This window comes from Nocardioides sp. Z50_6 (assembly GCF_058215755.1).
The window spans coordinates 169,426-617,529 of sequence record NZ_JBZAJB010000001.1 but is presented as its reverse complement, the minus strand read 5'-3'; the positions used below and the strand labels follow the sequence as shown (position 1 = coordinate 617,529).

429 protein-coding genes, 9 tRNA genes, 1 other RNA gene, 1 pseudogene and 2 riboswitches (1 of these 442 only partly in view) are annotated in these 448,104 nt (G+C 72.6%); of the genes and pseudogenes, 300 read left to right on the top strand and 140 right to left on the bottom strand.

The window, feature by feature from the left end; translation table 11 throughout:
• The first annotated feature begins 109 nt into the window (after positions 1–109).
• From dapE to AC4BGE_RS02955, 4 genes are all read left to right on the top strand, one after another.
• The gene (dapE, locus tag AC4BGE_RS02970; protein ID WP_490574275.1) at positions 110–1,195 is read left to right on the top strand and encodes a succinyl-diaminopimelate desuccinylase; all 1,086 of its coding nucleotides are present in this window, start codon (positions 110–112) and stop codon (positions 1,193–1,195) included.
• A 26-nt stretch (positions 1,196–1,221) separates the two neighbouring features.
• Entirely contained in the window at positions 1,222–1,947 is a 726-nt protein-coding gene (locus AC4BGE_RS02965) for an LOG family protein (RefSeq protein ID WP_490574523.1), read from the top strand.
• Between the two features lie 74 nt (positions 1,948–2,021).
• The gene (locus tag AC4BGE_RS02960; protein ID WP_490574274.1) at positions 2,022–2,342 is read left to right on the top strand and encodes a DivIVA domain-containing protein; all 321 of its coding nucleotides are present in this window, start codon (positions 2,022–2,024) and stop codon (positions 2,340–2,342) included.
• Between the two features lie 50 nt (positions 2,343–2,392).
• Positions 2,393–2,815 (top strand): hypothetical protein, encoded by a 423-nt coding sequence (locus AC4BGE_RS02955; protein WP_490571841.1) that lies wholly within the window; start codon positions 2,393–2,395, stop codon positions 2,813–2,815.
• A 127-nt stretch (positions 2,816–2,942) separates the two neighbouring features.
• On the opposite strand, the gene AC4BGE_RS02950 is transcribed toward AC4BGE_RS02955, so the two are convergent.
• The gene (locus AC4BGE_RS02950) at positions 2,943–3,734 is read right to left on the bottom strand and encodes an enoyl-CoA hydratase/isomerase family protein (RefSeq protein ID WP_490571842.1); all 792 of its coding nucleotides are present in this window, start codon (positions 3,732–3,734) and stop codon (positions 2,943–2,945) included.
• Entirely contained in the window at positions 3,731–4,531 is an 801-nt protein-coding gene (locus tag AC4BGE_RS02945; protein ID WP_490574273.1) for a PaaX family transcriptional regulator, read from the bottom strand. Before AC4BGE_RS02945 ends, AC4BGE_RS02950 begins: the two co-directional genes overlap by 4 nt.
• Positions 4,532–4,669: 138 nt before the next feature.
• On the opposite strand from AC4BGE_RS02945, the gene AC4BGE_RS02940 reads away from it, so the two are divergent.
• Genes AC4BGE_RS02940 through AC4BGE_RS02930 form a run of 3 tightly spaced genes read left to right on the top strand, consistent with a single transcriptional unit; the run spans position 4,670 to position 6,704 of the window.
• Positions 4,670–4,837: a DUF3117 domain-containing protein gene (locus tag AC4BGE_RS02940; protein WP_082574674.1), complete on the top strand. Its 168-nt coding sequence runs from the start codon at positions 4,670–4,672 to the stop codon at positions 4,835–4,837.
• Between the two features lie 2 nt (positions 4,838–4,839).
• Positions 4,840–6,372, top strand: coding sequence for a leucyl aminopeptidase (locus AC4BGE_RS02935; protein WP_490571844.1), 1,533 nt, complete (start codon positions 4,840–4,842; stop codon positions 6,370–6,372).
• Positions 6,369–6,704 carry a hypothetical protein gene (locus AC4BGE_RS02930; RefSeq protein ID WP_490571845.1) on the top strand — a complete coding sequence of 112 codons (336 nt, stop codon included), beginning with the start codon at positions 6,369–6,371 and terminating at the stop codon, positions 6,702–6,704. The genes AC4BGE_RS02935 and AC4BGE_RS02930 overlap by 4 nt, the downstream gene beginning before the upstream one ends.
• Positions 6,705–6,746: 42 nt before the next feature.
• Here the strand turns inward: AC4BGE_RS02930 and AC4BGE_RS02925 are convergent, their stop codons facing one another.
• Positions 6,747–7,385 (bottom strand): O-methyltransferase, encoded by a 639-nt coding sequence (locus AC4BGE_RS02925; RefSeq protein ID WP_490571846.1) that lies wholly within the window; start codon positions 7,383–7,385, stop codon positions 6,747–6,749.
• A gap of 192 nt (positions 7,386–7,577) precedes the next feature.
• Here AC4BGE_RS02925 and sigE point away from each other — a divergent pair, with 192 nt between their 5' ends.
• The 3 genes from sigE to AC4BGE_RS02910 all read left to right on the top strand — a co-directional run bounded on the left by sigE (position 7,578) and on the right by AC4BGE_RS02910 (position 10,239).
• Positions 7,578–8,252 carry an RNA polymerase sigma factor SigE gene (sigE, locus tag AC4BGE_RS02920; RefSeq protein WP_490571847.1) on the top strand — a complete coding sequence of 225 codons (675 nt, stop codon included), beginning with the start codon at positions 7,578–7,580 and terminating at the stop codon, positions 8,250–8,252.
• Positions 8,249–8,761, top strand: a complete 513-nt coding sequence (locus tag AC4BGE_RS02915; protein ID WP_490571848.1) for an anti-sigma factor — start codon at positions 8,249–8,251, stop codon at positions 8,759–8,761. Before sigE ends, AC4BGE_RS02915 begins: the two co-directional genes overlap by 4 nt.
• Positions 8,762–9,189: 428 nt before the next feature.
• Positions 9,190–10,239: a S1C family serine protease gene (locus AC4BGE_RS02910; protein ID WP_490571849.1), complete on the top strand. Its 1,050-nt coding sequence runs from the start codon at positions 9,190–9,192 to the stop codon at positions 10,237–10,239.
• A 19-nt stretch (positions 10,240–10,258) separates the two neighbouring features.
• Here the strand turns inward: AC4BGE_RS02910 and AC4BGE_RS02905 are convergent, their stop codons facing one another.
• On the bottom strand, positions 10,259–10,501 hold the full coding sequence (locus AC4BGE_RS02905; RefSeq protein WP_490571850.1) for a helix-turn-helix domain-containing protein: 243 nt from the start codon (positions 10,499–10,501) through the stop codon (positions 10,259–10,261).
• A gap of 119 nt (positions 10,502–10,620) precedes the next feature.
• On the opposite strand from AC4BGE_RS02905, the gene AC4BGE_RS02900 reads away from it, so the two are divergent.
• Positions 10,621–11,274, top strand: coding sequence for a hypothetical protein (locus AC4BGE_RS02900; RefSeq protein WP_490571851.1), 654 nt, complete (start codon positions 10,621–10,623; stop codon positions 11,272–11,274).
• A gap of 12 nt (positions 11,275–11,286) precedes the next feature.
• A complete protein-coding gene (locus tag AC4BGE_RS02895) occupies positions 11,287–12,600 on the top strand; it encodes a CpaE/TadZ family protein (protein WP_490574272.1) in 1,314 nt (437 codons plus the stop codon).
• Here the strand turns inward: AC4BGE_RS02895 and AC4BGE_RS02890 are convergent.
• On the bottom strand, positions 12,563–13,885 hold the full coding sequence (locus AC4BGE_RS02890) for a hypothetical protein (protein WP_490574271.1): 1,323 nt from the start codon (positions 13,883–13,885) through the stop codon (positions 12,563–12,565). The genes AC4BGE_RS02895 and AC4BGE_RS02890 overlap by 38 nt on opposite strands.
• 1 nt (position 13,886) lies before the next feature.
• Positions 13,887–14,285 (bottom strand): hypothetical protein, encoded by a 399-nt coding sequence (locus AC4BGE_RS02885; protein ID WP_490574270.1) that lies wholly within the window; start codon positions 14,283–14,285, stop codon positions 13,887–13,889.
• Between the two features lie 77 nt (positions 14,286–14,362).
• Here AC4BGE_RS02885 and AC4BGE_RS02880 point away from each other — a divergent pair, with 77 nt between their 5' ends.
• From AC4BGE_RS02880 to pruA, 3 genes are read left to right on the top strand one after another with little or no spacing between them, the layout of a single operon-like run.
• Entirely contained in the window at positions 14,363–15,829 is a 1,467-nt protein-coding gene (locus tag AC4BGE_RS02880; RefSeq protein ID WP_490574269.1) for a WS/DGAT/MGAT family O-acyltransferase, read from the top strand.
• A complete protein-coding gene (locus tag AC4BGE_RS02875) occupies positions 15,826–16,227 on the top strand; it encodes a DUF6912 family protein (RefSeq protein WP_490571856.1) in 402 nt (133 codons plus the stop codon). Before AC4BGE_RS02880 ends, AC4BGE_RS02875 begins: the two co-directional genes overlap by 4 nt.
• Positions 16,228–16,247: 20 nt before the next feature.
• Complete coding sequence (gene pruA, locus AC4BGE_RS02870; protein WP_490574268.1) at positions 16,248–17,876, top strand: L-glutamate gamma-semialdehyde dehydrogenase; 1,629 nt, start codon at positions 16,248–16,250, stop codon at positions 17,874–17,876.
• Positions 17,877–18,172: 296 nt separating this feature from the next.
• On the opposite strand, the gene AC4BGE_RS02865 is transcribed toward pruA, so the two are convergent.
• Positions 18,173–18,655 carry a DUF2505 domain-containing protein gene (locus AC4BGE_RS02865; RefSeq protein ID WP_490571858.1) on the bottom strand — a complete coding sequence of 161 codons (483 nt, stop codon included), beginning with the start codon at positions 18,653–18,655 and terminating at the stop codon, positions 18,173–18,175.
• A 94-nt stretch (positions 18,656–18,749) separates the two neighbouring features.
• Here AC4BGE_RS02865 and AC4BGE_RS02860 point away from each other — a divergent pair, with 94 nt between their 5' ends.
• On the top strand, positions 18,750–23,642 hold the full coding sequence (locus AC4BGE_RS02860) for an NAD-glutamate dehydrogenase (protein ID WP_490574267.1): 4,893 nt from the start codon (positions 18,750–18,752) through the stop codon (positions 23,640–23,642).
• Between the two features lie 25 nt (positions 23,643–23,667).
• On the opposite strand, the gene ku is transcribed toward AC4BGE_RS02860, so the two are convergent.
• Positions 23,668–24,717, bottom strand: coding sequence for a non-homologous end joining protein Ku (ku, locus tag AC4BGE_RS02855; RefSeq protein WP_490574266.1), 1,050 nt, complete (start codon positions 24,715–24,717; stop codon positions 23,668–23,670).
• 94 nt (positions 24,718–24,811) lie between these two features.
• On the opposite strand from ku, the gene ligD (AC4BGE_RS02850) reads away from it, so the two are divergent.
• Complete coding sequence (ligD, locus tag AC4BGE_RS02850) at positions 24,812–25,792, top strand: non-homologous end-joining DNA ligase (RefSeq protein ID WP_490571898.1); 981 nt, start codon at positions 24,812–24,814, stop codon at positions 25,790–25,792.
• The gene (gene ligD, locus AC4BGE_RS02845; RefSeq protein WP_490571861.1) at positions 25,785–26,693 is read left to right on the top strand and encodes a non-homologous end-joining DNA ligase; all 909 of its coding nucleotides are present in this window, start codon (positions 25,785–25,787) and stop codon (positions 26,691–26,693) included. Before ligD (AC4BGE_RS02850) ends, ligD (AC4BGE_RS02845) begins: the two co-directional genes overlap by 8 nt.
• 34 nt (positions 26,694–26,727) lie before the next feature.
• Here ligD (AC4BGE_RS02845) and AC4BGE_RS02840 read toward each other — a convergent pair whose 3' ends face one another.
• The 4 genes from AC4BGE_RS02840 to AC4BGE_RS02825 all read right to left on the bottom strand — a co-directional run bounded on the left by AC4BGE_RS02840 (position 26,728) and on the right by AC4BGE_RS02825 (position 29,307).
• Positions 26,728–27,423: a sugar transferase gene (locus AC4BGE_RS02840; RefSeq protein ID WP_490574265.1), complete on the bottom strand. Its 696-nt coding sequence runs from the start codon at positions 27,421–27,423 to the stop codon at positions 26,728–26,730.
• Positions 27,424–27,464: 41 nt separating this feature from the next.
• Positions 27,465–28,034, bottom strand: a complete 570-nt coding sequence (locus AC4BGE_RS02835) for a glycosyltransferase (RefSeq protein ID WP_490571899.1) — start codon at positions 28,032–28,034, stop codon at positions 27,465–27,467.
• A gap of 2 nt (positions 28,035–28,036) precedes the next feature.
• A complete protein-coding gene (locus AC4BGE_RS02830; RefSeq protein WP_490571863.1) occupies positions 28,037–28,474 on the bottom strand; it encodes a UDP-N-acetylglucosamine--LPS N-acetylglucosamine transferase in 438 nt (145 codons plus the stop codon).
• 176 nt (positions 28,475–28,650) lie between these two features.
• Positions 28,651–29,307, bottom strand: a complete 657-nt coding sequence (locus AC4BGE_RS02825; RefSeq protein WP_490571864.1) for a response regulator — start codon at positions 29,305–29,307, stop codon at positions 28,651–28,653.
• Positions 29,308–29,757: 450 nt separating this feature from the next.
• On the opposite strand from AC4BGE_RS02825, the gene AC4BGE_RS02820 reads away from it, so the two are divergent.
• Both AC4BGE_RS02820 and AC4BGE_RS02815 read left to right on the top strand, forming a co-directional pair.
• Positions 29,758–31,200: a P-loop NTPase family protein gene (locus tag AC4BGE_RS02820; RefSeq protein ID WP_490571865.1), complete on the top strand. Its 1,443-nt coding sequence runs from the start codon at positions 29,758–29,760 to the stop codon at positions 31,198–31,200.
• Complete coding sequence (locus tag AC4BGE_RS02815; protein WP_490574264.1) at positions 31,197–33,719, top strand: oligosaccharide flippase family protein; 2,523 nt, start codon at positions 31,197–31,199, stop codon at positions 33,717–33,719. Before AC4BGE_RS02820 ends, AC4BGE_RS02815 begins: the two co-directional genes overlap by 4 nt.
• On the opposite strand, the gene AC4BGE_RS02810 is transcribed toward AC4BGE_RS02815, so the two are convergent.
• The 4 genes from AC4BGE_RS02810 to AC4BGE_RS02795 form a co-directional block, all read right to left on the bottom strand.
• The gene (locus AC4BGE_RS02810; protein ID WP_490574263.1) at positions 33,623–34,828 is read right to left on the bottom strand and encodes a hypothetical protein; all 1,206 of its coding nucleotides are present in this window, start codon (positions 34,826–34,828) and stop codon (positions 33,623–33,625) included. The two genes, AC4BGE_RS02815 and AC4BGE_RS02810, sit on opposite strands and share 97 nt — an antisense overlap.
• Positions 34,829–34,896: 68 nt before the next feature.
• Complete coding sequence (locus AC4BGE_RS02805) at positions 34,897–36,534, bottom strand: glycoside hydrolase family 26 protein (protein ID WP_490574262.1); 1,638 nt, start codon at positions 36,532–36,534, stop codon at positions 34,897–34,899.
• A gap of 214 nt (positions 36,535–36,748) precedes the next feature.
• On the bottom strand, positions 36,749–37,660 hold the full coding sequence (locus tag AC4BGE_RS02800; protein WP_490574261.1) for a glycosyltransferase family 2 protein: 912 nt from the start codon (positions 37,658–37,660) through the stop codon (positions 36,749–36,751).
• On the bottom strand, positions 37,653–39,806 hold the full coding sequence (locus tag AC4BGE_RS02795) for a hypothetical protein (RefSeq protein WP_490574260.1): 2,154 nt from the start codon (positions 39,804–39,806) through the stop codon (positions 37,653–37,655). The genes AC4BGE_RS02800 and AC4BGE_RS02795 overlap by 8 nt, the downstream gene beginning before the upstream one ends.
• A 181-nt stretch (positions 39,807–39,987) precedes the next feature.
• Here AC4BGE_RS02795 and AC4BGE_RS02790 point away from each other — a divergent pair, with 181 nt between their 5' ends.
• The 11 genes from AC4BGE_RS02790 (at position 39,988) to AC4BGE_RS02740 (ending at position 50,862) form a co-directional block, all read left to right on the top strand.
• A complete protein-coding gene (locus tag AC4BGE_RS02790) occupies positions 39,988–43,053 on the top strand; it encodes a PKD domain-containing protein (protein WP_490574259.1) in 3,066 nt (1,021 codons plus the stop codon).
• Between the two features lie 114 nt (positions 43,054–43,167).
• On the top strand, positions 43,168–43,983 hold the full coding sequence (locus tag AC4BGE_RS02785; protein ID WP_490571872.1) for a LamG domain-containing protein: 816 nt from the start codon (positions 43,168–43,170) through the stop codon (positions 43,981–43,983).
• A gap of 28 nt (positions 43,984–44,011) precedes the next feature.
• On the top strand, positions 44,012–44,695 hold the full coding sequence (locus AC4BGE_RS02780) for a helix-turn-helix transcriptional regulator (protein ID WP_490571873.1): 684 nt from the start codon (positions 44,012–44,014) through the stop codon (positions 44,693–44,695).
• Between the two features lie 175 nt (positions 44,696–44,870).
• A complete protein-coding gene (gene map / locus AC4BGE_RS02775; RefSeq protein ID WP_490574258.1) occupies positions 44,871–45,641 on the top strand; it encodes a type I methionyl aminopeptidase in 771 nt (256 codons plus the stop codon).
• Between the two features lie 298 nt (positions 45,642–45,939).
• A complete protein-coding gene (locus tag AC4BGE_RS02770; protein WP_490571875.1) occupies positions 45,940–47,235 on the top strand; it encodes a TadA family conjugal transfer-associated ATPase in 1,296 nt (431 codons plus the stop codon).
• Positions 47,235–48,089 (top strand): type II secretion system F family protein, encoded by an 855-nt coding sequence (locus AC4BGE_RS02765; RefSeq protein WP_490571876.1) that lies wholly within the window; start codon positions 47,235–47,237, stop codon positions 48,087–48,089. Before AC4BGE_RS02770 ends, AC4BGE_RS02765 begins: the two co-directional genes overlap by 1 nt.
• A complete protein-coding gene (locus AC4BGE_RS02760; RefSeq protein WP_490571877.1) occupies positions 48,086–49,027 on the top strand; it encodes a type II secretion system F family protein in 942 nt (313 codons plus the stop codon). Before AC4BGE_RS02765 ends, AC4BGE_RS02760 begins: the two co-directional genes overlap by 4 nt.
• A 107-nt stretch (positions 49,028–49,134) precedes the next feature.
• Complete coding sequence (locus tag AC4BGE_RS02755) at positions 49,135–49,368, top strand: hypothetical protein (RefSeq protein WP_490571878.1); 234 nt, start codon at positions 49,135–49,137, stop codon at positions 49,366–49,368.
• 53 nt (positions 49,369–49,421) lie between these two features.
• Positions 49,422–49,928 carry a TadE/TadG family type IV pilus assembly protein gene (locus tag AC4BGE_RS02750; RefSeq protein ID WP_490574257.1) on the top strand — a complete coding sequence of 169 codons (507 nt, stop codon included), beginning with the start codon at positions 49,422–49,424 and terminating at the stop codon, positions 49,926–49,928.
• Positions 49,925–50,410, top strand: a complete 486-nt coding sequence (locus tag AC4BGE_RS02745; RefSeq protein WP_490574256.1) for a hypothetical protein — start codon at positions 49,925–49,927, stop codon at positions 50,408–50,410. Before AC4BGE_RS02750 ends, AC4BGE_RS02745 begins: the two co-directional genes overlap by 4 nt.
• Positions 50,410–50,862 carry a Tad domain-containing protein gene (locus AC4BGE_RS02740; protein WP_490571881.1) on the top strand — a complete coding sequence of 151 codons (453 nt, stop codon included), beginning with the start codon at positions 50,410–50,412 and terminating at the stop codon, positions 50,860–50,862. Before AC4BGE_RS02745 ends, AC4BGE_RS02740 begins: the two co-directional genes overlap by 1 nt.
• A 45-nt stretch (positions 50,863–50,907) precedes the next feature.
• On the opposite strand, the gene AC4BGE_RS02735 is transcribed toward AC4BGE_RS02740, so the two are convergent.
• Complete coding sequence (locus AC4BGE_RS02735; RefSeq protein WP_490571882.1) at positions 50,908–51,417, bottom strand: hypothetical protein; 510 nt, start codon at positions 51,415–51,417, stop codon at positions 50,908–50,910.
• Between the two features lie 301 nt (positions 51,418–51,718).
• Here AC4BGE_RS02735 and AC4BGE_RS02730 point away from each other — a divergent pair, with 301 nt between their 5' ends.
• From AC4BGE_RS02730 to AC4BGE_RS02690, 9 genes are all read left to right on the top strand, one after another.
• Positions 51,719–52,816, top strand: a complete 1,098-nt coding sequence (locus AC4BGE_RS02730; protein WP_490571883.1) for a Gfo/Idh/MocA family protein — start codon at positions 51,719–51,721, stop codon at positions 52,814–52,816.
• A gap of 58 nt (positions 52,817–52,874) precedes the next feature.
• Entirely contained in the window at positions 52,875–53,447 is a 573-nt protein-coding gene (locus AC4BGE_RS02725) for a CAP domain-containing protein (protein WP_490574255.1), read from the top strand.
• A 169-nt stretch (positions 53,448–53,616) separates the two neighbouring features.
• Positions 53,617–54,462 (top strand): NPCBM/NEW2 domain-containing protein, encoded by an 846-nt coding sequence (locus tag AC4BGE_RS02720; protein WP_490571885.1) that lies wholly within the window; start codon positions 53,617–53,619, stop codon positions 54,460–54,462.
• A gap of 92 nt (positions 54,463–54,554) precedes the next feature.
• A complete protein-coding gene (gene prfB, locus AC4BGE_RS02715) occupies positions 54,555–55,673 on the top strand; it encodes a peptide chain release factor 2 (protein WP_490571886.1) in 1,119 nt (372 codons plus the stop codon).
• A gap of 154 nt (positions 55,674–55,827) precedes the next feature.
• The gene (gene ftsE / locus AC4BGE_RS02710) at positions 55,828–56,517 is read left to right on the top strand and encodes a cell division ATP-binding protein FtsE (protein ID WP_490571887.1); all 690 of its coding nucleotides are present in this window, start codon (positions 55,828–55,830) and stop codon (positions 56,515–56,517) included.
• A 19-nt stretch (positions 56,518–56,536) separates the two neighbouring features.
• Entirely contained in the window at positions 56,537–57,448 is a 912-nt protein-coding gene (ftsX, locus tag AC4BGE_RS02705) for a permease-like cell division protein FtsX (protein WP_490571888.1), read from the top strand.
• 54 nt (positions 57,449–57,502) lie between these two features.
• On the top strand, positions 57,503–58,852 hold the full coding sequence (locus tag AC4BGE_RS02700) for a peptidoglycan DD-metalloendopeptidase family protein (protein WP_490574254.1): 1,350 nt from the start codon (positions 57,503–57,505) through the stop codon (positions 58,850–58,852).
• Between the two features lie 102 nt (positions 58,853–58,954).
• Positions 58,955–59,434, top strand: coding sequence for an SsrA-binding protein SmpB (gene smpB, locus AC4BGE_RS02695; RefSeq protein WP_490571890.1), 480 nt, complete (start codon positions 58,955–58,957; stop codon positions 59,432–59,434).
• 3 nt (positions 59,435–59,437) lie between these two features.
• A complete protein-coding gene (locus AC4BGE_RS02690; RefSeq protein ID WP_490574253.1) occupies positions 59,438–60,364 on the top strand; it encodes an amidohydrolase family protein in 927 nt (308 codons plus the stop codon).
• 18 nt (positions 60,365–60,382) lie between these two features.
• Here AC4BGE_RS02690 and AC4BGE_RS02685 read toward each other — a convergent pair whose 3' ends face one another.
• The gene (locus tag AC4BGE_RS02685) at positions 60,383–61,705 is read right to left on the bottom strand and encodes a DUF222 domain-containing protein (RefSeq protein WP_490574252.1); all 1,323 of its coding nucleotides are present in this window, start codon (positions 61,703–61,705) and stop codon (positions 60,383–60,385) included.
• Between the two features lie 219 nt (positions 61,706–61,924).
• Between AC4BGE_RS02685 and AC4BGE_RS02680 the strand changes: the two genes are divergently transcribed.
• Together AC4BGE_RS02680 and ssrA are read left to right on the top strand one after the other, a co-directional pair.
• Positions 61,925–62,446 (top strand): hypothetical protein, encoded by a 522-nt coding sequence (locus AC4BGE_RS02680; RefSeq protein WP_490574251.1) that lies wholly within the window; start codon positions 61,925–61,927, stop codon positions 62,444–62,446.
• Positions 62,447–62,501: 55 nt separating this feature from the next.
• Positions 62,502–62,871: a transfer-messenger RNA gene (gene ssrA, locus AC4BGE_RS02675) on the top strand.
• Positions 62,872–63,011: 140 nt separating this feature from the next.
• Here ssrA and AC4BGE_RS02670 read toward each other — a convergent pair.
• Positions 63,012–63,281, bottom strand: coding sequence for a hypothetical protein (locus AC4BGE_RS02670; RefSeq protein ID WP_490574250.1), 270 nt, complete (start codon positions 63,279–63,281; stop codon positions 63,012–63,014).
• A 373-nt stretch (positions 63,282–63,654) separates the two neighbouring features.
• Between AC4BGE_RS02670 and AC4BGE_RS02665 the strand changes: the two genes are divergently transcribed.
• The 3 genes from AC4BGE_RS02665 to AC4BGE_RS02655 are packed head-to-tail and all read left to right on the top strand — an operon-like array spanning position 63,655 to position 69,790.
• Positions 63,655–65,400 (top strand): type I restriction-modification system subunit M, encoded by a 1,746-nt coding sequence (locus AC4BGE_RS02665; protein WP_490574249.1) that lies wholly within the window; start codon positions 63,655–63,657, stop codon positions 65,398–65,400.
• On the top strand, positions 65,397–66,665 hold the full coding sequence (locus AC4BGE_RS02660; protein WP_490574248.1) for a restriction endonuclease subunit S: 1,269 nt from the start codon (positions 65,397–65,399) through the stop codon (positions 66,663–66,665). The genes AC4BGE_RS02665 and AC4BGE_RS02660 overlap by 4 nt, the downstream gene beginning before the upstream one ends.
• Before the next feature lie 20 nt (positions 66,666–66,685).
• Positions 66,686–69,790 (top strand): type I restriction endonuclease subunit R, encoded by a 3,105-nt coding sequence (locus AC4BGE_RS02655; RefSeq protein WP_490574247.1) that lies wholly within the window; start codon positions 66,686–66,688, stop codon positions 69,788–69,790.
• A 334-nt stretch (positions 69,791–70,124) separates the two neighbouring features.
• On the opposite strand, the gene AC4BGE_RS02650 is transcribed toward AC4BGE_RS02655, so the two are convergent.
• Positions 70,125–72,842: a dsDNA nuclease domain-containing protein gene (locus AC4BGE_RS02650; protein ID WP_490574246.1), complete on the bottom strand. Its 2,718-nt coding sequence runs from the start codon at positions 72,840–72,842 to the stop codon at positions 70,125–70,127.
• A gap of 554 nt (positions 72,843–73,396) precedes the next feature.
• On the opposite strand from AC4BGE_RS02650, the gene AC4BGE_RS02645 reads away from it, so the two are divergent.
• Positions 73,397–74,506, top strand: coding sequence for a hypothetical protein (locus AC4BGE_RS02645; RefSeq protein WP_490574245.1), 1,110 nt, complete (start codon positions 73,397–73,399; stop codon positions 74,504–74,506).
• A 493-nt stretch (positions 74,507–74,999) separates the two neighbouring features.
• Here AC4BGE_RS02645 and arsM read toward each other — a convergent pair whose 3' ends face one another.
• Complete coding sequence (gene arsM / locus AC4BGE_RS02640; RefSeq protein WP_490574244.1) at positions 75,000–75,839, bottom strand: arsenite methyltransferase; 840 nt, start codon at positions 75,837–75,839, stop codon at positions 75,000–75,002.
• Positions 75,840–75,935: 96 nt separating this feature from the next.
• On the opposite strand from arsM, the gene AC4BGE_RS02635 reads away from it, so the two are divergent.
• The 3 genes from AC4BGE_RS02635 to AC4BGE_RS02625 all read left to right on the top strand — a co-directional run bounded on the left by AC4BGE_RS02635 (position 75,936) and on the right by AC4BGE_RS02625 (position 78,064).
• On the top strand, positions 75,936–76,295 hold the full coding sequence (locus AC4BGE_RS02635) for an ArsR/SmtB family transcription factor (RefSeq protein ID WP_490574243.1): 360 nt from the start codon (positions 75,936–75,938) through the stop codon (positions 76,293–76,295).
• Between the two features lie 250 nt (positions 76,296–76,545).
• Positions 76,546–76,767, top strand: coding sequence for a hypothetical protein (locus AC4BGE_RS02630; RefSeq protein ID WP_490569637.1), 222 nt, complete (start codon positions 76,546–76,548; stop codon positions 76,765–76,767).
• Positions 76,768–76,960: 193 nt separating this feature from the next.
• Positions 76,961–78,064, top strand: a complete 1,104-nt coding sequence (locus AC4BGE_RS02625) for an ABC transporter permease (RefSeq protein WP_490574242.1) — start codon at positions 76,961–76,963, stop codon at positions 78,062–78,064.
• A 29-nt stretch (positions 78,065–78,093) separates the two neighbouring features.
• Here AC4BGE_RS02625 and AC4BGE_RS02620 read toward each other — a convergent pair whose 3' ends face one another.
• On the bottom strand, positions 78,094–79,191 hold the full coding sequence (locus tag AC4BGE_RS02620; protein ID WP_490569639.1) for a hypothetical protein: 1,098 nt from the start codon (positions 79,189–79,191) through the stop codon (positions 78,094–78,096).
• Between the two features lie 228 nt (positions 79,192–79,419).
• On the opposite strand from AC4BGE_RS02620, the gene AC4BGE_RS02615 reads away from it, so the two are divergent.
• From AC4BGE_RS02615 to katG, 3 genes are all read left to right on the top strand, one after another.
• Positions 79,420–80,400: a YihY/virulence factor BrkB family protein gene (locus tag AC4BGE_RS02615; protein ID WP_490574241.1), complete on the top strand. Its 981-nt coding sequence runs from the start codon at positions 79,420–79,422 to the stop codon at positions 80,398–80,400.
• Between the two features lie 69 nt (positions 80,401–80,469).
• Positions 80,470–80,898, top strand: coding sequence for a Fur family transcriptional regulator (locus AC4BGE_RS02610; protein WP_490569641.1), 429 nt, complete (start codon positions 80,470–80,472; stop codon positions 80,896–80,898).
• 97 nt (positions 80,899–80,995) lie between these two features.
• Positions 80,996–83,278 (top strand): catalase/peroxidase HPI, encoded by a 2,283-nt coding sequence (gene katG / locus AC4BGE_RS02605; protein WP_490569642.1) that lies wholly within the window; start codon positions 80,996–80,998, stop codon positions 83,276–83,278.
• Between the two features lie 69 nt (positions 83,279–83,347).
• On the opposite strand, the gene AC4BGE_RS02600 is transcribed toward katG, so the two are convergent.
• A complete protein-coding gene (locus tag AC4BGE_RS02600) occupies positions 83,348–83,863 on the bottom strand; it encodes a GNAT family N-acetyltransferase (protein ID WP_490569643.1) in 516 nt (171 codons plus the stop codon).
• A gap of 119 nt (positions 83,864–83,982) precedes the next feature.
• Positions 83,983–84,990 carry a hypothetical protein gene (locus AC4BGE_RS02595; protein WP_490574240.1) on the bottom strand — a complete coding sequence of 336 codons (1,008 nt, stop codon included), beginning with the start codon at positions 84,988–84,990 and terminating at the stop codon, positions 83,983–83,985.
• 138 nt (positions 84,991–85,128) lie between these two features.
• Here AC4BGE_RS02595 and AC4BGE_RS02590 point away from each other — a divergent pair, with 138 nt between their 5' ends.
• The 5 genes from AC4BGE_RS02590 to AC4BGE_RS02570 all read left to right on the top strand — a co-directional run bounded on the left by AC4BGE_RS02590 (position 85,129) and on the right by AC4BGE_RS02570 (position 90,001).
• Positions 85,129–86,355, top strand: a complete 1,227-nt coding sequence (locus AC4BGE_RS02590) for a M15 family metallopeptidase (RefSeq protein WP_490574239.1) — start codon at positions 85,129–85,131, stop codon at positions 86,353–86,355.
• Entirely contained in the window at positions 86,352–86,780 is a 429-nt protein-coding gene (locus AC4BGE_RS02585) for an HIT family protein (protein WP_490569646.1), read from the top strand. The genes AC4BGE_RS02590 and AC4BGE_RS02585 overlap by 4 nt, the downstream gene beginning before the upstream one ends.
• A gap of 198 nt (positions 86,781–86,978) precedes the next feature.
• Positions 86,979–87,749 carry an SDR family NAD(P)-dependent oxidoreductase gene (locus AC4BGE_RS02580; protein ID WP_490569647.1) on the top strand — a complete coding sequence of 257 codons (771 nt, stop codon included), beginning with the start codon at positions 86,979–86,981 and terminating at the stop codon, positions 87,747–87,749.
• Between the two features lie 163 nt (positions 87,750–87,912).
• Positions 87,913–88,072, top strand: a riboswitch (cyclic di-AMP (ydaO/yuaA leader).
• A gap of 5 nt (positions 88,073–88,077) precedes the next feature.
• Positions 88,078–88,878 carry a C40 family peptidase gene (locus AC4BGE_RS02575; RefSeq protein WP_490574238.1) on the top strand — a complete coding sequence of 267 codons (801 nt, stop codon included), beginning with the start codon at positions 88,078–88,080 and terminating at the stop codon, positions 88,876–88,878.
• A gap of 103 nt (positions 88,879–88,981) precedes the next feature.
• Positions 88,982–90,001, top strand: coding sequence for a DUF3048 domain-containing protein (locus AC4BGE_RS02570; RefSeq protein ID WP_490574237.1), 1,020 nt, complete (start codon positions 88,982–88,984; stop codon positions 89,999–90,001).
• Positions 90,002–90,022: 21 nt separating this feature from the next.
• Here the strand turns inward: AC4BGE_RS02570 and AC4BGE_RS02565 are convergent, their stop codons facing one another.
• Positions 90,023–90,700 (bottom strand): TetR/AcrR family transcriptional regulator, encoded by a 678-nt coding sequence (locus AC4BGE_RS02565; RefSeq protein ID WP_490569650.1) that lies wholly within the window; start codon positions 90,698–90,700, stop codon positions 90,023–90,025.
• Between the two features lie 253 nt (positions 90,701–90,953).
• Between AC4BGE_RS02565 and AC4BGE_RS02560 the strand changes: the two genes are divergently transcribed.
• Genes AC4BGE_RS02560 through AC4BGE_RS02545 form a run of 4 tightly spaced genes read left to right on the top strand, consistent with a single transcriptional unit; the run spans position 90,954 to position 94,320 of the window.
• Complete coding sequence (locus AC4BGE_RS02560; protein ID WP_490574236.1) at positions 90,954–91,556, top strand: YqgE/AlgH family protein; 603 nt, start codon at positions 90,954–90,956, stop codon at positions 91,554–91,556.
• 17 nt (positions 91,557–91,573) lie between these two features.
• Positions 91,574–91,864, top strand: a complete 291-nt coding sequence (locus AC4BGE_RS02555; protein ID WP_490569652.1) for a DUF3039 domain-containing protein — start codon at positions 91,574–91,576, stop codon at positions 91,862–91,864.
• Positions 91,861–93,663: a DEAD/DEAH box helicase gene (locus AC4BGE_RS02550; protein ID WP_490569653.1), complete on the top strand. Its 1,803-nt coding sequence runs from the start codon at positions 91,861–91,863 to the stop codon at positions 93,661–93,663. The genes AC4BGE_RS02555 and AC4BGE_RS02550 overlap by 4 nt, the downstream gene beginning before the upstream one ends.
• An 18-nt stretch (positions 93,664–93,681) precedes the next feature.
• Positions 93,682–94,320: an IclR family transcriptional regulator gene (locus tag AC4BGE_RS02545; protein WP_490569654.1), complete on the top strand. Its 639-nt coding sequence runs from the start codon at positions 93,682–93,684 to the stop codon at positions 94,318–94,320.
• On the opposite strand, the gene AC4BGE_RS02540 is transcribed toward AC4BGE_RS02545, so the two are convergent.
• Positions 94,235–94,774: an Lrp/AsnC family transcriptional regulator gene (locus AC4BGE_RS02540; protein ID WP_490569655.1), complete on the bottom strand. Its 540-nt coding sequence runs from the start codon at positions 94,772–94,774 to the stop codon at positions 94,235–94,237. The genes AC4BGE_RS02545 and AC4BGE_RS02540 overlap by 86 nt on opposite strands.
• Before the next feature lie 82 nt (positions 94,775–94,856).
• On the opposite strand from AC4BGE_RS02540, the gene hppD reads away from it, so the two are divergent.
• Positions 94,857–96,101: a 4-hydroxyphenylpyruvate dioxygenase gene (gene hppD / locus AC4BGE_RS02535; RefSeq protein ID WP_490574235.1), complete on the top strand. Its 1,245-nt coding sequence runs from the start codon at positions 94,857–94,859 to the stop codon at positions 96,099–96,101.
• Between the two features lie 210 nt (positions 96,102–96,311).
• Here the strand turns inward: hppD and AC4BGE_RS02530 are convergent, their stop codons facing one another.
• Positions 96,312–96,911, bottom strand: a complete 600-nt coding sequence (locus AC4BGE_RS02530) for a LysE/ArgO family amino acid transporter (RefSeq protein WP_490569657.1) — start codon at positions 96,909–96,911, stop codon at positions 96,312–96,314.
• A 72-nt stretch (positions 96,912–96,983) separates the two neighbouring features.
• On the opposite strand from AC4BGE_RS02530, the gene AC4BGE_RS02525 reads away from it, so the two are divergent.
• A complete protein-coding gene (locus AC4BGE_RS02525) occupies positions 96,984–97,892 on the top strand; it encodes a LysR family transcriptional regulator ArgP (protein WP_490574234.1) in 909 nt (302 codons plus the stop codon).
• 18 nt (positions 97,893–97,910) lie between these two features.
• Here the strand turns inward: AC4BGE_RS02525 and AC4BGE_RS02520 are convergent, their stop codons facing one another.
• Genes AC4BGE_RS02520 through AC4BGE_RS02510 form a run of 3 tightly spaced genes read right to left on the bottom strand, consistent with a single transcriptional unit; the run spans position 97,911 to position 100,322 of the window.
• Positions 97,911–98,705, bottom strand: a complete 795-nt coding sequence (locus AC4BGE_RS02520) for an amino acid ABC transporter ATP-binding protein (protein WP_490574233.1) — start codon at positions 98,703–98,705, stop codon at positions 97,911–97,913.
• Complete coding sequence (locus AC4BGE_RS02515) at positions 98,705–99,496, bottom strand: amino acid ABC transporter permease (RefSeq protein ID WP_490574232.1); 792 nt, start codon at positions 99,494–99,496, stop codon at positions 98,705–98,707. Before AC4BGE_RS02515 ends, AC4BGE_RS02520 begins: the two co-directional genes overlap by 1 nt.
• A 40-nt stretch (positions 99,497–99,536) precedes the next feature.
• A complete protein-coding gene (locus tag AC4BGE_RS02510) occupies positions 99,537–100,322 on the bottom strand; it encodes a transporter substrate-binding domain-containing protein (protein ID WP_490569661.1) in 786 nt (261 codons plus the stop codon).
• An 82-nt stretch (positions 100,323–100,404) separates the two neighbouring features.
• Here AC4BGE_RS02510 and AC4BGE_RS02505 point away from each other — a divergent pair, with 82 nt between their 5' ends.
• Together AC4BGE_RS02505 and AC4BGE_RS02500 are read left to right on the top strand one after the other, a co-directional pair.
• Entirely contained in the window at positions 100,405–100,944 is a 540-nt protein-coding gene (locus tag AC4BGE_RS02505; protein ID WP_490569662.1) for a DUF1697 domain-containing protein, read from the top strand.
• Positions 100,941–101,663, top strand: a complete 723-nt coding sequence (locus AC4BGE_RS02500) for an RDD family protein (protein WP_490574231.1) — start codon at positions 100,941–100,943, stop codon at positions 101,661–101,663. Before AC4BGE_RS02505 ends, AC4BGE_RS02500 begins: the two co-directional genes overlap by 4 nt.
• Here AC4BGE_RS02500 and AC4BGE_RS02495 read toward each other — a convergent pair whose 3' ends face one another.
• The 3 genes from AC4BGE_RS02495 to AC4BGE_RS02485 are packed head-to-tail and all read right to left on the bottom strand — an operon-like array spanning position 101,664 to position 104,409.
• Entirely contained in the window at positions 101,664–102,452 is a 789-nt protein-coding gene (locus tag AC4BGE_RS02495) for an enoyl-CoA hydratase-related protein (RefSeq protein WP_490574230.1), read from the bottom strand.
• On the bottom strand, positions 102,445–103,050 hold the full coding sequence (locus AC4BGE_RS02490; protein WP_490569665.1) for an isochorismatase family protein: 606 nt from the start codon (positions 103,048–103,050) through the stop codon (positions 102,445–102,447). The genes AC4BGE_RS02495 and AC4BGE_RS02490 overlap by 8 nt, the downstream gene beginning before the upstream one ends.
• Before the next feature lie 42 nt (positions 103,051–103,092).
• A complete protein-coding gene (locus tag AC4BGE_RS02485; RefSeq protein ID WP_490569666.1) occupies positions 103,093–104,409 on the bottom strand; it encodes a nicotinate phosphoribosyltransferase in 1,317 nt (438 codons plus the stop codon).
• A 26-nt stretch (positions 104,410–104,435) separates the two neighbouring features.
• Here AC4BGE_RS02485 and clpS point away from each other — a divergent pair, with 26 nt between their 5' ends.
• Together clpS and AC4BGE_RS02475 are read left to right on the top strand one after the other, a co-directional pair.
• Complete coding sequence (gene clpS, locus AC4BGE_RS02480; RefSeq protein WP_490569667.1) at positions 104,436–104,732, top strand: ATP-dependent Clp protease adapter ClpS; 297 nt, start codon at positions 104,436–104,438, stop codon at positions 104,730–104,732.
• Positions 104,729–105,310: a DUF2017 domain-containing protein gene (locus AC4BGE_RS02475; RefSeq protein ID WP_490569668.1), complete on the top strand. Its 582-nt coding sequence runs from the start codon at positions 104,729–104,731 to the stop codon at positions 105,308–105,310. Before clpS ends, AC4BGE_RS02475 begins: the two co-directional genes overlap by 4 nt.
• A 79-nt stretch (positions 105,311–105,389) precedes the next feature.
• Here the strand turns inward: AC4BGE_RS02475 and AC4BGE_RS02470 are convergent, their stop codons facing one another.
• Positions 105,390–106,844, bottom strand: a complete 1,455-nt coding sequence (locus AC4BGE_RS02470; RefSeq protein ID WP_490574229.1) for a matrixin family metalloprotease — start codon at positions 106,842–106,844, stop codon at positions 105,390–105,392.
• A 124-nt stretch (positions 106,845–106,968) separates the two neighbouring features.
• Between AC4BGE_RS02470 and AC4BGE_RS02465 the strand changes: the two genes are divergently transcribed.
• The 5 genes from AC4BGE_RS02465 to AC4BGE_RS02445 are packed head-to-tail and all read left to right on the top strand — an operon-like array spanning position 106,969 to position 110,245.
• Positions 106,969–107,433: a M67 family metallopeptidase gene (locus AC4BGE_RS02465; RefSeq protein WP_490569670.1), complete on the top strand. Its 465-nt coding sequence runs from the start codon at positions 106,969–106,971 to the stop codon at positions 107,431–107,433.
• Positions 107,433–107,705 carry a MoaD/ThiS family protein gene (locus AC4BGE_RS02460; protein ID WP_490569671.1) on the top strand — a complete coding sequence of 91 codons (273 nt, stop codon included), beginning with the start codon at positions 107,433–107,435 and terminating at the stop codon, positions 107,703–107,705. The genes AC4BGE_RS02465 and AC4BGE_RS02460 overlap by 1 nt, the downstream gene beginning before the upstream one ends.
• 7 nt (positions 107,706–107,712) lie before the next feature.
• Positions 107,713–108,267 (top strand): NYN domain-containing protein, encoded by a 555-nt coding sequence (locus AC4BGE_RS02455; protein ID WP_490569672.1) that lies wholly within the window; start codon positions 107,713–107,715, stop codon positions 108,265–108,267.
• Between the two features lie 53 nt (positions 108,268–108,320).
• Positions 108,321–109,268, top strand: a complete 948-nt coding sequence (locus AC4BGE_RS02450) for a PLP-dependent cysteine synthase family protein (RefSeq protein WP_490569673.1) — start codon at positions 108,321–108,323, stop codon at positions 109,266–109,268.
• 23 nt (positions 109,269–109,291) lie between these two features.
• On the top strand, positions 109,292–110,245 hold the full coding sequence (locus tag AC4BGE_RS02445; protein WP_490574228.1) for a DUF3152 domain-containing protein: 954 nt from the start codon (positions 109,292–109,294) through the stop codon (positions 110,243–110,245).
• Positions 110,246–110,278: 33 nt separating this feature from the next.
• Here AC4BGE_RS02445 and AC4BGE_RS02440 read toward each other — a convergent pair whose 3' ends face one another.
• Entirely contained in the window at positions 110,279–111,508 is a 1,230-nt protein-coding gene (locus tag AC4BGE_RS02440; protein WP_490574227.1) for an alkaline phosphatase family protein, read from the bottom strand.
• A gap of 124 nt (positions 111,509–111,632) precedes the next feature.
• On the opposite strand from AC4BGE_RS02440, the gene murI reads away from it, so the two are divergent.
• From murI to rdgB, 7 genes are all read left to right on the top strand, one after another.
• A complete protein-coding gene (murI, locus tag AC4BGE_RS02435) occupies positions 111,633–112,463 on the top strand; it encodes a glutamate racemase (protein ID WP_490569676.1) in 831 nt (276 codons plus the stop codon).
• The gene (locus AC4BGE_RS02430; protein ID WP_490569677.1) at positions 112,460–113,221 is read left to right on the top strand and encodes an MBL fold metallo-hydrolase; all 762 of its coding nucleotides are present in this window, start codon (positions 112,460–112,462) and stop codon (positions 113,219–113,221) included. Before murI ends, AC4BGE_RS02430 begins: the two co-directional genes overlap by 4 nt.
• A gap of 66 nt (positions 113,222–113,287) precedes the next feature.
• Complete coding sequence (locus tag AC4BGE_RS02425) at positions 113,288–114,208, top strand: ABC transporter ATP-binding protein (RefSeq protein ID WP_490574226.1); 921 nt, start codon at positions 113,288–113,290, stop codon at positions 114,206–114,208.
• Positions 114,205–114,990, top strand: coding sequence for an ABC transporter permease (locus AC4BGE_RS02420; RefSeq protein WP_490574225.1), 786 nt, complete (start codon positions 114,205–114,207; stop codon positions 114,988–114,990). Before AC4BGE_RS02425 ends, AC4BGE_RS02420 begins: the two co-directional genes overlap by 4 nt.
• Before the next feature lie 97 nt (positions 114,991–115,087).
• Positions 115,088–115,801, top strand: a complete 714-nt coding sequence (locus AC4BGE_RS02415; protein WP_490569680.1) for an IclR family transcriptional regulator — start codon at positions 115,088–115,090, stop codon at positions 115,799–115,801.
• Between the two features lie 38 nt (positions 115,802–115,839).
• Positions 115,840–116,598, top strand: a complete 759-nt coding sequence (gene rph / locus AC4BGE_RS02410; RefSeq protein WP_490569681.1) for a ribonuclease PH — start codon at positions 115,840–115,842, stop codon at positions 116,596–116,598.
• The gene (gene rdgB / locus AC4BGE_RS02405) at positions 116,591–117,217 is read left to right on the top strand and encodes an RdgB/HAM1 family non-canonical purine NTP pyrophosphatase (protein ID WP_490569682.1); all 627 of its coding nucleotides are present in this window, start codon (positions 116,591–116,593) and stop codon (positions 117,215–117,217) included. Before rph ends, rdgB begins: the two co-directional genes overlap by 8 nt.
• 4 nt (positions 117,218–117,221) lie before the next feature.
• Here rdgB and AC4BGE_RS02400 read toward each other — a convergent pair whose 3' ends face one another.
• From AC4BGE_RS02400 to bcp, 3 genes are all read right to left on the bottom strand, one after another.
• A complete protein-coding gene (locus AC4BGE_RS02400; RefSeq protein ID WP_490569683.1) occupies positions 117,222–118,103 on the bottom strand; it encodes a bile acid:sodium symporter family protein in 882 nt (293 codons plus the stop codon).
• 98 nt (positions 118,104–118,201) lie between these two features.
• Positions 118,202–118,283 (bottom strand) — tRNA-Leu (locus AC4BGE_RS02395).
• A gap of 14 nt (positions 118,284–118,297) precedes the next feature.
• Positions 118,298–118,774: a thioredoxin-dependent thiol peroxidase gene (gene bcp, locus AC4BGE_RS02390; protein WP_490574224.1), complete on the bottom strand. Its 477-nt coding sequence runs from the start codon at positions 118,772–118,774 to the stop codon at positions 118,298–118,300.
• A gap of 50 nt (positions 118,775–118,824) precedes the next feature.
• Between bcp and AC4BGE_RS02385 the strand changes: the two genes are divergently transcribed.
• Genes AC4BGE_RS02385 through AC4BGE_RS02360 form a run of 6 tightly spaced genes read left to right on the top strand, consistent with a single transcriptional unit; the run spans position 118,825 to position 121,941 of the window.
• Positions 118,825–119,517 carry an energy-coupling factor ABC transporter permease gene (locus tag AC4BGE_RS02385; RefSeq protein WP_490574223.1) on the top strand — a complete coding sequence of 231 codons (693 nt, stop codon included), beginning with the start codon at positions 118,825–118,827 and terminating at the stop codon, positions 119,515–119,517.
• Positions 119,514–119,897 carry a PDGLE domain-containing protein gene (locus tag AC4BGE_RS02380; RefSeq protein WP_490574222.1) on the top strand — a complete coding sequence of 128 codons (384 nt, stop codon included), beginning with the start codon at positions 119,514–119,516 and terminating at the stop codon, positions 119,895–119,897. The genes AC4BGE_RS02385 and AC4BGE_RS02380 overlap by 4 nt, the downstream gene beginning before the upstream one ends.
• A 3-nt stretch (positions 119,898–119,900) precedes the next feature.
• Entirely contained in the window at positions 119,901–120,569 is a 669-nt protein-coding gene (gene cbiQ, locus AC4BGE_RS02375) for a cobalt ECF transporter T component CbiQ (RefSeq protein WP_490569687.1), read from the top strand.
• 25 nt (positions 120,570–120,594) lie between these two features.
• A complete protein-coding gene (locus AC4BGE_RS02370) occupies positions 120,595–121,350 on the top strand; it encodes an energy-coupling factor ABC transporter ATP-binding protein (RefSeq protein WP_490574221.1) in 756 nt (251 codons plus the stop codon).
• Complete coding sequence (locus AC4BGE_RS02365) at positions 121,347–121,598, top strand: DUF3618 domain-containing protein (protein ID WP_490569689.1); 252 nt, start codon at positions 121,347–121,349, stop codon at positions 121,596–121,598. Before AC4BGE_RS02370 ends, AC4BGE_RS02365 begins: the two co-directional genes overlap by 4 nt.
• Positions 121,599–121,641: 43 nt before the next feature.
• Complete coding sequence (locus AC4BGE_RS02360) at positions 121,642–121,941, top strand: GroES family chaperonin (protein WP_490570212.1); 300 nt, start codon at positions 121,642–121,644, stop codon at positions 121,939–121,941.
• Here the strand turns inward: AC4BGE_RS02360 and AC4BGE_RS02355 are convergent.
• From AC4BGE_RS02355 to AC4BGE_RS02340, 4 genes are all read right to left on the bottom strand, one after another.
• Positions 121,932–122,660, bottom strand: a complete 729-nt coding sequence (locus AC4BGE_RS02355) for a B3/B4 domain-containing protein (RefSeq protein ID WP_490569690.1) — start codon at positions 122,658–122,660, stop codon at positions 121,932–121,934. The two genes, AC4BGE_RS02360 and AC4BGE_RS02355, sit on opposite strands and share 10 nt — an antisense overlap.
• 106 nt (positions 122,661–122,766) lie before the next feature.
• Positions 122,767–122,839, bottom strand: a tRNA-Lys gene (locus AC4BGE_RS02350).
• 71 nt (positions 122,840–122,910) lie between these two features.
• Entirely contained in the window at positions 122,911–124,137 is a 1,227-nt protein-coding gene (locus AC4BGE_RS02345; RefSeq protein WP_490569691.1) for a glucose-1-phosphate adenylyltransferase family protein, read from the bottom strand.
• Positions 124,134–125,702 (bottom strand): phytoene desaturase family protein, encoded by a 1,569-nt coding sequence (locus AC4BGE_RS02340; RefSeq protein ID WP_490569692.1) that lies wholly within the window; start codon positions 125,700–125,702, stop codon positions 124,134–124,136. Before AC4BGE_RS02340 ends, AC4BGE_RS02345 begins: the two co-directional genes overlap by 4 nt.
• A gap of 126 nt (positions 125,703–125,828) precedes the next feature.
• On the opposite strand from AC4BGE_RS02340, the gene AC4BGE_RS02335 reads away from it, so the two are divergent.
• Entirely contained in the window at positions 125,829–127,988 is a 2,160-nt protein-coding gene (locus AC4BGE_RS02335; protein ID WP_490574220.1) for an ATP-binding protein, read from the top strand.
• 130 nt (positions 127,989–128,118) lie between these two features.
• On the opposite strand, the gene AC4BGE_RS02330 is transcribed toward AC4BGE_RS02335, so the two are convergent.
• Positions 128,119–128,194, bottom strand: a tRNA-His gene (locus tag AC4BGE_RS02330).
• Between the two features lie 42 nt (positions 128,195–128,236).
• On the bottom strand, positions 128,237–128,911 hold the full coding sequence (orn, locus tag AC4BGE_RS02325) for an oligoribonuclease (RefSeq protein ID WP_490569694.1): 675 nt from the start codon (positions 128,909–128,911) through the stop codon (positions 128,237–128,239).
• Positions 128,912–129,012: 101 nt separating this feature from the next.
• Between orn and AC4BGE_RS02320 the strand changes: the two genes are divergently transcribed.
• From AC4BGE_RS02320 to AC4BGE_RS02295, 6 genes are all read left to right on the top strand, one after another.
• Complete coding sequence (locus AC4BGE_RS02320; RefSeq protein ID WP_490569695.1) at positions 129,013–129,549, top strand: MauE/DoxX family redox-associated membrane protein; 537 nt, start codon at positions 129,013–129,015, stop codon at positions 129,547–129,549.
• The gene (locus tag AC4BGE_RS02315) at positions 129,506–130,285 is read left to right on the top strand and encodes a DsbA family protein (protein WP_490574219.1); all 780 of its coding nucleotides are present in this window, start codon (positions 129,506–129,508) and stop codon (positions 130,283–130,285) included. Before AC4BGE_RS02320 ends, AC4BGE_RS02315 begins: the two co-directional genes overlap by 44 nt.
• An 11-nt stretch (positions 130,286–130,296) precedes the next feature.
• On the top strand, positions 130,297–130,551 hold the full coding sequence (locus AC4BGE_RS02310) for a hypothetical protein (RefSeq protein WP_490569697.1): 255 nt from the start codon (positions 130,297–130,299) through the stop codon (positions 130,549–130,551).
• Between the two features lie 34 nt (positions 130,552–130,585).
• Complete coding sequence (locus AC4BGE_RS02305; RefSeq protein ID WP_490569698.1) at positions 130,586–131,611, top strand: adenosine deaminase; 1,026 nt, start codon at positions 130,586–130,588, stop codon at positions 131,609–131,611.
• A 46-nt stretch (positions 131,612–131,657) separates the two neighbouring features.
• Positions 131,658–132,233 (top strand): sugar O-acetyltransferase, encoded by a 576-nt coding sequence (locus AC4BGE_RS02300; protein WP_490569699.1) that lies wholly within the window; start codon positions 131,658–131,660, stop codon positions 132,231–132,233.
• Positions 132,234–132,359: 126 nt separating this feature from the next.
• Positions 132,360–133,001, top strand: a complete 642-nt coding sequence (locus AC4BGE_RS02295; protein ID WP_490574218.1) for a fasciclin domain-containing protein — start codon at positions 132,360–132,362, stop codon at positions 132,999–133,001.
• Between the two features lie 69 nt (positions 133,002–133,070).
• On the opposite strand, the gene AC4BGE_RS02290 is transcribed toward AC4BGE_RS02295, so the two are convergent.
• From AC4BGE_RS02290 to AC4BGE_RS02280, 3 genes are all read right to left on the bottom strand, one after another.
• Positions 133,071–133,143, bottom strand: a tRNA-Arg gene (locus AC4BGE_RS02290).
• Positions 133,144–133,339: 196 nt separating this feature from the next.
• Positions 133,340–134,866 carry an ATP-binding cassette domain-containing protein gene (locus AC4BGE_RS02285; protein ID WP_490569701.1) on the bottom strand — a complete coding sequence of 509 codons (1,527 nt, stop codon included), beginning with the start codon at positions 134,864–134,866 and terminating at the stop codon, positions 133,340–133,342.
• 62 nt (positions 134,867–134,928) lie between these two features.
• On the bottom strand, positions 134,929–136,497 hold the full coding sequence (locus AC4BGE_RS02280) for an MFS transporter (RefSeq protein WP_490574217.1): 1,569 nt from the start codon (positions 136,495–136,497) through the stop codon (positions 134,929–134,931).
• 180 nt (positions 136,498–136,677) lie between these two features.
• Between AC4BGE_RS02280 and AC4BGE_RS02275 the strand changes: the two genes are divergently transcribed.
• Positions 136,678–137,322: a TetR/AcrR family transcriptional regulator gene (locus tag AC4BGE_RS02275; protein WP_490569703.1), complete on the top strand. Its 645-nt coding sequence runs from the start codon at positions 136,678–136,680 to the stop codon at positions 137,320–137,322.
• 81 nt (positions 137,323–137,403) lie between these two features.
• Entirely contained in the window at positions 137,404–137,784 is a 381-nt protein-coding gene (locus AC4BGE_RS02270; protein ID WP_490569704.1) for a VOC family protein, read from the top strand.
• Between the two features lie 54 nt (positions 137,785–137,838).
• Here the strand turns inward: AC4BGE_RS02270 and AC4BGE_RS02265 are convergent, their stop codons facing one another.
• Complete coding sequence (locus AC4BGE_RS02265) at positions 137,839–138,423, bottom strand: TetR/AcrR family transcriptional regulator (protein ID WP_490569705.1); 585 nt, start codon at positions 138,421–138,423, stop codon at positions 137,839–137,841.
• 54 nt (positions 138,424–138,477) lie between these two features.
• On the opposite strand from AC4BGE_RS02265, the gene AC4BGE_RS02260 reads away from it, so the two are divergent.
• On the top strand, positions 138,478–140,007 hold the full coding sequence (locus AC4BGE_RS02260; protein ID WP_490569706.1) for a class I adenylate-forming enzyme family protein: 1,530 nt from the start codon (positions 138,478–138,480) through the stop codon (positions 140,005–140,007).
• Positions 140,004–140,795 carry a crotonase/enoyl-CoA hydratase family protein gene (locus AC4BGE_RS02255; RefSeq protein ID WP_490574216.1) on the top strand — a complete coding sequence of 264 codons (792 nt, stop codon included), beginning with the start codon at positions 140,004–140,006 and terminating at the stop codon, positions 140,793–140,795. Before AC4BGE_RS02260 ends, AC4BGE_RS02255 begins: the two co-directional genes overlap by 4 nt.
• Positions 140,796–140,852: 57 nt before the next feature.
• Here AC4BGE_RS02255 and AC4BGE_RS02250 read toward each other — a convergent pair whose 3' ends face one another.
• Positions 140,853–141,470 (bottom strand): hypothetical protein, encoded by a 618-nt coding sequence (locus AC4BGE_RS02250; RefSeq protein ID WP_490574215.1) that lies wholly within the window; start codon positions 141,468–141,470, stop codon positions 140,853–140,855.
• A gap of 146 nt (positions 141,471–141,616) precedes the next feature.
• Between AC4BGE_RS02250 and AC4BGE_RS02245 the strand changes: the two genes are divergently transcribed.
• From AC4BGE_RS02245 to AC4BGE_RS02220, 6 genes are read left to right on the top strand one after another with little or no spacing between them, the layout of a single operon-like run.
• A complete protein-coding gene (locus tag AC4BGE_RS02245) occupies positions 141,617–142,825 on the top strand; it encodes a fatty acid desaturase family protein (protein ID WP_490574214.1) in 1,209 nt (402 codons plus the stop codon).
• Positions 142,826–142,861: 36 nt separating this feature from the next.
• Positions 142,862–143,770 carry an SDR family oxidoreductase gene (locus AC4BGE_RS02240; RefSeq protein WP_490574213.1) on the top strand — a complete coding sequence of 303 codons (909 nt, stop codon included), beginning with the start codon at positions 142,862–142,864 and terminating at the stop codon, positions 143,768–143,770.
• Entirely contained in the window at positions 143,760–144,317 is a 558-nt protein-coding gene (locus AC4BGE_RS02235; RefSeq protein ID WP_490569711.1) for a carboxymuconolactone decarboxylase family protein, read from the top strand. The genes AC4BGE_RS02240 and AC4BGE_RS02235 overlap by 11 nt, the downstream gene beginning before the upstream one ends.
• Positions 144,318–144,375: 58 nt before the next feature.
• Positions 144,376–145,296: a putative selenate ABC transporter substrate-binding protein gene (locus tag AC4BGE_RS02230; RefSeq protein ID WP_490574212.1), complete on the top strand. Its 921-nt coding sequence runs from the start codon at positions 144,376–144,378 to the stop codon at positions 145,294–145,296.
• On the top strand, positions 145,296–146,066 hold the full coding sequence (locus tag AC4BGE_RS02225; protein ID WP_490569713.1) for a phosphonate ABC transporter ATP-binding protein: 771 nt from the start codon (positions 145,296–145,298) through the stop codon (positions 146,064–146,066). Before AC4BGE_RS02230 ends, AC4BGE_RS02225 begins: the two co-directional genes overlap by 1 nt.
• Complete coding sequence (locus tag AC4BGE_RS02220) at positions 146,063–147,739, top strand: PhnE/PtxC family ABC transporter permease (protein ID WP_490569714.1); 1,677 nt, start codon at positions 146,063–146,065, stop codon at positions 147,737–147,739. The genes AC4BGE_RS02225 and AC4BGE_RS02220 overlap by 4 nt, the downstream gene beginning before the upstream one ends.
• 34 nt (positions 147,740–147,773) lie before the next feature.
• On the opposite strand, the gene selB is transcribed toward AC4BGE_RS02220, so the two are convergent.
• From selB to AC4BGE_RS02205, 3 genes are all read right to left on the bottom strand, one after another.
• On the bottom strand, positions 147,774–149,588 hold the full coding sequence (gene selB, locus AC4BGE_RS02215) for a selenocysteine-specific translation elongation factor (RefSeq protein WP_490574211.1): 1,815 nt from the start codon (positions 149,586–149,588) through the stop codon (positions 147,774–147,776).
• 3 nt (positions 149,589–149,591) lie between these two features.
• A complete protein-coding gene (gene selA, locus AC4BGE_RS02210) occupies positions 149,592–150,914 on the bottom strand; it encodes an L-seryl-tRNA(Sec) selenium transferase (protein WP_490574210.1) in 1,323 nt (440 codons plus the stop codon).
• A 62-nt stretch (positions 150,915–150,976) separates the two neighbouring features.
• Positions 150,977–151,071 (bottom strand) — tRNA-Sec (locus AC4BGE_RS02205).
• Between the two features lie 64 nt (positions 151,072–151,135).
• On the opposite strand from AC4BGE_RS02205, the gene selD reads away from it, so the two are divergent.
• From selD to AC4BGE_RS02175, 6 genes and pseudogenes are all read left to right on the top strand, one after another.
• Complete coding sequence (selD, locus tag AC4BGE_RS02200; RefSeq protein WP_490574209.1) at positions 151,136–152,152, top strand: selenide, water dikinase SelD; 1,017 nt, start codon at positions 151,136–151,138, stop codon at positions 152,150–152,152.
• 45 nt (positions 152,153–152,197) lie between these two features.
• Positions 152,198–152,758 (top strand): hypothetical protein, encoded by a 561-nt coding sequence (locus tag AC4BGE_RS02195; protein ID WP_490574208.1) that lies wholly within the window; start codon positions 152,198–152,200, stop codon positions 152,756–152,758.
• Positions 152,759–152,770: 12 nt separating this feature from the next.
• A pseudogene (gene fdh, locus AC4BGE_RS02190) lies at positions 152,771–155,530 on the top strand (formate dehydrogenase); the annotation flags it as partial.
• Positions 155,531–155,559: 29 nt separating this feature from the next.
• A complete protein-coding gene (locus tag AC4BGE_RS02185; RefSeq protein WP_490569719.1) occupies positions 155,560–156,498 on the top strand; it encodes a 4Fe-4S dicluster domain-containing protein in 939 nt (312 codons plus the stop codon).
• A complete protein-coding gene (nrfD, locus tag AC4BGE_RS02180) occupies positions 156,495–157,631 on the top strand; it encodes an NrfD/PsrC family molybdoenzyme membrane anchor subunit (RefSeq protein ID WP_490574207.1) in 1,137 nt (378 codons plus the stop codon). The genes AC4BGE_RS02185 and nrfD overlap by 4 nt, the downstream gene beginning before the upstream one ends.
• A 9-nt stretch (positions 157,632–157,640) precedes the next feature.
• Positions 157,641–158,933, top strand: coding sequence for an L-lactate MFS transporter (locus AC4BGE_RS02175; RefSeq protein ID WP_490574206.1), 1,293 nt, complete (start codon positions 157,641–157,643; stop codon positions 158,931–158,933).
• Here AC4BGE_RS02175 and AC4BGE_RS02170 read toward each other — a convergent pair.
• Positions 158,923–160,371, bottom strand: coding sequence for a dicarboxylate/amino acid:cation symporter (locus AC4BGE_RS02170; RefSeq protein WP_490574205.1), 1,449 nt, complete (start codon positions 160,369–160,371; stop codon positions 158,923–158,925). The two genes, AC4BGE_RS02175 and AC4BGE_RS02170, sit on opposite strands and share 11 nt — an antisense overlap.
• A gap of 295 nt (positions 160,372–160,666) precedes the next feature.
• On the opposite strand from AC4BGE_RS02170, the gene AC4BGE_RS02165 reads away from it, so the two are divergent.
• From AC4BGE_RS02165 to AC4BGE_RS02155, 3 genes are read left to right on the top strand one after another with little or no spacing between them, the layout of a single operon-like run.
• Positions 160,667–161,410 (top strand): histidine phosphatase family protein, encoded by a 744-nt coding sequence (locus AC4BGE_RS02165; protein ID WP_490569723.1) that lies wholly within the window; start codon positions 160,667–160,669, stop codon positions 161,408–161,410.
• A complete protein-coding gene (locus AC4BGE_RS02160; protein WP_490574204.1) occupies positions 161,370–162,275 on the top strand; it encodes an NAD(P)H-hydrate dehydratase in 906 nt (301 codons plus the stop codon). Before AC4BGE_RS02165 ends, AC4BGE_RS02160 begins: the two co-directional genes overlap by 41 nt.
• An 18-nt stretch (positions 162,276–162,293) precedes the next feature.
• Positions 162,294–163,340 (top strand): hypothetical protein, encoded by a 1,047-nt coding sequence (locus tag AC4BGE_RS02155; RefSeq protein WP_490574203.1) that lies wholly within the window; start codon positions 162,294–162,296, stop codon positions 163,338–163,340.
• Positions 163,341–163,374: 34 nt separating this feature from the next.
• Here the strand turns inward: AC4BGE_RS02155 and AC4BGE_RS02150 are convergent, their stop codons facing one another.
• The 5 genes from AC4BGE_RS02150 to rlmC all read right to left on the bottom strand — a co-directional run bounded on the left by AC4BGE_RS02150 (position 163,375) and on the right by rlmC (position 167,609).
• The gene (locus AC4BGE_RS02150; RefSeq protein WP_490569726.1) at positions 163,375–164,679 is read right to left on the bottom strand and encodes a uracil-xanthine permease family protein; all 1,305 of its coding nucleotides are present in this window, start codon (positions 164,677–164,679) and stop codon (positions 163,375–163,377) included.
• 114 nt (positions 164,680–164,793) lie between these two features.
• On the bottom strand, positions 164,794–165,396 hold the full coding sequence (locus AC4BGE_RS02145; protein WP_490574202.1) for a TetR family transcriptional regulator: 603 nt from the start codon (positions 165,394–165,396) through the stop codon (positions 164,794–164,796).
• Between the two features lie 13 nt (positions 165,397–165,409).
• The gene (locus AC4BGE_RS02140; protein WP_490574201.1) at positions 165,410–166,072 is read right to left on the bottom strand and encodes an enoyl-CoA hydratase-related protein; all 663 of its coding nucleotides are present in this window, start codon (positions 166,070–166,072) and stop codon (positions 165,410–165,412) included.
• 80 nt (positions 166,073–166,152) lie between these two features.
• Positions 166,153–166,467, bottom strand: coding sequence for an MGMT family protein (locus AC4BGE_RS02135; protein ID WP_490574200.1), 315 nt, complete (start codon positions 166,465–166,467; stop codon positions 166,153–166,155).
• Positions 166,464–167,609: a 23S rRNA (uracil(747)-C(5))-methyltransferase RlmC gene (rlmC, locus tag AC4BGE_RS02130; protein ID WP_490574199.1), complete on the bottom strand. Its 1,146-nt coding sequence runs from the start codon at positions 167,607–167,609 to the stop codon at positions 166,464–166,466. The genes AC4BGE_RS02135 and rlmC overlap by 4 nt, the downstream gene beginning before the upstream one ends.
• A gap of 122 nt (positions 167,610–167,731) precedes the next feature.
• On the opposite strand from rlmC, the gene AC4BGE_RS02125 reads away from it, so the two are divergent.
• On the top strand, positions 167,732–169,093 hold the full coding sequence (locus tag AC4BGE_RS02125; RefSeq protein WP_490574198.1) for an MFS transporter: 1,362 nt from the start codon (positions 167,732–167,734) through the stop codon (positions 169,091–169,093).
• Here AC4BGE_RS02125 and AC4BGE_RS02120 read toward each other — a convergent pair.
• Positions 169,052–170,500 carry an aminopeptidase P family protein gene (locus AC4BGE_RS02120; protein WP_490569732.1) on the bottom strand — a complete coding sequence of 483 codons (1,449 nt, stop codon included), beginning with the start codon at positions 170,498–170,500 and terminating at the stop codon, positions 169,052–169,054. The two genes, AC4BGE_RS02125 and AC4BGE_RS02120, sit on opposite strands and share 42 nt — an antisense overlap.
• A 48-nt stretch (positions 170,501–170,548) precedes the next feature.
• Here AC4BGE_RS02120 and AC4BGE_RS02115 point away from each other — a divergent pair, with 48 nt between their 5' ends.
• The 5 genes from AC4BGE_RS02115 to ettA all read left to right on the top strand — a co-directional run bounded on the left by AC4BGE_RS02115 (position 170,549) and on the right by ettA (position 177,558).
• Entirely contained in the window at positions 170,549–171,670 is a 1,122-nt protein-coding gene (locus AC4BGE_RS02115) for a PrsW family intramembrane metalloprotease (RefSeq protein ID WP_490569733.1), read from the top strand.
• Positions 171,667–173,448, top strand: a complete 1,782-nt coding sequence (locus AC4BGE_RS02110) for a dynamin family protein (protein ID WP_490574197.1) — start codon at positions 171,667–171,669, stop codon at positions 173,446–173,448. Before AC4BGE_RS02115 ends, AC4BGE_RS02110 begins: the two co-directional genes overlap by 4 nt.
• Positions 173,449–173,506: 58 nt before the next feature.
• Positions 173,507–175,162 carry a GTPase gene (locus AC4BGE_RS02105; RefSeq protein ID WP_490574196.1) on the top strand — a complete coding sequence of 552 codons (1,656 nt, stop codon included), beginning with the start codon at positions 173,507–173,509 and terminating at the stop codon, positions 175,160–175,162.
• 156 nt (positions 175,163–175,318) lie between these two features.
• On the top strand, positions 175,319–175,798 hold the full coding sequence (locus AC4BGE_RS02100; RefSeq protein ID WP_490574195.1) for a single-stranded DNA-binding protein: 480 nt from the start codon (positions 175,319–175,321) through the stop codon (positions 175,796–175,798).
• Positions 175,799–175,875: 77 nt separating this feature from the next.
• The gene (gene ettA / locus AC4BGE_RS02095; RefSeq protein WP_490569737.1) at positions 175,876–177,558 is read left to right on the top strand and encodes an energy-dependent translational throttle protein EttA; all 1,683 of its coding nucleotides are present in this window, start codon (positions 175,876–175,878) and stop codon (positions 177,556–177,558) included.
• 247 nt (positions 177,559–177,805) lie between these two features.
• Here the strand turns inward: ettA and AC4BGE_RS02090 are convergent, their stop codons facing one another.
• Both AC4BGE_RS02090 and AC4BGE_RS02085 read right to left on the bottom strand, forming a co-directional pair.
• Complete coding sequence (locus AC4BGE_RS02090; protein ID WP_490574194.1) at positions 177,806–178,303, bottom strand: MarR family winged helix-turn-helix transcriptional regulator; 498 nt, start codon at positions 178,301–178,303, stop codon at positions 177,806–177,808.
• Positions 178,304–178,399: 96 nt separating this feature from the next.
• Positions 178,400–179,614 carry an acetyl-CoA C-acetyltransferase gene (locus tag AC4BGE_RS02085; protein WP_490569739.1) on the bottom strand — a complete coding sequence of 405 codons (1,215 nt, stop codon included), beginning with the start codon at positions 179,612–179,614 and terminating at the stop codon, positions 178,400–178,402.
• A gap of 147 nt (positions 179,615–179,761) precedes the next feature.
• On the opposite strand from AC4BGE_RS02085, the gene AC4BGE_RS02080 reads away from it, so the two are divergent.
• Positions 179,762–180,634: an acyl-CoA thioesterase gene (locus AC4BGE_RS02080; RefSeq protein WP_490574193.1), complete on the top strand. Its 873-nt coding sequence runs from the start codon at positions 179,762–179,764 to the stop codon at positions 180,632–180,634.
• 2 nt (positions 180,635–180,636) lie between these two features.
• On the opposite strand, the gene AC4BGE_RS02075 is transcribed toward AC4BGE_RS02080, so the two are convergent.
• Positions 180,637–181,050: a globin gene (locus AC4BGE_RS02075; protein WP_490574192.1), complete on the bottom strand. Its 414-nt coding sequence runs from the start codon at positions 181,048–181,050 to the stop codon at positions 180,637–180,639.
• Positions 181,051–181,079: 29 nt separating this feature from the next.
• A complete protein-coding gene (locus AC4BGE_RS02070; protein ID WP_490574191.1) occupies positions 181,080–182,156 on the bottom strand; it encodes a mechanosensitive ion channel family protein in 1,077 nt (358 codons plus the stop codon).
• Positions 182,157–182,235: 79 nt separating this feature from the next.
• Between AC4BGE_RS02070 and AC4BGE_RS02065 the strand changes: the two genes are divergently transcribed.
• The gene (locus AC4BGE_RS02065) at positions 182,236–182,613 is read left to right on the top strand and encodes a hypothetical protein (RefSeq protein WP_490569743.1); all 378 of its coding nucleotides are present in this window, start codon (positions 182,236–182,238) and stop codon (positions 182,611–182,613) included.
• Positions 182,591–182,983 carry a DUF5130 family protein gene (locus AC4BGE_RS02060; RefSeq protein WP_490569744.1) on the top strand — a complete coding sequence of 131 codons (393 nt, stop codon included), beginning with the start codon at positions 182,591–182,593 and terminating at the stop codon, positions 182,981–182,983. The genes AC4BGE_RS02065 and AC4BGE_RS02060 overlap by 23 nt, the downstream gene beginning before the upstream one ends.
• Before the next feature lie 111 nt (positions 182,984–183,094).
• Here AC4BGE_RS02060 and pepN read toward each other — a convergent pair whose 3' ends face one another.
• Positions 183,095–185,689, bottom strand: a complete 2,595-nt coding sequence (gene pepN, locus AC4BGE_RS02055) for an aminopeptidase N (RefSeq protein WP_490569745.1) — start codon at positions 185,687–185,689, stop codon at positions 183,095–183,097.
• A 42-nt stretch (positions 185,690–185,731) separates the two neighbouring features.
• Here pepN and AC4BGE_RS02050 point away from each other — a divergent pair, with 42 nt between their 5' ends.
• A complete protein-coding gene (locus AC4BGE_RS02050; RefSeq protein ID WP_490569746.1) occupies positions 185,732–186,343 on the top strand; it encodes a mycothiol-dependent nitroreductase Rv2466c family protein in 612 nt (203 codons plus the stop codon).
• Positions 186,344–186,418: 75 nt separating this feature from the next.
• On the opposite strand, the gene AC4BGE_RS02045 is transcribed toward AC4BGE_RS02050, so the two are convergent.
• On the bottom strand, positions 186,419–187,114 hold the full coding sequence (locus tag AC4BGE_RS02045) for a GOLPH3/VPS74 family protein (protein ID WP_490574190.1): 696 nt from the start codon (positions 187,112–187,114) through the stop codon (positions 186,419–186,421).
• Between the two features lie 54 nt (positions 187,115–187,168).
• On the opposite strand from AC4BGE_RS02045, the gene metG reads away from it, so the two are divergent.
• From metG to clpX, 13 genes are all read left to right on the top strand, one after another.
• Positions 187,169–188,959 (top strand): methionine--tRNA ligase, encoded by a 1,791-nt coding sequence (gene metG, locus AC4BGE_RS02040; protein ID WP_490574189.1) that lies wholly within the window; start codon positions 187,169–187,171, stop codon positions 188,957–188,959.
• Positions 188,956–189,540, top strand: a complete 585-nt coding sequence (locus AC4BGE_RS02035) for an LURP-one-related family protein (protein WP_490574188.1) — start codon at positions 188,956–188,958, stop codon at positions 189,538–189,540. The genes metG and AC4BGE_RS02035 overlap by 4 nt, the downstream gene beginning before the upstream one ends.
• Before the next feature lie 9 nt (positions 189,541–189,549).
• Positions 189,550–190,449 carry an alpha/beta hydrolase gene (locus AC4BGE_RS02030; RefSeq protein WP_490574187.1) on the top strand — a complete coding sequence of 300 codons (900 nt, stop codon included), beginning with the start codon at positions 189,550–189,552 and terminating at the stop codon, positions 190,447–190,449.
• Positions 190,450–190,484: 35 nt separating this feature from the next.
• Entirely contained in the window at positions 190,485–190,991 is a 507-nt protein-coding gene (locus tag AC4BGE_RS02025) for a ribose-5-phosphate isomerase (protein ID WP_490569751.1), read from the top strand.
• Entirely contained in the window at positions 190,984–191,868 is an 885-nt protein-coding gene (locus AC4BGE_RS02020) for an Fpg/Nei family DNA glycosylase (RefSeq protein WP_490574186.1), read from the top strand. The genes AC4BGE_RS02025 and AC4BGE_RS02020 overlap by 8 nt, the downstream gene beginning before the upstream one ends.
• Positions 191,861–192,952 carry a PP2C family protein-serine/threonine phosphatase gene (locus tag AC4BGE_RS02015; protein ID WP_490574185.1) on the top strand — a complete coding sequence of 364 codons (1,092 nt, stop codon included), beginning with the start codon at positions 191,861–191,863 and terminating at the stop codon, positions 192,950–192,952. The genes AC4BGE_RS02020 and AC4BGE_RS02015 overlap by 8 nt, the downstream gene beginning before the upstream one ends.
• Positions 192,953–193,077: 125 nt before the next feature.
• A tRNA-Gly gene (locus AC4BGE_RS02010) sits at positions 193,078–193,151 on the top strand.
• 35 nt (positions 193,152–193,186) lie between these two features.
• Positions 193,187–193,259 (top strand) — tRNA-Pro (locus AC4BGE_RS02005).
• Positions 193,260–193,302: 43 nt separating this feature from the next.
• Positions 193,303–194,715 carry a trigger factor gene (gene tig, locus AC4BGE_RS02000; protein WP_490569754.1) on the top strand — a complete coding sequence of 471 codons (1,413 nt, stop codon included), beginning with the start codon at positions 193,303–193,305 and terminating at the stop codon, positions 194,713–194,715.
• Between the two features lie 223 nt (positions 194,716–194,938).
• Positions 194,939–195,685 (top strand): hypothetical protein, encoded by a 747-nt coding sequence (locus AC4BGE_RS01995; protein WP_490574184.1) that lies wholly within the window; start codon positions 194,939–194,941, stop codon positions 195,683–195,685.
• A gap of 193 nt (positions 195,686–195,878) precedes the next feature.
• Entirely contained in the window at positions 195,879–196,493 is a 615-nt protein-coding gene (locus AC4BGE_RS01990; protein ID WP_489967098.1) for an ATP-dependent Clp protease proteolytic subunit, read from the top strand.
• A gap of 3 nt (positions 196,494–196,496) precedes the next feature.
• Positions 196,497–197,105, top strand: coding sequence for an ATP-dependent Clp protease proteolytic subunit (locus tag AC4BGE_RS01985; protein ID WP_490569756.1), 609 nt, complete (start codon positions 196,497–196,499; stop codon positions 197,103–197,105).
• 129 nt (positions 197,106–197,234) lie between these two features.
• Entirely contained in the window at positions 197,235–198,515 is a 1,281-nt protein-coding gene (gene clpX / locus AC4BGE_RS01980; protein WP_490569757.1) for an ATP-dependent Clp protease ATP-binding subunit ClpX, read from the top strand.
• A gap of 1,171 nt (positions 198,516–199,686) precedes the next feature.
• On the opposite strand, the gene valS is transcribed toward clpX, so the two are convergent.
• Positions 199,687–202,299, bottom strand: a complete 2,613-nt coding sequence (valS, locus tag AC4BGE_RS01975; protein WP_490574183.1) for a valine--tRNA ligase — start codon at positions 202,297–202,299, stop codon at positions 199,687–199,689.
• 77 nt (positions 202,300–202,376) lie between these two features.
• Between valS and AC4BGE_RS01970 the strand changes: the two genes are divergently transcribed.
• The 9 genes from AC4BGE_RS01970 (at position 202,377) to rodA (ending at position 211,719) form a co-directional block, all read left to right on the top strand.
• The gene (locus AC4BGE_RS01970; RefSeq protein ID WP_490574182.1) at positions 202,377–203,270 is read left to right on the top strand and encodes a GNAT family N-acetyltransferase; all 894 of its coding nucleotides are present in this window, start codon (positions 202,377–202,379) and stop codon (positions 203,268–203,270) included.
• A gap of 35 nt (positions 203,271–203,305) precedes the next feature.
• Positions 203,306–204,931, top strand: coding sequence for a bifunctional folylpolyglutamate synthase/dihydrofolate synthase (locus AC4BGE_RS01965; protein WP_490574181.1), 1,626 nt, complete (start codon positions 203,306–203,308; stop codon positions 204,929–204,931).
• Positions 204,928–205,332: a DUF4233 domain-containing protein gene (locus tag AC4BGE_RS01960; RefSeq protein ID WP_490569761.1), complete on the top strand. Its 405-nt coding sequence runs from the start codon at positions 204,928–204,930 to the stop codon at positions 205,330–205,332. Before AC4BGE_RS01965 ends, AC4BGE_RS01960 begins: the two co-directional genes overlap by 4 nt.
• Positions 205,333–205,389: 57 nt before the next feature.
• Complete coding sequence (gene ndk / locus AC4BGE_RS01955) at positions 205,390–205,803, top strand: nucleoside-diphosphate kinase (protein ID WP_490569762.1); 414 nt, start codon at positions 205,390–205,392, stop codon at positions 205,801–205,803.
• Positions 205,804–205,948: 145 nt separating this feature from the next.
• Entirely contained in the window at positions 205,949–206,977 is a 1,029-nt protein-coding gene (locus tag AC4BGE_RS01950) for a rod shape-determining protein (RefSeq protein ID WP_490569763.1), read from the top strand.
• A complete protein-coding gene (mreC, locus tag AC4BGE_RS01945; protein WP_490574180.1) occupies positions 206,974–207,885 on the top strand; it encodes a rod shape-determining protein MreC in 912 nt (303 codons plus the stop codon). The genes AC4BGE_RS01950 and mreC overlap by 4 nt, the downstream gene beginning before the upstream one ends.
• Positions 207,882–208,403 carry a rod shape-determining protein MreD gene (mreD, locus tag AC4BGE_RS01940; RefSeq protein WP_490569765.1) on the top strand — a complete coding sequence of 174 codons (522 nt, stop codon included), beginning with the start codon at positions 207,882–207,884 and terminating at the stop codon, positions 208,401–208,403. Before mreC ends, mreD begins: the two co-directional genes overlap by 4 nt.
• The gene (mrdA, locus tag AC4BGE_RS01935; RefSeq protein ID WP_490574179.1) at positions 208,403–210,523 is read left to right on the top strand and encodes a penicillin-binding protein 2; all 2,121 of its coding nucleotides are present in this window, start codon (positions 208,403–208,405) and stop codon (positions 210,521–210,523) included. Before mreD ends, mrdA begins: the two co-directional genes overlap by 1 nt.
• The gene (gene rodA / locus AC4BGE_RS01930; RefSeq protein WP_490569767.1) at positions 210,520–211,719 is read left to right on the top strand and encodes a rod shape-determining protein RodA; all 1,200 of its coding nucleotides are present in this window, start codon (positions 210,520–210,522) and stop codon (positions 211,717–211,719) included. Before mrdA ends, rodA begins: the two co-directional genes overlap by 4 nt.
• A gap of 66 nt (positions 211,720–211,785) precedes the next feature.
• On the opposite strand, the gene AC4BGE_RS01925 is transcribed toward rodA, so the two are convergent.
• Positions 211,786–212,907, bottom strand: coding sequence for a calcium:cation antiporter (locus tag AC4BGE_RS01925; protein WP_490569768.1), 1,122 nt, complete (start codon positions 212,905–212,907; stop codon positions 211,786–211,788).
• 118 nt (positions 212,908–213,025) lie between these two features.
• Here AC4BGE_RS01925 and AC4BGE_RS01920 point away from each other — a divergent pair, with 118 nt between their 5' ends.
• Positions 213,026–214,993, top strand: a complete 1,968-nt coding sequence (locus AC4BGE_RS01920; RefSeq protein ID WP_490574522.1) for a TIGR03960 family B12-binding radical SAM protein — start codon at positions 213,026–213,028, stop codon at positions 214,991–214,993.
• A 13-nt stretch (positions 214,994–215,006) separates the two neighbouring features.
• Here AC4BGE_RS01920 and AC4BGE_RS01915 read toward each other — a convergent pair whose 3' ends face one another.
• Positions 215,007–216,134 (bottom strand): endonuclease/exonuclease/phosphatase family protein, encoded by a 1,128-nt coding sequence (locus AC4BGE_RS01915; RefSeq protein WP_490574178.1) that lies wholly within the window; start codon positions 216,132–216,134, stop codon positions 215,007–215,009.
• A 43-nt stretch (positions 216,135–216,177) separates the two neighbouring features.
• Here AC4BGE_RS01915 and AC4BGE_RS01910 point away from each other — a divergent pair, with 43 nt between their 5' ends.
• From AC4BGE_RS01910 to AC4BGE_RS01860, 11 genes are all read left to right on the top strand, one after another.
• The gene (locus AC4BGE_RS01910; RefSeq protein ID WP_490574177.1) at positions 216,178–217,374 is read left to right on the top strand and encodes a winged helix DNA-binding domain-containing protein; all 1,197 of its coding nucleotides are present in this window, start codon (positions 216,178–216,180) and stop codon (positions 217,372–217,374) included.
• Positions 217,375–217,392: 18 nt separating this feature from the next.
• A complete protein-coding gene (locus AC4BGE_RS01905) occupies positions 217,393–218,115 on the top strand; it encodes a TIGR03936 family radical SAM-associated protein (RefSeq protein ID WP_490569771.1) in 723 nt (240 codons plus the stop codon).
• A 355-nt stretch (positions 218,116–218,470) separates the two neighbouring features.
• Positions 218,471–221,698 (top strand): Rne/Rng family ribonuclease, encoded by a 3,228-nt coding sequence (locus AC4BGE_RS01900; protein ID WP_490574176.1) that lies wholly within the window; start codon positions 218,471–218,473, stop codon positions 221,696–221,698.
• Positions 221,699–221,905: 207 nt separating this feature from the next.
• The gene (rplU, locus tag AC4BGE_RS01895) at positions 221,906–222,208 is read left to right on the top strand and encodes a 50S ribosomal protein L21 (RefSeq protein ID WP_489966941.1); all 303 of its coding nucleotides are present in this window, start codon (positions 221,906–221,908) and stop codon (positions 222,206–222,208) included.
• Between the two features lie 38 nt (positions 222,209–222,246).
• Positions 222,247–222,501 (top strand): 50S ribosomal protein L27, encoded by a 255-nt coding sequence (rpmA, locus tag AC4BGE_RS01890; RefSeq protein ID WP_110181809.1) that lies wholly within the window; start codon positions 222,247–222,249, stop codon positions 222,499–222,501.
• 95 nt (positions 222,502–222,596) lie between these two features.
• The gene (obgE, locus tag AC4BGE_RS01885; protein WP_490569773.1) at positions 222,597–224,141 is read left to right on the top strand and encodes a GTPase ObgE; all 1,545 of its coding nucleotides are present in this window, start codon (positions 222,597–222,599) and stop codon (positions 224,139–224,141) included.
• A complete protein-coding gene (gene proB / locus AC4BGE_RS01880) occupies positions 224,138–225,310 on the top strand; it encodes a glutamate 5-kinase (RefSeq protein WP_490569774.1) in 1,173 nt (390 codons plus the stop codon). The genes obgE and proB overlap by 4 nt, the downstream gene beginning before the upstream one ends.
• An 11-nt stretch (positions 225,311–225,321) precedes the next feature.
• Positions 225,322–226,299 carry an endonuclease/exonuclease/phosphatase family protein gene (locus AC4BGE_RS01875; protein ID WP_490574175.1) on the top strand — a complete coding sequence of 326 codons (978 nt, stop codon included), beginning with the start codon at positions 225,322–225,324 and terminating at the stop codon, positions 226,297–226,299.
• Positions 226,300–226,353: 54 nt separating this feature from the next.
• Positions 226,354–227,547 (top strand): cysteine desulfurase family protein, encoded by a 1,194-nt coding sequence (locus tag AC4BGE_RS01870; RefSeq protein ID WP_490569776.1) that lies wholly within the window; start codon positions 226,354–226,356, stop codon positions 227,545–227,547.
• Positions 227,544–228,641 (top strand): tRNA 2-thiouridine(34) synthase MnmA, encoded by a 1,098-nt coding sequence (gene mnmA, locus AC4BGE_RS01865; protein WP_490574174.1) that lies wholly within the window; start codon positions 227,544–227,546, stop codon positions 228,639–228,641. Before AC4BGE_RS01870 ends, mnmA begins: the two co-directional genes overlap by 4 nt.
• Positions 228,638–229,651: a uroporphyrinogen decarboxylase/cobalamine-independent methonine synthase family protein gene (locus AC4BGE_RS01860; protein ID WP_490574173.1), complete on the top strand. Its 1,014-nt coding sequence runs from the start codon at positions 228,638–228,640 to the stop codon at positions 229,649–229,651. Before mnmA ends, AC4BGE_RS01860 begins: the two co-directional genes overlap by 4 nt.
• A gap of 38 nt (positions 229,652–229,689) precedes the next feature.
• Here the strand turns inward: AC4BGE_RS01860 and AC4BGE_RS01855 are convergent, their stop codons facing one another.
• Entirely contained in the window at positions 229,690–230,670 is a 981-nt protein-coding gene (locus AC4BGE_RS01855; RefSeq protein WP_490574172.1) for a M57 family metalloprotease, read from the bottom strand.
• Positions 230,671–230,797: 127 nt separating this feature from the next.
• On the opposite strand from AC4BGE_RS01855, the gene ligA reads away from it, so the two are divergent.
• The 9 genes from ligA to AC4BGE_RS01810 all read left to right on the top strand — a co-directional run bounded on the left by ligA (position 230,798) and on the right by AC4BGE_RS01810 (position 242,073).
• Positions 230,798–232,975, top strand: coding sequence for an NAD-dependent DNA ligase LigA (ligA, locus tag AC4BGE_RS01850; RefSeq protein WP_490574171.1), 2,178 nt, complete (start codon positions 230,798–230,800; stop codon positions 232,973–232,975).
• Between the two features lie 28 nt (positions 232,976–233,003).
• The gene (gene gatC / locus AC4BGE_RS01845; protein WP_490569781.1) at positions 233,004–233,303 is read left to right on the top strand and encodes an Asp-tRNA(Asn)/Glu-tRNA(Gln) amidotransferase subunit GatC; all 300 of its coding nucleotides are present in this window, start codon (positions 233,004–233,006) and stop codon (positions 233,301–233,303) included.
• 41 nt (positions 233,304–233,344) lie between these two features.
• Positions 233,345–234,859: an Asp-tRNA(Asn)/Glu-tRNA(Gln) amidotransferase subunit GatA gene (gene gatA / locus AC4BGE_RS01840; RefSeq protein ID WP_490570214.1), complete on the top strand. Its 1,515-nt coding sequence runs from the start codon at positions 233,345–233,347 to the stop codon at positions 234,857–234,859.
• Positions 234,856–236,373: an Asp-tRNA(Asn)/Glu-tRNA(Gln) amidotransferase subunit GatB gene (gatB, locus tag AC4BGE_RS01835; protein ID WP_490574170.1), complete on the top strand. Its 1,518-nt coding sequence runs from the start codon at positions 234,856–234,858 to the stop codon at positions 236,371–236,373. The genes gatA and gatB overlap by 4 nt, the downstream gene beginning before the upstream one ends.
• 42 nt (positions 236,374–236,415) lie before the next feature.
• A riboswitch (cobalamin riboswitch) is annotated at positions 236,416–236,559 on the top strand.
• Between the two features lie 73 nt (positions 236,560–236,632).
• The gene (locus AC4BGE_RS01830) at positions 236,633–237,790 is read left to right on the top strand and encodes a hypothetical protein (RefSeq protein ID WP_490574169.1); all 1,158 of its coding nucleotides are present in this window, start codon (positions 236,633–236,635) and stop codon (positions 237,788–237,790) included.
• Positions 237,787–238,446 carry a hypothetical protein gene (locus AC4BGE_RS01825; RefSeq protein WP_490574168.1) on the top strand — a complete coding sequence of 220 codons (660 nt, stop codon included), beginning with the start codon at positions 237,787–237,789 and terminating at the stop codon, positions 238,444–238,446. Before AC4BGE_RS01830 ends, AC4BGE_RS01825 begins: the two co-directional genes overlap by 4 nt.
• Before the next feature lie 17 nt (positions 238,447–238,463).
• Positions 238,464–239,636: an energy-coupling factor transporter transmembrane component T gene (locus AC4BGE_RS01820; RefSeq protein ID WP_490569785.1), complete on the top strand. Its 1,173-nt coding sequence runs from the start codon at positions 238,464–238,466 to the stop codon at positions 239,634–239,636.
• Positions 239,633–241,237 (top strand): ABC transporter ATP-binding protein, encoded by a 1,605-nt coding sequence (locus AC4BGE_RS01815; RefSeq protein WP_490574167.1) that lies wholly within the window; start codon positions 239,633–239,635, stop codon positions 241,235–241,237. The genes AC4BGE_RS01820 and AC4BGE_RS01815 overlap by 4 nt, the downstream gene beginning before the upstream one ends.
• Positions 241,234–242,073, top strand: a complete 840-nt coding sequence (locus AC4BGE_RS01810) for an ECF transporter S component (RefSeq protein ID WP_490569787.1) — start codon at positions 241,234–241,236, stop codon at positions 242,071–242,073. Before AC4BGE_RS01815 ends, AC4BGE_RS01810 begins: the two co-directional genes overlap by 4 nt.
• On the opposite strand, the gene AC4BGE_RS01805 is transcribed toward AC4BGE_RS01810, so the two are convergent.
• The 3 genes from AC4BGE_RS01805 to AC4BGE_RS01795 form a co-directional block, all read right to left on the bottom strand.
• Positions 242,057–243,262: a PQQ-dependent sugar dehydrogenase gene (locus AC4BGE_RS01805; protein WP_490574166.1), complete on the bottom strand. Its 1,206-nt coding sequence runs from the start codon at positions 243,260–243,262 to the stop codon at positions 242,057–242,059. The two genes, AC4BGE_RS01810 and AC4BGE_RS01805, sit on opposite strands and share 17 nt — an antisense overlap.
• A 97-nt stretch (positions 243,263–243,359) precedes the next feature.
• Positions 243,360–244,217, bottom strand: coding sequence for an EamA family transporter (locus AC4BGE_RS01800; protein WP_490569789.1), 858 nt, complete (start codon positions 244,215–244,217; stop codon positions 243,360–243,362).
• Positions 244,214–244,828, bottom strand: coding sequence for a PadR family transcriptional regulator (locus AC4BGE_RS01795; RefSeq protein ID WP_490569790.1), 615 nt, complete (start codon positions 244,826–244,828; stop codon positions 244,214–244,216). The genes AC4BGE_RS01800 and AC4BGE_RS01795 overlap by 4 nt, the downstream gene beginning before the upstream one ends.
• Positions 244,829–244,906: 78 nt before the next feature.
• Between AC4BGE_RS01795 and AC4BGE_RS01790 the strand changes: the two genes are divergently transcribed.
• From AC4BGE_RS01790 to AC4BGE_RS01780, 3 genes are read left to right on the top strand one after another with little or no spacing between them, the layout of a single operon-like run.
• Positions 244,907–245,899 (top strand): ATP-binding cassette domain-containing protein, encoded by a 993-nt coding sequence (locus tag AC4BGE_RS01790; protein ID WP_490569791.1) that lies wholly within the window; start codon positions 244,907–244,909, stop codon positions 245,897–245,899.
• A complete protein-coding gene (locus AC4BGE_RS01785; protein ID WP_490569792.1) occupies positions 245,896–246,750 on the top strand; it encodes an ABC transporter permease in 855 nt (284 codons plus the stop codon). Before AC4BGE_RS01790 ends, AC4BGE_RS01785 begins: the two co-directional genes overlap by 4 nt.
• 36 nt (positions 246,751–246,786) lie before the next feature.
• Positions 246,787–247,890, top strand: coding sequence for a WD40/YVTN/BNR-like repeat-containing protein (locus AC4BGE_RS01780; RefSeq protein WP_490574165.1), 1,104 nt, complete (start codon positions 246,787–246,789; stop codon positions 247,888–247,890).
• 4 nt (positions 247,891–247,894) lie between these two features.
• On the opposite strand, the gene AC4BGE_RS01775 is transcribed toward AC4BGE_RS01780, so the two are convergent.
• Positions 247,895–248,116 (bottom strand): hypothetical protein, encoded by a 222-nt coding sequence (locus tag AC4BGE_RS01775; protein WP_490569794.1) that lies wholly within the window; start codon positions 248,114–248,116, stop codon positions 247,895–247,897.
• 113 nt (positions 248,117–248,229) lie between these two features.
• Here AC4BGE_RS01775 and ilvD point away from each other — a divergent pair, with 113 nt between their 5' ends.
• Both ilvD and AC4BGE_RS01765 read left to right on the top strand, forming a co-directional pair.
• Positions 248,230–249,921 carry a dihydroxy-acid dehydratase gene (gene ilvD, locus AC4BGE_RS01770; RefSeq protein ID WP_490569795.1) on the top strand — a complete coding sequence of 564 codons (1,692 nt, stop codon included), beginning with the start codon at positions 248,230–248,232 and terminating at the stop codon, positions 249,919–249,921.
• A 13-nt stretch (positions 249,922–249,934) separates the two neighbouring features.
• Positions 249,935–250,495, top strand: coding sequence for a pyridoxamine 5'-phosphate oxidase family protein (locus AC4BGE_RS01765; RefSeq protein WP_490569796.1), 561 nt, complete (start codon positions 249,935–249,937; stop codon positions 250,493–250,495).
• A 16-nt stretch (positions 250,496–250,511) separates the two neighbouring features.
• Here the strand turns inward: AC4BGE_RS01765 and AC4BGE_RS01760 are convergent, their stop codons facing one another.
• On the bottom strand, positions 250,512–251,258 hold the full coding sequence (locus tag AC4BGE_RS01760) for a hypothetical protein (RefSeq protein ID WP_490574164.1): 747 nt from the start codon (positions 251,256–251,258) through the stop codon (positions 250,512–250,514).
• A 161-nt stretch (positions 251,259–251,419) separates the two neighbouring features.
• Between AC4BGE_RS01760 and AC4BGE_RS01755 the strand changes: the two genes are divergently transcribed.
• Genes AC4BGE_RS01755 through AC4BGE_RS01740 form a run of 4 tightly spaced genes read left to right on the top strand, consistent with a single transcriptional unit; the run spans position 251,420 to position 255,684 of the window.
• Positions 251,420–252,472 (top strand): hypothetical protein, encoded by a 1,053-nt coding sequence (locus AC4BGE_RS01755; protein ID WP_490574163.1) that lies wholly within the window; start codon positions 251,420–251,422, stop codon positions 252,470–252,472.
• A gap of 15 nt (positions 252,473–252,487) precedes the next feature.
• Positions 252,488–253,381, top strand: coding sequence for an amidohydrolase family protein (locus AC4BGE_RS01750; RefSeq protein WP_490574162.1), 894 nt, complete (start codon positions 252,488–252,490; stop codon positions 253,379–253,381).
• A gap of 23 nt (positions 253,382–253,404) precedes the next feature.
• Entirely contained in the window at positions 253,405–254,622 is a 1,218-nt protein-coding gene (locus AC4BGE_RS01745) for a kynureninase (protein WP_490574161.1), read from the top strand.
• A gap of 42 nt (positions 254,623–254,664) precedes the next feature.
• Positions 254,665–255,684, top strand: coding sequence for a S66 family peptidase (locus AC4BGE_RS01740; protein WP_490574160.1), 1,020 nt, complete (start codon positions 254,665–254,667; stop codon positions 255,682–255,684).
• 17 nt (positions 255,685–255,701) lie between these two features.
• Here AC4BGE_RS01740 and AC4BGE_RS01735 read toward each other — a convergent pair whose 3' ends face one another.
• Positions 255,702–256,172 carry a hypothetical protein gene (locus AC4BGE_RS01735; protein WP_490569802.1) on the bottom strand — a complete coding sequence of 157 codons (471 nt, stop codon included), beginning with the start codon at positions 256,170–256,172 and terminating at the stop codon, positions 255,702–255,704.
• Between the two features lie 26 nt (positions 256,173–256,198).
• On the opposite strand from AC4BGE_RS01735, the gene AC4BGE_RS01730 reads away from it, so the two are divergent.
• The 4 genes from AC4BGE_RS01730 (at position 256,199) to ilvC (ending at position 260,242) form a co-directional block, all read left to right on the top strand.
• A complete protein-coding gene (locus AC4BGE_RS01730) occupies positions 256,199–256,615 on the top strand; it encodes a VOC family protein (RefSeq protein WP_490574159.1) in 417 nt (138 codons plus the stop codon).
• A gap of 243 nt (positions 256,616–256,858) precedes the next feature.
• A complete protein-coding gene (locus tag AC4BGE_RS01725) occupies positions 256,859–258,613 on the top strand; it encodes an acetolactate synthase large subunit (protein ID WP_490569804.1) in 1,755 nt (584 codons plus the stop codon).
• Positions 258,610–259,152, top strand: a complete 543-nt coding sequence (gene ilvN, locus AC4BGE_RS01720) for an acetolactate synthase small subunit (RefSeq protein WP_490569805.1) — start codon at positions 258,610–258,612, stop codon at positions 259,150–259,152. Before AC4BGE_RS01725 ends, ilvN begins: the two co-directional genes overlap by 4 nt.
• Before the next feature lie 64 nt (positions 259,153–259,216).
• Positions 259,217–260,242: a ketol-acid reductoisomerase gene (ilvC, locus tag AC4BGE_RS01715; RefSeq protein WP_490569806.1), complete on the top strand. Its 1,026-nt coding sequence runs from the start codon at positions 259,217–259,219 to the stop codon at positions 260,240–260,242.
• Between the two features lie 99 nt (positions 260,243–260,341).
• Here the strand turns inward: ilvC and AC4BGE_RS01710 are convergent, their stop codons facing one another.
• Entirely contained in the window at positions 260,342–261,184 is an 843-nt protein-coding gene (locus AC4BGE_RS01710; RefSeq protein WP_490569807.1) for an ABC-2 transporter permease, read from the bottom strand.
• Complete coding sequence (locus tag AC4BGE_RS01705; protein WP_490574158.1) at positions 261,181–262,101, bottom strand: ABC transporter ATP-binding protein; 921 nt, start codon at positions 262,099–262,101, stop codon at positions 261,181–261,183. The genes AC4BGE_RS01710 and AC4BGE_RS01705 overlap by 4 nt, the downstream gene beginning before the upstream one ends.
• 281 nt (positions 262,102–262,382) lie before the next feature.
• Between AC4BGE_RS01705 and serA the strand changes: the two genes are divergently transcribed.
• Both serA and AC4BGE_RS01695 read left to right on the top strand, forming a co-directional pair.
• The gene (serA, locus tag AC4BGE_RS01700) at positions 262,383–263,972 is read left to right on the top strand and encodes a phosphoglycerate dehydrogenase (RefSeq protein WP_490569809.1); all 1,590 of its coding nucleotides are present in this window, start codon (positions 262,383–262,385) and stop codon (positions 263,970–263,972) included.
• 69 nt (positions 263,973–264,041) lie between these two features.
• Positions 264,042–265,655 (top strand): hypothetical protein, encoded by a 1,614-nt coding sequence (locus AC4BGE_RS01695; protein WP_490574157.1) that lies wholly within the window; start codon positions 264,042–264,044, stop codon positions 265,653–265,655.
• A gap of 25 nt (positions 265,656–265,680) precedes the next feature.
• Here the strand turns inward: AC4BGE_RS01695 and AC4BGE_RS01690 are convergent, their stop codons facing one another.
• The gene (locus AC4BGE_RS01690; protein WP_490574156.1) at positions 265,681–266,247 is read right to left on the bottom strand and encodes an O-methyltransferase; all 567 of its coding nucleotides are present in this window, start codon (positions 266,245–266,247) and stop codon (positions 265,681–265,683) included.
• Between the two features lie 373 nt (positions 266,248–266,620).
• On the opposite strand from AC4BGE_RS01690, the gene AC4BGE_RS01685 reads away from it, so the two are divergent.
• From AC4BGE_RS01685 to AC4BGE_RS01655, 7 genes are all read left to right on the top strand, one after another.
• The gene (locus AC4BGE_RS01685; protein ID WP_490569812.1) at positions 266,621–266,749 is read left to right on the top strand and encodes a hypothetical protein; all 129 of its coding nucleotides are present in this window, start codon (positions 266,621–266,623) and stop codon (positions 266,747–266,749) included.
• 9 nt (positions 266,750–266,758) lie between these two features.
• Complete coding sequence (locus tag AC4BGE_RS01680; RefSeq protein ID WP_490569813.1) at positions 266,759–267,817, top strand: 3-isopropylmalate dehydrogenase; 1,059 nt, start codon at positions 266,759–266,761, stop codon at positions 267,815–267,817.
• Positions 267,818–267,914: 97 nt separating this feature from the next.
• Complete coding sequence (locus tag AC4BGE_RS01675; protein WP_490569814.1) at positions 267,915–268,988, top strand: branched-chain amino acid aminotransferase; 1,074 nt, start codon at positions 267,915–267,917, stop codon at positions 268,986–268,988.
• A gap of 58 nt (positions 268,989–269,046) precedes the next feature.
• Positions 269,047–270,726: a serine/threonine-protein kinase gene (locus AC4BGE_RS01670; protein ID WP_490574155.1), complete on the top strand. Its 1,680-nt coding sequence runs from the start codon at positions 269,047–269,049 to the stop codon at positions 270,724–270,726.
• Positions 270,727–270,868: 142 nt separating this feature from the next.
• The gene (gene cimA, locus AC4BGE_RS01665; protein WP_490574154.1) at positions 270,869–272,464 is read left to right on the top strand and encodes a citramalate synthase; all 1,596 of its coding nucleotides are present in this window, start codon (positions 270,869–270,871) and stop codon (positions 272,462–272,464) included.
• A gap of 62 nt (positions 272,465–272,526) precedes the next feature.
• Positions 272,527–274,527 carry a vWA domain-containing protein gene (locus AC4BGE_RS01660; protein WP_490574153.1) on the top strand — a complete coding sequence of 667 codons (2,001 nt, stop codon included), beginning with the start codon at positions 272,527–272,529 and terminating at the stop codon, positions 274,525–274,527.
• Complete coding sequence (locus tag AC4BGE_RS01655) at positions 274,520–275,902, top strand: amidase (RefSeq protein WP_490574152.1); 1,383 nt, start codon at positions 274,520–274,522, stop codon at positions 275,900–275,902. Before AC4BGE_RS01660 ends, AC4BGE_RS01655 begins: the two co-directional genes overlap by 8 nt.
• 45 nt (positions 275,903–275,947) lie before the next feature.
• Here AC4BGE_RS01655 and AC4BGE_RS01650 read toward each other — a convergent pair whose 3' ends face one another.
• From AC4BGE_RS01650 to AC4BGE_RS01635, 4 genes are read right to left on the bottom strand one after another with little or no spacing between them, the layout of a single operon-like run.
• Entirely contained in the window at positions 275,948–276,580 is a 633-nt protein-coding gene (locus AC4BGE_RS01650) for a sulfotransferase family 2 domain-containing protein (RefSeq protein ID WP_490574151.1), read from the bottom strand.
• A 19-nt stretch (positions 276,581–276,599) separates the two neighbouring features.
• Positions 276,600–277,211 carry an energy-coupling factor transporter transmembrane component T family protein gene (locus AC4BGE_RS01645; protein WP_490574150.1) on the bottom strand — a complete coding sequence of 204 codons (612 nt, stop codon included), beginning with the start codon at positions 277,209–277,211 and terminating at the stop codon, positions 276,600–276,602.
• A complete protein-coding gene (locus tag AC4BGE_RS01640; RefSeq protein WP_490574149.1) occupies positions 277,208–277,897 on the bottom strand; it encodes an energy-coupling factor ABC transporter ATP-binding protein in 690 nt (229 codons plus the stop codon). The genes AC4BGE_RS01645 and AC4BGE_RS01640 overlap by 4 nt, the downstream gene beginning before the upstream one ends.
• Positions 277,894–278,505, bottom strand: coding sequence for a biotin transporter BioY (locus AC4BGE_RS01635; protein WP_490574148.1), 612 nt, complete (start codon positions 278,503–278,505; stop codon positions 277,894–277,896). Before AC4BGE_RS01635 ends, AC4BGE_RS01640 begins: the two co-directional genes overlap by 4 nt.
• Positions 278,506–278,631: 126 nt before the next feature.
• Between AC4BGE_RS01635 and AC4BGE_RS01630 the strand changes: the two genes are divergently transcribed.
• Positions 278,632–279,201: a TetR/AcrR family transcriptional regulator C-terminal domain-containing protein gene (locus AC4BGE_RS01630; protein ID WP_490574147.1), complete on the top strand. Its 570-nt coding sequence runs from the start codon at positions 278,632–278,634 to the stop codon at positions 279,199–279,201.
• Between the two features lie 18 nt (positions 279,202–279,219).
• Here the strand turns inward: AC4BGE_RS01630 and AC4BGE_RS01625 are convergent, their stop codons facing one another.
• Positions 279,220–279,822, bottom strand: coding sequence for a pentapeptide repeat-containing protein (locus tag AC4BGE_RS01625; protein WP_490574146.1), 603 nt, complete (start codon positions 279,820–279,822; stop codon positions 279,220–279,222).
• A 55-nt stretch (positions 279,823–279,877) separates the two neighbouring features.
• Here AC4BGE_RS01625 and AC4BGE_RS01620 point away from each other — a divergent pair, with 55 nt between their 5' ends.
• The gene (locus tag AC4BGE_RS01620; protein ID WP_490569825.1) at positions 279,878–280,528 is read left to right on the top strand and encodes a sulfotransferase family 2 domain-containing protein; all 651 of its coding nucleotides are present in this window, start codon (positions 279,878–279,880) and stop codon (positions 280,526–280,528) included.
• On the opposite strand, the gene AC4BGE_RS01615 is transcribed toward AC4BGE_RS01620, so the two are convergent.
• Together AC4BGE_RS01615 and AC4BGE_RS01610 are read right to left on the bottom strand one after the other, a co-directional pair.
• Positions 280,516–281,067, bottom strand: a complete 552-nt coding sequence (locus tag AC4BGE_RS01615; protein ID WP_490574145.1) for a 2'-5' RNA ligase family protein — start codon at positions 281,065–281,067, stop codon at positions 280,516–280,518. The two genes, AC4BGE_RS01620 and AC4BGE_RS01615, sit on opposite strands and share 13 nt — an antisense overlap.
• A complete protein-coding gene (locus AC4BGE_RS01610) occupies positions 281,064–281,984 on the bottom strand; it encodes a 3-methyladenine DNA glycosylase (protein WP_490574144.1) in 921 nt (306 codons plus the stop codon). Before AC4BGE_RS01610 ends, AC4BGE_RS01615 begins: the two co-directional genes overlap by 4 nt.
• A 30-nt stretch (positions 281,985–282,014) precedes the next feature.
• Here AC4BGE_RS01610 and AC4BGE_RS01605 point away from each other — a divergent pair, with 30 nt between their 5' ends.
• The 8 genes from AC4BGE_RS01605 (at position 282,015) to AC4BGE_RS01570 (ending at position 288,296) form a co-directional block, all read left to right on the top strand.
• Positions 282,015–282,824 (top strand): fumarylacetoacetate hydrolase family protein, encoded by an 810-nt coding sequence (locus tag AC4BGE_RS01605; RefSeq protein WP_490574143.1) that lies wholly within the window; start codon positions 282,015–282,017, stop codon positions 282,822–282,824.
• Entirely contained in the window at positions 282,821–284,296 is a 1,476-nt protein-coding gene (gltX, locus tag AC4BGE_RS01600) for a glutamate--tRNA ligase (RefSeq protein ID WP_490574142.1), read from the top strand. The genes AC4BGE_RS01605 and gltX overlap by 4 nt, the downstream gene beginning before the upstream one ends.
• Positions 284,293–285,285 carry a CPBP family intramembrane glutamic endopeptidase gene (locus AC4BGE_RS01595; RefSeq protein WP_490569830.1) on the top strand — a complete coding sequence of 331 codons (993 nt, stop codon included), beginning with the start codon at positions 284,293–284,295 and terminating at the stop codon, positions 285,283–285,285. The genes gltX and AC4BGE_RS01595 overlap by 4 nt, the downstream gene beginning before the upstream one ends.
• A 23-nt stretch (positions 285,286–285,308) precedes the next feature.
• Positions 285,309–285,380, top strand: a tRNA-Gln gene (locus AC4BGE_RS01590).
• Between the two features lie 96 nt (positions 285,381–285,476).
• Positions 285,477–285,549, top strand: a tRNA-Glu gene (locus AC4BGE_RS01585).
• Between the two features lie 158 nt (positions 285,550–285,707).
• The gene (locus AC4BGE_RS01580; protein WP_490574141.1) at positions 285,708–286,214 is read left to right on the top strand and encodes a GNAT family N-acetyltransferase; all 507 of its coding nucleotides are present in this window, start codon (positions 285,708–285,710) and stop codon (positions 286,212–286,214) included.
• Between the two features lie 79 nt (positions 286,215–286,293).
• Complete coding sequence (locus AC4BGE_RS01575; protein WP_490574140.1) at positions 286,294–287,826, top strand: AlkA N-terminal domain-containing protein; 1,533 nt, start codon at positions 286,294–286,296, stop codon at positions 287,824–287,826.
• On the top strand, positions 287,814–288,296 hold the full coding sequence (locus tag AC4BGE_RS01570; RefSeq protein WP_490574139.1) for a methylated-DNA--[protein]-cysteine S-methyltransferase: 483 nt from the start codon (positions 287,814–287,816) through the stop codon (positions 288,294–288,296). The genes AC4BGE_RS01575 and AC4BGE_RS01570 overlap by 13 nt, the downstream gene beginning before the upstream one ends.
• A 22-nt stretch (positions 288,297–288,318) precedes the next feature.
• On the opposite strand, the gene AC4BGE_RS01565 is transcribed toward AC4BGE_RS01570, so the two are convergent.
• On the bottom strand, positions 288,319–289,041 hold the full coding sequence (locus tag AC4BGE_RS01565) for an IclR family transcriptional regulator (RefSeq protein ID WP_490569834.1): 723 nt from the start codon (positions 289,039–289,041) through the stop codon (positions 288,319–288,321).
• A gap of 106 nt (positions 289,042–289,147) precedes the next feature.
• Here AC4BGE_RS01565 and leuC point away from each other — a divergent pair, with 106 nt between their 5' ends.
• The 3 genes from leuC to AC4BGE_RS01550 all read left to right on the top strand — a co-directional run bounded on the left by leuC (position 289,148) and on the right by AC4BGE_RS01550 (position 292,017).
• Positions 289,148–290,575, top strand: a complete 1,428-nt coding sequence (gene leuC / locus AC4BGE_RS01560; protein WP_490574138.1) for a 3-isopropylmalate dehydratase large subunit — start codon at positions 289,148–289,150, stop codon at positions 290,573–290,575.
• Position 290,576: 1 nt separating this feature from the next.
• Entirely contained in the window at positions 290,577–291,176 is a 600-nt protein-coding gene (gene leuD, locus AC4BGE_RS01555; protein WP_490574137.1) for a 3-isopropylmalate dehydratase small subunit, read from the top strand.
• Positions 291,177–291,291: 115 nt separating this feature from the next.
• Entirely contained in the window at positions 291,292–292,017 is a 726-nt protein-coding gene (locus tag AC4BGE_RS01550; protein ID WP_490574136.1) for an HU family DNA-binding protein, read from the top strand.
• 71 nt (positions 292,018–292,088) lie between these two features.
• Here the strand turns inward: AC4BGE_RS01550 and cofC are convergent, their stop codons facing one another.
• The gene (gene cofC / locus AC4BGE_RS01545; RefSeq protein WP_490574135.1) at positions 292,089–292,742 is read right to left on the bottom strand and encodes a 2-phospho-L-lactate guanylyltransferase; all 654 of its coding nucleotides are present in this window, start codon (positions 292,740–292,742) and stop codon (positions 292,089–292,091) included.
• 119 nt (positions 292,743–292,861) lie between these two features.
• On the opposite strand from cofC, the gene AC4BGE_RS01540 reads away from it, so the two are divergent.
• Positions 292,862–293,656, top strand: a complete 795-nt coding sequence (locus AC4BGE_RS01540) for a lysophospholipid acyltransferase family protein (protein WP_490569839.1) — start codon at positions 292,862–292,864, stop codon at positions 293,654–293,656.
• Entirely contained in the window at positions 293,653–294,654 is a 1,002-nt protein-coding gene (locus AC4BGE_RS01535) for an NAD(P)H-dependent glycerol-3-phosphate dehydrogenase (RefSeq protein WP_490569840.1), read from the top strand. Before AC4BGE_RS01540 ends, AC4BGE_RS01535 begins: the two co-directional genes overlap by 4 nt.
• Positions 294,655–294,688: 34 nt before the next feature.
• Here AC4BGE_RS01535 and AC4BGE_RS01530 read toward each other — a convergent pair whose 3' ends face one another.
• Positions 294,689–295,813, bottom strand: coding sequence for a trans-sulfuration enzyme family protein (locus AC4BGE_RS01530; RefSeq protein ID WP_490569841.1), 1,125 nt, complete (start codon positions 295,811–295,813; stop codon positions 294,689–294,691).
• 33 nt (positions 295,814–295,846) lie between these two features.
• Here AC4BGE_RS01530 and AC4BGE_RS01525 point away from each other — a divergent pair, with 33 nt between their 5' ends.
• Entirely contained in the window at positions 295,847–296,971 is a 1,125-nt protein-coding gene (locus tag AC4BGE_RS01525) for a D-alanine--D-alanine ligase family protein (protein ID WP_490574134.1), read from the top strand.
• Between the two features lie 10 nt (positions 296,972–296,981).
• On the opposite strand, the gene AC4BGE_RS01520 is transcribed toward AC4BGE_RS01525, so the two are convergent.
• Complete coding sequence (locus tag AC4BGE_RS01520; protein ID WP_490574133.1) at positions 296,982–297,485, bottom strand: DUF3515 domain-containing protein; 504 nt, start codon at positions 297,483–297,485, stop codon at positions 296,982–296,984.
• 68 nt (positions 297,486–297,553) lie between these two features.
• Entirely contained in the window at positions 297,554–297,790 is a 237-nt protein-coding gene (locus AC4BGE_RS01515; RefSeq protein WP_490569844.1) for an Lrp/AsnC ligand binding domain-containing protein, read from the bottom strand.
• 119 nt (positions 297,791–297,909) lie between these two features.
• Here AC4BGE_RS01515 and AC4BGE_RS01510 point away from each other — a divergent pair, with 119 nt between their 5' ends.
• From AC4BGE_RS01510 to AC4BGE_RS01430, 17 genes are all read left to right on the top strand, one after another.
• The gene (locus AC4BGE_RS01510) at positions 297,910–298,860 is read left to right on the top strand and encodes a thiamine-phosphate kinase (protein ID WP_490574132.1); all 951 of its coding nucleotides are present in this window, start codon (positions 297,910–297,912) and stop codon (positions 298,858–298,860) included.
• Between the two features lie 133 nt (positions 298,861–298,993).
• Positions 298,994–299,179: a 50S ribosomal protein L28 gene (rpmB, locus tag AC4BGE_RS01505; RefSeq protein ID WP_490574131.1), complete on the top strand. Its 186-nt coding sequence runs from the start codon at positions 298,994–298,996 to the stop codon at positions 299,177–299,179.
• Positions 299,180–299,314: 135 nt separating this feature from the next.
• Entirely contained in the window at positions 299,315–300,967 is a 1,653-nt protein-coding gene (locus AC4BGE_RS01500) for a DAK2 domain-containing protein (protein WP_490574130.1), read from the top strand.
• Positions 300,968–300,971: 4 nt separating this feature from the next.
• Positions 300,972–303,233 carry an ATP-dependent DNA helicase RecG gene (locus AC4BGE_RS01495; protein ID WP_490574129.1) on the top strand — a complete coding sequence of 754 codons (2,262 nt, stop codon included), beginning with the start codon at positions 300,972–300,974 and terminating at the stop codon, positions 303,231–303,233.
• Positions 303,230–303,844, top strand: a complete 615-nt coding sequence (rsmD, locus tag AC4BGE_RS01490; protein WP_490569849.1) for a 16S rRNA (guanine(966)-N(2))-methyltransferase RsmD — start codon at positions 303,230–303,232, stop codon at positions 303,842–303,844. The genes AC4BGE_RS01495 and rsmD overlap by 4 nt, the downstream gene beginning before the upstream one ends.
• Positions 303,844–304,338 carry a pantetheine-phosphate adenylyltransferase gene (gene coaD / locus AC4BGE_RS01485; RefSeq protein WP_490569850.1) on the top strand — a complete coding sequence of 165 codons (495 nt, stop codon included), beginning with the start codon at positions 303,844–303,846 and terminating at the stop codon, positions 304,336–304,338. Before rsmD ends, coaD begins: the two co-directional genes overlap by 1 nt.
• 105 nt (positions 304,339–304,443) lie before the next feature.
• The gene (locus AC4BGE_RS01480; RefSeq protein WP_490569851.1) at positions 304,444–304,968 is read left to right on the top strand and encodes a YceD family protein; all 525 of its coding nucleotides are present in this window, start codon (positions 304,444–304,446) and stop codon (positions 304,966–304,968) included.
• A 64-nt stretch (positions 304,969–305,032) separates the two neighbouring features.
• Positions 305,033–305,218, top strand: coding sequence for a 50S ribosomal protein L32 (gene rpmF / locus AC4BGE_RS01475; protein WP_489966863.1), 186 nt, complete (start codon positions 305,033–305,035; stop codon positions 305,216–305,218).
• Positions 305,173–305,943, top strand: coding sequence for a ribonuclease III (gene rnc / locus AC4BGE_RS01470; RefSeq protein ID WP_490569852.1), 771 nt, complete (start codon positions 305,173–305,175; stop codon positions 305,941–305,943). Before rpmF ends, rnc begins: the two co-directional genes overlap by 46 nt.
• 3 nt (positions 305,944–305,946) lie before the next feature.
• The gene (mutM, locus tag AC4BGE_RS01465; protein WP_490574128.1) at positions 305,947–306,801 is read left to right on the top strand and encodes a bifunctional DNA-formamidopyrimidine glycosylase/DNA-(apurinic or apyrimidinic site) lyase; all 855 of its coding nucleotides are present in this window, start codon (positions 305,947–305,949) and stop codon (positions 306,799–306,801) included.
• Between the two features lie 102 nt (positions 306,802–306,903).
• Positions 306,904–307,107, top strand: a complete 204-nt coding sequence (locus AC4BGE_RS01460) for a hypothetical protein (RefSeq protein ID WP_490574127.1) — start codon at positions 306,904–306,906, stop codon at positions 307,105–307,107.
• Entirely contained in the window at positions 307,104–308,399 is a 1,296-nt protein-coding gene (locus tag AC4BGE_RS01455) for an MFS transporter (protein WP_490574521.1), read from the top strand. Before AC4BGE_RS01460 ends, AC4BGE_RS01455 begins: the two co-directional genes overlap by 4 nt.
• Positions 308,400–308,433: 34 nt before the next feature.
• The gene (gene smc / locus AC4BGE_RS01450) at positions 308,434–311,982 is read left to right on the top strand and encodes a chromosome segregation protein SMC (RefSeq protein WP_490574126.1); all 3,549 of its coding nucleotides are present in this window, start codon (positions 308,434–308,436) and stop codon (positions 311,980–311,982) included.
• Positions 311,979–312,440 (top strand): acyl-CoA thioesterase, encoded by a 462-nt coding sequence (locus tag AC4BGE_RS01445; protein ID WP_490569856.1) that lies wholly within the window; start codon positions 311,979–311,981, stop codon positions 312,438–312,440. Before smc ends, AC4BGE_RS01445 begins: the two co-directional genes overlap by 4 nt.
• A 111-nt stretch (positions 312,441–312,551) precedes the next feature.
• Positions 312,552–312,734: a hypothetical protein gene (locus tag AC4BGE_RS01440; RefSeq protein WP_490569857.1), complete on the top strand. Its 183-nt coding sequence runs from the start codon at positions 312,552–312,554 to the stop codon at positions 312,732–312,734.
• Positions 312,735–312,770: 36 nt separating this feature from the next.
• Positions 312,771–313,913, top strand: coding sequence for a signal recognition particle-docking protein FtsY (gene ftsY, locus AC4BGE_RS01435; RefSeq protein WP_490569858.1), 1,143 nt, complete (start codon positions 312,771–312,773; stop codon positions 313,911–313,913).
• Positions 313,914–313,948: 35 nt separating this feature from the next.
• Positions 313,949–317,128 (top strand): glycosyltransferase, encoded by a 3,180-nt coding sequence (locus AC4BGE_RS01430; protein WP_490574125.1) that lies wholly within the window; start codon positions 313,949–313,951, stop codon positions 317,126–317,128.
• Here AC4BGE_RS01430 and AC4BGE_RS01425 read toward each other — a convergent pair whose 3' ends face one another.
• Positions 317,129–318,124: a glycosyltransferase family 2 protein gene (locus AC4BGE_RS01425; protein ID WP_490569860.1), complete on the bottom strand. Its 996-nt coding sequence runs from the start codon at positions 318,122–318,124 to the stop codon at positions 317,129–317,131. It abuts the gene before it with no gap.
• A 159-nt stretch (positions 318,125–318,283) separates the two neighbouring features.
• Between AC4BGE_RS01425 and AC4BGE_RS01420 the strand changes: the two genes are divergently transcribed.
• The 5 genes from AC4BGE_RS01420 to AC4BGE_RS01400 all read left to right on the top strand — a co-directional run bounded on the left by AC4BGE_RS01420 (position 318,284) and on the right by AC4BGE_RS01400 (position 324,341).
• Positions 318,284–319,624, top strand: a complete 1,341-nt coding sequence (locus AC4BGE_RS01420) for an ammonium transporter (RefSeq protein ID WP_490569861.1) — start codon at positions 318,284–318,286, stop codon at positions 319,622–319,624.
• Positions 319,621–319,959, top strand: a complete 339-nt coding sequence (locus AC4BGE_RS01415) for a P-II family nitrogen regulator (RefSeq protein ID WP_489966852.1) — start codon at positions 319,621–319,623, stop codon at positions 319,957–319,959. The genes AC4BGE_RS01420 and AC4BGE_RS01415 overlap by 4 nt, the downstream gene beginning before the upstream one ends.
• A 94-nt stretch (positions 319,960–320,053) precedes the next feature.
• Positions 320,054–322,276, top strand: coding sequence for a [protein-PII] uridylyltransferase (locus tag AC4BGE_RS01410; protein ID WP_490574124.1), 2,223 nt, complete (start codon positions 320,054–320,056; stop codon positions 322,274–322,276).
• 113 nt (positions 322,277–322,389) lie between these two features.
• The gene (gene ffh / locus AC4BGE_RS01405) at positions 322,390–323,949 is read left to right on the top strand and encodes a signal recognition particle protein (RefSeq protein ID WP_490574123.1); all 1,560 of its coding nucleotides are present in this window, start codon (positions 322,390–322,392) and stop codon (positions 323,947–323,949) included.
• A 20-nt stretch (positions 323,950–323,969) separates the two neighbouring features.
• Positions 323,970–324,341 (top strand): PIN domain-containing protein, encoded by a 372-nt coding sequence (locus AC4BGE_RS01400; protein WP_490569864.1) that lies wholly within the window; start codon positions 323,970–323,972, stop codon positions 324,339–324,341.
• Here AC4BGE_RS01400 and AC4BGE_RS01395 read toward each other — a convergent pair.
• A complete protein-coding gene (locus tag AC4BGE_RS01395) occupies positions 324,336–324,887 on the bottom strand; it encodes a GtrA family protein (protein WP_490569865.1) in 552 nt (183 codons plus the stop codon). The genes AC4BGE_RS01400 and AC4BGE_RS01395 overlap by 6 nt on opposite strands.
• A gap of 49 nt (positions 324,888–324,936) precedes the next feature.
• On the opposite strand from AC4BGE_RS01395, the gene AC4BGE_RS01390 reads away from it, so the two are divergent.
• The 13 genes from AC4BGE_RS01390 (at position 324,937) to AC4BGE_RS01330 (ending at position 335,498) form a co-directional block, all read left to right on the top strand.
• Positions 324,937–326,010, top strand: a complete 1,074-nt coding sequence (locus AC4BGE_RS01390) for an amidohydrolase family protein (RefSeq protein ID WP_490574122.1) — start codon at positions 324,937–324,939, stop codon at positions 326,008–326,010.
• A 209-nt stretch (positions 326,011–326,219) separates the two neighbouring features.
• A complete protein-coding gene (gene rpsP / locus AC4BGE_RS01385) occupies positions 326,220–326,744 on the top strand; it encodes a 30S ribosomal protein S16 (RefSeq protein WP_490569867.1) in 525 nt (174 codons plus the stop codon).
• Between the two features lie 2 nt (positions 326,745–326,746).
• The gene (locus tag AC4BGE_RS01380; protein ID WP_489966845.1) at positions 326,747–326,989 is read left to right on the top strand and encodes an RNA-binding protein; all 243 of its coding nucleotides are present in this window, start codon (positions 326,747–326,749) and stop codon (positions 326,987–326,989) included.
• A 93-nt stretch (positions 326,990–327,082) separates the two neighbouring features.
• Positions 327,083–327,631 carry a ribosome maturation factor RimM gene (gene rimM, locus AC4BGE_RS01375; RefSeq protein WP_490574121.1) on the top strand — a complete coding sequence of 183 codons (549 nt, stop codon included), beginning with the start codon at positions 327,083–327,085 and terminating at the stop codon, positions 327,629–327,631.
• Between the two features lie 3 nt (positions 327,632–327,634).
• Positions 327,635–328,795, top strand: a complete 1,161-nt coding sequence (trmD, locus tag AC4BGE_RS01370; protein WP_490569869.1) for a tRNA (guanosine(37)-N1)-methyltransferase TrmD — start codon at positions 327,635–327,637, stop codon at positions 328,793–328,795.
• A gap of 202 nt (positions 328,796–328,997) precedes the next feature.
• Positions 328,998–329,348 (top strand): 50S ribosomal protein L19, encoded by a 351-nt coding sequence (gene rplS, locus AC4BGE_RS01365; protein WP_490574120.1) that lies wholly within the window; start codon positions 328,998–329,000, stop codon positions 329,346–329,348.
• A 36-nt stretch (positions 329,349–329,384) separates the two neighbouring features.
• Positions 329,385–330,176 carry a signal peptidase I gene (gene lepB, locus AC4BGE_RS01360; protein ID WP_490569871.1) on the top strand — a complete coding sequence of 264 codons (792 nt, stop codon included), beginning with the start codon at positions 329,385–329,387 and terminating at the stop codon, positions 330,174–330,176.
• Positions 330,173–330,949, top strand: coding sequence for a ribonuclease HII (locus tag AC4BGE_RS01355; protein WP_490574119.1), 777 nt, complete (start codon positions 330,173–330,175; stop codon positions 330,947–330,949). Before lepB ends, AC4BGE_RS01355 begins: the two co-directional genes overlap by 4 nt.
• The gene (locus AC4BGE_RS01350) at positions 330,946–331,254 is read left to right on the top strand and encodes a DUF2469 domain-containing protein (RefSeq protein WP_490569873.1); all 309 of its coding nucleotides are present in this window, start codon (positions 330,946–330,948) and stop codon (positions 331,252–331,254) included. Before AC4BGE_RS01355 ends, AC4BGE_RS01350 begins: the two co-directional genes overlap by 4 nt.
• A gap of 119 nt (positions 331,255–331,373) precedes the next feature.
• A complete protein-coding gene (locus tag AC4BGE_RS01345) occupies positions 331,374–331,751 on the top strand; it encodes a YraN family protein (RefSeq protein WP_490569874.1) in 378 nt (125 codons plus the stop codon).
• Positions 331,751–333,331 (top strand): YifB family Mg chelatase-like AAA ATPase, encoded by a 1,581-nt coding sequence (locus tag AC4BGE_RS01340; protein ID WP_490574118.1) that lies wholly within the window; start codon positions 331,751–331,753, stop codon positions 333,329–333,331. The genes AC4BGE_RS01345 and AC4BGE_RS01340 overlap by 1 nt, the downstream gene beginning before the upstream one ends.
• A complete protein-coding gene (gene dprA / locus AC4BGE_RS01335; protein WP_490574117.1) occupies positions 333,328–334,524 on the top strand; it encodes a DNA-processing protein DprA in 1,197 nt (398 codons plus the stop codon). Before AC4BGE_RS01340 ends, dprA begins: the two co-directional genes overlap by 4 nt.
• A 35-nt stretch (positions 334,525–334,559) precedes the next feature.
• Positions 334,560–335,498 carry a tyrosine recombinase XerC gene (locus tag AC4BGE_RS01330; protein ID WP_490569891.1) on the top strand — a complete coding sequence of 313 codons (939 nt, stop codon included), beginning with the start codon at positions 334,560–334,562 and terminating at the stop codon, positions 335,496–335,498.
• Positions 335,499–335,538: 40 nt separating this feature from the next.
• On the opposite strand, the gene AC4BGE_RS01325 is transcribed toward AC4BGE_RS01330, so the two are convergent.
• Complete coding sequence (locus tag AC4BGE_RS01325) at positions 335,539–336,117, bottom strand: peptidoglycan DD-metalloendopeptidase family protein (RefSeq protein ID WP_490574116.1); 579 nt, start codon at positions 336,115–336,117, stop codon at positions 335,539–335,541.
• A gap of 386 nt (positions 336,118–336,503) precedes the next feature.
• Here AC4BGE_RS01325 and rpsB point away from each other — a divergent pair, with 386 nt between their 5' ends.
• From rpsB to rlmN, 7 genes are all read left to right on the top strand, one after another.
• Complete coding sequence (gene rpsB / locus AC4BGE_RS01320; RefSeq protein WP_490574115.1) at positions 336,504–337,475, top strand: 30S ribosomal protein S2; 972 nt, start codon at positions 336,504–336,506, stop codon at positions 337,473–337,475.
• 48 nt (positions 337,476–337,523) lie between these two features.
• Positions 337,524–338,339 carry a translation elongation factor Ts gene (tsf, locus tag AC4BGE_RS01315; RefSeq protein WP_490574114.1) on the top strand — a complete coding sequence of 272 codons (816 nt, stop codon included), beginning with the start codon at positions 337,524–337,526 and terminating at the stop codon, positions 338,337–338,339.
• 116 nt (positions 338,340–338,455) lie between these two features.
• On the top strand, positions 338,456–339,172 hold the full coding sequence (gene pyrH, locus AC4BGE_RS01310) for a UMP kinase (RefSeq protein ID WP_490569895.1): 717 nt from the start codon (positions 338,456–338,458) through the stop codon (positions 339,170–339,172).
• Positions 339,173–339,237: 65 nt separating this feature from the next.
• Positions 339,238–339,792 (top strand): ribosome recycling factor, encoded by a 555-nt coding sequence (gene frr, locus AC4BGE_RS01305; protein ID WP_490570216.1) that lies wholly within the window; start codon positions 339,238–339,240, stop codon positions 339,790–339,792.
• A 10-nt stretch (positions 339,793–339,802) separates the two neighbouring features.
• A complete protein-coding gene (locus AC4BGE_RS01300) occupies positions 339,803–340,678 on the top strand; it encodes a phosphatidate cytidylyltransferase (RefSeq protein WP_490569896.1) in 876 nt (291 codons plus the stop codon).
• Positions 340,679–340,767: 89 nt separating this feature from the next.
• Positions 340,768–341,145: a hypothetical protein gene (locus AC4BGE_RS01295; protein ID WP_490574113.1), complete on the top strand. Its 378-nt coding sequence runs from the start codon at positions 340,768–340,770 to the stop codon at positions 341,143–341,145.
• Positions 341,146–341,182: 37 nt separating this feature from the next.
• Positions 341,183–342,307 carry a dual-specificity RNA methyltransferase RlmN gene (gene rlmN, locus AC4BGE_RS01290; RefSeq protein WP_490574112.1) on the top strand — a complete coding sequence of 375 codons (1,125 nt, stop codon included), beginning with the start codon at positions 341,183–341,185 and terminating at the stop codon, positions 342,305–342,307.
• A gap of 28 nt (positions 342,308–342,335) precedes the next feature.
• Here the strand turns inward: rlmN and AC4BGE_RS01285 are convergent, their stop codons facing one another.
• On the bottom strand, positions 342,336–343,199 hold the full coding sequence (locus tag AC4BGE_RS01285; protein WP_490574111.1) for a serine protein kinase RIO: 864 nt from the start codon (positions 343,197–343,199) through the stop codon (positions 342,336–342,338).
• 201 nt (positions 343,200–343,400) lie between these two features.
• On the opposite strand from AC4BGE_RS01285, the gene AC4BGE_RS01280 reads away from it, so the two are divergent.
• The 7 genes from AC4BGE_RS01280 (at position 343,401) to AC4BGE_RS01250 (ending at position 353,239) form a co-directional block, all read left to right on the top strand.
• A complete protein-coding gene (locus AC4BGE_RS01280) occupies positions 343,401–344,846 on the top strand; it encodes a M1 family metallopeptidase (RefSeq protein WP_490569900.1) in 1,446 nt (481 codons plus the stop codon).
• A complete protein-coding gene (locus AC4BGE_RS01275) occupies positions 344,846–346,729 on the top strand; it encodes a propionyl-CoA synthetase (protein ID WP_490569901.1) in 1,884 nt (627 codons plus the stop codon). The genes AC4BGE_RS01280 and AC4BGE_RS01275 overlap by 1 nt, the downstream gene beginning before the upstream one ends.
• 94 nt (positions 346,730–346,823) lie before the next feature.
• Positions 346,824–347,930 (top strand): 1-deoxy-D-xylulose-5-phosphate reductoisomerase, encoded by a 1,107-nt coding sequence (dxr, locus tag AC4BGE_RS01270; RefSeq protein WP_490569902.1) that lies wholly within the window; start codon positions 346,824–346,826, stop codon positions 347,928–347,930.
• On the top strand, positions 347,927–349,276 hold the full coding sequence (locus tag AC4BGE_RS01265) for a M50 family metallopeptidase (RefSeq protein WP_490574110.1): 1,350 nt from the start codon (positions 347,927–347,929) through the stop codon (positions 349,274–349,276). The genes dxr and AC4BGE_RS01265 overlap by 4 nt, the downstream gene beginning before the upstream one ends.
• A gap of 57 nt (positions 349,277–349,333) precedes the next feature.
• Positions 349,334–350,485, top strand: coding sequence for a flavodoxin-dependent (E)-4-hydroxy-3-methylbut-2-enyl-diphosphate synthase (ispG, locus tag AC4BGE_RS01260; protein WP_490569904.1), 1,152 nt, complete (start codon positions 349,334–349,336; stop codon positions 350,483–350,485).
• A 50-nt stretch (positions 350,486–350,535) separates the two neighbouring features.
• On the top strand, positions 350,536–351,375 hold the full coding sequence (locus tag AC4BGE_RS01255; protein WP_490569905.1) for a GNAT family N-acetyltransferase: 840 nt from the start codon (positions 350,536–350,538) through the stop codon (positions 351,373–351,375).
• 94 nt (positions 351,376–351,469) lie between these two features.
• A complete protein-coding gene (locus AC4BGE_RS01250) occupies positions 351,470–353,239 on the top strand; it encodes a proline--tRNA ligase (RefSeq protein ID WP_490569906.1) in 1,770 nt (589 codons plus the stop codon).
• Between the two features lie 303 nt (positions 353,240–353,542).
• On the opposite strand, the gene AC4BGE_RS01245 is transcribed toward AC4BGE_RS01250, so the two are convergent.
• Together AC4BGE_RS01245 and AC4BGE_RS01240 are read right to left on the bottom strand one after the other, a co-directional pair.
• On the bottom strand, positions 353,543–353,974 hold the full coding sequence (locus AC4BGE_RS01245) for a DUF4439 domain-containing protein (protein ID WP_490574109.1): 432 nt from the start codon (positions 353,972–353,974) through the stop codon (positions 353,543–353,545).
• Positions 353,971–354,570 carry a hypothetical protein gene (locus AC4BGE_RS01240; RefSeq protein ID WP_490574108.1) on the bottom strand — a complete coding sequence of 200 codons (600 nt, stop codon included), beginning with the start codon at positions 354,568–354,570 and terminating at the stop codon, positions 353,971–353,973. Before AC4BGE_RS01240 ends, AC4BGE_RS01245 begins: the two co-directional genes overlap by 4 nt.
• Before the next feature lie 128 nt (positions 354,571–354,698).
• Here AC4BGE_RS01240 and rimP point away from each other — a divergent pair, with 128 nt between their 5' ends.
• The 7 genes from rimP to AC4BGE_RS01205 all read left to right on the top strand — a co-directional run bounded on the left by rimP (position 354,699) and on the right by AC4BGE_RS01205 (position 361,921).
• Positions 354,699–355,190, top strand: coding sequence for a ribosome maturation factor RimP (rimP, locus tag AC4BGE_RS01235; protein WP_490569909.1), 492 nt, complete (start codon positions 354,699–354,701; stop codon positions 355,188–355,190).
• The gene (gene nusA, locus AC4BGE_RS01230) at positions 355,190–356,200 is read left to right on the top strand and encodes a transcription termination factor NusA (protein ID WP_490569910.1); all 1,011 of its coding nucleotides are present in this window, start codon (positions 355,190–355,192) and stop codon (positions 356,198–356,200) included. Before rimP ends, nusA begins: the two co-directional genes overlap by 1 nt.
• Before the next feature lie 64 nt (positions 356,201–356,264).
• On the top strand, positions 356,265–356,561 hold the full coding sequence (locus tag AC4BGE_RS01225) for a YlxR family protein (protein ID WP_490574107.1): 297 nt from the start codon (positions 356,265–356,267) through the stop codon (positions 356,559–356,561).
• Between the two features lie 131 nt (positions 356,562–356,692).
• Positions 356,693–359,545 (top strand): translation initiation factor IF-2, encoded by a 2,853-nt coding sequence (infB, locus tag AC4BGE_RS01220; RefSeq protein WP_490574106.1) that lies wholly within the window; start codon positions 356,693–356,695, stop codon positions 359,543–359,545.
• 70 nt (positions 359,546–359,615) lie between these two features.
• Positions 359,616–360,074: a 30S ribosome-binding factor RbfA gene (gene rbfA / locus AC4BGE_RS01215; protein ID WP_490574105.1), complete on the top strand. Its 459-nt coding sequence runs from the start codon at positions 359,616–359,618 to the stop codon at positions 360,072–360,074.
• Positions 360,071–360,961, top strand: a complete 891-nt coding sequence (truB, locus tag AC4BGE_RS01210) for a tRNA pseudouridine(55) synthase TruB (RefSeq protein ID WP_490569914.1) — start codon at positions 360,071–360,073, stop codon at positions 360,959–360,961. The genes rbfA and truB overlap by 4 nt, the downstream gene beginning before the upstream one ends.
• 21 nt (positions 360,962–360,982) lie before the next feature.
• Complete coding sequence (locus AC4BGE_RS01205; RefSeq protein ID WP_490569915.1) at positions 360,983–361,921, top strand: bifunctional riboflavin kinase/FAD synthetase; 939 nt, start codon at positions 360,983–360,985, stop codon at positions 361,919–361,921.
• A 4-nt stretch (positions 361,922–361,925) separates the two neighbouring features.
• Here the strand turns inward: AC4BGE_RS01205 and AC4BGE_RS01200 are convergent, their stop codons facing one another.
• The gene (locus AC4BGE_RS01200) at positions 361,926–364,058 is read right to left on the bottom strand and encodes a molybdopterin-dependent oxidoreductase (protein ID WP_490569916.1); all 2,133 of its coding nucleotides are present in this window, start codon (positions 364,056–364,058) and stop codon (positions 361,926–361,928) included.
• A 171-nt stretch (positions 364,059–364,229) separates the two neighbouring features.
• Here AC4BGE_RS01200 and AC4BGE_RS01195 point away from each other — a divergent pair, with 171 nt between their 5' ends.
• Positions 364,230–364,493: a DUF6458 family protein gene (locus AC4BGE_RS01195; protein ID WP_490569917.1), complete on the top strand. Its 264-nt coding sequence runs from the start codon at positions 364,230–364,232 to the stop codon at positions 364,491–364,493.
• A gap of 12 nt (positions 364,494–364,505) precedes the next feature.
• Here AC4BGE_RS01195 and AC4BGE_RS01190 read toward each other — a convergent pair whose 3' ends face one another.
• Positions 364,506–365,741, bottom strand: a complete 1,236-nt coding sequence (locus AC4BGE_RS01190) for a hypothetical protein (RefSeq protein WP_490574104.1) — start codon at positions 365,739–365,741, stop codon at positions 364,506–364,508.
• 269 nt (positions 365,742–366,010) lie between these two features.
• Here AC4BGE_RS01190 and rpsO point away from each other — a divergent pair, with 269 nt between their 5' ends.
• From rpsO to AC4BGE_RS01175, 3 genes are all read left to right on the top strand, one after another.
• Complete coding sequence (gene rpsO, locus AC4BGE_RS01185) at positions 366,011–366,286, top strand: 30S ribosomal protein S15 (protein ID WP_490569918.1); 276 nt, start codon at positions 366,011–366,013, stop codon at positions 366,284–366,286.
• Positions 366,287–366,558: 272 nt separating this feature from the next.
• On the top strand, positions 366,559–368,790 hold the full coding sequence (locus AC4BGE_RS01180; RefSeq protein WP_490569919.1) for a polyribonucleotide nucleotidyltransferase: 2,232 nt from the start codon (positions 366,559–366,561) through the stop codon (positions 368,788–368,790).
• A gap of 104 nt (positions 368,791–368,894) precedes the next feature.
• Positions 368,895–370,175 (top strand): M16 family metallopeptidase, encoded by a 1,281-nt coding sequence (locus tag AC4BGE_RS01175; RefSeq protein WP_490569920.1) that lies wholly within the window; start codon positions 368,895–368,897, stop codon positions 370,173–370,175.
• A gap of 25 nt (positions 370,176–370,200) precedes the next feature.
• Here AC4BGE_RS01175 and AC4BGE_RS01170 read toward each other — a convergent pair whose 3' ends face one another.
• The 3 genes from AC4BGE_RS01170 to AC4BGE_RS01160 are packed head-to-tail and all read right to left on the bottom strand — an operon-like array spanning position 370,201 to position 371,952.
• Positions 370,201–370,773 (bottom strand): hypothetical protein, encoded by a 573-nt coding sequence (locus AC4BGE_RS01170; RefSeq protein ID WP_490574103.1) that lies wholly within the window; start codon positions 370,771–370,773, stop codon positions 370,201–370,203.
• Positions 370,770–371,384, bottom strand: a complete 615-nt coding sequence (locus AC4BGE_RS01165; protein ID WP_490569922.1) for a transposase — start codon at positions 371,382–371,384, stop codon at positions 370,770–370,772. The genes AC4BGE_RS01170 and AC4BGE_RS01165 overlap by 4 nt, the downstream gene beginning before the upstream one ends.
• Positions 371,385–371,436: 52 nt before the next feature.
• On the bottom strand, positions 371,437–371,952 hold the full coding sequence (locus tag AC4BGE_RS01160; protein ID WP_490569923.1) for a class I SAM-dependent methyltransferase: 516 nt from the start codon (positions 371,950–371,952) through the stop codon (positions 371,437–371,439).
• A gap of 124 nt (positions 371,953–372,076) precedes the next feature.
• Between AC4BGE_RS01160 and dapB the strand changes: the two genes are divergently transcribed.
• Entirely contained in the window at positions 372,077–372,823 is a 747-nt protein-coding gene (gene dapB, locus AC4BGE_RS01155; protein WP_490570217.1) for a 4-hydroxy-tetrahydrodipicolinate reductase, read from the top strand.
• Between the two features lie 9 nt (positions 372,824–372,832).
• Here dapB and AC4BGE_RS01150 read toward each other — a convergent pair whose 3' ends face one another.
• The 4 genes from AC4BGE_RS01150 to AC4BGE_RS01135 form a co-directional block, all read right to left on the bottom strand.
• A complete protein-coding gene (locus AC4BGE_RS01150) occupies positions 372,833–373,132 on the bottom strand; it encodes an AzlD domain-containing protein (protein ID WP_490574102.1) in 300 nt (99 codons plus the stop codon).
• Positions 373,129–373,845, bottom strand: coding sequence for an AzlC family ABC transporter permease (locus AC4BGE_RS01145; RefSeq protein WP_490574101.1), 717 nt, complete (start codon positions 373,843–373,845; stop codon positions 373,129–373,131). Before AC4BGE_RS01145 ends, AC4BGE_RS01150 begins: the two co-directional genes overlap by 4 nt.
• Before the next feature lie 21 nt (positions 373,846–373,866).
• Entirely contained in the window at positions 373,867–374,097 is a 231-nt protein-coding gene (locus tag AC4BGE_RS01140) for a hypothetical protein (protein WP_490569926.1), read from the bottom strand.
• 95 nt (positions 374,098–374,192) lie between these two features.
• Complete coding sequence (locus AC4BGE_RS01135) at positions 374,193–374,738, bottom strand: GNAT family N-acetyltransferase (RefSeq protein ID WP_490569927.1); 546 nt, start codon at positions 374,736–374,738, stop codon at positions 374,193–374,195.
• 102 nt (positions 374,739–374,840) lie between these two features.
• Here AC4BGE_RS01135 and paaA point away from each other — a divergent pair, with 102 nt between their 5' ends.
• The 5 genes from paaA to AC4BGE_RS01110 are packed head-to-tail and all read left to right on the top strand — an operon-like array spanning position 374,841 to position 378,385.
• Positions 374,841–375,797, top strand: a complete 957-nt coding sequence (paaA, locus tag AC4BGE_RS01130; RefSeq protein WP_490574100.1) for a 1,2-phenylacetyl-CoA epoxidase subunit PaaA — start codon at positions 374,841–374,843, stop codon at positions 375,795–375,797.
• A complete protein-coding gene (gene paaB, locus AC4BGE_RS01125) occupies positions 375,794–376,081 on the top strand; it encodes a 1,2-phenylacetyl-CoA epoxidase subunit PaaB (RefSeq protein WP_490569929.1) in 288 nt (95 codons plus the stop codon). Before paaA ends, paaB begins: the two co-directional genes overlap by 4 nt.
• The gene (gene paaC / locus AC4BGE_RS01120; RefSeq protein ID WP_490574099.1) at positions 376,078–376,845 is read left to right on the top strand and encodes a 1,2-phenylacetyl-CoA epoxidase subunit PaaC; all 768 of its coding nucleotides are present in this window, start codon (positions 376,078–376,080) and stop codon (positions 376,843–376,845) included. The genes paaB and paaC overlap by 4 nt, the downstream gene beginning before the upstream one ends.
• Before the next feature lie 8 nt (positions 376,846–376,853).
• Positions 376,854–377,345, top strand: coding sequence for a 1,2-phenylacetyl-CoA epoxidase subunit PaaD (paaD, locus tag AC4BGE_RS01115; RefSeq protein WP_490569931.1), 492 nt, complete (start codon positions 376,854–376,856; stop codon positions 377,343–377,345).
• Complete coding sequence (locus tag AC4BGE_RS01110) at positions 377,342–378,385, top strand: 2Fe-2S iron-sulfur cluster-binding protein (protein WP_490574098.1); 1,044 nt, start codon at positions 377,342–377,344, stop codon at positions 378,383–378,385. Before paaD ends, AC4BGE_RS01110 begins: the two co-directional genes overlap by 4 nt.
• Here the strand turns inward: AC4BGE_RS01110 and AC4BGE_RS01105 are convergent.
• Both AC4BGE_RS01105 and AC4BGE_RS01100 read right to left on the bottom strand, forming a co-directional pair.
• On the bottom strand, positions 378,373–379,197 hold the full coding sequence (locus AC4BGE_RS01105; RefSeq protein ID WP_490569933.1) for a hypothetical protein: 825 nt from the start codon (positions 379,195–379,197) through the stop codon (positions 378,373–378,375). The genes AC4BGE_RS01110 and AC4BGE_RS01105 overlap by 13 nt on opposite strands.
• Positions 379,198–379,202: 5 nt before the next feature.
• Positions 379,203–379,817, bottom strand: a complete 615-nt coding sequence (locus tag AC4BGE_RS01100; RefSeq protein ID WP_490569934.1) for a DUF3043 domain-containing protein — start codon at positions 379,815–379,817, stop codon at positions 379,203–379,205.
• Between the two features lie 133 nt (positions 379,818–379,950).
• Between AC4BGE_RS01100 and AC4BGE_RS01095 the strand changes: the two genes are divergently transcribed.
• From AC4BGE_RS01095 to nadA, 6 genes are read left to right on the top strand one after another with little or no spacing between them, the layout of a single operon-like run.
• A complete protein-coding gene (locus AC4BGE_RS01095) occupies positions 379,951–380,712 on the top strand; it encodes a PspA/IM30 family protein (protein ID WP_490569935.1) in 762 nt (253 codons plus the stop codon).
• Positions 380,709–380,987 (top strand): PspA-associated protein PspAA, encoded by a 279-nt coding sequence (pspAA, locus tag AC4BGE_RS01090; protein ID WP_490569936.1) that lies wholly within the window; start codon positions 380,709–380,711, stop codon positions 380,985–380,987. Before AC4BGE_RS01095 ends, pspAA begins: the two co-directional genes overlap by 4 nt.
• 2 nt (positions 380,988–380,989) lie before the next feature.
• Positions 380,990–381,904 carry a zinc metalloprotease HtpX gene (htpX, locus tag AC4BGE_RS01085; protein WP_490574097.1) on the top strand — a complete coding sequence of 305 codons (915 nt, stop codon included), beginning with the start codon at positions 380,990–380,992 and terminating at the stop codon, positions 381,902–381,904.
• A gap of 3 nt (positions 381,905–381,907) precedes the next feature.
• Positions 381,908–382,483, top strand: coding sequence for a PspA-associated protein PspAB (gene pspAB / locus AC4BGE_RS01080; RefSeq protein ID WP_490569938.1), 576 nt, complete (start codon positions 381,908–381,910; stop codon positions 382,481–382,483).
• The gene (locus AC4BGE_RS01075) at positions 382,480–383,346 is read left to right on the top strand and encodes a sensor histidine kinase (RefSeq protein ID WP_490574096.1); all 867 of its coding nucleotides are present in this window, start codon (positions 382,480–382,482) and stop codon (positions 383,344–383,346) included. Before pspAB ends, AC4BGE_RS01075 begins: the two co-directional genes overlap by 4 nt.
• 31 nt (positions 383,347–383,377) lie before the next feature.
• Positions 383,378–384,568, top strand: a complete 1,191-nt coding sequence (nadA, locus tag AC4BGE_RS01070; protein ID WP_490569940.1) for a quinolinate synthase NadA — start codon at positions 383,378–383,380, stop codon at positions 384,566–384,568.
• A gap of 42 nt (positions 384,569–384,610) precedes the next feature.
• Here the strand turns inward: nadA and AC4BGE_RS01065 are convergent, their stop codons facing one another.
• A complete protein-coding gene (locus tag AC4BGE_RS01065) occupies positions 384,611–385,519 on the bottom strand; it encodes a GNAT family N-acetyltransferase (RefSeq protein ID WP_490569941.1) in 909 nt (302 codons plus the stop codon).
• 51 nt (positions 385,520–385,570) lie between these two features.
• Between AC4BGE_RS01065 and AC4BGE_RS01060 the strand changes: the two genes are divergently transcribed.
• Positions 385,571–386,659 carry a glycerate kinase family protein gene (locus AC4BGE_RS01060; protein ID WP_490574095.1) on the top strand — a complete coding sequence of 363 codons (1,089 nt, stop codon included), beginning with the start codon at positions 385,571–385,573 and terminating at the stop codon, positions 386,657–386,659.
• Positions 386,660–386,751: 92 nt separating this feature from the next.
• On the top strand, positions 386,752–387,114 hold the full coding sequence (erpA, locus tag AC4BGE_RS01055) for an iron-sulfur cluster insertion protein ErpA (RefSeq protein ID WP_490569943.1): 363 nt from the start codon (positions 386,752–386,754) through the stop codon (positions 387,112–387,114).
• Between the two features lie 88 nt (positions 387,115–387,202).
• On the opposite strand, the gene AC4BGE_RS01050 is transcribed toward erpA, so the two are convergent.
• Positions 387,203–387,445, bottom strand: a complete 243-nt coding sequence (locus AC4BGE_RS01050) for a hypothetical protein (protein ID WP_490569944.1) — start codon at positions 387,443–387,445, stop codon at positions 387,203–387,205.
• Between the two features lie 64 nt (positions 387,446–387,509).
• On the opposite strand from AC4BGE_RS01050, the gene AC4BGE_RS01045 reads away from it, so the two are divergent.
• Positions 387,510–388,496, top strand: coding sequence for a carbohydrate kinase family protein (locus tag AC4BGE_RS01045; RefSeq protein ID WP_490569945.1), 987 nt, complete (start codon positions 387,510–387,512; stop codon positions 388,494–388,496).
• A 14-nt stretch (positions 388,497–388,510) separates the two neighbouring features.
• Here the strand turns inward: AC4BGE_RS01045 and AC4BGE_RS01040 are convergent, their stop codons facing one another.
• Positions 388,511–388,750 carry a sulfurtransferase TusA family protein gene (locus AC4BGE_RS01040; protein WP_490569946.1) on the bottom strand — a complete coding sequence of 80 codons (240 nt, stop codon included), beginning with the start codon at positions 388,748–388,750 and terminating at the stop codon, positions 388,511–388,513.
• Positions 388,747–389,892 carry a cysteine desulfurase family protein gene (locus tag AC4BGE_RS01035; RefSeq protein WP_490574094.1) on the bottom strand — a complete coding sequence of 382 codons (1,146 nt, stop codon included), beginning with the start codon at positions 389,890–389,892 and terminating at the stop codon, positions 388,747–388,749. The genes AC4BGE_RS01040 and AC4BGE_RS01035 overlap by 4 nt, the downstream gene beginning before the upstream one ends.
• 122 nt (positions 389,893–390,014) lie before the next feature.
• Between AC4BGE_RS01035 and ctaC the strand changes: the two genes are divergently transcribed.
• The 3 genes from ctaC to AC4BGE_RS01020 are packed head-to-tail and all read left to right on the top strand — an operon-like array spanning position 390,015 to position 393,099.
• Positions 390,015–390,935: an aa3-type cytochrome oxidase subunit II gene (ctaC, locus tag AC4BGE_RS01030; protein ID WP_490574093.1), complete on the top strand. Its 921-nt coding sequence runs from the start codon at positions 390,015–390,017 to the stop codon at positions 390,933–390,935.
• Complete coding sequence (gene ctaD / locus AC4BGE_RS01025) at positions 390,932–392,704, top strand: aa3-type cytochrome oxidase subunit I (protein WP_490569949.1); 1,773 nt, start codon at positions 390,932–390,934, stop codon at positions 392,702–392,704. The genes ctaC and ctaD overlap by 4 nt, the downstream gene beginning before the upstream one ends.
• A complete protein-coding gene (locus AC4BGE_RS01020; RefSeq protein ID WP_490569950.1) occupies positions 392,701–393,099 on the top strand; it encodes a cytochrome c oxidase subunit 4 in 399 nt (132 codons plus the stop codon). Before ctaD ends, AC4BGE_RS01020 begins: the two co-directional genes overlap by 4 nt.
• Before the next feature lie 402 nt (positions 393,100–393,501).
• On the opposite strand, the gene AC4BGE_RS01015 is transcribed toward AC4BGE_RS01020, so the two are convergent.
• The 5 genes from AC4BGE_RS01015 to ctaE all read right to left on the bottom strand — a co-directional run bounded on the left by AC4BGE_RS01015 (position 393,502) and on the right by ctaE (position 398,988).
• On the bottom strand, positions 393,502–394,527 hold the full coding sequence (locus tag AC4BGE_RS01015; protein ID WP_490574092.1) for an LLM class flavin-dependent oxidoreductase: 1,026 nt from the start codon (positions 394,525–394,527) through the stop codon (positions 393,502–393,504).
• A 91-nt stretch (positions 394,528–394,618) separates the two neighbouring features.
• Positions 394,619–396,358: a cytochrome bc1 complex cytochrome b subunit gene (gene qcrB, locus AC4BGE_RS01010; protein WP_490569952.1), complete on the bottom strand. Its 1,740-nt coding sequence runs from the start codon at positions 396,356–396,358 to the stop codon at positions 394,619–394,621.
• Positions 396,355–397,437: a cytochrome bc1 complex Rieske iron-sulfur subunit gene (qcrA, locus tag AC4BGE_RS01005; RefSeq protein ID WP_490574091.1), complete on the bottom strand. Its 1,083-nt coding sequence runs from the start codon at positions 397,435–397,437 to the stop codon at positions 396,355–396,357. The genes qcrB and qcrA overlap by 4 nt, the downstream gene beginning before the upstream one ends.
• Positions 397,434–398,306 (bottom strand): cytochrome bc1 complex diheme cytochrome c subunit, encoded by an 873-nt coding sequence (qcrC, locus tag AC4BGE_RS01000; RefSeq protein ID WP_490574090.1) that lies wholly within the window; start codon positions 398,304–398,306, stop codon positions 397,434–397,436. Before qcrC ends, qcrA begins: the two co-directional genes overlap by 4 nt.
• A gap of 34 nt (positions 398,307–398,340) precedes the next feature.
• Positions 398,341–398,988 carry an aa3-type cytochrome oxidase subunit III gene (gene ctaE / locus AC4BGE_RS00995; RefSeq protein ID WP_490569955.1) on the bottom strand — a complete coding sequence of 216 codons (648 nt, stop codon included), beginning with the start codon at positions 398,986–398,988 and terminating at the stop codon, positions 398,341–398,343.
• 150 nt (positions 398,989–399,138) lie between these two features.
• On the opposite strand from ctaE, the gene AC4BGE_RS00990 reads away from it, so the two are divergent.
• From AC4BGE_RS00990 to trpD, 3 genes are read left to right on the top strand one after another with little or no spacing between them, the layout of a single operon-like run.
• The gene (locus AC4BGE_RS00990; RefSeq protein ID WP_490574089.1) at positions 399,139–400,035 is read left to right on the top strand and encodes a cytochrome c oxidase assembly protein; all 897 of its coding nucleotides are present in this window, start codon (positions 399,139–399,141) and stop codon (positions 400,033–400,035) included.
• A 13-nt stretch (positions 400,036–400,048) separates the two neighbouring features.
• Positions 400,049–400,468 (top strand): Rv3143 family two-component system response regulator, encoded by a 420-nt coding sequence (locus AC4BGE_RS00985; protein ID WP_490569957.1) that lies wholly within the window; start codon positions 400,049–400,051, stop codon positions 400,466–400,468.
• 5 nt (positions 400,469–400,473) lie between these two features.
• Positions 400,474–401,505 (top strand): anthranilate phosphoribosyltransferase, encoded by a 1,032-nt coding sequence (gene trpD / locus AC4BGE_RS00980; RefSeq protein WP_490574088.1) that lies wholly within the window; start codon positions 400,474–400,476, stop codon positions 401,503–401,505.
• Here the strand turns inward: trpD and AC4BGE_RS00975 are convergent.
• The 4 genes from AC4BGE_RS00975 to AC4BGE_RS00960 all read right to left on the bottom strand — a co-directional run bounded on the left by AC4BGE_RS00975 (position 401,494) and on the right by AC4BGE_RS00960 (position 409,625).
• Entirely contained in the window at positions 401,494–402,954 is a 1,461-nt protein-coding gene (locus AC4BGE_RS00975; RefSeq protein ID WP_490574087.1) for a hypothetical protein, read from the bottom strand. The two genes, trpD and AC4BGE_RS00975, sit on opposite strands and share 12 nt — an antisense overlap.
• Before the next feature lie 149 nt (positions 402,955–403,103).
• Complete coding sequence (locus AC4BGE_RS00970; RefSeq protein WP_490574086.1) at positions 403,104–407,417, bottom strand: hypothetical protein; 4,314 nt, start codon at positions 407,415–407,417, stop codon at positions 403,104–403,106.
• A 138-nt stretch (positions 407,418–407,555) separates the two neighbouring features.
• A complete protein-coding gene (locus AC4BGE_RS00965; RefSeq protein ID WP_490574085.1) occupies positions 407,556–407,834 on the bottom strand; it encodes an Lrp/AsnC family transcriptional regulator in 279 nt (92 codons plus the stop codon).
• A 9-nt stretch (positions 407,835–407,843) separates the two neighbouring features.
• Positions 407,844–409,625: a DEDD exonuclease domain-containing protein gene (locus AC4BGE_RS00960; RefSeq protein WP_490574084.1), complete on the bottom strand. Its 1,782-nt coding sequence runs from the start codon at positions 409,623–409,625 to the stop codon at positions 407,844–407,846.
• Positions 409,626–409,721: 96 nt separating this feature from the next.
• Between AC4BGE_RS00960 and AC4BGE_RS00955 the strand changes: the two genes are divergently transcribed.
• The 3 genes from AC4BGE_RS00955 to AC4BGE_RS00945 all read left to right on the top strand — a co-directional run bounded on the left by AC4BGE_RS00955 (position 409,722) and on the right by AC4BGE_RS00945 (position 412,332).
• Positions 409,722–409,928 (top strand): hypothetical protein, encoded by a 207-nt coding sequence (locus AC4BGE_RS00955; RefSeq protein ID WP_490569965.1) that lies wholly within the window; start codon positions 409,722–409,724, stop codon positions 409,926–409,928.
• A 106-nt stretch (positions 409,929–410,034) separates the two neighbouring features.
• Positions 410,035–411,021, top strand: a complete 987-nt coding sequence (locus tag AC4BGE_RS00950; protein ID WP_490574083.1) for a C40 family peptidase — start codon at positions 410,035–410,037, stop codon at positions 411,019–411,021.
• Positions 411,022–411,105: 84 nt separating this feature from the next.
• Entirely contained in the window at positions 411,106–412,332 is a 1,227-nt protein-coding gene (locus AC4BGE_RS00945; protein WP_490574082.1) for a M48 family metalloprotease, read from the top strand.
• Positions 412,333–412,380: 48 nt separating this feature from the next.
• Here AC4BGE_RS00945 and AC4BGE_RS00940 read toward each other — a convergent pair whose 3' ends face one another.
• The 10 genes from AC4BGE_RS00940 to AC4BGE_RS00895 all read right to left on the bottom strand — a co-directional run bounded on the left by AC4BGE_RS00940 (position 412,381) and on the right by AC4BGE_RS00895 (position 423,608).
• Complete coding sequence (locus AC4BGE_RS00940; protein WP_490574081.1) at positions 412,381–412,590, bottom strand: Flp family type IVb pilin; 210 nt, start codon at positions 412,588–412,590, stop codon at positions 412,381–412,383.
• Positions 412,591–412,667: 77 nt separating this feature from the next.
• A complete protein-coding gene (locus tag AC4BGE_RS00935; protein WP_490574080.1) occupies positions 412,668–412,865 on the bottom strand; it encodes a Flp family type IVb pilin in 198 nt (65 codons plus the stop codon).
• A gap of 171 nt (positions 412,866–413,036) precedes the next feature.
• The gene (locus AC4BGE_RS00930) at positions 413,037–413,708 is read right to left on the bottom strand and encodes a response regulator transcription factor (protein ID WP_490574079.1); all 672 of its coding nucleotides are present in this window, start codon (positions 413,706–413,708) and stop codon (positions 413,037–413,039) included.
• Positions 413,705–415,303: a sensor histidine kinase gene (locus AC4BGE_RS00925; protein WP_490574078.1), complete on the bottom strand. Its 1,599-nt coding sequence runs from the start codon at positions 415,301–415,303 to the stop codon at positions 413,705–413,707. The genes AC4BGE_RS00930 and AC4BGE_RS00925 overlap by 4 nt, the downstream gene beginning before the upstream one ends.
• Positions 415,303–416,226 carry a type II secretion system F family protein gene (locus AC4BGE_RS00920; protein WP_490569970.1) on the bottom strand — a complete coding sequence of 308 codons (924 nt, stop codon included), beginning with the start codon at positions 416,224–416,226 and terminating at the stop codon, positions 415,303–415,305. Before AC4BGE_RS00920 ends, AC4BGE_RS00925 begins: the two co-directional genes overlap by 1 nt.
• On the bottom strand, positions 416,226–418,133 hold the full coding sequence (locus tag AC4BGE_RS00915; protein ID WP_490574077.1) for a type II secretion system F family protein: 1,908 nt from the start codon (positions 418,131–418,133) through the stop codon (positions 416,226–416,228). The genes AC4BGE_RS00920 and AC4BGE_RS00915 overlap by 1 nt, the downstream gene beginning before the upstream one ends.
• Positions 418,133–419,653 (bottom strand): TadA family conjugal transfer-associated ATPase, encoded by a 1,521-nt coding sequence (locus AC4BGE_RS00910; RefSeq protein ID WP_490574076.1) that lies wholly within the window; start codon positions 419,651–419,653, stop codon positions 418,133–418,135. The genes AC4BGE_RS00915 and AC4BGE_RS00910 overlap by 1 nt, the downstream gene beginning before the upstream one ends.
• 4 nt (positions 419,654–419,657) lie before the next feature.
• Complete coding sequence (locus AC4BGE_RS00905) at positions 419,658–420,926, bottom strand: CpaE/TadZ family protein (protein ID WP_490574075.1); 1,269 nt, start codon at positions 420,924–420,926, stop codon at positions 419,658–419,660.
• An 8-nt stretch (positions 420,927–420,934) separates the two neighbouring features.
• Entirely contained in the window at positions 420,935–421,663 is a 729-nt protein-coding gene (gene cpaB / locus AC4BGE_RS00900) for a Flp pilus assembly protein CpaB (protein WP_490574074.1), read from the bottom strand.
• Positions 421,664–421,820: 157 nt separating this feature from the next.
• Complete coding sequence (locus tag AC4BGE_RS00895; RefSeq protein ID WP_490574073.1) at positions 421,821–423,608, bottom strand: AMP-dependent synthetase/ligase; 1,788 nt, start codon at positions 423,606–423,608, stop codon at positions 421,821–421,823.
• A gap of 135 nt (positions 423,609–423,743) precedes the next feature.
• Here AC4BGE_RS00895 and AC4BGE_RS00890 point away from each other — a divergent pair, with 135 nt between their 5' ends.
• From AC4BGE_RS00890 to AC4BGE_RS00875, 4 genes are read left to right on the top strand one after another with little or no spacing between them, the layout of a single operon-like run.
• Positions 423,744–424,181: an SRPBCC family protein gene (locus AC4BGE_RS00890; protein WP_490569976.1), complete on the top strand. Its 438-nt coding sequence runs from the start codon at positions 423,744–423,746 to the stop codon at positions 424,179–424,181.
• A gap of 2 nt (positions 424,182–424,183) precedes the next feature.
• Complete coding sequence (locus tag AC4BGE_RS00885) at positions 424,184–425,350, top strand: ArsA family ATPase (protein WP_490574072.1); 1,167 nt, start codon at positions 424,184–424,186, stop codon at positions 425,348–425,350.
• Entirely contained in the window at positions 425,347–425,817 is a 471-nt protein-coding gene (locus tag AC4BGE_RS00880) for a hypothetical protein (RefSeq protein WP_490574071.1), read from the top strand. Before AC4BGE_RS00885 ends, AC4BGE_RS00880 begins: the two co-directional genes overlap by 4 nt.
• Entirely contained in the window at positions 425,814–426,773 is a 960-nt protein-coding gene (locus tag AC4BGE_RS00875; RefSeq protein ID WP_490569979.1) for an ROK family protein, read from the top strand. Before AC4BGE_RS00880 ends, AC4BGE_RS00875 begins: the two co-directional genes overlap by 4 nt.
• Here AC4BGE_RS00875 and AC4BGE_RS00870 read toward each other — a convergent pair.
• The gene (locus tag AC4BGE_RS00870; protein ID WP_490574070.1) at positions 426,758–427,996 is read right to left on the bottom strand and encodes an ornithine cyclodeaminase, nickel-pincer nucleotide-dependent; all 1,239 of its coding nucleotides are present in this window, start codon (positions 427,994–427,996) and stop codon (positions 426,758–426,760) included. The genes AC4BGE_RS00875 and AC4BGE_RS00870 overlap by 16 nt on opposite strands.
• Before the next feature lie 60 nt (positions 427,997–428,056).
• Between AC4BGE_RS00870 and AC4BGE_RS00865 the strand changes: the two genes are divergently transcribed.
• Positions 428,057–429,424 carry a hypothetical protein gene (locus tag AC4BGE_RS00865; protein WP_490574069.1) on the top strand — a complete coding sequence of 456 codons (1,368 nt, stop codon included), beginning with the start codon at positions 428,057–428,059 and terminating at the stop codon, positions 429,422–429,424.
• Here the strand turns inward: AC4BGE_RS00865 and AC4BGE_RS00860 are convergent.
• Entirely contained in the window at positions 429,361–429,810 is a 450-nt protein-coding gene (locus AC4BGE_RS00860) for a hypothetical protein (RefSeq protein WP_490574068.1), read from the bottom strand. The two genes, AC4BGE_RS00865 and AC4BGE_RS00860, sit on opposite strands and share 64 nt — an antisense overlap.
• 38 nt (positions 429,811–429,848) lie before the next feature.
• Complete coding sequence (locus AC4BGE_RS00855) at positions 429,849–430,616, bottom strand: alpha/beta hydrolase (protein ID WP_490574067.1); 768 nt, start codon at positions 430,614–430,616, stop codon at positions 429,849–429,851.
• Positions 430,617–430,661: 45 nt separating this feature from the next.
• Here AC4BGE_RS00855 and AC4BGE_RS00850 point away from each other — a divergent pair, with 45 nt between their 5' ends.
• From AC4BGE_RS00850 to AC4BGE_RS00830, 5 genes are all read left to right on the top strand, one after another.
• Complete coding sequence (locus tag AC4BGE_RS00850) at positions 430,662–431,417, top strand: lysophospholipid acyltransferase family protein (protein WP_490569984.1); 756 nt, start codon at positions 430,662–430,664, stop codon at positions 431,415–431,417.
• Positions 431,418–431,509: 92 nt separating this feature from the next.
• Positions 431,510–432,595, top strand: coding sequence for a MacS family sensor histidine kinase (macS, locus tag AC4BGE_RS00845; protein WP_490574066.1), 1,086 nt, complete (start codon positions 431,510–431,512; stop codon positions 432,593–432,595).
• The gene (locus tag AC4BGE_RS00840; protein ID WP_490569986.1) at positions 432,592–433,149 is read left to right on the top strand and encodes a flavin reductase family protein; all 558 of its coding nucleotides are present in this window, start codon (positions 432,592–432,594) and stop codon (positions 433,147–433,149) included. Before macS ends, AC4BGE_RS00840 begins: the two co-directional genes overlap by 4 nt.
• Before the next feature lie 91 nt (positions 433,150–433,240).
• On the top strand, positions 433,241–433,873 hold the full coding sequence (locus AC4BGE_RS00835) for a response regulator (protein ID WP_490574520.1): 633 nt from the start codon (positions 433,241–433,243) through the stop codon (positions 433,871–433,873).
• Positions 433,874–433,920: 47 nt separating this feature from the next.
• Positions 433,921–434,883 carry a hypothetical protein gene (locus tag AC4BGE_RS00830; RefSeq protein WP_490574065.1) on the top strand — a complete coding sequence of 321 codons (963 nt, stop codon included), beginning with the start codon at positions 433,921–433,923 and terminating at the stop codon, positions 434,881–434,883.
• A 21-nt stretch (positions 434,884–434,904) separates the two neighbouring features.
• Here AC4BGE_RS00830 and glpK read toward each other — a convergent pair whose 3' ends face one another.
• The 3 genes from glpK to AC4BGE_RS00815 are packed head-to-tail and all read right to left on the bottom strand — an operon-like array spanning position 434,905 to position 438,448.
• Complete coding sequence (gene glpK, locus AC4BGE_RS00825; RefSeq protein ID WP_490569988.1) at positions 434,905–436,371, bottom strand: glycerol kinase GlpK; 1,467 nt, start codon at positions 436,369–436,371, stop codon at positions 434,905–434,907.
• Positions 436,368–437,228 carry a DUF1028 domain-containing protein gene (locus AC4BGE_RS00820; protein ID WP_490569989.1) on the bottom strand — a complete coding sequence of 287 codons (861 nt, stop codon included), beginning with the start codon at positions 437,226–437,228 and terminating at the stop codon, positions 436,368–436,370. Before AC4BGE_RS00820 ends, glpK begins: the two co-directional genes overlap by 4 nt.
• Entirely contained in the window at positions 437,225–438,448 is a 1,224-nt protein-coding gene (locus tag AC4BGE_RS00815) for a pyrophosphate--fructose-6-phosphate 1-phosphotransferase (RefSeq protein ID WP_490569990.1), read from the bottom strand. The genes AC4BGE_RS00820 and AC4BGE_RS00815 overlap by 4 nt, the downstream gene beginning before the upstream one ends.
• Positions 438,449–438,558: 110 nt before the next feature.
• Here AC4BGE_RS00815 and AC4BGE_RS00810 point away from each other — a divergent pair, with 110 nt between their 5' ends.
• Genes AC4BGE_RS00810 through AC4BGE_RS00800 form a run of 3 tightly spaced genes read left to right on the top strand, consistent with a single transcriptional unit; the run spans position 438,559 to position 442,468 of the window.
• Complete coding sequence (locus AC4BGE_RS00810; protein WP_490574064.1) at positions 438,559–440,031, top strand: APC family permease; 1,473 nt, start codon at positions 438,559–438,561, stop codon at positions 440,029–440,031.
• Positions 440,032–440,088: 57 nt separating this feature from the next.
• Complete coding sequence (locus tag AC4BGE_RS00805; protein WP_490574063.1) at positions 440,089–441,426, top strand: class II 3-deoxy-7-phosphoheptulonate synthase; 1,338 nt, start codon at positions 440,089–440,091, stop codon at positions 441,424–441,426.
• 28 nt (positions 441,427–441,454) lie between these two features.
• Positions 441,455–442,468: a threonine aldolase family protein gene (locus AC4BGE_RS00800; protein ID WP_490574062.1), complete on the top strand. Its 1,014-nt coding sequence runs from the start codon at positions 441,455–441,457 to the stop codon at positions 442,466–442,468.
• Positions 442,469–442,496: 28 nt separating this feature from the next.
• Here the strand turns inward: AC4BGE_RS00800 and aroF are convergent, their stop codons facing one another.
• The 4 genes from aroF to pknB all read right to left on the bottom strand — a co-directional run bounded on the left by aroF (position 442,497) and on the right by pknB (position 447,715).
• A complete protein-coding gene (aroF, locus tag AC4BGE_RS00795) occupies positions 442,497–443,543 on the bottom strand; it encodes a 3-deoxy-7-phosphoheptulonate synthase (RefSeq protein WP_490569994.1) in 1,047 nt (348 codons plus the stop codon).
• A 238-nt stretch (positions 443,544–443,781) separates the two neighbouring features.
• Positions 443,782–444,675: a DMT family transporter gene (locus tag AC4BGE_RS00790; protein WP_490569995.1), complete on the bottom strand. Its 894-nt coding sequence runs from the start codon at positions 444,673–444,675 to the stop codon at positions 443,782–443,784.
• Complete coding sequence (locus tag AC4BGE_RS00785) at positions 444,668–445,558, bottom strand: deoxyribonuclease IV (RefSeq protein ID WP_490574061.1); 891 nt, start codon at positions 445,556–445,558, stop codon at positions 444,668–444,670. Before AC4BGE_RS00785 ends, AC4BGE_RS00790 begins: the two co-directional genes overlap by 8 nt.
• Before the next feature lie 60 nt (positions 445,559–445,618).
• On the bottom strand, positions 445,619–447,715 hold the full coding sequence (gene pknB, locus AC4BGE_RS00780; RefSeq protein ID WP_490574060.1) for a Stk1 family PASTA domain-containing Ser/Thr kinase: 2,097 nt from the start codon (positions 447,713–447,715) through the stop codon (positions 445,619–445,621).
• A gap of 119 nt (positions 447,716–447,834) precedes the next feature.
• On the opposite strand from pknB, the gene AC4BGE_RS00775 reads away from it, so the two are divergent.
• Positions 447,835–448,104, top strand: the 5' portion of a protein-coding gene (locus tag AC4BGE_RS00775) for an Rv2175c family DNA-binding protein (RefSeq protein ID WP_490569998.1). 102 nt of this gene lie beyond the right edge of the window; the window shows 270 of its 372 coding nt (coding positions 1–270); the start codon lies at positions 447,835–447,837; its stop codon lies off the right edge, out of view.

Here is a 448,104-nt window from a genome sequence, read left to right as displayed (position 1 = left end):
GACGGGCCCGACCTCGGGTCAACCGATCGGATGACACCGAGGGAGGCCGGGTCGCCCGTCGGCGGACGGCTCGCAGCCCCACCCTGGTCCGGGTGGTTGGATGGGCGGCATGTCAGAGCCGACCACCGCCCCCGCCCTCGACCTGAGTCTCGACGCGGTGGCGCTGACGGAGCAGCTGGTCAACATCGAGTCGGTGAGCCACCACGAGGCCGGGATCGCTGACGCCGTCGAGCAGGCGCTGCTGGCCCTGCCCCACCTGGAGGTGGTCCGCCGCGGTCACACGGTGGTCGCGCGCACCCACCTGGGGCGGTCCGAGCGGGTGGTCATCGCCGGCCACCTCGACACCGTCCCGGTCAACGGCAACCTGCCGGCCCGCCGCGAGGGCGACACGCTGCACGGCCTGGGCACCTGCGACATGAAGGGCGGCGACGCCGTCATCCTGCGGATCGCCGCCACGGTCCCCGAGCCCAACCGGGACCTGACCCTGGTGCTCTACGAGGCCGAGGAGGTCGAGGCGGTCCACAACGGGCTGCGCAAGCTCTCCGAGAGCGACCCCGACCTGCTGGCCGCCGACTTCGCCATCCTGATGGAGCCGTCCAACGCCGCCGTCGAGGCGGGCTGCCAGGGCACGCTGCGCGTCGAGGTCCGCACCAGCGGGGCGCGGGCGCACTCCGCCCGCAGCTGGCGGGGCGTCAACGCGATCCACGCGGCCGGCGAGGTGCTGGACCGGCTGCGGCACTACGAGGCGCGGACCCCCGAGATCGACGGGCTGACCTATCACGAGGGGCTCAACGCGGTCGCCATCCGCGGGGGAGTGGCCGGCAACGTCGTCCCCGACGAGTGCGTCGTGGAGGTCAACTTCCGCTTCGCCCCCGACCGCAGCGAGGCCGAGGCGCTCGCCTTCGTCACCGACTTCTTCGACGGCTTCGAGCTCACCCTGACCGACTCCGCGCCCGGAGCGCTTCCCGGCCTGTCCCGGCCCGCCGCCCGCGCGTTCGTCGAGGCGGTGGGCGGCGAGGTGGCGCCGAAGTTCGGCTGGACCGACGTGGCGCTCTTCACCAGGCTCGGCGTCCCCGCGGTCAACTACGGACCCGGCGACCCGCTCTTCGCGCACCGCCAGGACGAGCAGGTGCCGGTCGCCGACATCCTCCGCTGCGAGGAGCAGCTGCGGGGCTGGCTGGAGGGAGAGTCGTGAAGGACCAGTTCAAGGGACCGGTGCGGATGCGCCGCCAGCAGGTCGAGACGGTCACCACCGACCAGCGGCTCCTGGACTCCCGGGGGCCGTCGGACTGGGTGCACACCGATCCCTGGCGGGTGATGAAGATCCAGGCCGAGTTCGTGGAGGGCTTCAACGCACTCGCCGAGCTCGGGCCGGCGATCGCGGTCTTCGGCTCCGCCCGGACCGCCACCGACCACCGGTACTACGACCTCGCCGAGCGGGTGGGTCGCGGGCTGGTGGGGGAGGGCTTCGCGGTGATCACCGGCGGTGGGCCGGGCGCGATGGAGGCCGCCAACAAGGGGGCCAGCGAGGCCGGCGGGGTCAGCGTCGGCCTGGGCATCGAGCTGCCCTTCGAGGCCGGGCTCAACCAGTGGGTCGACATGGGCATCAACTTCCGGTACTTCTTCGCCCGCAAGATGATGTTCGTCAAGTACTCCCAGGGCTTCGTGGTGCTGCCCGGCGGCCTCGGCACCTTCGACGAGCTCTTCGAGGCGCTCACCCTGGTGCAGACCCGGAAGGTCACCTCCTTCCCGGTGGTGCTGATGGGGGTCGACTACTGGTCGGGGCTGGTCTCCTGGCTGCGCGAGACCGTGCTGGCCGAGGGCAAGATCTCGGCCGAGGACCTCGACATGCTGCGCGTCACCGACGACGTGGACGAGGCGGTCGCGCTGATGGTGGCCGCCCGTGAGGGTCGCTATCCCACGCCGGCCCCGCACCCGGTGGAGTGAGGCAGGCATGCGCGGCATGATCGGACCGGTCAAGGGAGAGACGACGTGAGAGTCAGGAGCGCAAGATGATGTGGATGTTCGCCATCCTGCTGGTACTCGTGCTGGGCGGCGTGGCCGCCGTGGCGGCCGGCCGCTCCGGGACCTGGGAGGAGCCGGAGCGCGACCGGGTCCCGGTGGTGCTCCCCGAGGGTCGCCTCCAGGGGGCCGACCTGCGCCGGGTGCGCTTCCCGGTGGCCCTGCGGGGCTACCGGATGCGCGACGTCGACGCGCTCCTCGACCGTCTCGCCGACCAGCTCGAGTCGTCCGCGAGCACGCCGGTGCCGGTCGGCGCCGGGACGACCGGCGAGTCTCCCGACGGGCCCGGCGCACAGGACCCGGACAGCGCCAGGACCTGAATCGGGCGTTTACGTGGCGGCGGCCACATCTCTACGGCACACTTCCGTCCGTGGAGAGCAAAGAAATCATCGTCTGGGTCCTCACCGGTCTGGGCCTCGTGGTCATCCTCCTCACCCGGGTCCGCCTGGGCAAGGACGAGACCGAGGGGCCCATGAAGGTGAACAAGCCGGCCCTCAATGTGCACACGTTCGTGGGCCTGCCCGCGTTCATCCTCTGGGTCGCGTGGCTCGTCTCCCCTGACGACTCGTTCCTCGGTGGGAACCTCGCCGGGATCATCGCGCTCGCCCTCTACTGGGTGACCGCTCTCGCCGGACTGGCGCTGCTGCTCCGGTGGCTGCCGTCCCGCGGGCGCCACGCGACCAACGTCGAGGAGGACACCTGGAGCGAGGGCCCCGGGCTCTCCGTGCTGGCCCACTTCGGGATGCTGGTCGGCGTCTGCGTGTTCACGTTCTTCTACCTCACGACGGCGTAGCCCGCGCCCGTCCGCGGGGCCGCCCGACGGCGGCCCCGTGGTCGGAGTCGTCACGCCCGGCCTCGCGCCCGGACCTGCAGCCGCCGGTCCGGGCGTTCGGCCGTCCGGGGACCGGGGGACCGGGCGGTCACCTCCCGTGGAAGGTCGGCCGCTCCTTGGCCAGGAACGAGTCGACCGCCGCGCTGTGGTCCTCGGTGCCTCCGGTGAGCGTCATCATCGCGGCCTCGAAGGCGAGCGCGTCGGTGAAGGAGTGCTCCGCCGCGTAGGCCACGGAGCGGCGGATCGCACCCAGCGCGACCGTGGGGCCCGCGGCCAGCCGGCCGGCCAGGTCGAGGGTCGTGGGCATCAGCTCGTCGGGCGGGACCACCCGCCCGGCCAACCCCAGTCGGGCCGCCTCGGCCGCCGGCACGGTGGAGGGGAGGTAGAGCAGCTCCAGGGCCTTCTCCCGGCCCACCAGGCGGGGAAGCGTCCAGCTCACTCCCGTGTCGCAGGACAGCGCGATCCCGGCGAAGGCGAAGTTGAAGCCCGCGGCGTCGGAGAGGATCCGCAGGTCGCAGGCGAGGGCGAGGGAGACCCCGGCGCCCGCCGCGACGCCGTTGACCGCGCAGAGCACCGGCTTGGGCATCGTCGCCAGGGCGGTGACGATCGGGTTGTAGTGCTCCTCCACGGTCCGGAAGAGGGACTCCCGGTCGTCGCTGCGCAGGATGGCCACGTGCTCCTTGAGGTCCTGGCCGACGCAGAAGGCGCGCCCGGTGCCGGTGAGCACGACCGCCCGGACCTCGGTGTCCTCGGCCACCGACCCGACGACCTCGCGCAGCAGCTCCTTGGTGGCCACGTCCAGGCTGTTCATCGCCTCGGGGCGGTTCAGCGTGATGGTGGCGACCCCGTCGCGCACCTCCAGCAGCACGGGGGCACTCATGGCTGCCAGTCTGCCCCAGGTGTCAGCGCCCGGGCCACGAAGCGGTCCGCGGGCTCGCGCAGGCGCTCGGCCTCGCTGGAGAAGAAGGCCGCGGCGCGGTCCCCGGGCCAGTCCGCGGGGAGGAGCTCGCCGGGCAGCGCCGGGTCGGTGAAGAGGAACTTGCGCCACTCGTGGACGAGGTGGAACCGGGCGGCGAACGCCCCTTCGTCCGGGTCCTGGTGCTCGGCGAGGTGGCGGCGCACCGAGTCGGCCGCGTCGGCCAGCCAGGAGTCGTACGCCGCTGCCACCCCCGTCAGGTCCCAGCACTCCAGGGGCGTGCCGTGCGGCTCGAACGAGGTCGCCCGGGCCAGGACCGCCGTCGCCTTGCAGCGCTCGAGCACCTCCTGGAGCTCGTCGCGGGGGTAGGGGCTGAGCCAGGTGTGCTGCCTCAGCTCGGCGTAGCCCAGGTAGACCAGCTCGCGCTGCAGCCGAGCCCGGTCGGTGCGGGTGCCGGTGCACGAGACCAGCGCCAGGTGCCAGGCGCCGTCCCACGGGCGCGTCTGGCGCCGGTAGATGCGCTCGGCGGCGCGGGCCAGCCGACGTACCGCCTGGTCGGTGGCGGCGTAGCCCCGCCCCTGCTCCAGGGCGACCGGCTCGAGCCAGCCCTGCGCGACCATCCGCGAGATCGCGGTGCGCACCGCCGGCGCGGCGATGCCCACCGGCCGGAGCAACCGGACCAGACCGGCGACCGTGGCGCGGTTGGCACGACCGGGGAGCAGATCACCGTAGACGTCGAAGAGCGCGGAACGGGCGTGCATTCCCGCAGTCTGGCAGGCACCAGGTGCGCTGTCTTGAAGACCTGTGGTGCGGGTCACCGGTCCTATGGGGGATAATGGGAGGTCAAAGCATCCCCGCGGCCCCCGAGCCGCGCGATCACAGGAAGCAGAGGTGCGCCCATGGCGGCCATGAAGCCGAGGACAGGCGACGGACCGCTGGAGGTCACCAAGGAGGGCCGTGGCATCGTGATGCGCGTGCCGCTCGAGGGTGGAGGCCGGCTGGTGGTCGAGCTCAACGCCGAAGAGGCCGGAGCCCTCGGTGACGCCCTCAAGGACGTCGTCGGCTGATCGTGGCAGTCTCCGCCGCCCTGCCGACCCAGGTCTCGCCGCCTGCGTTCGCGCTCTCCGCGCACGCGCCCCACGAGATCGGCGGTGTCGAGTGCTGGGCCTTCCCGGTGCTCCCCGCCGAGGATGACGGGACGCTCCAGCTGGGGCCCGGCGCCGACGACGCGGCCGAGCTGCTCGGCCTCGACCTGCTCGACCTGCTCGACTCCGCCCGGGCCACCGGCCGCGTCGGTGAGGTCACCGTGGTGCCCGTCTCGCACGGCGAGGTGCGCCAGGTCCTGCTGGTCGGCGTCGGGGATCAGTCGCCCACCGACTTCCGTCGGGCCGGGGCCTCGCTGGCGCGCGCGGTCAAGGACCGCGCGAGCGTGGCCACCACGCTCGCGGCGATCGCCCCCCAGGAGGGGCTGGAGGCGGTGGTGGTCGGCGCGATGCTCGGCTCCTTCGGCTTCCACTGGCGCTCCGAGGGGCCGGCCGCGCACCCGGTGCGACAGGTCGTCCTGGCCGGCGTGCCCGAGGCGCAGGACCGCCGGGTCGAGCTCGACCGCGCGCTCGCGCTCGGCGGCGCCGGCTGGCGGGCCCGGACCCTGGCCACGGTGCCCTCCAACCTGAAGAACCCCGCCTGGCTCGCCGAGCAGGCGGCCGAGGTCGCCGAGGAGGCCGGTCTCGAGATCACCGTCTGGGACGAGGACCGGCTCGCCGCGGAGGGCTTCGGCGGGATCCTCGCCGTCGGCGCCGCGTCCAGCACCCCGCCCCGGCTGATCCGGCTCGACTACCGCCCCGAGGGGGTGGCCGACGACGCGCCCCTGGTGGTCCTGGTCGGCAAGGGCATCACCTTCGACACCGGTGGCCTCGACATCAAGCCGGCCCAGGGCATGTCCACCATGAAGCGCGACATGACCGGCGGGGCCGTGGTGCTCGCCACCATGGCCGCGCTGGCCGACCTGGGGTGCCCGGTGCGGGTCACCGGCCTGGTCCCGGCCGCGGAGAACGCGATCAGCGGCTCGGCGATGCGCCCCGGCGACGTGATCGTGCACCACGGCGGGCGCACCTCGGAGGTCAACAACACCGACGCCGAGGGGCGCCTGGTGCTCGCCGACGCGATGGCCTACGCGGTCTCGGAGCTGAAGCCCGACGTGCTGGTCGACGTGGCCACCCTGACCGGGGCGATGAAGGTCGCGCTGGGCCAGCAGACCGGCGGCTTCTTCGCCAACCACGAGGCGCTGGCCGCCGACATCGCCGCCGCCGGCGAGCGGTCGGGCGAGCGCGTGTGGCGGATGCCGCTGGTCGCCGACTACGAGGAGAAGCTGGCCTCCAAGATCGCCGACGCCGACAACGCGGCCGGGGGAGCCGGCGCCATCACCGCGGCGCTCTTCCTCCAGCACTTCGCCGGGGACGTGCCCTGGGCGCACCTGGACGTCGCCTCGGTGGGCGACGCCCCCGAGGAGCGCTTCGAGTGGACGACCGGTCCCAGCGGGTTCGGCGCCCGGCTGCTGCTGACCTGGCTCGGGCGGCCGGCGCCGCTGGAGGGCCTGCGATGAGGGGGCTCACCGTCAGGTGGTCCCTGGCGGGGGCGGCCGAGGGCGTCGAGGAGGAGCTGGCGCGCTACGTCGACGAGACCTCGCACGCCCGCTTCACCGGGATGGCGGGGCTGCGGTTCAAGACCTGGCGGATGCGTCGGGGCGAGTGGTTCGAGGGCTGCTACGTCTTCGCCGACGACGCCGCGCGGGCCGAGTTCGAGGAGACCTTCCGGCGTGGGGCCGCGGAGGCGCCCGGCTCGCAGATCATCGGCTCGTCCCCGGAGCTGATCGAGCCGTGCGAGATCGTCGCGGTGGCGGAGGGCTGGGAAGGCTTCGAGGCCACGCCCCGCTGACCGGTGCCGGTCGACACGCCGGACCGGCCCCGGTCGTGGCGCTCACTCCTCGCCGGCCCACTCCTTCTTCGCCAGCAGCAGCCCGTCCCCGACCGGCAGCAGGACCGGGACGAGCGACTCGTGCTCGGCGACCTGGCGTCCCAGCTCGCGGATCGCCACGGTCTCCTCGTCGCGCTGGGACGGGTCGGCGACCCGGTCGTGCCACAGCGCGTTGTCGAAGGCCACCACGCCGCCGGGGCGCAGCAGGCGCAGTGCCTCCTTGAGGTACGCGGAGTACTCACGCTTGTCGCCGTCGCAGAAGACCAGGTCGTAGTGGCCGTCGGTGAGCCGGGGGAGCACGTCGAGCGCGGCACCGCTGATGGTGCGGGCGCGCTGGGGCGGGATCCCGGCCTCGGAGAACGTCTCCTTGGCGAGACGCTGGTGCTCGGCCTCGATGTCGACGGTGGTCAGCACCCCGTCGGGCCGCATGCCGCGCAGCATCCACAGCCCCGAGACCCCGGTCCCGGTGCCGATCTCCACGACGGTGCGGGCCTCGAGGACCGCGGCCAGGAACCGCAGCGCAGCACCCCCGCCGGAGCCGATCGGGGTCACCCCGACCTCCTCGGCGCGGGCCCGGGCGGCGCGGAGCACGTCGTCTTCGGCGACGAACCCCTCGGCGTGGTTCCAGCTGGCGGGCTTCATGGGTGCGGTGATGGCGACCTCCTGGGGTGCAGGGTGGGAACGGGCGAGTGCCCGTGTGCGGAGGTCCGCAGCCCCGGGCCCTCGGCGACTCTATCGCGTGGGACGCCCCGCGCCGCGCGGGAATGCCGGGGGATCCTCACAGGTTCCTCTCAGTACGGGAACCTACTGTCGTCCTCGAGCGTCAGGAGAGACATGCGCCTGTTCGCCCCGTCGTCCCGTCCCAGCCCCCAGGAGGCCCCGGTGGAGAGCTCCAGCGAGGCGGCGGGCCGCCCGGACGCCGAGGTCGTGGACGCCGGCGCGGTCCCGACCTGGGACGAGGTCGTGGCGCGGCACTCCGACCGGGTCTTCCGGCTCGCCTACCGCCTCACCGCCAACCGGCACGACGCCGAGGACCTGACCCAGGAGGTCTTCGTCCGGGTCTTCCGCTCCTTGGACTCCTACACCCCCGGCACCTTCGAGGGCTGGCTGCACCGGATCACCACCAACCTCTTCCTCGACCAGGCCCGGCGTCGTCAGCGGATCCGCTTCGACGCTCTCTCCGACGAGCGGGCCAGCCGGCTGACCTCCGCCTCGCCCGCGCCGGAGACGGCCTACGCCGACCGCACCTTCGACGACGACATCGAGCGCGCCCTGGCCACCCTGCCGCCGGACTTCCGGGCGGCCGTGGTGCTCTGCGACGTCGAGGGCCTCTCCTACGAGGAGATCGCCGAGATCATGGACGCCAAGCTCGGCACCGTCCGCTCGCGGATCCACCGGGGCCGCACCATGCTCCGCAAGGCGCTCGCCCACCGGGCTCCGGGGGAGGGACGCGAACGGCATGCCGGCCCCTTGTCGGAGGAGCAGCCGGTGCTGAGGAGCGGATCGTGATCGGCCACCTCGGAAGCCGGGTCAGCGCCCTGCTCGACGGTCACCTGAGCCCGGCGGAGGAGGAACGGGCCTGGGAGCACGTCCACACCTGCCACCCGTGCCGCGACATGGTCGAGCGCGAGGGCTGGGTGAAGACCCGGCTGGCCGAGCTCACCCACTGCTCCCCGGCGGCCCCCCCGGGCGTGGCCGACGACCTGCGCAGCGCGCTGCTGGCGATGGCGCCGGAGGGCGCCTCCCCGATGCAGCGCCACCTGGACGAGGTGCGCTCCCCGGGCCGCCCGCGCCCACGTCACCTCGTCGCCCTGGGCGGAGGCGGGGTGGCCGTGGCCGTGGTCGGCGTCCTGGCGCTCGGTGCCGTGCCCGCCAACGCGCCGCAGACCGAGCGCCGGGGCCCGGTGACCAGCCTGGTGCCGCCGACCTCCGGCAACGACTCCCGCACCGGCGGCCAGCCGGCCATCCGGCCCTCACCGGTGCGTCCGGGCGGCGCTCGGGCGACACTGTTCCCGTGAACCATGACCACCCGGGGGACGAGACCCCCGAGCAGCGGGACGACGAGCCGCCCCTCGCCCAGCCCCCGGTACCGCCGCAGCAGGCACTGCCGCCGGGACCCCCTCAGGCCATGCCGCAGTCCATGCCACAGGCCATGCCGCAGTCCGGGCCCTGGGGTCCGCCGCCGCCGGCGGCCGGTGCCCAGCCCCCGAACCAGCCCTCGAACGAGCCCCCGAACGAGCCCCCGAACGAGCCGCTGACACAGCCTCTGGCACCGCGTCCGAGCCAGCCGGGGTCGCAGGAGTGGGCGCAGTCGCAGCAGGGCCCCGCCGGTGCCCCCGGCGCCCCCGGTGCCCCCGGTGTCCCCGGTGCCCCCGGTGCCCCCGGTGCCCCCCGGTCCCAGCACCGGGCGCGAGCCGGGTCCGCCCCAGGGTTCGTCTGGCCTGCCGTGGCCGCACTGGCCCTGCTCGTCGGGCTGGCCGGCGGGGCGCTCGGTGGCGCGCTCTACGAGTCCCTGGAGCTCGGCGGCTCCGGCCTCGAGCCCGGGACCACCCGGACCGCCCCGCCGTTGGCCGAGGACAACCAGTCGGTCTCCGCGGTCGCCCGGGAGATGCTGCCCAGCACCGTGCAGGTGCTCGCGGGGGCGGGGGAGACCGGGGCCACGGGCTCGGGGTTCGTCCTCGACAGCGAGGGGCACGTGATCACCAACCAGCACGTCGTGGCCGGCGTCGAGGCCCTCGGCGGAGCGCTGCGGGTGGTCGACTCCGAGGGTCGCACCTACGAGGCCAGCGTGGTGGGCGCCAGCCAGGTCTACGACCTCGCCGTCCTCTCCGTGGAAGGGGCCGAGGACCTGCGGGCGGCCAGCCTGGGGGCCTCCAGCCGCCTGCTGGTCGGTGACCCGGTGGTCGCCTTCGGTGCGCCGCTGGGGCTCAGCCAGACGGTGACCTCCGGGATCGTGAGCGCGCTCAACCGTCCGGTGACCACCGGCGAGAGCGACGACGAGACCTCGTTCATCAACGCCGTGCAGACCGACGCCGCCATCAACCCGGGCAACTCCGGCGGGCCGCTGGTCGACCTCGCCGGGCAGGTGGTCGGGGTCAACTCGGCGATCGCCACCACCGGTGGGATGCTCCGCGAGGCGGGCAGCATCGGGGTGGGCTTCGCGATCCCGATCGAGCAGGTCCGGACCACCGCCGACCAGATCCTGCGCACCGGTGAGGCGCGCTACCCCGTGATCGGGGCGACCGTGCAGACCCAGGGCGACCAGGACGTGCGCGGGGCGCGGATCGACGAGGTGAAGAGCGGCACCCCCGCGGCCACCGCCGGCCTCCGCAAGGACGACGTGGTGGTGGCGATCGACGGCGACCGGATCGCGGACGGGATCGCCCTGATCGTGATGATCCGCACCCACCAGCCCGGGGAGACCCTCGAGCTCACCGTGGTGCGCGACGGGGAGGAGCGGACGGTCTCGATCGTCCTCGACTCCGAGGTCGGCTGAGGGCGCCCCGGCGGGCGCCTCAGTCCTGGCCGCGCGACTCGGCCTCCACGAAGGGGTGCTCGTCGACGAACTGCTTGGTCTCGGCGTACATCTTGTCGATGAAGTCCTCGAGCTGGGTGTGCTCGACCCGCCACTGACCGCGGCCCCCGATCTTGATGGCCGGCAGCTCGCCGCGCCGGACCAGGGCGTAGACCTGCGCGCTGGAGGTGTTGAGCACCTCCGCGACGTCGGCCAGGGTGAGGAATCGTGGCGTGCCGGGCATGGCCCCCATGGTGCCATCCGGACCTGCCTGATCCGTGGAGGAGACCCCGGGCTGTGGAGAGATGCCCTCTCTGTGGACGGACCGGGGAGGGGTGGTCCGGGCGCGGGAGGATGATTCCCGTGCTGACGAGTCCTCCGGGTGATGACAGTCCTGCCGCACAGCGCTCCGCGAGCGCCGGCTGGCGGGATCCTCGCCTGTGGGTCGGGCTCGCCCTGGTGGCGGTCTCGGTGGTCGTCGGGGCCCGGGTGGTCGGCGGTGCCGACGAGACGGTCGCGATGTGGAGCGTCGCCTCCGACCTCGCCGAGGGGGAGGAGGTCGAGCCCGGTGACCTGGTCGCGCGCCGGGTCCGGTTCGCCGTCGAAGCCGACGCGGCGCGCTACTTCACCACCGACCAGGAGCTGCCCGACGAGCGTCACCTGGTGCGCGGGGTCGCGGCCGGCGAGCTGCTCCCGCGCACGGTGCTCGGCGCCGCGCAGGAGCAGGAGCCGCACGTCTCGGTCTCCGTCCCCGCGAGGCAGCTCCCGCCGGCGGTGACCACCGGGTCGCTGGTCGACGTGTGGATGCTTCCGCACGCCGGCTCGGGCGAGGGGAGCAAGGCCAGGCTGGCCGTCCCGGGGGTGCGGGTGGTCGACGCGCCGCGGGCCCCCGGCGACCTCGGGGTCGCGGGCCAGGACCGCCAGCTGGTTCTCGGCATCCCGGACGACGGGGTCACCCTGGCCCGGGTGCTGACCGCCAGCGGCGAGGGCCGCCTGATGCTGGTCGGGCGGGGCTGAGCGGTGGTCTGCGTGCTGGTCCTCGCCTCCGGGGCGGCCTGGGAGTCCGCCGCGCTCAGGCACCTGGGGGAGGCCGCCGGCGTGGTGGTGCTCAAGCGCTGCGTCGACGTCGACGACCTGATGGCGACCGCGGCCACCGGCCAGGCCGACGTCGCCGTGGTGGCCCTGGAGGCCCCCGGGCTGGACGGCTCGGCCGTCGAGCACCTGCGCCGCCACGCGGTGCGTCCGGTGGCCGTGGTGGCCGCGCCCGGGCGCGACGACGTGGCCGCCCGGCTGGCCCGGCTGGCGGTGCGCACCTGGGTGGGGGCCGACGACGTCGCCCAGCTGCCGGGGGTGGTGGCGCTGGCCGACGACCTCGCCGACACGCGGTCCCGTCCGGTGCGTGCCGCCGGCGCCCCGGGCCCGGCCGACCGGCCCGGCCCGGCGGGTGCGCCCGCTGCGGGGCCGGAGTCGGAGTCGCAGTCGCAGTCGCGTCGGGTGATCGCGGTCTGGGGTCCGGCCGGTGCCCCGGGGCGGACCACCCTGGCCACCGCGGTCGCGGCCGAGCTGGCCCGGCGCGGCCGCCCGACCCTGCTGGTCGATGCCGACCCCCACGCCGCCTCCGTGGCCCAGCACCTGGGCGTCCTCGACCAGGTCTCGGGGGTGCTCTCCGCGGCTCGGCTGGTGTCCTCCGGCACCCTGCCCGAGCGGCTCCCGTCGGCCTGCCGCGCCGTGGCGCCGCACCTGGAGGTGATGACCGGGCTGCCACGCCCGGACCGGTGGGTCGAGGTGCGTCCCGGCGCGATCGCCGACGTGCTGCACGAGGCCCGGCAGCGCCGCGACGTCGTCGTCGACACCGGCGCCGACCTGCAGTCCGACGTGGGGCTGGGCCACTCCGGCCTGCGCAACCAGATGACGCTGGAGGCGTTGGAGGCGGCCGACGAGGTGCTCGTGGTCGGGGGTGCGGACCCGGTCGGTCTCTCGCGCCTGGCCCGCGGGCTGGTCGACCTGCGCGAGCACGTCCCCGGCGTGCCGGTGCGGGTCGCGGTCAACCGGATGCGGCCCTCGCTCGGCTGGGCCGACTCCGACGTCGCCGGGATGGTCGAGGGGTTCGCCCGGGTCTGCGGCCTGCACTTCCTGCCCGACGACCGGGCCGGCGCCGACCGGGCGCTGGTGGCCGGGCGTGCGGTCGGCGAGCAGGCCGAGTCGCCGCTCTCCCGGGCGGTGGTCGAGCTGGTCGACGCGCTGCACCCGACCAGCTGCCGGCCGGGCGGCTCCGGTGGTCCGGGCCGCCGGCTGGTGCGGCTGCTCAGGCCGCGAACAGCAGGTACAGACCGCCGGCGGTGAAGCCCACCATGGCGAAGAGCAGCGGCAGCTGACCCGTCAGCTGGTGCTGACGGGGCAGCAGCTTGACCGCGCGGTCGTGCGCGGCCACGACCCCGAGCACGTGGCCCAGCACCACGCCGAGCACCTTGATGTCGGCCAGCAGGGTGGGGTGGTAGGAGAGCCAGCGGTTCACCTGGAGGTCGGCGGTGCCCAGGAGGTCGTCGCCGCGGGAGAGCGGGTCGCTCATCTGGATCAGGGTGACCTGCCCGTACTCGATGAAGTAGGACAGGTAGTGGGCCACGATGTAGCCCACGATGATCGGGACCATCGAGTGCGCGAAGAGCGCGGGCAGGCGGCGCCGCTGCACGTCGTCCCCGACGCCGGTGGCGGCGGTGGACGCGGCGAAGACCAGGCCCACCCCGGCGCAGAAGGCGAGCAGCGCCAGGTTGCCCAGCAGCACCGAGCTGAGCTCGGAGGACTGCACGTAGCGCAACCAGGGGGGTGACTCGCGGAAGGAGTCGAAGCCGGTGCTGCCGAAGAGCACCGCCACCACCGCCACCAGTCCGGGCCGAGCGGGGGTCCGGGCGAGGTTGGCCAGCGGGGAGCGCAGCACCAGCTCGCCGTCGTCGCGCCGTCCCCACACCGAGAGGCGACCGACCAGGGTGGAGTACACCTCGAACGGGTCGGCGTGCTCGAAGAACCTGTCCCCGAAGACGGCCCCGCCGAGCACCATCACCGCGACGTAGACCGCGACCCAGAGGCGTACCGTGCCGAGCTGGGTGGAGTCGGGGTGCACCAGCTCGAGCCAGACGAACGCGAAGAGCCCCAGCGCCGCCGGCCAGTAGCCCCACCGGGCCGGGTAGTCGCGCAGGCCCCGCGAGGGGTCGGAGCCGGTGAGCCGGGCCAGGCCGGCGTGCAGGGTGCGCACGGGGCTGAGCGCCTTGTACGCCGGCCCGAGCAGCAGGCTCAGCGGCACCAGGCCGACCCACAGGAGCACGTAGAACATGCCCAGGGCCGGGTTGATGACCAGGTTCTCCCCGAGGACGGCCGCGAAGAGGAACCACCCGAAGAGTGCCATCCCGAGCGCCCGCACGACGCCGACGAACCAGGCCGAGGCGACGACGCGGCGCAGCCGCTCCGGCGCGAGCCGGCCGGGCTCGCCGTCGAACCGGGGCGTGCGCCAGGCCAGCGCCAGCACGCTGAAGGAGACGACGAGGGCCGCTACCGCCCCGGCGATCGCGAGCTCGGGGGAGATGGGCAGGTCCTTGGCCCCGCCCAGCCCGTGGGCGAGGAGGTCGCGCTCCACCTCAGCGGACTTCGAGCTGCAGCACGACGAGGTCGGGGTCGTGGGACTCGACCTCGACCACGCCCGGGCGGTCGAGCACCAGCTCGTGCTCGGTGGTGCCCTCGGTGAAGGCGATCTCCTGCTCGGGGGTGGAGTGGACGTGCAGCTCGCCGTCGCGGTCGGAGGTCACCTCGATCGTGACCGGCTCGTCGACCCCGACCTGGACCCGCTCGCCGGCGGGCTGGATGCTGTCACCCTCGACCGTCACCCGGATCGGCGCCTGCTGCTGGGTGGTCGAGCCCTCCGCGGGGTCCGCGGAACCGGCGGAGTCGTCCCCGCACGAGGTCAGGCCGAGCAGCACCAGGCAGGAGGCGGCGGCTCCGGCGGCGAGTCGCCGACGGCGGCGGATCGGGGCAAGCATCTGGGCGTTCCTCCTGTGGGTGGGGTCCTTCTGCCAGAATCCCATGAGCAGGCAAGTCCGAGGACGGAAGGGCAGACATGAGTGAGCGGCTGCGGCCGCGAGACCTGGCGTTCCTCGCCACGGATTCGCCTTCGACACCGATGCACAACGCGACGCTGGAGGTCTTCGAGCCAGGCGCCCGCGGGTTCGACTACTCCCAGGTGGTCGAGCTCATCGCCGAGCGGATCGCCTACGTGCCCCGCTACCGGCAGCGGCTCCAGGCCGTCCCCGGCCGGATCGCCAACCCCGTGTGGGTCGACGACCAGGAGTTCGACCTCAGCTACCACGTACGCCGTTCGGCGCTGCCGCGCCCGGGCACCATGGACCAGCTCCGCGAGCTGACCGCCCGGATCGTGTCGCGGTCCCTGGACCGCAACCGCCCGCTGTGGGAGGTCTACGTGATCGAGGGCCTGGCCGAGGGCCGGGTGGCCGTGCTGGCCAAGTCGCACCAGATCCTGGTCGACGGGATCGAGACCGTCGACCTGGGCCAGGTCATGCTCGACGTCGACCCCAAGCAGGCGCCCCTGGGCCGGGACGAGTGGCGCCCGGGGCGCGCGCCGACGCCGGCCTCGCTGGTCGCCGGCGCGCTGCTGGAGAGCCTGGAGTCCCCCCGCACCCTGGTCAACACCGCCCGCAGCAACCTGGGCGCGCTGCTGCGCACCGCCGACGACGCCCGCCACCGGGTGAGCCACGTCGCCGGTGCGCTGTCCAACCGCCGGCCGGTCCCGGAGTCGCCGGTCAACGGGCCCCTCTCCCAGCAGCGCCGGGTGGTCACCGTGGCCACCGACCTGGCCGACTACCGGCGCATCCGCCGGGTGCACGGCACCAGCGTCAACGACGTGGTGCTGGCCACCGTCGCGGGCGCGCTGCGCGGGTGGCTGATGACCCGGGACGAGGGCCTGCACGGCATCAAGCGCCTCAGGGCGGTGGTCCCGATGTCGGTGATCGACGACGAGCTCGAGGCGACCTCCCTGGGCACCCAGGTGACCGGGCACGAGGTCTACCTGCCGATCGGCGAGCCCAGCCCCGTGGTCCGGCTGCTCCAGGTCAGCTACGGGTTCCACAGCCACCGGGAGACCGGCCTGGCCGTGGGCGCCCGGCGGCTGGCCGGGATCGCCGGCTTCGCGCCGACCACCTTCCACGCGCTCGGCTCGCGCGTCGCCGCCCAGGAGCTGCGCCGGGGCTTCCACCTCTCGGTGACCAACGTCCCCGGCCCGCAGTTCCCGCTCTACGCGGGCGGCGCCCAGATGCTCGAGAGCTATCCCGTGCACCCGCTCCTGCCCGGCCACGCGCTGGCCATCGGCGTCACCTCCTACGACGGCCGGGTCTTCTACGGCATCACCGCCGACCGCGACCTGCTCCCCGACGCCGACGTGCTGGGCCAGTGCGTGGTCGAGGCCCTCGAGGAGCTGAAGGACTCCGCCAGCGACTCCCGCCCCCGCGCGCCACGCGGTCGCCGCAAGAGCGGCGCCACGCCGCCGCGCGCCGGCAAGGAGGGCCGGTGAGCACCCGGCTGTACCTGCCCACCACCACCCGGGGGCTGGGCGTGCTGGTCGCCGGCGGCGTGCTGCCGCCCGACGAGGTGGCAGAGGAGGGCCCGGTCCGGGCCGAGGGTGACGACGAGGAGTCCGAGTACGCCGCCCTGATGACCGCCGCGGACCTCTCCACCGCACTCGGCGCCCGGCTGGGCGTGCCCGGGGGCCGGCGGGTCGTGGTGGTGACCGAGACCGGGACCGACCCCGCGACCGACCTCGCGACCGACCCCGAGGCCGGGGCCCCGGCCGGCACGGCGCGCCGCGACGTGGTGGCCGTGCACCTCGACACCGAGGACAGGGCCGCCGGCGCCGATCCCGACGACGACCTCGCCTGGTTCGCCCCCGAGGAGCTGGAGCACCTCGTCTGAGCCGGGCTAAGGTCGCGAGCATGGACGGCATCGCATTCCCTCCGGCCCCGGTCAACGAGCCGACCCTCACCTACGCCCCGGGCACGCCCGAGCGCGAGGAGCTCCTGGTGGAGCTGGCCCGCCTGGAGGGCGAGCAGTCCGAGCTGCCCGCGCACATCGGCGGGGAGCGCCGGGCCGGGCGCGGACCCGAGACCTCGGTGGTGCAGCCCCACGACCACCAGCACGTGCTGGCCACCTTCCGGGGCGCGAGCGCCGAGGACGCCGCCGACGCGGTGGCCGCCGCGCACGAGGCGGCTGGCCCCTGGCAGCGGATGTCGTTCGACGAGCGGTGCGCGATCCTGCTCAAGGCCGCCGACCTGCTCGCCGGCCCGTGGCGGCAGCGGCTCAACGCCGCCACCATGCTCGGGCAGTCCAAGACCGCCCAGCAGGCCGAGATCGACTCGGCCTGCGAGCTGATCGACTTCTGGCGCTTCAACGTCCACTACGCCAAGCAGATCCTCACCGACCAGCCGATCGCCCAGAGCCGTGGGGTGTGGAACCGCACCGACCACCGCCCGCTCGAGGGCTTCGTCTACGCCATCACCCCGTTCAACTTCACCGCCATCGCCGGCAACCTGCCCACCGCCCCCGCCCTGATGGGCAACACCGTGCTGTGGAAGCCCTCGCCCACCCAGCAGCTGGCCGCGAGCCTGACCATGCAGCTCCTCGAGGAGGCCGGGATGCCGCCCGGGGTGATCAACATGCTGCCCGGCGACGGGCTGGCGGTCTCCGAGGTGGCGCTGGCCCACCGCGACCTGGCCGGCATCCACTTCACCGGCTCCACCGCGACCTTCCAGCACCTGTGGCGCACCGTGGGGGAGAACATCTCCTCCTACCGCGCCTACCCGCGGATCGTCGGCGAGACCGGAGGCAAGGACTTCATCGTCGCCCACCCCTCCGCCGACCCCGACGTGCTGCGGGTGGCGATGGTCCGCGGCGCCTTCGAGTACCAGGGCCAGAAGTGCTCGGCCGCCTCGCGGGCCTACGTCGCGCGCTCGGTCTGGGAGCGGGTGCGCGACCCGCTGGTCGCCGAGGTCGAGGGGCTCGCCATGGGCGACGTGACCGACCTGGGCAACTTCATGGGCGCCGTCATCGACCAGCGGGCCTTCGACCGGCACCGCCGGGCGCTCGACCGGGTGGCGCAGACGCCGCACCTGAGCCTGCTGGCCGGCGGGGAGTGCGACGACTCGGTCGGCTGGTTCGTCCGCCCGACCGTGGTGGAGTCCAGCGACCCCACCGACCAGATGTTCTCCGAGGAGTACTTCGGCCCGATCCTGGTCGTGCACGTCTACGACGACGACCGGTTCGAGGAGGTGGTGACCCAGATGGAGTCCTTCGCCCCCTACGCGCTCACCGGCGCCGTCATCGCCCAGGACCGGTCGGCCGTGGCCTGGGCGAGCGAGACGCTGCGCTTCGCGGCCGGCAACTTCTACGTCAACGACAAGCCGACCGGGGCCGTGGTCGGCCAGCAGCCCTTCGGCGGCGGCCGCGCGTCGGGCACCAACGACAAGGCCGGCGCCGCGCTCAACCTGCTGCGCTGGACCAGTCCCCGCTCGATCAAGGAGACCTTCGTGCCGCCGACCGAGATCGGCTACCCGCACATGGACTGACCCGCCGACGCCCCCGCGACGCCCCCGCCGTCCGGCCGGGGTGGCCGAGGCCGGCGGGGTGGGAGGACAATGGAGGCATGCCCGTCCTCCCGCTCCACATGGGACCGCTCCACGCCTACGAGCAGGTCCTCATCCTGCTGCTCGCCTTCGGGCCGTTCGCGCTGCTCGCGGTGGTGGTGTGGCTGCGTCGCCGGGCCGACATGGCCGACGTGGCCGACATGGCCGACGTGGCCGACGAGGCCGACGTGGCCGACGTGGCCGACGTGGCCGACGTGGCCGACCGGGCAGAGCAGGCCTCAGCCGGCGAGCCGGGCGCGGCCGACCCGGTTCTCGACCTCGAGCGCCTTGACGACCAGGTCGTGGACGACCCCCTCGATCCTGCCGCCGACGAGCGGGACGCGGACCGAGATGTCGAGGGACACGGTCTCGGTCGTCGTGCCCCCTGACTCGGTGAGCACGGCGGTGCCGGAGATCTCGCCCGGCTTCCCGGGGATCTCCACGCGGTAGTCGGCGCGCTCGTGGTCGTGCCAGGTCTCGGTCTGCACGATGTCGATGCGGTCCCCGACGATCTTGGCCGCGACGGCCGGGATGCCGCGGGCCTCCTGGACCTGCGTGACGGTGACCACCGTGGTGGCGCCGAGCTCCTCCACCGAGACGCGGTGCTCCAGCACGTGCTGCTCCCGGCAGACCTCCTCGCGGAACCCCGGGTCGCGCAGCATCGCGGCCACCTCCTCGAGGGGGGCGGGGTAGGTCAGCAGGTGCGTGAGTCGCTTCGTCATGGGGGACATCATGACGGGTCGGCGGGCCCGGCGGGGACGCGCCGGGGGGTGATGGTGTTGTGTGGCTCACATCCCTGTGCCTAGGGTCTGGGGCGTGTCCGTGGACCTCGAGGAAGACAAGTCACAGCTGCTGGTGGAGGCGGTCGCCCTGGGGCGCGGTCGGACGACGGGTCGGGACCCGGGGGAGGACGAGGAGTCCCTCGTGCGGGCCTACTACCGCCACGTGGCTCCCGAGGACGTGGTCGAGCGCACTCCCGCCGACCTGTACGGCGCCTGGGCGAGCCACCGGCAGCTGGCGCAGGAGCGCCCCCAGGGTCGCGCCGTGGTCCGCGTCGGCACCCCCGTCGCCGAGGAGGCCGGCTGGTCGGCCAAGGGCCACTCGGTGGTGGAGATCGTCACCGACGACATGCCGTTCCTGGTCGACTCGGTGACGATGGAGCTGGACCGCCTCGGCTCCGGGGTGCACCGGGTGATCCACCCCCGGTTCGCGGTGGCCCGCGACATCACCGGTGCCCTGGAGTCGGTCCGTCCGGTCGACGAGACGGCCCACGTGGCCCCGGAAGCCGGGACGGACGGCAGCGTCGAGTCGTGGATGTCGGTCGAGTTCGACCGGGTCGTCGACGCCGACGAGGCGGCTGCGGTCGAGGAGAACCTCCAGCGGGTGCTGCGCGACGTCCGCGAGGCGGTCGAGGACTGGGCCAAGATGCGGGCCGAGGCCGAGCGGGTGATGGCCGAGCTGCGCGAGGACCCGCCCGCCCTGCCCGACGACGAGGTCGCCCAGGGCCGGGCCCTGCTGCAGTGGCTGGTCGAGGACCATTTCACCTTCCTGGGCTACCGCGAGTACCGGCTGGAGACCGGCGAGGAGCCCGACCAGGTGCTGCTGCGGGCGGTGCCGGGCACCGGGCTGGGCATCCTGCGGGCCGACCCCGACATGAGCGGGGAGGGTTCGCGGCTGCCCGAGATCGCCGCCCACAAGGCCGCCGAGCGGACCCTGCTGGTGCTGACCAAGGCCAACTCGCGCGCCACCGTCCACCGGCCCGCCTACCTGGACTACGTCGGGGTCAAGAAGTTCGACGCCCACGGCCGGGTGGTCGGCGAGCGGCGCTTCCTGGGGCTGCTCTCCAGCGGTGCCTACACCGAGTCCATCACCCGGATCCCGCTGCTGCGGGAGAAGGCCGCGGGGATCCTGGAGAGCGTGGGCTTCGACCGGCGCAGCCACGCCGGCAAGCAGCTGATGGACACCCTCGAGCACTACCCGCGCGACGAGTTCTTCCACACCCCGCTCTCCGAGCTGGCGCCGATCGCGGAGAGCATGATGCACGCCGGCCAGCGCCGCCAGCTGCGCGTGTTCCTGCGCCGCGACACCTACGGTCGCTACGTATCGGCCCTGGTCTTCCTGCCCCGCGACCGCTACAGCACGACCGTGCGGGAGCGGTTCGCCGCCATCCTGCGCGAGCACCTCGACGGCGAGCACGTGGAGTTCACCGCCCGGGTCAACGAGTCCGCCACGGCGCGGGTCCACTTCGTGGTGCACCCGGCCGCCGGCGGGGTGCTGCGCGACGTCGACCCGGCCACGGTCGAGCAGCTGCTGGCCCAGGCCTCGCGCTCCTGGCGCGACGACCTGCGTGCCGAGCTCGTCGCGCGCTGCGGCGAGGACCGTGGCGCCGAGCTGGCCCGGCGCTACTCGGCCGCGTTCCCCGAGGCCTACAAGGAGGACTTCTCGGCCGCCACGGCCGCCGAGGACGCGCTCCGGCTGGAGGCGATCGAGGGCGACGAGGGCCTCGACCTGGTCCTGCTCGCCGACGAGGACCAGGAGCGGCGCAGCCAGGCCCGGCTCAAGATCTACCGGCTCGGGGCACCCCTCTCCCTCTCGGAGGTGCTGCCGATGATCTCCTCCCTCGGCGTGGAGGTCGTCGACGAACGGCCCTACCAGCTCGAGGGGCTGGCCCGGCCCACCCACGTCTACGAGTTCGGCCTGCGCGACGAGCGGCCGCCCGTCGAGGGCGCCGCCGCCCTGGCGGTCGAGACGCTGCTGGCCACCTGGCAGCGACGCAACGAGAACGACGGCTTCAACGCGCTGGTGCTCTCCGCCGGCCTGACCTGGCGACAGGTCAGCGTGCTGCGCGCCTACGCCCGCTACATGCGCCAGGGGAACGCGCCGTTCACCGTCACCTCGGTGCAGGGTGCGCTGCTCACCAACCTGGAGATCGCGCGCCTCCTCGTCCAGCTCTTCGAGGCGCGCTTCGACCCCGGCCGCGACGACCTGGCCGCCGACGCCGAAGCCCGCACCAGCCTGGTCTCGGTGGTCGAGGAGCGGCTCGAGGCGGCGCTGGACGACGTGGTCAGCCTCGATCACGACAGGATCCTGCGCTCCTACCTCACCCACCTGCAGGCCACCCTGCGCACCAACTACTTCCGGCCGGAGGGGGACGACCCCGAGGCCGGGCCCCGCCCCTACCTCGCGCTCAAGCTCGACCCGCAGCGGATCGGCACCCTGCCCGAGCCGCGGCCGGCCTTCGAGATCTTCGTCCACTCGCCCCGCGTCGAGGGGGTCCACCTGCGGTTCGGCCGGGTCGCCCGCGGCGGGCTGCGCTGGTCCGACCGGCGCGACGACTTCCGGACCGAGGTGCTGGGCCTGGTCAAGGCGCAGATGGTGAAGAACACCGTGATCGTGCCGGTCGGCGCCAAGGGCGGCTTCGTGGCCAAGCAGCTCCCGGACCCCTCCGACCGGGAGGCCTGGATGGCCGAGGGCGTGGCCTGCTACCGCAGCTTCATCCGCGGCCTCCTCGACGTCACCGACAACCTGGTCGACGGGCGGACCGTGCCGCCGCCGAGGGTGGTCCGCCACGACGGCGACGACTCCTACCTGGTGGTGGCGGCCGACAAGGGCACCGCCTCGTTCTCCGACATCGCCAACGAGATCTCCCGCGACTACGGGTTCTGGCTCGGTGACGCCTTCGCCTCCGGCGGCTCCGTGGGCTACGACCACAAGGGGATGGGCATCACCGCCCGCGGCGCCTGGGTCTCGGTGCAGCGCCACTTCCGCGAGCGCGGCGTCGACTGCCAGGCCGAGGACTTCACCTGCGTCGGGATCGGCGACATGTCGGGCGACGTCTTCGGCAACGGCATGCTCTGCTCCGAGCACATCCGGCTGGTGGCCGCCTTCGACCACCGCGACATCTTCCTCGACCCCGACCCGGACCCCGCCGCCTCCTACGCCGAGCGCCGGCGGCTCTTCGAGCTGCCCCGCTCCAGCTGGCGCGACTACGACTCCGCGCTGATCTCCGAGGGTGGCGGGGTGCACAGCCGGGAGAGCAAGTCGATCCCGCTCAACGACGCGGTGCGCCGGGCCCTGGGCATCCCCGACGACGTGGACAAGATGACGCCCTCGGACCTGATGCGCGCGATCCTGACCAGCCCCGTCGACCTGCTGTGGAACGGCGGCATCGGGACGTATGTGAAGGCGAGCTCGGAGAGCCACGCCGATGCCGGGGACAAGGCCAACGACCCGATCCGGGTCGACGGCGCCGACCTGCGGGCCGGCTGCGTGGGCGAGGGCGGGAACCTCGGCTTCACCCAGCTCGGCCGCATCGAGTACGCGCGAGAGGGCTGCGGCGGCGAGGGCGGCCGGATCAACACCGACTTCATCGACAACTCCGCCGGGGTCGACACCTCCGACCACGAGGTCAACATCAAGATCCTGCTCGACCGCGCGGTCGCCGACGGACAGCTGGAGGCCGAGGCGCGCAACACCCTGCTGGCCGAGATGACCGACGAGGTGGCCGCCCTGGTGCTGCGTGACAACTACGAGCAGAACCTGGCACTGGCCAACGCGGCGAGCCAGGCCCCGGCGATGCTCCACGTCCACGAGGACTGGATGCGGGACCTGGAGCGGCGGGGGGTGCTCAACCGCGAGCTGGAGGCGCTGCCGGACCGCAAGGAGGTGCGCCGCCGGCTCGAGCGGGGGGAGGGGCTCAGCCTGCCCGAGCTCTCGGTGCTGCTGGCCTACACCAAGATCGTGCTCGCCGACGAGCTGCTCGCCACCGACCTGCCCGACGACCCCTACCTGATCCTGGACCTGATCACCTACTTCCCCCAGCGGATGCACCAGGACCACCGGGCCCAGATGCTGGCTCACCCCCTGCGCCGGGAGATCATCACCACCCAGGTCGTCAACGACCTCGTCAACGGGGCCGGGATGACCTACTGGACCCGGCTCGCCCGGGAGACCGGCGCCGGGGCCGGGGAGCTGACCCGGGCCAACTTCGTGGCCCGGGAGGTCTTCGGCTCGCTCGCGCTGCGCCGCGAGCTGGAGGAGTGGGACAACCGGCTCTCGGCCTCGCTCCAGACGCAGATGCGGCTGGAGATGCGGACCCTGGTCGAGCGGGCCTCCCGCTGGCTGGTGACCCACCGGCGACCGCTGCAGAGCGAGGAGCTGGTCGACTCCCTCAGCGTCCCGGTGCAGCGGACGATGGCGGCCCTGCCGGGGCTGCTCGGCGGCCGGGAGCTGGCCGCCTTCGAGGAGCGCCGGGACCGGCTCGTCGACCACGGGGTGCCCGAGGAGCTGGCGGTGCGGGTGGCGGTGCTGCCGCCCAGCTATGCGCTGCTCTCCGTGGTGGAGACCGCCCAGCGCGAGTCCCTGGAGGCCGACGAGGTGGCCCGGGTCCACTTCGCCCTCGGTGAGCGGCTGGGCCTGCCCTCGCTGGTGCAGCGGATCCAGCAGCTCCCGCGCACGGACCGTTGGCAGACGATGGCCCGGGCCGCGCTGCGTGACGACCTCTACTCGGTGCACGCCTCGCTGACCGCGGAGGCGCTCGCCGCGGCGCCCGACGGCTCGGCCGACGAGCGCGTGGCTGCCTGGGAGGCGCGGCGCCCCGAGGTGGTGCGGGGCGCGGTGCAGACCCTGGAGGAGATCGTGCTGGACGAGGAGGCCGACCTGGCCCGCATGTCGGTGGCGTTGCGGGTGGTGCGCAGCCTGCTGGCCTGAGGCCGTCCTCCGGACTCGCCGCGGGTCAGCTGGCCTTCTTCGCCGCCGGCGCCTTCTTCGAAGTCTTCTTGGCGGCGGCCTTCTTGGCCGGCGCCTTCTTCGCGGCTGCCTTGGTGGCGGCCTTGGTGGCGGCCTTCGCGGGGGCCTTCTTCGGGGCGGTCTTCTTGGCAGGCGACTTGCGTGCGGTCGCCTTGCCGGCCGGCGCGGCCGCGTCCGCCTCGCCTGCGTCGTCCGCGTCGTCCGCGTCCGCGTCCCCGTCGTCCGTCCCAGTCGCGTCGTCCGCGTCGTCGGGGACCTCCTCGCCGCGCGCCTTCTTCGCGGCCGCGACCGACTTCTGCAGGGCGGCCAGCAGGTCGACCACCTCGCCGGAGGACTTGGTGGAGGTGGCGGTCCGCTTGACCTCGCCGCCCTCGATCTTGGAGGTCACCAGCTCCTCGACCGCCTCGGCGTAGTCGTCCTCGAACTCGGCGGGGTCGAAGTCGCCGGCCAGCGTCTCGACGAGCATCTGGGCCATCTTGACCTCGCTGGGCTTCACCTCGCCGGCCTCGACGGAGAAGTCGGGGGTGCGGACCTCGTCGGGCCACATCATGGTCTGGAGCACGATCACGTCGTCGCGGACCCGGAGCACCGCCACCGAGGTGCGCTGGCGCAGCGCGACGGTGACCACCGCCATCCGGTCCGCCTCCTCGAGGGCCTGGCGCAGCAGTGCGTAGGGCTTGGCCCCGCTCTTCTCCGGCTCGAGGTAGTAGCTCTTCTCGAAGAGCATCGGGTCGATCTGGCTGCTGGGCACGAACTTCTCCACCGCGATCTCGCGCGACGAGGTGGAGGGCAGCTGGGCCAGGTCGTCGTCGGTGAGGATGACCATCTCGCCGTCCTCGGTCTCGTAGCCCTTGGCGATGTCGGCGTAGGGCACCTCCTCGCCGTCGACGGAGCAGACCCGCTGGTACTTGATCCGGCCGCCGTCCTTGGCGTGCACCTGGCGGAACGAGACGTCGTGCGACTCGGTCGCCGAGTACAGCTTGACCGGCACGTTGACCAGTCCGAACGAGACCGAGCCCTTCCAGATCGCCCTCATGTGCCGATCTCCTCTCCCAGCGACGCGTCGGGGTCGCGTCGCCCCAGTATCGCCATCCTTACCCCCTGTCCGCGAGGATGAACCGGTGCGTCCCATGCTCGCGACCCGGGGAGACCGGCTGCCGACCGGCGACCAGTGGTGCCACGAGGTCAAGTGGGACGGCATGCGGGTGCTCGTCGAGGTCGTCTCCGGGCAGGCCCGGCTGTGGTCGCGCAACGAGAACGACGTCACCGTCTCCTTCCCCGAGCTGGCCCGGATCGACGCGCCCGACGCGCTCCTCGACGGGGAGGTGGTGGCCTTCGACGACGGCCGGCCGAGCTTCGGCGCGCTCGCCGAGCGGATGCACCAGCGCAACGCCCGCCGGGCTGCGGCCCTGGCCGAGTCGCGGCCGGTCACCCTGCTGCTCTTCGACCTGCTGCGCCGCGACGGGGCCGACCTGACCGGCGAGCCCCTCGAGCGGCGGCGGGGCCGGCTGGAGGCGCTGGGGCTGGGCACCGACCGGTGCCAGGTCCCTCCGGTCTACGACGACGGCGAGATGCTGTGGGAGGCCACCCGCCAGCAGCGGCTGGAAGGGGTGGTGAGCAAGCGCCTCTCCTCGCGCTACACGCCCGGCGTGCGCACCCCCCACTGGCTGAAGTTCCCCCACCGCGAGCGGACCTCGTGGGTGGTCGGCGGGTGGCGGCCCGAGACCGGGTCGTCCCAGCGGGTGGGCTCCCTGCTGGTCGGCGAGGTGACTCCCGGTGGCCTGCGCTTCCGGGGCCGGGTCGGCAGCGGGATCGCCGGGCGGGTGGGGCCGGTGCTCAGGGCGCTGCTGGAGCCGCTCGCCAGCCCGGAGTCGCCGTTCGCCGAGGAGATCCCGCGGGTCGACGCCGTGGGCACCCACTGGGTGCGCCCCGAGCTGGTCGTCGACGTGGAGTCGCTGGGCTTCTCCCACCACGCGCGGCTGCGCCAGCCGTCGTTCCGGGGGGTCCGGACCGATCTGGCCCCGCAGGACCTGGCCGAGCAGGATCCGGCCGAGCAGGAGGTTGCCGAGCACGATCCGGCCGAGCAGGGGGAGGGGCAGGACGATGAGTGAGGTGCACGTCGAGGTCGACGGCCGGACCCTGCGGCTGAGCAACCTGGAGAAGGTGCTCTACCCGCGCACCGGCACCACCAAGGGCGAGGTGCTCAACTACTACGCCCAGGTGGCCCCGGTGATGCTGCCGCACCTGGCTGACCGCTGCGTGACCCGGATCCGCTGGCCGCACGGGGTCCAGGACGGCAGCTTCTTCGAGAAGAACGTGCCCGCCCGGACGCCGTCGTGGGTCCGCACCGCCGAGGTGCCGACGACCGGGTCGAGGGCCGGCTCGGACGCCTCGGGCACCCTGGTCTTCCCGGTGGTCGACGACCTCGCCACGCTCACCTGGTTGGTCAACCTCGCCTCCCTCGAGCTCCACGTGCACCAGTGGCGGGTCGCCGGGGACGGAACGCTGCGCCACCCCGACCGCCTGGTGATCGACCTCGACCCCGGCGAGCCGGCGGGCCTCCACGAGTGCGCTCGGGTGGCGCTGATGGTGCGCGAGCACCTCGAGGCCCGCGGGCTGACCGGCAGGCCGGTGCTCAGCGGCAGCAAGGGGATCCACCTCTATGCCGGCCTGGACGGCGAGCTGGACGAGGAGGGCACGACCGCGTTGGCCAAGGAGGTCGCCGAGGAGCTCCAGCGCGAGCACGGCGACCTGGTCACCGCGACGATGACCAAGTCCCGGCGCGGCGGCAAGGTCTTCCTCGACTGGTCGCAGAACTCCGGCTCCAAGACGACCATCTCGCCCTACTCGCTGCGCGGCCGGGAGCGTCCCACGGTCGCCGCGCCGATCACCTGGGCCGAGGTGGAGGCCGGCGCGGAGGACGCCCTGGCCCTGGAGCAGCTGGACATGGAGACGGTGCTGTCGCGCATCGCGGAGCACCGGGACCTGTTCGATCCCCGCCGGGCCCACTGAGTCCCACAGCCCGGAAGCCCGGACAGCCGCAGCCTCAGTAGGCGCCCCGGTGGCCGATCACGGCCTTCGCGGTCCGCGCCACGATGACCAGGTCGAGGGCGAGCGACCAGTCCTCGACGTAGCGCAGGTCGATCCGCTTGCTCTCCTCCCAGGAGAGGTCGGAGCGGCCCGAGACCTGCCACAGGCCGGTCAGCCCCGGCTTGACCGCCAGCCGCCGGAAGGCGTCCGGGGGGTAGGCCGCCACCTCGCGCGGCAGGGCCGGGCGGGGCCCCACCAGCGCCATGTCGCCGCGCACGACGTTCCACAGCTGGGGGAGCTCGTCGAGGGAGTACTTGCGCAGCACCCGCCCGAGGCGGGTGACGCGGGGGTCGTGGCGCATCTTGAACAGCACCCTGTCGACCTCGTTGCGGTCGCTCAGGTCGGCGAGGCGCTCGTGCGCGCCGCGGTGCATGGTGCGCAGCTTCAGCATCACGAACTGGCGGCCCCCGCGACCCACCCGGACCTGCCGGAAGATCGCCGGACCGCCGCGGTCGGAGCGGACGGCGAGCATGAGGACGGCCAGCAGCGGGAGCAGCAGGACCAGGAGCAGGGCGGCGAAGGCCCGCTCCCACACCTCCTTGACCAGGCGTGCCGGCGAGACGGCGACCTGACGGCCGGTGGCCCGGACGCCGGTGGCCGAGGTGTGAGGGGGTGCCAGGTCGTCGAGGGCCGGGACGAGGCGGAGCCTCATCGGGGCGGGCCTGGTGCTCCCCGGCGCCGGGGCCAGGTCGGTCATCGACCCGGGACTCCCCGGTACAGCTGGTCCACGAGCTCTCCGAATCGCACGGTCGTCTCAGCGCGCTGGGTCGGGACGTCGGCGGCGACGCGGCCCATCACCTTGGCCAGGGCCACCGCCTCGCGCAGCTGGTCGAGGCTGTCGACCATCCGGATGTCGCCGCGCTCGTCGAGCCGTTGCGCGAAGCGGATCTGGTGGCTGTCGACGTGCTCGCCGAGGCTGGGGTCGCGGGGGACCACGATGGGGATGTGCCGGGCGCCGCGGGCCTCCATGATCAGACCCGGGCCGCCGTGGGTGATGACCACGTCGACGGAGTCCAGGAGGCGGGCGAGCTCGCGGCCGCCGAGCATGTGGCGACCGTCGAGACCGACCTGAAGGTCGGTCGCGCCGTGCTGGACGAACCAGGGGTCGGGGCTCTCGGCGGCCAGCGTGGCCGCCCAGCCCACCAGCCGGTCGAAGGGGTGGTGGTCGGTGCCGAGCAGCACGGCGACCCCGGGACCGGCCGGGCTGCGCAGGACTGTGGGGAGGGTCCGCTGCCGAGGGATGCGGATCTGGCGGGAGAGCATGGTCACCACACCTTCCCCAGCAGCACCGAGTCACGGTAGAGAAGCTCCTGCTCGGGCCACTGGACGAGGAAAAGGTCGGTCACCGGGTGGCACAGCCGTGCGGTGAGGGTCTTGGAGTCGATCCGGTCGAACACCTCGAGATAGACCGTCTTGGCGCCGACGAGCCGACGGAGCCAGAAGAAGGGGACCGCCACGCCGGCACCCGTGGTGAGCACGATGTCGGGGCGGTAGTCGCGCAGCACCCGCCAGGCCAGGACCGTGTTGCGGAGCAGGTTGCGCAGGTTGCGGGTGGTGGGGTGGTGGGCGTGGACGACGTCCTCGGTGGCCAGCTTGGTCACGGCGTCCTCGGTGTCGAAGGTGACCCACCGGCGCTCGTGCTCGGTCCACCAGGACTCCAGGCACATCAGCTGCGTGAGGTGCCCGCCGGAGGAACAGACCATGAGCACTCGCATCGAACGGTCCCCCCCCACGCCGAATCCCTGAGTCACAGGGTCACCCTGGCGGGCGACGGCGCTCACGCTATGAAACGAACGAGAGGCACGCATGCCCCAAATAGGGCATGTGACAGCAGGACCGGATTTGTTCCGGCCAAGGCCCGGTGGTCTAGTCGGGCCGGTCAGGAGGAGACGGGGGCGACCCAGCCGGCGTGGTGGGCCAGCCCGACCGCACCGATCTGGGAGGTGACCTCGAGCTTGGAGAGGATCGACTTCACCTGGGTGCGCACCGTGGCCTCCGAGACGACGCTGGTCTCCGCGATCTGGCGGACCTGACGCCCGTCCATCAGCTGGCCGAGCACCTCGGCCTCACGGGCGGTGAGCCGGTTGAGACGGTCCTGCAGCTCGCTGACCGCGGCTCGCTCCTCCTGCCAGTGGCGCACCAGCTCCTCGCGCTCGGCGACCGGCATCACCGGCCGGCCCTCGCCGATGAGGCGGATCGTCGCCAGGATCTCGTTGAGCGGCGCGGTCTTCACCATCACCTTGCGCGCGCCCAGGCGCAGGCACTGGCCCCAGCGGGCCCGGTCGCTGCTGCCGGTCAGCACCACCACGGCGGTCCCGGCCCGGGCCACCGGCTCGATCAGCCGGCTGCCGTCGGCGTTGCCCAGGTCGAGGTCGAGGAGCAGGACGTGGGGCTGGTGCTTCATCACCGCGGGGAGCAGGCTGGTGGCCTGGTGCAGGTCGGCGGGGAGCGGGACGCGGCGCACCTCGTGGCCCTTGAGCTCGAGCGCGATCTGCAGCGACTCCGCGAACAAAGTGTGGTCCTCGATGACACACACCCTCGATGTGCCTCTCATCGTGCCCTCCAACTGTCGCCCTACCGTGTCTCGTCGTCCCGGTGTCCGGGACGAGTTCGGGCGAATCTGCGGCGCCGGCCGCCGTCCGCTGGTCTACCGAGGTGCCGCCCCGGCCTCCGTGTCGGACACCGGCCCGGTTCCGGGTCCTGGCGTCTTCTCCCACCAGGGAGGTTACGGCCTGTCCTCCTTCGGCGTCACCCGGTCTCGGGAATCCGTTGCCTCAATTGGGTGACGCGGCGGAGGCCGGAGAGCGGGGGAGGCGAGGCATCCGGAGGGCAGGCTCATCAATAGTGGGGAATAACTTCGGCGTTCGTGCCCCCCGGGGCCTCCGAGGGCGGACCATGGCCCCTGGGCTCGTCGTGGCGGGTGCGACGGAACCGAGGCGGTCCGGCCCTGCGTCGCCGCCACCGACAGTCGACAGGAGTTTGCTGGGTGAGCGGTCCGTACGACCTGTACCTCAAGCCGGAGGACCGGTGGACCCGGCGCGCCCTGCGCGGGCTGCGCACCGGGGTGGCCCTGGCCGTCCTGGCGAGCCTGCTCGGCCTGCTCGCCGGCGGGTGGTACGGCGCCCGCCGCGCCGCCTACCACGAGGCGACCGCCGTGGTGCTGATCAGCCCGCTGGAGGGCAACGCCTTCAGCCCCGACGGGACCGGGAGCGCGCTGGTCAACCTGGAGACCGAGGCGCAGCTGGTGCGCTCCAACGCGGTCGCCGACGACGTGCTGGTCGACCTGGCCCTCGACCTGTCGCCGGCCGAGCTGCTGGAGTCGGTCTCGGTCGAGGTGCCGCCCAACACCCAGATCCTGCGGATCGCCGCCGAGCACCGGGACCCCGACCGGGCGCTGTCCACGGCCCAGGCGTTCGCCGAGTCCTACCTCGACTTCCGGCGCGGCCGCGCCCTGGCCGCCTCCAGCGCCCTCGCGGAGCAGGTCAGCGAGCAGATCGCCCAGCGTCAGCAGGAGCTCAACCGCAAGTCGCGCGAGCTGCCCGCGGCGCAGCCCGACTCCCCGGGCGCCCTGCTCGTGCGCCAGCAGATCCTCGACATCAACACCCAGCTCGTCGAGCTGCGCGCCCAGCTCTCCGCGCTCCAGGCCGCCCGCGCCGACCCGGGCGAGGTGGTCACCCCGGCGGCGCTGCCCGAGGCCGGGCTGCTCGGCCCCCGCGAGCTGATGGCCGGGCTGGGCCTGCTGCTCGGTCTGGGCGGCAGTCTCGGCGCGGCGGCCGTGCGGGCCCGCCGCGACGGCCGCGTCCGATCCATCGACGACCTGGCCGAGGTCGGCGTCCCCGTGCTGGGCGAGGTCGCCGACGCCGGTGACGGCGACGACCTCACCACCGCCGGCCTGCGCTCCGGCATCCTGGCCGCGCTGCCGCAGCGGCCGCTGGTGCTCGCGCTGGTCAGCGCCGGGCGCGAGGTGCACGTGGCCGAGGGGCTGGCGCGCAGCATGGCCCGCGCCCGCTACGAGGCGGTCCTGGTCGAGCTCACCTCGGGGGCCGGCAACCGCGAGGGGCTCTCCGACCTCGTGCTCGACCGGGTCTCGCCCGACGACGTGCTGGTCCCGGTCACCTCGCACCTCTCCCGGGTGGTCCCCGGGCGGATGCCCGAGCGGCTGCCGGACCTGCTCGGCTCGCCCGACATGGGCACCACGCTCGGCGAGCTGGGCAAGCGCGCCGACGTGGTGCTGCTGGACGCCGGCTCGGCGCACGAGGCCTGGAGCCAGGCGGTGGTCCGCCACACCCACGGCGTGCTGCTCGAGGTGCACGCCGAGAGCACCAGGCTCAAGGACATCTCCGCGGCCCGCTCGATGATGTGGAGCGCCGGCGGGCAGGTCGTCGGACTCGTGCTGGTCCACCGGACCGAGGAAGCCCCCGCCCCATGACCGAGGCGCGGCAGCACCTCCGCCACGTCGCCCGCGGAGCGAGCCTGAGCCTGACCGGGTCGGCCGTCTCCGCGGTGGCCACCTTCGGGCTCGTCCTGGTGGTGGCCCGCGCCTTCGACACGGAGGTGACCGGGCTCTTCTTCGCCGCGACCGCGGTCTTCCTGATCCTGGTGGGACTGGCCGGGCTCGGGACCGAGGCCGGACTGGCCCGCTTCGGCCAGCGCCTGGAGCACGAGGGCCGAGCCACTCAGGTGCGGGCCCTGTTCGGCCAGGCGCGACGCGGTGTGCTGGCCAGCTCGCTGGCGCTGAGCGCACTGGTCCTGCTGGTCTCCGGCCCCGCCGCCCGGCTGATGGAGTGGGGCGACGCTGGGGCCGACATGCTGCGGGTCCTCGCGCTCGCCCTCCCGCTGGCGGTGCTGGCCGAGTTCGGCCAGGCCGGGACGCGCGCCTTCGGCCGGATGCACGAGACCGTGGTGGTGGACCGCATCGGCCGCTCGCTCGCGCAGGTGGCCGGGGTCGCCCTCGCCGGCGCCGCCGGCGCGGACCCGGTGGGGCTGATGCTCGCCTGGCTGGCCTGGTACCCGGTGGCGGCCCTGTGGTCGACCCTGGCGCTGCGCACCTTCCTGGCCCGCCGCCTGGCCGCAGGCCCCGACGACCCGGGCGGGGTGACGGCGGAGACCACCCGGGAGTTCTGGTCGTTCACCTGGCCGCGCACCCTCTCGGTGGTGGCCCGCCTGGGGATCCAGAAGGTCGACGTGGTGCTGGTCGCCGCCCTGCTGACCCCGCGGGACGCCGCGCTCTATGCCGCGGCCACCCGCTTCGTGGCGCTGGGCCAGGTGGCGGCCACGGCGGTCACCCAGGTGCTCCAGCCGCGGTTCGCCACCCTGCTGCTGGAGGGCTCGCGGAGCAACCTGGCCACCGTCCACCAGACCGCCACGGCCTGGAGCATCCTGCTCTCCTGGCCGCTCTACCTCGCCGTGGGCTGCGCCCCGGCCGCCTACCTGGGGCTCTTCGGGCCGGGCTACGACACCGAGCAGGCCCGCTGGGTGGTGATCGCGATGACGCTCGCGATGCTGGTCACCGCGGCCACCGGCCCGGTCGACACGCTGCTGGTGATGGCCGGGCGCAGCACCACGAGCATGGTGAACTCCGTGGTCGCGCTCGCCGTCGACCTGGCGCTGTGCCTGGCGCTGATCCCGGTCCTCGGGATCGTCGGCGCCGCCACGGCGTGGGCCGCGGCCGTGCTGGTCAAGGCCGGTCTCGCGGTGTTCTTCGTCCGCCGGGAGGTCCGGGTCGTCGGGCTGGCTCCGGTGGTGTGGCTCGCCGGCGGCGTCTGCCTGCTCGCGGTGGCGGTGCCGGTGCTCAGCCTCACCCGCGCCGGGGCGTCGTGGCCGGTGGCCGCGGCCGCGGCACTGGCGCTCTACCTCTCGGCGGTGCTGGTCCTGCGCCGCCACCTCCAGCTCGACGTCCTCGGGCGCTCGGCCCGCGCGCGGGTCTCGGGCGCCGCCGTCTCCTCGGGAACCCGACCGGAAGGAACCCAGCTCGTGGGACTCAGGAAGATCACCTCCGCGGTGAGGCAGCGCGCACCCGAGCCGGTGGTCCGGGTGCTGCGGGCGCTCACCTTCGGCTGGGGCTGGCTCACCGCCGACCTGCGGATGACGCCGACGGTGGTGGTGGTCGGCGCGCAGCGGTGCGGCACCACCACGTTGTTCCGGATGCTGGAGTCGCACCCCGTCCTGCTGCGTCCCACCCAGTCGAAGGGCACCGGCTACTTCGACGACCACCACCACAAGGGACCCCGCTGGTACCGCGCGCACTTCCCGCTCCGGCTGACCGGGCGTCTCCTCGGCGGCCCGCAGGCGCGGGCCTTCGAGAGCAGCGGCTACTACCTCTTCCACCCCCTGGCCGCCGAGCGCCTGGCCGCGGAGCTGCCGGACGTCCACGTGGTGGTGCTGGTCCGCGACCCCGTGGAGCGGGCGATGTCGGCCCACCGCCACGAGCTGGCCCGCGGGTTCGAGGAGCTGCCCCTGGAGGAGGCCCTGGCGGTCGAGGCCCGCCGCCTGGACGGCGAGGTGGACCGCCTGGCCGGCGATCCCGGCTACCGCAGCCACACCCACCGTCACCACGCCTACCTCGCCCGCGGGGAGTACGGCAGCCAGGTCGCGCGGTTCGTCGAGGCCCTGGGCCGGGACCGGGTGCACGTGGTCGACGCCGACGCCTTCTTCGCCGACCCCGCCCGGGAGTTCGCCGACCTGCAGCGGCGCCTCGGGATCCCCGTCCACCTGCCCGAGCGGGTCGAGCGGTGGAACGCCCGGCCCGGGGGCTCCCGCCTGCCGCAGCAGCGCCGGGAGCTGCTGCTCCAGCACTTCGAGTCCTCCGACGCCCAGCTCGAGACCTACCTGGGCCGCCCGCCGATGTGGCGTCAGCGCCCGGCGAGCACCGACTCCAGCGCCGCCAGCGAGACCAGCGCCCGCGGCACGATCAGCTCGCCCCCCGGCGCGGCCGACATCTCCAGGTAGCGCGCGGTGATGGCCACCAGGTAGGCCGCCTCGACCGCTCCGGTGCCCGGAAGGGCGGCGAGCACCACCTCCGCGGTGGTCCCGTGGCGCCGGGTGGCCGCGTTGACGGCGAAGTGCACCCGGTCCAGCCCGGCGGGGACGCCGGTCTCGAAGCGCTCCCAGTCCCAGACGAGCAGGGCGCGGCCGCCGTGGGCGGCTCCGCCCGGCACCATGTTCCAGGGGGTCCAGTCCCCGTGCCAGGCGCCGACCGGCACCGGTCCGGGGTGGCGGCGGCACAGCGTGTCCATGGCGGTGGCGAGCCGGGCGCCCGCCTCGCGGTCGGGCGCGGCCCGAGCCTGGGCCAGGCAGCGTTGCCACCAGGACAGCTCCGCCAGGGGGGTGGGCTCGGCCGAGAACGCCGCCGCGAGCTCGTCGCCGGCCCGCCGGATCAGGCCGCGGCGTCCCGGCAGCGCCGCCGCGGGCCCGACGCGGAGGTCCTCCTGGACCAGCACCCGGACGTCGTGCCAGGCCCCGGTGAAGAGGAGCCGGGGCACCCGCAGCGTGGCGAAGGGGGAGGCGGCCGCCAGCTCCGCCAGGGTCGCCAGGGCCAGGGACTCGGCGCCGACGTGTGCCGCGGCGGTGGCGGAGTCGCCCAGCTTGGCGAAGCCCAGGGAGCCTCCGCGCTCGTCGAAGAGCTGGAGCACCGGCTTGCGGTTGACCCGGGCGGGACCCACGCTGAGGCTGAAGTCGACCCGCGAGGTCCCCAGCTGCCGGGCCAGGAAGTCGGCCAGCGAGCCGGGGCCGCCCGGGTCGCCGGCCGGCGCGTGGACCAGCAGCCGCTCCGGCAGGGCGCGGGTGGCGCCGGCGCGCAGGGCCGCCGAGGCCAGGGTGCGGGCGCCGATCTCCGCGGGACGGGCGGCCGCACTGAAGCGCAGCACGGACGACGCGGCGGCGGCCGGACGCACCGGGAGCAGGAGTCGGGGGGAGCGCGCGTGGGGGAGGAGCAGGAACTCCGCGGTGGCCCCCGGGTCGTCGCGCCGGGAGCGGACCAGCTCGGTCCTGGCCCCCGGCCACAGCCGCTCCAGGGTGGAGCGCAGCACGTCCAGGGCGTCGTCGGAGGCGGCGGGCACGGGAGCAGTCTCCCGTAGCCGGCCGCCTCCGACGTCCTGCGACACCTGTGAGCGGCTCAGCGGCCGGCTCAGCGGGTCGGCAGCAGCGGGGCGCCCGCCTGGGCGGCCGAGAAGCTGGCGAACTTGGCCGGGCTGGTGATCGGGTAGGAGTTGCCGTAGCTGTTGAGCTCGGTGTTGAAGTAGGCCATGGCCAGGCCGCCGGTGTCGACGAGCTGGGCGTAGGTCCGCTGGAGCCAGCCCTGGTCGGAAGCGAAGGCCTCGTCGGTCAGCCCGGTCTCGGCCAGCGCCCAGGTGGTGTCGTGGGCCGCGGCCCACGCCTGGAACTTCTCGAAGTAGACCGACCTGACGTCCTCGGTCTTGGTGATGAGCGTGCCGTCGGACTTCCTCGTCATGTGCCAGTTGTAGACGTCGAAGCCGGCGACATCGACCTTGGTCTGGGGCCAGATGTTCTCCAGCCGGAACTCGGCGGGCCCGTAGAGCTGGTTCCAGCCGGTGGTGATCACGGTGAAGGCGACGTTGGGTGCGGCGTGCCGCACCAGCGGGCCGAGGCGCTCCTGCATGGCCTTCCAGGCCCGGATGTCGCCGTCCTTCTCGGGCTCGTGGTGGAAGGCCACCCAGACCGGTCCGCCGACCGTCTTGAGCTTGCCGGCGAGGTCGAGGGCCCAGGCATCCCCCTTGCCGGCGGCCATGTCCTCCCAGCTCAGCGGGAGCTTGAAGCTGATCCAGGGGAGTCGTCCGGCGGCCAGGTCGGCGGCGGAGACCGACACCGCCTTGTCGACCTGGTGGCCCTGGTAGTAGGTGCGGCGCACGCCGAGACGGTGGCCGGTGGCCGCCTCCATCGGGGCCGGGTCGGAGTTGGCCCCGAAGGCCGAGCCCAGGTAGGCGCCGCAGGCGGGGAGGCCCCGGCTGTCGTAGCTGCAGCCGTTGCTCAGGTAGCCGGCCACGTCGGTGGGCGTGGGCGTGGGCGTGGGCTCGGTGGTCGGCGGGGAGGTCGGCTCCGGGGGCTTGGGGCCCTTGGGCTTCTGGTTGCGTGGCTTCTTCTTCTTCGGGTTCTTCGACTCGGGGTTCTGCTTGCGGTCCTTGGGCGGCGTCTGCCGCGCCTTCTTGCCCTTCTTGACCCGCAGCACCCGCACGTCGTCGAGGAGCACCCGGTCCTGGCGCGACTGACGGGTGCGCACCTCCACCTTGACCACCGAGGTGTCGGAGCTGCGGACGACCCGCACCCGGGCCAGCGACCAGGCCTTGCCGACCGTCAGCCTGTCCCGGCGGGTGTCCAGCACCTCACCCGTGGCGGGCTCGACCTCGCGGACCACCAGACGGGCGGGGACCCGGCCCCGGGTGGAGCGGAGCCAGGCGGTGACCTCGTGCCGGGCACCCTTGAGGTCGCGGGCGTGGGCGGTGGAGGCGGCCACCACGAGGCCCGTGGACGTCGCCTGCAGGCGGGCCGCGCGGTGGGAGCGCCGGCCCTCCGCCACGGTGGTCAGCCGGGCCTTGCCGCGGGCCGTCCAGCCGCGGGTGCCGTACTCGAAGGTCTCGTTGAAGAGCGCTCGGGACGACGGGGCGGGGGCGGAGGCGGCGGCTCGCTGGGTGCCGTCCTGCGCCGGCGCTGCGCCGGAGGAGGGGACCAGGAGGAGGGGAGAAGCCATCAGGACGGTCGCCAGCGCCGGGAGGAGGGCGCGCTGAACCGAGGTGCGTGAATGGGTCACGGGCAGAACCTTCGTGGGGCCGGCGCAGTGCCGGGCGAGGGGCGGGAGTCGCGGAAGGTGAAGCGGCGGCGGGGGAAGTGATCTCCCTCATACCAATGCTCCGAACGTACCCCAATTTCGGTAGGGCGTCTCGCGATCCATCCCCTATCTGGGGTAGATAACCCGGGTCATTCCTCGGGTCCGACTAGGCCACTCCAGACCGGCGTCCGGCGGGTCAGATGCCGCGACCGCGGCGGTGGGCCAGGTCCATCAGCCGCTCGGCCGAGACCAGCCGCAGTGCGACGGAGGCGGCCAGCAGCCAGCGCCGCTCCATCGGCCTGGCCCGGACCGTGGCCCTGATCGCGGCCCAGGCCCCGGGGTCGCGCAGGGCGGCCAGCGCGAAGGCGCGCTGGCCGAGGAGCCGGGCCAGCGCCCGGGGATCGGCGTGGAACTCCGGGTGCTTGCCCAGCCAGTAGTCGGTGGCCGCCACGATGGTGGCCCAGCGCTGGGAGAACATCGACTGCCCCCAGGTGACCCGGACCAGCGGCCGCTCCACGACGGCGAAACCGCCGTGGCGCGCGGCGCGGATGATCCAGTCGTAGTCCTCGCCGTGGCTGCCGGGGATCTCCTCGTCGACCAGGCCGATCCCGCCCAGCAGCGCCTCGCGCGCGACCATCACCGTGGAGGGGTGCGCCGACATCACGCGACTGCGCACCAGGTTGGCCAGGGTCAGCTCGTCGCGGGTCGCCACCCGCGGGGTGCGGGTCTCGCCGTAGGCCACCACGATGCCGGTCACGCAGGTGGGGGCGCCGGTACGGGCGAGCTCGCCGACCTGGGCCAGCAGCTTGCCCTCGAGCCACTCGTCGTCGTCGTCGCAGAACGCCACCCAGGGTGCGGTCCCCGCCAGGATGCCGCTGTTGCGGGCCCCGGCCAGCCCGGCGGAGCGCGTGTTGGCGATGGGGTGGACGGGCCGGCGGGGGTCGGTGGAGGCGAGCGAGGGGTCCACCTCGCTCCGGTCGAAGACGACCCAGGTGCGCACCACCCCGGGATAGTCCTGCCCGACCACGGCCCCCAGGGCGCGCCGCAGCAGCTGGGGACGGTCACGGGTGGCGATCACCACGTCCACGTCGGGGCAGGCGTCAGTCACGCTCTCGTCTCCTGGCACGTGGGGGCATCAGCGTCATCAGGATGACACCCCCCAGCAGGCCGACCGCACCCCCGGACACCGTGAGCAGCTCGTAGTCGCGTCGCCCCGGCTCGGGCTCACCGGTGCGGACGACCTCGCCGACCGCCCGGCGGTCGGTCTCCAGCTGGTTGATCGCGGCGTTGAGGCTCGCCCGGGCCTCCTCCGAGGCGGCCCCGCCCTGGAGCTCGCGCAGCTCCTCGCGCAGCTGGGCGACGACGTCCTGGCGGCGCTGCTCGAGGTAGTCCTCGCGGGCGTCGAGGTAGGACTCGCTGACGGCGGTGGCCAGCGCGGGGATCTCGGCCGGGTCGGGCCAGCGCACGTGCATCACCAGCACGCTGGAGTTGGGCTCGCCGGTCACGGCCAGGCCCTCGCGCAGCCGGCGGGGGGTCGAGTCGACCGAGCTGGCGGCCGCGCGCAGCGTGGCCTCCGACATCAGCAGCGCCGCCTCGGTGTCGACGGTGATGTCCTGGGAGGGCCGCTTCAGCTCCTCCTCCACCGCCTCCTCCTCGGGCACCTCGGTCTCCAGGTAGACCGGGGCGGGGGTGATCGCGATGGCGACCCTCGCCTCGTGGTCGGGAGCGGGGGCGAGCAGCGCCAGGACCAGCCCCACCACCGCGCCCACCGTGGCGGTGCCGATCAGGACGACGCGCCCGCGCCGTACCTCGGCGACGAGCCGGGGCAGCGTGGTCAGCAGGCGGGGCGGTCCGCTGCCGTCGGCCTCGCGCCGCTCCCGGGCCACCAGGCCGATGGCGAGCATCAGCACCATCAGCGGCAGGCCGAGGGTGTCGTAGATCGGGAGCTGCAGCAGGAAGAAGGCGATGGCGAAGGTGCAAAGCGTCTCGTTGACCGTCGCGCACCGCCAGGACCTCAGCAGCGCCAGCAGGATGAAGAGGAGGAAGAAGGCCAGGCCCGGCCAGCCCTGGGAGAACAGCACCATCCACAGCAGGCCCTGGGTGCCGAGCGGGGGGACCCCGCAACCGGGGCAGTCCGGCGTGGAGGCGCCGGTGATCGAGGCGAAGCTGCCCTGGACGTCCCGGGTGCCGCCGAAGCCGAGCACCGGCGACCCCTGGGACACCGACTCGGTGGTGAGGGTGAGCAGGCCGCCGCGCCGGTCGTTGCTGTGCTGGTTGTCGAGGCGGTCGGTGACCAGGCCACCGAGCGGGGTGACCAGCACGGTGAGCAGGCCGATGCCGGCCAGGAGGCCGCACGCCATCAGCAGCGCCGGTCGCCCCTTGGCCGCGGCGAGCAGCGCGAGGCCCACCCCGCCCATGGCCAGGGCACCCCACAGCCCCCGGTTGAGGGAGTAGAGGACCGGCGGAAGGGCCGCGGCCACGCTCACCAGGGCGACCACCGACCAGCGCACCCGGGAGCGGCCGCGGGCCCGGGCCAGCCAGCCCCCCACGAAGACCAGGGACATCGCCATCACCGCGCCCCAGGTGTTGGTGTAGGCGAAGGGCGCCTTGGGGCGGGTCCCCTCGGTGCCCAGCACCGTCTGCACGTCGGCGACCTGGACGTGGACCAGCGACTGGACGAAGGCGTTGGAGGCCACTCCCGGCGGCAGCAGCATCTCGAACGGGGTCCGCAGCTCCAGGGTTGGGGCGATCAGCGCGAGCAGGCCGCCGGCGGTGCTGACCAGGAACATCCACGCCACCGAGCCGTGGACGAGGCGGTCCGGGACCGTGCGGCGCGGCATCGTGGTGATCCAGACCAGGGCGACCGTGCAGGCGACGTACCAGGCGAGCTTGAAGGCGAAGACCATCAGCCTGCCCCCGCCGGCCCCGCCGGGCACCGCACCGGGGGCGTCGATCCAGAGCATCGCCGCCCCGAGCACGATCCAGACGAGGAAGAGCGCCCACCACCCGAAGCCGCGCGGCAGGTGGACCAGGGGCTGGCGGACCAGCTGGACGGCCATCACCCCCGCGACCAGGAGCGGCACGGTCTCGGCCAGGCCCAGGAGCCACCAGACGGGCCAGCCGAGCAGCATGGCGGCCAGCGGCCAGCCCTGGCCGAGGCGGCGCCACCAGCGGGTGCGAGCGGGGCCGGCCAGGGAGGGCGGCGACGTCCGCACGGGGGTCGGCGAGGCAGCCTCACCCACCAGCTGCGTCATGCGGTCCATCACAGGCCGGGACCCCTTCGGGGAGCGTCATCAATTGAGGGGAAATCATGCCCTCGAACGGCTTATCCGGAGGTTCCTTGGTCAAGATTCCCCCTGGTGGCCACCTCGGGACGGCCAACGGTCCCGGTGACGCAAGGGTCGCCAGCTGGTTCTAGGAACGGTGGCAAGGCATATGGGCAGCAGGATCAACCGCGCGCTGGCGATCGTCGTCCTCGCGTGCGTGACGGCGCTGGTGGGCCACCTCCCCGCCGTCGGCGTCGTCCAGCCGGGCGGACAGCTCGTCCGCGACGTGGCGGCGGCGCGCACCCCGCACGTGCTCGACGGGATGGTCTACTCCGTGGTCGAGGCCGGCGGCAAGATGGTCCTGGGCGGTGACTTCAGCAAGGCGCGCAACGAGGGCGCCACCGGCCAGCTGTCCCGCGAGAACCTGCTGGCCTTCGACCCGGTCTCGGGCGAGATCAGCCAGAGCTTCGTGCCCCAGCCCAACGGCGTGGTCCGCGTGGTGCTGCCCGCGGCCGACGGCCAGTCGGTCTACGTCGGCGGCAAGTTCACCAGCATCGGCGGCCAGAGCCGCAAGAACCTGGCCCTGGTCCGGATCTCCGACGGCGCCGTGCTGCCCTTCGACGCCGGCAAGATCACCGGCCAGGTCCGCGACCTGCGCCTGACCGGCGGCCGCCTGTGGGTCGCCGGCCACTTCACCCACGTCCAGGGCCACGACCAGACCGCGCTGGCGACCGTCGACCCGCGCAGCGGCGCCTTCCTGCCCTACATGCGCCAGCGCATCGCCGGCGTCCACAACAGCGGCGCGACCAACGTGCTCAAGATCGACGTCAGCCCCCGGGGCGACCGGCTGGTCGCGGTCGGCAACTTCGACACCCTGCAGGGCGTGGTGCGCCACCAGCTCCTCCAGCTCGACATCAGCGGCTCCGAGGCGCGCGAGACGGACTTCAACACCAGGTTCTTCACCGCGACGTGCTCCAAGTCGTTCGACACCTACATGCGCGACGTCGACTTCTCGCCCGACGGCTCCTTCTTCGTGGTGACCACCACCGGCGCCTACGGCGGCGCGGACTCGCCGTGCGACGCCTCCTCCCGCTTCGAGACCTACGCCTCCGGCCAGACGGTGCAGCCCTCGTGGGTGAACCTCACCGGGGGCGACACCCTCTACGCCGTGGAGGTCACCGAGTCGGTGGTCTACGTCGGTGGCCACTTCCGCTGGCAGAACAACCCCTACGGCTCCGACGTCGGCAGCTACGGCGCCGTCGGTCGCGCCGGCATCGCCGCGCTGGACCCGGCCAACGGGCTGCCCTACTCCTGGAACCCGGGCCGCGACCGGGGCATCGGGGTCTTCGACTTCGCCCTGACCGGCAGCGGCCTGTGGGTCGCCTCGGACACCGAGCGGATCGGGGCGGGCCAGCTCAGGCCGCGGATCGCCCGGCTGCCGCTGGACGGCGTGACCTTCCCGGCCGTCCGCTCGGCCCAGCTGCCCAACGACGTCTACACCGTCGGCAGCTCGACGGTGACCGCCCGCAGCCTGCGCGACGGTGTCGTGGGCCCGGCCCGCTCGGTCTCCGGGCTCTCCGCCAGCACGGTCAAGGGCGCGTTCATGGTCAACGGCTGGCTCTACCTCGCGCAGTCCGACGGCACCTTCGTGCGGCGGACCTTCGACGGGACCACCCTCGGTCCGGTCGAGCGGGTCAACACCAGCGACCTGATCCGGCTGGACACGACCTGGCGCGAGGACATGCGCTCCGCGACCGGCATGTTCTACGACAACGGCCGCCTCTACTTCACCCAGTCGGGCACCAACGAGCTGCGCTACCGCTACTTCACCCCGCAGAGCGGGGTCGTCGGCGCCAAGCGCCTGGTCGCCTCCGGCAACGTCTCCGGCATCAGCTTCTCCGGGGTCCGGGGCATGTTCCTGGCGGACGGCAAGCTCTACTGGGCCGACGCCTCGGGGGCGCTGCGCCGGATCGACTGGACCGAGAAGGGCACCTCCGGCGCGCCCGTGGCCGGCACCATGGCGATGGTGTCGGAGCCGCGGACCGGCGGGGTCAACTGGACCGCGCGGGACCTCTTCGTCTTCCAGGACGCCCAGGGACGCGGGGCGCCGATGGACTCGCAGGCCTCCTTCGACTTCTCCTGCACCAGCCTCACCTGCACCTTCGACGGCACGTCGTCGGTGACGCCGGGCGGCGAGGTCGCCTCCTACGAGTGGAGCTTCGGCGACGGCGCCACGGAGACGGGCCCGACTGCCACCCACACCTTCGCCTCCAACGGCCGGCGGCAGGTCACCCTGTCGATCACCAGCACGCGGGGCGGGAGCAGCCGGGTCACTCGCGACGTCGAGGTGGTCCGGGTCAACCAGCGCCCTCAGGCGGCCTTCACCGCCTCGTGCCTGGGCACCAGCTGCTCCTTCGACGCCTCGGCCTCGACCGACGCCGAGGGGCCCCTGCAGTACGCGTGGAACTTCGGTGACGACACCTACGGCACGGGCATGACCCCGAAGAAGACCTACGCCGCCGAAGGCACCCGCCGGGTGACCCTGACGGTGACCGACAGCGACGGGGTGAGCGTCAGCACCACCCAGGACGTGGCCGCCAACCTCCTCAAGGTCGTCTTCGGCGGGGCCGCCTCCGCCAACAGCAACAGCACCAGCCACCGGGTCGTGCTGCCGGCGACGGTGGCGGCCGGCGACCTGCTGGTGCTCCAGCTCGCTCTCAACAGCGACGTCGAGGTCACCGCCCCGGCCGGCTGGACGCCCCTGGAGACACTCTCCGGCGGCGGGGTCGCGGGTCGGTCGTGGTGGCGCTACGCGGCGGCCGGGGACGCCGGCAAGGGCGTCCGCGTCGACGTCGGGGCCGCGGCCAAGGGCGACCTCTCGGTGGCCGCCTACCGCGGCACGGGCGGGCTCCAGGCCTACGTGGCCGACCACAAGGGGCGTCTCCACACCTCGCGGGGCACCGAGTTCACCACGCCGCAGGTGACCGCGCCGGCGGACGGGGGGTGGCTGGCGAGCTACTGGGCGCTGAAGGCGGCCGCCGAGACCTCCTGGAGCCAGATCGGGGGGCAGACCGCGCGAGCCACGTCGTCGGGGGCCGGCAGCGGCCGGATCACCGCCACCATCTCGGACTCGAACGGCCCCGTGGCCGCCGGACCGGCGGGCAACCTGGTGGGCAGGACCACCGTGGAGGTGTCCCGTGCCATCGTGTTCTCCACCGCCATCGGTCTCAGGTAGGCGGTTCGGGCGCCGCGGGGGAGAAGGATCAGCAGCGCCGAGGGACGAAAGATCAGAGCAGTGTCAGGGGTTCGGCGACCACCCCGGTCGCCAACCAGGTGGGAGTGGGTGGGAGTGAAGAAGACAGACGCATCGGGGCGGCTGTCCGGGGCCGCCTGCGTCCTCGTCCTGCTCACCCTGGTCGGGTGCGGTTCCGCCACCGAGGCCACCGAGCGGGCGACCAGCCTGCCGGGCCCGCGGGGCCAGCTCGTGCTGGAGTTCGACGAAGGGCTGAGCGCTGAGGGCGACCCGATGCGGCGGGTGCAGAGCTCCGGCACCGCCACCCTGCGGATCAGCGTGAGCACCGCCGGCGGCGGAACTCTCGACCGGGTCGTGGGCCGCTCCGGCTACGCGGTGCGGACCCCGCCGTTCAGCGACGCCGGCCCCACCCCGGCCGCGGTGCTGGTGGTCAAGCCCCGCGGCGCCGACCAGCTCAGCCCCGGGAGCCGGGCCTTCCGCTGGGGCGCCGACGTCATGCTCGACGCCGAGCAGGGCACGACGCAGGGCGACAACGGCGACAACGTGATGCAGCGCGGTCTCTTCGACGACCAGGCACAGGTCAAGCTCCAGCTCGACGGCGACGTGCCGTCGTGCCGGGTGCGGGGCGAGACGGGCGAGGCGATCGTCTCGGCGAAGGTCTCGGTGGACCGTGAGCAGTGGCATCGCATCATGTGCCAGCTGCGCCACGACGAGCTGACCCTTGCGGTGGGCGAGCCCGGGCGACCCGACCCCCAGGTGTGGTCGGTGCCGGCCGCCGTCGGGGCGATCGAGTTCCGACGCTCGGAGCCGGTCGCCATCGGCGGCAAGGTGACACCCAAGGGGCGGATCCAGCCCCGCGACACCGACCAGTTCAACGGGCTGATCGACAACGTCTTCATGGACATCTCGTGAGCGCCGGCCGAGGGGAGGGGGAGGACCGGTGAGCGCGTCCCCGCCGAAGGTCGTCGTCGTCGCCGAGGGTCACCTCGTCGGCGAGGCCATCGAGGTGGCGCTGAGCGCCCGCGACTTCCAGATCGTCCGGATGGCCAGCCCGCGCTCCCGCCAGGAGCTGATGGAGGCCCGCCGCGAGATCGCCCGGGAGAAGGCCGGGGTCGGGGTGGTGGTCGCCGAGATCGACGACCTGGGCCAGTGGCGCGACGCGCTGGCGATGGTGGAGTCGATCCGGATGCGCTGGCTGGTGGTCACCGGCTCGCGCAACCCGGCGCGCTGGGGGGCGCTGGTGGCGGCGGGCTGCCTGGGCATCGTCCCGATGTCGGCCGGGCTCGACGTACTGACCCGCACGCTGTGGGCGGTGGCCCGTGGCGGGCCGGGGATGCCGGCGTCGACCCGCGAGGAGGTGCTGGCGGAGTGGGAGCGCCTCGGGGCCTCGCGCCGGTCGCTGATCCTGCGGATCTCCGCGCTCTCCCCGCGTGAGTGGGCGGTGCTGGAGATGCTCAAGGAGGGCCTGTCGATCAAGGCCATCGCGGAGGCCGGCGGGGTGAGCGAGGGCACCGTGCGCAGCCAGGTGAGGGCGATCCGGCAGAAGCTCAACGTCAAGTCGCAGCTCGCGGCGGTGGCGGCCTACCAGCAGGCGACCGACCTCAACTACTCCAAGACCGGCTGAGCGCTCCGCCGCCGGCTCCGGCCCTGCGTCGCGCGGCTTGCGCCGCGGCGTGAGTCGCAGGGGGTGCATCACCGGCGTGCGTCCCGGGCTGCCGTCCCGGGCTGGGCGGGCCGCGATAGTTTCGGGGCGAGGGCCGGTCGCGCTGTACCGGTCCCGAAGCACGGGAAGGCGTCACATGATCGAGATCCTCAATCCCGCCCGGGTGGCCCTGGGCCGGGAGACGGGCGCCCTGGTGGCCGAGATCCTGCAGACGATGCGGCGCCGCAGCACCCCGGGCACCAACCTCCTCGACATCGACCGGGGGGTCAAGGAGATGATCCTCGACGCCGGGGCCGTCTCCTGCTACGTCGACTACGCGCCGTCGTTCGGCAGCGGGCCCTTCGGCCACTACATCTGCACCTCGGTCAACGACGCCGTGCTCCACGGTCTCCCGCACGACTACGAGCTGGCCGAGGGCGACCTGCTCTCCCTGGACCTGGCCGTCTCGCTCGACGGGGTGGTCGCCGACTCGGCCATCAGCTTCGTGGTCGGTGAGGTGGAGCGGCCCGAGGACACCGCCATGATCGAGGCGACCGAGCGGGCCCTGGCGGCGGGGATCGCCGCGGCCGGCCCCGGCGCGAAGATCGGGGACCTCTCCCATGCGATCGGCTCGGTCCTCGCGGCGGCCGGCTACCCGATCAACACCCAGTTCGGCGGGCACGGGGTGGGCTCGACGATGCACCAGGACCCGCACGTCTCCAACACCGGGCGCCCGGGTCGCGGATTCACGCTGCGCCCTGGCCTGCTGCTGGCCCTGGAGCCGTGGGTGATGGCCGACACCGACGAGCTGGTCACCGACGACGACGGGTGGACGCTGAAGAGCGCCACCGGCTGCCGGACCGCGCACAGCGAGCACACCATCGCGATCACCGACGACGGTGCGGAGATCCTCACCCTGCCGCGGTAGCCCGTGCTCCGATGGCCGCCGTTCCCGGTGGCCCGGTGGCCCGGTGTCCCCGTCGTACCCCGGATAGCCCGGGGTCGCAGTCCGTCCGGCCCGCCGGCGGCGGGCTCCCTGGTCGTTCGTCCGTCGTTCGGCCTATGCCCGCTGAGGTATCCCGCCTACGCCATCGTGGGTAACTTCCCCGCCCCGGGCGGCGTGTCCTCCACAGGAGCGCGGGACGGCGGCCGAGGGCCCCTCGCGCTCCACTAGCGTCGCTGGGGTCGATGTTCGGGTCGTCGCAGGAGAGCTCGGGGGGAGAGCCATGACCGCGTCCGTGGTGTCCGCCTCCGGCTCGTCGCTGCCGGTGAGCAGCCCGCCCGAGGTGGTGGAGGCGCTGGACGCGCGGCTGCGCCAGGTGGTCCGCCGCGAGGGCATCGATCCCCAGCGCGACGCCGGGCGGGTCCGTCAGCTCGCCGAGCAGCTGGTGACGGCCCACGACGAGCAGTCCCTGACCGGCGCGGTGGCGCCGGTGCCGGATGCCGAGGCGCTGGTCGACGAGCTGGTGGCCCGGGTGGCAGGCTTCGGCGCCCTGCAGAGCCTGCTCGACGACCCGACGGTGGAGGAGGTGTGGATCAACGACCCGAGCCGGGTCTTCGTGGCCCGCCACGGCCGCCACGAGCTGACCAACCTGGTCCTCACCCAGGCCCAGGTCACCGAGCTGGTGGAGCGGATGCTGAAGACCAGCGGACGCCGGGTCGACCTGAGCCAGCCCTTCGTCGACGCCATGCTCCCCGACGGCCACCGGCTGCACGTGGTGCTGCAGGGGATCAGCCGGGGGTTCACGGCCGTCAACATCCGCAAGTTCCGGCTCCAGGCCGCCCGCCTGGCCGACCTCGTCCAGCTCGACAGCCTCACCCCCGCGGCGGCCGCCTTCCTCGAGGCCTCGGTGCGGGCCGGGCTCAACATCCTGGTCGCCGGCGCGACGCAGGCCGGCAAGACCACCATGCTCAACTGCCTGGCGGCCGCCATCCCGGGCGGCGAGCGGGTGATCAGCGCCGAGGAGGTCTTCGAGCTGAAGTTCCCCCACCCCGACTGGGTGCCCATGCAGACCCGCCAGGTCGGGCTCGAGGGGACGGGCGAGATCCGGCTCCGCGACCTGGTCAAGGAGTCGCTGCGGATGCGGCCCTCGCGGGTGATCGTGGGCGAGGTGCGGGCAGAGGAGTGCCTCGACCTGCTCCTCGCCCTCAACTCCGGGCTCCCCGGCATGTGCACCCTGCACGCCAACAGCGCCCGCGAGGCCCTGGTCAAGATGTGCACCCTTCCGCTGCTGGCGGGGGAGAACATCTCGGCCCGGTTCGTGGTGCCGACGGTAGCGAGCTCGGTCGACCTCGTCGTCCACCTCGGCATCGACGTGCGCGGGGTGCGCCGGGTCAACGAGATCGTGGCCGTGCCGGGTCGGGTCGAGGACGACGTCATCGAGATCGAGCCGATCTTCGAGCGCTCCTCGGGCCCCGGCGGCGCCGGGCTCCGCTGGACCGGAGGGGTGCCCCACCGCCCCGAGCGCTACCAGCGCGTCGGCGTCGACGTCCACCAGCTCCTGAACGGGGGCGGCTCCTGATGGGCGCCCTGGTCGGCCTGGGCTTCGGCACCGGCGCCCTGCTCGTCTGGTCGGCGTTCTTCCTGCCCCGGGCCGAGCGGAGCGGGTCACGGCGTGCCGGCCGGCTCCAGGAACTCCTGGCCCGGGCCGGGATGGGCGAGGTCTCCGTCTCGAGCCTGCTGGCCCTGTGCTCGGTGCTCGGGCTGGGCGCGCTCGCGCTGGTCCAGGTGGTCTCGGGCGCCTTCCCGGTGGCCCTGGCGTTCGGCCTGATCAGCGCCTACCTGCCGCTGGCGGTGCTGGCGGGGCGGGTCCGCAGGCGGCAGCGCGAGTTCGCCGAGGTGTGGCCCGAGGCGGTGGACAACCTCTCCTCGGCCGTCCGCGCCGGGCTGTCGCTGCCCGACGCGTTGTCGGGGCTGGCGGTCAACGGGCCGGGGGCGCTGCGCGACTCCTTCGCCCAGTTCGCCCTGGACTACCAGGTCACCGGCCGGTTCGGGGAGTCCCTCGACCGGCTCAAGGAACGGCTCGCCGATCCCGTCGGCGACCGCATGGTCGAGGGGCTGCGGATCGCGCGCGAGGTCGGCGGGGGAGACCTCGGGCGCCTGCTGCGCAACCTCTCCGGCTACCTGCGCGAGGAGGCCAGGACGCGCTCCGAGCTGGAGTCCCGCCAGGCGTGGACCGTCAACGGCGCCCGCCTGGCCGTCGCGGCCCCCTGGGTGGTCCTGCTCATGATGGCCTTCCAGACCGAGCTGATCGCCCGCTACGCGACCCCCAGCGGCGCCCTGGTGCTGGTGGTCGGCGCCAGCCTCTGCTTCGGCGCCTACGCGATGATGCTCCGCATCGGCCGGCTCCCCGTCGAGCGCAGGATCCTGTCGTGAGCCTCGCGCTGGTCGGCGCCCTGCTGGGGCTGGTCGCCGGGTTCGGGGTGCTGCTCGTCGCGGTCCGGGTCGCCGCGATCCGGCGCACCCCGATCGCCGTACGCGTCCTGCCCTACGTCAGGGACCTGCCCCAGGCCGGCCGCCTGCCGCAGCTCCAGGCGGTCTCCTCCTCGCCGGTCAGCGCCGCCGGCCAGCTCTTCGGCCCCATGCTCCGCTCGGCCGCCGACCTGGTCGAGCGGGTGCTCGGCGGGTCCGCCTCGGTCGCACGCCGACTGGAGCGTGCCGACCTGGACAAGACCGTCCAGGAGTTCCGGGTGGAGCAGGTGGTCTGGGGCCTGGTCGGCTTCGCCGCGGTGGCCGCCTGGGAGCTCCTGGGCGCCGTCACCGGCTCCTCGTCGGTCATCACCTCGGCGGCCCTGTGCCTGATCGCCTTCGCGGGCGGGGTGGTGCTGCGCGACCAGCGGCTCACGGCGCGGGCGGTGGAGCGCGAGCGCGAGATCGTGGCGGAGTTCCCCATCATCGCCGAGCTCCTGGCGCTCTCGGTGGCCTCCGGGGAAAGCCCGGTGGCGGCCCTGGACCGGGTGGTCCGCCGGAGCAACGGGGCGCTCTCGGCGGACCTGGGCCACGTGCTCTCCGAGATCAGGACGGGCGAGCCGGTGGCGCACGCCTTCGACCACCTCTCCCGGCGCACCGGGCTGACGCTGGTCGCCCGGTTCGCCCAGGGGGTCGCGGTGGCCGTGGACCGGGGGACCCCGCTCGCCGACGTGCTGCACGCGCAGGCGGGCGACGTGCGCGAGGCCGGTCGTCGCGCGCTGATCGAGAGTGCGGCCAGACGGGAGGTCCTGATGCTCGTACCCGTCGTCTTCCTGGTGCTTCCCGTGACCGTGCTCTTCGCCTTCTATCCCGGGCTGGTCGGTCTGCGCCTCGCCACCCCCTGAGCCCCAGCCCGCCGGGCCGGCCCGCTGACGTGCCGGCCCAGCAACCGACCCACCTCGATCCGCCCACCGATCTTCACCAACCGATCCACCCACGGAAGGAACCAGACATGACCCCGAGCCAGAGCTCCGAGACCGTCCCGCACGCCCCGCAGCGCAGCCGCTCCCGTCTGCGGTCGAGACTGGCCGAGCGGGCCGACGACCAGCGGGGAGACGTGCCGGGCTGGGTGCTTGTCACGGTGATGTCCGCGGGCATCGTCGCGGCGCTGCTCCGCTTCGCCGAGCCCGAGCTGGTCAGCATCCTGAAGACGGCGCTGGGCAGCGTCACGCCCGTCGGGTCCTGACGACGTCCCAGGCGACCTCCGGACACCACCCGCAGCGACGACTCCGAGACGACATGGGACGCCAGGCGGGACGACGCGCGGGACGGCGGGCTGGCCAGCGGGCCGGCCGGCGCGGCGAGGAGGGCGCCGCGGTCGTCGACTTCGTGCTGGTGCTGGTGATCCTCGTGCCGCTGGTCCTCGGCATCCTCCAGGTCGCGCTCGTGCTGCACGTGCGCAACACGGTCGCCTCGGCGATGGCCGAGGGCGCCAGGTACGCGGCCACCTGGGAGGCCACCCCCGAGGACGGCCTCGCCAAGGCCCGCGAGCAGTACGCCGGTGCCCTCGCGCCCGAGCTCGTCGAGGGGGCGCAGATCGAGGCGGTGGAGATCGAGGGGCAGCCCGCCTACCGGATGACGGCGCAGGTCCGGGTGCCGGCGCTCGGGCTGGGCGGGCCGGCGATCACCTTCGAGGTGAGCGGCAACGCCGTGATCGAGCCGGACCCCGCCCGCCGGGTGCCGGCGGCACCGAGCCCCGAGGACGGGGAAGCGGCGGGCGGCCACGAGGACGGGGGAGCGCCGTGAGCCGCCGAGGACGGGGGAGCACCGGGCGGCCCGCGGGGCGCCGCGCCCGGCGCGACGAGCGGGGCAGCGCGCTCGTCGAGCTGGTCTGGCTGGGAGTCCTGCTGCTGGTGCCGCTGGTGTGGATCGTGGTCTCGGTCTTCGAGGTGCAGCGGGGTGCCTTCGCGGTGAGCGCCGCCGCCCGCGCGGCGGGCCGCGCGTACGCCCTCTCCCCGGACGAGGGGACCGCGCAGCGGCGCGCCGAGGCCATCGCCCAGCAGACCCTCGACGACCAGGGCGGCGAGGGCATGACCGCCGAGGTCAAGGTCACCTGCAGCAACGGGCCCGGGCGCTGCCTCGAGGGCACCTCGGTGATCACGGTGCAGGTCGTCTCCGGGGTCGACCTGCCGGCGATCCCGGACGCGCTGAAGGGCGGCCGGTCGAGCTTCGGCCTCGAGGCCAGCCACACCGTCCCGGTGGGGCAGTACACCCAGGGCGGCGGCTGATGGGCCCGGCGCCGCGCCGCCGCGGCGAGGAACGAGGGCAGGTCTCGGTGCTCATCATCGGCTTCGCCGCCATCCTGCTGATCGCCATCGCCGTGGTGATCGACGCCTCGGCGGCCTACCTCCAGCGCCAGGGGCTGGACACCCTGGCGGACGGCGCCGCGTTGCAGGGGGCAGACCTGGGCTCCACCGGCGTCTACGGCGGAGGCATCCCCCAGGACAGGCTCCGCCAGGAGCGCGAGTCCGTCGACCGGGCGGTGCGCGACTACCTCGAGCTGGTGGGCGCCCGGCAGCGCTTCCCGGGGCTGACCCACAGCGTGCAGGTGGACCCTGCGGCCGGGCTGGTCCGGGTGACGCTGACCGCCCCGCTCGACCTGCCGTTGGCCGTGCCGGGGCTGGAGGAGCCGCCGGCGGTCTCGGCCAGCGGCGCCGCGGCGGTGACGGTGCAGCGGTAGGGACGACGGCTCAAGGAGGTGCCCGCCACCCAGCCAGGGCACACGTCAGACGATGAGGGAGACCCCGTCGTTCGTGCACCTTTGATGCACGGTCGCACACTGCACTTCCGAGGGCAGGTTGTGGAAGATGACCTTGGTGCCGATCGTCCGTCCTCGCCGGTTGGCCCACGCAACCGCCACTGCGAGCCGGTAGGTGGCCGGCATCGTGTACTGGTTCGCAGGCTGGACCGACCAGGCGGGGAAGGTGACCTGCCTGGTCCACCGTCCCATCCGGGAGGTGTATGGCTCGCTCGACTGGTAGGTGACCCAGGCGGTTCCGTCCCAGGACTGCAGGTTGTACTGGGCGGAGACCGTCTGTGGTCGGGGCTTGCGGCCTCGTCGAGGACTTCGGCCAACCGTGAGGCCGTTCGTGGCGAACGACTTGTACGACATGATCAGCCCCGGCCCCAGGTACACCTGGTTGTCCCGGATCGTCAGCATCGGTGTGTACACGGTGGTGTGCCCGGGGCGGCCGCTCGTCACCTCGGTGACCGCCGCGGCCGGCGCGGTGGACACTGTCGAGAGCAGACATGAACACACAAGTGTCACCACGACACCGACGACGGTTCGCCGAAGCATTCGGGTCGGCTGGGTCACGGGTCCTCCCGGTGCGACTGAGCGGCGACCGCGTCGGTGAGATCAATACGCGGGCATCCACTTGCCAGCGTGACACGCCGTTGCTATGGGGTGAAGACCCAAGAAGGGCCTACCGGGCGAAGCGCCCCGGCCGGGAGAGCTCTCGCGGGAGGCCGTCGGCCGAGGAGCCCGAGCGCGACTCCGTACGGTGGGTGGAATGACGGGTGGGGGGAGGGACGACGTGACGGACGACGTGTCGCAGGCGGGGACGGACTCGGGGGCGGGCGAGCCTGCGGGTGGGCGGACCGGCGCGCTGCGCTGGGGGGTGCTGGGCACCGGCGGGATCGCCCGGCGGTTCGCCGACGACCTGCGGGCCGACGGGCTGAGCGTGCAGGCCGTCGGGTCACGGACCCGGGAGGGGGCGGAACGGTTCGCGGCGTCGGCCGCCGCTTCCGGCACGGCCGCGGGAGGTGGCGGTGAGCTCCGCCCGCTCACGGCCCACCCGAGCTACCAGGCGCTGGTCGCCGACCCCGACGTCGACGTCGTCTACGTCGCCACGCCCCACGTCTTCCACGCCGAGCACGCGCTGCTCGCCCTGCGCGCGGGCAAGCACGTGCTCCTCGAGAAGCCGTTCACCCTCAACGCGGCCCAGGCCAGGGCCGTCGTCGCCGAGGCACGGGCGCGGCACCTGGTCGTCCTCGAGGCGATGTGGACCCGCTTCCTGCCGCACATGGTGCGGCTGCGCGAGATCGTGGCGGCCGGCACCCTGGGCGAGCTCCGCACCCTGGTCGCCGACCACAGCCAGCAGCTCTCCGACGACCCGGCCGGCCGGCTGCTCGACCCGGCACTGGGCGGGGGCGCCCTGCTCGACCTGGGGATCTACCCGGTCTCGTTGGCCTGGGACCTCTTCGGTGCCCCGGTCACCGTCGACGGCAGGTCGGTCCCGACGCCCACCGGGGTGGACCGCCAGACGGCGGTCACGCTCACCCACGCGCGGGGGGAGCAGTCCGTCCTGCACACCGCCCTCGACGTCGCCGGGCGCAACGACGCCGTCGTGCTGGGGACGCGGGCGCGGGTCGAGATCGCGCCCACCTGGTATGCGCCGACCACGCTGCGCGTCATCGCCACGGACGGCACGCTGCTCGAGGAGTACGACGGCCGCGAGCCGGGCCGCGGTGCGGGCCGCGGGATGCAGCACCAGGCGCGGGAGCTCGAGCGACTGGTCCGCGCCGGTCTCACCGAGTCGCCGCTGCTGCCCGCGACGCAGAGCATCGCCGTGATGGAGACGCTGGACGAGGTCCGTCGACAGATCGGTCTGGTCTACCCGGGCGAGGAGTGAGCGCCCTCGCGTTACGGTGGGCCGCCCGTCCTGACCTCTCGACGACCGGAGCCCCGAGATGCCTCGTGCCGGACGCCGCCGCCACGCGCGGCCCACGCCCTTCGCGATCCTGCCCGCGCTGCCCGTCCTGCCGGTGCTGCCGGTGCTGCTCATCCTGACGCTGCTGCTTCCGGCGGCCGCGGTGGCCGGCCCGGACGGGAGCACCGGGAACGGCGTACGCGGGGCGGCGGGCCACGAGGCCGCCGGATCGAGCCGGGCGGCCACCGGCATGCGCTACGCCAAGAAGGCGCTGCGGGCCACCAACGCCCACCGCGGCCGGCAGGGCCTGAGCACCTTCCGCACCCACCGCTGCCTGGTCCGGTCGGCCCAGGCCCAGGCGAATGCGATGGCAGCGAGCGCGACCTTGTACCACCAGGAGCTGGGCCCGGTGCTGCGCCGCTGCGGCATGCGCACGGTGGGGGAGAACGTGGCGATGGGCTATCGCACGGGCCGGGCCGCGGTCCGTGGCTGGATGGACTCGCCCGGTCACCGCGAGAACATCCTGCGGCGCGAGTTCCGCCTGATCGGCATCGGCGCGGCCAAGGGCGGCGACGGGATCTGGTACTCCGCCCAGGTCTTCGGCGGCCGGTGAGCGGGTCGCGGGCGCGGGTCGCCGACGTCCTCGGCGTGACTGCGCCGGCCACCTGATCGCGACCCCAAACAAATACCCTGAATTGGTCACAACAAATGGGGGGTCGATGGGGTCACACTGTCGAGCCTGCAGGACCAGGTGCCTGCACACCGACGAGGGAGAAGACCCCATGAAGCGCACCATCATCAGCACCGCCGCCGCCGTGGCGCTCGCCTCCATGACGCTGGTGGCCGCCCCGGCCGGCACCGCGGCGCAGGCGCCGGCGCACCGGGCCGGCGCGCAGAGCGCCGTCGACGCCTCGGGCGCGGCGGCCCTGAAGGCCCAGCCGAAGAAGCAGGGCAAGGTCCGCCTCAAGGTCGACCGCGAGGTCGCCGTCGCCGGTGCGGACGTCCTGAAGTTCACCGGTTGGGCCCGGCCCAAGGTCAAGGGGCAGCGGGTGGTCCTGCAGCAGCGCCTGGCCGGCAACACGCGCTGGTCCAAGTCGAGCTCCACCCGGCTGCGCGCGAGCGGCCGGTTCACCCTCGAGGACGCGCCGAGCGCCCCCGGCACCCGCTTCTACCGGATCCGCAAGAGCCCGGGCAAGGGCGCGACGGTGGCCTTCTCCGAGGAGGTCAAGGTCGTGGTCTACCGCTGGGACCGCCTCACCGCTCGCACCTTCGGCCCCAAGGTCAACGTCGACCCGGGCATCGTCAACATCGGCGCCCAGGTCTACGACAACAGCCTGGCGACCAAGGCCCCCGGTGAAGGCACCGTCGAGTTCACCCTGGGTGGTCTGTGCACCTCCCTGTCCGCGACCTACGGGCTGACCGACAGCAGCTCCACCGGGGCGACCGGCACCGCGAAGCTCGAGGCCGACGGGGTGACCAAGGTCTGGGAGGACCTGACCATCGGGGCGATCAAGAAGCACACCAGCGACATCACCGGTGCCTACCGGGTGCTCTTCCGGTTCAACGCCAGCGCCGAGCCCGCCGCTCAGGTCGCGGCCGGCGACGTGTGGGTCCTCTGCACCAAGTGAGCGCGCCCCGACGCCGCCGGTGACCGTGGCGGAGCCCTGACTGCGAGGAGGGGTTTCGACACGGCACCGGCGGCGCCGTAGGGTGACTCCTTGTGGCAGGCACCGACTTCGACGCGCAGATCAAGCAGCTCCGGGCGACGATGCACACCATCGGGCAGGTGCTCGACCTGGACGCGATGCGCTCCGAGATCGCCGACCTCGGCGACCAGGTCGCGGCCCCGGACCTGTGGGACGACCAGGCCAACGCGACCCGGGTGACCGGACGCCTGTCGATGCTCCAGGGCGAGCTCGACAAGTTCACCGGCCTCAGCGACCGCATCGACGACCTCGAGATCATGGTCGAGCTCGGTCAGGAGGAGGGCGACGCCGACGCGATGGCCGACGCCGAGACCGAGCTCGAGCGGATCAAGAAGTCGGTGGAGTCGCTGGAGATCCGCACCCTGCTCAACGGCGAGTACGACGCCCGCGAGGCACTGGTGAGCATCCGCGCCGGCGCCGGTGGCGTCGATGCGGCCGACTTCGCCGAGACCCTGATGCGCATGTACACGCGCTGGGCCGAGCAGCACAAGTACCCCGTGGAGGTCTTCGAGACCTCCTACGCCGAGGAGGCCGGGCTCAAGTCCGCCACCTTCGCCATCCACGCCCCCTACGCCTACGGCACCCTCTCGGTCGAGGCCGGGACACACCGCCTGGTGCGGATCAGCCCGTTCGACAACCAGGGCCGCCGGCAGACGTCGTTCGCCGCCGTCGAGGTGGTCCCGGTGCTGGAGCAGACCGACGAGATCGACGTCCCCGACGAGGAGATCCGGGTCGACGTCTACCGCTCCGGCGGCCCCGGCGGCCAGTCGGTCAACACGACCGACTCCGCGGTGCGGCTGACCCACATCCCCACCGGCACGGTCGTCTCCTGCCAGAACGAGAAGTCGCAGCTGCAGAACAAGGCCTCCGCGATGGTGGTCCTCAAGGCAAAGCTGCTCGCGCTGAAGAAGGCCGAGGAGAAGGCCCACCTCGACGAGATGCGCGGCGACGTCCAGGCGAGCTGGGGCGACCAGATGCGCAACTACGTGCTCAACCCCTACCAGATCGTCAAGGACCTGCGCACCGGCTACGAGGTCGGCAACCCCAGCGCGGTCTTCGACGGCGACCTCGACGGCTTCCTCGAGGCCGGCATCCGCTGGCGCCGGGGCACCGACAAGGCCGAGGAGAACTGACCCCGGCCCGCCCCGGGACCGCCGCGGCGGACCGGGCGCCGGGGCTGGTGGTGGTGGCCGGGATCACCCCCGTGGTCTCTCTCACGGCACGCGTCGACCGCCGCTCTGGCGCGGCGCCCCCACCCGCTGGTGCCCTCGCGTACCCTCGGGTCACGTGATTCGATTCGAGAAGGTCACCAAGGCCTATCCAGGGCATCCGCACCCCGGTCTCGACCAGGTCTCGGTCGACATCGAGAAGGGCGAGTTCGTCTTCCTGGTCGGGTCGTCGGGCTCCGGCAAGACGACGTTCCTGCGCCTGGTGCTGCGTGAGTACAAGGCGACCTCGGGTCGTGTCTACGTGGCCGGCAAGGAGATCAACCGGCTGGCCAGCTGGAAGGTGCCCCGGCTGCGCCGCGACATCGGCACCGTCTTCCAGGACTTCCGCCTGCTGCCCAACAAGACGGTCAGCGAGAACGTCGCGTTCGCCCTGCAGGTGATCGGCCGGTCGCGCTCCGACATCAAGACGCTCGTCCCGGAGACCCTGGAGCTGGTGGGCCTGGAGGGCAAGGGCGACCGGATGCCCGACGAGCTCTCCGGCGGCGAGCAGCAGCGGGTCGCGGTGGCGCGGGCGTTCGTCAACCGGCCGATGATCCTGATCGCCGACGAGCCCACCGGCAACCTCGACCCGACCACCTCGGTGGGGATCATGAAGCTGCTGGACCGCATCAACCGCACCGGCACGACCGTGGTGATGGCCACCCACGACGCCGGGATCGTCGACCAGATGCGCAAGCGGGTGATCGAGCTGGAGCACGGCAAGGTCATCCGGGACCAGTCCCAGGGCGTCTACGGCGTCCAGAACTGACGAGAGGCAACAACCCCCCATGCAGCTGCGTTACGTCTTCTCCGAGCTCGGTCAAGGGCTTCGGCGCAATCTGTCGATGCATCTCGCGGTGGTGCTCACGCTCTTCGTCTCGCTCACCCTGGTCGGGCTCGGCGTGCTGCTCAACCAGCAGGCCGACAAGGCCGCCGCCCACTGGGGCAGCCAGCTGCAGATCACCGTGTGGCTCTGCAAGGCCGAGGACAGCTCCGCGGCCTGCACCGGTGAGGTGACCGACGCCCAGCGCGACGCCCTGGTGGCGGTCGTCGAGGACAACCCCGAGGTGGCCGGCTACCACCTGGAGTCCAAGGAGGAGGCGTTCGAGAAGGTCAAGGAGCTGGTCGGCCCCGAGCGCTTCGAGGGCCCCAACCCGGCGGCCACCGCCGAGGACATGCCCGAGTCGGTCTGGATCGAGCTCAAGAACGCCGAGGAGTACGAGGGCATCGTCTCCGCGGTCCGGGGGCTCGACGGGGTCTCCGGCATCCGCGACATGCGCGAGACGCTCAAGCCGATCTACGGCTCGATCAACGCGCTGAAGTGGGGAGCCCTGGGCACCGCGGCGTTCCTGGTGCTCGCGGCGCTGCTGCTGGTCGGCAACACCATCCGCCTGGCGGCCTTCGCCCGGCGCAAGGAGATCGGCATCATGCGACTGGTGGGTGCCTCCACCCTCTACATCACGCTGCCGTTCCTCCTCGAGGCCCTGGTCACCGCGCTGATCGGGGTGGCGCTGGCCGCCGGGGCGCTGGGGGCCTTCATGTACTTCGGGATCCACGAGCGCACCGCCGACGACTTGAAGTTCATGCCGTGGATCGGGATGGGGGAGTACGGCACCGCGGTGGCGGCGATCGCGCTGCTGGGTCCGGTGCTCACCCTGCTCCCGACACTCGTGCTGACGCGCAAATACCTCAAAGTCTGACCGCGCTCGGTTACCGTCGTCGAGTTCACTTCCCCGAACATCGAAGGCAACACGGTGCGTCCCTTCCCCCGTACCACGCGTCGCCGCACGGGCTCCGCGCTGCTCGCGAGCACCCTGGCGGTCAGCGCGCTCGCTGTCGGCGAGCTGAGCGCGGCCACCGCGTCGACGACCGCGCAGGGCTCCATGGCCATGCACTCCGGTGTCGCGCAGGCCGGTGCCGACGACCTGAAGAAGAAGCGACGCAAGGTCGCCGAGCGGATCGAGGACGCCGAGTCCGAGCTGCACTCCTCCAGCCGCCGGATGCAGCGGGCCAGCGCCGCCCTGGCCACGGCCCGCGACCAGCTCGGCGCCGCCCAGGTCGCCCTGGCCGCCGCCGAGGCCAAGGTCGCCACCGCGCAGGAGCGTGACGCCCGGATGCAGGCCGAGCTGGCCGAGGCCACCGCGGCGCTGGAGCAGGCGCAGGCCGAGCTCGCGCAGGGGCAGGCGGACCGTGCTGTCCAGCGCGACCAGGTGGCCGCCACCATCGCCGACATGTACCAGCAGGGCGACCCCGAGCTGCTCGCCTTCGCCTCGCTGCTCGACGCCCGCACCCCTGCCGACCTGACCCGCCAGAGCGAGATGCGCGACGCGATCGTCGACCGCGAGGCCCGGGCCTACCAGCAGCTCCAGGCCTCCGAGGTGCTGCTCGCGGTCCGCGAGACCCGGGTCGCCGAGGCCAAGGCGGCGGTCGAGGTCAAGCGGCAGGCCGCGGCCGACCACCTCGTGGAGATGCAGGGCTACCAGGCCGAGGCGGAGGCCGCCAAGGAGTCGGTGGCCGCGCTGGTGGGGGAGCGACGTGACGCACACGCGGAGGCCGCAGCCGCCCGGCGGGCCGACGAGGCCGAGCTGGCCCAGCTCGAGCGCGAGGAGAAGGCGCTCGCCGAGAAGCTGCGACAGCTGGCTCTGGCGGCCCTGCGGGCCCAGCGCGCCCGGGCGGCGCAGCAGTCGGGCCCGCCCGGCAACAGCGGCGGCTTCCTGAACCCTCCGGTCGGCGGAGGCACTCTCTCCTCGCCGTTCGGCTACCGCTCCCACCCGATCTACGGCTACTGGGGCCTGCACGACGGCCAGGACTGGGCGGCCGACTGCGGCGAGCCGCTCTACGCCGCCGCCGACGGGCGGGTCGTCTCGTCCTACTACTCCTCGGTCTACGGCAACCGTCTGGTGCTCAACCACGGTGTCGCTGCGGGCCGCGGGCTCGCCACCGTCTACAACCACGCGACGAGCTACACCGTGGGGACGGGCGCCAGCGTGCAGCGCGGCCAGGTCATCGGCTACGTCGGCAGCACCGGCTGGTCCACCGGCTGCCACCTGCACTTCACGGTGATGGCCAACGGCCAGGCGGTCGACCCGCGCGGCTGGCTCTGAGAGCTCCCGGGTGCCCTGCCCGGCGGGACCGCGGGCGGGGGGCGGGTCGGCTCGGCCCGCCCTGTGGGAACCCGGTTGCGCACTGTTGAGAGGATGAGCCCCATGGCCAGGGAGCAGGGCACCAAGACGATCGCGCAGAACCGCAAGGCGCGGCACGACTACCACATCGAGGACACCTGGGAGGCCGGCATCGTGCTGGTCGGCACCGAGGTGAAGTCGCTGCGCCAGGGTCGCGCGTCGCTGGTCGACGGCTTCGCCGAGGTCGACGGGGGCGAGGTCTGGCTCCACCAGGTGCACATCCCGGAGTACAGCCAGGGCACCTGGACCAACCACGCCTCGCGCCGCAAGCGCAAGCTCCTGCTCAACCGCTCCGAGATCAGCAAGATCGAGCGCAAGGTCTCCGACTCCGGCTACACCCTGGTGCCGCTGCAGCTCTACTTCAAGGACGGGCGGGCCAAGGTCGAGATCGCGCTGGCGAAGGGCAAGAAGTCCTACGACAAGCGTCACTCGCTGGCCGAGAGGCAGGCCAACCGCGAGAAGGAGCAGGCCGTCCAGCGGCGGCTCAAGGGCTACAAGGACTAAGGGGTGCCCCCTCGCGACGCCGACGGGCGGGAGACGCCAGAGCAGGACGCCGCCGCCGTCCGGGCCTGGATCGACCGGATGGGGCTCCCGGGGCTCTTCGACGTCCACACCCACTTCCTGCCCCCGCGGGTGATGGCGAAGGTCCGGGCCCAGTTCGACGCGGCCGGTCCGCTCATCGGCGGGGCGTGGCCGCTGCGCTACCGCGACACGGACGAGGCCCTGGCGGCTCTCCTGCGCTCCTTCGGGGTGCGGCACTTCTCCGCGCTGCCCTACGCGCACAAGCCGGGGATGGCCGAGTTCCTCAACGACTGGGCGCACGACTTCGCGGTGCGGACGCCGGAGGCGCTGCACTGCGGCACCTTCTTTCCCGAGCCCGGGGCGGCCGACTACGTACGGCGCCGGATCGAGGACGGCCTGGAGCTGTTCAAGGTGCACGTCCAGGTGGGTGCGTTCCATGTGACCGACCCGCTCCTCGACGAGGCCTGGGGCGTGGTGGCCGAGGCGGGCACCCCGGTGGTGCTGCACGCCGGCAGCGGCCCGGTCCCCACCCCGTACACCGGGCCTGGCCCGGTCGCCGAGCTGCTCGCCCGGCACCCGCGCCTGGCGCTGGTGATCGCCCACATGGGGGCGCCGGAGTACGAGGAGTTCACCACGCTGGCGCAGTCCTACGAGCACGTGCGCCTCGACACCACGATGGCGTTCACCGACTTCTTCGACGAGATGGGCGGACCGTGGCCGGACGCGCTGCTGCCGCGGCTCGTGGACCTGGGGGAGAAGGTGCTGCTCGGCTCCGACTTCCCGAACATCCCTTATCCCTACGTGCATCAGCTGGAGTCGCTGGAGCGCCTCGGTGAGCGCCACCCCGGCCTCGACCGGGCGTGGCTCCGCGCCGTGTGCTGGGAGAACGCCATCGGGATCTTCGGTCGCTGACCGGCCGCATGCGGGCTCCTACCTGCGGCGGCGGTAGCGGATGTCGCCGTTGGGGAGGCGGTCGTGGAGGTAGCGGTCGTCGTGGACGAGGTGGTGATGGTGGGAGCAGAGGAGGAGCCCGTTTTCGAGGTCGGTGGGGCCTTGTCGGGTCCAGGGTGTGAGGTGGTGGGCTTCGCACCAGGTGGCGGGGATCTCGCAGCCCTGGGCGCGGCAGTGGGTGTCGCGGAGGGCGAGGGCGCGGCGTTGGGCGGGTGAGAAGAGGCGGGCGGTGAAGCCGAGGTCGAGGGGATGGGAATCGGTGCCGAGGACGGCCGGGATGAGGTCGGCGGTGCAGGCCAGGCGGCGGATCTGGCCGGGGCTGAGGGCCTCTCCGGTCGGCAGGGTGCCGTGGCCGAGGCCCTGGGTGAGGGTGGCGAGGTCGAGGGTGATGACCAGGCTGGTGGCGGTGCCGCCGTGCAGGGGCAGCCGGGTCGGGTCGAGGCCCTCGAGGAGCGCGCAGAACGCCTGCCCGAGGCGGACGGGATAGGGCAGGTCCTGCCCGGTGGCGTCGGTGGCCCGGTGAGGCCCGTCCGGTGCGCGGTGGTGCTGCTTGCGGGGGTTGGTGAAGGCCTCCAGGGTGGTGAGCAGGCGGGTCGCGACGGCGTCGGGGACCCGGGCCTTGATCACGGTGGTGCCGTCACCGAGGCGCTGGCTGCTCAGGCCGGTGACGCGGCGGGCGTGGCGGTCCTGGTGGGCGAGGCGGTCGGCCTCGGCCGCTTCGGCGACGTGGGGAAGCAGGACCTCCAGGATCCGCTCGCCGAGCCGGGCCAGCTCGCGGGGACCGAACTCGGCCGCCCGGGCCAGGAGGTGGGCCTCGGCCTGGTTCAGCAGGTCGGTGACCTGGGCCGGCGTCATCGGTGGGGTGACGGTGTCGTCTCCGGTGAGGTCGTGCAGGCTGCGGGCGAGGTCGTCGAGGGCTCGGGCGATCACCTGGGCCTGCTCCACGTTGACCAGGCCGGCGCTCAGGGCCGCACCCACCCGCTGCCAGCGGGTGTCGCAGGCGTGGGCGAGGCGCTGCTCGCGGCGTGCCGTGCCCCGGTGGCCCCGGGTGTGGGCGCTCAGCCAGGAGGCGACGTCGCGGTGTCCTTCGGCATCGGCGACGTCGCCGGCGCCGGCCATCAGGCGCAGCCGGAGCGCGGCCAGGCGCGAGGCCACGCGGTCGAGGGCCAGCAGCGCCTCCCGCTTGGCAGCGAGCTCCATGAAGACCGGGTCGAGGTGGACCACCTCGTCGAGGGCGGCGCCCAGGCGCTCGGCGCAGACCAGCACCGGGTGGCTACCGGTCTGGAGCGGTGGGGTGTCCACGAGGGCCTCCGGGCAGGAATCGACGAGTGATTCCCCGGACAGCAACGGTGACCGGTCGGCTCACGGTCGGATCGCGCATCATCGTGGGGTCGTGCAGGGCCGGAGACCCTCTCCGCTCCGGCCAACGCCAGCGACCTGACGTATTACTTGCATCGTACGCATGTTCGAATAGACGCACAAGACTTTCCCTGGTCCTGTGGAGTACCTACAGTGCCTCCCGTGATGACGATGCTGCCGTTGATGATCATGACCGCCTGGCTCGCGGTGACGCTCTTCATCGTGGGGATCCTGGTCTTCGCCTTCCGGCGGCGTCCTCAGCGCCAGGGCTGGGCGGCGCCGGCGGGGCCGGCGTTCTCCGCGCCTCCCGGTGCCGGGCACCCGATGTCGCCGGTGGGGGTGTGGAACGGGGTGGTCCTGGGCAGCCGGGGCATGGGCCTGCGCGGCCGGACGTTCGGGACCTTCCGCCTCGAGGCGGGCGTGCTCTCCTTCATCCCCGACGCCGCGACGGTGCCGGCCTGGTCCGTCCCGTGCCACCAGCTGGCAACGCGGCGCCGCGGCTTCTTCGAGCTCGACGGCGCCGACGTGCGGCTGGTCGGACCGATGGGGGACCTGCGCTGCAACGTCAGCACCGAGCACATCAACCGGATGAGCCGCAACACCGTCAAGGACCTGCGTGAGCGGGCGTACGCCGAGGAGTTCGTACGGGTGCTGCACGGTCACGGGGCGGGCGTCGCGCCCTGACCGGGTGGGGGAATCGACCGCGCTGCGTTATCGTTGCCACCAGTACAACTCAAGAGGGGCTGATCGGTTTCGACTTGGGACGTTAGTTCCAGGGGAAGCGGGTCGAGAAGCCAGCGTCATCTCGTAAACGATCGCTGGAAAACACAGTTGCCGACTCTAATCGCAACGACTTCGCTCTCGCTGCCTGAGCAGTGATCGAAGGGTCTGACCGGGCATCCGTCCTCGTCCCGGACCCAGGCCTCATCTAGAGGACTAGCTGCTCATCTCCTGTCAGGAGGGGTGAGCGGGACTTTTTCCTGACTGAGCCTGTCGACGACGTGTCCGTGCGAGCGTCGGGGCCGAGAAAAGCGACAACACGGACTGCACCCGGAGAAGACCTGGATCGACGCTCGAGGACCGGGGTTCGATTCCCCGCAGCTCCACCAGGAGGGCCTCCTTGAAATGGGCCCGAACAGTTTCCCGAATTGGGGGGCTGCTCGGAAGGCCTCCACCAGCCCCAGTACGAACGAGAGGGCCCCAACCACGATCGTGGTCGGGGCCCTCTCGCTGTTCGCGCCACGAGCCCTCATGCGGCGGTCTGTTCGAGCCGCGCGACGTGCTCGAAGACCTCGTCGCCACGGAGGACGAGGATCTCGATCACCTCTCCTTCGAGGGGGTGGTTCATCAGCGGGCTGTCGATCCGCTCACCGGCCTCGCGGCTGTGCTTCTCGAGGATGCGGATGTTGTAGCAAGCGGCCGCTGCGGCGACAGCCAGCGTGACGAGTGGCAGACCGACGACCTGGACGAACCCGCGCCGCACGTCCTCGGTGCCGCGGTTCTTGATGTTGCCGAACACTGCCTCGACGGCCGAGCGCAGCGCGTAGGAGAGCTCCCACTTGCCCTCTGCACCGTCCGTAGGGAGCGACTGCCGAGCCAGGGCTTCGACGGACAGTTGCGCTCACTGGCCGCGGGGCAGCATTCGGCTCAGCAGGGACCTTGAGAACTCAACAGAGCAACAGCGCCGTGAACGCACGCGCGGACTGGCAGTCGACCGGAAGGAGGTGATGCATTGTCGTCTGCCTGCTCTCTGTGCGCACAGTCCCGGCTTCGTCTGCCGGCGGAAAGGCGATGGGCCAAGATGACCCCATGCCGATTCGGGAAAGCGTCAGCGACACGAAACTGGGGGAGCGTCAGCAGATGCCCCCGGGTACCTGTGGCGAGGCGACACGATGAGCACGCTCGGCAGCTTCATCTGGTCGATCGCCGACCAACTCCGTGGCCCCTACCGCCCCAACCAGTACGGAACCGTGATCCTCCCGTTCACGATCCTGCGACGCCTCGACTGCATCCTCGAACCCGACCGCGACACCGTGCGGGAGTTGGCCGCGAAGTTCGACAACCCGAACCGACTCAAGGTCGAGGTCGCCAAGGCCACCGGCCGGCCTTTCTACAACACGTCCAACTACGGGTTCGCCAACCTGCTGGCCGACGCCGACGGGCTCGTGGACAACCTCACCGACTACGTCGACCGGTTCTCCGCCGACGTGGACGTGTTCGAATACTTCGACTTCAAGAAGGAGATCCTCGCCCTCGAGAAGGCCGGACTCCTGCGGGAGATCGTCAAGTCGTTCGGTTCCGTGGACCTGCACCCGGACAAGGTGACGAACTCCGACATGGGCGACGCCTTCGAGTACGTCGTCCGCAAGTTCAACGAAGCCGCGAACGAGACCTCCGGTGACCACTACACCCCGCGGGACGCGATCAAGCTGCTGGTGGACCTGCTCTTCGCGGAGAAGGACGCCGACCTGACCGAGGCCGGCATCGTCCGGACGCTGTATGACCCCACGGCCGGCACCGGCGGGATGCTGTCGTTGGCCGAGGAACACCTGCTGGCCCAGAACCCCGACGCGCGCCTCACCCTCTACGGCCAGGAGTACAACCCGCAGTCCTACGCGATCTGCAAGTCCGATCTGCTCGCCAAAGGCCACGACGCGACCAATATCGCCTTCGGCAACACGCTCACCGACGACGCATTCACGGGCCGGCGGTTCGACTTCTCCATGTCCAACCCGCCGTATGGGGTCGACTGGAAGCAGTACGCCAAGGCCGTCACGAAGGAACGCGACGAAGCCGGCCCCTACGGTCGATTCGCCCCCGGCCTCCCGGCCACCTCCGACGGGCAGATGCTCTTCCTCCTTCACCTGGCCCACAAGATGCGGGCACCAGAAGACGGCGGCGGCCGGGTCGGCATCGTCATGAACGGCTCACCGCTGTTCAACGGCGGTGCCGGCTCCGGCCCGTCCAACATCCGCCAGTGGCTGTTGGAAGACGACCTGGTCGAGGCCATCGTCGCGTTGCCGACCAACATGTTCTTCAACACCGGCATCGCCACCTACATCTGGATCCTCGACAACAGCAAGCACCCCGACCGCAAGGGTCTCGTGCAGCTCATCGACGGCACCTCGTTCTGGACCAAGATGCGCAAGACCCTCGGCTCCAAGAACCGCGAGATTAGCGACGCGGACCGTGCCCAGGTGCTCCGGCTGTACGCCGATTTCACCGATGCCGACCCCGACCACTCCAAGGTCTTGTCCAACGACGAGTTCGGCTACTGGACCATCACCGTCGAACGGCCGCTCCTCGACGATGACGGCAACCCGGTGGTGGACCGCAAGGGCAAGCCCAAGCCGGACAGCAAGAAGCGCGACACCGAGAATGTGCCATTCACCTATGGCGGATCCACCGCCGGCGCCGCAGGCAAGACCCAGGTCATCCAGGCCTACTTCGACACCGAGGTGGAACCCCACGTCTCCGACGCCTGGATCGACTGGACCAAGACCAAGACCGGCTACGAGATCCCCTTCAGCCGCCACTTCTACAAGTACGTTCCCCCTCGTCCTCTCGCCGAGATCGACGCCGACCTGGAGAAGCAGGTCGCCAAGATCCTCGACCTCCTCCGGGAGGTCGAGGGATGAGCCGCGTCCGGAAAGAGACAGATCTGGAATGGCTCGATGCGATTCCGAGCGAGTGGTCGGAGCGTGTAGTCGGCCGAGAAGTCTGGGTGCGGGCCCGGCTTGGCTGGAAGGGTCTGACCGCCGACGAGTACGTGGATGAGGGGATCCCCATGCTCTCGACGCCAGACATCAAGGGCTCGGAAATCGCTTACCACGCTGCGAACAAGATCACCTCAGAACGTTACGAAGAGTCCCCAGAGATCAAGTTGCGTAACGGAGACGTTCTTCTGACGAAGGATGGCAACACAATCGGGACAGTCAATGTCGTGCGGGACCTGCCTGGACCAGCAACCGTGAACGGCTCGATCGCAGTTCTAACGCCAGCGCAGGAACTCGACGGAAGATTCCTTTACTGGTTCATCGCAAGCGGCTACGCACAGTCGATCTTCGACCGCCTGCGCGGAGGTATGGGGGTTCCGCATCTCTTTCAGCGCGACATCAACCGCATCTCCTTCCCCTACCCACCGCCTCCCGAGCAGCGCGCCATCGCCGACTATCTCGACAGGGAGACGGCTTGCATCGACACACTCATCGAAGAGCAGCAGCGCCTGATCGAGATGCTGCGCGGACGGCGTAGAGACGTCGTTTCCCACGCGGTACTGGATGCGACCTCCAACCGGGTGCAACTGCGCCGACTCGTGGATGTCATCGACTGCGCTCATGTGACGGCTGAGTTCGTCGAAGACGATCGCCGATTCCCGGTTGCGAGCATCCAAGAGTGTCAAGGCACGACGGTCGATCTTTCGGCTTGCAAGTACACGACGGCCGAGTTCTTCGATCACCTCCGAACCGGCGATCGGGCGCCTCGAGCAGGCGACCTCTTGTTCATCCGAAATGTCTCGGTGGGGTTGGTGTCGGTCGTCACAGCTGACTTGCCCGCCTTCGCGATGGGGCAGGAGACCGTGCTCTTGCGCCGAAAGAGTGACGTCCACCCTGCGTTCCTCCGCTATGCCCTGAACGGGGCTGAGGCGCGGTACGCGATCGAGGGAGCCATGATCGGCAGCACCTTCAGGCGCATCAATGTGTCCGCCATCCGCTCACTGCCCGTGGCCGTTCCGCCAGTGCCGGAACAACGTCTCATCGCGGCGTACCTGGATGACCAGACCGCGAAGATTGATGTGCTCATAGCGGAGACACAGCGGTTCATTGAACTCTCGAAGGAGCGCCGGTCAGCGTTGATCACGGCGGCAGTGACGGGTCAGATCGACGTACGGACGGCGGCATGACGGCTGACCACAACGAGGTCGTGTTCGAGACTGAGATCTGCGACGACCTTGCGGCCCACGGGTGGCTGTGCTCGGCCAAGGACGTGGGTTACGACCGCGAGCGGGCGCTCTTCCCGGAGGACCTGTTCGCGTGGCTCGAGGTCACCCAGCCGGCGGCGTACGAGAGGGCGTTGAAGGCGGCCGGGTCGCCGGCGAAGTTCCTCGACGTGCTGACCACGGCGCTCGACAAGCCGTTGGAGCACGGCGGCGGCACGCTGAACATTCTGCGCAACGGGGTGCCGTACATCGGCGGCGGCCGCCTGAAGATGGCGCAGTTCCGGCCCGAGACGACGCTGAACGACACGACGAACGCGCACTACGCGGCGATGCGGGTTCGGGTGATGCGGCAGGTGCACTTCTCCACCGCCGACCAGCGCAGCATCGACCTGGTGTTGTTCATCAACGGGCTCCCGGTGGCGACGGCGGAGCTGAAGACGCACTTCACTCAGTCGCTGGAAGAGGCGATCCAGCAGTACCGCAAGAACCGCAACCCGTTGACCAACGGCCGGTCGGAGCCGCTGTTGTCGTTCGGGCACCGGGCACTGGTGCACTTCGCGGTCTCCAACGACCTAGCGGCGATGACCACCAGGCTCGAGGGGGAGAAGACCCACTTCCTGCCGTTCAACATCGGCGACGACGCGGGGGCCGGCAACCCGCCCGGTTCGGACGGCCGCTCGGCGACGGCGTACCTGTGGGAGCGGGTCTGGGAGAAGGACGCCTGGCTCACCATCATCGGCCGCTTGATGCTCGTGGAGACCAAGGAAGAGTGGGACGTCGCCACCGGCACCTCGGTGCGTCGCACGAGCATGCTGTTCCCCCGGTTCCACCAGTGGGAGGCAGTCACCGAGATCGTGGCCGCGGTCTGCGAGGAGGGCGTCGGGCAGCGTTACCTGATCGAGCACTCGGCCGGGTCGGGAAAGACCAACACCATCGCCTGGACCGCGCACCGGCTGGCTCGGCTCCACGTGGACAACAAGAAGGTCTTCGACTCAGTCATCGTGGTGGTGGACCGGACTGTCCTGGACGGGCAGCTCCAGGACGCCATCCGCCAGCTCGACGGCAACAAGATCGTGGCCACCATCAGTCCGGAGGATGTCCGCAAGGCCGGGGCGAAGTCGAAGTCCAGTCTTCTCGCGAGCGCGTTGAAGAACGGCGAGCTGATCATCGCCGTGACCGTGCAAACGTTCCCGTACGCGTTGGAGGAGATCCGGGCCGACGCCGGACTGAAGGGCAAAAAGTTCGCCGTCATCGCCGACGAGGCGCACTCCTCGCAGTCCGGGCAGATCTCCTCGAAGCTGAAGCAGGTCCTGACCGCCGAGGAGATCCAGGAGATCGAGGACGGCGGCGAGGTCGATGTCGAGTCGATCCTGGCTGCGGAGATGGCCGAGCGGGCTGAGTCGCCCAACATCTCCTACCTCGCCTTCACGGCCACCCCGAAGAACAGGACGCTCGAGCTGTTCGGGCGCAAGGGGCCGGACGGCAAGCCGCGCGAGTTCCACCTCTACTCGATGAAGCAGGCGATCGAGGAGGGCTACATCCTCGATGTCCTCAAGGGCTACCAGGCCTACGAGACGGCCCTGAAGATCGCCGGCAACGCCAACAGCGACGGCGAGGTGGAAGAGGGGGCTGCCCGCAAGGGCCTGATGCGGTGGGTGCGGCTGCACCCGACCAACATCAGCCAGAAGGTGCGGATCATCGTCGAGCACTTCCACGCCAACGTCGCCCATCTGCTGGAGGGCAAGGCCAAGGCGATGGTCGTGACTGACTCACGCAAGGCCGCGGTGAAGTACAAGAAGGCCATCGACGCCTACATCGCCGAGAGGGCCGCCGAGGACCCCTCCTACAGCTATCGGACCCTGGTGGCGTTCTCCGGGGCGGTGCGCATGGACGAGGACGAGGTCTGGGCACCCGACTGGGGTCCGACGCCCAGCAAGGACGACGAGTTCACCGAGGCCAACATGAACCCCGGCGCCGGCGCCGACCTCGCCGCGGCGTTCAAGGGCGAGACCTACAAGATCATGCTGGTCGCCAACAAGTTCCAGACCGGGTTCGACCAGCCGCTGCTCTCCGCGATGTACGTCGACAAGAAGCTGTCAGGGGTGACCGCGGTGCAGACGCTGTCGCGACTGAACCGCACGTACCGCAGCGCCATCGGCGAGCAGAAGCGCAAGACGTTCGTGATCGACTTCGTCAACAAGCCCGAGGACATCAAGGCCGCCTTCGAGCCGTACTTCAAGAACGCCACCCTCGAGACCGAGACCGACCCCTACGTCGTCGTGCACCTGGCCACGAAGCTCGCCCAGACCGGCATCTACACCGAGGACCAGGTCCGCAAGGTCGCTGAGCTGTGGGTCACCCGGAAAGGCAACAACGCGCTGTCCGCGGCGATCAGCCCCGCCCAGCACGACTTCGCGCGGCGCTACGCCCGGGCGCTCGAAGAGGACGACAAGGTCACCCTCAACGCCCTCGACCTGTTCCGCAAGGACGTCTCCACCTACGTCCGGCTCTACGACTTCATGAGCCAGATCGTCGACTACGGCGACCCCTACCTGGAGATGCTTTCAATCTACCTTCGTCTGCTCGAGCGGGTCATCGACGAGACCTCCTGGGCGGCGGAGGTCGACCTCTCCGACGTGGTCCTCGTCGGCGTCAAGCACACCAAGAGCGCCCAGGTCGACATCTCCCTGACCGGTGACGGGCAGCTCAAGGGCATCAGCGCCGCCGGCACGGGCACGAAGAAGGAACCTAAGTACGTCGCCTTGCAGGTCGTCATCGACAGGATGAACGACCTCTTCGGTGCGGAGTCCTTCACTGAGTCCCAGGTACGGGAGTTCGTGAACGGCCTGGTCCAGCGGCTGCTGGCCTACCCGGACCTGGTCAAGCAGACCCAGGTGAACTCTAGGAAGCAGTTCCTGGAGTCCCAGGACTTCCATGCCGCGGTCACCGAGGCGGTCATCGACAATCAAGGCGCCCACAACACGATGGCCGACTACTTCTTCAGCGACGGCCCCGGGATCAACGGCGTCGTTCTTGCGCTGGCGGACGCGTTCTACGAGGCAGCGGTGGACGCGGGCGGTGCCTTCTGATGCGCACCCTCGAGGCGATCGTCAGCTAGTGAGCCCGCTCCTCACATCTAGCAGATGCTCTGAGATGTTGGGACATAAGGAGGGCCGGTCGCACCACCCGTTGACGGGCACAGTCGACGCCACCGTGACTTTCGCCTGCCGGTGAAGGCGTACGCGCTGAATCCAACATGCAGTCCACCGTCGAGACGTAGCCAGCGCCATGTGGGTTTTGGAGTCTTCCGTGGACCGGAAACTCCGCACCGTACTCCGCGGCTGACGCCTCCAGTCCGTCAAACCGGACGGACATCGAGTGCAGGTCGTAATTGATACGCCTTTGACGCGGTCGTTGCATTCGTCAGCCGTCGAGTTCCTCGCGGGCGGGCCCCACAGATGTGCGCGCGATCCGTTCAACCAGCGCTCGCTGATTGGCGAGCTCCGCGCGCTGGTCTCCGACTAGCTCATAGACGGACAGTCTCTCCAGTTCGGCCCGAGCCTCGTCGATTTCGCCGTCCCACGCGAGCAAAACGGCATGCTGGCTCCGAGTGGCGATGAGACGTCCCACTAGCTTGTAATGGGTGACCATGGGCAGCACGAAGTTCTCAAGAACCATCAGTGCCCCTTTGATGTCGCCAAACTTGGCGTACTCGTCAGCCGCGTCTTGTCCGGAGGTGATTGCCGAGTCCCATGAGCCGGATGCCATGTAGAGCTTCATGGCATGGATGAACCGCAGCCCGGCCTCGCCAGGGTTGTCGTGGGCAACGGCCACCAGATAGAGGCAGTCCGCCAGATGTCTGAGGAGATCCTCAACATCTTGAGTGTCTGTCACCTTGTTCCGAAGCTCGCGATCATTCACGAGGAACAGGTCCCGGGCGGTCAGGCCCAGCGCCTGTAGGTACTCCTCGACAAGCGGGAGGAGAATGCCTTCGACCTCGCTCGCGAAGCCAAGTTGATGTAGCGCCAGGGCGTAGTTGTAGCGGAGGATCCTGCCGACATTCGATGTGCCGTCGGTGGCTCCCGCGCCGCGGGAGTAGCAGACATCGACCCCGTCGCGGTCGCCCGCCAGTGCAGCCCGGAGCATCTGTTTCATTGCCAGTTCTGCGGCCTCGCGATCCCTGGCCTCCGGATCGTCTATCTGCTCCATCTCATCAACCCACCGCGCGAAGGTGGCGTAGGACCGATCGCGGTAGTCCCAGAACGCCAACGCGTCCAATGCCCAGAATCGAAGGTTCGCGACTTCGCCGTGAACAGCGACCTGTTCCAGGATCGTGCGCACCTCGCCTGCTGCGCCCACTTGATGAAACTCCTCCATCGTCGCCAGTTCCACCAGCGTCTCCTGCCGGTTCGTCAGCGCAAGCATTCGCACGAGCAGACCCATGCGGTCGATGGACGAACCTACCGGTGCGTGGCCCAACAACATTTCGAGAATCGCCTCGCGTGCCGCAGCCACCATGTCGGGCCCGAGGTGCGCCTGGTGATCGCGAGCGAGCAGCCTGAATGCGTCATGGAGCTTCACCGCATTCTGGCCAATCCTGACAGCCGCACCCGCGCGCACCAGTTGGCGAACCGCCACCGCGACCTCGTCGGCTCGGAGCCCCCACGTATTCGCCAACTTCCCCACGTTGTCGACCTCCAGCGGGACCTCAATAATCTCGAGCAGCGACGCGACTAGGCGCGCGCGCTCGGGCACCTCCTGGAACATTGCGGCAAGAAGCACTTCCTGAACAGTCTGGAGAGGGGTACTCCGCTGCTCCAGAGCGTCCAGGAGTTCCCGTACTTGTCCTGAGAACTCACGCGCAGCAAGACGCGCGGCTGCCTTGACGTAGAGCGGCACACCACCGGTCAACCGCAGGATGCGGTCCGCCTCGGAGACGGCTAGCCGGCACCCGTCCTCGGCGAACACCGCGGACACCTGATCCAAGGACCAACCAGCGAGGTGTTCGGCCTCGACTTGGAGAACCGCTGCGAGTTCGCTCTCGCCCGGCCACGGCTGAGCCAGCAGAATGAGGGTGAACTCAGGCATGGCTTCGACCAAGGTCCGAGCAGTCGCACCTGAGAGCCGATGTGTGTTGTCTAAGACCACTGTCATCTGGCGGCCTCCATCTACGAGGCGGCGCGCACAGAATCTCAAGATTTCCAGTCCGCTGCCGGCAGGGATCCTAGGTGCCGACTCACCCTCCGATGCGGGAAGAAACCGTGCGGCCAGTTCACGAGCGAGCGAAGATGCCACTGCGGCACCTGGCAGGTCACCGACGTCGAAGTACACGGCAGGGTGGGGATGCTGCAGGGCCCAGTATGAAGCCCAGGATGTCTTTCCCGATCCGGATACTCCCACAACAAGTTTGACTCGGTCGTCGGGAAGGAATTCCGGCTCGGTCGCTTGGGCTAGGTAGACCGAAGGCGGCTCCGGGAAATCCTGAACTTGGTACACCAACTGCTCGAGCAGCGAGAGAATCTCGCCATCAGTGACCGTGTTCCCGTCGTGTCCAGTACTGAGGTATTGAGCGAAGCCGAACAGTTTGAGCACGATCGTCATGGGCGCCAGATTCGAGAACGGAACTGCCTCCGCCTGCGCGACGCAGGCATCCAAGGCGTGTGAGAGATCAGGTTGGGGGGCTGGCAGGTCGAAGCCCGTGTCGCCCACCGAATCACCGGGCCAGAGAACGGCGACGTCGTTGGGCCACCCACCGCTACGAATCCGTTTCGTCAGTCCCGGGCCTGGCGCGCTGTTGCTGACGATGGCGAAGCGAGCGCTCCCAGCACGATTCCCTGCGGCGTGTTCGGCGCTGATGGAGGCGAACCGACCGAGCGCTTCCTTGATGTCGCCGTAGCGAAGGGCGCGACCCCTGGACTTGACCTGCACATAGATCCGCCCTTCGGGGCGCTGCAACTCGATGTCTTCGTCGAGTTCGACGCTTATCGCTGTTGTCGATTTCGAGTCCATCATCAGGAAGCAAGAAACCGCGTACAACCCCTGATACGTGAAACCGCGATGCGTGGCCTGGATCCGAATCAGTTGCGCAGGGTCGAGGACATCGACCCCGTCTCCTAGTTCCTTCGGTCCACTCTCGGCCACGATCGGAGTCTGGCACTGAACCTCGGCGATCGCACCGCCTGAGCCGCCCTTGACGGAGTCGCACGGGTGGTTTCGCTACATGAATGGGACTGTCAATGCGGCCGATCCGTGCTGCAGTTGCGGCCCCCTCTCTTCGCCACCGTCGGGTGACGGCGGAGTCATGTCGCACGGTGCTCGAGGATCCTTTGCCCTCACGGGGCGTTCCTCAAGGTGAGCGATCCAGGCGAGTGATTCGAGCGGGGGTACCTTCCTGAAAGCCATGACCGAGCTCGACGACATGACGATCGTGACTTCCCCGTGTCCCGACCACGAACCGTCAAGGTGCCCGAGGACCACACAGGCCGCTCGACTGCCTTGTCTGCGCGGCCGATTTGCCGTCTGAGCGCGATGGTCGGTCACCGAAGGTCAGGGCACGACGTCAGACGCGGAACGTCGCCCATGCCGCACCGCACTGCCGCAGATCGACGTTTGTGGTTCGCGTCGGTGACCGTCGACTGTAAGCTCCTGTGCTTCCCCGAACGACGATTGGGCACCTCCGTGCCAGACTCCGCCGCGTGACCACGAGCGTGCCCAATGCGACAGAAGCGGACCCGGTGACTCCAGGAACCTTCGTGGAGATCGGCCCCGTGCAGGGTCAAGAGATAGTGGCAGTCAATCTCCGGAGGGACAGAGTCACGCCGGAGCAACTCGCTCCTGAGCTAGCGCTCGTTCTAGCCGCTGTGCTGCTGGCCTGTGCCGAGCAGGTGAGCGAGGAGAAGTTGCAACTGTTCGGAGTCAGCCACCGACAGGACCTTCCAATCCATGCGCTGGCGATGGCCTTCCGCGGCGATGACACGGGGCTAACCGGCGACGTGTTTGAGTGGGCGCTGCTACTTGCCGTCAACAGCGGTGATCCGGCAGTCACTGAACTCATTGTCGACGCGCTTTCGTTGGCACAGATGCCAACTGACCAGCCTCAGGCTGTGCTCGTCGCGGCCGAGCCTGGCCGGCTCGTAGCCTTTTCGCCTGAGTTGCCGGAGCGGGCGACGCTGGCCACGGGCCGTCGCGGGCGTCCACCCCACGTCGCAAACCTTCTACGCGATGCCACCACCAAAACGTGGAAGGCAGACCTTCTCCTCGGGTCAGGAGAGCGGTGGATGAGCGCCTCACTGAAGTCAAACCCCATCGCGTTGGCTAGGTCCCTGCAGGAAGCGGCTGTCACTCCACATCCGCCTCGGATCGGCATCACCGCAGGTCTCAAGCCCGCGCTGGTTCGCGACCCAATCACCAACGCGGTCCTGGTTCATGTGCCCGTCAACAGTCAGACGATGGCACTTGCGAAGGTCGTGCTTCATGACGTCCGGGACGCGTTTGCACGGCACCTCTCCGTGCCGGACTCCCCGCTTCGGCAGGACGTCTCTGGCGTCGGGCTTCAACTGCACCGGTGGCGAGAGCGTCCGGTCGGGTATGCGGTCAAGGTGCTACTGGAGTACGCGACTGGCATGCCGGAGCTGGCGCTAACCCCTCCGGCCGCAACTGGAGCGAGCGTTCCCGATGCCAATGGCGCACTGGTCGTGGTGAACACGATCCTTGCGGACGCGAGTTGGCGGTACACGCCCGGTGGGGTGCTTGTTCCGACCTCCGTCATTCGGCGCCACTACACTCATTTCGACCCGATTGACTGATGGTGCAAGTTCGTTATCAATGTGTCCGACTGCCCTGCGTACCTCGGCGGGCTCTACCGCGCTGCGGTCAGTCGGCAGAGTGCGTGCAAACTTGGGTCCTAGCGTGTGCGGCACGTGTTCTCTGGCGACAAACAAGCCTCGATTCAGCCGCGAAACTCCATTTCGGGGAAGCCCTCACCAGGAGGGCCTTCTTGAAATCGCCTGAAATTGCTCCCTGACATGGGATGGCGGTCGAGGGTCCCTCACAGCCTCTGACGACGAAGGGCCCTGACCACACGGTCAGGGCCCTTCGTCGTTGGTCCTGCCCCCCGGGCTGCGGTGCGTGTGGCGCTCGACGTGCTTGATCGCCCCTGCGCTCTCAGGAAGCACGTGCGGGTGCAGCGTGTCATCGGGCGGGTGGTTGGGATGGTCCACCGGTCAACGCGACTCGTCGCCGCATGCGGACGCGGTCGGGATAGCGCGTCGCCGGGCTACGGCGCGTCCGTCGTCTCGGTCACGTGGCGGTCTGGGTCGGCTTGGTGGCGCGGATGATCGCGCCGTGCATGCCGGGGACGGCCTCGTGGGTGAACTCGACTTCTGCGTCGGTGAACCCGGCGGCGGCGAGGCCGTCGAGGTACTCGCTGCGGGAGAGTGCGCCGGCGATGCAGCCGACGTAGGAGCCACGCTCGGCGCGATCCTGCGGCGTGAGGTGGTCCTCGGCGACGACGTCGGAGACTCCGATCCGTCCGCCCGGGGTGAGGACGCGGAACATCTCGGCGATGACCTTGGGCTTGTCGACGGAGAGGTTGATGACGCAGTTGGAGATGACCACGTCGATGGAGGCGTCGGGCAGTGGGACGTCCTCGATGGTGCCCTTGAGGAACTCGACGTTGGTCGCGCCGGCCTTGGCGGCGTTGGCGCGCGCTAGGTCGAGCATCTCATCGGTCATGTCGACGCCGTAGGCGAACCCGGTCTCGCCGACGCGGCGAGCGGAGAGGAGCACGTCGATGCCGCCGCCGGAGCCGAGGTCGAGGACCCGCTGGCCGGGACGCAGATCGGCGACCGCGGTCGGGTTGCCGCAGCCGAGGCTGGCCGCGACCGCTTCCGTGGGGAGCGCGTTCTGGTCGACGCTGGCGTAGAGCGCCGCGCCGAAGACGTCGTCGGCCGTCCCGGTGGTGCCCCCGCAGCAGGAAGAGGACGAGGAGGTGCCGCAGTTGTCGTCGACGATCTGCAGTGCGTCGTTGAGCTCGGTGTTGCTGGCGCCGCCGACGACCGCGGTCGCGGCCCGGGCGTAGCGGTTGCGGACCTCTTCGCGTACGTCGTCCGGGGTCGGCGCGGGGGTGTTCGTGGTCATGGGACGTGCTCCTTCAGTGACGCATCGGCGGATGTCGATGTATCGAGGTTCTTCGATCTATCGACGGTTGTCAATACGTCTGGCACACTGGAACCCATGCCCACCCGCACAGCCCTGCCGGTCCTGGACGCGAACGACGCTGCGACGGCGTGCTGCTCGACGGTCACGGGCGGCGTGCTCGACATCGACGAGGCACAGCGGCTGGCGCGCCTGTTCAAGGCTCTCGGTGACCCCACCCGGGTCCGGCTTCTCTCTCTCATCGCCGTCCAGCCGGACCGCGAGGCCTGCATCTGCGACCTCACCGACCCGGTGGGCCTGTCGCAGCCGACGGTCTCTCATCACATGAAGCAGCTCGTCGACGCCGGACTTGTCATCCGCGAGCAGCGCGGACGGTGGGCGTTCTATCGCATCGTCGAGGACACGCTCGCCGCACTCAGCGAGGCGCTCAAGCCCTGAGGGCACGGGACCAAGCTGTAGGCGCTTGACGGGACAGGGCGTGTGCGGAGCGTGTGCAAACTTCTGGTCCTGCGCGTGCAACGCGCAGCCCCCGTGGGCGGCAGGGCCTAGATTCCCGCCCGGAGCATTTCAGGGAAGCCCTCACCAACCAACCAGGGGGTCTTCGCAGAATTCAGCGGAGATCTTCGCAGACTCACCGGTCCCTTTGCGTCGGTGAGCGATGGCCCGGCGAAGGACTACCATCCAGCACGTGGGTGGTTCTCCGGAGGGATTCGAGTACGTCAGCCGGGCCGACGGCAGCGTGGTCATCACGCACCACGGCCGGGTGGCGGCGAAGCTGCGAGGCGGCCGCGCCGCGGAGTTCCTCGCCGAGGTCGAGGGCGATCCCCAGCTGGCCATGGCTCGGTGGACCGGGAACTACCGGCACGGCAACGAGCGGGTGGCTCGGCAGCACCCCCGCAACAGGCGCTGAACGGCCGCTCCTGGTGGGGCCCGGTCTCGGGACCCAGGGGGGCTGTTCGGCCGGGCCGAAGTGCCCGGTGCCGGGAGGCCCGAACCGCCCTACAGTGAGCAGCGAGAGGGCTCGGGCCCACGGGCAGCTGCTGCGCCGTACGGCGTCCGCGCCACGTTCGCGTGGAACCGGCGCAATGCCCGGAGGAGAGGCCATGACAGCCGAACGGACCCCGCAGGAGACGCCCCGACGATCCGGGAGCCACGTGGGCGCGGGTGGCCCGCGTGGTGGGGACACGCCCGCCCTGGCGATCGACCCGAAGAGCTCCATGATCCGGGCGGTCGCCTGGGTCCTCGGTGTGCTCTTCCTCCAGTTCGCCTTCATCTACAGCTATGTCGGCGCCTTCCACGACCCGAAGCCGCACGAACTCAAGGTGCAGGTGGTCGCGCCGGAGGCGGCCCAGGCCCAGGGGCAGGAGCTCGTCGCCCAGCTCAACAAGCTCTCCGGCGACCCGCTCGACGCCACCCTCGCCGGCTCGGAGGACGAGGCCCGTGACGACGTCCGCAACGGGGACCAGGTGGCGGCGCTGGTGCTGCGCCCCGAGCAGAGCAGCGACCTGCTGCTCATCGCCTCGGGAGGCGGCGTCTCCGAGGAGGAGGCGGCCAGCGCGGTGCTCACCAAGGTCGTCGCCGAGCAGCAGCGGACGGTGGAGAAGGACGACCTCGTCCCGCTGGAGAAGGGCGACGCCCGCGGGCTCACCGGCTTCTACCTCGTCGTCGGCTGGGCGGTCGGCGCCTACCTGTTCCCGACCGTGGTGGCCCTCGCGCGCGGTGACCGACCCCAGTCGGTCCGCATCGCGGCGCTCCGGCTGGCCGCGCTGGTCCCCTATGCGCTGGCCTCGGGGTTCGGGGGCGCCACCATCGTCGGCCCGATGCTCGACGCCCAGAGCGGGCACTTCTGGCAGCTCGGCCTGCTCGGCTCCGCGGTCTCCTTCTCGATCGCCGCCCTGGCGATCGGGCTCGAGGCGCTGTTGGGGGTGATCGGGATCGGGGTGACGCTGCTGCTGATCGTGATCATCGGCAACCCCAGCGCGGGCGGGGCGTTCCAGGCCGGGGTGATGCCCACCTTCTGGCGGGTCGTCGGCGACTGGATCCCGACCGGGGCCGGTGTCGACGGGGTGCGCCAGATCGTCTACTTCGACTCTGACGACCTGGCCCGGCCGTTGCTGGTGCTGGCGGCCTACGCGCTGGCCGGCATCCTGCTCACGCTGCTCGTCTCCGGCCGGGGACGCCGCCCCGAGCTGTTGATGAGCGCCTGAGCCCCCGGCCGATCCCGCGGGCCCCGGCGCTACTTCTTGCGGGTGCGGATCTTCGACGCCTTGACCAACTTGCCCCGGATCTTGAGGGTGGCGACCTGCTGGGTGCCCGTGAAGGGGTTGGCCACCCGCAGGGTGGCCTTGCCCTTCTTCACCTTCGAGGACCTCAGACCGGTGCTGTTGTCGGTCGAGACCCACCTCGAGACCTTCTTGGCGAGCACCTTGCGGGCCTTCTTCGCACCCTTCTTCTTCGCCTTCTTGGCCACCTGGGCCCGGATCTTCTTCACGGTCCGCTTGAAGCCGGCGTTGGCGACGGTGGTGGCGGTGACCTGGTCGTAGGTCTCTCCCGGGACGTAGCCGGCAGGGTCGACCGCGACGGCGTTGTTGGGGCCGTAGGTGTAGGTGTAGACCCTCTTGGCGGCGGGCTGACCGACGGGGACCGTCTCGGAGATCGCGACCCTGTCGAGGGTGCCGCGGCGCGCGCTGGGGTCGTCGACCCCCGGGGAGGTGACGGTGAGGTCGTACTCAGTGACCGTCACCAGCTGCTGGCCCTCGACGGTGTCGACGTCGGTGATGACGAACGCGTACTTCTCGGGCGTGGTCTCGGTGCGCGCGGTGATGGCCACGGTCCCTGAGATGTCAGGGTCGGCCGTGATCTCCGCTGCCTGCTTCTCGTAGAGCCGGATCGGGTGCGCGGACTCCACCAGCTCGCCGGCGACCCCCGGCGCAGGACGAGCGACCCCCGCGAACCCGGGCAGGACCCAGGCGCGGACGCCCTGCGCGACCGCCTCGCCCGCGGGACTCCCGGCGGTGTACGCCACCCCGCCCTGGTGGATGGTGCCGCCCTCGGCGACGAGGCTGCGGTCGCCGGAGAAGGCGAGCACCGGTCCCGGGGTCGCGACCCCCGCCGCGTCGATCGAGGTGGGGGTGGCGGAGGCCCCGGTGGCCGCGACGGGGACGAAGTAGGACGTGAAGGCGGGGAAGTTCGTCTCCAGGCCCCGCTTGCTCAGCTGGAAGACCTGGGGCGGGTCTGCGGCCACGCCGACGGGTGCGGCCTGCGCCGGGACAGCGGTGGCGGCGAGGCCCGCGGCGACCGCGAGGCTGGTCAGGGTGGCGGTCAGCTTCTTCAACTTCGTGCTCCGAGTCGGCTCGAGTGGCGACGGCGGGCTCCCCGGCCCCCGCCCGCCCGTGTCTACCACAGCGGCACGACGCGCAGCCGGTCGCAGAGATCGGTCCGCGGACTGGAGCACCGGAAGGCGGGGCGAGGACGGGGGAGGCCCCGACCCCGGCGGCGATCCAGGGGGCCGTTCTGCCCGCGGCGACCGGGGATCCAGCCTGGAGCCCGGTAGCCTCCGAGCGTGGACGCGGTCTCAGCGATGGACGGATTCCAACGGCGGCACGGCGTCGTCGGCTTCCCGCTCGCCGTCGTCTACAAGTACTTCGACGACCAGGGCCCCTACCTCGCGTCCGCGCTGACCTACTACGCCTTCGTCGCGATCTTCCCGCTGATGCTGCTGGGCTCCTCGATCCTGGGCCTGGTGCTCCAGGGGCACCCCCAGTGGCAGGAGGCGATCCTCGACTCCGCACTGGCCCAGTTCCCGATCATCGGCGACGAGCTCGGCCGTCCGGAGGGGCTGCAGGGCTCCGTCTCGGGTGTCGCCGTCGGCGGGCTCGCCGCCCTCTACGGCTGCCAGGGCCTGGGGCAGGCGCTGCAGAACACCCAGCACGTCGCCTGGTCGGTGCCGCGCAACAGCCGCCCCAACCCGGTCTACGCCCGGGTCAAGACGCTGGTGCTGCTGGTCACCGCCGGGCTCTCGCTGGCCACCGTGTCGGTCCTCTCCACGGTCGTCAGCACCACCGACCTCTTCGGCGACGCGGTGGCGGGGGGCATCAAGCCGTTCCTCCCGGTCGTCTCCGTGGCGGTGGTCGGCACCTTCCTGACCCTGCTCTTCCGTTTCGCGGCGACCGGCCACCACTCCTTCAGGCGCTCCGCCCCAGGCGGGTTCTCGCTGGCCGTCATGTGGCAGGGGCTCCAGTTCCTGGGAGCCAGGTACGTCGAGCACGTGCTGGTCGACGCGAGCTCGATGACGAAGACCTTCGGGCTCGTCCTCGGGCTGATGGGCTTCTTGTGGCTCGGCGCGGTGATGGCCGTGCTGGCGATGGAGATCAACGTCGTGCTGGCCCGCCGGCTCTGGCCGCGGGCGCTGCTGACCCCCTTCACCGACAACGTCGAGCTCACCGAGGCCGACCGTCGGGCGTATGCCGGCTACGCCCGGATGCAGCGCCACAAGGGGTTCGAGAAGGTCGCCGTGTCCTGGGAGGAGAAGCCCTCCGAGTGATCCGGCCGGATTCGCCGGCCAGGCCGCGCAATCTTGACTCGTTCCAGAAAACGTTGCATGCTGACGACCATGACCACGGACTTCTCCTCCGTGCTGCGCGGCGCGTCCCTACGCGTCACCCGACCGCGGGTGGCGGCCCTGGCCGCCGTCCACGCGGAGCCCCACCTCGACACCGACGCCGTGATCGAGCGGGTCCGCTCCGACCTCGGAGCGGTCTCGCACCAGGCGGTCTACGACGTGCTTCGCGCCCTCACCGAGGCCGGGCTCGTCCGCAAGATCCAGCCCGCCGGGGCCACGGCACGCTACGAGGCCCGAATCGGCGACAACCACCACCACGTGGTCTGTCGCTCGTGCGGCGCCATCGCCGACGTCGACTGCGCCGTCGGCCACGCGCCGTGCCTCACCGCCTCCGACGACCATGGCTTCACGGTCGACGAGGCGGAGGTCGTCTACTGGGGCACCTGCCCCGACTGCGCGACCGTCTCCACCCCGCAATGACCGCACCGACCCGTACCGACCCGCACCACCCGCACGAACTCGCCACGAGAGCCCGGGGCGTCACCAGCCCCGGGCACATCCAGCCGGAAGGAAACACATGACCGACGACCAGGACAAGAGCACGCCGCAGAGCCCCCAGGGGGTCGACCGCAAGGCCGAGGGTGGCTGCCCGGTCATGCACGACTCCGCGGCCGCGCACGGCAGCGAGAGCGAGAACCCGGGGATCCACTCGCCCGAGCCCAAGACGGGCGGGCGCCCCCGCACCAACAAGGACTGGTGGCCCAACCAGCTCGACCTCTCGGTCCTGCACACCAACTCCGAGAACATCAACCCGCTGGACCCGGACTTCAGCTACGAGAAGAAGTTCGCGGAGCTCGACCTCGAGGCGCTCAAGCGCGACATCGTCGAGGTCATGCACACCTCCCAGGACTGGTGGCCCGCCGACTTCGGTCACTACGGCGGCCTCTTCATCCGGATGAGCTGGCACTCGGCCGGCACCTACCGGGTGCACGACGGCCGCGGCGGTGGCGGCGACGGCGGTCAGCGCTTCGCCCCCCTCAACAGCTGGCCCGACAACGTCAACCTCGACAAGGCCCGCCGCCTGCTGTGGCCGGTGAAGAAGAAGTACGGCCAGAAGATCTCGTGGGCCGACCTCATCGTCCTGGCCGGCAACGTGGCCCTGGAGGACATGGGCTTCGAGACCTTCGGCTTCGGCTTCGGCCGTCAGGACATCTGGGAGCCCGAGGAGATCTTCTGGGGTCCCGAGGACGCCTGGCTGGGCGACGAGCGCTACGCGGATGACCGCGAGCTCGACGACGCCCTCGCGGCGGTCCAGATGGGCCTGATCTACGTCAACCCCGAGGGCCCCAACGGCAACCCCGACCCGATCGCCTCGGCCAAGGACATCCGCGTCACGTTCGCCCGGATGGGGATGAACGACGAGGAGACCGTCGCCCTGATCGCCGGTGGCCACACCTTCGGCAAGACCCACGGCGCCGGTGACGCCGAGCTGGTCGGCCCGGAGCCCGAGGCCGCACCGCTCGAGGAGCAGGGCCTGGGCTGGAAGAGCGCCTACGGCTCCGGCAAGGGCGGCGACACCATCACCTCGGGCCTGGAGGTCACCTGGACCTACCACCCGACCCGGTGGGACAACGAGTTCTTCCACATCCTCTACGCCTACGACTGGGAGCTCTTCGAGTCGCCGGCCGGTGCCAAGCAGTGGCGGCCCAAGAACGGCGCCGGCAACGACCTGGTGCCCGGCGCCCACGAGGGTGACCCCCGCCGTGAGCCCCGGATGCTCACCTCCGACCTCGCGCTGCGCTTCGACCCCGAGTACGACAAGATCTCGCGCCGCTTCAAGGAGGACCCGGAGGCGTTCCGTCTCGCCTTCGCCAAGGCCTGGTACAAGCTGCTCCACCGCGACATGGGTCCGGTCTCCCGCTACCTGGGCCCGTGGGTCCCGGAGCCGCAGATCTGGCAGGACCCGGTGCCGGCCGTCGAGGGCGAGCTGATCGGCGACGCCGACGTGGCGACGCTCAAGGCCAAGGTCCTCGACTCCGGTCTCTCGGTCTCCGAGCTGATCTCCACCGCCTGGGCCTCGGCGTCGACCTACCGGCGTACCGACCACCGGGGCGGCGCCAACGGCGCCCGCATCCGGCTGGAGCCGCAGCGCAGCTGGGAGGTCAACCAGCCCGAGCGGATCGCCCCGGTGCTCGAGCGCCTGGAGGGCATCCAGCGCGAGTTCAACGAGGCCGGCGGCGCCCAGGTCTCGCTGGCCGACCTGATCGTGCTCGCCGGCACGGCAGCGGTGGAGAAGGCGGCGAAGGACGCCGGTGTCGAGGTGACGGTGCCGTTCCACCCGGGACGCACCGACGCCACGCAGGAGCAGACCGACGTCGACTCCTTCAAGTGGCTCGAGCCCCGGGCCGACGGCTTCCGCAACTACGTCCGCCCGGGCGTCAAGCTGCAGCCGGAGACCCTGCTGGTCGACAAGGCCTACAACCTGAGCCTGAGCGCTCCGGAGATGACCGTGCTCGTCGGCGGCCTCCGCGCCCTGGGCAACAACTACGGCGGCACGGCGCACGGCGTGCTCACCGAGCAGCCGGGCGTCCTGACCAACGACTTCTTCGTCAACCTCCTCGCTCCGGGCACGGAGTGGAAGGCGTCGGAGAACGAGGAGGGCGTCTTCGAGATCCGCGACGCCGCCACCGGCGAGGTCAAGTGGACCGCCACCGCGGTCGACCTGATCTTCGGCTCCAACTCGCAGCTGCGGGCGATGGCCGAGGTCTACGCCAGCGACGACGCGCGGGAGAAGTTCGTCCAGGACTTCGCCGCCGCGTGGACCAAGGTGATGGACGCGGACCGCTTCGACCTTCGCTGAGGCGTCTGAACGACGAGCCCGGCCCCCGCCGTCGCGGGGGCCGGGCTCGCTGTCATCTCGGGGGCCGGCTCACGTCGCGGCCGGCAGCACCATCGTGTCCATCTGGAGGGGTGAGCCCTCGCGCAGCGGCGTGAGATCACCGGTGACCTGGAAGCCCTGGGACTCGTAGACCGCCCGGGCCGCCCGGTTGCCCTGCGTGACGTGGAGACGGACCTCCAGGGAGCGCTGGTGGCACCACGCCACCAGCTCGCCGACGATCCGGCGGCTCAGGCCCCGGCCGCGGCCCTGCGGGGCCGTCCAGATGCCCCACAGCCACGCCGTCCGCGACTGCGGATAGGCCAGTGCGCCGCCCATGGCCACCGGGCGCCCCCGATCGAGGATGAGCAGCGTCGGGCCCGCGCCGGCCGCGAGGTCGCGCCAGACCGACTCCGGGAACTGCTCCGACTCCTCCAGGCTCGCCTGGAACGAGTCCGGGGAGTCGGCCAGCGCCTGCAGCCGGATCTCGCGCAGCAGGGGCCAGTCGTCCGCGGTGAGCAGCCGCGAGGTCAGGGTCGCGGGGTCGGCAGGCAGCACGTCGAGGAGCATCGGGCCATCGTTCGTGCCGCACCGCCGGTGTGCAAGGGCCACGAGGTGCGACGAGCGACACACCCGGGCCGAGGTGGCAGGCGGGTCAGACGGGGTCGTCGCGGCCGGGGAGCCGGGCCTCAGCCGTCGCGGGCGACCCGGTAGGCGCAGCGCGTCGCGACGGCCTTCTCCAGGTCGTCGGTGATGCCGGTGAAGAACTGGCGGCGGTAGGTCTCGTCGGTGACGGCGTACACGGCGAAGTAGAGCCCGGAGAAGGCGGCCAGGAACACCGAGACCCGGATCAGCTCCCACGACAGCGACGCGACGGCTGCCGTCGGGGCGACGCCGACCCAGCTGGTCACCACCTCGTCGGGGATCGCCACCAGGCCGAAGCCGAGGAAGAAGACGAAGACCGCGACGCTGAGCAGCAGCACCTGGACCGCCTGGGAGGCGAGCAGCACCAGGACCAGGTTGGCCCGCTCGAGCCGGCTCGGGGGCGGCACCGCGACCACCCCCTCGCGCTCGGCCCACCGGGCGAACGGCGTCCCCGCGCAGGCCTGGCGGATCGACCCCCGGTCGAGGTGCGCGGTGAGCTGGTCGACCTCCTCGGGCAGCTTGAAGAGCAGGAAGCCCACCGCGGCAGCCGCGAAGCCCAGGACCGCGGCCCACATCACGCCGCCGGAGAGGCGGGCCGCGACCTGCCAGACCTCGGCGTTGATGAAGAGGAAGGTGATGAAGAGCATCAGCATCGGCAGTGCCCGGGCGACGAGCGGCACCATCAGCCCGAGCGAGGAGAAGGTCTTGCCGGCCGCCCAGCGCAGCCACAGCCAGACCCGGAGCGTGGCCAGGGAGTAGCCCGCGACCACCACGCCGGCCGTGGTCAGCGCGGCCGCCCCGGCGACGTACCTGTCCGACGCGGCGACCGCGACGGCGAAGACCGCCGCCGACAGCACCAGTGCCAGCGTCGCCACCGTCACCAACCTCGGGCGGCGCAGGCCGCGCTCGACGCGGGCTCGGACGTCGTCGACGAAGTAGGGGAGCCCGTGGCGCAGGAACCAGTGCTCGCAGTCGGCCAGCGGCGGCGCGGCCGGGGCGTGGTCGGGCGCCGGCGCGGTGCCGGGTCCGACGGTGGGGGCTTCCTGGTCCATGAGGCCTCTCGCTCGCTCGGGCGGCAGTCCCGTGCCGCCGGGTGGAGGGCATGGTGTCACGTCGTGGGTCGCTTCCGGCGTGGTCGCGGCGGGGTGTCCGTGCCGACCCGTCGGGCGGCGCGTGCGAGAGTCGGGGGCGTGCGTCGGCTGCTGGTGCTTCTTCTCGGGATCGTCCTCTGCGTGACCCTGTCGCCGCCGGCGCTGGGGACGCCCTCGGCGCCGCTGCCCGGTCTCGGCGTGGTCGTCGAGCGGATCGCCGACGGGGTCTGGGTGCCGGCCGCCACGGCCCCCCACCAGCTGGCCCTGGCCACGCGGGAGGGGCGCCTGCGGCTCACCGGCCCCGGACGCGTCGTCGACGAGCGCAGCCTCACCCTGACCGCCTCGTGGACGACCCGCGCCGGCGAGCCGGTGGCCGGGCCCGTGGAGCTGCAGCGCAAGCTCGTGCGGCGCCCGGGGGAGAGGGTGAGGGCCGGCCAGAGGTCGCCTCGCCCGTGGCGTACCCAGGAGCTGTCGTCCACCGGGGTCGACGGCACGGTCGAAGTGACGCTGACCCCGCGCGCCACCTTCCGCTACCGGCTCGTCGCCGCCGACCTGCCCTGGGTGACGGGTGGCCGCAGCCGGGAGCACACGGTGCGCAACGTCCCGCCCGGGGTGAAGGTGCGGCTGCCGTCGGGCGCCCCCCGCCCGCGGATCACCCTGCCGCCGCAGCAGCGGGCCGTGGGCACCGGGGCCGACGCCGTGGTCCTGGAGATCCCCGACGCCGTGTGGGGCCAGATGCGCGGTCGCTCGTGGCGCCCCGGCTGCCCCGTGGGCCGCAGCGACCTGCGGCTGGTGCAGGTCAACTACTACGACTTCGACGGCTACCGGCGGCGCGGCGAGCTGGTGGTCGCCGCCGCCGTGACCGGGAACGTGGTCGGTGCCTTCACCGAGCTCCACGACCGGCGGCTCCCGATCCGCTCCCTGTACCGCGTCGACCGGTTCGGCTGGTCGGCGCGGCTGCGCGGCGCCGACGACTACGCCTCGATGGCGGCCGGCAACAGCTCGGCGTTCAACTGCCGTCAGGTGGTGGGCAACCCGGCGGTCCGCTCGCCGCACGCCTGGGGCCGCTCGGTGGACATCAACCCCTGGGAGAACCCGTACCGCAGCCGGCACGGTCTGGTGCCCAGCCCCTGGTGGCAGTCGCGGAGCCACCCCCGATACGCGTGGCGCGGCCCGGACCACGCCGTGGTCGCCCTGATGCGTCGCCACGGGTTCCGGTGGACCTACGGGCGCAACGACAACCACCACTTCGACGTCGTCGCGGGCGCGCCGCGACGGCTCGCCTGGCTGCTGCGTGGCGAGGCCTGCGACGGGGTGTGCGAGTGAGCCCGCGCGATCCCTCCGCCGGCTGCCTCTTCTGCGCCATCGCCGCAGGTCAGGAGGGCGCCGAGGTGGTGCTGGAGACCGACGACTTCGTCGGTTTCCTCGACGTGCGGCCCGTCTTCAAGGGGCACACCCTGCTGGTGCCCCGCTCCCACGTGGTGACCCTGCCCGACCTCCCGGCGGACCTGCGCGACGGCTTCCTGGCCCAGGCCCAGCGGCTGGCCACCGCCGTGGTCGAGGGGCTCGGCGCCCAGGGGTCGTTCGTGGCGCTCAACAACGTGGTCAGCCAGTCGGTGGCGCACCTGCACCTGCACGTCGTGCCCCGCACCAAGGGCGACGGGCTCCGCGGCTTCTTCTGGCCCCGCACGACGTACGCCGACGAGGTCGAGCGCGGCGAGTACGGCGCCCGGCTCCGCGCGGTGCTCTGACCCACCCGCACCCCGCTCGCCCGTCGTACCTGCTCGAGCCGGAAGGACGCGCCCCGGACCGGGTCGGGCGACGGCGAGGCGACGGCGAGGCGACGGCGAGGACTGGGCGGCCCGCCCGGCGCGACGGGCGTCGGCTGCGCCTAGAGTGTCGCCCCGGAGCGGGGACCGGCCTCGCACACCCAGAGGAGGACACCTGTCATGGGTCGATTCGACGGTCGCGTCGCAGTCATCACCGGAGCCGCCCGAGGCATCGGGTTCGGCACCGCCCAGCGCTTCGCCGCCGAGGGTGCGAGCGTCGCCATCATCGACCTCGACGAGTCCGCCGCGGCCGAGGCGGCCGGCCGGCTGGAGACCGTCGGGCAGGCGACGGCGACCGGGATCGGCTGCGACGTCAGCGACGCCGCCTCCGTCGACGCCGCGGTCGAGCGGGTGGTCACCGAGCTCGGCGGGATCCACATCCTCGTCAACAACGCGGGCATCACCCGCGACAACCTGCTCTTCAAGATGACCGAGCAGGACTGGGACCTGGTCATGAACGTGCACCTCAAGGGCGCGTTCCTGATGACCAAGGCCGCTCAGAAGCACTTCGTGGAGCAGAAGTACGGCAAGATCCTGAACCTCTCCAGCGTCTCCGCCTACGGCAACCGCGGCCAGGCGAACTACTCCGCCGCCAAGATGGGGGTCCAGGGCTTCACCCGGACCCTGGGCATCGAGCTGGGCCCCTTCGGCATCAACGCCAACGCCATCGCGCCCGGCTTCATCGCCACCGAGATGACCGATGCCACCGCCGCCCGGCTGGGCCTGGGCGTGGAGGAGTTCCGCGAGCTCAACGCGAAGAACAACCCGGTCCGCCGGGTCGGCTTCCCGGAGGACATCGCGGCCGCGGCGGCGTTCCTGTGCAGCGACGAGGCGTCCTACATCACCGGTCAGACGCTCGTCGTCGACGGAGGCGCCAAGCTCGTCAGCTGAGTCACACACCGACTTCCCACGGGGAGATCTGCCTCACGCGCTGAGCGTGGGCGGGTCTCCCCGTCTTGTGTTGACCAGTGGTCATGTGCCTAACCTGCGGGGGTCGAGAGCACTCGACGAACAAGTCAACAGCCACCACCGGGTACGCCGAGTCCTGCCCGTCCGGTCGGAGGCACCGCACCACATGAAACACGGGCAGGAGTGGGGGACCCACAGGTTCTTCGCCGCATCACGCGGCTCGGGGTGAAGTCACCGTCCAGGTGGCAGAGCACTTTCCAGCTCCAACCCGACAGCTCACCTCACAGGCGTGGGAAAGGAACACATCTCCATGCCTGCGACTTCTCGCATCGCTGGTGTGCGCCCCGGCGCGCGCCGCACCATCGTCACCACCCTCACCCTGGGCCTGCTCGGCGGTCTCGGAATCGCCGCTCCCGCAGCCACTCCGGCCCACGCGGCCCCGGCCGGCACCACCACGGCCACCACCGCCGGCACCACCACGGCCACCACCGCCGGCACCGTGATGCCGGTCGCCGACGTCCCGGTCGCCGACGTCCCGGTCGTCGACCCCGCCGCCCAGCAGGCTGCCGACGAGGCCGCCGAGCGGAAGGCCAAGAAGGCCGAGAAGAAGGCCAAGCAGAAGGCCAAGCGCAAGGCCCGGCAGAAGGCCCGGCGCAAGGCCCGGCGCGAGGCCCGGCGCGAGGCCCGGCAGCGGGCCCGCAAGGCCGCGATCCGGGCCCGCAAGGCCCGCAGCTCCACGGTCGGCCGGATCGGCACGGCCAAGGCGATCGCGATGGCGCAGCGCGGGGACGCCTACGCCTACGGCGCCACCGGCCCCAACGCCTTCGACTGCTCCGGACTCGTGCAGTACGCCTACCACCGGGCCGGCCTGACCGGGATGCCCCGGACGTCGTCGGCGCAGGCCGCGCACACCCGGCGGATCTCCAAGGAGGCCATGCGCCCCGGCGACCTGATGTTCTTCGCCAACGGCGGTGGCGTCTACCACGTCGGCATCTTCGCCGGCCGCGCCGCCGACGGCGCCCCGCTGATGGTGCACGCCTCGCGTCCCGGCCGTCCGGTCGCGGTCGCCCGCCCGTGGACCTCGAGCTGGTTCGCCGGCACCGTGCGCTGACCCAGCGCCACCCTGTGTGCGGGTGCCCTTCCCTCCGCGCGCCTCCTGCGCCGAGGGAAGATGCACCCGCACACTTGTCTTTCCTGATCTGATCGGAGTACCCGTGCGCCGTCCCGTCGCTCTCACCGCCGCCGTCCTGACCTCCGCCCTGCTCCTCGCGGGGTGCAGCGGCGGCGACGACGGAACCTCCCAGAGCGCCTCGCAGGACCCGGGGCCGAGCGAGACGGCCGAGGCGCCCGCCGCGCCGCAGACCTGGCCGCTCACCGGCCTGGAGCTGCCCGCGGGGAAGTCGGCCGACCTGAGCCACCCGGTGATGGTGACCAAGATCGACAACACCGCGAGCGCGGCGCCCCAGCTGGGCCTGGGGGCGGCCGACATGGTGGTCGAGGAGCTGGTCGAGGGCGGCACCACCCGGCTCGCGGCCTTCTTCTACAGCCGGCTGCCCGAGGTGGTCGGCCCGGTCCGCTCGATGCGGGCCAGCGACATCGGCATCGTCACGCCGGTGGACGCCGACGTCATCACCAGCGGCGCGGCCCAGATCACCAAGGACCGGATCCACGGCGCGGGGATCACCTACTTCGAGGAGGGGGCCCGGGGCTTCTTCCGCGAGTCGAGCCGCTACGCCCCCTACAACCTGATGGCCCGGCCGCGCGAGGTCGCGGAGACCGCGAAGCAGAAGGCGACCCGGCCGGCCGACTACTTCACCTTCGGCGACGCCGCCGACCTGCCGAAGGGACAGAAGGTCTCCACGCTCTCGGCCGGCTTCGGCCGGCACACCACCAGCTGGCAGTTCGCCGAGGGCAAGTACCGCAACGTCAACAGCTTCATGGGCCAGGGCGACGAGTTCCTCGCCGACACCGTGCTGGTGCTGCGGGTCCGGGTCGGCGACGCCGGCTACCGCGACCCCGCCGGCAGCTTCGTGCCCGAGACCATCTTCGAGGGCTCCGGCCCGGCGCAGCTCTTCCACGGTGGTCGGGCGGTCAAGGCCACCTGGTCGAAGAGCGGCCTGCGCGGGCAGCTGCGGCTCGAGACCAGGAACGGCGAGGAGCTGGCCGTGCCCGCCGGGCGCACCTGGGTCGAGCTGGTCCCCCAGGACACCGGCTCGGTGACCGTCGCGAAGTAGCCGCCCGACAGGCGGCCGCGCTCAGCGGGCCTCGGGGGGGAGTGCCCGCGCGGTGACCTCCTCCAGGCTGGCGCCGGAGTCGACCAGCTGGCGGATCCCGGCCAGCATCAGCCCGATCACCTGCTCGACGCGAGCGCACTCGGCGTCGGGGTCTCGGCTGGCGGCCACCGCCGTACCGGCGGTGTTGAGGGCCCCGTAGAAGACCCGGCTGAAGGTGAGGACCACCTCGTGGTCGACCTCCCAGCCGCCGGAGACGAGGATGCCTGCCAGGACGCGGTGGACCAGCGCGAAGGTGGGCCGGGACTCCTCGGCGCGGAACGGCGCGTGCCCCAGCACCGCGGGACCGTCCTGGGCCACGATCCGGCGGTAGCCGGGCTCGCGGACCACCTCCAGGAACGCGCTCAGACCGCTCGTCGCCTGCCGCCACGGGTCGTCGTGCGCCGAGAGGGTCTCCTCGATCGCCCCGGCGGAGCGGTGGTCGATCTGCTCGAAGACGGCCTCGAAGACCCCCTGCTTGCTGCTGAAGTGGTGGTAGAGCGCACCCTTTGTGACGTGCGCCCCGGCCACGATCGAGTCGAGCGAGGTGGCGGCGTACCCCTGCTCGGTGAACAGCCGCTCGGCTGCCTCGAGGAGGTCGCGACGGGTCGAGGACGAATAGTCCTGCCGTGTCCCGCCGCGGGGCGCCTTGAGCTCGGTCATCCGGGCAGTCTAGAGGCGCTGGGTCGCGTGGCGGCGGGTGTGCGCAGAGTCACCCGTGGCGCGTTTGCATACCGTCGGTATGGTCACGTAACGTTCTAGACGTGCTCAGGACTTAGGTCCCTCCCCATGAGCCAGACAGCCCCGACCTGCTGCGCGACGCGGTTCCCTCCCTCCCAGGAAGACCGCACTCCCTCCCTCCCTGTGCGCCGGGTCGGGGCTGTCTTACATCTCCCGCCTGCCCGATGATGGATCCATGGACTCGGGAACCGGACGGGACGCGGAGCAGGGCACGACGCTACGAGCGGGCTGCCTGCTGGTGGCGACCCCCGGGATGACCGACCCCAACTTCGCCGACACCGTGGTGCTGCTCCTCGACGTCGACGACTCCGGGGCGCTCGGCGTGGTGCTCAACCGGCCCTCGCCGGTGCTGGTCGCCGAGGTGCTCGAGCCGTGGGGCGACGTGGTCGGCGAGCCGGAGGTGCTCTTCCGCGGTGGCCCGGTGGGCGTGGAGGGGGCGCTGGCGGTGGCGCTGATCACGGCGGGCCAGGAGGAGCCGGTGGGCTTCCGCCCGATCTGGAGCTCCGAGGCCGGGGTGGTCGGGATGGTCGACCTCGACGCCCCCGTCGAGCTCGTGGCGGGCAGCCTGGCCGGGCTGCGGGTCTTCGCCGGGTATGCCGGCTGGGGAGCCGAGCAGCTCGAGGGTGAGGTCGAGCGCGGCGACTGGTACGTGGTGCCGAGCGTGGCCGGCGACGTCTTCCGGCGCGACCCCTCCGGGTTGTGGCGCGAGGTCCTGCGCCGTCAGCCAGGAGAGGCGGCGTGGCACTCCACGCGCCCTGCCGATCCTGGGCTGAACTGACCTAGACTGGCTGCACCATGACCCAGATCGGATTCTCGCCCGGAGCCTCGACGATCGAGGACACCCGCACCGTCCCCACCGATGACGGGGACCACGAGCGGTTCTCGCACTACGTGCCCAAGGACAAGCTCACCGAGGCGATGGTGATGGGCACCCCGGTGATCGCCCTGTGCGGCAAGGTCTGGGTGCCCAGCCGCGCCCCCGAGAAGTACCCGGTCTGCCCGGAGTGCAAGGAGATCTGGGAGTCCCTCAAGCCCGGTGGCGGAAAGCCGGGCGGAGACTCCGGTGCCGGGGGCAACGACGCGTGAGCGACCGGGCAGACCTGGCCCCCGTCACTCCCGCGCTCTCCCCGGCCTGGCCCGAGCGCGCCGCGTGGGGAACCGCGCCCTCGCTGCGCGCGTGGCAGTCGGCGGCGATGGCGAAGTACTTCGACGAGCAGCCGCGCGACTTCCTGGCCGTGGCGACCCCGGGGGCCGGCAAGACGACCTTCGCGCTCACGGTCGCCGCTGAGCTCCTGGGGCGCCGGATCGTCGAGCGGGTGACCATCGTGGCGCCCACCGAGCACCTCAAGGTGCAGTGGGCCGAGGCCGCCGAGCGCGCCGGGATCCCGATCGACCCGACGTACGCCGCGGGCAAGGGGAAGACGTCGAAGGACTACCTCGGCATCGCGGTCACCTACGCCGGCGTCGCGGTCAACCCGCTGGCGATGCGGATCCGCACCGAGCGGACCAAGACCCTGGTGATCCTCGACGAGGTGCACCACGCCGGTGACGCCCTGGCGTGGGGCGAGGGGGTGCGCGAGGCGTTCGAGCCGGCGACCCGACGGCTCGCGCTCACCGGTACGCCGTTCCGCTCCGACGTCAACCCGATCCCGTTCGTCACCTACGCGCCGGGTCCCGACGGGATCCCGCGCTCGGTGGCCGACTACACCTACGGCTACGCCCAGGCGCTGGCCGACCACGTGGTGCGTCCGGTGCTCTTCATGGCCTACTCCGGCGAGATGCAGTGGCGCACCCGGATGGGCGACGAGATCACCGCGCGGCTCGGCGAGCCGCTGACCAAGGACATGCACGCCCAGGCGCTGCGCACCGCGCTGGACCCGACGGGCTCGTGGATGCCGTCGGTGCTGGCCGCTGCCGACAAGCGCCTCTCGGAGGTACGCCGCCACATGCCCGACGCCGGCGGCCTGGTGATCGCCTCGGACCAGGACTCGGCGCGCGCCTACGCAAAGATCCTGCGCGGCATCACGGGGGAGGGGCCCACGGTGGTGCTCTCGGACGAGAAGGCCTCGTCGAAGAAGATCGCCAAGTTCACCGAGTCCGAGGACCGGTGGATGGTCGCGGTCCGGATGGTCTCGGAGGGGGTCGACGTGCCGCGGCTCGCGGTCGGCGTCTGGGCCACCCGCACCTCCACGCCTCTCTTCTTCGCCCAGGCGGTGGGCCGTTTCGTGCGGGCCCGCAGGCGGGGCGAGACGGCCTCGGTCTTCCTGCCGTCGGTCCCCAACCTGCTGGGCTTCGCCTCCGAGATGGAGGTCGAGCGCGACCACGTGCTGGGGCGCAAGGTCACCGACGAGGGCGACATCTTCGCCGCCGAGGACGCCCTGCTCGCCCAGGCCCAGCAGGGCGAGGGTGCCTCCGACGAGCTGGAGGGCTCCTTCGAGGCGATGGCCTCCACCGCCTCCTTCGACCGGGTGCTCTACGACGGCGGCGAGTTCGGCCACTCCGGCGAGGTGCACGTGGGCTCCGAGGAGGAGATGGACTTCCTCGGCATCCCCGGGCTGCTGGAGCCCGACCAGGTGCGCGAGCTCCTGCACTCGCGGCAGAGCGAGCGGGCGGCGCGGCAGAAGGCGGCCGCGCCGGGCCGCGGTCCGGCCGCGGCCGACGACCCGGTCGCCGCCCTCTCGACCCACGAGCAGCTGGGCGTGCTGCGCCGCGAGCTCAACGGCCTGGTCGCCGCGTGGTTCCACCGCACGGGCCAGCCGCACGGCGTCACCCACGCGGCGCTGCGCAAGCAGTGCGGCGGTCCGGCGGCCGCCGTGGCGACCGCCGAGCAGCTGCACGCGCGCATCGACGCCCTCCGCGACTGGGCGGTCCGCAAGAGCTCCTGAGCCCCTACACTGCCAAGCATGGCGGCCGAGACCTCGCAGACCCTCGACAGGGGGATCCGGGTGCTCGTCACGCTGGCGGGGGAGCCCGACGGGCTCACCGTCACCGAGCTCGGCACCCGGCTCGGGGTCAACCGCACGGTCGTCTACCGGCTCGTCTCCACCCTCGAGCAGCACGGCCTGGTCCGGCGGGGCCCCCAGGGGCGGCTCCAGGTGGGCCTGGGGGTGCTCCACCTCGCCTCGGCGGTCCAGCCGGTGGTGCGCGACCTCGCCGTCCCGGTGCTGCGCCAGCTGGCCGAGACCGTGGGGTGCACCGCCCACCTCACCGTGGCCGACGGCGACGAGGCGCTGGCGCTGGCCGTGGTCGAGCCGTCCTGGACCGACTTCCACGTCGCCTACCGCGTCGGCGCCCGGCACCCGCTCAGCCAGGGTGCCGCGGGCAAGGCCATCCTGATGGCGCGCACGTCGTCCCAGGCCGGCTACGTGGCGACCCAGGGTGAGCTCCAGTCCGGCGCGCACGGCCTATCCGCGCCGGTGCGCGGCGTCCAGGGCCTCGATGCCTCGGTGGGCATCGTCACCCTGGGGCAGCCGGTCGACGAGTCGGTCGTGGCTCCGCGGGTGGTGGCCGCCGCCGACGAGGTGGCTCGGCGCCTGCGCTGACGGCGTCGTGGGCCAGGGGGAGCACCCGGTGGGCCACCTGCTCGGCCAGCGCGATGACGGTCGAGCTGCGCACGATGGCGGGGTCGTCGAGCACCAGGTCGATCACCCGTTGCAGGTCGGCGTTGGAGCGGGCGACGACCCGGGCCCACATGTCTCCGGCGCCGGTGATGGTGTGCACCTCGAGCACCTCCGGGACCGCGGCCAGGTGGCGGGCGACCGCGTCGTGCCCGGATCCCTGCCGGATCTCCAGGGTCAGGAACGCCGTCACCGGGTAGCCCAGCGCCTCGGGGGAGAGCTGCGGCGCCCAGTCGACGATCACCCCCGAGGCGGCCAGCCGGTCGAGCCGGGCCTGGACGGTGCCCCGGGCGACCCCGAGCCGCCGGGAGGCCTCCAGGACGCCGATCCGCGGCTCGTGGCAGAAGAGGTCGAGCAGCGTGACGTCCAAGTGGTCCATGCAGCGGCTCCCGGGTGTACAGGTTGTCCGGTGTGTCGGGCCACGATTGCACATGCTGTCCGGCATGGACACTCTGTGACCCATGACACAGATCTCCGCCGACGTGCCCGCTGCCGGCCGCCCCTCCACCGGCGCCGCCCTGACCGCCGAGGAGCTGCGCGCCGACCTGACCCTGGAGCAGCTGCGCGAGCTCGTCGGGCTGGTGGAGTACGACGCCTCCAGCGACCCGTTCCCGGTCACCGCGATGGATGCGATCGTCTTCGTGGTCGGCAACGCCACCCAGGCGGCCGGCTTCTACCAGCTGGCCTTCGGCATGGAGCTCGAGGCCTACCAGGGACCCGAGACCGGGCACCGGGACGGCAAGTCCTACGTGCTGCGGTCGGGCTCGGCCCGCTTCGTGCTGACCGGCGGGGTGACGCCCGACAGCCCCTTGCTCGACCACCACCGCCGGCACGGCGACGGCGTGGTCGACCTCGCGCTCGAGGTCCCCGACGTCGACAAGTGCATCGCGCACGCCCGGGCGGCGGGGGCGAGGATCCTGGTGGAGCCGCACGACGTCTCCGACGAGCACGGCACGGTGCGGACGGCGGCCGTCGCGACGTACGGCGAGACCCGCCATACCCTGGTCGACCGGAGCCGCTACCGGGGGCCCTACCTGCCGGGCTACGTGGCCAGGTCGTCGACCGTCGTACGCCGGGAGGGGCACCCGCGCCGGCTCTTCCAGGCCGTCGACCACTGCGTCGGCAACGTCGAGCTCGGCCGGATGGACGAGTGGGTGGCGTTCTACAACAAGGTGCTGGGCTTCACCAACATGGCCGAGTTCATCGGCGACGACATCGCCACCGACTACTCCGCGCTGATGTCGAAGGTGGTGGCGAGCGGCAACCACCGGGTGAAGTTCCCGCTCAACGAGCCGGCGGTCGCGAAGAAGAAGTCGCAGATCGACGAGTACCTGGAGTTCTACGACGGCGCGGGCTGCCAGCACATCGCGCTGGCGACCGGGGACATCCTGCGCACCGTCGACCTGCTGCGCGACAACGGCGTCGAGTTCCTGACCACGCCCGACTCCTACTACGACGACCCCGAGCTCCGGGCCCGCATCGGCGAGGTGCGGGTGCCGATCGAGGAGCTGAAGCGACGCGGCATCCTGGTCGACCGCGACGAGGACGGCTACCTGCTGCAGATCTTCACCAAGCCGGTCGGCGACCGCCCGACGGTCTTCTACGAGTTCATCGAGCGCCACGGGTCGCTCGGCTTCGGCAAGGGCAACTTCAAGGCGCTCTTCGAGGCGATCGAGCGCGAGCAGGACGCCCGCGGCAACCTCTGAGGCCCGCCCCACCGGCCTGACCCCCCTGCCGGCCCCGGCGGCTCGCCCCCGGACGTCATCACCAGCGGTGGCGGGCGCCACCGCTGGTGATGACGTCTGCGGGCGGCTCGGGAAGACGTCATCGCGGACGGTCGCGTCAGCGACCGCTGGTGATGACGTACGCCGGTGCGAGGCGGGTGCGAGGCCGGCGTGAGGCGGGGGTGCGGTGGGTCAGTGCAGGATGAGTCCCACGCCGAGCGCCCCCATCACCACGGCGATCGCGGAGTCCAGGACCCGCCAGGCCGAGGGGCGGGCGAAGAGGCCGCGGAGCAGGCGGGCGCCGTAGCCGAGCGCGAAGAACCAGGTGGTGCTCGCGAGCACGGTGCCGAGCAGGAACCACCAGCGGTCGGCGCCGAAGCTGTTTGCCACGGTGCCGAGCATCAGCACGGCGTCGAGGTAGAAGTGCGGGTTGAGCCAGGTCAGTGCCAGCGTGGTGAGCACCGCCCGCTGCCAGGTCATCGTGGAGCCGGTCTCGGAGTCCAGGCCCTTGGGCCGCCAGGCGCGCATCGCGGCGTGCAGGCCGAAGCCGATCAGGTAGACGCCGCCGAGCACCTGGGCGAGCGGCAGCACGCCCGGCCACCGCTCGAGCACGACGCCCAGCCCGGCGACGCCGGCGGTCATCGCGACGACGTCGGAGACCAGGCAGGTGACCACGATCGGGAGCACGTGTTCGCCCCGGATCCCCTGGCGGAGGACGAAGGCGTTCTGGGCGCCGATGGCGACGATGAGGGCGAGGCCGGTGACGAGACCGGCGAGGACGACGTTCCACACAGCAGAGAACGCTAGGGACTCGCCGTCATTAAGACCAGCAAACTATTCTGGGGAATCATTAGAATCTCTGGTGTGAAAGAACTCACCCAGCTGGATCCCGTCGCACTTCGCACTCTGGCAGTCGCGGTGCGGCTCGGCACCTTCGAGGCGGCGGCTCGCGAGCTGCACGTCACCCCGTCGGCGGTCAGTCAACGGATCAAGGCGCTCGAGGCGCGCGTGGGCCGGGTGCTGCTGCACCGGGTCAAGCCGCTCGAGACCACCGAGGCCGGCCAGGTGCTGGTCCGGCTGGCCGCGCAGACCGAGCTGCTCGAGCGGGAGGCGGTCGCCGAGCTGACCGAGGTCGACGACGACGAGGACGCGCCGTACGCCGCGGTGCCGCTCGCGGTCAACGCCGACGCGCTGCACACGTGGCTGATCGACGCACTGGTCCAGGTGCAGTCCCGGCACCGGGTCACCTTCGAGCTGGTCCGCGAGGACCAGACCCGCACCGCCGAGCGGCTGCGGCGCGGCGACGTGATGGCCGCGGTCACCTCCGACCCCCGGCCCGTACCGGGGTGCCGGGTGGTCCAGCTCGGCAGGATGCGCTACCTCGCCGCGGCCACCCCGGCCTGGGTGCGCGACCACCTGCCCGACGGCACGACCACGGCGGCGCTGGAGCGGGCGCCGATGATCGCCTTCGACCGCACCGACACCCTGCAGCACGACTTCCTCCGCCGGCTCACCCGGCGGCGGCTGACACCACCGGTGACCTACGTCCCCTCGGTCAACGAGTTCGAGTCCGCGGTCCGCCGGGGGATGGGGTGGGGGATGGTCCTGGAGAGCCACGCGGCCCGCGACCTGGCCGGCGGGCGGCTGGTCGAGCTGGCCCCGGGCCGGCACGTGGACGTGCCGCTCTTCTGGCAGCACTGGCGGCTGGAGTCGCCGGTGATCACCGACCTCACCGCCGCGGTCACCCGGACCGCCCTGGACTGGTTCGGCTGAGCGCCCTGGCCAGGGTGGTCAGAGGACCTTGGAGAGGAAAGCCCGGGTGCGCTCGTGGTGCGGGTCGGCCAGCACCGCTGCCGGGTCGCCCTCCTCCACGATGACGCCGTCGTCCATGAAGACCAGGTTGTCGCCCACCTCGCGGGCGAACCCCATCTCGTGGGTGACCACCATCATGGTCATGCCCTCGGCAGCGAGGTCCTTCATGACCTGCAGGACGTCGCCGACCAGCTCGGGGTCGAGCGCGGAGGTCGGCTCGTCGAAGAGCATCATGTCCGGCTGCATGGAGAGCGCCCGGGCGATCGCCACCCGCTGCTGCTGCCCGCCCGAGAGGTGTGCCGGGTAGGCCTTCTCCCGGTCGGCCAGCCCGACCTTGGCGAGGTTGGCGCGGGCGATCTCGACCGCCTCCGCCTTCTTTCGGCCCGCGACCTTCTCCTGGGCGATCGTCAGGTTGCGCAGCACCGTCATGTGCGGGAACAGGTTGAACGACTGGAAGACCATCCCGATCCGCGAGCGGAGCTTGTCGACGTCGGCGTCGGGGTCGGTGATCTCCTCGCCCTCGACGAAGATCCGGCCGCTGGTCGGGGTCTCCAGCATGTTGACGCAGCGCAGCAGGGTCGACTTGCCCGACCCTGACGGCCCGATCACGCAGACCACCTCACCGTGGGCCACGTGGAAGTCGATGCCCTTGAGGACCTCGTTGCTCCCGAAGGACTTGTGCAGGTCCTGGACGTCGATCGCGGCCGCGCCGCGGTCGGCGGCCCGGCCGGCAGCGCCCTCGTGGCTGGTGGGGGTGGTCTCGTGGGTGGTCATCAGCGGGCCCTCTCCGCACGGCTCTCGAGGCGGCGTACGACGATCGACAGCGGCACCGTGATCAGCAGGTAGCAGAAGCCGATCACGATGATGGGGGTCAGGTTCGCGGCGGTGTTCATCCCCTCGCGACCGAACTTGGTCAGCTCGTAGCTCGTCAGCGACAGCCCCAGGATGTAGATGAGCGAGGAGTCCTTGGTGAGCAGGATCAGCTCGTTGGTGAGGGGCGGCAGGATGATCCGGAACGCCTGCGGCACCACCACGCTGACCATCGCCCGGGAGTGCGACATCCCCAGCGAGCGGGCCGCCTCCATCTGTCCCTTCGGGACGGCCTGGATCCCCGCCCGGATGGTCTCGGCCATGTAGGCGCCACCGACCAGGCCCAGGGCCGTGGTGACCGTCCCGAGGTTGCCGAAGGGGATGGCGTAGCCCGGGAAGGCCAGCGGGATGCCATAGCCCAGGGCGATGAAGACGACCAGGGCCGGGAGTCCGCGGAAGAGCTCGATCACGCCGGTGGCGAGCCACCGGTAGGGCCCCACGCTGGAGAGCCGCATGAGGGCGAGCACCAGCCCGAGGGCCAGGCCGAAGGCGAAGCCGCAGGCGGTGTAGATGATCGTGTTCTTGAGCGCGATCGTCAGCACCCGCGGGAACTGGTCCTTGACCACCTCCCAGCTGAAGAACGCCCGCTGGAGCTGCGTCCAGTCGGTCACCAGCGCGACGATCACGACGGCGACGACGAGGACGGCGTACTGGACCGCGCGCCATCTGGCAGCGCGCTGACGGGGACTCGCCATGGTCATCCTCCTTGGCGGCGGTTCGGGAGGGGAGTGCTCGTCACCCGGCGGAGGTGCCGAACCACTTCTCGTGCGCTGTGTCGTAGTCGTCGCTGGCGATGGCGTCGTTGATGACCTCGAGCAGCTCGTCGTTGCCGTCCTTCTTCACCGAGAAGCCGTAGACGTCCCCGGTCTCGAACTCGGCGCCGACCTCGACGTCGGGGTTCTGGCTGGCGAAGTAGTTGAGCAGGCCGTTGTCGTTGACCCCGGCGTCGGCGCGGCCGGTCTTGACCGCCTGCTGCATCAGCGCGGAGTCCTCGAAGGAGATGATCTCCGCGTCCTCCGGGGCGTTGTCCCGGGCGAAGTCGGCGCCGGTGGTGGCGTCCTGCACCGCGATCTTCTTGCCGGCGAGGTCGTCGAGCGACTCGTAGCCCGCCCCGGTCTTCATCATCAGGGCCTGCTTGGCCTCGAAGTAGGAGTCGGAGAAGTCCATCACGGCCTCGCGCTCGTCGGTGATCGACATGGCGCCGGCCGCCACGTCGCACTGACCGGTGTTGAGGGCCTCGCCCGAGACGATGGCCTCCCAGCCGATGTCGACGACGTCGGTGTCCAGGCCCTCGGCCTCGGCGGCGATCTTGAGCACGTCGACGTCGAAGCCGACGACCTCGCCGCCCTCGGTGAACTCGAACGGCTCGTAGGGCAGGTGGGTGCAGATCGTGAGGACGCCGTCCTTCACGAGCTCGACACCCGACTCGGTGGTGGTGGTCTCGGTGTCGGTGGCACAGCTGCTCAGGACGAGGGCGGCGGCCACGAGACCGGCGCTGGAGGCGAGGGCGCGAAGGGTCATCCCGTCACGCTATCGCCTCGAACGTGTCCCACGTCTCCTCGGCTCGCGCCCGGTGTGGCGCCGGTTCGGCCAGAATGCCTGGGTGAGCACGTACGTCGCGTTCCTCCGCGCCATCAACCTCGGGCCGCTGCGGAAGTTCCCCAAGGCCGAGCTGCAGGCTGCCGTGGAGGCGACCGGGGCCACCGGGGTGCGGACCCACCTCAACACCGGGAACGTGCTGCTCACCTCCCCGCGCCGCTCGGCCGCCGCGGTCTCCCGCGACCTGGAGGCGGCGTTCGCCGCGGACCGGGGCTTCGAGGTCCCGACCATCGTCCTGCGGCCCGCCGAGCTGGTCGCGGTGGCCGCCCGGGCGGACGAGCTGTGGGAGGAGCTGGGCGAGCCCGCCTCCCACTACATCACGTTGCTGAAGGAGCCCCCGACGCCCGAGGCCGTGGCCGCCCTGCAGGAAAGATCGGTGGACGGCGAGCTGCTGGTGGTCGGCGACCGGGCCGCGCACCTGTTGCTGCAGAAGGGGTTCCACGAGTCCCGCCTGGCCGGCAGCAAGGCGATGGAGCGGCTCGGCGTCGGAACCGCCCGTAACGTGACCGTCGTCCGGACCCTGGCGCAGAGGTGGTGCCGATGACCCCCGGCGAGACCCCGGAGGGTTGGTACGCCGACCCGCAGGTGCCGCACCCGGCAGCCGAGCGGTGGTGGAACGGCGTGCAGTGGACGGCCCACACCCGGCTCTCGATGCCCGACGACGTGCACGACCGCTTCACGCCGCCCGCGCCCGGGGGACCCGCGGTCCACAGCCCGGTGATGCCGGCGGTGCCGGAGCCGCCGCCCCCGGCCCCGCCGGTCCCGCAGCGTCCCCGGACGGAGGCGGTGACCCCGTACGGCGTGGCGCTGGCCGCGTTCGGGCCGAGGATCGCGGCGTTCTTCCTCGACATGGTCCTGGTCGCCCTGGTCGCCCTGCCGCTGGAGGGGCTCACCTCCGCCGCGCTCCACCGCGGCGACGGGGATCCCAGCGCCGTGCTGGAGTGGGCCACCGGCCTCATGCCGTTGCTGGTCTTCTGGGTCTACCACCTCACCCTCCTGTCCCGGCAGGGCGCGACCGTGGGCCAGCAGGCGATGGGCATCGGCGTCCGGCCGTGGCTCGAGCACACGCGGCTCACCCGGGCCCAGCTCGTGCTGCGCACCGCGTGCGGCTCGGTGATCTTCGCGGGTGCGGCGCTGCCCGGTCTCGACACGATGGGCGGCTTCGCCTGGCTGTGCATCGCCGGCTACGGCGTGCTGGAGGGCAACAACCGACGCGGCCTCCACGAGACGTGGTCCGAGACCTGCGTGGTCCGGACCCGCTGATCAGCGCCCGCGGAAGTGCGGGCGGCGCCGCTCGATGAAGGCCAGCACGCCCTCCGCGGCGTCCGCGGTGCGCAGCAGCAGCGACTGGTTGCGCCGTTCGGTCTCCAGGGCCGGCTCCAGCAGGTCGAGGGTGGCGGCGTTGACCGCCCTCTTCGTGGCGGTGTGGGCGAGCGGGGGTCCGGCCGCCAGCCGCCGGACCAGCTCCTCCACCTGTGCCTCGAACCCGTCGCTCCCCTCGCCCGCGGCCAGGTGGGAGACCAGCCCGGCCTCGTAGGCCTCGTGGCCCGAGAGCGCGTCGCCCAGCAGCGCCATCCGCATCGCGCGGGCGCGGCCCACGGCCGCGGCCACGGAGGCGGTGGCGCCGCCGTCCGGCATCAGGCCGACCCGGGCGAAGGCGAGCAGGAACGACGCGCGGGGGCTGGCCACCACCAGGTCGCAGGCGAGCGCGAGGGAGCAGCCGAACCCGGCGGCCACCCCGTCGACGGCCGCCACCACCGGCTGGTCGGCGCGCACGACCGCGCGGACCAGGCGGTTGGCCCGGTCCATCGCGCTGACGTCGAGGCCCTCCTGAGCGGGCCGGCCGGCCTGGTCCGACAGGTCGGCCCCCGAGCTGAACGCGCCGCCGCGGCCGCCGAGCAGGACCACGCGCACGTCGTCGCGTGCGGGCAGGCCCTCGAGCAGGCCGGTCAGCTCCTCGACCATCCCGGCGGTCAGCGCGTTGCGCACCTCCGGACGGTCCATCACCACCCGCAGCACCCCCGCGTGGCAGGAGACCTCGAGGTCAGGCAAGGCGGACCCCGGCGGCCTCGAGCGCCGTCAGCGCCGCCTGCGTGGTGTCGGGGGCCACCCCGGCGCAGAGGTCGACGAGCACCCGGGTGGCGAAGCCCTCGGCGACCGCGTCCAGGGCGGTGGCCCGCACGCAGTGGTCGGTGGCGATCCCGCAGACGTCGACCTCCTCGACGCCGCGCTCGCGCAGCCACTGCGCCAGCGCGACCCCCTGCGCGGTCGCCCCCTCGAAGCCCGAGTAGGCCGCGGCGTGCTCGCCCTTGAGGAAGACCGCGTCGAAGGGCTGCGGGTCGAGGTTGGGGTGGAAGGCCTCGCCGTCGGTGCCCACCTCGCAGTGCACGGGCCAGGAGTCCACGAAGTCGGGCTCGGCCGACCAGTGCGCGCCCGGATCGATGTGGTGGTCCTTGGTGGCCACCGCGTGGGAGTAGTCCTCCGCCTGCTCCCTCTCGCCGGGCTGCCCCGGCTGCCCGGCGCGCCCCGTCTGCCACCGAGCGAGCAGCGCGGCGATCTCGGTGGCCACCCGGGCACCGCCGGCCACCGGCAGCGAGCCGCCCTCGCAGAAGTCGTTCTGCACGTCCACGACGATGAGTGCGCGAGTCATGGACCGAGGCTAGCCCGCCCGGACCGCCGGGAGCGGGAGCCCTCAGGCGTCCAGGTGGATCGTCTCGATCGCCGGCTGGCCCTTGCTCAGCTGGCGGGCGGGCAGCGGCAGCTCCTCGCGACTGGCCAGGTGACGGCGGCGGGCCGCGGCGAGGGGCTCGCGGCCCACCACCTCGCCGTCGCGCACCAGCGGCACCAGCAGCGCCCGGTCGTCGCCGTCGTCGACGGGGAGGCTGCCGATCCCGACCACCTCCGCCTGCGCGGTCCCGTCGGGACGGCGGCGACGCAGCGCGAACTTCCGGCCGCCGACCGAGGCCTTGTCCTTGCTCCGCTTGGCCACCGGCACCATCGCCCCCGTCTCGTCGGCCCGGCTGACCAGCTTGTAGACGAAGCCGCTGGTCGGGTGCCCGGACCCGGTCACCAGCTGGGTGCCGACGCCGTACCCGTCGACCGGTGCGGCGGCGAGCGCGGCGATCGCGAACTCGTCGAGGTCGCTGGTCACCACGATGCGGGTCCCGGTGGCACCCAGGGCGTCCAGCTGGTGGCGGACCTGGTGGGCCAGCAGGCCGAGGTCGCCGGAGTCGAGGCGGACGGCGCCCAGCGTGGGCCCGGCCACCTCGACGCCGAGGCGGACCGCCTCGGCGATGTCGTAGGTGTCGACCAGCAGGGTCGTGCCCACGCCCAGCGACGTCACCTGGGCGCGGAACGCCTGCGCCTCGGTGTCGTGCAGGAGGGTGAAGCTGTGGGCCGAGGTGCCGGTGGTCGGGATCCGGTGACGCTGGCCGGCCGCCAGGTTGGAGGTGCTCTCGAAGCCCGCCACGTAGGCGGCCCGCGCGGCCGCGACGGCGGCCTCCTCATGGGTGCGCCGCGAGCCCATCTCGATGCACGGCCGGCCCTGGGCGGCCCAGGTCATCCTGGAGGCGGCGGAGGCGATGGCGGAGTCGTGGTTGTAGACCGAGAGGAGCATCGTCTCCAGGACGACCGCTTCGGCGAAGCTGGACTCCACCACCACCAGCGGGGAGTAGGGGAAGTAGACCTCGCCCTCCTGGTAGCCCCAGACGTCGCCGGTGAACTCGAAGTCGGCGAGCCAGGCCAGCGTCTGCTCGTCGACGACCCGGTTCTCGTCGAGGTAGCCCAGCACGGTGTCGTCGAAGCGGAACCTCTCGATGAGGTCGAGGGCCCGGCCCACGCCCGCGACGACCCCGTAGCGCCGCCCCTCGGGGAGCCTGCGGCCGAAGAGCTCGAAGACCGACCGGCGCTCGGCGGTGCCGGAGGCCAGGGCCGCCTGGAGCATGGTCAGCTCGTAGTGGTCGGTCAGCAGGGCGGTGGAGGAGAGGTCCGCGGGGGTCGGGTGGCTCACGCCGGACACTGTGCCACGATGAGGGCGTGTCTGCTGCGAGCCCCGTCGAGGTGGAACCCGACCTGAACCCGGACGAGTCGACCTTCCTGGACCGGCCCTGGGTGACGATCGTGTGGAACGACCCGGTCAACCTGATGTCCTACGTGACCTACGTCTTCCGCACCTACTTCGGCTACGACAAGAAGAAGGCCGAGCGGCTGATGATGGAGGTCCACGAGGAGGGTCGCTCCGCGGTCAGCACCGGATCCCGCGAGGAGATGGAGCGAGACGTGCAGGCGATGCACGAGTTCGGGCTGTGGGCGACGATGGAGCGGGCCTCGTGACCGGCTTCGCCCGGCACCGGCGCAGCGGGCGGACGATCGCCAACTTCACCGGGTTCGAGGCCGACCTGCTCCGCTCGCTCGCCTCCCAGGTGGTCGAGCTGCTGCGCAACGAGCGCGCGGTGCCGTCCAGCGAGGTGGACCCCCTGGAGGCGATGCTCGACTTCTCCGGGCCCACCGCCGAGCCGGAGGATCCGGTGCTGCTGCGGCTCTTCCCGACCGCCTACCGGGACGACGACGAGGCGGCCGCGGAGTTCCGCCGCTACACCGAGGGAGCCCTGCGCGACGGCAAGGCGCGGACGGCGATCGTCGTCATCGAGGCGCTCGAGGAGGCGGGGCTGCCGCCCGAGCTGGACGACGACGGGCTGATGATCGACGTCGAGCTCGAGCCCGCGGAGGCGCAGGACTGGCTCCGGGCGCTCAACGACATCCGCCTCGCCCTCGCCACCCGGCTGGAGGTCGAGGAGGACGACGAGGAGTACTGGGCGTCCCTCCCGGAGGAGGACCCGCGGGCCCAGGCGCACGACATCTACGAGTGGGTGGGCTACCTGCAGGAGACCCTGGTGGCCGCTCTCAGCTGAGAGCGGCCGCCAGGGTCAAGGATCCGAACCGGGGTCCGAGCCGGCCGGCCGGGGACGAGCCCCGGCTGCCGGGGGTGCCTCAGGGCAGCGCGACCACGCCGGGGAACCGGTCCTGGTCGTTGCGCCCGTCACCGGCGGCGCCGACCGGGGTGAGGCACCCGGACGCCAGGCCCGCCGACCTGAGGCCGGTGAGGTCACCGGCGCCCCAGAGCAGGTTGTTGCCCTCGGAGACCGGATACATCACCTGCTCGGGCGCGAGCGCGTGGCCCAGTCCCACGGCGTGGCCGACCTCGTGGATCAGCGCCTCGAGCAGCTCGGCCTCGGCCCAGGGGTGGTCGGCCTTGAGGACGGCTCCGCCCTTGACGATCTGCCAGACGTCGCCGAGCACCTTGCTGCGGGCGGGGCGACCGTCGGCGGAGCCACCCCAGCCGATGGTGGGGCTGGTGGGGCCGAAGGGCGCGTTGGTCTGGGCGGAGGTGCCGAACCCGATGATGAGCGTGGCGTCGCCGGGGTAGGCCGCGTGCGCGCCCTTGCCGTCGAAGATCGCGGACGTGGCGCCGACGTCCTGGAAGCGCAGGCCGGTCGCCAGGGTGACCCGGCGCAGTGCCTCGGGGATCGCGGCGGCGGCGCTGGGGGGCGCCTGCTCCAGGTTGGTGCGGTAGGTGATCACCTGGCACGGGTCGTAGCGCAGCGGGTTGCTGGGGCCGAGCTCCGTCCAGTCGGTGGGGGAGCCGGGCGGCGCCCAGGTCGGGGTGACGGTCAGGAGCGAGGAGGCGGAGACGCCCTCGGCGCTCGCCACGCTCGCCGGCACGTGGATCCGCATGGGCAGGGAGCTGAGCCAGTCGGTGGGGACGGTGAGCGCGAAGGTGCCGTCAGGGTTGACCGGGACGCTGGTCACGTCGCGCCAGCCGGTGGGCAGCTCGATCTGCAGGTGGGCCGGGCGGCCCGCCGCGTCGACGGCGCTCACGGTGCCGCTCACGGTGACGGGCGAGTCGAGCGGTGCCGTCACCGCCGACCAGGTGGCGGCCACCACGGTGGGCGCCCGCGGGGTCTCGACCTTGACCTTGAAGCGGCTGGTGGCGACCACGCGCTTTCCGGCACGTGCCTGGACGCGGAACTTGCGGCGCTTCTCCTTCGACCCGGCCTTGACCCGGATCTTGAAGACGCCCTTGCGGTTGCTCCGGTCGCGGCCGACCTTCTTCCAGCGCTTGCCCCGCTTCTCGGTGAGGGTGACCACGCGCTTGCCGGAGCCGGCCTTGACCCGGCCGCGGACGGCGAAGCGGCCGCCCGTCTCGACCGTGCTGGGGGCCTTCACCTTGATCCGCGCCCGCCGGGCCGCGACGACGCCGGCCGGCGCCGCCGCTCGCTCCGCGAGGGCGGGGGACGGGCCGGCGGGTGTCGGGGCGGCGGAGGCCTGCCCCAGCAGCGTGGTGGGCACCAGCAGCGCGAGCGCGACGAGCGCTGCCGTCACGGCGGAGGAGAACGGGGACAGGGTGGGGCGTCGGGTCCGACGACGCGACTTCTCAGCGGGCACGCGCAGACGCTAACCCGTCGGGCCCCGTCCTGGGCAGTGGTACGGCCGATCTCGTCGCGGCCTGCACGCCTGCCGGTGAGACGCGGCGGCCCGCCCCGACCACGGCCGTCTTAGGATTCGGGACGTGTTGACCATCAGTCGGGCGATCCACGACGCCATCGTCGCCCACGCCAAGCGCGACCACCCTGACGAGGCCTGCGGCATCGTGGCCGGCCCCGAGGGCAGCGACACCCCGCTGCGGCTCGTGGAGATGGTCAACGCCGCCAGCAGCCCGACGTTCTACGAGTTCGACTCCACCGAGCTGCTCGCGCTCTACAAGGAGATGTGGGACAACGACGAGGAGCCGGTCGTGGTCTACCACTCCCACACCGCCACCGAGGCCTACCCCAGCCGCACCGACGTCGGCCTGGCCAGCGAGCCGGGCGCCCACTACGTCCTGGTCAGCACCCGCGACTGCTTCGACGGCGCCGGGGGGAATAACGACGGCTCCGTGGAGTTCAGGTCCTACAGAATCGTGGACGGCGAGGTGACCGAGGAAGAGGTCGTCCTCGTCGACGCGGACTCACCCACACCGAGGAGCAACGACTGATGGCCATCGAGGTCCGGATCCCCACCATCCTGCGCACCTACACCGACGGCGAGAAGGCCGTGACGGGAGAGGGTGCGACCCTCGCCGCGCTCATCGACGACCTCGAGGCCAAGTACCCCGGCCTCGCCGAGCGACTGCTCGACGGCGGCGACCTGCGCCGCTTCGTCAACGTCTACGTCAACGACGAGGACGTCCGCTTCATCGGTGGCCTGGAGGCCGGGCTCAGCGACGGCGACCAGGTCGTCGTGCTGCCGGCCGTCGCCGGCGGCTGAGCGCGCCGTGACCGGTCGGCGCACCTTCGTCCTCGTCGACGGGGAGAACATCGACGCCACCCTCGGCAACTCGCTGCTGGGCCGGCGTCCCCTCCCCGAGGAGCGCCCCCGCTGGGAGCGCGTCACCGACTACGCCGAGGAGCTGTGGGACCAGCCGGTCGTCGGCCTGTTCTTCCTCAACGCCACCAGCGGGCAGTTCCCGCAGACCTTCGTCCAGGCGCTGCTGGCGATGGGTTACCGGCCGATCCCGCTGGCCGGCCGGGCCGACGAGAAGGTCGTCGACATCGGTATCCAGCGCACCCTCGCCGCGCTGGTCGACCGGGACGACGACGTCCTGCTGGTCAGCCATGACGCCGACTTCGCCGACCACCTCGCCGCCCTCCTCGGCGGCCGGCGCCGGGTCGCGGTCGCGGCGCTCCGCGAGTACGCCAGCTCCCGCTTCGACGCGCTCGGCCTGGAGCTGCACGACCTAGAGGACGACGTGGCGGCCTTCAACGTCCCGCTCCCGCGGGTCCGGATCATCTCGCTCGACGACTTCGACCCCGAGCAGTTCCTGCGCTGAGCGGCCCGCGGCCCGCTCGTGCCTGCCGGAGGCCTCGTGAAAGGCTGGTGACCATGCGCCACGACAACTTGCTCGCCTCGGTGGGTGGCACGCCCCTGGTCGGCCTGCCCCGGCTCTCCCCGAGTCCCGAGGTGCGGCTGTGGGCCAAGCTGGAGGACCGCAACCCGACCGGCTCCATCAAGGACCGTCCGGCGCTGAAGATGATCGAGATCGCCGAGGCCGACGGCACGCTGCGCCCCGGCTGCACGATCCTGGAGCCGACCAGCGGCAACACCGGCATCTCGCTGGCGATGGCCGCCAAGCTCAAGGGCTACCGGATCGTCTGCGTGATGCCGGAGAACACCTCCTCCGAGCGCCGCCAGCTGCTGCGGATGTGGGGGGCCGAGATCGTCTCCTCGCCGGCCGCGGGCGGGTCCAACGAGGCGGTCCGGGTGGCCAAGGGGCTCGCCGCCGAGCACCCGGACTGGGTCATGCTCTACCAGTACGGCAACCCCGGGAACGCCCTGGCGCACGAGGAGGGGACGGGCCCCGAGCTCCTCGCCGACCTCCCGGAGATCACCCACTTCGTCGCCGGCCTGGGCACCACCGGCACGCTGATGGGGGTCTCCCGGTTCTTCCGCCGGGCCAAGCCCGAGGTGCGCATCGTCGCCGCCGAGCCCCGCTACGGCGAGCTCGTCTACGGCCTGCGCAACCTCGACGAGGGGTTCGTCCCCGAGCTCTACGACGCGTCCCTGATCGACTCCCGGTTCAGCGTCGGTCCGCGCGACGCGGTGCGCCGGGTCCGCGACCTGCTCGAGCTCGAGGGCATCTTCGCCGGCGTCTCCACCGGGGCGATCCTGCACGCCGCCCTCGGCCAGGCCGCCAAGGCGGTCAAGGCCGGGGAGAGCGCCGACATCGCCTTCGTGGTCGCCGACGGGGGATGGAAGTACCTCTCCACGGGTGCCTACGAGGGCACGGTCGACGAGGCGGAGGACCGTCTCGAGGGGCAGCTCTGGGCCTAGCCCGGGCTCTAGGGTGGGGTCCCATGTGGTCCTGGCTCCCGCCCCGGCCGGCCGCGGCCGGCCGCGCGCTGCTGCCCGCCCTGGTCGCACCGCTCCTCCTGCTCGCGTTCCTGGCCGCGGGACCGGCCGGCGCCGTTCCCCAGCCGGTGCCGGACCCGACGCCGGCTCCCGGGCCGGCGCCGACGCCCTTGCCGACGCCCGCGCCGACGCCCGCGCCCGAGCCCCCGACGGCCCCCGAGGCGACGCGGGCGCCGGAGGTGCGGGGGGAGGCCCGCTGGACCCGTACCCTCCGCGCCCACCCCGGCCGTTGGACCCCTCGGCGCCAGGTCACCCGGTACCGCTGGCTGCGCGACGGGGTGCCGATCCCCGGAGCCCGTGACCGGCGCTACCGGATCCGCCCCGCCGACGTGGGGGCGCGCCTCCGCGTCGAGGTGCGGGTCCGGGTGAAGGGCCTGCCGGTCGGGGTCGCCCGCTCCCGCCCCACCGCGCCGGTGCGGCACCGGGTGCCGGTCCGGCGGGTGGTCACCTACCAGGTGGAGACGCGCGGAGACGTCTCCGACGTGGCCGCCTTCGCGCGGCTGGCCCAGCAGACCTTCGACGACCCGCGGAGCTGGCGCGCCGCCGGGGTGGAGCTGCGCCGGGTGCCCAGCGGGGGCCAGCTCAGCCTGGTGCTCGCCGAGGCCTCCTGGGTGCCCAGGTTCGCCCCGGTCTGCAGCAGCACGTGGAGCTGTCGGGCGGGTCGCTACGTGGTGATCAACCAGGCGCGGTGGCGGGGCGCCTCACCGGCCTGGAACGCCGCTCGCCGGAGCCTGCGCGACTACCGCCACATGGTGGTCAACCACGAGACCGGCCACTGGCTGGGACACGGCCACCGCGGCTGCTCGTCACCGGGACGGCCGGCCCCGGTGATGATGCAGCAGTCGAAGGGGACCGGCGGGTGCCGGTTCAACCCCTGGCCCACGCCGGCGGAGTGGTAGCGGCTCGGGGAGCGACGAGTCGCAGGCGCGGACTCAGGGGCCGGTGAGCAGCAGGGGTGGGTCCACGCCCAGCTGGCTGCCCGGGACCGGGGACAGGCCGAGCAGGCCGAGGGCGACGTTGGCGAGCATCCCGTTGCGCACCGGCGGCCGGGACGCCGCGTAGTCGGGCCGTCGGCGACCGGGGTCGGCATAGCCGGGGTTGAGCTCGTAGAGGTCGGCGCCCGGGCTCACGCCGGGGGCCCGGACCACGAAGGGCACCCGGTAGTTGGTGAGGTCGTCGGGGCGGGAGTGACCCGCGCCATCGCCCCCGTGGTCGGCGGTCAGCACCACGGCGGTCGGCACCGCCTCCGTCCCGGCCGGGCCCCGGTCCACGGCCCGGAGCACCCGCCCGAGGAGCCGGTCTACCTTGCGCACGGCCCCGAGGTAGGCGCGCCCCATGAAGCCGTGGCGGTGGCCGGCCGAGTCGGGCGCGGAGAGGTGGAGGAAGCGGAACGCGCGGTCCCCGGCGCGGATGTCGGCCAGCAACGACCTCACCAGCGCACCGTTGTCGAGCTCGATCTCCACGCGGTCGAGGTCGTCGGACCAGGAGCGCTTCCACAGCGAGAACTTGGTCTTGCTGGCGAAGAGCGCGGTCGACCCGCCGGCGTCGGAGACGGCGGTGAAGACGGACTCGATCCGCCGTCCGGCGGCTCGCTGGACGGTCCTGGGGTGCCGCCGGTCGTCGTTCCAGGTGACACCGTGCCCGCCGGAGCGGGCGGAGATCCGCCGACCCGTGACCATGCCGGTGTGGTTGGGCAGGGTGAGCGTCATCTCCACCTGGGTGCGGGCGTTGAGCGTGGAGGCGCCCTCGTCGAGGAGCCGGTGGAGGTTCGGGGCGCCGCGGCGCCCGAGACGGCTCAGGGCGCGGGGGTTGAGGCCGTCGACCGAGACCGCCAGCACCGAGGCGACGGCGCCGTAGCGCGCCGACGGCGGCGTCGCCTCGGTGCCGGGGAAGGGGGCCAGTGCGGTGGCTCCCCCCGAGAGCCCCGAGAGCCCCGGGACCGCCGGGACCGCCGACACGGCCGGAGACGCCGGGACCACCGGGGCCGCCGGCACCGCCCCGGCGCCGGCCAGCACGGTAGCCACGACGACGGCCACGAGCGCCGGCACGCGGCGGCACGCGGGCGGGACCGTCCGCGCGAGGGATCGGCCGGGCGTGCGGCGTCCGGGCGTGCGGCGTCCGGCCGTGCGGCGCCCGGGCGTGCGGCGGGAGGCGGAGGTCACACTCGTGACGGTATCCCGTGGGAGCGCACGTGCCGGGCAGCGACGCGGCCCGGGCGGAGTGTGACCCAGGCGATGGGTGACGTGGATCGCGGTCGGGTGACCCGGGGACCTCCAGCATCTAGCCTTGCCGACTGTGTCTTCAACAGCGCCCGGGGTGACCGACGCCCCGATCGGCATCTTCGACTCGGGGTTCGGCGGCCTGACCGTGGCCCGCTCGGTCATCGATCAGCTGCCCCACGAGTCGATCGTCTACTTCGGCGACACGGCCCGCCAGCCCTACGGCGCCAAGCCGATCGGGGAGGTGCGCGAGTACGCGCTGGAGTGCCTCGACCACCTCGTGGGGCTCGGGGTGAAGGCGCTGGTCATCGCTTGCAACTCGGCCAGCGCCGCGATGCTGCGCGACGCGCGGGAGCGCTACGACGTCCCGGTGGTCGAGGTGATCTACCCGGCCACCCGCCGCGCGGTCGCGGCCAGCCGGACCGGCCGGATCGGGGTCATCTGCACGCGCGCGACGGCCGAGTCCATGGCCTACGAGGACGCCTTCGCCGCCGCACCCCACATCGACCTGCACGTCCGTGCCTGCCCGGCGCTGGTCGACTTCGTGGAGGCGGGGGTCACCGGCGGCGACGAGCTGCTCTCCGTCGTCCACGGCTACCTCGACCCGCTGGTCTCCGAGGGGGTCGACACGCTGGTCCTGGGGTGCACCCACTACCCGCTGCTGACCGGAGTCATCTCCTACGTGATGGGCGGCCAGGTCACCCTGGTCAGCTCGGCCGAGGAGTGCGCCAAGGACGTCTACCGGATGCTGGCCACCGCGGGCCTGATGCGGGAGGGTGGGGAGGCGACGTACACCTTCCTGACCACCGGGGCCACCTCGGAGTTCGAGAGCATCGGACGTCGCTTCCTCGGTCCGGAGCTGCGGACCGCGCACCAGTTCGTCGGAGGGATGGCATGAGGCTCACCGTTGTGGGGTGCTCCGGCTCCTATCCCGGCCCCGACTCGCCGGCCAGCTGCTATCTCGTGGAGGCCGAGCACGACGGACGGACCTGGCGGGTGCTGCTGGACCTGGGCAACGGCGCCCTCGGTGCGCTCCACCGCTACGCGGACCCGCTGGCCATCGACGCGGTGCTCCTGACCCACCTGCACGCCGACCACTGCCTGGACCTGTGCGGCTACCACGTGCTGCGCAGGTACCACCCCGCCGGGGCCCAGCCGCGGATCCCGGTCTGGGGCCCCCGGGGCACGGCCGACCGGATGGCTCGTGCCTACGACCTGCCCTTGGAGCCGGGGATGACCGAGGAGTTCGACTTCCGCGAGTGGGACGAGTCGTTCCGGTTCGGGCCGTTCGAGATCGAGGCGGTGCGGGTCGTCCACCCGGTGACGGCCTACGCGCTGCGGGTCAGCGGCGACGGGGCGACGATCACCTACACCGGTGACACCGGGCCGTGCGAGCCGCTGGCCCGGGCGGCCCAGGGGGCCGACCTGCTGCTCGCGGAGGCCTCGTTCGAGGAGGGGCGCGACAACCCGCCCGACCTGCACCTGACCGGTCGGGACTGCGGGCTGCTCGCCGCGAAGGCGGGGGCCGGTCGGCTGCTGCTGACCCACGTCCCGCCGTGGCACGACCCCCAGGTGGTGCTGGGGGAGGCCCGGGAGGTCTTCACCGGCCCCTCGGAGCTGGCCCGCCCCGGGCAGGTCGTCGAGCTTCGGGCCTAGGCCCGTCCGGACGCGCCATCCCCCCGGAGCGGGAATCCGGTGGACACCTAGGGCAGGCTGTCCACCATGATCGAAGTGCAGGGACTGACCAGAAGGTACGGCGACTTCCTCGCCGTCGACGACGTGAGCTTCACCTGCGAGCCCGGCCGGGTGACCGGGTTCCTGGGGCCCAACGGCGCCGGCAAGACCACCACGATGCGGGTGATGGTGGGGCTCACCTCCGCCACGAGCGGACGGGTGAGCATCGGCGGGCACGACTACCGCGACATCCCCAACCCCGGCCGGCACGTGGGCGTCCTGCTGGACGCCGGCGCCCAGCACGGCGGCCGCACCGGGCGGGAGATCCTGCACCTGGGCGCCACCACGATGGGGCTGCCCGACTCCCGGGTCGAGGAGATGCTGAAGATGGTCTCGCTCTCGCCCAGCGAGTCCGGTCGCCGCCTGCGCGACTACTCGCTGGGGATGAAGCAGCGCCTGGGCATCGCCCACGCCCTGCTGGGCGACCCCTCGGTGCTGATCCTCGACGAGCCCGCGAACGGCCTCGACCCGGCGGGCATCCGCTGGATGCGGGACCTGCTGCGCGGCTACGCCGAGCGTGGGGGCACCGTGCTGCTCTCCAGCCACCTGCTCAACGAGGTCGAGATGGTCGCCGACGAGCTGGTCCTCATCGGCCGCGGAAAGATCCTGGCCCAGGGCGACAAGAGCTCGCTGCTGGCCGGCCGCGGCAGCGCCACCCTCGTCGTCTCGCTCGACAACGGAGCGCTCGCCGACGCGCTGCGCGGCAAGGGCCTCGAGGTCTCGCCGGCGGGCGACGGCCTGCGGGTCAACGCGGAGCCGGTCGACGTGGGGCGCATCGCCCTCGAGGCAGGCGTGGTCCTCACCGACCTGCGGCGCGGGGGCGGCTCGCTGGAGGACGTCTTCCTCGAGCTCACCGGCGAGACCCAGCGCGACCAGGTCGCCGGAACCGACACAGGAGCGAACGCATGAGCACCACCGACCACCTGCATCCGCGCACGCTGGACATCAGCGAGACCCCCGCGGTCCCCTTCACCCGCCTGGTCCAGGTCGAGCTGCGCAAGTCCTGGGACACCCGCGCCGGTCTCTGGCTGGTCGGGGCGATCGTGGCCATCACGGCGCTCGTGATGGTGATCGTCTTCCTGGTTTCCGACGCCGACGACCGGGTCTTCGGCAACTTCGTCGCCGCGGCAGCCACCCCCCAGGGCCTGCTGCTGCCGGTGCTGGGCATCCTGCTGGTCACCAGCGAGTGGAGCCAGCGCACCGCGATGGTCACCTTCGCGCTGGAGCCGTCGCGGTCCCGGGTGATCGGCGCCAAGACGGTCGCCGCGATGATCTTCGGCGTCGGGGCGTTCGTCGCGGCCATGGTGCTGGCCGCGCTGGCCACCCTGCTGGGGGGCGCGGAGGCCGGCTTCGAAGGCTTCGGGTGGAGCGACACCCTGCCGTTCCTCCTCCTCCAGCTGGTCACCATCCTCCAGGGGCTGGCGTACGGCCTGCTCTGGCTCAACACGCCTGCGGCCATCGTGACCTTCTTCGGCCTGCCCATCGTGATGAACGTGGTCTTCAGCCTGGTCGAGTCGCTGCGCGACGTGGCCGCCTGGCTCGACCTGGGGACCGCCCAGATGCCGCTCTTCGGCGCCGAGATCGACCTGAGCGGTGAGGAGTGGGCACAGCTGGGCACCACCGCGCTGCTGTGGATCCTCATCCCGTTCGTGCTCGGCTGGATCCGGCTGCTGCGGGCCGAGGTCAAGTAGCCGTCAGGCGATCCGGAGCCGGCTCCACGGCCGGCTCCGGATCGCCGGGTGACGGGTTCGTCCACCAGCCGAGCGCCCGAGCCCCTAGGATGCGGGCATGTCGGCCAGCCTGCTTCGTGGACTCCGCACCCTGGAGATGCTCCATGTGGAGCCGCTGGGCGTCTCGGAGGTGGCCCGTCGCCTCGGGGTCGACAAGGCCGGTGTCTCCCGCGTCCTGCACGCCCTGATGCGCGAGGGGTGGGTCGAGCGCAGCGGCCGTCTCTACGTCCTCGGGCCCCGGGCGCTCTACCTCGGCGCCGACCCGCTGACCCGGCCGCTGCTGGGCCGGGCGCTCGAGCTGGCCCATTCCCTGCGCGACCTGACCGGCCACAGCGCCGCGGTGCTCCAGCTGCGCGAGCGGCGCACCCACGCCCTGGCCTTCGCGCCCAGCGAGAGCCTCCCGACGCTGCCGACCCTGCGGGAGCCCCCCGAGCACCTGTGGGCCTCGGCCGGCGGGCTGGCGCTGCTCTCCCAGCTGCCCACCGAGGAGGTGGCCCAGCACCTGGACCTCTCGCCGTGGCCGCTGCGCGGCCCCGGCGTCCCCACCGGCCCCGACGAGGTGCACGCCCTGATCGAGCGCCTGCGCCTCGGTGTCCCGGTGGTGGAGAGCTCGTGGACCATGCCCGGTCTGGCCGGTCTGGCCCTGCCGTGGATGGGCCTCTCCCCGGAGCGGCCGGCGGCGGTCGCCCTGGTGGGGCCGGAGCCCGACATCATGCGCGACCACGACAAGCTGGTCGACCTGCTGCGCGCCGCAGCCGAAGAGGTCGCCTGACCGAGCCGGCGCCGAGGTCGCCCGTTAGGGTCGAGGCCATGAGTGAGACCGCCAAGACCCGCGCCGACGGACGAGCCGACGACGAGCTGCGCCAGATCCGCTTCACCCGCAACTGGCAGGACCACCCGGCCGGCTCGGTGCTGGTGGAGTTCGGTCGCACCCGCGTGCTCTGCGCGGCCTCGGCCTCGGTGGGGGTGCCGCGGTGGCGCAAGGGCTCGGGCCTGGGCTGGGTGACCGCGGAGTACGCGATGCTGCCCTCGGCGACCAACACCCGCTCCGACCGGGAGTCGGTGAAGGGCCGGATCGGTGGCCGGACGCACGAGATCTCGCGGCTCATCGGCCGCTCCCTGCGGGCCGTGATCGACTACCAGGCCCTCGGCGAGAACACCATCCAGCTCGACTGCGACGTGCTCCAGGCAGACGGCGGCACCCGCACCGCTGCGGTCACCGGGGCCTACGTGGCCCTCGCCGACGCGATCGCCCACCTGCGCTCGACGGGGGCGCTGAGCGGCGAGCCGCTGACCGGCTCGGTGGCGGCCGTCAGCGTCGGCATCATCGACGGCGTGCCCCGGCTCGACCTGCCCTACGAGGAGGACGTGCGGGCCGAGACCGACATGAACATCGTGATGACCGGCGAGGGCAAGTTCGTCGAGGTCCAGGGCACCGCCGAGGGTGCGGCCTTCGATCGCGCCGAGCTCGACGCGCTGCTCCGGCTGGGGGAGAAGGGGTGCGCCGACCTCACCCGCCTGCAGCACGAGGCGCTGGCCGCGCCGCTCCCCGGAGGCGCCGGTGCCTGAGGTCTTCCTCGCGTCCCGCAACGCCAAGAAGCTCGCCGAGATGCAACGCATCCTGGCCGAGCAGGTGCCCGGCGTGGTGGTGCTCGGCCTCGACGACGTGGCCGGCTACGACGAGCCGGTCGAGGACCAGCCCACCTTCGAGGGCAACGCGCTGCTCAAGGCCCGCACGGCCGTGGCCGCCACGGGCCGGCCGTCGATCGCCGACGACAGCGGCCTGTGCGTCGACGCGCTCAACGGCATGCCGGGCGTGCTGTCGGCCCGCTGGAGCGGCTCGGCCGCCGGCGAGCGGGCCGAGGTGGACGCCAGCAACAACGCGCTCCTGCTCGCCCAGCTGCGCGACGTGCCCGACGAGCGCCGGACCGCGCACTTCGCCTGCGCGGTGGCCTTCTGCCTGCCCGGGGGCGAGGAGCACGTCGTGCTCGGGCGGATGGACGGCCGGATCATCCGGGAGCTGCGCGGTGAGGGTGGCTTCGGCTACGACGTCCTCTTCGTCGCCGACGAGCACGCCGAGGAGGGCCTGACGAGCGCCGAGCTCGACCCGGCCGAGAAGGACCGGATCTCCCACCGCGGGCGGGCGCTCCGAGCGCTCGCACCCGTCGTGGCCGAGGCGCTGGGCTGAGGTTTCAGCCGACGGGGGCGGCGACCGGCTCGTCGGCCGCCACCCGCCGCGAGACCCACGAGCCCCACACCGCGGCGAAGACGAACATGACGATCGAGTAGACGGCCGCAGGGACCGAGATCTCGGTGGAGTCGAGCACCTCGACCGCGACGAAGATGGCCAGCGTCGAGTTGTGGACCCCGATCTCCATCGACGAGGAGATCGACTGCGGCCCGGAGACTCCCAGTGCCCGCGGCACCGCGTAGCCGATGACGAGGCTGAGGGCGCAGAAGAGGGCGGTGACCAGACCGATGTCGGCCACGTAGCCTCCGACGTCGGCGCGCTGGTCGACGAGGATGCCGACGACCAGGACCGCGAGGATCACCGCGGAGCCGATCCGCACGGGCTTGTCCATCGCCTCGGCGAAGCTGGGGCGGCGGTCCCGGACCAGCATGCCGAGACCCACCGGCAGGATGATCAGGGCGAAGACCTTGACGATCTCCACCAGCGGCATCGACACGTCGTCCTGCCGGTCGTAGTAGGCGATCGCGGCGCCGGTGATCAGCGGGAGGGTGATCACCGCGATGACCGAGTTGATCGCGGTGAGGGAGATGTTGAGGGCCACGTCGCCGCGGAACAGGTGGCTGAAGAGTGCCGCGGTGGTGCCGCCCGGTGACGCGGCCAGCAGCAGCATGCCGATCCCCAGCAGGGCGGGGAGGTCGAAGACGACGACGAGGCCGAAGCAGAGGAGCGGCAGGAGCAGCAGCTGGCAGCCCAGCGCGATGGTCACCGCCTTGGGGGTCCGTGCGACCCGTCGGAAGTCCCCGAGGGTGAGGTCGAGGCCGAGGCCGAACATGATGATGCCGAGGGCGATCGGCAGTCCGATGGTGGTGAGCGCGGAATCCATGGCCGGAACGTAGTGGCTCACGTCACATGGTGGGAAGGGTGAGCCCACGCGTCGGTCGACCGTGCCGGCCGCTCATCTCCTGACGCGTCGCGCGCGAGTGCCGAAGGCGGGACTCGAACCCGCACACCCGAAGGCACAGGTACCTAAAACCTGCGTGTCTGCCAGTTCCACCACTTCGGCTACGAGGGGGGAGTCTAGGCAGCGTCCAGCTTGAGGTCACGGCGGAGCTTCGCCACGTGCCCGGTGGCCTTGACGTTGTACTGCGCCAGCTCGACCTTGCCCTCGGCGTCGACCACGACGGTGGAGCGGATGACCCCCTCCACGGTCTTGCCGTAGAGCTTCTTCTCGCCGAACGCCCCGTAGGCGCGCAGCGTCTCCTTCTCGGGGTCGGAGAGCAGGGTGATGGTCAGCGCGTCGCGCTCGCGGAACTTCGCCAGCTTCTCCGGCTTGTCGGGGGAGATGCCCACCACCTCGTAGCCCGCCGCCTGCAGCGAGGCCAGGGAGTCGGTGAAGTCGCACGCCTGCTTGGTGCAGCCGGGCGTCATCGCCGCGGGGTAGAAGTAGACGATGGCCCGGCGCCCGCGCAGGTCGGCCAGCGAGACCTGCTCCCCGGTGTCGGAGGTGAGGGTGAAGTCGGGGGCGGGGTCGCCGGGGGAGAGACGGTGGTTCACGAGCGGGATCTCCTAGATGCAAATCGTTTGCAAGAGCGTACGGTGGGGGAATGCACGTTCCCGACGGATTCCTCGACGCGCCCACCTCGGTGGCGACCGGAGCGGTGGCCGCAGCCGGGATCGCGGTGGCGCTCCGCGGTGCCCGTCGGGAGCTCGACGAGCGTACCGCGCCGATGGCGGGGCTCGTCGCGACGTTCGTCTTCGCCGGCCAGATGGTGAACTTCCCGGTGGGTGCCGGCACCAGCGGTCACCTGATGGGAGGGGCCCTGGCGGCCGTCCTGGCCGGTCCGTGGACCGCCGTCCTGGCCATCAGCGTCGTCCTGATCGTCCAGGCGCTGATGATGGCCGACGGGGGGATCACCGCCCTGGGCACCAACATCACGCTGCTGTCGCTGGTCGCCGTCGCCGTCGGCTGGTGCGTCTTCGTCGCGGCGCGTGCCGTGCTGCCCAAGCAGACCGCCTCGGTCGTCCCGGCCGCCGCGCTCGCCGCACTGGTCAGCGTCCCGGCCGCCGCCCTGGTCTTCACCGCGCTCTTCGCCGTCGGCGGGACCGCGCCGGTGGAGACCGGCAAGGTGCTCGCGGCGATGCTCGGGTGGCACGGGCTGATCGGCATCGGTGAGGCCCTGGTCACCGGCATGGTCGTCGCCAGCGTCGTGGCGGTCCGCCCCGACCTGGTCCACGGAGCGCGGCCGCTGCTGCAGCGTCACGCGCTCGAGATCCGGGAGCCGGGGGCGAGGGGATGAGCAGGTCGCCCGAGCACGAGAGCCGGGGTGGACGCCGGTTCCTGGTGGTCTTCCTGCTGGTCTCGCTGCTGGTCGCCGGCTTCGTGAGCTACTACGCCAGCAGCAGTCCCGACGGTCTCGAGCACGTCGCGGAGCAGACCGGCTTCCTGGACACCGCCGAGGAGCACGCCGCGGGGGAGGGCCCCTTCGCCGACTATCAGGTCGAGGGGGTCGAGGACGAGCGGCTGAGCTCCGGCATGGCCGGGGTCCTGGGCTCGCTGGTGGTGCTGCTGCTGGCCGGCGGGCTCTTCTGGGCCCTGCAGGGCCGGGGCCACCGGGATCAGCGCGACCACCCCCAGGCCGACGACGGCGCCCGGCGGCCCTCCGCGGGCCGGGAGTAGCCGATGGGCGCCGAGCACGGTCACCTGCTGCATCACCACGGGCACAGCCCCGTGCACCGGGCCGCGCCGCACCTGAAGATCGCCGGGGTGCTGGTCTTCATGCTGGTGGTGGTCGCGACCCCTCGGGACGCGTACGCCGTCTTCGTCGGCTACGCACTCGTCCTGCTCGCCGTGGTCGCCGTCTCCGGGGTGCCGCCGGGCTACCTGGCGCGGCGGATGGTGGTCGAGGTGCCGTTCGTGGTCTTCGCCCTGCTGGTGCCCTTCGTGGCGACGGGCCCGCGGGTCGAGGTGCTCGGGATCGCCCTCTCCGAGCCCGGCCTGCTCGCCGCCTGGGGCCTGCTGGTCAAGGGCACCCTGGGCGTGCTGGCAGCGCTGACACTCGCCGCCACCACCGAGCCGGCCGACCTGCTGCGCGGGCTCGCGCGCCTGCGGATGCCCGACCTGCTGGTGCAGATCATGGGCTTCATGGTCCGCTACCTCAGCGTGGTGCTGGAGGAGCTGCGCCGGATGACGACGGCGATGCGCTCGCGCGGGGCGGACCCGCGCTCACCGCGCCACTGGCCAATGCTGGCCCGGTCGCTGGGCGCCCTGTTCATCCGCTCCTACGAGCGCGGCGAACGGGTCCACCTGGCGATGCTGTCGCGAGGCTACGACGGGACGCTGCCGCGATGACGCGGGACGACGCGGGGAGGCGCAGATGAGCGAGCCCGTCCTCGACGTCCGGGGCCTCGCCCACGCCTACCCCGACGGCCACCAGGCGCTCTTCGGGGTGGATCTGCACGTCCACGCCGGCGAGCGGGTGGCGCTGCTGGGGCCCAACGGGGCCGGCAAGACCACCCTGGTGCTCCACCTCAACGGCATCCTGACCGCGGGGGCCGGGAGCGTGCGCGTGAGCGGCCTGCCGGTGGCCAAGGAGAACCTCAAGGAGATCCGCCGGCGGGTGGGCATCGTCTTCCAGGACCCCGACGACCAGCTCTTCCTGGGCACGGTGCGTCAGGACGTCGCCTTCGGCCCGGCCAACCTGGGCCTGCGCGGCGCCGACTTGGACGCCAGGGTGCTCGCGGCGCTGGAGGCGGTCGGCATGGCCGACCACGCGGACCGGCCGCCGCACCACCTCTCCTACGGCCAGCGCCGCCGGGTGGCGGTGGCCACCGTGCTGGCAATGCAGCCGGAGATCCTGGTGCTCGACGAGCCGAGCTCCAACCTCGACCCGGCGAGCCGCCGCGAGCTCGCCGACATCCTCCGCTCCCTGGACATCACCGTGCTGATGGTGACCCACGACCTGCCCTACGCCCTGGAGCTCTGCGCCCGCTCGGTGGTGCTCAGCGAGGGGGTGGTGGTGGCTGACGGCGCGACCTACGACGTGCTGACCGACCGGGAGCTGATGGCCAGGCACCGCCTGGAACTGCCGTTCGGCTTCGACCCCACCCTGGTTGGTAACCTTCCAGAGTGACCAACGACGTGTCCGCGCTCGAGCGCGAGATCGAGACGACCCGAGACCGCCTGGCCGACACCATCGACCAGCTGCTCTACCGCGCCCACCCGAAGACGATCGTGAACCGCGAGGTGACCTCGGTGAAGGCGCACTTCGTGGATCTCGACACCGGCGCGCCGCGCACCGACAACATCCTCAAGGCGGCTGCGGGGGTGGCGGGCGTCGTCCTGCTCTTCGCCGTGATCCGCAAGATCGCACGTGACTGACCCCACCCGTCGGGCGAGCGATTCCTCCGGGGTCGCGATCAAGATGCTCCACGACCGGGTCCTGGTCGAGCTCGACCAGGACGCGGGCGAGCGACGTTCCACCGGCGGCATCGTCATCCCCGCGACCGCCGCGATGGGCGCCCGCCGGCTCAGCTGGGCCCGGGTGGTGGCCACCGGGCCGCACGCCCGCGCGGTGCAGGTGGGTGACCGGGTGCTCTTCGACAGCGAGGACAAGGCCGAGGTCGAGGTCAACGCCGAGGTCTACGTCGTGATGCGCGAGCGCGACGTGCACGCCGTGGCCGCCGAGCGGATCGAGGGCGGCACCACCGGCCTCTATCTCTGAGCGGCGCCGAGCAGCCGCCGGGCGCCCACCAGGGTGCCGGCGCCGTGGCCCAGGTGCCGGAGCAGGTCGTCGGCGGCGGCGTGGAGCTGCTCGTCGGTCATCGGGTCGAGCGCGTCGAGGATGAAGAGCGCCGCAGTGGTGTCGTCGCGCAGCTGGGTGCGCCGGCCCTGGCGCCAGTTCCACCGCCGGCAGGTCACCCCGGCGTCGTCGCGCCACACCACCTCGCCCGGCTCCGGGTGCTCGGTGACCGGCTCGCCCTGGGCCAGGGTGTCGAAGGGCTCGACCCCGGTGGCGCGCACCAGCTGCGGTGAGCCCGTGTAGCGGTGGAGGTCCTCCCCTCCCAGCGGCACCTGGTGCAGCACCGAGACGGCGTTGTAGAGGTCGGTGAGCCGGTTGACCCGGGGGAGCCCGTCGGGGGCGCGACGCAGCAGCGCCTCCAGGCTGTTGCGGGTGCGCTGCGGCTTGGCGCCGAAGGCGCGGTAGGCCTCGCGCCAGGCGGCGACGTGCGCCAGGTCCTGGACCGGGCCCCGGGCCAGGGCCTCCCGGGCCGCGCCCTCGGCGGCCAGCAGCAGCTCCTCGCTCTCGGTGTCGCTCGCCGCCGGGGTGAGCCCGCTGACCGCGACCAGCAGGGCGCGGTAGTCGGGACGCAGGTCGAGGACGGCCGGGTCGACCCGGGCGCCCTCCAGGAACTCCTCGAGGTCACGGGTCGCAGCAGTCATGCCCCCACTCTCGACCAGGGCCCCGCCCGGGGCAACAGGCCGCGGCCGGGAGCGCACATGCAGAAGGGCCCCTCACCCGGTGATCCGGGTGAGGGGCCCTCTTCTGTACGCCATCAGGGACTCGAACCCCGAACCCGCTGATTAAGAGTCAGCTGCTCTGCCAATTGAGCTAATGGCGCGTGCGTGAAGCGAGAGGAACACTACCAGCGGGGGCGACGGGAGAGAAATCGAGGGTCGGTCAGAGGCCCTCTCAGGCGGTGGACCCGGGCTCCAGCCTGGCGCCCGCGGCCAGCGAGGTCCGCGGCGCGACCGTGGAGTCCCGCCCGATCAGGACGACGTCCTCGTCGCGGGCCAGCCGCGCGGTCGGCGGGACGCCGACCACGGCGTCGTGGCCGACCTCGACCCGGTCGTCGAGCACGCTGGTGGTCACCCGGGCGCCGCGTCGTACCACGGTGCCGGCGAAGAGCACGGCGTCCTCCACCACGGCGCCCGCCTCGACCACCACCCCTGGGCCGAGCACGCTGCGGCGCACGGTGCCGGCGATGTCGCAGCCGGGGGAGAGCAGGCTGTCCGCAAGCTCCCCGCCGGGACGGACCCGTCCCGGCCCCCGGTCGGTCCAGTGGGTGAGCACCGGACGGTCCGGCTGGTCGAAGACGTCGACATGGCCGTCGATCAGGTCGCGGTGCCCCTGCAGGTAGGCCTCCGGCCGACCGAGGTCGCGCCAGTAGCCGGGCAGCCCGACCGCGCGCACCAGCCCCCGGTCCACCAGGTCCGGCAGCAGGTGGTCGCCGAAGTCACCGAGCCCGCTGTCGTCGCCCTCCGCCGTGCCGGCGAGCTCGGCCCGCAACCGGTAGAGGGCCTCCAGCAGGGGGGCGGTCTGGTAGAAGAAGACCTCGGTGGCCACGGTCCCGGAGGAGGGCCGCGACGGCTTGGGGGTCACCGCGGTGACGGTGCCGTCGCGCCGCGCCTCGACGACGACGTTCTGCGAGGCCTCCTTCTTGGTCACCTCGCTGGTCAGCACCGTCGCGGCGGCACCCGAGGACTGGTGCTCGGCGATCAGCTCGCGCAGGTCGGCGTTGAAGACGTGGTCCGCGCTGGTGACCACCAGGGTGCTCGCGGCGCGGGCCTCGAGGTCCCGGGCGATCCGCAGCAGCAGGTCTCCGTTGCCGAAGGCGAAGCCGTCCTCGGTGGCCGGGCCGCTGCCGGTCTGGGGCACCACGCGGCGGAAGCCGCCGCGGCCTGAGTCCAGGTCCCAGGGGCGGCCGCCCGCGAGGTACTCGTCGATGGAAGCCACCTGGTACTCCAGGCTGACCCACACGTCGCGCAGGCCGGAGTTGACCATGCTGCTCAGCGCGAAGTCGACGAGGCGGTGGGTGCCGCCGTAGGGCAGGGCGGGCTTGGCCCGCTCCCGGGTGAGCACGTCCATCCGCGACCCCTGGCCGCCGGCCTGGACCAGCGCCAGCACGTCGTCCTTCACAGCTCCTCCAGGACGGCCTGGGCGGCGTTGTGCCCGCCGATCCCCGAGACCGCACCGCCGCGGCGCGCCCCGGAGCCGCACAGCAGCACCGCGTCGCGGTCGGTGGCCACGCCCCAGCGCTGCGCCGGTGTCTCCAGCCGGGACCGGTTCGGCGCCCAGGGCCACTCCAGGTCGCCGTGGAAGATGTGGCCGCCGGGCATCGCCAGGTCGGCCTCGACGTCCTGGGGCACCTTGGCCTCCAGGCAGGGCCGGCCGTCGGCGTCGGTCATCAGCAGGGTGCGCACGGGTTCCTCCAGGTGCTCGTCTAGAGCATCCAGTGCCCGTTCGACCGCCAGGTCACGCGCCGCCTCGCGATCTCCCTCGAAGAGGGCCTCGGGAGTGTGCAGCCCGAAGTAGGTCAGGGTGTGCGCCCCGGTGCCGGCCAGCGAGCCGAGGACGGACGGGTCGGTGAGCGAGTGGCAGTAGACCTCGCCGGGGAGCACGTCGGGCATCCGCCCGGCCGCCGCCTGCGCGTGGGCGGCCTCGAGCTGGTCGTAGGCCTGGGCCACGTGCAGGGTCCCGGCGAAGGCGACCTCCGGGTCCACCCCGGAGCGCAGCCTCGGCAGGCGCTCGAGGAGCAGGTTGATCTTGAGCTGCGAGCCCGACGGCTTCGAGGCCGCCTCCTCGGGCGAGCCGAGCAGGATCTCCAGCACCCAGGGGGCGACCCCGGAGAGCACGCGGCGGCAGGTCACGCCGTGCTCGCGGTCACCGTCGTGCCAGGTCACCTCGGCGCCGTCGCCGGCGCTGCGCACCGCGCTCACGCCGGCACCGGTCACGAGCGCGGCTCCCGCTCCGGCGGCTGCCTTGGCCAGTGCGTCGGTGACCGAGCCCATGCCGCCGACCGGCACCCGCCACTCACCGGTCCCGTTGCCGAGCAGGTGGTAGAGGAAGCACCGGTTCTGGACCAGCGACGGGTCCTCCAGGGAGGCGAAGGTGCCGATCAGCGCGTCGGTGGCCACCACGCCACGCACCGTCTCGTCACGGAAGCGCCGCCGCAGGGCGGCGCCGAGGGGCTCGGTGACCAGCTCGCGCCACACCACCGGGTCGACGAGGCTCGCCACCTCCCGCTCGGTAGGCAGGGGCTGGAGGAGGGTGGGGGCGATGGCGCGGGCCATCGCGCCGACCTCGGCATAGAAGTCGCGCCAGGCGGCGTACTCCTCGTCGCCGCCGGTGAGGGCGGCGAAGGAGGCCCTGGTCGCCTCCTGCTCGGGGCGCTCCACGAGCAGGCCTGCGGCGCGGCCGTCACGGCGGTACGGCGTGTAGGAGGCGGTGCGGCGCGAGACCAGCCGGACGTCGAGGTCGAGGTCGGCCATCAGCTGCTCGGGCATCAGGCTGACCAGGTAGGAGTAGCGCGAGAGCCGCGCCGGCAGGCCCGGGAACGCCTCCGCGGAGACCGCGGCGCCGCCGAGGTGGGGGAGACGCTCGAGGACGAGCACCGAGAGTCCCGCTCGCGCCAGGGAGGCCGCGGAGACCAGGGCGTTGTGTCCGCCCCCGATCACCACGACGTCGTAGTCATTTCTAGCCATGCCCGTAGTCACTCGGTCAACCTAGTCCACCGATCGGGTGATCCCTCGCCGGAAAGGTCGCCACCCGGTTACCGGTGAGTTTAGTCTCGGGACCGTCGGCATCGCTGCGCCCGGGAGGAGGGTCCGATGGCACGTCGCAACCAGGTCGGGCTCGCCCTCGTCCTGTTCGTCTTCGTGCTCGCGGGGCACTACGTGCTCTGGTCCCAGCCCGAGTCGACCCTGATCGCCGAGGCGTTCCCGGTCGGCCTGATGGCCGGGGCGCTGCTGGTCGTGCCGCGCCCCACCCGGCCCGCGCTGGCCCTCATCCTCTCCGCCCTCGCCGGCGGGCTCTACCTCGCCAACGGCCGCGAGCCGCTCGTCGCCCTCGGCTGGGGTCTCGCCGCGGGTCTCGGGGCAGTCCTGGTGGCCGAGGGTGTGACGTTGCGCGGTCGCCGCCGGCCGGCCCTGCTCAACGAGGAGGACTTCAAGTACTTCGTCGGCTCGAGCGTCGGCGGCGCCCTGGTGGCGGCCTCCCTCTGCGCGGCGGTCGGTGCCGCCACCGGACTGGCCGAGTGGTGGGTGATCCTCCTGGCCGTCGGGGTGCCGCAGATCGCCTCCTACCTGGTGCTCCTGCCGCACTTCATGGGAAGGCCCCGGTTCCCGGGGGTCGCGCCGCTGACCGAGCGGGTGGCCCAGTGGGTGCTGACCGTCGCGGGGGCCATCTTGGTGTTCTCGCCGCTGGAGCTGCCGGTCAGCCTGGCCTTCGTGCTGATCCCCGCCCTGGGGTGGGCGGCCCTGCGCGCGCCCATGAGGGAGACGGTCGTCCAGCTCATGGTGGTCGCGATCATCGCCCACTCGATGACGGTCCAGGGCTTCGGCCCGATGGCCGCGGCCGCCGGCACCGGTCCCGTGCGTGCCGAGATGCTCGGCGTGACGCTGTCCCTCCTGATCTGCGCCTGCGCGCTGACCTGCATCCCGTTCGCGATCGCGGTCGGCGCCCAGCGGCGGGAGAGCTGGCAGGCCCGTCGCGAGCAGGCCAAGGTGGAGCAGCTGGTCCAGGGTGCCTCCGGCATCGCCATCATCGGCACCGACGGTCGGGGCCGCATCGACCTGTTCAACCCCGGTGCGCAGGCCCTGCTGGGCTACCGCCCCGAGGAGGTCCTGGGGCGGTCCCCGAGCCTGTTCCACTCCGCCGAGGAGGTGACGCGCCTGGCCGCACTCCTGGGGGTGGAGAACGACTTCGAGTCGGTCGCCACCACGCTCTCCGAGCCCGGGCGCGGCGCGGTCGACATGGAGTTCCTGCACCGCGACGGCGAGGTGCGGACCCTCCAGCTGGCGATCTCGCAGCTCCTCGACGAGGACGGCCGGGCGGTGGGCTACGTCAGCACCGGTGAGGACGTCACCCAGCGGGTCAAGGAGCAGCGGCTGCTGGAGGAGGCCCTCGAGGTCGAGCGGACCGCCCTGGAGCACCTGCGCGAGATCGACGCGGTCAAGGACTCCTTCGTCTCCGGGGTCAGCCATGAGCTGCGCACCCCGATCACCAGCATCCTGGGCTACCTGGAGATGCTGGAGGAGGGCGGCTTCGGCCCGCTGCACCACGGTCAGGTCCAGGCGCTGGGCCGGGTCAAGGGCAACAGCCGCCGCCTGCTGTCGTTGATCGACGACCTGCTGATGCTCTCCCGGATCCAGGACGGCAGCCTGGCCGTGGCGACCTGCCAGCTCGACCTGCGCGACGTCGTCGCCCAGGCCCACGAGGAGATGGCGCCGGCGATGCTGGCCGCGGAGATCGCCTGCTCGCTGACGCTGCCCGACGAGGAGGTCCTGGTCACCGGCGACGAGGAGCGGCTCGGCCGGGTGCTGGTCAACCTGCTCGGCAACGCGATCAAGTTCACCGACCCGTTGGGCAGGGTGGAGATCTCGCTGGGCGTCGAGGGGCAGGCGGCCGTCCTGGCCGTGCGCGACACGGGGATCGGGGTGCCCGCCGAGGAGCAGGCCCAGCTCTTCGAGCGCTTCTTCCGCTCCAGCGTCGCCCACGAGCGCGCCACCCAGGGCAGCGGGCTGGGCCTGTCGATCGCCCGGGCCATCGTGGAGACCCACGGCGGTCTCATCGAGGTCGAGTCCGGCCACGGCGTCGGCTCGACCTTCCGGGTCATGCTGCCCCTCGAGGGAGCCGACGCGGTGCACGTCCAGCTGGCCGCGGCCGGGGCCGGCCACGAGGACGACGCGCCGGACGACGCGCCGGACGACGCGCAGGACGGCGAGCAGCCGACGTCCGACGCGGGCCCGGCCGCCAGCCTCGCCAGCTGACCCGTCGAGGCGGGCGGGGAACGCAGCAGCGCCGGGAGACGCGGCAGTCCCGGGAATGCAGCAGGGCCGGAAATGCGTCAGGGCCGGACCTCGCGGTCCGGCCCTGCGCGGATCTCCGGGGAGATCACCATGGGGTGAACGACGGGACTTGAACCCGCGACATCCGCGACCACAACGCGGCGCTCTACCAGCTGAGCTACGCCCACCATGAGGCCCCGACAGTGCCGGGGCCGGGGAACAGTGTAGCCCTACTCGGTGGCGGTGTCCGCATCGGGGGCGGCGCCGGTCGCGGGCTTCGCCGTGCCCTGCTCCTCGCCCAGGCCGGTGAGCGCTCCGGCGTGCCTGGCGGCGATCTCCTTCGCCGTGGCGGAGTCCGGGCCGGGCGGGGCGACGAAGACCGCCTCGCGGTAGTAGCGCAGCTCCTCGATGCTCTCCTGGATGTCGGCCAGGGCCCGGTGGTTGCCGCGCTTGGCGGGGGAGGAGAAGTAGGCCCGGGGGAACCAGCGCCGCGAGAGCTCCTTGATCGAGGAGACGTCGATGTTGCGGTAGTGCAGGTGACCCTCGAGCGTCGGCATGTCGCGCGCCAGGAACGCCCGGTCCGTCGCGATGGAGTTGCCGGCCAAGGGGGGCCGGGAGCCCTCCGGGCAGTGCTCGCGGATGTAGGCCAGCACCTGCTCCTCGGCATCGGCCATGGTGATGCCGCCGTCGAGCTCCTTGAGCAGCCCCGAGGTCTCGTGCATCGAGCGGACGAACTCCACCATCTGCTCCAGCGCCTCGGCCGGCGGCTTGATGATGAGGTCCACGCCCTCGCCCAGCACGTTGAGGTCGGAGTCCGTGACGAGCGCGGCGACCTCGATCAGCGCATCCGCCCCGAGGTCGAGGCCCGTCATCTCACAGTCGATCCACACCAGTTTGTCGCTCACGGCGTTCACCCTAACGGCCCGGGCGGAAGGTGGCCGGACTCACGTCGTCGGGCCCCGGGGTCCTCAGGTGCCGTTCAGCCACCGCGACTAGGGTGAGGCACGTGCAGCACCACGCAGTCTGGCCCTGGATCGGCACCGTCGCCCGTCTGGTGACCGGTGGCGTCTGGGTGGTCGCCGGCGCGCTGAAGCTCCCCGATCCGTTGGAGAGCGCGCGGGCCATCCGCGCCTACGACCTCCTGCCCGAGGGCATCGTGCCGACCCTGGGGGTGCTGCTGCCCACGATCGAGGTGGTGGTGGGGGTCGGCCTCATCCTCGGGGTCCTGACCCGCGCCAGTGCCGTGCTCTCGGCCGTGCTCTTCGCCGCTTTCATCGTGGGCATCGCCTCTGCGTGGGCGCGCGGCCTGGAGATCGACTGCGGCTGCTTCGGCGGCGGCGGTGCGAAGGAGGGAGCCTCCTCCGAGTACCCGTGGGAGATCGCCCGGGACGTCGCCCTGCTGCTGGCCTCGGCGTGGCTGGTCCGGTGGCCCCGGACCCGGCTGGCGCTGGACAACCTGATCTTCCGCCCCGAGGGGCGCATTGTGGAAAGGAACGACGATGGCGAACCCGCCGAAGAAGAAGCCGACCCGCTCCAGGGCTGAGGAGAAGGCCGCTCAGCAGGCCAGGCGAGAGGCCCGCCGGGAGAAGGCGGCCCGGCAGGCGGAGGCGCTGCGGCGCGAGCAGCAGAAGAGGAAGCGCAACGAGCGCCTCATCGTGGGCGGCATCGTGCTCCTGGTGGTCGCGATCATCGGCGGCGTCCTGCTCTGGCAGAAGAACGAGGACGACAAGCGGGAGAACGCCGCGGTGCCGGCCAACACCACCGGTGACTACGCGCTGGCGATCGGTGACGACTCCGCCCCGACCACGGTGGAGATCTACGAGGACTTCCTCTGCCCGGGCTGCGCCTCCTTGGAGATCGCCACCGCCGAGCCGCTGGCCGAGGCGGCCGAGGAGGGCAAGGTGCAGGTGAAGTACTACCCGATCGAGATCCTCGGGCGGATCGGCGACTACTCCAAGCGCGCCGCCAACGCCTTCGGCGTGGTGCTGGACCGCTCCGGTCCCGAGGTGGCCAAGAAGTTCCACGACCTGCTCTTCGCCCAGCAGCCGGCGGAGTCCGGCGACCTCCCCGACGACGAGTGGCTCATCGACCTCGCCGTCGAGGCCGGGGCCGAGGAGTCGGAGATCCGCGACGGCATCGAGGACATGACCTACGAGCTGTGGGTGGAGAACGCCACCCGCCACGCCTTCGACGAGGGTGTGCAGAGCACCCCGACCGTCCTGGTCGACGGCAAGCCGTTCGGGGGCGACCCGTCCGAGCTCATCGCCTCCCTCGGCTGAGCGGGGGACAGATGCAGGTCGAACGGGTTCAGAAGTGGATCATCTCCGCCCTGGTGCTCACCACCGCCGCCCACTTCGCCGGTGGCCTGGTGCTCCTGGCGCTGACGGTGGAGAACCCGGGGGCGTTCCCCGTGCTCTCCGCGATCGCGACCATCGTGTGCCTGCTGGCGATCGTCGGGGTGCGGGTGCTCAACCAGCTCTCGCTGCTGACGCCGTGGCTGCTCGCAGGGCTGACGCCGCTGGCGCTCGCGCTGTGGTTCCACTGAGCCGGGGCGGCGGTTCCGGGGGAGACTGGCCCGCGTGAGTCTCTCCTCCTTCATTGCCGGGCTGCCCAAGGCCGAGCTGCACGTCCATCACGTCGGCTCGGCCTCGCCGCGCATCGTCGCGGAGCTGGCGCAGCGTCACCCCGGCACCGTGCCCTCGGACCCCGAGCAGCTCGCGGCGTTCTACGAGTTCCGGGACTTCGCCCACTTCATCGAGGTCTACCTGGCCGTCGTGGACCTGGTACGCACCCCCCAGGACGTGCGGCTGCTGACCTACGAGGTCGCTCGGGAGATGGCGCACGGGCAGCAGGTGAGGTACGCCGAGCTCACCTGCACGCCGTACACCAGCGTCCGGCCGCACGAGCCCGGCCGTGGGATGCCGATCGAGGCCTACACCGAGGCGATCGAGGACGCCCGGCTCGCGGCCGAGCGCGACTTCGGCCTGGTGCTGCGCTGGATCTACGACATCCCGGGCGAGGCCGGGATCCCCGCCGCGGACGCGACGCTGGCCTACGCGCTGGACCACGCGCCCGAGGGGCTGATCGGCTTCGGCCTGGGCGGTCCCGAGATCGGGGTGCCCAGGCCGCAGTTCGAGCCCCACTTCGCCGCCGCCAGGGCGGCGGGGCTGCGGTCGGTGCCGCACGCGGGGGAGACCACCGGCCCGCAGACGATCTGGGACGCGCTCGAGCGGCTGGGTGCGGACCGGATCGGGCACGGCACGACCGCGGCGCAGGACCCGGCGCTGCTCGCGCACCTGGCCGAGGCCGGGATCCCGTTGGAGGTCTGTCCGTCCTCCAACGTGGCCACCCGGGCGGTGGCCAGCCTTGCCGAGCACCCGATCGTGGCCTTCCGGGACGCCGGGGTGAGGTTCTCGGTCAGCTCCGACGACCCGCCGATGTTCGGCACCTCCCTCAACCGGGAGTACCAGATCGCCGCCGACCTGCTGGGGCTCGACGACCGGGGCGTGGTCGCGCTGGCGAAGGACGCCGTACGGGACTCGTTCGCCCCCGACGACGTGCGGGCCCGGCTGCTGAAGGAGATCGACGCGTACGCCGCCGGGTGAGCGCCGGCGTCGGGTGCGGGTCGGGGCGTCGTCTAGCGTGAGCGCCATGACCACCAGCGACCTGCCCGGCGTGATGACGATGCGGGAGCGGATGCTCGCCGGCCAGCCCTACGTGACCGACCGGGAGATCGCCGCGATGGCGGTGACCGCCCAGCAGCGGATGGCGGCCTACAACGCCTCGGACCCGGCGGACCCCGAGACCCGGCGCGGGCTGCTGGAGGAGCTGATCGGGGAGGTCGGCGAGGAGGTGGACCTGCGTCCGCCGGTCTACCTCGACTTCGGCGACCGGATCACCATCGGGCCCCGGACCTTCATCAACTACGGCCTCACCGCCCTCGACGTCGCCCAGATCACCATCGGCGCGGACGTGCAGATCGGGCCGCACGTGCAGCTGCTCACCCCCACCCACCCGCTGGACGCGCAGCAGCGCAAGGACAAGTGGGAGGGCGCGGCCCCCATCACCATCGGCGACAACGTCTGGCTGGGTGGCGGGGTGATCGTCTGCCCGGGCGTGACCATCGGGGAGAACACCGTCGTCGGTGCCGGCGCGGTGGTGGTCTCCGACCTCCCGGCCGACGTGCTCGCGGTGGGGCAGCCGGCCAAGGTGATCCGCCGGCTCTGAGTCCTCCCGGGCCGAGCGGTTCCGAATCCTGAGATTCTCGGCGTGGGCGAATCCGGGAGGCCGGTGGGTGGCGAAAGACCTGTAGAAGGGCCGCATCGGGCAGCCCGCGCACAGGGGAGGACCCACATGAAGATCCGCACCACGCTCGCCATGCTCGCGACCACCGGAATGCTTGCCGCCGGATCGGCGCTGCCGGCCCAGGCGGCCGAGCCGGAGCCGCTGGGCAACCAGAGCCTGGCGGCCGTCCTGACCTCCGACGGCAACCAGTTCGACTACAACCCGGGTGACTTCGACATCCTCACCGAGGCGGTGCTCGCCGTCCTCGCAGCCAAGCCCGACAGCCCGGTCGGCGTGCTCACCGACGGGGACGTGGCGCTCACCGCCTTCGCCCCCACCGACCTGTCCTTCCGGCTGCTGGCCAAGGACCTGACCGGCAGGTTCCAGTTCTCGGAGAAGGCCGTCTTCGAGGCGCTGGTCTCGGCCGTGGGCGTCGACGCGATCGAGCAGGTCCTGCTCTACCACGTGGTCCCCGGGGCGACGATCGACTCCGGGACCGCGCTGAGGTCCGACGAGGTCGCGCTCACCACCGCCCAGGGTGGTCAGGTCACCGTGGACGTGCTGGCCCCCAGGCTCGGGATCGTCCGGCTCCGCGACAACGACCGCAACGACGTGGACCCGTTCCTGGTCCCCGGCAAGCTCGACATCAACAAGGGCAACAAGCAGATCGCGCACGGGATCTTCCTGGTGCTCCGCCCGGCCGACCTCTGAGCCGTCTCGCCTCGGGAGCAGATCCGGTGTGGGATTCGGGCCGTCCGGCCCGAATCCCACACCCGGCCGCGCCCCCGGCAGGATTCGAACCTGCGACCGGCGGATTAGAAGGCCGCTGCTCTGTCCCCTGAGCTACGGAGGCGGGGGGCCGGAGTCGCAGTCGGGAGAATCCTCGGTACAACCGAGTGGCACCTCACCGACGGCGCATCGCGACCCGGCGCCAGTATGCCGCACGGGTGCGCTCCACCGGACCCCCGCGCGGATCGAGTTGCCGGCCGGCGTCCAGCCCGAGGGGAATCGCGATCGGTCCGGGTCCGCGCGCCCTGACGTCGGTCGCCTCACGCGCTCAGTGCGAGCCGTGGCCAGGTGCGGAGATCGGCGAGCAGTTGTCGGTCGTGGGTCGCGACCACGACCGCCGCGTCGGTCGCCTGCAACGCTTCGGTCAGGTCGTCGACCGCCGCCGCAGAGAGGTGGTTGGTCGGTTCGTCGAGCAGGAGCACGTCCGGCTGCTCGGCAAGGCACATGGCGAGGTGGAGGCGGCGCTGCTGACCTTGGGAGAGCCGCCCGGCCGGCGTCGCGCGGTGCGCCGGCTCTAGCAGTCCCAGGTCGCTCAGCCCGACCGGCTCGCCGGGTCGATCGGTCCAGGCCGCGGCGACGTGTGCATCGTAGACGCGCTGGGCCGACCAGTCGCTCGGCCAGCGGGGACTCTCCTGGGTCACCACGACGACACGCGCGTCCGCACGCCTCGAGACGGCACCCGAGGTCGGGGTGATCGTGCCGCCCAGCACCGCCATCAGCGTCGACTTGCCCGCTCCGTTGGGTCCGGTCACCACGAGCCGGTCCCCTCCGTCGATGCTCAGCGAGACCGGGCGCACCAGGCGGTTGCGGACCGCGACGTCGCTCGCGGCCAGCAGGCGCTGAGCTCGCCGGCTCGGCAACGCAGGGAACCGCAGCGAGAGCGGCGGGGGCGGCACGGTCACCGCGTGGGCGTCGAGCTCGTGCACGCGACGGTTGAACGCCTGCACCGTGCCCGCGACCCGAGTGCTGCGCTGGTGCCTGCCGTGCCCCTTCTCCGGTGCGGAGACGGCAGCCAGGCGGCCCCTGGCGGCGTCGGCCGCTGCCGCCACTCGTGCTCGCTCATCCTGCTGGGCGGCGTGGTCGGTCTCCCAGCGCCGTCTCGCCCGGCGACGGTGGTCGGCCCAGGCGTCGTAGGTGCCCGTGAAGCAGGAGTTCGAGGCGTCCGGGCCAGGGTCGAGGTCGAGGAAGCCGTTGGCCACCGCACGCAGGAGGGTCCGGTCGTGCGAGACCAGCGCGACGCCTCCCGGGTGCTGGTGGATCTGCTCGGTCAGGAACGAGAGTGCGGCGGCATCGAGGTGGTTGGTGGGCTCGTCGAGCAGCAGGACATCGGCGGGTGCCCCGAGGACGACGGCAAGCCTGACTCGATGACGCTGCCCGACCGAGAGCGAGGAGAGCCGTCGGCTCCGGTCCGTGCAGGCTCCGAGCGCAGACAGCGCCACGTCCACCCGGCGTTCGGCGTCCCAGGCGTCGAGGTCGGCAGCCGCGTCGAGCGCTGCGGCATACTCGTCCTCGGCTCGCTCCTCGCCGCGTCCGAGCGCCGCGGTCGCGCACTCGAGTGCCTCCAGCGCAGCCAGTGGCCGGGCGAGCGCGTCGTGGACCAGGGACCCGACGGTCTGACCATCCCAGACCGGGATGGACTGCTCGACCAGCGCTACCGTCCCGACGACCGAGACCGAGCCGGCGTCGGGCTCGAGGCGGCGAGCCAGCACCTGGAGCAACGTGGTCTTTCCGGCGCCGTTCTCACCGGTGATCGAGAGGCGGGACCCGGCGGACACCGTGACGTCCACGCCTCTCAGCACGACCCGGCCACCGCGGTTCACACAGATTCGCTCGGCCCGGACGTGGGCGGTCACGGCAGCCCGCTGACGTCGAGTCGCTCGTCATCGGCTTCGACGGCGGCCGGCGACTTCACCGGAACGTGGCGGAGCAGGAGGGCTGCGCTCGCGGCGGCGACGACCATCACGAGGGCGGCCGTGCTCGCGACGGCGTGCAGTCCGTCGATGAAGGCGGCATAGGCGCTGTCGAGGACTGCCGCCCCTGTCACGTCCGGCAGCCACGACGCGACACCGGCTGCGCCGGAGAGTGACTCCTCGACCTGCGCGGCGGTCTCGCCGGGTAACGTCTCCATGACGGCGTCGTCCTGCATCCGGGAGCGGTAGACCGCACCGCCGATGCTCCCGAAGACGGCGATGCCGAGCGCACCCCCGAGCTCGTTGGCGGTCTCCGACAGCGCCGAGGCGGCACCGGCGCGGGTGGGCGGGGCACTGGTGAGGACCAGGTCGGTGCCGAGGGTCGACACGATGCCGACGCCGATCGACATGATGCCGCTCCCGGCCAGGATCAGCGTCAGCGGGGACTGAGCCTCGACGAAGGTGATGACGACGAACCCGGCGGTCGTCAGGGTCAGTCCTGCGGCCACGAGGTTCCCGGGCCGGATGCTGGTCACCAGGGCGGAGGCGACGCCGACGCCGACGACCGTCGCGACGACGGCGGGCAGCGACCACAACGCCGCTGTGAGCGGCTCCAGCCCCTTGAGGACCTGCAGGTACTGCGTCATGAACAAGGCGGTGCCGAGCATCGAGAACATGACCAAGGTGTTCGCGGCCAGGGAGGCACTGAACGCGGGGGCCCGGAAGAGTCGGAGGTCCAGGATGCCGCGCGGACCGCTCTGGCGCCGCACGAAGACGAACCCCATCAGCACCCCGGCGGCCAGGGCGATCGCAGCGCGAGGCTCGAGGCCGTGAGCGGCGATCTCCTTGACGCCGTAGATCACCGAGAGGACGGCGCTGATGACGAGCACGGTGCCGACGAGGTCGAATCGGGCGGCGTCGGGGTCGTGGTGCTCAGGAAGCAGGACCGGACCAGCCCCCAGGAGCACGATCATGACGGGAACGTTGATGAGGAAGACCGAGCCCCACGGGAAGGTCTGGAGCAGCAGTCCACCGATGACCGGTCCGAGGACGCCGCCGGCGGCGAACGCCGCGGTCCAGAGACCTATCGCCGTCGTGCGCTGGGCGTCGTCGCGGAACATGGTGCGGATCAGGGCGAGTGTGGACGGCGCCAGGGTGGCACCGCCGAGGCCCATCGCGGCGCGGGCCAGGATCAGTGCTCCCGCCGTGTCGGCGTAGGCTGCCGCGACCGAGGCGCAGCCGAAGACGACGGCGCCGACCATGAGGAGCCTGCGCCGGCCGAGGCGGTCGCCGAGGGCGCCCATGGTGATGAGGAGGCCGGCGAGCAGGAAGCCGTAGACATCCATGATCCAGAGGAGCTCAGTGCCGGTGGGTCGGAGGTCCGCGGCCAGCTTGGGCAACGCGAAGAAGAAGACCGAGATGTCCATGGACACCAGCAGCACGGGCAGGACCAGGACGGCAAGGCCCGCCCACTCACGTCGTCCTGCGTGGAGGGAAGGGGTCGGCATGTCATCACTCCCGATGGGTACGCTGTACGCAATAGATGAGTACACTGTACGCATAGTGGTCGGAGATTGCCAATGACGGATCCGAGAGGCGCCTCCCAGGGCGGTGCGCCTGCGCCCGACCGGGCGGGGAGCGAAGGCGGTGTCAAGCGTCGTAAGCCACCGCTGACGGTCGAGCGCATCGTGGAGACGGGAATCCGCCTCGCCGACCGGGAGGGGCTGCAGAGCCTGTCGATGCGCAACGTGGCGGCCGAGCTCGGGTCGGGGGTGATGTCGCTCTACCGGCACGTGCCGGGCAAGGAAGAGCTGATCGAGCTGATGATCGACGTGGTGACGGGCGAGGCTCCCGCTCCGCCCTCGGAGCTCGAGGGATGGCGAGCCCGGCTTGAGTGGTCGGCGCGCTGTGACTGGGATCTCTATCGCAAGCACCTGTGGTCCCTGCAGGTGCTGGCCACGACGCGGCCTCCTCTCGGACCGCATGTCCTCGCCACGACAGAGCGCGCCCTCGGGGCCGTGGACGGCCTGGGCCTGACCGTCCAGGAGATGTCGTGGACGATCATGCTCGTGTCCAGCTACGTCCAGGGTGCGGCGCTGCTGCTCGTCAACGAGGACGGGGCGGAGCGCGACTCGGGTTCGACGCGCGAGGAGTGGTGGGCGGCTCGCTCGGCTCGGGTCGCCGACATGCTGCAGCACGGCTCGTTCCCGGTGCTGGCAAGGGTCGCGAGCGAGAACGAGGCGGACGGGGACCTCGACGCCTGGTTCGACTTCGGCCTGCAACGCCTGCTGGACGGCCTTGCCGTCTTCCTGGAGACCCGGCCCTCGAGGTGAGGGTCCTATCGTGGCCGTCCGCTCGAGCCTGCTGAGCTGTCCTGGTCGCAGATGTCGGCGGGGACCTCTATCGTCCCTCGCATGACTCTTCGACTCGGCATGGTGAACTTCGACTCCCGCGACCCCGTGCCCCTCGCCCGGTGGTGGGCCGACCAGGTCGGCGGTGAGGTCGTGGACCCGTACGGCGGCAGCTTCCTGATGGTCACCGGCGGCCCGGTCACGCTCGCCTTCCAGCAGGTCGGCGACCCCACGCCGGGCAAGAACAAGCTCCACCTCGACCTCACCGCCGACGACCTCGACAGCGAGGTGGAGCGGTTGGTCGGCGCCGGCGCCACGCTCGTCGAGCGACGCGGCGACGACTCCTTCCGGTGGGTCACGCTCACCGACCCCGACGGCAACGAGTTCTGCGTGGCCAGCCAGGCGGAGGCAGAGGCCGAGGTGGAGGCTCCCGCCTCACCGTGAGCGGCTGATCGGCTCGCTCCGGTCGCCGTCGTACCCCGCGGCGCTGGGCAGGTGCTAGCCCTTCGTGATGTCGGCGGCCCACTTGGTGAGCAGGGCCCGCTGCGCCTGCTCGTCGTCGCGGAGCACCGCGGTGATGGCCAGCCCCCTGAGGAGGACGAGCAGCGTCTCCAGATCCGCGCGCTCGAGCCGCAGCGGTGCGGGCAGCTCCTTGGCCTCGCTGAAGATCCGGCGGAGCCCCTGTCCGAGCTCGCGCTCGACCGGAACGAGCTCGCCTCGTAGGTCGGAGTCGGTCCGCGCTGCCATCCAGAGCTCCAGCCCGGCCGCGAACATGGGCCCGGACATGAACCGGTAGAGGATGCCGACCAGCCCCTCCAGGTCCTGCGGTGCCATCTCGCCCTCCACCAGGCGCGCGATCTCGCGCAGCTGCCCTTCCGCGACGTGGTGGATGGCGGCGACGAGAAGCTCCTGCATCGACCCGAAGTGGTGGAGGAGCGACCCACGGGACACCCCGGCTCTCGCCTGGACCCGCTGCATCGTCGTGCCGGCGTACCCGTCCTCGACCAGCGTCCGCACGGCCGCCTCCAGCAGCGCGGCACGCGTCGCGACCCACCGGTCCTGGCGTCTCTTGACGGTCTCCACGGCGCCTAGTCTAATAAAACCGTCCATTCGACCGGTTTTATGGGAGGGTCCACCGTGGTTCTTGCAGCAGAGTTGGTACGGCGCGGTGCGGCACAGCACGCAGACCGGACGGCGGTGATCTTCGGTGACCGCTCACTCACGTTCCGCGAGGTGGACGAGGCGGCCAACAGGATCGCGCGCGCCCTGCTGGCCGCGGGCCTGACCAAGGGCGACCATCTCGGTCTGCTCTACGGGAACACCCTCTGGTCGGTGCCGATCGACTTCGCCTGCCTCAAGGCCGGGATCGTGCGGGTCCCGCTCAACACCAGGCTGTCGCCCGAGGAGCACCGGCGGATGCTGGAGGGGACGCGCACCCACTGGCTGCTGCACGACGCCGAGCTCGACGAGGTGGCCGAGAAGACCGTGCACGGCCTCGACGGGATCCGACTCCTGGGCCTGGGCGGCCCCGGCGCGCGGGAGGGTGGCGACCTGCTGACGGAGGCCGACGCGCAGAGGACCGAGGACCCGCTAATCGACCTCGAGGAGAGCGACCCGGTGCTGCTGTTGCACACCTCGGGCACCACGGGCACCCTCAAGGCCGCCACCCACACGCAGGGATCGTGGGCCGGGATCGCGATCAACGTCCTGACCAACCTCGTGGCCCCGGGGCCGGACTCGGTGATGATGCACGCGGCGTCCCTGATCCACGCAAGCGGCACGTTCATCCTGCCGTACTGGCTCCGCGGCGGCGCCTCGGTGGTGCTTCCGGGGTTCGAGCCGACGGGGTTCCTCGCGGCGATCGAGCGTCACCGGGTCACCGAGATCAACCTGGTCCCCACGATGCTGGGGATGCTCTTCGCCCACGAGGGCATCGAGGACGCCGACGTTTCGTCGCTGCGCACGGTGATCTACGGCGCCAGCCCGATGCCGCGGCCGCTCATGCAGCGCGCCCTGGAGACGTGGGGGCACGTCTTCACCCAGTACTACGGACAGACCGAGGCGCCGCTGGCGATCACGGTCCTGACCAAGGACGACCACCGCGACCCGTCGCTGCTGGGCTCCTGTGGCCAGGCCTCCGTCGAGTTCGGCGTCCGCCTGACCGATGAGGACGGGAAGCCGGTGGCGGCCGGCGAGATCGGCGAGGTGCAGGTCAGGGCGCCGTCCCAGATGGCCGGCTACCACGAGGCCGACGAGCTGAACGCCGAGATGGTCACGGCCGACGGATGGATCCGCACCCGGGACATGGCCTACCAGGACGACCGGGGCTACTTCTACCTGGTGGACCGTCGCAGCGACATGATCATCACCGGCGGCTACAACGTCTACCCCCGCGAGGTCGAGGACGCGCTCAGTGCGCACGCGGCCGTCGCGGAGTGCGCCGTCGTCGGTGCGCCCGACCCCGTCTGGGTCGAGGCCGTGACGGCGTTCGTCAGCCTCAAGCCCGGGCACTCGGCGACCGCGGAGGAGCTCCAGGAGACCGTCCGCTCGCAGCTGGCCGGCTACAAGGTGCCCAAGCGCGTCGAGTTCGTGGACGCCGTGCCGAAGTCGGCGGTGGGCAAGATCCTGCGCCGCGCCCTGCGCGACCCCCTGTGGGAGGCGCAGTGAGCTCCGTGCCCCAGGCGTACGCGTCCATCCGGGTCGAGACCGACCGGCGGGTCACCACGGTGGTCATGGACCGGCCCGAGCGCCGCAACGCGGTCGACGGCCCCATGGCGGCCGAGCTGGCGGCGGCCTTCCGTGCGTTCGACGCGGACCCCGACGCCGACGTCGCGGTGCTGTGGGGCGAGGGCGGGAACTTCTGCGCCGGCGCGGACCTGAAGGGCATCGGCACCGAGCGGGCGAACGTCGTGGAGGCAGGCGGGGACGGCCCGATGGGTCCGACCAGGCTCCGGCTCTCGAAGCCCGTCATCGCCGCCGTCGAGGGCTACGCGGTCGCGGGTGGGCTCGAGCTCGCCGCCTGGTGCGACCTGCGGATCGCTGCGGACGACGCGACGTTCGGGGTCTTCTGCCGCCGGTGGGGCGTGCCGCTGATCGACGGCGGCACGGTCCTGCTCCCGCGCCTCATCGGCATGAGTCGCGCGCTGGACATGATCCTCACCGGGCGGCCGGTGCCGGCCCAGGAGGCGCTGGCGTTCGGGCTGGCCAATCGGGTCGTGCCCCCCGGAACCGCACGCGCCGCCGCGGAGGAGCTCGCCCGGGAGCTCGCGGCCTTCCCCCAGCTGTGCCTGCGCAACGACCGCCGGTCGGCGTACCAGCAGAACGGGTTGAGCCGCGAGGAGGCGATGCGCTTCGAGCTCGAGACCGGCGTCTCCTCGCTGCAGCAGGACGGCGTGCTCGGTGCGGTGAGGTTCAGCGAGGGCGCAGGGCGACACGGCACCTTCCACACGGACTGAACCGGCAGGCCGGTCGTCTCTCCGCGGCGCGTGTCCGCGCTCGAGGAGGCGCGTCGCTCAGTCGCAGTTGTCGCAGACCCCGGTGGCCGGGAGCTGCATGAAGCACCGGGGGCAGGTGGCCGCCTTGGGCGGATCCACCTGACGGGCCTTGCTCACCACCGCCTTGGGCTCCCGTGGGGCGCGGGGCGCCGCGGCGGCGCGCGGCGTGCGGGTGGCGGGGGCGCGCTTCGCCATCTCGCGCCGGGGTGGCAGGGCCGGCTGGCCGCCGTCCGGCGGGATCTCGGCGCCGTGCCGGCGGTAGCACTCCAGCCTCTCCTGGGCCGCGTGCTGCTCGGGGTCGGTGACGACGTCCCCGCGCACGCTGTTGACCGTGTCGGCGTACCACTCGCTCATCCGGCCCTCCGGCCCGACGCAGAGCGCGCCCAGCAGCGGCTCGCCCCGGCGGCGGCAGTCCTTGGCGACCCGGTAGAGCACGTCGCCCATCCACAGGCTGGGCGCCTGTCGCTGCCGGATCTTGGTGCGCTGCTGCACGGCCTGGGCAAGCTCGGCGACGGTGATCACCGCGTGGTACTCCCGGGCGGTGTCGGCCAGCACGTGCCGGGCCGCCAGCGCGAACGTCTCCCTGGTGGTCTCGACGTCCAGCGTGCGGGCCTCGATCCAAGCGACTTCGTCCACGCGTAGGAATGTATCCCGCGGGTACTGGGGCCCAACCGGTGGGCGGATCCCAGGGATCCTGGCAGGCACGGGGGCCTGCACGGCACAATGGACCCCGCGCCGACACCGGCGACCGCACCACCGCACCGAACCGAGGGACTGAGACCGTGACCGTCATCGAGAGGAAGGCCGCCAGCCAGATCGCCCACCTGCGTCCCGAGGACGTCGAGGCGATCGGGCGCGAGCTGGACGAGATCAGGCAGGACGTCCTGGACACCCGGGGGGAGCGCGACGCGGCCTACATCCGCCGGGTGATCGCGCTGCGGGTCGGCCTCGAGGTCGCGGGTCGGCTCGTCCTGACCGTCGGGAGCAGGCGCCGGCCGGCGTGGGTGGTGGGCACCACCTGTCTCTCCCTGGCCAAGATCCTCGACAACATGGAGATCGGCCACAACGTCCTCCACGGTCAGTGGGACTGGATGCGCGACCCCAAGATCCACTCCGAGACCTGGAACTGGCAGCACGCCTCCCCGCCCTCCCAGTGGAAGCGCGCGCACAACGTGCAGCACCACCGGTTCACCAACATCGTCGGCAAGGACAACGACCTCGGCTACGGGATCATGCGCGTCGACGAGGACCAGGAGTGGTCGCGCCGCTTCCTGGTGCAGCCGGTGTGGAACGCCGTCAACGCGCTGATGTTCGAGTACGGCATCGCCACCTACGACATCGAGCTGGGCGAGCACCTGCGCGAGAAGAAGGGGATCACCCCCGAGCTCCGCCGCCGCATCGCCGAGACCCTGGTGCAGACCGGCCGACAGGTGGTCCGCGACTTCGTCGCCTTCCCGGCCCTCTCCGGTCGTGGCTGGCGCTCCACCCTGAGCGCCAACGCCACCGCCACGGTGGTGCGCAACGTGTGGAGCCACTCGGTGATCATGTGCGGCCACTTCCCCGAGGGGGTGGAGACCTTCGAGCAGCCCGAGCTCGACGAGGACGAGACGCGGGGCGAGTGGTACCTGCGCCAGATGCTCGGCTCGGCCAACATCTCGGGGTCGCCCACCATGCACCTGATGTGCGGCAACCTGTCCCACCAGATCGAGCACCACCTCTTCCCCGACCTGCCCAGCAACCGCTACCAGGAGATCGCCCCGCGGGTCAGGGCCGTCTTCGACCGCTACGGGCTCTCCTACAACTCCCGCCCGCTGCCCCAGCAGGTGGCCAGCGCCTGGCACAAGGTGGTTCGGCTCTCGCTGCCCAACGGCTGGCTCGAGGAGACCACCTGGTCCAACGCGCCCAGCCGGGTCGTCTCCCTGCTGCGGGGCAAGGACAGGTCGCGGGCCGGTGCCCGGCTGGTGGCGATGGGACGCGCCGCGCTGGCCTGAGGCCCCCGCGTGTGATCTCTGGCACACTCTGCGGGCATGCTCTCCCTCAGCAACCGCAACCGCAGCCGTAGCCTCCAGGGTCGCAAGGTCTTCCTCACCGGTGCCGCGAGCGGCATCGGGCGTGCCACCGCCGAGGCCGCGGCGGCCCAGGGCGCGGTGCTCCACCTCACCGACCTCGACGCGGAGCGGCTCGACCAGGTGGTGGCGCAGATCCGGGCCCGCGGGGGCGTGGTCGCCCACGCCGCCCCGGCGGACGTCTCGGACCACGACGCCGTCCGGCGGCTCGCCCGCGACGTCACCGCGACCTCGGGCGCCATGGACGTGGTGATGAACATCGCGGGGATCTCCACCTGGGGCACCGTGCAGAGCCTCGAGCACCGGCACTGGCAGCGCCTGGTCGACGTCAACCTGATGGGCCCCATCCACGTCATCGAGGAGCTGGTGCCGCCGATGATCGAGGCCGGCCGGGGCGGTCACCTGGTCAACGTCTCGTCGGCCGCGGGCATCATCGGGATGCCGTGGCACGCCGCCTACAGCGCCAGCAAGTTCGGCCTGCGCGGCCTCTCGGAGGTGCTCCGCTTCGACCTGCGCCCCCACGGCATCGGGGTCAGCCTGGTCTGCCCCGGCGGCGTCGCGACGCCGCTGACCGAGACGGTGACGATCGCCGGGATCGACAAGACGAGCCCGCGGTTCCACAAGCTGCACGCCCGCTTCCGGGCCCGCGCGGTCACCGCGGAGCAGGCGGCCGACTCGATCCTCGAGGGGGTGCGGCGCAACCGATACTGGGTCTACACCTCCCCGGACATCCGCCTGATCCACCTCGTGCAACGGCTCTGCCCGCCCGCCTACGCGGGCGCCATGCGGGCGATGAGCTGGGGCGCGAACCGGGCCCTCCCCGAGGTGGGGACGGCCCGCCGTACGGAGGAGACCACCGATGCCGCCTGAGGCCGGACCGGCAGCGGCCCGGATCACCCCCGGCGGCTGGCGAGAGGTGGGCCCGCTGGTCGCCGGCTTCGCACGGGTCGCGGGGCGGGTCACCGGCACCGAGCCGCCGGGGGTCTTCCGCACCCTGGGCCGCAACCAGCGCCTCTTCTGGGGCTGGCTGCTCTTCGCGGGCACCCTGATGCCCGGTGGTCGCCTGCGACGCCGGGAGACCGAGCTGGTGATCCTGCGGGTCGCGACCCTGACCGGCAGCGACTACGAGCTGACCCAGCACACCAGGCTGGGCGCGCGCGCCGGTCTCTCCCCGGCCGAGATCGAGCGGGTGGCCGACGGGCCGGACGCCGTGGGCTGGTCGCCCCGGGAGCGGCTGCTGCTCGAGGTCACCGACCAGCTGCACCGCGACCGGGACCTGGACGACGCCCTGTGGGGTCGGCTGCGCGCCGAGCTCGACGAGCGGACCAGCCTGGAGGTGCTGATGCTGGTGGGTCACTACGAGATGCTCGCGACCACCCTGCGCACCCTGCGGGTCCGCCCGGACCGGAGCCGCTGACCCACCTGCGCTGAGCAGGAGGGTGCCCATCGGCGTCCCCGGACGCTACGTTGCGTCCATGACTCGGGCTCGCGCGTGCGTCCTCATCTCTGCTCTCCTCCTCCCGGCGTCCCTGCTGGCCGCGTGCGGGGAGGAGTCCTCGGGCGGGGAGCCCGACGACCGCCCCGTGCTCAGCATCAGCGCCATCCCCGACCAGGACCCCGCCGAGCTGGGAGCACGGGAGCAGCGGCTCGCCGACTACCTCGCCGAGACGCTCGACGTCGAGGTCGAGTACGTCCCGGTCACCGACTACTCCGCGTCCGTCTCCCTCTTCAGCGCCGGCGACCTCGACCTCGTCTTCTACGGCGGTCTCACCGGCGTCCAGGCCCGCCTCCAGACCCCGGGCGCGGCCCTGCTCGCCCAGCGGGACATCGACGCGGAGTTCCGGAGCGTCTTCATCGCCGGCACCGGGTCCGGCGTCGAGCCGGTCGAGGACGTCGCCGGGCTCTCCGCCCTGAAGGGGACCCGGTTCACCTTCGGCAGCGACTCCTCCACCTCCGGCCGCCTGATGCCGGAGTGGTTCCTGCGGGAGGCGGGCGTGGTCAGCGACGAGGACTTCGCCGGGGAGGTCGGCTTCTCGGGCTCGCACGACAAGACGATCGACCTCGTGGAGTCCGGCTCCTACCAGGCCGGCGCGCTCAACGAGCAGGTGTGGGAGGCGCGCAAGGAGGCCGGGACCGTCGACCTCGACAAGGTCGTCGAGGTCTTCCGCACCCCCACCTACCACGACTACCACTGGATCGCCGGGCCCGAGACCGACGAGCGGTTCGGCGAGGGGTTCACCGACGAGCTCCGCGAGGCGCTCCTGGCGCTGGACGGCTCGACCCCCGAGGAGCGGGAGGTCCTGGCCGGCTACGGCGCCGGGGCCCTGGTCCCCACCGAGGCCGACAACTACGAGCAGATCGAGGAGATCGCCCGGCAGCTCGGCCTGGTCTCCTGATGCCCGAAGGGGCCGGGGGGCCGGGGGCAGCCGTGGCGCTGCGCGGGGTGGGCGTCGCCTACGGCACGCACACCGCGTTGCGCGGGGTGGATCTCTCGGTCCGCCCCGGGGAGCGCGTCGCGCTGGTCGGACCCAGCGGTGCCGGGAAGTCGACCCTGCTCTCGCTCTGCACCGGCGCCGTGGTCGCCGACGCGGGCGAGGTGGAGGTCCTCGGCAGCGAGCTCGGCCGGCTGGGGGCACGCGACCTCGCCGCCGTGCGCCGACGCATCGGCACCATCCACCAGCGGCTCCACCTGGTCGAGCGGCTCCGCGTGGTCCACAACGTCAACGCCGGTCACCTCGGCAGGTGGAGCACCTGGCAGGCCCTCTCCTCGCTGGTCAGGCCCCGTGAGGAGGAGACCGCGCGGGCGGCCCTCTCCCGGACCGGGATCGCGGACAAGCTGCACGCCCGCACCGGGGACCTCTCCGGCGGCGAGCAGCAGCGGGTGGCGCTGGCCCGGGTGCTCGTCCAGGACCCCGACCTGGTGCTGGCCGACGAGCCGGTCTCCAGCCTCGACCCGGCCCGCGCCGAGGAGGTGATGCGACTGCTCTGCGAGACCGTGGCCACCCCGGCCCGCGCGTTGCTGGTGAGCCTGCACGACTTCGAGCTCGCGGTGCGCTGGTGCGACCGGGTCGTGGGGCTGCGTGCCGGCGAGGTCCTCTTCGACCTCCCGGCCACGCAGGTGGACGTGGCGCTGCGCGAGGAGCTCTACGCGCTGGGCCGGACGTGACCGGGCTGACCGACCTCACCAGGCTCGAGGCGAGCGGGGGGACCGGTCGGCGCGGGTGGCCGGGCCGCTCGACGAGCGGCCGGGGAGCCGACCAGTCGGGTCGGCGGCTCACCGGACGGCTCTGGTCGGCGCTCTGGCTGCTCGTCGTGGTCTGGGCGGTGGCCGGGCTGCTCCCCGACGACGGCGAGGTGGTCAACTCCGGTGGGTGGGGCTTCCTCGGGCAGTTCTGGGCCCACGCGCTGCGCCCCGACCTCGACCCGCAGTTCCTCCGGGCGACCTGGGACGCGACGCTCACCACGGTCGCCTTCGGGGTGCTCGGCACCCTCGGCTCGGTGGTGCTCGGGGTCCTGCTCGCACCGGTGATGAGCCAGACGTGGTGGGCGCCGACGACCGGGCGCCGGCCGGCCCGCCTGCTCCGTCGTACGGGGCTGCTGCTGACCCGGGCCGGCGTGGCCCTGCCGCGCGGGGTGCACGAGGCGGTGTGGGCACTCCTCCTGGTCACCGTGCTCGGCCGCGACCCGCTGGTCGGGGTGCTGGCCATCGTGATCCCCTTCGGTGCCATCACCGGCAAGGTCTACTCCGAGCTCCTCGACGAGGCCGACCACGAGCCCTACGAGGTGATGCGTCGCGCCGGCGCAGGCCGGGTCACCGCGCTCTGCTACGGCCTGCTGCCCGGGCTGGTGCCGGCCGCGACGTCGTACGCCTTCTACCGGTTCGAGTGCTCGATCAGGTCCGCGGTCATCCTGGGCATGGTCGGCGCCGGGGGCCTGGGCCTCCAGCTCAGCCTCAGCTTCGCCGGCCTGCAGTACGGCGAGATGTGGACCTCGATCTATGCGCTCGTGCTGCTCGGTGCCCTCATCGACCGGTGGGGCCTGCTGCTGCGCCGGGGCACCAGGAGCCGGGTCCGCCTCTCCGCCGCGCTGGGCGCGTGCCTGGTGGTGGCGTCGGTGTGGCACCTGGAGCCGGACCCGGCGCGGTGGCTCTCGGGGCGCACCGCCGAGCGGCTGGAGCGGCTCGTCGCGGCGATGGTGCCGCCCGAGCTGCCCGAGGGCGGGTGGCCGCTGCTGCTGCGCCGCAGCGTGGAGACGCTCCAGATGTCGGTGGTGGCGATCACGCTGGCCAGCCTGCTGGGCCTCGTCGTGGCCCTGGTGGCCGCCCGGCCCGCGGCGGGTGCCCGCGCCTCGGCGGGGCGGCGGCTGGCGGGCTGGGCGGCACGACAGCTGCTGCTGGTGACCCGGGCCGTCCCACCCCCGGTGTGGGCGCTGCTGGTGCTCTTCGTGGTCTACCCCGGCCCGCTGCCCGGCGCCCTGGCGCTGGGCATCTACACGTTCGGGATCCTGGGTCGGCTCTTCGCCGAGGTCGTCGAGGAGCTCGACCAGCGCCCGCGGGTGGCACTCAGCTCGCTCGGTGCCTCGCCGGTGGCCTCGTTCGCCTACGCCTCCGTGCCCGCGGCGCTGGGCCAGCTGGTCGCCTACAGCCTCTACCGCTGGGAGGTGACCGTGCGGGAGACCGTGGTGGTGGGGGTGGTCGGCGCCGGTGGCCTGGGGCGGCTGCTGGAGCAGCAGCGGGCCGGCTTCGACCTGGCGGCGATGAGCACCACGATCCTGGCGCTCGTCGCGGTCTGCCTGCTGGTGGACCTGCTGAGCCTGGTGGTGCGCAGCTCGCTGCGCTGAACGTGCCCCGTGACCCGCCCCGGTACCCGGAGGGTCAGCCGATCTCGCGCCGGTCGTCGGGCAGTCGCCGGGTCGTCCCCGCGCGGTCCAGCAGCTCGAGCAGGGGCAGGACCACCCGTCGTGTCGTGCCCAGCCGTCGGCGCGCCTCGCTGGTGGTGAAGGGCTGGGGCAGCTCGGCCAGCCACTCGGCGGCGACCCGGTCGGCCCCGGGGAGCAGCACGATCCCCGGCGCGACGCGCAGCACCCGGCCGGCCTTGGCGGCCGCGGCGGCCCGCCGCGGATCGAGGCCCAGCTCGGCGAGCCGGTCGGCCGTCGGGGCGGCGAAGGGCTGGTCCCGCAGGTCGGCCTCGAGGGCGCGCACGGCGGTCTCCACCTCGGGCGGCAGCGTGCTCGCCCGGCCGGGGGTGAGCACCCGGCCGTCGCGCACCACCAGCGCCTCGGCGCCGCGGCCGGTCCCGGGGTCCGGCCCGCCCGTCACGTCCGCCGCGCTTGGTGCGCCGGCCAGCACGGCGCTCACCAGGTCGGGGGAGGGCAGGGCGAGGCGCTCGGCCAGGGCGACCAGCGGCACCCCGCGGTCCAGCGGGTGCCGGGCGTCGTGCTCGGCGACCAGCCGGGAGACCTCGGCACGCACCTCGTCCACCAGGTCGGAGGCCAGCCACCAGTCACCGACCCGCAGCGCGGCGGTGCCCGGCTCGGTGGCGGACACCCCGATCCGGCGCAGGAACGCCCCGTCGACGAGCCGGCGCCTGCCGATCTCGGAGCCCAGGTCGGGCTCTCCGGAGTCGGCCGCGAGCACCTTGGCGCGCGCCGCGGCGGCCCCCCGGCGCAGCAGCTGCGGCGGCGCGGGGTCGAGCACCCGGACGCCCCACACGGCGCGGCTGCCCGGCTCGCGCAGGAGCGCGCGGTCGCCGACCCGCAACGGGAGCGGCCGCTCCAGGGTCAGCCGCACCAGGTCGGCCGCGAGGGGCCGCACGCGGACCTGGACCGAGGCCGCGCCGACGTGCAGCTGCAGGTGGGTGGCGAGGCGCGCCTCGGGGCCGACGACCCGGACGTCGGCGACCTCGCAGGAGTGCCAGGCGCCGGGGGTGACCAGCGCGTCGCCCCGGTCGAGGAGGTCCAGCTCGTCCCCGGTGAGGTTGAGGGCCACCCGGGCGACCCCGACCGCGGCGTCGACCGGGCGACCGAGCGCCTGGACGCCCCGCACCCGGACCCTCCTGGAGCCGGCGGCCAGCTCGTCGCCCCGCGCCACCCGGCCCGCGGGGAGCGTCCCGGTGACCACGGTGCCCGCACCCTTGACGGTGAAGCGGCGGTCGATCCAGAGCCGCACGTCGGCGGCGGCGTCCGGGACCGGCAGGCTCGCGACCATGGTGCCGAGGGCCGCCCCGAGCTCCGGCAGCCCGAGCCCGGTGCGGGCCGAGACCGCGACCACCGGAGCGCCGCGCAGCGAGGTCCGCGAGACCTCCGCGGCGGCCCGGGCCGACGCCGGTGCCGGGTCGGCGAGGTCGGAGCGGGTCACGGCGACCACCCCGTGCCGGACCCCGAGGGCGTCGAGGGCGGCGAGGTGCTCGGCGGCCTGCGGCATCCAGGGGTCGTCGGCGGCGACCACCAGGAGCACCGCCGGGACCGGGCCGACGCCCGCCAGCATCGTGGAGACGAACCGCTCGTGCCCCGGCACGTCGACGAAGGCGATCTCCCCGGTGCCCGGCAGGGAGGTCCAGGTGTAGCCCAGCTCGATGGAGAGGCCACGCCGCCGCTCCTCCTCGAGCCGGTCGGAGCGCATGCCGGTGAGGGCGTCGACCAGCGTGGACTTGCCGTGGTCGACGTGCCCGGCGGTCGCGACGACGTGCACGCCTCAGCCCTCCCGGCCCGCGTCCGGGCGGGAGGCCCGGCGTACCGCCGCGACCAGGGCGTCGTCGTCCTCGGGGGCGACGGCGACCAGGTCGAGGAGTAGCGATCCCCGCTCCACGCGGCCGACGACCGGCAGCTCAGGATCGGTCCGCAGCGGCTCGGTCAGGGTCGCGGGGAGGGCGATCCCGGCGCTGGGCAGCGGGACCCCGGGCGCGCCGCCGCCGCCCACGGCCGCCACCGTGTCGACGACCCGGGCCTCGACGTGGTCGCCGAGGAGCCCGCGGATCCGCTCCGCCCGGGTCCGCAGCGCCTCGGGCGTGGCCGCGAGCGCCCGGGCGACCGGGGTCGGCGGGCCGACGAGGCTGGCCTCCAGGGCCGCCAGGGTGAGCTTGTCGACGCGCAGCGCCCGGGCGAAGGGATGGCGCCGCAGCGCCTCCACCAGGTCGGCCCGCCCCAGCAGCAGGCCGCACTGGGGCCCGCCGAGCAGCTTGTCGCCGGAGGCGGTGACCAGGCCGGCGCCCGCGGCCAGGGCGGCCGAGGCGCTCGGCTCCGCGGGGAGGCGCGGGTGGGGGGCCAACAGCCCGGAGCCGATGTCGGCGACGACGTCGACCGGGCCGTGCGGCCCGGTCAGCCCCGCCAGCTCGCGCACGTCGACGGTGGAGGTGAAGCCGGAGACCACGAAGTTGGACGGGTGCACCTTGAGCACGAAGGCGGTCCGCTCGCCCACGGCGGCCCGGTAGTCCTCGAGCCGCACCCGGTTGGTGGTCCCGACCTCCCGGAGCCTGGCCCCCACCGACTCGAGCAGCTCGGGGAGCCGGAAGCCGTCGCCGATCTCGACCAGCTCGCCCCGGGCGATCACCACCTCGGGGCGGGGACCGTGCCCGGCCTCGGTCAGCGCGCAGGCGACCAGGGCCAGCGCGGCGGCGCCGTTGTTGACCACGTGGACGGCCCCGGCGTCGGGGACGGCGGCGGCCAGGGCGGCCATCGCCGACCGGCCTCGTCGTCCGCGGCGCCCGGTGGCGAGGTCGAGCTCGACGTCGGTGGCACCGGCCGCGACCTCGAGCGCCTCGACGGCGGCGGCCGAGAGCGGGGCGCGGCCGAGGTTGGTGTGCACCACCACACCGGTCGCGTTGACGACCCGGCGCAGGGCGGTGGCGCCGGCGGGGAGCGCCGCGATCGCCTCGGCGAGCACCTGGTCGGGCGCGATCTCCCCGGCCCGGCACCGCTGCTGGGCCGCGACCACGGCCGCCTTCACGAGCCGATCACCGAGCCGGGAGACGGCGGCGCGCAGCACCGGGTCGGCCAGCAGGGTGTCGGTGCGTGGCACCGAGCGACGCGGGTCCGGCACCTTGGTCCTCCCGAGCTCGGCCGCAGGTCGTCAGGGTGACGTGGCGGAGGCGGACGGGAATCGAACCCGCCGGACCCAGGTACTGGGCCCCTACGGTTTTGAGGACCGCGCCCGTCACCAGACGAGAAACGCCTCCCTGCGACGTCGGCACCCACTCTAGGGGGGTGCGGTCCGGACCGTCGCCCCATAGGCTCCTGGCCATGACGAGCGCCCCGGCGGTCCGGCTGACCCAGTTCGCCTCCGGGGGCGGCTGCGCCTGCAAGGTGCCGCCCGGGGAGCTGGAGCGGGTGCTGGCCGGCCTGCCCGGCGGGCGGGCCGCCGACGGGGGGACGGGGGCCCCGGGCGACCTCCTCGTCGGGCTGGAGAACGGCGACGACGGTGCCGCGGTACGCCTCGCCGGCGGGCAGGCGCTGATCGCCACCGCCGACTTCTTCACCCCGGTGGTCGACGACCCCTACGACTGGGGCCGGATCGCCGCCGCCAACGCCCTCTCCGACGTCTACGCGATGGGCGGCGAGCCGGTCCTTGCCGTCAACCTGCTGGCCTGGCCCCGCGACAAGGTGCCCTTCGAGCTCGCCCGCGAGGTGCTGCGCGGCGGGGCCGACATCTGCCTCGAGGCCGGCTGCCACCTGGCGGGCGGCCACAGCATCGACGACCCGGAGCCGAAGTACGGGCTGGCCGTCAGTGGGATCGGGCGCGCGGACCGGCTGCTGCGCAACGACGCCGCGGTGGCGGGGACGCCGATCACGCTGACCAAGCCGCTCGGGCTGGGCGTGCTCAACAACCGGCACAAGGCGACGGGGGAGCGGTTCGAGGAGGCGATCGCCACGATGACCGCCCTCAACCGCGACGCCTCACGGGCGGCGCTGGACGCCGGGATCACCGCCGCCACCGACGTCACCGGCTTCGGCCTGCTGGGCCACCTCTACAAGATGGCGCGGGCCAGCGGGGTGACCGCGGTCGTGGAGAGCGCCGCCGTGCCCTATCTCGACGGGGTGCGCGAGTCGTGCGCCGCCGGCTACGTGCCCGGCGGCAGCCGCCGCAACCTCGACTGGGTGCGACCCCACCTGGAGTCGGCGGTGGGGGAGGAGGAGATGGTGCTCCTCGCGGACGCCCAGACCTCGGGCGGCCTGCTGGTCGCCGGGGAGCTCCCGGGCCACCCGGTGATCGGCGAGTTCGTGCCCGCGGGCACGTCACCGGTGGTCATCCGTGCGTGATCGGCGCATAGTGGGTACAGCGCGGTCAGTGAGGAGGGCCACATCGTGAAGACGTTCCTTGACTGGCCGGTGCTGCGCCAGCTGCGCGGCAACGACGTCCTGGGTCGCGGCACCGCGGCGCGCTCCCAGCACACCGAGGAGATCGTCTCCCGCACCACGACCGCCGACAGCGTGGCCCGCAGCGTCTGCCCCTACTGCGCCGTGGGCTGCGGCCAGAAGGTCTTCGTCAAGGACGGGGAGGTCACCCAGATCGAGGGCGACCCCGACAGCCCCGTGTCGCGTGGCCGGCTCTGCCCCAAGGGCGCGGCCAGCAAGAACCTCGTCACCAGTGAGCTGCGGCAGACCAAGGTCCGCTACCGGCGCCCCCACGGCACCGAGTGGGAGGACCTCGAGCTCGAGACCGCGATGGAGATGATCGCCGACCGCGTCGTGAGGACGCGGCGCGACTTCTGGCAGGAGCAGGACGAGCAGGACCGCCGGGTCCGTCGCACGATGGGCATCGCGAGCCTCGGCGGCGCCACGCTCGACAACGAGGAGAACTACCTCATCAAGAAGCTGTTCACCGCGATGGGCGCCATCCAGATCGAGAACCAGGCCCGTATTTGACACTCCGCCACCGTCCCCGGTCTGGGGACCAGCTTCGGGCGCGGCGGCGCCACCGGGTTCCTCCAGGACCTCGCGAACTCCGACTGCATCATCATCCAGGGCTCCAACATGGCCGAGGCTCACCCGGTGGGCTTCCAGTGGGTGGTGGAGGCCAAGGCGCGCGGGGCCAAGGTGATCCACGTGGACCCGCGCTTCACGCGGACCAGCGCGCTCGCCGACACGTTCGTGCCGCTGCGGGTGGGCTCCGACATCGCTTTCCTGGGCGGCATCGTCAACTACGTGCTGAGCAACGAGCTGGACTTCCGTGACTACGTGGTGAACTACACCAACGCGGCCACGATCGTCAGCGAGCGGTTCCGCGACACCGAGGACCTCGACGGGCTCTTCTCCGGCTTCGACCCCGAGACGCGCACCTACGACACCGAGTCGTGGCAGTACGCCACCCAGGAGGGCGACGCCGCGGGCGACGACGCGCCGATGCAGCGCGAGACGGCCAGCGCCATGCAGCACGAGACCCACGGCATGCAGGTCCAGGGGCAGCCGCCCCGCGACGAGACGCTGCAGGACCCGAACTGCGTCTACCAGGTCCTCAAGCGGCACTACGCGCGCTACACCCCCGAGATGGTCTCGCGCACCTGCGGCGTCAGCGAGGAGGCGTTCTTGGAGGTCTGCCGCGCCTGGACGGAGAACTCCGGGCGGGACCGGACGACGGCGCTGGTCTACAGCGTCGGCTGGACGCAGCACTCGGTGGGCGTGCAGTACATCCGCACCGGCGCGATCCTGCAGTTGCTGCTGGGCAACATGGGTCGTCCGGGCGGCGGGATCATGGCCCTGCGCGGCCACGCCAGCATCCAGGGCTCGACCGACATCCCGACCCTGTTCAACCTGCTCCCCGGCTACCTTCCGATGCCCAACGCCGAGGAGCACACCTCCCTGGAGAAGTGGCTCGACTCGGTCCGGCAGCCGGGCGCCAAGGGGTTCTGGTCGAAGGCCGACGCCTACGGGATCAACCTGCTCAAGGCCTACTGGGGCGACGCGGCGACCCCGGAGAACGACTTCTGCTTCGACTACCTGCCCAGGATCTCCGGGGACCACGGCACGTACCGCACGGTGCTCGACATGATCGACGGGAAGGTCAAGGGCTACTTCCTGCTGGGCCAGAACCCGGCGGTCGGCTCCGCCCACGGCAAGGTCCAGCGGCTGGGGATGGCCAACCTCGACTGGCTGGTGGTGCGCGACCTGTTCGAGATCGAGAGCGCCACCTTCTGGCGGGACTCGCCCGAGGTCGCCACCGGCGAGATCGTGCCGGAGGAGTGCGCGACCGAGGTCTTCCTCATGCCGGCCGCCTCCCACGTGGAGAAGGAGGGCACCTTCACCCAGACCCAGCGGATGCTCCAGTGGCGGGAGAAGGCCGTGGAGCCGCCCGGCGACTGCCGCTCCGAGCTGTGGTTCTTCTACCACCTCGGCCGGATGGTCCGCGAGCGCCTGGCGGGCTCCACCGACGAGCGTGACCGCCCGGTCCTCGACCTCGCCTGGGACTACCCGACCCACGAGGAGGGCGAGGAGGGGTCGGTGTGGGGCGAGCCCAGTGCGGAGGCGGTGCTCAAGGAGGTCAACGGCTACGAGGTGGCGACCGGCCGCCCGCTCTCGACGTTCCTGGAGATGAAGGCCGACGGGTCGACCCTGGGCGGGTGCTGGATCTACACCGGCGTCTACAAGGACGGGGTCAACCAGGCGGCCCGGCGCAAGCCCGGCAGCGAGCAGTCCTGGGTCGCGCCGGAGTGGGGCTGGGCGTGGCCGGCGAACCGCCGCACCCTCTACAACCGCGCCTCGGCCGACCCCGAGGGGAGGCCGTGGAGCGAGCGCAAGGCCTACGTGTGGTGGGACGAGGACGCACAGGAGTGGACCGGCCACGACGTGCCCGACTTCGAGAAGGGCAAGCCGCCCTCCTACCGGCCCGGTCCCGAGGACGACGGCGTGGCGGGGATCTCCGGGGTCGACCCGTTCATCATGCAGGGCGACGGGAAGGGTGCGCTCTACGTGCCGACCGGGTTGCTCGACGGCCCGATGCCGACGCACTACGAGCCCGTGGAGTCGCCGTTCGCCAACCCGGTCTACGGCCAGCAGGCCAACCCGACGCGCAAGGAGTACGTCCGGTCCAGCAACCGGATGAACCCCAGCCCGCCCGAGGAGCACGCGCAGGTCTTCCCGTTCGTCTTCACCACCAGCCGGCTCACCGAGCACCACACGGCAGGCGGGATGAGCCGCTACGTCGCGCGGCTGGCCGAGCTGCAGCCGGAGATGTTCGTGGAGGTCTCGCCCGAGCTGGCCGCCGAGCGCGGGCTGGAGAACGGCGGGTGGGCCACGATCGTCACCGCCCGGGCGGCGATCGAGGCCCGGGTGATGGTGACCGACCGGCTCACCCCGCTGCGGGTGGAGGGACGGGTCGTCCACCAGGTGTGGCTGCCCTACCACTGGGGACAGGGTGGGATCGTCACCGGCGACTCCGCCAACGACCTCTTCGGGATCTCGCTGGACCCCAACGTGCTGATCCAGGAGACCAAGGTCGGCACCTGCGACGTGCGTGCGGGTCGGCGGCCCACCGGCCGCGACCTGACCGCCCTGGTCGCCGACTACCAGCGGCAAGCCGGTGTCGACCACGACCTGACCCGCCCCATCGTGACCACCGGGCCCGGCGCGTTCGCCGACGACTCCGGGGACGAGACACCCAGGCCCGACGGAGGCGACGACGTGAGCGGAGACGACCAGTGATCGGCGGCAGGAACAGTCTGTCCGGGCCGGTGAACCCCACGGCCAACGCCGGCTATCCGGGCGACCACCCGAAGCGGAAGGGGTTCTTCACCGACACCAGCATCTGCATCGGGTGCAAGGCCTGCGAGGTCGCCTGCAAGGAGTGGAACGACGTTCCGGCCGACCACTTCGACATGACGGCCACCTCCTACGACAACAGCCACTCCCTCAACGCCAACCAGTGGCGCCACGTCGCCTTCATCGAGCAGCCGAAGAGGCTGGGCTCGCAGGACCCGGGCCTGCGTCCGGCCGAGGTGGCCGACCTGGGGATGCCGACGGTCCGGCCCACCGACACCGCCGGGGCCGTCGCCGACCGGGTGGAGGCCGAGGAGGGGGAGAAGCCCGACTTCCGCTGGCTGATGTCCTCCGACGTCTGCAAGCACTGCACCCACGCCGCCTGCCTCGACGTCTGCCCGACCGGCTCGCTCTTCCGCAGCGAGTTCGGCACCGTGGTCGTGCAGGACGACATCTGCAACGGCTGCGGCTACTGCGTGCCGGCGTGCCCCTACGGGGTGATCGACCGCCGCAAGGGGCCCGACGGTGCCAAGAACGTCGGGATCGCCCAGAAGTGCACCCTGTGCTACGACCGGCTCGGAGCCGGCCAGACCCCGGCCTGCGCGCAGTCGTGTCCCACCCAGTCGATCCAGTTCGGCGACGTCGAGGAGCTGCGCGAGCGGGCGAGCGCCCGGGTGGCCCAGCTCCACGAGGCCGGGGTGATGGACGCCCGCCTCTACGGCAACGACCCGCACGACGGGGTCGGCGGGACGGGCTCGATCTTCCTCCTGCTCGACGAGCCCGAGGTCTACGGCTTCCCGCCGGACCCGGTGGTGACCACGGCGGACCTGCCGCACATGTTCCGGCGCGCCTCGGCGGCCGCCGGGGTGCTCCTGGTGGGCGCCGCCGCGGCCTTCCTGGGGAGGCGGCCGTGACCGGCGGACCGTCCGACCAGGGCGGGCGCGCCGAGCCGGGGCGGCACACCGTGACCGGTCCCGAGGGTGCCCGCCCCGACGACGAGCGGCAGACCACGGCGGTGATCGGGTCGGGCGGCGGGCGCCGTCCCCGGCGACCGGGCGGGCGGCGCAAGCACGGCCCCGGCGTCGAGCAGGTGGTCCCGGACGCCGACTTCACCTCCTACTACGGCCGGCCGATCGTCAAGGCGGCCCCGTGGGAGGCCGACATCCCGGCCTACCTGTTCTCCGGCGGCCTGGCCGCCGGGTCGGCGCTCGTGGCGGCAGGTGCCGACCTCACCGGGCGCCCCCACCTGCGCCGGACTGCCCGGCTGGGTGCGCTCGGTGCGGTGGCCTTCTCCGGGGCTGCCCTCGTCCACGACCTGGGCAAGCCGTCGCGCTTCGTCAACATGCTCCGGGTGGCGAAGCTGACCTCGCCGATGTCGGTGGGTACCTGGATCCTCACCGGCTTCGCCCCCGGCGCCGGGATCGCCGGGATCGCCGAGCTGCTCGACCTGCTGCCGACGAGTCGACGCACCGGGGTGCTGGGTGTCGCCTCGCGGCTGGTCTCCTTCGCCGACCGGCCCGCCGGCCTCTGGGCGGCCCTCTTCGGGCCGCCACTGGCGGCCTACACCGCCGTGCTGCTCTCCGACACCGCGACCCCGACGTGGCACGACTCCTACCGCGAGCTGCCGTTCGTCTTCGTCGGCTCGGCGGCCGCCTCCTCGGCCGGGCTCGGGCTGGTCGGGGCGCCGCGGCGCGAGACCGGGCCGGTCCGCCGGCTGGCCGTGGGGGGCGCGCTGCTCGAGCTGGTCGCCGAGCACCGGATGGAGCAGTCCATGGGCCTCACCGCCGAGCCGCTGCACGAGGGCCGGGCCGGGCGGCTGATGCGGGCCTCCAAGGTGCTCACCGCGGCCGGCGCCGTCGGGGCGGCGCTGAGCGGGCGCAGCCGGCTGCTCGGCGTCCTGTCGGGCACCGCGTTGATGGCCGGCTCGGCCTGCACCCGGTTCGGCGTCTTCGAGGCGGGCATCGCCTCGGCCAACGACCCGAAGTACACGGTCGTCCCGCAGCGGGAGCGACTGGAACGCGAGGGACCCGTCCGTTTCGAGCAGTGAGGTGTCGCGATGTCCAGCACGCAGCCAGACCGCACCAGTCCCTCCGGATCCACCAACCGGTGGCTGCTGGTCGCCGCCGGCCTGCTGCTGCAGTTCTCCATCGGGGCGGTCTACGCGTGGAGCGTCTTCTCCAAGGCGCTCCAGGAGGCCGACGCCTTCGAGCTGAGCAAGGTCCAGGCGGCCATCCCCTTCGAGGTCACCATCGGGATGATCTTCGTCGGCACCTACGTCGGCGGACGCATCCAGGACCGGCGCGGGCCCCGGATCGTGGCCATGGCCGGCGGGGTGATCTACGGCCTCGGCGTGCTGCTGGCGGGCTTCGCCCGGGACGCCGACAGCTTCTGGCTGGTGGTGCTGGGCTACGGCGTGATCAGCGGCTTCGGTCTCGGGGTCGCCTACATCGTCCCGATCGCGATGCTGCAGAAGTGGTTCCCCGACAAGCGCGGGCTGATCACCGGGCTCGCGGTGGGGGGCTTCGGCTTCGGCGCGGTGCTCACCTCGCCGGTGGCCAACTGGCTCATCGACCGCGACCCCGACGTGCCGACCAAGGCGTTCATCCCGCTGGGGATCGCCTACCTGGTGATGTCGGTGCTGGGCGCCTCGCTCTTCAAGAACCCTCCCGAGGGCTACACCGTCGGCGGCCAGCCGGCGACCGCGGCCACCGGCTCGGGGGCCCAGGTGCACGACTACACCCAGGGCGAGGCGCTGCGGACCCCGCAGTGGTACCTGCTGACCGCGATCCTCACCCTCAACGTGGCGGCCGGGATCTCGCTGATCTCCCAGGCGGCCGCCAGCGCCTCGGACATCGCCGGCTACTCCGCCGCCGCGGCCGCCACCGTGGTCGGCGTGCTGGCCGTCTTCAACGGGGCGGGCCGCGTCGTCTGGGCCGCCGCCTCCGACAAGCTCGGCCGGATGAGGTCCTTCGCGGCGATGCTGGGGCTCTCGGGGCTCTGCCTGATCGCCATCCCGCACGCGGAGAGCCCTGCCCTCTTCTTCGTCCTGGCCGCCGTGATCTACCTCTGCTACGGCGGCGCCTTCGGGACGATGCCGGCCACGGCGGGCGACTTCTTCGGCGTCCGCAACGCCGGGGCGATCTACGGCCTGATGCTGATCGGCTGGAGCATCGGCGGGGTCTTCGGGCCGTTGCTGGCCTCCGCCCTGATCGGCGACGACCTGTCCTACACCACCGCCTACACCACGATCGGGGTGGTGGCGCTGGCCGCGGTGGTGCTGACCCTGGTCACCAAGGTGCCCGAGGGACGCCCCACCGCGGCCGGCGACGCCGGGCAGGTCAGGCCGTGACGGCCTGCTGCGGCGCGGGGCGCCCGACCTCCGGGGAGCCGGCGTCGGTCGGCACCAGGTCGACCTCCTCCTCGCGCCAGGCGCGGCCCTCGCGGCTCGCGGAGTAGGCCGCCAGGTCGAGGATGCCCTCGCGCTTGGCGACCAGCGTCGGGACCAGGGCCTGGCCGGCCACGTTGGTGGCGGTGCGGCCCATGTCGAGGATGGGGTCGATCGCCAGCAGCAGCCCCACGCCCTCCAGCGGCAGCCCGAGGGTGGACAGCGTCAGGGTCAGCATCACGGTCGCCCCGGTGACGCCGGCGGTGGCCGCGGAGCCGATCACCGAGACGAAGGCGATCAGCAGGTAGTCGGTCAGCGCGAGGTCGACGCCGAAGAACTGGGCGACGAAGATCGCGGCGATCGCGGGATAGATCGAGGCGCAGCCGTCCATCTTGGTGGTCGCGCCCAGCGGCACCGCGAAGGAGCTGTAGGCGCGCGGGACCCCGAGGTTGCGCTCGGTGACCGCCTGGGTCACCGGCATGGTGCCCACCGAGGAGCGCGAGACGAAGCCCAGCGAGATGGCCGGCCAGGCACCGGAGAAGAACTGGCGCACCGAGAGCCCGTTGGCCCGCAGCAGCACCGGGTAGACGACGAAGAGCACCAGGGCCAGGCCCAGGTAGATCGCGGCGGTGAAGGTGCCCAGCGAGCCCAGGGCGTCCCAGCCGTAGGTGGCCACGGCCCGGCCCAGCAGGCCGACGGTCGCGACCGGGGCGAGCAGGATGACCCACCACAGCACCTTCTGGACGACCGCGAGGGCGGAGCGGACGAAGCCGAGGAAGGGGTCGGCGGCGGGGCCGACCTTGAGGGCCGCGATGCCGACGGCGATCGCCGTCACCAGGATCTGCAGCACGTTGAAGGAGAGGCTGACGCTGCCGTCGTCCCCGGCGCTGGCCTGGAGCCCGAGGAGGTTGGCGGGCACCAGGCCGTTGAGGAAGTCCAGCCACGAGCCGGTGCTGGAGGGCTCAGCGGCCGCGGCGGCGGAGACCGAGGTGTTGCGTCCGGGCTCGAGCAGCAGGCCCAGGGCGATGCCGATGCCGACCGCGAGCAGGGCGGTCGCGGCGAACCACGCCAGCGTCTTCCAGGCCAGCCTGGCGGCGCCGGTGACGTCGCGCAGGTTGGCGATGGAGGCCACGATGGCCAGGAAGACCAGGGCGGGGACGATGGCGCGGAGCAGGGTGACGAAGATGCCGCCCACCTGGGTCAGCGTCTCGGTCAGCCAGTTGGGGTCGGCGACGCCGGCGGCGTCGACGGAGTCCGGACCCATCGACCGGGCGGCGAGGCCGAGCACGACGCCGAGGACCAGGCCGATCAGGACCTGGGTGCCGAAGGAGGGCAGCCAGCGGCGCCGCGGTCGCTCCTGCCGGTCGGGGGCCGCGGTGGCGGCGGTGGAGTGGGTGCTCATCGAGATGACCTTTCGTGGGACGGCGGCGCGAGGCGTCGCGCCGACCGGGGGAGCGAGCGGGGCGGCTGGGACGCGCGCTCGCGGGGTGGGCGTCGAGAGGTCAGCGACAGCGGGTGCCCTGGGCGCGGACGAGGTCGATGAACAGGCGCCGCGTCAGCAGCTCTCCCTCGACGTTCGTCCTGGTGCGCACGCAGGTGACAACCCGCCCGTGGCCGGCTCCATTCCCCGTCGTGCATCGCCCCGGGGACTCCGGGGTACTCGCGTGGCGACGACGGGAGGATCGATGCGACCACGGATGCCGGGCGGACCGGCGGAGCTGACCCTGGTCAGGCACGGGCACAGTGTCGGCAACCTCGCCGACCAGCAGGCGCGCGAGGCCGGGGCGGAGGTGCTCGACCTGGAGATGCGCGACGCCGACGTCGAGCTCTCCGACGACGGGTCGGCGCAGGCACGGGCCCTGGGCGACTGGCTGCGCGACCAGGCCTCCGACGGGCTGCCCACCGTCGCGATCAGCTCGCCCTACCGGCGGGCCGCCGAGACGGCACGGCTGACCCTGGACGGCACGGACATCGAGCTGGTCCTGGACGAGCGGCTGCGCGAGCGCGACCTGGGTCTCTTCGACGGGATGACCGGCAAGGGCATCCGGGCCAGGCACCCGGAGGAGACGGTGCGGCGCGACAGGCTGGGCAAGTTCTACTACCAGCCGCCCAGCGGGGAGAGCTGGGCGGACGTGGCGCTGCGGGTGCGCAGCCTCCTCCACGACCTGCGCGAGGGGTACGACGGCGCGCGCGTGTGGCTCTTCACCCACCAGGCGGTGATCATGACCTTCCGCTACGTGCTGGAGGGGATCTCCGAGCAGGACCTGCTCGAGATCGACCGCCGGGTGCAGATCCCGAACGCCTCGATGACCCGCTACCGCCGCGACGGCGACCTGCTGGAGCTGGTCGGCTTCGCCGACACCCGTGCCCTCGATGCCGCGCCCGGGGCCGACGTCACCCATGAGCCCTCGCAGGCGGGGCGCGGCGATGGGCGGGCCTGAGCCGCGGCTCCTCGCACCGGCGTTCCTGCGCGACCACCCGCTCCCCGCCCCCGGGGACGACAAGCACGCCCGAGGCCAGGTCCTGGTGGTCGGCGGGAGCGCGGCCACCCCCGGCGCCGTGCTGCTGGCCGGGGAGGCCGCGCTGCGGGCCGGGGCGGGCAAGCTCCAGATCGGCACCGTCGCGAGTACTGCGGCGGCGCTGGCGGTCGCGGTGCCGGAGGGCGCCGTGCGGGCCCTGGCGGAGCTCGACGGCGAGATCTCAGCCGTCGCGGCCGCCGCGATCGCCGACCTGGCCGGGGGCTGCGACGCGGTGCTGCTGGGCACCGGGGCATGTGAGGTGGAGGCTGCCGCCTCCCTGCTCGCCTCGCTGGTGCCAAGGCTGCGGGGGCCGGTCGTGCTCGACGCGCTGGGCTCTGCCTTCCTGACCCGCACGCCCGAGGGGCTCCACCACCTCCAGCGGCGGGCGGTGCTCACGGTGAACCCCACGGAGCTGGCCCGCACCGTCGGCGGCGACGAGGAGGAGGTCGCCGCCGACCCGGTCCCGGCCGCGTGCCAGGTCGCCCGGGACTCCCAGGTGGTGGTGCTCTGCGGCGGCACCGACAAGCACGTGGTCACTCCCGATCTCGAGGTGTGGGTGGTCCCGGGGGGCGGCCCGGGGCTGGGTGTCTCCGGTTCCGGCGACGTCCAGGCGGGCCTCGTCTGCGGGCTCCTGGCCCGGGGCGCCGAGCCGTGGCTGGCGGCCTTGTGGGGGGCACACCTGCACGCCAGGGCGGGCGAACGCCTCGCGCGGGCCCAGGGAGCCGTAGGCTTCCTCGCGCGAGAGCTGCCGCGGGAGGTGCCGGCGCTCCTGGAGGAGCTGGCCTGAGCGGCCGGAGGGGGCAGGATGGACGAGCCGGACGCCACGGTCGACTGGCCTCTGGTGTGGAGCCAGGTGGCCACGACGCTCGGCGGCCATCTGGGCGCGGGGCGCGGCCACCTGGTCACCCGGGACACGGTCCGGCTGGCCACCGTGCTGGCCCTCCAGGCAGTCGGGGTCGCGCCCTCCAGGATGGCGCTCGACCTGCCCGTCGCCGGCGCCGACGGATGGAGCGGCCCGATCGCCGACCTCCTGGTCGACGGTCCCGGCGGCACGGTGGTCGACCTGAGGCTCCCCTGGGACGCCGAGGGGCAGGACAGCCACGCGATGGGGGTGCTGGTGCGCGACCTCCTCCGGATCGGGGCGGTGCCGGCCCGCCGCAGGTGGGTCGTGCAGGTGCTGGCCAGCGAGCGGATGCGTCACCTGGAGAGCGTGGCCACCCGTCGGGGCCTCGTCTGGCCCGGGCGGGCCGGGGTGCGCTCCCTGCTGGACCGCGCCGCCCTGGACGACCTGCCCCCGGGCGCCGCCAGGGTCCTGGCCGACGGGCGCTGGCAGCTGCCGCTGGTGGTGGCCTGTGCGGGAGCCTGGCCCGTCGTCCACGGGCTCGCCCTCTACGTCTTCGACGTCTCGACGTCCCTGGCCGCCGAGATGCGGTCCACGACCGGTCGCCCCCGGCCCGAGCCGGCCGCGGCGCCGACGCCGGGACCCGCCCACACCCTGCGGGCGCCCCACCAGCCGTTGGCGGCGCCGCCGGGGCCCGCCCGCGTCGTGCGGGTGCCCGAGCAGCCGCTGGCGCCGCCGCCGGTGGCCGCCGCGCCGTCCCCGCAGGGCACTGCCAGGGCGGAGGTGCTGGCGGCGGTGCGGTCACTGGTGGAGCGCACCGGTCGCGACCTCGTGCACGTCGACGACGTCCTCGCCGAGGTGCGGCGGCGCGGCAGCCGGTTCGCCGACGCCACCGTCGTCACCATGCTGACCCGGCACATGTGCGTGGAGGTGCAGGGGCGCGGCGTGGCCTCCTACGACGACGTGGAGCAGGCGGGGCCGGACCGGTACCGGTTGCGACCGGGCCGCTGAGCGAGCGGTCCGAGGAGACCGCTACGGCCGCGGCTCAGACGTAGCGGCGGTCGTCGGGCTCGTCGGGGTTCTCGGTGCCGTCGTCCACCCGCCCCCCGCGCAGCCGCTCCAGGGCGGCCATCAGGTGGTAGAGCACGACGGCCGCCACGGTGCCGAGGGCGATGCCGGTGAAGGTCATCTCACCCGCGTTGAGGGTGAGGTCCCCGATGCCGATGATCAGCGCGGCAGCGGCCGGGTACTGGTTGACCGCCCGGCCGAAGTCGACCTGGTTGTCGATCCAGATCTTGACGCCGATCAGGCCGATCAGCCCGTACAGCGCCACGGTCACGCCGCCGAGCACCCCGTCGGGGATGGTCTTGAGCAGCTGCCCGAACTTCGGCGAGAGGCTGAGCGCGATGGCCGCGATGCCGGCCACCCAGTAGGCGGCGGTCGAGAAGATCCGGGTCGCGGTCATCACCCCGATGTTCTCGCCGTACGTCGTCGTCGCGGAGCCGCCGCCGGCACCTGCCAGGGCGGTGGCGAGGCCGTCGGCCAGCAGGGCGTTCCCGGTCCGGTCGTTGATGCTGTCGTCCCCGACCAGGTGGGCGACGCTCTTGACGTGGCCGACGTTCTCGGCGACCAGCACCAGCACCACCGGCAGGAACATCGGCACCACCGACCAGGTCACGTCGGGGGTGGTCAGCTCGGGCAGGCCGAACAGCTTGGCCTCGCGGACCAGGGTGAAGTCGATCTGGCCGGTCGCGGCGGCCGCGGCGTACCCGACCACCACGCCGATCAGGATCGAGAGGCGGGCGACCATGCCGCGGAAGAGCACCGCGACGACCACGATCGTGGCCAGCGTCAGGGTGGCGATCCACGGGGCCTGCTGGAAGTTCCCGGTCGCGACTCCGCCCAGGTTGAAGCCGATGAGGGCGATGATGGCGCCCGTGACCACCGGCGGCATGAGGACGTCGATCCACCGGGTCCCGGTCAGGTTGACCACCACGCCGACGGCGGCCAGGAGCAGGCCGGTGGCCATCACGCCGAAGAGCGCGGCGCCCATGCCTCCCTCGGTCATCGAGGCCTGGATCGGCGCGATGAACGCGAACGAGGAGCCCAGGTAGCTCGGCACCCGGTTGCGCGTCAGCAGGAGGAAGAGCAGCGTGCCGATCCCCGAGAAGAGCAGGGTGGTGCTGGGCGGGAAGCCGGTGAGCAGCGGGACCAGGAAGGTGGCCCCGAACATCGCCACCACGTGCTGGGCGCCGAATCCGATGGTCCGCGGCCACGTGAGCCGCTCGCCGGGCCGGACGATGGCGTCCGGTGCGACGGTGCGACCGTCGCCGTGCAGGGTCCAAGCCATGGTCTCTCCTGGGGTTCTCGTGCTGGTGCCGGACCGGACGGCCGCCCCCACGACCGAGCGGGACTCTACCGAGGCTAGGCCCTGCCGAGGTGGTCGGGACCGCACGGGGTTGGCTCAGGGCGGCGGGGCCGAGACGACTCCCCGGACCGCGCGCTCCAGGACGACCCGGCCCAGCGGGTCCGCCACCCTGCGCGGCTCCAGGAGCAGGGCGGACGGGAGCTCGACGAGGCAGTAGCCGACGGTGGTCCGGGCGGAGCGGTCCGTCCGCTCCCAGAGCCGCTCGGCGAGCTCGCGGACCAGCGCGTCGAGGTCGCGCCGCAGCGTGGTGAGCTCCTCGACCTGCTCGGGGGAGAGGCTCCCGTCGAGCAGGTCACCGGGGCGCACGGAGAGCAGGAGGCGGGTGCCGTCCTGGTCGTGCGTGGCGTAGTCGGCCGGCGCGCAGGCCGCCGCGACGACCGCCTCGACCGCCGTGCCCCCCTCGGCGACCACCTTCGCGACCGCCGCTCGCTGATGGATCAGGAAACGGCGTCCCTCCCGGGCCCAGGTGCTGGCGAGCAGGCCGTCGCGTGAGCCGAACGCGTGGTAGATCGCGCCGTTGCTCACCCCCGAGGCGGCGCTCAGCCTGCGGATGCTGACGGCGTCCCGGCCCTTGCGGGTCCACAGCGCGCGGGCATGGTCGAGGAGGGTGTCCAGGTCGTGCTCGCGCCGGCGCCCCATCGCCGCCGCCCGCCTAGGCCTGCGGGCGGGCGAGCACCTCGACGACGTGGGAGTACATCGTCGCCTTGATCGCCCCCAGCGTCGCGCGGTCCTTGCCGGCCCGGTCGCGGACCAGGTCGGCGGCGGCACCGGCGAGCGACTGCAGGTCGGTGGCCGCGTCCACCAGCCCGGTGCTCGCCGCCTCGGGGCCGCCGAAGCGGCGTCCGGTCAGCATCGAGGCCACCGCGGCCTGCGGGGTCACCTTGGCGGTGATCAGGGCGGACATCCCGGCGGTGAAGGGGATGTGGATGTCGACCTCGGGGAAGCAGAAGAAGCCCCGGTCGGCGCGCATCACCCGGTGGTCGTGGGCCATCGCCAGCATCGCGCCGCCCCCGAACGCATGGCCGTTGATCGCCGCCACCGTCGGCACCGGCAGGGTGAGGACCTGGGAGAAGAGCGCGTGGATGCTGTCCACGTAGCTGCCCAGCTGCTCGGGGTGGGCACCCAGCCACTCCAGGTCGAGACCGTTGGAGAAGAACTTGCCGGAGCCGATGGTGACCAGCGCGGCCGGCTCGGTGGACCGGGCGACCTCGTCGAGGAGACCGGAGGTGGCGGCGAGCCACTCGGGGGAGAAGCGGTTCTCGTCGTCGCCGAGGTCGAGGGTCCAGACGGGGCCGTCGGTGGTCAGGGTGGGCATGTGCGATCTCCTCGGGTTCGTGGGGGCGAGGAGAAGATAGCAGAGCGAGTGCTCTGGAAAGAGGTGGTCCCGGACGGGGGTCACTCTGCGCCGTGCCACCACATGGCGACCTCGAGGTCGACCCGCTCCGGGGTGCGGGTGGCCACCCCCTCGGCGCGCAGCAGCTCCCACGCCGCCCCGTCGTGGCACTCGGCGGGCCGTCCGTCGGCGCGCACCACCCGCCACCACGGGACGCCGCCGCCGTGCAGCGCCATCACCCGTCCCACCAGCCGTGGACCGCCCCGGCCCACGGCGTCGGCGAGCGCCCCGTAGGTGACGACCCGCCCCGGCGGCACCTGCTCGACCAGGCTGAGCACCGCCTCGACGTACTCCTCGTCCAGCACTCGCCGGGTCATCGTGCGGGCCTCCTGGCCAGCAGCACCAGCACCTCGTAGTGCGAGGTGTGCGGGAACATGTCGAGCAGCTGGGCCCGCACCGGGACCAGCGAGGGCATCGCCGCCAGGTCGCGCGCCAACGACTCCGCGTGACAGCTGGAGTAGACGACGTGCGGCACCGTCGAGCCCTCCAGCCAGCCGGCGAGGGCCGGTCCGATGCCACGCCGGGGCGGGTTGAGGACCACCAGGTCGGGGGAGTGGTCGGCGGCGAGCACGTGGGCGGTGGCGTCGCCGGCCTCGAAGGTGACCTCGCCCAGGCCGGCGTCCCGGCTCGTACGCCGGGCGCTGGCCACCGCCTCGGCGCTGACCTCGACACCGAGCACCCGCCGTCCGGGGCCGGCGAGGTGGAGGGCGAAGCCGCCGACGCCGCAGTACAGGTCCCAGATCTCCACCGGCGCCGGGACGATCTCGGCGACCCAGTCGGTCGCCTGGCGGTAGAGCGCCGTGGCCACCTCGGTGTTGGTCTGGAAGAAGCTCTGCGGCCTCAGGTGGAGCGTCAGGTGGCCGACCCGCATGCCCAGGGTCTCCCCGTGCAGCACGAGCTCGCGCTCGCCCTCGAGCACGGCCTTGTGCGCGGGCTGCAGGTTGACCGAGACGACGCGCACGCCGGGCAGCGCCGCGAGCAGCGCCGGGAGGTGCTTGCGGATGCGGGCCACCGGCTCCTGCGAGCGCAGCACGAACCGCACCATCAGCTCGCCGTCGGGGGACTCGGTGACCAGCAGGTGCTTGAGCTCCCCGCGCCGCCGGGCCACGTCGTAGGGCTCGATCGCGGCGAGGGTGACGAAGTCGGCCAGCGCCGGAAGCGCCGCCTGCAGCCCGGGGGTGTGCAGCGGACAGTCGCGCAGGTCGACGCCGCGCCGGTCCTCGTCCAGGATGCCCAGGGTGGGGGCCGCGACGCTGCCCGCCACCACCATCTTCGCCTTGTTGCGGAACCCGGCCTCCCGGCCCGCCACCGGGGGCAGCCACGCGATCGGTTCGCTCGCGCCGAAGGGGTCCAGCAGCTCGCGCAGGTGCCTGGCCTTGGCCGCCAGCTGGTCGGGTCGGGACACCTCCAGCCAGGAGCAGGAGCGACACCGCCGGGCGTCGTAGTGGGCACAGTCCATGACGTCGGCGAATCTACCTCGCCGGGCCTCTCGGCTACGATGTGCGGCGCAGAGGGTTCTGCGCGTTCTTGGAGGTGGGTACGGCGCGCGTCGTCAGCGCCTACCCGAAAGTCTCCACCCCCTTGTCTCCGCTCGCTTCCTACCGGCGGCTCCTCGAGCTGGCCGGTCCGGCCTACGTGGCCGTCGCCTTCCTCGGCCGGCTGCCGCTCTCCATGAGCCAGCTCGGCACCCTGCTCCTGGTCTCCTCCGCCACCGACAGCTATGCCGCCGGTGGGCTCGCCGCCGGTGTCCTGGCCGTGGCCAACGCCGTCGGGGCCCCGCTCGCGGGTGCCCTGTCCGACCGGTTCGGCCAGCGCCCGGTGGTGCTGGGCCAGTCCCTGGCCGGTGCCGGGGCGCTGGCCGCCCTGGTCCTGGCCGGCGAGCAGGGGGCCGGCGGCACCACGCTGATCGCCGCGGCCGGACTGGCCGGGCTGCTGATCCCGCAGGTCGGTCCGCTCTCCCGGGCGCGCTGGCGGCCGATGATCGGGTCGAGTGACCCGCACCGGGAGCGGCTGCTCAACACCGCGTTCTCCTACGACGGCTCCGCGGACGAGGCCTCCTTCGTGCTCGGCCCGGCGCTGGTCGGGCTCCTGGTCGCCGTCGCCTCGCCCACCGCCGCGATGGCGACCGGGGCGGTCGGACTGCTCGTCTTCGGCACCGCCTTCGCCCTGCACCCGACGGCCCGGCCCCGTCCGGCCGTCGAGACGGTGACGCTGCAGGAGTCGGCGCCCGGGGCCGGTCGACCGACCGAGGAGGGGACGGACGCCGCGGAGGTCGTCCGACCGGCCCGCGTGCTCACCCCGGTCTTCGTCGCCCTGCTGGTGGCCCTGCTCTGCGTGGGGGCGCTGTTCGGGGCGACCCAGACCGGGTCCACGGTGCTGGCCGACGCCTCCGGCCGCTCCGGCCTGGTCGGCCTGGTCCACGCCGCGCTCGGCATCGGCAGCGTGATCGCCGGGCTCGGCACGGCGCTGCTCCCCGCCTCCTTCGCCCAGGAACGGCGGATGGTGCTCTGCGCGGTGTTCCTGCTGGTCGGCGCGGTCCCGCTGCTCGCCGTCGGCTCGCTGGGCACGCTGACCCTGGTGGTCCTGGCGCTCGGCTTCGGCGTCGCGCCCTTCATGATCAGCGCGTTCACCCTGGGCGAGCGCACCCTGCCGCCTGGACGCTTCTCCCTGGGCCTGAGCCTGCTGGGTAGTGCCGTCAACGTCGGGTACGCCGTGGGCGCGGGCGTCGCGGGGCGGCTCGCCGACCACGTGGGCCCGGAACGGGGCCACACGGCGGCCTTCGCGGTGACGGTCTCCGCGATGGCGGTCGCGGTGCTGATCTCGCTCGGCCTGCTCCGGCGGCTCCGGCGGCTGGAGGGGCCAGGCGGTGGTGGAGCCGGGGGCGGCGGGGCGCCCGCCGCCTCAGCCCCGGAGCCGGCCCATCCACTCCTCGACGTCGTGTGAGCTGCGCGGGAGCGCCGCGGAGAGGTTGCGGCTGCCCTCGGCGGTGACCAGGATGTCGTCCTCGATCCGGATGCCGATGCCGCGCAGCTCCTCGGGGACCAGCAGGTCGTCGTCCTGGAAGTACAGGCCGGGCTCCACCGTCAGCACCATCCCCTCGGCGAGCTCGGCCTTGGTGTAGGCCTCCGGGGCGGCCCGCCCGCAGTCGTGCACGTCCATGCCGAGCATGTGCGAGGTGCCGTGCAGGGTCCAGCGGGCGTAGACCTTGGACGACGGGTCGAGGGCCTCCTCCGCGCTGACCGGCAGCAGGCCGAGGTCGGCCAGCCCGTGGGCGAGCACCTCCATCGCGGCCTCGTGCGCGGCCAGGAACGCGGCGCCGGGGCGGACGGCCTCGATGCCGCGCTGCTGGGCGGCGAGCACCAGCTCGTAGAGGTCACGCTGCAGGTCGGTGAAGGTGCCCGAAACCGGGAGGGTCCTGGTGACGTCCGCGGTGTAGAGGTTGCGGTTCTCCACGCCCATGTCCAGCAGGACCAGCTCGCCGGGGACGATCGGGCCGGTGTTGTCGATCCAGTGCAGCGTCGTGGCGTGGGAGCCGCCCCCGACGATCGAGTCGTAGCCGATGTCGTTGCCCATCGCCCGGGCCCGGCGGAAGAAGGTGCCCTCGATCCAGCGCTCGCCGTGCTCGAGCACCCGGTCCCACTCGCGCACCGAGTCCTCGAAGCCCAAGGTGGTGATGTCGCAGGCCTCCTGGAGCTGGGCGACCTCCCACTCCTCCTTGACCAGGCGCATCTCGGAGACGACGCGGGCCAGGTCGGCGTCGGTGGTCGCGTCGCCCGGCACCAGCGCGTCGACCTCGGCGCTGATCCCCCGGTGGACCCGGGTCTTGGGGCCCCGCGCGAGGGCGTCGGGGAGCTCGTCGGCGTGGCGCACCTCGAGGTCCAGGGAGTCCGCCATCTCGCCCAGCGAGGGGCGGCGGCCGGCCCACAGGGCGCCGTACTGCCGGTCGCGGAAGAACTCGTCGGTCTCCCGCGAGGAGCGGGGCCGGGCGTAGAGCACGGCCTCGCCGTCGTGGACGACCAGGACGGCATCGGTGGTCTGGTTCCCGGAGAAGTAGGTGTGGGCGGTGTCGGGCCGGAAGCGGTAGTCGGTGTCGTTGGAGCGCACCTTGAAGGTGCCGGCCGGCAGCACCAGCCGCTCGCCGGGGAACGCCTCCGCGAGCCGGGCGCGCCGGGTCGCCGCGAGCGGGGCCACGGGGTGCCGGTCGACCCGCTGCTCGTGGTCGGCCCACCCGGTTCGCATGAAGGCGGCGTAGGCGTCGGGCACGGCCGGGTCGTGGGACTGGGTGCCCGGCGCCGCCTCGGGGTCGGTCCGTGGGGGAGTGGTCGACTCGCTGCTCGGCTGCTCGCTCACGACGATCACTGTACGCCGCGCCCGGTTCGTCCCGTTAGGCTGCGGCCCATGTCTTCCCATGGTCGCGGCAGCGTCGCGTTCACCCTCGTGGTGACGCTGTTGGCGCTGGTGGGAGCGGCCGCGATGCTGCTGGTCATCGCCCTCTCCGGAGCGCCGTCCACCCTGGCCCTGGCCACCCTGCTGGCGGTGCTGCCGGTGGGCCCGCTGCTGGCCTGCTTCCTGTGGCTCGACCGCTACGAGCCCGAGCCCCGGCGGCTGCTGGCCGCCGGTCTGGCGTGGGGGGCGTTCGTGGCCACCGCCGGCGCCATCCTGCTCCAGGGGCTCGGCGGCTTCTTCGGCGGCTTCGACGACGCGCAGATGCTCGCCGGGGTCGCCCCGGTCACCGAGGAGGCCACCAAGGGCCTCTTCCTCCTGCTGCTGCTGTGGTGGCGCCGCGGCGAGCTCGACGGCGTCCTGGACGGCATCGTCTACGCCGGGATGGTCGGCGTGGGCTTCGCCTTCGTCGAGAACATCCTCTATCTGGCCGCCGCCTACGACGGCACCGACGCGATGGGCCCCGGCGGCACCGAGGCGCTGACGGTGGTCTTCGTGCTGCGGTGCCTGATCAGCCCCTTCGCCCACCCGCTCTTCACCGCCTTCATCGGCATCGGCGTCGGGGTGGCGGTCTCGAGCCGCAGCGCGGCCGTCCGTGTGCTCGCCCCGTTCGCGGGGTACGTGCTGGCCGTGCTCTCCCATGGTCTGTGGAACGCCTCCAGCCTCACGGGGACCGGGGGCTTCCTGGCCGTCTACGTGACCACGATGGCCCCGGCCTTCGTCGCCGTCGTCTGCTTCGCGGTCTGGCTGCGCCGCTCCGAGCGCCGGATGCTGGCCCGCTCGCTGGAGGACGCCGCCCGGATCGGCCTGCTCCCGGCCTCCGACATCGACTGGATCGTCGACCTCGGGGCCCGCCGGGCCAGCCGCCGGCACGCCAGTCGGATGGGCGGTGAGGAGGCCGAGCAGGCCATGCGCGACTATCAGCAGGCCGCGATCGAGCTGGGCTTCCTGCACCACCGCTACCTGCGAGGTACGCCTCCGCCCGGTTACGCGGCCAGAGGGCAGGTCTTCGTCCGTCGACTGAACGCCGCCCGTCCCTACGTCTCCTTCCCCGGACAGGTGGTCCCCACACGATGAGCGACTCCCAGACCCACGGCGGCTCCCCGGTCGGCGAACCGTCGCCGGACGCGACCCAGATGCTCACCGCGCTGGTCCAGCTGCGCGGTGCCCTCCAGGGCGCCGCGCTGCCCTTGGAGGTGCCCGACGTGGAGGCGCACCGCGCCGCCCGCGCCGACATGATCGCCCAGCTCGAGGACTACGTGATCCCGCGGCTGATGACCATCGAGGCACCGATGCTGGCCGTGGTGGGGGGCTCCACCGGGGCCGGGAAGTCCACCCTGGTCAACTCGCTGGTCGGGCGCCGGGTCACCCAGCCCGGGGTGCTGCGGCCCACGACGAGGTCGCCGGTGCTGGTGCACCACCCCGACGACGCGCACTGGTTCGGGCAGGACCGGCTGCTGCCCGAGCTCGAGCGGGTGACGACCTCGACCAACGACCCCTCGGCACTGCAGCTGGTGCCGTCGGAGACGGTCCCGGCCGGGCTGGCGGTGCTCGACGCCCCCGACATCGACTCGGTGGAGGAGGCCAACCGGACGCTCGCGGCCCAGCTCCTCGCCGCCGCCGACCTGTGGCTCTTCGTCACCTCGGCCGCCCGCTACGCCGACCAGGTGCCGTGGCAGTTCCTGCGCGAGGCCGCGGAGCGCTCCGCCGCGGTCGCCATCGTGCTCGACCGCACCCCGCCGGAGGCGGTGGAGACGGTGGCCAGCCACCTGGCCCGGATGCTGGCCAGCCGGGGGCTCAAGGACTCCCCGCTCTTCACCGTCCACGAGGGCCCGGTCGACGACGAGGGGCTGCTGCCCCCCGAGTCCGTCGCGGAGATCCGGGCCTGGCTGGAGTCGCTGGCCGCCGACGCGGAGGCGCGGGCGGGCGTGGTGCGCCAGACCCTGGAGGGCGCCATCCGCACCGTCGCACGGCGTACCCACCTGGTCGCCGACGCCGAGACCCTGCAGGTCAACGCCATGACCAGGCTCCGTGAGGACGCCGAGAAGGCCTATGCCGCCAGCCTGACCGCCGTCAAGGAGGCCTCGGCCGACGGCACCCTGCTGCGCGGCGAGGTGCTCGCGCGGTGGCAGGAGTTCGTGGGGACCGGTGAGCTGCTGCGCACCCTGGAGACCCGGGTCGGGTGGCTGCGGGACCGGCTGGTCAACGCGATCAAGGGCAAGCCCCAGCAGGCGGAGCGGGTCCAGGTGGCGGTGGAGTCGGGCCTGGAGACGCTGCTGACCGAGCACGCCGAGGCGGCCGCCGAGCGGGCGGAGGCCTCCTGGCAGTCGCTGGCCTCGGGCCAGGCGCTGCTGCGCGAGGCCGACCAGGACCTGGGTCGCGCCTCGCGCGACTTCCGCCGCCGGGCGGAGCGGGCGGTGCGGGACTGGCAGGGCGGCGTGCTGGAGATGGTCCGGCAGGAGGGCGCCGACAAGCGGACGACCGCGCGCTTCCTCGCCTACGGCGTCAACGGCCTCTCCGTGGCGCTCATGGTCGTCGTCTTCGCCCACACCGGCGGGGCGCTGGTGGGCGCCGAGGCCGGGATCGCCGGGGGCGGTGCGGTGCTCGGCCAGAAGTTGCTGGAGGCGGTCTTCGGGGACCAGGCGGTCAGGTCCCTGGCCGAGCGCGCCCGCAAGGACCTGGAGCGCCGGGTGGAGGAGATGTACGCCGGGGAGCGGGCCCGCTACACCGACCTGCTCGACTCGCTCGGGCTCAGCACCAGCTCGCCGGAGACGTTGCGCCAGGCCGCGCGGCGCGTGGACGACCTGCGCTTCGCCCGCTCCTCGAAGCCTGAGGCCAGTGCCGGGACGGCGTGAGCACCGGTGCGGAGGTTAGTGTGAGGGCCTTCAACCGACCATCTGCGCAGAGGACACCATGACGTCTCTTCTCGAGGGCGCCAAGAAGCTGGTGACCCGCGGCTCCGACATCGGCACGAGGGTCGAAGGACTCTCGCGGGCCGTGGAGGCGAGCCTAGGGCGCCTGGACGACGACGTGGTCGAGGCGGCGGGCTCCGCCGCCGACCGGGCCGCGCGCCGGCTCCGCCTCTCCGCCGACCACACCGTGGTGGCGCTCGCGGGCGCCACCGGGTCCGGCAAGTCCTCCACCTTCAACGCGCTGACCGGCCTGGAGCTGAGCGCGGTCGGCGTGCGCCGGCCCACCACCTCCTGGGCGACGGCCTGCGTGTGGGGCTCCGAGGGCGCCTCGGAGCTGCTGGAGTTCCTCGGCATCCCCGAGCGCCACCAGGTGGTCCGGGACAACCTGCTCTCCCAGGGCCGCGAGGACAGCGCCATGCAGGGCGTCGTGCTGCTCGACCTGCCCGACCACGACTCCACCGAGGTCAGCCACCACCTCGAGGTCGACCGGCTGGTGGCGCTCGCCGACATGCTCATCTGGGTCCTGGACCCGCAGAAGTACGCCGACGCGGCCGTCCACGAGCGCTACCTCGCCCCGCTGGCCGGTCACCAGGACGTCATGCTCGTGGTGCTCAACCAGATCGACCGGGTCCCCGAGGAACGGCGCGAGGCGATGCTGGGCGACGTCCGCCGGCTGCTGGCCGCCGACGGCCTCACCGGCGTCCCGGTGCTGGGCGTCAGCGCCCGCGAAGACGTGGGGATGGCCGAGCTCCGGGAGGAGATCGCCCGCCGGGTGGCCAGCAAGAAGGTCGCCAAGCAGCGCCTCGAGGCCGACGTCCGGGCCGCGGCGCTGCGGATGCGCACGGTGACCGGCGAGGCCCCCGTCCCCGAGGTCTCCCGGACCCGGCTGGAGGCCCTCGAGGACTCCTTCGCCGAGGCCGCGGGCGTGCCGACCGTCGTCCGGGCGGTGGAGGCGTCGACCCGGGTGCGCGCCAACCGCGCCACCGGCTGGCCCGCGACGGCCTGGCTGAGCCGCTTCCGCCCCGACCCCCTCAAGCGGCTCCACCTCGACCTCGGCTCCGTGGGCAAGGAGCTGAGCGGCACCCCGCGCAGCTCGGTCCCCGAGCCCACCCAGGTGCAGCGGGCCCGGGTCGACACCGAGGTGCGCGCCCTGGTCGACGAGGTCACCGAGGACCTCCAGCCGGCGTGGGCGCACGCGGTGCGCCGCGCCTCGGTCTCGCGCCTGCCCGACCTGGGCGACCGTCTCGACCAGGCGCTGTCGGGCACCGACCTCGGCGCGGACCGGCTCCCGGTCTGGGCCGGCATGGTCCGGGTCCTGCAGTGGATCCTCATCGTGGCCGCGGTGGTCGGGGCCGCCTGGCTCGGCCTGCTCGCGCTCGCCAGCTATGCCCGGGTGCCCGAGCCTCCGACGCCGCAGTGGCAGGGCTGGCCGCTGCCCACGCTGCTTCTCCTCGGCGGACTGGGGCTGGGCCTGCTGTTGGCCCTGCTCTGCCGCCTCCTGGTGGCCGGCACGGCGCGCCGCCGGGCCAGGGTCGCCGACCAGCGCCTGCGCCGGGCGATCGGCGATGCCTCCGACGACCTGGTCCTGGCTCCGGTCAAGGCCGAGCTCGAGGCCTACCGACAGACGGTCGAGGGGCTCGAGACGGCCCTGCGCTGACTCCCTCGCCGATCCCCGGGCCGCTGCCCCTCCACAGCCCGGTTCGGCGGGCTCGTGCTCCACAGGGACTCCCGCCGCGCCCGCCGCTCCCCGGCGGGCGCGGCCAGCCTCGTCCTGGGCACGGTGCCCTCGACGACGACGGCGAGGAGGAGTCAGATGAACGACAGCACGATCACCTTCAGCGGCTGGGTGGGCTCGGAGGTGACGCTGAGCGAGGTCGGCCACGGCGTCCGCGTCGCGACCTTCCGGGTCGGCAGCACTCCGAGGCGGTTCCGCGGCGGGGTGTGGGAGGACGGGGAGACCATCTGGTACGCGGTGAAGGCCTGGCGGGCCCTGGCCGACAACGTCGCCGCCTCGGTGCGCACCGGTGACCCGGTGGTGGTCTCCGGCAAGCTGGTCGCCGAGGTGTGGAAGCGCGAGGACGGCACCGTCTCCTCCCGCTACGTCGTGGTCGCGGCCTCGGTCGGCCACGACCTCACCCGCGGGACCAGCACGTTCGCGCGAAGCGCGCGCGGCCCGTCGGCGGCTCCGTCCTCGGACGGCGCCGACCCCGAGCCGCCCCCCGCCGAGGAGCAGGCGGGGGCGCAGCCGGACGGCGAGGACCGGGCGGCCGCCGGCCGGGAGCCCGCGGCCTGACGGGCCGGCCGCGGTGCGGTGCTCACCCGGTGACGGCGGTGCGGTGCGGGCGCGGTCCCACAGGTAGGGTCGCAGGCATGGCTGAGTACGTCTTCACGTTGCGCAACGTGCGCAAGGCCCACGGCGACAAAGTGGTCCTTGACAACGTCACCCTCTCGTTCCTGCACGGCGCCAAGATCGGTGTCGTCGGACCCAACGGTGCCGGCAAGTCGACCCTGCTCAAGATCATGGCGGGTCTCGAGCAGCCCAACAACGGGGATGCCATCAAGGACCCCGAGGCCACCGTGGGCATGCTCCAGCAGGAGCCGCCGCTGACCGAGGGCAAGACGGTCCTGGAGAACGTCGAGGAGGCGGTCTTCGAGATCAAGAGCAAGATGAAGCGCCTCGAGGACGCATACATGGAGATGGGCGAGCCCGACGCCGACCAGGACGCGCTGATGGCCGAGACCGGGGAGCTGCAGACGTTCCTGGACGACCACGCCGCCTGGGACGTCGACAGCCGCCTCGAGCAGGCGATGGACGCGCTGCGCTGCCCGCCGCCGGACGTGCTGGTCGACAACCTCTCGGGTGGTGAGCGTCGTCGCGTCGCCCTCTGCAAGCTGCTCCTCCAGCAGCCCGACCTGCTCCTGCTCGACGAGCCCACCAACCACCTCGACGCCGAGTCGGTGCAGTGGCTCGAGGGCCACCTGAAGAGCTACCCGGGCGCCGTGCTGGCGATCACCCACGACCGGTACTTCCTCGACAACGTCGCGGAGTGGATCGCCGAGGTCGACCGCGGCTCCATCCACGGCTACGAGGGCAACTACTCCACCTACCTGGAGACCAAGAAGGAACGGCTCAAGATCGAGGGGCAGAAGGACGCCAAGCGCGCCAAGATGCTCGAGAAGGAGCTGGAGTGGGTCCGCTCCAACGCCAAGGCCCGCCAGACCAAGAGCAAGTCCCGCCTGGCCCGCTACGAGGAGCTGGCGGCAGAGGCCGACAAGGCCCGCAAGATCGACACCGCCGACATCAACATCCCGCCCGGCCCGCGGCTGGGCGACGTGGTGCTCGAGGCCTCGCACCTGACCAAGGGCTATGACGACCGCGTGCTGTGGAACGACATCAGCTTCACCCTGCCCCGCGCGGGCATCGTCGGCGTGATCGGCCCCAACGGCGTCGGCAAGACGACCCTGTTCCGGATGATCACCGGCGACGAGACCCCCGACTCCGGCAAGCTCACGGTCGGGCAGACGGTGAAGATCTCCTACGCCGACCAGAGCCGCGGCGGCATCGACCCCAACAAGAACGTCTGGGAGGTCGTCTCCGACGGCCTGGACTTCATCAAGGTCGCCAACTTCGAGATGAACAGCCGCGCCTACGTGGCGTCGTTCGGCTTCAAGGGCCCGGACCAGCAGAAGAAGGCCGGCGTCCTGTCCGGCGGTGAGCGCAACCGGCTCAACCTCGCGCTGACGCTCAAGATGGGCGGCAACATGCTGCTCCTCGACGAGCCCACCAACGACCTCGACGTGGAGACCCTCTCGGCGCTCGAGGACGCGCTGCTCGACTTCCCCGGCTGTGCCGTGGTCACCTCCCACGACCGGTGGTTCCTCGACCGCGTCGCCACCCACATCCTCGCGTGGGAGGGCACCGAGGAGGACGGCGGCAAGTGGTTCTGGTTCGAGGGGAACTTCGCCTCCTACGAGGAGAACAAGATCGAGCGCCTGGGTGCCGAGGCGGCGCGACCGCACCGGGTCACCCACCGGCGGCTCACCCGCGACTGAACCCGCGGGCGCACGACCAGGGGGGTCGGGCACGAGTCACCCGGAGCACGAGGAGTCGAGGCTCGCCGCCGCGGGGAGGGCCGTCCAGGGCCTGGTGCTGGAGCGCCTGGCGGCGGGGTCCTTCCTCTGGGCCGCTCGCCACTGAACGGCCCCCGCCTCGCGGCGGGTGGCGGGACCACGCGGAGACCGCCCGGAAGATGCCCCAGGGTGCGAAGCCCGACGAGGCTGGCCCCCGGGTCCGAGGGGCTCAGGAGGAGGCGCGCATCTCCATCTCGGGGTGGCGGGCGATGAGGTGGTCGGCGACCGCGTTCATCACCCGGCCCACGGCCTGGAAGTCCTCGTCCGAGACCAGGTCGACCAGGTTGTTGCGGACCCCCGTGACGTGGACGTGGGCGGCGTTGCGCAGCAGCTCCATCCCCTCGTCGGTCAGCGTCGCGACGACGCCACGACCGTCGTCGGGGGAGGCGGCGCGCACCACGTAGCCGCTGCGTTCGAGCCGCGCGATCGTGTGCGTGACCCGGCTGCGGCTGTGGGCCAGGGCGTCGGCGAGCTGGGCCATCCGCATGGCACGGCCCTCGCGCTCGGAGAGGCGGACGAGGATCTCGTACTCGGCCAGCGAGATGTCGAAGGACTCCCGAAGGTCGTCGTCCAGCCGGTCCAGCAGCAGGGTGTGGCCGAGCATCAGGGCCCGCCACGCCCGTTGTTGTGGCTCGTCGAGCCACCTGGTCGCCCCCGAGTCGGTCATGGGGACGAGCCTATCTCCCCCGATGTCCAACGGACGGCAACGCCCGCCCCGAGAGCCGGGCGGCTCCTGGGGCGGGCGTGGCGTGCGGTCGGTACCTCAGATGCGCTCGAGGATCAGCGCCATGCCCTGGCCGCCACCGACGCACATGGTGATCAGGCCGGTGGACTTGTCGTGCCAGTCCAGGCTGTTGAGCATGGTGGCCTGGAGCCGGGCCCCGGTCATCCCGAACGGGTGACCGACGGCGATGGCCCCGCCGTTGACGTTGAGGCGGTCCAGGTCGATGCCCAGCTCCTGGTAGGACGGGACGACCTGGGCGGCGAAGGCCTCGTTGATCTCGACCAGGTCGATGTCGCCGATGCTCATGCCCGCGTTGGCCAGGGCGCGCCGGGTGGCCTCGACTGGGCCGAGGCCCATGATCTCGGGGGAGAGGCCCGAGACGCCCGTGGCCACGATCCGGGCCAGCGGCGTGAGGCCGAGCTCGGCGGCCTTGGTGTCGCTCATGACCACCACGGCGGCGGCGCCGTCGTTGAGGGCGCAGCAGTTGCCGGCGGTGACCACCCCGTCGGGGCGGAAGACGGGCTGCAGGCCGGCGAGCGCGTCGTAGGTGACGCCGGCGCGGGGGCCGTCGTCGGCGGTGACCACGGTGCCGTCCGGGGTGGTGACCGGGGTGATCTCCCGGGCCCAGAAGCCGTCGGCGATCGCCTTCTCGGCCAGGTTCTGGGAGCGGACCGCGAACTCGTCGAGCTCCTTGCGGTCCAGGCCGCGCAGCCGGGCGACGTTCTCGGCCGTCTGGCCCATCGCGATGTAGACGTCGGGCAGCAGGCCCTGGTCGCGCGGGTCGGACCACTCGTGGCCGCCTTCGGCCAGCTTGGCGGTGCGGCTCTGAGCGTCGTCGAAGAGCGGGTTGACCGTGTTGGGCAGGTGGTCGGAGGTGCCCTTGGCGAAGCGCGAGACGGTCTCCACGCCGGCGGAGATGAAGACGTCGCCCTCACCGGCCTTGATGGCGTGGAAGGCCATCCGGGTGGTCTGCACCGAGGAGGAGCAGTAGCGGGTGATCGTGGCCCCCGGCACGTCGTCCATGCCGTTGATGACGTTGACCACGCGGCCCATGTTGTTGCCCGACTCGCCGCCGGGCAGCCCGCAGCCGAGCAGGGTGTCGTCGACGGTGTGGGGGTCGAGGGCGGGGACCTTGTCCAGCGCGGCCTTGATGATCGTGGCCGCCAGGTCGTCGGGGCGCAGGTCCTTGAGGGACCCCTTGTTGGCCCGGCCGATCGGCGAACGAGCTGCGGAAACGATCACTGCCTCGGGCATGGAAGCTCCTCTTCGTGTACTCATCGTCAAGACGGCGCCCACCCTACGTCGGGGGCGCGCACCGCGGCAGTGTGCGCCCGCCCCAGGGTCCTTGGGCGCCGAGCCTGCCGGTCCCGGCCCGGTGGGCCGGATGAGAGCATCGCGAGCGTGCGCCACCTCTACGAGTGCCCGATGCGCTGGGCCGACCTCGACGTCCTCCACCACGTCAACAACGTCGTCTACGTCGACTACCTCCAGGAGGCCCGGGTCGACATGCTCCGCACCCATGCGCCCGGCCGCGGGGACCACCCGGCCGGGGAGCGGCCGGGGGAGGGGCTGGTGGTGGCCCAGCACGACATCTCCTACCTGACCCCGCTCGAGCTGCGGCCGGAGCCGGTGCGGATCGAGTGCTGGGTGACCGAGATCAGGGCGGCCAGCTTCACCATGGCCTACGAGATCTTCGACGAGGCCGACGGCATCCGGACCCCCTATGCCCGGGCCACCACGCTGCTCACCCCGTTCGTCTTCACCGAGGACCGTCCCCGCCGGCTGAGCGCGGACGAGCGCGAGGTGCTCGAGCGCTTCTGGGAGCCCGCCGAGGCCGCCGGGTCGCTGCTCGGCCGCAACGCGCCGCAGGCCGAGCCGTCGGGCAGCTACGACCTCCGGGTGCGCTTCAGCGACGTGGACGTCTACGGGCACGTCAACAACGTGAAGTACCTGGAGTACTACCAGGAGGCCCGGATCGCCATGATGGGCCTGCTGGCGACCGAGGAGAGCGGCCAGGGGGTGGTGACGGTGCTGGCCCGCACCCAGGTGGAGTACCGCTCGCCGATCCTCTTCCGGGCCGAGCCCTACACGGTCAGCTCGTGGGTCACCCGGCTGGGCTCACGCTCGATGGTCGTCGAGTCGCAGATCCGCGACGGCGACCGGCTGATGAGCCGGGCCGCGGTGGTCCTGGTCTTCTTCGACCCCCGCACCCAGCGCAGCACCGAGCCGCCCGAGGCCCTGCGCGCCCGGTTGGCCGAGCTCGCCGTCGGCTGAGGTCAGGACGGCCGCGCGGCCGGACCGTCGGTGGCCCGGGGGACCTCGTTGGCGTTGACCATGAACTGGGCGGCGTGGGTGACGTAGTCCCAGAACTGCGCGTCCTGCTCCGGCGTCAGCCCGACCTTGTCCAGCCCGGCTCGGAAGTGCACCAGCCAGCGCTGGGCGGCCGTCGGGGTCACCTCGAACGGCGCGTGGCGCATCCGCAGCCGGGGGTGGCCGCGGGTCTCGGAGTAGGTGCTGGGGCCGCCCCAGTACTGCACCAGGAAGAGGGTGAACCGCTCGGCGGCCGGCCCGAGGTCCTCCTCGGGATACATCGGGCGGAGGAGCGGATCGGTCGCGACGCCCTCGTAGAACGTGTCCACGACCGTGCGGATGGTCTCCATCCCGCCGATCTCGTCGTAGAAGCTGCTCACGCCCCCATTGTGCAGGCCGTCGCCCCGGCTCACCGCCGCGGGGCGTCCGGCCGCTCGCCCGGCGACTCGCCCCCGTCGGCCGCGCGCTGGGCGGGGGAGTCCTCCTCGGGCATCTCCGGCGTCCACTCCACGTAGCGGGTGTGCGGGATGACGATCCCCTCGTGGTCGAAGCGCGCCTTGATCCGCTCGCGCAGGGTCCGTGCCACCGACCACTGCTCCATCGGCGCGGTCTTGAGCGAGACCCGCACGGTGATCCCGTCCAGGGTCATCGCCTCGACCCCGGGGTCGTCCGGCTTCTCGATCACCCGGCCCTTGAAGTCCTCGTCCTCCCACATGCCCTCGGCGACCTCGGCGAGCACCCGGCGCACCCGGGCCAGGTCGGCGTCGTAGGTGACGGTGATGTCCAGGACGGCACGGGCCCAGTTCTGGCTCATGTTGCCCACCCGGAGGATCTCGCCGTTGCGGACGTACCAGACGGTGCCGTTGATGTCGCGCAGCCGGGTGACCCGCAGGCTGACCGCCTCCACGGTGCCGGAGGCCTCGCCGAGGTCGACCACGTCGCCCACGCCGTACTGGTCCTCGACGAGCATGAAGATGCCGGAGAGGAAGTCCTTGACCAGCGTCTGGGCGCCGAAGCCCAGGGCCAGGCCCAGGATCCCCGCGCTGGCGATGATCGGCGCGATGTTGACCCCCAGTTCCGAGAGGATCATCGTCGCCGCGATGGCCAGCACGACACCGCTGATGATGCTCTTGAGCAGGCTGCCCATCGTCTTGGCCCGCTGGACCCGACGGGTCCGGGCCGCCAGGTCGCGCGGCGAGGTCTCCGCACTCCGGCCGAGCCTGGCCGAGGTGGTGATCGCCGCCCGGGCGACCCGGTCCGGGACCATGCCCAGCTCGGCGCGACGCACCACCCGGTCGACCACCCGGTGCAGCATCCAGCGCAGCAGCAGGGCACCGAGCACCAGCAGCGAGATGGTGAGCGGCTTGCCGATCACGATGTCGGCCAGCTGGGCGAGCCGGTCGTTCCCGGTCGTCCGCTCGGTCCACTCGCACAGGGTCTGGTCGTCCTCGCAGGGGCCGGAGGGCAGGAGAGACAGCGCAGGCATGGCGCTCAGTATGTCGAGCCGGTGGTGAGCCACCGTGGTCAGGTGCCGGCTCGCGGAGCGGGCGCGATATCCTCACCCCGTGACCTCCACGACCTCCTCCGAGACCAGCCCCGCCCGCGTCCTGCGCTCGTCGCTGCGCCTGATCGTCCCGGTGGTCGTGGCCGGCTCGGTGCTCCTCGCCGCGCCCGCCCTCGCCGACGTCCCGGAGGGCTGGTCGGAGCCCGACCCCGTCTCCGCCATGGACTTCCTGCTCCTGCTGGTCGCCCTGCCGCTGGGTGGCGTGGCGCTGGTGACCCTGCTCTTCTACGCCCCCATCCTGGCGCGCGGCGAGAAGATCTCGACCCGCACCGCTCCCGTCGAGGACCAGTGGCTCGGCGGGCCGCGCGGTGGCCGCGCCGAGGTCGAGGAGTCGACCACCGCGTCGAAGGAGACCGGTGGGGCAAGTGGCAGCTGGTGAGCTGACCGGCCGGCAGCAGGCCGAGCTCGACCGGGCCATCCGCGCGGCCGAACAGACCAGCAGGTTCGAGTTCTCCCTCTTCCGCGGGGTCGTCGACGGCCCCCCGCGCCCGTTCGCCGAGCGGCTGCACGCCGCGCTCGCCACCCCGGAGCGCAGCGTGCTGATCGTCGTCGACCCGATGGCCCGGCACCTGGAGGTGGTGACCGGCCGCGAGGTGCGCCGTCACCTCACCGACGACCAGGTGGGCCTCGCCGTGGTCGCCATGCAGACCGCCTTCGCCGAGGGCGACGAGGTCGCGGGCCTCAAGCGAGGGATCTCGCTGCTGGCCGAGCACGCCGTCGCGCCCCGCACCCTGCACGCGCGCAACTGACTCCCCGCCCTGCTCGCCGCGCGAGCCCGGCCCGGGGGCACGACGAGAAGGAGCCCGGAGGCGTCACGCCTCCGGGCTCCTCCACGTCGTCGGCGGGGCCGACCGGCTCGGTCAGCCGGCGGCGGCCCGGGCGTCGCACTCCTGCGCGGCCAGCGCCCGCTCCACGTCGGCCAGGCCCTCCCGCGCGTAGCGCTGGGCCCCCTTCGGCGCGGTCGAGCCCTCCAGCCAGGCACGGACCCGGGTCGCCAGCTCGGGCGAGGCCAGGACCTTGGGGAAGCCGTACTCCAGCACCGTCGAGGCCTTGTGGAACCCGAGGGTGTCGATGAGGGTGTCGGCCGCCTCCAGGTACTTCTCCAGGTAGGGCGCCACGACCTCCTCCTGACCGGGGCGGAAGATGGAGAGGACCATCTCCCGGGAGGTCTCGTTGGGGGTGGCCGGGTCCATGATCGCGGCCCACCCGGCGGCCTTGGCCTGCTCGGTCGGCTGGGCGACCCGGGCGGCGGCCGCCTTCTCCTTGCCCTCGATCGTCGCGTCGTTCGCGAGCTCGGCGTCGATCGCGGCGTCGTCGGCACGGCCGGCGGCGGCGAGCGAGGTCAGCAGCGCCCAGCGCAGGTCCTGGTCGACGGCGAGGCCGTCGATGACCACGGAGCCGTCCAGCAGCCCGGCCACGTCCGCCAGGGCGTAGTCGGAGCGGGCGGCCGCGGCGTAGGAGCGGGCGAAGGTGAGCTGGTGGTCGCTGCCGGCCTCCGCGGCGAGCAGCAGGGCGCGGAGCCCCGCCTCCCACTCCGCGCGCAGCTCGGCCCGGGTGGCCGGGTCGGAGTAGAGGTTGACCGCCATCGCCGCCGAGACCGGGATCCGGGTGACGCCCCAGGAGTCGGTCTCGTGCCCGATGTTGGCCAGCACCAGCCGCACGAAGTCACGGGCCGGGAGCTCGCCGTCGCGGGTCATGTCCCAGGTCGCTCCCCACACCAGGGCACGGGCCAGCGAGTCCTCGACCCGGGAGAGCCCGTCGACCGCGGTGGCCAGGGAGCGCTCGTCGAGCCGGATCTTGGCGTAGGCGTGGTCCTCGTCGTTGAGGAGCAGCAGCGCCGGCTGCCGCACGCCGACCAGCTCGGCCACCTCGGTGGCCTCGCCCTCGACGTCGACCTCCAGGTAGTCGCGGCGGACCAGGCGGTCCTCGCCGTCCTCGCCGGGCACGGCGTCGTAGAGGCCGATGCCCAGCCGGTGGCGCCGCAGCGTCGGCTGCTCGGGCGCGGCGCTCTGCAGGACCGAGAAGGAGGAGTAGGTGCCGTCCTCGGCCACCTCGAAGGAGGGGCGCAGCGTGTTGACGCCGGCGGTCTGCAGCCACTCCTGCGCCCAGCCCTGGAGCTCGCGCCCGGAGGCACTCTCCAGGGCCGTGAGCAGGTCGCCGAACTCGGCGTTGCCGAAGGCGTGGTCCTTGAAGTACTGGCGCAGCCCGGCGACGAACGGCTCCAGGCCCACCCAGGCCACCAGCTGCTTGAGCACCGAGGCGCCCTTGGCGTAGGTGATCATGTCGAAGTTGACCTCGACCGCGTGCAGGTCGACGTTGTCGGCCGCGATCGGGTGGGTGCTGGGCAGCTGGTCGGCCCGGTAGCCGGTCTGCTTGCGGGCGTTGGCGAAGCCCGTCCAGGCGTCGGTGAACTCGGTCGCCTCGGCCTCGCACCAGTAGCAGGCCCACTCCGCGAACGACTCGTTGAGCCACAGGTCGTCCCACCAGCGCATGGTGACGAGGTTGCCGAACCACATGTGCGCCATCTCGTGGGTGATCACCGAGGTGCGGAACTCGTAGAAGGAGCGCGGCTGCCGGCTGCGCGGCAGGTACTCGTCACGCAGGGTGACGCACCCGGCGTTCTCCATCGCGCCCATGTTGTACTCCGGCACGTAGAGCTGGTCGTACTTGCCGAAGGGGTAGGGGAAGTCGAACTTCTCCTCGAAGAACTCGAAGCTCGCCCGGGTGGTGCGCACCAGCTCCTCGGTGTCCATCAGCTCCGCCAGCGACTGCCGGCAGTAGTGCCCCAGCGGGATGGTGCCGAACTTGCCCTCGTAGGTGTCGCGGACCTCGTGGTACTCGCCGGCCACCACCGCGGTGATGTAGGTGGACATCCGTGCGGTCGGCTCGAAGCGCCACACCGCCTTGCCCTCGCCCAGCGGCTCCGGGGTGGGGCTGGGGGAGTTGGAGACCACCTTCCAGTGGTCCGGCGCGGTGACGTGGAAGGTGAAGCTGGACTTGAGGTCGGGCTGCTCGAAGGTGGTGAAGACGCGACGCGCGTCCGGCACCTCGAACTGGCTGTAGAGGTAGACCCGGTCGTCGGCCGGGTCGACGAAGCGGTGCAGGCCCTCGCCGGTGTGGCTGTAGGTGCAGTCGGCACGGACCACCAGCACGTTGTCGCCCTGCAGGTCGTCCAGCAGGATCCGGCTGTCGGCGTAGGCGGTGGCGGGGTCCAGGGGGCGGCCGTTCAGGGTGATCTCGTGGACCTCGGCGTCGACCAGGTCGGCGAAGGTGCTCGCGCCAGGCTCTCGGCAGGAGAACTCCAGCGTCGTGGTGGAGCCGAAGGTCTTCTCACTCGTGGTGAGGTCGAGCTCGACGGTGTAGGACGTCACGTCCAGGAGAGCGGCGCGGGTGGCCGCCTCGTCCCTGGTCAGGTTGGTTCCGGGCATGGTGTCCATCATGTCACTGCGGGCCACGGCGTCCAGGGTCGGCCGAGGGGCGTCTGCTTCACTTCGGGGGTGACGAACTCAAAGACCGAGGCCGACTTCTGGTTCGACCCTCTGTGCCCCTTCGCCTGGATCACCTCCCGATGGATCCTCGAGGTGGAGCAGGTGCGCGACATCGAGGTCACCTGGCACGTGATGAGCCTGGCCTACCTCAACAAGGACAAGGACATCCCCGAGGACTACCGGAAGATGCTGGAGCCGGCCTGGGGCCCCGTGCGGGTCTGCATCGCAGCCGAGCAGCGCCACGGCCGCAAGGTCCTGCTCCCGCTCTACACCGCGCTGGGCAACCGGATCCACCTCCAGGAGCAGCCGATCAGCCGCGAGCTGATCACGGCCGCCGTCGCCGAGGCCGGTCTCCAGGCCGACCTGGTCGACGCGATGGACGACTCCTCCTACGACGAGGCGGTGGCACGCTCGCACCACGAGGGGATGGACCAGGTCGGCGACGACGTGGGCACCCCGACCATCGCCATCGAGGGGGCGGCGTTCTTCGGGCCGGTGCTCTCGAAGATCCCGCGAGGCGAGGAGGCCGGTCAGCTCTGGGACGGCTGCGTCGCGGTGGCGAAGGTGCCCTACTTCTACGAGCTCAAGCGCTCGCGGACCGGCGAGCTCGACTTCAGCTGACCGCTGACCGCTGACCGCTGACCGCTGACCGCTGACCGCCGGTGGTCGGCGGCCGGCCCGGCCGCGGCTGCCCGCTCAGGACCCGGCGGCGGTGACGGCGGCCGCGGTCGTCACCGCGGTGGTGATCGCCGCGGTCGAGGCCGCGACGGCGTCCCGCACGCCCTGGGCCGCCCAGCTCCCCTCGGCGATGGCCTTCGCCCGCCCCCGCACCTCCCGGGAGCTCAGCGCTCCGCGGTCCACCACCCGGTGTGCCTGGTCGACCGCGGCGAGCAGGGCGACCAGGCTCGCCGTGCGCGGGTCCGGCTGTGCACCGCCGACCAGGCACCGCTGCAGCGCGGCGCGGAGCTCCTGCTCGTGCCTGCGGTCCGAGGCCGGCCAGGTGCGGCTGGGGAAGAGCCCCAGCACGCGCGTCTCCCGCTCCTCCAGGATGCCCCGCGCCACCAGCCGCCGCTGCAGCTCCTCGCGCGTCCCCCTGCCGAGGCGACCGACGAGGTCGGATGCGGTGCGCGGCTTCTCCGAGACGGTCTGCCAGGCCTCCGCCAGCAGCGGGTCGGGCCGGTCCTGGGAGCGGGGCTGACGCGCGTGCACCCGGGGTGTGTGGAGGAATCCCCGCTTCTCCTCCACCTCGACGGCCCCGTCGAGCGCCAGCTCGACGAGCAGGGCCCCGCCGAACAGTGGCCGGGACTGGGACGAGGCGGCGAGCCGGCCCTTCTCGTCGTCCATGAGCAGCAGCATCAGGTCCTCGGCGACCAGCATGGGGGTTTCGGTCATGGGGCGACCCTAGCCGCGGCGGCTCGGCTCGACGCACGTCACTAGGATCGACCCATGACCAAAGTCCTATCCGCAGTCGCCTGGCCCTACGCCAACGGCCCGCGCCACATCGGCCACGTGGCCGGGTTCGGCGTGCCCTCCGACGTCTTCAGTCGGTACATGCGGATGGCGGGGCACGACGTGCTCATGGTCTCGGGCTCCGACGAGCACGGGACCCCGATCCTGATCGCCGCGGACGAGGCCGGGCTGACGCCCCAGGAGCTGGCCGACCGCAACCACCGGCTCATCGTGGAGGACCTGGTCGGCCTCGGGCTCTCCTACGACATGTACACCCGCACCACCACGCGCAACCACCACGCGGTGGTCCAGGAGATGTTCCGCGGCGTCTACGACAACGGCTACTTCGTGGAGCAGACGACGTACGGCGCCATCTCGCCGTCCACGGGGCGCACCCTGCCCGACCGCTACATCGAGGGCACCTGCCCGATCTGCGGCACCCCGGGCGCCCGCGGCGACCAGTGCGACGCGTGCGGCAACCAGCTCGACCCCCACGACCTCATCGACCCGGTGTCGCGGATCAACGGCGAGAAGCCGGAGTTCGTCGAGACCCAGCACTTCTTCCTGGACCTGCCCGCCCTGGCCGAGGCGCTGGGGGCCTGGCTCGACGAGCGGGACGCCTCGGGGACCTGGCGCCCCAACGTCATCAAGTTCTCCAAGAACATCCTCTCCGAGATCCGGCCGCGGGCCATGACCCGCGACATCGACTGGGGCATCGCGGTGCCGCTGGAGGGCTGGCAGGAGAACCCGACCAAGAAGCTCTACGTCTGGTTCGACGCCGTCATCGGCTACCTCTCGGCCTCCATCGAGTGGGCGCGCCGCACCGGCGACCCCGAGGCGTGGCGCCAGTGGTGGAACGACCCCGAGGCCCTGTCCTACTACTTCATGGGCAAGGACAACATCACCTTCCACAGCCAGATCTGGCCCGCGGAGCTCCTCGCCTACAACGGTCAGGGCAGCAAGGGCGGCGAGGTGCACGACTACGGCGTCCTCAACCTCCCCACCGAGGTGGTGAGCTCGGAGTTCCTCACGATGGAGGGACGCAAGTTCTCCTCCTCCAAGAAGGTGGTCATCTACGTGGCCGACCTCCTGTCGCGCTACCAGGCGGACGCCTTCCGCTACTTCGTCGCCGCCGCCGGCCCGGAGAACCAGGACTCCGACTTCTCCTGGGCCGAGTTCGTGCAGCGCACCAACTCCGAGCTGGTGGCGGGCTGGGGCAACCTGGTCAGCCGCACCGCCACCCTGGTCGCCAGGAACTTCGGGGAGATCCCCGCCGCCGGCGAGCTCACCGACGCCGACCGGGCGATCCTGGCCACCTGCGCGGAGGCCTTCGACACCGTCGGCGCTCAGATCGGGCGGAACCGGATGCGCCACGCCATCACCGAGGCGATGCGCGCCGTGGCGGAGGTCAACAAGTACGTCACCGACTCCGAGCCCTGGAAGATCAAGGACGACCCGGCCAGGCTGGCGACCGTGCTGCACGTGATGACCCAGTGCGTCCAGGACCTCAACACCGTGCTCAGCCCGTTCCTGCCGTTCACCGCCAACGAGGTGGACCGGGCGCTCGGCGGCGACGGCACGGTGCAGCCGCTGCCCAGGATCGAGGAGGTCGACGACCTCGACGGCGGCGCCGGCTACCCGGTGATCACCGGCGACTACACCTCGATCCGTGCCTGGGAGCGCAGGCCGGTGGTGGTGGGCACCCCGGTGGAGAAGCCGGCACCGGTCTTCACCAAGCTCGACCCCACGCTGGTGGACGACGAGCTCGCCCGGCTGGGCCTGGCATGACCGCACCCGCAGGGCAGCCCGTCCGGCACGTGCCCCGGTTCTACCTCCGGCAGCAGATCACCATGATGGTCAACCGCTACGACGTGCAGGCGGCCGAGCCGGACGGCTCGCCGGGTGCCCTGCTGGCCTTCGCCGAGCAGAAGCGCTTCGCGTTCAAGGAGCAGGTGACCTTCTGGAGCGACTCGACCCGCGGCCAGGCGGTCTTCGGGTTCAAGGCCCGTCAGGCGATGGACCTCGGGGCGGGCTACGACATCACCGACGGGGCGGGCGCCCCGCTGGGGTTCTTCCGCAAGGACTTCGGCACCAGCCTGCTGCGCTCGACGTTCCACCTCGAGGGCCCCGGCTACACCGGCACGGGTCAGGAGCGGAGCCTCCTGGTCGCGCTGGTGCGCCGGTTCACCGACGTGCCGTTCCTGCCGATCCACTTCGACTTCGTCGACCCGGGCGGGGCGCCGCTGATCTCGGTCTCGCGACAGCGGAGCCTGACCGACCGCTACACCGTGGACGTGCCGGACCCGCGGGTGGACTTCCGGGTCGCCGCCGCCCTCGCGGTGGCGATGGACGCTCTGATGGGTCGCTGAGGGGGAGAGATGGTGCTGCATCCACAGGCGCGGGCCGCGCTGGAGTCAGCTGCCGATGAGCCGTCGGTGACCGACCCCGGCTTCGACGTGGCGGCCTCCCGGGCGGCCGACCGCGCCGCGGCGCTCGCCGCGCCGCGCGAGGAGGTCGCCGAGGTCCGCGACGTGGAGGCCGCCGGGGTGCCCGCGCGGTTCTACCGACCGGCGGGCGACCCGGGAACCGGGCTGGTCGTGCACCTGCACGGGGGCGGGTTCGTGCTCAACGACGTCGAGGTGCACGACGCCTCCGCGCGCCGGCTCGCCAACCGCTCGGGCCTCGCGGTGCTCAGCGTCGACTACCGGCGTCCGCCCGAGCACCGCTTCCCGGCCGCTCCGGACGACGTGTCGGCGGTGGTCTCCTGGCTGGGCGACGGCGGCCTGGCCGCCCTCGGCCTGGAGCCCGGCACGCGGGTCTTCGGGCACGGGGACAGCGCCGGGGCCAACCTGGCCCTGGTCGCCGCCCTGCGCCACCCGGGGAGCTTCGCCGGGCTCGTGCTCATCTACCCCTTCCTCGACCCCACGATGGCGGGGGAGTCCTACCGCACCGAGGTGGAGGGCTTCGAGCCGGCGCAGGCCCGCTGGTACTGGGACCAGTACGCCGCCTCGCCCCAGGACCTCGAGGACCCGGACTTCGCCCCGCTGCGCTCCGAGCGGCTCGGCACCCTGCCGCCGACCCTGGTGGTGACCGCCGAGCACGACCCGCTGCGTGACGAGGGCGAGCTGCTCGCCGCCCGGCTGGCCGAGCTCGGCGTGGAGGTGGTGGGCACCCGCTACCTGGGGATGCTGCACGGGTTCTGGCGTCACCCGGACGCCTTCGACGCCGCCGAGCCGCTGATGGGACAGGTGGCGGGCTTCTTGCGCCAGCACCTGTGAGGAGGCGCCGCGTCCGTGGGTGAGAGAATGCCGTCATGCGCGTGCACCTCGGATCTGACCATGCCGGCCTCGAGCTCAAGGACCACCTGACGAACTGGCTGGTGGACGCCGGCCACGAGGTCGTCGACCACGGCCCCTTCGTCTACGACGCCCTCGACGACTACCCCGTCTTCTGCCTGCGTGCGGCCGAGGCGGTCGCCGCGGAGCGTGCCGAGGGGCTCGACAGCCTCGGCGTGGTGATCGGCGGCTCCGGCAACGGCGAGCAGATCGCGGCCAACAAGGTCCTCGGGGTCCGCTGCGCGCTGGCCTGGTCGGAGGAGACCGCGGCGCTGGCCAAGGAGCACAACGACGCCAACGTCGTCTCGGTCGGCGGCCGGATGCACTCCCTGGAGGAGATGACCCGCTTCGTCGAGGTCTTCCTCACCACCCCCTTCTCCGGGGACGAGCGGCACGTGCGCCGGATCTCCCAGATGGCCGACTACGAGCAGACCCGCGACCTCCCGCCGCTCCCGGAGTCGGCCCTGAAGGGGCCGGATGCCTGAGGGGCACACCCTCCGACGGCTCGCCGACGACCTGGGCCGCACGTTCACCGGACACCTCGTCACCGTCTCCAGCCCCCAGGGGCGCTTCGAGGCCGAGGCGCGCCAGCTCGACGGCTCGCTGCTGGTCGGCGCCGACTCCGCGGGCAAGCACCTGTTCGTCGAGTTCGCCGGCGACCGCTTCGTCCACGTCCACCTGGGGCTCTACGGCGGGTTCGCCGTGCATCCCGGGGTCGCGCAGGTCCCGCCTCCGGTGGGACAGGTCCGGCTCCGGCTCGAAGCCGTGACCGGTCCTGCCGCCTTCTCCTACGCCGACCTGCGCGGTGCCACCCGGTGCGACCTGGTGGGCCGGGCGGCCGTGGAGCAGGTGCTCGCGCGCCTGGGCCCGGACCCGCTGCGATCGGACGCCGACCCGGCAGCGGCCTGGGAGCGGATCCGGCGCAGCCCCCGCTCGATCGGGGAGCTGCTGATGTCGCAGGACGTGATCGCAGGAGTCGGGAACGTCTACCGCGCCGAGGTGCTGTTCCGGCAACGGCTGCACCCGCTGCGCCCGGGCAGCAGCGTGCGCCCCTCGCGGTTCCGGGCGGTGTGGGACGACCTCGCCGAGCTGATGGCCGAGGGGGTCAGGCTGGGCCGGATCGACACGGTGCGGCCCGAGCACACCCCCGAGGCGATGGGGCGGCCCGCCCGCCGCGACGACCACGGCGGGGAGGTCTACGTCTACCGCCGGACCGGTCAGCCGTGCCTGGTGTGCGGCACCGCCGTGCGCACCGACGTGCTGGCCGGCCGGAACATCTTCTGGTGTCCTCGATGCCAGCCCCGTTTCCGGTCGCGGGCCCTAGGATCACAGGCACCCGCACGCGAGGACACCCATGGCTGAGAGGAACTCGGTGCTGGCCGCCTCCACCCGACGAGTCCGCCAGCGCTACCAGCGCGCCGTGCGCACGGGCATGTCCGACGAGCTGGTGCTGCTGGTCGTGGTGACCCTGCTGATGGCCGCGGCCATCATCGGGCTGCCCAGCGTGGCGCCGCTGATCCTGCTCGTGCTGCCGATGGTGGTGGCCAGCCTGGTGCTGGGCCCGCGCCAGCTGCCGTGGTTCATCGTCTTCGTGCTCCTCACGCTGGCCGTCACCGTGACCCAGCACCCGCGGGTGACGCTGCTGGTCGCGGTGAGCGTGGCGGTGCTCTTCGGGCTGGGCTTCATCGTGCTGCTGGGGTCGTTCCGGCGCTCCCGGCTGGGGGTGGCCGGCGTGATGGGGGAGTCGATGCTGGTCGACCTGCGCGACCGCATCCTCAAGCAGGGCGCGATCCCGCCCCTGCCGCCCCGTTGGGAGGTCGACTGGGAGCTGCGCTCGGCCGGCGGCACGCCGTTCGCCGGCGACTTCGTGGTCGCGAGCCGCTCCGCGCCGCAGCGCCTCGAGGTCGCGGTGGTCGACGTCTCCGGCAAGGGCGAGGACGCCGGCACCCGGGCGCTGCTCCTCTCCGGGGCCTTCGGCGGGCTGCTGGGCGCCATGGAACCGGCGGAGTTCCTGCCCGCCGCCAACGCCTACCTGCTGCGCCAGGACTGGGAGGAGGGCTTCGCCACGGCGGTGCACCTCTCGCTGGACCTCTCCTCGGGACGCTTCGAGATCCGCTCCGCCGGTCACCCGCCGCCGGCCGTCCATGACGCGGGGACGGGGCGGTGGAGCGTCGTCGAGGCGCACGGGCCCCTGCTGGGGCTGATCGAGGACGCGACCTTCGAGGCCGCGGCGGGGTGGCTGCGTCCGGGCGACGCGATGCTGCTCTACACCGACGGCCTGGTCGAGGACCGGGGGCTGGACATCGCCCTGGGCATCGACCGGATGCTGGGGCAGGCCGAGCGGATCCTCCGCGGGAACTTCCAGGACGGGGCCGCGCGGCTGATCGACGCACTCGGGTCGCCGGACGACGACCGCGCCCTGCTGATGGCACACCTGCGCCGGTAGGCGGACCCTTCCGGCCCCGGGTCCGCCCGGTCGGCGGCCCGCCCTCGGTTACGGATCGGGGGGCGGCGTGTGGCACCATGGCAGCGCGCATTTCCGCGGCGGCGAGCCCTCCGTGAGGCGTGCACGCGGATGTAGCTCAATGGTAGAGCCTCAGTCTTCCAAACTGATTACGCGGGTTCGATTCCCGTCATCCGCTCCAAGGAGCCCCTGACCGGCAAGGCCGAGGGCACTTGGCGGGGCGTAGCGTAGTGGCTAGCGCGCCTGCTTTGGGAGCAGGAGACCGCAGGTTCGAGTCCTGTCGCCCCGACTTCCACACGACGACCACGTACCACCGATGAAGGAGAACACCTGTGAAGAGCGCCGTCGAGAACTTGAGCCCGACCCGGGCCAAGCTGACTGTCGAGGTGCCCTTCGAGGAGCTCAAGCCGAGCCTCGACGCGGCGTACAAGAAGATCGCCCAGCAGATCAACGTCCCCGGCTTCCGGCGCGGCAAGGTCCCGCCGGCCGTGATCGACCGCCAGGTCGGCCGCGGTGTCGTCCTCGACGAGGCGATCAACCAGGTGGTGCCCGCCAAGTACATCGAGGCGATGCAGGAGCACGACCTCGAGCCGCTGGCCCAGCCCGAGATCGAGGTGACGCGCCTGGAGGACAACGAGCTGATCGAGTTCTCCGCCGAGGTCGACGTGAAGCCCCAGTTCGACCTGCCCGACTACGAGGGTGTCTCGGCCGAGGTCGAGGACACCGAGGTCTCCGACGCCGACGTCGAGGAGCAGGTCGAGGCGCTGCGCGAGCGGTTCGGCACCCTGGTCGACGTCGAGCGCCCCGCCGCCGAGGGCGACTTCGTCACCATCGACCTGCGCGCCGACCAGGACGGCGAGACCGTCGAGGGCGGCGAGGTCTCCGGCATGTCCTACAAGGTCGGTCGCGGCGGCATGCTCGACGGCCTGGACGAGGCGCTGGTCGGCATGGCGGCCGGCGACGAGAAGACCTTCTCCTCCCAGCTGGTGGGCGGTGACCTGGTCGGCCTCGACGTCGAGGTCACGGTCACGGTGACCGGCGTCCAGGAGCAGCAGCTGCCCGAGCTCGACGACGAGTTCGCCCAGCTCGCCTCCGAGTTCGACACCGTCGAGGAGCTCACCGCCGACGTGCGTGAGCGCCTGGGCCGCGGCAAGCGTCTGGAGCAGGCCGCCGCCGCGCGCGACGCCGTCCTCGAGGCCCTGCTGGAGAAGGTCTCCATCCCGCTGCCCGACACCCTGGTCACCGACGAGCTCAACGCGCGTCGCCAGAACATCGAGCAGCAGCTGGTCTACGCCGGGATGACGATGGAGAAGTACCTCGAGGACGAGGGCCAGACCACCGAGGAGTTCGAGGCAGACCTCGAGCGCCGGGTCCGCGACGCGATCACCGCCCAGTTCGTCCTCGACGCCATCGCGAAGAAGGAGGAGCTGGGGGTCGACCAGAACGACCTCTCCCAGCACATGGTGATGCGCGCCCAGCAGTCCGGCCAGGACCCGCAGGAGTTCGCCAACCACATGTTCGAGCACAACCACATCCCCGACCTGGTGCAGGAGATCCTGCGCGGCAAGGCTCTGGCCCGGGTCGTGGAGTCGGCCGAGGTCAAGGACGCCTCCGGCAACGTGGTCGACCTGAAGAACCTGCGTCCCGACGGCACCCTCGGCGAGCCCGCCGACGAGGCCGACGACTCGGAGCCGGCCGCCGAGTCCGGCTCGGAGACCGACTCCGAGGACTCCGAGAAGGCCTGAGCCACCCTCGTCCTCCCGAACGCCCCGTCGGCGACCACCAGGTCGTCGGCGGGGCGTTTCCCGTTGTCCGCACCTGGCAATACGCAGGACTACGGATGCGAAGGCGTTGATCCTGGGTCTACAAAGGAGGATCCGCCTTCTCTCGTGCGGACTCCGCCACGCCCTGTGGCTCCCGGCCTGACGGAGAACCATCACGGAGCCGAGGACGAGGATCGAGATGATGATGAGGAACAACCGAGGCGTCGCCGGGTTGGCGGTGGCCGTGCTGGCACTGAGCGTGGCGTGGGGGAGCAACGCCACCGCGGGCTCGTCGCAGAGCGCGGAGCGCCACCAGGCTGCGCCGCCCCTCTCGAAGGCCGAGACGAAGGCCGTGAAGAAGCTGGCCACGAAGATCGCGCGCCGCCAGGCGGCCCAGGTCCTGAAGCGCGAGGCGCCGACCTTGTCGGTGGCCTCCGCCCGGAGTGCGGAGACCGCGACCAGGGCCCTGACCGCCGACCGGGCGGCGCTGGCCGACCGGGCGGCGCTGGCTGACCGGGCGGCGCTGGCCGACAACGCCACGATGGCCACCAACGCCCAGAACGCCGCCAACGCCGGCAAGGTCGGGGGACTGGACGTGAAGAAGTTCGTCGCCCGGGTGGCGCCCGACGGTGCACCGGTCACCCTGGTCTCCGACCGAGGGTTCACCGTCACCGCCTCGTGCGGGGGCGGCGTGCCCGGGCTCCTGGCGGCCTCCTCCGTGCCCGGCGGGGTGCTGCGGACCACCGCGATCGACAACAACGAGGCGCTGCGCACCAACGGGTCCGCCAACCTGAGCGCCGCCGGGCTCACCTTCGAGGCCGATGCCGGTGACGGGCTGGGCTCGGCGACCGCCGAGTTCGTGACGGCGGCCGGCGAGGTGGTCAGCGTGTGGATCGGCTACCGCAACGACGCGCCCGCCTGCGTCTTCTTCGGCAACCACCTGGTCGGCTGAGGCGCCGGGGGAGGGACGGGCCCCGGCCGCACCCCGCCGGGGCCGACACGCGGGTACAGCGGCGCGGACCCACGGTCCGGGCCGCTGTGCGCTGTGGGCGAACAGGCGTGGATAACGCGTGGAACTGTCGGGGCCACGGGCTAGTGTCACTGGCGTGAACCCGAACTCCAGCGCTTCCCAGACGACGCCGCAGATGAACGGCGGCGGTTCCTACGGGCTCGACGACCACATCTACCAGCGGCTCCTCAAGGAGCGGATCGTCTTCCTCGGCTCCGAGGTCCGCGACCAGAACGCCAACGCGATCTGCGCGCAGCTCCTCCTGCTCTCCGCGGAGGACCCAGAGGCCGACATCTTCCTCCACATCAACAGCCCCGGTGGCTCCGTGGACGCGGGGATGGCGATCTACGACACGATGAACTACATCCCCAACGACGTCGCGACCGTGGGCATGGGCCTGGCCGCCTCGATGGGTCAGTTCCTGCTCTGCGCCGGCACCAAGGGCAAGCGCTACGCCCTCCCGCACGCGCGCATCATGATGCACCAGCCGTCCTCCGGGATGGGCGGCTCCGCCTCGGACATCAAGATCCAGGCCCAGCAGTCGCTGCACATCAAGAAGGTGCTGCTCGAGCTCATCGCCCAGCACACCGGTCAGAGCGTCGAGCAGGTGGAGGCCGACGCGGACCGCGACCGGTGGTTCACCGCCGACCAGGCCCGCGACTACGGCTTGGTCGACCAGGTCATCAAGAGCGCCCGCGAGGCCGCCGACGAGGGTCGTCCCGCCCACTCCACCGACTCCGACAAGGACTGATCGATGAACTACTACATCCCGCAGTGGGAGGAGCGGACCTCCTACGGGTTCCGCCGGATCGACCCCTACGCGAAGCTCTTCGAGGAGCGCATCATCTTCCTCGGCTCGCCGATCTCCGACGACGTGGCCAACGCCGTGATGGCGCAGCTGCTCTGCCTGGAGACGATGAACCCCGACCAGGACATCTCGATCTACATCAACTCCCCGGGTGGCTCCTTCACGGCCCTGACCGCGATCTACGACACGATGCGGTTCATCAAGCCCGACGTCCAGACCGTCTGCCTGGGCCAGGCCGCCTCGGCCGCCGCGATCCTGCTGGCCGCCGGCACGCCGGGCAAGCGGATGGCGCTGCCCAACAGCCGCATCCTGATCCACCAGCCCTACACCGAGGGCACGTTCGGCCAGACCTCCGACATCGAGATCCAGGCCAACGAGATCCTCCGCATGCGCGAGCTGCTGGAGAAGATGATCGCCGAGCACAGCGGCAAGGACATCGAGACCGTGAGTCGAGACATCGAGCGCGACAAGATCCTCACCGCCGATCAGGCGGTCGACTACGGTCTGATCGACTCGGTGCTCGCTCCGCGCTCGAGCGCGCTCGCTCTCGGCTGACGAGCGGTCCGGACACAGTCACGTCGGTCTCCGTGTCCCGCCCCCGACAGGGGCGGGCACGGGGTACCGTCAAGGAGTTTCAGCAGCACCACGCCGGGTCCGCCCGGCCGAACCGGAGGATGATCGCCCGTGGCACGCATCGGTGACGGCGGCGACCTGTTGAAGTGCAACTTCTGCGGGAAGAGCCAGAAGCAGGTCAAGAAGCTCATCGCCGGCCCGAACGTCTACATCTGTGACGAGTGCATCGAGCTGTGCAACGAGATCATCGAGGAGGAGCTGGCCGAGGGCACCGAGGTCGGCCTCGAGGAGCTGCCCAAGCCCAAGGAGATCTTCGAGTTCCTCAACTCCTACGTCATCGGCCAGGAGCACGCCAAGAAGTCCCTGGCGGTCGCGGTCTACAACCACTACAAGCGCGTCCAGTCCGGGCTGAGCGGCACCGCCGGCAAGCACCACAAGGACGAGGTCGTCGAGGTCGCGAAGTCCAACATCCTGGTCATCGGCCCCACCGGCTGCGGCAAGACCTACCTGGCCCAGACGCTGGCGCGGATGCTCAACGTCCCCTTCGCCATCGCCGACGCCACGGCGCTGACCGAGGCCGGCTACGTCGGCGAGGACGTCGAGAACATCCTGCTCAAGCTGATCCAGGCCGCCGACTACGACGTCAAGAAGGCCGAGACCGGCATCATCTACATCGACGAGATCGACAAGGTGGCCCGCAAGGCGGAGAACCCCTCGATCACCCGTGACGTCTCCGGCGAGGGTGTGCAGCAGGCCCTGCTCAAGATGCTGGAGGGCACGACCGCGTCGGTCCCGCCCCAGGGCGGGCGCAAGCACCCGCACCAGGAGTTCATCCAGATCGACACCACCAACATCCTCTTCATCGTGGGTGGTGCCTTCGCCGGGCTCGAGCACATCGTCGAGCAGCGCGTCGGCAAGAAGTCGCTGGGGTTCACCGCCGAGGTGCGCGGTCAGGCCGAGCGCGAGGCCGAGGACCTGATGGCCCTGGTGCGCCCCGAGGACCTGACCAAGTTCGGCCTGATCCCCGAGTTCATCGGCCGGCTCCCGCTGATCGCCAGCGTCAGCAAGCTGGACACCGAGGCGCTGGTCCAGATCCTCACCGAGCCCCGCAACGCGCTGGTCAAGCAGTACCAGCGTCTCTTCGACCTCGACGGGGTCGAGCTGGAGTTCACCGAGGACGCGATCGCCGCGATCGCCGAGAAGGCGCTCGAGCGTGGCACCGGGGCCCGCGGGCTGCGCGCCATCATCGAGGAGGTCCTGCTCCACGTCATGTACGACGTGCCGTCGCGCGGTGACGTCGCGAAGGTCATCGTGACCAACGAGGTCGTGCGCGAGGACGTGGCTCCGACCCTGGTGATCCGCGAGCCGGAGAAGAAGAAGCGCTCGGCCTGAGCCACGGCCCTTCTGCCCCCCGGGGGGCCGTGGGTCTCGCGACGGCCTGACCCACTCGGGGCAGGCTGGGTAGTCACTTGTGACCATTTGGTCCTTTTGCCCCCCGGGACCCCGCTCCGCGTCGCACACTTGACGGGTCGGATCCACTCGGGAGGAACAGGACTCTGCCATGAGCGCCGAGCACAAGAGGCCGTTGTTCGCCTTCATCGCCGTCGCGGTGCTGTGCGCCCTCTTCCTGGGCCACGCGATCCGCAGCGAGGCGATCGTCGGGGTGCTCCGCGCGCTGCCGGGCCCGGTGACGGGCCAGCTGTGGAGCCCGGACGGCGCTCCCGACCGCGGAGTGGACGGCGGTCGGCCGGCGGCGGGCGAGCCCGATGCCCACGCCCCGACGGACGTCTCCGTTCTGCTGCGTCCGGCCACGCGCAGTGAGGGATCGCGCGCGACGGTCGGCCAGCCTGCCGCACCCGCCGTCTCCTCCCCGGCCGAGACCCGGGGGCACGCAGCGACGCCACCGGCGCCCCGGCGGTTCGAGCCGCGGACGCCGGTCCCGACGGACCCCACCGCGGTCCCTCCGACTCCGCCGACGACCCCGCCGACGACCCCGCCGACGACCCCGCCGACCGAACCGCCCACGGTCCCGCCGACCACCCCGCCCACGGTCCCGCCGACCACCCCGCCGGTCCAGCGGCCCGGGGAGGGACCCAAGGCGCCCCAGTCGGCGCCGCCGGTCGTCAGGAAGCCGGTCACCGCTCCGCCCGGCCTCGCGCCAGCCGTCCCGGCAGGCAAGCACGGCCACCGGGGGAAGGGCCCGGCGCCGGCGGTGCAGGCCCCCGTGACCCCGGTCGCTCCGGCGCCTCCGGTGACCCCCGCGGCCCCGGTGAGCCCCGTGCCCACCCCGCACCCGGCCGGCCCGGTGCCCCCCACGCCCCCGCCCACGGCAGGACGGGGCCGGTCAACGCCTCCCGGGGGGCGGCCGGAGCCGCTGCCGGCCGCTGCGTCGCCCCAGCTCCCGCGGGGGGCCCAGTCCACCCCCGCCACCCCGGGCGCACCGGGTCACGCGGCACCGCGGGGCCCCCAGAGCCCCGGTCGAGGCTGACCGGGCGCACACCGGCCGGGGCGGCAGGTGTGCGCACCGGCGCAACCGGGGGGTGCGGCGGCAGCAGCCGCTCGCTCAGTCCTCCGGGACGGGCGCGAGCTCGGCCTCCACGCGGATCTCCTGTGCGCCCTCGTCGACCACGAAGGCCAGGTCGCCGGTGATCTTGCCGGCCCTGCGCAGGTCGCCGGCTGCCGACTCGGCACCCGAGACCAGGGTCGCAGGTCCGGTCACCATGACGCTGGAGAGCTCGTGGCGCATCGAGACCTTGGCCTTCGACTTCACCCCGCGCACCCCGGCCAGCGCGGCGGCGACGCCGGTCAGCGACTCCGGGTCGGAGGCCGCGGCCGAGCCGAGCTCGAGCGGGGTGGGCCACGCCTGGGTGTGGACCGAGCCCTCCCGCCACCACGACCAGACCTCCTCGGTCACGTACGGCAGGAACGGCGCCAGGAGCCGCAGCTGCACGTGCAGCGCGACCGCGAGCGCGGCCCGGGCCGACCCGGTCGCGGCGCCGCCGTCCTCGTCGTACGCGCGCTCCTTGACCAGCTCGACGTAGTCGTCGCAGAACTCCCAGAAGAACCGCTCGGTGACCTCGAGGGCAGTGGTGTAGTCGTACTTCTCGAACGCCTCGGTCGCGGTGCGCACCACCTGGGCCAGCCGGCCCATCAGGGCGCAGTCGACCGGCTCGGAGACGGTGACCGGGTTGGGGTCGGTGGCGCCCACGCCGGCGAGGACGAACTTCGCCACGTTGAGCACCTTCATGGCCAGCCGGCGTCCGACCTTCATCTGGGTCTCGTCGAAGGGGGAGTCCAGGCCCGGCCGGGCGAGCGCGGCGCGCCAGCGCACGGCGTCGGCACCGAACTTCTCGAGGATCTCGGTGGGCACCACGACGTTGCCCTTCGACTTCGACATCTTCTTGCGGTCCGGGTCGAGGATCCAGCCCGAGAGCATCGCGTGCGACCACGGGGTGACGTGGTTCTCGAAGTGGGAGCGGACCACCCGGGAGAAGAGCCAGGTGCGGATGATGTCGTGGCCCTGGGTGCACAGGTCCATCGGGAAGACCCGGGAGAACAGGTCGTCGTCGGTGCCCCAGCCGCCCGCGATGTGCGGGGTCAGCGACGAGGTCGCCCAGGTGTCCATCACGTCCGGGTCGCCGACGAAGCCGCCGGGCTTGCCCCGCTGCGACTCCTCGTAGCCGCCGGGCACGTCGGTGGACGGGTCGATCGGCAGCTCCGCCTCGCTGGGCAGCAGCGGGTGGTCGTAGTCCGGCTCGCCCTCGGCGTCCAGCGGGTACCAGACCGGGAACGGGATGCCGAAGAACCGCTGGCGGCTGATCAGCCAGTCGCCGTTGAGGCCGCGGACCCAGTTGTCGTAGCGGTGCTTCATGTGCTCGGGCAGCCAGGTGATCTCCTGGCCCCGCTCCAGCATCTCGGTGCGCAGGTCCTCGTCGCGGCCGCCGTTGGTGATGTACCACTGCCGGGTGGAGACGATCTCCAGCGGCTTGTCGCCCCGCTCGTAGAAGTTCGCCATCCGCTGGGTGGGCTTCGGCTCCCCGATCAGGTCGCCGCTCTCGCGCAGCAGCGCGACCATCGCCTCCCGGGCGGAGAAGACCGTCTTGCCGGCGAGCTCGGCGTACGCCGTGGCCGCGGCACCCAGCCACTCCGGGGTCTCGCGGGTGAAGCGGCCGTCGCGACCGATCACCGTGCGCACCGGCAGCTGGAGCTCGCGCCACCAGGTGACGTCGGTCAGGTCGCCGAAGGTGCAGCTCATGGCGATGCCGGCGCCCTTGTCCATCTCGGCGGCCGGGTGGGCCAGGACCGGGATCTCCACCCCGAAGACGGGGGAGGTGACGGTGGTGCCGAAGAGCGGCTGGTAGCGCTCGTCGTCGGGGTGGGCGACCAGCGCGACCACCGACGGGATCAGCTCGGGTCGGGTGGTCTCGATCTCCACCGTCTCACCGTCCGGCCGGTGGAAGGCCACGCGGTGGTAGGCGCCGGCGTAGTCACGCGACTCGAGCTCGGCCTGGGCGACCGCGGTCTGGAAGGTCACGTCCCAGAGCGTGGGGGCCTCCTGCAGGTAGGCCTCGCCCCGGGCGAAGTTGCGCAGGAAGGCGCGCTGGCTGACCACCTGGGCCGGCTTGCTCACGGTCGTGTACTGGTGGTTCCAGTCCACGGAGAGGCCCAGGGTGCGCCACAGCGACTCGAAGACCTTCTCGTCCTCCTGGACCAGCTGGTCGCACAGCTCGACGAAGTTGGGCCGGCTCACCGGGACCTGACGCTTGGGGTCCGGCTTCTCCGGCGGGGTGAAGTCGGGGTCGTAGGGCAGCGAGGGGTCGCAGCGCACCCCGTAGTAGTTCTGCACCCGGCGCTCGGTGGGCAGGCCGTTGTCGTCCCAGCCCATCGGGTAGAACACGCTCTTGCCGGTCATCCGCTGGTAGCGGGCGATCAGGTCGGTGTGGGTGTAGGAGAAGACGTGGCCCACGTGCAGCGACCCGCTGACGGTGGGCGGCGGGGTGTCGATGGAGTAGACGTTCTCGCGCGGCTGGGTGCGGTCGAAGCGGTAGGTGTCGTCGTCCTTCCACCGCTGCGACCACCTGGCCTCCAGACCCTCCAGCGCCGGCTTGTCCGGTACGACGACGTCCCGCGGTGCGGGCGTCGTCGGGGACAGGTCGGGGGTCTGGTTCTCAGTCATACGGCGAAGTCTAGGAGGGCGCCTCGGTGTCGGCTAAACGAGTTCCCGGTGGTGGGCGGGGCACCTACCCTCGGCGCATGACACGGCTGGAGTTCCACCACGACCCCGCGGCGTTCCTGGCCGCGGCCAGCGACCACCTGGCGGCGGAGCCGGTGGTGAGCACGGTGGTGGCCACCTTCGCCGCCCGCGCGGCCGCCGAGGTGGCCGACGGGGTCCCTCAGGACCCGCGCAGCTGGTACGTCGTGGCGCGCGACGAGGCGGGCGCCGTCACCGGCGCGGCGATGCGGGCCGCCCGGTTCGCGCCCCGGCCGCTGTTCGTGCTGCCCATGCCGGGAGCCGCGGCGCGGGAGCTGGCCCGGACCCTGCACGCACGGGGGGAGGAGGTGCGGGGCGCCAACGGGGCGCTGCCCGCCGTACGCGCCTTCGCCGACGAGACCGCGCGGCTGGCCGGCGGCCGCGTGGTGGTCGAGCAGCACACCCGCCTCTTCGAGCTGCGGGTCCTGGTCCCGCCCGCCCGACCGGCGTCCGGACGCCTGCGGGCGGCCCGCCCCGAGGAGGCGGCGCTCTGCCTGGCCTGGATCGAGGCGTTCGCCGCGGACGCCGACGCGCAGGCGGGTCGACCCGTGGGCAGCCACCACGACCTCGGGGAGGACCTGGCCTCCGTGCGGCGCCGGATCGCGGCGGGCCGGGTCTGGCTCTGGGAGGACGACGGCGAGGTGGTCCACCTGACCGGGGCCAACCCGCCGGCCTTCGGGGTGGCCCGGGTGGGGCCGGTCTACACCCCGGGCGAGCAGCGTGGGCGCGGGTACGCCAGCACGGCGGTGGCCGAGGTCTCCCGCCGGATCCTCGCCGACGGGTGGCGGGCCTGCCTGTTCACCGACCAGGCCAACCCGACCTCGAACGCCGTCTACGAACGGCTGGGCTACGAGCCGGTGGTCGACATGGTCAACCTCGCAGGGCTGGCGGGCTGAGCGCCCTGCGGGCCAGGCCATAGACTCGGCCCATCATGACCGAGTCTGCGCAGCCCCGCCCCGCCGAGACCTTCGCCGAGGCAGAGGACGCCCTGCTCTCGCGCTGGCCCGAGTCCAGGCTGGAGCCGTCGCTCGACCGGATCCAGGCCTTCACCGAGCTGCTCGGCGACCCCCAGCGCGCCTACCAGGTGGTGCACCTGACCGGCACCAACGGCAAGACCTCCACCTCCCGGATGGTCGACACGCTGCTGCGCACCCTCGAGCTGCGCACCGGCCGGTTCACCAGCCCGCACGTGGAGCGGATGACCGAGCGGATCAGCCTCGACGGCGAGCCGCTGAGCGACGAGGCATTCGTCCGCGCCTTCAACGACGTCGCCCCCTACACCCACCTCGTCGACGCGGACGCCGACCACCCGCTCTCCTTCTTCGAGACGGTCGTCGGCATGGCCTTCGCCGCCTTCGCCGACGCCCCGGTCGACGTGGCCGTGGTCGAGGTCGGGATGGGGGGCTCCTGGGACGCCACCAACGTGGTCGAGGCACAGGTGGCGGTGGTGCTGCCGATCGCGGTCGACCACTCCCAGTACCTCGGCGACGACGCCGTCTCCATCGCGGTCGAGAAGGCCGGCATCATCAAGCCGGGCAGCACCGCCGTGCTCGCCGAGCAGACCCCCGAGGTGGCGGCCGTGCTGCTGGGGCGGGCGTCCGAGGTCGGTGCCACGGTGGTCCGCGAGGGGGTGGACTTCGGCGTCGTCTCCCGGGTGCCCGGGGTCGGCGGCCAGATGCTCTCCCTGCAGGGCCTCCGCGCCCGGTACGACGACGTCTTCCTGCCGTTGCACGGCGCTCACCAGGCGCAGAACGCCGCGGTCGCGCTGGCGGCCGTGGAGGCGCTGCTCGGTGACTCCCCGCTGGACGAGGAGCTGGTCCGGGCGGCCTTCGCCGAGGTCACCTCGCCCGGCCGGCTCGAGGTGATCCGACGCTCGCCGACGATCGTGCTCGACGCCGCCCACAACCCCCACGGCGCCGAGGCGACCGCGGCCGCGCTCGAGGACTCCTTCGCGTTCTCGCCGCTGATCGGCGTCATCGGCGTGATGGGCGACAAGGACTACGAGGGGATGCTCGCGGCCTTCGAGCCGCACCTGGCCCACCTGGTGGTCACCCAGGCCTCGACCCCGCGGGCGATGCGCGCCGAGACGCTCGGCGAGGTGGCGGTGCAGGTCTTCGGCGAGGACCGGGTGACCGTGGTGCCCCGACTGGCCGACGCGATCGACCGCGCGGCCACCCTGGCCGAGGTCGGCCAGGAGCTGGGCGACTCGGTCGGCGCCGGAGCGGTGCTGGTCACCGGCTCCGTGGTCACCGTGGGGGAGGCGCGGGCGATGCTGAAGCCGGCCGTGCCCCGCAGCGGCCCCCGGCGCGACGGGCCGGCGGGCTACCGACGGCTGGCGGGCGTCGGCCCGTCGGTCCTGGACGACTTGGACGACCTCGACCTCCACGACGACCCGGACGATCTCGGGGACCTCGACGGTCGTGACGGCCACGAGGGCCACGACGGCCAGGACGGCCAGGACGGGCAGGACGGCCACGACGGCCACGACGGCCACGACGGCCAGGACGGCCAGGACGGCCACGACGGGCAGGACGACTGGCCGGGGGAGCAGGCGTGAGCGAGGAGACCCCCACCCCCGCCGCCCCGAACACCGAGCGCTCGCCGCGGCGCGGCATGTGCGCCGCCGTGCTGGGCCTGGAGGCGATCGCCCTGGGGCTCACCACGCCGGTGATGGTCACCATCGCCGACGTGCCGGTCGGCACCGCCCTGACGGTCGGGCTGGGCCTGGCGGTGGTCTCGCTGCTGCTGGCCGGGATGCTGCGTGCCGAGTGGGCCTACAAGGCCGGGTGGGTGGTCCAGGTGGCGGCGGTGGGCCTGGGCTTCGTGATCCCCATGATGTTCGCGCTGGGCGGCATCTTCGCCGCGCTGTGGGGCGCGGCGGACTGGCTGGGCCGCAAGATCGAGCGGGAGCGCGCCGAGGCCTGGGCGGCCTACCGGGCGGGCGACCCCCAGGGCTGAGGGCCCCGACGCCCACGCCGTGGGTCCGGTTCCGGTGTCGGTGGTTACGCTGGTCATATGACCCAGCGCACTCTCGTCCTGTTGAAGCCCGACGCCGTCCAGCGCGGCCTGGCGGGGACGATCCTGTCCCGATACGAGGCCAAGGGCCTCACCGTGGTCGCGATGGAGCTGCGGACCATCGACGCCTCCGTCTCCGACGCCCACTATGCCGAGCACGTGGAGCGGGATTTCTACCCGGCGCTGCGCGAGTTCGTCACCAGCGGGCCGCTGGTCGCGCTGGTGCTCGAGGGCGACGGCGCCGTCGAGGTGGTGCGCGCGCTCAACGGTGCCACCGACGGGCGCAACGCCGCCCCCGGCACCATCCGCGGCGACCTGTCGATGTCCAACCGGGAGAACCTGGTCCACGGCTCCGACAGCACCGCCTCGGCGGAGCGCGAGATCGCGATCTGGTTCCCCGAGCTCGCCGGCTGAGCCGCGCCGGCACCGCGCGGCGCGGCGGTGCCGCCCCGCGCGCGTGTCCTGCCGTGATCGGTGCTGCCTTCTCCCTACGCTGAGTCGAGGCCACCTCCGTCACGCGTGGCCCTTCCCCAGTGACGATCAGTGAAGGCACCTGCGCATGGCGAACAGCGTCATCGGCCGCGACATGGCGGTCGACCTCGGCACTGCCAACACGTTGGTCTACGTGCGCGGCAAGGGCGTCGTCCTCGACGAGCCCAGCGTCGTGGCCATGAACACCAGCACCGGCGAGGTGCTCGCCGTCGGGCACGAGGCCAAGCGGATGATCGGCCGCACCCCGGACAACATCGCCGCCATCCGCCCGCTCAAGGACGGCGTCATCGCCGACTTCGACGCCACCGAGCAGATGCTGCGCTACTTCATCCAGCAGGTGCACCGGCGGCGCTACTTCGCCAAGCCCCGGATGGTCATCTGCGTGCCCAGCGGCATCACCGCGGTGGAGCAGCGGGCGGTCAAGGAGGCCGGCTACCAGGCCGGGGCACGCCGGGTCTACATCGTCGAGGAGCCCATGGCGGCCGCGATCGGCGCGGGCCTCCCGGTCCACGAGGCGACCGGCAACATGGTCGTCGACGTCGGCGGCGGGACCACCGAGGTGGCCGTCATCTCGCTCGGCGGGATCGTGACCAGCCTCAGCGTGCGGACCGCCGGTGACGACCTCGACCAGGCGATCATGGCCTGGATGAAGAAGGAGTACTCCCTGATGCTGGGGGAGCGCACCGCCGAGGAGGTCAAGATGACCCTCGGCTCCGCCTTCCCGCTGCCGGAGGAGCCCGAGGCCGAGATCCGCGGCCGCGACATGGTCTCCGGGCTGCCGCGCACGGTGGTCGTCTCGAGCTCCGAGGTGCGCCACGCCCTCGAGGAGCAGGTGGTCGACATCGTCGACGCGGTCCGCGCCACCCTCGACCAGACTCCGCCCGAGCTCGCCGGCGACATCATGGACCGCGGGATCGTGCTGACCGGGGGCGGCGCCCTGCTGCGCGGCCTCGACGAGCGGCTGCGTCACGAGACCGGCATGCCGGTGCACGTGGCCGAGCACCCGTTGGAGTCCGTCGCCTTCGGGGCGGGGCGGTGCGTGGAGGAGTTCGAGGCGCTCCAGCAGGTCCTGGTCTCGGACCCCCGGAGGAGATGATGGCGCCCTTCGACCGGGAGCGCCGCTGGCGCGGCCTCGACGAGGGGTCCCGTCCGCCACGCTCCACGCTCGTCGCCCTGGTGCTGGCCGCCGCGACGCTGATGACGCTGGACCAGTCCACCGGTGACGACTCGCCCGTCGAGCACCTGCGCGCCGGCGTCGGCGAGGCCTTCGCCCCGGTGGAGTCGGTGACCTCGGCGGTGGTGCGTCCCTTCACCGCCGTCCCCGCCTGGTTCCGCGACAAGGACGACCTGCGCCGCGACCTGCGCGAGCTCGAGGCCGAGAACGCAGCGCTCCGCGGGCAGGTCGCCACCGGTGACTTCGACCGCAACCGGCTGGCCCAGTTCGAGGGGCTGACCGCGGCCGCCGCCGACCTGGGACGGAGCCTGGTGCCCGCCCGGGTGGTGGCCTACGGGCCCGCCCAGTCCTTCACCCGGACGGTCACCCTCGACGCCGGCGCCGACGCCGGGCTGCGACCCGACATGACGGTGGTCAACAACGACGGCCTCGTCGGGCGGGTGGTCCGGGTCACCGCCCGGCACGCCACCGTGCTGCTGGTCATCGACGCGGAGTCGGTGGTGGGGGGCCGTCTCGGTTCCTCGATGGAGCTGGGCTTCCTCCGCGGCGGTGACGAGGAGACCCTCGACCTCGAGCTGGTCGACCAGAAGGTGGTGCCCGCGCAGGGCGACACCGTGGTCACCTGGGGCAGCGACGGGGCCGGGCCCTACGTGGCCGGCGTCCCGGTCGGGCGGGTGACCGACGTCTTCGCCAGCGTCCGGGAGCAGTCCCAGCGGGCGGTCATCGAGCCGTTCGTCGACTTCTCCGCGCTCGACGTGGTCGGCGTGGTCGTGCCGCAGGGCACCGCCAGCGACCGCGCCCTGGTCGAGGCCGACGGGAGGATCGGATGAACCCGACCCGCGCCCTCGGCGGGCTGCTGGCCGTCGTCCTGGCTCTCGCCCTCCAGGTCTCGCTCTTCCCGCACCTGGCGTGGCAGGGGGTGGTCCCCAACCTGGTCCTGCTGGTGGTGGTCGCCGGTGGCCTGACCCGCGGCGCGTCCTTCGCGCTGCCCCTGGGCTTCTTCGCCGGCGTGCTCCTGGACCTGGCCCCGCCGGCCGACCACGTCGCCGGGCGGTGGGCGCTGGCCCTGGTGATCGTGGCCTGGGTGGCCGCCCGGGTCCGCCAGGACACGCGCCCGACGACCCCCGTCGTGCTGGCCTGCGTGGCCGCCTGCTCGTTCGTCGGCACCTCGGTCTTCGCGCTCACCGGCCTGCTCCTCGGCGAGCCGGTGGGGACGGTCCCGGAGATCCTGGCGGTGATCGGTGTCGCGGTCCTGTGGGACCTGCTGCTGACGCCCTTCGTGCTGCCCCTCACCATGCGACTCTTCGGCGCGATGGGCGTCTCGGCGCGGGAGAGGGCGAGCGCCTGATGGCCGTCACCGGGTCCGAGCGGAGCCGGCTGCGCCTCATCGTGGTGCAGGCGCTGGTCTTCTCCCTCTTCGCCACCCTGTTCGTCCGGCTCTACTACCTCCAGGTGATCGACGGCGAGGGCTACCAGGCCCAGGCGGCCGACCAGTCGGTGCGCGACATCGTGGTGCAGCCCCAGCGCGGCCTGGTCGTCGACGCGATGGGTCGCCCGCTGGTCGCCAACCGCCTCTCCTGGGTGGTCGCGGTCGATCGAAGCGTGCTGGCCAAGCTCGCCGACGACGAGCGCGACGAGCTGGTGGCTCGGGTCGCCGCGGTCGTCGGGCAGAAGCCCGTCCAGGTCGAGCGCAAGCTGATCGACTGCGGCCGGGAGGGGGCTGTCGCCGGGGTCTGCTGGAACGGCTCGCCCTTCCAGCCGGTGCCGGTCGCGACCGACGTGGAGCAGTCGGTGGCCCTGCGGGTCCTCGAGCAGCCCGAGGACTACCCCGGGGTGATCGCCGAGCAGCAGCACGTGCGCGCCTATCCCCGGCCGCACGGGGTCAACCTGGCCCACGTGCTGGGCTACCTCAGCCCGATCACCGAGGCCGAGTTCGACCGGGCCAGCGAGGCCGACGACCGGTCCCTCAACGGCGCCTCGGTGGTGGGCCGCGCGGGCGTGGAGCGCGAGTACGACGCGTGGCTGCGGGGGATGCCCGGCTACCGCCGCGTCGCGGTCGACTCGATGGGCCGGGTCCTGGGCGACGACGGCGAGATCGCCGCGACCCCCGGCGACACCCTGGTGACCTCCATCGACGCCAAGGTCCAGGGAGTGGTGGAGCGGGAGCTCGCCCGCTCCATCGCCTACCAGCGCACCCAGGTCGACAAGGTCACCGGCCGGCCCTACGAGGCCGACGCGGGGGCCGCGGTGGTGATGGAGACGAAGACCGGCCGGATCGTGGCGATGGCCAGCCAGCCGACCTACGACCCCGACGTCTGGGTCGGGGGGATCAGCGAGGAGGACCTCGCCCGCCTCTACTCCGAGAAGGCGGGGACCCCGCTGCTCTCCCGCGCCACCCAGGGGCAGTTCGCCCCCGGCTCCACCTGGAAGCCCTTCATGACCGCCGCGGCGCTGCGCAACGGCTACGGCATGGACAGCACGCTGCCGTGCTCGTCGGGGTTCCAGGTCGGCAACCGGGTCTTCAAGAACTTCGAGTCCGGCGCCCACGGCACCATCGGCTTCGCCCGGGCCCTCGAGGTCTCCTGCAACACCTTCTTCTACCGGATCGGCTACGACTACTGGCAGCGGCTCGGCTCCGACGTGGCCGACGTCGAGGCCCGGGACCCGCTGGTGGAGGGCGCCAAGGACTTCGGCTTCGGCGCCGAGACCGGGATCGACCTGCCCGGCGAGGCACCCGGCCGGATCGCGGACCGGGCCTGGAAGCGCTCCTACTTCGAGTCGCAGAAGGACTACTACTGCGACATCGCGGGCAAGCCCCAGGACGCCGAGACCTCCGACTTCGTCTACCGGTTCGCCCGCGAGTTCTGCGTGGAGGGCTTCGCCTACCGCGCCGGCGACGCGGTGAACTTCTCCATCGGGCAGGGCGACACGATCGTCACCCCCCTCCAGCTGGCCCGCGCCTACGCCTCGCTCGGCAACGGCGGCACCCTGTGGGAGCCGCGGGTCGGCAAGGCCATCGTCAGCCCCGACGGCACGGTGCTGCGCAAGATCCCGCCGAAGCGCCAGGGCCGGGTCAAGGCCTCCCGCCAGGAGCTCGCCTTCATCGACGAGGCGCTCAAGGGGGTCTCCACCCGGGGCACCATGAGCTGGAAGCTGATCGGCTTCCCCCTCGACCAGGTCCAGATCCGCGCCAAGACCGGGTCGGCGGAGGTCTACGGCAAGCAGACCACCGGCTGGGTGGCCTCCTACACCGAGGACTACACCGTGGTGATGATGATCAGCCAGGGCGGGACCGGCTCCGGCAGCGTCGGCGACTCGGTCCGGGCCGTCTGGGAGACGCTGTACGGCGTCGAGGGCGACCAGGTCGTCGCCCGCAAGGCGGCGATCCCCGGGGTCGTCCCGCCGGCGAGGCTGCCCTCCTTCCAGGCCGACGGCACGATCATGCCGCCCACCCGGAGGAAGCGGTGAGCGGGCGGGCGCCCGGATCCGTCCGGGTCGCGGGGTCCCTGCGAGCGCCGGGCCTCGACTGGGTGCTGATGCTCGCCGTGGCCGGCCTGTTGGTCGTGGGCACCCTGATGGTGTGGTCCACCACCGGGAGCCGTGACCTGCTCACCGGCGGCGACTCCACGGCCTACCTGCGCAAGCAGCTGGTCAACGTCGCCATCGGCGTCGTGCTGCTGATCCTCGTCACCGCCACCGACCATCGGTGGGTGCGGATCCTGGCCCCCCTGGTCTACCTCGCCTCGATCGTCGGGCTCGTCCTGGTGCTCACGATGGGCTCCACGATCAACGGCTCCCGCTCCTGGCTCCAGCTGGCCGGCATGTCGATCCAGCCCTCGGAGTTCGCCAAGCTGGCCGTGGTGGTCGGGATGGCCCTGCTGGTCGCCGAGCGCACCGAGGGCAGCTGGCGGCGCTCGGTGGGGTCGGTCGACGTGGTCGGCATGCTGCTGATCGCCGGGCTGCCGGCGGCCCTGATCATGTCCCAGCCCGACCTCGGCACGATGCTGGTCCTGGCCGCCACCGTCTTCGGCGTGCTGGCGGTGGCCGGTGCTCCGCGCCGGTGGCTGGCCGGCCTGCTGGTCGGCGGCATCGCGACCGCGGCCGTGGCGGTGAGCGGGGGCCTGCTCAAGGACTACCAGCTCGCCCGCTTCATGGCCTTCACCAACCCCGACCTGGACCCGCGGGGGGCCGGCTACAACACCGAGCAGGCCCGCATCGCGGTCGGCAACGGCGGCCTCTTCGGCCAGGGCCTCTTCGACGGGTCGCAGACGCAGTCGGGCTTCGTGCCCGAGCAGCACACGGACTTCATCTTCACCGCCGTGGGGGAGGAGCTCGGACTCCTCGGTGCCGGGCTGGTGATCCTGCTGACCGCGGCCGTGATCTGGCGGGCGCTGGCGATCGCGGGCGGCACCGACGACATGTTCGGCCGGGTGGCGGCGGCCGGGATCGCCTGCTGGTTCGGCTTCCAGGCCTTCCAGAACGTCGGCATGTGCCTGGGGATCATGCCGGTCACCGGGGTGCCGCTGCCCTTCGTCTCCTACGGCGGCTCCTCGATGTTCGCCGGGCTGCTGGCCGTCGGCCTGCTGCAGAACGTGCACCTGCGCAACAGCACCAGCCTGCCCACCCGGGTGCTCTCCCCGCCGCGGGCGCTCTCCAAGCGCTAGGGCGTACCGGGGGTCGGAGACGTCCCGGTCACGTGCTCCGGCGCCCGGGCGTCCCGGGCCCGGGGCTCAGGGGTTCATCGACAAGAAGATGAAGGCGGCCAGCAGCACCAGGTGGACCGTGCCCTGCAGGGTCTTGGCCCGGCCCTGGACGACGGTGAGGACCGAGACCACCACGGTGATGGCGAGCAGCACCATCTGCATCGGCATCAGGCCGAGCTCGAGAGGGCCGTCGAGCCAGATCATGGCGAGCGCGATCGTCGGGATGGTGAGACCGATCGAGGCCATCGCGGAGCCGTAGGCGAGGTTGAGGCTGGTCTGGACCCGGTCCCGGGAGGCGTTGCGCACCGCGGAGATGGACTCGGGGGAGAGGACCAGCAGCGCGATCACCACCCCGACCACGGTGTAGGGCAGGCCGAGGCCCCGGACCCCCTCCTCGATGGTGGGGGAGAGCAGCTTGGCCAGGCCGACCACGGCGACCAGCGAGGCCACCAGCAGCCCGAGACTGAGCATCGTGATCCGGCTGGAGGGCGGGTCGGCGTGGTCGTCGTCGTCGGCGTCGAGCAGGCCGGTGAAGCGCCCGAGCTCGTCGCTGGAGACGGGGACGAAGAAGTCGCGGTGGCGGACCGTCTGGGTGAGCACGAAGGAGACGTAGAGCACCAGGGAGGCGACCGCCGCGAAGGCCAGCTGGGAGGCCGAGAACTCCAGGCCGACGCCCGAGGTGGTGAAGGCGGGCAGCACCAGGGTGACGCCGGCCAGCGTGATCACCGTGGCCAGGGCCGCGCCGGTGCCGGAGGCGTTGAAGCTGACCAGGTGGTGCTTGAGGGCGCCGACCAGCAGGGAGAGGCCGACGATGCCGTTGAGGGTGATCATCAGCGCCGCGAAGACCGTGTCGCGGGCATACGTGCTGGCTCCGGCGCCGCCGCTGGTCATCAGCATCACGATCAGGCCGACCTCGATCACCGTCACCGCGACGGCCAAGATCAGCGAGCCGTAGGGCTCGCCCACCTTGTGGGCGACCACCTCCGCGTGGTGCACGGCGGCGACCACCGCACCGACCAGCGCCACGGCCAGCGCCACCAGCACGGCCCAGTGCTCGTGCCGGGACCAGGTCGCGACCAGCATGGCCAGGGCCAGCGGGGGGACGGCGAGTGTCCAGTTGAAACGGCCGTGGACCGTTGAGGCACTCATGGCACAAACCTAGCCGCAGTAGGGGTCCCGCCTTGAAATCCACGTAGGCTTGTCAGGATCGCCGCACCCGTCCGAGAGGTTCACCCCCATGTCCCACGTCACCGACACCCGCACGGAGATGTCGAGCGACGTCGCGTCCGTCTTCCACCTGCTCGAGCCGCGTCTGCCGTCGGTCTCCAAGCCCATCCAGTACGTCGGCGGCGAGCTCAACTCCACCGTCAAGGAGTGGGACTGCGCGGCGGCGTCGTCCGAGGGCGGCGAGACCGTGCGCTGGGCCCTGATGTACCCCGACGCCTACGAGGTTGGCCTGCCCAACCAGGGCGTGCAGATCCTCTACGAGGTGCTCAACGAGCGCGACTGGATCCTGGCGGAGCGGACCTACGCGGTCTGGCCCGACATGGAGAAGGTGATGCGCGAGGACCGGATCCCGCAGTTCACCGTCGACGCGCACCGCCCGGTCCGCGCCTTCGACGTCTTCGGCATCAGCTTCTCCACCGAGCTTGGCTACACCAACATGCTCAACGCGCTCGACCTGGCCGGCATCCCGCTGCACTCCGCCGACCGGGGCGAGGACGACCCGGTGGTGCTGGTGGGCGGTCACGCCGCCTTCAACCCCGAGCCGATCGCCGACTTCGTCGACGCCGCGGTGCTGGGCGACGGCGAGGAGGTGGTGCTCGCGATCTCCGAGGTGGTCCGGGAGTGGAAGAACGAGGGCCGCCCGGGAGGCCGGGACGAGCTGCTGCGCCGGCTGGCGGTCAGCGGCGGCGTCTACGTGCCCCGCTTCTACGACGTGACCTACGGCGCCGACGGGGCGATCGAGGCGGTCGTGCCCAACCGCCCGGGGATCCCCGCCCGGGTGCGCAAGCACACCCTGATGGACCTCGACGCCTGGCCCTACCCGGCCAAGCCGCTCGTCCCGCTGGCCGAGACGGTGCACGAGCGATTCTCGGTGGAGATCTTCCGCGGCTGCACCCGGGGCTGCCGCTTCTGCCAGGCGGGGATGATCACCCGCCCGGTCCGCGAGCGGTCGATCAAGACCATCGGCGACATGGTGGAGAACGGCATCCGGAAGTCGGGCTTCGAGGAGGTCGGGCTGCTCTCGCTCTCCAGTGCCGACCACACCGAGATCGCCGACCTGGCCAAGGGGCTGGCCGACCGCTACGAGGGGTCCAACGTCTCGCTCTCGCTGCCCTCCACCCGGGTGGACGCCTTCAACATCTCGCTGGCCAACGAGTTCTCCCGCAACGGTCGCCGCTCGGGCCTCACCTTCGCGCCCGAGGGCGGCAGCGAGCGGATGCGCCGGGTGATCAACAAGATGGTCACCGAGGAGGACCTGATCCGCACGGTCGCGGCGGCGTACTCCCACGGGTGGCGGCAGGTGAAGCTCTACTTCATGGTCGGGCTGCCCACCGAGACCGACGAGGACGTCCTCCAGGTCGCCGAGCTGGCCAAGAAGGTCATCGCCAAGGGACGCGAGGTCTCGGGGCGCAACGACATCCGCTGCACGGTCTCCATCGGCGGCTTCGTGCCCAAGCCGCACACGCCCTTCCAGTGGGCCGCCCAGCTCGACCACGAGACCACCGACGAGCGCCTCAAGCAGCTGCGCGACGTGGTCCGCGCCGACAAGCGCTTCGGCCGGGCCATCGGCTTCCGCTACCACGACGGCAAGCCCGGCATCGTCGAAGGGCTCCTCTCCCGCGGCGACCGCCGGATCGGGCGGGTCATCGAGGAGGTGTGGCGCGACGGCGGCCGCTTCGACGGCTGGAGCGAGCACTTCTCCTACGACCGCTGGATGGATTGCGCCGAGCGGGCGCTGGCCGGCACCGGCGTCGACGTCGGCTGGTACACGACCCGCGAGCGCGACCTCGACGAGGTCCTGCCCTGGGACCACCTCGACTCCGGCCTCGACAAGGACTGGCTCTGGGCCGACTGGGAGGACGCCCTCGCTGCTGCCGAGGGCGCCGACATCGAGGTGGAGGACTGCCGCTGGACCCCCTGCTACGACTGCGGGGTGTGCCCGGAGATGGGCACCGAGATCCAGATCGGGCCCACCGGCCAGAAGCTGCTGCCGCTCAGCGTCGTCTGACCCGAGCCGGCGGCTACGGCGTGAACGGCCGGGAGAGCCACTGGCAGCCGCTGATCCCGGCCACCAGCACGTCGACCCCGACCGCGGCGTGGTCGGAGACGGTGCTCGGCAGCACCCGGGCGGCCCGGGGGATCACCGCCTCGTGGACGAAGACGTAGTCGATCCTCGCGCCCGGGGCGCGGCCGGCGGTCGGGCCTCGGCCCTGACCCACCTGGACCCAGGCGTCGGAGAGGGCCGAGGTGATGGTCCCGTAGGGGGCCGTCACCGGCGAGGCGTTGAAGTCCCCGCCCAGCACGACGGGCGCGCCGCCCCGCTCGACGAGGCCCCGCACCGCCTCGGCCTGCCGCCGGCGCAGCGGGTCCGAGGTGTGGTCGAGGTGGGTGTTGTAGACGTCGACCTCCTCCGGTCCCACCGAGATGCGGGTGCGCAGCACCCCACGCTGCTCCTTGCCCGGGTCGTTGGGAAGGAGCACGTGCTCGGTCTCCAGGACGGGCAGGCGGGAGAGCGTCGCCACGCCGTACTCGGCTCGGCCCGGGAAGCGGACGTTGGGGGCGAAGGCGGACTCCATCCCCAGCTCGGCGGCCAGCACCGCGGGCATGTCGATCGCGCCGGTCCGCGGCCGGAACCGGTCGACCTCCTGCAGCATCACCACGTCGGCCCCCGACGCGCGGATCTCCGCCACGATCCGCGGCAGGTCGCGGCCGCGGGGGCCGAGCCCCCCGTGGATGTTGAAGGTGAGGACCTTCAGCGGGGTCAGCCGGGGGATCGGCACGCAGATCCGCCCCGGCGTCTCGGCGGGCGTCTCGAGCGGGGGGCGCACCGTGGGCGCGGGGACCGGAGCGGTGCGGGGGTCGCCGGGGCGGGGGCCGGGCGACCCGCTCGGGGACGGAGCGGGCGAGGCGGTCGGCTCGGGGGTCGAGGACTCGTGGCTCGGCCCCGACGTGGTGGGGGTCGCGCTCGGCGCGGCCGTCCAGGCGGCGTCGGTGGGGTCGGGCCGCTGCTCCTGGCCGGTCAGCGCCTCGAGCGCGGTCTGGGCCGGCCCCGGCGTGGGGTCGAGCGCCAGCACGCCCAGCACGGCGACGCAGGCCGTGCCCAGCGCCACCGCCAGCACCCAGGGCAGGGTGCTACTCCAGCGGTTCATCCGGGCTCCGAGCACTCTGGGACGTCCAGGACATGATAGGTCCGTGCGCACCGTGACGGACGTGGAACGACGCAGTCGACTGGCCCGCCGCCACGGCCTGGCCCCGGCGGCGCGCTTTCCCGACCCGGTCGCCGCCGCCACCGCGATGACCGCGCTGCACGCCACCGAGGCCGCCAGCGTGCACCTGGCGCTGTGGGCGCGGGTGGAGGGGCTCACGGTCGAGCAGGTCGACCGCGCCCTGCGCGAGGACCGCTCCCTGGTCAGCCAGCTGGCGATGCGGCGGACCAAGTGGGTGCTGCCGCGCGACCTGCTCCCGGCGGTCCTGGGCAGCGCGGCCGCCCGGGTCGCGGAGGCCGAGCGCAGGCGCCTGGCCAAGGACGTCGAGGCGGCAGGTCTCGCCGCTGACGGGGAGGCGTGGTTCGCCGACGTGCGCGGTACGACGCTGGACCACCTGCGCGCCCGGCCGGCGCCCCGGTCGGTCCCCGAGCTCCGCGGCGAGGTCCCGGCGCTGGCTGCCCGGATCACCAGGGGCCGTGGCCGCTGGGCGGTGCAGATCTGGCTGGCCACGCCCGTGACCACCGTGCTGGGCGCCGAGGGGGCGCTCATGTCCGGGCCCAACGGCGGGGAGGTGGGGGCCCCGTGGTGGCAGCACCGTCCCACCTGGTGCACCGCGGAGCGCTGGCTCGGCGAGCGGCCGGAGCCGTGGCCCGAAGAGGCGGGGTACGCCGAGCTGGTGCGGCGGTGGCTGTGGACCTTCGGTCCCGGGACCGAGGACGACCTGGTCTGGTGGCTGGGCGCGACCAGGCGTGCGGTGCGCGGTGCCCTCGCGTCCGTGGGAGCCGCCCAGGTGCAGCTGGAGGACGGCGCCGTCGGCTGGCTGCTGCCCGACGACCTCGACCCGGTGCCGCCGGTGGAGCCCTGGGCCGCGCTGCTGCCCACCCTGGACCCGACCACGATGGGCTGGCAGGGACGCGACTTCCACCTCGCCCCCGGCGTCCGCCCGCGGGTCTACGACAGTGCCGGCAACGGCGCCACCACCGCCTGGTGGGACGGCCGGATCGTCGGCTGCTGGGTGCAGGACGAGCAGGGCGTGGTCGAGGTCGTGCTCCACGACGACGTGGGCCGTGAGGCGCGGTCCCGGCTGGAGGCGGAGGCGGCGCGGCTCACCGCATGGCTGGGTGGGGTGCGCATCACGAACGCCTACACCGCCAGGCAGCGGAAGTCGGCTCCGCTGCCGTGACGGGCTACGGTGTGCGGCGTGCGTGAGCAGCCCGAGCAGCAAGCCCCTCCCGTCCAGCGACTCCGGATCCGCTACGCCAAGCGTGGCCGTCTCCGCTTCACCAGTCACCGGGACTTCAGCCGTGCCTTCGAGCGCGCGGTCTTCCGCGCCCGGATCCCGATGGCCTACTCGTCGGGCTTCAACCCGCACCCCCGGATCTCCTACGCCGGCGCCTCGCCCACCGGCGCGGCCTCCGAGGCGGAGTACCTCGAGCTCGCGCTCGCCCAGGTGGTCGACCCGGCCGACGTGCTCGCCCAGCTCGACGAGGCGCTGCCCGAGGGGCTGGACCTGCTGGACGTGGTGGAGTCCGAGGGCGGGTCGCTGAGCGACCGGCTCACCGGCAGCCGGTGGCGCATCGGCCTGCCCGGCGCCGCCGACCTCGAGCCCCTGGTGGCACGCTTCCTGGCCCAGGAGGAGGTCCTGGTCGAGAGGATGACCAAGAAGGGCCTGCGGGAGTTCGACGCCCGCGGCGCGGTCCTCTCGCTGGTCGCCGAGCCCGGCCCCGCCGGGGTGGTGCTCGAGCTGGTGCTGCGCCACAGCGTGCCCGCCGTCCGGCCCGACGACGTGCTGAGTGCGCTGGCCAAGGTCGCCGACGACGGCGAGGGGCTCGGCACCGGCACGCCCCTGCTCACCCGGCTGGAGCAGGGGCCGCTGGACGAGCTCACCGGGGTCATCGGCGACCCGCTGCGCTCCGCGCCATAGCGGTGAAGAAGCCGCCGATGTGCGATACTCGCCTCGGTCGCTCCTGACGGCACACGTCGGCAAGAGGGACCCGACGACGTTCTCGCCGGTCCGACACCCGTCGGACGGCACGGAGGATGGAAGTCGACGCCAGACCGCGACGCGGCCAGGGCGAGTCGGTGACAGAGGCCCGCCCACGTGGCACCCGTGACACTTGGGGTGACACAGCCCAGCGACCGCGGCAGGTGCGCGGCGGACATCCCCCGACGCGCCCGCGGAGGGTGTCGTTGCCACCGAAGGCTTTGCGTCGCGGATCCTGAGCATCCGGGTCCCGGCGTCCTACACACCGGTGCAGCGCACCGGTCGAGGAGCGCACATGCTCGACGAGACCGAGAACAACGACACCACGCAGGCGACGACCGCCCCGACCTCCTCCGCCGGCGACGCCGCGCCGGGGACGGCGAAGAAGGCGGCTGCCAAGAGGGCGCCCGCCAAGAAGGCCGCCGCGGCCAAGAAGACCACGACGCGGCGCAGCACGGCCAAGAAGGCGGCCGCCGGGCAGGAGGCCCTGGAGGTCCCCGCCGGGGAGGCGCCGGCCGAGGCGGCCTCGGGCGCCGCCGCGGAGGGTGTGGAGAACCAGGAGACCCCGGCGCCGGCCAAGAGGGCCGCCGCCAAGCGGGCCCCGCGCAAGAGCACCGCCAAGAAGGTCGCCGCCGCGCAGCCGGCGGACGAGCCCGGCCAGCCGACCGGGGACGCCGCCCCGGCCCAGGCGGAGCCGACCGGTTCGGCCACGCTGCCGCTCTTCCAGGCACCCGAGCCGGTCAAGGCCCCCGCCCGCCGCACCCGCAAGCGGGCTGCGGCCCCGGTGAGCACCGACCAGCCGACCGCCCCGGCCGCGGACGCGGCGGCTGAGGGGACGGCGGACCAGGGGACGGCGGACCAGGGGACGGCGGACCAGGCGTCCGCCCCCACCGAGGACGCCACCGCCGCGCCGAAGGTCACCAGGACCACCAGGTCGGCCCGCAGCCGCGGCGGCCGGGCGGCCAAGAAGGTCGCCGAGCCGGTGGCGCCCGAGGCGGTGGAGGTCCCGGAGGACGACGAGGAGGCCGCCGCCGCCGCGGAGCTGACCGACGTCCTCGACGCGCCGACCGAGGCCCCGTCCGACTCCGACGACGAGACCGACACCGCGGGGTCGGCCGAGGAGTCCGGCGACTCCGCCGACGACGACGGGTCCGACGAGGAGTCCGGCGACGGCACCCCCTCGCGCCGCCGCCGTCGTCGCGGCGGCCGCCGGCGCCGCAAGGCCGGCGACTCCGCCGAGGGCGGCGGGAACGGCGAGAGCGACGAGAGCGACGACAACGGCGAGGACACCGAGCGCTCCGACGGCGCCAGCGCCGGCGACGACGACTCCGCAGCCGCCGACGACGACTCCTCGTCCTCGGGGTCGCGCCGTCGCCGCCGTCGCCGCCGCAGCGGGGACGGCCCCGCCGAGGGGGCCGACGACCCGGACAACACCGTGACCCGGGTGCGCAAGACCCGCTCCGCCGAGGACCAGATCACCGCCGTCGCCGGGTCCACCCGCCTGGAGGCCAAGAAGCAGCGGCGCCGTGAGGGCCGCGAGGCCGGCCGTCGTCGCGCCCCCATCGTGAGCGAGGCCGAGTTCCTGGCCCGGCGCGAGGCCGTCGACCGGGTGATGGTGATCCGTCAGCGCAAGGACCTGACCCAGATCGCGGTCCTCGAGGACAACGTGCTGGTCGAGCACTACGTGGCCCGGGAGTCCCAGACCTCGCTGATCGGCAACGTCTACCTCGGCCGGGTGCAGAACGTGCTGCCGTCGATGGAGGCCGCCTTCATCGACATCGGCAAGGGCCGCAACGCGGTGCTCTACGCCGGTGAGGTCAACTGGTCCGCCCTGGGTCACAAGGAGGGCCAGCCCCGCAAGATCGAGTCGGTGCTCTCGTCGGGCCAGAGCATCCTGGTGCAGGTCACCAAGGACCCGGTCGGCCACAAGGGCGCCCGGCTGACCAGCCAGGTCAGCCTCGCGGGCCGGTTCCTGGTCTACGTGCCGGACGGCACCACCAGCGGCATCTCCCGCAAGCTCCCCGACACCGAGCGTCACCGCCTCAAGGCGCTGCTCAAGGAGATCGTCCCGGACACCGCGGGCGTGATCGTGCGCACCGCCGCCGAGGGTGCCAGCGAGGAGGAGCTGACCCGCGACGTCGAGCGGCTCAAGGCCCGCTGGGAGGACATCGAGGCCAAGACCAAGGGCAACGCCCCGCAGCTGCTCTACGGAGAGCCGGACCTGACCCTCAAGGTGGTCCGCGACCTCTTCACCGAGGACTTCAAGAAGCTGGTCATCGAGGGCGACGACGCCTGGGAGACCGTCAAGGGCTACGTCACCCACGTGGCGCCCGACCTCGGCGAGCGCCTCGAGCGCTACCAGCCGGGCGACAACGCCTCGGCCCAGCAGGGCGACGTCTTCTCGGCCTACCGCGTCGAGGAGCAGATCGCCAAGGGCCTGGACCGCAAGGTCTGGCTGCCCTCGGGCGGCTCCCTGGTGATCGACCGCACCGAGGCGATGACCGTGGTCGACGTCAACACGGGCAAGTTCACCGGCTCCGGGGGCAACCTGGAGGAGACGGTCACCAAGAACAACCTCGAGGCGGCGGAGGAGATCGTCCGCCAGCTGCGGCTGCGCGACATCGGCGGCATCATCGTCGTCGACTTCATCGACATGGTGCTGGAGTCCAACCGCGACCTCGTCGTCCGGCGACTGGTGGAGTGCCTGGGCCGTGACCGGACCCGGCACCAGGTCGCCGAGGTGACCTCGCTGGGCCTGGTCCAGATGACGCGCAAGCGGATCGGCACCGGCCTGCTGGAGGCCTTCTCCACCGATTGCGAGCACTGCCAGGGCCGCGGGGTCGTGGTGCAGAGCGCGCCGGTCGAGCCGCGGTCCTCCGCGGCCTCCGACGACGACGGGCGCCGTGGTGGCCGGCGAGGACGCGGTGGCCGCGGCAAGGAGTCCGCTCAGGGCTCCGGCGGCGGCTCCGACCGGCCGACGCCGCCGAGTGCTCCACCGGCCGCGCCGTCGCCCAAGGTGGTCGCCGCGATGGCCAAGCCGGAGAACGCCGACCTCGCGGAGCGCACCGCTGCGCCGGCGGCCGACGGCGACGCGCCCGTCGAGGTCAAGCCCGAGCCGACGCCCGAGCCCGTGCCGACGCCCGAGCCGACGCCTGAGCCCGTGGCGACGCCTGAGCCGACGCCCGAGCCTGAGGTGACGCCCGAGCCCGAGCCGACGCCTGAGGTGACGCCTGAGCCCGTGGCGACGCCTGAGCCGACGCCCGAGCCCGAGCCGACGCCTGAGCCGACGCCCGAGCCCGAGCCGACCCCCGAGCCGGCGCCCACCACGACGGTGGTCACCCGGACCCGCCGCCGTGCGGCGTCGCGGCCCGCCGGCCCGCCGGCGACCGTGCAGCCGGCGGTGGAGACGACCGGGTCGGCCGATGCCGGTACCGGTGCGGCCCCGGCGGATCAGGACGACGACGCCGACGGCGTCCAGGTCGAGCACGTCCCGATCAAGAAGAAGGGCGCGCGCAAGCGCTGACCCGACCGGGCCGGGGGGACGGGCCGCGTTTTGCGCGCACGTCCCCCCGTCCGTAGTATTGACCTTCGGTGTGTCCCAACACCTTCCCGCTGGTGTGCTTGCACGTCGTGGCCCTTTGTCGGACACGAGTCGTCGGCGCGCGGTGGGTGCCCTGAGTCTTGAGATTGTTGATGGACTGTTCGAGTCCGACGAGGAGAGTGAGTCGCGGTGTACGCGATCGTGCGGAGTGGCAGCAAGCAGCAGAAGGTTGCTGTCGGCGATGTCATCGAGATCGACCAGGTCCTGACCACCCCCGGTGAGTCCGTGACCCTTCCCGTCGTGATGGTGGTGGACGGCGAGGCCGTCACCGCCACCGGCCTGGACAAGGCCTCGGTGACCGTCGAGGTCCTCGGGCGGACCAAGGGCCCCAAGATCATCATCCAGAAGTACAAGAACAAGACCGGCTACAAGAAGCGCCAGGGTCACCGCCAGAAGTACACCCAGGTCAAGGTCACCGACATCTCCGTCTGAGCGGCTTCCGCCCTCGCGATCCACGAAGGACTGAACTCATGGCACACAAGAAGGGTGCGGCCTCGACCAAGAACGGTCGCGACTCCAACGCACAGCGTCTCGGCGTCAAGCGCTACGGCGGCCAGGTCGTCGGCGCCGGCGAGATCATCGTCCGCCAGCGCGGCACGCACTTCCACCCGGGCAGCGGCGTCGGCCGCGGCGGCGACGACACGCTCTTCGCGCTCGTCGCGGGTGCCGTCGAGTTCGGCACCCGTCGTGGCCGCAAGGTCGTCAACGTCGTCCCGGGCGAGTGACCTGACGCTTCACGCAGCACACATTTCCAACGAAGGGCGTCCCTAGACCTGGGGACGCCCTTCGTGTGTTCCACCCCCATCGAGGAGAGCTCCACATGGCCGTACCCACCTTCGTCGACCGCGTGACGCTGCACGTCAGCGCAGGCCGCGGCGGAAACGGCGTGGCGTCCGTGCACCGCGAGAAGTTCAAGCCCCTCGGCGGGCCCGACGGCGGCAACGGGGGACCGGGCGGATCGGTCATCCTCCGCGTCGACCCGCAGGTCACCACGCTGATCGAGTACCACCACAGCCCCAAGCGGCGGGCCGAGAACGGCGGCCACGGGGCGGGGGACCACAAGAACGGCGGCCACGGCTCCGACCTGGTGCTGCCGGTGCCCGACGGCACGGTGGTCACCGACGCCCAGGGCAACGTGCTGGGCGACCTGATCGGCGCCGGCAGCGAGATGGTGGTCGCCACCGGCGGCCGCGGCGGTCTGGGCAACGCCTCGCTGGCCTCCTCCAAGCGCAAGGCCCCCGGCTTCGCCCTGCTCGGCGAGCCCGGCGATGAGCTCGAGATCCACCTCGAGCTCAAGGTGGTCGCCGACATCGGGCTGGTGGGCTACCCCAGCGCCGGCAAGTCCTCCCTGATCGCCGCGATCTCGAGGGCCCGGCCCAAGATCGCCGACTACCCCTTCACCACCCTGGTGCCCAACCTGGGCGTGGTGCGCGCCGGCGACACCACCTTCACGGTGGCCGACGTCCCCGGCCTGATCGAGGGCGCCGCCGAGGGACGCGGCCTGGGCCACGACTTCCTGCGCCACATCGAGCGCTGCGCGGCCCTCGTGCACGTCGTCGACACCGCCTCCATCGAGCCCGGGCGCAACCCGGTCGACGACCTGGAGGTGATGGAGTCCGAGCTGGCCCGCTACGGCGGGCTGGAGGACCGGCCCCGCCTGGTGGCGCTCAACAAGATCGACGTGCCCGACGGCGCCGACATCGCCGACATGGTCATCGACGACCTGCGGGAGCGCGGCATGCTGGTCTTCCCGATCTCCGCCGCCTCGGGGGCCGGGGTGCGGGAGCTGACCTTCGCGATGGCCGAGATCGTGTCCAGGAGCCGCACCGAGAAGCCGGCCGTGGAGCCGACCCGGATCGTCATCAGGCCGCCCGCGGTCGGGGGCGGCGGCGACTTCGAGATCACCCGCGACGGGGACGCGTGGCGGGTGCGGGGCACCAAGCCCGAGCGGTGGATCCGCCAGACCGACTTCAGCAACGACGAGGCCGTCGGCTTCCTCGCCGACCGGCTCAACCGGCTCGGAGTGGAGGAGGCCCTGGTCAAGCGTGGTGCCGAGGCCGGGGACACCGTGCTGATCGGGCACCCCGACAACTCCGTGGTCTTCGACTTCAAGCCCGACATCGAGGCCGGCGCCGAGATGCTGGGCCGCCGCGGCGAGGACCAGCGCTTCGACGAGCAGCGCCCGGCGCGCACCCGCCGCCGCGACATCGACGCGGCGATGGAGGAGCGGGGCGAGAACGAGACCCGAGCCGACGTGGCCAGGCGGCTGGACAAGCAGGACAAGCCCGAGCGCTTCGGCCCCAGCTCGTACGAGATCGGCTCGCCCGACGACCCCGACTGGGCAGAGGACGACCCCGACGCATGAGCGAGGGCGGCAGCCTGCGCCCGGCGGTCGTCGAGGCGAGCAGGATCGTGGTCAAGGTCGGGTCGTCGTCGCTCACCAGTGCGGGTGGCGGCATCGACCGGCAGCGGGTGGCAGACCTCGCAGACGTGCTGGCCGCCGTGCGTGGCCGTGGCGCCGAGGTGGTGCTGGTCTCCTCCGGGGCCATCGCGGCGGGGCTCTCACCCCTCGGCCTGCGCCGCCGGCCGCGCGGCCTGGCCGCCCAGCAGGCCGCCGCGTCGGTCGGGCAGGGCCTGCTCGCCCACCACTACCAGCAGGAGTTCGCCCGGCACGGGCTCGTCACCGGCCAGGTGCTGCTCACCGTCGACGACGTGACCCGCCGCGCGCACTACCGCAACGCCTACCAGACCTTCGCCAAGCTCCTCGAGCTCGGCGCCCTGCCGATCGTCAACGAGAACGACACCGTCGCCACCTCCGAGATCCGCTTCGGCGACAACGACCGGCTGGCCGCCCTGGTCGCCCACCTGGTGCACGCCGACCTGCTGGTGCTGCTCTCCGACGTGGACGGGCTCTACGACGGACCCCCCGACCTCGCCGGGACCCGCCTGCTCGCCGACGTGCGCGGGGCGGGCGACCTCGACGGCGTACGGATCGGCAGCGCAGGGGCCGCGGGCCTCGGCACCGGGGGCATGGTGACCAAGGTGGAGGCGGCCCGGATCGCCACGGGCGCCGGCATCCCGGTGGTGCTCACCTCCGCCGACAACGCCGTCCCCGCGCTGGCCGGCGAGGCCGTCGGCACGCTCTTCCACGCCCGGGGGCGGCGTCGCCCCACCCGGCTGCTGTGGCTGGCGCACGCCTCCGAGCCCCAGGGCAGGCTGATCCTCGACGAGGGGGCCGTACGGGCGGTCGTGGAGCGGCGCGCCTCGCTGCTGGCCGCCGGGATCACCGCGGTCGCGGGCCGCTTCGTGGCCGGGGACCCGGTCGACCTGACCGACGCCGAGGGACGCCCGGTCGCCCGAGGCCTCGTCAACTTCGACTCCGCCGAGATCCCGGGCCTGCTCGGGAAGTCCTCCCACGAGCTCAAGCGGGAGCTGGGCGCCGGGTACGAGCGCGAGGTGGTGCACCGCGACGACCTCGTCCTCCTGGAGCCGCGTCTGGGCGGATCGCCCCCCGCGACGGGCCCCAGGCAGTAGTTTCTGGGCCTGTGACCCTCCTGCTGCGGACCGGGGCCGGGGCCTGCCTGCTCGGGGGTGTGCTCCTGACCGGGCTGCGCCTGCTCCAGCCCGACCAGGGGCTCCTGGTCAGGCTGGTCTCGTTCGCCCCCTGGGCGGTGCTCGCCTACCTGCTGGTCCTGGCCGTGGTCGCGCTCGACCTCCGGCTCGGCGGCAGCCGCCGGCTGGCCCTGCTGGCCGGGGTGCCCGCCGTCGTGGGGCTGGTGCTCCACCTGGGCTGGCTGGCACCGCAGTTCGTGGGCGGCGAGCCCGAGCCGGGAGAGGACGCGCTGCGACTCAAGGTGATGACCTTCAACATGCTCAACGGGTCCGCGGACCCCGAGGACCTGGTGCGTCTGGCCGCCGAGGAGGACGTCGACCTGCTGGCGGTCCAGGAGGTCACCCCCTACGCGCTGCTGATGATGGAGGAGGCGGGGCTCAACGTGCAGCTGCCCTTCCACGCCGGGGAGGCGGACTACGGCGTGGAGGGCACGATGCTCTACTCCCGGCACCCGCTGGTGGGGGAGCGGGCGATCCCCACCCAGTGGACCTCCTTCGCGGTGCGGGTCGACGTGGCGGGGGAGCGGGTCCCGGTGGTGGTCACCCACCCCGAGTCGCCGATGGGGGACGCCGAGGGCTGGCGCAGCGACCACCGGGTGCTGCGCGAGGCGGTGGCCGGCCGTCCGCCCGGGCTCCTGCTCGGCGACCTGAACGCCACGCCGGACCACGGCGTCTTCCGCGACCTGCTCGACGCGGGCGGGCTGCGCGACGCCGCGGAGGTCGCCGGCTCCGGGTGGCAGGCCACCTGGCCCTCGGCGGGCGAGGTCGGCCTCGGCCCCCTCTCGGCGCCCGCGGTCGTCGCGATCGACCACGTGCTGGTCGGGCAGGGGTGGACCGCGACCCGCACGGCCACCCACCCGGTGCCCGGCTCAGACCACGCCGCGCTGGTCGCCGAGGTGGCCAGGGAGTAGGCCGAGCACCGCCGGGGTCCACCTGACCCGGGGCGCCGTAGGCTGAGCGGTGACATGAACACCGTTGCGTCGAACCCGTCGGTCTACCTCGACCACGCCGCCACCACGCCCATGCTCCCCGAGGCGCTCGCGGCGGTGGCGCGGCACCAGACGACCGTGGGCAACGCCAGCTCGCTGCACGCCGCCGGCCGTCGGGCCCGTCGGGTGGTGGAGGAGAGCCGGGAGACGATCGCCCAGGCGCTCGGCTGCCGGCCCGGCGAGGTGGTCTTCACCTCCGGCGGCACCGAGTCCGACAACCTGGCCCTCAAGGGGATCCTCTGGTCGCGCCGCGCCGCGGACCCGCGCCGCACCCGAGTGCTGGCCACCGCGGTGGAGCACCACGCCGTCCTCGACCCGCTGCACTGGTTGGCCTCGACCGGCGCCGCGGAGGTCGAGCTGGTGCCGGTGGACGCGGTCGGCCGCCTCGACGTGGAGGCGTTCCGGGCCAGCGTGGAGCGCGATCCCGGCTCGGTCGCCTTGGCCTCGGTAATGTGGGCCAACAACGAGGTGGGCACCCTCCAGCCGATCGAGGAGGTGGTGCGCATCGCCGGGGAGCACGGCATCCCGGTGCATACCGACGCCGTCCAGGCCGTGGGGGCGGTCCCCGTCGACTTCGCCGCGAGCGGCGTCGACGCCCTGACCTTCACCGGCCACAAGCTGGGCGGGCCCTACGGGGTCGGCGCCCTGGTCGTACGCCGTGAGGTCGAGGTCACGCCGCTGCTCCACGGGGGCGGCCAGGAGCGCGACATCCGCAGCGGCACCCTCGACCCGCCCGGCATAGCCGGCCTCGCGGCTGCCGTCGAGCTGGCCGTCAAGGCCCAGGCCGAGCACGCCGCCCGGGTCACCGCACTCCGCGACGACCTGGTGCGCCGGGTGATCGAGGTGGTGCCCGACGCGCACCTCCACGGCGACCCGCAGGCGCGGCTGCCGGGCAACGCCCACCTCGGGTTCCCCGGCTGCGAGGGCGACTCGCTGCTGATGCTGCTCGACGCCCAGGGCATCGAGTGCTCCACCGGGTCGGCGTGCTCCGCGGGGGTCCCGCAGCCCTCCCACGTGCTGCTCGCCATGGGGTGCGACCCCGCCCAGGCGCGTCACTCCCTGCGCTTCACGCTGGGCCGCACCAGCACGCCGTCCGACGTCGACGCCCTGGTGGCCGCGATCGGCCCCGCGGTCGAGCGGGCCCGGGCCGCCCACGGGGGGACCAGGTGAAGGTGCTCGCCGCGATGTCCGGCGGGGTGGACTCCGCCGTGGCCGCAGCCCGGGCGGTCGAGGCCGGCCACGACGTGACGGGGGTGCACCTCGCGCTCTCCCGCAACCCCGCCTCCTACCGCACCGGGGCCCGGGGCTGCTGCACCATCGAGGACAGCAACGACGCCCGGCGGGCCGCGGACGTGATCGGCATCCCGCACTACGTCTGGGACCTCTCGGACCGCTTCCACGACGACGTGGTGGAGGACTTCATGGCCGAGTACGCCGCGGGCCGCACCCCCAACCCGTGCCTGCGCTGCAACGAGAAGATCAAGTTCGCCGCCGTGCTCGACCGAGCGCTGGCCCTGGGCTTCGACGCGGTGGCCACCGGTCACTACGCGCAGCTGCGCACCGGGGCCGACGGGCTGGTCGAGATGCACCGGGCCGTGGACCACGCCAAGGACCAGTCCTACGTGCTGGGGGTCCTCACCCAGGAACAGCTGCGGCACGCGATGTTCCCGCTGGGCGACTCCACCAAGCCCGAGGTGCGGGCCGAGGCCGCCCGGCGTGGGCTGCTGGTCGCCCAGAAGCCGGACAGCCACGACATCTGCTTCGTCGCCGACGGGGACAACGCCGGCTGGCTGCGGGAGAAGCTCGGCGACCGGGCCCCCAACCACGGCGGCGAGATCCGCGACGAGCAGACCGGCGAGGTGCTCGGGCTCCACGAGGGCACCTACGGCTTCACCATCGGCCAGCGCAAGGGGCTGCGGCTGGGTCGTCCCGCGCCCGACGGGAAGCCCCGGTTCGTGCTCGACATCGAGCCGGTCAGCGGCACCGTCACCGTCGGCCCGCGCGAGCGGCTCGCGGTGGGGCGGCTGGAGGCCTTCCGGCCCCGCTGGTGCGGCACCGTGCCGGACCGGCTCAAGGGCACGGTGCAGCTGCGCGCCCACGGCCAGGAGCACCGGGCGGTCGTGGAGGCCGACGGCGACACCGTGCGCATCGAGCTGCTGGACCCGGCCGAGGGGATCGCCCCCGGCCAGGCCGCGGTGATCTACGACGGCTCCCGGGTCGTGGGGTCGGCCACCATCACCGCCACCGAGCGGGTGGCCGGGTGACGCGCGCGACCGGGATCGGGTCGATGCCCGGCCCGGGGGAGCAGACGCCGGCGCACGCCTACGCCGAGGCGGTGCGGGTCGTGTGGGGCGAGCTCGGCGAGGCGGCCGGCCTGCCGCACGTGCCGGAGCTGCCCGGCCGAGGGCCCGGCGCCACCACCACCGGCCGGGGCCTTGCGGTCGTCGCCGGCCTCGGGGCGGACCTGCAGCCCGCCGGCTGGCGGCTGACCGATGCCTCGGGCGTCGACCACCGGCGTGCCCGGTCGCTGCTGGCCCAGGACCTCGACGAGGTCGAGGAGCAGACCCAGGGCTGGACCGGCGCGGTCAAGACCCAGGTGGCCGGCCCGTGGACGCTGGCCGCCACCGTGGAGAAGCCGCGCGGCGACAAGGTGCTCTCCGACCACGGGGCCAGGCGCGACCTGGCCCAGGCACTGGCCGAGGGGGTCCGCGACCACGTGGCCGACCTGCGGCGCCGGCTGCCGGAGGCCGAGCGGCTCGTCGTCCAGGTCGACGAGCCGGCGCTCGCCGCGGTGCTGGCCGGCCGGGTGCCCACCGCCAGCGGCTTCGGCCGGCACCGCGTCGTCCACCCGCCCGAGGCCTCGGACGCGCTCGAGTGGGTGCTCACCGCGATCGCCGACTCCGGGGCCGAGCCCTGGGTGCACGCCTGTGCCGCCGGGACGCCACTGGGGCTGCTGCGCGGCGCCGGGGCGCGGGGTCTCGCGGTCGACCTGGCTCAGCTCGGTGCCGAGGACCACGACGATCTCGGCCAGGCCCTGGAGGGCGGTGAGAGCGTCGTCCTCGGGGTGCTGCCCACCCTCGACCCCACCGACCCGACCGACGACGCCCGGCTCACCGAGCGGGTGCTGCGCTGGCTCGACATGCTGGGCTTCGACCCCGAGGAGGTGGGCTCCCAGCTGGTCGTCAGCCCGGGCTGCGGTCTGGCCGGTGCCTCCGCGGACTGGGCCCGCCGGGCCCTGACCCTGTCCCGGACCACCGCGCACGCCCTGACCTGACCTGACCCGATCCGGGCCGGGCCGGGCCGGGCCGGGCCTCAGCCGACCTGGACCGTCACCGTGCTGGGAGTCAGCGCGTAGTTGTTGCCCCGGTCGAACTGCCACACCGAGAGGCAGTGCGGGCCCGGCTGGAGGCCGTAGACGGGGATCGCCTGGGCGGCCCCCACCGGCACCTCCCACAGGTCGACGGTGAGCCGGGTCGCGTCGGCCCCCGGGACGGCCGTGCAGGTGCCGGGGGTGGCGTGGACCTCCATGCCCGGGACGCCGTACCCCCAGGTCCCGAGCCAGCCGGGGAGCGCGGGCTCCGTTCCCCGCACCACGGTCAGCGTGCCGGCGCCGGCGCGGCCCGGGGTCCAGCTGACCGGGCCGGTCGCGGGGATCCGGTCGATGGCGTCGCACCACTCCTGCTCCGCCACCTTGGGCCGGCCGCCGTAGAGCTTGGCAGCACGCGTGAGGTCGACCCGCTCCAGCACCCGGCAGCGCCAGCGTCCGGGCCTGGCCTCCTCGACGTCCTCACCCAGGCACTCGCGCTGCGCGACGCCGTTGACGTGACTGCTGTTCATCACCGAGCACCGGCTGTCGTTGTGCTGCAGGCCGAGGACGTGGCCGAGCTCGTGTGCGAGCACCAGGGTCTGGCCGGGCTGTGCGCAGCCCTGCCCGTCGGCGTCGGTGCCGTGCAGGATGTTGACGAACGCCTTGCCACGCGGGACGAAGCCCATGGACGCCAGGCCGGATCCGCAGCCCGACGGGACGTTGCGGGAGTTGCGGATGACCAGGGACGCCTTCGAGGCCTTCTTGACCTTGACGAACCTGACCCGGACGCCGCTGCGGTTCCACGCCCGCACCGCCGCGCGCACCGCCTCGGGGTCCTTGGTCTTGTCCACGTAGGTGATCCGGCCACCGGGCCAGGGGCGGCTGGCGAGCGCTCCCGCGCTGGTCCCGAGCAGCAGCCCGAGGGCGAGGAGGACTGGCAGCAGCGACCTGCGCAGCAGCCTCGGGACGGCGTGGCGAGCGGACATGTGGACCCCCTGTCGGCGGCGAGGCAGCGCGTGCGCCCCGCAGGTGCGACAGCGTAGGGACGCGAGCGGACACCGTCTGCCCTCGTCCGGGTGCTGGCAGGTGGTTGTCGGTGGGGCAGGGCAAGATATGGCCATGAGCACGCCCGAGGTCACTCCCGCACCGCCCGAGGCGCGCGAACGCCACCAGGAGCTCTCGGAGCAGATCGAGGACGCGCGCTGGCGCTACTACGTGCTCGACTCCCCGACGCTCGACGACGCCGACTTCGACCGACGGCTGCGCGAGCTGGAGGCGCTGGAGGAGGAGCACCCCGAGCTCCGGACGCCGGACTCGCCGACCCAGAAGGTCGGTGGCGCGGTCTCCACCGAGTTCACCCCGGTCGACCACCTCCAGCCGATGGAGTCGCTCGACAACGCCTTCTCCTTCGAGGAGCTCCAGGGGTGGTACGCCCGGCTCGCCCGGGACGGGATCACCGACGCCGAGCTGCTCTGCGAGCTCAAGGTCGACGGCCTGGCGATCAACCTGCTCTACGAGCGCGGGCGCCTGGTGCGGGCGCTCACCCGCGGTGACGGCCGCACCGGCGAGGACGTGACCCCGAACGTGCGCACCATCGACTCGGTGCCGCACCGGCTCACCGGCACCGACGAGTTCCCGGTGCCCGAGCTGGTGGAGGTCCGGGGCGAGGTCTTCCTGCCGACCGAGGCGTTCGAGCGGCTCAACTCCGCGATGGCGGACGCCGGGAAGCCCCCCTTCGCCAACCCGCGCAACGCCGCCGCCGGGTCGCTGCGCCAGAAGGACCCGCGGGTGACCGCCACCCGGGCCCTGGGCATGGTCTGCCACGGGCTGGGCGCGCGCCAGGGCTTCGAGCCGGCCACCCAGTCCGGCTCCTACGCAGCGATGCGGGCCTGGGGCCTGCCCACCTCCGACCAGGTGCGGGTGGTGCCCACGCTGGGCGACGTCGAGGCCTACGTCACGAAGGTGGGCCAGGAGCGGCACACCATCGTCGGCTACGAGATCGACGGGGTGGTGGTCAAGGTCGACTCGGTCGCCCTCCAGCGCCGCCTCGGCTCGACCAGCCGGGCCCCGCGCTGGGCCATCGCCTTCAAGTACCCGCCGGAGGAGGTCAACGCCCGGCTCCTCGCGATCGAGGTCAACGTCGGCCGCACCGGGCGGGTGACGCCCTTCGGGGTGATGGAGCCGACCCGGGTGGCCGGCTCCACCGTGGAGCGGGCGACCCTGCACAACGCCCACGAGGTCCGCCGCAAGGACGTCCGCCCCGGTGACACGGTGATCCTGCGCAAGGCGGGCGACGTGATCCCGGAGATCCTCGGGCCGGTGCTGCCGCTGCGGCCCGAAGGGCTGGCCGAGTGGGTGATGCCGACCCACTGTCCCTCCTGCGGCACCGAGCTCGCCCAGCAGAAGGAGGGCGACAAGGACCTGCGCTGCCCCAACCACGAGGCGTGCCCCTCCCAGGTGCGCGAGCGGGTCTTCCACGTCGCCGGCCGCGGCGCCTTCGACATCGAGGGTCTCGGCTACGAGGCGGCCGACGCGCTGCTCGCCGCCGGGGTGATCGCCAACGAGGGCGACGTCTTCGACCTCGACGAGTCGGGCCTGCTGCGCACCGAGCTCTTCACCCGGGCCGCCAAGAAGGCTGAGGTCGAGGCGGGCAGCGGCCCCCGGGTGCTCAGCGCCAACGGCCGCCGGCTGCTCGACAACCTCGACCAGGCCAAGCAGGTGCCTCTGTGGCGGGTCCTGGTGGCGCTCTCCATCCGCCACGTGGGCCCGACGGCGGCCCGTGCCCTGGCCACCCGGTTCGGGTCGATGGAGGCGATCCGCGAGGCCGACGAGCAGCAGCTCGCGGACGCCGAGGGGGTGGGCCCCACCATCGCCGCCTCGGTGCGCGAGTGGTTCGACGGCGAGCAGTCCGGGTGGCACCGCGCCATCGTGGACACCTGGGCCCGGGCCGGCGTCACCATGGAGGACGCGCGGGACGAGTCGGTGCCGCGGACCCTGGAGGGGCTCACCGTCGTGGTCACCGGCTCGCTGGAGGGCTGGACGCGCGACTCGGTCAAGGAGGCGATCATCGCCCGGGGCGGCAAGGCGTCGGGCTCGGTGTCGAAGAAGACCGACTTCGTGGTGGTCGGGGAGAACGCCGGCTCCAAGGCCGACAAGGCCGAGCAGCTCGGCCTGACCATCCTCGACGAGGCGGGCTTCGACCGGCTGCTCGCCGAGGGGCCGCCGGCCACGCCCACCGCGAGCACGCCCCCCACGGAGGGAGACGAGGGAGAGCCTAGGATGGGCGGCTGATCCCCCGCACGTCTGGCAAAGGATGCTGATGCCCGAAATCACCCGCGACGAGGTCGCGCACCTGGCCGACCTGGCCCGGATCGACCTCTCCGACGCCGAGCTCGACCACCTGGCGCCCCAGCTGAGCGTCATCTTGGAGTCGGTGGCCTCGATCAGCGAGGTGGCCGACGCCGATGTGCCGCCGACCTCGCACGCGCTCCCGCTGACCAACGTCTTCCGCGAGGACGTCGTCGTCCCCGGCCTCACCGCCGAGCAGGCGCTCGCGGGAGCCCCGGAGTCGGAGCAGCAGCGCTTCTCCGTGCCGAGGATCCTGGGGGACGAGCAGTGAGCGCCGACAGCATCGACTGGACCCGGCGCACGGCGGCCGAGATGGCCGACGCGCTGGCCGCCGGCGAGGTGACCAGCGTCGAGCTGACCCAGGCCCACCTCGACCGGATCGCCGAGGTCGACGGCCCCGCCGACGGCAGCGACAAGCAGGGCGTGCACGCGTTCCTCCACGTCGACGCGGAGGGCGCCCTGACCCAGGCGCGCGCCTCCGACGAGCGTCGCGCGGCCGGGGAGCCGCGCGGCGTCCTGGACGGCGTCCCGATCGCCGTCAAGGACGTGCTGACCACCGTCGGCCTGCCCACCACCTGCGGATCGAAGATCCTCGAGGGCTGGGTGCCGCCCTACGACGCCACCGTGGTGCGCAAGTTGCGCGAGGCCGGCCTGCCGATCCTCGGCAAGACCAACATGGACGAGTTCGCCATGGGCTCCTCCACCGAGCACTCCGCCTACGGCCCCACCCGCAACCCGTGGGACCTCGACCGGATCCCGGGCGGCTCCGGTGGCGGCTCCGCCGCCGCGGTGGCCGCCTTCGAGGCGCCGCTGGCGCTGGGCACCGACACCGGCGGCTCCATCCGGCAGCCGGGTGCGGTCACCGGGACGGTCGGCGTCAAGCCGACCTACGGCGGGGTCTCCCGCTACGGCCTGGTGGCACTCGCCAACTCGCTCGACCAGGTCGGTCCCGTCACCCGGACGGTGCTCGACTCGGCGCTGCTGCACGAGGTGATCGCCGGCCACGACCCGCTGGACAGCACCTCGATCCCCGAGTCGATGCCGTCGTTCGTCGAGGCGGCCCGGGCCGGGGCCGGCAAGGACCTGACCGGGCTCAAGGTCGGCGTCATCACCGAGCTGCGCGGCGAGGGCTGGCAGCCCGGCGTGATGGCGCGCTTCGAGGAGACCGTCGAGACGATGGTCGCGGCCGGCGCCGAGGTGGTGGAGGTCTCCTGCCCGCACTTCGTGCACGCGCTGGCCGCCTACTACCTGATCCTGCCTGCCGAGGCGTCGAGCAACCTCGCGAAGTTCGACGCGATGCGCTACGGGCTGCGGGTGCTGCCCGAGGGCGTCGAGGCGCCCAGTGCCGAGGAGGTCATGCGGGCCACCCGGGACGCCGGCTTCGGCGACGAGGTCAAGCGCCGGATCATCCTGGGCACCTACGCGCTGTCCAGCGGCTACTACGACGCCTACTACGGGCAGGCACAGAAGGTGCGGACCCTGATCAGCCGCGACTTCGAGGCGGCGTTCGAGAAGGTCGACGTGCTGGTCAGCCCGACGGCGCCCACCACGGCGTTCAAGCTCGGCGAGAAGCTCGACGACCCGCTCGCGATGTACCTCAACGACCTCGCCACCATCCCGGCCAACCTGGCCGGCACGCCCGGCATCTCGGTGCCGTGCGGCCTGGCCGACGAGGACGGCCTCCCGGTCGGACTGCAGGTGCTGGCACCGGCCCTCGCCGACGACCGGCTCTACCGGGTCGGCGCCGCGGTCGAGGCCCTGCTGCAGGAGAAGTGGGGTGGTGCGGTCCTCGACCGCGCGCCCGAGCTGAAGGGAGCCCGTCAGTGAGCACCAGGACCGCCGAGCTGCTCTCCTTCGAGGAGACGCTGGAGAAGTACGACCCCGCGCTGGGCCTCGAGGTCCACGTCGAGCTCAGCACGCTGACCAAGATGTTCTGCGGCTGCCCCACCGAGTTCGGTGCCGAGCCCAACACCCAGGTCTGCCCGACCTGTCTGGGCCTGCCCGGTGCCATGCCGGTCGTCAACCGGAAGGCGGTCGAGGGGGCCATCCGGATCGGCCTGGCGCTGAACTGCCAGATCGCCGAGTGGTGCCGCTTCGCCCGGAAGAACTACTTCTACCCGGACATGCCGAAGAACTTCCAGACCTCGCAGTACGACGAGCCGATCGCCTTCGACGGCTGGATGGACGTCCAGGTCGAGGGTGCGGACGGCGAGCCGGAGACGTTCCGGGTCGAGATCGAGCGCGCCCACATGGAGGAGGACACCGGCAAGACCCTCCACGTCGGTGGTGCCACCGGCCGGATCCACGGCGCGGACTACTCGCTCGTCGACTACAACCGGGCGGGCATCCCGCTGATCGAGATCGTCACCCGGCCCATCCAGGGCGCGGGGGAGCGGGCTCCGGAGATCGCCAAGGCATACGTCGCCCAGCTGCGCGAGCTGATCGTCGCCCTCGACGTCTCGGACGCACGGATGGACCAGGGCTCGATCCGGGCCGACGTCAACCTCTCGCTGGCTCCCAAGGGCTCCGGGGTGCTCGGCACCCGCACCGAGACCAAGAACGTGAACTCGCTGCGTTCGGTCGAGCGTGCGGTCCGCTACGAGATGCGGCGGCACGCCGCCGTGCTGCAGTCGGGGGCCTCGATCCTGCAGGAGACGCGCCACTGGCACGAGGACACCGGCATCACCACCAGCGGCCGGGAGAAGTCCGACGCCGAGGACTACCGCTACTTCCCCGAGCCCGACCTGGTGCCGGTGGCCCCGTCGCGGGAGTGGGTGGAGGAGCTGCGCGGGACGCTCCCGGAGAACCCGACCCAGAAGCGGGCCCGGCTGCAGGCCGACTGGGGCTTCTCCGACCTGGAGATGCGCGACACCGTCGGCGCCGGCGCGCTGCTGCTGATCGAGGAGACCGTCGCCGCCGGCACCGCCCCGCAGGCGGCGCGCAAGTGGTGGCTCGGTGAGATGGCCCGGCGGGCCAACGAGACCGGCACCGAGATCGACGCCCTGGGGGTCACCCCGCAGCAGGTCGCGGCGGTGCAGGCGCTCGTGGACGCCGGCACGCTCAACGACAAGCTGGCGCGCCAGGTCTTCGACGGCCTGCTGGCCGGCGAGGGGACGCCGGAGCAGATCGTGGAGGCCCGCGGCCTCGCGATCGTCTCCGACGAGGGCGCCCTGTCGACCGCCGTCGACAACGCCATCGCGGCCAACCCGGACGTGGCCGACAAGATCCGCGACGGCAAGGTGGCCGCCGCCGGTGCGCTCATCGGTGCGGTGATGAAGGAGATGCGCGGGCAGGCCGACGCCGGCCGGGTGCGCGAGCTGATCCTGGAGAAGCTGGCCTGATCGGCTGTCCCGGACCCCTTCGGCGGGGACCGGGAGACCGGGTTACAGTGGGTGCGTCGCGGCGACCGTCGCGACGCACCCACGCTCACAGCTGGGGGAAGCCGGTCCAAGTCCGGCGCTGACCCGCAACCGTAGGCACGGTCCGACCGTGCGAGCCGGAACACCCACTGTGCTGCGTCCGAACATTCGCTGTCGAGGAACGCAGCGGTTCGATCCCCGCAGGGGACCGTCCCGCTCAGCAGCGGGAAGGACCACCCTCATGCTCCGTCACCACCCCCGACGTCGCCGTATCTCCGCGGCCGGCGCCACGCTCGCCCTGGTCTGTGCGGCCGCCACCGCCTGTGCGCAGGAGGAGGGCAGCCGCGCCGACACCGGTGCCGAGGCCAGCGTCTCCGACGCCCCGCGGCCGGCCGAGCTGGCCGCCACCTGGCTGCTGGCCAACCGGAACGCCGACGGACTGCTGGAGAACACCACCTCGTGGGAGGGCAAGACCTCCACGTCGGTGGACGTGGGCTCCAGCATCGATCTCGTGCTCGGGCTCTCGGCCACCGGGCTGCACGACGAGGAGGCCGCGGAGACCACGGACGCGGTCGCCGAGACCCTGGAGACCTACGTCGGCGCCGGCCGCGAGCTCTACTCGGGCCCCTCCGCGAAGGCGCTGCTCCTCGCGGTCGACCAGGATCGCGACCCGGCCGACTTCGGCGGGGTCGACCTCCAGGCCCGGGTCGAGGGCGCGGTGACCCCCCAGGGCGTCAACGCCGGCCGGCTCCGCGACCGCTCCGAGTACGGCGACTACGCCAACGCGATCGGCCAGTCCTACGCCGCGGCCGCCCTGACCCGGATCGGCAGCGAGAAGGCCGACGAGGTCACCGACTTCCTGCTCCTGCAGCAGTGCGAGCAGGGCTTCTTCCGCCTCGACTTCTCCGACCCCGGAGCCCGCGACCAGTCGTGCGCGGGTGACCAGGTGACCCCCGACCAGGCCCCGGACACCACTGCCCTCGTCGTGCTCCAGCTGGCGTCCCTCTCCGAGGAGGGGGAGCCCGAGCCCGCGGTGACGGAGGCGCTCGATCAGGCGACGACGTGGCTGCTCGAGCAGCAGGGTGAGGACGGCTCCTTCGCCGACCCGCAGAACGGCGTCAACGCCAACTCCTCGGGCCTGGCCGGGTGGGCGCTGGCCGAGCTCGGCGAGGACGACGCTGCGCGGCGGGCGGCCGCCTGGCTGCGGGGGCTGCAGGTGGTCGACGCCGACGGGGAGCTGGCGGATGAGACCGGCGCGGTGGCCTTCGACGAGTCGAGCCTCGCCGAGGCCCGGACCTACGGTCTCGACGACCCGCTCGACCGCTCGCCCTGGGTGATCGCCGGGGTGCAGGCCCTTCCGGTGCTGGCCGCGGCGGAGGGTGACGGGGAGGACCGGTGACCGTGCGGTCCCTGGGGGCCGCCGCGCTGGCGGCCGTCGGCGTCGCGCTCGCGGGCGCGGGGCTGGGGCTCTCAGCCGCCGGTCCGGCGGTCGCGGTGCCCGCTCCGTGTCCGCCCGAGGGCGTGACCGTCGTGGTCGACTTCGGCGCGCTGGTCGAAGCCGGGAACGGTGTCCGCACCGGGTGCGACCGCGCAGTCGCCGACGAGCGGGCTGCCACCAGCATCCAGGACGCGGGCTTCACCCTCGACCACGCCACCCGGGATCCCGGCTTCATCTGCCGGGTCGACGGGCTCCCGGCGTCCGACCCCTGTGTCAACGCGGCGCCGGCCGACGCCTACTGGAGCGTGTGGTGGGCCGACGGACAGGCCGACGGACAGGCCGACGGACAGGGGGGTGACTGGGTCTACTCGAGCCGTGGCGCGGGCACCCTGCGCACCCCGGCGGGCGGTCACCTCGCCCTGGTCTGGCACCAGGGCGACGGGGAGGCCCGGCCACCGGCGGTCGCGCCGGAGGCGACGGAGCCCTCGGTCGGTGGCGACGTGCTGCCCGCGGAGCCCGCCACCGACGAGTCGTTGCCGCTCTGGGTGCCGGCCGGTCTCCTGGCGGTCCTGGTCGGCGCGGGGCTGCTGCTCTCGCTGAGGCGCAGGAACGGGTGAGCCGGATGAGCGCGGTGGTGGATCGGACGAGCAGGCGGGGGCGGGTCTCCCGTGAGCTCCATCCGGTGGCCTGGTGGGTGTGGGCCGCCGGCCTGGCCGCAGCAGCCTCGGCCACCACCAACCCTTGGCTGCTGGCCCTGCTCGCCGCGGTCGCCTGGGTGGTGGTGCAGGCCTGCCGGGGGGACGGCACCTGGGCCCGTGCCTTCCGGCTCTACCTGTGGCTGGCCGGCATCACCGTCGCGGTGCGGGTCCTCTTCCGGGTGCTGCTCGGCGGCGTCGAGGGCGGCACCGTCCTGGTCCGCCTGCCGCAGGTGGAGCTGCCGGAGTGGACCACCGGGATCCGGCTGCTCGGACCGGTGACCCGGGAGGCCGTCCTGGCAGGCCTCTACGACGGGATGCAGCTGGCGTGCATCCTGCTCGCGTTCGGCGCCGCCAACGCGCTCGCCAACCCCAAGCGGCTGCTGAAGTCCCTGCCCCCGGCCCTCTACGAGATCGGCACGGCACTCGTGGTGGCGGTCTCCGTCCTGCCTCAGCTGGCGGACAGTGCGCGCCGGGTGAAGCACGCCCAGGAGCTGCGGGGCGGCACGCCGCGGGGTCGAGCGCGTCGGATCCGCGGGCTGCGCCGCCTCCTGGTCCCGGTCCTCGAGGACGCCTTCGAGCGCTCGATGGCGCTGGCCGCCGGGATGGACGCCCGTGGCTACGGCCGCACCGGGGAGGCCACCGCGGGCGAGCGCCGGCTCACCGGGGCGCTGATGCTCCTCGCGCTGCTGGGCACTGGCGTGGGGGTCTACGGCTTCCTGGACACCACGACACCGCGCTGGCTCGGCGTGCCGATGCTGGCGCTCGGTGCGGGCTGCGCCGCGCTGGCGCTGGCCAGCGCCGGGCGCCGGGTGGGCCGGACCCGCTACCGCCCCGACAGGTGGCAGCCCGAGGAGGTCCTGGTCGCCGTCAGCGGGCTCACCGCCGGCGCGGGGCTCTGGTGGGTCGCGCGCGTCTCACCCGGGATCGCCCACCCCGGTGTCGCCGGTGCGCCGGCCCTCGACCTGGCCGCCCTGCTGGTCCCCCTGGCGGCGCTGCTGCCGGTGCTGGTCGCGCCCCCGGCGCCCACCGTCGCCACCCGCCGGGCGCTCCCCGCCAGGGAGAGCGCCACGCGTGTCCCGGCGTTCTCCGGACAGGAGGCAGCCCGATGATCGAGCTGCGCGACATCCGGTTCGCCTACCCCGGCCGCGAGGTGCTGGCCGGCATCGACCTCACCGTCGAGGAGGGCGAGCTGGTGCTGCTGGCCGGGTCGACCGGTGTCGGGAAGTCCACGCTGCTGGGCGTGCTCGCCGGGCTGGTGCCGGAGCACACCGGAGGGATCCTGCGCGGCGACGTGCTCCTCGACGGCACCAGCATCGTCGAGCAGCCGGCCCGGGAGCGGGCGGCGGACATCGGCTACGTCGGGCAGAACCCGGCGGCCTGGTTCGTCACCGACACCGTCGAGGAGGAGCTGGCCTACGGGATGGAGCAGCTCGGGCTGCCGACGGCCACGATGCGCCGTCGGGTCGAGGAGACCCTCGACCTGCTCGGCATCGCCGAGCTGCGCCACCGCGACCTGCGGACCCTCTCGGGCGGGGAGCAGCAGCGGGTGGCCATCGGCTCGGTGCTGACCATGCATCCGCGCCTGCTGGTCCTGGACGAGCCGACCTCGGCGCTGGACCCCAACGCGGCCGAGGAGGTCCTGGCGATCGTGACGCGCCTGGTGCACGACCTCGGGCTCTCCGTCGTGGTCGCCGAGCACCGGCTCGAGCGCGTGGTGCCGTTCGCCGACCGGGTGGTGCTCCTGCACGGCGACGGCACCGTCCTCGTCGACGTCCCCGACGTGGTGATGGCACACTCGCCGGTCGCCCCGCCCCTGGTCGAGCTCGGCCGCGCGGCCGGCTGGTCGCCGCTGCCCCTCAACGTGCGGGACGCCCGCCGCCGGGCGGGCGGCCTGCGAGCCAGGGTCGCCGGGCACCCGCCGGCCGAGGCGAGCAGCGCGCCGGAGACGGCGCCGGTGCTGAGCGCCCGCGGTGTCGTGGTCACCCAGGGCGGCGACGCCGTGCTCCGCGGCGTCGACCTGCGGCTGGCTCGCGGGCGCGTGACCGCGCTGATGGGACGCAACGGAGCCGGCAAGTCCACCCTGCTGTGGACGCTCCAGGGACGGCTGCGGCGGAGCTCGGGAGAGGTCCGGGTGGCCGGTCAGGACCCCCACACGCTGTCGGGCGCCGAGCGTCGCCGCCACACCGGGATGGTGCCGCAGACCGCGGCCGACCTGCTCTACCTCGAGTCGGTGGGCGAGGAGTGCGCCGACGCGGACGCCGACGCGGGGGAGCCCGGCCGCTGCCGCGCCATCCTGGACCGGCTCGCGCCGGGGATCGACGACGCGACCCATCCCCGTGACCTCTCCGAGGGACAGCGACTCGCCCTGGCGGTCGCGGTGGTGCTCGCGGCGCGGCCTCCGGTGCTCCTCCTCGACGAGCCGACCCGGGGGCTCGACTACCCGGGCAAGCGCGCGCTGGCCTCGCTGCTGCGCGAGCTGTGCGACGAGGGCCACGCCGTCCTGGTGGCCACCCACGACGTGGAGTTCGTGGCGGGGGTGGCCGACTCCGTCGTGGTGCTGGCCGAGGGGGAGGTGGTCTCCGAGGGCCCGACCCTGCAGGTGGTGGTCGAGTCGCCGTCGTTCGCGCCCCAGGTGCACAAGATCCTGGGCTCCCCGTGGCTGCGCGTCGACCAGGTGACCGCGGCGCTGGCCGCGGCAGGGGCGTCATGACGACCCGGGGAGCCGGGAACCTCGCCGAGGCCCCCACGACCGCGGTACGCGTCGGACCCCGCAGTGCGATGGTGCTGGTGCTGGTCTCGGCGCTCGGGCTGATGATGCTCGGCTGGCCCTTCCTGCTCGACGTGCCGGACGGCACGCGGGTGGACCCGCCCTTCCTCTTCCTGGCACTCCTGCCGCTGCTGCTGGTCATGGTGCTCGCCGAGATGACGGAGGGCGGCATGGACGCCCGGGTGCTCGCGGTGCTGGGCCTGCTGTCGGCGATCAACGGGGTGATCCGCGGGCTGGGTGCCGGGGTGGCCGGGCTGGAGCTGGTCTTCTTCCTGCTGATCCTGGGCGGCCGGGTCTTCGGGCCCGCCTTCGGGTTCATCCTCGGCGCGACCTCGCTCTTCGTCTCCGCCCTCTTCACCGCCGGCGTCGGCCCCTGGCTGCCCTTCCAGATGCTCGTCGCGGGGTGGGTCGGGATGGGCGCCGGGCTGCTGCCGCGTCGGGTGCGCGGGCGGAAGGAGATCGCGCTCCTGGTCGTCTACGGGGTCCTGGCCGCCTACCTCTACGGCGCGTTGATGAACCTGTGGGGCTGGCCCTTCATGCTCGGCGTCACGGTGCCGGGCTACGAGGCGACCGAGCTCTCCTACGCGACCGGCGCGCCGCTGACGGAGAACCTGAAGCGGTTCGGCCTCTACACCCTGGTGACGTCGACCGGCGGCTGGGACACCGGGCGGGCGATCACCAACGCGGTGGCCCTGGTGGTCCTCGGCCCGTCCGTCCTGACGACCCTGCGGCGGGTCGCCCGGCGCGCGGTGGTGGTGCGGGTCAGCGCGACAGCGTGACCCGCAGGATGCGGTCGTCGTCGGCCGCCGGCTCACCGCGGCCGTCGCGGTTCGAGGTGGTCATCCAGAGGCTGCCGTCCGGGTCGGCGGCCACCGACCGCACCCGGCCGTACTCCCCGACGAAGTGCGCGCGCGGCTTCGCGACGCCGTCCGGGGTGACGGGGATCTGCCAGAGCCGGGCACCCCTCAGGGCCCCGAGCCACAGCGAGCCGTCGGCGAAGGCGAGGCCGGAGGGGGAGGCCTCGTCGGTCGACCACACCGCACGCGGGTCGGTCAGGCCCTTCGCGGAGGCGCCGGGATTGTCCTGCGCGCGGCCCTCGACCCGCGGCCACCCGTAGTTGCCGCCGGCCTCGATGAGGTTCAGCTCGTCCCAGGTGCTCTCCCCGAACTCGCTGGCCCACAGGCGGTCCTCGTCGTCGAAGGCGAGCCCCTGGACGTTGCGGTGGCCCCACGACCAGACCGGCGACTCCGGGTCGGGGTTGCCCGGCGCCGGGTCCCCCTCGGGGGTGATCCGCAGGATCTTGCCGGCCAGCGAGGACCGGTCCTGGGCGAGCTCGGGCTGCCCGATCTCGCCGGTGGAGACGTAGAGGTAGCCGTCGGGTCCGAAGAGCAGCCGCCCGCCGTCGTGGATCGCGGCCCGGGGGATGCCGGTGAGCACGGGGCGTGCGGCGCCGAGCCGCTCGCCGTCCAGCTCGGCGCGCACGACCCGGTTGTCCTCGGCGGCGGTGAGGTAGAAGTAGAGGGCCCGGTCCTGCGCGAAGTCGGGGGAGGCGGCGACGCCCAGCAGGCCGCCCTCGGCGCCGGGCGCGGCGTCCTGCAGCCGGCCCAGCTCGCGGGTGCGCCACCCGTCGTCGCCCTCGGTCAGGTGGAGCACCCGGGCGCTGTCGCGCTCGGTGACGACGGCCGAGCCGTCGGGCAGGAAGGCCAGCCCCCAGGGCACCTCCAGCCCGGTGGCGATGGTGCCGGCGACCTCGGGTCGCGCCGGTCCCGCGGTGTCCCCGCCCGACGGCGACGGGGCGGGCTCGGTGGTCGCGGGGGAGGACGGCTCCGTCGACCTGGTGGGCGAGGGGCTCGACGACCGCTCGGACGACGGGTCGGACCCGTCGCTGCCGCACCCGGCCGTGGCGGCCAGGACCAGCAGGGCGACGAGGCCGGCCGCCCGCCCGGTGACCGGGGTGCTGCGCTGCATGCGTCCTCCAGGGCCTGGGGAAAGGACGCCAGCCTACTGACCGGTGGTCGACGACGCCTGCGCCCAGCCGCTCGGCCGACCTCCGGGTTCAGCGCGGCTAGGGCTGCACCAGCCCGGGCTCGACCTCCGGCACGCGCTGGGCCGACCGGGTCGCCCCGGCGCTGGCGGCCACCACGCAGACGATGGCGAGCCACTGCAGCGGGGTCAGCCGCTCGCCCAGGACGAGCAGCGCGGCCAGGGCGGCGGCGGCGGGCTCCACGCTCATCAGGATCCCGAAAACCGAGGGGCGCATCGTGCGCAGGGCGACCATCTCGAGGCTGTAGGGGATCACCGAGCTGAGCAGGCCGATGAGGGCGCCCAGCGCGACGATCCGCGGGTCGAGCAGGCCGGACAGGTCGACCGCCAGCGCGAAGGGGCTCAGCAGCAGGGCCGCCCCGGCGCTGGCCACCGAGAGGCCGTCGAGCCCCTGCCAGCGGCGGCCGGTCTGGGCGCTGAGCAGGATGTAGGTCGCCCAGCAGGCGCCGGCCAGCAGCGCGAAGCCGACCCCGAGCGGGTCCAGGTCGGCGCGCTCCCACCCCAGGGCCACCACGCCGAGGGCGGCCAGCGCCACCCAGGCCAGGTCGCGGACGCGACGCGATCCCAGCAGCGCGACGCTCAGCGGCCCGATCAGCTCGATGGTCACCGCCACGCCGAGGGGCAGCCGCGCGAAGGACTGGTAGAACGCCCAGTTCATCAGCGCCAGGGTGAGCGCGAAGCCGGCCACCACCTGCCAGTCCTGCCGGGTGCGCCCGCGGAGCCGGGGCCGCGCGATCAGCAGCAGCATCACGGCGCTGCTCGCCAGGCGCAGCCACACCAGCGCGGTGGGGTCCACCCGGTCGAAGAGCTCCTTGGCCACCGCGGCGCCGAGCTGCACCGAGGCGATCCCGCCCAGCACCAGCCAGACCGCCCGCCTCAACGCCGGCCCTGCTCGCCCGAGGGCAGCTCCAGCACGTCGCCCCGGCACGCCGCCTCGTCCGGCGACGGGGCGGGACCCGCGAGACCGTTCTCGCGCCGCAGCCGGTCGAGGGTGCGACGGGCGATCGCCAGCTCGCTCTCGAAGTGCGAGAGCCCCCACTCGGCCACGAGTGCCGGGTTGTGGAAGACCTCGCCCACCTCGTCGTGGCCCACCAGCGAGCGCCGCACGTCCTGGAGATCGGCCCGGGCCTCCTGCACCGCGACGACGTACTCCTCCAGCATCGTCACCAGGGTCGCCGGCTCGGTGAGGTGCCCGATCATCAGCCGCAGCGCCTGGGGGTGCTTGAAGACGGGCATCCCCACCGGCGCCTCGCGCATCCACCGCTCCATCGCCCGGCGCCCCTCGTCGGTGACGGCGTAGGTGGAGCCGCGTCCCTCGCCGGACTTGCGGACGAGTCCGGCCTCGCTGAGCCGGGCCAGCTCGGAGTAGACCTGGCTCATCGCCGGGGAGGTCCAGTAGAAGCGCATGGTGCTGTCGGCGCGCTGCTTGAGCTCGTAGCCGGTCAGCTCGTCCCCGAAGCTCAGCAGCCCGAGCAGCGCATAGGAAGTCACCGGGAAAAGGTCTTGCGCTGGAGGCATGAGGTGAGCGTACTCTTCCTAATTGGAATAATTCGAGGCGAGGGGCGGAACGTGAGCGAGAAGGCGATCGAGGCGATCGACCTGGTCAAGCACTTCGGGGAGACGGTGGCCGTGGACGGCGTGAGCTTCTCCGTCCCGACCGGAAGCGTCCTGGGGCTCCTGGGCCCCAACGGGGCGGGCAAGACGACCACGGTCCGGATGATGACGACCCTGACGAGGCCGACCAGCGGCACCGCCCGGGTGGCCGGCCACGACGTGGTGGGCGACCCGGCGGCGGTCCGTCGCTCGATGGGGCTGACCGGGCAGTCGGCGACCGTCGACGAGCTGCTGACCGGGCGGGAGAACCTGCGGCTGGTGGGCCAGCTCTACGGCCTGGACCGCCGGACCGTCAGGCGCATCTCCGACGACCTGCTTGAGCGGTTCTCCCTGTCGGAGGCGGGCAACCGGGTGGTGAAGACCTACTCCGGCGGCATGCGCCGCCGCCTCGACCTGGCGGTGAGCCTGGTCGCGACGCCTCCGGTGCTCTTCCTCGACGAGCCGACCACCGGGCTGGACCCGCGGAGCCGGGTCGAGCTGTGGGACGTGCTCCGCGAGCTGGTGCGCGACGGCACGACGCTGCTGCTCACCACGCAGTACCTGGAGGAGGCCGACCAGCTGGCCGACAACATCGTGGTCGTCGACCGCGGCGGGATCATCGCGGAGGGCACGCCGCTGCAGCTCAAGGACGCCTCGGGCAAGGCGGCCCTGGTGGTCACCGTCTCGGGCTCGGCGGACCTCGCCCGGGCGGCGGAGCTGATGCGGCGGGTGGTCAGCGAGGTGCACGTGGACGAGCCCGCCCGCCGCCTCACCGCCCCCGCCCAGGGGCTGGGCGACATCACCGCGGTGGCGGAGGTCTTCGCCAGCAGCGGCATCGAGCTCGACGACCTGGGGCTGCAGCGTCCCAGCCTGGACGACGTCTTCCTCCACCTGACCGGCAGACGGGCCGAGGAGCAGGACGACGAGGACGCCGACGGCGCCTCCCACCTGGAAGGGGCACCCGCATGACCACCGAGACGGTCCGGTCCTCGAGCGGCGCGCTGGAGCGCCCGCGCATCCGGCAGACCAACCTGCTCCAGCAGTCGCTGGCGATCACGCGCCGCAACCTGATCCACATCAAGCGCATGCCCGAGATGCTGATGGACGTCACCGTGCAGCCGGTGATGTTCGTCCTGCTCTTCGCCTACGTCTTCGGCGGGGCGATCGCGGTGCAGGGCGCGGCGTCCGGCTACCGCGAGTGGCTGCTCGGCGGGATCATGGCGCAGACCATCGCGTTCGCCTCGTTCATCGTCGCCGTCGGCCTGACCGCCGACATCGACAAGGGCATCGTCGACCGGATGCGGTCGCTGCCGATCCACCCCTCGGCGGTGCTGGTGGGGCGCAGCTTCTCCAGCCTCATCCACTCCGGCATCGGCATCGCGGTGATGTCGCTGACCGGGCTGATCGTGGGCTGGCGGATCCGCGGCTCGTTCCTCGACGCCGTCCTGGCCTACGCCCTGCTGCTGCTGTGGGGGTTCGCGATGATCTGGCTCGGCATCCTGGTCGGCTCGGCGATGCGCTCCGTGGAGGCGGTCAACGGGGTCATGTTCACCACGATCTTCCCGATCACCTTCCTCTCCAACGCCTTCGCGCCGACCGAGCCCATGGGCGACTTCCTGCGGACGATCGCGGAGTGGAACCCGATCTCGTCGCTGGTGCAGGCGGTGCGCGAGCTGTGGGGCAACACCGGACCGGCGCCCGCCGAGGCGGCGCTGCCCCTGCAGCACCCGGTGCTGGCGACGCTGCTGTGGACGCTGGCGCTGACGGCCGTCCTGGCGCCGCTCTCGCTGCGCGCCTTCCGGCGCCGCACCCAGGACTGACGGCAGACTGCCGGCACGCACGAGGAGGGAGAGGACATGACGGGGACCAGGACGCTGCTGCTGGTGGGCACGCGGAAGGGACTGTGGATCGGCAGCTCGGACGAGGAGCGCCGCACGTGGGCGTGGACGGGGCCGCACTTCCAGATGGAGGAGGTCTACTCGGTGATGCTCGACGCCCGGGGCGAGGTGCCCAGGGTGCTGGCGGGCTGCTCCTCGAGCTGGTTCGGGCCCCAGGTGCGGTGGAGCGACGACCTCGGGGAGACCTGGCAGGAGACACCCAACGGAGCCATCCGCTTCCCCGAGGAGACCGGCGCCGCCCTCGCCCGGGTCTGGCAGCTGGTGCCCGGGGTCGAGGACGGCGTGGTGTGGGCCGGCACCGAGCCGGGAGCGGTCTTCCGCTCCGAGGACGGCGGCGAGCACTTCGAGCTCGTGCGCGGGCTCTGGGACCACCCGCACCGGCCCGAGTGGGACGAGGGCTTCGGCGGGCAGGCGTTCCACACGATCCTCCCACACCCGACGGACCCGGCCTCGGTGCTGGCCGCCCTCTCCACCGGCGGCGCCTACCGGACCTCGGACGGCGGCGCGACCTGGCAGCCGGTCAACAAGGGCATCAAGGCCGAGTTCATGCCGGGGGAGCGGTTCTACCCCGAGTTCGGCCAGTGCGTGCACAAGGTGGCCCGCGACCCGGTCGACCCCGACCGCCTCTTCCTGCAGAACCACGGTGGCGTCTACCGGTCCGACGACGGCGGGGACAGCTGGCAGGACATCGCCCCCGGGCTGCCCTCGGAGTTCGGCTTCGCGATGGTCACCCACCCCAGGAAGCCGTCGACGGCCTTCACGTTCCCGATCGCGGACGCCGGCGCCCGCTGGCCGGTGGACGGCAAGGCGCGGGTCTGCCGGACCGACGACGGCGGGGCCACCTGGCAGCAGCTGGGGGAGGGCACCCTGCCGGACGCCTACTTCGCCGCGGTGATGCGCGACGCGATGTGCGCCGACACCCTGGACCCGGTGGGCCTCTACTTCGGTGGGCGCAACGGTGCCGTCTGGGCCTCGGCGGACGAGGGCCGGACGTGGGCGGAGGTCCACAAGGACCTGCCCGACGTGCTGGTGGTCCGCGCCGCGGTGCTGCCGGCGCCCTGAGGCCTCAGCCTCGCGCGCGTCGCGCGAGGGTCAGGTAGGCGAGCGGGCCGACCGGCTGCACGAGCAGGGCGGGGAACCACAGGGCCTTCGGGCCGCGGAGCTCGGCACCCGGGCGTCCCTTCAGGTCCTTCAACGCCCACAGGGTCAGGGCCACCTCGGCTGCGCCCACGACGGTCACGACGGCCTGCTGCGACGGGCTCAGGTCGGCCCAGGACTTCTTCGCCATGCAGCCACCCTAGTTGCGCCGCCGTACCGGGCGCGGGACGGGCGGTGAGTGAGGCGGTGCGTCCGGCTGAGACTGCCGGGGGGACCGGTGGCGGCGAGTCGTAGCCTTGCCTCATGACCGCGTCCGACCAGAGCCAGCAGCCCGACATCAAGCCCCGCTCGCGGGACGTCACCGACGGTCTGGAGCGGGCCGCGGCCCGCGGCATGCTGCGCGCGGTGGGCATGGGCGACGACGACTTCGCCAAGCCGCAGATCGGGGTGGCGAGCAGCTGGAACGAGATCACCCCCTGCAACCTCTCCCTCGACCGGCTGGCCAAGGCGGTCAAGAACGGCGTGCACGCCGCGGGTGGCTTCCCGCTGGAGTTCGGCACCATCTCCGTCTCCGACGGCATCTCGATGGGCCACGAGGGGATGCACTTCTCGCTGGTCAGCCGCGAGGTCATCGCCGACTCGGTGGAGACCGTGATGATGGCCGAGCGGCTCGACGGGTCGGTGCTGTTGGCCGGTTGCGACAAGTCGCTGCCGGGCATGCTGATGGCCGCCGCGCGGCTCGACCTCGCCAGCGTCTTCCTCTACGCGGGCTCCACGATGCCCGGACAGGTCGACGGTGAGGACGTGACCATCATCGACGCCTTCGAGGCCGTCGGCGCCTGCCTGGCGGGCAAGATCACCCGCGACGAGGTCGACCGGATCGAGCGGGCCATCTGTCCCGGCGAAGGGGCCTGCGGCGGCATGTACACCGCCAACACGATGGCGAGCGTCGCCGAGGCCCTGGGGATGAGCCTGCCCGGCAGCGCGGCGCCGCCGGCCGTCGACCGACGGCGTGACGGCTTCGCCCACCGGTCCGGCCAGGCCGTGGTGGAGATGCTGCGCCACGGCATCACCGCGCGCCAGATCATGACCAAGCCCGCCTTCGAGAACGCCATCGCGGTCGTGATGGCGCTGGGCGGCTCGACCAACGCGGTGCTCCACCTGCTGGCGATCGCCCGCGAGGCCGACGTCGACCTGACCCTCGACGACTTCAACCGGATCGGCTCCAAGGTGCCCCACATCGGCGACCTCAAGCCGTTCGGCCGGTTCGTGATGACCGACGTCGACAAGATCGGCGGCATCCCGGTCGTGATGAAGGCGCTGCTCGACGCCGGCCTGATGCACGGCGACACCCTGACCGTCACCGGCCGCACGATGGCCGAGAACCTGGAGGCGCTGGCGCCCCAGGGGCTGGACGGCGAGGTGCTGCGCGCCTTCGAGAAGCCGATGCACGCCACCGGCGGCATCACGGTCCTCAAGGGCTCGCTGGCTCCCGAGGGTGCGGTGGTCAAGAGCGCGGGCTTCGACGACACCACCTTCACCGGCACGGCCCGGGTCTTCGACGGCGAGCGGGCCGCGCTCGACGCGCTGGCCGAGGGCCGGATCCAGCCGCGCGACGTGGTGGTGATCCGCTACGAGGGACCCAAGGGCGGCCCCGGCATGCGGGAGATGCTGGCCATCACCGGAGCGATCAAGGGCGCCGGGCTGGGCAAGGACGTCCTGCTCATCACCGACGGCCGCTTCTCCGGCGGCACGACCGGTCTCTGCGTCGGCCACATCGCCCCCGAGGCGGCGGACGGCGGCCCGATCGCCTTCGTCCGCGACGGCGACCCGATCACCCTCGACGTCGCCAACGCGCTGCTCGAGGTGGAGATCGACGACCTCGAGGCCCGCAAGGTCGGCTGGGAGCCCAACCCCCCGAAGTACACCCGCGGCGTGCTCGGCAAGTACGCCAAGGTCGTGCAGTCGGCCGCGCACGGCGCGGTCACCAGCTGAGGAGGCGACCGGCGTGGGCAAGGTCTACCCCGGGATCGACGGGCGCCTGCGGGCGTTCGTCGAGGCCCAGCCGGTCTTCTTCGTGGCCACCGCTCCCTCGGGGGACGCCGGGCACGTCAACGTCTCGCCGAAGGGCCTGGCCGGCACGTTCGCGGTCGTCGACGAGCACACCGTCGCCTACCTGGACCTGACCGCGAGCGGCGCGGAGACCATCGCCCACGTCCGCCAGAACGGACGGATCACCCTGATGTTCTGCTCGTTCGAGCGGGCACCCAACGTGGTCCGGCTGCACGGCCGGGGCCGGGTCGTCAGCTCCTACGACGACGACTTCGCGGCGTGGGCGGCGCGTTTCGACCCGAACCCGCACGCGCGGGCGGTGATCGTGGTGGACGTCGAGCGGGTCAGCGACTCCTGCGGCTACGCACTGCCGCTGATGAGCCTGGACGAGGAGCGGGACCTCCTCACCCCGAACATGGACCGCCGCGGGGCGGAGGGGGTCGTCGCCTACCGGCGAGGCAAGAACACCGTCAGCATCGACGGTCTGCCTGCCTTCGACGACGACCCCGCGCCGTAGGGGGCTGTGCCCGGGGTCAGCGGAGCTTGGCGGCCCTCGAGGTGGCACCGGGGATCGGCAGCCCGGCACCGAACGAGAAGACACCGCCGCCGGCGAACGCCACCCTGACCTTCGAGCCACGCTTGGCCTTCAGCTTGAAGGTTGCGGTGCCGTCCGCGCCGGTGGTCGCCGACTTGAGGTTCTTCCACTTCTTGCCGGCCTGGCGCTGGAGGGTCACCTTGCCGCCGCTCACCGGGCTCCACTCGCCACCGGCGCTGGCCGAGACCGCGGTGGTGACGGCGGACTTGCCCTTCTTGGCCTTCTTCACCTTGATCGTGGCCCGGGTGGTGACCTCCTGGACGAGGTCGAAGCCGAAGCCGGTCACGGGGAGGTACCCGCTGATGCTGCCGTCGGTGTCGACGGCGCGCACCTCGGCGGTGACGGTGTAGCGCCCGGTCGGGATCCCGATGTCGCAGAACTGGAAGGTGGCGGTGCCGGTGAGCGGGTCGCCGAGGACGCTGTCGATCAGCTTGTAGGCGCCTCGGCCGCCCTGGGGGTCGGTGGCCGTGATGCCCAGTGACCACGACTTGTTGGTCGCGGGCACCGTGACCGTGTAGGGGATCTGGTAGTCCACGCACTGGCCCTTGGGCATCACCGCGATCTGGTCGCCGGTGATGGTCGCGACCGGGTCGACGGCCGCGGAGGCCGGGGCGGCGGGGTTGACGAGCGTGCTGAGCAGCGCGGAGGCGGCGGTCAGGGCCGCGAGCCGGACGATCTTCTTCACCTGGAGGTCTCCGAGTTCTGGTGTGGCCCCCGGCCGGCGACCGCACCGTGGGCATGGGTGCGGAGCTGGACAGCGCCCCCGCACCCGCCAAGGTGCCAGAGCGCGAGGCGTCGTCGCTGTCTGTCCCACCTCCTGGTCGGAGACCCCGCTACGTTCGCCCCATGAGCCGCTATGTTCGCCCCATGATCTGGGGGAGACGTACGACGGGGTCCGTGCTCGCGCTCACGTTGGCGGGAGGCCTGTTCGCGCTGCTGCCGGCCGGGCTCTCGGCCGCCTCGGGACCGGCCGCTCCGGTCGCCGTGGCCTCGAGCCGCGTCCAGTCACAGGCCCAGGCCCAGTCACGGGCCCAGGCCCAGTCCCAGTCACGGGCCCAGGCCCAGGCCCAGGCGGCCACCCCCGCCGCGGACGAGCCGGCCGGGCGGGCCGTGTCATCGCTGCCCGGCGGCGGCAGGAAGATCTTCTCGCGCAACCGCTTCCTGGTCGCCTACTACGGCACGGCCGGCACCGGCGTCCTCGGCGTGCTGGGGGAGACCGAGCCCGACACCGCGCACCGGCGCCTGGTGCGCGCCGCCCGCCCGTTCAAGCTCAAGGGCGAGCGGGTGCAGCCCGTCTACGAGCTGATCGCGACGGTCGCCGACGCGGTCCCCGGCTCCGACGGGGACTACAACCACGACATCCCCCGGGAACGGGTGCAGACCTACATCGACGCCGCCGAGCGGAACAAGGCGCTGCTGGTGCTCGACATCCAGCCGGGGCAGGCCGACTTCCTCACGGTGGCGAAGCGGTGGCAGTGGGCGCTCGAGCACCCCTGGGTCGGTCTCGCGCTCGACCCCGAGTGGCGGATGGAGCCCGGGCAGGTGCCGGGCCAGGTCATCGGCTCGGTCCGCGCCAAGGAGGTCAACGAGGTCTCCGCCTGGCTCGACGCCCTCGCGGCCGAGCGCGGGCTCCCGCAGAAGGTCTTCATGCTCCACCAGTTCCGCGACTCGATGGTCTCGCGGATCAAGAAGGTCCGGGACCGCGCCAACCTGGCCCTGGTGCAGCACATCGACGGGTTCGGCACCCCGGCGCAGAAGCTGGCGACCTACCGCGCGGTGGCCCGGCCCAAGCAGTTCCAGATGGGGTTCAAGCTCTTCTACGACGAGGACGTGCCGCGGATGAAGGCGCGCGCCGTCCGCCGGATCCGTCCCGAGGTCCGGTTCGTCAGCTTCCAGTAGGAGTACGGTGCCCGGATGAGCACGGCGCGACTGCGCGGCACCGACCTGAGCGGGACGGTCCACCCCGTCCTGCGCGACCACCACGTGCACCTCGGGCTGCTGGAGCCGACCGACCTCGAGCCCGGGGCGATCGGTGCCGTGGTCGACCTGGGCTGGTCCCCGGAGATCGTCGCCCTGGCCGAGGCCTGTCCGGTGCGCGTGCACCACGCGGGCCAGTTCCTCACCGCGCCCGACGGCTACCCCAGCGACCGGCCCTGGGCGCCCCGGGGCAGCGTCCGCGCCCTGTCGCACCCCCGGGAGGCGGAGGCAGCCGTCGCGGAGCAGCGGGCGCTCGGCGCGAGCGTGGTCAAGGTGACGCTCAACCGGCTGGCCGGGCCGGTGCTCGACCTGGCCACCTGCGAGGCCGTGGTGGCGGCCGCGGGCCAGACACCGGTGGTCGCCCACGTCGAAGGGCCCGGGATGGTCGAGCTGGCCCTGGCGGCCGGGATCGACGTGCTGGCCCACACCCCGTGGACCGAGCTGCTGGACCGCGCCGTGGTCGAGGAGTGCGTGGCCGCCGACATGACCTGGATCAGCACCCTCGACATCCACGGGCGGGGGACGTCGACGCCGGAGCAGCGCACCGCGTGCGCCAACCTGGCGGCCTTCCACGCCGCCGGTGGCCGGGTCCTCTACGGCACCGACCTCGGCAACGGCCCCCAACCGGTCGGCCTCAACCTGCGCGAGGTGGCGCTGCTGCGCGAGGTCGGCCTCGACGACGCGGCGCTGCTCGCCGCCCTGACCGACGGGTGGCCCGGCCCCCTCGGGCGCGACCTGGTCACCTTCCTCCCCGGCTCCCCGGAGGACGACCTGCTCACCCGGCTGCCGGGAGCGCTCGCCGTACCCTCCTCGGAGACCGAGTCGCTCTGACGCCCGTCCCCAGGAGCCCCGCCGTGCCCGACCTCGACCCGCGCCCGCGGGACGCCGCCGACCCCCTCGCCGCGCTCCGGTCCCGCTTCGTGGGGGCCGGGTCCCCGCTGGTCTACTTCGACGGCAACTCCCTCGGGCGACCCCTGGAGGCGACCGCCGACCGGCTGGCCGCCTTCGTCCGCGAGGAGTGGGGTGGCCGCCTCATCCGGGGCTGGGACGAGGGCTGGCTGGCGCTCCCCACCGACCTGGGGGACCGCCTCGGCAGGGTCGTGCTCGGTGCGGCGCCGGGGCAGGTCGCGGTGGGCGACTCCACGACCGTCTGGCTCTACAAGCTGCTCCGCGCCGCCGTGGACGCCCAGCTGCGCCGCGACCCGGCCCGCACCGAGATCGTGGTGGACAGCGACAACTTCCCCACCGACCGCTACGTCGCCGAGGGGATCGCCGCCGAACGCGGCTGCACCGTGCGCTGGGTCGAGGTGGACCCCTCCGCGGGGGTCACCGCCGAGCTGCTCGGGGCGGCGTTGGGGGAGCGGACCAACACGGTGGTCCTCAGTCACGTGGCCTACCGCTCCGCGCACCTGGCCGACGTCGAGCAGCTGACGCGCCTGGTCCACGCCGTCGGCGCCCTGGTGCTCGTCGACCTCTGCCACTCGGCGGGGGCGGTGCCGGTGGAGCTCGACGCCTGGCAGGTGGACCTCGCCGTGGGGTGCACCTACAAGTACCTCGACGGGGGGCCGGGGTCGCCGGCCTTCGGCTACGTCGCCGCTCGCCACCACGGCGCGCTCCGCCAGCCGATCCAGGGGTGGATGGGTCACGCCGACCCGTTCGCGATGGGACCGGGCTACCGCCCGGCCGAGGGGATCCGCGGCTTCGTCTCCGGCACCCCGCCCATCCTCGGGATGCTGGCGGTCCAGGACATGGTCGACCTGCTCGAGGAGACCGGGATCGAGGCGGTCCGGCGCAAGTCGGTGGCCCTGACCGAGTACGCCGTGGCGCTGGCCGAGGCGTGGCTGGCCCCGCTCGGCGTCCGGCTGGGCTCGCCCCGCGACCCCGGACAGCGCGGCGGGCACGTCACGCTGCTGCACCCCGCCATGCGCGAGGTCACCGCACGGCTGTGGCAACAGGACGTGCTCCCCGACTACCGCGACCCCGACGGGCTGCGGATCGGGCTCTCCCCGCTCTCCACCAGCTTCGAGGAGGTCCACCGGGGGATCGCCGAGGTGCGCTCCCTGCTGGGCTGAACCCGTTTGCGGCGTCGCGGTGCGGACCGCTTGGATGGGGCGATGATCCGCTTCCCCGCCCCGCTCCGCCCCGGTGACCGCATCGGCGTCACCAGCCCCTCCAGCGGCGTGCCCACCCCGTTGCGCCCGCGCCTGGACGTCGCGCTCGGCTGGCTCCGCGACCGTGGCTACGAGGTCGAGGTGGGCGAGTGCCTGGACGGGGACGCGGGCCACGTGAGCGCCCGGGTGGAGAAGCGAGCCGACGAGCTCAACCGGATGCTCCTCGACCCGGCGATCCGGGCGATCGTGCCGCCGTGGGGCGGCGAGACCGCGATCGACCTCGTCGACCGGCTCGACTGGGTCGCGCTCGCCGACGCCGAGCCGACCTGGGTGGTCGGCTTCAGCGACATCTCCACGCTCCTGGTGCCGCTCACCACTCGCCTCGGCTGGGCGACCCTGCACGGGTCGAACCTGATGGACACCCCCTACGAGCCGCCGGCCGGGCTCGCGCACTGGGCCGCGCTGGCCTCGGCCACCGGCCCGGTGACCCAGCGGGCGTCCGGGGTCTACCGGACCACCGGCTTCGACGACTGGGAGAACGACCCCACGCCCACGGCGTACCGGCTCGACGGCCGCGGGACCTGGGAGGTCGTGGGGGGAGGTGGGCTCGACGTCACCGGGCGCCTGGTCGGGGGCTGCATCGAGACCGTGGCCAACCTGGCCGGGACGCCGTACGGCGACGTGGCGGCCTTCGCCCGCGAGCACGCCGACGAAGGGCTGGTCGTCTACGTCGAGGCCTCCGACGACCCGGCGCTGGAGATCTGCCGAAACCTGCACGGGCTGCGCCTCGCGGGCTGGTTCGACCACGCCAACGCGATCCTGGTGGGCCGGACCGGGGCGCCGGCCTCCGGCGACTTCACCCAGCGCGACGCCGTCCTCGACGCCCTCGGAGGGCTCGACCTGCCGATCGTGCTCGACGTGGAGTGCGGGCACGTGCCGCCCTACCTGCCACTGGTCAACGGGGCGCTGGCCCGCGTCACGGTGGCGGGGGAGCAGCGGGAGATCACCCAGGAGCTGGCCTGAGCCGACCGTGACCGGGCTCAGCGCCGCCGGTCGCGCGGGTCCGTCCCGTCGGGCAGCGGCTGGGCGAGGAGCTCGCGCGCCCGCCACTTCCGCGCGGCCACCCCCACCAGGGTGCGCAGGGTGGTCAGCCGGCCGCCCGTGAGCTCCTGGGCCCGGGACAGGCCGTAGGCGCGTCCGGCCCGGTTGTTGGCCTCGTCGACCCCGGAGTCCGCGAGGTCGGCCGACCCGTGCTCCTGGGCGTCGCCCACCGCGCGGGCCAGCGGCTCGCCGTGACGGGCAGCCAGGTAGGCCTGCCAGCTGAAGTGGCGCACCGCGTTCTGCTGTCGCCAGCCTCCGCTCCGGGTGGACAGCAGGAGTGCCACCAGTGCGGCGAGCACCACGTCCAGGGCGTCGGCCCGGCCGGCCCCCGCGGCGCGGGCCGCCCGCCACAGGCGTGGCGCGCCGGTTCCGAGGAGTCTCAGGGCGTTGCGGAGCTTGGGCAGCGGCATCCGCCGAGTCTGGCAGAGTGGCGGGCGTGGACCAGCGCCTGAGCTTCGTCACCCTCGCCGTGGCCGACGTCTCGGCGAGCCGGCGCTTCCACGCCGACGGGCTGGGCTGGGAGGCCGACCTCGACGTGCCGGGGGAGGTGGTGATGTTCCGGGTGGCCGGCAAGGTCGTCCTCTCGCTGTGGGACAGCACCGCGTTCGAGGCCGAGACCGGGACCCGGGTCGCCACCGGAGTGGTGCCCCCGATCACGCTGGCGCACAACGTGACGACCCGGGCCGAGGTCGACCGGGTGCTGGAGCAGGCGCGGGCGGCCGGTGCGTCGCTGGTGGCGCAGGCCCAGGAGCGGGCGTGGGGCGGCTACTCGGGCTACTTCGCCGACCCCGACGGCTTCCGCTGGGAGGTCGCCTTCAACCCGGGGCCGATCGGGGTGTCGGTCCTGCCGTGAGCGACCCGCGCCACATTCTGGGACGGCCGTACCATATAGTGGGACGCGTGGCACACTCGCTTGACGTCGGGGACCGGCGACGGGGACGGTGGTGCCATGCGCACCCAGAAGCTTCTTGTACGCACGCGACGCGTGGACTGAGTCAGACCCCTCAGCACACGCGTCACCCCTCGTCGCCGACAATCGGCCGAGGGGTTTTTTGTTTGGTCGGACCGACAGCGTCTCGAAGTGAGGAAGAGATCGATGAGTGAGCAGGACGGCAGGATCACCGGGGCTCAGAGCCTGGTGCGTTCGCTGGAGAACGCGGGGGTCACCGACATCTTCGGGATCCCGGGTGGCGCCATCCTCCCCGCCTACGACCCGCTGATGGACTCCACGCGGATCAGGCACATCCTGGTGCGCCACGAGCAGGGCGCGGGACACGCCGCCCAGGGCTACGCCGCCGCCACCGGCCGGGTCGGGGTCTGCATGGCCACCTCCGGGCCGGGTGCCACCAACCTGGTGACCCCGATCGCCGACGCCCACATGGACTCGGTGCCGATGGTCGCCGTCACCGGTCAGGTGGGGGCGTCGATGATCGGCACCGACGCCTTCCAGGAGGCCGACATCCGCGGCATCACGATGCCGATCACCAAGCACAACTTCCTGGTCACCGACCCCGCCGACATCCCGCGGACCGTGGCCGAGGCGTTCCACATCGCCTCCACCGGCCGCCCCGGTCCCGTCCTGGTCGACGTGGCCAAGTCGGCCCTGCAGTCGATGACCGACTTCGTCTGGCCCACCGAGCTGCACCTGCCCGGCTACCGGCCCATCACCCGCCCGCACAGCAAGCAGATCCGCGAGGCGGCCCGGCTGGTCCTCGAGGCCCGCCGCCCGGTGCTCTACGTCGGCGGCGGCGTGATCCGCTCCGGCGCCCACCGTGAGCTGCGCCGGCTGGCGGAGTTCACCGGCATCCCCGTGGTCACCACCCTGATGGCCCGCGGTGCCTTCCCCGACAGCCACCCCCAGCACCTCGGGATGCCGGGCATGCACGGGACGGTCGCCGCGGTGGCAGGCCTGCAGCGCTCGGACCTGATCATCAGCCTCGGGGCGCGCTTCGACGACCGGGTGACCGGCAACCTCGACTCCTTCGCGCCCAACGCCCTGGTGGTGCACGCCGACATCGACCCGGCCGAGATCGGCAAGAACCGCCACGCCGACGTGCCGATCGTGGGCGACGCCAAGGAGGTCCTGATCGACCTGCTCGCCCTCCTCGAGACCGAGGCGGAGCAAGGGAGGACCGGCGACTACGAGCAGTGGGTCGACTTCGTGGCGGGGGTGAAGAAGCGCTACCCGCTCGGCTACGAGAAGCCGCACGACGGGAGCCTCTCCCCGCAGTACGTCATCGAGCGGCTCGGGTCCATCGCCGGGCCGGAGGCGATCTACACCTCCGGCGTCGGCCAGCACCAGATGTGGGCCGCCCACTTCGTCTCCTACGAGAACCCCAACACCTGGATCAACTCCGGCGGGCTGGGCACCATGGGCTTCTCGGTGCCTGCCGCGATGGGCGCCAAGGTGGGGATGCCCGACTCGACGGTCTGGGCCATCGACGGCGACGGCTGCTTCCAGATGACCAACCAGGAGCTCGCCACCTGCGCGATCAACGACATCCCGATCAAGGTGGCGGTGATCAACAACGAGTCGCTCGGCATGGTGCGCCAGTGGCAGACGCTCTTCTACAACGAGCGCTACTCCAACACCGACCTGCACTCCAAGCGGATCCCCGACTTCGTCAAGCTGGCCGAGGCCTACGGCTGCGTCGGCCTGGCCTGCGAGAGCGAGGCCGACGTCGACGCGACCATCGAGAAGGCCATGGCGATCGACGACCGGCCCGTGGTGGTGGACTTCCGGGTGCACCGCGACGCCATGGTGTGGCCGATGGTGGCCGCCGGCACCAGCAACGACGACATCAAGTACGCGCGCGACATGGCGCCCCAGTTCGACGAGGATGACCTGTGAGCACCCACACCCTGTCCGTCCTGGTTGAGGACAAGCCCGGCGTCCTGGCCCGGGTCGCCAGCCTCTTCAGCCGCCGGGGCTTCAACATCGAGAGCCTCGCCGTGGGGCCCACCGAGCACCCCGAGATCTCCCGGATGACCATCGTGGTCAACGTGGACGGCCTGCCGCTGGAGCAGGTGACCAAGCAGCTCAACAAGCTCGTCGAGGTCATCAAGATCGTCGAGCTCGAGGGCCGGGCCGCGGTCCGGCGCGAGCTGCTGCTGGTCAAGGTGCGCGCCGACGCCGAGACCCGGGGCCAGGTGCTCGACGCCGTCCAGCTCTTCAAGGCCAAGGTCGTCGACGTCGCCCCCGACGCGGTGACCATCGAGGTCACCGGCAACTCCGAGAAGCTCGCCGACTTCCTCCGGATCATCGAGCCGTTCGGGATCCGCGAGCTGGTGCAGTCCGGTCTGGTCGCCATCGGGCGCGGCTCGCGCTCGATCACCGAGCGGACCGGACGCCCGGTCACCGTCCCGGTCGCCGCCAGAGACGCCGGCTGACCCACGCCGACCGCACACCCCCACCCCTGTTCCCACGAATCACACCCCTTTAAGGAGAGCCCCAGTGGCTGAGATGTTCTACGACGACGATGCCGACCTGACCCTGATCCAGGGCAAGAGCGTCGCGGTGATCGGCTACGGCAGCCAGGGCCACGCCCACGCGCTCAACCTGCGCGACTCGGGCGTCGACGTCCGCGTCGGCCTGCTCGAGGGCTCGCGCAGCCGCGCCAAGGCCGAGGACGAGGGCCTGCGGGTGCTGACCCCCGCCGAGGCCGTGGAGGAGGCCGACGTGATCGTCGTCCTCACCCCCGACCAGGTCCAGCGCCACGTCTACAAGGACGCGATCGAGCCGAACCTGGCCCCCGGCGACACCCTGGTCTTCGGCCACGGCTTCAACATCCGCTACGGCTACATCACGCCGCCCGAGGGCGTCGACGTGATCCTGGTCGCCCCCAAGGCGCCCGGCCACACGGTGCGGCGCGAGTACGTCGCCGGCCGCGGCATCCCGGACATCATCGCGGTCGAGCAGGACGCCTCGGGCTCCGCCTGGGAGCTGGCCAAGTCCTACGCCAAGGCCATCGGCGGCACCCGCGCCGGCGTCATCAAGACCACCTTCACCGAGGAGACCGAGACCGACCTGTTCGGTGAGCAGGCCGTGCTCTGCGGCGGTGTCTCCCACCTGGTCCAGGCCGGGTTCGAGACCCTGACCGAGGCCGGCTACCAGCCGGAGATCGCCTACTTCGAGGTGCTGCACGAGCTCAAGCTGATCGTCGACCTGATGTGGGAGGGCGGCATCGCCAAGCAGCGCTGGTCGGTCTCCGACACCGCCGAGTACGGCGACTACGTCTCCGGCCCGCGCGTGGTCACCGCTGCGGTGAAGGAGTCGATGAAGGAGATCCTGGCCGACATCCAGGACGGCACCTTCGCCAAGCGGTTCATCGAGGACCAGGACAACGGCGGCAGCGAGTTCGCGACCCTCCGCGAGAAGGGTGCCTCCCACCCGATCGAGGCCACCGGCAAGCAGCTGCGCTCCCACTTCGCGTGGAAGCAGGAGGACAGCGACTACACGGAGGGCTCGGCCGCTCGCTGATCGCGCCGCAGGCTTCAGCACGGGCTCAGGGCCCGACCCGCCGGCACACCGGCGGGTCGGGCCCTGCTGCTGCCCGGGTGACCCCGGGCTCACGCCGAGCTACTTGACCTCGGCCCGGTGCACCCGCCACAGCCCGAAGGTCAGCGGGATCGCCAGCCACAGCACGGCGGCGGTGCCGAGCTGGGCCCACTGCTCGCCGGTCGGTGCCCCGTCGTAGAGCGCCATGCTCGCGTAGTAGAGGTCGACCCAGGGCTGCACGTCGGCGAACCACTCCTGGACCGTGCCGAGTGCGAAGAGCACGTTGGGGAGCGCAAGGGACCACACGAAGTACCCCACCAGGGCCGCCGCGGAGCTGCGGAGCACCACCCCGAGGGTGAACCCCATGAACAGGCCGATCACGTTGGCCAGGATGATCTGGAGCAGCTCGGTGACGCCCACGTCCCAGGTGGTCGGGGCCCCCGAGATCGCGGTGCCGACGACGTTGCCGATCGCCCCGACGCCGAGCGCCACCAGCATGGAGGCCACGCCCACGCCGACGGCCACGACGGCCTTGGCGAGCAGCACCCGGCCTCTGCGGGGGACCAGGGTGAACGTCGTCAGCGCGCTGCGCTGCGACCACTCCCCGGTCACCGCGAGGATCGCCATCACCGGCAGCATCACCGTCATCGGCATGCCGATGGCCGAGCCGTAGCTCTCGAAGGTCTGCGCCTCCTCCGGTGCGAAGAGGATCACCGCCCCGGTGGCCACCAGTGCCAGCAGGCCGGTGGCGGAGAGCAGCCAGAACCCGGAGCGGGTGTCGAACATCTTGGTCAGCTCCACCCAGAGGATCCTGGACATCGGGATCGAGGGGTGGGGCGAGCCGATCGCCGCGGTGGCGGCGGTGGCTCCGGCCCCGGGGCCCGCCTGGAGCGGGTGGGTCGAGTGGTCGGTCAGGGCGCTCATGCTGCTGCTCCTGTGGTGGGGGCGACGATCTGGTCGCGTTGGGTCTGGGCGGTGAGCTGGAGGAACATCTCCTCCAGCCCGTGGCTGTCGGCGGTGCGCAGCTCCAGCAGGGGGACCCCGGCGGCCAGTGCGACCTCGCCGACGGCCTCCGCGCTCGCCTCGGTGTGCACGCTGCCGTCGGGGTGGGTCGTGGCAGGCTGCCCGGCGCCGGTGAGGGCGGCGAGCAGCGCGGCTCCGTCCCGCGCCCGCACCACGGTGCCGGCGGACTCCAGCAGCTCGGCCTTGGTGCCCTGGGCCACGATCCGCCCGTTCCCGATGACCACCAGGTCGTCGGCGACGACCTCGATCTCGTGGAGCAGGTGGGAGGAGAGGAGCACGGTGCCGCCGTCGTCGGCGTAGTCGCGCAGCAGGTCGCGCATCCAGCGGATGCCGGCCGGGTCCAGCCCGTTGGCCGGCTCGTCGAGGATCAGCACGCCGGGGGAGCCGATCAGGGCCAGGCCGATGCCCAGCCGCTGGCGCATGCCGAGCGAGTAGTGACGCACGCGGCGCTCGGCCTCGGTGGGGGTCAGTCCCACCACCTCGAGCATCTCCTCCACCCGGGTCCGGGGAAGTCCCATGGTCCGCTGCGCGATGGCGAGGATCTCGCGACCGGTCCGCCCGGCGTGCTGCGCCGAGGCGTCGAGCAGCACGCCCACCTCGCGGCCGGGGTTGGGCAGGTCGACGAAGCGGCGGCCGTTGACCAGGGCGGTTCCGCGGGTGGGCGGCGTGAGCCCGGTCATCATCCGCATCGCGGTGGACTTGCCGGCTCCGTTGGGCCCGAGGAAGCCGGTGACGCGCCCGGGGGCGGCCCTGAACGTGACGTCGTCGACGGCCAGGTGGGGGCCGTACCTCTTGGTGAGGGAATCGAGGGTGATCATGGCTCCCAGCCTCCGGCCGGCGCCGCCCCGGGCGCATCGGTGAGACCCCTGAGAGGCCCCGGGGGCGCCCCCGACGAGGACACCACCCGGGCGCGTGCTGCGGATCGGGGAGGACGTCGGTGACGACCACGAGGGAACGAGATCCGCGGACACCGGCCGGGCGGCGCGGTCGGGTCCCGGACGCCGGGACCGGGGCGAGGGCTGGGCTAGGCTGCCGGAGGCACAGCGTCGTGCACCCGCGGCCCCGAGTCGCCCCCGAATCCTCCCCGCAAGGACCCGCTGTGACCCACCGCCCTGTCGTCCTGATCGCCGAGCCGCTCAGTCCGGCCACCGTCGCCGAGCTCGGGCAGGACTTCGAGATCCGCACCTGCGACGGCGCGGACCGGGAGCGGCTGCTGGCCGAGGTCAGGGTGGCCGAGGCGCTGCTGGTCCGGTCGGAGACGCGCGTCGACGCCGAGCTGCTGGGGCTCGCTCCCCGGCTCAGGGTGGTGGCGCGCGCCGGTGTCGGCCTCGACAACATCGACGTGCGCGCGGCCACCCAGCACGGCGTGATGGTGGTCAACGCGCCGTCGTCCAACCTGGTCAGCGCGGCGGAGCTCACGGTCGGCCTGATGCTGGCCGCGGCGCGGCACCTGAGCCCGGCCCACGCGGCGTTGCGACGTGGCGAGTGGCAGCGCGGCCGGTTCACCGGCACCGAGCTGTTCGAGAAGACGCTCGGCATCGTGGGCCTGGGTCGCGTCGGGGTGCTGGTCGCGCAGCGGCTGAGCGCCTTCGGGATGCGCGTCATCGCCTACGACCCCTACGTGCAGGCCGGCCGGGCCGCCCAGATGGGCGTGCGGCTCGTCGACCTGGAGACCCTGCTGGCCGAGTCCGACTTCATGTCGGTGCACCTGCCCAGGACGCCGGAGACCACGGGGCTGATCGGGGCGGCCGAGCTGGCCCAGGTGAAGCCGACGCTGGTGCTGGTCAACGCGGCTCGTGGCGGCATCGTCGACGAGGCGGCGCTGCACGACGCGCTCAAGACCGGCCGGGTCGCCTCCGCCGGTCTCGACGTCTTCGCCGAGGAGCCGTGCCCGGACTCCCCGCTGCTGGCACTGGACAACGTGGTCGCCACCCCGCACCTGGGCGCCGCCACGGCCGAGGCCCAGGAGAAGGCCGGGATCTCGGTCGCCCGGTCGGTGCGGCTCGCCCTGGCCGGTGAGCTGGTCCCCGACGCGGTCAACGTCCAGGGCGGGGTGATCGCCGAGGACGTACGGCCCGGCATTCCCCTGGCCGAGAAGCTGGGACGGGTCTTCACCGCCCTGGCCGGAGAGGTGGCCCAGGCCATCGACGTGGAGGTGCGCGGCGAGATCACCGAGTTCGACGTCCGGGTGCTCGAGCTGGCCGCACTCAAGGGCGCCTTCTCCGACATCGTCGAGGAGCAGGTCTCCTACGTGAACGCGCCGCTGCTGGCCGCGGAGCGGGGCACCGCCGTGCGCCTGGTGGCGGAGCCCGAGAGCCCCGACCACCGGAGCCTGATCACCGTGCGGGGGACCCTCTCCGACGGCTCGCAGGTCTCCGTGGCCGGCACCCTGGTAGGGCTCGCGCAGCGGGAGCGCCTGGTCGAGGTCAACGGCTTCCAGGTCGATCTCGAGCCCACCGAGCACCTCGCGTTCTTCGTCTACGAGGACCGGCCGGGGATGGTCGGGACGGTCGGCGGGATCCTCGGGGATGCCCGAGTCAACATCGCCGGCATGCAGGTGGCCCGGGAGGACAAGGGTGGCCGCGCACTGGTGGCGCTCTCGGTGGACTCCGCCATCCCGGCCGACGTGCTCAGCGAGATCAAGGCCGCGATCGACGCCCACGCCGTGCACGCCGTGGACCTGGCCTGAGGGCGGCGCCTGCGGTTAGGGTGCCGGGCACGAGCCTCTGGGGGGACAATGATGCTGCTCCGTCGTGCCATGACCACCGTGCCCGTCGTCCTGCTGCTGGTGGCGGGGGGAGGAGCCGCCGTCGCCACCGGCGACCCGCTGCCCGGCACGATCGCGCCGGACGAGCTGCGGGCGGCGGACGGGGCGCGGACCTCTGCGCAGGCCGACGGGTGGAGCGACGGCGTGGTGCGTCGCCACGTGGTGCTCGACGACGTGGAGTCGACCTCGACCAACCCCCAGCACCAGCTCACGGGGGTCGAGGTGACCGTCGACCTGGAGGCACAGGTCCTCACGACGACCGCGTCGTTCGCCCAGCCGCCCGCCGACGCGGAGGCGGCCCTCGGCGTGGTGCTGGGCACCTGGAGCGGCACCTCGTGCGTGGCGGCGTTCACCGCGGTCGCGGCGACGGTCGCGGCCGAGGCCCAGGGGCGGTGGGCCGACGGGACTGCCGTGCCGGTGACCCGGACGGCCGGCGGAGCGTCGGTGACCCTCACGAGCGGGGCCGATCCCCGTCTGCGGGAGACCGAGCTCGACTGTGCCTACGCCGCCGTCCTGCCCCCCGCCGGCGGCGACTGGCTGAGCAGGGCGTACGCCGAGGAGCTCGCCGAGACGCACCGGCCCGTGCTCGAGGTCGAACCCGGCGAGCTGATGGTGGGTGCCCGGGCCGGACGGTGGGCGTCGTTGCGCGTCACCGTGCGCAACACCGGCAGGGGGGACGCCGGGCCCGTGCGGCTCACCGCCACCGGCGCCGGGGTGCAGCTGCGCCAGGCAGAGGTCGACCTGGGCGCGCTCGCCGGCAACTCGACGGAGCACGCCGAGCTGAAGGTCCGTCTCGCACCGCCGAAGAAGAAGGCGACGAAGGGCAAGAAGGGCAAGGGCAAGTCGGGCAAGCCCGTCCCGGACCCGCGCCCCCTGCCCGTCACGCTGACCGCCACCGCGGCCGGCGCCGAGCCGGCCACCGCCCGGACCCAGGTGGCGATCACGCCGAAGCCGACCGTGCCCAAGAAGCTGGCGGGCAGCTACTGGTGGGGCTGGGAGGAGACGACCACCTTGGACTCGGCCGGATGGGTCAGTCACGCGGTCTGGTTCGTGGACTCGAAGTGGGCCTACACCGGCTGGTCCGAGGGCCGGAAGCCGAGGTGCTCGGCCAAGGTCAAGGAGTGCCAGCGCTACACCTGGAACAGGCGCAAGGGCACGGTGCGGATCGGGAAGAAGAAGGCGAAGGTGACCTCCGAGGGCTTCACCTACGCCCACCCCGGGGTCGGGGAGAAGATCGACTTCCACCCCCTGACGCTCGCCGCCAAGGGATCGAAGATCCAGACGGACCTCATCCACCAGAACTGGGCCGGCAACTGCCTGCTGATGTGCAACAGCTGGACCGAGCACCTCTCGCTCGCCACGGACGGCCGGTTCGTCCGCAGCGAGGTCACGATCGGGAGCTGGCCGGGGCTGGGCAGCGTGTGGAGCATCCTGCCGCCCGACCAGCGCGGCACCTACCGGGTCGTCTCGAAGGGCATCGTGGAGCTGACCTTCGACGACGGCACCCGGAAGCGGCACGTCCTGGGGATCCAGCACGACCCCAGCGGAAAGCCGAACCCGGTCGTGGCCGGGCTGCTGCTCGACGACGTGAACTACTACCACTGAGGCGGTGCGGTGACGCACCGCTGGGTCAGCGGCGGGTGGCGATCAGCGCCGAGGCGTCGGGCGCGATCATCACCTCGACGGCGGTGAAGCGCTCGTCGGTGAGCCACTCCTCGCGCAACGTGTCGACCCGGCCCATGTAGATCGGCGGCCAGGACTCGCACGGGGTGAAGTCGTCCAGCACGACCAGGCCCCCGGGCTCGACCAGGTCGGCGACGGCGTCCACCCGCACGCTGTCGGGGTCGCCGGAGTCGAGGAAGAGCAGCGAGAAGGGCCCCTTGCTGCTCAGGGTCGACCAGTCGGCCTGGAAGACCTCCACGGAGGGGTCGTCGGTGAAGATCGTGGCGGCCGCGGCGGCCAGCGAAGGGTTCAGCTCCGCGGTCAGGATGCGTGCATCGGTGCGCACGCCCGAGCGCAGCCAGGCGGTGCCCACGCCGCACCCAGTGCCGAACTCGGCCATCACCCCGCCGCGCGTGGCGGCGAGGGTGGCGAGCAGGCGTCCGGTCTCGTTGCGGCAGAACGAGACGTATCCCGCCTTGCGGGAGACGTCGAAGGCACGCGCGACGATCTCGGGGAGTTCGGGGGGAGCACTCATGGCTCGAGTCTCTCATCCTGGGAAAGCCGTCTCGCACTTTGGACGATTATCGCCGCCTGCTTCCGGGCCGCGGGTGGCGCGTCGTATCCTCGCACCACCATGCGGAGCGTCTTCGTACTCATCGACTGCCGCGGCGAGGCCTGACAGAGGGCCACCTCGCCGCGGTGTTCGGCGTTGACGTGGCCCTCGACCAGCAGCCCCACCTGTGTCGCGGCGCTCCGCCTCTCCGGCCGACGTGATCCGCTCCCGGCGATGCCGACGGCCCCTCCTCCCACGTGATCCGTGGTCGAGCTCGGGACCCGTCCGCCGCGGCCCAGGGGTGCTGCCCCCCTCAGCACCACTCCTGACCGTCCCGATCACCGAGGAGCACGCCATGTACGACATGTACCCGTCCGACTGGGGCCCGGCCCGTCACGACCCCGACAGCCCACAGAGTCACCAGGCCCTGCAGACCGCGCTTGACCTGCGAGACGACGGCGGCCAGCGGCCGGACGACAACTAACCTCACGCCATGACCCAGACCCCTTCAGACACACCGGTCACCCTCGCCGTCATCCCCGGCGACGGCATCGGTCCGGAGGTCACCGCCGAGGCGCTCAAGGTGCTCGACGCGGTCGCCCCAGGCATGTTCTCCACCACCCGCTACGACCTCGGCGCGGAGCGTTACCTCGCGACCGGCGAGGTGCTCCCCGACTCGGTCCTGGCCGAGATCCGCGACCAGGACGCGATCCTGCTGGGGGCGGTCGGCGGCAAGCCCAACGACCCCGGCCTGCCGCCCGGGCTGCTGGAGCGCGGCCTGCTGCTGCGGCTGCGCTTCGAGCTCGACCACTACGTCAACCTGCGCCCGTCCCGGATCTTCCCGGGCGTCTCCTCGCCCCTGGCCGCGCCCGGCGAGGTCGACTTCGTGGTCGTGCGCGAGGGCACCGAGGGGCCCTACACGGGCAACGGCGGCGCGCTGCGCGTGGGCACCCCCGCCGAGGTGGCCACCGAGGTCAGCGTCAACACCGCCTTCGGCGTGGAGCGGGTGCTGCGCGACGCGTTCGCGCGCGCGCAGAAGCGGCCCCGCCGCAAGATCACCCTGGTCCACAAGACCAACGTCCTGGTCCACGCGGGCTCGGTCTGGTGGCGCCTCTTCGAGGAGGTGGGCGCTGAGTTCCCCGACGTGACCCGCGACTACATGCACATCGACGCGGCGACCATCTTCATGACCACCGACCCGTCGCGCTTCGACGTGATCGTCACCGACAACCTCTTCGGCGACATCATCACCGACCTCGCCGCCGCCATCACCGGGGGCATCGGCCTCGCGGCCTCCGGCAACGTGAACCCCGACCGGACCGCGCCCTCGATGTTCGAGCCCGTCCACGGCTCCGCCCCCGACATCGCCGGCCAGCAGAAGGCCGACCCGACCGCGGCCATCCTGTCCGCGGCCCTCCTCCTGGATCACCTCGGTCGCTCCGACGCCGCGGCGCGGGTGGAGCAGGCCGTGCTGGAGGATCTCGCGGGCCGGTCCGGCGGGCAGGTACGCCGCACGTCGGAGGTCGGCGACGCCATCGCCGCCCGACTCTGACGTGGCCTTCGCGCACCCCGCCCCGGGAACCCCGGGGCGCCACCGCACGGACCCCTCGCTCGGCCGGGGGGCCGGCCCGAGCAGTTAGCCTGACGCCATGGAGATCAGCACCACACTGTCGACCAACCCCGTCGAGGACCAGCGCCTCGCGGAGGTGCTCGCCGACCCCGGCTTCGGCCAGCACTTCACCGACCACATGCTCACGGTCGAGTGGACCCCCCAGCGGGGCTGGCACGACGCGCGGATCACGCCCTACGGTCCACTGTCCCTCGACCCCGCCACCGCGGTCCTGCACTACGCGCAGGAGACCTTCGAGGGGATGAAGGCCTACCGCCACGACGACGGCAGCATCTGGACCTTCCGGCCCGAGGAGAACGCGAAGCGGATGCTGCGCTCCTCCCAGCGGCTGGCCCTGCCCGAGCTGCCGCCCGAGGAGTTCGTGCAGGCCGTCGACGCCCTGGTCGCCACCGACCAGCGTTGGGTGCCGGACAGCGGGGGCGAGAAGAGCCTCTACCTGCGGCCCTTCATGTTCGGCTCCGAGAAGTTCCTCGGGGTCCGTCCCTCCCAGCACGTCACCTTCATGGTGATCGCCAGCCCGGCGGGCTCGTACTTCCCGGGCGGGGTGAAGCCGGTCAGCCTCTGGCTCACCGAGGAGTACACCCGCGCGGCCAAGGGGGGCATGGGTGCGGCCAAGACCGGCGGCAACTACGCCTCGTCGCTGGTCGCCCAGCAGGAGGCCAGCCGCCACGGCTGCGACCAGGTGGTCTTCCTCGACGCCGAGGAGCACCGCTACGTCGAGGAGCTCGGCGGGATGAACATGTACTTCGTCCACGCCGACGGCCGCATCGTCACCCCGGAGACCGGGACCATCCTCGAGGGGATCACCCGCGCCTCGGTGATCGAGCTCGCCGGCAAGCTGGGCCACCAGGTGGAGGAGCGGAGGTTCGCGATCGACGAGTGGCGCGAGGGGGTGGCCTCGGGCGACATCGTCGAGGTCTTCGCCTGCGGCACGGCCGCCGTGATCACGCCGGTCGGTGAGCTGCGCTCGGCGCAGGGCACCGTGCCGGCGCCGCGGAGCACCGAGCTGACGATGCGGATCCGCCAGGCGCTCGTCGACATCCAGTGCGGGCGGGCCGAGGACACCTTCGGCTGGATGCACCGGGTCTGCTGACCCGCGACCGGGGCGGCTCCTCCCGGGATCCCGCCCCGGGTCTGGGTACCCTCGACGGGTGACCGCCTCCCGACACGAGCCCCTGGGCCCGCGTGTCGGGGGCTACCAGCTCTTCACCCGGCTGGGGGAGGGCGGCATGGGCGTCGTGCACCTGGCCGCCCGGCCCGGCGGACCGCGGGTGGCGTTGAAGGTGCTGCGGCCCGACGTGGTCGGCGACGACGAGGCGCGCGCCCGGCTGGAGCGGGAGGTGAGCACGCTCTCCCGGATCCGCAGCCCCCGGGTGGCCGAGATCCTGGACGCCGACCCGTGGGGCGAGGTGCCCTACGTGGTCACCCGCTACGTGCCCGGCCTCTCGCTCCAGGAGCACGTGCGCCAGGAGGGTCCCGTCTGGGGCGAGGACCTGGTCCACCTGGCCCGAACCCTGGCCGAGGCGCTGGAGGCGGTGCACCGGGTCGGTGTCCTGCACCGCGACGTCAAGCCGTCCAACGTGCTGATGGAGGGGCGCAACCCCGTCCTGATCGACTTCGGACTGGCCCGCCTCGCCGACGACCCCCGGCTGACCCGGGTGGGCTGGCTGCTCGGCACGCCCGGCTACCTGGCGCCGGAGATCCTCCTCGGGCGCGACGCCGTCCCGGCCTCCGACGTGCACTCCTGGGGTGCGACCGTGGCCTATGCCGCGACCGGCCGTCGCCCGTTCGGCTCCGGCCCGGACGTCGCCGTGATGGACCGGGTGCGCCGCGGTGAGCACGACCTGCGCGGGCTCTCCGGGCCGGTGCGCGAGGTGGTGCTCGCGGCGCTCGACCCGGAGCCGGCCGCCCGGCCCACCGTGCGCGAGCTGCGGGAGTGGCTGCGCCGCGGTGAGGCCCCGAGGCCGGCACCCGCCCGCCGGTTCCCCCCGCGGGACCAGCAGGACCCACCCACCGTGCCCCTCCCGCTGCCCGGCTCAACCCGGCGGCTGCCGCCCGAGCACGGCCGCTGGGAGGAGCACGGCAGCCGGCAGCCGGACGCCCACGCCTGGGACCAGCACGGCCGGGACGCCCACGCCTGGGACCCGCGCGACCGGGACGAGCAGGGCTCGGACCCCCGGGACGGGGACGAAGGGGCCTGGGACGCCTGGACCTGGGACGAGGAGGACCCCGCCGCGGCCGCGGACGGGGGCCGGCGGCTCCCGGAGCGCCTGCGCGGGGCGGTGCTGCTGCTCGGTCTCGCAGCGTCCGGGGCCGGCGCGCTGGCCTCGGCGCCCTACCTGGCCACCCCCGTGCTGGTGGGCGTGGTCTGGTTGCTGCGCACCGGCTCGCGGGCCGGATCGGCGGCCCGCGACCGGCGGCTGAGCCGCGGCAGCCGGTGGTACGACGGGGTGCTCACCACGCTGGCCAGCCCCTACCACCTCCTCGCCTCGTTGCCGGGGAGCCTGGTGCTCGCCGGATGGGCGCTGGGGATCGCGCTGGCGGTGGCCCTGCTCTGCTTCGCCGTCGCGGCGGGGGAGACGACCTCGCTGCTCCTGGTGGGTGCGGGCTTCGTGGTCGGCCTGTGGTGGGGGCCCGGCAGTGGTCGGGTCCGCCGACCGGTGCGTCGGGTGGTGCGCCCGCTCGCCGCCCGTCCGGTGGCCTGGCTGGTCGCCGCGGCGGTGGTGCTGGCCGTGGCCTCGGGCTTCGTCTCCCTCGCCCAGGCGGGGACGCGCTGGGACCCGGCCTCGGACGCCCCCTGGCGGGCGATCCCGTTCTCCGGACTGCTGTGACGCACGCGAGTGCTGCGTGGCACCATGTCGCCATGCACGAGCAGGGGATCATTCACTAGCGCGTCGGGAGATCTCGACGCGCCACCTTCCGCACCCGCGGGAGGTTTTTTTGTTCCCTCACCCCGACCCGAGAGATGCCGAGATGGACCTGCAGGGCTCGTTCCACGTCTACGACACCACGCTGCGCGACGGCGCCCAGCAGGAGGGGCTCAACCTCTCGGTCGCCGACAAGCTGAGCATCGCCCGCCAGCTCGACGACCTGGGCGTCGGCTTCATCGAGGGCGGCTGGCCGGGCGCCAACCCCAAGGACACCGAGTTCTTCCGCCGGGCGGCGGCCGAGCTGGACCTGCGCCACGCCAGGCTCACCGCCTTCGGCTCGACGCGCCGGGCGGGCGTGGCGGCCGCCGACGACCCGCAGGTCGCCGCCCTGCGCGAGTCCGGTGCCTCGGTCGTCACCCTGGTCGCCAAGTCGCACGACCGGCACGTCGAGTTGGCGCTGCGCACCACCCTGGCGGAGAACCTCGCGATGGTCCGCGACACCGTCGCCCACCTGCGCGCCGAGGGCCGCACCGTCTTCCTCGACGCCGAGCACTTCTTCGACGGCTACCGCGCCGACCGCGCCTACGCGCTGGAGGTGCTGCGCACCGCCTTCGAGGCGGGCGCCGAGGTGGCCGCGCTGTGCGACACCAACGGCGGGATGCTGCCCCCGTGGGTCGCCGACGTGGTCCACGACGTGCTCGAGACGACGGGGGGCCGGGTCGGCATCCACTGCCACAACGACACCGGCTGCGCGGTGGCCAACACGCTCGCCGCGGTCGAGGCCGGCGCGACGCACGTCCAGGGGACGCTCAACGGCTACGGCGAGCGGACGGGCAACGCCGACCTGATCTCGGTGGTCGCCAACCTCGAGCTCAAGCTGGACCGCCGGGTGCTCCCCGCGGGCCTGCTGCGCGAGGCGACCCGGATCGCCCACGCGGTGGCCGAGGTGACCAACTTCCCGCCCGCCAGCCGACAGCCCTACGTCGGCACGTCGGCCTTCGCCCACAAGGCAGGTCTCCACGCATCGGCGATCAAGGTCGACCCCGACCTCTACCAGCACCTCGACCCGCTGGCGGTCGGCAACGACATGCGCCTGCTGGTCTCCGACATGGCCGGCCGCGCCTCGATCCAGCTCAAGAGCCGCGAGCTGGGCTTCGACCTCGGCGACTCCGAGGGGGACCGCGCGGTGATCGCCCGGGTCACCGACCGGGTCAAGGAGATGGAGGGCCGGGGCTACACCTTCGAGGCCGCCGACGCCTCCTTCGAGCTGCTGCTGGTCGAGGAGGTGGAGGGCCGGCGGCCCTCCTACTTCGACGTCGAGTCGTGGCGGGTGATCACCGAGACGGCCTCCGCGGGCGAGGAGGCGGTCTCCGAGGCCACGGTCAAGCTGGTCTCCTCCGGGGTGCGCTACGTCGTGGCCGGGGAGGGGAACGGCCCGGTCAACGCCCTCGACGCCGCCCTGCGGCAGGCGATCTCCCAGGCCTACCCGGAGGTCGCGAAGTTCGAGCTCATCGACTACAAGGTGCGCATCCTCGACGCCGGCCACGGCACCGACGCGGTGACCCGGGTGCTGATCGAGACCTCGGACGGAGCCTCCTCGTGGGTGACCGTCGGGGTAGGCCACAACGTCGTCGAGGCCTCCTGGGAGGCGCTGGTCGACGGGCTCACCTACGGCCTGCGCCGCCACCACGTGGCGTGAGCCGGGCAAGGCGCGCAAAGCTGACAGGGTTGAGACGCCGCCGAGTGGGAAGCATGGGGCCCATGCGCCCTCGCCAGATGCTCCCGCGGCTGCTGCCGCTCCTCCTCGTCTCCGTGCTCGCCAGCCTGCTCGGCGTCGTCCTGCTAGGCCCGACGGCACCGGCCCGCGCCGGCGAGGAGCCCGAGTCGACCGAGTCGACCGCCTCGACCGAGGAGGGCCCGGGCTGGCTGGTGCTGGTGCTGGACTCCTCGGGGTCGATGGCGGGGCCTGCCGCGGGTGGCGGCACCAAGATCCAGGCGGCGAAGGACGCGCTGGGCCGCGTGGTCGAGGAGCTCCCCGACGACGCCGAGGTCGGGATCCGCGTCTTCGGCGCGAAGGTCTTCGACCGCAGCGAGCCGGGCGCCTGCACCGACACCCAGGCCGTCGTGCCCGTCGGTCCGCTGGACCGCCAGGCCCTGACCGACGCGGTGGCGGCCTACGAGCCCTACGGGGAGACGCCCATCGGCCACGCGCTGCGCGAGGCGGGCAAGGACCTCGCGTCGGGGGCGGAGGGGTCGCGCACCATCGTGCTGCTCTCCGACGGGGAGCCGACGTGCCAGCCGGACCCCTGCAAGGTCGCCGCCCAGCTCGCCGAGAGCGGGATCGACCTGACGATCAACGTGGTCGGTCTCGACGTCTCCGGCAAGGCCCGCGAGGCGCTGCGCTGCATCGCCCGCGCCGGCAACGGCGACTACTACGACGCGTCCTCCGCCGAGGACCTCGCCAGCAGCCTGGTCAAGGTCAGCGTGCGCGAGCTGCGCGGCTTCCAGCTGAACGGCGAGCGGATCGAGGGCGGGACCACGGCGGAGACCGCGCTGCCCCTCGAGCCCGGTGCCTACCTCGACACCTCCCTGCCCGACGAGGCCGCGCGCTACTACCTGGTGGACAACCCGGCAGGGGGCGGGGTCTCGGTCTCGGCGCTGGTGCGTCCGCCGAAGGGGGAGGAGAGCTGGCACACCGTGGTGCACGTCCAGCTCACCACCGTGGACGGCGAGGCCTGCTCGCGGGGCTTCGCCCAGTCGTTCCAGATCCTGGGGATGACCCCGCTGGTCTCGACGGCGGCGGCATTCAACCAGTTCGGCCCTCCCCGTTTCGCCGACGGCTGCGACAGCGACGACCAGCTGTTGGCCACCGTCGTCAGCGAGGCGGGGGTCTCCGACTATCGCCTCCAGGTCAGCAACCACCCGCCGATCGCCGACACCGGGACGCTGCCGGGGCACGTCGAGTCCGACGGGGACTGGGTCGGCAAGGTCGAGATCCCCACGTCGGGACCCGCGGAGCCGGTGATCGGCGGGGTCTCCTTCGACGACGCGCCGGAGCTGCAGCCCGGCACGACCTACACCGACACCGTGCGTCCCTCCGAGGTGCTGGTCTACAAGGTGCGCACCGGCTACGGCCAGGCGCTGCGGGTCAGCGCGCGCCTCGGCACCGACCCGAGGGCCGCGAGCCTGCTGGGCGCCCAGGGCCCGCACGTGGAGATGCTCTCCTACTCCGCCCTCGGCCAGGCGCAGAGCCGGGTCTGGGACTCCGACCGGGGCATCACCGCCCAAGGGTTCTACAACGGCGAGCAGCCGACTGTCGTCACCGCGGTCGTGCCGCCGGTGCGGGTGCGGAACGTGGAGTCGCCACACCCCAACGTGCGGACCGTGGTCCAGGACGGCTACCAGTACGTGGCACTGGGCCTGGGACGCGAGAGCTCCGAGGAGGCGAACGGGTTCGCCGCCCCCGTGCGCCTGCGTGCCGAGCTGGTGGGGGAGGTCGAGGGCGAGCCCCAGTTCGAGGGCGAGGTCGAGGGCCCGGCGGCCGAGGAGGGCGAGCCGACCGACGAGCCGACCGAGGAGACCGCGGGGGCGGACCCCGTGCGGGAGGACGACGCCGCGGCCGAGGACGGCGACTCCGGGACGGTGCTCTGGTGGGTCGTGGGGGCGGTGGCGCTGGTGGCTCTGGTGGGTCTCGCCTTCGTGCTGGGCCGCCGGGGACGCAGGACCCCGGGGACGGACACGTCGGGTCGGTCCGTTGGCTGAGCTCCACGAGCTGACCGCGCTGGCCCAGGGTGCCGCCGTCCGCCGCGGGGAGGTCTCTCCCCTCGAGCTGGTCGAGCACTACCTGGCCCGCACCGACGACGTCGGCGCGTTCGTCACCCTGGTCCCGGGGCTGGCCCGCGAGCGGGCCGCGGCGCTGCCGCGCGAGGGCGCCTCGCCCCTGCACGGCGTCCCCACCGCCATCAAGGACCTGCATCCGACCACGGGCGTGCGCACCACCTTCGGCTCCGCGGCGTACGCCGACCACGTGCCCGAGACCTCCGACTACCTGGTGGAGTCGGTCGAGGCCGCCGGGATGGTCTGGCTGGGCAAGACCAGCACCCCCGAGTTCGGGTCCCCTTGCTACACCGAGCCCGAGGGACTGCCGCCGGCCGTCACGCCGTGGGACCGCACCCGGATGGCGGGAGGGTCGTCGGGGGGAGCGGCGGCCGCGGTGGCTGCCGGCCTCGTCCCGGTGGCGCCCGGCTCGGACGGTGGAGGCTCCATCCGCATCCCCGCCTCGTGCTGCGGGCTCGTCGGGGTCAAGCCGTCCCGCGGACGGATCAGCGGCGGGCCGGGGTACGGCGACCCGGTGGGCCTGGCCACCGCCGGTCCGATCGCCCGTGACGTGCGGGACGCGGCGGCCCTGCTGGACGTCCTCGCCGGCCCGCGGACGGGCGACCCGTCCTGGGCGCCCGAGCCGTCCACCTCCTTCCTGGCGGCGTGCGACCGCGAGCCGGGCAGGCTGCGGGTGGCGAGGTTCGTGGCGCCCGTGCTCACCGAGACCGTCGTGGACCCGGAGTGCGTCACCGCCTGGGAGGACGCCTCCGCACTCCTGGAGTCGCTGGGCCACCAGGTGGAGGACATCGAGGTACCGCTGCCGCGCGAGGCGGTGCCGGTCTTCGAGACCTGCTGGTCGGTGCTGACCGCGCTCTCCCCGGCGCCGGGTCGCGAGCATCTGCTGCGTCCCCTGACCCGGTGGCTGTCGGCGCGTGGGCACGAGGTGAGCGGCCCGGAGTTCGGGCTGGCCATCGGCGAGCTGCGGCGGCTCGCCGCCGGCGCGCTCTCGGCGCTCGCCCCCTACGACCTGGTGCTGACCCCCACGCTGGCCGCGCCGCCCCTGCCGGTCGGCGCCCTGCGCGACGACGCAGACCCTGCCGCGGACTTCGAGAACCAGATGCGCTTCACCCCCTGGACCTCGGTCTGGAACGTCACCGGCATGCCCGCGGTCTCGTTACCCCTGCACTGGACCCCCGAGGGGCTCCCGGTGGGGGTGATGCTGGCCGCCCGCCCCGCCCAGGAGGAGCTGCTGCTCTCGGTCTCCGCGCAGATCGAGGCGGCCGCGCCGTGGGCGCACCGCCGGCCGCCCGGTTGGTGAGTGCCGCGCGGGCGTGTAAGCGGGCGCTCCGCCGGGAGACACGGGTCAGAACCGGTAGCCGAAGGCCTCGATGTCGTCGGCGAAGGCCTCGGCGACCCGGTCCCGCATCTCGGCGCTGTAGGCACCGCGGTAGTCGGTCGGCGGGCCGGCGTTGCGCCGTTCAATCGCTCCGGTGGGCACCCGCACCCCGGCCCGCTCCAGGGCGGTGGTGAGGTCGTCGGCGAACGACTCGGTCCGCCCGATGAAGTCCGCCTCCCGGCCAGGAGCCCGCAGCCAGTCGAGCTGGGGGGTGCCGAGGCGGGGGATCTCGCGGGTGCCACGGAGCACGAAGGCCTCGAAGTCGGCGTACTCCTCGCCGACCTTGCGCCAGAAGTTGTTGGCCTCCAGCCGGTGGGCGACGAAGTCGTTGCCCTCGGCGGCGGAGGCGTTGCGCCGCAGCACCATGGCGTGCCACGAGAGCAGCCGGGCCCACGGGTTGCGGACGAAGCCGAAGACGAAGTAGTCGGCGTACTCCGGGTGCTCGCGCAGGGCCGCGCGCAGCTTGGCGTGCCGGGTCCCCGGCAGCCCCTGGACGCGCTCGGCGTCGGGCAGCAGCGACTCCAGCAGGGTGTCGGTGGAGAGCCCTCCGGTCTTCTGCACGTGCACGAAGAGGAGACGCTGCCGGTGGGAGACGATCACGCCGGTGAGGATAGTCGGCTCAGTCGTCGCCCAGACCGCGCGCGTGCAGCGCCTCGCCGGTCTGCCGGGCGTGGGCCACGGTGCGGATCACCATCGGCGTGAGCAGCGCGCGGGGGTCGCGGCCCAGCCCCCGGGCGCGGGCGGCATCGACGGTCTCCTGGGCGATCGCCAGCGTCAGCGGGACGGACCGCAGCACGAGGCTGAAGGCCAGCGCCACCCGCTCGGGGACCACGCCCACCCGGCGCAGCAGGCCCAGGCCCCGGACGATCGCGTCCAGCATGGCGTCGACCGGTGTGGTGGCGGTGACCACGGTGGCGAGCAGGATCAGCGCGACCAGGTCGGTGACCTGCTCGGCCGCCAGTGCCCAGTTGCGCTGGAGCAGGTGGTAGAGCCCGAGCAGCAGCCCGAGCAGCAGCAGCGACCGCAGGGCGCGCAGCGTGCCGCGCAGCCCCAGCCCGGACCAGACGACCAGGCAGAGCGAGAGGCCGAGTGCGGCGACTCCGCTCGCCGGCCCGCGCAGCGCGACGACCGTCACGCTGGCGGCCATCATCCCCAGCAGCTTGGCGCCGGCGGGCAGCCGGTGCAGCGCGCTGCGTCCGGGGCGGTAGCCGTCGAGCAGGGGGTGGTTCACGCCGTCGCCCGGTAGTGGGCGACGGCCGCCTCGGCCGCCCCGTCGAAGACGACCTCGCCCTCGGAGACCACCAGCGCCCGGTCGCAGCGCGCGGCCAGGTCGAGGTCGTGGGTGACCAGCACCAGCTGCTGCGGCAGGCCGAGCAGCAGGTCGCCGATCATCCGGCTGTTGGCGAGGTCCAGCAGGGTGGTCGGCTCGTCGGCGACCAGCACGGCCGGGTCGGTGGCCAGCACGCCGGCGATCGCGAGGAGCTGGCGCTGGCCGCCGGAGAGCGTGTGGACGCTGCGGTCGGCCAGCTCCTCCAGGCCGAACCGGGCGAGCACCGAGTGGGCCGCGGCCGCCCGGGCGGCCCGGTCCCGGTGGGTGCGCCGCAGCGACAGCGCGACGTCCTCGACGACGGTCGGCATCACCAGCTGGGCGGACGGGTCGGTGAAGACGAAGCCGACCCGGCGGCGGACCTCCTTGCCGTCCTCGGCCACGTCGAGGCCGTCGACCCGCACCCGTCCCGCGGCCGGCTCCACCAGGCCGTTGAGGAGCCGGGCGAGGGTCGACTTGCCCGATCCGTTGGGGCCGATGAGGGCGATCCGCCGCTCGGTGAGGGTCAGGGTCGTCTCCTTGAGGATGACCTCGTCGCCGCTGGTGGTGGGTGCGGAGACGACGACCCGGTCGAGCTCGAGGCTGGTCACGTCCCGATCGTCTCGCGCTCCGGCTCGGGGGAGCGGCGCGGGGTGCCGAGGAGGTCGGGGAAGGCGCGGTGGACCGAGGTGGCGATCAGGGCCATCACGATGTTCTTGACCACGTCACCGGGCCAGAAGAACCGGTCGATGTCCCAGGCGCCCTCCCAGCTGGTCGGCAGCCGCCAGACCAGGCCGGCCATGCCGCTGGTGTGGATGAGCAGCGCGCTGGAGAGCAGGCCCGCCCCGAAGACGAGCGGGACCGAGGTGGCGATCTTGTGGCGGGGGAGCCGCTCGACGAAGAACCCGCACAGGGCCGCGGCGAAGGGGAAGGAGAGCAGGTAGCCCATCGTCGGGCCCTGGAAGACGCCGAGGCCGGCCGCGCCGCCGGAGAAGACGGGGAGGCCCGCGGCACCCACGGCGAGGTAGAGGACCACGGCCAGGAACCCGCGCCGCGCACCGAGCACCGCGCCGGCCAGCAGGACCCCCAGGGTCTGCAGGGTGATGGGCACCGGGAGGCCGATCTTGATCGGGGCGATGATGGCGCAGACGGCGATGATCGCGGCGAAGGCCGCGACCAGGGCGAGGTCGGTTCCGGTGCGGCGGGGGCGCAGGCTCACGGGCGGTGTGCTTTCGGTGAGGGCGTCGACAAACTGAACGCTGGTCAGGTGAACGGCGTTCAGGTTAGGGTCGGCGCAGCACCGCGTCAACCGGTGCCGGAATCGTCTCAGGTGAGAGGGCCCAGGATGCGCTATCGCCGCACCGACATCGTGACGCGAGCCCTCGAGGTGCTCGACGAGTACGGGCTGGCCGACCTCACGATGCGGCGGCTGGGCGCCGAGCTGGGGATCCGGCCCAGCGCGCTCTACCACCACTTCGCCAACAAGCAGAGCCTGCTGGCGGCGGTGGCCGACGAGATGCTGGCGCGCGGACTGAGCCCGGTGGGCCCGGGGCCGTGGGACGAGCGGGTCGCCGCGGTCTGCCGGCAGCTGCGCAACGCGCTGCTCGCCTGGCGTGACGGGGCCGAGGTGGTGGCCACCGTCCACGCCTTCGGGCTCGGTGCCCGGGCGGCCGAGGCCGCCGTGTCCGGGGCGCTGGCCGACAGCGGTCTGGACGAGGCGCTCCGCGCGACCGCCACCCGGACCCTGCTCCACCTCGTCTTCGGGCACACGGCCGAGGAGCAGACACGGCTCCAGGCCAGCAGCGTGGGGGCGATCGCGGCCGAGCCGCGCGAGACCTCGGACTTCGACGCGGGGCTGGCCCTGCTCATCGACGGGATCCGGGTGCGCCTGACCACCGCCGGCGCCGCCGGCTGACCGGTCCCGCCCGCCGGATCAGGGGTCCAGCTGCACCAGGGCGCCGTTCAGCTCGGCGAGCAGCACCGCACCGGTGAGGTCGAGGCGGGTCTCGCGCAGCTCGGCCGCCGAGAGGTCCACCCGGTCCAGGGAGGCGCCGACCAGGTCGGTGCCGGAGAGCTTGGCGCCGCGCAGGTCCGCCCCGTCGAGCACGGTGCCGCGGAGCCGGGCCCCGGTCAGGTCGGCCATCCCCAGGTCGCACTCGCGCAGGTCGAGCCCCGAGAGGTCGAGCTTGCGCAGGTCGGCGCCGCGCAGCGAGACCCCCCGCCACTGCCCGCCGGTGACCTTCATCGGTCGCGTCGTGCAGGCGGAGAACGACGTGCCGGAGAGCTTGCACCCCTCGAACGTGGCGTCGAAGAGGTTGCACCCGCGCAGCGTGCAGGCGATCAGCGCGGTGGAGACCAGGACCGCCGCGTTGAACCGGCAGTCGCCGAACACGCACTCCTCGAAGGTGGCGCCCGAGATCCGTGACTCCGTGAGGTCGACCCGGGTGAAGGTGCACCGGACGAAGCGCGCCCCGTCCAGGTCCTCGCCGTACCAGTCCTCGTCGCGGAACGTTCGGTTCTCCTCCAGGCGCGGCATGGACGCACCGTAACCGGTCGGGCCCGGCCGTCGACGGCTGGCTAGAGTGACGGCTGTGATCGTCTCGCACCAGCACCGCTTCGTCTTCCTCAAGACGCGCAAGACCGCGGGCACCAGCGTCGAGATCGCCCTGTCGAAGGTCTGCGGGCCCGACGACGTCATCACCCGGATCAGCCCCGACGACGAGGAGCTGCGCGCGGCCGCCGGGGGGCGCCCGGCCCAGAACTACGAGTCACCGCCGCTGGTGCGCAAGGCCTTCAACCACATGCCGGCCCAGATGGTCCGCAAGGTGGTCGGCCCGGCGACCTGGGACGACTACTTCCGCTTCGCCGTCGAGCGCAACCCCTGGGACACGGTGGTCTCCCTCTACTTCTGGAAGTTCCGCGAGCGGCCCGGCGCGCGGGCGGCGCCGCCGTTCTCGGAGTTCGTCGACGAGGACTCCGTCGAGCAGCTCGCCGGCAACCAGCGGATCTACCGGATCCGCGGGGAGATCGCCGTCGACCGGGTGCTGCGCTACGAGCGGCTCGCCGACGACCTCGCCGAGGTCTGGGAGCAGCTCGGCCTGCCGGGCGAGCCCGACCTGCCGCGGGCCAAGGGCTCCGCCCGCCCCGCGCGCGACTACCGCGAGTTCTACGACGAGCGGTCCAGGGCCAAGGTCGCCCGGCTCTTCGCCTCCTCGATCGAGGACTTCGGCTACGAGTTCTGACCCGGCCGGGCCCCGCCCAGGGGCCACCGGTGCAGCACCCGGCAGGCCCCCTGCTCGTACCAGACCAGGTCGAGCAGCTCGGCCCGGCTGTGCGCCGGCAGCAACGGGCCCAGGGCTCGGCGGGTCGACTCCTCGCTGACCTCCTCGGAGAGGGCGTCCAACGTGAGGTGCGGCACCGGGTCGGGGAACTGGCCGCCGTACGGCGGGCAGTGCCCGAACGCCGCGGCCAGAGCGCTGGTCAGGGCGCGGAACGGCTCCGCCGGCTCCGGGAGCAGGTGCACGATCCCGTTGGGGAAGGTGCCGGTGCGGGCCAGCCGGAAGTCGAAGGGCCTGGTGGCCGACGCGATCGCCTCCACGACCGCCAGGTCCTCGGGCCCGGGGGAGTCGAGGAAGGGCCCGAGCGCGGTCACGTGGGCGTGACCGAAGCGGGGGTCCTCGCTGAGGTAGGCCGGGTCGTAGTGGGCAGTCCGCTCCCGCACCCAGGCCTCCAGGGCCGGGACGGGGACCTGCAGGACGCTGTGGCCGGGGTAGGTGCTCACCCGGCGGCCCGGGCCACGGCCAGCAGTCGCTCGCACTCCTCGAGGAGCCGGGCCCGCAGCGGCGCGGCCCGCTCGGCGAACCCGCGCTGGGCGGCGGCGTACTCCTGCTTGCCGGCGCTGGTCTCCACCCGGACCGGGACGAACGGCTCGCCGTCGACCTCGAGGCCGGTCAGGTCGTAGGGCGCGGCGCGCATGTCGAGGATCCGGACCTCGCGGGCCAGTTCGAAGCAGTCGGCGACCAGGTCCGAGGAGACCATCGGGGTGAGCCGGAAGGCGTGCTTGTAGAGATCCATGGTGGCGTGCAGGCAGCCCGGCTGCTCGAAGTCGCTCCGGTCGTCGCGCCCGGGGCTCAGGGTGTTGAGCGGACGGGCGGGCGCGGTGAAGAAGCGGTAGGCGTCGAAGTGCGAGCAGGCGACCCGGTGGGACTCCACCACCTCGTCGGTGCCCGCGGGCCCCAGGCGCAGCGGCCAGTCCGCGTGGCGGGTCTCGTCCTCGGCCAGCCGGTAGACCATCGCCCACTCGTGCAGGCCGAAGCAGCCGAAGGAGGCCGGCCGTCGCGTGGTCGCCGCCAGCAGGCGGCGCAGCGCCTCGAGCAGAGGCCGCTGAGAGGCGACGTGTGCCGGGGCCACCGTGGCGGCGCTCCCCGTGGCGGCGTCGCGGTGCGGCTCGTAGCCCTTGAGCGTGGCGTACTCCTCGGCACCGGCCAGCGCGAAGCCGAAGCCCGGGTGCCAGCGGCGCAGCTGCGCGGGACGCTGGGAGTAGTAGGTGAAGAGGAAGTCGTGGACCGGGTGGCGGACCCCCGAGCCGCGACGGGCCAGGTGGTCGGCCACGTAGGGCTCGACGCGCGCGGCGTGCTCGTGCGCCGCGCGGCGCCAGGTGGCTTCGTCGAGCACGCGGGGGGAGAGAGCCGTAGGCACGCGCCCAGGGTAGGCGGATAGGCTCAGGGGGTGCGTATCGCCAGATTCACCACCGGGGAAGAGCCGATGTACGGCGTCGTGACGGGCGGGGTCGACGAGTTCGGCCAGCCCGACGAGGAGAGCGTGGTCGTGGCCCTGGCCGGCGACCCTCTCTATGTCGGGATGAAGCTGCTCCAGGTCGAGCACAAGCTGGCCGACGTCCGGCTGCTCGCCCCGGTGCTGCCGCGCAGCAAGGTGGTGGGCATCGGCCGCAACTACGCCGACCACGCCGCGGAGCTGGGCAACGACGTACCCGCGGAGCCGCTGATGTTCATCAAGCCCAACACCAGCGTCGTCGGCCCTGGCGATCCGGTCTTCTACCCGCCGCAGACCTCCGACCTGCACTACGAGGGCGAGCTGGCGGTGGTGATCGGCCGCCTGTGCCGCGACGTCCCGCCCGAGCAGGCGACCGACGTCATCTACGGCTACACCGTCGGCAACGACGTCACCGCGCGCGACCTGCAGCGTCGCGACGGCCAGTTCACCCGGGCCAAGGGGTTCGACTCCTTCTGCCCGCTGGGGCCCTGGATCGAGACCGACCTGGACCCCCAGACCTTCGCCGACGGGGTGCGGCTCCAGACCCACCTCAACGGCGACCTCGTCCAGGACGGCTCCACCGCCGACCTGATCTTCGACATCCCCACGCTCGTCGCTCACGTCTCCAGCGTGATGACGCTGCTGCCCGGAGACGTCATCCTCACCGGCACCCCCGCGGGCGTCGGTCCCATGCAGGTCGGCGACGAGGTCGAGGTCTCGATCGCCGGCATCGGAACCCTCACGAACAAGGTGGCCCAGCGTTGAGCACCCCCAGCACCCCCGACCGGCCGGTACGGGTCCGGATCGCACCCAGCCCGACGGGAAGCCCGCACGTCGGGCTGGCCCGCACCGCCCTCTTCAACTGGGCCTTCGCCCGGCACCACGGTGGCACCTTGGTCTTCCGCGTGGAGGACACCGACAAGGAGCGCAACACAGTCGAGTCCTACGAGTCCATGGTCGACCTGCTGCAGTGGCTGGGGCTCGACTGGGACGAGGGCCCCCTCAAGGGCGGTCCCTTCGGCCCCTACCGGCAGTCCGAGCGCGGCGACCTCTACACCGACGTGCTCGCCCGCCTCAAGGAGAGCCGCTACACCTACGACTGCTACTGCACCGGCGACGAGCCGACCGCCCGGCGCAAGGCGGCCGGCTCGAAGGTGATGGGCTACGACGGCTTCTGCCGCGACCTCAGCGACGAGCAGGTGGCGGCCTTCCGTGCCGAGGGTCGTGACCCCGTGGTGCGGTTCCGGATGCCCGAGGGCGAGATCGGCTTCGACGACCTGGTGCGCGGCCGGATCACCTTCCAGACCGAGTTCGTCCCCGACTTCGCGCTCTGCCGCGCCAACGGCGACCCGCTCTACACCCTGGTCGCCCCGGTCGACGACGCCCTGATGGAGATCACCCACGTGCTGCGCGGGGAGGACCTGCTCTCCAGCACGCCGCGCCAGATCGCCCTCTTCGACGCCCTCCAGGCCATCGGCGTGGCGAAGTGGACCCCGCGGTTCGGGCACCTTCCCTACGTGATGGGGGAGGGCAACAAGAAGCTCTCCAAGCGCGACCCCGAGTCCCACATGGCTCTGTACCGCGAGCAGGGCTTCCTTCCCGAGGGGCTGCTCAACTACCTGGCCCTGCTGGGCTGGGCGATCGCCCCGGACCGCGACGTCTTCACCCTCGAGGAGATGGTCGAGAAGTTCGAGCTCTCCGACGTCAACCCCAATCCCGCGCGCTTCGACCTCAAGAAGGCGGAGGCGATCAACGCCGACCACATGCGGATGCTGCCGCTCGACGACCTGACCCACCGGGTGATCCCGTTCCTCAAGGACGCCGGCGTGCTGGGCGACCCGGTCAGCGACGCGGACGCCGAGATGCTGGAGCTGGCGATGCCGCTGGTGGCCGAGCGGATGAACAAGCTCACCGAGGCTGCCCCGATGCTGTCCTTCCTCTTCGTGCCGGAGGCGGAGTTCACCCGGACCGAGGCGCTCGACGAGGCCGCCCAGGAGGTCGTCCGGGCGGCCCACGACGCCCTCGTGGATCTGCCCACCTGGTCGACGGCCGAGATCGAGCAGGCCCTGCGGACCGCGCTGGTGGAGGAGCGTGGCCTCAAGCCGCGGCTGGCCTTCGGCCCGGTGCGCATCGCGATCAGCGGTCGCAAGGTCTCGCCCCCGCTGTTCGAGTCGATGGAGCTGCTGGGTCGCGAGCGGAGCATCTCGCGACTCCGGGACGCGCTCTCCGGCTCGTGACCGCCGGGCAGGTCCCCGCCCGGCTGGGCTACCACCAGCTCCACCGGGCGGGGCCCCGCGGCGCCTGGCGCCCCGTGCTCGGCACCGTGCTGGTGCTGCTCGGCGCGTTCGTGCTGGCGCCGCTGTTCTGGCAGCTCGCCTTCGCCGCCGGCTTCGTGGTCGCCGGGGAGCCGCTCGTGGAGTCGCTCGAGCGGCTGCTCGACACCGGGGACCCCTCACCCTCGACGCTGGCCTTCCTCAACGTCGTGCTGGCCAGCGCCATCGGGCTGGTGTGGGCCGTCAGCAGGCTCCTCCACAAGCTGCCGCTGCGCTGGGTCACCTCGGTGGGCCCGCGGATGCGGTGGCGCTACTTCGCGGCGTGCCTCGGGCTCTCGGTGGTAGCCCTCTTCGCCACCCTCGTCGTCTCCGCGATGGTGCCCCAGGGGGCCGGCGAGCCCGTCGCGGTGGAGGTCAACGCGTTCACCTCCACCACCCGCGACTTCCTCCTCGTCGTGCTGCTGCTGACCCCGTGGCAGGCGGCGGGGGAGGAGTACCTCTTCCGCGGCTACCTCACCCAGGCGATCGGCGGGATGGTCGGAGGTGTGGTGGCCGCCCGGGTGCTGGCGGTGCTGGTGCCGGCGTTCCTCTTCGGCCTGGCCCACGGAGCCCAGGACCTCCCGGTCTTCGTCGACAGGTTCGCCTTCGGGGTGGTGGCCGGCGTCCTGGTGATCGCGACCGGGGGGCTCGAGGCCGCGATCGCGATGCACGTGCTCAACAACTTCGTCGCCTTCGGGCTGGCGCTGGCCTTCGCCGATCTCGGGGAGGCGCTCAACCCCACCGGCGGGAGCTGGTGGAGCCTTCCTGGCACGCTGACGCAGTCCCTGGTCTACCTCGCCCTCGCCTGGTGGGTGGCCCGCCGGATGGGCCTGGCGAACACCGTGGACGGGGGCGTTTTGGCCGCGCAGGAGAGGCCCGTGTATCGTTCTGGCTCGGCTCCCCCGGGGGTCTGAGGCGCCTCACGGTGCCCGAGCATTGGGATATGGTGTAATTGGCAGCACGACTGATTCTGGTTCAGTTAGTCAAGGTTCGAGTCCTTGTATCCCAGCGAAATCCCAGCTCCACCGGGATTTGGTGAGAAGCAGCAGTTCGACTAAGGTTTCTCACCGTTACCGGCAGAACATCGCCGGTGACACACGTGCAAGCCCCCGTTGTGTAGCGGCCTAGCACGCCGCCCTCTCACGGCGGTAGCGCCGGTTCGAATCCGGTCGGGGGTACAGCATTCGAAGGGGCCTCGGACAGCAGAGATGCTGCCCGGGGCCCCTTCGGCGTTCCCACCCCAGGTCACCCCTGCGGGCCCTGCTCCGGGCCTGGCGGACGCCTGCGGCGGCGTTGGCACGGGGGTGGCACGGGGGTGGGTGGCAGACTTCCCGACGTGCTCGAGATCAGGACGGCGCGTGCCGAGGACGCGGCCAGGTTGGGTGAGATCGACCTGCTCACCTGGAGCCCGGCCGTCTCCCCGATGCCGCGCCCCGATGCCGGGACGCCGTTCCTGCACGACGGTCTCGACCCCTCCGACGTGCTGGTCGCCACCGAGGCGGGCACCGTGTGCGGCTACCTGCTGCTCAAGCAGCACAGCACGGCGCCCTCGCACGCCCACGTGCTCCTGGTCAACGGCCTCGCCGTCGAGCCGGGGCACCAGGGGCGGGGTGCGGGGAGGCTCCTCCTGGCCGCCGCGATCGACGAGGCGGGCCGTCGCGGCGCCCGCAAGCTGTCGCTGCGGGTGCTGTCGTCCAACGCCCCCGCGAGGCGCCTGTACGAGTCGTGCGGGTTCGAGGTCGAAGGGGTGCTGCGCGCGGAGTTCCGGCTCGAGGGGGAGTGGGTCGACAACGTCTTCATGGCGCTCCACCTGACGTCCTCCGGGCCGGCGGCCGAGCAGTAGCCGGCCGTCGCGCGGCGGGCCCGCCGCCGTGTCCGATATCCGCCAGACTCCGCGCCGCCCGCCGGGGCAGGATGGAGCCATGACGAGGACGACGACCGCGGCCGGGGCGGCCCGGGCGACGGGTGGGAACCCGGGGGTGCTGGACCCCGAGTCCTGCTACCGCGCGGTCCGCAGCCGGGACCGGCGCTTCGACGGGGTCTTCTACACCGCGGTCCGCACCACCGGGATCTACTGCCGGCCCTCCTGTCCGGCGAGAACCCCGGCAGCGGGCAACGTCGCCTTCCACCCCACGGCGGCCGCCGCCCAGGCCGCGGGCTACCGGGCCTGCAAGCGCTGCGTCCCCGACGCCACCCCCGGCTCCCCGGAGTGGGACGCGGCCGCCGACGTGGCGGGCCGGGCGATGCGGCTGATCGCCGACGGCGTCGTCGACCGCGACGGGGTGACGGGGCTCGCCACCCGGCTGGGCTACTCGCCCCGCCACCTGGGCCGGGTCCTGGTCTCCCAGCTCGGGGCGGGGCCGCTGGCCCTGGCCCGGGCCCGACGGGCCCAGACCGCCCGGATCCTCATCGAGAGCACCGTCTTGGGCCTGGCCGACGTGGCGTTCGCCGCCGGCTTCACCAGCGTCCGGCAGTTCAACGAGACGGTCCGCGAGGTCTACGCCGCGACCCCCTCGCAGCTGCGGCGCCGGCCGGCGGAGGCGGGGGCTGCGCCGGGGGGCCTGTCGCTGCGGCTGGCTGTCCGCACCCCCTTCGCCGGTTCCGCGCTGCTGGCCTTCCTGGAGCGGCGGGCGGTGGCGGGCGTCGAGGTGGTGGACGCCACGACGTACGCCCGCACGCTGCGCCTGCCGCACGGCCACGGCTGGGTGTCGCTGGAGCTGGCCGACCTGCGGGATCCCGGCACCGCCTTCGTGCCGGCCGACTTCATCCTCACCGACCTCCGCGACACCGGCGCCGCCGTCGAGCGGGTGCGCCGGCTGCTCGACGCCGACTGCGACCCGACGGCCGTCGCGGAGGCGTTCTCCGGCGACCCGGTGCTGGGTCCGGTGGGCGGGCGTCACCCGGGGCTGCGGGTCCCCGGTCACGTAGACGGCCACGAGGTCGCCGTCCGTGCCGTCCTGGGTCAGCAGGTGAGCGTGGCCGGCGCCCGGACCCTCGCCTCGCGGCTGAGCCTGGAGCTGGGGCAGGAGGTCGCCACCACCGTCCCGGGCCTGACCCGGCTCTTCCCCACCGCTCAGGCCGTCGCCGCGGCGGACCCGACGACGCTGCGGATGCCGAAGTCCCGCGGGGCAGCCCTGGTGGGCCTGTGCCGGGCGCTGGCCGCGGGTGAGGTCCGCCTGGACCGGGGGACCGACCGCGAAGAGGTGCGTGAGGCGCTGCTCGCCCGGCCCGGCATCGGGCCCTGGACGGCCGACTACATCGGGATGCGGGCCCTGGGCCACCCCGACCTGTTCCTGCCCGGCGACATCGGCACGAGGCAGGCGCTGCGCGGCCTCGGCCAGGACCCCGGACGGGCGTCCGAGCTCAGCGAGACGTGGCGGCCGTGGCGCTCCTATGCGCAGGTGCAGCTGTGGCAGACCCTGGTGGAGGAGGAGGCAGGACCATGTGGACACTGACGGACTCGCCGGTGGGCGAGCTGCGGATCACCGAGCACGACGGTGCGATCACCGCGATCGAGTTCTCTCCGTTCCGGCCGCCCGGCGACGGCGCGCCGCGGGGGGAGCGGGAGGACGAGCACCCGTTGCTGGCCGAGGCGGTGCGACAGCTCAGCGCGTACTTCGACCGCGAGCTGACCGACTTCGACCTTCCGCTGGCGCCGGCCGGCAGCGACTTCCAGCAGCGGGTCTGGCGGGAGCTGCGGGCCATCGGCTACGGCGAGACGGCCTCCTACGGCCAGATCGCGGTGCGGCTCGGTCATACCAACGCCGCCTCCCGGGCGGTGGGCCTGGCCAACGGCCGCAACCCGATCCCGGTCGTCATCCCGTGCCATCGGGTGATCGGCGCCGACGGCTCGCTGACCGGCTACGCCGGTGGGCTGGAGCGCAAGCGGATCCTGCTCGGGGTGGAGGTCGAGGCGCTCTTCTGAGCGGGTGCCGCGCCGGCCGCGTTCACTCCGCTGCGGCGCGGCGCAGCGACTCCGAGAGCCGCTCGGCGGCCGCCAGCACCGCGGGCGCGTGCATCCGGCCGGGCTGGCGCGAGAGCCGCTCCAGGGGGCCGGAGACCGAGACGGCGGCGATGATCTTGCCGCTGGGCGAGCGGACCGGCGCCGAGACAGAGGCGACGCCCTGCTCGCGCTCGCCGACGCTCTGGGCCCAGCCCCGGCGGCGGATGCCCGAGAGTGCGGTGGCCGAGTAGGCCGCGTTCTGCAGGCCCCGGTGCATGCGCTCCGGGTCCTCCCAGGCCAGCAGCACCTGGGCGGCGGAGCCGGCGCGCATCGTGAGCTGGGAGCCGACGGGAATGGTGTCGCGCAGGCCGCTGGGCCGCTCCGCGGCGGCCACGCACACCCGGTGCTCTCCCTGGCGACGCCAGAGCTGGGCCGACTCGCCGGTGATGTCGCGGAGGCGGGCCAGCACCGGGCCGGCGGCGGCGAGCAGCCGGTCCTCGCCGGCGGCCGCCGACAGCTCGGCCAGCCGGGGGCCGAGCACGAAGCGACCCTGCATGTCGCGCGCCACGAGGCGGTGGTGCTCGAGCGCCACGGCGAGACGGTGGGCGGTCGGCCGGGCCAGGCCGGTGCCGGCGACCAGGCCCGCCAAGGTGGCGGGACCTGCTTCCAGGGCGGCGAGCACGAGAGCAGCCTTGTCGAGGACTCCGACCCCGCTTGAGTTGTCCATATGGCAATATTGCCGTCTCAGAAGTTGGGATGCAAGAGTAACGTCGCGACATGACCCAGATCGGGTATGCCCCTCCAGGCCTACCCTGACAGAGAGGAGCAGGTCCATGGGCAAGACCCTGGCCGAGAAGGTGTGGGACGAGCACGTCGTCCGGAGTGCCGAGGGTGAGCCGGACCTGCTCTACATCGACCTCCACCTCATCCACGAGGTGACCAGCCCCCAGGCGTTCGACGGCCTGCGGCTCGCCGGGCGCCCGGTGCGGCGCCCCGACCTCACCCTGGCCACCGAGGACCACAACGTCCCGACGCTGGACTGGGACAAGCCGATCGCCGACCCGGTGAGCCGGGTCCAGGTCGACACGCTGCGCAAGAACGCCGCCGAGTTCGGCGTCCGGCTCCACCCGCTCGGCGACGTCGAGCAGGGGATCGTCCACGTGGTCGGCCCCCAGCTGGGCCTCACCCAGCCGGGGATGACGATCGTGTGCGGCGACAGCCACACCTCCACGCACGGTGCCTTCGGGGCGATCGCCTTCGGCATCGGCACCTCCGAGGTCGAGCACGTGCTGGCCACCCAGACGCTGATGCAGGCCAGGCCCAAGACGATGGCGGTCACCGTCAACGGCAGCCTCCCGGCGGGCGTCACCGCCAAGGACCTGGTCCTCACGCTGATCTCCCACACCGGTACCGGCGGGGGACAGGGCTACATCGTGGAGTACCGCGGACAGGCCATCGAGGAGCTCTCGATGGAGGGCCGCATGACGGTCTGCAACATGTCGATCGAGTGGGGCGCCAAGGCGGGGATGATCGCTCCCGACCAGACCACCTTCGACTACATCCAGGGCAAGCCGGAGGCGCCCAAGGGTGCCGACTGGGACGCGGCCGTCGCGCACTGGCGCACCCTGGTCACCGACGACGACGCGGTCTTCGACGAGGAGATCGTGCTGGACGCCTCGACGATGACGCCGTTCGTCACCTGGGGCACCAACCCCGGCCAGGGCGTGCCGCTGGGCGGCAACGTCCCGAGCCCCGAGGACTACCAGGACGAGGGCGACCGGCTCACCACCCAGCGGGCACTGGACTACATGGGTCTCGAGGCCGGCACCCCGATGCGCGAGGTCAAGGTCGACACCGTCTTCGTGGGCTCCTGCACCAACGGCCGGCTCGAGGACCTGCGTCTGGCCGCCTCCATCCTCGAGGGCCACACCGTGGCCGAGGGCACCCGGATGCTCGTGGTGCCCGGCTCCGCGCGCGTCCGCCTCGAGGCCGAGGCCGAGGGCCTGGACCAGGTCTTCATCGCCGCAGGCGCCGAGTGGCGGGGCGCCGGGTGCTCGATGTGCCTGGGCATGAACCCCGACCAGCTCGCTCCGCAGGAGCGCAGCGCCTCGACGTCCAACCGCAACTTCGAGGGGCGCCAGGGCAAGGGCGGTCGTACGCACCTGGTCTCGGTGCCCGTCGCGGCCGCCACCGCGGTCCGCGGCACCCTGTCCTCCCCGGCCGACCTGGAGCTGGTCGGCTCCGCCAGCAAGGAGCGCTGACATGGAGCAGTTCACCACCCACACGGGCATCGGCGTCCCGCTGCGCCGGACCAACGTCGACACCGACCAGATCATCCCGGCCGTCTACCTCAAGCGCGTGACCCGCAGCGGCTTCGAGGACGGGCTCTTCGCCGGCTGGCGCAACGACCCGGAGTTCGTCCTCAACCAGCCTGCCTACGCGGGCGGCTCCGTCCTGGTCGCCGGCCCCGACTTCGGCACCGGCTCCTCGCGCGAGCACGCCGTCTGGGCGCTGCAGAACTACGGCTTCAAGGTGGTGCTCTCCTCCCGCTTCGCCGACATCTTCCGCGGCAACTCGGGCAAGGCCGGGTTGCTGACCGCCCAGGTCGACGAGGAGCTCGTCCAGCGGCTCTGGGACCACCTCGAGACCAACCCCGGCGCGACCGTGACGGTCGACCTCGTCTCCCGCACGGTGCGGGCCGGCGAGGGCGAGGACGCCATCGTCGACAGCTTCGACATCGACGACTACACCCGCTGGCGACTCCTCGAGGGGCTCGACGACGTGGGCATCACCCTGAGCCACGAGAGCGACATCACCGCCTTCGAGCAGACCCGGCCGAGCTGGAAACCCGCCACCCTGTAAGGGAAAACTTCTCTCCAACACGCCTGCGGTGATTGTGGCGCCCGCCACAAATACTTAGCGTGGCGTCAGAAGTCGAGCACGGGCTCGGCCGCAGAGTTCGTTGGAAGGGAAGCTAGTGAACAAGTCACAGCTCATCGACACGCTGGCAGTGCGTTTCGAAGGGAACCGCAAGGCCGCGGCCCACGCGCTCGAGTCCGTCCTGGACACCATCACCCGGGAGGTCGCCCGGGGCGAGAAGGTCGCGATCACGGGTTTCGGCTCCTTCGAGAAGCGCGTCCGCAACGCCCGGTGGGTCCGCAACCCCCAGACGGGTGAGCGGATGAAGTCGAAGAAGACCTCGGTGCCGGCGTTCAAGGCCGGCCAGGACCTGAAGAACATCGTCTCGGGCGCCAAGAAGCTGCCCAAGCTCACGGTCGCCACGGCCACCGCCCCGGCCAAGAAGGCGGCCTCGCTCGCCGGCTCGGCCGCCAAGAAGGCCGCCCCGGCCACGCCGAAGGCCACCGGCGTGAAGAAGACGACCGCCAAGTCCGCCCCCGCCAAGACGACCGCCAGGAAGTCGACCGCCAAGACGGCTCCGGCCAAGACGGCGGCCAAGAAGACCGGCACCACCGCGGCCAAGAAGAGCAGTGCCAGCACCACGGCGGCGAAGAAGACCACCGCCAGCGCGGCGGCCAAGAAGACCACGGCGAAGAAGACCACCGCCACCGCGGCGGCCAAGAAGACCACCGCGAAGAAGACCACGACCAAGAAGGCCACCACCGCGACGGCGCCGGCCAAGAAGTCGGCGAGCGCCAGCACCGCCAAGAAGGCGCCGGCCAAGAAGGCGGCCAAGAAGAGCTGACGCCCCCGACCTCCAGGCACAGGACCCGTCCGGCACGCCGGGCGGGTCCTGTGCGTCCCGGACGCCCGTGCCTAGGAGCTCGGGGGTCCGTCCGGAGGGTCGCCGGCCAGTGCGCGGGTGCGGGGCCCGGCCCCCAGGTCCAGCGCCCGGGCGAGGTCGTCCGGTTCGTCCACGTCCAGGCGGACCCGCAGCGGCGCGTCGTCGAGACGCAGCGCCCCGAGCGCCTGGTGCGCGGCCGCCGACCCCGGACCGAAGCGGGGGGCGAAGTGGGCCTGGGGGGCCGTGTAGAGGGTGGTGCCGGTGCCGGCGGCGTCGGGGACGAACGCCGGGAGGTCGCCCGCCTGCCGGAGCACCAGCCCCAGCACCTGGGCCAGGTCCTCGGGGCGCAGCGCCGGCAGGTCGGCGCAGAGGGCGACCGGGCGCGTCCCGGGCCAGCGCCGGGCGGCCTCGGCCGCCGCCTGTCGCAACGTGGCGTTGAGGTCGTCGGTCACGGCGTCCGGCACCACCGCGCAGCCGGCCTCGCGCAGCGTCCGGGCCAGCAGGTGGTCGTCGGTGACGGCGAGCACCCCGGTCACCTCCGGGCAGGCCAGCGCGGCCGCCACCGTGTCGTGGACGAACGCCTCGGCGAGTGCGGCCCGGCGAGTGCTCTCCAGGCCGGCGAGCCGGGACTTCGCCCAGGCCGGCGGCTTGGCCGGCACCAGGACGGTGAAGCTCTCCTCAGGCATTCTCGCGATCCTGCCACCCGGTGGCACACCTCCCTCGGTCGGGGAGGCAGTAACCTCTGTCACACATTCAGGAAACAGTGCGTGCCATCGGTGCGCGTTCGGGAGGAGGTCGGTCGTCGGTGCCCCTGGGCAAGCTCACGAGGCGGCACGGCTGGGGCTTCCTGGCCGGGAACATCATCCTCCGCCCCACGTTGGGGGCGACCACCACGCACCGCTGGATCGGTGGTGACCACATCCCCCGCGAGGGCGGGTGCATCCTGGTCTTCAACCACCTCTCGCACGCCGACCCCCTGCTGACCGCGCACTTCGTCTACGACCACGGGCGGCTGCCGCGCTACCTCGCCAAGGCCGCGCTCTTCCGGAGCAACCGGTTCGTGGCCGGGGTGCTGCACTCCACGGGGCAGATCCCGGTGGAGCGCCTCACGCCCGGGGCGATCGGCGCCTACGACGCGGCGGTGGCCGCCGTCGAGGCCGGTGAGTGCCTGGTGGTCTATCCCGAGGGGACGCTGACCCGGGACCCCGACCTGTGGCCGATGCGGGGCAAGTCGGGTGCCGCCCGGATCGCCCTGGCCACGGGCGCCCCGGTCGTCCCGGTGGCCCACTGGGGTGCCCAGGAGCTGCTGCCGCCCTACTCCCGGCGGCCCAAGCTGCTGCCCCGCACCCGGATCACGGTCCGGGCGGGTGAGCCGGTCCCGCTGGACGACCTGCGCGCCCGGCGCGACGACCCGGCCGCCGTGCAGGAGGCCACGGACCGGATCATGGCCGCCGTGGTCGCCGAGCTCGAGCAGATCCGCGGGGAGAAGGCGCCCGAGGAGCGGTTCGACCCCCGGCGTGCGGGCGTCCGGCTGATAGGAAACCCTCACGACGCACCTCCCGGCCGCAAGGACCGACACACCAGGAAGAGGACGAGATGACCAAGGTGGCAGTGCTGAGTGCCGGCTCGTGGGGCACCGCCTTCGCCCTCGTGCTCGCCGACGCAGGCAACGAGGTGGTGCTGTGGGCCCGCCGGGAGGAGCTGGCGACCGCGATCACCTCCACGCACGAGAACCCCGACTACCTGCCGGGGATCGAGCTTCCTGCCGCCATCACCGCGACGTGCGACGCCGCGAAGGCGCTGGCCGGGGCCGAGGTGGTCGTCTTCGCCACCCCCTCCCAGACCTTCCGGGAGAACCTCACCGCCTGGGCACCGCTGATCGAGGACGACGCGGTGCTGGTCAGCCTGATGAAGGGCGTCGAGCTGGGCACCCTGAAGAGGATGAGCGAGGTGATCGCCGAGGTGACCGGCGCCGGTCCGGACCGGATCGCGGTGATCAGCGGGCCCAACCTGGCCAAGGAGATCGCCAAGCGCGAGCCGGCCGCGTCGGTGGTGGCGTGTGCCGAGGAGTCCGTGGCCCGTCGCCTGCAGCAGATGTGCCACTCGCCGGCGTTCCGTCCCTACACCTCGACCGACGTGCTGGGCTGCGAGCTCGGCGGTGCCTACAAGAACGTCGTCGGCCTGGCGGTGGGAATGGCGGTGGGGCTCGGCTTCGGGGACAACACCACCGCCTCGGTGATCACCCGCGGGCTGGCCGAGACGGCGCGGTTGGCCGTGGCGCTCGGTGCCAACCCGATGACCCTGATGGGCCTGGCCGGCCTCGGAGACCTGGTGGCCACCTGCTCCTCGCCGCTCTCGCGCAACCGCAGCTTCGGCGAGCGACTGGGTCGAGGCATGACCACCGAGGAGATCTACGCCTCGACCTCCCAGGTGGCCGAGGGGGCGAAGTCGTGCGCGTCGCTGCGGGCGCTGGCCGAGGCCCACGGCGTGGACGCTCCGATCGCCGCCCACGTCGACGACGTGGTCGCGGGCCGGGCCACTGCCTACGACATGATGAACGCCTTCATCGCCCGCGACACCAAGGCCGAGACCGACTGAGCCGCCGAGCCGGCGCGGGCCCGGGTGGCGGGAGTCAGCCGCGGTCCGGCAGGACCAGGTCGTCCAGGGCGCGACGCAGGTCCTCCCAGAGGTCCTCCACGTCCTCGATGCCGACCGAGAGCCGGACCAGCCCGTCGGGGATCGTCGCCGGCTCGGACCGCCAGCGGCGCCGCCGCTCGAAGGTCGACTCCACGCCCCCCAGCGAGGTGGCGTGCACCCACAGGGAGGTCTTGCGGGTCAGCAGGTCGGCGGCCATCGCGCCCTCGGCGAGCACGATCGAGACGATCCCGCCGAAGCCGGGGTAGCGGACCTCCCCGACAGCCGGGTGCTCACGGAGCCGTCGCACCAGCTCGGTCGCGTTGGCCTGGGCGCGCTCGACGCGGAGGTGGAGGGTGCGCAGGCCCCGGAGGGTGAGCCAGGCCTCGAGGGTGCCGGGCACCGCGCCCACCAGGTCGCGCCGCCCCTTGAGCACCTTGAAGAGCTCCTCGTCCCGGGTGCAGATCGCGCCCATCAGCACGTCGCTGTGCCCGGCGAGGTACTTGGTCGCCGAGTGGACCACCAGGTCCACCTCGTCCTCCAGGGGGCGTTGGAGCAGCGGGGTGGCGAAGGTGTTGTCGACGACCACGTAGGCGCCGGCCGCATGGGCGGCGGCCCGGATGGTGGGGATGTCCGCGACCTCCAGCGCCGGGTTGGTCGGGGACTCCAGCCAGACCAGGGCAGCCCCCTCGCACGCGGCCACCATGGCCTCGGTGTCGGTGACGTCGACCAGCTCGGTGCGCAGGCGACCCCGTGCCTCCAGGTCGGCGAGCTGCATGACGGTGCCGTTGTAGGCGTGGCGTGGCGCCACCACCTTGCCCCCGGTGCCCACCAGGTCCAGCACGGTGGCCACCGCGGCCAGGCCGGAGCCGAAGGTGAGGCAGCGGCCGCCCTCCAGGGCCCCCAGCGCCTCCTCGAGCGCCAGCCAGGTCGGGTTGCCGTAGCGGCCGTACTCCAGGTCGCCGCCGGCGACGTAGGTGGAGGCCATGGTGAGGGGGGTGTTCAGCGGGGCGTCCGGCTCGTGCGGCGGGCGCCCGACCGTCACGGCCAGGGTCCCGGGACGCAGCGCCGGGGTGGCGGGGACGGGGGTGCTCTCGGGGCTGCCGGTGGCGTCGGTGGGCATGGTGGCGACTCTAGAACGCTAGGGTCGGGCCCGATGAACTCGCCCGTCAGCCCCAAGCCCCGCGTCGCCGTCGTCTTCGGCGGGCGCTCCTCCGAGCACGCCATCTCGTGCGTGACCGCGGGCGCCGTGCTCGACGCCCTGGACCGCGACAAGTACGACGTGGTGCCGGTGGGCATCGCCAAGGACGGGCGCTGGGTGCTGGAGAGCGAGGACACCGAGCGGCTGCGGCTCACCTCGGCCGAGCACCTGCCGCACGTCGACGGCGAGCGGGCCGCGGTGCAGCTGCTGCGCGAGGAGGCCCACACCGACCTGGTGATCACCGAGCCGTCGCAGCCGCCCCGGACGCTGGGGGAGGTCGACGTCGTCTTCCCCGTGCTGCACGGTCCGTGGGGCGAGGACGGCACCATCCAGGGGATGCTCGAGATGGCCGGCGTGCGCTACGTCGGTGCCGGCGTCCTGGCCTCGGCCGTGGGGATGGACAAGGCCTACATGAAGGTCGTCCTCAAGGCCGCCGGCCTCCCGGTGATGCCGGACGTGGTGATCACCCGGCGCCGCTGGGAGCGGGACCAGCAGGCGTGCCGCGACGAGGTCGCCGCACTGGGCTACCCGGTCTTCTGCAAGCCGGCCCGGGCCGGCTCGAGCATCGGGATCAGCAAGGTGCACGACGCCTCGGAGCTCGACGCCGCCGTCGCCGAGGCGCAGCGTCACGACCCGAAGATCCTTGTCGAGGTCGCCGCCGAAGGGGCCCGCGAGGTGGAGTGCGGGGTGCTCGAGGCCCTCGACGGGACCGTCGAGACGTCGATGCCCGCAGAGATCCGGATCGGGGGCGGGCACGAGTTCTACGACTTCGCCGCCAAGTACCTGCCTGCCGAGCACACCGAGCTCGACATCCCGGCCGACCTGCCGGACGAGGTGGCGACCCGGATGCGCGAGCTGTCGGTCCGCGCCTTCGAGGCCGTGGGCGGCGAGGGCCTGGCGCGCGTCGACTTCTTCGTGATGCCCGACGGGTCGCTGGTGGTCAACGAGCTCAACACCATGCCCGGCTTCACCCCCATGTCGATGTACCCGCAGATGTGGCGGGCCTCAGGCATCGGCTACCGCGAGCTGGTGGACCGTCTCGTCCAGCTGGCGCTGCGCCGGGAGACCGGCCTGCGCTGAGGCCCCGGGCTCAGTGGCAGGGCAGGGTCTCGACCAGGTGCTCGGCCACGAGCGGCCCCAGGGTCGCCAGCGCCGAGTCGGCCCCGCTGTCGCGCAGCTCGGGCGGCACCACGAGCCGCACCCGGGGGCTGTGGCTCATCGCGGTGATCTCGACCGGTCCGCTGCGGTCGCGCAGCTGCGAGTCCGGCATGAACCAGCCGGTGCCGCCGATGGGGTTGCAGGAGGCGAACTGGTCGTACTCCTCCGGCTCCTCGGCGCCGCACAGGAGCACGACGGGCGGGTCCCCCCAGGCGGCGGCCGGGGCGTCGTCCGGCTCCACCTCGCGCCGCTCCTGGCCGAAGAGCCGGTCGGGCAGGTGCTCCAGCAGGGCCTGGCACCGGGCTGCGTCGTCGGCCGGGAGCGCGGGCGTCTCGACCTCGACGGCGCTGCCGCAGGCCGCCAGGAGCGCCACGGGGGCCAGGAGGGCGAGGACGGGGGTGAGCCGCCTGGACCGGGCGGCTCCGGGTCGGGGCACGACGACGCCCCGCGGTCCTGGGGACCCGGGGCGTCGTGGAGTCGCGGTCGGCACGTGGGGCGCTGCCCTCAGATGTGCACGACCGGGCAGGTGAGGGTGCGGGTGATGCCCTCGAGGCTCTGCACCTTGGAGACGACCAGCTTGCCGAGCTCGTCGACGTTGCGGGCCTCGGCGCGCACGATCACGTCGTAGGGGCCGGTGACGTCCTCGGCGAGCGTGACGCCGTTGACCTGCGCGATCGCTGCGGCGACCTCGGCAGCCTTGCCGACGTCGGTCTGGATCAGGATGTAGGCCTGGACGACCATCAGGGCTCCTCGGTTCGGTCTCGTGGGCGTTGTCCTGCGTCAACCTACAGGTCTGCCCGGCCACGCCGGTAGGTCGGGCGATGCGGGTCGATCCCGCCGCGATCTGGTGGGATGGCTCCATGCCTCTTCCCCCGGACGCGACCCTGGCGGACGTCGGCGAGTTCGGCCTCGTCGCCGAGCTCGTCTCCCTCTTCGAGCAGGGTGACCACGTGCTGGTCGGCCCGGGCGACGACGCCGCGGTCCTGCGCATCCGCCAGGGTCACGTGGTGGTCTCCACCGACCTCGTGGTCGAGGGCCGCCACTTCCGTCGCGACTGGGCCGAGGCCGAGGACGTGGGCCGCCGGGCCGCCGCGCAGAACCTGTCCGACGTCAACGCCATGGGTGGGCGGGCCCACTCCCTGACCATCGGACTCGCGGCGCCGGCCGACCTGCCGGCCGCCTGGGCGCTGGACTTCGCCCGGGGGTTCGCCGCCGAGTGCGCAGGGGTCGGGGCCAGCGTGGTCGGCGGGGACCTGACCCGGGCCGAGCAGATCGTGGTCTCGGTCACCGTCATCGGCGCCTGCGCCCAGGCCCCCGTGCTGCGCTCCGGTGCGCTCCCCGGGGAGGTGCTGGCGCTGCGCGGCCGTCAGGGCTGGGCCGCCGCCGGGCTGGCGGTGCTGGGTCGCGGGTTCCGCTCGCCCCGGGTCCTGGTGGAGGCCTACCGGCGCCCGGAGCCGCCGTACGACGCCGGGCCGGAGGCCGCCGCGGCCGGCGCCACGGCGATGATCGACGTCTCCGACGGCCTCGTCGCCGACGCCGGGCACCTGGCCGGCGCCTCGAGGGTGCGCCTCGACCTGCGCCGGGAGGCCTTCGCCGTGCCGGAGCCGCTCCGTGCGGTCGGGTCGGCGCTGGGGGCCGACCCGATGGCCTTCATCCTCGGCGGGGGAGACGACCACCCCCTGCTCGCCGCCTTCCCCGACGAGGCCTCGGTGCCCACCGGCTGGCAGGTGGTGGGCTCGGTCCTCGAGGGCGAGGGGGTCACCGTCGACGGCGAGGCCTACGAGGGCGATGCGGGCTGGGTGCACTTCTGACCGGGCGCCGTCCCGGGCTCGATTTCTCCGGCCGGGGGATGGTCGGATACTCTTGTGCGGTTGCTCGTCGACCGGTTCGTCCTGGTCACGACGGGCATGTCGACTCAACCAAACGAACTGATCGGAGTGCACGGTGGCTGCCGTCTGCGACATCTGCGCCAAGAAGCCGGGCTTCGGCAACAACCGTCCGTGGTCGCGCAAGATCACGAAGCGCCGCTTCAACCCCAACATCCAGCGCGTCCGCGCCACGGTGAAGGGCACCCCCAAGCGTCTCAACGTCTGCACGGGTTGCCTGAAGGCCGGCAAGGTCTCCCGCTGACCTGACAGCGTTCCAGTCGGCCCCGCGAGCAGCACGCTCGCGGGGTCTTCTGCGTCCCGGGCCCGCGGCCCACTAGCCTGTGGGCGCAGCTCGGGCGGCGTCAGCCTGCCGACGGTCACCAGAGAGGGACGGGGCATGGAGCAGGTTCCCCACGGCATCGCGCTGGACACCATCTTGCGGTTCGTCGACATCGGCACCGACGCCCTCAGCGCCGCCCGGGAGGAGATCGACGCGCTCAACGTCTATCCCGTGCCGGACGGCGACACCGGGACCAACATGTTCCTCACCTTCTCCGCTGCCCGTGACGCCATCCGGGAGCGGGCCGGCAGCGGCGGCGGCGTGCCGGAGTGCCTGGCGGTGCTGCGCCGGGCCGCGTTGCTGGGGGCCCGGGGGAACTCGGGGGTCATCCTGAGCCAGATGCTGGGCGCGGTCGCCTCCCGGATCGAGCAGGCCGACCCGGAGGAGCCCTACGCCCGGGTGATGGCGGACGCGCTGCGGGTGGCCACCGACGCCAGCTACGACGCCGTCGGCGAGCCGGTCGAGGGGACCATCCTCACCGTGGCACGGGCGGCCAGCGACGCCGCCCAGCAGCTCGTCGCGGCGGACACCGACGGCACGCTGCGCGCCAGCCAGGTCTTCGCCGCCGCGGCCGCCGCGGCACGCGAGGCGCTCGCCCGCACCCCCGAGCAGCTCCAGGTGCTGGCCGACGCCGGCGTCGTCGACGCGGGCGGGCGCGGGCTCTGCGTCGTCCTCGACGCCGCCGAGCGCGTCCTCACCGGGCGGGTGCCGGCGCAGGCGCGTGCACGGGTGCCCCGGATCCCGGTACGGCTGCCCGCCGGCGACCTCACGGCCGAGGGCCCCGCCTACGAGGTGATGTACCTCCTGGAGGCGTCCGAGCACGACGTCGTGGCGCTGCGCGCCGAGCTCGGCCGACTGGGCGACTCCCTGGTGGTGGTCGGGGGAGAGGGGCTGTGGAACGTCCACGTGCACGTCGACGACGTCGGGGCCGCGATCGAGGCGGGGATGGTCGCGGGTCGTCCCTACCGGATCCGGGTGACCCACTTCGCCGAGCAGATCGCGCAGCAGGCGGCCCGGGTGGAGACGGGGTCGGGCTCGCGCCAGGGGCGCCGCATCGTCGCGGTGGCGGCGGGCGCCGGGCTCCGCAAGCTCTTCGAGGAGGCCGGGGCGGTCGTGGTCCCGGCCGGTCCCGGGCGGCGCCCCTCGACCGGGCTCGTCCTGGAGGCGATCGAGGAGTGCGGGGCCGCGGAGGTCGTGGTGCTGCCCAACGACCCCGACTCGGTGCGGGTGGCGGAGATCGCGGCCCGGACCGCCGAGGAGTCGGGACAGGTGCGGGTGGCGGTCATCCCCACCCACGCCCAGGTGCAGGGGCTCGCCGCCCTCGCGGTGCACGAGCCCGGCCGCTCCTTCGACCAGGACGTGCTGGAGATGACGGCCACCGCGCGGCACGCCCGTCACGGGGCCGTCACCGTGGCCGCCAAGCAGGCGATGACGATGGCCGGCCCGTGCGAGCCCGGTGACGTGCTGGGAGTGATCGAGGGCGACTTCGCCGTCGTCGGCAACGACCTCGACGAGGTCGCGGCCGGGGTGCTCGACCGGCTGCTGGGCGCCGGTGGCGAGCTGGTCACCATCGTCGCCGGGGCGGATCCGGGCTCCCCGGAGCTGGCGGCGCGGAGCGCCGAGCGCGTCGAGGCCCAGCACCCGCACGTCGACGTGGTGGTCTACGAAGGCGGTCAGGAGCGGTACCCCCTCCTGATCTCGGTGGAGTAGCGCGATGGTCGCGATCACTCCCGACTCGCCCGTGGCGAGCGTCTTCGGCAGGGCGGTCAAGAAGCGGAAGGCGGTCGAGGAGGGCCTCGGGCTGCGGAGCGTGGGCGACCTGCTCTGGTACTTCCCCCGTCGCTACGTCGCCACCACCGAGCTCACCGAGGTCGCCCGGCCGCGTGAGGGCGAGATGCTCAGCGTGGTGGGCCGGGTCCGCAGCAGCCAGGTGAAGTCGTTCACGAACCGGCGGACCAACCGGCTCAGCCACCGCCTCGAGGTGCGCGTCGAGACCGCGGGGCCTGAGTTCACGTTGACGTTCTTCATGCCGCACAAGGGCATGGCCGAGAGCGAGTGCCGGCGGATGGCTCCCGGGTCCCGGGGCATGTTCACCGGGAAGGTGCAGCTCTTCAACCGCACCTGGCAGCTCGCCTCACCGCACTCGGTGATGTTCACCTCCGCGGGGGAGGCCCCCGGTGAGGACGACGACCCGACGGCCGTCGACGCGGCGCTGGCGGCGAGTCTCAAGGGGCTGCTCCCGATCTACCCGGTGACCGCCGGGCTCTACTCGTGGGACCTGCAGAAGATCGTCCAGGTCGCCCTCGAGCTGGTCACCGGCGTGGAGGAGGTGCTGCCTCCCTTCCTCCTCGAGCGGCACGGCCTGCTGGACGTGATGACGGCGCTGCGCTGGATCCACGGACCCGACGACCAGCGCCAGCTGGGCGCCGCGCGCAAGCGCTTCCGGTTCCAGGAGGCGCTGGTGCTGCAGCTGGTGCTGGCCCGCCGCCGGGCAGCCCTGCGCGCCCGCGGGGCGCAGGCCCGCGACGGCGGCGAGGGGCGGCTCCTGGCCGCCTTCGACGCCCGCCTGCCGTTCGAGCTGACCGCCGGCCAGCGCGAGATCGGCGACCTCCTCGCCGAGGAGCTCGCGCGCCCGCACCCGATGAACCGGCTGCTCCAGGGCGAGGTCGGCTCGGGCAAGACCCTGGTGGCGCTGCGCGCGATGCTGCGCGTCGTCGACTCCGGGGGCCAGGCCGCCCTGCTCGCCCCGACCGAGGTGCTCGCCCAGCAGCACCACCGCAGCATCGTGGCGATGATGGGCGACCTGGCCGCGGGAGGGATGCTGGGTGGCGCCGAGGAGGCCACCGGGGTGGCCCTGCTCACCGGATCCATGCCCAAGGCACAGCGGGCCGAGGCGATGCTCCGGATCGCCAGCGGCGAGGCCGGGCTGGTGATCGGCACCCACGCGCTGCTGGAGGAGCGGGTCTCCTTCGCCGACCTCGGCCTGGTGGTGGTCGACGAGCAGCACCGGTTCGGGGTGGAGCAGCGGGCGGCGCTCACCGACAAGGCGCGCACCCCTCCGCACGTGCTGGTGATGACGGCCACGCCGATCCCGCGGACCGTCGCGATGACCGTCTTCGGCGACCTGGAGACCTCGGTGCTGCGCGAGCTCCCGGCCGGGCGGGCCCCCATCCAGACCAACGTGGTGCCGTTGGCGGACCAGCCGCACTGGATGGACCGTGTCTGGCAGCGGGTCGCGGAGGAGGTCGCCAAGGGGCACCAGGTCTACGTGGTCTGTCCGCGGATCAGCGGCGACGAGCCGGAGCAGGGTGAGACCGACCAGCGCGAGGTCGACGAGGACGGGCGGGACACGACGCCCCGCAAGCCGCTGGCGGCGGTCGAGGAGGTCGCCGAGCAGCTGGCGGCCGGCCCCCTGGCCCACGTCCGGGTGGCCCGGCTGCACGGCCGGATGCCGGCCGAGGAGAAGGAGGCCACGATGCGCTCCTTCGCCGCGGGGGAGGTGGACGTCCTGGTCTCCACCACCGTGATCGAGGTGGGCGTGGACGTGGCCAACGCGACCACCATGGTGCTGCTCGACGCGGAACGGTTCGGCGTCTCCCAGCTCCACCAGCTGCGCGGTCGCGTGGGTCGTGGCGGGCTGCCCGGGCTCTGCCTCCTGGTCTCGGCGGCCGAGGCCGGCACCGAGGCGCGCGGCCGGCTGGACGCGGTGGCGGCGACCACGGACGGCTTCGAGCTCAGCCGCATCGATCTCGAGCAGCGCCGCGAGGGCGACGTGCTCGGCAAGAACCAGAGCGGCTTCCGCTCGAGCCTGGAGAACCTGCGTGTGCTCCGGGACGAGAAGACGATCGTGGCCGCGCGGGAGGCGGCGGAGCTGCTGCTGGGCGACGACCCCGAGCTCCTCGGTGCCCCGCTGCTGGCGCGCGCGGTCCGCGAGATGGAGGAGTCGACCAAGTCCGACTTCATGGAGAAGGCATGACCAGGATCATCGCCGGGGCCGCGAAGGGACGCCGCCTCGCAACCCCCGCCGGGGATGCCACCCGGCCCACCAGCGACCGCGTCCGGGAGGCGCTGTTCTCCGCCCTCGAGGCGTGGTGCGGCTCGTGGCAGGGGCTGCGGGTGCTCGACCTGTACGCCGGCTCCGGTGCGGTGGGGCTGGAGGCCTGGTCGCGCGGGGCCGAGGCGGTGACACTGGTGGAGCACGACCGGCGTACCGCCGCGCTGGTGAGCGCCAACGCCCGCACCATCGGGGCCGGAGCGGGGGAGCGGGCGGTGGAGGTCGTGGCCGCCACGGTGAGCACCGCCCTGCGCCGGGCCCCCGCGGCGCCCTACGACGTGGTCTTCAGCGACCCGCCCTACCCCCTGGAGCCGGCCCGGGTGGAGGAGGACCTCGAGCTGCTCGTCGCGGGTGGCTGGCTCGCCGAGGAAGCCCTGGTCGTGGTGGAGCGCTCCGCGCGGGGGCCCGCGCTCCGGTGGCCCCCCGGTCTGGAGGGCGAGCGGCAGCGTCGCTACGGCGAGACGGTGCTTTGGTACGGTCACGCCGTCGGACCCGGTTCCGGGGCCGACCAGGGTCAGCAGGAGGAGAGCTAGTGCGCCGCGCCGTCTGTCCGGGGTCGTTCGACCCGGTCCACCACGGACACCTCGATGTCGTCGGACGGGCCTCGCGGCTCTTCGACGAGGTGGTCGTCGCGGTGGGGGTCAACGCCTCCAAGAACAGGCTCTTCACCGCCGAGGAGCGGATGGAGATGCTGACCGAGGCCTGCGCGGGGTTCGGCAACGTGCGGGTGGCCGGCTTCACCGGCCTGCTCACCGAGTTCTGCACCGCGCAGGACGCAGTGGCGATCGTCAAGGGGCTGCGTGGCGCCAGCGACTTCGACTACGAGCTGCAGATGGCGCAGATGAACGCCGGCCTGGCCCCGGTCGAGACCGTGTTCGTCACCACCAGCCCCCAGTACTCCTACCTGGCCTCGAGCCTGGTCAAGGAGGTGGCGGCCCTCGGCGGCGACGTCTCCGGCCTGGTGCCCGCCTTCGTGCTGAAGCGGTTGACGGCACGGCTCGCGGAGCGGGCCTCCGGTGCCTCCTGACCCGTTTTGCCGCCTGCCCGGGCGGCCGGTTAGACTCACCAAGTTCTGCCTTGCCCCAGCACTGAAAGTGGACCACTGAACAGCTTGGACCCGAGAGCGCCGCTCGTGCTCGACACTCGCGAGCTCGGCCGCCGCCCGGGGTCCCAGCGTGAGGTGGTCCGTTCGGTGCCGGCACCGGCAGAGCTTGGCATCGAAGTCCTTCGTGTCCCCGAGGGGTCGCCGGTCGAGCTCGACCTGCGCCTCGAGGCGGTCATGGAGGGAGTGCTGGTCACCGGAGTGGCGCGAGCCGCTCTGGAAGGCGAATGCGTGCGGTGCCTGGAGCCGATCGACGACGAGGTCGCGGTCAACTTCCAGGAGCTGTACGTCTACGACGACGTCCGGCACGACCACTCCGACGAGGAGCTGGACGACGAGGCCAGCAAGCTCGAGGGCGACCTGCTCGACCTCGAGCCCCTGCTGCGGGACGCGGTGGTGCTCGCACTGCCGTTCCAGCCGCTGTGCCAGGACGACTGTCCCGGGTTGTGCGTCGAGTGCGGTGCACGGCTCGCGGACGACCCGGACCACGGGCACGAGGAAGCGGTGGACCCGCGTTGGGCGGGCCTCGCGGCCCTGAAGCAGGATGAGGACTGAGAAGGTCGGGACCCCGACCGGACGAGAGCACGAGGCCGTCAGGCCCTGGCACAAGGAGATCACAGTGGCTGTCCCCAAGCGGAAGATGTCGCGCAGCAACACGCGCCACCGTCGCTCGCAGTGGAAGGCCGTCGCGCCGACGCTGGTGACCTGCGCCAACCCGGCCTGCGACGCCAAGCACCTGCCGCACCGCGCCTGCGGCGAGTGCGGCCAGTACGGCGCCCGCGCCGCCCGCCGCCAGGTCCTCTGACCCAGGCCCGGCAGCTGAGCACCGAGCAGCTACGGACAGCACTCGGTGATCCGATCCTGGATCCCGAGCTGCTGGACCGTGCGCTGACGCACCGCTCCTACGCCTACGAGAACGGCGGCCTGCCGACCAACGAGCGCCTGGAGTTCCTGGGCGACTCGGTGCTCGGCGTCGTGGTCACCGAGACCCTCTACCGCACCCACCCCGACCTCTCCGAGGGCCGCCTGGCCAAGCTGAGGGCGGCGGTGGTCAACGCGCGAGCGCTCGCCGACGTGGCACGCACCATCGGCCTGGGCGAGCACATCAAGCTCGGGCGGGGCGAGGAGACCACGGGCGGCCGGGAGAAGGCCTCGATCCTCTCCGACACCGTCGAGGCGGTGATCGGCGCCATCCACCTCTCCGGAGGGCTGGGGGAGGCCGCCGAGGTCATCCACCGGCTCTTCGACCCGCTGATGGAGGCCGCCGCCGCCATGGGGGCCGGCCTCGACTGGAAGACCTCCCTGCAGGAGCTGGCGGCCGAGCACCAGCTCGGCGTGCCCGACTACGTGATCCAGGACGACGGCCCGGACCACGCCAAGACCTTCACCGCGCAGGTCCGCGTCGGCGACACCCTCTACGGGCACGGCGCCGGCCGGTCGAAGAAGGAGGCCGAGCAGGCGGCCGCCCAGACCGCCTACGGCGAGATCGTGGAGGCTCGTCGGGTCGACGGGATCCCGAGCGGGTCCTGAGCGGTGCCGGAGCTTCCCGAGGTCGAGGTCGTCCGGCGGGGCCTCGAGCGCCACGTCACCGGCCGCACGGTGCGGGCCGTGGAGGTCCTCCACCCGCGGTCGGTCCGCCGCGACCGGCTCGGTCCCGAGGGCTTCACGGCGGCCGTCACCGGGCGGACCGTCGCCGGCGTCCGCCGCCGCGGCAAGTACTTCTGGCTCGCCTTCGACGACGGCGACGCCCTCCTCGGCCACCTGGGCATGAGTGGCCAGATGCTGGTGCAGGCCCCCGACGCGCCGGCCGAGCGCCACCTGCGGGTGCGCTTCACCCTGGGTGACGACCTCGAGCTCAGGTTCGTCGACCAGCGGATCTTCGGGGGCCTGATGCTCTCGCCCGGCGGGGCCGTCCTGCCCGCCGAGATCGCACACATCGGGCGCGACCCCCTCGACCCCGACTTCGACCTCGCGACGGTGGCCCGCCGGATCGGGCAGCGGCCCGCCGCCGTCAAGCGACAGCTGCTCGACCAGGGAACCGTCTCGGGGATCGGGAACATCTACGCCGACGAGGCGCTGTGGCGGGCCCGGGTCAACGGGGAGCGGCCCGGCGACCGGCTCCTGCGCAGACAGGTGGTCGAGCTGCTCGGTCACGCTCGCGAGGTGATGGAGGCGGCCCTGGCCCAGGGTGGGACCTCCTTCGACGCGCTCTACGTCAACGTCAACGGGGAGTCCGGCTACTTCGACCGGAGCCTGCACGCCTACGGCCGGGAGGGGGAACCCTGTGAGCGGTGTGGTGCCCCTATCCGGCGGGTCGCGTTCATGAACCGCTCCTCCTACTTCTGCCCGGTCTGCCAGCCCGTGCCACGCCGACGTACCGCTCGGTAACTTCCGCGTGACGTGGAGTTGACCCGGGCGTCGCCCGGTGGGACTCTTGACAAGGGCTGTACAAGACCCTTTCACCGTTCTTCTGACCTCGAAAGGCTGACGATGGCCAAGGCGCTCCTCGGACATCTCGTCGTCGACCAGCGCGGCAGCGCCCAGCTCTCCTCGGAGAACGCTCGGCTGCGCGCGCGGGTCGCCGACCTGGAGTCGCTCGTGCGGCAGCTGCAGCACGAGAACGACCGCCTCACCGACCTGCAGGCCGCGGCCCTCCTGGACGACCAGTCGCTCCAGGAGATGCTGCCCGCCTGAACGGGCGGCGCTCCCGGCTCGGTGAGACGATCTCGCCCTCCCGGCTGGGAGTCGACTACCGGCGCCTGCTGACGTCGGTCTGGACGACCAACATCGGCGACGGCATCGCGCTGGCCGCGGGTCCGCTGCTCGTCGCCTCGCAGACCGACGACGCGCGCCTCGTGGCGCTGGCCGCCGCTCTGCAGCGGGTGCCCTGGCTGCTCCTCGGCCTCTTCGCCGGCGCGGTGGCCGACCGTCTCGACCGGCGTCGGGTGGTGGTGGTCGCCAACCTGGCCAGGGCGGGCGTCCTGGTCGTCCTCTGCGCGGCGGTCACCACCGACCGGGTGGGGATCGCGCTGGTGCTGGCGACCATGTTCGCCCTCGGTGTCGCCGAGGTCTTCTCCGACTCCGCCACCTCCACCCTGACCCCGATGGTGGTCGCCAAGGCGGACCTCGGGGTGGCGAACTCCCGCCTCCAGGCCGGCTACCTGGTCGGCAACCAGCTGACGGGACCTCCCGTCGGCGCCTTCCTCTTCGCCACCGGGATGGCGTGGCCGTTCATGGTCCAGGCGACCACCGTCCTCCTGGGCGCCGTGCTGGTCTCCCGGATCGCGGCGGCGCGTGGGGCGGTGCGGCAGGTGAGCGGGACCCGGGTGCGCCACGACATCGTGGAGGGGATGCGCTGGATCCGCGGCCATCGTGCGATGCGGACCCTGGCCCTGGTGATCTGCGCGTTCAACGTGACCTGGGGCGCTGCCTGGTCGGTGCTCGTGCTGTGGTCGATCGACCGGGTGGGGATGGGCGAGGTGGGCTTCGGCCTGCTCACCACCGCTGCGGCGGTCGGCGGGCTGGTCGGGACGGTGACCTTCGGGTGGCTCGAGCGCCGCACCACCCCGGCGGCCCTGATGCGCGGCTGCCTGCTGCTCGAGGTCGCGATGCACCTGGGGCTTGCGCTCACCACGACGGGGTGGCTCGCCCTGCTCATCATGCTGGGGTTCGGGGCCTACTCGTTCGTCTGGTACAACGTCTCGGTCTCGGTCCGTCAGCGGGCCGTGCCGACCGAGCTCCAGGGCCGGGTGGGGTCGGTCTACCTGGTGGCTGTCTTCGGGGGCATGGTGCTCGGGCAGCTGCTCGGCGGGGTGATCGCCGAGCAGTGGGGGCTCGCGGCCCCCTTCTGGTTCGCCTTCGTCGGCTCCGCCCTCACGCTGGCCCTGGTGTGGCGCCAGCTGGGCCACATCGCGGTGGCCGACCGCGCCCCCCTCGAGCCGGCGCGCGCGGAGCGCCCTGCCGAGCCTCCTGCGGAGGTAGTGTGACCCGCGGCCACGCAACCGCGATGAGGAGTCCTGGGTGTACCTGAAGAGCCTGACCCTGAAGGGCTTCAAGTCCTTCGCGTCGGCCACGACGCTCCAGCTCGAGCCAGGCATCACCTGCATCGTCGGCCCGAACGGGTCCGGGAAGTCCAACGTGGTCGACGCCCTCGCCTGGGTGATGGGCGAGCAGGGGGCCAAGTCGCTGCGCGGCGGCAAGATGGAGGACGTGATCTTCGCCGGCACCTCCGGGCGCCCCCCGCTGGGCCGGGCCGAGGTCGCCCTGACCATCGACAACTCCGACGGCGCGCTGCCCATCGACTACGCCGAGGTGACGATCAGCCGCACGATGTTCCGCAACGGCGGCTCGGAGTACGCGATCAACGGCAGCTCGTGCCGCCTCCTCGACGTCCAGGACCTGCTGTCCGACTCCGGCATCGGCCGCGAGATGCACGTGATCGTCGGCCAGGGCCAGCTCGACTCGATCCTGCACGCGACCCCGGAGGACCGGCGCGGCTTCATCGAGGAGGCCGCGGGCGTCCTCAAGCACCGCAAGCGCAAGGAGAAGGCGCTCCGCAAGCTCGACTCCACCGACGGCAACCTGACCAGGCTCAACGACCTGCTCGCGGAGCTGCGACGCCAGCTCAAGCCGCTCGGACGCCAGGCCGAGGTGGCCCGGAAGGCCGCCACCGTCCAGGCCGAGGTGCGCGACGCCCGGGCGCGGATCGCGGCCGACGACCTGGTCACCGCCCGCGAGGCGCTCCAGCAGGAGCTGGCCGACGAGTCGGTGCTGGTGGAACGGCGCGAGGCGGTGGAGGCCGAGCTCGCCGCCGCCCGCGAGGCAGAGGCGCGCCTCGAGGCCGCCCTCCGCGAGGACCTTCCCGCCCTGGCCGCGGCCCAGGAGTCGTGGTTCGCGCTCTCCGGTCTGCGCGAGCGGCTGCGCGGCACCCAGTCGCTGGCCGCCGAGCGGGTGCGCAACGCCCGGGGCTCCTCCGACGAGACCCACGAGGGCGGCCGCGACCCCGACGAGCTCGAGGCGCAGGCGGAGCAGGTGCGGATCAAGGAGCAGCGCACCGCGGCCGAGGTCGAGGAGCTGCGGGCCGCGCTGGAGCGGGCCGTGCAGGCCCGCCGCGAGGCCGAGGACGCCGCGGCCGAGGAGGAACGGCGCATCGCCGGGCTGGTCCGCGCGGCCGCCGACCGTCGCGAGGGCCTGGCGCGGCTGCAGGGCCAGGTCAACGCGCTGAAGTCGCGGGCGGCCGCGGCCGACGAGGAGCTCGGACGGCTGGAGTCCGCGCGTCAGGAGGCGCTGGCCCGGGTCGAGCGCGCGCAGCACGACTACACCGCCCTGGAGACGAAGGTGGCCGGGCTCGATGCCGGTGAGGAGGGGCTCGACGCCGAGCACGAGGCGGCCGTCGACCTGCTCGACGAGGTGGACGAGCGACTCTCCCGGGCGCGCGAGGCCCTGCAGGCCTCCGACCGGGAGCGGGCGGGGCTGCTGGCCCGCAAGGACGCCCTGGAGATCGGGCTCAACCGCAAGGACGGCGCGGGTGCGCTCCTGGCGGCCTCCGACGAGGTGTCGGGGGTGCTGGGCACGGTGGCGGCGCTGCTGCAGGTCAGCCCCGGGTACGAGGCGGCCGTCGCGGCCGCCCTGGGCGCCGCGGCGGACGCGGTCGCGGTCACCGGGATCGACGCCGCGCTCGACGCCGTCCGGCACCTCAAGCAGCACGACCTGGGACGAGCCGGGATGGTGGTGGCCGGTGGGCCGGCGCGCGAGGAGGCGCGCCCCCGGCTGCCGGCCTCGGCGACGTACGCCCTCGACGTGGTCCAGTGCCCGGCCGACCTGGCTCCTGCCGTCGCCACCCTGCTCTCGCAGGTGGTGGTGGTCGACGACCTCGACGCCGCCCGGGAGCTGCTGACCCACGGTGCCGCGACCGCGGTGACCCGGGAGGGCGACGTCCTGGGTGCCCACCTCGCGGTGGGCGGCTCCACCAGCCAGCCCAGCCTGCTCGAGGTGCAGGCGGCGCACGACGAGGCGGTCGACCAGCTGGCGCGGGCCACCGCGGCCTGCGAGCGGCTGGGGTTCGAGATCTCGGGGCTGGAGGGCGAGCGGCTCGAGGCGCTCAAGCGCGTGGACGTCGCGCTGGCGCGGCTGCACGAGTCCGACGCCACGCTGGCGGCCGTGGCCGAGGAGCTCGGCCAGTACGGCTCCCAGGCACGGGCCGCGCGCGGGGAGGCCGAGCGGCTCGAGCGCGCGATCGCCACCGCCACCCAGGCCAGGGAGAAGGACCTGGCCGGCCTGGCCGACCTGCAGGCCCGCTGGGACCAGGCGCAGCAGGCTCCCGAGGAGGAGCCGGACACCGCCCGGCGCGAGAAGCTCAAGGAGGCGGCCCGGGCCGCCCGCCAGGAGGAGATGGACGCCCGCCTGGGCCTGCGCACCGCCGAGGAGCGGGCCCGCGCGATCCACGGGCGGGCCGACTCCCTGCTGCGGGCCGCGGCGAGCGAGCGCGAGTCCCGGGCGCGGGCACAGGCCCGGCGCGAGCGCCTGCTGCGCGAAGGTCGGGCTGCCGAGGCGGTGGGGGCGGCCGTCGCCGTGGTGCTGCACGCCCTGGAGGGCGCGGTCAACCGGGCGGCGCACGAGCGGGGCGAGGTCGAGCGGTCCCGGCACGGCCGCGAGCAGGAGCTGCTGACCGTCCGCGCCCGGATGCGCGACCTGGGGCGCGAGCACGACGAGCTGGTCTCCTCGGTGCACCGCGACGAGATGGCCCGGGCCCAGCAGCGGATGCGGATCGAGCAGCTGGAGGAGCGGGCGCTGGAGGAGCTGGGCCTCGCCCCGGACGCCCTGGTCGCGGAGTACGGCCCGCACAACGCGGTGCCGTCCGTCGCCGAGGTGCCGGAGGGGGAGGAGGCGCCCGAGCCGGTGCCCTTCGTCCGGGAGGAGCAGCTCAAGCGGCTGCGGGCCGCGGAGCGCCAGCTCAGCATGCTCGGGCGGGTCAACCCGCTGGCCCTCGAGGAGTTCTCCGCGATGGAGGAGCGGCACCGGTTCCTCACCGAGCAGCTCGAGGACCTGAAGCGGACCCGCAAGGACCTGCTCGACATCGTCCACGAGGTCGACCAGCGGGTCGAGCAGGTCTTCACCGAGGCCTACGCCGACGTGGAGAAGGCCTTCGACTCGACCTTCGCCCGGCTCTTCCCCGGGGGCGAGGGCAGGCTGGTCCTCACCGACCCGTCGAACATGCTCACCACCGGCATCGAGGTGGAGGCGAGACCGCCGGGCAAGAAGGTCAAGCGGCTCTCCCTGCTCTCCGGGGGTGAGCGCTCGCTGGTGGCCGTGGCGTTCCTGGTGGCCCTCTTCAAGGCCCGGCCGTCGCCGTTCTACATCCTCGACGAGGTCGAGGCTGCCCTCGACGACACCAACCTGGGCCGGCTCCTGGAGATCTACGAGGAGCTGCGCGAGAACTCCCAGCTCCTGGTGATCACCCACCAGAAGCGCACGATGGAGGTCGGCGACGCCCTCTACGGGGTGACCATGCGCGGTGACGGGGTCTCGACCGTGATCAGCCAGCGACTGCGCGAGAGCGAGTCGGCATGAGCGCCCCCCGGCCCACCCGCGCCGACTACGTCGCCTGGCGCACGGTGACCACCCGCTGGCGCGACGACGACGCCTACGGGCACCTCAACAACGCGACGTACTACGAGATCTTCGACACCGCGGTCAACGCCCACCTCTTCGAGGCCACCGGGCTCGACGTGCGGGCGCTGCCCCAGATCGGCATCGTGGCCGAGACCGGCTGCCGCTACTTCCGCGAGCTCGGCTTCCCGGCACCGATCGAGACCGGTCTGGTCGTCGACCGGGTCGGCAGCTCCTCGGTGGTCTACCGCATCGGCCTCTTCCAGGGGGAGGGCGAGGAGGCGGCCGCCGAGGGGCGGTTCGTGCACGTCTACGTCGACAACACCCGGGGGGCGGGGGACCGGCCGGTGGTGCCGATCCCCGGCGTGATCCGGGAGGCCGTGCTGCCGCTCCTGCGTCCCGGTTCCGCCACCCGCTGACGGGGCCTGCCCTCGGCCCGAGTGGCGTAGGCAACACGCCGAGGTCCCCAGCCGGCGGCGTTAGGGTGCGAAGGTGGGGGGTCTCGGAGTCGAACCACAGGAGCAACTCGCATGCTGACCGTCATCGTCGTCATGGTGCTCACCCTGCTGGTGGCTGCCGCCGTGCTGGCCTACGTGGCGTTCCCCCACCGGGGCGCGGAGCTCCCGCTGCTGCCGCAGGCCGGGCGCGCGGCCCGCAAGGGCGTGGAGGCCCTGCCGGTGATCGACGAGGAGGAGGAGCCGCGCGGCCCCTGACGTCGCGGACGTGGCCGGTCTGATTGGATTGGGGGCATGGGTGAACTGCTCTATCTGATCATCGGCATCGCTGTCCTCAGCGTGCTGGCCGTGGTGGGTCTGCTGGCCAGTGGCCGTCGGGCGCCGAAGGTGCCCCCGGGCGCCGGCACCGACGTCCTCACCCGACCGGGGACGACGGCCCCGCCGGAGGCGGCCGCCCCCGCTCCACCGGAGACGGTCACCGCGCCCGTCGAGGCGCCTGCCCCGGTCGTGGAGCGGCCGGAGGGCGTGTCCTCCCGGCTCGTCCGTCTCCGCCAGCGCCTCTCCGGCTCCCAGGGCGGCTTGGGACGCGGCCTGCTCGCGCTCCTCTCCCGTGACCGCCTCGACGAGGACACCTGGGAGTCGATCGAGGACACGCTGCTCACCGCCGACATCGGTGTCCGGCCGACCCAGGAGCTGGTCGAGAGGCTGCGCACCCGGATGCGGGTCGAGGGCTCGAAGTCCCCCGACGTGCGCGCGGTGCTGCGCGAGGAGCTGCTCAACCTGGTCGACCCCGGTCTGGACCGGCGCCTGCAGGTCAGCGGCGAGGACGGCAAGCCCGGCGTGGTCCTGGTGGTGGGTGTCAACGGCGCCGGCAAGACGACCACCGTCGGCAAGATCGGGCGCATCCTGGTCGCCCAGGACCGCAAGGTCGTGATGGGTGCCGCCGACACGTTCCGCGCCGCCGCGGTCGAGCAGCTCGCCACCTGGGGGGAGCGGGTCGGCGTGGAGGTCGTCCGGGGCCCCGAGGGGAGCGACCCGGCCAGCGTCGCCTTCGAGGCGGTCAAGACGGGGGCCGAGAACGGGGCGGACACCGTCCTGGTCGACACCGCCGGCCGGCTCCAGAACAAGGCCGGGCTGATGGACGAGCTCGGCAAGGTCAAGAGGGTGATCGAGAAGCAGGCCCCGGTCACCGAGGTGCTCCTCGTGCTCGACGCCACCACGGGGCAGAACGGGATGATCCAGGCCCGGGTCTTCTCCGAGGTGGTCGACGTCAGCGGCATCGTGCTCACGAAGCTCGACGGCTCCGCCAAGGGGGGTATCGTCGTAGCGGTCCAGCGAGAGCTCGGAGTCCCGGTCAAGCTGGTCGGACTCGGTGAGGGAGCCGACGACCTGGCGCCCTTCGACGCCGAGGCGTTCGTCGACGCGCTGCTGGGCTGAGCTCCCCCCCAGAACCGACCAGGAGGCCGCCCCACGTGGACCGACCCAGCATCACCCGGGTTCGACGCGTCCTCGGACGAGTCGTCGAGGGGCGGGTCAGCGCACCCGCCGGCGTCGGCCAGCTGGGGGCCGACGCGTCGCTGCTGATGGACTCGCCGCTCTTCGACGAGGAGTGGTACTCGCTGGTGACGGGCGAGGTGGGCTCCCGGCTGGAGCTGGTGCGGCACTACCTGCGCACCCCGGTCGCGCGTCGTCCCTCGCCCAACCGGCTCTTCGACCGGCAGTGGTTCGCCGAGCACCACCCCGCGGACCTGAGCGACCGCGACGTCTTCCTGGTCTACCTGCGCCGCCGGGCGTGGCGCGCCGCGACCCACCCTCTCTTCGACACCCGCCGCTACCTGCGGCGCACGCCGGGTGCGAGCGCGCACCCGCACGGCCCGCTCGGGCACTACCAGGAGGTGGGCGCGGCCGCCGGAGCGGCAGCCAACCAGTGGCTGCTGGGGGAGGACCAGGCGAGCAATCCCGACCTCCTCGCCTGGATCGCCGAGCGCCGCGCCGAGTGGGCCCGGCGCCGCACCGCCGCGGCGAGCCCGGCCAGCACGCGCGACGACCTGCGCCGAGGCCAGGAGGTGCTCGCCGGCTACGACCACGTCGTCCCCGTGCCGCCCGCCGGGGGCCCGCTGGTCACGGTCCTGCTCGCGCCGGGGCGCGACCCCGGTCACCTGGCCACGTCCCTGCGCTCCCTGCGTGCCCAGGTCCTCTCCTCGTGGGAGGTCGTGGTCCTCGACGAGGGGGTCCTGCCCCAGCTGGAGGAGGTGCTCGCGGCCGAGCTGCCCGACGGCCGCTGGTCGACGGTCCCGGTGCCGGAGGACGCCCGCCCGGCGGCTCTCAACACCGCCCTCGCCTCGGCGCGAGGTCAGTGGGTGGCCTTCCTGGAGGCCGGCGACACCTGGTCCCCGGACCGGCTGCGCCTGATGGCGGCGGTCGGGCAGGTGGAGGACCGGTCGGTGCTGGTCGACGTCCTGCGCCGGGTGCGCCGCGACGGCTCCTCCGCGCTGGTCGGCGGCGGGCTGCCCCGGGAGCCGGTCGCCCAGCGCGTCGGCGTCGACCTCGCCCGGATCGTCGTCCGGCGCGAGGCGCTCCGGACGGCGGGGGGCTTCGCCGACGACCTGCCCGGCGCCTGGGTCTTCGAGCTCGTCACCAGGCTGGCACCCAGGTTCGGCCTGCACGCGGTACCCCTCCAGGGCGTCACCCGGCACGCCTCGTGGGCCTCGGAGGCACGGCGGCGACCGGCGGGCGACCGCCCGGTGCTCGAGCACGCCACGGTGAAGTCCTGGGCCGACGTGGTCCTCAACCGGTCCCTCATCGACTGGCAGGAGGCGGCCCGGACCCCGCGCGACCCCGGGACGGTCTCGGTGGTGATCCCGACCTATGCCGACTGGGAGATGACCCGGGCCGCGGTCGAGAGCGTGATGGCCGCTGCCGAGGACAGCGACCTGCGCGTCGAGGTCCTGGTCGTCGACAACGGGTGCGACGCCGAGGCCTCGGTCGTGCTCGACTCCCTGCCGGTGCGCTTCGAGGGCGTCCGCGTCCTCCACCTGCCCACCAACCACGGGTTCGCCCTGGGCAACAACCTGGCCCTGCCGCACGTCGGGGGCGCCACCGTGGTCTTCCTCAACAACGACACCACGGTCGAGACCGGATGGCTGGAGCCGCTGGTCGACGCCCTGGCCGACCCCGCGGTGCTCGGCGCCCAGTCGCTGCTGCTCTATCCCACCGGTGTGGTGCAGTCGGCAGGCGTCGCCTTCCCCGTGACCGGCGGGCTGCCGCACGCCTTCCTCCAGGGCTTCCCCGTCGAGGACGCGGCCGGCGTCGAGGAGCTCTCCTTCCACGCCCTCACCGGCGCCGCCCTGGCCCTGCGCACCGAGGACGCGGTGGCGCTCCAGGGGTTCGACCCCGTCTTCCGCAACGGGATGGAGGACGTGGACCTGTGCCTGCGGCTGGCCGCTCGCCGGCCCGGCCGCTTCACCGTCCGCCCCGACTCCCGGGTCACCCACCACGAGTCGCAGACCCCGGGGCGCTTCGACGCCTTCGACACCAACCGCACCCTCTTCCTCCAGCGCTGGGAGCACGCCCTGCCGGGCGACGACGAGGAGCTGTGGGCGACGCGAGGCTTCCGCGTGGTGGACCGGGCGGTCGCCTTCCGGCACCGCAAGCAGCGCCGGCTCGGGGTGCCGGAGCCGGTCCTGGTCCGGGAGGCCCGTCCGCAGATCTCCCAGTCGCCGCCGCGGCTGCGGTGGGCGATCAAGAACCCCGCCCCCTTCGGTCCGGAGGCCGAGCGCTGGGGCGACACCCACTTCGCGCGGGCGCTGGCAGCGGCGCTGCGCGAGCTGGGCCAGGAGGTGGTGATCGACCACCGTCCCGAGCACGAGCGCTACACCGGCCGGTTCGACGACGTCTCCCTGGTACTGCGCGGGCTGGCGCCCTACCGGCCCTCGTTCGAGCACGTCACCCTCGGGTGGGTCATCTCCCACCCCGAGATGCTCCCCACCGCCGAGGCGGTCTCCTACGACCGCCTCCTCGCCGCGTCGGCGACCTGGGCGCAGCGCAAGTCCCGGGACTGGGGGATCAGGGTCGAGCCGATGCTCCAGGCCACCGACCACCGCCTCTTCCACCCCGACCTCGCCGTGCCCGACACGGGTCACCCGGTGCTCTTCGTCGGGGGCTCCCGCAAGGAGTACCGCCCGATCGTCCGCGCCGCGGTGGAGGAGCGGCTGCCGCTGTCGATCTACGGCAGCCAGTGGCGCCCGTTCGTGGCGGGGCGCCTGATCAAGGACACCTACCTCCCCAACTCCCGGCTCGGCGCGGCCTACCGGTCGGCGGGCGTGGTGCTCAACGACCACTGGGAGGACATGCGGACCGACGGCTTCATCTCCAACCGCCTCTTCGACGCCGCCGCCAGCGGGGCCCGGGTGATCACCGACGACGTGGTCGGCCTCGACGGCCTGTTCGGGCGCTCGGTGCAGGTGATGACCTCGCGCGCCCACCTCGTCGAGCTCAGCTCCCTGAGCCGGCCCGACGAGGTCTTCGGCTCCGACCAGGAGCGGCGGGAGGTCGCCGCCCGGATCCGGCGCGAGCACTCCTTCCGCGCCCGGGCCGTCCGGCTGGTCGAGATCGCCCTGGAGGCTCGTCGCGAGCGGGGCTTCGACCGCTGATCAGGCGGTGCGGCCGGTCCGGCTCTCCGCGGAGTCGCGGGTCAGCTCGAGGTGACGACGCAGGGCGGTGTCGCCGAGCTCGTCGGGCACCGGGGAGGTCTCGTCCGACTCCAGCACGGCGGACAGCAGGTCCGGCTGCAACGCCCGGGAGACCAGGGCGCGCAGGTGGTCGCGCAGCCACGGCTCGTAGCGGAACTCGCCGCCCGGCTCGCCGGCGGCCAGCTCGACCTCGTCGGGGCTCCGCGCCAGGTAGGACTCCTCCAGGGTGCCCTCCTTCCAGCGCCGGTAGTCGGCCATCCCGTGGTGGTTGGGGCTCGGCTTGAGGTCCGGTGAGGCCTCGTAGCCGCGGCCGGCGTTGACCACCTTGCGCTCGAACTGGGTCCAGGAGCGCCACGGCAGGTGCAGGACCTCCATCGACACCGCGGGATCGGGCTGGCCGTTGCTGGGCATCGAGGTGAAGTGGTTGCCCTGCTGGACCACGATGTCGCACTCGCCCCGGTGCACCGCGTTGGGCGTCGGCTGGGCGTGCAGCCCCACCGAGCGCAGCGTCTCGTTGCTGCGCTGGTCGCGCCAGACCAGGCGGGAGAGGCCGCTGCCCGACCAGCCGGCCGGGCCGATCAGGTTGACCACCGGGACGGTGAAGGCGTTGAGGTGCAGGGGGGTCCGCTCGAGCGCCTCGCGCACGCTCAGGCCACGGTCCAGCGGGACCAGGAACTCGTCGGCGTCCAGGTTGAGGACCCAGTCGGCGCGGTAGTGCGTGCGCGCCCGGCGGGCCATCCGGGTCACCACGTCGCGCTGCTGCTTGCGGTGCTCGGGGTCGTTGTGCAGCTCGACGCGCCCGGTCCGGGCGTAGGCCTCCAGCACCTCGCGGGTCCCGTCCACCGAGGCGTTGTCGGTGACGATGAGCTGGTCCAGGCCCTGGGCCAGATGGTGCTCGACCATGGCGGCGACGATGTCGACCTCGTCGCGCACCATCAGCGTCCCGATGATCCTCACAAACCCGCACCTTAGTTCACCGCGACGATCCCCGCCGCGTTCACATGGGTGTAACACCAGGGCCGAAGACGTTGCATGGACGCAACATGCTTCGGCACACGTCGAAATGTGGTGGCCCGAAGGTTGCTGGCATCACTCCCCGAGGCAACTGGAGGTCCAATGGACTACGGCTACCACGCCTGGATGCTGATGTCGGCATCACTGGTCCTGATGATGACGACGCCAGCACTGGCGCTCTTCTACGGCGGCATGAGCCGCTCCAAGTCCGTGCTCAACATGATGATGATGTCCTTCTCGGCGATGGGCGTGATCGGCGTCGTCTACGTGCTGTGGGGCTGGTCGATGTCCTACGGGTCGCAGGACGTGGCGATGCTCTTCTCCAACCCCTTCGAGCTCTTCGGGCTCAAGGACGTGGGCGGGCAGGACTACATCTTCGTCGGCTTCCAGCTGACCTTCGCGGTCATCACCGCGGCCCTGATCAGCGGCGCGGTCGCCGACCGGCTGAAGTTCTCGGCCTGGATGCTCTTCCTGCCCCTGTGGGCGACGCTCTCCTACTTCCCCCTGGCCCACATGGTCTGGGGCGGCGGGTTCCTGAGCGGCGCCACCAACGGCCTGGCCGACCTGATCTTCTCCGGCGCCGACGGTGCCGAGGTGGCCCCGATCGACTACGCCGGCGGCACCGTGGTCCACATCAACGCCGGTATCGCCGGCCTGGTGCTGGTGCTGCTCCTGGGCAAGCGGCTCGGCTTCGGCAAGGAGCCGATCAAGCCGCACAACCTGCCGCTCACCATGATCGGCGCCGGCCTGCTCTGGTTCGGCTGGTTCGGCTTCAACGTGGGCTCGATCGTCTTCAGCGGCGAGAGCCCGGAGAAGGACGCGGAGGCGTTCCTCAGCGAGACCAGCCTGGTCTGGCTCAACACCACCATGGCCGCCGCAGCCGCGATCCTGGGCTGGCTGGTGATCGAGAAGATCCGCGACGGCAAGGCCACCTCCTTGGGTGCTGCCTCGGGTGTCGTCGCCGGTCTGGTCGCGATCACCCCGGCCTGTGGCTCGCTCTCCCCGGTGGGCGCGATCATCCTGGGCCTGGTCGCCGGTGCCCTGTGCGCCCTGGCCGTGGGCCTGAAGTACAAGCTCGGCTACGACGACGCGCTCGACGTGGTCGGCGTCCACCTCGTGGGTGGTCTGGTCGGCACCATCGGCATCGGTTTCCTGGCCACCAGCGGCGGCCTGTTCTACGGTGACGGCATCAAGCTGCTCGTGATCCAGTTCGTGGTCGCGCTCTTCGCCATGATCTGGTCGGCCGTGGCCACCCTGGTCGTGGCCCTCGCGGTCAAGGCGGTCATCGGGCTCCGGGTCGACGAGGAGGTCGAGGTCGAGGGCATCGACTTCGCCGAGCACGGCGAGTCCGGCTACGACTTCGGCGGTGCCGGCGGCACCCGCCGGGGAGTCATCGGTGGCACCGCCACCTCGGAGCAGGTCAAGGAAGGAGCCACCGCATGAAGCTGGTCACCGCGGTCATCAAGCCGCACAAGTGGGAGGACGTCCGTGAGGCCCTGGAGACCTTCGGGGTCGCGGGGATGACGGTCTCCGAGGTCAGCGGCTACGGCCGGCAGAAGGGTCACACCGAGGTCTACCGCGGGGCGGAGTACGACATCGCCCTGGTGCCCAAGATCCGGATCGAGATCGTGATCGACGACGCGGACGCCGAGGACGTGGTGGGGATCGTGGTCAAGACCGCCCAGACGGGACGGATCGGCGACGGGAAGGTCTGGGTCAGCCCGGTCGACACCGTGGTCCGGGTCCGGACGGGCGACAAGGACGAAGCCGCTCTCTGAGCCGCACGTCCCACGCACAGGTCGGGGGAGGCCCGTCCCGGGCGGCGCACGCCGTCGGGGACGGGCCTCACCCATGTCCGGATGAGGAGAACCGATGACCCAGGTCGAACGAACTGAGCGCACCGCGCGCGCGGACGCGCTCTGCCGCGAGGCCTACCAGGCGGCAGGAGGGCCGGAGACCGGCTTCTCGCTGGTGGCGGTCGGCGGCTACGGCCGCGGCGAGCTGGCGCCCTGCTCCGACCTCGACGTCGTGCTCGTGCACGACGACGGGCTCGACCCGGCGGCGCTCGCCTCGGTGCTCTGGTACCCCCTGTGGGACTCGGGTGCCCGGCTGGACCACTCGGTGCGCTCCTTCAGCGAGATGGTCGGGACCGCTGCGGCGGACCTCAAGGTCGCCCTCGGGCTGCTGGACGTGCGCCACCTCGCGGGGGACCCCAACCTGACCCTGCGGCTGCGCACCACCGTGCTCGCCGAGTGGCGGCGCGCGGCCCGCGAGCGGCTCCCCGAGCTCGCCGCGATGGTGCGGCGCCGCCACGAGCTGGTCGGCGAGCTGGCGCACGCCTCGGTGCCAGACCTGAAGGAGGCGGCCGGCGGGCTGCGGGACGCCTGCATCCTGCGGGCGCTGGTGGCGACGTGGCTGGTCGACGTGCCGCACGTCGAGCTCGAGCGCGGCCGCCAGGCGCTGCTGGACGTGCGCGACCACCTGCACGCCACGACCGGCCGGCCCGTGGACCGGGTGGGCCCGGAGAGCTGGGCGGAGATCGCAGGTGGACTCGGACTGCCGAGCGCCGACGCTGCGCAGCGTGACGTCCGGCGGCACGGCCGGCGCATCGCCCACCTCTCGCGCCTGACCTGGCGCCGGGTGGAGGCGGTGCTGGCCCGGCCGCGGGCCACCGGCGCTCGCCGGCCCCGGCTCCAGCCGCTGGCCCCGGGGGTGGCGGAGTCGGCGGGGGAGGTGGTGCTCGACGGGCGGGTGGAGCCGTCCTCGGACCCCCTCCTGCTGCTGCGGGCGGCCACCGAGGCGGCCGAGCGCGACCTGGTCCTCGCCCCGGCGACCGTCGCCCGGCTGGTCGCGGAGTCACCGCCCCTGAGCAACCCCTGGACCGAGGAGGCCCGCCACCTGATGGTGCGGCTGCTGGCCTCGGGGCCCGGGCTCCTGGGCGTGTGGGAGACCCTGGAGGAGACAGGCGGGCTGGATGGCCTGCTGCCCGAGTGGGAGCGGATCCGGCTGCTGCCGCACGCCTCGGTCATCCACCGCTTCACCGTGGACCGCCACGTGGTCGAGACCTGCATCGAGGCGTCGCGGCTGATCCGGCGGGTGCCCCGCCCCGACCTGCTGATGGTCGCGGCACTCCTGCACGACATCGGCAAGGGGGGCCTGGTGGAGCACAGCATCGCGGGCGAGCCCCTGGCCCGCGCCGTGGCCGCCCGGATGGGGTTCTCTCCCGCCGACGTCGCGGTGATCGGGACGCTCGTGCGCTGGCACCTGCTGCTGCCGGGCGTGGCCACCACCCGCGACGTCGACGACCCGACCACGGTGCAGGAGGTGACCGACCGGGTCAAGACCCGCCTCACCCTCCAGCTGCTCGCCGCCCTGACCGAGGCCGACGCGCTGGCCGCGTCGGAGAAGGCGTGGTCGAGCTGGCGTGCCGGGCTGGTGGGCGCCCTGGTCCGGCGCGCCGACGCCGTCCTCGACGAGGGACACGACGTGGGCACGCTCCTCGACCCGGCGGACCGTGAGCTGCCGGTGCCCGAGGTCCTGGTCGATGGGACGGCTCCCGTCTCGATCACGGTGGAGGCGAGCGACGACGGGTCGATGATCACCGTGATGGCGCCGGACCGGGTGGGCCTGCTCGCGGACGTGGCCGCCATGCTGGCGCTGCACCGGACCCCGGTCCGGGGGGCTCGCGCCTGGTCCCAGGGCGACCTGGCCGTCTCCCAGTGGGAGGTCTCGGGGACGGGCCTGGAGCCCGCCGTGCTGCGCCAGCGGTTCGAGGCCATCGTCGAGGGGCGCATCGAGCCCTCGGCCCGGCTGCGCCCGATCGAGACCCGCGGGCTGGACCCGTCGGTCGCCGTGCGGCCGGAGGCGTCCCGGCGGGCCACCGTGCTGGAGGTGCGCGCCGCTGACCGCCCCGGCCTGCTCCACCACGTGCTGGCGGCGGTCGCCGCGCTCGGCATGACGGTGACCTCCGCCCACGTGGACACGCTCGGCCCCCAGGCGGTCGACGTCTTCTACCTCCAGGAGATCGGTGGCGGAGCGCTGACCGACGCCCGGGCGGCGTCGGCCGCCCACGCGGTCAGGGCCGCCCTGACCTGAGCGCCGCGAGGTACGCGGGTGCGGGGCGGCCGGTTAGTCTTGTGCGCAGCCATCGCGGCACCATCGCCCCACCTCCGCCCCGCGCCCTGGGGCCCTCGACGCAAGGAACGCACGTGTTCGCCACACTCTCCGACCGGCTCGCCGAGACCTTCAAGAACCTCCGTGGCAAGGGGAGGCTCTCCGAGGCCGACATCGACGCCACCGCCCGGGAGATCCGGATCGCCCTCCTCGAGGCCGACGTCGCGCTGCCCGTGGTCAAGGAGTTCGTCGGTGCGGTCAAGGAGCGCGCACGGGGCGAGGAGGTCAGCCAGGCGCTGAACCCCGCCCAGCAGATCGTCAAGATCGTCAACGAGGAGCTCGTCAACATCCTCGGCGGCGAGACCCGGCGGCTCCGCTTCGCCAAGACCGGGCCGACGGTGATCATGCTCGCCGGCCTCCAGGGTGCGGGCAAGACCACCCTCGCGGCCAAGCTGGCCCTCTGGCTCAAGGAGCAGAGCCGCACGCCGCTGCTGGTCGCCGCGGACCTCCAGCGGCCCAACGCCGTCAACCAGCTCCAGGTCAACGGCGAGCGGGTCGGCGTCCCGGTCTTCGCACCGGAGCCGGGCAACGGCGTCGGCGACCCGGTCCGGGTGGCCCGGGCGGCGCTGGAGGAGGCCAAGCGGACCCTGCACGACGTGGTCATCATCGACACCGCGGGCCGGCTCGGCGTCGACGCCGAGCTGATGAAGCAGGCCGCGGACATCCGCGACGCGGTCGACCCCGACGAGGTCCTCTTCGTGGTCGACGCGATGATCGGCCAGGACGCGGTCAGCACCGCCCAGGCCTTCCTCGACGGAGTCGGCTACGACGGCGTGGTGCTCACCAAGCTCGACGGCGACGCCCGCGGTGGGGCCGCGCTCTCCATCGCCTCGCTCACCGGCAAGCCGGTCATGTTCGCCTCCGCCGGCGAGAAGATGACCGACTTCGACCTGTTCCACCCCGACCGGATGGCGTCGCGGATCCTCGACATGGGGGACATGCTCACCCTGATCGAGCAGGCCGAGAAGGCCTTCGACCAGGAGCAGTCGCTCCAGGCGGCGGAGAAGCTGCTCCAGGGCAAGGGCGACTTCACCCTCGACGACTTCATGCAGCAGATGCAGCAGCTGCGCAAGCTGGGCTCGATGACGAAGATCATGGGGATGCTGCCCGGGATGGGGCAGTACCGCGAGCAGCTGGAGAACTTCGACGAGCGCGAGCTCGACCGCATCCAGGCCATCATCTCCTCGATGACGCCGGCCGAGCGGGCCAACCCCAAGATCATCGACGGCTCGCGTCGGGCCCGCATCTCCAAGGGGTCCGGCACCACCGTCTCCGACGTCAACCAGCTCGTCGACCGCTTCTTCGAGGCGCGCAAGATGATGCAGCAGATGGCCAAGGGCGGGATGCCGGGCATGCCGGGCATGCCGGGCCTGCCGGGCATGGGTGGCCCCAAGCGCGGCAAGCAGCCCAAGAAGGGCAAGGGCAAGTCCAAGCGGGTCTCCGGCAACCCGGCGAAGGCGGCGGCGCAGAAGGCCGCCGGCGGCAAGCAGCCCGGGGCGGGCGCCAACCCCTTCGGGGGCGGCGAGGAGATCGACTACGAGAAGGCGGCCGCGGCGCTCGACCTGCCCAAGGACTTCTCCAAGTTCCTCAAGTGAGCTGACGGATCACCCGCCCCGTGGACGGCACCCTGCTCGTGGTCGACGCGGCCAACGTGGTCGGCTCGCGGCCCGACGGCTGGTGGAAGGACCGCGCCGGCGCCGCGCGCCGGCTGCACGAGGCGCTGCTGGTGGCCGACCTGCCGCACGACCAGATCGCCCTCGTGCTGGAGGGCGCGGCCAAGGGCGGGGTGCGGGCCGGCCGGGACGCGCACGTGCTGACCGTGCACGCCCCCAAGGACGGGGACTCCGCGATCGTGGCGCAGACCCGTGCGGCCCGCGAGGCGGGGCGGCGTGTCACGGTCATCACCGCCGACCGGTTCCTCCGCGCGCAGGTCGAGGGGCTCGGGGCGATGGTGATGAGCCCCGCGTGGCTCTGGGAGCAGCTATGACTGCCGGCCGGCTCCGTGCCCGGGCCGGTGGCCGCGGACGGCGGCGAAGGTCCACAGCTTGTTGAGCACGAACGACAACGGGGTGACCACCAGGATCACGATGAGCTGGCCCCAGTACAGCCGGGTCCGGAAGCCGGTCGAGTCATCCAGCACGTCGGTGGGCAGGGCCAGCGCGGAGCCCGGGTGCATCAGCAGGGTGAGCAGCAGCAGGCCGATCACCTGCCCGAGCAGCCCCACGGCCAGGAACGGCCAGTACTCGTCCCACCACCGGGCGTGACCGCTGGAGCGGAAGGTCCAGGAGCGGTTGAGCTGGAAGTTCCACACGTTGGCCACCAGGAACGCCACGGTGGAGAAGACGTGGTACCAGCGGACGTTGAAGTCGGTGAGGGGCAGGCCGACCACCGCGCCGTCCGGGTGGGAGCCCAGCCGGTTGACCAGCACCAGGGTGGCCAGGTTGACCACGACGCCGGAGGCGCCGACCAGGCCGAACCTGAGGAACAGGCCGAGGTTGCGCAGGCCTCGGGCCGCGTGTCCTTCCACACTCACCCGAGGACAGTAGCGGCCTCGCGTGGGGCGCGTGGCTTACGGTCGCCCCATGAGAGCGTCGAGGTTTTCGGGTCCGGTCCTGCCGACGGGCGAGGCCTCACAGCTGTGGGTGGTGGAGGGCCGCGTCACCCACGAGCCGCAGCCGGGTGCCGAGACGGTGGCGTCGGGGTGGATCGTCCCGGGGCTGGTCGACGCCCACAACCACCTGGGCCTGGACGACCCCGGCGCGGTCAGCGACGAGGAGACGGAGCGGCAGGCGATCGCCGACCGCGACGCCGGCGCGCTGTTGCTGCGTGACTGCGGCTCGCCCAGCGACACCCGCTGGGTCCAGGAGCGCGACGACCTGCCCCGGCTGATCCGCGCCGGGCGCCACATCGCCCGGACGCGCCGCTACATCCGCAACTTCGGCCACGAGGTGGAGCCGGAGCAGCTCTCTGCCTACGTGGCCGAGCAGGCGCGCGCCGGGGACGGCTGGGTCAAGCTGGTGGGGGACTGGATCTCCCGGGAGGCCGGCGACCTGGCGCCGTCGTTCCCGCCGTCCGCGTTCGCCGAGGCCATCGCGGTGGCGCACCGGCACGGTGCCAAGGTGACCGCCCACTGCTTCGGGGTCGAGGTGCTCCAGGGCCTGCTCGACGCGGGCATCGACTGCATCGAGCACGGCACCGGCCTCTCCGTGGCCCAGGTGGAGCAGATGGCCGCGACCGGGGTGGCCCTGGTGCCGACGGTGATGCAGACAGCCAAGTTCCCCGAGTTCGCCGCCGGTGGGCGGGAGAAGTTCCCGGCCTACTCGGCGACGATGGACGAGCTCTACGCCCGGCGCCGCGAGGTGCTGATGTCGGCCCACGAGGCGGGGGTCCAGATGTACGTCGGCAGCGACGGCGGCGGGCCCGGCCGGCACGGTCACCTGGCCGGCGAGGCACTGGCGATGGCCGGGATGGGCCTGCCCGCCGAGGAGGTGCTGGCCGCGGTCTCCTGGAAGGGGCGCGAGTGGCTGGGCTGGAACGGCGACCTCTCCGAGGGCGCCCCGGCCGACTTCGTGGTCTACGACCGGGACCCGCGCCTGGACCTCTCGGTGCTCTACGAACCGGCCCGCGTGGTGCTGCGCGGGCGGGTGGTGGCCTGACGTCTCGGGGGCCCGGCCGCCGCTCCGTGTCCGGGACCGCGGAGGCGATTGGTGGGACGAGGCTGACATCTGGCAGACTATTTCCTCGTGTCCTGTCCGTACGGACCCTCTCATCCGGACGAGTCAGTGCCCTCCGAGTGATCCGACCCGGTCCCCACCTGGTTGCGGCTCGCTCACCAACCTCAACTTCGCAAGGAGACACCACAAACGTGGCCGTCAAGATCCGTTTGAAGCGCCTGGGCAAGATCCGGGTGCCGCAGTACCGCATCGTCGTCGTCGACTCGCGCAAGAAGCGCGACGGGCGCGTCATCGAGGAGATCGGCAAGTACCACCCGAAGGAGGACCCGTCCTACATCGACGTCGTCTCCGACCGGGCGCAGTACTGGCTCGGCGTCGGCGCGCAGCCGACCGAGGCCGTCGAGGCCATCCTCAAGATCACCGGTGACTGGCAGAAGTTCAAGGGCCTCCCGGGCACCGAGGGCACCCTGCGGGTGGCCGAGCCCAAGCGGGACAAGCTCGAGATCTTCAACGAGGCCCTCAAGGACGCCGCCAGCGAGCCCAAGGCCGGTGCGGTGACCAAGAAGTCGTCGAAGAAGGACGACAAGAAGACCGAGGACAAGGTCGAGGAGAAGCCCGCCGCCGTGCCGGCCGACCAGACCCCCGAGGTCGCTGCCGAGGCCGCTGAGGCGGCCGAGGAGATCACCGCCGAGGACGCTGGCAAGAGCGAGGCCTGAGCATGCTGGCCGATGCCTTGGAGCACCTCGTCCGCGGGGTGGTGGACAACCCTGACGACGTCTCGGTCAGGGACAAGGAGCTGCGCCGCGGCTCGATCCTCGAGGTGCGGGTGCACCCCGACGACCTCGGCAAGGTCATCGGCCGCAACGGCCGCACGGCGACCGCCTTCCGCACCGTCATCTCGGCCCTCGCCGGCCGGGGCGGTGCGCGGATCGACTTCGTGGACGTCGACCGCAGGCGCTGAGCCGGGCTCTGAGCAGAACCACGTCGTGGGCGTCACCCGTCAGGGTGGCGCCCACGATGCGTCTGGCCGCACGTCGCCCTCTACCCTGAGCCCGTGGAGAGCATCGACGTGGTGGTGGGTCGGATCGGGAAGCCGCACGGTCTTCGGGGCGAGGTGACCGTCGACGTGCGCACCGACGAGCCGGAGCGTCGCTTCGAGATCGGCACCAGGCTCCGGGTCGAGCCCCCGAAGGGCTCCGCGAGCCAGCTGCGCGAGCTGACGGTCACGTCCGCCCGCTGGCACCAGGGGGTGCTGCTGCTCGGCTTCGCCGAGGTGGCCGACCGCAACGCGGCCGAGGCCGCCCGCGGGATCGTGATGCACGCCGACATCCCCCTCGACGCCACGCCGGAGGACCCGGAGGAGTTCTACGAGCACCAGCTGGTCGGGCTGGAGGTGGTCGACCAGCAGGGGCGGGCGATCGGCACCGTGCGCGGGCTGGTCCCCGGCGCCGCCCAGGACCTGCTCCAGGTCACGGCCACCGACGGCCGGGAGACGCTGGTGCCCTTCGTTGCGGCGCTGGTCCCGCAGGTCGACCTCGCCGCCGGGCGGCTGGTCGTCGCGGACCGGCCCGGACTGGTGAGCCCCTTCCCCGACGAGGACTGAGTCGTGCGGATCGACATCGTCTCCATCTTCCCCGACTACCTGCGGCCCCTGGAGCTGAGCCTGCCGGGCAAGGCCCGGGACGCCGGCCTGCTGCAGGTCGAGGTCCACGACCTGCGGGCATGGACCCGGGACCGGCACCGGACCGTCGACGACACCCCCTACGGCGGGGGCGCGGGGATGGTGATGAAGCCCGAGCCCTGGGGTGAGGCCCTGGACCAGCTGGTCGGGGCCGGTGCGCGCAGCACCGTGGTCTTCACCACCCCCAGCGGGACGCCGTTCACCCAGGACGTCGCGCGTGAGCTGGCGACCCACGAGCACCTGGTCTTCGCCTGCGGCCGCTACGAGGGGATCGACCAGCGGGTGATCGACCATGCCGGTGAGGTGGCGCAGGTGCGGGAGATCTCGCTCGGCGACTACGTCCTCAACGGCGGCGAGGTCGCGGCGCTGGCGATCACCGAGGCCGTGGTCCGGCTGCTGCCGGGCTTCATGGGCAACCCCGAGTCCCTCACCGAGGAGTCCCACGAGGGCGGCCTGCTGGAGTACCCGGTCTACACCAAGCCGCAGTCCTGGCGCGGCCACGAGGTCCCGCCGGTGCTCCTCTCGGGCAACCACGCGGCGATCTCGGCCTGGCGGCGGAGCGAGGCGCTGCGCCGTACCGCCGAGCGGCGGCCCGACCTGCTGCACGCCAGCACCCTGGTCGACGGCGTCGAGGTGGTGGCCGCCCGCCGCAGCGACGCGGGCGAGATCCTGACCCTGCAGCTGGCCTGCTGGGTGCAGGAGGCGTTCGCCAACGACGACCTCGACCTCCCCCCGCTGCGCGAGGGGCTGGAGGACGTGGAGGAGTCGCTTCGCTCCTGGGACACCTACGTCGTCCGCTCCGCCGGCCGGCTGGTGGGCTCGGTCCGCGGCCGGCTGGTCGGGAACGAGTGGGAGATCGGGCGCCTGATGGTCGCTCCCGACCTGCAGGGCCGTGGGCTGGGACGGGTGCTGCTGGAGCACGTCCAGCGGGTCGCGCCGGACGCGGCCACCTCGATGTGCCTGCGCACCGGCACCGGCAGCCTGGACAACCTGCGGATGTACCGCAAGGCGGGCTTCCGGGTCGCCGCGACGGGCGAGGGCCGGTCCGGCCCGGTGGTGCTCACCAAGCGGATTTCTCGGCGCTGACGGCCCTGTGGCAGACTTGGCCGCTGGCCAGTCGGTCGAAGGGTGGCCCCGAGGAGTTCACGCGGGGGACCTGTGCCGGGCCCCTGCCACAGGGGGAGCCCGACACCGCCGACCATCTGCCACCCGCCGGGTGGCCCGCTGGCCCGACACCTCCCGTCCCACCACACACCGCGGCTGACCTGTGGCACCCGCGAGGAGCGACATGACCAACCTCATCGCCGACATCGGCAACGCCATCAAGCGCGACGACGTCCCCGCCTTCCGGGCCGGTGACACCATCAAGGTCCACGTCAAGGTCACCGAGGGCAACCGCTCGCGTGTCCAGGTCTTCCAGGGTGTCGTGATCCGCATCCACGGCTCGGGCGTCGGCCGCACCTTCACCGTCCGCAAGGTCTCCTTCGGCGTCGGTGTGGAGCGGACCTTCCCGCTCAACTCCCCGATCTTCGAGAAGATCGAGGTCGTGACCCGCGGTGACGTGCGCCGCGCCAAGCTCTACTACCTGCGCAACCTGCGGGGCAAGAAGGCCAAGATCAAGGAGCGCCGCGAGGCCTGAGCATCGCGGCCACCGAGCACTGGTTAGTCTCTGGTCGTGACTCACGAAGACCGCGATCCCATCTCTCCCGACGACGACGGGGAGGTGGGATCGCGGTCTTCTGCGTCCCGGTCGGCGCGCAAGCACATGCCGCTGTGGCAGGAGACCGCGCTCCTGCTCGGCGTCGCGCTCGTGCTGGCGATCGTGGTCAAGACCTTCTTCGTCCAGGCGTTCTACATCCCGTCGGAGTCGATGGAGCCCGGCCTGGTGGAGAACGACCGGATCCTGGTGCAGAAGGTCTCCTACTGGGGCGACGGCGAGCCGCAGCGCGGCGACGTGGTGGTCTTCAAGGACCCGGGCGGCTGGCTGAGCGGCAGCATGGTGGAGGGCCCCGACAACCCGCTGGTGAAGGCGATGACCAAGATCGGGCTTTACCCCTCCGGCGGGCACCTGGTCAAGCGCGTGATCGGCGTGGCCGGCGACGTGATCGAGTGCTGCGACGAGGAGGGCCGGATCACCGTCAACGGCGAGCCGCTCGTCGAGGACGACTACGTCAAGGACGACCCGGGCACGCAGTGCAACGGCCCGATGATCGGCTCGTGCGACTGGAAGGCCGGCCCGGTCCCCGAGGGCCACATCTTCGTGATGGGCGACAACCGCGGCCACAGCGCCGACTCCACCTCCAAGATGTGCCTGCCCGCGGAGACCGACTGCGTCCCGGGTCGGGAGTTCGTCGACGTCGACCAGGTCGTCGGCAAGGTCTTCCTGGTGCTCTGGCCCACCGACAACTTCCGCTGGGTGAAGCGTCCCGAGACCTTCGACGACGTGGCGGCGGCCGGTTCCGGATGAGCCGCTCCACCGCGCACACCGCCGGCCGTTCCGCGGGCCTGCCCCGCGGGGTCACGGTGCGGCGGGACGCCGGGCTCTACGGCTACGAGCGCGCGCTGGGCCGGGTCGGCCTGGCGCCGGTGGCCGGGGTCGATGAGGCCGGTCGCGGTGCCTGCGCCGGCCCCCTCGTCGCGGCCGCCTGCATCCTGCCCGAGGGCCGGCGCGGCGTGGTGCCGGGGCTCGCCGACTCCAAGCTCCTCACCGAGCGCGCCCGGGAGAGGTGCTACGCCGAGATCGTCGAGCGGGCGCTCTCCTGGTCGGTGGTGGTCGTCGACAACGAGGAGTGCGACCGGCTCGGCATGCACGTGGCGAACGTCGAGGCGCTGCGCCGGGCCGTCGCGCTCCTGGACCGCCGCCCGGCCTACGTGCTCACCGACGGGTTCCCCGTCGACGGCCTCGAGGTCCCCGGCCTGGCGGTGTGGAAGGGCGACCGGGTCGCGGCCTGCATCGCGGCTGCCTCGGTGCTGGCCAAGGTGAGCCGCGACCGCCTGATGCTCGAGCTCGACCGCGACTGGCCGCAGTACGACTTCAAGACGCACAAGGGCTACATCACCCAGGTGCACAGCGAGGCGCTGACCGAGCACGGCCCGTGTCCCGCCCATCGGCGGCGGTTCGTCAACGTCCGGCGGGCGGCCGGCCTCGAAGGTCCCGGCGAACCGCCGCCGCAATCGCCCTGCGACCCACCCCCGGCGGCTAGTGTCGAGGTCCGTCCCCACCCCCAGGAGAGTCGATGAGCGCCGAGGATCTCGAGAAGTACGAGACCGAGATGGAGCTCACCCTCTATCGGGAGTACCGCGACGTGGTCTCGATCTTCAAGTACGTCGTGGAGACCGACCGCCGCTTCTACCTGTGCAACCAGGTCGACGTGAAGGCGCGGACCGAGAACGGCGACGTCTTCTTCGAGCTGTCGATGAGCGACGCCTGGGTGTGGGACATGTACCGTCCGGCCCGCTTCGCCAAGAACGTCAAGGTGCTCACCTTCAAGGACGTCAACGTCGAGGAGCTGAGCCACCAGGAGATGGACCTGCCCAAGGCCTGACCGACACGGCCCCCTGGACGTCCACAGGTCGCGGGCACCGAGGGTCCTGCACAGCCCCGGGGCGCTCCCCGGCGGACGGGGCGAGGGGCGCGGCACGCTGCCTGCATGGAGACGACGACATGACGGCCATCGGGGCCGGTCCAGGACGCAACCGGGCACTGGGCGCCTACGGCGAGGAGGTGGCCGCCCGCCACCTCGTGGAGGCCGGGATGGTGGTCCTCGACCGCAACTGGCACGGCGAGGCCGGCGAGATCGACCTCGTGCTCCGGGACGGCCGCACGCTGGTGGTGTGCGAGGTCAAGACGAGGTCGAGCGACGCCTTCGGCACGCCCCACGAGGCGGTCACCGAGGCCAAGCTGAGCCGGCTGCGGCGCCTCGCCGGCCAGTGGGTGCACGCCCACCAGGTGCATCCCGACGACATCCGGATCGACATCGTGGCCGTGATGCGCCCGCGGCGCGGCTCGGCCACCGTCGACCACGTGCGCGGGGTCGGCTGATGGTGGCCACCGCGCACACCTTCGTGCTCGAGGGAGCGGTCGGCCACCTGATCGAGGTACAGGTCGACATCTCGCCGGGCGTGGTCGGTGCCACCATCGTGGGCCGCCCGGACGCCTCCCTGCTGGAGGCGCGCGACCGGGTGCGGATGGCGATCACCCACGACGCCCCCAGGTGGCCGGCCACCCGACGGGTGACCATCCTCCTGGCCCCCGCCGACCTGCCCAAGCGGGGCACCCACTTCGATCTCGCGATCGCCCTCGGGATCAAGGCGGCCGACGGGGACGTGCCCCGGGAGGCCCTGCGGGACACGGTCTTCATCGGCGAGCTGGGTCTTGACGGACGGCTCCGCCCGGTGGCCGGCGTCCTGCCCATGGTGATGGCGGCGGCCCGGCGAGGCTTCCGCCGGGTCTTCGTGCCCGAGCCGCAGGCCCGGGAGGCGGCGATGGTCCCGGACATGGAGGTCTTCGGGGTCCGCTCCCTGGGACAGGTGGTGGCCCAGCTGCGCGGCGACCTCGTGCCGACGGCGGAGCCGGTCACGGACCCGTCGGGCAGCCAGCTCCTGAGCTGGCGGGGCGAGGACCGCGCCGACGACCTCGACCTGGCGGACCTCGTCGGCATGGAGGACGCGAAGTTCTCGGTGGAGGTGGCGGCCGCGGGCGGGCACCACCTGCTCCTGTCCGGGCCCAAGGGCGCCGGCAAGACGAGCCTGGCCGAGCGGATCCCTGGCATCCTCCCCGACCTCACCCGGGAGGAGGCGCTCGAGGTCACCGCGGTGCGCTCGCTCTCCGGCCCGCTGCGAGCGGTGCCGGAGCTCCTCGTCAGACCCCCGTTCCACGCACCGCACCACGACTCCTCCAAGGCCAGCATCCTGGGCGGGGGCAGCGGCCGGGTCCGGCCCGGCGAGCTGAGCCGCGCCCACTGCGGGGTCCTCTTCCTCGACGAGTTCCCGCTCTTCCGGGCCGACGTCATCGACGCCCTGCGCCAGCCGTTGGAGAGCGGCGAGATCAGGGTGGTGCGTGGTGAGGAGGCCGCGGTCTTCCCGGCGCGGGGCATGGTCGTGCTGGCTGCGAACCCGTGTCCCTGCGGGGAGTACCACCCCACGGCCGGGCAGAACCGGTGCGAGTGCCAGGAGGTCGCCCGCCGGGAGTACCGGCGCAAGGTGTCTGGCCCGATCACCGACCGGATCGACATCTCGCGCCACGTGCCTCCGGTGCGCACCGGCGCGGGCGACCACCTGGAGGCCCCGGAGAGCTCCGCGCTCGTCCGCAGCCGGGTGGCGGCGGCCCGCGCGCGTCAGGCCGAGCGCTACGCCGGGCGGGGCTGGCGGCTCAACGGTCAGGTCCCCGGGCACGTCCTGCGCGCGGAGTGGCCCCTGCCGCCGGGAGGCCAGCGCCTGCTCGACGACGCGCTGCTCGCCGCGAGGCTCACCCGGCGCGGCGCCACCCGGGTGCACCGGATGGCCTGGACGGTGGCCGACCTGCGGGGCAGGCCCGCCCCGGGCGACGACGACGTCGACACCGCCCTGCGCCTGCGGACGGGCGAGCCGCTCAAGGCCGCCAGCATGGCGGCGCCGCGGTGAGCGCCACGGAGGAGGAGCGGCTCGCCCGGGTGGCTCTGAGCAGGCTGGGGGAGCCCGGGGATCCGCGGCTCGCGGGCCTGGTCAGCGAGCTGGGCGCCGCGCGGGTCAGGGACCTTCTCCTGTCGCAGCCGTCGGTGCCCGGCCCGGGAGCACGTGCGGGTGCCACCGGGAGAGCCACCGGGAGCGGCACTGGGAGCGCCGCCGTGGGCGTCGACGTGGCCGCCCGGCTGGCTTCGCTGGACCCGGAGGCCGAGCTGGAGCGGGCGGCGCGGGGCGGGCTGCGCTTCGTGGTGCCGGGCGACGAGGAGTGGCCCACCGGCCTCGACGGCCTGGCCGCCGCCGGGACCGTCCACGAGCGTGGCGGGGTGCCCCTGGGTCTGTGGGTGCGGGGCCGGGCCCGGCTCGACGCGCTGGGCGAGGGCGTCGCCGTCGTCGGGTCCCGCAGCTCGACCGGGTACGGCGAGCTGGCGGCCAGGGAGCTCTGCGCGATGACCGCCCGCGCGGGCTTCTGCGTGGTCTCCGGGGCCGCGTTCGGGATCGACCAGGCCGCGCACCGGGGGGCCCTCTCGGTGCGCGGCGCGACCATCGCGGTGCTGGCCTGCGGTGCGGACCGCGCCTACCCGGCGGCGCACCGCGAGCTGATCGACCACATCGCCGAGGTCGGTGCCGTCGTCTCCGAGACCCCACCCGGATGCTCGCCGATGCGCACCCGCTTCCTGGCCCGGAACCGGATCATCGCGGCCCTGGCCCGCGGGACGGTCGTGGTGGAGGCGGCGATCCGGAGCGGGGCGCTGAGCACCGCGACCTGGACCGAGCGGCTCAACCGCCCGCTGATGGGGGTGCCGGGTCCGGTCACCGCAGCCGAGTCGCAGGGAGTGCACGAGCGGATCAGGTCCGGCGCGGCCGTGCTGGTCACCGGTGGACACGACGTCCTGGAGCTCCTGGGCAGGCCGGGGGAGCACCTGGTCGAGACGCCGCGTGCGTCACCCCGCCCCCGGGACCTGCTGACCGGCCGGCACCGCCAGGTGCTGGACGCCGTCCCGGTCGCCCGCCCGGCCGGGACCGACTCGATCGCCCGCACGGCGGGGATCGGGGTGCGGGAGGTCTATCGCGCGCTGATGACGCTCGAGGAGAAAGGGCTGGTGCACCGGGCCCCGGAGGGATGGCGCCTCGGTGGGCTCGCGCGAGCCTGACGCACCGGACGGCGGCCGGCTCCTAGGATCGGAGCATGACGGAGCAGGTCGAGGACCCCGACCTGCCGGAGGGCTGGGCGCGGACGCTGGCCGACTACGAGCGGCACCTGGTCTCCGAGCGCGACCTCTCGGCCCACACGGTCAGGGCCTACCTCCGCGACATCGCCGGGATGCTCGAGCACGCCCGGCGCCTAGGCCTCCAGGAGCTGGACGAGATCGACCTGAGGGTCCTGCGCAGCTGGTTGGCCAAGCAGCAGACGACGGGCATGGCGCGGCGGACCGTGGCCCGGCGCGCCAGCGCCGTGCGGGTCTTCACCGCCTGGCTCTCCCGCACCGGACGGACCGGCGCGGACGCCGGGGCGTCGCTGCTGTCCCCGAAGCTCGACCGCAGCCTGCCCTCCGTGCTCCGGGCGGACGAGGCCGCCGACCTGATGACGGTCGCCGCCCGCCGCGCCGAGGACCTGGACCCCCTCGGGCTGCGCGACGCGGCGATCCTCGAGGTGCTCTACGCCACCGGCATCCGGGTGGGTGAGCTGGTGGGCCTCGACGTGGACGACCTGGATGCCGACCGCCGCGTGCTGCGGGTGCTGGGGAAGGGCCGCAAGGAGCGGGTCGTCCCCTACGGGCAGCCCGCGGCCGAGGCGCTCCGACGTTGGCTCGCCCAGGGACGGCCCGCCCTGGTGGGGCCAGGGTCCGGCCCCGCGCTCTTCCTCGGCGCACGAGGAGGGCGCATCGACCCGCGGCGGGTGCGCACGACCGTCCACGCCCACCTGCGGGGCGTGCCCGGGGCCCCGGACATGGGTCCGCACGGCCTGCGGCACACCGCGGCCACCCACCTGCTGGAGGGGGGAGCCGATCTGCGCTCGGTCCAGGAGCTCCTGGGTCACGCGTCGCTGTCGACCACCCAGCTCTACACGCACGTCACCACCGACCGGCTCAGGCAGGCCTACCGCCAGGCCCACCCGCGGGCCTGAGGGCACGCGGGACCGAAGGCCTGAAGGCACCCGGGCGGGGCTACCGCGTCGCCCGCAGGTCCGTGAGGGGGAGCAGGCGGACGCCCGCCGAGGCACCCACCAGGGAGAGCGGGTCGAGGTAGTCCGCGCCCCGCCGCAGGCCCCAGTGCAGGCAGGCGGCCGGGTAGCAGTGGGAGAAGGGGAGCGTCAGCAACCCGATCCGCTCCCCGCTCGCGACCTGGTCGCCTACCCGGACCAGGGGGACCACCGGCTCGTAGGTCGTCCGGGTGGGGCCGTGGGCGACCACCACGACGGGCTTCCCCGCGACCCGGCCGGCGAAGGTGATCCGGCCCGGCAGTGCGGAGACGACCGACTGCCCCGGCCCTCCGGCCAGGTCGACGCCGCGGTGGCCGGACTCCCAGGGGTGGTCGGGTGGGTCGAAGCGCTGGTGCACCGCGGGCGCGGGGTCGAGCGGCCAGCTGCCCGGGGGCGGTTCCTGCCCGCCGCCGTCCGGGGCGGAGGGGGCCGACGGGCCGAGCGGGGCCGGCGGGGCCGCCGGATCCACCGGGGCCAGTGAGGCGAGTGGCGCGAGCAGGAGACCCAGGGCGGCGGCGCCGAGGGCGGTGGGCGTCAGGGTCATGGGCCGATCCTGCGCCGCCGTGGCGCTCCGGGGTGCCGGTAGTGGAACGGGCTGGGGAAGGAGGGGCCGGCTGCCTGCCCTGTGGAGGGCCAGCGGCTGCGATTGGCCCGGGACCGTCCAGGTGAACTAGTCTGGTCACAGCAGCCCGCATGGGCTGACTTCGCACGCTCGCAGACCGCGACGGGGTCGTCTTCTTCTGAGGCCCCTCCGCCCGCGGGCGCCGATCCTCGGTCCCACCCCGCGAGGGATGGGTCGGATCGCGCGTGAGCGTCAGGGCCACCGGCACCCGTCGGCGGCAGTGAACTGAAAACCATACGCAGGGCCCAGCAGCGCCGCCGCCAGGCAGGTGCGGCGACCGGGTGCCTGCACCGACACAGGAGAACACCATGGCAGTCGTGACCATGCGCCAGCTGCTCGAGAGCGGCGTCCACTTCGGGCACCAGACCCGTCGCTGGAACCCCAAGATGAAGCGCTTCATCATGACCGAGCGCAACGGCATCTACATCATCGACCTGCAGCAGTCGCTGGCCTACATCGACCGCTCCTACGCCTTCATCAAGGAGACGGTGGCCAAGGGCGGCACGATCATGTTCGTGGGCACCAAGAAGCAGGCCCAGGAGGCGATCGCCGAGCAGGCGACCCGCGTCGGCATGCCCTACGTCAACCAGCGCTGGCTCGGCGGGATGCTCACCAACTTCCAGACCGTGCACCAGCGGATCAACCGCCTCAAGGAGCTCGACGAGATCGACTTCGACGACGTGGCGGGCAGCAGCCGCACCAAGAAGGAGCTGCTGCAGATGCGCCGCGAGCGCGACAAGCTCAACAAGTCGCTCGGTGGCATCCGCGAGATGACCCGCACCCCCTCCGCGGTGTGGATCGTCGACACCAACAAGGAGCACCTGGCCGTCGAGGAGGCGCGCAAGCTGCGCATCCCGATCGTCGGCATCCTCGACTCCAACTGCGACCCCGACGTCGTCGACTTCCCGATCCCGGGCAACGACGACGCGATCCGCGCCGTGGGCCTGCTGACCCGCGTGGTCGCCGACGCCGTGGCCGAGGGCCTCATCGCCCGCTCCGGCGCCAAGACCGGGGCCGGCTCCGGCGAGACCGTCGCCGCGGGCGAGCCGCTGGCCGAGTGGGAGCGCGAGCTGCTCTCCGGTGAGGCCGACAAGGCCGCCGTGGAGGCGACCGGTGGCGACTCCTCGACCGACGACACCCCGGCCTCCGAGTCGACCGGTGCCGCCGTCGAGGCCACCGAGGCCACCGCCGCCGAGGCCACCGAGGCCCCCGCCACCGAGGCCACCGAGGCTCCGGCTGCCGAGGCCACCGAGGCGGCTGCGCCCGCCGAGCAGGCCTGACCCTCTCGCTCCCGCAGCGAGACCAACCGAACTCGAGGAAGAAGGAACATGGCTAACTTCTCCGCAGCCGACGTCAAGAAGCTCCGTGAGCTCACCTCCGCCGGCATGATGGACTGCAAGAAGGCGCTCACCGAGACCGACGGTGACTTCGAAAAGGCCGTCGAGCTGCTCCGCGTCAAGGGTGCCGCCAAGGCGGCCAACCGGGCCGCCGAGCGCGAGACCTCGGCCGGCCTGGTCGCCCACTCGGGCGGCTCGCTGCTCGAGCTGAAGTCCGAGACCGACTTCGTCGCCAAGAACGACGACTTCGTCGCCACCGCCCAGAAGATCGCCGACGCCGCCGACGCGGCCAAGGCGAGCGACCCCGAGGCCCTCAAGGCCGTGTCGCTGGGCGACAAGACGGTCGGCGAGGTGGTCGAGGGTCTGGCCATCACCATCGGCGAGAAGATCGAGCTCGGTCAGGTCGCCCACTTCGACGGCAAGGTGGTGGCCTACATGCACAAGCGCGCCGCCGACCTGCCGCCGGCCGTGGGGGTCCTGGTCGAGTACGCCGGTGACGACGAGGCCGCCGCGCGCGGCGCCGCGATGCAGATCGCGGCCATGCGCCCGCAGTACCTGACCCGCGAGGACGTCCCCGCCGACATCGTGGCCAAGGAGCGCGAGATCGCCGAGGCGACCTCGCGTGAGGAGGGCAAGCCCGAGCAGGCGATCGCCAAGATCACCGAGGGCCGGCTCAACGGCTTCTTCAAGGACGTCGTCCTCCTGGAGCAGCCCTCGGTCACCGAGAACAAGAAGACCGTCAAGGCGGTCCTCGACGCCGCCGGCGTGACGATCACCCGCTTCGCGCGGTTCGAGGTCGGCGCCTGACCCGATAGGGTTTCGGCTAGCAGCAACGACGAGGAGGCCGGTTCGGTGGATCGACACATGACCATCGGACCGGCCTTCGCGTGTCCCCGCATCACCTCCCGCCGAAAGGATCTCGCGTGACGGCGTACTCCCGTGTCCTGCTCAAGCTTTCCGGAGAGGTCTTCGGAGGCGGACGCATCGGGGTCGACCCGGACGTCGTCTCGAAGGTCGCCCGCCAGATCGCCGCCGTGGTCCGCTCCGGCGTCGGGGTCAGCATCGTGGTCGGCGGGGGCAACTTCTTCCGCGGTGCCGAGATGCAGCAGCGCGGGATGGACCGGGCCCGGGCCGACTACATGGGGATGCTCGGCACGGTGATGAACTGCCTGGCCCTCCAGGACTTCCTGGAGAAGGAGGGCATCGAGACCCGCGTGCAGACCGCGATCACCATGGGCCAGGTCGCGGAGCCCTACATCCCGCGGCGCGCCATCCGCCACCTGGAGAAGGGCCGCGTGGTCATCTTCGGGGCCGGTGCCGGGATGCCGTTCTTCTCCACCGACACCGTCGCCGCCCAGCGGGCGCTGGAGACGCGCTGCGAGGTCGTGCTGATGGCCAAGCAGGGAGTGGACGGGGTCTACACCGCCGACCCCCGCACCGACCCCACGGCCACCAAGCTCGACACCCTGACCTTCTCCGACGCACTCCAGCAGGGCCTCAAGGTGGCCGACGCCACGGCGTTCGCGCTCTGCATGGAGAACAACATGCCCCTCATCGTCTTCGGGATGGAGGACGAGGGAGCCATCCTGCGCATCGTGCAGGGTGAGAAGATCGGCACCCTGGTCAGCCAGGACGGCTGACGGCCCCGCGACCACCACCGGGACGCCAGTCCCACCGTTCCACCGAGAGTAGGTATCCAGACGTGATCAGCGACATCCTCCGCGAGGCGGAGCAGAAGATGGACAAGTCGGTCGAGTCGACCCGCGAGGAGTTCGCGACGATTCGGGCCGGGCGCGCCAACCCGAGCATGTTCAACAAGATCGTCGTGGACTACTACGGGTCGCCCACCCCGCTCCAGAGCCTGGCGACCTTCACCTCCCAGGACGCCCGGGTCATCCTGATCGCGCCCTTCGACCAGAGCGCCATGGACGCGATCGAGAGGGCGGTGCGCGACTCCGACCTCGGGGTCAACCCCTCCAACGACGGCCGGGTGCTGCGCTGTGCCTTCCCGGAGCTGACCGAGGAGCGCCGCAAGGAGTACATCAAGCTCGCCAAGGGCAAGGCCGAGGACGGACGCGTGTCGGTGCGCAACGTCCGCCGGACCGCCAAGCAGGCCCTGGAGAAGCTCGAGAAGGACGGCGAGGTCGGCAAGGACGACGTCGCCGGGGCCGAGAAGCGCCTCGACGCCGTGACCAAGACCCACACCGACCACATCGACGAGATGCTGAAGAAGAAGGAGTCCGAGCTGCTCGAGGTCTGAGCGCCCTCCCATGAACACCACCACGACGTCGGCGGAACAGCCGAAGAAGGACCACGGCCGGGCCGGGCGGAACCTCCCGGCGGCCGTGGCGTCCGCTGTCGTCCTGCTCTCCCTCGTGGCGGGCACGCTCTACTTCTGGAAGACCGCCTTCATGCTGCTGGTGGCGGTCGCCGTGGTGGTCGGCGTCTGGGAGCTGCGTCGCGGCTTCCTGGCCAAGGAGATCGACCTGCCCGAGCAGCCCCTGATGCTCGGGGGCGTGGTGATGGTGCTGGTCGCCTACTTCTGGGGTGCGCCGGCCCTGGTGACAGCCACCGCGGTCTCGGCCCTGGTGATCATGTTGTGGTTGCTGCGCCGCGGGGTCGATGGCTACGTGCGCAACGCGACCGCCTCGGTCTTCGTGCTGGTCTACCTGCCCTTCCTGGCCTCCTTCGTGGGGCTGATGCTCTCCGAGGGCGGCACGGTCGACTTCTCCCGCTGGGACGACGGGGTGAAGGGCATCGTCGTGTTCATCCTGGTGACGGTGGCCTCCGACACCGGGGGCTACGCCGCCGGCGTGCTGTTCGGGAAGCACCCGATGGCACCGGTCATCTCGCCCAAGAAGTCGTGGGAGGGGTTCGCCGGCTCGGCGCTCGCCTGCGTCGCCGCCGGCTGGTTCCTGGTCACCTACCTCCTGGAGGGCGACTGGTGGGTCGGGGTGGTGCTCGGGCTCATCACGGTCGTGATGGCGACCCTGGGCGACCTGGTCGAGTCGGTGATCAAGCGCGACCTCGGGATCAAGGACATGTCCCAGGTGATCCCGGGCCACGGCGGGCTGATGGACCGGCTCGACTCGCTGCTGGCCACGATCGCCCCGACCTGGCTGCTGCTCCACTACCTGGTCTTCTGAGCCGTCGCGCGGCGCCGTGCGGGCGCCGTGCACGGGTCTCCGGCTTGTCGCGCCCACTCGCGGCGCCCCGACACCTAGGATGGGCGACCATGACCACAGAGCAGGCCCACCAGCACCCCGGGGAGCAGACGGGTCCGCACCCGACGCGAGCGGGCTCGCCGCTCGAGTGGTGGCACCGCAGCCACCCCACGTTCGCAGCGATCACCGGCTTCTTCACCGGGATGCTCTTCGTGACGGCCGTGCCCGGCGGGTTCGCCGCGGCGCTGCGTCTCGTCTTTCCCTACGAGACGGCGGAGAAGTACTTCCCGCTCGTCCTCCTCTCCCTGCTGGTCCCCGCCGGACTTCTGGTGCGGCGCCGGACCCGCCGGTTCGCCCAGTTCATGTTCGTGGGCATGGTGCTGACCGCGCTGGTCGTCCTGGGCGTGGCCTCCCTGGTCCTCTACTTCATGGTGCAAGCCGACTCCTGATTGGGGGAGGGGCGGTCGGAGTGGGAGAATCGTGGGGATGTCCCAGACACCTCCGCTCCTGCCCCTCGTCTTCGATGAGCCCCGTGGTCGCAAGAAGCCCCCGCGGCACCTCGCCGACCTCGATCTCGAAGGCCGCCAGGAGCTGCTGACCTCGCTGGGGCTCCAGGCCTTCCGTGCCAAGCAGCTCTCGACCCACTACTTCGGTCGCCTGGTCGACGACCCGGCGCAGATGACCGACCTCCCCGCGACGCAGCGCGACGAGTTGGTGGCGGCGCTCCTGCCCAAGCTGATGACCCCGCTGCGCACCCTCGAGGCTGACAAGGGCACCACCCGCAAGACGCTGTGGAAGCTCTTCGACGGCGCCCTGGTCGAGTCGGTCCTGATGCGCTACCCGGACCGCGCCACCGTCTGCGTCTCCAGTCAGGCTGGCTGCGGGATGGCGTGCCCCTTCTGCGCGACCGGTCAGGGCGGGTTGCAGCGCAACATGTCCACGGCCGAGATCGTCGAGCAGGTCGTCGCCGCCGCGCGCAGCATGGACCGTGGCGAGGTCCCCGGTGGACCGGGTCGTCTCTCCAACGTGGTCTTCATGGGCATGGGCGAGCCGCTGGCCAACTACAAGGCCGTGATCGGCGCCGTCCGCCGCCTCACCGATCCGTCCCCGGCAGGGCTCGGGATGAGCGCCCGCGGCATCACCGTCTCCACCGTCGGTCTCGTCCCGCGGATCAACCAGCTGGCCGAGGAGGGCATCCCGGTCACCCTGGCCCTCTCCCTGCACGCTCCCGACGACGAGCTGCGCAACGAGCTGGTCCCCATCAACACCCGGTTCTCCGTCGCCCAGACGGTCGAGGCGGCCTGGAACTACGCACGCACCACGAAGCGTCGCGTCTCCATCGAGTACGCGATGATGCGCGGGATCAACGACCAGGGGCACCGCGCCGACCTGCTCGGGGACGTGCTCAGCTCCTACGGCGACTGGGGCTGGGTCCACGTCAACCTGATCCCGCTCAACCCCACGCCCGGATCGAAGTGGACGGCCTCGGACCCTCGCGACGAGCGCGAGTTCGTCCGTCGCCTGGAGGCCAAGGGCATCCCGACCACCGTGCGCGACACCCGTGGCCGGGAGATCGACGGGGCCTGCGGGCAGCTCGCGGCCTCCGAGTGAGCGCCCGGCGGAGCGAGGCGGACCGTCCTCAGAACGCCTGACCCATCAGGTCGGCGAAGAGGTCGTGCTCGTCGACGGCGAGCCCACGGGAGCGGAACCACCGGCAGAGGTTGGCGCAGTCGCGCAGCAGGAAGTCCGGGCCCCGGGCGTTGCCGACCAGGTCCACGACCTGGGGCAGGTCGATGACCACGAGACGCTCGCCGGCCGCCAGGATGTTGTAGGCCGAGAGGTCGCCGTGGACCAGCCCTGCGCGGACCATCGTGACCATGGCCTCGCGGAGCTGCTCGAACCAGTGGGAGAGCAGGGCGACCTCCGGCCTGGTCTGGGCGAGGCGGGGTGCCGTCGTCCCGTCGACCTCGATCCACTCCATCAGGATCTCGGTCCCGTCGACCTGGACCGGATAGGGGACCGGCAGCCCGGCCTCCCAGAACCGGGTCAGAGCGGCCCACTCCGAGAGCGCCCACTCTCCGGCGGCGACGGTCCGCCCCCAGGTGGACCCCCGCTTGAGGGCTCGCGCGTCCCGCGAGCGCTTCGTCGTGCGGCCCTCGGTGTAGACCGCGGCGCGCTGGAACGAGCGGTGCTGGGCGTCGCGGTAGCGCTTGGCCGCCATCACCACCCCGCTGCCCGGCTCGTGAGGGTCCGCGCGCTCCAGCAGGTGCACGTCCGCCTCCTTGCCGGTCTTCAGGACGCCCAGGTCGGTGTCGATCGCCCCCTGAGAGGTCACGACCCAGTCGGGGCGTGGCTCGGGGCCACGCATCAGGGGCTCCACCTCCAGCCAGGTGGACCAGCGGCAGGCAGGGTCGTCGAGCTCGTCGTAGGCGCGGAAGTCGAAGACGAAGTCGGGATGGAGCGGGGAACGCTCAGGGGTGGACGGGTCCGGGTGCGACGGCATGGGCGGGTCTCCAGCGGTGGGTGAGGTGGTCTGCGGACAGGCAGAGGACAGTCGTGGACATGTCGCGCCTCCTCACTTCTCGCCGGACTTCTCGCCGGGTTTCTCGCTGGGGTCTCGCTGGGCGCACGTCGCCCCGGTCGTCTCCATGATCGGTGGCGTCCCCACGCGTGGACAACCGGTTTTCGCGGTACGTTGACCGGCATGACTCGGTCACCCCGAACCGGCCGGAGGCGGGCTCTCGCGGCCGCCGTGACGACGGCCCTCGCCCTGTCCCTCGGAGCGGTCCCCACGGCGGGAGCCGCGCACCGTGCCGCGGACCCGGTCCCCGGGGCACCAGGGATCGGGGACCCCTACTTCCCGCTCGACGGGAACGGCGGGATCGACGTGCAGCACTACGACATCCGCAACCGCTACGCCTTCGGCAGCGGTCGTCTCCGCGGCCACACCACCCTGACGATCGCCCCGACCTCGGAGCTCTCGAGCTTCAACCTCGACTTCCTGCTCCCGGTCAGCGCCGTCACGATCGACGGACAGGCGGTCGAGCACCGCCGTAGCGGCAAGCACGAGCTGGTCATCACCCCGCGCACCGCGCTCGCGCCCGGGGCCCCGGTGAGCGTGAGGGTGGAGTACGCCGGGTTCCCCGGCCGCAAGAGGTACGCGGGCGAGTCGAACTGGCTCGCCGACTCCCACGAGGTGGTGGCCATGAACCAGCCGCACATGGCGCCCTGGTGGTTCCCGGCCAACGACCATCCCGCCGACAAGGCGACCTACGCCATCTCGGTCACGGTGCCGAAGGGCAACCAGGTGATCGCCAACGGGACCCGGGTCGGCACCGACACCCGCGGCGGCTCCACCCGGGTCCGCTGGGTGGCCCAGGAGCCGATGGCGTCCTACCTGGCGTTCTTCGCGGCCGGGAGGTTCCGGGTCGACACCGGGACCCACCAGGGTTTGCCGTGGGCCGTGGCGGTCTCCCGGCAGCTGCCGAAGGCGGAGCAGCGGGCGTCGATGCGGATGCTGCGGCGGACGCCGCAGGTGGTCGCGGAGCTCGAGCAGGACCTGGGGGAGTACCCCTTCTCCAGCACCGGCGGCCTGGTGACCTCCCTGTCGCCCGGCTTCGCCCTGGAGAACCAGACCCGCCCGACCTACCCGGCGCTGGGCCGCGGCATGGAGTGGCTGCTGGTCCACGAGCTGGCCCACCAGTGGTTCGGCGACTCGGTCGCGATCCCGAGGTGGCGCGACATCTGGCTCAACGAGGGCGCCGCCTCCTTCATGGAGCAGCGCTACGCCGAGCGGCACGGCGGCGGCGCGGCCCAGACGTGGCTCACCCGGCAGCACGGCGCGCTCGGTGCCGACCAGCAGTTCTGGGCGCTCGACATCGCCGACCCCGGCCCCCGCCGCATCTTCGACGAGGCGATCTACACCCGTGGGGCGATGGCCTTCCAGGCCTTGCGGCACCGGATCGGGGAGACGGCCTTCTGGACCCTGCTGCGGACCTGGCTGCAGGACCGGGCGGGTGGCCACGGGACCTCGGAGGAGTTCGAGGCACTGGCCGCGCAGATCAGCGGGCAGGACCTGACCGAGTTCTTCGGGGCGTGGCTGCGCCAACCCACCCCGCCGGCCGCGACCACCGAGAACGGGCTGGTCTGATGGGCTACCGCGAGGAGTACGCCCGCTCCATCGAGGACCCCGAGGGCTTCTGGCGGGAGCAGGCCCGCCTGGTCGACTGGTTCGCCAAGCCCGACCGGATCCTCGACGACGACCGGCCGCCGTTCTACCGGTGGTTCCCCGGTGCCACGCTCAACACCTGCTACAACGCGCTGGACCGGCACGTGGTGCGCGGGGCGGCCGACCGCGACGCCCTGATCTACGACTCGCCGGTGACCGGGACCAAGCGCCGGTTCAGCTATGCCGAGCTGCTCACCGAGGTCGCCGCGTTCGGCGGCGTGCTGCGCCACCTGGGGGTGGGCAAGGGCGACCGCGTGGTCATCTACATGCCGATGATCCCCGAGGCGGTGATCGCCATGCTGGCCTGCGCCCGGATCGGCGCGGTGCACTCGGTGGTCTTCGGCGGGTTCGCCCCGCACGAGCTGGCGTTGCGGATCGACGACGCGACGCCCACCGTGGTGGTCAGCGCCAGCTGCGGCATCGAGCCCAGCCGCACCATCGCCTACAAGCCCCTCTTGGACCGGGCGCTCGAGCTGGCCGAGCACGCGCCGGCCGCCGTGGTGGTCAAGCAGCGCCCTCAGCTGGAGGCGACGCTGGTCGAGGGGCGCGACCTCGACTGGGACCTCGCCATGCGCCTGGGCCGCACCGAGCCGGCCGAGTGCGTCGAGGTGACCGCCACCGACCCGCTCTACGTGCTCTACACCTCGGGCACCACCGGCCGGCCCAAGGGGATCGTGCGCGACCACGGCGGCCACGCCGTGGCCATGGCGTGGTCGCTCCGCAACGTCTACGACGTGGGGGAGGGCGACGTCTGGTGGGCCGCCTCCGACGTGGGCTGGGTGGTGGGCCACTCCTACATCGTCTACTCCCCGCTGATCAACGGCGCGACCACCGTGCTCTACGAGGGGAAGCCGGTGGGGACGCCGGACGCCGGCGCCTTCTGGCGGGTGGTCGCCGAGTACGGCGTGAAGGCGCTCTTCACCGCGCCGACCGCGATCCGGGCGATCAAGAAGGAGGACCCGGACGCCGCCCTGCTCGCCGATCACGACACCTCCACGCTCCAGGCGCTCTTCCTGGCCGGGGAGCGGCTCGACCCCGAGACCTGGCGCTGGGCGGGGGAGAAGCTGGGTGTGCCGGTGGTGGACAACTGGTGGCAGACCGAGACCGGGTGGCCGATCGCGGCCAACCTGCGCGGCCTCGAGCCGCTGGAGATCAAGGCCGGGTCGCCCTCGGTGCCGGTGCCCGGGTTCGACGTGGTCGTGCTGGACCCCAAGGGCGACCCGGTCCCCGCGGGGACGGAGGGCGCCATCTGCGTGCGGCTCCCGCTGCCCCCCGGCACCCTGCCGACGCTGTGGGGCGACGACGATCGCTACGTCTCCTCCTACCTGTCGACCTATCCCGGCTACTACCTCTCCGGCGACGGCGGCTACCTCGACGAGGACGGCTACCTCTACGTGATGGGGCGGACCGACGACGTGATCAACGTCGCCGGCCACCGGCTCTCCACCGGCGCGATGGAGGAGGTCATCGCCGCCCACCCCGCGGTGGCCGAGTGTGCGGTGATCGGCGTGGCGGACCCGATGAAGGGGCAGCTGCCCCGCGGCTTCGTGGTCCTCAAGGCCGGCGTCGAGCAGGACCCCGACGACGTCCGTGAGGAGCTGGTCCAGCTGGTCCGCAACGAGATCGGCGCGGTCGCGGCGTTCCGCGAGGTCACCGTGGTGGGCGGGCTGCCCAAGACGCGCAGCGGCAAGATCCTGCGCCGCACGATGCGCGAGATCGCCGACGGCAAGGACGCCCCGGTGCCCTCGACCATCGAGGACGAGGCGGTGCTGGAGACCCTGCGGCCGGTGCTCCGGCGCGAGTAGGCCGCCGCATACGGCCGAGGGGCCCCGGCGGCGCCGGGCCCCCGGCCCCGGCACGGGAGTGCGGCCGCCACCTGGGGCCTGCGAGACTGGCGGGGTGAAGCAGCGCGACGTCGTCATCCTGGGCAGCACCGGCTCGATCGGCACCCAGGCCCTGGACCTGGTCCGGGCCAACCCCGAGCGCTTCCGGGTGGTCGCGCTCACCGCGGGCGGGAGCCGGGTCGACCTCTTCGAGCAGCAGGTGGCGGAGTTCGCCCCGGCCTTCTCCGGCCTGGGCGAGGAGGCCTGCGTCGAGGCCGCGTCGCTGGCCTGCGACGTCGTCCTCAACGGCATGACCGGCGCGGTGGGGCTGCGCCCGACCCTGGCGGCCCTGGAGGCGGGCAGCACGCTCGCGCTGGCCAACAAGGAGTCCCTGATCGTCGGCGGGCCGCTGGTGCGCGACCTGGCCCGCCCCGGCCAGATCGTGCCGGTGGACTCCGAGCACAGCGCCATCGCCCAGAGCCTGCGCGCCGGCACCCGGGCGGAGGTGCGTCGCCTGGTGCTGACCGCCTCCGGCGGCCCGTTCCGTGGCCGGAGCCGGGCGGCGCTGGAGGAGGTCACCCCCGAGGAGGCGCTGGCCCACCCCAACTTCGCGATGGGCAAGGTGATCACCACCAACTCCGCCACCCTGGTCAACAAGGGGCTGGAGGTGATCGAGGCGCACCTGCTCTTCGACGTGCCCTACGACCGGATCGACGTGGTGGTCCACCCCCAGCAGCTGATCCACTCGATGGTGGAGTTCGTCGACGGCGCGGTGGTGGCGCAGCTGGGACTGCCCACCATGCTCGTGCCGATCTCGCTCGGGCTGGGATGGCCCGACCGGGTGCCGGACGCGGAGACCCCCATCGACTGGTCCCGGGGGGCCGACTGGCGCTTCGAGCCGCTGGACGACGAGCTCTTCCCCGCGGTCCGGCTGGCGCGGCGCGCGGGCGAGGCGGGAGGCACTGCTCCGGCCGTCTACAACGCCGCCAACGAGGTGTGCGTCGAGGCGTTCCACGCCGGGTCGCTGGGGTTCCCGCAGATCGTGGAGACGATCGGGCACGTCCTTGACGGGCACGGCGTACCCTCGAAGGAGAACTTGACCGTGGCCGACGTCCTCGCCGCCGACTCCTGGGCGCGCGAGGAGGCCCGCCGCCTGATCCGAGGGGACCTCACCGCTCCATGACCGCACTGCTCTACGCCCTGGGCGTCGTGCTCTTCGTGCTGGCGATCCTGCTCTCCATCGGCCTCCACGAGCTGGGGCACATGATCCCGGCCAAGAAGTTCGGCGCCAAGGTCACCCAGTACTTCATCGGCTTCGGGCCCACCGTGTGGAGCAAGCGGGTGGGGGAGACCGAGTACGGCGTCAAGGCGATCCCGCTCGGGGGCTACGTCAAGATCGTCGGGATGCTGCCGCCGGGCGCCGCCGAGCTCGCCGAGCCGGCGGGCTTCGACGAGAACGGTGAGCCGGTCTTCCGGGTGCGGCAGTCCAACACCGGGTTGTTCACCCAGCTGGTCTCCGACGCCCGCACCGCGGAGTGGGAGCTGGTCGAGCCGGGCGACGAGGACCGCCTCTTCTACCGGCTGCCCGCGTGGAAGAAGATCGTCGTGATGGCCGGCGGGCCCACGGTCAACATCCTCATCGCGCTGGCGATCTTCGCGCCGCTCTTCGCCACCTACGGCAACCCCAACGACCCCCGGATCCTCCCGGAGGTCGCCGACGTCTCGGCCTGCGTGGTGCCGGCCGCCGAGGACAGCCGGGTCTGCCGCGAGGACGACCCGGTCGCCCCCGCGTTCGCCGCCGGGCTGGAGCCGGGTGACGAGTTCGTCAGCTTCAACGGCGTCCCGGTCACCGACTGGGAGGTCCTCCAGGACCAGATCCGCAGCAACGACGACGGCCGGGCCGAGATCGTCATCCGCCGCGACGGGGTGGAGAAGACGGTCGTCACCAACACGATGGTGACCGCGCGTCCCACCTCGAGCGACGACGAGACCCTGGTGGAGGTGGGCTTCCTGGGCGTCACCCCCGTCACCGAGCTGACCACCGGCGGCCTGGGGTACACCCTGGGCCGGATGGGCCACATGACCGTCGACACGATCGAGGCGATGGTCCAGCTGCCGGTGAAGGTCTGGGGCGTCGCGAAGGCGATCGTCGGGGTCGAGGAGCGCGACCAGCAGGGACCGGTCTCGATCGTCGGCGGCGGTCGCCTGGCCGGGGAGGCGGTCTCCCACGACCTGGTGCCCTCCGGCGACAAGGTCGCCTTCATGCTGATGCTGATCGCCGGCTTCAACTTCTTCATCGGCATGTTCAACTTCATCCCGCTGCTCCCGCTGGACGGCGGCCACATCGCCGGCGCCGCCTACGAGGGGGTGCGGCGCACGATCGCCCGGGTCCGGCGGCGGCCCGATCCCGGCCACGTCGACGTGGCCCGGCTGCTGCCGGTGGCCTACGTGGTGGGCCTGGCACTCCTGGTGATGGGCGTGGTCCTCATCGTCGGCGACATCGTCGTCCCCCTCAGCCTCACCGGGTGAGATCGGGGGTCGCGACCGCTCACCGGCGGGCGTGACCCGCCGAGTAGCCTGGGGCGCATGACTGCCATCGGCCTGGGCATGCCCGCGCTCCCTCCCCCGGTCCTCGCCCCGCGTCGCCCGACTCGCCAGATCAAGGTCGGCTCGGTGGGAGTGGGCAGCGACCACCAGATCTCGGTGCAGTCGATGACGACCACCCTGACCTCCGACGTCAACAGCACGCTGCAGCAGATCGCCGAGCTCACCGCGGCGGGCTGCGACATCGTCCGGGTCGCCTGTCCGAGCCAGGACGACGCCGACGCGCTGCCGCAGATCGCCCAGCACTCGCAGATCCCGGTGATCGCCGACATCCACTTCCAGCCGAAGTACGTCTACGCCGCCATCGAGGCGGGCTGCGCGGCGGTGCGGGTCAACCCCGGCAACATCCGGCAGTTCGACGACCAGGTCAAGGAGATCGCCCGGGTCGCCAAGGACCACGGCACCTCCATCCGGATCGGCGTCAACGCCGGCTCCCTGGACAAGCGGCTGCTGGAGAAGTACGGGCGGGCGACACCGGAGGCGCTGGTGGAGTCGGCCGTCTGGGAGGCCAGCCTCTTCGAGGAGCACGACTTCCACGACTTCAAGATCTCGGTCAAGCACAACGACCCCGTGGTGATGGTCCGCGCCTACGAGCTGCTCGCCGAGGCGGGGGACTGGCCCCTGCACCTCGGTGTGACCGAGGCCGGTCCGGCCTTCCAGGGCACGATCAAGTCGGCGACGGCTTTCGGCGCCCTGCTCAGCCGCGGCATCGGCGACACCATCCGGGTCTCGCTCTCGGCGCCGCCGGTCGAGGAGGTCAAGGTGGGCCTGCAGATCCTGCAGTCGCTCAACCTGCGCGAGCGCCGGCTCGAGATCGTCTCCTGCCCCAGCTGCGGCCGGGCCCAGGTCGACGTCTACACCCTCGCCGAGCAGGTCACGGCCGGCCTCGACGGCCTCGAGGTGCCGCTGCGGGTCGCTGTCATGGGTTGCGTGGTCAACGGACCGGGTGAGGCCCGGGAGGCCGACCTGGGGGTCGCCTCCGGCAACGGCAAGGGCCAGATCTTCGTCAAGGGCGAGGTCATCAAGACCGTCCCGGAGTCGCAGATCGTGGAGACCCTGATCGAGGAGGCCATGCGCATCGCTGAGGGGATGGAACCCGTCGAAGGAGCCGGCGCCTCGGTCTCGGTCTCCTGACCGTCTCCGGTGGGTCCTGAGGCCGCCCCGGGGCGAGTAGGGTCGCGGCCGTGACCCGTGACGAGATCCAGGTCCTGGGGGTGCTGGACCTCCAGGAGTTCCTCGAGCTGACGGCGCGGGACCCGGTGGTCAACGTCTTCGTCGACCACCGTGCCCGGACCACCCGCCTGGACCCCCGCTGGCTGGGGGGCGAGGTGTGGGGCCGGTTCGTGGGTGACGAGATGGTCGCCGCCTGCCACGTCGGGGCCAACCTCGTCCCCGTGGAGTGCGACGAGGAGTCCGCCGCGCTCTTCGCGGAGCGAGCCGCCCGCGGCGGCCGCCGCTCCAGCACCGTGGTGGGCCCCGAGGCGGCCGTCGCCGGCCTGTGGCGCGGGCTCGACGGTGCCTGGGGCGAGCCCCGCGAGGAGCGCTGGCACCAGCCCCACCTCGAGATCGGCGGCCCGCCCACCGCGGAGCCCGACCCCGACGTGCGGGCCACCACCCGCGAGGACCTCGACGTGCTCTACCCCGCGTGCGTGTCGATGTACACCGAGGAGGTGGGCGTCTCCCCGGAGGCCGGGGGCGGGGGCGACCTCTACCGGGCCCGGATCCAGCAGCTGGTCTCGCGGGGTTGGTCCTTCGCCCGGATCGAGGACGGGCGGGTCGTCTTCAAGGCCGAGGTCGCCTGCGCGAGCCCCTACGCCGCCCAGATCCAGGGGGTCTACGTCCCCGAGGACCTGCGCGGTCGAGGCCTTGCCACGCACGGGATGGCGGCCGTGGTCGAGCACGTGCGGCGCGAGATCGCACCCGTGGTCTCGCTCTACCTCAACGACTGGAACACCGGCGCACGCAAGGCCTACGAGCGGGCCGGGTTCACCGAGTCCGCCCGGCTCGCCACCATCATGTTCTGAGCCGGGCCGCTCGCGGGCCCGGGGTCCTGGCCCCGGCCGGGCCGGAGGGCACGCCGGTTCGTCGGCGCCGAGGGGCGCCAGTAGCCTTGCGCCCATGATCATGCGGATGTCCCAGCTCTTCGTGCGCACCCTTCGCGACGACCCCGCGGAGGCCGAGGTGCCCAGCCACCGGCTGCTCGTCCGGGCGGGCTACATCCGCCGGGTGGCCCCGGGGATGTACACCTGGCTCCCGCTGGGCCTGAAGGTGCTGCGACGCATCGAGGACATCATCCGCGAGGAGATGGACGGCATCGGCGCCCAGGAGGTGCTCTTCCCGGCCCTGCTGCCCAAGGAGCCCTACGAGGCGACCGGGCGGTGGACGGAGTACGGCGACAACCTGTTCCGGCTCACCGACCGCAAGGGCGGGGACTACCTGCTCGGCCCGACCCACGAGGAGATGTTCACCCTCCTGGTCAAGGACCTGTACTCCTCCTACAAGGACCTGCCGCTGGCGCTCTACCAGATCCAGACGAAGTACCGCGACGAGGCGCGGCCCCGGGCCGGGCTGCTGCGCGGGCGGGAGTTCGTGATGAAGGACTCCTACTCCTTCGACGTGGACGACGCCGGCCTGGAGGCCTCCTACCAGCGGCACCGCGAGGCCTACGTCCGGATCTTCGACCGGCTGGGCTTCGACTACGTGATCGTGAAGGCCACCTCGGGCGCGATGGGCGGCTCCCGGTCGGAGGAGTTCCTGGCCCGCACCGACGTCGGCGAGGACACCTACGTGCGCTGCACGTCGTGCGACTACGCCGCCAACGTGGAGGCCGTCACGGTCCCGGCGCCCCCCGCCCAGCCCTACGACGACGTGCCCGCCGCGCACGCGGAGGAGACTCCCGCGACCCCCACGATCGGGACGCTGGTCGACCACCTCAACGAGCGGTTCCCCCGCCCGGACCGGGCCTGGCACGCGGGGGACACCCTGAAGAACGTGCTGGTCGTCCTCAAGCACCCCGACGGCACCCGGGAGCCGCTGGCGATCGGCCTCCCCGGCGACCGCGAGGTCGACCAGAAGCGGCTCGAGGGCCAGCTGGAGCCCATCGAGGTGGAGCCGATGGACGAGGCCGAGCTGAAGAAGCACCCGGCGCTGGTCAAGGGCTACATCGGCCCGGCCGCGCTGGGGGAGGAGTCCACCTCCGGCATCCGCTACCTGGTGGACCCCCGCGTGGTGGAGGGCACCCGCTGGGTGACCGGCGCGGACGTCGAGGGCCGGCACGTCCTCGATCTGGTGGTCGGGCGCGACTTCACCCCCGACGGCACCATCGAGGCCGCCGAGGTGCGCGACGGCGACCTGTGCCCGGCCTGCCAGGACGGAGCGCTGGAGTCGGCCCGCGGCGTGGAGATGGGCCACATCTTCCAGCTCGGGCGCAAGTACGCGGAGGCGCTCGACCTCAAGGTGCTCGACGAGAACGGCAAGCTGGTCACCGTGACCATGGGCTCCTACGGCATCGGGCCCTCCCGCGCTGTGGCTGCGATCGCGGAGAACACCCTCGACGGGGCCGGGCTGTGCTGGCCCCGTGAGGTCGCCCCGGCGGCCGTCCACGTGGTGGCCGCGGGCAAGGACGTCGCGATCTTCGAGGCCGCCGACGGGCTCGCCCGCGAGCTCTCCGACGCCGGGCTCGACGTGCTCTACGACGACCGCGCCGGCAAGATCAGCCCCGGGGTGAAGTTCAAGGACGCCGAGCTCATCGGCGTCCCCACCATCGTGACGGTGGGGCGTGGCCTCGCCGACGGCGTGATCGAGGTCAAGGACCGCCGCACGGGCGAGCGCCAGGAGGTTCCGGTCGCCGAGGCGGCGGCCCACCTGAGCGCCCTCGCGCGCGGCTGAGCGGCCACGTCTTCGGGCGACTGCTCGGGGGGTCGGCGGAGGCGGGGTGCTGCGCGTTTACGCACTGCAAGATCATGCAACTCAGGGGTGGTTCCGTTTCCCTGATCTGTGTTGCAGACTCATGCCAGTGGTGAAAGTTCCTCGACCCAGGCTCTGACCCACTTCCGGGCTGTTGCTGACCAGCCCGACCGGCCCGCGGACTCGGCGTGCTGGGGGAGATCTCGGGACTCCCCCAGGATGACGAGGCCGCGGGCCGTTCCCTTTCCGGACCCGGGGCAACCAGGAGCGACCGGCCCGGCTGGCTCAGAGCTCGGCGGCCCCGGGGAACGACTCGGGCGCAGCGCCCCAGGCGAGGGCCGCCTGCGCGGACTCCACGAGCGCGTCCACGGCCCACCCGCGCAGTGGGCCGGACGAGCTGCCGACCAGGCCGGCGTAGACCGCCAGGCAGCGCTGCTCGACGAGGCGGCCCGCTGCCGTCAGGAGCTCCGCAGACTCCAGGGCCGGCAGCTCGTAGGCCGCGGCGGCGGGAGTGGGGGTGGCCTCCCGGGCCCGGAGCTGCGCCACGAGCCAGTCCCGGCGGGCCTGGTGCACGCCGTGGCGCTGCGCCGCGCGGGCGGCCTGGTCGCTCTGGCCGGACCGCTCGGCCTGGGCGGCCAGCACGCCGAACAGCTGGACCGCCGCGTGCTCGGCCGCCAGGCTCTCCTGGAGGGCTTCGAGGGCTGTGGGGGTGCTCATCGCGGCGGCTCCGCGGGGAGCGTCGCCAGCTGCTGGGTCAGCCCGGCGCCCAGGGAGGCCAGCAGGCGGGCGACGCCCGGGTCCACGGCGCTCCGAGCGCCCGCGAGCGCGACCCGGGTGAGCGCGGCCTCCGCGCCGCGCACGCGCTCCAGCGCGCGGGCGGCCCTCGCCGGCACCGCCACCGGGCTCGGCTCAGCGCTCGGCTCGGCGCTCGGGTCGGCGCTCGGGTCGGCGCTCGGGTCGGCCGGGTCGGCGGGTGCGGCCGGCGGGGCGCCGGTGGCTGCGCGGAGCACCCGGGCGTGGTCGTCGTGGGTCAGGCGCAGGCCTTCGAGCGTGGTGGCGAGCCGGGGGTGCGCGGTCGCGGTGGCCGCGACCAGCGAGGCGGCCGCGGTGGTGCGCGCGAGGACGTCGGTCAGCGGATCGGCATCCCGGTCCGTCGCCGGGTCCGCCGGGCCGGAGGTCTGGGCGGACGGATCGTCGCCGGTCGCGTCGCACCCGCCGGTCAGCACCGCGACCGCCGTGCCGGCGCCCACGAGCACCCACCGCCGCGAGGGCGCGAGGAGGCGCCGGTCGGTCGGGTGGCGGGTCGGGAGCACCGCAGGAGCCTAGTCCACCGACCAGCGGCCGGGCCGTGGCAGCCGGCGACCCGGGGACGTGCGGCTCATCCGTTTCGGCCGGCGACGGTTATGGTGGGCGCAGACAACAGCACAAGGAGGTTGACAGCGTGGGAAACGCGAAGAGCGACGCCACCCGAGCCGACATCGAGTCGGCGCTGACGGACCCCCTGACGGTGCTGGGCCTGGACCTCGAGGCCGTGGAGGTCACTCCTGCCGGCAAGCGACGGGTGCTGCGCATCGCCGTGGACAAGGACGGCGGGGTGACCCTGGACGACGTCGCCGACGCGACGAAGGAGGTCTCCCGCATCCTCGACGACTCCGAGGTGATGGGTGAGATGCCCTACCTGCTCGAGGTCACCTCCCGGGGCGTGGACCGCCCCCTGACGCTGCCGCGCCACTGGCGCCGCAACGCCGGGCGGCTGGTCAAGGTCTCGCTGGTCGACGGCGACCAGCTCACGGGCCGGATCGGCTCGAGCGACCAGGACGGCGTCGACCTCGACGTCGACGGGGACGCGCGCCGCCTCGCCTACGACGAGGTGGCCAAGGCGCTGGTGCAGATCGAGTTCAACCGCAAGGACAAGGACGAGGACGAGGACTGATGGACATCGATCTCGGCATCCTGAGGATGCTGGAACGCGAGAAGGAGATCTCCTTCGACGTGCTCGTCGAGGCGATCGAGCAGGCACTGCTCACGGCGTACCACAAGTCGCCCGGAGCCCAGGAGCGCGCCCGGGTCACCCTGGACCGCAAGACCGGGCACGTGGCCGTGCTGGCCGCCGAGCTCGATGCGGAGGGCAACGTCGTCGCCGAGTACGACGACACCCCGGACGGCTTCGGCCGGATCGCCGCGACCACGGCCAAGCAGATCATGCTGCAGCGGTTGCGCGACGCCGAGGACGACATCCGCTTCGGGGAGTTCTCCGGCAAGGAGGGCGACGTCATCTCCGGCGTCATCCAGCAGGGCCGCAACCCCGACGACGTGATGGTCGACCTGGGCAAGGTCGAGGCCCTGCTGCCGGTGGGGGAGCGGGTGCCGGGCGAGTCCTACACGCACGGGACGCGGATCAAGTGCCTGGTGGTCTCGGTGCGCAAGGGGATGCGCGGGCCGCAGATCACCCTGTCGCGCACCCACCCCAGCCTGGTCAAGAAGCTCTTCGCCCTCGAGGTCCCCGAGATCGCGGACGGCACCGTGCAGATCGCCGGGATCGCGCGCGAGGCGGGCCACCGCACCAAGATCGCGGTGTACTCCAAGGTGCCCGGCGTCAACGCCAAGGGTGCCTGCATCGGCCCGATGGGCCAGCGGGTGCGCAACGTGATGTCGGAGCTGCACGGCGAGAAGATCGACATCGTGGACTGGTCCGAGGAGCCGGCCGAGCTGGTCGCGCACGCGCTCTCCCCGGCCCGGGTGAACTCGGTGGAGATCCTGGACCGGACCGCCCGCTCCTGCCGGGTGGTCGTGCCCGACTTCCAGCTCTCGCTGGCCATCGGCAAGGAGGGCCAGAACGCCCGGCTCGCCGCCCGGCTGACCGGCTGGCGCATCGACATCCGCTCCGACGAGGAGCCCGGCGAGGTCGCCGCGGCACCCGACCCGGGCCCCGTCACCGACTAGCGCGACGGCCGGGCGGCCGTCCCGGTTCGGAATTCACTGGTCACACACGCTAGGCTTGCTCTCAGTGGTTCGTACGACGATTCTCCCTGCCCCCGGTCCGGTTCGGACCTGTGTGGGGTGTCGCCGTCGGGCCGCCAAGAGCGAGCTGCTGCGCGTGGTGGCAGGCGAGGGTGCCGACGGTCGTCCGGCCGTGGTACCCGATCCCGCCGGCTCCGCACCAGGTCGTGGGGCGCACCTGCACCCCACCTCCGAGTGCCTGCAGCTGGCGATGCGCAGGCGAGCGTTCCCCCGGGCCCTCAGGGTCCGGGAGGGCCTGGCCCTCGCACCGCTGGAGGACCACCTCTCCGCTATCCCACCGTGATCGACCGACAAGAAACTGGAGCAGGCAGCTCATGAGCACTCGATGAGTACTTTCCGATGAGCCAGCACCACCACTAACGGTCCGTAGACATCCCCTGACGGGGCTCGGGCCAGAAGGAGCAACGTTCTAACGTGGCCAAGACCCGAGTCCACGAACTCGCCAAGGAGTTCGGAGTCGAGAGCAAGTTCGTTCTCGAGAAGCTCAAGGAGATGGGGGAGTTCGTCAAGTCGGCATCGTCGACGGTCGAGCCCCCGGTCGAGATGCGCTTCAAGAAGCAGTACGGCGACCAGCTGAAGTCCGCTGGCGCGGCTGCCCCCGTCGCAGAGTCCGCCCCGGCCGCGCCGACGCCCCAGGCGCCCGCGAAGCCGGCGGAGAAGCCGGCCGACAAGCCGGCCGAAGCCCCCGCGCCCAGCCAGGCGGCCCCCGCCGAGAAGGCGGCCGCCCCGGCTCCGTCGCGTCCCGGCCCCCGGCCCGGACCCAAGGCGAAGCCCGCTCCCGCACCGGAGCCGGCCCCCGCCCCCGCCCCCGAGCCCGTCGCGGCGCCGGCCCAGGAGCCGCCGGCTGCGGCGGCCAAGCCGGCCCCTGCCCCGAGCCCAACGCCCAAGGCCCCGACCCCCGCCCCGCGGCCGGTCGGCAAGCCCGGCGCCCCGCGGCCCGGCAACAACCCGTTCGCGCCGAGCCAGGGCATGGGACGTCGTCCCTCCGCCCCGCCGGCCCCCGCGACGGGGACCCCCGGTGCCGGCGAGGAGCAGCGCGCCCCTCGTCCGCCCGCAGCGCGTGACGGCGCCCCCACCGGCCGTCCCGGCATGCCGCGCCCCAACCCGGCGATGATGCCGAAGTCGCCCGCCGCCTTCGGTGGCGGCCCCGGCGGCCGCGGTCCGGGTGGCCCCGGTGGTCCCGGCCGCGCCGGTGGACCCGGTCGTCCGGGTGCTCCGGCACGCGGCGGTGCTCCGGGTCGTCCCGGCGGCGGCGCTCCCGGTGCCGGCGGTCGTCCCGGTGGTGGCTTCGGCCCGCCCGCCAGTGGGCGTCCCGGCCAGCGTCCGGGCCAGCGCGGCCAGACCCAGGGTGCCTTCGGCCGCCCCGGTGGGCCGTCGCGACGCGGTCGCAAGTCCAAGCGGGCACGTCGCCAGGAGTTCGAGGCCATGCAGGCCCCGACCATCGGTGGCGTGCGGGTCCGCAAGGGCGACGGCGAGACCGTCCGGCTGCCCCGCGGCGCCTCGCTGACCGACTTCGCCGAGAAGATCAACGTCGACGCGGCTGCACTGGTGCAGATGCTCTTCTCGCTCGGCGAGATGGTCACCGCGACCGAGTCGGTCAACGACGAGACGTTCGAGCTGCTCGGCGAGGAGCTCAACTACGTCGTCCAGGTCGTCTCCCCCGAGGACGAGGACCGCGAGCTGCTCGAGTCCTTCGACCTGGAGTTCGGCTCCGACGAGGGTGACGAGTCCGACCTGGTGATCAGGCCGCCGGTCGTCACCGTCATGGGTCACGTCGACCACGGAAAGACCAAGCTCCTCGACGCGCTGCGCAACGCCAACGTGGGCGCCAAGGAGGCCGGTGGCATCACCCAGCACATCGGTGCCTACCAGGTGCACACCGAGGTCGACGGCCAGGACCGCCGCATCACCTTCATCGACACCCCGGGTCACGAGGCGTTCACCGCCATGCGTGCCCGTGGTGCCCAGGCGACCGACATCGCCATCCTCGTGGTGGCGGCCGACGACGGCGTGATGCCGCAGACGGTGGAGGCGCTCAACCACGCCAAGGCCGCCGGCGTCCCGATCGTGGTCGCGGTCAACAAGATCGACAAGGAGGACGCTGACCCGACGAAGGTCCGTGGTCAGCTCACCGAGTACGGCCTGATCCCCGAGGAGTACGGCGGCGACGCGATGTTCGTCGACGTCTCGGCCAAGTCCGGGCTCAACCTGGACAAGCTCCTCGAGGCCGTGGTCCTGACCGCGGACGCCTCGCTGGACCTGCGGGCCAACCCCACGCAGGACGCTCAGGGGCTCGTGGTCGAGGCTCACCTGGACCGCGGTCGCGGTCCGGTGGCCACCGTCCTGGTGCAGCGCGGCACGCTGCGCGTCGGGGACTCCCTGGTGGCCGGGCCCGCCTACGGCCGGGTGCGCGCCATGCTCGACGAGTTCGGCAACGAGCTCACCGAGGCGGACCCGTCGCGTCCGGCGATGGTCCTGGGTCTCAGCGCCGTTCCCGGCGCCGGCCAGAACTTCATCGTGGTCGACGACGACCGCATGGCTCGCCAGATCGCCGAGAAGCGCGAGTCGCGTGAGCGGGCGGCCATGCAGGCCAAGCGTCGCGTGCGTCGCACCCTCGAGGACTTCATGGCGTCCATGGAGAAGGGCGAGAGCCAGGAGCTCAACCTCATCCTCAAGGGCGACGTGTCCGGTTCGGTCGAGGCCCTCGAGGACTCGCTGGCCCAGATCGACGTCGGCGACGAGGTCACCCTGCGGGTCATCGACCGCGGTGTCGGTGCGATCACCGAGACCAACGTCGACCTGGCCGCTGCCTCCGACGCCATCATCATCGGCTTCAACGTCAAGCCCCAGGGCAAGGCGGCGCAGATGGCCGACAAGGAGGGCGTGGAGATCCGGTACTACTCGGTGATCTACCAGGCCATCGAGGAGATCGAGGCGGCCCTCAAGGGCATGCTCAAGCCGGAGTACGAAGAGGCCAGCCTCGGGCAGGCGGAGATCCGCGAGATCTTCCGCTCGTCCAAGGCGGGCAACATCGCCGGCTGCATGGTCATCTCGGGCACGGTGCGCCGCAACGCCAAGGTGCGCGTGCTGCGCGACGGCAAGGTCGTGGCGGACAACCTCGACCTGGCCTCGCTCAAGCGGGAGAAGGACGACGCCTCGGAGGTCCGCGAGGGCTTCGAGTGCGGTCTGGTGCTCAAGAACTTCCAGGACATCAAGATCGGCGATGTCGTGGAGTCGTTCGAGATGCGCGAGATCCCGCGCGGCTGACAGGTCCACACCTCGAGTCGGCGCCAGTGACACGCTGGCGCCGACTCGACATTTTGACGAAGGTAGGAACATGGCAAACCCACGGGTGCGCAAGATCGCCGACCGGATCCACGTGATCGTGGCCGAGATGCTGGAGCGCAAGATCAAGGACCCGCGGCTCGGGTTCGTGACCGTCACCGACGTGCGTGTCTCCGGTGACAGCCAGCACTCCACGGTCTTCTGGACCGCGCTGGGCGAGGAGACCGAGGTCGAGAGCTCGGCCGCGGCGCTGGAGTCCGCCAAGGGCGTGATCCGTGCCGAGATGGGCAAGCAGCTGGGCATGCGCCTGGTGCCCACCTTGGAGTTCGTCCGGGACGCGCTGCCCGACAGTGCCCGCCACCTCGACGACGTGCTGGCCGCGGCCAGGGCCAGTGACGAGGCGGTGGCCGCGCAGCGCGCGGGCGCGACGTACGCCTCCGAGGAGGACCCGTACAAGAAGCCGCGGGTGGCCGGCGACGACGACGAGTCCACCGCGGACGACGACGCGTGACCAGCGCCTCCTCCCGGGGGCGCGCGGAGGGTCCCTCCGGGCTGGTCGTGGTCGACAAGCCCGGAGGCATCACCTCCCACGGCGTGGTCGCGCGGGTGCGCCGCCTCGCCGGCACCCGCAAGGTCGGCCACGCCGGCACCCTCGACCCGATGGCCACCGGCGTCCTCGTCCTGGGCCTGGGACGCGCCACCCGGCTGCTCGGCCACCTGATGCTGACCGAGAAGCAGTACGAGGCGACCATCCTGCTCGGCCGCTCCACGACGACCGACGACGCCGAGGGCGAGGTGCTCGAGGAGAAGGACACCTCCGGGCTCCTGGAGGCGGCGGTCCGGGCCGAGCTGGAGGGGTTCGTGGGGGAGATCGACCAGGTCCCGACGGCCGTCTCGGCGATCAAGGTCGACGGACGGCGGGCCTACGAGCGGGTCCGCGCAGGTGAGCAGGTCGACCTGGCCGCGCGGCGGGTCACCGTGCACGAGCTCGAGGTCGTGGAGATGAGCCTCCCGCAGGTCCGGATCCGGATGCGCTGCTCGAGCGGCACCTACGTCCGCGCCCTGGCCCGCGACCTCGGCCGGGCGCTGGGGGTGGGCGGCCACCTGACGGCGCTGCGTCGCACCGCGGTCGGTCCCTTCGACCTGGCCGCGGCACGGACACTGGAGGAGCTCGAGCAGGACTTCGCGGTGCTGCCGATCGCCGCGGCCGCCCGGGCCGGCTTCCCGGCGGTGGACCTCACGGACGGTGAGGCCGCCGACGTACGCGTGGGCCGGCGACTCGCCCGGGACCTGCCCGGCGCCGGCGAGCACGCCCTCTTCGCCCCGGACGGGCAGTTCCTGGCCCTCTACGAGCCCGCTCCCGGCGGGGCACGTCCGGTCGCCGTCTTCGTCGGCTGACCCACGCCGTAGCATCGGCTCGTGCAGATCTGGCGATCAGTCGGGGAAGTCCCCGCCGACCTCGGGCCCACCGTGGTCTCCATCGGCAACTTCGACGGGGTCCACCGCGGTCACCAGCATGTGCTGGGACAGGCCCGGGCCACCGCCGAGAGGATGGGCGTGAGCACGGTCGTGGCCGTGACCTTCGACCCTCATCCGATGGCCGTGCTGCGCCCTGAGCACGCACCGCCCACCCTGACCTCGATCCCGAGCCGGGCCGCCCTGCTGGCCGGCTGCGGGATCGACGCGCTCCTGGTGGTGCCCTTCGACCGCGACGTGGCGGCCTGGGACCCGCTGACCTTCGTGGACCGGATCCTGGTCGAGACGCTCTCCGCGCGCGCGGTCGTCGTGGGGGCCAACTTCCGGTTCGGGCACAAGGCCGCCGGCGACGTGGCCTTCCTCTCCCGCGTCGGGGCCGAGCGCGGCTTCGAGACCGAGGGGGTCGCCCTCGACGGGGGTCCCCAGGTCTGGAGCTCGACCTACGTCCGGCAGTGCCTGGCCTCCGGCGACGTGACCGGCGCCGCCGAGGCGCTGGGCCGCCTGCACACCGTGCGGGGCGTGGTGGTCCGCGGCGACCAGCGGGGCCGGGAGCTCGGCTTCCCCACCGCCAACGTCCCGACCTCGGCGGCCGAGGCCGCCCCCGCCGACGGCGTCTACGCCGGGTGGCTCACCCGCCGCGACACCGGCGAGCGGTTCCCGGCCGCGATCTCGGTGGGGACCAACCCCACCTTCGCCGGTGAGCGGGAGCGTCGGGTGGAGTCCTACGTGCTGGACCGCGACGACCTCGAGCTCTACGGCGTGGAGGTCGAGGTCTCGTTCGTGGAGCGGCTGCGCGGGATGGTCGCCTTCGAGGGGATCGAGGCGCTGGTCGAGACCATGCACGACGACGTACGCCGGGCCCACGAGGTCCTGGGCGTCTGAGCCCTCAGGGGGCCGAGACCCGGACCGGCACCCCGCTCAGGGCGGCGTTGCCCGACACGTCGAGCACCCCGGGGTCGGTCAGGTCGTTGATCGAGACCCCCGGGACCTTGGCCGCCACGGACATCGACGTGCCCGGCCGGCCGTGGCCGTAGCCGTGGGGGAGGGAGACGACCCCCGGCATCATGTCCGCCGACGCGCTGACCTCGACCACGACCTCGCCGACCCGCGAGGTCACCCGCACCAGCGACTGGTCGCTCAGCCCGTGGCTCCCCAGGTCGTCGGGGTGCATGAGGAGCTGGTGCCGGGGCCGCCCCTTCGTCAGCCTCGCGGTGTTGTGCATCCAGGAGTTGTTGTCGCGCTGGTGGCGCCGACCGATCAGGAGCAGCGTGCCCGGCTCGGGCGGCGTGGCTGAGGCCAGACGGGCCAGGTCCTCCAGCACCAGGTCGGGCGCGGCCTGCACCAGGCCGTCGTCGGTGCGCAGCCGGACGGGCAGCTGGTCCGGCCGGAGCGGACCGAGGTCCAGGCCCGAGGGTGCGCGCCTCAGCGCCCGCATGGTCACCCCCGTCCTGCTCGTGCGCAGCAGCATCGAGACCGTCCGGGCCGGGGAGGTGCGCATCCGCACCCAGCGCACGGTCCGGCGTCGCCAGGGAAGCCGGCGCGAGGAGCGCGCGGCCAGGCGGCGGACCAGGCCGGCGTAGATCTCCCAGTCGTGGCGCTGGTCCTCGGACCTGGGGAAGACAGCGGGGGAGAAGCGGGCGGTGTTGCGCACCGCCAGGGCGTGGAAGACCAGGTCGTAGTGGTCCCGCTCGAGGTGCGAGGTCGGCGGCAGGATCACGTCGGCGTGCCGGGTCGTCTCGTTGACGTAGAAGTCGATCGAGGCCATGAAGTCGAGAGTCGGCAGCACCCGGTCCAGCCCGCCGCCGTCGGGGGTGGAGAGCACGGGGTTGCCGCTCATGGTGAGCAGCGCACGCACCTGGCCCTCGCCGGGCGTCTCGATCTCCTCGCGCAGCACCGCGACCGGCAGCTCGCCGCCGGTCTCCGGCAGGCCCCGGACCCTGCTGTGCCAGAGCCCGCGGTGCCCGGGGCCGATCAGGCCCCGCCCGACCACGTCGAGCGCCGGGCTGGTCAGCATCGTCCCGCCGACCCGGTCGAGGTTGCCGGTGAGCAGGTTGAGCAGCTGGATCGACCACTGCGCCAGGGTGCCGAACTCGGTGGTGGAGACGCCGATCCGGCCGTGCACCGCGGCCCGTTCGGCCGCCGCGAGCTCGCGGGCCAGGGCGCGGACGGTCTCGGCGGGCACGCCGCTGGCCGCCTCGGCCGCCTCCGGGGTGCGGTCCGCCACCGCCGCCCGCACCCGGTCCAGCCCGGCGACGTACGGCGGCGGTGTGGCCAGGTCCTCGGCGAGCAGCACGTGCACCATGGCCAGCAGCACGTGCACGTCGGTGCCGGGGCGGACGAAGAGGTGCTGGTCGGCCACCTTCGCGGTCTCGGTGCGGCGCGGGTCGAGGACGACGAGCCGCCCGCCGCGCCCCTGCAGCTCGCGGAGCCGGGCGGGGAAGTCGGGGACGGTCATCAGCGACCCGTTGGAGGCCATCGGGTTGTAGCCGAAGGCGAGCAGGAGGTCGGTGCGGTCGAGGTCGGGCACCGGGAGCAGCAGCTGGTGGCCGTACATCAGGTGGGCCACCAGCTGGGCGGGCAGCTGGTCGACCGAGGTGGCGCTGAACCGGTTGCGCGTGGGCAGCGCCTTGGCCAGCTCGGTGCCGTGGGTCATCGAGCCCAGGCTGTGCACGTTGGGGTTGCCGAGATAGACCGCGAGCGAGTCGCGTCCGTGTCGCTCGACGGTCTCCGCGAGTCGGTCGGCGACCAGGTCGAGGGCCTCGTCCCAGTCCAGTTCCTCCCACTGCGGGTCGTCCGCGGGCCCGCGGCGGCGCACGGGTCGGCGCAACCGCTCGGGGTCGGTGAGCACGTCGGCGATGGCGACGCCCTTGGGACACACGTGCCCCCGGGAGAGCGGGTCGTCGCGGTCGCCGCGCACGGAGGTGACCACGCCGTCGGTGAGGGTGAGCTCGAGGCCGCAGATCGCCTCGCAGAGGTTGCACGAGGTGTGTCGCAGGCCGGACGGCGGAGAGGCGCTCATCACGCGATCCTGCCACCGTCGCACCCCGCGCGACATGGTCTCGGCGCACGAAGGGGAGGCGCGGTCCGGCCACCGGGACCGGCCGGAGGATTGGATCGGGCCGTGAGCGGGTAAGCGCAGTGCGGACGCCGGCCGGCGTCGCGTGGATCGTCGAGCGGATGGAGAACCCAGATGGGTTACGGAGGAGCAGTCGGACTGATCGTGGTGGGACTGATCCTGTCCCTGGCCATCAGCGAGGAGCAGGTCGGCCCGGTCAACCTCGGGATGGTGGGATGGATCCTGACCCTTGCCGGTGTGGCGCTGCTGCTGCTGAGCATCGTCCAGCAGAACACCCGGCGTCGGCAGAGCACCATCGCCACCACCACCGACGCACAGGGTCGGCAGGCGACCACCGAGCGGCACGTGGAGGCGGACCCGCCGCCGCCGGCCTACTGAGCTGCGGGGTGGCTAGGGGAATCGCCCGCCCATCGGGGTGAAGTAGAAGAAGCGGATCCAGACCATCTGCATCAGTGTGCCTACGACGGCGATGACGATCAGCGTGATCGCCCGATGGACGGGGGCCACGATGCGGGCGGATACCTCCGGCAAGGGCCAGCCAGGCACCGCGATCAGGATCAGGTACCGAACCACACTGGTCGTGGTCCGGCTGGACCCCAGGATGTAGAGGGCGTAGAGGAAGGCCCAGATGCGGAGCTCGGGGCTCCAGGCCCGCGCCTGGGGCCTGCCCACGACCCAGCCCAGCAGGATGAGGCTCCCGAGGACCACGATGGTCGACGGGAGGTCGTTGCCGCTGAGGGCCTGACCGAGCCACGTGCTCCACTCCTGACCCGGTCCCAGCCAGTTGCGCTGGGTCTGGGCGTAGCCGTCCCAGTCCCCTGTGACGACCCCGACGGTGAGGGGCCAGATGAGGAAGGTCAGCGCCGTGGTGACGGAGGCCGCACCGAGACGGAGGCGCTCGCCGATGGGGAAGGGCTCCTGGTGTCGGCTGCGGAACCGGAGGACCCAGACGACACCCATCACTGCAGCGAGTGGAAGGACGATGGGACGGCTCAGGGAGAGGACTACCGCGACCGCCACCGTCCAGCCGTAGCGCCGCCGCTCGAGACACATCAGCGCCAGGACCACCAGGAGCAGCGCGAGCCCTTCGGTGTAGGCGGCCTGGAAGACCAGGGCGGCCGGGGCGAACAGCAGCGCTGTGATGCACAGGGTTGCGAGGAACGCCCCTCCACGTCGCTCCATCATCCGATACAGGAGAACGACGCCCAGGCCGGTGCAGGTCGTGCTGACGAGAGTCGCCGCCACGGGGAAGGAGAGCCCCAGCGCCACCAGGCTCGCCACGAGCAACGGGTAGACGGGGTAGAAGGCCCAGGCGTTCGCCGCCACCTCGCCCTCGAAGCGAGGAAGGACCGCCGGGTATCCCTCTGCCACGATCCGGCCGTACCACTGACCGTCCCAGACCGTCAGGGACTGCAAGTAGGTCAGCGCGCTGAGGCCGTGGCTCCTCGCCATGCCGGCCGGTGCCCTGGACTCGATGAACCAGCTCAGCAGGACGGCGTCGACGACGCGGCTCGCGACGAGCACGGTCAATGGCACGACCACCCAGCGCCACCGGTGGATCGAGCGTGGTGGCACCGCGGGGCGGTCCGTCGTCGGGGTCCGGGTGTCGAGCACCTGGCTTGGCATCGTGTGTCCTCCACGGCGGTGACGTGGCCCGTCAGGGCTACCTCGCCAGCACGTTAGTGCCGCACTCGACCGCATGTCCTGGATTCGGCGAACGTCCTGGCTTCCGATTGGGTGTGCTCGACCCTGCGTTGGTAGTCTGTTGGAGTTGTCCACCCTCCGGGGTGGGCGACATGCCGTCCAACGGCCGCGGATCGAGAGTGCCCGGGTGAACAGGCCCCGGCGCGCCGCGCAACGAACGAGCCCCTGGTGGGCCGGAAGGGAGCCTGCGCATGTCCATCGGTACTGACGCGGAGACCAAGAAGAAGATCATCGCCGAGTACGCCACGGGCGAGGGTGACACCGGTTCGCCGGAGGTCCAGATCGCGCTGCTGTCGCACCGCATCGCCCACCTGACCGAGCACCTCAAGCAGCACAAGCACGACCACCACAGCCGTCGTGGTCTGCTGCTGCTGGTCGGCCAGCGCCGGCGGCTGCTCAACTACCTGCAGAAGACCGAGATCGAGCGCTACCGTTCGATCGTCGAGCGTCTCGGCCTGCGTCGCTGACGTGGGGGAGGGTCCACTCGTGTCGAGTGGGCCCTCCCGCCGTTTCTCGCTACATTTGAACGCGTGACACCTGCGGGCCCCGGCCCGCGACACAACTGAAAACCCACCACTCAGGAGCGACCCGCCGACAAGGCTCGGTCCTCGGTAGTGGCCCTCAGGACCGTCGCCCTCGTGCGACCGCTGCCTGCGGGCCTCGATCGAAGACCGGCCCATGCCCCGCACGGGGCTTGGTCGTCCGCGGGTGCGCTCCGCGAACAGAAGGGACCCACTACGTGGAACCCACCATCTCCGCCGTCGAGACCGTTCTCGACAACGGCAAGTTCGGCAAGCGCACCGTCAAGTTCGAGACGGGCCTGCTGGCCCGCCAGGCCGCCGGCTCGGTGACCGCCTACCTCGACGACGAGACCATGCTGCTCTCGGCGACCACCGCCTCCAAGCAGCCCAAGGACCACTTCGACTTCTTCCCCCTGACGATCGACGTCGAGGAGCGGATGTACGCCGTGGGCCAGATCCCCGGCTCGTTCTTCCGCAGCGAGGGTCGCCCCGGCGAGGACGCGATCCTCACCTGCCGCCTCATCGACCGGCCGCTGCGCCCGACCTTCAAGAAGGGTCTGCGCAACGAGGTCCAGGTCGTCATCACGGTCCTCTCGCTCGACCCCGACATGCCCTACGACGTGCTGGCGATCAACGCCGCGTCGATCTCCACCCAGCTCTCCGGCCTGCCCTTCTCGGGTCCGGTCGGTGGCGTCCGGGTGGCGCTGATCGACGGCCAGTGGGTGGCCTTCCCGAGCCACAGCCAGCTCGAGGACGCCGTCTTCGACATGGTCGTGGCCGGGCGCGTCACCGACACCGGCGACGTCGCGATCATGATGGTCGAGGCCGAGGCCACCGAGCGGGTCATCTCCCTGGTCGAGGGTGGCGCCCAGGCGCCGACGGAGGAGGTCGTGGCCGAGGGCCTCGACGCCGCCAAGCCCTTCATCAAGCAGCTGTGCCAGGCCCAGGCCGAGCTGGCCAAGGAGGCCGCCAAGCCGGTCCAGGAGTTCCCGGTCTTCCTCGACTTCGAGGACGACGTCTACGCCGCCGTCGAGGCCGCGGCCAAGGACGACACCGTCGCGGCTCTCCAGATCGCGGGCAAGCAGGAGCGCGAGGAGAAGATGGACGCCATCAAGGCGTCCCTGCTGGAGAAGATCGCCGGCGACTTCGTCGGTCGCGAGAAGGAGATCGGCGCCGCCTTCCGGTCGCTGACCAAGAACCTCATGCGGGAGCGCGTGCTGCGCGACAAGATCCGCATGGACGGCCGCGGCCTCGCCGACATCCGTCCGCTGCACGCCGAGGTCGGCCTGATCCCGCGGGTCCACGGCTCCTCGCTCTTCGAGCGCGGCGAGACCCAGATCATGGGCGTCACCACCCTGGACATGCTCAAGATGGAGCAGCAGCTCGACACGCTCTCCCCGGAGAAGCACCGCCGCTACATGCACAAGTACGTCTTCCCGCCGTTCTCCACCGGTGAGACCGGCCGGGTCGGCTCCCCGAAGCGTCGCGAGGTCGGCCACGGTGCGCTGGCGCGCCGCGCGCTGCTGCCGGTGCTGCCCACTCGCGAGGAGTTCCCCTACGCGATCCGCCAGCTCTCCGAGGCGATGGGCTCCAACGGCTCCACCTCGATGGGCTCGGTCTGCGCGTCCACGCTCTCGCTGCTGCAGGCCGGTGTGCCGCTGAAGGCGTCGGTCGCGGGCATCGCGATGGGCCTCATCTCCGGTGAGGTCGACGGCAAGACGGAGTACGTCGCGCTGACCGACATCCTCGGGGCCGAGGACGCCATGGGCGACATGGACTTCAAGGTCGCCGGGACGCGTCAGTTCGTCACCGCGCTGCAGCTCGACACCAAGCTCGACGGCATCCCCGCCGAGGTGCTGGGCGCGGCGCTCAAGCAGGCGCGCGACGCCCGCTACGCCATCCTGGACGTGATGGCCGAGGCCATCGACGCTCCCGAGGAGATGTCGGTCCACGCCCCGCGGATCATCACCATCCGCGTGCCCGTGGACAAGATCGGCGAGGTCATCGGGCCGAAGGGCAAGGTGATCAACCAGATCCAGGACGACACCGGCGCGACGCTCTCGATCGAGGACGACGGCACCGTCTACATCGGTGCCACCAACGGCGAGGCGGCCGAGGCGGCGAAGGCCGCGGTCAACGCGATCGCCAACCCGACGATGCCGGAGATCGGCGAGCGCTACCTGGGCACGGTCGTGAAGACGACCAACTTCGGTGCGTTCGTCTCGCTGATGCCGGGCAAGGACGGGCTGCTGCACATCAGCAAGCTGCGCGGCCTGGCCGGCGGCAAGCGCGTCGACAACGTCGAGGACGTCGTCTCGGTGGGCCAGAAGGTCCAGGTCCAGATCGCCGAGATCGACGACCGCGGCAAGCTCTCCCTGGTGCCCGTCGTCGAGGACGAGGGTGCCGCCGAGGGGTCCGAGGCCGCAGGGCAGGACGCCGAGACCGAGTGACCACTCGCCCCAGGACGACCGGCCAGCAGTTCTCTGCTGGCCGGTCGGCCGTTTCCCAGTCCCTTCCGTCCCAGCCGGTGGGGTCGACGCGCACCCTGCAGACGGTGAAGGACCCGGAGGGGCACGTCACCTCCCGCGTCCGGCGCACCCTGCTCCCCGGCGGTCTGCGGGTGATCACCGAGCAGATGGCGGGCGTCCGCTCGGCGAGCATCGGGGTGTGGGTCGCGGTCGGCTCGCGGCACGAGTCGCCGGCGCTGCACGGCTGCTCGCACTTCCTGGAGCACCTGCTCTTCAAGGGGACCCGGGAGCGCACGGCCATGGACATCTCCGTGGCCCTCGACGCGGTGGGCGGTGAGTTCAACGCCTTCACCGCCAAGGAGTACACCTGCTTCCACGCCCGCGTCCTGGACGACGACCTGCCGCTGGTGGTCGACGTGCTGGGCGACATGATCACCAGCTCGCGGCTGGCCGCCGAGGACGTCGAGGCCGAGCGCGAGGTGATCCTGGACGAGATCGCCATGCACGACGACGATCCCGACGACGTGGTGCACAACCTCTTCGCCCAGCAGGCCTGGGGGGACAGCCCGCTGGGGCGTCCGATCGCCGGCACGGTGGAGACGATCGGGTCGATGACCCAGGCCCAGATCGCCCGCTTCTACCGCCGCCACTACCGGCCCGCCGCGATGGTCGTCTCGGTGGCCGGCAACATCGACCACGCCTCGGTGGTGCGTCAGGTGCGCCGGGCGTTCGACCGCAACGGCTTCCTGATCGGGGACGAGTCACCGGTGCGACCGCGGACCGGCGCTCGGGCGCGTCGCGTCGTCCCCGGCACGGCGGTGGCCCACCGTCAGCTCGAGCAGGTCAACCTGGTGCTGGGGATGCGTGGGATCACCCGCGGCGACCCGCGCCGGTTCGTGCTCGGCGTCCTCAACACCGCCCTCGGCGGCGGCACCTCCTCACGCCTGTTCCAGGAGGTGCGGGAGAACCGCGGGCTGGCCTACTCCGTCTACTCCTTCGGCAGCCACCACGAGGACGCCGGCCTGGTCGGCGTCTCGGTGGCCTGCCTGCCCGCCAAGGTCGACGAGGTGCTCGCCGTGGTCCGCGCCGAGCTGGCCCGGGTGGCCGCCGAGGGCATCACCGAGGAGGAGGTGAGCCGGGGCAAGGGCCAGCTGCGCGGCAGCGTGGTCCTGGGCCTGGAGGACAGCGGAGCCCGGATGTCGCGGCTGGGCAAGGCCGAGCTGGTCCACGGCGAGCTGCTGAGCATCGACGAGGTGCTCGGCCGGATCCAGTCGGTCACGGTCGAGGAGGTGCGCCAGCTCGCCGCGGAGCTCTTCACCCAGCCGGAGATCCTCGCCGTGGTGGGCCCGGAGGGTTCGGCCCACTAGTCCCCGCCGGCTCGTCAGGGGCTCGTCAGGGGCTCGTGAGGAGCAGGGCGACCCCCGCGCAGGCGGCGGCCCACAGCACGCTGACGAAGGTGCCGATGAGGAAGCGCTCGGCGATGCCGCTGTGCTCCTCGTTGCGCAGCTCGGGATAGCGACCCAGCCCCTTGACGGCGAGGCTGATGGCGATGCCCTCCGGCCAGCGGCCGAGCAGCGAGGCGACCACAGCCAGCCGCTCCAGGGCGCCGATCCACGCGCCGCCGCGCAGCACCTCCGCCGCCCGGCGCACCGAGCCCGCCCGCTGGTCCCCGGGGCCGTCCACCAGCCGGAAGACGGCGGTGGCCAGCGGGCTGCCTCCCAGGACCGCCAGCACCGCGCACAGCCCGGTCAGCAGGACCTCGAGCCCACGCGGCGAGGAGGCCAGCCCCGGCTCCAGGGCGGCCGCGAGCGCGGCCACGCCCACCAGGAGCACCTGGAGCCCGGCGAGCCAGGGCGAGCGGTCGACCCACCAGCCGACGGCAGCGACCAGGATCGCCCCGGTCAGCAGGAGCAGGCAGGTCCAGGCCGTGGCGGCGAGGTCGGGCGCGGCGAGCACAGCGGTCATCCTCGACCCTCCAGCCAGTCCCGGGCCAGTGCGGTGACCAGCTCGCGGGCCCGGCGCGACTCCACCAGCCCGGCCGCGGTGGCCCGCTGGCTCACCGCCGACTGGGAGATCCCCAGGCGCCGGCCGGCCGCCTCGTAGGAGAGCCCGCCGTCGACGAGGTCGGCCACCTCCCAGCCCTTCTCGCTCCGGCGGCCCAGGACGGCCGCCCACAGCCAGCAGACCGACTCCAGGTGACGGGCCAGCGGGGTCGCCCCCGCCACCCGCAGCTGCCACGGCGCCTGACGGGTCGAGGAGACGGCCTCGCGGGCGGCCACGAAGGCCGGGCCGCGCGCCTCCCGGGTCTCACGGGGCAGGGGGGTCTGCACGCCGTCCAGCCCGACGCCCACGTGCCAGCGCCCGTCGCGGAGCAGCACCTCGAGAGCGGGAGCAAGGGCGGCGGGGTCGTCCAGCACGCCCTGGAACTCGTCCCCGGCGGTGCGCTGGAAGGGCAGCAGGGTCGGCACGGAGCCGAGGGCCGCCAGCGCGGCGGGCACCGCGTCGGGGGTGCGGCGGCTGTCGCGCTGGTCGACGGTGAGGACGATGCCGCGCAGCAGATCAGGCTCCGGACTCATGTCCAGAAGTATTAGGCAAAAAACTTATAACAACAAGAGATAAGTTCAGAACCTAACGGCGGCCGATGACTCCGATGACCGGCGGGGCCTTCTGCTCGACGATCGAGACCCGGAAGCCCGCCCCCGCGAGGGCGGCCGAGGTCTTCTCCACGATGTTGGGGACCAGCTCGGGCCGGACCGCCTCGTAGAAGAGGAAGACTGCTCCTCCCGGGACCAGGCGCTCGTGGAGCAGCGCGACCTCGTCCTCGCAGGGCCGGACCCAGAAGAGGTTCACGTTGAAGGCGAACACCTTGGTCAGGCGCTTCACCGGGACCCGGAGGGTGGCGAGGTCGATCTGGCGCACGGTCAGGCGGCCGGACTCGACGTGCTGGGCGTTGCGTCGCTTGGTCCGGTCCACTCCCGACTCCGAGCGGTCGATCGCGAAGAGCTTCCCGCCGTCCAGTCGCGCGCAGATGAGCTCGGCTCCGGCCCCCGGACCGCAGCCGATCTCCAGCACCTGATCGTTGGGTTGGACGTCCATCAGGTCCACCGCCCACCGGATCCGGGGCGGAATCGTCTGGGATGCCATGGTGGACAGCCTGCCATCACCGGGTCCCCGAGTCAGCCACCGGCACCCCCCCAGATTCGGGTGCTCCGCGGGAGAGACGGCGGTCGGCGATAGATTGCCTGCCGTGAGCGCACAGCGAGAGACGATCCGTGTCGGTGTCCTGGGAGCCCGGGGGAAGGTCGGCCGGGAGGTGTGCCGAGCCGTCGCTGCGGCCCCCGACACCGAGCTGGTGGCCGAGGTCGACGCCGACGACGACCTCGAGGCGCTGGTCGCGGCCGGCGCCGAGGCGGTGGTCGACTTCACCCATCCCGACGCGGTGATGGGCAACCTCGAGTTCTGCATCCGCCGCGGTATCCATGCGGTGGTCGGGACCACCGGCTTCGACGACGACCGCCTCGCCACGCTGCGTGAGTGGCTCGGCCCGGAGCCCGCGTGCGGCGTCCTGATCGCGCCCAACTTCTCGATCGGCGCGATCTTGATGATGCGCTTCGCCGCCCAGGCGGCGCCCTTCTTCGACTCCGTCGAGATCGTGGAGCTCCACCACCCCGACAAGGCGGACGCGCCCTCGGGCACGGCGCGGCGCACCGCCGAGCTGATCGCGGCGGCCCGGCGGGACTCGGGCGCGGCCCCGATGCCGGACGCCACCTCGACATCGCTGGAGGGGGCCAGGGGTGCCTCCGTCGCGGGGGTCCCGGTCCACGCCCTCCGGGTCCGCGGGATGGTGGCCCACCAGGAGGTCGTCCTCGGGGGGCTGGGCGAGACCCTGACCCTGCGGCACGACTCGATGGACCGGGCCTCCTTCACCCCGGGCGTGCTCGCCGGCCTGCGGGCCGTGGCGGACCACCCGGGGTTGACGGTGGGGCTGGAGCACTTCCTCGACCTGCCCGCCTGAGCGGCCGGCTCAGAGCAGGCGGACCAGCGCCGCGGCCAGGGCGGCGCCGAAGACCACCACCAGGAACGGGGCGCGCAGCAGCAGCGCCACCACGGCGAAGGCCAGGCCGGCGAGCCGGGCGTCCACGACGAGCGTGGAGCCCTCGCCCAGCACCTGGACCGCCAGCAGCGCCGCCAGGAGCGCGACGGGGATCAGGTCGGCGGTGCGGGCCACCACCGGGCGCTCCAGCACGGCCGGCGGGACGCAGAGGCCCGCGAGCTTGAGGAGGTAGCAGGCCAGGCAGCCCGCCAGCAGCGCGGCCCACATCATCGCGGCCCCCCGGTGGCGCCGGAGGTGCGCAGGGCGCCCACGAGGAGGGCCACCCCGGCGGCTCCCAGGACCGGCACCCCGGCGGCGGTGATCGGCACCAGGCCCAGGGCCACGGCCGCGGCGAGGACCGCGACCACGCGGTTGCCTGCCGTGTCCAGCCGGGGCCACAGCAGAGCCAGGAAGGCGGCTCCCACGGCGGCGTCGAGGCCGTAGTCACGGGGGTCCCCGAGGGCGTTCCCGGCCAGCGCGCCGACCAGGGTGGCGAGGTTCCAGAGGACGAGGACGCCGAGCCCCGTGGCCCAGAAGCCGGTCCGGGCCGCGGCGGTGGTGTCCCGGGTGACCGACATCGCGGTGGACTCGTCGATGACCACGTGGGCGCCGGCGAGCCGGGCCCAGCCGCGCAGTCGCAGCAGCGGGGCCAGGCGGAGCCCGTAGAGGGCGTTGCGGGTCCCGAGGAGCGCGGCGGTGGCCGCGCCCGACCACGCGCTCCCGCCGCTGGCCAGCACGCCGACCATCGCGAACTGGGAGGCGCCGGTGAACATCAGCAGCGACAGGGCGCAGGTCTGCAGCACGCTGAGTCCCGCGGCCACGGAGATCGCGCCGAACGAGACGCCGTACAGGCCGGTGGCCAGCGAGACCCCGAGGGAGTCGCGCAGGATCCCGGCGCGCTCCCGGTCTGGCGCCTCGCGGGGCGGGGGGAATGAGTCAGGCACCCCGGGAGGCTAGCCCGAGGCTCAGCGCCGACGACCCTGCAGGTGGGACCTGCTCCGGGTCCGGTGGGCGTGGGGCTCGTGCACCAGCAGCCACGCCACCGCCATGCCGGCGAGCACCCCGCCGGTGGCGCCCCAGGAGACCAGGACCGGGACCGGGTCGAGGAGGCCGGCCCACAGGCCGAGGCCGGCGAAGACGACCAGGGCCGCGGCCACGACCGCGAGCTGATGGAGGCGGGGGAGTGGTCCTAGCACCGGAACCTCCTGCGGGGCGGGCCCGGCACCACTGCCGGACACTTCCCATAGTGCTCTCATCCCGGCGGAAAGCAACTGTTGAATCGTGGACCGGCCTAGCCGATGGCGGTGTGCAGCCTCACCTGTCGCAGGCGGTGCGTCCCGCTGCCGTCGAGGTCGAGCTCGCGGTGGGCGCCGTCCGGGGCCCAGCCGGCCTGGGTCAGGAACTCCCGGAGGGGGTCGTTGCGGGTCTCGACCCAGGTCACCGCGCGGGTGAAGCGGTCGGCGACCAGGGTGTCGACACAGGCCTGGAGCAGGCGGGAGCCGTGCCCTCGTCCGCGCTCGGACGGGTCCAGGGTGAGCTCGGAGAGCTCCCCGTCGCGCACCGGGTCGCAGTCGGGGTCCTGAGCGGGGGAGGTGAGGGCGAACCCCACCACGCGGTTGCGCTCCAGGGCCACCAGGACACGGTTGCGAGCGTCCGCGGGCCGGCTCAGCGCCGCGTGCCACACCGGGGTCAGCTCGTCGGGGTCCTGGGGCAGGACGTCGGTCGGCACGACGTCCGCGTACAGGTCCGGCCAGGCGCGGACCTGCAGCGCGGCGATGGCAGGAGCGTCGTCGGCCCAGGCGACACGGACCGAGACGTCGGCGGAGGGGGTGCTCATGGGGACATCCTGCCGTGCCGTGGGCGCCGGGCCGGCACGGCGCTCGTTACAGTCCAACTACACATCTACACAGAGGTGTCATATGAGTGCTAGCGTCGTGACATGGGTGGGCAGCCAGAGCACACGTCGCGGTTCGACCGGCTCCTCGTGGACGAGGCCAGGGTGGAGCCGTCCGACCCGATGCCCGAGGACTACCGGCAGACCCTGGTGCGCCAGATGGCCCAGCACGCCCACTCCGAGATCATCGGGATGCAGCCGGAGGGTCGGTGGATCGCCTGCGCGCCCAGCCTGCGCCGCAAGGCGATCCTGATGGCCAAGGTGCAGGACGAGGCCGGGCACGGGCTCTATCTCTACGCGGCCGCCGAGACGCTCGGCGTGGACCGGGCCGACCTGCTCGACCGCCTGCACACCGGGCGGCAGAAGTACTCCTCGATCTTCAACTACCCCACCCTCACCTGGGCCGACGTCGGCGCGATCGGCTGGCTGGTGGACGGGGCGGCCATCGTCAACCAGGTCCCGCTGTGCCGCTGCTCCTACGGTCCCTACGCCCGGGCGATGGTGCGGATCTGCAAGGAGGAGTCCTTCCACCAGCGCCAGGGCTTCGAGCTCCTGCACACGCTCTCCCACGGCACGCCGGCGCAGCGGGACATGGCCCAGGACGCGGTCGACCGGTTCTGGTGGCCGAGCCTGATGATGTTCGGGCCGCCCGACGACCGCTCCGCGCACTCGGACCGGTCGATGGCCTGGGGCATCAAGCGGTTCTCCAACGACGAGCTGCGACAGCGGTTCGTCGACATGACCGTGCCGCAGGCCGAGGCGCTCGGCCTCACCCTGCCCGACCCACAGCTGCGCTGGAACGAGGAGCGTGGCCACTACGACCACGGCCCGATCGACTTCGACGAGCTGGCCCGGGTGATCGGGGGGCGGGGGCCGTGCAACGCGGCTCGGCTGGCCCACCGGGTCCGCGCCCACGAAGAGGGCACCTGGGTCCGCGAGGCGGCCGCGGCCTACGCCGCCAAGCACCCCGACGGCCGGGACGACGAGCCGGGTGCCGCATGACGGCCTGGTCGGAGCCCCTCTGGGAGGTCTTCGTGCGTCCGCGCCGCGGCGTGGCCCACGTGCACGCCGGGTCGGTGCACGCCGCGGACGCCGAGCTGGCGCTGCGCAGCGCGCGCGACGTCTTCACCCGGCGCCAGGAGGGTGTCTCGCTGTGGGTCGTCCCGGCCTCGGCGCTCACCGCCAGCACCCCCGAGGAGCAGGAGTCGTTCTTCGAGCCCGCGGCCGACAAGGTCTACCGGCACCCCACCCACTACAAGGTGCCCGAGGGGGTCGAGCACCTGTGAGCGCGCCCGCACCCTCGCCCGGCACGGTCCAGGTCCTCCTCGCCCTCGGCGACGACGCGCTGGTGGCCAGCCAGCGTCTCTCCTGGTGGATCAGCCGCGCCCCCACCCTGGAGGAGGACGTGGCGCTGGCCAACATCGCCCTCGACCTGCTCGGCCAGGCCCGGATGCTGCTGGCGCGCGCCGGGGAGCTCGAGGGCGCCGGCCGGGACGAGGACGACCTGGCCTACCTGCGCGACGGGCGCGACTTCCGCAACGTCTGCCTCGTGGAGCGGACCGCGCACGACTTCGCGACGACCGTGGTGCGGATGCTGGTCCTTTCCACCTGGCAGCTCCGGCTCTACGCGGCCCTGCGGGCGAGCACCGATCCCGTGCTCGCCGCCGTGGCCGCCAAGGCGGTCAAGGAGGTCGCCTACCACCAGGACCACGCCCGGACCTGGGTGCTCCGCCTCGGCGACGGGACCGAGGAGTCCCACCGGCGGGCCCAGCGGGCGGTGGACGAGGAGTGGCCCTGGGTGGCGGAGCTCTTCGACGGCTCCTGGGTGGCGCCCGAGGTGGTCGCGGGTGGGGTGATGGCCGACCCCGCCGCCCTGCGGCCCGGCGTGCTCGACGCCGTGGCCGGCGTGCTGGACCGGGCCACCCTGAGGGTCCCGGAGGTGCCGGCGGCGGTGGCCGCGGGCCGGTCGGGCCTGCACACCGAGGAGCTGAGCCCGTTGCTGGCCCAGATGCAGCACGTGGCGCGCGCGCACCCGGGGGCGTCGTGGTGAGCGCGCCCGTGCACCCTTCCGCAGCCCCGTCCCGGGCCTGGCGGGTGGCCGCCCTCGTCGAGGATCCGGAGCTGCCGGTGGTCACCCTCGAGGACCTCGGCATCCTGCGCGAGGTGACCGAGGACGACCGGGGCGGGGTGCGGGTGCGGATCACCCCCACCTACTCCGGGTGCCCCGCGATGGAGACGATCCGCACCGACCTGGTCGCGCGGCTGGGCGAGGCGGGCTACCGGCCGGTGCACGTCGAGCTCGTCCTGGCCCCGGCCTGGACCACGGACTGGATCACCGCGCGCGGGCGCCGGCGGCTCGCCGAGCACGGGATCGCCCCGCCCGGTCCGGTCACCGGGTCGGGCCCGGTGCCTCTCGCGCTCTCGGTCAGGTGCCCGCGGTGCGGCAGCACGCGGACCCGCGAGGCCAGCCGTTTCGGCTCCACCGCGTGCAAGGCGCTGCGGGTCTGCCGCGACTGCCGGGAGCCCTTCGACCACCTCAAGCCCCTGTGACCGGCCACCTGCTCGAGGTGGCCGCGGTGCGGCCGCTGACCGCCGACGCCATGGAGATCGAGCTCACGGTCCCCGACGACCTGCGTGCCGCCTTCGCCTACCAGGCCGGTCAGCACCTCACCGTGCTCTGCGACGACGGGGTGCGCCGCTCGTACTCGCTGTGCAGCCCGCCGTCCGCGCAGCGATGGCGGATCGGGGTCCGCCGCCTGCCCGGGGGCGCCTTCAGCGAGGGCACCGCCCCCGCGCTGGCCGCGGGGGACGTGCTCGAGGTGCTCCCGCCGGCCGGCAGGTTCCTCGTGCGCCCCGACCCGACCCGACGCGCGTCCTACGTCGCGGTCTCCGGCGGGTCCGGCATCACCCCGCTGCTCGCCATCGTCACCACCCTGCTGGAGGAGGAGCCGGGCTCCGACGTGACCCTGGTCTGCGCGGACCGCACCTCGGCGAGCGTGATGTTCCTCGACGAGCTGCACGACCTCAAGGACCTGTTCCCCCGGCGCTTCCAGCTCATCCACGTGCTCTCCCGGGAGGAGCAGGAGGCGCGGCTGCTCACCGGGCGCCTCGACGCGGAGCGGTTCGGGGCGCTCCTCGACGCGCTGGTGGCGCCCGCGGTCGACGAGTGGTTCCTCTGCGGGCCCCAGGCCATGGTGGCCGCGCTGCGCGACCTGCTGGCGCGGCGCGGCGCGCGTCACGTCCACACCGAGCTCTTCCACGCCGACCCGCCGCAGCCACGTGCCTCCCGCCGGCCGGCGGCCGGGCGGGGCTCCTCGACGCTCGACGTCCGGCTCGACGGGCGGGCGTGCGAGGTGGTGCTGCCGGCGACGGGGATGAGTGTCCTGGAGGGGGTCGCCGCGGTGCGCCACGACGTGCCGTTCGCCTGCAAGGGCGGCGTCTGCGGCACCTGCCGGGCCCGGGTCCTGGAGGGGGAGGTCGAGATGGACCTCAACTACGCCCTGGAGGCCGACGAGGTGGCCCGCGGCTACGTGCTCACCTGCCAGGCGCACCCGGTGAGCGCCCGGGTCGTGCTGGACTACGACGCCTGAGGGGAGGGCGCCCGAGTCCCGGGGCGGATGCCGGCCGCGCCGGCGACGGCCAGCACCAGCCCGGCGACGACCGCGGGCAGCCAGCCGGGACGCGTCGCGTCCCCGAGCAGGACCAGGCCCACCAGGGCCGGCACGAAGGTCTGGGCGGTGATCATCGGTGCGGTGGCGGTGGTGACCAGGCTGCCGGCCAGCCCGCGGGAGTAGAGCCAGAAGGCCACCAGCCCCAGCGCGGGCACCAGCACGGCGGCGGCCAGCATCGACGGCTCCGGGTCCCACCCCACGCCGCGGACCGCCAGGGCCGACCCGGCGTAGCCGAGGCCCGCGCCCCACCCCAGCAGGCTGCCGCGGGACGCCGGGAGGGATCCGAACCCGACGACCAGCCCGACCAGCAGCGCGAGCAGGAGACCCGGCAGCCACCAGTCGGTCCGCACCTCACCGGCCGGGCCGGCGGCGCGGGCCAGCAGCACGATCCCCAGGGTCACCGCGACCACGCCTCGCCACGCGCCGCGGGGGAGTCGTCCGTCCACCCGGATCGCGGCCAGAGCGGTCACCGGGAGCGAGAGCGCCACCGTCGCCTGGGCGAGATAGAGGGGGAGCCACCAGATGGCGACCGCGTGCAGGACGAAGCCGGCCAGGTACGCCACCACGACGAGGATCAGCTGCCGGTCGCGCACGCCCGTGCGCAGGAAGTCGGTGAGACCCGGCGCGTCGGGCAGGCGGCGCACGGCGCTGGCCTGGACGACCGCTGCGAGGCCGAAGAGCACCGCCGACACGACGCCGGCGGCCAGCCCCCAGGCCGTGTGCGCCGTCACGTCGCTCAGCGGTAGTGCTCGGGGAGCTTGTCGCCGATCTTGACCTGGGGCTTGGGCAGCCGCAGGAACTTCATCTGCATGGCACGCATGAGGGCGTAGTACGTCGTCCCCTTGGTCGGGGCGTCGGGGAACCGGCGCTTGAGCTCACCGCGCAGGCGGAACCGCATGAAGATGCCGTCGAGGACGATCATCGCGACGCCGCCGATCAGGATCAGGTTGCCGATGCCGACCAGCGTGGCGTTGCCGGTCCAGCCCAGCACCAGGGTGACCAGCATGACCGGGATCAGCAGCTCGACGACCGAGAGACGCGAGTCGACGAAGTCCCGGATGAACCGCTTCACCGGGCCGCGGTCACGGGCGGGGAGGTGGCGCTCGTCGCCGGTCTTCATGGCCTCCCGCACCCGGAGGTTGGTCTCCTGGCGTGCGGCGCGCTTGGCCGCGGCGACCTCCTTGCGGGTCCGCGGCACCTTCGCACGGGCCCGAGCGGCCGCCTCCGCCTCCTTGCGGGTGGGCGTGGGGCGGCCCTTCGGTGCGGGTCGCCGGGGGTCGGGGGTCACCTCGACGGTCTCGACGGGCGCGGAGGACTCCGCGGACTGTTCGGACTTCGCGCGACGGAGCAACGGGCGGCCTTCGTGAGGAGTAGCGGGGGAACCCCGCCATGATACCGCCCGGGGTTGTTGAGACCGGTCTTGCCCGTGGCCCTAGGGTGAGGGGACAGCACCAATGACCAGCACGAGGGAGGGGCCCGCCCCCATGAGTCTCATGAAGCGCATCAGCCTGATCTTCCGGTCCAAGGCCAACACGGCCCTGGACCGTGCCGAGGACCCCCGGCAGACGTTGGACTACAGCTATCAGCGTCAGCTCGAGCTCCTCTCCAAGGTACGCCGTGGCGTCGCCGACGTCGCGACCAGCCGCAAGCGGGTCGAGCTCCAGGTCAACCAGCTCACCCAGCAGGCCGACAAGCTCACCGGCCAGGCGCAGAAGGCCATCGACATGGGCCGCGAGGACCTCGCCCGCGAGGCGCTGACCCGCAAGTCGGGGCTGGCCACGCAGATCCAGGACCTGCAGGCCCAGCACGCCCAGCTCCAGGCGGAGGAGGAGAAGCTCACCCTCGCCCAGCAGCGGCTCCAGGCCAAGGTCGAGTCCTTCCGTACCCGCAAGGAGACGATCAAGGCCACCTACACCGCCGCCCAGGCGCAGACCCGGATCAACGAGGCCATGTCCGGGATCGGCGAGGAGATGGGCGACGTGGGCCTGGCCATCCAGCGGGCCGAGGACAAGACCGCCCAGATGCAGGCGCGGGCCGGGGCGATCGACGAGCTGCTGGCCTCCGGTGCCCTCGAGGACGTCTCCCAGGTGGGTGGCGGCGACGACATCGCCCGCGAGCTCGACTCCATGAGCTCGACCGCCGACGTGGAGGCCGAGCTGGCCAGGCTGAAGTCGGCCAAGGCGCCCGAGGCGCTGGAGTCCGGCGACGGGACGGCGGAGTCCACCACCGAGGGGGAGGCCCGATGATCGTCCGGATCCTCGGCGAGGGGCAGTTCGACGTCCCGGACTCCGAGCTGGACCGGCTCAACGAACTGGACGCCGCGGTCGAGGCCGCGGTGGAGGCCGGTGCGGAGGAGGAGTTCCGCTCCGCCCTGGCCGCGCTCCTCGACGGCGTCCGCGGCGTCGGGGCCGCGCACCAGATCGACAGCCTCGACGAGTCCGACCTGATCCTCCCGATGGCGGACGCCGAGCTGACCGAGGTGCGCGCGATGCTCAGCGACGACGGCCTGATCCCCGGCTGATCATGTCGCACACCCGATTCATCAAGGACAACGGGCTCACCGCCCGGATGACCTTGGTGATGTTCCTGCTCGGCGCGCTGCTCGTCGGTCTCGTCGTGGCCCTGATGTACATCTTCCCGCCCGGCTACGCGCCCCTGATCGGCATCGCCGGCCTCGCCGTCGCCTTCTACCAGTGGTGGAGCTCGGACAAGGTGGCGATGCGGGCGATGCGGGCGCGCGAGGTCACCCCCGAGGAGGCGCCCGAGCTGCACGGCATGATCGACCGGCTGTGCGCGATGGCCGACATGCCCAAGCCGCGGGTGGGTATCGCCGACATGGCGATCCCCAACGCCTTCGCCACCGGCCGGTCGCCCGACCGGGCGGTGGTCTGCGTGACCACCGGCATCCTGGGCAAGCTCACCGCCGAGGAGCTGGAGGGCGTGCTGGCCCACGAGCTCTCCCACGTGGCGCACCGCGACGTGCTCGTGATGACGCTGGCCTCCTCGGCCGGCATCGTCGCGGGGATGCTCACCCGGGGCGCCCAGTTCGGCGGGATGACGCGGAACCGGGGCAGCAACAACCAGGGTGCCGCCGCGGCCTTCGCGATCGCCCTGGTGGTCAGCCTGGTGGTCTACGCGGTCAGCTTCTTCCTGACCCGCCTGCTCTCCCGGTACCGGGAGATGTCGGCCGATCGCGCCGGCGCCTACCTCACCAGCAAGCCCGCGGCCCTGGCCTCGGCGCTGCAGAAGATCACCGGCGAGATGTCGGCGATCCCGGAGCGCGACCTGCGTGGCACCAAGGCGATGAACGCCTTCTTCATCGCCCCGGCCGTCAGCGGCGCCTCCCTGCGCACGATCACCGCCACCCACCCCTCCCTGGAGACCCGGCTCGAGCACCTGGCCCGGATCCAGGCCGAGCTCTCCCGTCCGGCAGGCTGAGCCGTGGGTCTGTGGGACTCGCTGCTGGGACGCTCCCAGCCCAAGGCTCCCGACCTCGACTCGCTGTTCCTGGTGCCCAGCGCCGCGATCACGCTGCAGACCGCGGCCGGGCTGATGCCCACGGGCAGTGGCTCGGTCTGCTACCGCGCGGCCTCGGGGGCGGCCTTCGCCCAGACCCAGGACGACGTGGTCGCGCTGCTGCGCGACGACCCGCAGGCCCCGGCGGCCACGACCACCCAGGACCCCTACGGCTACACCTGGCTCGTCGTGGAGGGCGACCCCGACGACGTCGCGGGGCTGTGCACGGACCTGCACGCGGTCAACTCCAGCCTGGGGGCCCAGGGGTTCGGCCACTCCCTGCTCTGCACCCTGATCCCCTTCCAGGGCCCGGACGGACGGCGGGTCGGGCTGGTGTACCTCTACAAGCAGGGCACCTTCTACCCCTTCGCGCAGGTGCCGGGGGAGAAGCGCCGCGACAACCTGCTCGAGCTCAACGTGCGCGACCTGCTGGCCGGCGAGCTTCCGATGGAGAAAGACCTCCAGAGGTGGCTCGCGGTGTGGGATGCTCCGGGACTGTGAGCGACGACACCTCCAGCACTCCCTCCGCCCTCTGCGACGACACCTCCGGCGACACCTCCGGCGGCGTCCCGGACGTGAGCGCCGACCTGCAGCGGCTCGCGACCGCGCTCAGCGACCCTGACGACCTGGCCGCTCTGCGCCGGGTCGAGGCGGCCTGCGTGGCCGCCGACGCGGTGGCCTTCGAGGCCGGCGAGGCGCTCGCCCGGGCCGAGGCCGAGGTCGCGCGCGTCGCCAGCCAGGTCGCCCACGACCTCAACAACCCGCTCGCCGCCGTCGCCATGTCGCTGGAGATCGCCCGGGACCAGGTGGAGGACTCCCAGCAGCTGCTGATCTCGCTGCTGGAGCGGGCCAGCGGGAGCGCGGCCCGGATGAAGCGGATGACCGCCGACCTGCTCGACCACGGCCAGGATCCGGCTCCCGGCACGACCGACCTGCAGGCCGAGCTGGAGGCGGTGCTGGCCGCGGTCTCCGACCTCGTCCCCGGCGAGGTCGCGGTGCTGAACCCCCTGCCCACCGTCGCCGGGGGGCCCGCCGACTACCGGGTCGTCCTGGTGGGGCTGCTGGAGAACGCCGTCAAGTTCGCCGCCGAGTCGGTCCCGCTGCGGATCGAGATCAGTGCGCGCCAGCAGGACGGCGAGTGGCGCATCGAGGTCGCCGACAACGGGCGGGGCATCGCACCGGAGGACCGCGACCGCGTGCTCGAGCCGATGGTGCGCCTCGACAAGAGGGTGCCCGGACTGGGGCTGGGGCTGTCCACCGTCCGGCGGATCGTGGGGGCCCACGGTGGCCGGGCCGGCGTCGAGGAGAGCGGCTCGGGCGGGACCACGGTCTGGTTCACGCTGCCGGTGCTCGGCGCCGCCTGAGGGAGCGGGGCGCTGCCCGTAGGATGCGGGCATGACGATCGACCTGCCCCTCCTGCCCCTCCTGCCTCTCGGGAAGGGCCGGGACCTGGACGCGGAGCGGGGCGTCGAGTGCCCCGGCGACCTTCCGGTGGCCTCCGACCCCACGCTGGTGGCCCGGGCGCGCGCCGCCAAGGAGGCGCTGGGGGAGCGGGTCTTCGTGCTCGGCCACCACTACCAGCGCGACGAGGTCATCGCGTTCGCCGACGTGACCGGCGACAGCTTCAAGCTGGCCCGGGAGGCGGCGGCGCGGCCGGCGGCCGAGTTCATCGTCTTCTGCGGCGTCCACTTCATGGCCGAGTCGGCCGACATCCTGACCACCGACGACCAGCAGGTGGTGCTGCCCGACCTGGCCGCCGGCTGCTCGATGGCCGACATGGCGCGGCTGCCGCAGGTCGAGGACTGCTGGGAGGCGCTGACCGAGGCGGGCATCGCCGACTCGGTGGTGCCGGTCACCTACATGAACTCCTCGGCCGACATCAAGGCGTTCTGCGGCAAGAACGGGGGAGCGGTCTGCACCTCCTCCAACGCTGACGTGGCCCTGGAGTGGGCCTTCGCCCAGAAGGGCGGGCTCGACTCCGACGCCAAGGTCCTCTTCCTGCCCGACCAGCACCTGGGGCGCAACACCGCGGTCCTGCAGCTCGGCATGGAGCTCGGGGACTGCGTGGTCTGGAACCCGCTGCTCCCCGGCGGGGGGCTCACCCCCGAGGAGCTCCGCGACGCCCGGATGATCCTGTGGCGCGGCCACTGCTCGGTCCACGGCCGCTTCAGCGAGGACGTCGTCGACGAGCTGCGGGCCGCACACGCCGACCTCAAGGTCCTGGTGCACCCCGAGTGCCGCCACGAGGTGGTCCTCAAGGCCGACCTGGTCGGCTCCACGGAGTTCATCATCAAGACGATCGAGGCCGCTCCGGCCGGCTCCACCTGGGCGATCGGCACCGAGCTCAACCTGGTCAAGCGCCTCGCCGACGCGCACCCGGACAAGAACATCGTCTTCCTCGACCGCAACGTCTGCTACTGCTCGACGATGAACCGGATCGACCTCCCGCACCTGGTCTGGGCGCTGGAGTCGCTGGTCGCCGGCACGGTGGTCAACCGGATCGAGGTCGACCGCGACACCCAGCACTGGGCCCAGATCGCGCTGGAGCGGATGCTCGCCCTGCCGGGGCGCTCCCAGCGCGACTAGGACGGGCGCCGGCCGCCGGGAGGTCGACGCCCGCGCCGGCCCTCAGAGCAGGGCGCCGTGGTGCAGGTAGGGCGCCGGCGGCTTGAGCCCGCGCAGCCCGAGGTAGCCGTCGAGCCGGACCGCCAGGCCCGCCTCCATCCCGACCTCGAGCGCCCACTGGTTGGCGCCGGTCACGTGGCCGATGCTGGTGCTGCGACCGGCCGGCACCCCGGCCAGGGCGTCCCAGAGGAGGCGTGAGGCGGTGCGCCGGTTGTCTGCGGCCAGGACCTGCACGCCGTCGAGGTTGCTGTAGGAGTAGCCACGCCCGGTGCGGTGGTCGATCACGCGCAGGCGGTGCACCGAGCGCAGGAACTCGTGGTCCTGCCCGCGCCCGGCGCCGCGGGCCGAGCGGTCGAGCGAGTCCATCCACTCCTGGTCCCCGGCGGTGCCGTCCCGCAGGTGGCGCAGCTCCGGCAGGGCGCTGCGGTCGACCGTCCCCTCGAGCACCATCTGCGGGTGCAGGTCGAAGCCGGCCAGCCGGTAGCGGCGTGCCGCCCGCGGGTCGGAGGAGGCGCTGAGCATGCCGCGGACGCAGCCGCGTGAGTGGCCGAGCGCGGCGTCCAGCAGGGCCTTGCCCAGGCCCAGGCCCTGCCACCGGGGCGACACGGCGTACGTCGACAGGAACCAGGTGGTCTCGCGTCGGAACGACGTCGCGAACCCTGCGACCTCGCCGTCCTGCTCGGCGACCCAGCACCCGCCCGCGTCCCGTTCCAGGAACCGGGAGGTGCGGGCGATCCAGATCTGCGCCGCCTGCACCGAGCGACCCCCGGAGACCTCACGACCGGGCGGGGCCAGGCGCCGCTCGAGGTCGAGGAACGCGTGGGAGGAGAGCCTCTCCACGATCCGCAGGTCGTCGTGGCGCATCGGTCGGATCCGGACGTCGAGGGGGACGGATTCCGGGACGGTTGTCATGACCACGGCATCGTACGTCGGCGCGCGGGGCCGGCACGGCAGTATGTGCACATGCGCGTGCTCATCGCCCCCGACAAGTTCGCCGGCACCCTGACCGCCGTCCAGGCCGCCGAGGCGATCGCGACGGGCTGGCAGCGCCACGCCCCGGACGACGTGGTCGACCTCGCCCCGATGGCGGACGGGGGGCCGGGCTTCGTCGACGTCCTGCACGCCTCGTTGGGCGGGGAGCTGCTCGCCGCCTCCGTCACCGGCCCGGCGGGGGAGGAGGTGCCGGCCTCCCTGCTCCTGGTCGACGGGGTCGCCTACGTGGAGTCCGCCCAGGCGTGCGGCCTTCACCTGGCCGGGGGCACCGACCCCGAGACGAGGACGACGCGCGGGGTGGGCGAGCTGCTGCTCGCGGCCCGTGACGCCGGCGCCCGGACCCTCGTGGTCGGGCTGGGCGGCTCCTCGACCACCGACGGCGGCGCCGGACTGCTGGCGGCGCTCGGGGCGACGGCCGACGTGCCCCTCGACGCGGGGCCCCGCGGGCTGGCGGGTGTCCGCGAGGTGGACCTCGCACCGGCCCGCGCGGCCCTCCACGGGCTGTCGTTGGTGGCCGCCACCGACGTGGACAACCCGCTGACCGGTCTCTTCGGGGCGGCCCGGACCTACGGCCCGCAGAAGGGGATCGGGGAGGAGGCGTTGGTCGCCGTCGACGTCGCCCTGGAGGGGCTCGCCGTCGCCTGCGACCGGCGGACCTCCCTGGAGCCCGGTGCCGGGGCCGCCGGGGGCCTCGGGTTCGCGCTGATGCTGCTGGGCGGTGCGCGGCAGCCGGGGATCCGTCTGGTGGCCGACGCCGTCGACCTCGCGGCACGCGCCCGGCGCGCGGACCTCGTGGTCACCGGGGAGGGTGCCTTCGACTTCTCCAGCCGGGCCGGAAAGGTCCCCTACGGGGTGGCGGAGATCGCCGGCGAGCAGCTGCGGCCGTGTGTCGCCCTCGCCGGCCGGGTCCTGGTGGGGTCTCGGGAGATGCGGGCCCTGGGCATCGAGTCCGCCTACTCGGTGGCCGAGACCTACGGGGATGAGAGGGCGCTCGGGCGGCCGGCCGAGGCGCTGGCCGACCTGGCCCAGCGGGTGGCGCGGAGCTGGTCCCAGGCGTGAGCGGACATCCCGGCCGGGCCGGGGTGGAATAACCTGAGCTGTGAGACGCTTGACCCGTTGACCACCACGACCTACACCCACGGGAGATCGAGATGACCGAGCAGGTCGAGACCACCGAAGAGCGCCGCACCGACCAGATCAACCTCAGTGCGGTCGCGGCCGGCAAGGTCAAGAGCCTCCTGGCGCAGGAGGGCCGCGACGACCTCGCGCTCCGCATCTCCGTGCAGCCCGGCGGCTGCTCCGGGCTGCGCTACCAGCTCTTCTTCGACGAGCGCACCCTCGACGGCGACGTCACCACCGACTTCGACGGCGTCACCGTGGTCGTCGACCGGATGAGCGTTCCCTACCTCAACGGCGCGATGATCGACTTCGTCGACTCGATCGAGAAGCAGGGGTTCACCATCGACAACCCCAACGCGACGGGTTCGTGCGCCTGCGGCGACTCGTTCCACTGAGCCGGGGCGGTACCCCGCCCCACACAGACGAAGAAGCCCCCGCCTCACGGCGGGGGCTTCTCGTCGTCCGGGTCGGCGGACGGTGGGCTCAGTCCAGGTGCAGGTGCAGGGCGTTCGCGAGTCGGGCCGCTGCCGCGCTGACCCGGATCTCACTCTTGCGCACCTCGCGGGGGTAGTCCGCGAAGTGGATGCTCGGCGCCGGCCGGACTGCGGCCCGGGCCACCCGCTCCAGGCGGAGGGAGGACACGACCGCGCGAGCGTCGGCGCGCATCTGGGTAGGCGTCGAGAGCTCGTCGTGGGTCAGGTGTGAACCTGGGTCAGAAGTGGCCATGTCCCCGACGCTAGTCGTTACCGATTGGTACACCCAGCGGGGCGCGCTAGTAGTGTGCGGCCACATGTCGCTCCTGATCGCCGGCTCCGTGGCCACCGACCACCTCATGTCCTTCGCCGGCAGGTTCTCCGACTCCCTGGTGGTCGACCAGCTGGACAAGATCTCGGTCTCGTTCCTCGTCGACGACCTCGAGGTGCGACGCGGCGGCGTGGCGGCGAACATCTGCTTCGGCCTCGGCAACCTCGGCCTGCGGCCGGTGCTGGTCGGCGCCGTGGGCGAGGACTTCGCCGACTACCGCAGCTGGCTGGAGCGTCACCACGTCGACTGCGACTCGGTGCACGTCTCCCAGACCCGGCACACGGCGCGCTTCGTGTGCACCACCGACACCGCGATGGCCCAGATCGCCTCGTTCTACCCCGGGGCGATGAGCGAGTCCCGCGAGCTGGAGCTCAAGCCGATCGTGGACCGGGTCGGCGAGCCCGACTTCGTGCTCATCGGCCCCGACGACCCCGAGGGCATGCTGCGGCACACCGACGAGTGCCGTCAGCGCGGCTACCGCTTCGTGGCCGATCCCTCCCAGCAGCTGGCCTTCGGCGACGGCGACCTCATCCGCAAGCTGGTCGAGGGCGCGGACATGCTCTTCTCCAACGAGTACGAGGCGTCGCTGATCACCCAGAAGACGGGGTGGAGCACCGAGGAGGTGCTCGACCGGGTCGGCACCTGGGTGATCACCCTCGGCGCCCGGGGCGTCCGGGTGGAGGCGAAGGGCGCGCAGACCATCGAGGTGGCCGCGGTGCCCGACGTGGCCCCCGTGGAGCCGACCGGGGTCGGCGACGCGTTCCGGGCGGGATTCCTGGCGGCGCTGGCCTGGGGCCTGGGCCACGAGCGCGCCGCCCAGCTGGGGTGCCTGCTCGCCGTCCACGTCGTCGAGCAGGTGGGCACCCAGGAGTACTCGCTGTCCCGGGCGGCGTTCCTCGAGCGCTGCACGCAGGCGTACGGCGCGGCGGCGACCGCCGACTTCGAGCCGCACGTGCGCACCTTCCACCCCTGAGGCGACGCGCCGGCTCAGCTGAGCCGGCGCACCAGGAAACGGGGGGAGCCGTCCTCGGCGGAGTCCTCGCCGAGGAACTCCTGGCCCCGCATCCGGCACCAGGCCGGCACGTCCACGCGGGCCGCCGGGTCCCGGGTGACGACGGCCAGGCACGCGCCGGGCTCGACCTGGCCGACGTGCCGGGCCAGCTCGATCACCGGCATCGGGCAGAGCATCTCCCGGCAGTCGAGCTCGAGCGCCACCTCGGGGCTCACAGGCCGACCTCCGCCCGCAGGTCGCGGACGACCTCCGGCAGCGCGGCGAGGAACCGCTCGACGTCCGCGGCGTCGGTGTCCCTGGTCAGCGAGAGCCGCACGTTGCCGTGGGTGAGGACGCCCATCGCGGCCAGCACGTGCGAGGGCTCCAGGGTCGAGGCGGTGCACGCCGAGCCGCTCGCGACGCCGAAGCCGCGACGGTCGAGCTCGGTGACCAGCGCCTCGCCGTCGACGTAGAGGCAGGAGAAGGTGACCAGGTGGGGGAGGCGGAGGTCGGGCTCGCCCACCACCTCCACGTCCGGGATCGCCGCCGCGGCCCGCCGTACCCGCTCGACGAGCGCGGTCTGGGCACCGGTCAGGGCGTCGCGCTCGGCCACCATCGCCTGGAGGGCCGCCGCGGCGGCCAGGGCGGCGGGCACGTTCTCGAAGCCGCCGGCGCGCTCGTCCACGCGGTCGTCGGCAGGCAGCGGGCTGCGCCACCGAGCTCCCTTGGCCACCAGCAGCACCCCCACGCCCGGCGGGCCACCCCACTTGTGGGCGGAGGCGGCCGCCGCCGCCCAGCCCCGGGGCAGCGGCACGCGACCGGCGCTGGCGCACGCGTCCACGAACAGCGGGACGTCGTCGAGCTCGGCCGCGATCGACGCCACCGGCTGGAGGGTGCCCACCTCGTGGTTGGCGTGCTGGACGGCCACCACGGCCGGCCGGCCGTGGCCTGCGGCGACGCTCTCGGCGACCGACGCCAGCACCGCGGGGACCGTGACCAGCCCGGTGCGGCTCACGGGCACCGCGAACGCCGGGTCCTGGGTCCAGCGCGCGGCATGAAGCACGCAGGAGTGCTCGACCGCCGAGTGGACCAGCGCCCGGGAGGTGCGGGCACGCCCCCGGTGCAGGCCGAGCAGCCCGCGGTGGACCGCCTCGGTGCCCGACGCGGTGAAGGTGACCTCGTCGGGACGGGCGCCCAGGGCGTCGGCCACCACCTCGCGCGCGTTGTCCAGCAGCAGCCGGGCGCGCCGGCCCTCGTGGTGCAGCCGGCGCGGGTCCGCCCAGCCCTGGTCCACCGCGGCCAGCAGGGTCTCGCGGGCGTGCGGGTGCAACGGCTCGGAGGAGGCCGAGTCCAGGTAGGTGCGGACCGGGGTGCTCACCTGCTCGAACCTAGTGCCTGCGACACGCGGACCCCACCGCGGGCTGACCCGCTCGGTCGACGGCCCCGGCACTCGGATAGTGTTCATCCCTATACGTGACTGCCCAAGAGAGAGGCTCGTTCGTGGGTCTGCAACTCCCCTCGCGCGCAGTCGCACCCGTCAAGAGGGTCGCGACCGCCACCGTGCTGGGCCTCACCCTGTTGTTCCTGGGTGCGTGCTCGGCTGAGGACACCGATGAGATCGCCCGGTTCGCGATGCCATCGCCGATTACCGAGCAGGGACCGGCCACCCTCGAGCTGTGGCGGTGGGCCTGGGTCGCCGCCCTCGTGGTCGGCGTGCTCACCTGGGGCCTGATCTTCTACTCGTCGTGGCGCTTCCGGCGCCGCAGCGACGACGAGGTCCCGGTCCAGGTCAGGTACAACCTGCCGCTGGAGATCTTCTACACCGTCGCGCCGATCATGATGGTCGTCGTCTTCTTCTACTGGACCGTCAACGTCCAGAACGAGGTGACCGAGATGGTCGACGACCCTGACGTGACGGTCGACGTCGTGGGTCAGCAGTGGTCCTGGACGTTCAACTACACCGACCAGGGCGAGGGTGGCACCACCCCGTACACGGTGGGCACCACCGCGATCCAGCCGACCCTGGTGCTTCCGGTGGACCAGCGGGTGCAGTTCAACCTGCACTCCCCGGACGTGATCCACTCCTTCGGCGTGCCGGCGTTCCTCACCAAGCTCGACGTGGTGCCGGGCCGGATCAACAAGTTCCAGGTGACGCCCAACGAGATCGGCACCTACGTGGGCAAGTGCTTCGAGCTCTGCGGCACCTACCACTCCCGGATGCTGTTCAACGTGGAGATCGTCAGCCAGGCTGACTACGAGCTGTACCTCGCCGAGCTCGAGGAGACGGGCTCCGTCTCCGACGGGCCGCTGCTCGGGGGATCCGACGCCCTGACCCAGGCCGGCCTGGACGATCCGTCCGAGGACGAAGTGGAAGAGGCCGGGCAGGCCGAGGACGATGACGAAGAAGGAGGCCAGGAGTGACCGCGCTCGCAGATTCACCGCAGGTCACGGGCACGCCGAAGCTGACCCTGGGCCAGCAGACGGTCAGGATGCTGACCACCACCGATCACAAGCTGATCGGGAAGATGTACCTGGTGACCTCGTTCATCTGGTTCATCCTCGGCGGGCTGATGGCGATGGTCATCCGTTCGGAGCTGGCCTTCCCGGGCAACCAGGTGGTCAACGACGAGCTCTACAACCAGCTCTTCACCATGCACGGCACGATCATGCTGCTGCTCTTCGCGACCCCGCTCTTCTTCGGGTTCGCCAACATGATCATGCCGATCCAGATCGGTGCGCCCGACGTGGCGTTCCCGCGGCTGAACATGTTCAGCTACTGGCTCTTCCTCTTCGGCGGCCTGATCGCCGCGTCCGGCTTCCTCACCCCCTCGGGCGCCGCTGACTTCGGGTGGTTCGCCTACACCCCGCTCTCCGACGCGGTCCGCTCTCCCGGAGTCGGCGGAGACCTGTGGATCATGGGCCTCTACATGGCGGGTCTCGGCACGATCCTGGGTGCCGTCAACTTCATCACCACGATCATCACCATGCGTGCCCCCGGCATGACGATGTTCCGGATGCCGATCTTCACCTGGAACGCGCTGATCACCAGCATGCTGGTGCTGATGGCCTTCCCGATCCTCGGTGGCGCGCTGCTCTCGCTGGAGGCCGACCGCCTGCTGGGCGCCCACGTCTTCGACCCCGCCCACGGCGGGCCGATCCTGTGGCAGCACCTCTTCTGGTTCTTCGGTCACCCGGAGGTCTACATCATCGCGCTGCCGTTCTTCGGCATCGTCTCGGAGATCCTGCCCGTCTTCAGCCGCAAGCCGATCTTCGGCTACGTCGGCCTGGTCGGCGCCACCATGGCGATCGCGGTGCTCTCCATCGCGGTCTGGGCCCACCACATGTTCGTCACCGGCGCGGTGGACCTGCCGTTCTTCTCCGGCATGACGTTCTTGATCGCGGTGCCGACAGGAGTGAAGTTCTTCAACTGGATCGGCACGATGTGGGGCGGATCAGTCTCCTTCGACACCCCGATGCTGTGGTCGATCGGCTTCCTGACCACCTTCCTCTTCGGTGGTCTCACCGGGGTCATCCTGGCCAGCCCGCCGCTGGACTTCCACGTCTCGGACTCCTACTTCGTGGTGGCTCACTTCCACTACGTGGTCTTCGGCACGGTGGTCTTCGCGATGTTCGCCGGCTTCTACTTCTGGTGGCCGAAGATGACGGGTCGGATGCTCGACGAGCGCCTCGGCAAGCTCCACTTCTGGCTGCTGTTCGTCGGGTTCCACTCGACCTTCCTGGTCCAGCACTGGCTCGGCGTCGAGGGCATGCCCCGTCGCTACGCCGACTACCTGCCGGAGGACGGCTTCACCACGCTCAACCAGATCTCCACGGTGGGTGCGTTCCTGCTCGCCGCCTCGACCCTGCCGTTCCTCTGGAACGTCTACCAGTCCCGCAACGCCCCGCTCGTCGGGGTGGACGACCCGTGGGGCTGGGGCCGGTCGTTGGAGTGGGCCACGTCGTCCCCGCCGCCGCGGCACAACTTCCACCAGCTGCCCCGGATCCGCTCGGAGTCGCCGGCGTTCGACCTGCACCACCCGGAGATCGCCGCGCTCGAGCTGGAGCAGAACGAGGCCGAGCGTCAGGGCGGGTTCGCGGACGCCCCCGACGTGTCGGGTCGCCAGGAGCTCCTGGAGGAGCGCATGGGTTCCACCACGATCGACGAGGACAAGGACGGTGACGCACGATGAAGGCCGAAGCATGGATCTTCGTGGTCACGGGAGTCTTCTTCACCCTGGTCTCGCCCGCCTACTGGGTGATCACCAACGACTGGACCGGTACCTCGGCCCTGGTGATGACCACGTTCCTGGCCTGGATGATCGCCCTCTACCTGGGCTTCCACGCCTCGCGCATGGACCCCCGCCCGGAGGACCGCAAGGACGGTGACATCGAGGAGGGGGCGGGCGAGCTCGGCTTCTTCCCGCCGTACTCCTGGTGGCCGCTCTGGTGTGCGCTGACGCTCTCGCTGATGATGTATGCGATCGCGATGAGCGCCTGGTGGCTGGTGTTGATCGCCGGGGCTCTCGGCCTGATCGCCCTGTGCGGCTGGGTCTTCGAGTACTACCGCGGGGAGCACGCCCACTGAGGCGTGCACCCACGCAGAACGGCCCCGGACGATCTGTCCGGGGCCGTTTGTCGTCTGGCTGACGGCATCGTCCACACGTCCCACGGCTACACCGAGCGGAAAGCCAGCAGTGACTCTGTCGCCGACGAGGCAGAGGGTGACGACGTCGGTCAGGGTGCTGCTGGCTCTGTGCTCCGGGAGCAGCCAGCACAGGTCACCACGTGGGCATTTCGTGGGTATCCGCCCGACGATGTCGTGGGCGTCCGCTTCGACGAGGACTCCTTCGCGGTCTTCGTTTCCGACTCCGTACCCGATGCCGAACGCGAGCGGATCTACCGGGACCTCGGCCGCGATCGAGGACGGCCGTTCATCTGCTGCGGTGAACGGCACCACCCCGCGCCGAGGTCAGCAGGACACACCCAGTCAGGTCAGGAGCGCCCGGACCCGCGGGGCCACCTCGGTCCCGTAGAGCCGGATGCACTCCATCAGCCGGGGGTGCGGCAGCGGCCCGTTGGAGTACTTCAGGTCGAACCGGTCGATGCCCAGCTCGCGGACGGTGTCGGCGATCTTGCGCGCCACCGTCTCCGGGGAGCCGACGAAGAGCGCGCCGTGCTCGACCTCCCCCTCGAACTGCTCCCTGGTGGCCGGGCCCCAGCCCCGCTCCGCACCGATCCGGTCGCGGTTGGCCTTGAAGTGGGGGAAGAGCTGATCCCTGGCCTCCTGGTCGGTGGCCGCCACGAACCCGGGGCAGTGCACGCCGACCGGCTGGGCCGGCTGCCCGAGCTCGTCGAGGGCGCGCCGGTAGAGGTCGACGAAGGGGGCGAACCGGGACGGCGCCCCGCCGATGATGGCGAGCATCATCGGCAGGCCGTGCCGGGCGGCGCGCACCACGGACTCGGGTGAGCCCCCGACCCCGACCCAGGCGGGCAGGCCGCCCCGCTCGGTCTTCGGGTGGACGTGGGTGGGCGCCAGCGCCGGGCGGGTGCGGCCCTGGAACGACACCTCGCCCTCGGAGCGCAGGCTGGCGAAGAGCCGCAGCTTCTCCTCGAAGAGGATCTCGTAGTCGGCGAGGTCCAGGCCGAAGAGCGGGAAGGACTCGGTGAAGGAGCCGCGCCCCAGCGTGATCTCGGCCCGGCCCCGGGAGAGTGCGTCGAGCGTCGCGAACCGCTCGTAGACCCGGATCGGGTCGTCGGAGCTGAGCACCGTCACCGCCGTGCCGAGGGTGATCCGGGTGGTCCGGGCCGCGATGGCGGCCAGCACGACCTCGGGGGCCGAGATGGCGAAGTCGTCACGGTGGTGCTCCCCGACGTTGAAGGCGTCGATGCCCACCTGGTCGGCCAGCACCGCCTCCTCCACGACGTCGCGCAGGACCTGGTGGTGGGGGAGGAGGCCGCCGGCCTCGTCATGGGTGATGTCTCCGAAAGTGTCCAACCCGAGCTGCACGGTCATCGCGGGGCCGCCTTCCTACTCCTGGGAACACGTTCGCCCGGCCCCCTGGACGGGGACCGGGCGAACGTGATGATCACTGGCTGACGCTCACTCAGTGCCTGAGCTCGTCGCCCTCCACCGGGTGGACACCGTCGAACTGGTGCCCGTCGACGGCGTGGTCGAGCCCGGACTGCAGCTCGGCCTCGTGCTCGGCGTGGTGGTGTGCGGCGGCCAGCTCCTCGCGGGTCGGCTTCTGCACGTTGTGGCCGTTGAACCAGGCCGACAGCCGGGCGCGGAGCCGGTTGGCACGGGTGCCGGGCGCCGGCACCCCGTTGGCGTCCACGTCGCTCTCCAGCGTGTAGACCTCGTCGCGGTCACGCGCCGTGAGGGTGTACTGGCTGTCCAGCGGGAGCGGCAGGTGCCGTTCGCTGTAGGCCCCCTCGGGCGAGCGCATGATGACGCCGGTCTCGTAGCCGTGGAGGAGCTTCTCCTCGTCGTGGCGCTGGAGAGAGATGCACCAACGGCGGGTGATCCAGAAAGCGATCACCGGACCGATGAACACAGCCGCCCGCATGAAGTAGGTGATCTGGTTGATGCTCAGGTCGAACTTGATCGCGATGATGTCGTTGCCGCCGGCAGCCCACAGGAGGCCGTAGAACGTCATCAGGGCCACCATGACCGCGGTGCGCGTGGGCGCGTTGCGCGGACGCTGGAGCAGGTGGTGCTCCCGCTTGTCGCCGGTGATCCACGCCTCGATGAAGGGCAGCAGCAGGACCACGACGAAGAGCAGGATCGGCAGCACCAGGATCGGCAGCAGCACGTTCCAGGAGAGCGTGATGCCCAGGAACGACGACTCCCAGCCGGGCATGATGCGCAGCGCGCCGTCGGGCCAGCCCATGTACCAGTCGGGCTGGGAGCCCGCGGTCACCTTGGACGGGTCGTACGGGCCGTACTTCCAGACCGGGTTGATGGTCATGAAGCCGCCCATCAGCGCCGTCACGCCGAAGACCACGAAGAAGAAGCCGCCGGCCTTGGCCGCGTACACGGGGAGCATCGGGTAGCCGACCACGTTCTGCTCGGTGCGTCCGGGCCCGGGCCACTGGGTGTGCTTGTGGTAGACGAGCAGGAGCATGTGCGCCGCGATCAGGGCGAGGAGCAGACCCGGGATCAGCAGCACGTGGATGATGTAGAGCCGCGGGATGATCGACTCGCCCGGGAACTCGCCGCCGAAGAGGAAGAACGACATGTAGGTGCCGATCACCGGCGCGGACTTCATGAAGCCGTCCGCTGCCCGGACGCCCGTGCCCGAGAGCAGGTCGTCGGGGAGGGAGTAGCCGGTGAAGCCCTCGAGCGTGCCCAGGATGAGCAGCAGCATGCCGATCACCCAGTTGAGCTCACGCGGCTTGCGGAAGGCGCCCGTGAAGTAGACGCGCATCAGGTGGACCATCATGGAGGCGATGAAGATCATCGCCGCCCAGTGGTGCATCTGCCGCATCAAGAGGCCGCCACGCACGTCGAACGAGATGTCCAGCGCCGAGACCATCGCCTCGGACATGTAGACGCCACGCAGCTGGTCGTAGGAGCCCTGGTACTGCACCTCGGACATGCTGGGGGTGAACCAGAGCGTCAGGAAGACGCCGGTCAGGAGCAGCACGACGAAGCTCCACAGGGCGATCTCGCCCAGCATGAACGACCAGTGGTCGGGGAAGACCTTGCGCAGGTTCTTCTTCATCGCGCCGGCGAGGCCGAGGCGCTCGTCGGCCCAGGTCGCCAGCCCACCGGGCTTGGACCGCTTGGCGGTCGCAGCGGTGGTGGCGTTGGTGGAGGCCACCTTGCTGGTGTCGATGCTCACTTCGAGTCACGCTCCCAGTAGCTCGGACCGACGGGTTCGGTGAAGTCGCTCTGCGCGATCAGGTAGCCCTCGTCGTCGACGGCCAGGGGCAGCTGAGGCAGTGCCCGCGCGGCCGGTCCGAAGACCACCCGGGCGCTGTCGGCCAGGTCGAAGGTCGACTGGTGGCAGGGGCAGAGCAGGTGGTGCGTGATGCGCTCGTTGAGCGAGATCGGGCAGCCCACGTGGGTGCAGATCTTGGAGTAGGCGACGATGCCGTCGACGGTCCAGTTCTCCCGGCCGGGGCCGGGGGTGATGTCGTCCGGCTCCATGCGCAGCAGGATCAGGGACGCCTTGGACTTGGCGACCTGCAGGGCCGCGCCCTCGAAGACGTGGTGACCGTTCTCGTCGACCGCGAAGATCGCGGCCGGCTGGGCGTTGACCAGGTCGCCGATCTCCAGGTCGGAGACCTGGATCGGAGTGCCGAGGACGTCGCGGACGACTCGCTCGCCCTTCTTCCAGATGGTGTGCTCCAGGCCGCCGCCGTTCTCCGGGTCGACCACGTCGTCGGAGAAGGGGAGGGGGCCGAGGTCGCGCAGCAGCACCACGGCCGGCAGGCCGAGGGCGGCCATGGCGCCGAGCAGCGAGTTGCGCACCAGCGGGCGGCGGCCGATGCCGGACTCGGCCAGGCCGGTCTGCAGCGCCTCGACGGCGGCCTCCCGGTCCTCGTCGGAGGAGCGCGCCGGGTGGCGGTACTCCACCAGCTCGTGGTCGGCCATGAGCTTGCGGGCCCACTGGATGATGCCGACGCCGAGCAGCAGCAGGGCGAGGCCCAGGGTGGCACCCAGCGTCACGTTGGAGGCGCCGAAGCCCATCAGCGTGTCCGGGTCGTCCCCGACGTCGAAGGTGAAGTAGGCGACGACGAAGAGGACGGCGAACAGCGCGGAGAGGCCGAAGAAGGTCGCGACCTGGCGCTCGGCCCGCTTGGCGGCCCGCTCGTCGACGTCGGTGGGACGCCACTCGTGCGGCGGGAGACCCGGGTCCGCGATCGGGTCACCCTCGACCGCGGGGAGGTTCTGCTCGTTGTGGTCGTTGTGACTCACGCTTCCACCTTGTCCTTCTTCGAACGGGTCGAGTGCGCAGCGATCCACACCGCGAACGCGACCAGGCTGCCCATGCCGATGACCCAGGCGAAGACGCCCTCGGAGACCGGTCCGAGGCTACCCAGGCCGAAGCCGCCGTACTCGGGCTCGGACTCCAGCGACTTCAGGTAGGCGATGACGTCACGCTTGGCGTCGGGCGGGATGTTGCCGTTGGAGAAGACGTCCATGCTCTGCGGGCCGGTGAGCATGGCCTCGTAGATGTGCTTCTCGTCGACGCCCTTGAGCGAGGGGGCGTAGCCGCCCCGGGGCATGGCTCCGCCGGAGCCGTTGAAGTTGTGGCAGGCGGTGCAGTTGGTGAGGAAGATCTGGCCGCCGCGGGAGATCGCCTCCTGGCGCTCCTCCTCGGACAGGCCGTCGACGCTGTAGTCCTCTTCGGTCGGGATCGCCGGGCCGGGGCCCAGGCTGGCCACGTAGGCGGCCATCGCGTCGATCTCTTCGTCGTTGTAGAGGCGCTCCTTGCGGGGCGCCTGGTGGCTCGGGTTCGCCAACGGCATCCGGCCGGTCCCGACCTGGAAGTCGACGGCGGCAGCGCCGACGCCCACCAGCGAGGGGCCGATGTTGTAGCCGTCGCGGACGGTGCTCACGCCCTCGGCGTTCAGGCCGTGGCACGAGGAGCAGCCGACCAGGAAGAGCTCACGACCCTGCTCGATGAGCTCCTGGTCGCTGGTGGCCTGCTGCGCGGTGGCAGGGGCGAAGGCCGAGTAGAGCCCGCCGGTCATCACCAGCCCCAGGAGCAGCACGGCAAGACCCGCGAGCGGGGCCCGGCGGTGCCGGGAGAGCCGTCCGGCGGTTCGATTCAGGAGACGCACGTGACAAATTCCTCTTCAGATCCGGTTCGGAGACTCATTGGATGAGGTAGATGGCAGCGAACAGGGCGATCCACACCACGTCGACGAAGTGCCAGTAGTAGGACACGACGATGGCGCTGACGGCCTGTTCATGGGTGAAGCGGCGGGCCAGGTAGGTGCGGCCCAGGACGAAGAGGAAAGCGATCAGACCCCCGGTCACGTGGATCCCGTGGAACCCGGTGGTGAGGTAGAACATCGTTCCGTAGGCGGAGTCCTGGATGGTCACGCCGTGGTGGACGAGCTCGACGTACTCCAGCGCCTGGCCGGCGACGAAGATCGCACCCATGACGTAGGTGAGGATGAACCACTCGCGCAGACCCCAGCCCTTGACGGCGAAGATCGAGCCGGTGCGGCCCACCTGGCCGCGCTCGGCGGCGAAGACACCCAGCTGGCACGCCACGGAGGACAGCACCAGGATCGTGGTGTTCCCCGCGGCGAAGGGCACGTTGAGGTGAGCGGTCTCCTGAGCCCAAAGATCCGGGCTCACCGCCCGGATCGTGAAGTACGACGCGAAGAGCGCCGCGAAGAACATGAGCTCGCTCGCGAGCCAGATGATCGTCCCCACGCTGACCATGCTGGGTCGATCGTGGTGCCCGTGTAGCCGGGATGCCGGAATAGCCGTTGCTGTCGCCACGGTAGTCATTATGTCGGAGGGTCTCCCCGGCAGTACCCCTACCCCCTCGGTTTGGGCGTTTCGCCGCAGCGGGCCCCCAGTGCGGTCGCACTCCGGGCGCCGGGGCCTCGGGGCGCCGCGTACTCTGAGGCAATGCTCGTTGCCTCATCCGGTTCGACTGTGCTACCGGAGTTCACCCTCGGCCGTGTCTTCACCGACTGGGGCCTCGCGCCCGTCCCGTTCGTCCTGACGGTCTGGGTCTGCGGCCTCTACCTCCTCGGCGTCCGGACCCTGCGCCGGCGCGGCGACGACTGGCCCTGGGGGCGGACCGTGGCCTTCGTGGGCCTCGGCATGGGCTCCTTCGTCTTCGCCACGGCCTCGGGCCTGGCCCGCTACGACACGGTGCTGCTCTCGGCCCACATGGTCCAGCACATGATCCTGTCGATGGTGGTGCCGCTGTGCCTGGCGCTGGGGGCGCCGGTGACCCTGGCCCTGCGCACCCTCCCGCGGCCGCCCCGCACCTGGCTGCTGAGCCTGCTGCACTCGCGGGTGGCGCGGGTGCTCTCCTTCCCGCCACTGGTCTTCGGCCTCTACATCCTCTCGCCGTGGGCGCTCTACTTCACCGGCTGGTACGACGCCAGCCTCCGCTCCACCTACGTGCACGAGATGATGCACGTGCACCTGGTGCTGGTGGGTGCCCTCTTCTTCTGGCCGCTGATGGGGATCGACCCCGTGCCGGGCCGGGTCAGCTACCCCTTCCGGTTGCTGCTGACGGTGCTGACGCTGCCCTTCCACGCCTTCCTGGGCGTCACGATCATGGGGCAGAGCCAGCTGCTGGCCGGTGAGTGGTACCTGGCCCTGCGCGAGGGGCCGATGGGCGCCTGGCTGCCCGACGCCATGGACGACCAGCACCGCGCGGGAGGCATCCTCTGGGCCTCGGGCGACCTGATCGGCATCATCTTCCTGCTGGTGCTCTTCGCCCAGTGGGCGCGCTCCTCGATGAAGGAGGGCGAGCGGGAGGACCGCCGGTTGGACCGGATGGAGGCGCGGGAGCAGCTGGCCCGCCCAGGCGGGTAGCATCAGCGACGTGATGGACACGAATGCCTCGAAGACCGCCCCGCTGAAGGTGCTCGTCTACTCCGACGACATCAACACGCGTCAGCAGGTCATCCTCGCCCTGGGACGGCGTCCGCACCCCGACCTCCCCGAGCTGGAGTACGTCGAGGTGGCCACCGAGCCCGTCGTCATCGCCAACATGGACGCCGGCGGCATCGACCTGCTCATCCTCGACGGCGAGGCCGTCCCGGCCGGCGGCATGGGCATCGCGAAGCAGCTCAAGGACGAGATCTACGACTGCCCGCCCGTGCTGGTGCTCACCGGGCGACCCCAGGACGCCTGGCTGGCCACGTGGTCCCGGGCGGAGGCGGCCGTGCCGCACCCGATCGACCCGATCCAGCTGGCGGAGTCGGTCGTGGCACTGCTGCGCTCGCGCGTGCCGGCGACCGCCTGACCTCGATGGCGGCCGCCACCTGGCCGGAGGTCCTCACCGACCTCGTGGCCGGTCGTGACCTCTCCGTGGACCAGGCCCAGTGGGCGATGGGCGAGATCCTCGCCGGGGCGGCGAGCCCCGCCCAGATCGCGGGCTTCGCGGTGGCGCTGCGCGCCAAAGGGGAGTCGGTCGACGAGATCGAGGGGCTCTCCGACGCGATGCTCGCGGCCGGCAACCCCATCTCGGTGCCGGGTCGCCTCCTCGACATCGTGGGCACGGGCGGGGACCGCTCGATGTCGGTCAACATCTCGACGATGTCGGCCATCGTCGCGGCCGCGGCCGGTGCCCGGGTGGTCAAGCACGGAAGCCGTTCCGCCTCGTCCCAGTCCGGGTCGGCGGACGTGCTGGAGGCCCTCGGCATCCGGCTCGACCTACCGCTGGAGCGGGTCGCGGCCATCGCCGAGGAGGTCGGCATCACCTTCTGCTTCGCCGCCGCCTTCCACCCCGCGATGCGGCACGCCGCCGCACCGCGGCGTGAGCTGGGGATCGCGACCAGCTTCAACCTGCTCGGACCGCTCTCGAACCCCGCCCGTCCTGCGGCCCAGGCCATCGGGTGCGCGGACCTGCGGATGGCCCCGATCATGGCGGAGGTCTTCGCCCGACGTGGCGTGGATGCCTGGGTCTTCCGCGGGGACGACGGACTGGACGAGCTGACCATCACGACGACCTCGACCGTGTGGAGCGTGCGGGACGGCCGCGTCGAGCGCGGGACGGTCGACCCCGTGGAGCTCGGGTTGTCGCTGAACCCGGTCGAGACGCTGCGCGGCGGGGACGCGGCGTTCAACGCCGAGGTGGTCCGCAGCCTGCTCGGGGGGCGGAGCGGGCCGGTGCGCGACGCGGTGCTGCTCAACGCCGGGGCTGCTCTGGCGGTCTACGACGACGGCGCGGGCACGACGGCCGACCGGCTGGCCGCGGGGATGGAGAAGGCGGCGCAGGGGCTCGACTCCGGCGCGGCTCAGGATCTCCTTGACCGCTGGGTCGCCGCCTCACTCGGCTGACACGTCGTGCCACCCCTCCGGCGCCACCAGATAGACGAGGCTCGTTTCGTCGTCGTCGTCGTCCTGTGCTTCGACGGTCCAGCCCCATCCGTTCTCGAGCGCGTACGCCAGCGGGCTCTCTGTGAGCAGGAGGGCATGGGTGACCGGCAACTTCCTGAGCTTCTCGTCCCACCCGGGCTCCAAGTTCTGGATGTCCACATTCCGCTCCAGCTCCGCGTCGGTGAACATGTCGCCGTATCCGTGCATCACCGGTGCGAGGTCGGGATAGAGCCACATGTCAATGCCGCCCAGATCCCAGTTGTTGAGGAGGGCGCTGCCGGCGGGCAGGGCTGCCACGGCTCGCGAGGCCGCGCTGTCCTCTCGGGGAGGCTGCTGTGCGGTGAACGGAACGGTGGCGGCGAGGACCGCCGAGGCGAGGACCCCCAGAGCGACTATCGCCCGCCCCTCCCACCGCGCCGCCGGTCTGCGGGGGACGAGAGTGCCGAGCGAGGTCGCCAGCATGGGCACCAGGACTGCCACGGCCACGGGCACGGAGCGCTCGGCAAGGAGCATCCAGCCACCTGCCATGGCGAGCAGGCAGAGGTCGAGCCAGGACTGGGCGCCGTCCCGCAGTCGGATGAGGAGCGTGATCGCCAACATGAGCGCGGCGCTCGCCGTGACCGGGTCCGTGAACTCCGGTGACGACCACTCGGTGAAGAAGCCGGAGATGCTGCTCACCCGTGCCGTGGCCGTCCAGATCGCGGGGCCGACTGGCGTCAGGCCTGCTGCCAGCAGCGAGAGGACGGGTACGAGCCAGGGTGCCCAGAACGGGTGAAGGGCCCGATCTGGGGGTGCTGATCGGCGGTCGAGGCTGAGCCCGAGTGCGGCGCCCAGACCGACGATGACCCCGGAGAGCCACATACCGTGCACCATGGCCCACACCCAGGTGAGGGGGATCGTCCACCAGGGGAGCCGACCGTTGCGTCCTGCGTTGAGCCAGGCAGCCGTCACGAGGACGAGGAACAGGTAGCTCGCCACCTGCGGGCGCGAGGTGAGGAACGGGAGGTTCCCGAAGACGGCGAGCCCCGTGACGAGGGCGGCCACCAGCAGACCCCCGAACCGTCGCGAGACCAGGGCGAGGGTGGCCACCAGGGCGATGGCCACGGTGCCGCTCAGCCAGGCGACCCCCGGCAGGCCGAACCACTTCTCGGCTCCGGCGTACAGAAGCTGGCTGAGCCACTGTGTGGGGGACCATTCCGCAGTGGCGAACGGGGTCACGGTGCCTGGGGCCCACGGGGTCCACTGCCCCAGGAACTCCCGCCCCAGGCGCAGGTGGAAGAAGGTGTCCGGATTCGTCACGGGCTCGGCGAATCTCTTGACCACGACCGCGAGGGCTCCGCCCAGGACCAGCAGGGGAACCAGCGTCAGGATGGGCGAGGTCTGGGCACGCGAGGGCTGGAGCTGTGGCACCGGGTCACCCTCGCACGAGACGCCGGGAGGCGTGATCGGATTGACGGCATTGATGTCCGATTCACGGATCTGACGCCTGGACGGCGTACACGTGTTCGGGCAGCGATGTCCTCGGCGACCTCGGGCTGAAGCCGCAGTCCGTCAGTCCGTCAACCCTTCTTCCCACGTTTGACCACGAGCTTCACCGCTCGCGACGTGGAACCGGAGATCTGCGGAGTGCCTACGTAGAACACCTTGATCTTGTTCTTGGGCTTCTTCAGGCGCGGCAGCTTGAGTGTGACGCCACCGCCCTGCTTCTCCTTGAGCACGGCCTGGACGAGCTTCTTGCGCCCGGCCTTGACCATGATCTTGCCGGTGGGTCCGGCGAGCCCTTCGACGCTCACGGTGACGGTGATCGTCGCCCTGTCCTTGCGGGTGATCTTCTTCGCCGACAGGACCGCGTGCGTGGCCGAGACCATCTTGGGGATCTTGACCGGGGCGGAGGTCGCCGTCCCGTCACCCTGTCCCTCCTTCTTGGCGACGACCAGGACCGAGAGGTCCAGGGCAGCGTCCTGCGGGAGCACCCCGTAGGAGGCGCCGGTGGCGTCCTTGATGGGGGAGCCGTTGCGCAGCCACTGGTAGGAGATCCGGGTGTCCTGCGGCCAGCGGCCGGGGTTCGCCCTGAGCTCCCCGCCGACCCTCGCCTCGCCCGAGATGTGGGGCGGTGCGGTCGCCGTGAGCACGGGACCGAGCACACCGGTGATCGCGTTGCTCAGCACCTTGGCGTCGGTCAGGCCCGGCTTGCGGCCGTCGACCTGGACCGAGATCGCGGCTCCGAGGTCCTGGGTGTCGACGGTGTAGGTGGGTCCGTTCTGCCCGCGCAGCGGTTCACCGTTGCGCAGCCAGGTGTGGCTCGTCTCGACGCCCTCCTGGTCCCAGGTGGGGAGCGTGAGGGTCAGGACGCTGCCGACCTGTCCGGTCCCCGCGATGCTCGCGGGCACCGTCACGCCCGGCGCGGCGCCGACGGTTCCCGGGACCGCGTTGCTCACGCTGACCCCGTCGTCGTACCCGTCGAGCCTGCCGGTCACCCGCAGGGTCACGGGGCGGCCGATGTCCTCGGACGTGACGGTGTAGGAGGTGCTGGTGGCTCCCTCGATCTCCCACCCGGAGCGCAGCCACTGGTAGGTGTTCACCACTCCCGGCAGGTTCCAGCTCGGCGCGCGACCCGTCAGGACGGTCCCGACCGCGCCGGAACCCTCGATCCGGGTGGGGGTGCTCGCCGCGGGGGAGGCGTCCACCCGGAAGGAGCGCCACGCGCTGCTGCCGAGGTCGGCCCCCTGCGGGTCGAGCGCGGTCACCCGCCACAGCCAGTCGCCACCGGTGATGGCGGAGGCAGGCGCCCAGGCCAGCGCCGTCGTCTCCTGCCTCTCCACCACGCTGGGGGAGGAGGCGGGACGGCGCTCGAACCGGTAGGTCGCGGCGCCGGGGGTGGCCTTCCAGGAGAAGTAGCCGTCACGCGGGGGGACCGTCGCCCCGGTCGCCGGACCGGTGACCTCCGGGGCGTCGCCGGCCACGGTGAACCTGCCCCAGTCGCTCCACGCCCCGTTGCGGTCGCTCGCGTCCAGTCGGCGCACCCGCCACACGTACGGCTTCTCGGCACGCGGCAGGGGAGCGAGGTTGGTCAGGGTCACCTGCGGGGTGACGACGCTGAAGACCCGGTTGGCGTCGCTGGCGTTGGTGTCGTTGTCCCGGTAGACCTCCACCTGGTACTTGGCCGCGTAGTTGAGCGGCGTCCAGGTCAGGGGGGTGTTGCCCGGGACGGCTCCGCCGCCGGGGTTCGACTCCAGCGGACTGACGAGCGCGGGTGCGGGGGACCGCTTGTTGAAGACCCGGATCGGGCTCCACGGCAAGGGGCGGTTGTTCCCGTCGAAGGCCTGGACCCGCCAGTACACGGAACCTTCGGGGTAGGTCGTCGCGAACGAGGTGAAGGAGCGCTGGTCGACCTGGACGTCGTCGAGGATCGAGCCCTGGAAGGTCGGCTCGGTGGAGACCTGGATCCGGTACTGGCGGGCCTCCACGGTCGCCTTCGTGGTCAGCGGGGTGTCTCCCCGCGGCTGGTCCCGGTTGGACTCCAGGTAGCCCCGCCACCGGAACGTCACGTCGTCCTGGACGGTGGGCACGTTGACACCCTCTGCCACGGGGTAGGCGACCCCCGGCCCGCTCCCCAGGTCGACCGGGTTGCTCATCTTGTTGAACGCGTGCGCCGGGTACTCCGGTCCGGTGCAGACCTCGTCGTACTTGCACGGTTGCACGTGCCAGAAGTACGCCGAACCGGCCTGGCTGTCCTCGAACGTGCCGGTGGTCAGCCAGGTGGTGGACTCGGTGCTGACCGGGAAGCCCGGCAGGACCTGGGTCATCTCGCGGTCCCGCGAGAGCCACACCTTGTAGTAGCCGGCCTCGGGCTGGGGCGACCAGGAGAGCAGCGGGGTCTGGCGCAGGTTCTGGCACTCGGCCGGCAGGCTGGCCGCGCAGGTCTCGCTGCCGCCTCGGAGCAGCCCGGTGCCGGTGAGCGCGGCGCGGTGGCCGTCGACCTCGGGAAGCGGGTCGATGTGGAAGAGGCCGCCGCCGCCAGTGCCCCGCACGACGCTGTTGGAGTAGGCCTCGACCCGCCACTGGTAGGTCCCCTTGGCGAGGAAGTCCGCTCCGGAGTCCTGGCCCTCGGGGTACTGGAAGATGTCCCGGACCTCTCGCCAGGCACTGGCATCCTGAGGCCGGATCCAGACCCTGTAGTGGGTGACGTCACCTCCCGTGGCGGTCCACTTCAGCAGCGGGAACCGAGAGAAGGTGGGCACGCCGCCACCCCCGGCGACCGGGGAGACGATGGTGGGGGTGGTCGCCACCGGGGCGGGCATCTCCGCCAGGGTGAAGACCGGTTGGGACTCCTGCAGCCAGCCGGCGCTCATGCGTCCGCTGGCCGACACGGTCTGGACCATCCAGCGGTAGCTGCCCGGGTCGAGCTTCCACCGGGGCGTCCAGCTCAGCGATGCCGTGGTGAACGCCTGGGTGCCACTGCCGTCCAGCGGGGTGATCGTCACCCGGTACTGCGCAGCTCCCGAGACCGGCTTCCAGGTCAACGTCGGGATGGTGACGGTCTGCCCGTCACCGGGGGAGACGAGCTCGACCGTCTCAGCGCTGTAGGTGAACTGACGGGCCTGGGCGCGGGCCGCGATGGCGTCGGTCGCGGGGGGATTCCCGCTGAAGTCGTCGAAGGCCAGGACCCGCCACCAGTAGGTGCCGGCGTCGTTCGGCCAGCAGGAGGCCGCGTCCTGGGGCACCAGGGTGGTGTGGACGGTGGTGCAGCGGCGGATCTCGCCCGCCCGGTCGAAGCTCCGGTCCGGACTGAACTCGACGACGTAGCGGCTCGCCAGCGGTGCGGGGGTCCACTCGAACATGGGAGCCCCGGTGAGCTCTGCCCCCGCCTCCGGGAAGAGAGGCACCGGCTGGTCGGGCCAGGCGCGACGGAACCGCCAGATCGGGCTCTTGTCGAAGTCCTTGCTGTACCCCGTGACGTCCTTCCCGCGGACCCGCCAGTAGTACTCGTCGTTGCCCAGGGTGTCGGGGCGCGCGTAGCTGGTCCCGGTGATGTTGCGCCGCTCGTGGACGATGCTCAGGAACCGGGAGTCGGTGGAGATCTGGAGGTCGTAGGACTGGGCGCCCGGGATGGGGTCCCAGTCCAGGACGGCGTCGTCGACGACCGCCCCGTCACCGTCGGGACCTGCCAGCGGCGCCCGGCGGGTCGCGTCGTCGAGCTGGACCACGGTGTAGGAGCGCGTCGCGGAGGTGCGCGAGAAGATGCCGTTGCCGAGCCGTGCCTTGACCCGCCAGTGGTAGGTGCGCTCGATACCCGGGGTCTGGACGGTGTGGTGGAGGGACTTCGTGGAGACGGTGGTGATCGCGCGCTCGTCGGTGAAGAGCGGGTCCGTGCTGATCTCCACGACGTACTCGATGGCGCCCTGGACGGCTGTCCAGGAGAGGACGACGGGCTCGTCGGGCTGCTTCAGAGGGGCGGACCCGGGAGCGGTCGGGGTGGGAGCCGCGAGGTCGGAGAGGGTGAAGGTGGCGCTCGACCAGTCGCTCAGGGCTCCTCGCACGGTCGAGCGGACCCGCCAGGTCAGGGGCAGGTTGCGCGGCAGCTGCACGGTCGGCACGGCCTGTCGCTGGACCGTGTCGAGTGCCCACAGCACGTTCCCCGAGCCGTTGAGCACCTCCACCCGGTAGCTGCTGGCCTCAGGGACCCGGGTCCAGGTCAGGGTCGGCGTGTCGCTGAGCACGTCGCCCGCCGGGCTGAGGCTGCCGGGCGGCTGGGCCGACGACGCGGCCACCTGCCCGGGCCCCAGGACTGCGAGGCTGCTGAGGAGTGCGGCCGTCACCAGCGTGACGAGCACCTGGCGCCACGACGACGAGCGGTGGGAGATGACCTGCATGCGTGCCCCTACTGATGCCGAGGCACGACTGCGCGCCCGGACCCGGATGTGACTTTCAGGGGCACGCTAAGGGCGCGGACCGCAGACGCGTGGCCGAATGGGCTAAAAGTGTGCGACCGGACAGCGGTGCGGGGGGGCTCAGTCGAGACCGAGGGAGAAGGCCGCCTCGAGGTCGTGGCGTGAGTAGCTGCGGAAGGCGATGTGCGTCTCGGTCTCCCGCACGCCGGCCACCTTGTTGAGCTGGTCGGCCACCACCCGCGCCACGTCCTCGTGGTGGGAGACCCGCACCAGGGCGATCAGGTCGATCTTGCCGGTCACGGAGTAGACCTCGCTGACGCCGTCCAGGGCCGCGATGGCCTCGGCGACCTTCGGGATCCTGGCCACGTCGGCCTTGACGAAGACGATGGCGGTGATCATGGGGCGAGACTACCGAGTGGGCTGGTGCACGGGGGACGGCAGACGCTGCTCGTCGAAGGGGACCAGGCTCAGGCGCGAGTGGCTGACCGCGTCGTGGAGCGCAAGGTGGCGACCGGCCCCGCCGACGGGGCAGGCCCACTCGCCCTGCACGTCGATCAAGCGGACGCCCGGCGACTCCAGCCAGCGCAGGATCCGCTCGGTCTCCGCGGCGCTGGCGGCCGGGACGGGCCCGGGACCGGCGTTCACGGTCTCGGCGGAGGCCGTGAGCTCGTCGACGAACTGGTGGGCGTCGGCCCCCGCCGGGATCACCCCGGCGGCGGCGAGCCGGCCGTGTCGCACCACGTGCACGGCCCAGCGGCCGTCGTCCTCGCGTCGGCCGGCCACCACCTGCGCGCACCGGGACAGGGCGCCGAGACGCTGGGTGCGCGCCGCGGCGCGCACGAAGGCGGCGAGTCGGTCGCGATGCACCCCCGCCTCCTCGAAGCGCTCCCCGTCGGCCAGGGCCTCCATCCGCTCGTTGATGCGGGTGACGACTGCGTCCGGCCTCCGCAGCAGGCTGTCGCGCAGGCGGCTCACCACCGCGGCGTAGGCGGCGGTGTCGACGGAGCCGTCGCAGGGCGCCAGGCAGCGCGCCATCTCGGCCAGCGCGCAGGCCGAGCGCGACGGCGCCAGGGGCAGCCGACCGCTGCACTGACGGATCGGGAAGACGTCGTGGAGCGCCTCCAGGCTCTGCTCCGCCACCCGCCGGGAGGAGAACGGGCCCAGGTAGTCGGCGTCGTCGTCGAGGACGCGCCGGACCAGCGAGAGCCGCGGCCAGGGCTCCCGGGTGAGCTTGAGGAAGTGCATCCTCTCGGGGAACCGGGACCGGCGGTTGTAGCGCGGCTTGTGCTCGGCGATCAGTCGGAGCTCGCGCACCTCGGCCTCCAGCGGGGTGGCGCACTCGAGGCCGGTCACGGTGGCGGCCAGGCCGACCATCTCGCCCATCCGCGACCGGGTCTCGGAGGCGGTGAAGTAGGTGCGGACCCGGGTGCGCAGGTCGCGGGAGGTGCCGACGTAGAGCACCCGGGCCTGGTCGTCGCGGAAGAGGTAGACCCCCGGGGCGTGCGGCAGCGACTCGGCCAGGTGGCGCTTGCGACGCTGGGCGGTGGTCACCTTGGCGCTGAACGTCTGGAGCTCCTCCAGGGTCTGCACCCCGAGGGAGCCCAGCCGCTCGATGAGGCCGTGCAGCACGTCGACGGTGGCGCGCGCGTCGGCCAGGGCGCGGTGGTTGGGGGTGGTCGTCGACCCGAAGAGCCGAGCCAGGCTGCCGAGCTTGCAGTTGGGGGTCTCGTCGCGCGTGACGACCCGGCGCGCCAGCTTGGCGGTGTCGACCACCTCGAACCGGGGCCAGGGTCGCCCCTGCTCCTTGGCGAAGTGCTGCAGGAAGCCGACGTCGAACGGCGCGTTGTGGGCGACCAGGACGGTGCCGGCAGCGAACTCCAGGAACGCGGGCAGGGCGGAGTCGATCGAGGGGGAGTCGGCCACCATGGAGCTGGTGATCCCGGTCAGGACGGCGATGAAGGCGGGGATCTCGGCCCGGGGGTTGACCAGGGTCTGGAACTCGCCCAGCACCTCTCCGCCCCGCACCTTCACGGCGCCGATCTCGGTGATCATCGAGCCGGCCGCCGCCGATCCTCCCGTGGTCTCGAGGTCGACCACGGTGAACGTCAGGTCCCGGAGCGGGCGCCCCAGCTCGTCGAAGCTGCGCTGCGTCTCCCATCGTCCGGTCCTGGCCACCGTTGTGCTGCTCATGGTCGGGGACGCTAGACGCGGGCGCCGACAGGACCGACACGCCACGCGCGGCGACGCGCGGCCCGGTTGTCGGCGGCCGGTGCTTGGGTCGGTCCCATGACGACGAGAATCGATTGCGACACCTGCGTGGTGCGCGGGCTGGCCTGTCACGACTGTGTGGTCACCGTGCTCCTGGGCCCACCTCCGGAGCTGACCTTCGAGGACGACGAGACCGCCGCCCTGGAGGCGCTGGCCGCCGGCGGGCTGGTCCCGCCGTTGCGGATGGTGCATCCGCTGGCCGGCCCCATCATCGAATCTGCGTAAATCCAGGGGAGTTTTGGACGCCCACGTCGCTGGCGACTAGCCTGACGCAGGGCTCCCCACGGAGCCCTTGTTCCTAGCACCTGCAAGCAGAGGAGACTGGCGGCTCGTGAGCCTCGCCCCCAAGCGTCTCAGTGGCGTCGCCGTCGCCCTGGCGGCTGTCGTCGCGACCGGCCTGATGGCCGCTCCCGTCCAGGCGGAGCCGGACATCGACGAGGTCCAGGCGAAGGTCGACCGTCTCTACCACGAGGCGGAGCAGGCGCAGGAGCGCTACCACGACGCCAACCTCAAGCTCGAGGGACTGACCGACGAGCTCTCCTCGCTCAAGGCCGACCAGAAGCGCCAGGACGCCCGGCTCGCGGTGGTCCGCGAGCAGGTGCAGGAGTCGATCGTCCGCCAGTACCAGGGCGAGAGCATCTCCACCGTCAGCCAGGTGGTCGTCTCGGAGGATCCGAGCGCCTTCCTCGGCCAGCTCTCGACGATGTCGGCCTTCAACGACCTGCAGACCGACCTCTTCGACACCTTCAGCACGGAGGCCGAGGCCCTCGGCATCCGCCAGGAGGCGACCCGGGAGCGGCGCGGCGAGATCCGGAGCACCACCGAGCAGCTTGCCGAGGAGAAGGCCGAGGTCGAGGCCAAGCTCGCCGAGGCCAAGAGCCTGCTGGCCCGCTTGGAGGACGAGGAGCGTGAGCGACTCCTCGCCTCGCGGAGCGCCCCCACCCGCCTGCCGAGCAGCGTCCCCGCCTCCGGGCGTGCCGCCGTCGCGGTCAAGGCCGCGATGGCGCAGGTCGGCGACGCCTACGTCTACGGCGCGGTCGGGCCCGACGCCTACGACTGCTCGGGCCTGACCATGATGGCGTGGGGAGCCGCCGGTGTCGGCCTCCCGCACTCCTCGAGCGCCCAGTTCGGCTCCGGGACCCGGGTCTCCCAGGACGACCTGCAGCCCGGCGACCTGGTCTTCTACTACAGCCCGATCAGCCACGTGGGCATGTACATCGGCAACGGCCTCATCGTGCACGCCGCCAACCCGAGCAGCGGCGTCCGGGTGGACGGCGTCTTCTCGATGCCCTACGTCGGCGCCGTCCGCCCGGGCTGACCCCCGCCTCCACGGCGCCACCGCCTACCCGGCGCGGCACCGCTGTGACGAGCGACGTGACGGTGCCCTGAGAGGATCGTCACCGTGACGTCGGATCCTCCCGCCCGCTCCTCACGCGTCGTGGCCGCGGCCGTGCTGCTCGCCGGCCTGGCCGCGCTGGTCGTGCTCGGGTGGTGGCTGGTGCCCTGGCAGCCCGTGCCGGGCGGCATCCCGGACCCGGTCGACGCCTCCAGCCTGTTCTCCCCGGCCGAGCTGGAACGCGCGGAGGAGTACTCCCGCCGGGCCCGCGCCTGGAGCTGGAGCTCGCTGGCGCTGACCATCGCGATCCTCGGGGTGCTCGGCTTCACCCGTCTCGGTGCCAGGGTCGTCGCCCGGCTGCGGGGCCCCTGGTGGGTCCGGGTGCTCCTCGCGGTGGCCGGCCCGCTGCTCGTGGCCCGGCTCGTCACCCTGCCCCTCGCGGTGGGGGCCTGGCGGCTGCGGGTCGACAACGGACTCTCCACCCAGACCTGGGCGACCTGGGCAGTGGACCTGGCGTCCGGAGAGGCGCTCGACATCGCCGTCTTCGCCGCCGTCGCGCTCGTCCTCGTCGGGACGGCCCGGCGGGCTCGCACCTGGTGGCCGGTGCTCGCCGCGGCGGTGCTGGGGGCCGGGGTGGTGGTGGGCTCGTTCGCCTATCCGGTCCTGGTGGAGCCCGTCTTCAACTCCTTCGAGCCGCTGCCGGCCGGCGAGCTGCGGGACGCGGTGGAGGTGGTCGCCGCCGAGCAGGGGGTGGACCTCGACGACGTCGTGGTCGCCGACGCCTCGCGCCGCACCACCACGTTGAACGCCTGGGTCTCGGGGCTCGGCGGGACCCGGCGGGTGGTCCTGTACGACAACCTGGTCGACGACGCGCCCCAGGGTCAGGTGCTGGCCGTGGTGGCGCACGAGCTCGCGCACGCCAAGCACCAGGACGTGCTGGTGGGCACCGCCCTGGGCGCCGCGGGCGTGGTGGCGGCCGTCGGGCTGCTGGGGCTGGCGCTGCCGAGGCTGACCCGCACCCCACTGGCCGACCCGCGCGTCGTGCCGTTGTTGGTGGCGTTGGTGTTCGTCGGTGGTCAGCTGTCGCAGCCGGTGCAGAACATGGTCAGCCGCCGGATCGAGCTCCGCGCCGACGTGACGGCGCTGGAGTCCGTCGAGGACCCGGGTGACTTCGTGGAGCTGCAGCGACAGCTCGCGGTGAGGTCGCTGGCCGACCCGACCCCGCCGGCCTGGTCACACCTGTGGTGGGGGAGTCACCCAGGGGTGCTCACCAGGGTCGCCCTGGTGCGCTGAGTCAAGGGACGCGTCGCGCCGTCGCCGCGTGGGCCGGGGCGCCGGTCGTCAGGGTGCGCACTGGGCCTGGGTGATCTTGGTCCTCAGGCTCTCGCACGAGTCGTCGAAGAGACCCACCACGGCGCCGCCGAAGAGGAAGACCGCCGTGACGATGATCGCGGCGATGCCGGCGACCAGCAGGCCGTACTCGACCGAGGAGGCGCCCAGCTCGGACTTCCGGTGCGGGGTAGCCGTCCGGTCGATCGCGTTGCTCTCCATGGGAGATCCCTTCGGTGAATGCGCCGCGGCGCGGTCCCGCAGGGCAGGACCGCGCCGAGCACGAACGGATCAGTCGGTCAGTTGGTGCCGCTGTTCTTGATCGAGCTGGACGTGCCGCTGAAGATGTCCTTGACCAGGCCGCCGAAGGCGAAGACGGCGACGACGATGATGGCGGCGATGCCGGCGACCAGCAGGCCGTACTCGACGGCGGAGGCGCCGCGCTCGTCCATCTTGGCCTTCTTGGCGTCCAACAGGATCGTGAGGTACTGAAGCATGGTGGGGTCCTTTCGGGGAATGCTCTGGGGTTCTGGTCCGGCAGGCACTCGCCTGATCCGTTCCCCAATCCTCGCCGTGTTCCCGGATCTATGAGATCGGAAGACCGGTCACGCTCCACTAGTCACAAAGGACTACGCGCCGCCCTGGTCGGGGGACTGGGACGGCGGGTTTCAGCGGTCGACGGGGTTCATCGAGGAGAGCAGGCCGCTGCGCATCGCCGTCACGAGCGCCTGGGCGCGGTTGGTCGCGCCGAGCTTCTGGTAGATCCGGGCGATGTGGGACTTGGCGGTCGACTCGCTCATGAAGAGCTGGCCGGCGATCTGCCCGGCACCCAGCCCGTCGGCCAGGAGCATCAGGACCTCCTGCTCCCGGTCGGAGAGGCGCGAGGTCTCCCCGCTCATCCGCCGGATCATCGCGGCGGAGAGGCCCGCGCACAGGAACGTCCTCGGGGAGACGGCCGCGTGCTTCGCCGCCTTGACCACCTCGGTGGAGGGTGCGTCCTTGCCGACGAAGGCGGACGCACCGGCCTCCATCGCCGCGAAGATCTGCTCGTCGCCCGAGTGCATGGTGAGCACCACCAGACCGGTCTCCGGGGCCTCCCTGCGGGCGGCACGCACGATGTCGAGGCCCGTCCCGTCGGGCAGTTGCAGGTCGGTCACCACCACCCGGGGCCGGTGGGTGCGGAACTGCTCCAGCGCCTGCGCGACGGAGCCGGCCTGGTCGACCACGTGGGTGGAGGGATCCAGGGAGAAGGCCGTGGCCAGCCCCGCCCGGATCAGCTCGTGGTCGTCCACCAGCAGCACCGAGGTAGCGGAGGCGGTGGGCGTGGGTGCAGTGGTCATGAGACTCTCGCGTTCCTGGGGAGTGTGCTGACGTCGGGCGAGGGGAGACTGTCGAGCGGGGCGCCGACGTGCACCGAGACGACCGTGCCGCGGGTCGGGCTCGAGCGCACCTCCAGCACCCCACCGATGAGGGCCGCCCGCTCCTTCATGATCGAGAGGCCGTGGGAGTCGCGCCGACCGGCCTGGAGACCCCGGCCGTCGTCGGCGACCACGATCTGGGCGTTGGGTGCCTGGACCCGGCAGTGCACGTCGATCAGGGTCGCCTGGGAGTGCTTCACGGCGTTGTTCATCGCCTCCTGGGCGATGCGCAGGAGCTCGGCCTCCACCTCGTGGCGCAGCCGGCTGGTCCGTTCGTCGACGGTCACCTTGATCGGGGTGCCGGAGACGTCGCTCAGGTGACGAGCGAGGGTGGCGATGGCGGCCCCGAGGCTCTCGCTCGAGCCCGCCTGGGTGCGCAGCGTCATCACGGACCGCCGCACCTCGGCCACCACCGAGGTGATCATCCCGCGGAGCTGGAAGAGCGCGTTCTGCTGCTCCGGGCTCGAGGCTGTGGAGACCAGGGCGTCCACCACGTAGCCCATCGAGGCGATGTCCTGGGCGACGCCGTCGTGCATCTCGCGAGCCAGCCGGCGTCGTTCGTCTGACATCGCGGCGTCCCGGAAGGCGGTGAAGAGCTGAGCGGTGTCCAGCCGCAGCGCGGCCGGGGCCAGCCGCTCCGCCAGGGCGCGGAGACGCTCGAAGACGTCGAGCGAGTCGGGCTCGGAGCCGGCGGCGAGCCGCCCGGTGACGACCGCGATGGGGGTGTCGGCGTGCGAGACGGGGAACCCGAAGTCGTGGCCCAGGACGCGCGGGTGGCCGTCGTCCCAGACGGCCTGCGCCAGCTCCTGGCTCTCCTCGCCCTCCCGCCCCTCGTGGGAGGAGCGCGTCACCAGCGGCAGCAGCACGCCGTCACGCCGGACGTGCAGGACGACGATCTCCGAGGGCAGCTCCGAGCTCACCGTCTCCAGGATCTCGCCGCCCATGCTGGTGGGGTCGAGGCCGCCCTCCAGCTTGGCCGAGAGGTCGTTGAGCTCGGTGATCAGCGTGCGTGCCTCCCGGTAGGCGAGCGTCCCGTCGTCCCGGGGGGAGGTGCTGACGAAGAACCCGGCGACCAGGCCGAGCCCCAGGCCGGTGACCATGAACATGAAGACGTCGGTGACCTGCGAGCTGTCGGGCGAGTCGCCCGCCACGACCATCACCAGCGCGATCGCGCCGAGTTGGAGCAGCAGCGACTCGGCCACGCCGGGCAGGCCGCGGAGCAGGCCGTGGACGAAGGGCGGCACGGCGAGGCCGGCCAGGAGGGCCGGGGCGCTCTGGTAGAAGCAGCCCGCGAGCACGCCGATGGTCAGCGCCTCGACGGTGCAGATCATCCGCAGCGGGGTCTGCGTCCGCAGCAGCCAGCCGGCGGTGACCCACAGGGCGGCCAGGCCGAAGAGCCCGCCGAGGGCGTCCAGGTCGCGGCTCCAGGCGATCGACATCGCGACGCTGACCAGCACGAAGGCCCGGGAGCCCTCGATCAGCCCCGCCTGCTGGAGCCGCTCGGCCCGGCCGGGCATCAGGCGAAGGTGTCCATGATGCTGATCACGGCCGGCCCGATGACCACGATGAACAGGGTGGGCAGGATGCAGAAGATCAGCGGCACCGTCATCTTCACCGGGACCTGCTGCGCCTTCTCCTCGGCCTTCTGGCGCCGCTTGACCCGCATCTCGGCGGACTGCACCCGCAGCACCTGGGCGATCGGGATGCCGAAGGCGTCGGCCTGGACCAGCGCGCTCACGAAGCTGCGGAGGTCGTCGAGGTTGGTGCGGTCAGCCAGGGCACGCAGGGCCGCGGCGCGACCCTGCCCGATCTGCATCTCACGCAGCACCCGGGCGAACTCCTCGGCCAGGGGGCCGTCGGTGTTCTTGGAGACCTGCTGCACGGCGGCGTCGAAGGCGAGTCCCGACTCCACGCTGATGGTCAGCAGGTCGATCGCGTCGGGGAGACCCCGGCCGATCGTCTCCTGGCGCTCGTGGGCCTTCTGGTAGAGGTACATGTTGGGCCCGAAGTACCCGGCGACCGCACCCAGCGCGACGAAGGCCACCTTGCCCACGAGCCCGAGGCTGAGCATGAAGGAGAAGAGGACCGCGGCCACCAGGCCCGCGACGGCCCCGATCACCTTGAGCGCGACCACCCGGTCGACCGTCCAACCGGCGGGGTTCCCCGCGAGCTCGAGCTTGCGGTAGATCCGCTCCGTGCTGTCGGCACCGGTGAAGCGTCGCCCGATGGACAGGGCCCGCCCCTGGAGCGGAGCCAGCACCCGCTCCGCGAAGGGACGGTCCAGCTCGGCGGTGAGCTCCTTGGGCACGTCGCCCATGGACTCCAGCGCCGCCAAGGACCGGCTGAGGCCGCCCTCCCGGACCGGCTCTCCGGTCGCGAAGGAGATCAGCACGATCGACATCACCACCAGCAGGCAGCCCAGCACCAGATAGATCGTCATCAGATCTCCACCTTGATCAGTCGGCTCATCCAGAAGGCGCCCACCGCGAGCATGACCCCGGCGCCGCCGAGCATCAGCCAGCCCAGCGGCTCACGGAAGAGCACGCTGACGTAGTCGTAGCTGGTCAGCATCAGGTAGAGCAGGAAGACCGGCGGCAGGCCGCCGAGCACGTAGGCCGAGATCTTGCCCTCGGCCGCCAGCGCCTGGACCTGCCGGCGCATGTACTCCCGCTCCCGGATGGTGCCGGCCACGGTGTCGAGGAGCTCCGCGAGGTTTCCGCCGACCTGGCGCTGGATCTTGATGGCCATGACCACCCAGTCGAAGTCCTTGCTGTCGAACCGCTCCGCGATGCCCTGCAGCGCGTCCTCGAGGGAGACCCCGAGCCGGGTCTCGACCAGCACGCGCTTGAACTCGCTGGTGATCGGCTCGGTGCCCTCGCGGACGATCGTGTCCACCGACTGGGCGAGGGAGAGACCGGCCGAGAGGGAGCCCGACATGAGCTGCAGGGTGTCGGGGAGGGCGGCGTTGAACTTCTTCACTCGCTGCTTCCTGGCGCGGCCGAGGTAGAGCCACGGGACGACGGCACCGAGGACGATGAAGAGCAGGCCCACCCCGAGGCTGCCGCCCCCCAGCAGGACCCCCAGCAGGCCGGCGCCCACGATGATGCCGGTGTGCAGGAGGAGCCACTCCGAGGAGCGGAAGCCGATGTCGGCCGCCTCCAGCCGGGCGGCGATCCGCTCCTCCAGCGACTTGTTGCGCTTGAGCACGGCGTCCGCGGCGCCCCGGAACTGGGCCAGCCGCTCGTCGGACCCCAGACCCGCGGCCCTGCCGGGGGGAGCGGCGGTGCCGGAGGCGAGGCCGGCATACAGGGCGACCCGCTCCTCTGCGGTCAGCTGGCCCTTGGCCATCCCGGTGAGCAGGGTGGAGAGGAAGGCCAGAAGTCCGGCGCCGACCAGGGCGACGGCCACCCACATGGCCCAGTCGGGCAGGATGATGCCCCGGTCGGCCGAGGGCAGGGTGACCTTCTGCGGGGTGGGCACGTTCGCGCGGACCGGGGCGAAGACCTCCGCGGTCAGGGTCCCGGTGTCGGCCGGCAGCGAGACCGAGATGGCGGCCTCGTCGGCGACCCCCTCGGGGAGCTGGGCGGTGACCAGGACCTGGCGCGCCAGGATCTCGGCCTCCTCGGAGAAGGCGGTGCCGAGGGCGTCGACGTCGGCGCTGATCACCTTGCCGTTGCCCGCGTCGCTGAGCTGGGTCAGCGGACCGAGGTCGCCGTCCTGCTCGAGCGCGACCACGTCGACCAGGACGCCCGTGCGCGAGATGGCGCCGATCGCGTCGGTGAGCGGGGTCTTGCTGGTGTCGGCTCCGTCGGAGAGGACCAGCAGGCTGCGCTGTCCCTCGGTCCCGGCCAGCTCGGCCGCGGCGATCACCCCGTCGTAGAGGCGGGTCTGGCGGGCCAGGGTGAGGCCGGCGAGCGCGGTACGTGCCTCGTCGCGATCCGTGGTGGGCGGCACCGCCCCGACGACCTCCCGGTCGAAGGTGACCAGGCCGACCCGGACGTCGGCGGGCACGGCGCTGAGGTAGGCCTCGGCCGCGGCCTTGGCCGCCACGAACCTCTCGCCGTCCATGGAGCGGCTGGTGTCGATGGCCAGCACCGTGGTGCGCTGGACGGCGGTGCCGCCCGCCGTCTCGGCCGTCGCCTCGGTGGCGCTGGCGCCGTCGAAGGTGACCGAGACCCCGTCGAGGTCGACCTGGGCGCCCGGGGGCACCGCGACCAGGACCTGGACCCCGCCGTCGACGGTCTGGACGTGGGTGACGTCGGCCTCGTCCGCCGCGTGGGCGGCCAGCGGGCTGCTCAGCAGCGCGACGATCCCCAGCGCGGCCAGGGTCCGGGTGAGCGGGCGCATCAGAACCGCTCCGGGACGAAGATCATCGGGTCGACGTGCACGTTGTTGTAGGTCATCTTCTCCAGGAACTTGGGCCGCAGACCGGTGGCCCGCAGGCCTCCCAGGGTCCGGCCCTCGCCGTCGAATCCGGCGGAGTGGTCGTAGAGGAAGACGTCCTGGAGGGTGATGATGTCGCCCTCCATCCGCTCGACCTCGGTGACGTGGGTGATGTGGCGCGACCCGTCCTTGAACCGGGTCTGGTGCACGATGAGGTCCACCGCGGAGGCGACCTGCTCGCGGATCGCCCGGACCGGCAGGTCCATCCCGGCCATCAGCACCAGCGTCTCCATGCGCGAGAGGGTGTCGCGGGGGCCGTTGGAGTGGACGGTGCAGATGGAGCCGTCGTGACCGGTGTTCATCGCCTGGAGCATGTCCAGCGCGGAGGCGTCACGGACCTCACCGACGATGATCCGGTCGGGCCGCATGCGCAGGCTGTTCTTGACCAGGTCGCGGATGGTGACGGCGCCCTTGCCCTCGATGTTGGAGGGCCGCGACTCCAGCCGCACCACGTGCTCCTGCTTGAGCTGGAGCTCGGCGGCGTCCTCGATGGTGACGATGCGCTCGTCGGAGGGGATGAACGAGGAGAGCACGTTGAGGGTGGTGGTCTTGCCGGCACCGGTGCTGCCGGAGACGATGATGTTGAGGCGCCCCCGGACGCAGGCGTCGAGGAAGTCCTTGGTCTGCTGGCTGATGGAGCCGAACTTGACCAGGTCGTCCGCGGTGAGCGGGTCGGTGGCGAACTTGCGGATCGTCAGGCACGAGCCGTCGATCGCCAGCGGCGGGACGACGGCGTTGACACGGCTGCCGTCGGGCAGGCGCGCGTCCACCATCGGGCTGGACTCGTCCACGCGCCGCCCGATCCGGGAGACGATCTTGTCGATGGTGCGCCGCAGGTGGGCCTCGTCCTGGAAGATCGCGTCGGCCGCGACCAGCTGGCCCTTGCGCTCGAGCCAGATGCTGTGGGCGCCGTTGACCATGACCTCGGAGACGTCGGGGTCGCGCAGGTAGGGCTCGATCGGGCCGTAGCCGAGGATGTCGTCGCTGATCTCGCTGGTGATCTGCTGCCGGTCGGCTGCGCTGATCGGCCGGTCGGACTTCTTCAGCACGTCGGCGAGGGCCGCGCGCACCTTCTGGTCCAGCTCGCTCTGCTCGAGGTTGGCGTCGTAGAGCTGGGGACCGAGCTGGCGCAGCAGCTCGGCGTGCACCGAGGACTTGAGCTCCTCGATCCGGTCGGTGTTGGCCGACTGGGCCCGCCGCGTCGACGTCGGGTCGGGCACCGGGGCCCGGCGGTCGTTGAGCGGGGAGTCCGAGGCGCCGAGCGGTGAGGAGGGCGCCGTCACGGGCTGCTCGGCGAGCACCTCGGTGACCGGGGCCTCGACGGGCACCTGGGCGGTCGCGCCGGGAGCCGGGAGGCCACCGAGGGAGGCCGCGGCCTCCTCGGCACGCCGCCGGGCGGCGAGGCGTTCGGAGAGGTTGCTCATCGTGTCATCTCCTGCTGATGCGGAAGCGCTTCTGGCCCTCTTCGCGCTTCTCGGTGGGGGCAGGCGCCGGGGCCGGGGCTGCGGGTTCGGTCTTGACCGACTTGGGCGTCCTGGGTGCCTTCGAGGGCCGGGTCTTCGGCGACGGCAGGTCGGGGGCCACGGCGGTCTCGTAGCCCATCAGCTTCTCCGCCAGCGCCCGGACGGCCTTGGAGGAGGGGTGCGAGGGGGAGGAGAGCATCAGCGGGCGACCGGCGTTGGTGGCCTTGGCGATGTCCAGGGACGTCGCGACCCGGGCGGCCACGTCCATCCCCAGGATCCCCTCGACCTTGTCCGCCCCGATCCCGACCTGCTCGTCGGCCCGGTTGAGCAGGAGGTGACGGTGGCCCTCGGCGACCCCCAGCACGTCGAGGGTCTCCAGGGCGACCTTGACGTTCTTGAGGGTGGGCACGTCGAGCGTGGCGACGATGATGCAGTCGTCGGTCTCGTCGAGCGCGGTGAGGGTCTGCTCGTCGAAGGCCGGCGCGGTGTCGAGCACGAGGTAGTCGAAGTGGGCCTGCAGCGTCCGCAGCAGCCGGGTCACCAGCGCCCCGGTGACCCGCTCCCGGGCGTCGGGCTGGCTGGGCGCCGCGAGCACCATGAGCCCGCTCTCGTGCGGGGTCATCAGCTCCTCGATGAACGCGTAGTCCATCGACTGCTCGCCGCCGATGGCGTGCTCGATCGAGTGGGTGGGGAAGAGCTGGAGCGTGATCGCGATGTCGCCGAAGGCGAGGTCGAGGTCGACCACGCAGACCTTGTTCTCGCCCCCGCGCATCAGCGCGATGCCCAGGTTGACCGACATCGTGGTCTTCCCGACCCCGCCCTTGGGCGAGAAGATCGTGATGACGCGGCCCAGTCGTGAGGAGGGCGCGGCATTGCCCCGCAGGGCGGCCCACAGGGCGTGGGCACGCTGCAGGGCGGCGTTGACCTGGGGCAGGTCGCTGGCGGTCACGACCTCCCTGACCCCGGCGTGCATGGCCCGGGTGAGGACGTCGGTGTCCACGGTGTCGCGCACCAGGACCACGCTGGCGGTGGGCAGCGCGGTGCGCATGCGGTCGGAGATCGCCATCGCCTCGGCGACCGAGAGGCTCGGCCCGAGCACCACGGCGTACTCGTCGGTGCGGTGCGCGAGCCAGCCGAACAGCCGCTCCTGGCTGTCGGCCACCTGCGTGCCCGCCGGCAGCACCGTCAGGAGGGCTGCTGCCTTGGCGGGGTCCGCGTCGAGAAGGATCGGCATCTTTTCGCCTAGCTGAAGAGGTTCTGGAGGGTCATGCCCTGGTTGGGCGCGACCTTGGTGTTGCCGGTGCGCAGACCGGCGGAGAGCTCTCCGTTGGCGGCGGCGAACATCAGCTTCTCCGCCTCGGCCTGGTCGACCGCCAGGGTCAGCAGCGTCCGCGGGAGCTGCTCGACGGTCTCGGCGCCGGTCTCGTCGGTGGAGGTGGTGGCGACCATGGTGGTCGAGCCCGCCGCGAGCACGGTGACCTGCGGCAGCAGCAGGCGGGTGAACGGCTTGCCGTCGTCGCCGGCACCGTTGAGCCAGATGGCGACGTCGGAGCCGGCGGAGACGAAGCCGGCGACCCGCGCGGTGTCGGTGAGCTGGACCGAGACGGCCAGCTTGCCGCTCGGGATGGGCAGCGCGGACGAGGCGCCGACCCCACCGAACTTCTCCGGCACGATCTGCTCGCCGGGGTAGATGTTGGTGTTGGCCGTGAGGCCCTCCAGCGACTCCGTGTCGGTGACGGCAGTCGGCAGGACCGCGTTGCGCGGCAGGTCCTGACGCTGGATCTTGCCGTTGGTCGCTGCGTCCGCGATCGACTCCCCGGTGACGATCGGGCTGACGGCGGTGAGGACCTGGACCGTGTCGTACTGCTCAGCGGCCCGGTTGTCCGCGCTCTCCACGTAGAGGTAGACGAGGGCGGTGCCGAGCAGCGCCACGACGACCGCTACGACGAGCAGGAGCTTGCGTCGATCCATGGGTTGAGCCTCCGGTCTCAAGCAGACCGGGGCTCTTCCGGGCCCGGTACTGCGTTCCTGTCCATTCCGTCACACCATGCCCAAGCGGCGAGAGGGGTGTGGAGGAAACTTCGGATCGAACGCTAGTGGTCTGTACCGGGTCTTGTTCGCGTTTTCGTCAAGGAAGGTAGAGCGCATCCACGTCGTCGCGGAACTCCCGCATGACGACGCTCCGCTTGAGCTTGAGGCTGGGCGTGAGGTGTCCCGCCTCCTCGGTCCAGGCGGCACTCAGGATGCGGTACTTGCGGACCGACTCGGCGCGGGAGACGGCGCTGTTGGCGTCCTCCACGGCGGCGTCGATCTCGGCCCGCAGGTCCTCGTCGAGGATGAGGTCCTCCAGCGAGCCCTTCTTGCCCCTGGTCTGCGCCCAGCCGGCCAGCGTCTCGGTGTCGAGGGTGATCAGGGCGCCGATGAAGGGCTGGCCGTCGCCGACCACCATGCACTGGTCGATCAGCAGGTGGGCGCGCAGCCGGTCCTCCAGCACGGCCGGGGCCACGTTCTTGCCCCCCGCCGTCACCAGGATCTCCTTCTTGCGGCCGGTGATGCGGACGAAGCCCTCGTCGTCGATCTCGCCGACGTCACCGGTGTGGAACCAGCCGTCGGCGTCGATCGCCTCGGCGGTGGCCGCCTCGTTGTTCCAGTAGCCGGCGAAGACCTGGCCCCCGCGGAAGAGCAGCTCGCCGTCGTCGGCCACCCGCACCGTGGTGCCGCCGAAGGGGCGGCCCACCGAGCCGACCTTGTGGGCGTCGGGGAGGTTGACGCAGAGGGCCGCCGTGGTCTCGGTCAGGCCGTAGCCCTCCAGGACGGTCAGCCCGATGCCGCGGTAGAAGTGGCCGAGCCGCTCGCCGAGGGGGGCTCCGCCGGAGACCGCGTGCAGGCAGCGGCCGCCGAGGGCGGCCTCGAGCTTGGCGTAGACCAGCTTGGTGAACAGGGCGTGCTGGAGCCGCAGCGAGAGCGGGACCCGGCCCTTGTCCTGGGCCTTCGACCACGCGATGGCGATCTCGGCGGCCCGGTTGAAGATCTTGCCCTTGCCGTCCGCGGCGGCGTTCTGCGAGGCGGTGTTGAAGACCTTCTCGAAGACCCGCGGGACGGCCAGGATGAAGGTGGGGCGGAAGACCTGGAGGTCGGCGACGAGGTTCTTGATGTCTGCGCTGTGACCCAGCACGACCCGCCGCTTGATCGCGCCGATCTGGATGATGCGGGCGAACACGTGGGCCAGCGGCAGGAAGAGCAGGGTGGAGGCCCCGTCGGTGAAGAGCTCGTCGAGCTCGTCGACCGCGACGCCGAGCTCGAACATGAAGTTGCCGTGGGTGAGCATGCAGCCCTTGGGCACCCCGGTGGTGCCCGAGGTGTAGATCAGGGTGGCCAGGTCGTCGGGACCGGCGGCGGTGCGGCGTCGCTCCAGCTCGTCGTCGTCGACCTCCTGGCCCAGGCTGGTCAGCACCTCCAGCGCCCGGTCCTCGATCGACCACAGGTGGTGGAGGCACTCCAGGTCGGCGCGCACGTTGGTCACCCGGGCGGTGTGCTCCGGGGTCTCGCCGATCACCGCGCGGGCCCCCGAGTCGGCCAGGATCTGGTGGATCTGCTCCGAGGAGGACGTCTCGTAGACCGGCACGGTCACCGCCCCGGCGAACCAGATCGCGTAGTCCAGGAGGGTCCACTCGTAGCGGGTCTTGGAGATCAGGGCGACCCGGTCGCCGGGCTCGAGGCCGGCGGCGATCAGCCCCTTGGCGACCGCGCTCACGTCGGCGAGGAACTGCCCGGCGGTCACGTCGACCCATTCCTCCCCGGTGTTTCGCCGGAAGGTCACGGCGTCCCCGGCGAGGCGGGCGTTGGTGACGACGTCGTCGGTGAGGTTCCCCTCGGTGGGGATCTCGGTCGTCAGGGGCGTGGAGAACTCACGCAAGTCGGGTGCCTCCTGGTTCGGGGTTTACAGGCCGCACGTTACCGCCGGGTCCGCCGGGGTCCTGATCCGGTAGGGTCGCGCACCTGATCCGAATCCGTCGGTCATCACCGGCCGGCGACCAACGAGGGGGCAGGGATGGCCGAGCAGACCACGTCGTCCATCGTGATCGACGCCGAGCCGCGTGCGGTGATGGACGTGATCGCCGACTTCGAGGCCTACCCCGCGTGGGCCAAGGGCGTGCGCACCGTCGAGATCGTGGACCCGGGCACCGGCGACCGCGCCGACCAGGTCTTCTTCGCCCTCGACGTCTCGCCCATCAAGGACGAGTACACCCTGGCCTACCAGTGGGACGGCGACCGTGCGGTCACCTGGACCCTGGTGGAGGGCAAGATGCTGCGCGCCCTCGACGGCGCCTACCTGCTCAAGGACCGCGGTGACGGCTCCACCGAGGTCACCTACCGACTGGCCCTGGACGTCTCCGTCCCGGTGATCGGGATGCTCAAGCGCAAGGGCGAGAAGATCCTGATCGACACCGCTCTCAAGGGCCTGAAGAAGCGCGTCGAGTCGCTCTGACCTTGCGAGTCCTTCTCTTCACCGGCAAGGGAGGCGTCGGCAAGTCCACGGTCGCGGCCGGGACGGCCGCGGCCTCCGCCCGCGCGGGCCGACGGACCCTGGTGGTCTCCACCGACGCCGCCCACTCGCTGGCCGACACCTTCGGGGTGAACGCCGGTGCCGAGCCCTGCGAGGTCTCCTCCGGCCTCTTCGTGCAGCAGGTCGACGCCCAGCGCCGCTTCGAGGAGTCGTGGGCGCAGATCCAGGCCTACCTGCGCGAGGTGCTCGACGTGGTGGGGGTGGACCCCGTCGCCGCCGAGGAGCTGACGGTGCTGCCCGGCGCCGAGGAGGTGCTCGCCCTCCTGGAGCTGAGGCGGCAGGTCCGCTCGGGCGACTGGGAGACCGTGGTGGTCGACTGCGCGCCGACCGCCGAGACGCTGCGCCTGCTCGCTCTCCCGGAGGCTCTCGGCTGGTACATGCGCCGGGTCTTCCCGGTGCAGCGCCGGGTCGTCCGCACCCTCGCCCCGGTCCTGGGCCGCGCCGCGGGTGTGCCGATGCCCGGCGATCCGGTCTTCGACGCCGTGGCGCGCCTGCACGACGAGCTGGGGGAGGTGCGCGAGCTGCTGACGGCGCCCGGCGCGAGCGTGCGGCTCGTGCTCACCCCGGAGCGGGTGGTGGTGGCCGAGGCGCGCCGCTCCTGGACCACCCTGTCCCTCTTCGGCTACACCGTCGACGGGGTGGTCGCCAACCGGGTCTTCCCCGCCGACGCCGCCGACCCGTGGCGTCAGGGCTGGGTCCGGGCCCAGGCGGAGGTGCTGGACGACGTCGCGCGGTCGTTCGCCGGGCTGCCGGTGTGGCGGGCCGACTACCAGGCCCACGAGCCGGTGGGCGAGCCCGCCCTCGCCGCGCTGGCCGACGGGCTCTACGCCGGGGACGACCCGCTCGCCCCGGCCTCGGCCGGGACGCCGTTCGAGGTGACCCCGACGTCGGCGGGCTTCCTGCTCAGCCTGCGTCTGCCGCTGGCCGATGCCGGCGACGTCGACCTCGCCAGGCACGAGGACGACCTGGTGGTGACGGTGGGCTCCTACCGGCGGGTGCTCACCCTGCCGGCAGCCCTCTCGCGGCTGCGGGTCTCCGGGGCGCGGGTGGAGGATGGCCGGTTGCAGGCCCGTTTCGAGGAGGCAGGATGACTGCGGATTCCGAGGACGTCGAGGGCGTCGAGGGCGCGCCGGAGATCGGGTCGCTGGGCGAGGAGGCCCTGCGGCTCCTCGGCTCGCTGGCCGCTCTGGCGCGCGAGCACACGGCCGGGCTCGGCCACGATGCGGTGCCGGACGAGGGGCCGGACGAGGGGCCGGACGAGGGGCCGGACGAGGGGCCGGGCGAGGATGCGGGCCAGGCCCGCGGCGACGGGTGGCAGGCCGCCACCGGCTCGTCGGAGTGTGCCGTCTGCCCGGTGTGCCGCACCATGCACGCGCTGCGCGGGCTCAGCCCCGAGGTGACGTCGCACCTGACCTCGGCGGCGACCCACCTGCTCCAGGCCGGGCTCGCCGCCCTCTCCCAGGTGCCGTCCCCCTCCGGGAGCGGCGAGCAGCGCCCGGACCCGTCGGTGGAGCACATCGACCTGGGGGCGGAGTGGCCCGAGGACCCCGCGGAGTGAGCGAGCCGGTCTGGGTCGGCGTCGACATCGGCGGCACGAAGATCCTCGCGGGTGCGGTCGGCGAGGACGCCGCGGTGACCGGTACGGCCCGCCGCGCCACCCCCGGCCGGACGGCGCCCGTCGGCCTGGTCGAGGACGCGCTCACCGAGGCGGTCCTGGAGGCCGCCGGCGGCAGGCCGCTGGCCGGCATCGGGGTGGCCGCGGCCGGGTTCGTGGACGTGACGGGGGAGCGGGTCGTGTTCGCCCCGCACCTGCCCTGGCGCGGCGACCCGGTGCGCGACCGGCTCAGCGAGCGCCTGCGCGCCCCGGTGGTGCTGGAGAACGACGCCACCTGCGCGGCCCTGGCCGAGTCGGCGTACGGCGCGGCACGCGGCGCCACCAGCGCCGTGGTGGTGACCATCGGCACCGGGATCGGCGGCGGCCTCGTGCTGGGTGGGGAGATCCTGCGGGGCGCGGGCGGCATGGCCGGGGAGGTGGGGCACATGAAGGTGGTGCCCGACGGAGCCCCCTGCGAGTGCGGCGGACGAGGCTGCTGGGAGCAGTACTGCTCGGGGCGGGCGCTGCTGCGGCAGGTCCGTGAGGACTGGGGCGCCCGGTCCGGCCTGCTCTCGGCGCCCACCGGCGGCGACCCGAGCCGGGTGACCGGCCCGATGGTCTCCACCGCGGCAGCCCAGGGGGACCCGCTGGCCCGGCGGGCCATGGTCGAGGTCGGGCGCTGGCTGGGCCTCGGGCTGGCCAACCTGGTGGCGGCCCTGGACCCCGCCTGCCTGGTGATCGGCGGCGGCCTCGCCTCCGCCGGCGACCTGCTGCTGCGGCCGGCCCGGACGGCGCTCGAGGGCTCCCTGGTGGGAGCGGGTCACCGGACCGTGCCGCCCCTGCTCCGGGCCGCGCTCGGCCCGGAGGCCGGGCTGGTGGGGGCCGCTCTGCTCGCCCGCCGGGCTCAGGCGCGGCGGTAGCCCGGGACGAGCTCCTGGGCGAGCTGCTCGAGGAAGAGCCCCACGTCGGTGACGATGCCGCGCGCCTGGGACGAGCCGCGGTCGGCCAGCTTGGTGACGGTGGCGGGGTTGATGTCCACGCACACCAGCGGGATCGAGGCGGGCAGGATGTTGCCGGTCGCCACCGAGTGCAGCATGGTGGCGACCATCAGGCAGAAGCCGACCCCGGGCAGCTCGGCGCGCATCGCCCGCTGCCCCTCCAGCACGTCGGTGTGGACGTCGGGCAGCGGGCCGTCGTCGCGCACCGAGCCGACGAGCACGAAGCGCTTGCCGTGGGTGACCAGCGCGTGCATGATCCCGCCGGTCAGGACGCCGCTCTCGACCGCCGCCGCGATGGAGCCCTCCTTGCGGATGGTGTTGATGGCGCGGATGTGGTGCTCGTGGCCGTGCTTGACCCCGCGTCCTTGCGCCAGGTCGACGCCCAGGCTGGTGCCGTAGAGGCTCGCCTCGATGTCGTGGGTGGCCAGGGCGTTGCCGGCGAAGAGCACGTCGACGAAGCCCGCCTCGACCATCGCCACCATCGCCGGGGCGGCGCCGGTGTGCACGACGCCCGGCCCGCCCACCCAGAGCACCCGCCGCCCGGCCGCCTTGGCCTCGCGCATCCCCTCGGCGACCTGGCGCACGAGCACCGCCTGGGGCTTCTCCGACGACACGTCCGACTCCATGAAGCCGAAGTGCTCCTGGTGGCGGTCGACGTCCGGCACCGTCACCCGGACCCCGGCGGCGCCGCAGATGACCTCCATCCCCGCCCGGACGTCGGACATCGGCAGGGTGACGATCCTGGTGCGACCCGCCTCGTGGGTGACCACCAGGCCGCAGTCCATCTCCGGGTTCTCCACCGGGTGCCAGGTCCCGGCGAGCCGGACCTTGGTGGGCAGGTTGGTGGTGGAGTAGAAGCCGTCGGGGAAGACCCCGTCCTGGTCGCAGGTCGAGACCGACGCCTCGCCGGGATCGACCATGTTGACGCCGCGGGTCTGCAGTCGCATCAGCAGGCGCTGGAGGGCCTCCTCGTCGGCCGCGGAGACGGTGATGGTGGCGGTCGAGGTGTCCGCAGCCTCACGGCCCACGTCGATGGAGTCGATGACCCAGTCGCCCTCGTACTCGCGGATGTCGTCGAGGATCTGGGAGAGGACACCGCTGTCCATCAGGTGGCCGGTGACCTCGACGGTCTCAGTGCTGCTCATCTGCCAGACTCTAGTGAACGTGCGAGGCCTCCGGAGGCGGCGCACTGGCACACTCGGCGGATGCCGGCCCATCCTCTCGCCCGCACCGCGGTGATCCTCACCGCGTGGCTCGTGCTGGTGCAGACCGAGCCGGTGGGCCCGCTGCTGCTCCTCCCGGTCCTGGTGACCGGACTGGCCCTGTCCTCGGTGGCGCTGGTGGTGACCGGGCGCGGCCGGCCCGGCCGGCGCGACCCCTTCCTCCTCGTCGTGGCGCTGACCGGCTACACCGTGCTGGTCACCGCGCTCCAGCTCTCCCGGGAGCACGGGCACGGCCCGGCCGGGGAGGCCGCCATCGCGCTGGGACTGGTCGGGCTCGGCCTGCTGGCGCTCCGCGGCGACCGGGCCGGGGCCCTGGGGTTCTCGGGCCTGCTGCTCGCCCTGGCCGGGCTGGTGCTGGCCACCTTCTGGACCACCGAGCACTGGATCGACGTCCGGCTCCTGCTCGAGGGCGGCATCGACGCGCTGCTCTCCGGCGTCAGTCCCTACTCGATCACCGTGCCCAACCTCTACGACGCCGAGAAGAGCGCGATCCTCTACGGTCCGGGCGTCGTCGAGGACGGCCGGGTGGTGTTCGGCTACCCCTACCTGCCCGGGGTGCTGCTCCTCGACGTGCCCGCCCACCTGCTCGGCGACGTCCGGCTGATGCACCTGTTCGCCTTCCTGGCCACGGGGGTGGTGCTGCGTCACCTCGCCACCGACCGGGTGGGCCGGGCGCTCGCGGTGATGTGGGTGACCGCGCCGATCTCGCGCACCCTCCTGGTCGCCTACTGGATCGAGCCGGTGATGGCGCTGCTGCTCGCCCTGACGGCGTGGCTGCTGGTGCGGGGCCGGCCGGTGGCGCTCGGCCTGGCGCTCGGCGCGCTGCTGGCCTCCAAGCAGTACCTGGTCGTCGTGCTGCCCCAGCTGTGGACCGTGTGGCGCTCGGGTGGCCGCCGGTCCGTGGCGGTGGCGGTGGGGGTGGCGGCCCTGCTGGTCGGTGCCTTCCTCGCCTGGGACCCGGGCGCCTTCTGGCGCTCCGTGGTGGAGTGGCACTTCATCCAGCCGTTCCGCCGCGACTCGATGTCGCTGCTGCCCGGTCTGGCCGAGCTCCTCGGGCCGCTGCCCGGATGGTTCGTCTCGGGGCCCTCGCTGCTGCTGGGGGTCTCCGTCTCCGCGCTCGTGGCCTGGCGCGCCCGCCCGGGTGCCACTGCACTGACCCTCGGCATCGGGCTCAGCCTGCTGGTCACGGTGATGTTCTCCAAGCAGGCGTTCGTCAACTACTTCGGCTTCGTCGGGGCCGCGTTGCTGCTGGCGGCCGCGACGTGGCACCGCGACGACCCCGTGGATCAGAGCCGGGCGCCGTTGTCCCAGGGGTCGCGGGGCTCGGGATCCATCGACGCGACGAGGTAGAGGAAGCCGCCCACGAAGGCCCCGCACAGCGCCAGGACGACCAGCGCCGGGGGCCGCAGGTCGAGCACGGTGACCAGCAGCAGGACCAGGGGGGACCCGAGGGTGCCGGCCCACGCGGCCTGACGCGCCGGCGAGGCCCGGGGGAGCGGGGGCGGCGGCGGCGGGACGAACCGCTCCTCGTCCTCGACCTCCCTGGCCGGGGTGGGGTCGGCCTCCTGGTGGAACCCGTCGTGGAAGTCGCCCGGGCCGGAGTCGGGGCCGGGATCGGCCACGGGGTCGGGCCCTGGGTCGGGCGCGGGGGTCTCCTCGGCGTCGGGCAGGGCGGCCCGGTCGCCGTAGTTGTCGACGATGGCCTGCCAGGCCGCGTCGTCGTCGCGTGCGCTCACATGTCGAGGTTAGCCCGGCGGTGCCTGCCGGGCCCGGCTCAGACCGCCACCCGGGCCACGAAGCGCGCCGACTCCGCCCAGATGGTCGGGGCGTCGTTGTCCAGGGTGGCCACGTGATAGCTCTCCGGCAGGGTCCTCACCGTCAGGTCCTTGCTGGAGACCCGGCTGCGGATGATCTCCAACGACGAGGGGTCCACCACGTGGTCGACGTCGGACTTGAAGTAGAGGAGGGGACTCGTGACGGCCGGCAGGTCGGCGCGCAGCCGCTTCCACTGGGTCATCATCGAGTGGGTCGCCTTGAGCGGCGTGCGCGAGTAGCCGTGCTCCTGCACGCCCGGCCGCTTGATGTCGTCGGTGATCCCGGCCAGCGAGGGCACGACCCACTTCAGCACCGGCAGGGCCAGCACGTCCTTGCGGGTGGTGTGCACGGCCGGGTTGACCAGCATCACCCCGGCGACCTGCTCGCCCCGGTCGGCGGCGAGCCGCAGCGTCAGCGCGCCGCCCATCGACAGACCGCCCACGACGACGGCGTCGTGCTGGGCCCGGAGCCGGTCGAAGGCCCGGGCCACCTCGGCGTACCAGTCGTCCCAGGTGGTCGCGTTGAGCTCCTGCCACGAGGTGCCGTGGCCCGGCAGCCGGGGCACCTCCACGGCGTAGCCGTGCTCGGCGAGTGCCTCGCCCCAGGGCTTGACGGAGGCGGGGGAGCCGGTGAACCCGTGGCTCAGCAGCACCCCGATGCTGCGCCCGCGGGTGCGCTCGGGGACGGCGGGCACGGAGAGCGGGGCGGCGAGGGGGTGCAGAGGCATGGGCGCATTCTGCACGAGGGGTTTTGGAGGGGCTAGGCTCGCGTCGTGCTCTACTGGTTCTTGAAGAGGATCGCCCTCGGGCCCCTCCTGCGACTCGTCTTCCGTCCTCAGGCCTGGGGGCTGGACAACGTGCCGTCCGAGGGTCCCGCGATCCTGGCCAGCAACCACCTCTCCTACGCCGACTGGCTCTTCATGCCGCTGACCCTGCCGCGGCGGGTGACGTTCGTGGCGAAGGCGGAGTACTTCACCACCCCCGGCATCAAGGGCTGGTTCCAGAAGAAGTTCTTCAGCGGCTCGGGCCAGGTGCCGATCGACCGCAGCAGCGGGAACGCGGCCGAGGGCGCGCTCAAGTCGGCCAAGGAGATCCTCGCCCACGGCGACCTCTTCGGCATCTACCCGGAGGGCACGCGCTCCCACGACGGCCGGCTCTACCGCGGCAAGACGGGCGTGGCCCGGCTGGCGCTGGAGACCGGCGCGCCGGTCATCCCGGTGGCGGTGGTGGGCACCGACGTGGTGGCGCCGCCCGGCAAGAAGTTCGGCAGCTTCACCCGGCCGGTGGTCCGCTTCGGCAAGCCCCTGGACTTCTCCCGCTACGAGGGCATGGAGAACGACCGCTACATCCTGCGCTCCATCACCGACGAGATCATGTACGAGATCATGCGGCTCTCCGGTCAGGAGTACGTCGACATGTATGCCGCCCGCGCCAAGGACGAGTCGAAGAAGGCCGACGAGTCGGCCCGTCGTGCCGAGCGCGCCGCCGCGGCGCAGGAGGACTCGCCCGAGTCGAAGAAGGCGTCCTGACCGGGCCGGGGGGATCCTCGCCCCGCGTCGACGACCCGGCGGCGGTCTCGGTCGCCGACCGGCTCTTCGCGGCCCTGGCCGTGCTCAGGGTCGTGGTCACGCTCAACATGGTCGGGCTGACCATCTGGCGCTGGCAGAACTTCGAGCGGCCGGGCGCCACGCTCGTCGTGCTGGCCGCGCTCGTGGCCTGGACGGCGTTCGTCCTGGTGGCCTACCGCGTCCCGAGCCGGCGCACCGCCGCCCTGCTGGTCGCCGACCTGGCGGTGGCCGCCGCGGCGATGGCCTCCACGCCGTGGCTCAAGGGGGACGAATTCCGGGCCACCGTCCCCGGCTTCTGGGTGATGGGGGCGCTGCTGGCCTGGGCGGTCCACTGGCGCTGGCGTGGCGGGCTGGTCGCGGGCACGGTGCTCGCCGTCGTCGACGTGGCCATCCGACAGGGGGAGGTCACGCAGACCAACTACGGGCACATCTTCCTGCTCCTGCTGGGAGGCAGCGTGGTGGGCTACATGTGCCAGTCGCTCCAGGAGATGGCCGCGGAGCGGGCCCGGGCCGAGCGGGAGGCGGCCGCCGCTGCCGAGCGCGCCCGGCTGGCCCGGGCGGTGCACGACGGCGTGCTGCAGGTGCTGAGCCTGGTGCAGCGTGCCGAGGGCCCCACGGAGTGGGCTGGGCTGGCCCGGCTCGCGGGGGAGCAGGAGACCCGGCTGCGCTCGCTGATCCACGCCCAGGACGCCGTGGTGCCGGGTGGTAGGCACGACGCCGCGGTGCAGGCCGACCTCGCGGCGGCGCTGGAGGCCCTGGCCTCGCGGACCGTCACCGTCGTCACGCCCGGGACACCGGTGCCGATGACCGCCCACCGGGTCGGGGAGCTGGTCGCCGCGGTGAGCGCCTGCCTGGACAACGTCCGCCTGCACGTGGGCCTGGAGGCCCCGGCCTGGGTGCTGCTGGAGCAGCTCGGCGACCGGGTCGCGCTGAGCGTGCGCGACGAGGGCCCCGGCATCGATGAGCGACGCCTCCTCGAGGCGGAGCGGGAGGGCCGGCTCGGTGTCGTCTCCTCCATCCGGGGCCGCGTCGCCGAGCTCGGCGGCCGGTGCGAGCTGACCACCGGCCCCGGCGGGAGCGAGTGGGAGCTGGTCGTCCCCCTGGGACCCGCCCGGCAGCCCGGGGGGCCGGGCCGATGACCATCCACACCTCGCACCCGTTCGCCGCTCCGGAGCCGGAGCGCGACCCGGCGCGCCGCCTCCGGGGCCGCCTCGGCGGGGTCGTCACCCTGTGGACCGCCGGCGGCGGGCGGGACCGGGCCGGCCTGACCGTCTCCTCGGTGATGGTCGCCGGTGGCGAGCCCGGTCGGGTCCTGGCACTCGTCGACCCCGACTCCGACCTGGCCGACCGCCTGCTCGAGACCCGGCGAGGGCTGATCCACCTGCTGGACTGGCGGCACCGCGACCTCGCCGACGCGTTCGCGGGTGTGGCTCCCGCACCGGGCGGACCCTTCCGCCTGGCCGACTTCGCCGAGGAGCCGCACGGGCCGCGCCTGGTCTCCGCGCGCTCGGGGGCGGTGCTGGAGCTCGAGGACGCCCGGGAGGTGGGCTGGTCGCTGCTGGTCACCTGCACCCTGGGCCCGGTCTGGCTCGACGACGAGCCCGGCCCGGGCGAGCCGGACGCCGGCGACGCGGCCTCGCCGCTGCTCCACCACCGGGGCCGCTACCGGCACGTGGCCCGCCCCGGGCACTAGGGCACTTAGGGCACCTGGGCACCTGGGCACCTGGGCACCTGGGCACTAGGGCACTAGGGTGCGGCGGGTGAGCGAGCAGCCGATCCGCGTGATGGTCGTCGACGACCACCCGATGTGGCGCGACGCGGTCGAGCGCGACCTCCAGGCGGCCGGCTTCGAGGTCGTGGCCGTGGCGGCCGACGGGGCCCAGGCGATCGCGCGGTTCACCGCCGTCCGCCCGCAGGTGGTGGTGCTCGACCTGCAGATCCCCGAGCCCTCGGGGGTGGAGGTGACCCGGACGGTGCTGGCCACCGACCCCGGGGCGCGGGTGCTGATCCTGTCGGCCTCCGGGGAGCAGGCCGACGTGCTGGAGGCGGTGAAGGCGGGTGCCACCGGCTACCTGCTCAAGTCGGCCTCCCGGTCCGAGCTGCTCGAGGCGGTCGGGCGGGTCGCGGCGGGCGGCACGGTCTTCACCCCCGGCCTGGCCGGACTCGTGCTCGGCGAGTACCGGCGGATGGCCGCGCCGCCGGACCGGGCGCCCGACGTCCCGGAGCTCACCGAGCGCGAGACGGAGGTGCTGCGGCTGGTCGCCAAGGGCGTCGGCTACCGGCAGATCGCGGAGCGCCTCTTCATCTCCCACCGCACGGTGCAGAACCACGTGCAGAACACCTTGCGCAAGCTCCAGATGCACAACCGCGTGGAGCTGACCCGCTACGCGATCGAGCAGGGCCTGGACGCCGACTGAGCGCCGGGTCCGGGCGCGGTCGGCCCGAGCCCCCTATGCTCGTCGGCGTGCCGGCGGACCCCCTGATCGCTGTGGCCGACGAGCTCTACGCGCTGCCGCCGGCCGAGTTCACCGGCGCCCGCGACCGGCGCGCCAAGGAGCTGCGGAGCACCGACCGCGCTCTCGCGGACCGGGTCAAGGGTCTGCGCAAGCCCTCGGTGGCGGCCTGGGTGCTCAACCTGCTGGTCCGGCGCGAGCCGGAGCAGGTCGACCAGGTGCTGGCCGTGGGGGAGGCGCTGCGGGAGGCGCAGCAGTCGCTGGACGGCGAGCAGCTGCGCACGCTGACCCGGCAGCGGCGCCAGGTCACCGCCGCCCTGGCCGCCACGGCCAGGGCCCGGGCCCGGGAGGAGGGTCAGCGGGTGAGCGAGGCGGTCGCCGAGCAGCTCGAGGCGAGCCTCACCGCCGCCCTCCTCGACGAGGGCGCGGCAGCCGCGCTGCGCTCGGGCCTGCTCCTCTCGGCGCTGCGGGCCACCGGGGTGGACGCCGCCGAGGTGGGCGAGGCGCTCGCCGTGCCCGAGGCCCTGGGGCACCTGGCCACGGCCCGGGGGGCAGCGGAGCGCTCGCCCACGGCGGCCGGCGAGGGCGACGCGCGCCCCGCGTTGCGGGTGGTCCCCGATCCCGACGCCGCGCTCAAGCGCCGCCGCGAGGCCCAGGAGCGGCTGCGGACGGCCGAGGCCGGCCGGGACCGGGCCCGGGAGCGGTCCGAGGCGGCGGCCCAGGAGGTCGCCGACCTGGAGGCGCGCAGCCTCCAGCTGGTCGCGGAGATCGAGGAGCTGCAACGTCGCGTCGCCGACCTGGAGGCGGCCGCCGAGGAGGTGGACGACGAGCTCGCGGAGGCCGAGGAGGGCGCTGCCACCGCGAGCGAGGAGCTCGCCGCTGCCGAGGACGAGGTGGTGCAGGCGCGCACGGTCCTGGAGACGCTGGGGCGGCAGCGGTCGCCGGACAGCCACCCGGCCGGTGACGGCGGGTGACGACGCAGGGGTGACCGGGCGTCAGGCCCAGCCCTTGGACCGCTCCACCGCGCGGCACCACGTGGCGTAGGCGGCGTCGGACCTCTCGGCGTCACCGGTGGGCTCGAAGCGGCGGCCCAGCTGCCAGGTCTCGCGCAGGTCGTCGGTCGACCCCCAGACGCCCGTGCCGAGCCCCGCGAGGAAGGCGGCGCCCAACGCGGTGGTCTCCACGATCGTGGGCCGTTCGACCGGCACCCGCACCTGGTCGGCCTGGATCTGGCACAGCAGGTCGTTGGCGGCGGCACCGCCGTCGACCCGCAGGGACGCCAGCGCCGGCATGGTCTCCAGCACGTCGCGGACCTCGAAGGCGATGGCCTCCAGGGTGGCGCGCACCAGGTGGGCCCGCGTCGTGCCGCGGGTCAGGCCGATGACCAGGCCCCGGGCCAGGGGGTCCCAGTGGGGCGCCCCCAGCCCGGTGAGCGCCGGGACGAAGACCACGCCGCCGGAGTCGGGCACGGTGCGGGCGATCCCCTCGGTCTCGGCGGCGGAGCCGATGATCTGCAGGCCGTCGCGCAGCCACTGCACCGCGGCGCCGGTGACGAAGATGGAGCCCTCCAGGGCGTAGGTCATCGTGCCGTCGGGGCTGCGCCAGGCCGCTGTGGAGAGCAGCCCGGACCCGGGCCGCGGGAGGGTGGTCCCGGCGTTGGTGAGGATGAAGGAGCCGGTGCCGTAGGTGCACTTGGAGTCCCCCTCCTCGAAGCAGGTCTGGCCGAAGAGGGCGGCCTGCTGGTCGCCGGCGATGCCGGCCACCGGCAGCGAGAGACCGCAGAAGACGGCCGGGTCGGTGACCCCCACCTCGCCCCAGCTGGGGACGATCTCGGGCAGGGCGTCCCTGGGCACCCCGAACAGGTCGCAGAGCTCGTCGGACCAGTCCCCGCTGGCCAGGTCGAAGAGCAGGGTGCGCGAGGCGTTGGAGACGTCGGTGACGTGCCAGGTGCCGCGCGTCATCCGGCTGACGAGGTACGAGTCGACGGTGCCCACGGCGTAGCGGCCGGACTCCACCAGGGCCCAGGTGTGGGGCTCGTTCTCCCGCAGCCAGGCCAGCTTGGTGCCCGAGAAGTAGGGGTCCAGGCGCAGGCCGGTCAGCTCGCTGACCCGCTTCTCGTGCCCCTCCTCGCGCATCCGGGTGCACAGGTCGGCGGTCCGCCGGTCCTGCCAGACGATCGCCCGGCGCGGGGACCCGAGGGTCTCGCGGTCCCACAGCAGGACGGTCTCTCGCTGGTTGGTGATGCCCAGGGCGGTGAGCTCGTCCGGGTCGACCTGGGCCAGCACCGCCCGGGTCGCCTCCAGGGTGGCCTGCCAGATCTCCTCCGGCCCGTGCTCGACCCAGCCCGGGCGGGGGAAGTGCTGCGGGAACTCCTGGTAGCCGCGGGCGCTGATCGCCCCGTCGGGGGTGATCACCACCGCGGTGACCCCGGTGGTGCCGGCGTCGATCGCCAGGATGCTCATCGGTCTCCTCCCTCGTCGTCGCCGGGCGCGTCCTGCGGAGAGGTGGCGCGCAGGATCGCCAGGACCTGCCGGTCGATCCACCGGGGCGCGAGCCCCGGGGCCACCCGCATCTCGTAGTTCTGGGAGCCCACCCACTCCGCGACGTGCTCGTGGCCGAGCGCGCGGGTGCGGCGCACCAGCTCGGCCGCCAGGGTCGGGGTCACCTCCACCCGCTCCTCCTCGGTGCTCGCGGTGAGGTAGAAGTCGCTCAGGTCGAGCAGCCGGACCAGCTCGGTGGTCGGGTCGGGGTGGTCGTCGACCCGGAGGTCGACGGCGACGTCGTCGCGCCCGCCGTACCCGGCGCCCTCACGCACCACCAGGAGGGCCGCCGACTGGCGACCCCGCCGGTCGCCGCCGGCGTCGTCCCCCGCCGCCAGCGAGGCGAGCAGGCGCCGGGGGAGGGGGAGGTCGGGGTGGGCCTCCCAGGACTCGACCATCGCGTCGAGCACCTGGGGACCGGTCAGGATGTTGCCCTGGGCCGCGTAGCCGGGACCGGTGCGGTGCCCGGCCCAGTCGAAGCAGCGCCTCCCGGTGAAGGCGGCGGCGCCACCCTCGGCGTCCACCACGCCCACCTGGCGGTCGTGGTGACCGGCGTCGTGGGCCACCAGGCGGGCCACCACGGCCTGGGCGGTGCTCCCCTCCCGCAGCAGCGCCAGGGCCTCGCCCTTCCACGCCACGTTGGCGTCCGCCTGGGTGGCGACCGCGCCCACCCCGGCCGAGGCCGCGGGCACGGCCGAGCCGACCGCGAGGAAGCGGGAGGCGACCGCGACACCCCAGGAGAGCCCGTCGTCGCTGCGGGCCACCAGCGAGAAGGTCATGCCTCCCGGCCCCCGGGGCCGGCGGCCTGGCCGGTGGCCCGGAGGATGTCGGTGAACCAGGGCTGGTCGACGTCGAAGGCCTTGTGCCCGGCGATCCGGTCGAGCTCGATCGCCCGGAGCTCGTCACCGCGCTCCTCGTCGTGGCCGATGACCCCGGCCTCGCCCCGCAGGGCGCACTCCACCGCCAGCTGGGCCATCTCCCGGATCAGCGAGAGGTCGGTCGGGTTGGCCGGGGCGGACCGCGAGAAGTAGCCCGACTTCTGCACCATCGTCTTCTCCGCCCCGACCCGGTCGGCGAAGGCCTGGGCGAAGTAGCTGCCCGGGTTGATGGTGTCGAGCTTGACGTGGCCGAAGGCGTCCCGGTCGACCGGCGTGCCCGAGGCCTCGAGCTCGGCCACGATGTCGGCGACCCCGGCCCCCTCGGCCAGGAAGATGTTGACGCAGCCGATCTCGTCCATCACCTCGCGCAGGCGCCGGGCCTCGGACTCCAGGTCGATGGGGAGCTCGGGCAGGTAGACCGCGTGGATGCCCCAGCGCTCGGGCGTCAGACCCAGGCTCGGCAGCCACTGCTGCTCGGCGTGCCAGGCCAGGTAGTCGCGGGCGGCGGCGGCCGTCAGCCATCCGCAGTTGCGCCCCATCACCTCGTGCACGATGAGCATCCGGGGGCTGGACCCGTGCTCGGCGAGCACGTTGCGGGCGAAGAGCGAGGCCTGCTCGGCAGCGGTCTGGGCGCCCAGGCTGGTGCGGATCGGCACGATGTCGTTGTCGATGGTCTTGGGCAGCCCGACCACCGTGAGGTCGATGTCCTGGGTGCGCAGGTAGGCGGCCAGGTCGGCCGCGGCCGTGTTGGTGTCGTCCCCGCCGATGGTGTGCAGCACCGAGACGCCGTCGGCCACCAGCCGCTGGGCGGCGGCCTCCAGGGCCGTCTGGTCGGGGCCGATCAGGCCGCGGCGCCGGCAGTCCTCGTCGTTGGTGAGCTTGACCCGGCTGTTGCCCAGCGGGCTCCCGCCGAAACGGTCCAGCACCGCGGCGTCGCGCCGGGCCGCCGCGTCGACCACGACGCTGTCCCCGGTGAGCAGGCCCTGGTAGCCGTGCCGGTAGCCCAGGATCTCGGTCTCCGGCGAGACCCGGGTCCAGGTCTCGATCAGCGCACCCACCGCCGAGGAGAGGCAGGGGGCATAGCCGCCGGCGGTCAGGACTGCAACGCGATGAGGAGCCATGGCGCCATCCTAGGTTTGATCGATCCGGGACGGGCAACGTTCCTTGCCACGCGGTCCGTTGGGGACCACAGTGGGGCCATCAGCTCCGCGCACGGGTGAGGGGAACGCACATGCCGGACTCGCAGGGCCACGACGTCACCACCACCGCCCCGGCACCCGGCGGCGAGCCGGAGCTGCGCCGGGTGATGGGCCCCCGCCTGCTGCTCCTCTTCATCATCGGCGACATCCTCGGCGCCGGCGTCTACGCGGTGACCGGGGAGATGGCGGGTCTGGTCGGCGGGCTGGTCTGGCTGCCCTTCCTCCTCGCCTTCATCGTGGCCACGCTGACCGCGCTCAGCTATCTCGAGCTCGTCACGAAGTATCCCCAGGCCGCCGGCGCCGCCCTGTACGCCCACAAGGCCTTCGGCATCCACTTCGTCACCTTCCTGGTGGCCTTCGCGGTGGTCTGCTCGGGCATCACCAGCGCCTCCACGTCGGCCAACGTCCTCGCCCAGAACCTCACCGGCGGGCTGGTGGTCAACGGCTGGCTGGGCGAGGCGCCGGGCTCCGGCGTGATCATGGCGATCGCCATGGCCTTCATGGTGCTGCTGGCCCTGATCAACCTGCGCGGGGTCGGGGAGTCGGTGAAGTTCAACGTGGTCCTGACCCTGGTGGAGATGACCGCCCTGGCGATCGTGATCGGGGTCGGCTTCTGGGCGCTCGCCCAGGGGGAGGGAGACCTGGGGCAGGTCTTCACCTTCCGCGACGCCGGGGACAAGGGCCTCTTCATGGCCATCACCCTGGCCACCTCCATCGCCTTCTTCGCCATGGTCGGCTTCGAGGACTCGGTCAACATGGTCGAGGAGTGCCGCGAGCCGGAGCGGATCTTCCCCCGCACCATGCTGACCGGCCTCGGTGTGGCGGTCCTGATCTACATGCTGGTCGCGGTGGCCGTGGTGGCGGTGCTGACCCCCGGCGAGCTCGACACGATCAACGAGTCCGAGGGCCGGGCCCTGCTCGAGGTGGTCAGCAAGGGAGCGCCGGACTTCCCCATCGACCGGGTCTTCCCCTTCCTGGCGGTCTTCGCGGTCGCCAACACCGCGCTGATCAACATGCTGATGGCCAGCCGGCTGCTCTACGGCCTGGCCCGCCAGGACGTGCTGCCCCGCGCGCTGGGCAAGGTCTCGCCCGGCACCCGCTCGCCGTGGGTGGGCATCATCTTCTCCACGGTGCTGGCGCTCGGGCTGATCTGGTACGTCGCGATCCAGTCGGACTCGCCGGTGGTGAGCAACCTCTCGACCACCACCGCCCTGCTGCTGCTGGCCGTCTTCGCGGTGGTCAACATCGCCTGCCTGGTCCTGCGCCGGGAGCCGGACAGCGGCTTCTTCCGCTCGCCCGGCCCGACGCCGGCGGTGGCCGCACTGCTCTCGATCGCCCTCATCGTCGTCCCCTGGGGGGAGCGCGAGGCGATCGTCTACGAGATCGCCGGCGGGATGCTCGGCATCGGCATCGCCCTGTGGGTGGTCACCTGGCTGGTCAACCGCGGGGGGCGGGCGAAGAAGACCGGGTTCCGCGACATCGAGCACCTGGGCGGCGACGACTGAGCGTCCAGCGCCCGGCGGCGAATCGGGCGCGCGGCGGGACGGACGTAGGGTTGTGGCGTGAGTACCATCCCCTCCCTCGAGCAGCTGCACTCCCTCGGTGCTGCCCAGCAGCCCTCCTACGGCGACCCGCAGGAGGTGGCGCGCGCCGTGGCCCGGCTGCGCAAGTCCCCGCCGCTGGTCTTCGCCGGCGAGTGCGACGACCTGACGCAGAAACTGGCCGCGGTCACCCGCGGCGAGGCGTTCCTGCTCCAGGGGGGCGACTGCGCGGAGACCTTCGACGGCGTCACCGCCGACAACGTGCGCAACAAGCTCCGGGTGCTGCTCCAGATGGCGGTGGTGCTGACCTACGCCGCCTCCGTGCCGGTGGTCAAGCTCGGCCGCCTGGCCGGGCAGTACGCCAAGCCGCGCTCCTCCGACACCGAGACCCGTGACGGTCTGACGCTGCCCGCCTACCGCGGCGACGCGGTCAACGGCTTCGAGTTCACGCCCGAGTCGCGGGTTCCCGACCCGCATCGGCTGGTGGAGGTCTACAACGCCTCGGCCGCCACCCTCAACCTGGTCCGGGCCTTCGTCACCGGCGGCTACGCCGACCTGCGCCAGGTCCACGCCTGGAACACCGACTTCGTCCGGGACTCCCTCGCGGGCCAGCGCTACGAGAAGGTGGCCGCCGAGATCGACCGCGCCCTCACCTTCATGCGGGCGATCGGCGCCGACCCCGACGAGTTCCACCGGGTCGACTTCCACTCCAGCCACGAGGCCCTGCTCATGGAGTACGAGCACGCCATGACGCGCATCGACAGCCGCACCCAGGAGCCGTACGACGTCTCGGCGCACTTCCTGTGGATCGGTGAGCGGACCCGTCAGCTCGACGGAGCTCACGTCGAGCTCCTCAGCCACGTGCGCAACCCGATCGGCGTCAAGCTCGGTCCCACCGCGACCCCGGACGACGCCCTGGCGCTCGCCGCCCGGCTCAACCCGGCCAACGAACCCGGCCGGCTGACCTTCATCACCCGGTTCGGTGCCAACCGGATCCGCGAGGGCCTGCCCGAGCTGGTGGAGAAGGTCACGGCGGCCGGCGTGCAGGTCGCGTGGGTCTGCGACCCGATGCACGGCAACACCTTCGAGGCGTCCTCGGGCTACAAGACGCGCCGTTTCGACGACGTGATCGAGGAGGTCCAGGGGTTCTTCGACGTGCACCGCACCGTGGGCACCTGGCCGGGCGGGGTGCACGTGGAGCTGACCGGCGACGACGTCACCGAGTGCGTCGGCGGCGGCGAGCTGCTGGACGAGGCGGGGCTCTCCGACCGCTACGAGTCGGTGTGCGACCCGCGGCTCAACCGGGTGCAGTCGCTGGAGCTGTCGTTCCTCGTCGCGGAGATGCTGCGCAAGGCCTGAGGGGGCGCACCGACCTAGGATCGGTGCCGTGACCGATCTCGTCGACCTGCGCTCCGACACCCTGACCGCGCCCACCCCCGAGATGCGCCGGGCCATGGCCCGGGCCGAGGTGGGGGACGACGTCTTCGGGGAGGACCCGACGGTGCGGCGGCTGGAGGAGCGGGTGGCGGCCCTGCTGGGCCACCAGGCCGCGCTCTTCACCCCCACCGGCTCGATGGCCAACGTGCTCGCCGTGGCCGCCCTGGTCGGACCGGGGGAGGAGGTGCTGTGCGAGGCCTCGGCCCACATCGCGCGGGCCGAGCTCGGCGCCCACGGAGCCGTCTCCGGGGTGACGATGCGCACCTGGAGCCACCCGCGCGGCGGGGTCGACCTGGCGGCGGTGGAGCGGATGTTCGCCCCCGACCTGGGGCCCTACTTCGTGCAGACCCGGGCCGTCTCGGTGGAGAACACCCACAACTTCGCCGGGGGCACGGTGCTGCCGCTCGCCGAGCTCGACGCCCTGCGCGCCTTCGCCCTCGGGCACGGAGCGTCCGTCCACCTCGACGGTGCCCGGATCTGGAACGCGCACGTCGCCTCCGGCGTGCCGCTGGCCGACTACGGGGCCCGTGCCGACGTGCTGGCCGTCTGCCTCTCCAAGGGGCTGGGGGCGCCGGTGGGGTCGCTGGTGGTCGGCTCGACCGACGTCGTGGCGCAGTCACGGGTGCGCCGCAAGCGGCTGGGCGGCGGGATGCGCCAGGTCGGCATCCTGGCCGCGGCCGGGCTCCACGCCCTGGACAACCACGTGGAGCGGCTCGCCGACGACCACGCGCGGGCCCGGCGGCTGGCCGAGGCCTGCGGTGTCGACCCCTCCGGCGTCGAGACCAACATCGTCCTGCTGGAGCGCGACGACGCGCCCGCCTTCGTCGCCGCCGCGGCGCAGGAGGGCGTGCGGGTCAGCCAGGTGGGTCCCCGGACGGTGCGGCTGGTCACCCACCTCGGCGTCGACGACGCCGGGGCGGAGCGGGCGGCCGCCGTCCTGGGGCGCCTGAGCCGGGGCGCCTGAGCCGGGCCGCTTGAGCCGGGCCGCCCAGCTAGGCGCCCACCCGGGGCGCCGCCGCCCTGCGGCCCACGGCGGCGGGCAGGCGCCGCACCAGCTGGGCAAGCTCACGCAGGTCGTTGCCCAGCAGCGCCTGCGGCCCGTCGCAGAGGGCCTCCTCGGGGTTGGGGTGCACGTCGACGATGACGCCGTCGGCGCCCACCCCGATCGCCGCCCCGGTGAGCGGGACCACGAGGTCCTTGCGGCCGCCCGCGTGGGACGGGTCCACGATCACCGGCAGGTGGCTGGTCGCCTGGACGACCGGCACGGCGGAGATGTCGAGGGTGTTGCGGGTCGCCGGCTCGAAGGTCCGGATGCCCCGCTCGCACAGGACGATGTCGAGGTTCCCGCGCTGGGCGATGTACTCGGCCGCCATCAGCCACTCCTCGATGGTGGCCGTCATGCCGCGCTTGAGCAGCACCGGCTTGCCCGAGCGGCCGACGGCCTGGAGGAGGCCGAAGTTGGCCATGTTGCGGGTGCCGATCTGGAGCATGTCGGCGTACGCGGCGACCACCTCCACGTCGCGGGCGTCGACCACCTCGGTGACGATCGGGAGGCCGGTGGCGTTGCGCACCGAGGCGAGGATCTGCAGGCCCTCCTCGCCCAGGCCCTGGAAGGCGTAGGGCGAGGTGCGCGGCTTGTAGGCGCCGCCGCGCAGCAGGGTCGCCCCCGCCGACTGCGCCATCCGGGCGGCCGAGAGGGTCTGCTCGGCGGTCTCGACGGCGCACGGGCCGGCGATGAAGGTGAACGTGTCCGGGCCGATCGGCACCTGGTTCCCCTCGGGGCCGACCCAGACCGTCGAGCGCTGGGGGTGGTGCTGCCGGCTGACCAGCTTGTAGGGGTCGGAGATGCGGTGCACGTCGGCGACCCCGGGCAGGGCACGGAGGTTGAGGTGGTGGAACGACTCGATGTCTCCGACGAGCCCGATGATGGCCCGCTCCACCCCGGTGGAGACGAACGCCTCACCGCCGACGCTCTCGACGCGGGCGACCACGTGGGCGATCTCCTCGTCGGTGGCTCCGGGGGACATGACGACGACCATGGGTTCTGCTCCTTCGTGTGGCGGCTCCGACCCCCAGACGGAAAACGCCCCGGGCCGGAGCCGGGGGCGGTGTGAGGTGCGCGGGCGGACTACGACGAGACGCCCTGCGCGGGTGCTCCCGGCAGGTGTCCGAAGAAATACGTCGCCTTCACGACGATGACGTTAACCGAGCACCCGCCGGCCCGGCTGCGCCTCCTCACCATGTGGACGCCACGACCTCGGCGCGTCCGGCGTCTCCTCACACCACCAGGTGCTGGACCTCGGCCTCCACCCGGCGGCGCCGGGGCGCCAGCTCGACCAGCACCATCGCCGAGAGCACCATCACCCCGCCGAGCAGCAGCCGGGCGGTGACCTGCTCGCCGCCCAGCAGCACCGCGAAGCCCGCCGCGAAGACCGGCTCCATGCTCATGATGATGGCGGCCCGGGTGGGTGGCAGGTGTCCCTGGGCCCAGGTCTGGATGAAGAGCGCCGCCCCGCCGGCCACCACTGCCATGTAGACCAGGGAGAGCCAGTCGGAGCGGGTGGCGGGGAGCACGATCCCGTCGGGCGCGGTGACCACGAAGCACAGGAGCGCGATCACCAGGATCTGCAGGATCGACATGCCCATCGCCTCCTCGGGCCTGGACCAGGCCCCGAGGCCCACGATGTGCAGGGCGTAGATGCCGGCGGCCACCAGGGTGATGGCCTCGCCGTACCCGACGCTGATCCCCTGGAGGGTCAGCACCGCCAGGCCGGCGGTGGCCAGCAGCACCGCGCCCCAGGTGACCCGGGTGATGCGGGTGCCCAGGAGCAGGGCGGCGAGGAACGGGGTGAACACCACGTACATGCCGGTGATGAAGCCGCTGACGCTGGCGGCGGTCTCGGCCAGCCCCGCGGTCTGCAGGATCTGGGCGAGCCCGTAGAGCAGGCCCAGCACGAGGGCGTGACGGCGCGACTCCGAAGAGAGCCGGGCCAGCGCGCGGGGAGCGACGAGCAGCATGGCCACGCCGGCGATGGCGAAGCGCACCGCCAGGAAGTCCAGGGTCGGCACCCGGTCCAGCAGATCCTTCGTGAGGTAGAAGGTGGATCCCCACGAGGCCGTCATGGCGAGCAGAGCGAGGGTGGCGACCAGCGTCGTACGCCGTTCACCCAAGGTGGGCCGCCTCGCGCAGCTTGCGGAGCAGGGGCAGGTCCGGGGTCTCGGGCGAGCGGGAGCCCGGTGTCTCCAGGATGAAGGGGACGCCGGCGGTCGCCGGGTGCTCGAAGAGCTCGGAGAAGGCGCCCAGGCCGATGTGCCCCTCGCCGATCCGTTCGTGGCGGTCCTTGAAGGCGCCACGGACGTCCATCGAGTCGTTGGCGTGGATGAGCCGCAGCCGGCCGGGGCCGCCGATCTCCACGATCCGGTCGACGGTGGCCCGGGCGCCCCCCGGCTCGTCGAGCGGCGCACCGGCGGCGAAGACGTGGCAGGTGTCGAGGCAGATCCCGGCCCGGGGGTGGTGGTCGAGCGCGTCGAGGTAGGGCTGCAGGTCCTCGACGCCGGCGCACAGCGAGCGGCCCTGCCCGGCCGTCGGCTCCAGCAGCAGCCACGGCGCGTCCTCGCCGTCGAGGGAGTCCAGCAGGGGCAGCAGGCCCTCACGCACCTGGCGCAGGGCGGCGGCGTAGGTCTCCTGGCTGCCGGACGGGTCCACGAAGGAGCCGGTGTGCACCACCACTCCCTCGGCCCCGATCGCGGCCGCCCGGCGCAGGTTGTGGGCCACCACCGCGACGGAGCGCTCGTAGGTGGCGGGGGTGGGGGAGCCCAGGTTGACCAGGTAGGGGGCGTGGATGAAGCTGCGGGTGCCGGTGGCCTCGCAGCTGCGACGGAAGAGCGCGTCCTCTCCGGCGTCGCCGGCCGAGAGGGCCCAGCCGCGCGGGTTGCCGACGAAGACCTGGAGGGTCTCGTAGCCGAGCTCGCGGGCGCTTGCCAGGGCGCCGCGGGCGAGCCCCTTCCCGACCTGCACGTGGGTCCCGATGGGGTTCCGGACCTCGGGTGTCATGCTCCCATCGTAGGTCCCGCACGGGGAGCCACCACGGGCCGGGCGCAGGCGCGGCTCGTGCTAGATCAGGTACAGGGTGACCGTCGAGCCCTTCGGCACCAGGTCGCCTCTGGAGGGGTCGGTGCGCAGCACGAAGCCGAGGCCGATGTACTGGCCGGACTCCTCCACCACGACCTCGAACCCGAGCGCCTCCAGCTCCTCCCGGGCGGCGTCGACGCCGGAGGCGACCACCCCCGGCATCTCCACCAGCTCGGGCCCCAGCGAGACGACCAGGGTGACCGTGTCGCCCTGGTAGAGCGTCGCGGTGGGCGGGTCCTGGCTGATCACCACGCCCTCGGGGACGGTGTCGCTGTGCTCCTCTTCGCGGACGACCACCAGCTTCTTGCGCTCCAGCGCCTGCTGGGCCCGCGCGGCGCTCTTCCCGGTCCAGTCGGAGACCTGGCGCGGCTTGCGTCCCTTGCTCACGATCACGTCGACCACGTCCCCGGGCTTGAGCACGGTGCCCGCGGCCGGGTCGGTCCTGATCACGGCCCCCTCGGGAACGGTCTCGCTCCAGCGGTCCACCCGCTCGCCGTAGGCGAGGTTGGTGCCGAGGATGGCGTCCTGCGCCTCGTCGAGACCCACCCCGGCCAGCGCCGGCACCTCGTAGCGCTCCGGGCCCTGGGAGAGGGCGAGGGTCACCGTCCCGCCGTCCAGCACCCGGCCGCCGGGCTCGGGGTCGGTGGAGACGACGTGGCCGGGCGGCACGGTCTCGGAGAAGGCGGGGTCGCCCACGCGTGCCTCCAGGCCCGCGGAGTCCAGGGTCTGCACGGCCTCGGCCTCGGTGAGGCCCAGCACGCCGGGGGTGGTGGTCCAGCGTGCGTAGCCGAACCACCAGGCGCCGGTGCCCACCCCGACCACCAGCAGCAGGGCGAGGGCCAGCAGCAGCGGACCGCGCCACCGCCGCCGGCGCGCGGCCGGGGCGACGAGGGGGTCCGCGTGCGGGCTGGGCAGGCGCGGGATCGCCGGACGGCTCACCTGGCCCGGCGGCGGGACGGCCTGGATCTGACGGGTCGAGTCGGGCCCGGCGGCGTCGTCGTGCCAGGCGTCCCCGTCCCGGGCGGCAAGCTCCGCGTCCTCGGGGCCCTGCTCGTCGGGCACGCTGAGGCCGAGGTCCTCGACCAGGTCGACGAAGCCGTCGCGCTCCGCCTCGACCTCGACGTCCAGGGGAGCCGCCGGGCGGGCCGGTCGCAGGTCGGCCTCGAGCTCGGGGTCCTCGCGGACCCCCTCGCGCAGCGCCTGGGCGACCCGGTGCAGCTGGTGGAGCAGCACGCCGGCGTCGGCCGGCCGCTGGCTGGCGTCCCGGGCCGTGGCGCGGGCCACCAGGGCGTCGACGTACGGCGGGATCCCCGGCACCCGGGCCGAAGGGGCGGGCACGTCCTCGTGCACGTGCTTGTAGGCCACCTGGATCTGGGACTCGCCCTCGTGGGGCTTGTGCCCGGTGAGCAGCTCGTAGAGGACCACGCCCACGGCGTAGACGTCGGCCCGGGGATCGGCCTGCCCGTGCACCACCAGCTCGGGGGCCAGGTAGGAGACGGTGCCGATCAGCACGCCGGTCGCGGTGTGCTGGGTCTCGGCGCTGACGGCCTTGGCCAGCCCGAAGTCGGCCACCTTGATCTGCTCGCCGTGCTCACGGTCGCCGATCAGCACGTTCTCGGGCTTGACGTCGCGGTGGACCAGCCCGGCCCGGTGGGCGGCGGCCAGCGCGGAGACCACCGGCTCGAGGAGCTCGAGGGCGCGGGCGGGGCCAAGCGGTGCCTCGGCGCGGATGACGTCACGCAGCGTGTGCCCCGGCACGTACTCCATCGCCAGGAAGACCGTGCCGTGGTCGTCGCCCTGGTCGTAGACCGCGACCACGTGCGGGTGGGAGAGGCGGGCGGCGGCCCTGGCCTCGCGGACGAAGCGGGCGGCGAACGCCTCGTCGTCGCCCATGCCGGGGTGCATCACCTTGATCGCGACCGTGCGGTCCAGCCGGGTGTCGTGGGCCTCGTAGACGCCCGCCATGCCGCCTCGCGCGATCCGGCGCCCGAGCCGGTAGCGGCCCTCCAGGAAACGCCCGACCAAGGGGTCGGAGGTCGCCTGCGAGGCGCGCCTGGAGGCTCGCTCGTCTGGCTGCACGGGGACCTCCGACGTCACCGGATGGGGAAGTGTGCGTGGCGCCATCGTACGGACGCCGCGACGGGGGCGTGGGGTGGCCTGTCCCACGGCGTGGCGCGGCGGGTGGCAGCATGGTCCCCATGGATGACGTCCCGCTCGCCGAAGCCGACCTCGACGCACTGGTGCCGGAGTGGGTGGACTGGTCGACCGTCGCGCAGATCCTGGGGGTCTCCGTCGGCCGCGTCCGCACCATGATCCGCGAGCACGAGCTCGCCGCCGCCGTGCCGCGGCCCGGCGCCGGCCAGCAGGTGCCGGCCGACTTCCTCCAGGACGGTCTGGTGGTCAAGGGGCTGCCCGGCCTGCTCACCGTGCTGCACGACGGCGGGTACGACGACCGCGAGATCATCGCC

What these genes read in the sequence shown, in the direction of transcription:
- AC4BGE_RS02635 (WP_490574243.1), top strand. Translation starts at nt 75,936, where the DNA reads ATGCCCACCCGCACAGCCCTGCCGGTCCTGGACGCGAACGACGCTGCG.
- AC4BGE_RS01985 (WP_490569756.1), top strand. Translation starts at nt 196,497, where the DNA reads ATGAACTACTACATCCCGCAGTGGGAGGAGCGGACCTCCTACGGGTTC.
- ligA (WP_490574171.1), top strand. Translation starts at nt 230,798, where the DNA reads ATGGCCATGAGCACGCCCGAGGTCACTCCCGCACCGCCCGAGGCGCGC.
- AC4BGE_RS02765 (WP_490571876.1), top strand. Translation starts at nt 47,235, where the DNA reads ATGGGCGCCCTGGTCGGCCTGGGCTTCGGCACCGGCGCCCTGCTCGTC.
- AC4BGE_RS02610 (WP_490569641.1), top strand. Translation starts at nt 80,470, where the DNA reads ATGACCACGGACTTCTCCTCCGTGCTGCGCGGCGCGTCCCTACGCGTC.
- AC4BGE_RS01660 (WP_490574153.1), top strand. Translation starts at nt 272,527, where the DNA reads ATGCGCCCTCGCCAGATGCTCCCGCGGCTGCTGCCGCTCCTCCTCGTC.
- ettA (WP_490569737.1), top strand. Translation starts at nt 175,876, where the DNA reads ATGGCTGAGTACGTCTTCACGTTGCGCAACGTGCGCAAGGCCCACGGC.
- AC4BGE_RS02795 (WP_490574260.1), bottom strand. Translation starts at nt 39,806, where the DNA reads ATGACGCAGCTGGTGGGTGAGGCTGCCTCGCCGACCCCCGTGCGGACG.
- AC4BGE_RS01020 (WP_490569950.1), top strand. Translation starts at nt 392,701, where the DNA reads ATGAAGGCCGAAGCATGGATCTTCGTGGTCACGGGAGTCTTCTTCACC.
- AC4BGE_RS01060 (WP_490574095.1), top strand. Translation starts at nt 385,571, where the DNA reads ATGCGCGTGCTCATCGCCCCCGACAAGTTCGCCGGCACCCTGACCGCC.
- AC4BGE_RS00815 (WP_490569990.1), bottom strand. Translation starts at nt 438,448, where the DNA reads ATGGCTCCTCATCGCGTTGCAGTCCTGACCGCCGGCGGCTATGCCCCC.
- AC4BGE_RS01630 (WP_490574147.1), top strand. Translation starts at nt 278,632, where the DNA reads ATGCGCTATCGCCGCACCGACATCGTGACGCGAGCCCTCGAGGTGCTC.
- AC4BGE_RS01095 (WP_490569935.1), top strand. Translation starts at nt 379,951, where the DNA reads ATGAGTCTCATGAAGCGCATCAGCCTGATCTTCCGGTCCAAGGCCAAC.
- AC4BGE_RS02555 (WP_490569652.1), top strand. Translation starts at nt 91,574, where the DNA reads ATGACCCAGATCGGATTCTCGCCCGGAGCCTCGACGATCGAGGACACC.
- AC4BGE_RS02790 (WP_490574259.1), top strand. Translation starts at nt 39,988, where the DNA reads ATGGGCAGCAGGATCAACCGCGCGCTGGCGATCGTCGTCCTCGCGTGC.
- AC4BGE_RS01680 (WP_490569813.1), top strand. Translation starts at nt 266,759, where the DNA reads ATGACCCAGACCCCTTCAGACACACCGGTCACCCTCGCCGTCATCCCC.
- AC4BGE_RS02925 (WP_490571846.1), bottom strand. Translation starts at nt 7,385, where the DNA reads ATGAAGCCCGCCAGCTGGAACCACGCCGAGGGGTTCGTCGCCGAAGAC.
- AC4BGE_RS02540 (WP_490569655.1), bottom strand. Translation starts at nt 94,774, where the DNA reads ATGGACCACTTGGACGTCACGCTGCTCGACCTCTTCTGCCACGAGCCG.
- AC4BGE_RS00940 (WP_490574081.1), bottom strand. Translation starts at nt 412,590, where the DNA reads ATGGAGAGCAACGCGATCGACCGGACGGCTACCCCGCACCGGAAGTCC.
- AC4BGE_RS01495 (WP_490574129.1), top strand. Translation starts at nt 300,972, where the DNA reads ATGGTCGCGATCACTCCCGACTCGCCCGTGGCGAGCGTCTTCGGCAGG.
- AC4BGE_RS01575 (WP_490574140.1), top strand. Translation starts at nt 286,294, where the DNA reads ATGACGAGGACGACGACCGCGGCCGGGGCGGCCCGGGCGACGGGTGGG.
- AC4BGE_RS00905 (WP_490574075.1), bottom strand. Translation starts at nt 420,926, where the DNA reads ATGCCGATCCTTCTCGACGCGGACCCCGCCAAGGCAGCAGCCCTCCTG.
- AC4BGE_RS01925 (WP_490569768.1), bottom strand. Translation starts at nt 212,907, where the DNA reads ATGAGTGCCTCAACGGTCCACGGCCGTTTCAACTGGACACTCGCCGTC.
- AC4BGE_RS02545 (WP_490569654.1), top strand. Translation starts at nt 93,682, where the DNA reads ATGGCGGCCGAGACCTCGCAGACCCTCGACAGGGGGATCCGGGTGCTC.
- AC4BGE_RS01065 (WP_490569941.1), bottom strand. Translation starts at nt 385,519, where the DNA reads ATGACAACCGTCCCGGAATCCGTCCCCCTCGACGTCCGGATCCGACCG.
- mreC (WP_490574180.1), top strand. Translation starts at nt 206,974, where the DNA reads ATGATGGCGCCCTTCGACCGGGAGCGCCGCTGGCGCGGCCTCGACGAG.
- AC4BGE_RS02085 (WP_490569739.1), bottom strand. Translation starts at nt 179,614, where the DNA reads ATGCCCGAGGCAGTGATCGTTTCCGCAGCTCGTTCGCCGATCGGCCGG.
- ligD (WP_490571898.1), top strand. Translation starts at nt 24,812, where the DNA reads ATGCTCGCGACCCGGGGAGACCGGCTGCCGACCGGCGACCAGTGGTGC.
- AC4BGE_RS02355 (WP_490569690.1), bottom strand. Translation starts at nt 122,660, where the DNA reads ATGACTGCTGCGACCCGTGACCTCGAGGAGTTCCTGGAGGGCGCCCGG.
- AC4BGE_RS01950 (WP_490569763.1), top strand. Translation starts at nt 205,949, where the DNA reads ATGGCGAACAGCGTCATCGGCCGCGACATGGCGGTCGACCTCGGCACT.
- AC4BGE_RS00910 (WP_490574076.1), bottom strand. Translation starts at nt 419,653, where the DNA reads ATGAGCAACCTCTCCGAACGCCTCGCCGCCCGGCGGCGTGCCGAGGAG.
- ctaE (WP_490569955.1), bottom strand. Translation starts at nt 398,988, where the DNA reads ATGACTACCGTGGCGACAGCAACGGCTATTCCGGCATCCCGGCTACAC.
- aroF (WP_490569994.1), bottom strand. Translation starts at nt 443,543, where the DNA reads ATGGTCGTCGTCATGTCCCCCGGAGCCACCGACGAGGAGATCGCCCAC.
- AC4BGE_RS01200 (WP_490569916.1), bottom strand. Translation starts at nt 364,058, where the DNA reads ATGAGCGCCTCTCCGCCGTCCGGCCTGCGACACACCTCGTGCAACCTC.
- nadA (WP_490569940.1), top strand. Translation starts at nt 383,378, where the DNA reads ATGACGATCGACCTGCCCCTCCTGCCCCTCCTGCCTCTCGGGAAGGGC.
- AC4BGE_RS00840 (WP_490569986.1), top strand. Translation starts at nt 432,592, where the DNA reads ATGACCATCCACACCTCGCACCCGTTCGCCGCTCCGGAGCCGGAGCGC.
- AC4BGE_RS02170 (WP_490574205.1), bottom strand. Translation starts at nt 160,371, where the DNA reads ATGAGCACCCACTCCACCGCCGCCACCGCGGCCCCCGACCGGCAGGAG.
- AC4BGE_RS01340 (WP_490574118.1), top strand. Translation starts at nt 331,751, where the DNA reads ATGGTGGCCACCGCGCACACCTTCGTGCTCGAGGGAGCGGTCGGCCAC.
- metG (WP_490574189.1), top strand. Translation starts at nt 187,169, where the DNA reads ATGACCAAAGTCCTATCCGCAGTCGCCTGGCCCTACGCCAACGGCCCG.
- AC4BGE_RS01165 (WP_490569922.1), bottom strand. Translation starts at nt 371,384, where the DNA reads ATGAGTCCGGAGCCTGATCTGCTGCGCGGCATCGTCCTCACCGTCGAC.
- AC4BGE_RS01920 (WP_490574522.1), top strand. Translation starts at nt 213,026, where the DNA reads ATGTCGAGCGACGTCGCGTCCGTCTTCCACCTGCTCGAGCCGCGTCTG.
- sigE (WP_490571847.1), top strand. Translation starts at nt 7,578, where the DNA reads ATGCGCCTGTTCGCCCCGTCGTCCCGTCCCAGCCCCCAGGAGGCCCCG.
- AC4BGE_RS00865 (WP_490574069.1), top strand. Translation starts at nt 428,057, where the DNA reads ATGCCGGCCCATCCTCTCGCCCGCACCGCGGTGATCCTCACCGCGTGG.
- AC4BGE_RS01870 (WP_490569776.1), top strand. Translation starts at nt 226,354, where the DNA reads ATGAACACCGTTGCGTCGAACCCGTCGGTCTACCTCGACCACGCCGCC.
- AC4BGE_RS00930 (WP_490574079.1), bottom strand. Translation starts at nt 413,708, where the DNA reads ATGACCACTGCACCCACGCCCACCGCCTCCGCTACCTCGGTGCTGCTG.
- AC4BGE_RS01995 (WP_490574184.1), top strand. Translation starts at nt 194,939, where the DNA reads ATGAGGAACAACCGAGGCGTCGCCGGGTTGGCGGTGGCCGTGCTGGCA.
- AC4BGE_RS01525 (WP_490574134.1), top strand. Translation starts at nt 295,847, where the DNA reads ATGAACTCGCCCGTCAGCCCCAAGCCCCGCGTCGCCGTCGTCTTCGGC.
- AC4BGE_RS02135 (WP_490574200.1), bottom strand. Translation starts at nt 166,467, where the DNA reads ATGACCCGGCGAGTGCTGGACGAGGAGTACGTCGAGGCGGTGCTCAGC.
- AC4BGE_RS01780 (WP_490574165.1), top strand. Translation starts at nt 246,787, where the DNA reads ATGACGGGGACCAGGACGCTGCTGCTGGTGGGCACGCGGAAGGGACTG.
- ftsX (WP_490571888.1), top strand. Translation starts at nt 56,537, where the DNA reads ATGCAGCTGCGTTACGTCTTCTCCGAGCTCGGTCAAGGGCTTCGGCGC.
- gatA (WP_490570214.1), top strand. Translation starts at nt 233,345, where the DNA reads ATGGCCGACGCGCTGGCCGCCGGCGAGGTGACCAGCGTCGAGCTGACC.
- AC4BGE_RS01625 (WP_490574146.1), bottom strand. Translation starts at nt 279,822, where the DNA reads ATGCCGCGCCTGGAGGAGAACCGAACGTTCCGCGACGAGGACTGGTAC.
- ilvD (WP_490569795.1), top strand. Translation starts at nt 248,230, where the DNA reads ATGACCGCGTCCGACCAGAGCCAGCAGCCCGACATCAAGCCCCGCTCG.
- AC4BGE_RS01420 (WP_490569861.1), top strand. Translation starts at nt 318,284, where the DNA reads ATGGACTACGGCTACCACGCCTGGATGCTGATGTCGGCATCACTGGTC.
- htpX (WP_490574097.1), top strand. Translation starts at nt 380,990, where the DNA reads ATGTCGCACACCCGATTCATCAAGGACAACGGGCTCACCGCCCGGATG.
- AC4BGE_RS01915 (WP_490574178.1), bottom strand. Translation starts at nt 216,134, where the DNA reads ATGAACCGCTGGAGTAGCACCCTGCCCTGGGTGCTGGCGGTGGCGCTG.
- AC4BGE_RS00835 (WP_490574520.1), top strand. Translation starts at nt 433,241, where the DNA reads ATGGTCGTCGACGACCACCCGATGTGGCGCGACGCGGTCGAGCGCGAC.
- AC4BGE_RS01150 (WP_490574102.1), bottom strand. Translation starts at nt 373,132, where the DNA reads ATGATGTGGGCCGCGCTGCTGGCGGGCTGCCTGGCCTGCTACCTCCTC.
- AC4BGE_RS02380 (WP_490574222.1), top strand. Translation starts at nt 119,514, where the DNA reads ATGAGCAGGTCGCCCGAGCACGAGAGCCGGGGTGGACGCCGGTTCCTG.
- glpK (WP_490569988.1), bottom strand. Translation starts at nt 436,371, where the DNA reads ATGAGCATCCTGGCGATCGACGCCGGCACCACCGGGGTCACCGCGGTG.
- AC4BGE_RS02460 (WP_490569671.1), top strand. Translation starts at nt 107,433, where the DNA reads ATGGCCATCGAGGTCCGGATCCCCACCATCCTGCGCACCTACACCGAC.
- tsf (WP_490574114.1), top strand. Translation starts at nt 337,524, where the DNA reads ATGGCTAACTTCTCCGCAGCCGACGTCAAGAAGCTCCGTGAGCTCACC.
- AC4BGE_RS01300 (WP_490569896.1), top strand. Translation starts at nt 339,803, where the DNA reads ATGAACACCACCACGACGTCGGCGGAACAGCCGAAGAAGGACCACGGC.
- AC4BGE_RS02385 (WP_490574223.1), top strand. Translation starts at nt 118,825, where the DNA reads ATGCACGTTCCCGACGGATTCCTCGACGCGCCCACCTCGGTGGCGACC.
- AC4BGE_RS02140 (WP_490574201.1), bottom strand. Translation starts at nt 166,072, where the DNA reads ATGCCCACCCTGACCACCGACGGCCCCGTCTGGACCCTCGACCTCGGC.
- ligD (WP_490571861.1), top strand. Translation starts at nt 25,785, where the DNA reads ATGAGTGAGGTGCACGTCGAGGTCGACGGCCGGACCCTGCGGCTGAGC.
- AC4BGE_RS01195 (WP_490569917.1), top strand. Translation starts at nt 364,230, where the DNA reads ATGGGTTACGGAGGAGCAGTCGGACTGATCGTGGTGGGACTGATCCTG.
- AC4BGE_RS01970 (WP_490574182.1), top strand. Translation starts at nt 202,377, where the DNA reads ATGACACGGCTGGAGTTCCACCACGACCCCGCGGCGTTCCTGGCCGCG.
- AC4BGE_RS01380 (WP_489966845.1), top strand. Translation starts at nt 326,747, where the DNA reads ATGCTGGCCGATGCCTTGGAGCACCTCGTCCGCGGGGTGGTGGACAAC.
- AC4BGE_RS02280 (WP_490574217.1), bottom strand. Translation starts at nt 136,497, where the DNA reads ATGCCGACCCCTTCCCTCCACGCAGGACGACGTGAGTGGGCGGGCCTT.
- ndk (WP_490569762.1), top strand. Translation starts at nt 205,390, where the DNA reads ATGACCCAGCGCACTCTCGTCCTGTTGAAGCCCGACGCCGTCCAGCGC.
- AC4BGE_RS02945 (WP_490574273.1), bottom strand. Translation starts at nt 4,531, where the DNA reads ATGCACGCCCGTTCCGCGCTCTTCGACGTCTACGGTGATCTGCTCCCC.
- AC4BGE_RS01265 (WP_490574110.1), top strand. Translation starts at nt 347,927, where the DNA reads ATGACCGCACTGCTCTACGCCCTGGGCGTCGTGCTCTTCGTGCTGGCG.
- rpsB (WP_490574115.1), top strand. Translation starts at nt 336,504, where the DNA reads ATGGCAGTCGTGACCATGCGCCAGCTGCTCGAGAGCGGCGTCCACTTC.
- AC4BGE_RS00965 (WP_490574085.1), bottom strand. Translation starts at nt 407,834, where the DNA reads ATGATCACCGCCATCGTCTTCGTCAAGGCCGACGTGGCCAGGATCCCG.
- rbfA (WP_490574105.1), top strand. Translation starts at nt 359,616, where the DNA reads ATGGCAAACCCACGGGTGCGCAAGATCGCCGACCGGATCCACGTGATC.
- AC4BGE_RS00970 (WP_490574086.1), bottom strand. Translation starts at nt 407,417, where the DNA reads ATGCAGGTCATCTCCCACCGCTCGTCGTCGTGGCGCCAGGTGCTCGTC.
- AC4BGE_RS02155 (WP_490574203.1), top strand. Translation starts at nt 162,294, where the DNA reads ATGGACGAGCCGGACGCCACGGTCGACTGGCCTCTGGTGTGGAGCCAG.
- AC4BGE_RS00870 (WP_490574070.1), bottom strand. Translation starts at nt 427,996, where the DNA reads ATGAGCAGCACTGAGACCGTCGAGGTCACCGGCCACCTGATGGACAGC.
- AC4BGE_RS01510 (WP_490574132.1), top strand. Translation starts at nt 297,910, where the DNA reads ATGCCTCTTCCCCCGGACGCGACCCTGGCGGACGTCGGCGAGTTCGGC.
- AC4BGE_RS02030 (WP_490574187.1), top strand. Translation starts at nt 189,550, where the DNA reads ATGGTGCTGCATCCACAGGCGCGGGCCGCGCTGGAGTCAGCTGCCGAT.
- AC4BGE_RS02415 (WP_490569680.1), top strand. Translation starts at nt 115,088, where the DNA reads ATGTCGGCCAGCCTGCTTCGTGGACTCCGCACCCTGGAGATGCTCCAT.
- AC4BGE_RS02840 (WP_490574265.1), bottom strand. Translation starts at nt 27,423, where the DNA reads ATGAGGCTCCGCCTCGTCCCGGCCCTCGACGACCTGGCACCCCCTCAC.
- AC4BGE_RS02230 (WP_490574212.1), top strand. Translation starts at nt 144,376, where the DNA reads ATGACTCGGGCTCGCGCGTGCGTCCTCATCTCTGCTCTCCTCCTCCCG.
- AC4BGE_RS01285 (WP_490574111.1), bottom strand. Translation starts at nt 343,199, where the DNA reads ATGCCGTCGCACCCGGACCCGTCCACCCCTGAGCGTTCCCCGCTCCAT.
- map (WP_490574258.1), top strand. Translation starts at nt 44,871, where the DNA reads ATGATCGAGATCCTCAATCCCGCCCGGGTGGCCCTGGGCCGGGAGACG.
- AC4BGE_RS01160 (WP_490569923.1), bottom strand. Translation starts at nt 371,952, where the DNA reads ATGGCATCCCAGACGATTCCGCCCCGGATCCGGTGGGCGGTGGACCTG.
- AC4BGE_RS02665 (WP_490574249.1), top strand. Translation starts at nt 63,655, where the DNA reads ATGAGCACGCTCGGCAGCTTCATCTGGTCGATCGCCGACCAACTCCGT.
- AC4BGE_RS01830 (WP_490574169.1), top strand. Translation starts at nt 236,633, where the DNA reads ATGCTCCGTCACCACCCCCGACGTCGCCGTATCTCCGCGGCCGGCGCC.
- AC4BGE_RS00915 (WP_490574077.1), bottom strand. Translation starts at nt 418,133, where the DNA reads ATGCGCCCGCTCACCCGGACCCTGGCCGCGCTGGGGATCGTCGCGCTG.
- AC4BGE_RS01050 (WP_490569944.1), bottom strand. Translation starts at nt 387,445, where the DNA reads ATGGCCACTTCTGACCCAGGTTCACACCTGACCCACGACGAGCTCTCG.
- AC4BGE_RS02295 (WP_490574218.1), top strand. Translation starts at nt 132,360, where the DNA reads ATGAAGATCCGCACCACGCTCGCCATGCTCGCGACCACCGGAATGCTT.
- AC4BGE_RS02885 (WP_490574270.1), bottom strand. Translation starts at nt 14,285, where the DNA reads ATGCTTGCCCCGATCCGCCGCCGTCGGCGACTCGCCGCCGGAGCCGCC.
- AC4BGE_RS00880 (WP_490574071.1), top strand. Translation starts at nt 425,347, where the DNA reads ATGACTGCGGATTCCGAGGACGTCGAGGGCGTCGAGGGCGCGCCGGAG.
- pspAA (WP_490569936.1), top strand. Translation starts at nt 380,709, where the DNA reads ATGATCGTCCGGATCCTCGGCGAGGGGCAGTTCGACGTCCCGGACTCC.
- AC4BGE_RS01750 (WP_490574162.1), top strand. Translation starts at nt 252,488, where the DNA reads ATGAGCACGGCGCGACTGCGCGGCACCGACCTGAGCGGGACGGTCCAC.
- AC4BGE_RS01900 (WP_490574176.1), top strand. Translation starts at nt 218,471, where the DNA reads ATGCTCGACGAGACCGAGAACAACGACACCACGCAGGCGACGACCGCC.
- AC4BGE_RS02240 (WP_490574213.1), top strand. Translation starts at nt 142,862, where the DNA reads ATGCTCTCCCTCAGCAACCGCAACCGCAGCCGTAGCCTCCAGGGTCGC.
- AC4BGE_RS01775 (WP_490569794.1), bottom strand. Translation starts at nt 248,116, where the DNA reads ATGGCGAAGAAGTCCTGGGCCGACCTGAGCCCGTCGCAGCAGGCCGTC.
- AC4BGE_RS01755 (WP_490574163.1), top strand. Translation starts at nt 251,420, where the DNA reads ATGAGCCGCTATGTTCGCCCCATGATCTGGGGGAGACGTACGACGGGG.
- mrdA (WP_490574179.1), top strand. Translation starts at nt 208,403, where the DNA reads ATGGCCGTCACCGGGTCCGAGCGGAGCCGGCTGCGCCTCATCGTGGTG.
- AC4BGE_RS02340 (WP_490569692.1), bottom strand. Translation starts at nt 125,702, where the DNA reads ATGGCTAGAAATGACTACGACGTCGTGGTGATCGGGGGCGGACACAAC.
- AC4BGE_RS01445 (WP_490569856.1), top strand. Translation starts at nt 311,979, where the DNA reads ATGAGCGCCCCCCGGCCCACCCGCGCCGACTACGTCGCCTGGCGCACG.
- AC4BGE_RS02400 (WP_490569683.1), bottom strand. Translation starts at nt 118,103, where the DNA reads ATGGATTCCGCGCTCACCACCATCGGACTGCCGATCGCCCTCGGCATC.
- AC4BGE_RS02880 (WP_490574269.1), top strand. Translation starts at nt 14,363, where the DNA reads ATGAGTGAGCGGCTGCGGCCGCGAGACCTGGCGTTCCTCGCCACGGAT.
- AC4BGE_RS00785 (WP_490574061.1), bottom strand. Translation starts at nt 445,558, where the DNA reads ATGACACCCGAGGTCCGGAACCCCATCGGGACCCACGTGCAGGTCGGG.
- rlmC (WP_490574199.1), bottom strand. Translation starts at nt 167,609, where the DNA reads ATGGACTGTGCCCACTACGACGCCCGGCGGTGTCGCTCCTGCTCCTGG.
- AC4BGE_RS01990 (WP_489967098.1), top strand. Translation starts at nt 195,879, where the DNA reads ATGAACGGCGGCGGTTCCTACGGGCTCGACGACCACATCTACCAGCGG.
- AC4BGE_RS01390 (WP_490574122.1), top strand. Translation starts at nt 324,937, where the DNA reads ATGAGAGCGTCGAGGTTTTCGGGTCCGGTCCTGCCGACGGGCGAGGCC.
- AC4BGE_RS02520 (WP_490574233.1), bottom strand. Translation starts at nt 98,705, where the DNA reads ATGACCACCCACGAGACCACCCCCACCAGCCACGAGGGCGCTGCCGGC.
- AC4BGE_RS01740 (WP_490574160.1), top strand. Translation starts at nt 254,665, where the DNA reads ATGATCCGCTTCCCCGCCCCGCTCCGCCCCGGTGACCGCATCGGCGTC.
- AC4BGE_RS02600 (WP_490569643.1), bottom strand. Translation starts at nt 83,863, where the DNA reads ATGCTCCTCGACGTGCTGCCTGCCGACCCCGCGACCCTGACCTCGCGG.
- paaA (WP_490574100.1), top strand. Translation starts at nt 374,841, where the DNA reads ATGGGTGGGCAGCCAGAGCACACGTCGCGGTTCGACCGGCTCCTCGTG.
- AC4BGE_RS00810 (WP_490574064.1), top strand. Translation starts at nt 438,559, where the DNA reads ATGCCGGACTCGCAGGGCCACGACGTCACCACCACCGCCCCGGCACCC.
- arsM (WP_490574244.1), bottom strand. Translation starts at nt 75,839, where the DNA reads ATGACCACGAACACCCCCGCGCCGACCCCGGACGACGTACGCGAAGAG.
- AC4BGE_RS01135 (WP_490569927.1), bottom strand. Translation starts at nt 374,738, where the DNA reads ATGAGCACCCCCTCCGCCGACGTCTCGGTCCGTGTCGCCTGGGCCGAC.
- AC4BGE_RS01695 (WP_490574157.1), top strand. Translation starts at nt 264,042, where the DNA reads ATGACCACCGTGCCCGTCGTCCTGCTGCTGGTGGCGGGGGGAGGAGCC.
- hppD (WP_490574235.1), top strand. Translation starts at nt 94,857, where the DNA reads ATGACACAGATCTCCGCCGACGTGCCCGCTGCCGGCCGCCCCTCCACC.
- AC4BGE_RS00960 (WP_490574084.1), bottom strand. Translation starts at nt 409,625, where the DNA reads ATGAGCAGCACAACGGTGGCCAGGACCGGACGATGGGAGACGCAGCGC.
- AC4BGE_RS01810 (WP_490569787.1), top strand. Translation starts at nt 241,234, where the DNA reads ATGACGACCCGGGGAGCCGGGAACCTCGCCGAGGCCCCCACGACCGCG.
- AC4BGE_RS02865 (WP_490571858.1), bottom strand. Translation starts at nt 18,655, where the DNA reads ATGACGAAGCGACTCACGCACCTGCTGACCTACCCCGCCCCCCTCGAG.
- AC4BGE_RS01250 (WP_490569906.1), top strand. Translation starts at nt 351,470, where the DNA reads ATGATCATGCGGATGTCCCAGCTCTTCGTGCGCACCCTTCGCGACGAC.
- AC4BGE_RS02430 (WP_490569677.1), top strand. Translation starts at nt 112,460, where the DNA reads ATGAGGCTCACCGTTGTGGGGTGCTCCGGCTCCTATCCCGGCCCCGAC.
- AC4BGE_RS01350 (WP_490569873.1), top strand. Translation starts at nt 330,946, where the DNA reads ATGAGCGCCGAGGATCTCGAGAAGTACGAGACCGAGATGGAGCTCACC.
- dapE (WP_490574275.1), top strand. Translation starts at nt 110, where the DNA reads ATGTCAGAGCCGACCACCGCCCCCGCCCTCGACCTGAGTCTCGACGCG.
- katG (WP_490569642.1), top strand. Translation starts at nt 80,996, where the DNA reads ATGACCGACGACCAGGACAAGAGCACGCCGCAGAGCCCCCAGGGGGTC.
- AC4BGE_RS00855 (WP_490574067.1), bottom strand. Translation starts at nt 430,616, where the DNA reads ATGCCTCTGCACCCCCTCGCCGCCCCGCTCTCCGTGCCCGCCGTCCCC.
- AC4BGE_RS01710 (WP_490569807.1), bottom strand. Translation starts at nt 261,184, where the DNA reads ATGAGCGCCCTGACCGACCACTCGACCCACCCGCTCCAGGCGGGCCCC.
- AC4BGE_RS01410 (WP_490574124.1), top strand. Translation starts at nt 320,054, where the DNA reads ATGACCCAGGTCGAACGAACTGAGCGCACCGCGCGCGCGGACGCGCTC.
- AC4BGE_RS02740 (WP_490571881.1), top strand. Translation starts at nt 50,410, where the DNA reads ATGGGCCCGGCGCCGCGCCGCCGCGGCGAGGAACGAGGGCAGGTCTCG.
- AC4BGE_RS02360 (WP_490570212.1), top strand. Translation starts at nt 121,642, where the DNA reads ATGCTCCACGACCGGGTCCTGGTCGAGCTCGACCAGGACGCGGGCGAG.
- cimA (WP_490574154.1), top strand. Translation starts at nt 270,869, where the DNA reads ATGGACCTGCAGGGCTCGTTCCACGTCTACGACACCACGCTGCGCGAC.
- AC4BGE_RS01725 (WP_490569804.1), top strand. Translation starts at nt 256,859, where the DNA reads ATGAGTGAGCAGGACGGCAGGATCACCGGGGCTCAGAGCCTGGTGCGT.
- AC4BGE_RS02025 (WP_490569751.1), top strand. Translation starts at nt 190,485, where the DNA reads ATGCGCGTGCACCTCGGATCTGACCATGCCGGCCTCGAGCTCAAGGAC.
- AC4BGE_RS01280 (WP_490569900.1), top strand. Translation starts at nt 343,401, where the DNA reads ATGACTCGGTCACCCCGAACCGGCCGGAGGCGGGCTCTCGCGGCCGCC.
- AC4BGE_RS02450 (WP_490569673.1), top strand. Translation starts at nt 108,321, where the DNA reads ATGCGCCACGACAACTTGCTCGCCTCGGTGGGTGGCACGCCCCTGGTC.
- AC4BGE_RS00925 (WP_490574078.1), bottom strand. Translation starts at nt 415,303, where the DNA reads ATGCCCGGCCGGGCCGAGCGGCTCCAGCAGGCGGGGCTGATCGAGGGC.
- AC4BGE_RS02045 (WP_490574190.1), bottom strand. Translation starts at nt 187,114, where the DNA reads ATGACCGAAACCCCCATGCTGGTCGCCGAGGACCTGATGCTGCTGCTC.
- ku (WP_490574266.1), bottom strand. Translation starts at nt 24,717, where the DNA reads ATGAGGGCGATCTGGAAGGGCTCGGTCTCGTTCGGACTGGTCAACGTG.
- AC4BGE_RS02770 (WP_490571875.1), top strand. Translation starts at nt 45,940, where the DNA reads ATGACCGCGTCCGTGGTGTCCGCCTCCGGCTCGTCGCTGCCGGTGAGC.
- AC4BGE_RS02580 (WP_490569647.1), top strand. Translation starts at nt 86,979, where the DNA reads ATGGGTCGATTCGACGGTCGCGTCGCAGTCATCACCGGAGCCGCCCGA.
- AC4BGE_RS02940 (WP_082574674.1), top strand. Translation starts at nt 4,670, where the DNA reads ATGGCGGCCATGAAGCCGAGGACAGGCGACGGACCGCTGGAGGTCACC.
- AC4BGE_RS02815 (WP_490574264.1), top strand. Translation starts at nt 31,197, where the DNA reads ATGACCGAGGCGCGGCAGCACCTCCGCCACGTCGCCCGCGGAGCGAGC.
- AC4BGE_RS02930 (WP_490571845.1), top strand. Translation starts at nt 6,369, where the DNA reads ATGAGGGGGCTCACCGTCAGGTGGTCCCTGGCGGGGGCGGCCGAGGGC.
- AC4BGE_RS02110 (WP_490574197.1), top strand. Translation starts at nt 171,667, where the DNA reads ATGAGCGACTCCCAGACCCACGGCGGCTCCCCGGTCGGCGAACCGTCG.
- valS (WP_490574183.1), bottom strand. Translation starts at nt 202,299, where the DNA reads ATGACTGAGAACCAGACCCCCGACCTGTCCCCGACGACGCCCGCACCG.
- AC4BGE_RS02270 (WP_490569704.1), top strand. Translation starts at nt 137,404, where the DNA reads ATGACTCTTCGACTCGGCATGGTGAACTTCGACTCCCGCGACCCCGTG.
- rpmA (WP_110181809.1), top strand. Translation starts at nt 222,247, where the DNA reads ATGGCACACAAGAAGGGTGCGGCCTCGACCAAGAACGGTCGCGACTCC.
- AC4BGE_RS01675 (WP_490569814.1), top strand. Translation starts at nt 267,915, where the DNA reads ATGGAGATCAGCACCACACTGTCGACCAACCCCGTCGAGGACCAGCGC.
- AC4BGE_RS01785 (WP_490569792.1), top strand. Translation starts at nt 245,896, where the DNA reads ATGACCACCGAGACGGTCCGGTCCTCGAGCGGCGCGCTGGAGCGCCCG.
- AC4BGE_RS01460 (WP_490574127.1), top strand. Translation starts at nt 306,904, where the DNA reads ATGGCCAAGGCGCTCCTCGGACATCTCGTCGTCGACCAGCGCGGCAGC.
- AC4BGE_RS02490 (WP_490569665.1), bottom strand. Translation starts at nt 103,050, where the DNA reads ATGACTCGCGCACTCATCGTCGTGGACGTGCAGAACGACTTCTGCGAG.
- AC4BGE_RS02965 (WP_490574523.1), top strand. Translation starts at nt 1,222, where the DNA reads ATGCGCCGCCAGCAGGTCGAGACGGTCACCACCGACCAGCGGCTCCTG.
- AC4BGE_RS02070 (WP_490574191.1), bottom strand. Translation starts at nt 182,156, where the DNA reads ATGCCTGCGCTGTCTCTCCTGCCCTCCGGCCCCTGCGAGGACGACCAG.
- gatC (WP_490569781.1), top strand. Translation starts at nt 233,004, where the DNA reads ATGCCCGAAATCACCCGCGACGAGGTCGCGCACCTGGCCGACCTGGCC.
- AC4BGE_RS02165 (WP_490569723.1), top strand. Translation starts at nt 160,667, where the DNA reads ATGCCGGGCGGACCGGCGGAGCTGACCCTGGTCAGGCACGGGCACAGT.
- AC4BGE_RS02720 (WP_490571885.1), top strand. Translation starts at nt 53,617, where the DNA reads ATGAAGCGCACCATCATCAGCACCGCCGCCGCCGTGGCGCTCGCCTCC.
- AC4BGE_RS02020 (WP_490574186.1), top strand. Translation starts at nt 190,984, where the DNA reads ATGCCTGAGGGGCACACCCTCCGACGGCTCGCCGACGACCTGGGCCGC.
- AC4BGE_RS02235 (WP_490569711.1), top strand. Translation starts at nt 143,760, where the DNA reads ATGCCGCCTGAGGCCGGACCGGCAGCGGCCCGGATCACCCCCGGCGGC.
- AC4BGE_RS01330 (WP_490569891.1), top strand. Translation starts at nt 334,560, where the DNA reads ATGACGGAGCAGGTCGAGGACCCCGACCTGCCGGAGGGCTGGGCGCGG.
- AC4BGE_RS01855 (WP_490574172.1), bottom strand. Translation starts at nt 230,670, where the DNA reads ATGTCCGCTCGCCACGCCGTCCCGAGGCTGCTGCGCAGGTCGCTGCTG.
- AC4BGE_RS01965 (WP_490574181.1), top strand. Translation starts at nt 203,306, where the DNA reads ATGACCGAGTCTGCGCAGCCCCGCCCCGCCGAGACCTTCGCCGAGGCA.
- AC4BGE_RS02565 (WP_490569650.1), bottom strand. Translation starts at nt 90,700, where the DNA reads ATGACCGAGCTCAAGGCGCCCCGCGGCGGGACACGGCAGGACTATTCG.
- AC4BGE_RS02420 (WP_490574225.1), top strand. Translation starts at nt 114,205, where the DNA reads ATGAGCACCACCGACCACCTGCATCCGCGCACGCTGGACATCAGCGAG.
- AC4BGE_RS02105 (WP_490574196.1), top strand. Translation starts at nt 173,507, where the DNA reads ATGACGTCTCTTCTCGAGGGCGCCAAGAAGCTGGTGACCCGCGGCTCC.
- AC4BGE_RS02175 (WP_490574206.1), top strand. Translation starts at nt 157,641, where the DNA reads ATGTCCAGCACGCAGCCAGACCGCACCAGTCCCTCCGGATCCACCAAC.
- AC4BGE_RS01685 (WP_490569812.1), top strand. Translation starts at nt 266,621, where the DNA reads ATGTACGACATGTACCCGTCCGACTGGGGCCCGGCCCGTCACGACCCC.
- trpD (WP_490574088.1), top strand. Translation starts at nt 400,474, where the DNA reads ATGGCGGCCGCCACCTGGCCGGAGGTCCTCACCGACCTCGTGGCCGGT.
- AC4BGE_RS02035 (WP_490574188.1), top strand. Translation starts at nt 188,956, where the DNA reads ATGACCGCACCCGCAGGGCAGCCCGTCCGGCACGTGCCCCGGTTCTAC.
- AC4BGE_RS02750 (WP_490574257.1), top strand. Translation starts at nt 49,422, where the DNA reads ATGGGACGCCAGGCGGGACGACGCGCGGGACGGCGGGCTGGCCAGCGG.
- AC4BGE_RS02370 (WP_490574221.1), top strand. Translation starts at nt 120,595, where the DNA reads ATGAGCGAGCCCGTCCTCGACGTCCGGGGCCTCGCCCACGCCTACCCC.
- AC4BGE_RS02115 (WP_490569733.1), top strand. Translation starts at nt 170,549, where the DNA reads ATGTCTTCCCATGGTCGCGGCAGCGTCGCGTTCACCCTCGTGGTGACG.
- AC4BGE_RS01500 (WP_490574130.1), top strand. Translation starts at nt 299,315, where the DNA reads ATGGAGCAGGTTCCCCACGGCATCGCGCTGGACACCATCTTGCGGTTC.
- leuC (WP_490574138.1), top strand. Translation starts at nt 289,148, where the DNA reads ATGGGCAAGACCCTGGCCGAGAAGGTGTGGGACGAGCACGTCGTCCGG.
- AC4BGE_RS02575 (WP_490574238.1), top strand. Translation starts at nt 88,078, where the DNA reads ATGCCTGCGACTTCTCGCATCGCTGGTGTGCGCCCCGGCGCGCGCCGC.
- AC4BGE_RS01735 (WP_490569802.1), bottom strand. Translation starts at nt 256,172, where the DNA reads ATGCCGCTGCCCAAGCTCCGCAACGCCCTGAGACTCCTCGGAACCGGC.
- rpsO (WP_490569918.1), top strand. Translation starts at nt 366,011, where the DNA reads ATGTCCATCGGTACTGACGCGGAGACCAAGAAGAAGATCATCGCCGAG.
- leuD (WP_490574137.1), top strand. Translation starts at nt 290,577, where the DNA reads ATGGAGCAGTTCACCACCCACACGGGCATCGGCGTCCCGCTGCGCCGG.
- AC4BGE_RS02725 (WP_490574255.1), top strand. Translation starts at nt 52,875, where the DNA reads ATGCCTCGTGCCGGACGCCGCCGCCACGCGCGGCCCACGCCCTTCGCG.
- AC4BGE_RS02950 (WP_490571842.1), bottom strand. Translation starts at nt 3,734, where the DNA reads ATGAGTGCCCCCGTGCTGCTGGAGGTGCGCGACGGGGTCGCCACCATC.
- AC4BGE_RS01275 (WP_490569901.1), top strand. Translation starts at nt 344,846, where the DNA reads ATGGGCTACCGCGAGGAGTACGCCCGCTCCATCGAGGACCCCGAGGGC.
- AC4BGE_RS02560 (WP_490574236.1), top strand. Translation starts at nt 90,954, where the DNA reads ATGGACTCGGGAACCGGACGGGACGCGGAGCAGGGCACGACGCTACGA.
- AC4BGE_RS02515 (WP_490574232.1), bottom strand. Translation starts at nt 99,496, where the DNA reads ATGGCGAGTCCCCGTCAGCGCGCTGCCAGATGGCGCGCGGTCCAGTAC.
- rplS (WP_490574120.1), top strand. Translation starts at nt 328,998, where the DNA reads ATGACCAACCTCATCGCCGACATCGGCAACGCCATCAAGCGCGACGAC.
- AC4BGE_RS01015 (WP_490574092.1), bottom strand. Translation starts at nt 394,527, where the DNA reads ATGACCGTGCAGCTCGGGTTGGACACTTTCGGAGACATCACCCATGAC.
- cofC (WP_490574135.1), bottom strand. Translation starts at nt 292,742, where the DNA reads ATGCCTGAGGAGAGCTTCACCGTCCTGGTGCCGGCCAAGCCGCCGGCC.
- AC4BGE_RS00955 (WP_490569965.1), top strand. Translation starts at nt 409,722, where the DNA reads ATGACGACGAGAATCGATTGCGACACCTGCGTGGTGCGCGGGCTGGCC.
- AC4BGE_RS02960 (WP_490574274.1), top strand. Translation starts at nt 2,022, where the DNA reads ATGTTCGCCATCCTGCTGGTACTCGTGCTGGGCGGCGTGGCCGCCGTG.
- AC4BGE_RS02905 (WP_490571850.1), bottom strand. Translation starts at nt 10,501, where the DNA reads ATGCCCGGCACGCCACGATTCCTCACCCTGGCCGACGTCGCGGAGGTG.
- obgE (WP_490569773.1), top strand. Translation starts at nt 222,597, where the DNA reads ATGGCCGTACCCACCTTCGTCGACCGCGTGACGCTGCACGTCAGCGCA.
- AC4BGE_RS02160 (WP_490574204.1), top strand. Translation starts at nt 161,370, where the DNA reads ATGAGCCCTCGCAGGCGGGGCGCGGCGATGGGCGGGCCTGAGCCGCGG.
- rlmN (WP_490574112.1), top strand. Translation starts at nt 341,183, where the DNA reads ATGTCCCAGACACCTCCGCTCCTGCCCCTCGTCTTCGATGAGCCCCGT.
- AC4BGE_RS02510 (WP_490569661.1), bottom strand. Translation starts at nt 100,322, where the DNA reads ATGACCCTTCGCGCCCTCGCCTCCAGCGCCGGTCTCGTGGCCGCCGCC.
- AC4BGE_RS02425 (WP_490574226.1), top strand. Translation starts at nt 113,288, where the DNA reads ATGATCGAAGTGCAGGGACTGACCAGAAGGTACGGCGACTTCCTCGCC.
- cbiQ (WP_490569687.1), top strand. Translation starts at nt 119,901, where the DNA reads ATGGGCGCCGAGCACGGTCACCTGCTGCATCACCACGGGCACAGCCCC.
- AC4BGE_RS01535 (WP_490569840.1), top strand. Translation starts at nt 293,653, where the DNA reads ATGACCAAGGTGGCAGTGCTGAGTGCCGGCTCGTGGGGCACCGCCTTC.
- erpA (WP_490569943.1), top strand. Translation starts at nt 386,752, where the DNA reads ATGACCGAGCAGGTCGAGACCACCGAAGAGCGCCGCACCGACCAGATC.
- AC4BGE_RS02310 (WP_490569697.1), top strand. Translation starts at nt 130,297, where the DNA reads ATGCAGGTCGAACGGGTTCAGAAGTGGATCATCTCCGCCCTGGTGCTC.
- selD (WP_490574209.1), top strand. Translation starts at nt 151,136, where the DNA reads ATGACGAGCGCCCCGGCGGTCCGGCTGACCCAGTTCGCCTCCGGGGGC.
- AC4BGE_RS00935 (WP_490574080.1), bottom strand. Translation starts at nt 412,865, where the DNA reads ATGCTTCAGTACCTCACGATCCTGTTGGACGCCAAGAAGGCCAAGATG.
- AC4BGE_RS01415 (WP_489966852.1), top strand. Translation starts at nt 319,621, where the DNA reads ATGAAGCTGGTCACCGCGGTCATCAAGCCGCACAAGTGGGAGGACGTC.
- AC4BGE_RS01690 (WP_490574156.1), bottom strand. Translation starts at nt 266,247, where the DNA reads ATGAGTGCTCCCCCCGAACTCCCCGAGATCGTCGCGCGTGCCTTCGAC.
- AC4BGE_RS01440 (WP_490569857.1), top strand. Translation starts at nt 312,552, where the DNA reads ATGCTGACCGTCATCGTCGTCATGGTGCTCACCCTGCTGGTGGCTGCC.
- AC4BGE_RS01170 (WP_490574103.1), bottom strand. Translation starts at nt 370,773, where the DNA reads ATGACCGCTGTGCTCGCCGCGCCCGACCTCGCCGCCACGGCCTGGACC.
- AC4BGE_RS01245 (WP_490574109.1), bottom strand. Translation starts at nt 353,974, where the DNA reads ATGAGCACCCCCACAGCCCTCGAAGCCCTCCAGGAGAGCCTGGCGGCC.
- AC4BGE_RS01295 (WP_490574113.1), top strand. Translation starts at nt 340,768, where the DNA reads ATGACCACAGAGCAGGCCCACCAGCACCCCGGGGAGCAGACGGGTCCG.
- AC4BGE_RS01355 (WP_490574119.1), top strand. Translation starts at nt 330,173, where the DNA reads ATGAGCCGCTCCACCGCGCACACCGCCGGCCGTTCCGCGGGCCTGCCC.
- nusA (WP_490569910.1), top strand. Translation starts at nt 355,190, where the DNA reads ATGGACATCGATCTCGGCATCCTGAGGATGCTGGAACGCGAGAAGGAG.
- pruA (WP_490574268.1), top strand. Translation starts at nt 16,248, where the DNA reads ATGGACGGCATCGCATTCCCTCCGGCCCCGGTCAACGAGCCGACCCTC.
- cpaB (WP_490574074.1), bottom strand. Translation starts at nt 421,663, where the DNA reads ATGGATCGACGCAAGCTCCTGCTCGTCGTAGCGGTCGTCGTGGCGCTG.
- AC4BGE_RS02315 (WP_490574219.1), top strand. Translation starts at nt 129,506, where the DNA reads ATGGCGAACCCGCCGAAGAAGAAGCCGACCCGCTCCAGGGCTGAGGAG.
- AC4BGE_RS01515 (WP_490569844.1), bottom strand. Translation starts at nt 297,790, where the DNA reads ATGGTCGTCCAGGCCTACATCCTGATCCAGACCGACGTCGGCAAGGCT.
- AC4BGE_RS02835 (WP_490571899.1), bottom strand. Translation starts at nt 28,034, where the DNA reads ATGCTCTCCCGCCAGATCCGCATCCCTCGGCAGCGGACCCTCCCCACA.
- AC4BGE_RS01325 (WP_490574116.1), bottom strand. Translation starts at nt 336,117, where the DNA reads ATGACCCTGACGCCCACCGCCCTCGGCGCCGCCGCCCTGGGTCTCCTG.
- AC4BGE_RS02500 (WP_490574231.1), top strand. Translation starts at nt 100,941, where the DNA reads ATGACCCCCGGCGAGACCCCGGAGGGTTGGTACGCCGACCCGCAGGTG.
- AC4BGE_RS02830 (WP_490571863.1), bottom strand. Translation starts at nt 28,474, where the DNA reads ATGGTCTGTTCCTCCGGCGGGCACCTCACGCAGCTGATGTGCCTGGAG.
- ftsY (WP_490569858.1), top strand. Translation starts at nt 312,771, where the DNA reads ATGGGTGAACTGCTCTATCTGATCATCGGCATCGCTGTCCTCAGCGTG.
- AC4BGE_RS01530 (WP_490569841.1), bottom strand. Translation starts at nt 295,813, where the DNA reads ATGCCCACCGACGCCACCGGCAGCCCCGAGAGCACCCCCGTCCCCGCC.
- AC4BGE_RS02755 (WP_490571878.1), top strand. Translation starts at nt 49,135, where the DNA reads ATGACCCCGAGCCAGAGCTCCGAGACCGTCCCGCACGCCCCGCAGCGC.
- AC4BGE_RS02445 (WP_490574228.1), top strand. Translation starts at nt 109,292, where the DNA reads ATGTGGTCCTGGCTCCCGCCCCGGCCGGCCGCGGCCGGCCGCGCGCTG.
- AC4BGE_RS00985 (WP_490569957.1), top strand. Translation starts at nt 400,049, where the DNA reads ATGGACACGAATGCCTCGAAGACCGCCCCGCTGAAGGTGCTCGTCTAC.
- ispG (WP_490569904.1), top strand. Translation starts at nt 349,334, where the DNA reads ATGACTGCCATCGGCCTGGGCATGCCCGCGCTCCCTCCCCCGGTCCTC.
- AC4BGE_RS01805 (WP_490574166.1), bottom strand. Translation starts at nt 243,262, where the DNA reads ATGCAGCGCAGCACCCCGGTCACCGGGCGGGCGGCCGGCCTCGTCGCC.
- AC4BGE_RS02145 (WP_490574202.1), bottom strand. Translation starts at nt 165,396, where the DNA reads ATGGGGCGCCGGCGCGAGCACGACCTGGACACCCTCCTCGACCATGCC.
- smpB (WP_490571890.1), top strand. Translation starts at nt 58,955, where the DNA reads ATGGCCAGGGAGCAGGGCACCAAGACGATCGCGCAGAACCGCAAGGCG.
- AC4BGE_RS02090 (WP_490574194.1), bottom strand. Translation starts at nt 178,303, where the DNA reads ATGACCGACTCGGGGGCGACCAGGTGGCTCGACGAGCCACAACAACGG.
- AC4BGE_RS02225 (WP_490569713.1), top strand. Translation starts at nt 145,296, where the DNA reads ATGCCCGAAGGGGCCGGGGGGCCGGGGGCAGCCGTGGCGCTGCGCGGG.
- AC4BGE_RS00890 (WP_490569976.1), top strand. Translation starts at nt 423,744, where the DNA reads ATGGCCGAGCAGACCACGTCGTCCATCGTGATCGACGCCGAGCCGCGT.
- proB (WP_490569774.1), top strand. Translation starts at nt 224,138, where the DNA reads ATGAGCGAGGGCGGCAGCCTGCGCCCGGCGGTCGTCGAGGCGAGCAGG.
- AC4BGE_RS02660 (WP_490574248.1), top strand. Translation starts at nt 65,397, where the DNA reads ATGAGCCGCGTCCGGAAAGAGACAGATCTGGAATGGCTCGATGCGATT.
- paaB (WP_490569929.1), top strand. Translation starts at nt 375,794, where the DNA reads ATGACGGCCTGGTCGGAGCCCCTCTGGGAGGTCTTCGTGCGTCCGCGC.
- AC4BGE_RS01045 (WP_490569945.1), top strand. Translation starts at nt 387,510, where the DNA reads ATGTCGCTCCTGATCGCCGGCTCCGTGGCCACCGACCACCTCATGTCC.
- AC4BGE_RS02335 (WP_490574220.1), top strand. Translation starts at nt 125,829, where the DNA reads ATGGCACGTCGCAACCAGGTCGGGCTCGCCCTCGTCCTGTTCGTCTTC.
- AC4BGE_RS01190 (WP_490574104.1), bottom strand. Translation starts at nt 365,741, where the DNA reads ATGCCAAGCCAGGTGCTCGACACCCGGACCCCGACGACGGACCGCCCC.
- rsmD (WP_490569849.1), top strand. Translation starts at nt 303,230, where the DNA reads ATGACCAGGATCATCGCCGGGGCCGCGAAGGGACGCCGCCTCGCAACC.
- AC4BGE_RS01565 (WP_490569834.1), bottom strand. Translation starts at nt 289,041, where the DNA reads ATGGACAACTCAAGCGGGGTCGGAGTCCTCGACAAGGCTGCTCTCGTG.
- rph (WP_490569681.1), top strand. Translation starts at nt 115,840, where the DNA reads ATGAGTGAGACCGCCAAGACCCGCGCCGACGGACGAGCCGACGACGAG.
- AC4BGE_RS02100 (WP_490574195.1), top strand. Translation starts at nt 175,319, where the DNA reads ATGAACGACAGCACGATCACCTTCAGCGGCTGGGTGGGCTCGGAGGTG.
- AC4BGE_RS02625 (WP_490574242.1), top strand. Translation starts at nt 76,961, where the DNA reads ATGACAGCCGAACGGACCCCGCAGGAGACGCCCCGACGATCCGGGAGC.
- AC4BGE_RS00920 (WP_490569970.1), bottom strand. Translation starts at nt 416,226, where the DNA reads ATGACGATCTATCTGGTGCTGGGCTGCCTGCTGGTGGTGATGTCGATC.
- mreD (WP_490569765.1), top strand. Translation starts at nt 207,882, where the DNA reads ATGAACCCGACCCGCGCCCTCGGCGGGCTGCTGGCCGTCGTCCTGGCT.
- AC4BGE_RS01345 (WP_490569874.1), top strand. Translation starts at nt 331,374, where the DNA reads ATGACGGCCATCGGGGCCGGTCCAGGACGCAACCGGGCACTGGGCGCC.
- AC4BGE_RS01815 (WP_490574167.1), top strand. Translation starts at nt 239,633, where the DNA reads ATGATCGAGCTGCGCGACATCCGGTTCGCCTACCCCGGCCGCGAGGTG.
- AC4BGE_RS02015 (WP_490574185.1), top strand. Translation starts at nt 191,861, where the DNA reads ATGGCTGAGAGGAACTCGGTGCTGGCCGCCTCCACCCGACGAGTCCGC.
- AC4BGE_RS01570 (WP_490574139.1), top strand. Translation starts at nt 287,814, where the DNA reads ATGTGGACACTGACGGACTCGCCGGTGGGCGAGCTGCGGATCACCGAG.
- AC4BGE_RS02300 (WP_490569699.1), top strand. Translation starts at nt 131,658, where the DNA reads ATGACCACCAGCGACCTGCCCGGCGTGATGACGATGCGGGAGCGGATG.
- AC4BGE_RS01705 (WP_490574158.1), bottom strand. Translation starts at nt 262,101, where the DNA reads ATGATCACCCTCGATTCCCTCACCAAGAGGTACGGCCCCCACCTGGCC.
- AC4BGE_RS00820 (WP_490569989.1), bottom strand. Translation starts at nt 437,228, where the DNA reads ATGACCTTCTCGCTGGTGGCCCGCAGCGACGACGGGCTCTCCTGGGGT.
- AC4BGE_RS02595 (WP_490574240.1), bottom strand. Translation starts at nt 84,990, where the DNA reads ATGGACCAGGAAGCCCCCACCGTCGGACCCGGCACCGCGCCGGCGCCC.
- AC4BGE_RS02150 (WP_490569726.1), bottom strand. Translation starts at nt 164,679, where the DNA reads ATGGCTTGGACCCTGCACGGCGACGGTCGCACCGTCGCACCGGACGCC.